This window comes from Bombella sp. ESL0385, from assembly GCF_009725755.1.
GTDB lineage: Bacteria > Pseudomonadota > Alphaproteobacteria > Acetobacterales > Acetobacteraceae > Bombella > Bombella pollinis.
Map to the genome: position 1 here is coordinate 228,523 of NZ_WNIJ01000001.1, position 461,373 is coordinate 689,895.

The 461,373-nt window shown below is 53.7% G+C and carries 417 protein-coding genes, 8 tRNA genes and 1 riboswitch (2 of these 426 cut by a window edge); of the genes, 215 read left to right on the top strand and 210 right to left on the bottom strand.

The genetic code is table 11. From position 1 onward, the window contains the following. The 3 genes in view from GM557_RS01040 to GM557_RS01050 are tightly spaced (at most 46 nt apart) and all read left to right on the top strand, a layout consistent with a single transcriptional unit that may run on beyond the window. Positions 1–123, top strand: partial view of a class I SAM-dependent methyltransferase gene (locus GM557_RS01040; protein ID WP_099026504.1) — the 3' portion only. It extends 609 nt beyond the left edge of the window; 123 of the gene's 732 nt are visible here — the last part of the coding sequence; the start codon falls outside the window, past its left edge; its stop codon occupies positions 121–123. A 46-nt stretch (positions 124–169) separates the two neighbouring features. Then, positions 170–904, top strand: a complete 735-nt coding sequence (locus tag GM557_RS01045; RefSeq protein WP_155572605.1) for a class I SAM-dependent methyltransferase — start codon at positions 170–172, stop codon at positions 902–904. A gap of 3 nt (positions 905–907) precedes the next feature. Continuing rightward, positions 908–1,933, top strand: coding sequence for a reactive intermediate/imine deaminase (locus GM557_RS01050; protein ID WP_155572606.1), 1,026 nt, complete (start codon positions 908–910; stop codon positions 1,931–1,933). Here the strand turns inward: GM557_RS01050 and GM557_RS01055 are convergent. The 10 genes from GM557_RS01055 to GM557_RS01100 all read right to left on the bottom strand — a co-directional run bounded on the left by GM557_RS01055 (position 1,919) and on the right by GM557_RS01100 (position 14,270). After that, complete coding sequence (locus GM557_RS01055) at positions 1,919–3,124, bottom strand: Dyp-type peroxidase (RefSeq protein WP_155572607.1); 1,206 nt, start codon at positions 3,122–3,124, stop codon at positions 1,919–1,921. The two genes, GM557_RS01050 and GM557_RS01055, sit on opposite strands and share 15 nt — an antisense overlap. A gap of 11 nt (positions 3,125–3,135) precedes the next feature. Continuing rightward, the gene (locus tag GM557_RS01060; protein ID WP_230880564.1) at positions 3,136–4,311 is read right to left on the bottom strand and encodes a hypothetical protein; all 1,176 of its coding nucleotides are present in this window, start codon (positions 4,309–4,311) and stop codon (positions 3,136–3,138) included. Positions 4,312–4,322: 11 nt separating this feature from the next. Next, the gene (locus GM557_RS01065; RefSeq protein WP_155572608.1) at positions 4,323–5,819 is read right to left on the bottom strand and encodes a carbohydrate porin; all 1,497 of its coding nucleotides are present in this window, start codon (positions 5,817–5,819) and stop codon (positions 4,323–4,325) included. Positions 5,820–5,973: 154 nt separating this feature from the next. Beyond that, a complete protein-coding gene (locus tag GM557_RS01070; protein WP_155572609.1) occupies positions 5,974–7,524 on the bottom strand; it encodes a carbohydrate porin in 1,551 nt (516 codons plus the stop codon). Positions 7,525–7,635: 111 nt separating this feature from the next. Continuing rightward, positions 7,636–7,711 (bottom strand) — tRNA-Glu (locus GM557_RS01075). 40 nt (positions 7,712–7,751) lie between these two features. Next, positions 7,752–9,575 (bottom strand): single-stranded-DNA-specific exonuclease RecJ, encoded by a 1,824-nt coding sequence (recJ, locus tag GM557_RS01080; RefSeq protein WP_155572610.1) that lies wholly within the window; start codon positions 9,573–9,575, stop codon positions 7,752–7,754. A gap of 18 nt (positions 9,576–9,593) precedes the next feature. Then, positions 9,594–10,598, bottom strand: coding sequence for a class II fructose-bisphosphatase (gene glpX, locus GM557_RS01085; protein ID WP_155572611.1), 1,005 nt, complete (start codon positions 10,596–10,598; stop codon positions 9,594–9,596). After that, entirely contained in the window at positions 10,595–11,938 is a 1,344-nt protein-coding gene (locus tag GM557_RS01090; protein ID WP_155572612.1) for a homoserine dehydrogenase, read from the bottom strand. Before GM557_RS01090 ends, glpX begins: the two co-directional genes overlap by 4 nt. A gap of 48 nt (positions 11,939–11,986) precedes the next feature. Further along, the gene (locus GM557_RS01095) at positions 11,987–13,180 is read right to left on the bottom strand and encodes an LL-diaminopimelate aminotransferase (protein WP_155572613.1); all 1,194 of its coding nucleotides are present in this window, start codon (positions 13,178–13,180) and stop codon (positions 11,987–11,989) included. A gap of 151 nt (positions 13,181–13,331) precedes the next feature. Continuing rightward, positions 13,332–14,270 carry a hypothetical protein gene (locus GM557_RS01100; protein ID WP_155572614.1) on the bottom strand — a complete coding sequence of 313 codons (939 nt, stop codon included), beginning with the start codon at positions 14,268–14,270 and terminating at the stop codon, positions 13,332–13,334. Between the two features lie 320 nt (positions 14,271–14,590). Between GM557_RS01100 and GM557_RS01105 the strand changes: the two genes are divergently transcribed. The 3 genes from GM557_RS01105 to GM557_RS01115 all read left to right on the top strand — a co-directional run bounded on the left by GM557_RS01105 (position 14,591) and on the right by GM557_RS01115 (position 16,669). Then, the gene (locus tag GM557_RS01105; protein WP_155573432.1) at positions 14,591–15,193 is read left to right on the top strand and encodes an ATP-dependent Clp protease proteolytic subunit; all 603 of its coding nucleotides are present in this window, start codon (positions 14,591–14,593) and stop codon (positions 15,191–15,193) included. Positions 15,194–15,231: 38 nt separating this feature from the next. Continuing rightward, positions 15,232–16,221 carry a ferritin-like domain-containing protein gene (locus tag GM557_RS01110; RefSeq protein ID WP_370513440.1) on the top strand — a complete coding sequence of 330 codons (990 nt, stop codon included), beginning with the start codon at positions 15,232–15,234 and terminating at the stop codon, positions 16,219–16,221. A 181-nt stretch (positions 16,222–16,402) separates the two neighbouring features. After that, positions 16,403–16,669: a hypothetical protein gene (locus GM557_RS01115; protein ID WP_155572616.1), complete on the top strand. Its 267-nt coding sequence runs from the start codon at positions 16,403–16,405 to the stop codon at positions 16,667–16,669. Positions 16,670–16,723: 54 nt separating this feature from the next. Here the strand turns inward: GM557_RS01115 and recA are convergent, their stop codons facing one another. Beyond that, entirely contained in the window at positions 16,724–17,818 is a 1,095-nt protein-coding gene (gene recA / locus GM557_RS01120; RefSeq protein ID WP_155572617.1) for a recombinase RecA, read from the bottom strand. Positions 17,819–17,869: 51 nt separating this feature from the next. Beyond that, complete coding sequence (locus GM557_RS01125) at positions 17,870–19,291, bottom strand: gamma-glutamyltransferase (protein ID WP_370513401.1); 1,422 nt, start codon at positions 19,289–19,291, stop codon at positions 17,870–17,872. A 215-nt stretch (positions 19,292–19,506) separates the two neighbouring features. Between GM557_RS01125 and GM557_RS01130 the strand changes: the two genes are divergently transcribed. From GM557_RS01130 to folE, 4 genes are read left to right on the top strand one after another with little or no spacing between them, the layout of a single operon-like run. Next, on the top strand, positions 19,507–20,274 hold the full coding sequence (locus GM557_RS01130; RefSeq protein WP_155572619.1) for a DsbA family protein: 768 nt from the start codon (positions 19,507–19,509) through the stop codon (positions 20,272–20,274). A gap of 37 nt (positions 20,275–20,311) precedes the next feature. Continuing rightward, entirely contained in the window at positions 20,312–21,190 is an 879-nt protein-coding gene (gene folP / locus GM557_RS01135; RefSeq protein ID WP_155572620.1) for a dihydropteroate synthase, read from the top strand. Continuing rightward, positions 21,187–22,038, top strand: coding sequence for a 2-amino-4-hydroxy-6-hydroxymethyldihydropteridine diphosphokinase (folK, locus tag GM557_RS01140; protein ID WP_370513402.1), 852 nt, complete (start codon positions 21,187–21,189; stop codon positions 22,036–22,038). Before folP ends, folK begins: the two co-directional genes overlap by 4 nt. 29 nt (positions 22,039–22,067) lie before the next feature. After that, a complete protein-coding gene (gene folE, locus GM557_RS01145; protein WP_155572622.1) occupies positions 22,068–22,709 on the top strand; it encodes a GTP cyclohydrolase I FolE in 642 nt (213 codons plus the stop codon). 19 nt (positions 22,710–22,728) lie between these two features. Here the strand turns inward: folE and GM557_RS01150 are convergent, their stop codons facing one another. The 6 genes from GM557_RS01150 to GM557_RS01175 all read right to left on the bottom strand — a co-directional run bounded on the left by GM557_RS01150 (position 22,729) and on the right by GM557_RS01175 (position 26,943). Then, positions 22,729–23,283: a 6-carboxytetrahydropterin synthase gene (locus GM557_RS01150; RefSeq protein ID WP_155572623.1), complete on the bottom strand. Its 555-nt coding sequence runs from the start codon at positions 23,281–23,283 to the stop codon at positions 22,729–22,731. Continuing rightward, positions 23,280–24,017 carry a 7-cyano-7-deazaguanine synthase QueC gene (queC, locus tag GM557_RS01155; RefSeq protein WP_155572624.1) on the bottom strand — a complete coding sequence of 246 codons (738 nt, stop codon included), beginning with the start codon at positions 24,015–24,017 and terminating at the stop codon, positions 23,280–23,282. The genes GM557_RS01150 and queC overlap by 4 nt, the downstream gene beginning before the upstream one ends. A 2-nt stretch (positions 24,018–24,019) precedes the next feature. Continuing rightward, entirely contained in the window at positions 24,020–24,661 is a 642-nt protein-coding gene (gene queE, locus GM557_RS01160; protein WP_196424562.1) for a 7-carboxy-7-deazaguanine synthase, read from the bottom strand. Between the two features lie 116 nt (positions 24,662–24,777). Further along, positions 24,778–24,854 (bottom strand) — tRNA-Asp (locus tag GM557_RS01165). Positions 24,855–24,947: 93 nt separating this feature from the next. Next, complete coding sequence (locus GM557_RS01170; RefSeq protein ID WP_155572626.1) at positions 24,948–26,036, bottom strand: retroviral-like aspartic protease family protein; 1,089 nt, start codon at positions 26,034–26,036, stop codon at positions 24,948–24,950. Then, positions 25,936–26,943 carry a tyrosine recombinase XerC gene (locus tag GM557_RS01175; RefSeq protein ID WP_155572627.1) on the bottom strand — a complete coding sequence of 336 codons (1,008 nt, stop codon included), beginning with the start codon at positions 26,941–26,943 and terminating at the stop codon, positions 25,936–25,938. Before GM557_RS01175 ends, GM557_RS01170 begins: the two co-directional genes overlap by 101 nt. 36 nt (positions 26,944–26,979) lie before the next feature. On the opposite strand from GM557_RS01175, the gene GM557_RS01180 reads away from it, so the two are divergent. Further along, positions 26,980–29,232, top strand: a complete 2,253-nt coding sequence (locus tag GM557_RS01180) for a primosomal protein N' (RefSeq protein ID WP_155572628.1) — start codon at positions 26,980–26,982, stop codon at positions 29,230–29,232. A gap of 9 nt (positions 29,233–29,241) precedes the next feature. On the opposite strand, the gene GM557_RS01185 is transcribed toward GM557_RS01180, so the two are convergent. Both GM557_RS01185 and ykgO read right to left on the bottom strand, forming a co-directional pair. Then, on the bottom strand, positions 29,242–29,892 hold the full coding sequence (locus GM557_RS01185) for a hypothetical protein (RefSeq protein WP_155572629.1): 651 nt from the start codon (positions 29,890–29,892) through the stop codon (positions 29,242–29,244). Positions 29,893–29,918: 26 nt separating this feature from the next. Next, positions 29,919–30,044, bottom strand: a complete 126-nt coding sequence (ykgO, locus tag GM557_RS01190; protein WP_099026480.1) for a type B 50S ribosomal protein L36 — start codon at positions 30,042–30,044, stop codon at positions 29,919–29,921. Positions 30,045–30,232: 188 nt separating this feature from the next. On the opposite strand from ykgO, the gene GM557_RS01195 reads away from it, so the two are divergent. Then, positions 30,233–30,694, top strand: a complete 462-nt coding sequence (locus tag GM557_RS01195; protein ID WP_155572630.1) for a hypothetical protein — start codon at positions 30,233–30,235, stop codon at positions 30,692–30,694. A 26-nt stretch (positions 30,695–30,720) separates the two neighbouring features. Here the strand turns inward: GM557_RS01195 and GM557_RS01200 are convergent, their stop codons facing one another. The 3 genes from GM557_RS01200 to GM557_RS01210 are packed head-to-tail and all read right to left on the bottom strand — an operon-like array spanning position 30,721 to position 35,052. After that, the gene (locus tag GM557_RS01200) at positions 30,721–32,868 is read right to left on the bottom strand and encodes a S9 family peptidase (RefSeq protein WP_155572631.1); all 2,148 of its coding nucleotides are present in this window, start codon (positions 32,866–32,868) and stop codon (positions 30,721–30,723) included. Continuing rightward, a complete protein-coding gene (locus tag GM557_RS01205) occupies positions 32,865–33,728 on the bottom strand; it encodes an aminotransferase class IV (RefSeq protein WP_155572632.1) in 864 nt (287 codons plus the stop codon). Before GM557_RS01205 ends, GM557_RS01200 begins: the two co-directional genes overlap by 4 nt. Then, the gene (locus GM557_RS01210) at positions 33,718–35,052 is read right to left on the bottom strand and encodes an anthranilate synthase component I family protein (RefSeq protein WP_155572633.1); all 1,335 of its coding nucleotides are present in this window, start codon (positions 35,050–35,052) and stop codon (positions 33,718–33,720) included. Before GM557_RS01210 ends, GM557_RS01205 begins: the two co-directional genes overlap by 11 nt. Before the next feature lie 171 nt (positions 35,053–35,223). Between GM557_RS01210 and gyrA the strand changes: the two genes are divergently transcribed. The 9 genes from gyrA (at position 35,224) to GM557_RS01255 (ending at position 44,697) form a co-directional block, all read left to right on the top strand. Then, positions 35,224–37,980 (top strand): DNA gyrase subunit A, encoded by a 2,757-nt coding sequence (gyrA, locus tag GM557_RS01215; protein WP_155573433.1) that lies wholly within the window; start codon positions 35,224–35,226, stop codon positions 37,978–37,980. Continuing rightward, the gene (coaD, locus tag GM557_RS01220) at positions 37,961–38,473 is read left to right on the top strand and encodes a pantetheine-phosphate adenylyltransferase (protein ID WP_099026474.1); all 513 of its coding nucleotides are present in this window, start codon (positions 37,961–37,963) and stop codon (positions 38,471–38,473) included. Before gyrA ends, coaD begins: the two co-directional genes overlap by 20 nt. 121 nt (positions 38,474–38,594) lie before the next feature. After that, complete coding sequence (locus GM557_RS01225; protein ID WP_155573434.1) at positions 38,595–39,074, top strand: peptidylprolyl isomerase; 480 nt, start codon at positions 38,595–38,597, stop codon at positions 39,072–39,074. 144 nt (positions 39,075–39,218) lie between these two features. Continuing rightward, positions 39,219–39,294 (top strand) — tRNA-Lys (locus GM557_RS01230). 17 nt (positions 39,295–39,311) lie between these two features. Continuing rightward, positions 39,312–39,398 (top strand) — tRNA-Leu (locus tag GM557_RS01235). A gap of 431 nt (positions 39,399–39,829) precedes the next feature. Next, positions 39,830–42,070 (top strand): catalase/peroxidase HPI, encoded by a 2,241-nt coding sequence (gene katG / locus GM557_RS01240; protein ID WP_155572634.1) that lies wholly within the window; start codon positions 39,830–39,832, stop codon positions 42,068–42,070. 86 nt (positions 42,071–42,156) lie between these two features. Then, positions 42,157–42,600 carry a pseudoazurin gene (locus tag GM557_RS01245; protein WP_155572635.1) on the top strand — a complete coding sequence of 148 codons (444 nt, stop codon included), beginning with the start codon at positions 42,157–42,159 and terminating at the stop codon, positions 42,598–42,600. A gap of 87 nt (positions 42,601–42,687) precedes the next feature. Then, positions 42,688–43,272, top strand: a complete 585-nt coding sequence (locus GM557_RS01250; RefSeq protein WP_196424563.1) for a cytochrome b — start codon at positions 42,688–42,690, stop codon at positions 43,270–43,272. Positions 43,273–43,413: 141 nt separating this feature from the next. Continuing rightward, positions 43,414–44,697 (top strand): cystathionine gamma-synthase family protein, encoded by a 1,284-nt coding sequence (locus GM557_RS01255; protein ID WP_155572637.1) that lies wholly within the window; start codon positions 43,414–43,416, stop codon positions 44,695–44,697. An 88-nt stretch (positions 44,698–44,785) separates the two neighbouring features. Here GM557_RS01255 and GM557_RS01260 read toward each other — a convergent pair whose 3' ends face one another. The 6 genes from GM557_RS01260 to GM557_RS01285 form a co-directional block, all read right to left on the bottom strand. Further along, positions 44,786–45,436 carry a methionine ABC transporter permease gene (locus GM557_RS01260; RefSeq protein WP_099026469.1) on the bottom strand — a complete coding sequence of 217 codons (651 nt, stop codon included), beginning with the start codon at positions 45,434–45,436 and terminating at the stop codon, positions 44,786–44,788. Further along, on the bottom strand, positions 45,417–46,454 hold the full coding sequence (locus tag GM557_RS01265; protein WP_155572638.1) for a methionine ABC transporter ATP-binding protein: 1,038 nt from the start codon (positions 46,452–46,454) through the stop codon (positions 45,417–45,419). Before GM557_RS01265 ends, GM557_RS01260 begins: the two co-directional genes overlap by 20 nt. Next, complete coding sequence (locus GM557_RS01270; protein WP_155572639.1) at positions 46,451–47,281, bottom strand: MetQ/NlpA family ABC transporter substrate-binding protein; 831 nt, start codon at positions 47,279–47,281, stop codon at positions 46,451–46,453. The genes GM557_RS01265 and GM557_RS01270 overlap by 4 nt, the downstream gene beginning before the upstream one ends. A gap of 216 nt (positions 47,282–47,497) precedes the next feature. Next, positions 47,498–48,379, bottom strand: a complete 882-nt coding sequence (locus tag GM557_RS01275) for a YncE family protein (RefSeq protein WP_155572640.1) — start codon at positions 48,377–48,379, stop codon at positions 47,498–47,500. Beyond that, positions 48,376–49,248, bottom strand: a complete 873-nt coding sequence (locus tag GM557_RS01280) for a 3-hydroxyacyl-CoA dehydrogenase family protein (RefSeq protein ID WP_099026465.1) — start codon at positions 49,246–49,248, stop codon at positions 48,376–48,378. Before GM557_RS01280 ends, GM557_RS01275 begins: the two co-directional genes overlap by 4 nt. A gap of 10 nt (positions 49,249–49,258) precedes the next feature. After that, positions 49,259–49,549, bottom strand: a complete 291-nt coding sequence (locus GM557_RS01285) for a YciI family protein (RefSeq protein WP_155572641.1) — start codon at positions 49,547–49,549, stop codon at positions 49,259–49,261. A 174-nt stretch (positions 49,550–49,723) separates the two neighbouring features. On the opposite strand from GM557_RS01285, the gene GM557_RS01290 reads away from it, so the two are divergent. Next, complete coding sequence (locus GM557_RS01290; protein ID WP_099026690.1) at positions 49,724–49,891, top strand: YqaE/Pmp3 family membrane protein; 168 nt, start codon at positions 49,724–49,726, stop codon at positions 49,889–49,891. 64 nt (positions 49,892–49,955) lie between these two features. On the opposite strand, the gene GM557_RS01295 is transcribed toward GM557_RS01290, so the two are convergent. From GM557_RS01295 to GM557_RS01330, 8 genes are all read right to left on the bottom strand, one after another. Beyond that, positions 49,956–52,385 (bottom strand): mechanosensitive ion channel family protein, encoded by a 2,430-nt coding sequence (locus tag GM557_RS01295; RefSeq protein WP_155572643.1) that lies wholly within the window; start codon positions 52,383–52,385, stop codon positions 49,956–49,958. Positions 52,386–52,485: 100 nt separating this feature from the next. After that, a complete protein-coding gene (locus GM557_RS01300; RefSeq protein ID WP_155572644.1) occupies positions 52,486–53,775 on the bottom strand; it encodes a tetratricopeptide repeat protein in 1,290 nt (429 codons plus the stop codon). 2 nt (positions 53,776–53,777) lie between these two features. Then, positions 53,778–54,218 carry a biopolymer transporter ExbD gene (locus tag GM557_RS01305; RefSeq protein ID WP_099026462.1) on the bottom strand — a complete coding sequence of 147 codons (441 nt, stop codon included), beginning with the start codon at positions 54,216–54,218 and terminating at the stop codon, positions 53,778–53,780. 90 nt (positions 54,219–54,308) lie between these two features. Continuing rightward, a complete protein-coding gene (locus GM557_RS01310) occupies positions 54,309–54,734 on the bottom strand; it encodes a biopolymer transporter ExbD (protein WP_099026461.1) in 426 nt (141 codons plus the stop codon). A 5-nt stretch (positions 54,735–54,739) separates the two neighbouring features. Then, on the bottom strand, positions 54,740–55,798 hold the full coding sequence (locus GM557_RS01315; protein WP_155572645.1) for a MotA/TolQ/ExbB proton channel family protein: 1,059 nt from the start codon (positions 55,796–55,798) through the stop codon (positions 54,740–54,742). A gap of 92 nt (positions 55,799–55,890) precedes the next feature. After that, entirely contained in the window at positions 55,891–56,583 is a 693-nt protein-coding gene (locus GM557_RS01320) for an energy transducer TonB (protein WP_155572646.1), read from the bottom strand. Between the two features lie 377 nt (positions 56,584–56,960). After that, positions 56,961–58,092, bottom strand: a protein-coding gene (gene prfB, locus GM557_RS01325; protein ID WP_155572647.1) for a peptide chain release factor 2 whose coding sequence is annotated in 2 segments (ribosomal slippage) — positions 56,961–58,022 and positions 58,024–58,092 — 1,131 coding nt in all. Because the reading frame shifts where the segments join, the coding sequence is not laid out codon by codon here. Between the two features lie 38 nt (positions 58,093–58,130). After that, positions 58,131–60,695: a penicillin-binding protein 1A gene (locus GM557_RS01330; RefSeq protein WP_155572648.1), complete on the bottom strand. Its 2,565-nt coding sequence runs from the start codon at positions 60,693–60,695 to the stop codon at positions 58,131–58,133. A gap of 134 nt (positions 60,696–60,829) precedes the next feature. On the opposite strand from GM557_RS01330, the gene rph reads away from it, so the two are divergent. The 9 genes from rph to GM557_RS01375 all read left to right on the top strand — a co-directional run bounded on the left by rph (position 60,830) and on the right by GM557_RS01375 (position 71,959). Beyond that, a complete protein-coding gene (rph, locus tag GM557_RS01335; protein ID WP_099026457.1) occupies positions 60,830–61,549 on the top strand; it encodes a ribonuclease PH in 720 nt (239 codons plus the stop codon). A 26-nt stretch (positions 61,550–61,575) separates the two neighbouring features. Next, on the top strand, positions 61,576–62,178 hold the full coding sequence (gene rdgB, locus GM557_RS01340) for an RdgB/HAM1 family non-canonical purine NTP pyrophosphatase (protein ID WP_155573435.1): 603 nt from the start codon (positions 61,576–61,578) through the stop codon (positions 62,176–62,178). 103 nt (positions 62,179–62,281) lie between these two features. Continuing rightward, positions 62,282–63,967 carry an alginate export family protein gene (locus GM557_RS01345; RefSeq protein ID WP_155572649.1) on the top strand — a complete coding sequence of 562 codons (1,686 nt, stop codon included), beginning with the start codon at positions 62,282–62,284 and terminating at the stop codon, positions 63,965–63,967. A gap of 197 nt (positions 63,968–64,164) precedes the next feature. Next, positions 64,165–64,944 (top strand): phosphoadenylyl-sulfate reductase, encoded by a 780-nt coding sequence (locus GM557_RS01350; RefSeq protein WP_257875099.1) that lies wholly within the window; start codon positions 64,165–64,167, stop codon positions 64,942–64,944. 65 nt (positions 64,945–65,009) lie between these two features. Next, entirely contained in the window at positions 65,010–65,804 is a 795-nt protein-coding gene (gene cysD / locus GM557_RS01355) for a sulfate adenylyltransferase subunit CysD (RefSeq protein WP_155573436.1), read from the top strand. Between the two features lie 14 nt (positions 65,805–65,818). Continuing rightward, positions 65,819–67,690 carry an adenylyl-sulfate kinase gene (gene cysC / locus GM557_RS01360; RefSeq protein WP_155572651.1) on the top strand — a complete coding sequence of 624 codons (1,872 nt, stop codon included), beginning with the start codon at positions 65,819–65,821 and terminating at the stop codon, positions 67,688–67,690. A gap of 122 nt (positions 67,691–67,812) precedes the next feature. Further along, complete coding sequence (locus GM557_RS01365) at positions 67,813–68,577, top strand: sulfite exporter TauE/SafE family protein (protein WP_099026453.1); 765 nt, start codon at positions 67,813–67,815, stop codon at positions 68,575–68,577. 124 nt (positions 68,578–68,701) lie between these two features. After that, positions 68,702–70,939: a TonB-dependent receptor gene (locus GM557_RS01370; protein ID WP_196424564.1), complete on the top strand. Its 2,238-nt coding sequence runs from the start codon at positions 68,702–68,704 to the stop codon at positions 70,937–70,939. A 42-nt stretch (positions 70,940–70,981) separates the two neighbouring features. Next, positions 70,982–71,959, top strand: a complete 978-nt coding sequence (locus tag GM557_RS01375; protein WP_155572652.1) for a DMT family transporter — start codon at positions 70,982–70,984, stop codon at positions 71,957–71,959. 30 nt (positions 71,960–71,989) lie between these two features. Here GM557_RS01375 and GM557_RS01380 read toward each other — a convergent pair whose 3' ends face one another. The 3 genes from GM557_RS01380 to accD all read right to left on the bottom strand — a co-directional run bounded on the left by GM557_RS01380 (position 71,990) and on the right by accD (position 75,847). Next, positions 71,990–73,516, bottom strand: coding sequence for a replicative DNA helicase (locus GM557_RS01380; protein ID WP_155572653.1), 1,527 nt, complete (start codon positions 73,514–73,516; stop codon positions 71,990–71,992). Between the two features lie 38 nt (positions 73,517–73,554). After that, a complete protein-coding gene (locus tag GM557_RS01385; protein WP_155572654.1) occupies positions 73,555–74,895 on the bottom strand; it encodes a folylpolyglutamate synthase/dihydrofolate synthase family protein in 1,341 nt (446 codons plus the stop codon). A gap of 79 nt (positions 74,896–74,974) precedes the next feature. Next, positions 74,975–75,847 (bottom strand): acetyl-CoA carboxylase, carboxyltransferase subunit beta, encoded by an 873-nt coding sequence (accD, locus tag GM557_RS01390; RefSeq protein ID WP_099026449.1) that lies wholly within the window; start codon positions 75,845–75,847, stop codon positions 74,975–74,977. 240 nt (positions 75,848–76,087) lie between these two features. On the opposite strand from accD, the gene GM557_RS01395 reads away from it, so the two are divergent. Continuing rightward, positions 76,088–77,791 (top strand): alpha-keto acid decarboxylase family protein, encoded by a 1,704-nt coding sequence (locus GM557_RS01395; RefSeq protein WP_155572655.1) that lies wholly within the window; start codon positions 76,088–76,090, stop codon positions 77,789–77,791. Positions 77,792–77,800: 9 nt separating this feature from the next. Beyond that, positions 77,801–79,006, top strand: coding sequence for an amino acid aminotransferase (locus tag GM557_RS01400; RefSeq protein WP_155572656.1), 1,206 nt, complete (start codon positions 77,801–77,803; stop codon positions 79,004–79,006). Between the two features lie 28 nt (positions 79,007–79,034). Here the strand turns inward: GM557_RS01400 and GM557_RS01405 are convergent, their stop codons facing one another. After that, a complete protein-coding gene (locus GM557_RS01405; protein ID WP_370513403.1) occupies positions 79,035–81,326 on the bottom strand; it encodes a heavy metal translocating P-type ATPase in 2,292 nt (763 codons plus the stop codon). A 286-nt stretch (positions 81,327–81,612) separates the two neighbouring features. Between GM557_RS01405 and GM557_RS01410 the strand changes: the two genes are divergently transcribed. Next, a complete protein-coding gene (locus GM557_RS01410; protein ID WP_099026445.1) occupies positions 81,613–81,879 on the top strand; it encodes a hypothetical protein in 267 nt (88 codons plus the stop codon). Positions 81,880–81,956: 77 nt separating this feature from the next. Here GM557_RS01410 and GM557_RS01415 read toward each other — a convergent pair whose 3' ends face one another. From GM557_RS01415 to GM557_RS01430, 4 genes are read right to left on the bottom strand one after another with little or no spacing between them, the layout of a single operon-like run. After that, positions 81,957–84,221: an AAA family ATPase gene (locus GM557_RS01415; RefSeq protein WP_155572657.1), complete on the bottom strand. Its 2,265-nt coding sequence runs from the start codon at positions 84,219–84,221 to the stop codon at positions 81,957–81,959. A 55-nt stretch (positions 84,222–84,276) separates the two neighbouring features. Continuing rightward, positions 84,277–85,092 carry a tryptophan synthase subunit alpha gene (gene trpA, locus GM557_RS01420; protein ID WP_155572658.1) on the bottom strand — a complete coding sequence of 272 codons (816 nt, stop codon included), beginning with the start codon at positions 85,090–85,092 and terminating at the stop codon, positions 84,277–84,279. Positions 85,093–85,103: 11 nt separating this feature from the next. Then, positions 85,104–86,336, bottom strand: coding sequence for a tryptophan synthase subunit beta (gene trpB, locus GM557_RS01425; RefSeq protein ID WP_099026443.1), 1,233 nt, complete (start codon positions 86,334–86,336; stop codon positions 85,104–85,106). A 31-nt stretch (positions 86,337–86,367) separates the two neighbouring features. Beyond that, a complete protein-coding gene (locus GM557_RS01430) occupies positions 86,368–89,076 on the bottom strand; it encodes a 2-oxoglutarate dehydrogenase E1 component (RefSeq protein WP_155572659.1) in 2,709 nt (902 codons plus the stop codon). Positions 89,077–89,163: 87 nt separating this feature from the next. Between GM557_RS01430 and GM557_RS01435 the strand changes: the two genes are divergently transcribed. The 3 genes from GM557_RS01435 (at position 89,164) to hemH (ending at position 92,121) form a co-directional block, all read left to right on the top strand. Next, positions 89,164–89,853 (top strand): 2OG-Fe(II) oxygenase, encoded by a 690-nt coding sequence (locus GM557_RS01435; protein WP_230873221.1) that lies wholly within the window; start codon positions 89,164–89,166, stop codon positions 89,851–89,853. An 81-nt stretch (positions 89,854–89,934) separates the two neighbouring features. Beyond that, positions 89,935–90,999 (top strand): aspartate-semialdehyde dehydrogenase, encoded by a 1,065-nt coding sequence (locus GM557_RS01440; RefSeq protein ID WP_155572660.1) that lies wholly within the window; start codon positions 89,935–89,937, stop codon positions 90,997–90,999. 90 nt (positions 91,000–91,089) lie between these two features. Then, entirely contained in the window at positions 91,090–92,121 is a 1,032-nt protein-coding gene (hemH, locus tag GM557_RS01445) for a ferrochelatase (RefSeq protein ID WP_155572661.1), read from the top strand. A 54-nt stretch (positions 92,122–92,175) separates the two neighbouring features. Here hemH and GM557_RS01450 read toward each other — a convergent pair whose 3' ends face one another. From GM557_RS01450 to dnaK, 10 genes are all read right to left on the bottom strand, one after another. After that, the gene (locus GM557_RS01450) at positions 92,176–92,538 is read right to left on the bottom strand and encodes a hypothetical protein (protein WP_155573438.1); all 363 of its coding nucleotides are present in this window, start codon (positions 92,536–92,538) and stop codon (positions 92,176–92,178) included. Positions 92,539–92,575: 37 nt separating this feature from the next. Continuing rightward, positions 92,576–92,652 (bottom strand) — tRNA-Pro (locus GM557_RS01455). A 160-nt stretch (positions 92,653–92,812) separates the two neighbouring features. After that, on the bottom strand, positions 92,813–93,727 hold the full coding sequence (locus GM557_RS01460) for an electron transfer flavoprotein subunit alpha/FixB family protein (RefSeq protein WP_155572662.1): 915 nt from the start codon (positions 93,725–93,727) through the stop codon (positions 92,813–92,815). Continuing rightward, positions 93,727–94,476, bottom strand: a complete 750-nt coding sequence (locus GM557_RS01465) for an electron transfer flavoprotein subunit beta/FixA family protein (RefSeq protein ID WP_155572663.1) — start codon at positions 94,474–94,476, stop codon at positions 93,727–93,729. The genes GM557_RS01460 and GM557_RS01465 overlap by 1 nt, the downstream gene beginning before the upstream one ends. Before the next feature lie 69 nt (positions 94,477–94,545). Continuing rightward, entirely contained in the window at positions 94,546–96,198 is a 1,653-nt protein-coding gene (locus GM557_RS01470) for an electron transfer flavoprotein-ubiquinone oxidoreductase (protein WP_155572664.1), read from the bottom strand. Positions 96,199–96,251: 53 nt separating this feature from the next. Next, positions 96,252–96,947, bottom strand: coding sequence for a tRNA (guanosine(46)-N(7))-methyltransferase TrmB (locus GM557_RS01475; RefSeq protein ID WP_370513404.1), 696 nt, complete (start codon positions 96,945–96,947; stop codon positions 96,252–96,254). A 116-nt stretch (positions 96,948–97,063) separates the two neighbouring features. Then, positions 97,064–98,248: a methionine adenosyltransferase gene (metK, locus tag GM557_RS01480; RefSeq protein WP_266137254.1), complete on the bottom strand. Its 1,185-nt coding sequence runs from the start codon at positions 98,246–98,248 to the stop codon at positions 97,064–97,066. Between the two features lie 244 nt (positions 98,249–98,492). After that, positions 98,493–99,248 (bottom strand): 4-hydroxy-tetrahydrodipicolinate reductase, encoded by a 756-nt coding sequence (gene dapB, locus GM557_RS01485; RefSeq protein ID WP_099026435.1) that lies wholly within the window; start codon positions 99,246–99,248, stop codon positions 98,493–98,495. A gap of 12 nt (positions 99,249–99,260) precedes the next feature. Then, entirely contained in the window at positions 99,261–100,397 is a 1,137-nt protein-coding gene (gene dnaJ / locus GM557_RS01490) for a molecular chaperone DnaJ (protein WP_155572665.1), read from the bottom strand. Positions 100,398–100,568: 171 nt separating this feature from the next. Further along, positions 100,569–102,467 (bottom strand): molecular chaperone DnaK, encoded by a 1,899-nt coding sequence (gene dnaK / locus GM557_RS01495; protein ID WP_155572666.1) that lies wholly within the window; start codon positions 102,465–102,467, stop codon positions 100,569–100,571. 446 nt (positions 102,468–102,913) lie between these two features. Here dnaK and GM557_RS01500 point away from each other — a divergent pair, with 446 nt between their 5' ends. The 6 genes from GM557_RS01500 (at position 102,914) to murA (ending at position 108,312) form a co-directional block, all read left to right on the top strand. Next, the gene (locus GM557_RS01500) at positions 102,914–103,972 is read left to right on the top strand and encodes a hypothetical protein (RefSeq protein WP_370513441.1); all 1,059 of its coding nucleotides are present in this window, start codon (positions 102,914–102,916) and stop codon (positions 103,970–103,972) included. Then, positions 103,969–105,195 (top strand): glycosyltransferase family 4 protein, encoded by a 1,227-nt coding sequence (locus tag GM557_RS01505; RefSeq protein ID WP_155572667.1) that lies wholly within the window; start codon positions 103,969–103,971, stop codon positions 105,193–105,195. The genes GM557_RS01500 and GM557_RS01505 overlap by 4 nt, the downstream gene beginning before the upstream one ends. Next, positions 105,185–105,343: a hypothetical protein gene (locus GM557_RS08835; protein ID WP_180794193.1), complete on the top strand. Its 159-nt coding sequence runs from the start codon at positions 105,185–105,187 to the stop codon at positions 105,341–105,343. The genes GM557_RS01505 and GM557_RS08835 overlap by 11 nt, the downstream gene beginning before the upstream one ends. Then, positions 105,343–106,335 carry a DMT family transporter gene (locus GM557_RS01510; protein ID WP_155572668.1) on the top strand — a complete coding sequence of 331 codons (993 nt, stop codon included), beginning with the start codon at positions 105,343–105,345 and terminating at the stop codon, positions 106,333–106,335. The genes GM557_RS08835 and GM557_RS01510 overlap by 1 nt, the downstream gene beginning before the upstream one ends. A gap of 110 nt (positions 106,336–106,445) precedes the next feature. After that, positions 106,446–106,997: a dCTP deaminase gene (gene dcd, locus GM557_RS01515; protein WP_155572669.1), complete on the top strand. Its 552-nt coding sequence runs from the start codon at positions 106,446–106,448 to the stop codon at positions 106,995–106,997. A gap of 40 nt (positions 106,998–107,037) precedes the next feature. Further along, positions 107,038–108,312: a UDP-N-acetylglucosamine 1-carboxyvinyltransferase gene (gene murA, locus GM557_RS01520; protein ID WP_155572670.1), complete on the top strand. Its 1,275-nt coding sequence runs from the start codon at positions 107,038–107,040 to the stop codon at positions 108,310–108,312. Here the strand turns inward: murA and GM557_RS01525 are convergent. Together GM557_RS01525 and GM557_RS01530 are read right to left on the bottom strand one after the other, a co-directional pair. After that, a complete protein-coding gene (locus GM557_RS01525) occupies positions 108,278–108,832 on the bottom strand; it encodes a TIGR00730 family Rossman fold protein (protein WP_155572671.1) in 555 nt (184 codons plus the stop codon). The two genes, murA and GM557_RS01525, sit on opposite strands and share 35 nt — an antisense overlap. A 116-nt stretch (positions 108,833–108,948) precedes the next feature. Next, positions 108,949–110,196: an MFS transporter gene (locus GM557_RS01530; RefSeq protein WP_196424565.1), complete on the bottom strand. Its 1,248-nt coding sequence runs from the start codon at positions 110,194–110,196 to the stop codon at positions 108,949–108,951. Between the two features lie 223 nt (positions 110,197–110,419). On the opposite strand from GM557_RS01530, the gene GM557_RS01535 reads away from it, so the two are divergent. The 6 genes from GM557_RS01535 (at position 110,420) to GM557_RS01560 (ending at position 117,486) form a co-directional block, all read left to right on the top strand. Beyond that, positions 110,420–110,995, top strand: a complete 576-nt coding sequence (locus GM557_RS01535) for an NUDIX hydrolase (RefSeq protein ID WP_155573440.1) — start codon at positions 110,420–110,422, stop codon at positions 110,993–110,995. A 71-nt stretch (positions 110,996–111,066) separates the two neighbouring features. Further along, complete coding sequence (locus GM557_RS01540; protein ID WP_370513442.1) at positions 111,067–111,684, top strand: VTT domain-containing protein; 618 nt, start codon at positions 111,067–111,069, stop codon at positions 111,682–111,684. Between the two features lie 6 nt (positions 111,685–111,690). Next, entirely contained in the window at positions 111,691–112,953 is a 1,263-nt protein-coding gene (locus GM557_RS01545) for a multidrug effflux MFS transporter (RefSeq protein WP_155572674.1), read from the top strand. 97 nt (positions 112,954–113,050) lie between these two features. Then, positions 113,051–113,590 (top strand): adenine phosphoribosyltransferase, encoded by a 540-nt coding sequence (locus GM557_RS01550; RefSeq protein WP_099026425.1) that lies wholly within the window; start codon positions 113,051–113,053, stop codon positions 113,588–113,590. Positions 113,591–113,619: 29 nt separating this feature from the next. Further along, the gene (hrpB, locus tag GM557_RS01555) at positions 113,620–116,109 is read left to right on the top strand and encodes an ATP-dependent helicase HrpB (RefSeq protein ID WP_155572675.1); all 2,490 of its coding nucleotides are present in this window, start codon (positions 113,620–113,622) and stop codon (positions 116,107–116,109) included. A gap of 129 nt (positions 116,110–116,238) precedes the next feature. Beyond that, complete coding sequence (locus GM557_RS01560; protein WP_266137248.1) at positions 116,239–117,486, top strand: trypsin-like peptidase domain-containing protein; 1,248 nt, start codon at positions 116,239–116,241, stop codon at positions 117,484–117,486. A gap of 32 nt (positions 117,487–117,518) precedes the next feature. Here GM557_RS01560 and GM557_RS01565 read toward each other — a convergent pair whose 3' ends face one another. The 4 genes from GM557_RS01565 to GM557_RS01580 form a co-directional block, all read right to left on the bottom strand. Next, on the bottom strand, positions 117,519–118,325 hold the full coding sequence (locus tag GM557_RS01565) for an SIMPL domain-containing protein (protein ID WP_155572677.1): 807 nt from the start codon (positions 118,323–118,325) through the stop codon (positions 117,519–117,521). Then, positions 118,322–118,666, bottom strand: a complete 345-nt coding sequence (locus GM557_RS01570; protein ID WP_155572678.1) for a hypothetical protein — start codon at positions 118,664–118,666, stop codon at positions 118,322–118,324. The genes GM557_RS01565 and GM557_RS01570 overlap by 4 nt, the downstream gene beginning before the upstream one ends. A 76-nt stretch (positions 118,667–118,742) precedes the next feature. Further along, on the bottom strand, positions 118,743–120,242 hold the full coding sequence (locus tag GM557_RS01575) for a HAMP domain-containing sensor histidine kinase (RefSeq protein WP_155572679.1): 1,500 nt from the start codon (positions 120,240–120,242) through the stop codon (positions 118,743–118,745). 24 nt (positions 120,243–120,266) lie between these two features. Continuing rightward, positions 120,267–120,953 (bottom strand): response regulator transcription factor, encoded by a 687-nt coding sequence (locus tag GM557_RS01580; RefSeq protein ID WP_099026421.1) that lies wholly within the window; start codon positions 120,951–120,953, stop codon positions 120,267–120,269. Positions 120,954–121,120: 167 nt separating this feature from the next. Between GM557_RS01580 and GM557_RS01585 the strand changes: the two genes are divergently transcribed. Beyond that, entirely contained in the window at positions 121,121–122,170 is a 1,050-nt protein-coding gene (locus GM557_RS01585; RefSeq protein WP_099026420.1) for an NADP(H)-dependent aldo-keto reductase, read from the top strand. A 57-nt stretch (positions 122,171–122,227) separates the two neighbouring features. Here GM557_RS01585 and GM557_RS01590 read toward each other — a convergent pair whose 3' ends face one another. The 6 genes from GM557_RS01590 to ybaK form a co-directional block, all read right to left on the bottom strand. After that, positions 122,228–122,935 (bottom strand): cytochrome c1, encoded by a 708-nt coding sequence (locus tag GM557_RS01590; protein ID WP_196424567.1) that lies wholly within the window; start codon positions 122,933–122,935, stop codon positions 122,228–122,230. Beyond that, positions 122,932–124,128: a cytochrome b N-terminal domain-containing protein gene (locus tag GM557_RS01595; RefSeq protein ID WP_230880566.1), complete on the bottom strand. Its 1,197-nt coding sequence runs from the start codon at positions 124,126–124,128 to the stop codon at positions 122,932–122,934. Before GM557_RS01595 ends, GM557_RS01590 begins: the two co-directional genes overlap by 4 nt. Positions 124,129–124,140: 12 nt before the next feature. Further along, on the bottom strand, positions 124,141–124,812 hold the full coding sequence (gene petA, locus GM557_RS01600) for a ubiquinol-cytochrome c reductase iron-sulfur subunit (RefSeq protein ID WP_155572681.1): 672 nt from the start codon (positions 124,810–124,812) through the stop codon (positions 124,141–124,143). Positions 124,813–124,891: 79 nt separating this feature from the next. Continuing rightward, complete coding sequence (locus tag GM557_RS01605) at positions 124,892–128,203, bottom strand: efflux RND transporter permease subunit (RefSeq protein ID WP_155572682.1); 3,312 nt, start codon at positions 128,201–128,203, stop codon at positions 124,892–124,894. A gap of 107 nt (positions 128,204–128,310) precedes the next feature. Continuing rightward, positions 128,311–128,787: a hypothetical protein gene (locus GM557_RS01610; protein WP_155572683.1), complete on the bottom strand. Its 477-nt coding sequence runs from the start codon at positions 128,785–128,787 to the stop codon at positions 128,311–128,313. A 111-nt stretch (positions 128,788–128,898) separates the two neighbouring features. Then, complete coding sequence (ybaK, locus tag GM557_RS01615; protein WP_155572684.1) at positions 128,899–129,396, bottom strand: Cys-tRNA(Pro) deacylase; 498 nt, start codon at positions 129,394–129,396, stop codon at positions 128,899–128,901. 167 nt (positions 129,397–129,563) lie between these two features. Between ybaK and GM557_RS01620 the strand changes: the two genes are divergently transcribed. Both GM557_RS01620 and alkB read left to right on the top strand, forming a co-directional pair. Continuing rightward, complete coding sequence (locus GM557_RS01620; RefSeq protein WP_155572685.1) at positions 129,564–129,860, top strand: putative quinol monooxygenase; 297 nt, start codon at positions 129,564–129,566, stop codon at positions 129,858–129,860. Beyond that, positions 129,857–130,498: a DNA oxidative demethylase AlkB gene (gene alkB / locus GM557_RS01625; RefSeq protein WP_155572686.1), complete on the top strand. Its 642-nt coding sequence runs from the start codon at positions 129,857–129,859 to the stop codon at positions 130,496–130,498. Before GM557_RS01620 ends, alkB begins: the two co-directional genes overlap by 4 nt. Before the next feature lie 9 nt (positions 130,499–130,507). Here alkB and GM557_RS01630 read toward each other — a convergent pair whose 3' ends face one another. The 7 genes from GM557_RS01630 to phoU all read right to left on the bottom strand — a co-directional run bounded on the left by GM557_RS01630 (position 130,508) and on the right by phoU (position 137,261). Next, positions 130,508–131,194: a hypothetical protein gene (locus GM557_RS01630; RefSeq protein WP_155572687.1), complete on the bottom strand. Its 687-nt coding sequence runs from the start codon at positions 131,192–131,194 to the stop codon at positions 130,508–130,510. A gap of 77 nt (positions 131,195–131,271) precedes the next feature. Beyond that, on the bottom strand, positions 131,272–132,648 hold the full coding sequence (locus GM557_RS01635) for an L-serine ammonia-lyase (RefSeq protein ID WP_155572688.1): 1,377 nt from the start codon (positions 132,646–132,648) through the stop codon (positions 131,272–131,274). 146 nt (positions 132,649–132,794) lie between these two features. Further along, positions 132,795–133,655 carry a sugar phosphate isomerase/epimerase gene (locus GM557_RS01640; protein ID WP_155572689.1) on the bottom strand — a complete coding sequence of 287 codons (861 nt, stop codon included), beginning with the start codon at positions 133,653–133,655 and terminating at the stop codon, positions 132,795–132,797. Continuing rightward, the gene (locus tag GM557_RS01645) at positions 133,652–134,473 is read right to left on the bottom strand and encodes an alpha/beta fold hydrolase (RefSeq protein ID WP_155572690.1); all 822 of its coding nucleotides are present in this window, start codon (positions 134,471–134,473) and stop codon (positions 133,652–133,654) included. Before GM557_RS01645 ends, GM557_RS01640 begins: the two co-directional genes overlap by 4 nt. A 104-nt stretch (positions 134,474–134,577) precedes the next feature. After that, the gene (locus tag GM557_RS01650) at positions 134,578–135,627 is read right to left on the bottom strand and encodes a cell wall metabolism sensor histidine kinase WalK (protein WP_196424568.1); all 1,050 of its coding nucleotides are present in this window, start codon (positions 135,625–135,627) and stop codon (positions 134,578–134,580) included. 153 nt (positions 135,628–135,780) lie between these two features. Continuing rightward, positions 135,781–136,530: a response regulator gene (locus tag GM557_RS01655; RefSeq protein WP_155573442.1), complete on the bottom strand. Its 750-nt coding sequence runs from the start codon at positions 136,528–136,530 to the stop codon at positions 135,781–135,783. Next, entirely contained in the window at positions 136,530–137,261 is a 732-nt protein-coding gene (phoU, locus tag GM557_RS01660; RefSeq protein ID WP_155572692.1) for a phosphate signaling complex protein PhoU, read from the bottom strand. The genes GM557_RS01655 and phoU overlap by 1 nt, the downstream gene beginning before the upstream one ends. 291 nt (positions 137,262–137,552) lie before the next feature. Here phoU and GM557_RS01665 point away from each other — a divergent pair, with 291 nt between their 5' ends. Continuing rightward, on the top strand, positions 137,553–138,374 hold the full coding sequence (locus tag GM557_RS01665) for an alpha/beta hydrolase (protein ID WP_196424569.1): 822 nt from the start codon (positions 137,553–137,555) through the stop codon (positions 138,372–138,374). 16 nt (positions 138,375–138,390) lie between these two features. Here GM557_RS01665 and GM557_RS01670 read toward each other — a convergent pair whose 3' ends face one another. Then, positions 138,391–139,320, bottom strand: coding sequence for a LysR family transcriptional regulator (locus GM557_RS01670; RefSeq protein ID WP_155572694.1), 930 nt, complete (start codon positions 139,318–139,320; stop codon positions 138,391–138,393). A 16-nt stretch (positions 139,321–139,336) separates the two neighbouring features. Between GM557_RS01670 and GM557_RS01675 the strand changes: the two genes are divergently transcribed. From GM557_RS01675 to GM557_RS01685, 3 genes are all read left to right on the top strand, one after another. Then, positions 139,337–139,501 (top strand): thiamine pyrophosphate-binding protein, encoded by a 165-nt coding sequence (locus tag GM557_RS01675; protein WP_155572695.1) that lies wholly within the window; start codon positions 139,337–139,339, stop codon positions 139,499–139,501. A gap of 84 nt (positions 139,502–139,585) precedes the next feature. Continuing rightward, positions 139,586–140,566, top strand: a complete 981-nt coding sequence (locus tag GM557_RS01680; protein WP_155572696.1) for a hypothetical protein — start codon at positions 139,586–139,588, stop codon at positions 140,564–140,566. Next, positions 140,497–140,907, top strand: coding sequence for a thiamine pyrophosphate-dependent enzyme (locus GM557_RS01685; RefSeq protein ID WP_370513443.1), 411 nt, complete (start codon positions 140,497–140,499; stop codon positions 140,905–140,907). Before GM557_RS01680 ends, GM557_RS01685 begins: the two co-directional genes overlap by 70 nt. Positions 140,908–141,071: 164 nt before the next feature. Here the strand turns inward: GM557_RS01685 and GM557_RS01690 are convergent. From GM557_RS01690 to hisB, 7 genes are all read right to left on the bottom strand, one after another. Beyond that, positions 141,072–141,147, bottom strand: a tRNA-Glu gene (locus GM557_RS01690). A gap of 135 nt (positions 141,148–141,282) precedes the next feature. Continuing rightward, entirely contained in the window at positions 141,283–141,666 is a 384-nt protein-coding gene (locus tag GM557_RS01695; RefSeq protein WP_155572698.1) for an HIT domain-containing protein, read from the bottom strand. Between the two features lie 95 nt (positions 141,667–141,761). Beyond that, a complete protein-coding gene (locus GM557_RS01700; RefSeq protein WP_155572699.1) occupies positions 141,762–142,121 on the bottom strand; it encodes a phosphoribosyl-ATP diphosphatase in 360 nt (119 codons plus the stop codon). A gap of 18 nt (positions 142,122–142,139) precedes the next feature. Then, positions 142,140–142,901 (bottom strand): imidazole glycerol phosphate synthase subunit HisF, encoded by a 762-nt coding sequence (hisF, locus tag GM557_RS01705; RefSeq protein WP_155572700.1) that lies wholly within the window; start codon positions 142,899–142,901, stop codon positions 142,140–142,142. Next, a complete protein-coding gene (hisA, locus tag GM557_RS01710; protein ID WP_155572701.1) occupies positions 142,895–144,265 on the bottom strand; it encodes a 1-(5-phosphoribosyl)-5-[(5-phosphoribosylamino)methylideneamino]imidazole-4-carboxamide isomerase in 1,371 nt (456 codons plus the stop codon). Before hisA ends, hisF begins: the two co-directional genes overlap by 7 nt. A gap of 7 nt (positions 144,266–144,272) precedes the next feature. Beyond that, a complete protein-coding gene (hisH, locus tag GM557_RS01715; protein ID WP_155572702.1) occupies positions 144,273–144,917 on the bottom strand; it encodes an imidazole glycerol phosphate synthase subunit HisH in 645 nt (214 codons plus the stop codon). Positions 144,918–145,005: 88 nt separating this feature from the next. Then, positions 145,006–145,608, bottom strand: coding sequence for an imidazoleglycerol-phosphate dehydratase HisB (gene hisB / locus GM557_RS01720; protein ID WP_155572703.1), 603 nt, complete (start codon positions 145,606–145,608; stop codon positions 145,006–145,008). Positions 145,609–145,718: 110 nt separating this feature from the next. On the opposite strand from hisB, the gene GM557_RS01725 reads away from it, so the two are divergent. Both GM557_RS01725 and ubiM read left to right on the top strand, forming a co-directional pair. Beyond that, positions 145,719–146,336, top strand: coding sequence for a nitroreductase (locus GM557_RS01725; RefSeq protein ID WP_099026399.1), 618 nt, complete (start codon positions 145,719–145,721; stop codon positions 146,334–146,336). Between the two features lie 10 nt (positions 146,337–146,346). Beyond that, positions 146,347–147,555, top strand: a complete 1,209-nt coding sequence (ubiM, locus tag GM557_RS01730) for a 5-demethoxyubiquinol-8 5-hydroxylase UbiM (protein WP_155572704.1) — start codon at positions 146,347–146,349, stop codon at positions 147,553–147,555. A gap of 5 nt (positions 147,556–147,560) precedes the next feature. On the opposite strand, the gene GM557_RS01735 is transcribed toward ubiM, so the two are convergent. From GM557_RS01735 to GM557_RS01750, 4 genes are all read right to left on the bottom strand, one after another. After that, a complete protein-coding gene (locus GM557_RS01735) occupies positions 147,561–148,277 on the bottom strand; it encodes an RluA family pseudouridine synthase (RefSeq protein WP_155572705.1) in 717 nt (238 codons plus the stop codon). Positions 148,278–148,280: 3 nt separating this feature from the next. Beyond that, positions 148,281–151,145 carry a DNA translocase FtsK gene (locus tag GM557_RS01740; protein WP_370513405.1) on the bottom strand — a complete coding sequence of 955 codons (2,865 nt, stop codon included), beginning with the start codon at positions 151,143–151,145 and terminating at the stop codon, positions 148,281–148,283. A gap of 92 nt (positions 151,146–151,237) precedes the next feature. Further along, entirely contained in the window at positions 151,238–151,891 is a 654-nt protein-coding gene (locus GM557_RS01745) for an RsmD family RNA methyltransferase (RefSeq protein ID WP_155573444.1), read from the bottom strand. 4 nt (positions 151,892–151,895) lie between these two features. Then, positions 151,896–152,666: a pseudouridine synthase gene (locus GM557_RS01750; protein WP_099026674.1), complete on the bottom strand. Its 771-nt coding sequence runs from the start codon at positions 152,664–152,666 to the stop codon at positions 151,896–151,898. Between the two features lie 103 nt (positions 152,667–152,769). On the opposite strand from GM557_RS01750, the gene GM557_RS01755 reads away from it, so the two are divergent. Continuing rightward, on the top strand, positions 152,770–153,255 hold the full coding sequence (locus GM557_RS01755) for a nucleoside deaminase (RefSeq protein WP_230880569.1): 486 nt from the start codon (positions 152,770–152,772) through the stop codon (positions 153,253–153,255). An 8-nt stretch (positions 153,256–153,263) separates the two neighbouring features. Here GM557_RS01755 and GM557_RS01760 read toward each other — a convergent pair whose 3' ends face one another. After that, positions 153,264–153,566 carry an AzlD family protein gene (locus GM557_RS01760; protein WP_155572706.1) on the bottom strand — a complete coding sequence of 101 codons (303 nt, stop codon included), beginning with the start codon at positions 153,564–153,566 and terminating at the stop codon, positions 153,264–153,266. Further along, positions 153,563–154,294, bottom strand: a complete 732-nt coding sequence (locus tag GM557_RS01765; protein WP_155572707.1) for an AzlC family ABC transporter permease — start codon at positions 154,292–154,294, stop codon at positions 153,563–153,565. The genes GM557_RS01760 and GM557_RS01765 overlap by 4 nt, the downstream gene beginning before the upstream one ends. Before the next feature lie 171 nt (positions 154,295–154,465). Here GM557_RS01765 and GM557_RS01770 point away from each other — a divergent pair, with 171 nt between their 5' ends. Next, on the top strand, positions 154,466–156,001 hold the full coding sequence (locus tag GM557_RS01770; RefSeq protein ID WP_370513406.1) for a Do family serine endopeptidase: 1,536 nt from the start codon (positions 154,466–154,468) through the stop codon (positions 155,999–156,001). Positions 156,002–156,023: 22 nt separating this feature from the next. Here the strand turns inward: GM557_RS01770 and GM557_RS01775 are convergent, their stop codons facing one another. Continuing rightward, the gene (locus GM557_RS01775; protein WP_370513407.1) at positions 156,024–157,088 is read right to left on the bottom strand and encodes a low specificity L-threonine aldolase; all 1,065 of its coding nucleotides are present in this window, start codon (positions 157,086–157,088) and stop codon (positions 156,024–156,026) included. Positions 157,089–157,216: 128 nt separating this feature from the next. Between GM557_RS01775 and folD the strand changes: the two genes are divergently transcribed. The 3 genes from folD to GM557_RS01790 all read left to right on the top strand — a co-directional run bounded on the left by folD (position 157,217) and on the right by GM557_RS01790 (position 161,075). Then, entirely contained in the window at positions 157,217–158,137 is a 921-nt protein-coding gene (gene folD, locus GM557_RS01780; protein WP_370513408.1) for a bifunctional methylenetetrahydrofolate dehydrogenase/methenyltetrahydrofolate cyclohydrolase FolD, read from the top strand. A gap of 206 nt (positions 158,138–158,343) precedes the next feature. After that, positions 158,344–159,486 carry an HlyD family secretion protein gene (locus GM557_RS01785; RefSeq protein WP_155573448.1) on the top strand — a complete coding sequence of 381 codons (1,143 nt, stop codon included), beginning with the start codon at positions 158,344–158,346 and terminating at the stop codon, positions 159,484–159,486. Between the two features lie 8 nt (positions 159,487–159,494). After that, a complete protein-coding gene (locus GM557_RS01790; RefSeq protein WP_155572709.1) occupies positions 159,495–161,075 on the top strand; it encodes a DHA2 family efflux MFS transporter permease subunit in 1,581 nt (526 codons plus the stop codon). 41 nt (positions 161,076–161,116) lie between these two features. Here the strand turns inward: GM557_RS01790 and GM557_RS01795 are convergent, their stop codons facing one another. Next, positions 161,117–161,785, bottom strand: a complete 669-nt coding sequence (locus GM557_RS01795) for a TetR/AcrR family transcriptional regulator C-terminal domain-containing protein (RefSeq protein ID WP_155572710.1) — start codon at positions 161,783–161,785, stop codon at positions 161,117–161,119. Between the two features lie 122 nt (positions 161,786–161,907). Here GM557_RS01795 and GM557_RS01800 point away from each other — a divergent pair, with 122 nt between their 5' ends. Beyond that, complete coding sequence (locus GM557_RS01800) at positions 161,908–163,581, top strand: efflux transporter outer membrane subunit (RefSeq protein WP_370513409.1); 1,674 nt, start codon at positions 161,908–161,910, stop codon at positions 163,579–163,581. A gap of 273 nt (positions 163,582–163,854) precedes the next feature. Here the strand turns inward: GM557_RS01800 and GM557_RS01805 are convergent, their stop codons facing one another. Continuing rightward, positions 163,855–164,562 carry a YfdX family protein gene (locus GM557_RS01805; protein WP_155572711.1) on the bottom strand — a complete coding sequence of 236 codons (708 nt, stop codon included), beginning with the start codon at positions 164,560–164,562 and terminating at the stop codon, positions 163,855–163,857. Positions 164,563–164,685: 123 nt separating this feature from the next. Then, positions 164,686–166,209, bottom strand: coding sequence for a carbohydrate porin (locus GM557_RS01810; protein WP_230873228.1), 1,524 nt, complete (start codon positions 166,207–166,209; stop codon positions 164,686–164,688). Positions 166,210–166,392: 183 nt separating this feature from the next. On the opposite strand from GM557_RS01810, the gene GM557_RS01815 reads away from it, so the two are divergent. The 6 genes from GM557_RS01815 to GM557_RS01840 all read left to right on the top strand — a co-directional run bounded on the left by GM557_RS01815 (position 166,393) and on the right by GM557_RS01840 (position 174,560). After that, positions 166,393–167,748 carry a cytosine permease gene (locus tag GM557_RS01815; RefSeq protein WP_155572712.1) on the top strand — a complete coding sequence of 452 codons (1,356 nt, stop codon included), beginning with the start codon at positions 166,393–166,395 and terminating at the stop codon, positions 167,746–167,748. A 201-nt stretch (positions 167,749–167,949) separates the two neighbouring features. After that, positions 167,950–168,795: a transporter gene (locus GM557_RS01820; RefSeq protein WP_230880571.1), complete on the top strand. Its 846-nt coding sequence runs from the start codon at positions 167,950–167,952 to the stop codon at positions 168,793–168,795. A gap of 51 nt (positions 168,796–168,846) precedes the next feature. Beyond that, positions 168,847–170,022, top strand: a complete 1,176-nt coding sequence (gene nhaA / locus GM557_RS01825) for a Na+/H+ antiporter NhaA (RefSeq protein ID WP_230880572.1) — start codon at positions 168,847–168,849, stop codon at positions 170,020–170,022. Positions 170,023–170,122: 100 nt separating this feature from the next. Then, complete coding sequence (locus GM557_RS01830) at positions 170,123–170,869, top strand: epoxyqueuosine reductase QueH (protein WP_230880573.1); 747 nt, start codon at positions 170,123–170,125, stop codon at positions 170,867–170,869. Between the two features lie 57 nt (positions 170,870–170,926). Continuing rightward, on the top strand, positions 170,927–172,078 hold the full coding sequence (locus GM557_RS01835; protein ID WP_155572714.1) for a glycerate kinase: 1,152 nt from the start codon (positions 170,927–170,929) through the stop codon (positions 172,076–172,078). Positions 172,079–172,172: 94 nt separating this feature from the next. Then, positions 172,173–174,560 (top strand): mechanosensitive ion channel family protein, encoded by a 2,388-nt coding sequence (locus GM557_RS01840; RefSeq protein ID WP_155572715.1) that lies wholly within the window; start codon positions 172,173–172,175, stop codon positions 174,558–174,560. Positions 174,561–174,619: 59 nt separating this feature from the next. On the opposite strand, the gene GM557_RS01845 is transcribed toward GM557_RS01840, so the two are convergent. Further along, positions 174,620–174,784, bottom strand: coding sequence for a hypothetical protein (locus GM557_RS01845; protein WP_155572716.1), 165 nt, complete (start codon positions 174,782–174,784; stop codon positions 174,620–174,622). Positions 174,785–174,962: 178 nt separating this feature from the next. On the opposite strand from GM557_RS01845, the gene GM557_RS01850 reads away from it, so the two are divergent. Beyond that, on the top strand, positions 174,963–176,090 hold the full coding sequence (locus GM557_RS01850; protein WP_155572717.1) for an AI-2E family transporter: 1,128 nt from the start codon (positions 174,963–174,965) through the stop codon (positions 176,088–176,090). Here the strand turns inward: GM557_RS01850 and GM557_RS01855 are convergent. Both GM557_RS01855 and GM557_RS01860 read right to left on the bottom strand, forming a co-directional pair. Next, on the bottom strand, positions 176,026–177,906 hold the full coding sequence (locus tag GM557_RS01855) for a PepSY domain-containing protein (RefSeq protein WP_155572718.1): 1,881 nt from the start codon (positions 177,904–177,906) through the stop codon (positions 176,026–176,028). The genes GM557_RS01850 and GM557_RS01855 overlap by 65 nt on opposite strands. Beyond that, the gene (locus GM557_RS01860; RefSeq protein WP_155572719.1) at positions 177,903–178,202 is read right to left on the bottom strand and encodes a hypothetical protein; all 300 of its coding nucleotides are present in this window, start codon (positions 178,200–178,202) and stop codon (positions 177,903–177,905) included. Before GM557_RS01860 ends, GM557_RS01855 begins: the two co-directional genes overlap by 4 nt. Positions 178,203–178,455: 253 nt before the next feature. Here GM557_RS01860 and GM557_RS01865 point away from each other — a divergent pair, with 253 nt between their 5' ends. From GM557_RS01865 to GM557_RS01885, 5 genes are all read left to right on the top strand, one after another. Next, complete coding sequence (locus tag GM557_RS01865) at positions 178,456–178,968, top strand: GNAT family N-acetyltransferase (protein WP_155572720.1); 513 nt, start codon at positions 178,456–178,458, stop codon at positions 178,966–178,968. A gap of 108 nt (positions 178,969–179,076) precedes the next feature. Next, positions 179,077–179,535, top strand: a complete 459-nt coding sequence (locus GM557_RS01870) for a hypothetical protein (RefSeq protein ID WP_155572721.1) — start codon at positions 179,077–179,079, stop codon at positions 179,533–179,535. A gap of 22 nt (positions 179,536–179,557) precedes the next feature. Continuing rightward, the gene (locus GM557_RS01875; RefSeq protein WP_155572722.1) at positions 179,558–179,944 is read left to right on the top strand and encodes a hypothetical protein; all 387 of its coding nucleotides are present in this window, start codon (positions 179,558–179,560) and stop codon (positions 179,942–179,944) included. A 63-nt stretch (positions 179,945–180,007) separates the two neighbouring features. After that, positions 180,008–180,448, top strand: coding sequence for a hypothetical protein (locus GM557_RS01880; RefSeq protein WP_155572723.1), 441 nt, complete (start codon positions 180,008–180,010; stop codon positions 180,446–180,448). 36 nt (positions 180,449–180,484) lie between these two features. Further along, on the top strand, positions 180,485–181,102 hold the full coding sequence (locus GM557_RS01885) for a trimeric intracellular cation channel family protein (RefSeq protein WP_266137216.1): 618 nt from the start codon (positions 180,485–180,487) through the stop codon (positions 181,100–181,102). 12 nt (positions 181,103–181,114) lie between these two features. Here GM557_RS01885 and GM557_RS01890 read toward each other — a convergent pair whose 3' ends face one another. From GM557_RS01890 to GM557_RS01960, 15 genes are all read right to left on the bottom strand, one after another. Next, positions 181,115–181,456, bottom strand: a complete 342-nt coding sequence (locus GM557_RS01890; RefSeq protein ID WP_155572724.1) for a YnfA family protein — start codon at positions 181,454–181,456, stop codon at positions 181,115–181,117. Positions 181,457–181,588: 132 nt separating this feature from the next. After that, positions 181,589–181,897, bottom strand: a complete 309-nt coding sequence (locus GM557_RS01895; protein WP_155572725.1) for a hypothetical protein — start codon at positions 181,895–181,897, stop codon at positions 181,589–181,591. Between the two features lie 48 nt (positions 181,898–181,945). Further along, positions 181,946–182,182, bottom strand: a complete 237-nt coding sequence (locus tag GM557_RS01900; protein ID WP_155572726.1) for a hypothetical protein — start codon at positions 182,180–182,182, stop codon at positions 181,946–181,948. A 54-nt stretch (positions 182,183–182,236) separates the two neighbouring features. Then, positions 182,237–182,845 (bottom strand): hypothetical protein, encoded by a 609-nt coding sequence (locus tag GM557_RS01905; RefSeq protein ID WP_155572727.1) that lies wholly within the window; start codon positions 182,843–182,845, stop codon positions 182,237–182,239. Beyond that, on the bottom strand, positions 182,842–183,858 hold the full coding sequence (locus tag GM557_RS01910; RefSeq protein ID WP_155572728.1) for a phage tail protein: 1,017 nt from the start codon (positions 183,856–183,858) through the stop codon (positions 182,842–182,844). The genes GM557_RS01905 and GM557_RS01910 overlap by 4 nt, the downstream gene beginning before the upstream one ends. After that, positions 183,855–184,283: a hypothetical protein gene (locus tag GM557_RS01915; RefSeq protein ID WP_155572729.1), complete on the bottom strand. Its 429-nt coding sequence runs from the start codon at positions 184,281–184,283 to the stop codon at positions 183,855–183,857. Before GM557_RS01915 ends, GM557_RS01910 begins: the two co-directional genes overlap by 4 nt. Then, complete coding sequence (locus GM557_RS01920; RefSeq protein ID WP_155572730.1) at positions 184,280–184,693, bottom strand: structural protein P5; 414 nt, start codon at positions 184,691–184,693, stop codon at positions 184,280–184,282. Before GM557_RS01920 ends, GM557_RS01915 begins: the two co-directional genes overlap by 4 nt. Before the next feature lies 1 nt (position 184,694). Further along, positions 184,695–184,997: a hypothetical protein gene (locus GM557_RS01925; protein ID WP_099027549.1), complete on the bottom strand. Its 303-nt coding sequence runs from the start codon at positions 184,995–184,997 to the stop codon at positions 184,695–184,697. 67 nt (positions 184,998–185,064) lie between these two features. Next, entirely contained in the window at positions 185,065–185,319 is a 255-nt protein-coding gene (locus GM557_RS01930) for a hypothetical protein (RefSeq protein WP_230880574.1), read from the bottom strand. Beyond that, a complete protein-coding gene (locus GM557_RS01935; RefSeq protein WP_155572731.1) occupies positions 185,319–185,552 on the bottom strand; it encodes a hypothetical protein in 234 nt (77 codons plus the stop codon). Before GM557_RS01935 ends, GM557_RS01930 begins: the two co-directional genes overlap by 1 nt. 12 nt (positions 185,553–185,564) lie before the next feature. Continuing rightward, on the bottom strand, positions 185,565–185,987 hold the full coding sequence (locus GM557_RS01940; RefSeq protein ID WP_155572732.1) for a hypothetical protein: 423 nt from the start codon (positions 185,985–185,987) through the stop codon (positions 185,565–185,567). After that, a complete protein-coding gene (locus GM557_RS01945; protein WP_155572733.1) occupies positions 185,984–186,850 on the bottom strand; it encodes a hypothetical protein in 867 nt (288 codons plus the stop codon). Before GM557_RS01945 ends, GM557_RS01940 begins: the two co-directional genes overlap by 4 nt. Further along, entirely contained in the window at positions 186,847–187,536 is a 690-nt protein-coding gene (locus GM557_RS01950) for a DUF2612 domain-containing protein (RefSeq protein ID WP_155572734.1), read from the bottom strand. The genes GM557_RS01945 and GM557_RS01950 overlap by 4 nt, the downstream gene beginning before the upstream one ends. After that, entirely contained in the window at positions 187,533–188,759 is a 1,227-nt protein-coding gene (locus tag GM557_RS01955; RefSeq protein ID WP_155572735.1) for a baseplate J/gp47 family protein, read from the bottom strand. The genes GM557_RS01950 and GM557_RS01955 overlap by 4 nt, the downstream gene beginning before the upstream one ends. Then, positions 188,746–189,096 (bottom strand): hypothetical protein, encoded by a 351-nt coding sequence (locus tag GM557_RS01960; protein WP_099027555.1) that lies wholly within the window; start codon positions 189,094–189,096, stop codon positions 188,746–188,748. Before GM557_RS01960 ends, GM557_RS01955 begins: the two co-directional genes overlap by 14 nt. 46 nt (positions 189,097–189,142) lie before the next feature. Between GM557_RS01960 and GM557_RS01965 the strand changes: the two genes are divergently transcribed. From GM557_RS01965 to GM557_RS01980, 4 genes are all read left to right on the top strand, one after another. Next, positions 189,143–189,499 carry a hypothetical protein gene (locus GM557_RS01965; RefSeq protein ID WP_155572736.1) on the top strand — a complete coding sequence of 119 codons (357 nt, stop codon included), beginning with the start codon at positions 189,143–189,145 and terminating at the stop codon, positions 189,497–189,499. Positions 189,500–189,511: 12 nt separating this feature from the next. Next, a complete protein-coding gene (locus GM557_RS01970) occupies positions 189,512–189,895 on the top strand; it encodes a hypothetical protein (protein WP_155572737.1) in 384 nt (127 codons plus the stop codon). A gap of 134 nt (positions 189,896–190,029) precedes the next feature. Next, the gene (locus tag GM557_RS01975) at positions 190,030–190,185 is read left to right on the top strand and encodes a hypothetical protein (RefSeq protein WP_155572738.1); all 156 of its coding nucleotides are present in this window, start codon (positions 190,030–190,032) and stop codon (positions 190,183–190,185) included. Between the two features lie 14 nt (positions 190,186–190,199). Then, positions 190,200–190,790: a hypothetical protein gene (locus GM557_RS01980; protein ID WP_155572739.1), complete on the top strand. Its 591-nt coding sequence runs from the start codon at positions 190,200–190,202 to the stop codon at positions 190,788–190,790. Positions 190,791–190,793: 3 nt separating this feature from the next. Here the strand turns inward: GM557_RS01980 and GM557_RS01985 are convergent, their stop codons facing one another. After that, on the bottom strand, positions 190,794–191,447 hold the full coding sequence (locus GM557_RS01985; RefSeq protein WP_155572740.1) for a Gp138 family membrane-puncturing spike protein: 654 nt from the start codon (positions 191,445–191,447) through the stop codon (positions 190,794–190,796). A gap of 92 nt (positions 191,448–191,539) precedes the next feature. Here GM557_RS01985 and GM557_RS01990 point away from each other — a divergent pair, with 92 nt between their 5' ends. After that, positions 191,540–192,586 carry a hypothetical protein gene (locus GM557_RS01990; protein WP_155572741.1) on the top strand — a complete coding sequence of 349 codons (1,047 nt, stop codon included), beginning with the start codon at positions 191,540–191,542 and terminating at the stop codon, positions 192,584–192,586. Between the two features lie 9 nt (positions 192,587–192,595). On the opposite strand, the gene GM557_RS01995 is transcribed toward GM557_RS01990, so the two are convergent. Beyond that, complete coding sequence (locus GM557_RS01995) at positions 192,596–193,429, bottom strand: hypothetical protein (protein WP_155572742.1); 834 nt, start codon at positions 193,427–193,429, stop codon at positions 192,596–192,598. A gap of 104 nt (positions 193,430–193,533) precedes the next feature. On the opposite strand from GM557_RS01995, the gene GM557_RS02000 reads away from it, so the two are divergent. Further along, positions 193,534–194,562, top strand: a complete 1,029-nt coding sequence (locus tag GM557_RS02000) for a hypothetical protein (RefSeq protein ID WP_155572743.1) — start codon at positions 193,534–193,536, stop codon at positions 194,560–194,562. A gap of 3 nt (positions 194,563–194,565) precedes the next feature. On the opposite strand, the gene GM557_RS02005 is transcribed toward GM557_RS02000, so the two are convergent. The 10 genes from GM557_RS02005 to GM557_RS02050 form a co-directional block, all read right to left on the bottom strand. Next, positions 194,566–195,690, bottom strand: coding sequence for a hypothetical protein (locus GM557_RS02005; RefSeq protein WP_155572744.1), 1,125 nt, complete (start codon positions 195,688–195,690; stop codon positions 194,566–194,568). After that, positions 195,687–195,986: a phage baseplate plug protein gene (locus GM557_RS02010; protein WP_155572745.1), complete on the bottom strand. Its 300-nt coding sequence runs from the start codon at positions 195,984–195,986 to the stop codon at positions 195,687–195,689. Before GM557_RS02010 ends, GM557_RS02005 begins: the two co-directional genes overlap by 4 nt. Positions 195,987–195,989: 3 nt before the next feature. Further along, on the bottom strand, positions 195,990–196,685 hold the full coding sequence (locus tag GM557_RS02015; protein ID WP_155572746.1) for a phage baseplate protein: 696 nt from the start codon (positions 196,683–196,685) through the stop codon (positions 195,990–195,992). A 32-nt stretch (positions 196,686–196,717) separates the two neighbouring features. Beyond that, positions 196,718–197,956: a hypothetical protein gene (locus GM557_RS02020; protein ID WP_155572747.1), complete on the bottom strand. Its 1,239-nt coding sequence runs from the start codon at positions 197,954–197,956 to the stop codon at positions 196,718–196,720. A gap of 123 nt (positions 197,957–198,079) precedes the next feature. Further along, entirely contained in the window at positions 198,080–198,544 is a 465-nt protein-coding gene (locus GM557_RS02025) for a phage tail assembly chaperone (protein WP_099026315.1), read from the bottom strand. An 11-nt stretch (positions 198,545–198,555) separates the two neighbouring features. After that, positions 198,556–198,999 carry a phage tail fiber protein gene (locus tag GM557_RS02030; RefSeq protein ID WP_099026314.1) on the bottom strand — a complete coding sequence of 148 codons (444 nt, stop codon included), beginning with the start codon at positions 198,997–198,999 and terminating at the stop codon, positions 198,556–198,558. Between the two features lie 2 nt (positions 199,000–199,001). Beyond that, on the bottom strand, positions 199,002–200,171 hold the full coding sequence (locus GM557_RS02035; protein ID WP_155572748.1) for a DUF3383 family protein: 1,170 nt from the start codon (positions 200,169–200,171) through the stop codon (positions 199,002–199,004). A gap of 39 nt (positions 200,172–200,210) precedes the next feature. Continuing rightward, the gene (locus GM557_RS02040; protein WP_196424570.1) at positions 200,211–200,792 is read right to left on the bottom strand and encodes an LIC_12616 family protein; all 582 of its coding nucleotides are present in this window, start codon (positions 200,790–200,792) and stop codon (positions 200,211–200,213) included. Further along, on the bottom strand, positions 200,738–201,127 hold the full coding sequence (locus GM557_RS02045) for a hypothetical protein (protein ID WP_155572750.1): 390 nt from the start codon (positions 201,125–201,127) through the stop codon (positions 200,738–200,740). Before GM557_RS02045 ends, GM557_RS02040 begins: the two co-directional genes overlap by 55 nt. 19 nt (positions 201,128–201,146) lie before the next feature. Beyond that, on the bottom strand, positions 201,147–201,608 hold the full coding sequence (locus GM557_RS02050) for a hypothetical protein (protein WP_155572751.1): 462 nt from the start codon (positions 201,606–201,608) through the stop codon (positions 201,147–201,149). 136 nt (positions 201,609–201,744) lie between these two features. Between GM557_RS02050 and GM557_RS02055 the strand changes: the two genes are divergently transcribed. Next, positions 201,745–201,945, top strand: coding sequence for a hypothetical protein (locus GM557_RS02055; RefSeq protein ID WP_155572752.1), 201 nt, complete (start codon positions 201,745–201,747; stop codon positions 201,943–201,945). Here GM557_RS02055 and GM557_RS02060 read toward each other — a convergent pair. From GM557_RS02060 to GM557_RS02085, 6 genes are all read right to left on the bottom strand, one after another. Beyond that, positions 201,942–202,406, bottom strand: a complete 465-nt coding sequence (locus GM557_RS02060; RefSeq protein WP_196424571.1) for a DUF4054 domain-containing protein — start codon at positions 202,404–202,406, stop codon at positions 201,942–201,944. The two genes, GM557_RS02055 and GM557_RS02060, sit on opposite strands and share 4 nt — an antisense overlap. Before the next feature lie 77 nt (positions 202,407–202,483). Further along, on the bottom strand, positions 202,484–202,897 hold the full coding sequence (locus tag GM557_RS02065) for a hypothetical protein (protein WP_155572754.1): 414 nt from the start codon (positions 202,895–202,897) through the stop codon (positions 202,484–202,486). Positions 202,898–202,900: 3 nt separating this feature from the next. Further along, positions 202,901–203,923 carry a DUF2184 domain-containing protein gene (locus tag GM557_RS02070; protein WP_155572755.1) on the bottom strand — a complete coding sequence of 341 codons (1,023 nt, stop codon included), beginning with the start codon at positions 203,921–203,923 and terminating at the stop codon, positions 202,901–202,903. A gap of 47 nt (positions 203,924–203,970) precedes the next feature. Then, a complete protein-coding gene (locus GM557_RS02075) occupies positions 203,971–204,471 on the bottom strand; it encodes a hypothetical protein (RefSeq protein ID WP_155572756.1) in 501 nt (166 codons plus the stop codon). 34 nt (positions 204,472–204,505) lie between these two features. After that, positions 204,506–205,543: a DUF2213 domain-containing protein gene (locus GM557_RS02080; protein WP_155572757.1), complete on the bottom strand. Its 1,038-nt coding sequence runs from the start codon at positions 205,541–205,543 to the stop codon at positions 204,506–204,508. Continuing rightward, positions 205,540–206,991, bottom strand: a complete 1,452-nt coding sequence (locus GM557_RS02085; RefSeq protein ID WP_099026303.1) for a DUF1073 domain-containing protein — start codon at positions 206,989–206,991, stop codon at positions 205,540–205,542. Before GM557_RS02085 ends, GM557_RS02080 begins: the two co-directional genes overlap by 4 nt. Before the next feature lie 37 nt (positions 206,992–207,028). Here GM557_RS02085 and GM557_RS08960 point away from each other — a divergent pair, with 37 nt between their 5' ends. Beyond that, the gene (locus GM557_RS08960) at positions 207,029–207,163 is read left to right on the top strand and encodes a hypothetical protein (protein WP_255446343.1); all 135 of its coding nucleotides are present in this window, start codon (positions 207,029–207,031) and stop codon (positions 207,161–207,163) included. A gap of 12 nt (positions 207,164–207,175) precedes the next feature. Here GM557_RS08960 and GM557_RS02090 read toward each other — a convergent pair whose 3' ends face one another. The 4 genes from GM557_RS02090 to GM557_RS02105 all read right to left on the bottom strand — a co-directional run bounded on the left by GM557_RS02090 (position 207,176) and on the right by GM557_RS02105 (position 210,107). After that, positions 207,176–208,399, bottom strand: coding sequence for a PBSX family phage terminase large subunit (locus GM557_RS02090; protein WP_155572758.1), 1,224 nt, complete (start codon positions 208,397–208,399; stop codon positions 207,176–207,178). Between the two features lie 6 nt (positions 208,400–208,405). After that, positions 208,406–208,864 carry a hypothetical protein gene (locus GM557_RS02095; protein WP_155572759.1) on the bottom strand — a complete coding sequence of 153 codons (459 nt, stop codon included), beginning with the start codon at positions 208,862–208,864 and terminating at the stop codon, positions 208,406–208,408. Further along, positions 208,861–209,262 carry a hypothetical protein gene (locus tag GM557_RS02100; protein ID WP_143813602.1) on the bottom strand — a complete coding sequence of 134 codons (402 nt, stop codon included), beginning with the start codon at positions 209,260–209,262 and terminating at the stop codon, positions 208,861–208,863. Before GM557_RS02100 ends, GM557_RS02095 begins: the two co-directional genes overlap by 4 nt. Positions 209,263–209,459: 197 nt before the next feature. Further along, entirely contained in the window at positions 209,460–210,107 is a 648-nt protein-coding gene (locus tag GM557_RS02105; RefSeq protein ID WP_155572760.1) for a hypothetical protein, read from the bottom strand. Positions 210,108–210,312: 205 nt separating this feature from the next. On the opposite strand from GM557_RS02105, the gene GM557_RS02110 reads away from it, so the two are divergent. From GM557_RS02110 to GM557_RS02120, 3 genes are all read left to right on the top strand, one after another. Continuing rightward, a complete protein-coding gene (locus GM557_RS02110; RefSeq protein WP_155572761.1) occupies positions 210,313–211,074 on the top strand; it encodes a LexA family transcriptional regulator in 762 nt (253 codons plus the stop codon). Between the two features lie 31 nt (positions 211,075–211,105). Continuing rightward, the gene (dinB, locus tag GM557_RS02115) at positions 211,106–212,209 is read left to right on the top strand and encodes a DNA polymerase IV (protein ID WP_155572762.1); all 1,104 of its coding nucleotides are present in this window, start codon (positions 211,106–211,108) and stop codon (positions 212,207–212,209) included. A gap of 100 nt (positions 212,210–212,309) precedes the next feature. Beyond that, the gene (locus GM557_RS02120; RefSeq protein ID WP_155572763.1) at positions 212,310–213,143 is read left to right on the top strand and encodes an aldo/keto reductase; all 834 of its coding nucleotides are present in this window, start codon (positions 212,310–212,312) and stop codon (positions 213,141–213,143) included. A 48-nt stretch (positions 213,144–213,191) separates the two neighbouring features. On the opposite strand, the gene GM557_RS02125 is transcribed toward GM557_RS02120, so the two are convergent. Next, positions 213,192–215,180 (bottom strand): DNA topoisomerase IV subunit B, encoded by a 1,989-nt coding sequence (locus GM557_RS02125; protein WP_230880613.1) that lies wholly within the window; start codon positions 215,178–215,180, stop codon positions 213,192–213,194. Positions 215,181–215,225: 45 nt separating this feature from the next. Then, positions 215,226–215,753 (bottom strand): hypothetical protein, encoded by a 528-nt coding sequence (locus GM557_RS02130; RefSeq protein ID WP_155572765.1) that lies wholly within the window; start codon positions 215,751–215,753, stop codon positions 215,226–215,228. Positions 215,754–215,961: 208 nt separating this feature from the next. On the opposite strand from GM557_RS02130, the gene GM557_RS02135 reads away from it, so the two are divergent. Beyond that, on the top strand, positions 215,962–216,534 hold the full coding sequence (locus tag GM557_RS02135; RefSeq protein WP_266137515.1) for an Ig-like domain-containing protein: 573 nt from the start codon (positions 215,962–215,964) through the stop codon (positions 216,532–216,534). 126 nt (positions 216,535–216,660) lie between these two features. Here GM557_RS02135 and GM557_RS02140 read toward each other — a convergent pair whose 3' ends face one another. The 9 genes from GM557_RS02140 to gltX (GM557_RS02180) form a co-directional block, all read right to left on the bottom strand. After that, positions 216,661–217,806: an OmpA family protein gene (locus tag GM557_RS02140; protein ID WP_155572766.1), complete on the bottom strand. Its 1,146-nt coding sequence runs from the start codon at positions 217,804–217,806 to the stop codon at positions 216,661–216,663. Between the two features lie 165 nt (positions 217,807–217,971). Then, a complete protein-coding gene (locus tag GM557_RS02145; protein WP_155572767.1) occupies positions 217,972–218,316 on the bottom strand; it encodes a DUF1491 family protein in 345 nt (114 codons plus the stop codon). Between the two features lie 28 nt (positions 218,317–218,344). Beyond that, positions 218,345–220,144: a S41 family peptidase gene (locus GM557_RS02150; RefSeq protein ID WP_155572768.1), complete on the bottom strand. Its 1,800-nt coding sequence runs from the start codon at positions 220,142–220,144 to the stop codon at positions 218,345–218,347. Between the two features lie 166 nt (positions 220,145–220,310). Further along, on the bottom strand, positions 220,311–223,007 hold the full coding sequence (gene topA, locus GM557_RS02155) for a type I DNA topoisomerase (RefSeq protein ID WP_370513444.1): 2,697 nt from the start codon (positions 223,005–223,007) through the stop codon (positions 220,311–220,313). Positions 223,008–223,070: 63 nt separating this feature from the next. Beyond that, positions 223,071–224,312: a DNA-processing protein DprA gene (gene dprA, locus GM557_RS02160; RefSeq protein WP_155572770.1), complete on the bottom strand. Its 1,242-nt coding sequence runs from the start codon at positions 224,310–224,312 to the stop codon at positions 223,071–223,073. Then, complete coding sequence (gene plsY, locus GM557_RS02165) at positions 224,309–224,944, bottom strand: glycerol-3-phosphate 1-O-acyltransferase PlsY (RefSeq protein WP_230880575.1); 636 nt, start codon at positions 224,942–224,944, stop codon at positions 224,309–224,311. Before plsY ends, dprA begins: the two co-directional genes overlap by 4 nt. Then, a complete protein-coding gene (locus GM557_RS02170) occupies positions 224,941–226,218 on the bottom strand; it encodes a dihydroorotase family protein (RefSeq protein ID WP_155572771.1) in 1,278 nt (425 codons plus the stop codon). The genes plsY and GM557_RS02170 overlap by 4 nt, the downstream gene beginning before the upstream one ends. Then, positions 226,215–227,153, bottom strand: a complete 939-nt coding sequence (locus GM557_RS02175) for an aspartate carbamoyltransferase catalytic subunit (protein WP_155572772.1) — start codon at positions 227,151–227,153, stop codon at positions 226,215–226,217. Before GM557_RS02175 ends, GM557_RS02170 begins: the two co-directional genes overlap by 4 nt. Beyond that, entirely contained in the window at positions 227,150–228,556 is a 1,407-nt protein-coding gene (gene gltX, locus GM557_RS02180; protein ID WP_155572773.1) for a glutamate--tRNA ligase, read from the bottom strand. Before gltX (GM557_RS02180) ends, GM557_RS02175 begins: the two co-directional genes overlap by 4 nt. Before the next feature lie 97 nt (positions 228,557–228,653). On the opposite strand from gltX (GM557_RS02180), the gene GM557_RS02185 reads away from it, so the two are divergent. After that, positions 228,654–230,885, top strand: a complete 2,232-nt coding sequence (locus GM557_RS02185; protein WP_155572774.1) for a ComEC/Rec2 family competence protein — start codon at positions 228,654–228,656, stop codon at positions 230,883–230,885. Between the two features lie 4 nt (positions 230,886–230,889). Here the strand turns inward: GM557_RS02185 and GM557_RS02190 are convergent, their stop codons facing one another. Both GM557_RS02190 and nth read right to left on the bottom strand, forming a co-directional pair. Next, on the bottom strand, positions 230,890–231,834 hold the full coding sequence (locus GM557_RS02190; protein WP_155572775.1) for a glycosyltransferase: 945 nt from the start codon (positions 231,832–231,834) through the stop codon (positions 230,890–230,892). 104 nt (positions 231,835–231,938) lie between these two features. Further along, positions 231,939–232,637, bottom strand: a complete 699-nt coding sequence (gene nth, locus GM557_RS02195; RefSeq protein WP_230880576.1) for an endonuclease III — start codon at positions 232,635–232,637, stop codon at positions 231,939–231,941. Between the two features lie 130 nt (positions 232,638–232,767). Between nth and GM557_RS02200 the strand changes: the two genes are divergently transcribed. Continuing rightward, positions 232,768–234,585 carry an ABC transporter ATP-binding protein gene (locus tag GM557_RS02200; RefSeq protein ID WP_155572776.1) on the top strand — a complete coding sequence of 606 codons (1,818 nt, stop codon included), beginning with the start codon at positions 232,768–232,770 and terminating at the stop codon, positions 234,583–234,585. On the opposite strand, the gene GM557_RS02205 is transcribed toward GM557_RS02200, so the two are convergent. Further along, a complete protein-coding gene (locus GM557_RS02205; protein ID WP_155572777.1) occupies positions 234,582–235,724 on the bottom strand; it encodes a type III PLP-dependent enzyme in 1,143 nt (380 codons plus the stop codon). The genes GM557_RS02200 and GM557_RS02205 overlap by 4 nt on opposite strands. Positions 235,725–236,066: 342 nt before the next feature. Between GM557_RS02205 and GM557_RS02210 the strand changes: the two genes are divergently transcribed. Continuing rightward, positions 236,067–236,822 carry an aspartyl/asparaginyl beta-hydroxylase domain-containing protein gene (locus GM557_RS02210; RefSeq protein WP_155572778.1) on the top strand — a complete coding sequence of 252 codons (756 nt, stop codon included), beginning with the start codon at positions 236,067–236,069 and terminating at the stop codon, positions 236,820–236,822. Positions 236,823–236,884: 62 nt separating this feature from the next. Next, the gene (locus tag GM557_RS02215) at positions 236,885–237,850 is read left to right on the top strand and encodes a YihY/virulence factor BrkB family protein (protein WP_155573457.1); all 966 of its coding nucleotides are present in this window, start codon (positions 236,885–236,887) and stop codon (positions 237,848–237,850) included. A gap of 26 nt (positions 237,851–237,876) precedes the next feature. On the opposite strand, the gene GM557_RS08990 is transcribed toward GM557_RS02215, so the two are convergent. Then, positions 237,877–238,287, bottom strand: coding sequence for a septal ring lytic transglycosylase RlpA family protein (locus GM557_RS08990; RefSeq protein ID WP_155572779.1), 411 nt, complete (start codon positions 238,285–238,287; stop codon positions 237,877–237,879). 154 nt (positions 238,288–238,441) lie between these two features. Between GM557_RS08990 and aroQ the strand changes: the two genes are divergently transcribed. Genes aroQ through accC form a run of 3 tightly spaced genes read left to right on the top strand, consistent with a single transcriptional unit; the run spans position 238,442 to position 240,698 of the window. Next, on the top strand, positions 238,442–238,891 hold the full coding sequence (aroQ, locus tag GM557_RS02225; protein WP_155573458.1) for a type II 3-dehydroquinate dehydratase: 450 nt from the start codon (positions 238,442–238,444) through the stop codon (positions 238,889–238,891). Next, on the top strand, positions 238,888–239,346 hold the full coding sequence (locus tag GM557_RS02230) for an acetyl-CoA carboxylase biotin carboxyl carrier protein subunit (RefSeq protein ID WP_155572780.1): 459 nt from the start codon (positions 238,888–238,890) through the stop codon (positions 239,344–239,346). Before aroQ ends, GM557_RS02230 begins: the two co-directional genes overlap by 4 nt. Further along, a complete protein-coding gene (gene accC, locus GM557_RS02235; RefSeq protein WP_155572781.1) occupies positions 239,346–240,698 on the top strand; it encodes an acetyl-CoA carboxylase biotin carboxylase subunit in 1,353 nt (450 codons plus the stop codon). Before GM557_RS02230 ends, accC begins: the two co-directional genes overlap by 1 nt. Positions 240,699–240,757: 59 nt before the next feature. Here the strand turns inward: accC and ccmA are convergent, their stop codons facing one another. Then, positions 240,758–242,083: a heme ABC exporter ATP-binding protein CcmA gene (gene ccmA / locus GM557_RS02240; protein ID WP_155572782.1), complete on the bottom strand. Its 1,326-nt coding sequence runs from the start codon at positions 242,081–242,083 to the stop codon at positions 240,758–240,760. A 185-nt stretch (positions 242,084–242,268) separates the two neighbouring features. Between ccmA and GM557_RS02245 the strand changes: the two genes are divergently transcribed. Together GM557_RS02245 and GM557_RS02250 are read left to right on the top strand one after the other, a co-directional pair. After that, entirely contained in the window at positions 242,269–243,012 is a 744-nt protein-coding gene (locus GM557_RS02245) for an amino acid ABC transporter ATP-binding protein (protein WP_370513412.1), read from the top strand. A 20-nt stretch (positions 243,013–243,032) separates the two neighbouring features. Beyond that, positions 243,033–244,619 carry an ABC transporter substrate-binding protein/permease gene (locus GM557_RS02250; protein WP_155573459.1) on the top strand — a complete coding sequence of 529 codons (1,587 nt, stop codon included), beginning with the start codon at positions 243,033–243,035 and terminating at the stop codon, positions 244,617–244,619. A 21-nt stretch (positions 244,620–244,640) separates the two neighbouring features. On the opposite strand, the gene GM557_RS02255 is transcribed toward GM557_RS02250, so the two are convergent. Beyond that, a complete protein-coding gene (locus GM557_RS02255) occupies positions 244,641–245,600 on the bottom strand; it encodes a hypothetical protein (protein ID WP_155572784.1) in 960 nt (319 codons plus the stop codon). Continuing rightward, on the bottom strand, positions 245,597–246,835 hold the full coding sequence (locus GM557_RS02260) for an ATP-dependent Clp protease ATP-binding subunit (protein WP_155572785.1): 1,239 nt from the start codon (positions 246,833–246,835) through the stop codon (positions 245,597–245,599). Before GM557_RS02260 ends, GM557_RS02255 begins: the two co-directional genes overlap by 4 nt. Positions 246,836–247,110: 275 nt before the next feature. On the opposite strand from GM557_RS02260, the gene rimP reads away from it, so the two are divergent. From rimP to GM557_RS02305, 9 genes are all read left to right on the top strand, one after another. Further along, a complete protein-coding gene (rimP, locus tag GM557_RS02265) occupies positions 247,111–247,692 on the top strand; it encodes a ribosome maturation factor RimP (RefSeq protein WP_266137622.1) in 582 nt (193 codons plus the stop codon). 34 nt (positions 247,693–247,726) lie between these two features. After that, positions 247,727–249,295, top strand: coding sequence for a transcription termination factor NusA (gene nusA, locus GM557_RS02270; RefSeq protein ID WP_155572787.1), 1,569 nt, complete (start codon positions 247,727–247,729; stop codon positions 249,293–249,295). Beyond that, complete coding sequence (locus GM557_RS02275) at positions 249,246–249,935, top strand: DUF448 domain-containing protein (RefSeq protein ID WP_155572788.1); 690 nt, start codon at positions 249,246–249,248, stop codon at positions 249,933–249,935. The genes nusA and GM557_RS02275 overlap by 50 nt, the downstream gene beginning before the upstream one ends. Before the next feature lie 16 nt (positions 249,936–249,951). Continuing rightward, complete coding sequence (infB, locus tag GM557_RS02280; protein WP_155572789.1) at positions 249,952–252,678, top strand: translation initiation factor IF-2; 2,727 nt, start codon at positions 249,952–249,954, stop codon at positions 252,676–252,678. Further along, positions 252,675–253,130, top strand: coding sequence for a 30S ribosome-binding factor RbfA (gene rbfA / locus GM557_RS02285; RefSeq protein WP_155572790.1), 456 nt, complete (start codon positions 252,675–252,677; stop codon positions 253,128–253,130). The genes infB and rbfA overlap by 4 nt, the downstream gene beginning before the upstream one ends. An 8-nt stretch (positions 253,131–253,138) precedes the next feature. Continuing rightward, on the top strand, positions 253,139–254,113 hold the full coding sequence (gene truB, locus GM557_RS02290; RefSeq protein ID WP_155572791.1) for a tRNA pseudouridine(55) synthase TruB: 975 nt from the start codon (positions 253,139–253,141) through the stop codon (positions 254,111–254,113). Continuing rightward, entirely contained in the window at positions 254,097–254,366 is a 270-nt protein-coding gene (rpsO, locus tag GM557_RS02295; RefSeq protein WP_155572792.1) for a 30S ribosomal protein S15, read from the top strand. The genes truB and rpsO overlap by 17 nt, the downstream gene beginning before the upstream one ends. Positions 254,367–254,563: 197 nt before the next feature. After that, the gene (gene pnp, locus GM557_RS02300) at positions 254,564–256,714 is read left to right on the top strand and encodes a polyribonucleotide nucleotidyltransferase (RefSeq protein ID WP_155572793.1); all 2,151 of its coding nucleotides are present in this window, start codon (positions 254,564–254,566) and stop codon (positions 256,712–256,714) included. Positions 256,715–256,786: 72 nt separating this feature from the next. Then, complete coding sequence (locus tag GM557_RS02305) at positions 256,787–258,214, top strand: nitronate monooxygenase family protein (protein WP_155572794.1); 1,428 nt, start codon at positions 256,787–256,789, stop codon at positions 258,212–258,214. Between the two features lie 29 nt (positions 258,215–258,243). Here GM557_RS02305 and pdxH read toward each other — a convergent pair whose 3' ends face one another. Then, complete coding sequence (gene pdxH / locus GM557_RS02310) at positions 258,244–258,900, bottom strand: pyridoxamine 5'-phosphate oxidase (RefSeq protein ID WP_155572795.1); 657 nt, start codon at positions 258,898–258,900, stop codon at positions 258,244–258,246. Positions 258,901–258,987: 87 nt separating this feature from the next. On the opposite strand from pdxH, the gene GM557_RS02315 reads away from it, so the two are divergent. After that, complete coding sequence (locus GM557_RS02315; RefSeq protein ID WP_155573460.1) at positions 258,988–259,680, top strand: 4-hydroxythreonine-4-phosphate dehydrogenase; 693 nt, start codon at positions 258,988–258,990, stop codon at positions 259,678–259,680. On the opposite strand, the gene GM557_RS02320 is transcribed toward GM557_RS02315, so the two are convergent. The 4 genes from GM557_RS02320 to GM557_RS02335 form a co-directional block, all read right to left on the bottom strand. After that, on the bottom strand, positions 259,672–260,124 hold the full coding sequence (locus GM557_RS02320; protein WP_099026263.1) for a DUF1489 family protein: 453 nt from the start codon (positions 260,122–260,124) through the stop codon (positions 259,672–259,674). The genes GM557_RS02315 and GM557_RS02320 overlap by 9 nt on opposite strands. Positions 260,125–260,168: 44 nt before the next feature. Further along, entirely contained in the window at positions 260,169–261,335 is a 1,167-nt protein-coding gene (gene hemW, locus GM557_RS02325) for a radical SAM family heme chaperone HemW (protein ID WP_266137532.1), read from the bottom strand. A gap of 2 nt (positions 261,336–261,337) precedes the next feature. Continuing rightward, positions 261,338–263,305: a potassium transporter Kup gene (locus tag GM557_RS02330; protein ID WP_155572796.1), complete on the bottom strand. Its 1,968-nt coding sequence runs from the start codon at positions 263,303–263,305 to the stop codon at positions 261,338–261,340. Positions 263,306–263,460: 155 nt separating this feature from the next. Beyond that, positions 263,461–264,144 carry a YggS family pyridoxal phosphate-dependent enzyme gene (locus tag GM557_RS02335; protein ID WP_155572797.1) on the bottom strand — a complete coding sequence of 228 codons (684 nt, stop codon included), beginning with the start codon at positions 264,142–264,144 and terminating at the stop codon, positions 263,461–263,463. A 101-nt stretch (positions 264,145–264,245) separates the two neighbouring features. Here GM557_RS02335 and GM557_RS02340 point away from each other — a divergent pair, with 101 nt between their 5' ends. Beyond that, the gene (locus GM557_RS02340; protein WP_155572798.1) at positions 264,246–265,574 is read left to right on the top strand and encodes an RsmB/NOP family class I SAM-dependent RNA methyltransferase; all 1,329 of its coding nucleotides are present in this window, start codon (positions 264,246–264,248) and stop codon (positions 265,572–265,574) included. Between the two features lie 34 nt (positions 265,575–265,608). On the opposite strand, the gene GM557_RS02345 is transcribed toward GM557_RS02340, so the two are convergent. Then, entirely contained in the window at positions 265,609–266,616 is a 1,008-nt protein-coding gene (locus tag GM557_RS02345; protein WP_155572799.1) for a cysteine synthase A, read from the bottom strand. Between the two features lie 149 nt (positions 266,617–266,765). Between GM557_RS02345 and GM557_RS02350 the strand changes: the two genes are divergently transcribed. Continuing rightward, positions 266,766–267,137 carry a rhodanese-like domain-containing protein gene (locus GM557_RS02350; RefSeq protein ID WP_155572800.1) on the top strand — a complete coding sequence of 124 codons (372 nt, stop codon included), beginning with the start codon at positions 266,766–266,768 and terminating at the stop codon, positions 267,135–267,137. Positions 267,138–267,149: 12 nt separating this feature from the next. On the opposite strand, the gene GM557_RS02355 is transcribed toward GM557_RS02350, so the two are convergent. Further along, positions 267,150–268,004, bottom strand: coding sequence for a DUF2272 domain-containing protein (locus GM557_RS02355; protein WP_155573461.1), 855 nt, complete (start codon positions 268,002–268,004; stop codon positions 267,150–267,152). Positions 268,005–268,293: 289 nt separating this feature from the next. Beyond that, positions 268,294–269,283 carry an aldo/keto reductase gene (locus GM557_RS02360; RefSeq protein WP_155572801.1) on the bottom strand — a complete coding sequence of 330 codons (990 nt, stop codon included), beginning with the start codon at positions 269,281–269,283 and terminating at the stop codon, positions 268,294–268,296. Between the two features lie 164 nt (positions 269,284–269,447). Here GM557_RS02360 and GM557_RS02365 point away from each other — a divergent pair, with 164 nt between their 5' ends. Both GM557_RS02365 and GM557_RS02370 read left to right on the top strand, forming a co-directional pair. Beyond that, positions 269,448–270,515, top strand: coding sequence for a GTP-binding protein (locus GM557_RS02365; protein ID WP_155572802.1), 1,068 nt, complete (start codon positions 269,448–269,450; stop codon positions 270,513–270,515). Continuing rightward, complete coding sequence (locus GM557_RS02370) at positions 270,512–271,594, top strand: WD40 repeat domain-containing protein (protein WP_099026252.1); 1,083 nt, start codon at positions 270,512–270,514, stop codon at positions 271,592–271,594. The genes GM557_RS02365 and GM557_RS02370 overlap by 4 nt, the downstream gene beginning before the upstream one ends. Positions 271,595–271,619: 25 nt before the next feature. On the opposite strand, the gene GM557_RS02375 is transcribed toward GM557_RS02370, so the two are convergent. From GM557_RS02375 to GM557_RS02385, 3 genes are all read right to left on the bottom strand, one after another. Further along, a complete protein-coding gene (locus GM557_RS02375) occupies positions 271,620–273,002 on the bottom strand; it encodes a chloride channel protein (protein WP_155573462.1) in 1,383 nt (460 codons plus the stop codon). 200 nt (positions 273,003–273,202) lie between these two features. Continuing rightward, positions 273,203–274,159, bottom strand: coding sequence for a cation diffusion facilitator family transporter (locus GM557_RS02380; RefSeq protein ID WP_155572803.1), 957 nt, complete (start codon positions 274,157–274,159; stop codon positions 273,203–273,205). A 4-nt stretch (positions 274,160–274,163) separates the two neighbouring features. Beyond that, a complete protein-coding gene (locus GM557_RS02385) occupies positions 274,164–275,216 on the bottom strand; it encodes a cation diffusion facilitator family transporter (protein WP_155572804.1) in 1,053 nt (350 codons plus the stop codon). Positions 275,217–275,369: 153 nt separating this feature from the next. Here GM557_RS02385 and GM557_RS02390 point away from each other — a divergent pair, with 153 nt between their 5' ends. From GM557_RS02390 to GM557_RS02415, 6 genes are all read left to right on the top strand, one after another. After that, the gene (locus GM557_RS02390; protein WP_155573463.1) at positions 275,370–277,001 is read left to right on the top strand and encodes an NAD(P)/FAD-dependent oxidoreductase; all 1,632 of its coding nucleotides are present in this window, start codon (positions 275,370–275,372) and stop codon (positions 276,999–277,001) included. A gap of 317 nt (positions 277,002–277,318) precedes the next feature. Beyond that, on the top strand, positions 277,319–277,657 hold the full coding sequence (locus tag GM557_RS02395; RefSeq protein WP_155572805.1) for a hypothetical protein: 339 nt from the start codon (positions 277,319–277,321) through the stop codon (positions 277,655–277,657). A 19-nt stretch (positions 277,658–277,676) separates the two neighbouring features. After that, positions 277,677–278,774, top strand: coding sequence for a hypothetical protein (locus GM557_RS02400; RefSeq protein ID WP_155572806.1), 1,098 nt, complete (start codon positions 277,677–277,679; stop codon positions 278,772–278,774). Between the two features lie 153 nt (positions 278,775–278,927). Further along, a complete protein-coding gene (locus tag GM557_RS09010) occupies positions 278,928–279,095 on the top strand; it encodes a hypothetical protein (protein ID WP_155572807.1) in 168 nt (55 codons plus the stop codon). Next, complete coding sequence (locus GM557_RS02410; RefSeq protein ID WP_155572808.1) at positions 279,067–280,662, top strand: autotransporter-associated beta strand repeat-containing protein; 1,596 nt, start codon at positions 279,067–279,069, stop codon at positions 280,660–280,662. The genes GM557_RS09010 and GM557_RS02410 overlap by 29 nt, the downstream gene beginning before the upstream one ends. Positions 280,663–280,711: 49 nt before the next feature. Then, on the top strand, positions 280,712–282,373 hold the full coding sequence (locus GM557_RS02415; RefSeq protein WP_230880577.1) for an autotransporter outer membrane beta-barrel domain-containing protein: 1,662 nt from the start codon (positions 280,712–280,714) through the stop codon (positions 282,371–282,373). A gap of 70 nt (positions 282,374–282,443) precedes the next feature. On the opposite strand, the gene GM557_RS02420 is transcribed toward GM557_RS02415, so the two are convergent. Beyond that, positions 282,444–283,700, bottom strand: a complete 1,257-nt coding sequence (locus tag GM557_RS02420) for an MFS transporter (protein ID WP_155572809.1) — start codon at positions 283,698–283,700, stop codon at positions 282,444–282,446. A gap of 202 nt (positions 283,701–283,902) precedes the next feature. Between GM557_RS02420 and hemA the strand changes: the two genes are divergently transcribed. After that, positions 283,903–285,111, top strand: a complete 1,209-nt coding sequence (hemA, locus tag GM557_RS02425) for a 5-aminolevulinate synthase (protein ID WP_099026246.1) — start codon at positions 283,903–283,905, stop codon at positions 285,109–285,111. On the opposite strand, the gene GM557_RS02430 is transcribed toward hemA, so the two are convergent. The 3 genes from GM557_RS02430 to GM557_RS02440 all read right to left on the bottom strand — a co-directional run bounded on the left by GM557_RS02430 (position 285,108) and on the right by GM557_RS02440 (position 289,510). Next, positions 285,108–287,006 carry a ShlB/FhaC/HecB family hemolysin secretion/activation protein gene (locus tag GM557_RS02430; protein ID WP_155572810.1) on the bottom strand — a complete coding sequence of 633 codons (1,899 nt, stop codon included), beginning with the start codon at positions 287,004–287,006 and terminating at the stop codon, positions 285,108–285,110. The genes hemA and GM557_RS02430 overlap by 4 nt on opposite strands. Continuing rightward, complete coding sequence (locus GM557_RS02435; protein WP_155572811.1) at positions 287,006–287,707, bottom strand: hypothetical protein; 702 nt, start codon at positions 287,705–287,707, stop codon at positions 287,006–287,008. Before GM557_RS02435 ends, GM557_RS02430 begins: the two co-directional genes overlap by 1 nt. Before the next feature lie 147 nt (positions 287,708–287,854). Further along, the gene (locus GM557_RS02440) at positions 287,855–289,510 is read right to left on the bottom strand and encodes a Hint domain-containing protein (RefSeq protein ID WP_155572812.1); all 1,656 of its coding nucleotides are present in this window, start codon (positions 289,508–289,510) and stop codon (positions 287,855–287,857) included. Positions 289,511–289,781: 271 nt separating this feature from the next. Between GM557_RS02440 and GM557_RS02445 the strand changes: the two genes are divergently transcribed. From GM557_RS02445 to GM557_RS02460, 4 genes are all read left to right on the top strand, one after another. Beyond that, positions 289,782–290,090, top strand: coding sequence for a hypothetical protein (locus GM557_RS02445; protein WP_155572813.1), 309 nt, complete (start codon positions 289,782–289,784; stop codon positions 290,088–290,090). Between the two features lie 33 nt (positions 290,091–290,123). Next, on the top strand, positions 290,124–290,678 hold the full coding sequence (locus GM557_RS02450) for a CvpA family protein (RefSeq protein ID WP_155572814.1): 555 nt from the start codon (positions 290,124–290,126) through the stop codon (positions 290,676–290,678). A 71-nt stretch (positions 290,679–290,749) separates the two neighbouring features. After that, positions 290,750–292,189, top strand: coding sequence for an amidophosphoribosyltransferase (purF, locus tag GM557_RS02455; RefSeq protein ID WP_155572815.1), 1,440 nt, complete (start codon positions 290,750–290,752; stop codon positions 292,187–292,189). Between the two features lie 130 nt (positions 292,190–292,319). Beyond that, on the top strand, positions 292,320–297,269 hold the full coding sequence (locus GM557_RS02460) for an autotransporter outer membrane beta-barrel domain-containing protein (protein WP_155572816.1): 4,950 nt from the start codon (positions 292,320–292,322) through the stop codon (positions 297,267–297,269). A 126-nt stretch (positions 297,270–297,395) separates the two neighbouring features. Here GM557_RS02460 and GM557_RS02465 read toward each other — a convergent pair whose 3' ends face one another. The 10 genes from GM557_RS02465 to ccmC all read right to left on the bottom strand — a co-directional run bounded on the left by GM557_RS02465 (position 297,396) and on the right by ccmC (position 305,968). Beyond that, the gene (locus GM557_RS02465; RefSeq protein WP_155572817.1) at positions 297,396–298,802 is read right to left on the bottom strand and encodes a lyase family protein; all 1,407 of its coding nucleotides are present in this window, start codon (positions 298,800–298,802) and stop codon (positions 297,396–297,398) included. Between the two features lie 39 nt (positions 298,803–298,841). Next, positions 298,842–300,512 carry an NAD-dependent malic enzyme gene (locus GM557_RS02470; RefSeq protein ID WP_155572818.1) on the bottom strand — a complete coding sequence of 557 codons (1,671 nt, stop codon included), beginning with the start codon at positions 300,510–300,512 and terminating at the stop codon, positions 298,842–298,844. 84 nt (positions 300,513–300,596) lie between these two features. Then, positions 300,597–300,953 (bottom strand): hypothetical protein, encoded by a 357-nt coding sequence (locus GM557_RS02475; RefSeq protein WP_155572819.1) that lies wholly within the window; start codon positions 300,951–300,953, stop codon positions 300,597–300,599. Next, positions 300,950–301,405, bottom strand: coding sequence for a c-type cytochrome biogenesis protein CcmI (ccmI, locus tag GM557_RS02480; RefSeq protein ID WP_155572820.1), 456 nt, complete (start codon positions 301,403–301,405; stop codon positions 300,950–300,952). The genes GM557_RS02475 and ccmI overlap by 4 nt, the downstream gene beginning before the upstream one ends. 5 nt (positions 301,406–301,410) lie before the next feature. Then, the gene (locus GM557_RS02485) at positions 301,411–301,881 is read right to left on the bottom strand and encodes a cytochrome c-type biogenesis protein (protein WP_155572821.1); all 471 of its coding nucleotides are present in this window, start codon (positions 301,879–301,881) and stop codon (positions 301,411–301,413) included. Beyond that, positions 301,878–302,480 carry a redoxin domain-containing protein gene (locus GM557_RS02490; protein WP_155572822.1) on the bottom strand — a complete coding sequence of 201 codons (603 nt, stop codon included), beginning with the start codon at positions 302,478–302,480 and terminating at the stop codon, positions 301,878–301,880. The genes GM557_RS02485 and GM557_RS02490 overlap by 4 nt, the downstream gene beginning before the upstream one ends. Further along, a complete protein-coding gene (locus GM557_RS02495; protein ID WP_155572823.1) occupies positions 302,471–304,504 on the bottom strand; it encodes a heme lyase CcmF/NrfE family subunit in 2,034 nt (677 codons plus the stop codon). Before GM557_RS02495 ends, GM557_RS02490 begins: the two co-directional genes overlap by 10 nt. 1 nt (position 304,505) lies before the next feature. Beyond that, positions 304,506–305,033 (bottom strand): cytochrome c maturation protein CcmE, encoded by a 528-nt coding sequence (gene ccmE / locus GM557_RS02500; RefSeq protein WP_155573465.1) that lies wholly within the window; start codon positions 305,031–305,033, stop codon positions 304,506–304,508. Positions 305,034–305,060: 27 nt separating this feature from the next. Further along, complete coding sequence (gene ccmD / locus GM557_RS08840) at positions 305,061–305,231, bottom strand: heme exporter protein CcmD (protein ID WP_180794174.1); 171 nt, start codon at positions 305,229–305,231, stop codon at positions 305,061–305,063. Beyond that, on the bottom strand, positions 305,228–305,968 hold the full coding sequence (gene ccmC / locus GM557_RS02505; RefSeq protein WP_155572824.1) for a heme ABC transporter permease CcmC: 741 nt from the start codon (positions 305,966–305,968) through the stop codon (positions 305,228–305,230). The genes ccmD and ccmC overlap by 4 nt, the downstream gene beginning before the upstream one ends. Before the next feature lie 163 nt (positions 305,969–306,131). Between ccmC and GM557_RS02510 the strand changes: the two genes are divergently transcribed. Both GM557_RS02510 and GM557_RS02515 read left to right on the top strand, forming a co-directional pair. Beyond that, positions 306,132–306,548 carry an EVE domain-containing protein gene (locus GM557_RS02510; RefSeq protein WP_155572825.1) on the top strand — a complete coding sequence of 139 codons (417 nt, stop codon included), beginning with the start codon at positions 306,132–306,134 and terminating at the stop codon, positions 306,546–306,548. A 65-nt stretch (positions 306,549–306,613) separates the two neighbouring features. Further along, positions 306,614–307,453, top strand: a complete 840-nt coding sequence (locus GM557_RS02515; protein ID WP_155572826.1) for an EcsC family protein — start codon at positions 306,614–306,616, stop codon at positions 307,451–307,453. Here the strand turns inward: GM557_RS02515 and GM557_RS02520 are convergent. Next, positions 307,450–307,650, bottom strand: coding sequence for a hypothetical protein (locus tag GM557_RS02520; RefSeq protein WP_155572827.1), 201 nt, complete (start codon positions 307,648–307,650; stop codon positions 307,450–307,452). The two genes, GM557_RS02515 and GM557_RS02520, sit on opposite strands and share 4 nt — an antisense overlap. A gap of 31 nt (positions 307,651–307,681) precedes the next feature. Between GM557_RS02520 and aat the strand changes: the two genes are divergently transcribed. From aat to GM557_RS02560, 8 genes are all read left to right on the top strand, one after another. Then, the gene (gene aat / locus GM557_RS02525; protein WP_099026230.1) at positions 307,682–308,356 is read left to right on the top strand and encodes a leucyl/phenylalanyl-tRNA--protein transferase; all 675 of its coding nucleotides are present in this window, start codon (positions 307,682–307,684) and stop codon (positions 308,354–308,356) included. 95 nt (positions 308,357–308,451) lie between these two features. Then, the gene (locus GM557_RS02530; RefSeq protein WP_155572828.1) at positions 308,452–309,318 is read left to right on the top strand and encodes a hypothetical protein; all 867 of its coding nucleotides are present in this window, start codon (positions 308,452–308,454) and stop codon (positions 309,316–309,318) included. Positions 309,319–309,321: 3 nt separating this feature from the next. Beyond that, entirely contained in the window at positions 309,322–309,819 is a 498-nt protein-coding gene (bcp, locus tag GM557_RS02535) for a thioredoxin-dependent thiol peroxidase (RefSeq protein ID WP_155572829.1), read from the top strand. Between the two features lie 38 nt (positions 309,820–309,857). Further along, positions 309,858–313,100, top strand: a complete 3,243-nt coding sequence (locus GM557_RS02540; protein ID WP_155572830.1) for an AsmA-like C-terminal region-containing protein — start codon at positions 309,858–309,860, stop codon at positions 313,098–313,100. Between the two features lie 53 nt (positions 313,101–313,153). Further along, positions 313,154–314,518 carry a replication-associated recombination protein A gene (locus GM557_RS02545; RefSeq protein ID WP_370513413.1) on the top strand — a complete coding sequence of 455 codons (1,365 nt, stop codon included), beginning with the start codon at positions 313,154–313,156 and terminating at the stop codon, positions 314,516–314,518. Next, positions 314,515–315,486, top strand: coding sequence for an RluA family pseudouridine synthase (locus GM557_RS02550; protein ID WP_155572832.1), 972 nt, complete (start codon positions 314,515–314,517; stop codon positions 315,484–315,486). The genes GM557_RS02545 and GM557_RS02550 overlap by 4 nt, the downstream gene beginning before the upstream one ends. Before the next feature lie 59 nt (positions 315,487–315,545). Further along, a complete protein-coding gene (locus GM557_RS02555) occupies positions 315,546–318,275 on the top strand; it encodes an AsmA family protein (RefSeq protein ID WP_155572833.1) in 2,730 nt (909 codons plus the stop codon). Positions 318,276–318,292: 17 nt separating this feature from the next. Next, on the top strand, positions 318,293–318,991 hold the full coding sequence (locus GM557_RS02560) for an ATP12 family protein (RefSeq protein ID WP_155572834.1): 699 nt from the start codon (positions 318,293–318,295) through the stop codon (positions 318,989–318,991). Positions 318,992–319,004: 13 nt separating this feature from the next. Here GM557_RS02560 and ispF read toward each other — a convergent pair whose 3' ends face one another. The 3 genes from ispF to metZ form a co-directional block, all read right to left on the bottom strand. Beyond that, the gene (gene ispF / locus GM557_RS02565) at positions 319,005–320,222 is read right to left on the bottom strand and encodes a 2-C-methyl-D-erythritol 2,4-cyclodiphosphate synthase (protein ID WP_155572835.1); all 1,218 of its coding nucleotides are present in this window, start codon (positions 320,220–320,222) and stop codon (positions 319,005–319,007) included. Between the two features lie 27 nt (positions 320,223–320,249). Further along, positions 320,250–320,726 carry a Co2+/Mg2+ efflux protein ApaG gene (apaG, locus tag GM557_RS02570; protein WP_155572836.1) on the bottom strand — a complete coding sequence of 159 codons (477 nt, stop codon included), beginning with the start codon at positions 320,724–320,726 and terminating at the stop codon, positions 320,250–320,252. Between the two features lie 138 nt (positions 320,727–320,864). Further along, the gene (metZ, locus tag GM557_RS02575) at positions 320,865–322,079 is read right to left on the bottom strand and encodes an O-succinylhomoserine sulfhydrylase (protein WP_155573466.1); all 1,215 of its coding nucleotides are present in this window, start codon (positions 322,077–322,079) and stop codon (positions 320,865–320,867) included. 80 nt (positions 322,080–322,159) lie between these two features. Continuing rightward, positions 322,160–322,240, bottom strand: a riboswitch (SAM riboswitch). Positions 322,241–322,361: 121 nt separating this feature from the next. Here metZ and GM557_RS02580 point away from each other — a divergent pair. Further along, positions 322,362–322,435 (top strand) — tRNA-Gly (locus GM557_RS02580). Positions 322,436–322,483: 48 nt separating this feature from the next. Here the strand turns inward: GM557_RS02580 and GM557_RS02585 are convergent. The 5 genes from GM557_RS02585 to GM557_RS02605 form a co-directional block, all read right to left on the bottom strand. Next, entirely contained in the window at positions 322,484–322,996 is a 513-nt protein-coding gene (locus GM557_RS02585) for a hypothetical protein (protein WP_230880578.1), read from the bottom strand. A 53-nt stretch (positions 322,997–323,049) separates the two neighbouring features. Further along, on the bottom strand, positions 323,050–323,778 hold the full coding sequence (locus tag GM557_RS02590; protein WP_155572837.1) for a 2OG-Fe dioxygenase family protein: 729 nt from the start codon (positions 323,776–323,778) through the stop codon (positions 323,050–323,052). Positions 323,779–323,921: 143 nt separating this feature from the next. Beyond that, complete coding sequence (locus GM557_RS02595; protein ID WP_155572838.1) at positions 323,922–325,178, bottom strand: NAD(P)/FAD-dependent oxidoreductase; 1,257 nt, start codon at positions 325,176–325,178, stop codon at positions 323,922–323,924. Between the two features lie 158 nt (positions 325,179–325,336). Continuing rightward, positions 325,337–326,572 (bottom strand): bifunctional glutamate N-acetyltransferase/amino-acid acetyltransferase ArgJ, encoded by a 1,236-nt coding sequence (gene argJ, locus GM557_RS02600; RefSeq protein WP_155572839.1) that lies wholly within the window; start codon positions 326,570–326,572, stop codon positions 325,337–325,339. A gap of 3 nt (positions 326,573–326,575) precedes the next feature. Further along, positions 326,576–327,565 (bottom strand): peptidylprolyl isomerase, encoded by a 990-nt coding sequence (locus tag GM557_RS02605; RefSeq protein ID WP_155572840.1) that lies wholly within the window; start codon positions 327,563–327,565, stop codon positions 326,576–326,578. A gap of 359 nt (positions 327,566–327,924) precedes the next feature. On the opposite strand from GM557_RS02605, the gene secA reads away from it, so the two are divergent. From secA to glmM, 15 genes are all read left to right on the top strand, one after another. After that, on the top strand, positions 327,925–330,579 hold the full coding sequence (gene secA, locus GM557_RS02610) for a preprotein translocase subunit SecA (RefSeq protein WP_155573468.1): 2,655 nt from the start codon (positions 327,925–327,927) through the stop codon (positions 330,577–330,579). A gap of 14 nt (positions 330,580–330,593) precedes the next feature. After that, positions 330,594–331,343 carry a YebC/PmpR family DNA-binding transcriptional regulator gene (locus tag GM557_RS02615; protein ID WP_099026216.1) on the top strand — a complete coding sequence of 250 codons (750 nt, stop codon included), beginning with the start codon at positions 330,594–330,596 and terminating at the stop codon, positions 331,341–331,343. Then, complete coding sequence (ruvC, locus tag GM557_RS02620; RefSeq protein WP_155572841.1) at positions 331,340–331,846, top strand: crossover junction endodeoxyribonuclease RuvC; 507 nt, start codon at positions 331,340–331,342, stop codon at positions 331,844–331,846. The genes GM557_RS02615 and ruvC overlap by 4 nt, the downstream gene beginning before the upstream one ends. Further along, positions 331,843–332,481, top strand: a complete 639-nt coding sequence (gene ruvA / locus GM557_RS02625; RefSeq protein ID WP_155572842.1) for a Holliday junction branch migration protein RuvA — start codon at positions 331,843–331,845, stop codon at positions 332,479–332,481. Before ruvC ends, ruvA begins: the two co-directional genes overlap by 4 nt. Beyond that, entirely contained in the window at positions 332,478–333,536 is a 1,059-nt protein-coding gene (ruvB, locus tag GM557_RS02630; protein WP_370513414.1) for a Holliday junction branch migration DNA helicase RuvB, read from the top strand. Before ruvA ends, ruvB begins: the two co-directional genes overlap by 4 nt. A 12-nt stretch (positions 333,537–333,548) precedes the next feature. Further along, a complete protein-coding gene (locus tag GM557_RS02635) occupies positions 333,549–333,977 on the top strand; it encodes a YbgC/FadM family acyl-CoA thioesterase (RefSeq protein ID WP_099026213.1) in 429 nt (142 codons plus the stop codon). A 111-nt stretch (positions 333,978–334,088) separates the two neighbouring features. Beyond that, a complete protein-coding gene (gene tolQ, locus GM557_RS02640) occupies positions 334,089–334,820 on the top strand; it encodes a protein TolQ (protein ID WP_266137563.1) in 732 nt (243 codons plus the stop codon). A gap of 5 nt (positions 334,821–334,825) precedes the next feature. Beyond that, on the top strand, positions 334,826–335,254 hold the full coding sequence (gene tolR / locus GM557_RS02645) for a protein TolR (protein WP_099026211.1): 429 nt from the start codon (positions 334,826–334,828) through the stop codon (positions 335,252–335,254). A 64-nt stretch (positions 335,255–335,318) separates the two neighbouring features. Then, positions 335,319–336,287: an energy transducer TonB gene (locus GM557_RS02650; RefSeq protein WP_155573471.1), complete on the top strand. Its 969-nt coding sequence runs from the start codon at positions 335,319–335,321 to the stop codon at positions 336,285–336,287. 24 nt (positions 336,288–336,311) lie between these two features. Next, on the top strand, positions 336,312–337,679 hold the full coding sequence (gene tolB, locus GM557_RS02655; RefSeq protein WP_155572843.1) for a Tol-Pal system beta propeller repeat protein TolB: 1,368 nt from the start codon (positions 336,312–336,314) through the stop codon (positions 337,677–337,679). A gap of 85 nt (positions 337,680–337,764) precedes the next feature. Continuing rightward, complete coding sequence (pal, locus tag GM557_RS02660; protein WP_155572844.1) at positions 337,765–338,253, top strand: peptidoglycan-associated lipoprotein Pal; 489 nt, start codon at positions 337,765–337,767, stop codon at positions 338,251–338,253. Between the two features lie 108 nt (positions 338,254–338,361). Beyond that, positions 338,362–339,327: a tol-pal system YbgF family protein gene (locus tag GM557_RS02665; protein ID WP_196424572.1), complete on the top strand. Its 966-nt coding sequence runs from the start codon at positions 338,362–338,364 to the stop codon at positions 339,325–339,327. Then, a complete protein-coding gene (gene tilS, locus GM557_RS02670) occupies positions 339,305–340,678 on the top strand; it encodes a tRNA lysidine(34) synthetase TilS (protein ID WP_370513415.1) in 1,374 nt (457 codons plus the stop codon). The genes GM557_RS02665 and tilS overlap by 23 nt, the downstream gene beginning before the upstream one ends. Before the next feature lie 169 nt (positions 340,679–340,847). Then, positions 340,848–342,740, top strand: coding sequence for an ATP-dependent zinc metalloprotease FtsH (gene ftsH / locus GM557_RS02675; RefSeq protein ID WP_099026208.1), 1,893 nt, complete (start codon positions 340,848–340,850; stop codon positions 342,738–342,740). Between the two features lie 142 nt (positions 342,741–342,882). Further along, positions 342,883–344,253 (top strand): phosphoglucosamine mutase, encoded by a 1,371-nt coding sequence (gene glmM / locus GM557_RS02680; RefSeq protein ID WP_155572846.1) that lies wholly within the window; start codon positions 342,883–342,885, stop codon positions 344,251–344,253. Between the two features lie 68 nt (positions 344,254–344,321). Here the strand turns inward: glmM and GM557_RS02685 are convergent, their stop codons facing one another. The 5 genes from GM557_RS02685 to GM557_RS02705 all read right to left on the bottom strand — a co-directional run bounded on the left by GM557_RS02685 (position 344,322) and on the right by GM557_RS02705 (position 348,876). Next, the gene (locus GM557_RS02685) at positions 344,322–345,086 is read right to left on the bottom strand and encodes a response regulator transcription factor (protein WP_155572847.1); all 765 of its coding nucleotides are present in this window, start codon (positions 345,084–345,086) and stop codon (positions 344,322–344,324) included. Positions 345,087–345,567: 481 nt separating this feature from the next. Beyond that, on the bottom strand, positions 345,568–346,011 hold the full coding sequence (locus GM557_RS02690) for a hypothetical protein (RefSeq protein WP_155572848.1): 444 nt from the start codon (positions 346,009–346,011) through the stop codon (positions 345,568–345,570). Between the two features lie 21 nt (positions 346,012–346,032). Further along, the gene (locus GM557_RS02695) at positions 346,033–347,271 is read right to left on the bottom strand and encodes an aminopeptidase (protein WP_155572849.1); all 1,239 of its coding nucleotides are present in this window, start codon (positions 347,269–347,271) and stop codon (positions 346,033–346,035) included. 37 nt (positions 347,272–347,308) lie between these two features. Continuing rightward, entirely contained in the window at positions 347,309–348,373 is a 1,065-nt protein-coding gene (gene hisC / locus GM557_RS02700; protein ID WP_155572850.1) for a histidinol-phosphate transaminase, read from the bottom strand. Further along, positions 348,370–348,876, bottom strand: coding sequence for an ankyrin repeat domain-containing protein (locus tag GM557_RS02705; RefSeq protein WP_155572851.1), 507 nt, complete (start codon positions 348,874–348,876; stop codon positions 348,370–348,372). Before GM557_RS02705 ends, hisC begins: the two co-directional genes overlap by 4 nt. A gap of 319 nt (positions 348,877–349,195) precedes the next feature. Between GM557_RS02705 and tkt the strand changes: the two genes are divergently transcribed. The 8 genes from tkt (at position 349,196) to GM557_RS02745 (ending at position 359,827) form a co-directional block, all read left to right on the top strand. Further along, positions 349,196–351,262: a transketolase gene (tkt, locus tag GM557_RS02710; protein WP_155572852.1), complete on the top strand. Its 2,067-nt coding sequence runs from the start codon at positions 349,196–349,198 to the stop codon at positions 351,260–351,262. 15 nt (positions 351,263–351,277) lie between these two features. After that, complete coding sequence (locus tag GM557_RS02715; RefSeq protein ID WP_155572853.1) at positions 351,278–354,124, top strand: bifunctional transaldolase/phosoglucose isomerase; 2,847 nt, start codon at positions 351,278–351,280, stop codon at positions 354,122–354,124. A 2-nt stretch (positions 354,125–354,126) separates the two neighbouring features. Beyond that, a complete protein-coding gene (gnd, locus tag GM557_RS02720; RefSeq protein WP_155572854.1) occupies positions 354,127–355,131 on the top strand; it encodes a phosphogluconate dehydrogenase (NAD(+)-dependent, decarboxylating) in 1,005 nt (334 codons plus the stop codon). Positions 355,132–355,203: 72 nt separating this feature from the next. Then, complete coding sequence (locus tag GM557_RS02725) at positions 355,204–356,031, top strand: Cof-type HAD-IIB family hydrolase (RefSeq protein ID WP_230873244.1); 828 nt, start codon at positions 355,204–355,206, stop codon at positions 356,029–356,031. Positions 356,032–356,060: 29 nt separating this feature from the next. Next, positions 356,061–356,801 carry a 6-phosphogluconolactonase gene (gene pgl, locus GM557_RS02730; RefSeq protein ID WP_155572855.1) on the top strand — a complete coding sequence of 247 codons (741 nt, stop codon included), beginning with the start codon at positions 356,061–356,063 and terminating at the stop codon, positions 356,799–356,801. Further along, entirely contained in the window at positions 356,798–357,484 is a 687-nt protein-coding gene (gene rpiA / locus GM557_RS02735; protein WP_155572856.1) for a ribose-5-phosphate isomerase RpiA, read from the top strand. Before pgl ends, rpiA begins: the two co-directional genes overlap by 4 nt. After that, positions 357,472–358,038 (top strand): gluconokinase, encoded by a 567-nt coding sequence (locus tag GM557_RS02740; RefSeq protein WP_155572857.1) that lies wholly within the window; start codon positions 357,472–357,474, stop codon positions 358,036–358,038. The genes rpiA and GM557_RS02740 overlap by 13 nt, the downstream gene beginning before the upstream one ends. A gap of 172 nt (positions 358,039–358,210) precedes the next feature. After that, positions 358,211–359,827, top strand: a complete 1,617-nt coding sequence (locus GM557_RS02745) for a DUF563 domain-containing protein (RefSeq protein ID WP_155572858.1) — start codon at positions 358,211–358,213, stop codon at positions 359,825–359,827. Here GM557_RS02745 and GM557_RS02750 read toward each other — a convergent pair. Next, on the bottom strand, positions 359,824–361,290 hold the full coding sequence (locus GM557_RS02750) for an ATP-binding protein (RefSeq protein ID WP_155572859.1): 1,467 nt from the start codon (positions 361,288–361,290) through the stop codon (positions 359,824–359,826). The genes GM557_RS02745 and GM557_RS02750 overlap by 4 nt on opposite strands. Next, complete coding sequence (locus GM557_RS02755; RefSeq protein ID WP_155572860.1) at positions 361,287–362,528, bottom strand: TIGR03862 family flavoprotein; 1,242 nt, start codon at positions 362,526–362,528, stop codon at positions 361,287–361,289. Before GM557_RS02755 ends, GM557_RS02750 begins: the two co-directional genes overlap by 4 nt. Before the next feature lie 177 nt (positions 362,529–362,705). On the opposite strand from GM557_RS02755, the gene panC reads away from it, so the two are divergent. Further along, positions 362,706–363,539 carry a pantoate--beta-alanine ligase gene (panC, locus tag GM557_RS02760; RefSeq protein ID WP_155572861.1) on the top strand — a complete coding sequence of 278 codons (834 nt, stop codon included), beginning with the start codon at positions 362,706–362,708 and terminating at the stop codon, positions 363,537–363,539. Positions 363,540–363,835: 296 nt separating this feature from the next. Then, positions 363,836–364,957, top strand: a complete 1,122-nt coding sequence (locus GM557_RS02765; protein WP_155572862.1) for a glycerol dehydrogenase — start codon at positions 363,836–363,838, stop codon at positions 364,955–364,957. Between the two features lie 108 nt (positions 364,958–365,065). Here GM557_RS02765 and GM557_RS02770 read toward each other — a convergent pair whose 3' ends face one another. Next, positions 365,066–366,571, bottom strand: coding sequence for a globin-coupled sensor protein (locus GM557_RS02770; RefSeq protein WP_155572863.1), 1,506 nt, complete (start codon positions 366,569–366,571; stop codon positions 365,066–365,068). A gap of 331 nt (positions 366,572–366,902) precedes the next feature. On the opposite strand from GM557_RS02770, the gene GM557_RS02775 reads away from it, so the two are divergent. The 5 genes from GM557_RS02775 to GM557_RS02795 all read left to right on the top strand — a co-directional run bounded on the left by GM557_RS02775 (position 366,903) and on the right by GM557_RS02795 (position 372,181). Next, a complete protein-coding gene (locus GM557_RS02775) occupies positions 366,903–367,418 on the top strand; it encodes a hypothetical protein (protein ID WP_155572864.1) in 516 nt (171 codons plus the stop codon). 58 nt (positions 367,419–367,476) lie between these two features. Next, positions 367,477–368,694 (top strand): hypothetical protein, encoded by a 1,218-nt coding sequence (locus tag GM557_RS02780; RefSeq protein ID WP_155572865.1) that lies wholly within the window; start codon positions 367,477–367,479, stop codon positions 368,692–368,694. 63 nt (positions 368,695–368,757) lie between these two features. After that, positions 368,758–369,822 carry an asparaginase gene (locus GM557_RS02785; RefSeq protein WP_230880579.1) on the top strand — a complete coding sequence of 355 codons (1,065 nt, stop codon included), beginning with the start codon at positions 368,758–368,760 and terminating at the stop codon, positions 369,820–369,822. A gap of 126 nt (positions 369,823–369,948) precedes the next feature. Further along, positions 369,949–371,130 carry an SMP-30/gluconolactonase/LRE family protein gene (locus tag GM557_RS02790; RefSeq protein WP_155572866.1) on the top strand — a complete coding sequence of 394 codons (1,182 nt, stop codon included), beginning with the start codon at positions 369,949–369,951 and terminating at the stop codon, positions 371,128–371,130. 169 nt (positions 371,131–371,299) lie between these two features. After that, a complete protein-coding gene (locus GM557_RS02795; RefSeq protein WP_155572867.1) occupies positions 371,300–372,181 on the top strand; it encodes a GIY-YIG nuclease family protein in 882 nt (293 codons plus the stop codon). Between the two features lie 12 nt (positions 372,182–372,193). Here the strand turns inward: GM557_RS02795 and gpmA are convergent, their stop codons facing one another. After that, positions 372,194–372,901, bottom strand: a complete 708-nt coding sequence (gene gpmA / locus GM557_RS02800; protein WP_155572868.1) for a 2,3-diphosphoglycerate-dependent phosphoglycerate mutase — start codon at positions 372,899–372,901, stop codon at positions 372,194–372,196. Positions 372,902–373,059: 158 nt separating this feature from the next. Between gpmA and GM557_RS02805 the strand changes: the two genes are divergently transcribed. The 11 genes from GM557_RS02805 (at position 373,060) to GM557_RS02855 (ending at position 384,013) form a co-directional block, all read left to right on the top strand. Next, positions 373,060–373,599, top strand: a complete 540-nt coding sequence (locus tag GM557_RS02805; protein WP_155572869.1) for an HdeD family acid-resistance protein — start codon at positions 373,060–373,062, stop codon at positions 373,597–373,599. Between the two features lie 137 nt (positions 373,600–373,736). Further along, positions 373,737–374,330: an invasion associated locus B family protein gene (locus GM557_RS02810; protein ID WP_196424574.1), complete on the top strand. Its 594-nt coding sequence runs from the start codon at positions 373,737–373,739 to the stop codon at positions 374,328–374,330. Positions 374,331–374,465: 135 nt separating this feature from the next. Continuing rightward, positions 374,466–374,699, top strand: coding sequence for a hypothetical protein (locus GM557_RS02815; RefSeq protein WP_155572871.1), 234 nt, complete (start codon positions 374,466–374,468; stop codon positions 374,697–374,699). A gap of 24 nt (positions 374,700–374,723) precedes the next feature. Continuing rightward, positions 374,724–375,083 (top strand): invasion associated locus B family protein, encoded by a 360-nt coding sequence (locus GM557_RS02820; protein WP_196424575.1) that lies wholly within the window; start codon positions 374,724–374,726, stop codon positions 375,081–375,083. Between the two features lie 116 nt (positions 375,084–375,199). Next, positions 375,200–375,886, top strand: a complete 687-nt coding sequence (locus GM557_RS02825) for a hypothetical protein (RefSeq protein WP_155572873.1) — start codon at positions 375,200–375,202, stop codon at positions 375,884–375,886. A 35-nt stretch (positions 375,887–375,921) separates the two neighbouring features. Then, positions 375,922–376,572: an invasion associated locus B family protein gene (locus GM557_RS02830; RefSeq protein WP_196424576.1), complete on the top strand. Its 651-nt coding sequence runs from the start codon at positions 375,922–375,924 to the stop codon at positions 376,570–376,572. 25 nt (positions 376,573–376,597) lie between these two features. Beyond that, positions 376,598–377,839, top strand: a complete 1,242-nt coding sequence (locus GM557_RS02835) for a glutamate-5-semialdehyde dehydrogenase (protein WP_155572875.1) — start codon at positions 376,598–376,600, stop codon at positions 377,837–377,839. 87 nt (positions 377,840–377,926) lie between these two features. Beyond that, entirely contained in the window at positions 377,927–378,967 is a 1,041-nt protein-coding gene (locus tag GM557_RS02840; protein ID WP_155572876.1) for an SDR family oxidoreductase, read from the top strand. 175 nt (positions 378,968–379,142) lie between these two features. Then, the gene (locus GM557_RS02845; RefSeq protein WP_230880580.1) at positions 379,143–380,672 is read left to right on the top strand and encodes an alginate export family protein; all 1,530 of its coding nucleotides are present in this window, start codon (positions 379,143–379,145) and stop codon (positions 380,670–380,672) included. Between the two features lie 250 nt (positions 380,673–380,922). Continuing rightward, positions 380,923–382,452: a hypothetical protein gene (locus GM557_RS02850; RefSeq protein ID WP_230880581.1), complete on the top strand. Its 1,530-nt coding sequence runs from the start codon at positions 380,923–380,925 to the stop codon at positions 382,450–382,452. Between the two features lie 130 nt (positions 382,453–382,582). Then, positions 382,583–384,013 carry an amino acid permease gene (locus GM557_RS02855; RefSeq protein WP_155572877.1) on the top strand — a complete coding sequence of 477 codons (1,431 nt, stop codon included), beginning with the start codon at positions 382,583–382,585 and terminating at the stop codon, positions 384,011–384,013. A gap of 53 nt (positions 384,014–384,066) precedes the next feature. Here GM557_RS02855 and GM557_RS02860 read toward each other — a convergent pair whose 3' ends face one another. Next, complete coding sequence (locus GM557_RS02860; RefSeq protein WP_155572878.1) at positions 384,067–384,495, bottom strand: EamA family transporter; 429 nt, start codon at positions 384,493–384,495, stop codon at positions 384,067–384,069. Positions 384,496–384,819: 324 nt separating this feature from the next. Here GM557_RS02860 and GM557_RS02865 point away from each other — a divergent pair, with 324 nt between their 5' ends. Further along, the gene (locus GM557_RS02865) at positions 384,820–390,078 is read left to right on the top strand and encodes a type ISP restriction/modification enzyme (protein WP_196424577.1); all 5,259 of its coding nucleotides are present in this window, start codon (positions 384,820–384,822) and stop codon (positions 390,076–390,078) included. Between the two features lie 74 nt (positions 390,079–390,152). Here the strand turns inward: GM557_RS02865 and GM557_RS02870 are convergent. Together GM557_RS02870 and GM557_RS02875 are read right to left on the bottom strand one after the other, a co-directional pair. Further along, a tRNA-Arg gene (locus GM557_RS02870) sits at positions 390,153–390,229 on the bottom strand. A 67-nt stretch (positions 390,230–390,296) separates the two neighbouring features. After that, positions 390,297–391,445 (bottom strand): alpha/beta fold hydrolase, encoded by a 1,149-nt coding sequence (locus GM557_RS02875; protein ID WP_230880582.1) that lies wholly within the window; start codon positions 391,443–391,445, stop codon positions 390,297–390,299. On the opposite strand from GM557_RS02875, the gene polA reads away from it, so the two are divergent. Genes polA through GM557_RS02890 form a run of 3 tightly spaced genes read left to right on the top strand, consistent with a single transcriptional unit; the run spans position 391,375 to position 395,555 of the window. Continuing rightward, a complete protein-coding gene (gene polA / locus GM557_RS02880) occupies positions 391,375–394,179 on the top strand; it encodes a DNA polymerase I (protein ID WP_155572880.1) in 2,805 nt (934 codons plus the stop codon). The two genes, GM557_RS02875 and polA, sit on opposite strands and share 71 nt — an antisense overlap. A 23-nt stretch (positions 394,180–394,202) precedes the next feature. Then, the gene (locus tag GM557_RS02885) at positions 394,203–394,868 is read left to right on the top strand and encodes an SCO family protein (protein WP_155572881.1); all 666 of its coding nucleotides are present in this window, start codon (positions 394,203–394,205) and stop codon (positions 394,866–394,868) included. A 12-nt stretch (positions 394,869–394,880) separates the two neighbouring features. Next, on the top strand, positions 394,881–395,555 hold the full coding sequence (locus GM557_RS02890; protein WP_155572882.1) for an HAD family hydrolase: 675 nt from the start codon (positions 394,881–394,883) through the stop codon (positions 395,553–395,555). 56 nt (positions 395,556–395,611) lie between these two features. Here GM557_RS02890 and purD read toward each other — a convergent pair whose 3' ends face one another. Then, positions 395,612–396,850 (bottom strand): phosphoribosylamine--glycine ligase, encoded by a 1,239-nt coding sequence (purD, locus tag GM557_RS02895; protein WP_155572883.1) that lies wholly within the window; start codon positions 396,848–396,850, stop codon positions 395,612–395,614. A gap of 78 nt (positions 396,851–396,928) precedes the next feature. Here purD and xseA point away from each other — a divergent pair, with 78 nt between their 5' ends. Together xseA and GM557_RS02905 are read left to right on the top strand one after the other, a co-directional pair. After that, the gene (xseA, locus tag GM557_RS02900; protein WP_230880619.1) at positions 396,929–398,461 is read left to right on the top strand and encodes an exodeoxyribonuclease VII large subunit; all 1,533 of its coding nucleotides are present in this window, start codon (positions 396,929–396,931) and stop codon (positions 398,459–398,461) included. A 24-nt stretch (positions 398,462–398,485) separates the two neighbouring features. Further along, on the top strand, positions 398,486–398,833 hold the full coding sequence (locus tag GM557_RS02905) for a hypothetical protein (RefSeq protein ID WP_155572885.1): 348 nt from the start codon (positions 398,486–398,488) through the stop codon (positions 398,831–398,833). A gap of 107 nt (positions 398,834–398,940) precedes the next feature. Here GM557_RS02905 and GM557_RS02910 read toward each other — a convergent pair whose 3' ends face one another. Next, complete coding sequence (locus GM557_RS02910) at positions 398,941–401,718, bottom strand: ribonuclease E/G (protein ID WP_196424578.1); 2,778 nt, start codon at positions 401,716–401,718, stop codon at positions 398,941–398,943. 334 nt (positions 401,719–402,052) lie between these two features. On the opposite strand from GM557_RS02910, the gene GM557_RS02915 reads away from it, so the two are divergent. From GM557_RS02915 to GM557_RS02955, 9 genes are all read left to right on the top strand, one after another. After that, positions 402,053–402,199, top strand: coding sequence for a hypothetical protein (locus GM557_RS02915; protein ID WP_155572886.1), 147 nt, complete (start codon positions 402,053–402,055; stop codon positions 402,197–402,199). Between the two features lie 52 nt (positions 402,200–402,251). Then, on the top strand, positions 402,252–403,100 hold the full coding sequence (locus GM557_RS02920) for an N-acetylmuramoyl-L-alanine amidase (protein WP_155572887.1): 849 nt from the start codon (positions 402,252–402,254) through the stop codon (positions 403,098–403,100). Positions 403,101–403,293: 193 nt separating this feature from the next. Next, positions 403,294–404,865, top strand: coding sequence for a 2-isopropylmalate synthase (locus GM557_RS02925; RefSeq protein WP_155572888.1), 1,572 nt, complete (start codon positions 403,294–403,296; stop codon positions 404,863–404,865). Positions 404,866–405,085: 220 nt separating this feature from the next. Then, complete coding sequence (locus tag GM557_RS02930; RefSeq protein WP_155572889.1) at positions 405,086–406,132, top strand: rod shape-determining protein; 1,047 nt, start codon at positions 405,086–405,088, stop codon at positions 406,130–406,132. 82 nt (positions 406,133–406,214) lie between these two features. Then, the gene (gene mreC / locus GM557_RS02935) at positions 406,215–407,150 is read left to right on the top strand and encodes a rod shape-determining protein MreC (protein WP_155572890.1); all 936 of its coding nucleotides are present in this window, start codon (positions 406,215–406,217) and stop codon (positions 407,148–407,150) included. A gap of 51 nt (positions 407,151–407,201) precedes the next feature. Further along, a complete protein-coding gene (locus tag GM557_RS02940) occupies positions 407,202–407,762 on the top strand; it encodes a hypothetical protein (protein WP_155572891.1) in 561 nt (186 codons plus the stop codon). 71 nt (positions 407,763–407,833) lie between these two features. Beyond that, complete coding sequence (gene mrdA / locus GM557_RS02945) at positions 407,834–409,768, top strand: penicillin-binding protein 2 (RefSeq protein ID WP_155572892.1); 1,935 nt, start codon at positions 407,834–407,836, stop codon at positions 409,766–409,768. Between the two features lie 9 nt (positions 409,769–409,777). Next, positions 409,778–410,932: a rod shape-determining protein RodA gene (gene rodA / locus GM557_RS02950; RefSeq protein WP_099026165.1), complete on the top strand. Its 1,155-nt coding sequence runs from the start codon at positions 409,778–409,780 to the stop codon at positions 410,930–410,932. Between the two features lie 30 nt (positions 410,933–410,962). Further along, positions 410,963–411,622, top strand: coding sequence for a LysE family translocator (locus GM557_RS02955; RefSeq protein ID WP_155572893.1), 660 nt, complete (start codon positions 410,963–410,965; stop codon positions 411,620–411,622). Positions 411,623–411,706: 84 nt separating this feature from the next. On the opposite strand, the gene glyS is transcribed toward GM557_RS02955, so the two are convergent. Next, the gene (glyS, locus tag GM557_RS02960) at positions 411,707–413,809 is read right to left on the bottom strand and encodes a glycine--tRNA ligase subunit beta (RefSeq protein WP_155572894.1); all 2,103 of its coding nucleotides are present in this window, start codon (positions 413,807–413,809) and stop codon (positions 411,707–411,709) included. Further along, the gene (locus tag GM557_RS02965) at positions 413,802–414,698 is read right to left on the bottom strand and encodes a glycine--tRNA ligase subunit alpha (RefSeq protein WP_155572895.1); all 897 of its coding nucleotides are present in this window, start codon (positions 414,696–414,698) and stop codon (positions 413,802–413,804) included. Before GM557_RS02965 ends, glyS begins: the two co-directional genes overlap by 8 nt. Before the next feature lie 183 nt (positions 414,699–414,881). On the opposite strand from GM557_RS02965, the gene GM557_RS02970 reads away from it, so the two are divergent. The 5 genes from GM557_RS02970 (at position 414,882) to GM557_RS02990 (ending at position 421,379) form a co-directional block, all read left to right on the top strand. Continuing rightward, positions 414,882–415,682 (top strand): DUF2076 domain-containing protein, encoded by an 801-nt coding sequence (locus GM557_RS02970; RefSeq protein ID WP_155572896.1) that lies wholly within the window; start codon positions 414,882–414,884, stop codon positions 415,680–415,682. A 59-nt stretch (positions 415,683–415,741) separates the two neighbouring features. Continuing rightward, on the top strand, positions 415,742–417,352 hold the full coding sequence (locus GM557_RS02975) for an FAD-dependent oxidoreductase (protein ID WP_155572897.1): 1,611 nt from the start codon (positions 415,742–415,744) through the stop codon (positions 417,350–417,352). A gap of 149 nt (positions 417,353–417,501) precedes the next feature. Next, positions 417,502–418,452: a GNAT family N-acetyltransferase gene (locus tag GM557_RS02980; protein ID WP_196424579.1), complete on the top strand. Its 951-nt coding sequence runs from the start codon at positions 417,502–417,504 to the stop codon at positions 418,450–418,452. A 153-nt stretch (positions 418,453–418,605) separates the two neighbouring features. Next, positions 418,606–420,426 (top strand): aspartate--tRNA ligase, encoded by a 1,821-nt coding sequence (aspS, locus tag GM557_RS02985; RefSeq protein ID WP_155572899.1) that lies wholly within the window; start codon positions 418,606–418,608, stop codon positions 420,424–420,426. Positions 420,427–420,563: 137 nt separating this feature from the next. Further along, the gene (locus tag GM557_RS02990) at positions 420,564–421,379 is read left to right on the top strand and encodes a nucleotidyltransferase domain-containing protein (RefSeq protein ID WP_196424580.1); all 816 of its coding nucleotides are present in this window, start codon (positions 420,564–420,566) and stop codon (positions 421,377–421,379) included. Here GM557_RS02990 and GM557_RS02995 read toward each other — a convergent pair. The 4 genes from GM557_RS02995 to GM557_RS03010 form a co-directional block, all read right to left on the bottom strand. Beyond that, the gene (locus tag GM557_RS02995; RefSeq protein ID WP_155572900.1) at positions 421,376–424,042 is read right to left on the bottom strand and encodes an adenosine deaminase; all 2,667 of its coding nucleotides are present in this window, start codon (positions 424,040–424,042) and stop codon (positions 421,376–421,378) included. The two genes, GM557_RS02990 and GM557_RS02995, sit on opposite strands and share 4 nt — an antisense overlap. Continuing rightward, positions 424,042–427,044 carry a hypothetical protein gene (locus GM557_RS03000; protein WP_155572901.1) on the bottom strand — a complete coding sequence of 1,001 codons (3,003 nt, stop codon included), beginning with the start codon at positions 427,042–427,044 and terminating at the stop codon, positions 424,042–424,044. Before GM557_RS03000 ends, GM557_RS02995 begins: the two co-directional genes overlap by 1 nt. A gap of 152 nt (positions 427,045–427,196) precedes the next feature. Continuing rightward, positions 427,197–427,988 (bottom strand): exodeoxyribonuclease III, encoded by a 792-nt coding sequence (gene xth / locus GM557_RS03005; RefSeq protein WP_155572902.1) that lies wholly within the window; start codon positions 427,986–427,988, stop codon positions 427,197–427,199. Between the two features lie 26 nt (positions 427,989–428,014). Beyond that, positions 428,015–428,350, bottom strand: a complete 336-nt coding sequence (locus GM557_RS03010) for an iron-sulfur cluster assembly accessory protein (RefSeq protein WP_099026155.1) — start codon at positions 428,348–428,350, stop codon at positions 428,015–428,017. A gap of 154 nt (positions 428,351–428,504) precedes the next feature. Here GM557_RS03010 and GM557_RS03015 point away from each other — a divergent pair, with 154 nt between their 5' ends. From GM557_RS03015 to GM557_RS03055, 9 genes are all read left to right on the top strand, one after another. Continuing rightward, positions 428,505–429,674, top strand: a complete 1,170-nt coding sequence (locus GM557_RS03015) for a deoxyguanosinetriphosphate triphosphohydrolase (RefSeq protein ID WP_155572903.1) — start codon at positions 428,505–428,507, stop codon at positions 429,672–429,674. A gap of 76 nt (positions 429,675–429,750) precedes the next feature. Continuing rightward, positions 429,751–431,562, top strand: a complete 1,812-nt coding sequence (gene argS / locus GM557_RS03020; RefSeq protein WP_155572904.1) for an arginine--tRNA ligase — start codon at positions 429,751–429,753, stop codon at positions 431,560–431,562. Between the two features lie 3 nt (positions 431,563–431,565). Next, on the top strand, positions 431,566–432,570 hold the full coding sequence (locus GM557_RS03025) for an SPOR domain-containing protein (protein WP_155572905.1): 1,005 nt from the start codon (positions 431,566–431,568) through the stop codon (positions 432,568–432,570). Between the two features lie 18 nt (positions 432,571–432,588). Beyond that, a complete protein-coding gene (locus tag GM557_RS03030) occupies positions 432,589–433,350 on the top strand; it encodes a ScpA family protein (protein WP_266137607.1) in 762 nt (253 codons plus the stop codon). Then, a complete protein-coding gene (gene scpB / locus GM557_RS03035) occupies positions 433,343–433,981 on the top strand; it encodes an SMC-Scp complex subunit ScpB (RefSeq protein WP_155572906.1) in 639 nt (212 codons plus the stop codon). Before GM557_RS03030 ends, scpB begins: the two co-directional genes overlap by 8 nt. 15 nt (positions 433,982–433,996) lie before the next feature. Next, positions 433,997–434,605, top strand: a complete 609-nt coding sequence (tatB, locus tag GM557_RS03040) for a Sec-independent protein translocase protein TatB (RefSeq protein WP_155572907.1) — start codon at positions 433,997–433,999, stop codon at positions 434,603–434,605. A 92-nt stretch (positions 434,606–434,697) separates the two neighbouring features. Then, positions 434,698–435,471, top strand: coding sequence for a twin-arginine translocase subunit TatC (tatC, locus tag GM557_RS03045; protein WP_230873269.1), 774 nt, complete (start codon positions 434,698–434,700; stop codon positions 435,469–435,471). A 29-nt stretch (positions 435,472–435,500) separates the two neighbouring features. Next, on the top strand, positions 435,501–436,766 hold the full coding sequence (gene serS / locus GM557_RS03050; RefSeq protein ID WP_155572909.1) for a serine--tRNA ligase: 1,266 nt from the start codon (positions 435,501–435,503) through the stop codon (positions 436,764–436,766). A gap of 145 nt (positions 436,767–436,911) precedes the next feature. Then, on the top strand, positions 436,912–438,018 hold the full coding sequence (locus tag GM557_RS03055; RefSeq protein ID WP_155572910.1) for a hypothetical protein: 1,107 nt from the start codon (positions 436,912–436,914) through the stop codon (positions 438,016–438,018). A gap of 66 nt (positions 438,019–438,084) precedes the next feature. Here GM557_RS03055 and GM557_RS03060 read toward each other — a convergent pair whose 3' ends face one another. Next, the gene (locus tag GM557_RS03060) at positions 438,085–440,577 is read right to left on the bottom strand and encodes a helicase-related protein (protein ID WP_155572911.1); all 2,493 of its coding nucleotides are present in this window, start codon (positions 440,575–440,577) and stop codon (positions 438,085–438,087) included. A gap of 193 nt (positions 440,578–440,770) precedes the next feature. Here GM557_RS03060 and GM557_RS03065 point away from each other — a divergent pair, with 193 nt between their 5' ends. The 3 genes from GM557_RS03065 to GM557_RS03075 are packed head-to-tail and all read left to right on the top strand — an operon-like array spanning position 440,771 to position 445,231. Continuing rightward, a complete protein-coding gene (locus tag GM557_RS03065; RefSeq protein WP_155572912.1) occupies positions 440,771–441,664 on the top strand; it encodes a ferredoxin--NADP reductase in 894 nt (297 codons plus the stop codon). A 46-nt stretch (positions 441,665–441,710) separates the two neighbouring features. Next, positions 441,711–443,102, top strand: coding sequence for a glutathione-disulfide reductase (gene gorA / locus GM557_RS03070; RefSeq protein ID WP_155572913.1), 1,392 nt, complete (start codon positions 441,711–441,713; stop codon positions 443,100–443,102). Between the two features lie 26 nt (positions 443,103–443,128). Beyond that, positions 443,129–445,231: an FUSC family protein gene (locus tag GM557_RS03075; protein ID WP_155572914.1), complete on the top strand. Its 2,103-nt coding sequence runs from the start codon at positions 443,129–443,131 to the stop codon at positions 445,229–445,231. 29 nt (positions 445,232–445,260) lie between these two features. Here GM557_RS03075 and GM557_RS03080 read toward each other — a convergent pair whose 3' ends face one another. Then, on the bottom strand, positions 445,261–445,698 hold the full coding sequence (locus GM557_RS03080; RefSeq protein ID WP_230873249.1) for a hypothetical protein: 438 nt from the start codon (positions 445,696–445,698) through the stop codon (positions 445,261–445,263). A 240-nt stretch (positions 445,699–445,938) separates the two neighbouring features. Between GM557_RS03080 and GM557_RS03085 the strand changes: the two genes are divergently transcribed. The 4 genes from GM557_RS03085 to gltX (GM557_RS03100) all read left to right on the top strand — a co-directional run bounded on the left by GM557_RS03085 (position 445,939) and on the right by gltX (GM557_RS03100) (position 450,488). Then, positions 445,939–447,315: a class II 3-deoxy-7-phosphoheptulonate synthase gene (locus tag GM557_RS03085; protein ID WP_155572915.1), complete on the top strand. Its 1,377-nt coding sequence runs from the start codon at positions 445,939–445,941 to the stop codon at positions 447,313–447,315. 153 nt (positions 447,316–447,468) lie between these two features. Beyond that, a complete protein-coding gene (locus tag GM557_RS03090) occupies positions 447,469–448,548 on the top strand; it encodes a nicotinate phosphoribosyltransferase (protein ID WP_196424609.1) in 1,080 nt (359 codons plus the stop codon). After that, on the top strand, positions 448,545–449,099 hold the full coding sequence (locus GM557_RS03095) for a hypothetical protein (RefSeq protein ID WP_230880583.1): 555 nt from the start codon (positions 448,545–448,547) through the stop codon (positions 449,097–449,099). Before GM557_RS03090 ends, GM557_RS03095 begins: the two co-directional genes overlap by 4 nt. Positions 449,100–449,153: 54 nt before the next feature. Next, on the top strand, positions 449,154–450,488 hold the full coding sequence (gene gltX, locus GM557_RS03100) for a glutamate--tRNA ligase (RefSeq protein WP_155572916.1): 1,335 nt from the start codon (positions 449,154–449,156) through the stop codon (positions 450,486–450,488). A gap of 1 nt (position 450,489) precedes the next feature. Here the strand turns inward: gltX (GM557_RS03100) and GM557_RS03105 are convergent, their stop codons facing one another. The 3 genes from GM557_RS03105 to cysS are packed head-to-tail and all read right to left on the bottom strand — an operon-like array spanning position 450,490 to position 453,712. Further along, on the bottom strand, positions 450,490–451,521 hold the full coding sequence (locus GM557_RS03105) for an ion channel (protein WP_155572917.1): 1,032 nt from the start codon (positions 451,519–451,521) through the stop codon (positions 450,490–450,492). Positions 451,522–451,531: 10 nt separating this feature from the next. Continuing rightward, positions 451,532–452,317: an RNA methyltransferase gene (locus GM557_RS03110; protein WP_155572918.1), complete on the bottom strand. Its 786-nt coding sequence runs from the start codon at positions 452,315–452,317 to the stop codon at positions 451,532–451,534. Positions 452,318–452,323: 6 nt separating this feature from the next. Beyond that, a complete protein-coding gene (gene cysS, locus GM557_RS03115; RefSeq protein ID WP_155572919.1) occupies positions 452,324–453,712 on the bottom strand; it encodes a cysteine--tRNA ligase in 1,389 nt (462 codons plus the stop codon). Between the two features lie 93 nt (positions 453,713–453,805). Between cysS and GM557_RS03120 the strand changes: the two genes are divergently transcribed. From GM557_RS03120 to GM557_RS03140, 5 genes are all read left to right on the top strand, one after another. Next, positions 453,806–455,206 carry an MATE family efflux transporter gene (locus tag GM557_RS03120; protein WP_230880584.1) on the top strand — a complete coding sequence of 467 codons (1,401 nt, stop codon included), beginning with the start codon at positions 453,806–453,808 and terminating at the stop codon, positions 455,204–455,206. Between the two features lie 235 nt (positions 455,207–455,441). Next, complete coding sequence (locus GM557_RS03125) at positions 455,442–455,741, top strand: YtcA family lipoprotein (RefSeq protein WP_196424581.1); 300 nt, start codon at positions 455,442–455,444, stop codon at positions 455,739–455,741. 10 nt (positions 455,742–455,751) lie between these two features. After that, complete coding sequence (gene mdtN, locus GM557_RS03130; protein ID WP_155572921.1) at positions 455,752–456,810, top strand: multidrug transporter subunit MdtN; 1,059 nt, start codon at positions 455,752–455,754, stop codon at positions 456,808–456,810. Beyond that, entirely contained in the window at positions 456,803–458,665 is a 1,863-nt protein-coding gene (locus GM557_RS03135) for an FUSC family protein (protein WP_196424582.1), read from the top strand. The genes mdtN and GM557_RS03135 overlap by 8 nt, the downstream gene beginning before the upstream one ends. A gap of 26 nt (positions 458,666–458,691) precedes the next feature. Next, positions 458,692–460,398, top strand: a complete 1,707-nt coding sequence (locus tag GM557_RS03140; protein WP_196424583.1) for a TolC family protein — start codon at positions 458,692–458,694, stop codon at positions 460,396–460,398. A gap of 21 nt (positions 460,399–460,419) precedes the next feature. Here GM557_RS03140 and GM557_RS03145 read toward each other — a convergent pair whose 3' ends face one another. Next, positions 460,420–461,373, bottom strand: the 3' portion of a protein-coding gene (locus GM557_RS03145) for an MFS transporter (RefSeq protein ID WP_155572924.1). The gene runs 249 nt beyond the window's last position; only the last 954 of its 1,203 coding nucleotides appear in the window; its start codon lies beyond the right edge, outside the window; the stop codon is at positions 460,420–460,422.

Consider the following 461,373-nt stretch of genomic DNA (forward strand, 5'->3'; position numbering starts at 1 on the left):
GATACGCTAGAGAGCTGTGTATTTCGCCACGATGTGATCGCAGCGATGGAGCGTGCGGGGTTTCATAATATACGGTGCGAGGTCTCTTGTGGTGTGTTTCACGCATATATGGGGTGTGTGTAAGAGGGATAGTAGATGCATTTATTGTCGGATGTGCTAAGGAGGCGGCATGTCTAATTCTCCTAAATCTCCTCATCCTGTTTTATCGCGCTTTTATGCACATCGTGAAGAACGCGAAGAATTCGTTAGTGGTTTGTTTGATGAAACAGCCAGCCATTATGACCGTATCAACGCTTTGTTTTCGTTAGGGACGGGTGGTCGTTATCGCCGGCAAATGTTGCACAAGGCGGGGTTAAGGGCAGGCCAAAATGTTTTAGATGTCGCGGTGGGGACGGGCCTTGTTGCGCGCGAGGCAATGGCCATTGTGGGCGCAGAAAAGGTGACCGGGCTGGATATGAGCTTTGGGATGCTCCAGCAATGCCGTCATTCTTTACCTATTTCTCTTGTACAAGGGAATGCGATGTCATTGCCTTTTGCTGATGGGAGTATCGATTTCCTCAGCATGGGCTATGCGTTGCGGCATGTAGCGGATTTACAGCAAACGTTTGCCTCTTACCATCGTGTGTTGAAGCCTGGCGGTCGTGTTTTGATTTTGGAGATCAGCCGGGCAGAGCATAAAATCGTTCAAAAGCTTTTGCAGTTTTATTTAGGGCGTGTTGTGCCGTTTCTCTCTGGTGTGGCGGCCTCGCGGGCTAGTCGTCGTTTGATGGATTATTATTGGGATACGATAGATCATTGCGTGTCTTATCAGGAGATTATGGCCGCGATGGAAGCTGCGGGGTTTCAGGATGTGCGCTGTGATGTCGCGTTGGGGATTTTCCGTGCTTATATGGGGCGCGTCTAAGCTGTGACATCGTCTTTTAAGCGGCGGGTATTGGTGCCCCATTATGCGAGGGGTACGCCTGTTGAGACAGCGCATAACCCTCTGGCTTGCGTGCGTTATGGGGGCGATGAAGCTGGGGTAGAGGTCGCACAGGGATGTGTTTTTATGACCCTTCCCGGCCCTTCGCCTGTTCTTTATGAAACATGGCATCCTATGCAGATAGGAGAACAACAGGCTGAGGGCACAGCGTCTATTATACCGCGTATGGCCGGTAAGGAATCTGGCATAGGTTGGAGCTGCGAAGGTGATGTGTTGTTTGCAGCTTTTTGGGTGCAAGACCAGCCAGAATTATGCGATGCAGTACAAACACATTATGAGCGTTTGATCACATTAAGCCGGCAGAAGGGCTTCCCCCATATTTATCGGATGTGGAATTATTTAGGGGCGATCAATCAGGATAATGAGTATGGGGAGGAGCGCTATCGCGATTTCTGCCGCGGGCGAGCGCAGGCATTCGATGCGCTGGGGGTAGAGCTTACGGCCCTACCTGCTGCGACAGGGATTGGGTTGCCCGCGGGAGGAGTGGCTGTTTATCTTATTGCTCATCGTGTCATGCAGGGCGTGAATGTAGAAAACCCATCTCAGTTGCCTGCTTATCATTATCCACCACGTTATGGGCGGCGGTCCCCGTCTTTTGCACGGGCTACAGTGATGGAGGGTGAGAGTCAGACAGTCCTTTACCTTTCTGGCACGGCTAGTATTCGTGGGCATGAATCGGTTGGTCATACGCTTGATGAGCAACTTGCCATTACAATTGAGACAATCCATAGCCTGCGTGCGGCAGCAGAGAAACGCTTTCCGTGCCTTCAGGCTGGTCGGTTTGAGAGCATAAAGCTCTATGTGCGTCATCCTAAGGATGTGTCTGCTGTGCAAGCGGCAATAGAGCGTGCTTTTCCGTGTCCTGCTGGTCAAGCCCCGCTCTTGGTGGCAGATATTTGCCGAGCGGAGCTGTTGGTAGAGGTAGAGGGTATTCTCTTAGCGCGTCATTAGCAGGTCCTCACCGAGATAATGACCTTTACGATAGCCGGGGCAGGCAAACAGACCGCTGCCAATATGGGTTGTGTATTGGTTCATCATATCGAACTTTGCCATACGCTCAAAAATGCGGGTGAAGGCTTTGCGTGGGTCTTGCTGATAGGCAAGGAACATCAAGCCAGTATCAAACTCATTGCCCTGTCGCCACGGGGGCCAACGCTCTGCGATGTAGCTTAGGCCATTATCGTAGGAGTAAGCGCGCCTTAAAAACTCCGCTCCGCCATTCTCTTCTGGGGCGGCAAGGCGTGCATGGGAAGCCTCCGCCGTGATGGGATTACCGTATTTATCGGTTTGTTTGAGGGTGAGGGGATCAAACTCATGATGCCCCCCAATAGGGGCCCCGCTGCGTTTTTGCCGCCCCATTGTCTCCTCTTGGAAGCTGGTTTTCGTGCGGTCCCAATGCTCTAGGGCAATGCGGATAATCCGGGCAACGAGATAGGTCCCGCCTGCCATCCATGCTTTATCATCATCTGCGGCCCAGAGGACGCGCTTAGCAACAGCAGGGTCGGCAATATTGGGCTGCATGGTCCCATCTTTAAAGCCCATAAGATTGCGGCCCGTTTGGTGCGGCCCAAAATCGGGGAGGAAGCCCGTTTGTGCCCAACGTGGTGTGGCGATGCCATCAGCAAGGCGGGTGAGGATGCGGATGGCATGAAAAGCCGTTTGCGGATTATCGGCACAGCTTTGGATGCACAAATCGCCCCCCGTATGGGCGGGGACAAGCTGGTCCCCTGTAAAGCGGGGGAGGTCGGCTAAGGGGGCGGGCCGTTGGGCAGCGAGGCCGAACCTATCTTTCCCCTCTTTGGTAAAAAGGGTGGGGCCAAAGCCAAAGGTGAGCGTTAGGGCCTGATGAGGCAGGCCGTATGTCTCATCAGAATCAACAAGGCCGGGGATGGGCTTCCCTGCCATAAGAGCCGCTGCGGCGTCCGTCCAGCGTTGCATAAGCTGGGCAACATCATGGCGGTTCTCGGTCGTGATATCCAGCGTGAGGAAATAGAGAAAAGGCAGTTGTGGCAGGGTAATACCCGGTTGATGGAGGAACTCTGCGGGGGATGTCGCCCAAGCATGGCGCGGGGCGAGGCAGCCCAGCCCAGCCATACCAAGAGCAGTGCCTAGAGCTTTACGGCGTGTGAGGAGATGAGCCATGGCTTTCACCCTTATGGTAGGCTGACATTGAGGGTATTCATATCGTCTTCGACATAATAAAAACCCTTATTATCTGGTGTCATAGCAAGGCCAAAGAGGTCGCCATTACCGGGTGGTTGCTGGGCTTGGTCATTATCTACCCATTGGGCGTAAAGCTGTTTTTTCGCCACCGGGTCAATCTCTACCACTTGCCCATTACGGCCATTGGCAACAAGCAAATGATGGCCGGGGACCCAAATCATCGCTAAAGGCCAGTTGAGCAATTTGCCTTTGGTGATGATGCGTCCAACAGCATCATTTTGGCGTGTTACAGGCTCGGTGCGGGTGAGGGCGTTATCAATAGCGGTGACTTCCTCATCATAGCCATCGGTGACGTATAATGTGCCATCAGTATCTAGGGCTAAGCCTGTGGGGCCAAAGAGGAAGTTATCGCGGTCCGCACGCCCAGCAAAACCACTGGCAATGACGGTTTGTTGGGCGATAACAGGGGGCTTGCCTGCGGGGATGTCGAGGTTAAAGCGCACCACTGTCGCATTATGTAAGATGGGAGGATAATGGGTGACAGGGTCGCTCACATAAGGGCTGGGCAAGCCCGCTGCGGCCATGGAGATAAAAAGCACTGCCTTATCGCCATTATCTACGCTGGCAATATTGCCCCATGGGCCAGTGATGAGCGGGCCTTTCCATGCTGTGGTAAAGGTGCCGTTTGCATCAAAGACGAGCAAGCAACCATCGCCCTTTGTGCCGGTTGTGCCATCTTTGCTAGGGGTGCTGCCGACAATCACCCAGCCGGATTTGAGCACTGTGAGAGCCGTAGTAAAGCCTATACCACCGGGGCAGGCGGCGAGATGAGCGGGCGCGCTGGCAAAGAGGCGTACGCTTTTCGTTACGGGAGAGTAAGCAACAATGGTTGTGCCTGTACCTTGTAGATTATTGACGTTGTTAAAATTAGTAACAAGTACCTCATCTTTCTTCAGGCTCCCCATATCTTGGGGGACAACATAAATTGCATAAGGGTTGAGGTCGCCATTACCGGGGCTAGTGGAAGCGAGCATGGCATGGCGGTGGATGGTCTCTAAAAACCCTTTTGGGGCAGCCTGAGCCTGCGTGGAGGAGAGCTGCCAGCCTAGCAAGAAGCCGAGAGTAAGGAGGGTAAAAGGGCGAGAGGAGAGTGGTTTAATGCGCATGATGTCTATCCTTACAGAGCAATGATGGCGCGCAGCCCAAGGACGGCAATATCTTTAATGCGCCGTGTGGGATGGAGTGGGTTGGGGATGCCCCCAGAGGGGTTAAAGAGATATTGGAAGTCCGGCTGAAGTTGGAGCCAGCCTGTCATCTGGCATTGATACATCAGCTCCATATAGGTCTCGCCGGTTTGGGTAGGGTTATAGGTGCCAGAATAGTTCCGCACGGCGCGATCATATTTTGCCAGGGCGTGGCTAACATGGGTGTAGCCCATCCCGAGGCCTAACGTATCATCTTGGCGGTAGGGGAGAGGGTCTTTTAAGGTGAAGCCAAAATTCATGCTGAAATCAATCGGCACGCGGTGTGATTGCGGCGTTCCCATAACGCGGGCAAACATATTGAAGGTGCGGTTAGGGTCGAAGTGACTATGCCAGAGCATTTGGTCAACCACGGCATAAAGGCTAAAAGCCCCTCTATGCCTGCGTGGGGCTCCATTACTATCGGGGGAGGCGAGGGATGTGCCACTTGTATCCCAATATTGGTCGGCAAAAGGCTCGGAATTATACCAGCCTCCGATGCGATAAACGCGGGAGAGGGCGTCAGCATCATCGGGGGAGACCATAGCCCCAAGGCCCGGATAGACATATTGGAGCTCCATAATCGCCATCACCCCACGGTCGAGCGTAAAGCTTGTGCCAGAGCGATTATGTTGTTGGGGGTCGCCTGTACGGTTATGGACGGGGCTGCCGCTAAACACGCCTCCTTGAATATAAAGCGGCGTTGCTGCCCAATAGCGTGCGCGTACCCCAAGGCTGGAGAGCGGATAGGCCGGGCCACCGCCGGGGAGGTCGGCAGAGGGGAGCATCGGCCAGCCGAACATCGTATTGGCAAAGACGAGGGCGTTATTGCTGACCATCCATTCTTGGTCCAAGCTTTGTTGGCCAATTTTAATATCAAGAGCCTGTTGGTCGAGGAATTTTTGGTCAAACCACATTTCCCATAAGCGGGTGGAGCGGTCAGCCTCAATCCCGCTGACAGTTTGATACACACCAAGATTATCAGCACTTAAACTACGGCCATGGATTTGTTCCATACTGATTTGGAAGGTCCCGCCATACCAGCCAAAAGCGCGTTGTGTGTTCATTTGCAGGACGGCCGTTGTCAGCCCATCATAAGCAGGGCCTTTATGAAACCCACCAGAGACATTGGCAAAAAGCTCCGATGTTTCTTGAATAGCAAGGACAAGCCCGGCTTTGCCCATCTCTGTGCGTAAGCCCCACATATTGCCAAGCAGGTTGGCATCGCGCTTCCAGTTGGAGAGGAAGCCAAATACACCATCTGATGATTCATCACCCGCAGCGGCCGCATTGCCGATATTGACCATCGGCGCACGGGCATAAGCTATATGTCCAGCTAAAAGGAGGGCACCCGCCCCTGCGAGATTCATTGCTTTTAGGAAACGTTTTAGGGGTGATTGTCTATCCAGCAGAGCGGTGTGAGGAGGGGTCATGATGATGTCCAACTCATGGGTGATATTTATTACAGATATAAAAAAGCTTTTCTAAAAGTCAACGATTCTAATAATCATTCGCAACAAAATAGTAACGCTAGCTTCTGTCACTCCATTTTGACGTAGGATGGGGCATTATGGAGTATATTTGTTTTTATAACGTAATATTTGCGCGCAGCCCAAAGACGGCGATATTTTTAATACGCCGTGTGGGATGGAGCGGATTAGGGATGCCCCCAGAGGGGTTGAAGATATATTGAAAATCCGGCTGGAGTTGGAGCCAACCTGTCATTTGGCCAAGATACATTAGCTCCATAAAGGTTTCGCTGCCTTGAGCAGGGCTATAGCGATTTGTATGTGTTTGTACAGCGCGGTCATATTGGGCAAGGCTATGGCTTGTATGGGTGTAGCCCATGCCAAGGCCCAGCACATCATAAGGATGAGCGGGGAGAGGGGCTTTGAGGGTGAGGCCAGCATTCATGCTGAAATCAATCGGCACACGGTCTGATTGTGGGGTGCCCATTACACGGGCAAAGAGAGCCAGAGCGCGGCTTAAATTGTGATGGCTGTGCCAGAGTGTTTGGTCCATCACAGCATAGAGGCTAAAGGCCCCACGATGGAGGCGTGCCCTACCGGTACTTTGGGGGGAGCTTAGGGCGATGCCATGTTCATCCCCATATTGGTCAGCAAAGGGCTCGGAATCATACCAACCGCCTAGACGATAGACATAGGGCAGGGTTGTGGCTTCCTCAGGTGAGGCGATATGTTTTAGCTCGCCACGCGCATATTGGAGTTCCGCAATAGCAAATATACCGCGATTGAGGACAAAGCTTGTGCCGGAGCGGTTGCTCTTTTGGGCATCGCCAGTGCGGGCATAAGCGGGGCTACCACTAAAGATGCCTGCTTGGATGTAGAGTGGCTTTACGACATGATACCGGGCACGTCCCCCAAGGCTGGCAAGAGGAGAGGCTGGGCCACCACCGGGGAGGTCGGCTGAAGGGAGCATCGGCCAGCCGAACATCGTATTGGCAAAGAGCAGCGCATTATTGCTGATCATCCATTCTTGGTCCAAGCTTTGCTGGCCGATTTTGATGTCGAGCGTGTGATGGGGGAGGAATTTTTGGTCAAACCATAACTCCCATAAACGGGTGGAGCGGTCGGCCTCAATCCCGCTGATAGTTTGATACACACCAAGATTATCCGCACTGAGATTACGGCCGTGTATTTGCTCCATACTGACTTGGAATGTCCCGCCCGACCATCCAAAAGCGCGTTGTGTGTTGAGTTGAAGGACGGCTGTTGTCATGCCGTCATAAGCTGCCCCGCGACGGAACCCACCAGAGATATTGCCAAAAAGTTCTGATGTTTCTTGAACGGCTAGAACAAGGCCGATTTTGGCCATTTGGGTCCGCAGCCCCCCCATTGCGCCGAGGAGGGTGAGATGATTGCTCCAACTCGGGAAAGGGGAGAGCAGGCTATAAAGGCTGCCTAAAGGCGATATATCGAAGATGTTGTGGGAGAGGTTATCAAAGATGGCCGTGGAGGCGTCCTCCCCCGCTGCAGTGGCATTGCCGAGATTCACCAATGGCGCACGCGCATAAGCGGGAAGGACAATAAGAGGCAGGGCTAACCCTGTGATAGCGATGCGGGGAAGATGGCGCTTTAATAAAGATAATATGTTGGGTAGGGAGGCAAGAGAGGGCATGCAAGCCTCCAAATGAAAAGGGAAGGCTGCATCACTATAGGAGTAACGTTAAAGGTTAGAAAATTGTTTTTGAATGAAACTGAGCCGCTTTATTTTCAATTATACTGAAAATGGCGTCCCGTACGGGATTCGAACCCGTGTTGCCGCCGTGAAAGGGCGGTGTCCTAGGCCTCTAGACGAACGGGACTAAAGGCGTGAGGGGTTAATAGGCAGGATGGGGCGTGACGTCAAGCCAATGCGGCGTCAAAAATGAAAAAAGTAAGATTTTCTCGCTCTTGCCAACGCTCTAATCGTAATTGTCCAGCAATATGGAGGAGGGGGCGGCTCTTATCCTCTAAGAGGGGGGTAAAACGCTTTTCCCCAGCGCGAAAAAGCAACCCTTTAAGGCGGTTACGGCCATCGCTATCTTGGAGAATCACCCGTAACGTATTGCCATCTTGGCCGATGCGGTCGGCCTTAACACAGCGTACATTGCGGAGGGCTAAAAGGGGTTCTTCATTTCCCGGTCCAAAAGGGGCTAGTTGGGCAATGGTCTGGGCGAGCGTAGCTGTTGCCCCTTGAATATTCACCACACCATCCAAGAGCAAATCATCTTGCGGGGGGAGAGTGCGTGCCTCACTGAGCATATCGTCTAGGAAGGTGTGAAAAGCGGGGCATTGTTCCTCAGTAAGGGAGAAACCAGCCGCCATAGCATGGCCCCCACCGGTTAAGAGTAACCCGGATTGTTGGGCCTGAATAATGGCTGCCCCCATATCCAACCCTGTGACGGAGCGGGCAGAGCCTTTTACTATCCCTTCCTGCAAGGCTCCGACAAGGGCAGGGCGGTTAAAGCGTTCTTTCAACCGGCCTGCGACAATGCCTACCACACCGGGATGCCAATCTGCCCCGTGGAGGAAGATAACCGCACGGCCAGCATCGAGCTGCGTTTGGGCTTGCTCTATAGCTGCATCAAGAATATGGCTCTCAACGGTTTGTCTTTTGCGGTTGATTTCATCTAGGGCTTCGGCAATGGGGCGGGCATCGTCTTCAGTCGGGCTGAGGAGGAGCCGCAAACCTTGCCCAGCTTTACTAATACGTCCCCCAGCATTAATGCGCGGGCCTAGGGCAAAGCCGCAGCTCATTGCGGTGGCATCGGCCTTTACCCCGGCAATATCAGCCAGTGCGGCTAAGCCGGGGCGTTGACGGCGATTCATGATTTTGAGGCCTTGGGCAACAAGAGCGCGATTAAGCCCCTGTAAGGGCATTACATCACAAATGGTTGCTAAAGCTGTGAGGTCTAGCAGAGCCATAAGGTCAGGCTCTGGATGGTGGTTGAACCACCCTTGCTGGCGGAGTGTGCGTTGGAGGGCTATGATGGTGAGGAACGCAACAGATGTGGCACAGAGCTGCCCAAGGCCGGACTCACAATCAAGACGATTCGGGTTGACGACCAACCCTTTGGGTAAGCGCATACCATCGGGCTTGTGATGGTCTAGTACGATGCGGTCCGCCCTGCTCTCAAAATGGTCGAGTGTTTCAACCGCGGCGGTACCGCAATCCACACATACGAGCAGTGTCGCCCCTTGTTGGAGGAGCCCTTCTAAAGCGGGGATGTTGGGGCCATAGCCTTCGGCAATGCGGTCAGGGATGTGGGTAAAAACCTGGCAGCCTAAAGCAGTGAGTGTGGAGCAGAGCAGGGCCGTCCCACAAGCTCCATCAACATCATAATCCCCTAAGATGCCGATTGTCTCATGGTGTGTCACGGCTGCTGCCAAACGGGCTGCTGTGGCGTCCATATCTTTGAGGCAAGAAGGGTTTGGCAGCGCATCGCGCAAACGGGGTTGGAGGTAAGATTCCACCGTTTCTACCGTGATGCCACGCCCTGCAAGGATGCGTGCTGTAAGCTCGGACATATCCAGCTTCTGGGCAAGGGCGAGGGCCAGCCTGTTATCTGCTTGGGCAAGGAGGGGATGCCGCCATACCCAGCGGCGTAGCCCTGCACTGCGTTGTATATTTAAAACAAGGTCCGGCGTAGTGGGGGGAGTGGTGGTAGAAGGCGAGGTGGCACGCATGAAAGGGGTAAAAGGTCCTTAAGCGAGATGAGGGTCGAAATGGTGATAAGCATCCATATAGCGGATTGTGCCACTCTCTGAGCGCATCATGACGGAATGGGTGCGGATATAATGCGGGTTGGGATATTCCACCCCTTTTAGCAAATCACCAGAGGTCACCCCTGTAGCGCAGAAAAAGACAGGACCAGCCGCCATATCGGCCAAGGTAAGGGCCTGTGTAGGGTCGAGGTCAGCGCGAATCATGCTGCGTGTGCGTGTAATTTGGGCCTCGTTCTCAAAAAGGAGGCGGCCTTGCATTTGGCCATTCAGGCACCGTATTGCCGCGGCGGCTAATACACCTTCCGGTGCGCCACCGCTGCCTGCATAAATATCGACCCCGCTATTGGGCAAACATGTGGCGATGACGGCGGCTACATCACCATCACTGATGAGCCGGACACGCGCCCCGGCTTCGCGTGCTTTGGCCACAAGCTCATTATGGCGTTCCCGCTCTAGCGCACAGAGGGTGAGGTCGCTGACATCGCAGTGTTTGGCGCGTGCTAGATTAGCGAGATTTTGGCCTATAGAGGCATCAATCTCTATCACGCCGTCCGGCAGGCCGGGGCCTACAGCGAGCTTTTGCATATAGATATCTGGCGCGTGGAGGAAGCAGCCTTTTTGGGCGAGGGCTACAACAGTGATGGCATTGGGCAGGCTACGGGCGCAGAGATTGGTTCCCTCCAGCGGGTCCACAGCAATATCCATCTCTGGGCCGCCGCGGCCTACTTTTTCGCCAATATAGAGCATGGGGGCTTCATCCATTTCCCCCTCACCAATGGTCACTGTGCCGCTGATGGCAACAGTGTCAAAGGCTGTACGCATTGCTGCAACAGCGGCCGCATCCGCAGCATTTTTATCGCCACGGCCTGTCCAACGGGCAGAGGCAATGGCAGCGGCCTCGGTCACACGGGCGAGGTCAAGGCCCAGATTCCGCCCCGTTACACGGTACGCATGAGGTGTGATGCTGGAGGGCTGGGAACTCATGGTAAATCCTCCAGCTTGAGGGCAAGCGGTGTGCCGTTGATAAAGGCGACTTCCTCTAAAATGGGGAGGAGGCGGTTAATCTCGGCCAAGCTTGTGGTGCCGGTGAGGAAGATAAGCTGGGCAGCATCACCCTCCATATGGTGATGGCCGCTCTCTACCGGGAGGGCCTCATTTTCTAAAATAGTGCGGACCTCACGCAGGGCCGTAGCAGCATCTGGTGCCGCATCTGATGGGGTTTTGAGCGTGATGCGGAGATAGAACCGGCTGGGCAAGCCTTCAACCGGCTCACACGCGATGGGGGCTTGCTCTGCCATACGGCCCCAGAGAGGGAGGGCATGACCACGGGCGAGGTCGATAATATCGGCCATGACCGCATTTGCTGTAGGGCCTTCTCCCGCCCCTTGGCCGGAGATGGTAATCGGCCCGCTGAAAGGCCCTTCCGTTGTGAGGGCATTATACACGCCATTAACCTGCGCGAGGCCCGATTGTGCGGGGATGAGGCAGGGTTGCACCCATGCTTCTACGCGGTCATCGGCAAGGCGGCGGGTAACACCGAGCATTTTGATGGCATAACCCAGCTTACGGGCCTGATGAATATCGCTTGTTGTGATGCGGCGCATCCCGCTGACGGCAAGACTATCAAAGAGAATCGGGCGGAAGGCAATGGCCGTGAGGATGCTTAGCTTATGGGCGGCATCCCAGCCATCAATATCAGCGGAGGGATCAGCCTCGGCATAGCCTTTCTCTTGAGCTTCCTTCAATACATCATCAAAAGCGCGGCCTGTTTCCGCCATCTCGGTGAGGATGAAGTTGCTTGTCCCATTGAGGATGCCGCCTAAGCGTGTGAGGGCATCTGGGGCGACCCCTTCGCGCACCATTTTGATAGCGGGGATGCCCCCTGCCACGGCTGCTTCAAACAAAAGCGGGGCGTTATGTTTATGGCTGAGACGCGCGAGCGTTTGGGCACGACGAGCTACAAGGGCTTTATTAGCTGTGACGACAGCTTTGCCCGCCTTTAAGGCGGCCTCTACCAAAGCACGGGCCGCGCCATCTGCCCCGCCCATAAGCTCTACCACCACATCAATATCAGGGGCGGCAGCAAGGGCGATAGGGTCATCGTACCATTGCAGGGCGGAGAGGTCGATCCCCCGGTCGCGTGTGCGATTGCGGGCACTGACGGCAATAACCTCAATCTGACGGCCTGTACGGCTTTGGAGCAGAGCCGCGTGGGCGCGCAATAGGCGAATGACACCCGTCCCCACTGTCCCAAGGCCTGCAATACCTAACCGAAGTGGCGGAAGGGCGGGAGATGATACAGTGTTGTGAAGGGCAGCAGTCATGTGCAGTGGCTTTCATCAGGGTGAGACAAGCCCCAAAAGGGGCGGGGTTTATGATTTAACGGCGTTATGGTGGTTCATGAATGTTTTAATGGAGCGTGTGGCTTGGCGGAGGCGTTGGTTATTTTCCACCAGCCCGATGCGGACGAATCCATCCCCATGTTCACCAAAGCCTAATCCGGGGGCAACGGCGACTTTTGCTTCCTTCAATAAGAGCTTGGAGAAAGCCACACTGCCCATATGAGCGAAGTGAGGCGGAATGGGTGCCCATGCGAACATCGATCCCTCCGGTGTGGGGACATCCCATCCCGCAGCATGGAGGCCGCGGATAAGAACATCGCGCCTATCTTTATAAAGTAGGCGCATATCTTCCACATAATCTTGCGGGCCATTAAGAGCGGCCGTGGCAGCAACCTGCACAGGGGTAAAAGCCCCATAATCCAGGTAGGATTTAATGCGTGTGAGGGCCTGAATTAAACGCGGGTTGCCCGCTGCAAAGCCAATGCGCCAACCCGCCATGGAGTAGGTCTTGGACATGGAGGTGAACTCCACAGCGATGTCCTTTGCACCCTCAATAGAGAGGATGGAAGGAGGAGGCTCATCACCAAAATAGATTTCCGAATAAGCGAGGTCGGAGAGGACCCAGATATTCTCCTTCCGCGCGAAGGCGACGATCTCTTTATAAAACTCCTTAGAGGCGAGATAGGCTGTCGGATTGGAGGGGAAATTGATGATGAGGGCCGTTGGCTTGGGGACGGAGTGACGAACAGCACGATGGAGCGCACGCAGCATCGTCTCATCAGGTGAGGCAGGGACAGAGCGGACAGAGGCCCCAGCAATGATGAAGCCGAATTGATGGATAGGATAAGAGGGGTTAGGCACCAAGATGGTATCGCCGGGGCTAGTGATGGCTGAGGCGAGGTTCGCTAAGCCTTCTTTAGAGCCGATGGTGGCGATAATCTCCGTCTCTGGGTCCAACTTCACACCAAAGCGGCGGTCATAATAAGCGGCTTGGGCTTTACGTAACCCGGGGATGCCACGGCTGACAGAGTAACCATGCACACGCGGGTTACGCAGTGTCTCGGTTAATTTATCAATAACATGCTGCGGGGGTGGGCTGTCTGGGTTGCCCATGCCGAGATCCACAATATCCTCCCCGGCGGCGCGTGCGGCGGCTTTGGCTTTGTTGACTTCAGCAAAGACATAAGGCGGCAGGCGGCGGATTTTGTGGAATTCTTCAGTCATGACACTCAATCAATCAACAGGCGGGGCAATAGGGCAGGGCCTAAAGCCTCAAAAAACGAACGCCCCATGTTTCATGAGGGCGGGGCGTTCGACAAGGGTTTTTCGCGCAGATGAGGCGATTTTTATTTCACAGGAGTGCGATGACAGCCCGTTAGCGTTGGGCTGTTTGGGTGGGTTTGATGTTTAGCTCGTAAGAGACGCGCACCCCATCGCCGATAGGCTCACCTGTTAGGCGCATATCGTTTGCTGAAACACCCATGAGGGTTAATTGCTGCGCGACTGCCCGGGCGCGTAGGAGGGCGAGGGCAATCTCATTGGCTTGCTCTGTAGGGGAGAGGCCCGCTTGTGCGGTAAGGGTGGTGCCGAAGCCACGGATGACAAGCCGATGATGGCGGCGATGGGCGATAATCTCGTTAAAACGATCGGTTTGATTTTCCACCATATGGTCCGTACCGGATTGAAAACGGATGAGCGTCCCTGCTGGGGTGGTGGTATCAAAATTGGGGATGAGAGAGCGAGCCGCATCCGGCAGTGTGAAGCTGGGGAACAGAATCGGCAGGGGGGGATGCCCGGGGTCTGGCAGATAGGTGGGCATTTTGTGGGAGATGGGTTGATAGATGAGCGTTGAGCCAGAGCTAGAGATTCGTGCAGGAGGAGGCGCGGGTGTGTCCTCCAATGCGGGGGGCTGGCTTGGGCTGTTTAAGGTTGTTGCCCCGCCATGTTGAGTGCGTGGGGGAAGGGGATTGACCATACCAATTGGCAATGCGCCCCCTGCTGCCCCGACATGCTGGGTAAGATTACGGTCTTGCTCTAGCTTGGTCGTAATCATGGCGCGATTTTCTGGGCTAGGAAACTCTGGAATAGTCGTAGGAGTAAAGGCGATATTAGGGGCAGGTGTGTCATAACCCGGTGTAAGAGGGTGCAGTTTTTTAATTTCGCCGCCCATGAGGTCATGCGAGAGGTCGCGTGTCATTTCCACCGGGCCGCGATGTTGGCAGGCTGTGAGGAGGAAAGGCACAGCCAGAATAGAAACGGCTTTGCTGCTATGGCGCATAATGTGGGAGAAGCGGTTAAAAAAACTGGGTGTCATAGTCCGGGCGTATCTACGGGGGCAAAGGGACAGGGCCCAAAAAGCCCTAGAGAAATTATGGGGCAGAATATGTATCTCTGCGGTTTGACGCAATTCCTTATCTGCATCTCTATGAGGTGAGGCTGGGATGGGGAGAAATAGAGTCCTAATTTTCCCTTAGGAAATAATAAAAAAGCGACCCAGAAGTGCGTTTTTATGGCTTGGCAGAGAGACAAAGCGGGAGCAGGATAGCGCACATGATGACATATGACGAACGCGATACTTATACCGCACCCTCCCGGTCTGCTCTGTCTACCTCTCCTGTAAGGGGGCCGCTCCGTATGGAGGAGGCTGAAAAACCGGCCGAGGAGGAGAAAAAGGCCGCTCCTGCGCCAGAGGTAGAACGCCATCTCTTTGAGCAACGCAAGGTGCTCATCTTTGGGGAGGTGCATGACCGCATGGCCCGTGAGATTACCGGCCGCCTTCTCGCTCTTGCTGGGGAGTCGGATAAGCCGATTGAGGTTTATGTAAACTCTCCCGGTGGCCATGTAGAGAGCGGTGATACCATCCATGACATGATTCGCTTTGTGGATTCTATCGCCCCTGTGACGATGATTGGTACAGGCTGGGTGGCCTCGGCTGGGGCGTTGATTTTTGCCGCAGGTCGGGCAGAGCGGCGTGTATGTCTTCCTAATACCCGGTTCCTTTTACATCAGCCGATGGGCGGTGTGCGGGGGCCGGCGACCGATATTGATATCGAGGCCCGCGAGATCATCAAAATGCGTGAACGCCTCAACCGGCTTTTCGCGCGGGAAACAGGGCAGCCTTACGAGAAAGTGGCCCGTGATACGGACCGCAATTACTGGATGTCGGCGAAGGAGGCGGTTGAATACGGGCTTGTTAACCGCATCATTTCGTCTGCAGCTGATCTTAAAAAAGGTTGAGCCTTAAAGCAAGGAAAGGAAGCCTATCGATGAGTGACGTGAAGAATCTGGCGGATATTTATTCCCATTTGCCCGATAGCCCCTCCGAAAAAACATTGGAGCAGGTGGATTATGATGCCCGCCATTGGAGCAGCCCGGTAAAAGGGCCGCTAAAGCCGGGTACACCGGAGCATAAAAAGGCGATGGCCGATATGTTCCGTGATACGTTTAATCCCTACAAGCCTTCCGTCATTCCTTGGCCGGAGCTGGACCCGGAGACGATGCAGCGCATCACTTCCTTGCCTATCTGGGATATTGCGGTGCAGACAGAGGGTAAGGCCCGCCTGCGTATGGCTGCCTATGCCGAGATGCTGGATGACCCGGATGTGAAAGATGCTATCGCGCGTAATGCGTGGGAGGAGAATCGCCATAAAGAAGTGCTCGCCCGTATGGTCGAGCATTACGGCATTCCGCTAGCCCCGGAAGACCCGTATATCGAGCCACGCGATACGGAATGGGCTTATCTGGTGACGGGTTTCTCTGAATGTTGGGATAGCTTCTTTGCATTTGGGCTGTTCTCTCTTGCTGAGAAGGCGGGCCTGTTCCCGATGGAGCTGATTGAGACATTCGAGCCAGTGATGCAGGAAGAATGTCGCCATATTCTGCTCTTTGCAAACTGGCTGGCTTATCACCGTGCGGTTATGCCGCTCTGGCGTCGCCCATGGTTTGAGATGCGCGTTATTGGGGTTCTGTTCTTCTTGCTCTATGAGCGTTTGAGCTTGGTGCGTAGCTTTGATGATAATGGCGTGGAGCATACGCAGGATAACAACTTCACCGTTACAGGTGCGAAGAGCATGACGGATAAGCAGGTCGATTTTGTCGATTTGATGGAGTTGTGCTTGCGTGAGAATGAACGCCGCTTTGCCGGGTACGATTCGCGCCTTGTGCGGCCTCAGATGGCACCATTTGCTGCGCGTGTAGCGTTGGGTGGTGTGAAGCTCTGGCGGCGTTTAACAGGCCATAAAGGGGCCTCACAACAGGCTGCTTAAAGGTTACATTCTGTTAGCCTTCGGGCTGATAGTGTGGTGAACAAAGAAGAATCCTGCCTCATAATTAGAATGAGGTGGGATTTTTTGTGTCATGTTAGTGACTTTGTAATGATTTTCCTCGCAAAGTTGGGAATGGTTGCTCGCTTGGAGGCGGGTAGGCTTTAGCAATGCCGAGGTGAATATGGTTTCTATATCAGGTTATGCAGAATTTTTTATCCCTCCAGATAAGAAGGTGATTGTCTCCTCTGCTGATATTGCGTGGAATGATGCGGCTACGTCGAATCGCAGTACAGGAGGTAGTGCGAATCATTCTGGCCAATTTGATATTGCAGGGGTCGGAGAAGCCTCTTTAGAGGTTTACGAATATTCAAAAGGGGTGTGCAGTTATCGCAATGTTACGCTGCCTAATGGCTGCGAATGTGTGAGTATGTTTAATATCGAGGCGTAAAATAATATTAGGGGTGTGGTCCTATGAAGATACCCTCCATAGGACCAAAGGATTTTAGCTTTTACGTTTTGAGGGAGCGTTATCCAGGGGGAGTTCTTCCCCTGTAAGGTCGGTGTCGTCTTCTTGTTCTCCCGTCATCATATCATCAGCGATGAGACCAGCACTCTGGCGGACGCGTTTTTCAATTTCATCGGCCATTTCAGGATGCTCGCGCAGATACTGCTTGGCATTTTCCCGCCCTTGGCCAATGCGCGTACTATCGTATGAGAACCACGCGCCGGATTTCTCCACCACATTCGCTTTAACGCCGAGATCCAGCAATTCACCCATTTTGCTGACCCCCTCACCATACATGATGTCAAACTCGACCTGACGGAAGGGCGGGGCCATTTTGTTCTTCACCACCTTAACGCGTGTCTGGTTCCCCACCACCTCGTCTTTATCTTTGACCGAGCCGATACGGCGGATATCCAGCCGAACAGAGGCATAGAACTTCAGCGCATTACCGCCTGTTGTGGTCTCTGGGTTGCCGAACATTACCCCAATCTTCATACGGATTTGGTTGAGGAAGATGATGGTGGTGTTAGAGCGGGAGACGGAGCCGGTAAGTTTACGCAGGGCTTGGCTCATCAGGCGGGCATGGAGGCCGACATGGCTATCGCCCATATCGCCTTCTAACTCAGCCTTGGGGACGAGAGCAGCCACAGAATCCACCACAAGGATGTCAATTGCCCCAGAGCGGACCAGTGTGTCGGCAATCTCCAAAGCTTGCTCGCCTGCATCAGGTTGGCTGAGGAGGAGGTTATCAATATCCACACCCAGTTTGCGGGCATAGATGGGGTCAAGCGCATGCTCGGCATCAATAAACGCAGCCGTACCGCCTTTTTTCTGCGCTTCAGCAACGGCATGGAGGGCTAAGGTTGTTTTACCGGAGCTTTCAGGCCCGTAAATCTCAATGATGCGCCCCCGTGGTAGCCCCCCAATCCCAAGGCCAATATCCAAGCCGAGCGAACCGGTGGAGATAACATCCACCTGCTCTTTAGGGCGTTGGCCCAACCGCATGATGGAGCCTTTACCAAAGGAGCGTTCAATTTGGCTGAGTGCGCCCTCTAAGGCTTTGCTTTTTTCGGCGTTTTTACCTGCTGACATGAAGAAGACCTCGTTACTATGCGTCTCACACAGGGAGAGCGTGAATTAGATTTAGCGATGTTGTAGGGTTTGTGCGCTTAACCCTTTACCATTCGTAGCGGCATGGCCTGTGCAGCTTGTGTCTGTGCAGGTAATGCTATTAAGCACACCAGAGCCGCTTGTGGTGGTCGCAACCATGTGGTTTTGGGTGATGTTGCGTAGCCCATCAGCGATAGCTTGGGCAGCGTCATTTTGACCAGAAGCCGCAAGGATAGCCTGCATGTGGGTACGCGACGAACTGATAAAGGCGGCACTAAGGAGCGGTGTGGGGTAATAACGTGGTGCCCCACCGAGGACAACGCCTGTGCTGCCAGCCAGACGCCCCGTACCGAAGAGGTTATTTTCCGTCAGGACACAGCCAACGCTTAGGCCTTGGCCATCGCGCACCACAAAGGAGGTTGAGGCAGGGAGCGGGGGCAAGCCTGTGGCATCACTCTGGCCAGAGGTAATAAAGCTTTGTGCGTCCCGAAGGCTGTTGTGCGAGCCAGAATGCCGCCAGGCATTAACGACATTTTCTGCTGGTAGACCACGGCTGAAGGCCGCTGCACTGCCTATGCCGCCATCAGCGGGAGGAGCTAGGAAATTGAGACTATATTGCCCATCAGAGAGAGAGAGGGCTTTGGTCCATTCGGGTATGGCGTGGCGAAGGTCATCACGCGTGAGGGCCGCTCCCGCTTGGTTAGCTTGTGAGACAAATACGTCAGAGAGCGCACCTGTATAGAGGTCACCAACCCCTACAAGTTTGAGGCGGGAGAGGAAGGAGGTCAGGCGTGGTTGGGTGAGCTGATCCCCCTCGCTAACAGCTGTGCCGGTGGCATCCTTGCTTAAAAGAGCGCGCATGCCCTCATTAGAGAAGAGTGGTGCTTTGACAGTCGCAATATCGTCTGAAAGGAGACGGCTGACAGTAATGCCCTGTTGGCCAAGGGTAATGGCGGGGTCGATTGTCTCGCCAAATTGAACAGAGCCATAACGTAGATGCAGGAGGAACAACCCGCGTGCGACCATCGGGACGGAGGCCGGGCGATCGCCTGTTGGGCCACTGCCATTAACAGGGACAAAGGTGATGCTCTCGGCCGCTTTGCCGGGGCGGACAACAAGACAAGCCCCACCCCCGCCAAGAGAGGCGCGTGAGGGCAGCGTGACGGAGAGCGCAAAGGCCGTGGCTGTTGCAGCATCGGCAGCATTACCCCCTCGGGCGAGGACATCCCGCCCAATCAGCGCGGCTTGGGGTTCATCAGCGACAACAATACCGCTATTAGGTGCGTTTGTTGGGCCAAAGAGGTGATGTTTAAGGCTCTTACCGCTGGAGCATGCACTAAGCGCACCACCTAAAAGGCTGACAGAGGCCAGTAAGGCACAATGGCGGACCCACCGGCGGGTTGGTCTTTTAGACAGGCAGGAGGATGAGGGTGTCTGGCTGTCATGCTGTGGCACGGTGGCGGCTCTCCAGTATTTTGCGGTCACGTTTAAGTAGGTGGTCATTCAGACTGTGGAAAGCTATGGTGGGCTTCCAGATAAGCCATCATAGCGTTAAAGCGGTCGGCAGGGAAAGAGCAAGCTCTTTTCATGGGAATTGTGATGTTTGGATCGTTTTGTGTAAAAGGGACGGCCTGAGGGCCATATTATTGAAGGTATTGGAAGGCATGAGCATGAAGAATTATGTAGCCACATGTGCATTAGCGTTATGTATTGGCCTACCTGTAGGGGGAGGGGCGTTCTTTCAGCAAGCCCATGCGGCAGAGGGGGATGTTTTTAATCCTCAGCAACGTGCCGCTATTATAGAGATTGTCCGTAATGCCTTAAAGACGGACCCGACTATCCTCTCTGAGGCGATTCAGTCTATCCGCCAACAAGCGACAGCGCAGCAGGATGCCCAAGCAAAAGCGGCTGTACGGACGAATTGGGCGGCTCTTTCCACCGCGCCTTCTTATGCGGTGCGGGGTAATCCACAAGGGCAAGTTACGGTTGTAGAGTTTCTCGACCCTCGTTGTGGCTATTGCCGCCGTATGGCCCCGTTGGTGGACCAATTCCTTACAAAACATCCTGATGTGCGCTTGGTGGAGAAGGTCATCCCTGTATTGGGTGAAGCCAGTATTTTGGAAGCGCGGGCGATTTATGCGGCGGCCTTTCAAGGGCAATATGATGCGATGCGCCGCCGTTTGATGGAAGATAATGCTAAGCCAAGCATGGAGCGTATTCGCGATATTGCGAAGGGTTTAAAGCTAGACCTAGCACGGTTTGAGAAAGATATGGCTAACCCGGCTGTTATGGGCCTTCTTGCTACGAATCTAAACCAAGCTCAAACGGTTGGTGTGCAAGGGACGCCAACCTTCCTATTTGGCCAAGCTGCGATTGCCCCCGGTGCGTTGGATATGGCGCAGATGGAGCAGTTCTTGACCCTCGCGCAGAAGGGTTAAGCGTGCCGATGCCTTGTATGTAAGGTGGTGCGGATAGATGAAACCTACCCTTGTTGAACAGATTGCGGCTTATGGTCCGTCTAACCTCACATCGCTGGGGCGGTGTCCTCTCATTATGGGGATTGTGAATGTCACGCCGGATTCATTCTCCGATGGGGGGCAGTTTTTCACCCCGGAGGCGGCACTCCAGCAAGCGCGTCTATTACGCGCCCAAGGAGCTGATGTTCTGGACCTTGGGGCGGAATCTACAAGGCCGGGTTTTACCCCTGTGGAGGCGGATGAGGAATGGGGACGTCTAGCCTCTGTCATTCCTCCTTTAGTGGATGAGGGGGCGGTATTGTCTATCGATACCACTAAAGCCTCTGTTGCACGTCGGGCGTTAAAGGCTGGGGCGCAGATGATTAATGATGTGTGGGGGTTGCAGGCGGACCCGGCTATGGCCTCTGTCGTGGCGGAAGGCGGGGCGGTTGTTGCAGTGATGCATAACCGACAAGAGGTTACTCCGCAGTTGGATTTATGGGATGAGTGGCAACGTTTTTTTGACCACTCCCTTACGTTGGCTGAGCAAGCGGGTATTGCGCGGGAGAAGATTATGCTGGACCCCGGCATTGGCTTCGGCAAAACAGTAGAGCAAAATCTATGGGCAATACGGCATATGCGCGCATTAGGGGCGTATTATGAGCGGCCTATTCTGCTCGGTGTGTCGCGTAAGTCGCTTTTTGGGAAGCTGCTTGGCCGAGAGGTGGGGGCCCGCTTGCCTGCAACCCTAGCGACGCATCTTTATGGGGCCGCAGAGGGGGCTTGTATGGTGCGTGTGCATGATGTTCAAGCGCATAAAGATGCCCTTACAATGGCGGCATTATTGGCTGGGCGCGATGAGGGGGCGGCTTGTGCTATGGTGGGAGAGACAGCGTGATTACTGCTCCTTTATCGCATGTGCGTGTGCATGATCTTTGCCTTTTTGGCCCTCATGGTGTGCATGGGGAGGAGCAACGTCTTGGCCAGCGTTTTTATATCTCAATAGATGTGCAGGCGGATCTTTCTGCTGCGACAAGCGCGGATGATTACGAAAAGGCCGTCTGTTATGGCCAGCTATGCCAGATTGCTGAGGCAGTGTTCCATGATACGACCTATCATTTGATAGAGACGTTAGCCGCGCAGATTGGTCATGCTGTGTTGGCGGCTCATGCTGTGGTGGAGCAGGTTTCTGTAACGGTGCGTAAACCGTCTGCCCCTGTACCGCATCCGGTGGAAGATGTCTCTGTGACGGTGGCGCAGCAGCGGGCGCATGAAGTGGGTTTTTCTTTAGGGGCGAATTTGGGGGAGCGCGAGGCGGTGTTACGCGCTGCGGTGGAATCGCTCGGCCATTATGAGGGGATGGAGATAGAGGCTGTTTCCTCCTTTTATGATAGTGCCCCGTGGGGGGTGGAGGACCAACCGCCTTTTGTAAATATCGCAGCCCTAGGGCGTACGACCCTGCCCCCGCAAGCGGTATTGCGCTTATGCAAAGAGATTGAGCAGCGTTTAGGCCGCATGCCGGGGCGTCGCTGGGGTGAGCGTGCTGTGGATATTGACCTTCTTTTCTATGGGGAGCGTGTTATCGAGCATCCTGCGCTGAGCGTGCCGCACCCCCATCTGTTTGAGCGCGCTTTTGTGTTAGAACCGCTTGTGGAAATCGCACCAAAGCTTGAGATTGCTGGACGTTCCATCGCGGAGGCGTTAGCAGGGATGGAGCGTATAGCCGGGGATGTAACACGGCGATAATGGGGCTATGTGGTGATGGGGAGTGTTGAATGGCGCGTAAGACGATAAAGGCAGTAACAGAGGCAAAACCCACGCCAGAGGGCGCAGCCGGGGCTATCATTCAGCCAGAGGACGCGTTGGAGCGCATTGCCGTTGGCGTGCGGGAGCTTCTACTCGCTATAGGGGAGGACCCTAGCCGCGAGGGGCTACGCGATACGCCAGAGCGTGTAGCCAAGATGTATTTGGAGGTTTTCTCTGGCTTGTATGAGGACCCGCGTGACCATCTCAAAAAGCAATTCAGTGCGGATCATCATAGTGGGATGGTGTTGGTGAAGGATATTCGCTTCCATTCTACATGCGAGCATCATCTCTTGCCGGTTATCGGGCGGGCGCATGTGGCGTATCTGCCAGAGGGCGGGCGTTTGACGGGCCTAAGCAAGTTAGCCCGTGTTGTGGAGGGCTATGCACGCCGCCCGCAATTACAAGAACGACTAACGGACCAGATTGTTCAAGCCCTTGTGGAGATATTGGAGCCTAAAGCTGTGCTGGTCATGATAGAGGCAGAGCATATGTGCATGAGCCTCCGTGGTGTGCGTAGCCCCGGTGCTACGACCGTCACGACAGGGTCTTACGGCTTATGGGCTGAAGATGCTCAAGCGCGGCAGGAAGTCATGGGGTTGATGCGTGATTGACGTGGTTGTGCGTGCGGGTTTAATCGCGCGTACTGTCATCCGCCCGGTGCCACCAGCATTGCTCTGCGGGGCGGTCCACTAATGGGAGATAGAGGGTCGGGTCGCCATGCAGGCGCACTGTGTTGGTGGGTGTTTCTTTAATCTCTAAACTTGCAGGGGCAAGTAGCCCGCCTTGGGCGGTGAGGAAGGCTTGCAGTTTGCTCATCAGTAGGGCAGCGAGCAGCTCCGTTGTTGGGTCACCCGGTGTAACGACGATTCGCTCTAGGCGTTGGGGTTCATGTGTTGTGAACCATTGTAAGAGCGGGTCGGATGCGGAAAGCTGAAAGCTATGGTCCATCCGCTCATCAATAAAGCGATGCCAACGGCCTTTGGCCTCTGCAAAGGGCAGCATCATATTATGGTGCCCATCAAGCCTCTGACCCTGCGGGGCGTTAGGGCCGGGGATGAGCGTGACGGTGACATATTCATTATGCCCATGTGGGATGGCACAACGCTCGCTACAGCCAGAGATAAGCCGATGCCCCATGCAGAAACGCCGGGTAAAAACGAGTTCTGTGCGGGTGATGTCGCTCATAACTCCTCCTGATAGTGCCGCCACCCTTCAGCACGCAAGGCGCAGGCGGGGCAATCCCCACAGCCAAAGCCCCATGGATGCTCATGGGAGCGTTCCCCTTTATAGCAAGAATGGCTCTCATGGCGGATGATGTCCACAAGGCTATCCCCGCCAAGCTCGTGGCAGAGTTGCCATGTCTGCGCTTTATTGATCCACATAAGCGGTGTGTGGAGGACAAAGCGTTGCTCCATGCCGAGATTAAGGGCGACTTGCAGGGCTTTGATGGTATCATCGCGGCAATCAGGATAGCCGGAATAATCCGTCTCACACACGCCGGTGACAATATGGCGGAGGCTACGGCGAAAGGCTAAGGCTGCTGCGAAGGTGAGGAAGATGAGATTGCGCCCCGGCACAAAGGTGTTGGGCAGGCCATTCTCCCCCATGCTGATTTCAGCATCACGGGTGAGGGCTGTGTCGGAGAGGGCACCAAGGCTGGCGAGGTCAATCATATGGTCCTCCCCCAGCTTTTTTGCCCAAAGAGGGTTCTGCTCTGTTAGACCGTGGCGAAGAGTATTGCGGCATTCCAGCTCGATGGCGTGGCGTTGGCCATAGGCAAAGCCGACCGTCTCGACATGCTCAAAATGCTGCAACGCCCATGCGAGGCATGTTGCAGAATCCTGCCCGCCGGAGAACAGGACAAGCGCACGGCGATTCTGCGCGGCTTGATGGCTGGCGGAAAGGGGAGCATTGGGCATAATTAGGCAATCCCGATGAGTTTATGAGTTTGCAGGCTAAGACGCCATTGCGGATGCGCTTGGCAATACTGCACAGCGTGCCTTGTGTTAGCGATGCGCTCTGGCCCATCCATAGGTTGGAGCCAGAAATGTTGGAAGGCTAGCCCCGCGAATTGCTCTGGTGTGAGGCTTGGTTGGGGATAGACGAGTTTAAGCTCATGACCATGGGTTTGTACGAGCGACTGGCCCGGTTTGGGGCTAACGCATATCCAATCAAGCCCCGCAGGGGCGGGGAGTGTCCCATTAGTTTCCACGGCGAGGGTAAAGCCGCGGGCTTTTGTGGCTTTGATGAGGGCATCATCAAGCTGAAGCAAAGGCTCCCCCCCTGTAAAGACGACATAGCGATGCGCTGCGTCATCTGCATGGGCGCGCCAGCATGATTCTAGGGCCTCTGCAAGGGAATCGGCATGTGCAAAACGGCCTCCACCGGGGCCATTCGTGCCGATAAAATCCGTATCGCAGAAGTTGCATTGGGCTTTATGGCGGTCCTCTTCCCGGCCAGACCAGAGGTTACAGCCTGCAAACCGGCAGAAGATAGCCGCACGGCCCGTATGGGCTCCCTCGCCTTGCAATGTAGCGAATAATTCCTTGATGATATAAGCCATGGGCAGAGATGTCGGGCAGCAGCGCGCTGGATGCAAGCGATTTCTCATCGCATGGGGTAAGTTTTTTATTTTTGAGAGGGGGGATGATACAAAAACGCCACCCTTTGAATAAAGAGTGGCGCGAGTGACGGGGCTCGAACCCGCGACCTCCGGCGTGACAGGCCGGCGCTCTAACCAACTGAGCTACACCCGCAGTCTTATAACCTTCTATAAAAAGGTTCATCCCGTGGGATGGCGTCTGTTTAGCGGGATAGCGCAGAGCTGGCAATAGTGAAAAATGATTTTTTCACTTTTTCTGTGCTGGTTTTGTCTCTGGCGTGGTTTTAACAAACACGGCCCCCTCTGCCCCAGCGGAAAGCCAGAGGTGATGATGCATCAGCCAATCCGCCCCGAGGAGCATATCAGCTTGTTCATGCAGGGATGTCACTGTAAGGACCGGGTGAAGCTGGGTTTGTCCCCCCAAGGTAAGGCGGCCAAAACGGTGCCAATGGTAGCGATGCTCCTTATCGCCAATTCCCGCACTGACCCCGCCGGGGTCTTGGGCGAGGTCATCTTTTGTGATGCCGAGTTTATAGACGAACTCTTTGCTGATGATGTGCGAGCGTGCGCCACTATCAATCAAGGCCACACCATGTTGGCCATCTAAGGTAAAGGGGATGAAGAATCGCCCTCTCACCCGCCCTGCGGTGAGCCTCTGGCTCTGATACGGCCAAAAGGGAGGTTGTTGGCAGAGCATAGAATGTGTCTGAATCTCCCAAAGGCTTAATTTATGATGAGGGAGGTCGAGGTCTATATCGTAATGGCCGAGTAAATCCATCCCAATTAACCCCAATACGGGCGGTTGAATCGCCGGGAAGGCGGGTAAGGCCCCTAAAGGCATAATCGGTTGATGGAAGGTCACATGGCCGAGTGTAAGGGAGGCCAGCTCAATAGTGGGGACAACGTGACCACGTCCATCCGCCCCGGAGATGATGGTGGCTTCTTCTGCATTGGGTGTAAGATGTAATTGGCTAATAGCCTCTGGTGTGAGCAAGCTCCCCTCCGAGCCTGTATCAATAATCATGGAGAGGGACCGGCCATGAATCTGTGCTACAGAGGTTAGATAATAGCCTGTCTCTTGCAAGGTGATGGTGGTGAGATGCCTCTGCCGACAAGCAGGCCCCGGCTCGTTCGCATAAGCTGTGGGCAGGATGAGGTTCAAGAGAGCCATCATCATGGTTGGGATTATCACTTTGAGAGCGCGGGGGAAGGTCATCATCAGCCATTTATGTTGGTTAGGGGGATGTATCAGCGCGGGGATGGGCTTTCTGCCATACATCCATGAGGTGTTGTTCATCAGCAAGGGTGTAGATTTGCGTGCTAGAGAGGCTGGCATGGCCCAACAGCTCCTGAATCGTGCGAAGGTCGGCCCCATTTTGCAGGAGATGAGAGGCAAAAGCATGGCGTAAGGCATGCGGTGTTGCAGAATCGGGCAGTCCCTCCATCATGCGCCATTGGCGCATGGCCCGTTGTGCGATGGCCGGATTCAGTCGTCCCCCCCGTACCCCACAAAAGAAGGGAGCCTCTGCATGGCGGTAAGGATGTGCTGCTAACCAACGCTCCAAGGCCTGCTTAACAGGTGGTAGAATCGGCACGGCGCGCTCTTTACCGCCCTTACCGATGATGAACAGCATATCATCGCTGAGGCGTTCCACATCCCCGATAGAGAGGGAGAGAGCCTCGCTGATTCGCAAACCTGCACCATAGAGCAAGGTAAAGAGGGCTTCATCACGTGCAGCAAAATGAGGATTAACGGTTTGCTCTGCAATGCCTTCTGGGGCGAGGCGTGCAGCGTCTGGCGTAAGGGGGCGTGGTAAGCGGGTTTTTAACCGTGGGCTACGAAGGAGGGTTAAAGCGGGGTTGGTGAGGTGATGTTCTTTTTCCAAATAACGGTAAAAAGAGCGTAGAGCGGAGATGCGGCGGGCGCGGCTGCGGGCATGGCCATCTTGTGTATGGCGGCTATGGGGATGGCGGCGGGCGTTCTGCTCTGCACGTGTTGTCTCATGGGCCAGCCATGAGCGGAAGTCGGTTAAAGAGAGGCGAGCAAGAGCGTGTAGAGGCAGCTCCCCTCCAAAATGACGGCTGAAGAAGCCTAAAGCGAGGGCAACATCATGTTGATAGGCTATGCAGGTCGCTTTACTGGCGCGTTTTTCGTAGAGGAGCCATTCTTGCCACGCGGTGAGGGCCTCTTGCGCGGTATGTAGCGTAAGCGATGAAGGCGTGCGCGTTGGTAGATGGCTCATGGTATTTCCCCGCCGGAGAGGGTAAGGTGATGCGATATGGCAGAACAACGCCTCTCCCCCCATAGCAGGAGACGGGAAGCCGGTCATCGTCTTTCCGTCCTTGTGCCGCGTCCTTTTGCGGGGCCGCTGGATTATAAGTTCGATACGCCTTTGGCACCGGGCACGGTGGTGCGCGTCCCCTTGGGGCGGCAGGAGATCGTAGGCTGTGTGTGGGAGGCCGAGCCAACACATTTGCCGGTGGACCTTCGCCCGCCACGCTCTAGCCGGCATGTGGCGTTTGGCTCTTTACGCGCGATTATTAGCGTGGAGACGCACGTCCCCGCCTTACCAGAGACGTTACGGCATTTTATCGATTGGGTAGCTGCTTATGGGCTGAGTGCGCCGGGTATGGTGCTCGCCATTGCGCTGCGCGTACCTGCCCAAGGGGGAGGGATGAAGCCGATGCTTGGTTGGGCCCGTAAAGCTGGTCCCTTGCCAGAGTCTTTACGGCTTACCCCCGCGCGTAACGCGGTTTTAGCCGCGTTGGAGGCTCATGGCCCGGCCAGTACAGCGGCATTAAGCACGCAAAGTGGGGCGAGCGCGGCGGTGATTCGTGGCTTAGCACATGCCGGTGTGCTGGAGGAGAGCGTGCTGGAAGGCTCCCCCATGAGTGCCACGCCGCCTGAGCCTGATTACGCCCCGCCCACTTTATCAGCCGAGCAAGCTGAGGCTGCTCATGCTTTGATAGAAGCAGTGGAGGAACGCGCTTTTAATGTGACCTTGCTAGAGGGGGTAACGGGCTCTGGCAAAACGGAAGTGTATTTCGAGGCTGTGGCGGCGGCTCTGCGGCAAGGGCGGCAAGTGCTGGTTTTGGTGCCAGAGATTGCCCTAACAACCCAATGGACGGAGCGTTTTGCCAAGCGTTTCGGCACTATTCCGGCGATTTGGCATTCCGATTTAGGGCAGAAAGCCCGGCGGGAGACATGGCGTGCGGTGGCAGATGGGCAGCAGCGCGTGGTTGTGGGTGCGCGCTCGGCCCTGTTTCTTCCCTTTGCTGCGTTAGGGCTTGTTGTGGTCGATGAAGAGCATGAGAGCACCTATAAGCAGGAGGAAGGGGTGCTGTATCATGGGCGGGATATGGCCATTGTGCGAGCGCGCCTTGCCGGGGCTGCGGCGATTTTGGTTTCAGCAACGCCCTCTATGGAAACATTAGTGAATGTACAGAAGGGCCGCTTCCGTCATGAGGTGCTCGAATCGCGGCACGGGCCAGCCTGTATGCCAGAGATTAGCCTGATTGATATGTGTGACCACGGGCCGGAGCGTGGCTTGTTCCTCTCCCCTTTATTATGTGAAAGCATTGAGGATGGCATGAAGGCGGGGGAGCAAAGCATGTTGTTCCTCAACCGGCGTGGCTATGCCCCGCTGACTTTATGCCGGGCTTGTGGGCATCGCATCCAGTGCCCGCATTGTGCGGCATGGATGGTGGAGCATCGGCGGCGGCGGATTTTAGCGTGCCATCATTGCGACTATACCCAACCTCTAATGAAAGCCTGCCCCGCTTGTGAGGCGGAAGATAGCCTCGTGCCCATTGGCCCGGGGATAGAGCGGATTCATGAGGAGGTACAAGCGCGCTTCCCGGAGGCCCGGTTGCTGGTTATGGCCTCTGATACCTTAACCTCTCCCGCTGCGATGGAGGAGGCAGTCCGTAAAATCGCCCAAAAGGAGGTGGACCTCATCATCGGGACGCAAATTGTCGCGAAGGGCTGGCACTTCCCCGACCTCACCCTTGTAGGGGTTGTGGATGCGGACCTTGGCCTAGGCGGGGGGGATTTACGAGCGGCTGAACGGACGATGCAGCTTCTTCATCAAGTGGCAGGGCGGGCAGGGCGTGGCTCAAAACCCGGCCGTGTGATGCTGCAAAGCTATGTGGGGGATCACCCCGTTATGCAGGCTCTTATAGAGAATGACTTTATCCGTTTTATGGAGCAAGAGGCTGCCCAACGCCGCCCCGGTTTTTGGCCTCCCTATGGGCGGTTAGCAGCTGTGATTGTCAGTGCTCCTAAGGAGACGCATGCCGAGGCCCTTGCTCGCCATCTAGCCCTTAATGGCCCGCATGGGGAGGGGATGGAGATTTTAGGCCCGGCCCCTGCACCTTTAGCGTTGCTACGCGGGCGGTATCGCTTCCGCCTCCTTTTGCGAACACGGCGTGACATCGCCCTCCAACCCGTTTTGCGTCATTGGCTCGCAGGGGTGACTTGCAAGAATGATGCGCGCATTGATGTAGATGTGGACCCGGTATCTTTTATGTAAGGCGGATGGTTAATCCGGTGTGCCGTTTGCGCGTTGCTCTAGCTGTTGGTAGCGTTTTTGCCCATTGGGGAGGAGCGGGGCATGGGTGAGGGCCTCCGTATAAGCATGGAGGGCCTGATGAGGGTGATGGAGATGCTCTTGCGTGCGGGCGAGCAAATCCCAGCTTTGAGCATCACCGGGGTCATGCACAAGGGCGACTTGGAGGTCCTCTACCGTGCCGGTGAGGTCATTGCCGATAAAGCGAATCGCTGCGCGTTGGCGGCGGAGAAAGGCATTGTCCGGCTGAAGGGTCAAAGCGGCAGAGAGGGCGCGTTCAGCCTCATCCGTATGGCCTTTTTGGATGGCCTCTTGCGCTTCGCTTAGCAGTAAACGGCCACTATTTTGCACGGTATAGAGGCGTAATGTTTCGGCCTTTTTCATCAAGGCTTGGGCTTTTTGATCGTCTTGCTCTGTGGCGAGAGCCTGTTCGGTTTGGGTGATTTTCTCTTTTAAGCTGAGGCTATGAGCCTTAGGGGGGGCAGAGGCAGCAGACGTGGGATGAGTCGGGGCTGCTGCATAGGCGAGCGGGGTAGCTGTAAGGTAAAAAAAAGCCCCCAGCCAGAAGGCAAGAGGCTTCCCCCTCTCATAAGGGGGCAGAGCATGAAGTACGCAGCACATCAAGCGGTGCGTCCCCATAAATCCGTTACTTAGCCCTGACGAGCCTTCATACGCGGATTCTGCTTATTGATGACATAAACGCGGCCACGGCGGCGAACAACGCGGCAGTTTTTATCACGAATCTTAGCGGATTTCAGGCTATTACGAATCTTCATAATGTTCAGGCTCCCCGACCAAAAGATGGGCCTTTTCTACCTTGTTGTAAGGTAGTGGCTCTCATAATGCAGGGCTAACACGCCCGCGAAACTTGGCGACCGCATAACCTGTAATGGAGGGGTGAGTCAAGGTGATGTCGTGCAAAAGCCCCATTTCCCCTTCATGTTTTTCGGATTATGGTAGGGGAATGAGCCAGTTTTCTTTCTTCTCGTCCCGCCGGTCCCGCCTTTTAGGGGGGCTTTTGAGCCTTGTTTTTATGAGTTCAATGGGGGTGGCATGGGCTGATGGCTCTGCCCGCACGGATGATGATGACCCCGCAGTGAATGAAAAAGGCGTGGTCGTGAATAACATCCTCGCCGTTTTGCGCGACCATACGCGTGTCGTCAGCACAGCTTGTGTGAATAATCTGCATGAGATGCGAAAGGTGCAAAAGCAGCTTGATGTTGAGGAAACCGCACAACGTAGCTTTGACGTTGGGCTTGTCCGCGATGTTTTGGAATCGGACATGGAGAGCGTGATTAAAAGCTGCGGTAAAGATGCGCGCACAGCTTGCGGGGAGGGCGTGGGGCAGGGTGATTCCCGGCTAGGTAAGATTTGTTCCCAGCTTGCAGAGATGGATATGGATAGCGAGGGGGATGACCTCCAATAAGGCTCTTCCCCGCTTTAATGGAGGGGTTATGCGTTAGCGCGTTGGAGGCTCCATAGTGCGAAGGCTTGCACGAGGGCGACTTCCTTCAAACGTGCAAACCGCCCGGAGGAGCCGCCATGGCCTGCCTCCATATTGATATGACAGAGGAAAGGCCCGCCCTTGGCTTCCTCTCGCAAACGGGCAATCCATTTTGCTGGCTCCCAATAGGTGACGCGTGGGTCAGATAAACCCCCCATCGCCAGAATCGCCGGATAGGGGACAGGCCGGATGTTATCGTAAGGGGAATAGCTGGCGATGAGATCGTAAGCCTCTGGGTCGGTGAGAGGATTACCCCATTCTGGCCATTCCGGCGGGGTGAGGGGGAGGGAGATGTCCGACATTGTGTTGAGCATATCCACAAAGGGCACTTGGGCCGCAATCCCGGCAAAAAGCTCCGGGGCCATATTGGCAATCGCCCCCATAAGCAGCCCCCCAGCAGAGCCCCCATGGGCGACAATGCGGCGTGGTGCGGTATAGCCTTCATCAATCAAATAATGAGCAGAGCTGATGAAGTCGGTAAAGCTGTTGGTCTTTTTGGTGGCTCGCCCGTCTAGGAACCACCCCCATCCTTTCTCACTGCCACCACGCACATGGGCTATAGCGTAAATGACCCCACGATCCACCAAGCTTAGCGCAGTGGTGGAGAAGCTGGCCTCCATAGAGATACCATAAGAGCCATAGCCATAGAGCAACATGGGGTTCTTCCCATTTAGCTCCGTGCTTTTTTTCATCAAGAGGGTGATGGGGACCAACGCGCCATCTTGTGCTTTAGCAAAAAGGCGGCGTGTCTCATAAGCGGCAGGGTCATGCCCGGAGGGGACCTCCCGCACTTTGCGGAGGGTCTTTTGCCCCGTCTGCATATCGTAATCATACCAATGGGCCGGTGTGGTGGGGGATTGGTAAATATAACGCAGAATGGGCACGTCATATTCCAACACCCCGAGGAGGCTGAGCGTATAGGCTGGCTCATCCATGCTGATACGGCGTGCATGGGTGCGAATCGCCCCTTTATCAGCATCCTTATGGTCAAGGATGAAGATTTCCGTATTGCCATTGCGCCGTTCTATCCAAGCGAGATGCTCGCGCCCTGTACTAACACCGAGGAGGAAATGGCCTTCCTCATAAGGGAGGAAGTTCCGCCAATGGCTCCGGTCTGGCGTAGCTTCTGGTGCGGTCATGAGCTTGAAATCAACCGCTCCCCCTGCATTGGTGAGGATGATAAAACGGTCATTCCAATGGGTGAGGCTATAGCGTTCTCCCCGCACGAGGGGGGCGGCTAATTTTGGAGGGGCTGTTGGCTCCGCTGCGGGGATGAGGAGGGTCTCATTCGTATCATGGTCCCCGCGCTCGATGATAATCCATGCGCGGGAGGCACTTACCCCAATGCTGAGGAAGAAACCGGGGTCGGTCTCATCAAAGACGAGCGTATCATCCCCCCCACGCAGGGGGCGGCGATAAATACGGGAGGGGCGGCCATTATCATCGCGGTAAATCCAAAAGAGATATTGGCTATCTGGCGAAAGGGTGAAGCTGCCGGTACAGCTCTCCACCGCCGGGGCGCAGAGTGTCCCTGTGGAGAGGTCTTTGACCTGAATGCGATAGACCTCCGAGCCTTGTACATCCTCAGCATAGACGTAATAGCGGTGGTCTTCGGTATGGGCAGCTTGGGCGAGGCTGTAGAAGCTATGTTGAGCGGCAAGCTTGTTGACATCAAGGAGAATCTCTTCCGGCCCATCGGCCTCGTTAGTGCCAGCTTTGCGGGGGCGGCGGATATGGAGGGGATATTGGGCGTCTTTCTCAAAACGTAAGCTATATAGCCACGGGCCAGAGGGGAGCGGGACGGATTCTTCAGCAGGAGGAATCCGGCCGACCATCTCTTTAAAGAGGGCCTCTTGTAAGGGGACGGTCTCGGCCAGCATGGCCTTTGTATAGGCGTTTTCGTGCTCTAAATGGGTGCGGATATCATCGCGTAGAATGGAAGGGTCTCTTAAGACCTTCTGCCAGTTTTCATCTTTCATCCACGCGTAGGAATCCGTGCGGGTGCGGCCAAGCTGTTCCAGCACGATGGGGTTGCGCCGGGCGATGGGGGCCTTGGGCGTGGCGGTGGGAGCGGGGGTATGTGTATGTGCAGTCATGAGGCAGATGTGGCTGTTTGGGTGGGGGGATTCAAGATGGGATGGTCATAGAGGATGCGCCGTAACTCTGCGCTGCGCTCTGGCTGAGGTGGCAGCGCATGTTCCCCAATCGCGGCAATCGGGGTGAGGTTAAGGGCCGTGGCCAGCCATGCCCCTTGCAGAAGGGGAATGTCATTGCTGCTCAAAAGCTGTTCTTCACATATCCCAGCGGCGAGCAATCGTGCGCGCGTAATACCAGGGAGGATGCCGGTGGAGAGGGGAGGTGTTACTAATCGTCCGTCTATCAAAGCTAGGAAGCTTGCCGCAGTGGCTTCGGTAATGGAGCCTTCATGGGTGAGCCAAAGCGCATCATCTGCCCCATGGTCTTGGGCTTCTAAACGGGCGAGGATGGCCGGTAATGCATTGAGTGATTTCACCCGATTCAACATAGAGTGAGGGTCCCGCCGCTGCGTGCTGATATGCAGGCGGATAGGCTGGGGTGGGTGTTGCAGTGGTGGGGCGGTTGTGATGAGCAAGGTCGGGTTTGGGTGAGCTGGTGGGGCTAAGCCCCGCGGGCCGGGGCCGCGTGTGAGCGTCAAGCGCACAGAGCCATGAGTGAGGTGGTTGGCCTCTATAAGTTGGTGGAGTGCCCTCTCAATAAGGGTGCGCTGAGGTGTGGGGATGTGCAATAGGTGGCAGCCTTCTTCTAGCCGGGTGAGGTGAGCCTCTAGTAAAGGCACGCGGTGATTATAAAGCTGCATGGTCTCAAAGAGCCCATCACCGAGGAGGTAGCCTCTGTCTTGGGCCATAATGGCCGGTTGGTCCGCTGGGTGGAGCGTGTCATTCAGCCAGAGATAAGGGGGGATGACCTTATGAGCCATAATGGCGAAGCACCTTTAAAAGAGGCGCGGCTTTGAGGCACATTTCCTCATATTCGCGCTCTGGGTGGGAGGGATATGTGATGCCCCCACCAGCCCCGATGGCAAGGGTCTTGGCTGTTACGCTGATACTGCGGATGATAACGGCACTATCAAGCGTGCCATCCCATCCGAGGCGGAAAAGCGTCCCACAATAGGCCCCGCGTGCGGAGGTCTCGACCTCATCAATAATCTCCATAGCCCGATATTTTGGGGCCCCGGTGACGGAGCCGGGCGGTATTGTGGCGGCGAGGAGGTCCGCTGCATCTAACCCCGGTCTGAGCCGCCCTTGCACGCTAGAGACAAGATGATGCACATGGGCAAATGCCTCGACTGCAAAAAGCTGCGGCACGGTGACGCTGCCAAGCTGGCAGACTTGCCCAATATCATGGCGCATTAGGTCGGTAATCATGAGGTTTTCCGCCCGCTCTTTCTCATCATGGCGGAGAGCCTCTTTGAACGCGTCATTCTGTTGTGGGTCTGGGCTGATGGGGCAGGTGCCTTTAATGGGCCGTGTCTCAATCATGCCCTCGGCATCAAGGGCGATAAACCGCTCAACTGAGGCACTGAGCAGCGTAAAATCCGGTGTATGAAACCACGCCCCAAAGGGGGCAGGGCACTGGGTGCGGAGTTGCTCATATAAAAGTGGGAGGTCCAACCCTGCGGGGCGGTCAGCATACCAGCGCATAGTGAGGTTCGCTTGGAAGATATCGCCGGCTGCGATGTAACGCCGCATAGTTTGTACAGCCTCTTGCCAGTGTGAGGCATTTTGCGTGGCATGAGGGGTGAGATGTGGTGTTAGGGTGGGTTTATGCGTTGGGGTGGGCATAGCGGGGGGAGGGAGCCCCTCCGCGCTGACCCACCATAATTTTTGCGCGCGCCGGTCAAAGAGGAAGAAATCCCGGCAGGCAAGGGCTGTTAAGGCGGGGCATTCTGTTTGATGGCGGGAGGTTAGACCTGCATAGCGCATACCCGCCTCATAGCTGAGCATACCAATCACCCCACCCAGAAAGGGCAGAGCGTCATCCATAGGCTCTAACGGTGTAGCGGGGGCATGAGTGGTGAGGAACTGGCGTAATGTTTGGGGAAACTGGTGTATCTCTGCCAAAGGCAGGGTGAGATGAGCCACCGGGCGGGGGCAAAGCAAGCTCCAACGATGGCGGTCTTGTGTGGCAGGGCCGCCACTATCGAGAAAAACGGAATGTTCTGTCGTGCGGCAGAGGGGGAAAAATGCCGCAGGCGGCTGCCATGGGAGGGGTGTGATAAAGGGGGCAGCAGGGTGGCTCATAAGGGTAAAAAGAGCGCGATAAAAGAGGATGGACGGAACAAACTAGGAACTCTCGGTAGAATAGGCTATGCTAGGGACCCTAACCATTTATAGAAAATAGGTTGATTTGTCTTGAGCGAGCCGCACGATATTTTACCCTCCGACCGTCTCCCAGTAACGATTGAGGAGGAAATGCGCTCCTCTTACCTGGCTTATGCGATGTCGGTGATCGTCTCCCGCGCTTTGCCAGATGTGCGCGATGGGCTGAAGCCTGTGCATCGCCGTATTTTGTACGCTATGCGAGAGAGCGGCTTTACGGCGGATAAGCCTTATCGTAAATCGGCCCGCGCGGTCGGTGACGTGATGGGTAAATATCACCCTCATGGTGATAGCTCCATTTATGATGCTATGGTCCGCATGGCGCAATCATGGTCCATGCGTGTGCGGCTTGTGGATGGGCAGGGTAATTTTGGCTCTGTCGATGGGGATAGCCCTGCGGCTATGCGCTATACCGAGGCCCGCTTAGCAAAATCAGCCTCCTTTTTGCTGGATGATATTGACCGCGATACGGTTGCCTTCCAGCCCAATTATGATGAGAGCGAGCAAGAGCCGCAGGTTCTTCCGGCTGCCTTCCCGAATCTTTTAGTTAATGGGGCATCCGGTATTGCGGTGGGTATGGCTACGAACATCCCACCCCATAATCCGGGCGAGGTGATTGATGCTGTCCTAGCCCTTATTGCTAACCCGGATATGACGCTTGAAGACCTCATGCAGATTGTCCCGGGGCCGGACTTCCCAACGGGGGGAATTATTATGGGCCGCCGGGGTATCCGGCAGGCTTATGAGACAGGCCGTGGCTCCATCCCTGTGCGTGCCCGTGCTGAGATTGAGGAAATCCGTAAAGACCGTTTTGCCATTGTGGTGACGGAGATTCCTTATCAGGTCAATAAAGCGACGTTGCAGGAGAAGATTGCCGACCTTGTCCGCTCTAAGGATATTGAAGGCATTTCCGACATCCGCGATGAGAGTGATCGCTCCGGTATGCGGGTGGTGATTGAGCTAAAGCGTGATGCTACGCCGGAAGTGGTGTTGAATCAGCTTTATCGCTTTACGCAGCTTCAGACGAGTTTTAGCGTGAATATGCTGGCTCTGGATGAAGGCCGCCCCCGTACGATGGGGCTGCGCGATGTGTTGGATGCGTTTATTCGCTTCCGTGAGGATGTGATTCTCCGCCGGGCGCGGTTCGATTTGAATAAAGCGCGCGACCGTGGGCATTTGCTCGTTGGTCTGGTGCTGGCTGTGGCGAATATTGATGAGGTCATTGCCCTCATCCGCTCCGCACCAGATGCCGCTACAGCGCGTGAGCAGCTCATGACGCGTACATGGCCCGCTGCGGATGTAGAGCCGCTGCTGGAATTGATCCATGATGAAGGCAATGTGATTATTGATGGCCGCGTCCATCTTACCGAGGCACAGGCGCGCGGTATTTTGGAGTTGCGTCTCCAACGCTTAACAGGGCTTGAGCGGGAGAAGATTCAGGGTGAGTTGGCAGAGGTCAGCCAGCGCATTACGGAATTGTTGGAGATTATCGGCAGCCATGTCCGCCGTATGGAAGTCATGCGGGAGGAACTTCAGGCCGCACGCGCTGCTCTGGCAGACCCGCGTTGTACGGAAATCTCCGATGCGCTGGGTGATCAGTCCGATGAGAGCCTGATTGAGCCGGGCCAGATGGTTGTGACCATCACGCGCGATGGCTTTATTAAGCGGACCCCGCTTGATTTATTCCGTTCGCAGAATCGCGGTGGGCGGGGGCGCACGGCAGCAGGGCGGCGTGGTGATGATATCGTCATCCGCAGCTTTAATGCCCATACTCATCAATGGGTGTTGTTCTTCTCCTCTGGCGGGAAGGCGTATCGGATGAAGGTCTGGCATTTGCCAGAGGCAGCCCCAACCGCCAAAGGCCGCGCTTTGGTGAATCTGCTGCCGGAATTGGGCGAGGATACTATCACTGCCGTGCTGCCGTTGCCACAAGATGAGGAGCTGTGGGATGATTTGCATCTCGTCTTTGCCACAGCAAGCGGGAATGTGCGGCGTAACCGGTTGAGTGACTTCCGCAATATTCGTTCCTCTGGCCTTATCGCGATGAAGCTGGATGAAAATGACCAGCTCATTGGCGTGGCAACATGCCGGGAGGGGCAGGATGTCTTTCTTGCCACGCGTAATGCACGTGCGATTCGCTTCCATATCACCGATGATGTGCTGCGTGTTTTTGCAGGGCGTGGCAGCACCGGTGTGCGGGGTATTCGCCTCGCTGATGGGGATAAGGTGGTCTCTCTGGCCGTATTGAATCACGTTGAGGCAAGCGTGGAGGAGCGTGCTGCTTATCTCCGCGCCGCAAATGCACATCGCCGCGTCATTGCCGCTCAGGCGGGGGATGAGACCCTTGAGGAGGATATTGATGAGAGCAGCGATGTCGCCTCTGATGAAGAAGGGCTAGAGGGGATTCTCGCTGATAGCCCATTGAGTGAGGAACGCTATGCCGCGCTTGAGGCGCAGGAGCAAATCCTTCTCACTGTGACAGATACAGGCTTTGGGCGGCGGTCCTCCGCGTATGATTATCGCGTCTCCGGCCGTGGGGGGCAGGGCATTAATAACATGACCTTCTCCAATGCGCGCCGCGGTCGCGAGGTGGTCGGCACGCTTGTAACGCTAGATGGTACAGATGTGATGATGGTGACCGATACAGGCCGCCTTATCCGTCTGCCAGTGGAGCAAGTGCGCGTGATGTCCCGTCAGGCAGGGGGGGTAACGCTCTTCCGTGTCGATGGGGATGAGCGCATCATCAGCGTATTCCCCGTGATGGAGGAGGAGACTGAGGAGGCTGAATCGTCTGCCGAAGGTGAGGCCGAAACAGCTGAAGCCGCTACGGATGATAAAACGGATGACTAACCCGCGCATCGGTTTCTACCCCGGTACGTTCGACCCTATCACATTCGGGCATCTGGATGTGATTGACCGGGCGGCGGTGTTGTTCGATCATGTTGTGGTTGGTGTGGCGATTAACGATGCTAAGGCCCCGCTTTTAGGCTTTGAGGAGCGGCGCGGCCTTGTAGAGCAAGAGATTGCTAGCCTACCGCACCGGGATCGCATTTCTGTTACAGGCTTTGATACGCTCTTAGTCGATGCAGTTAGGCAAGCTGGGGCGGGGACGGTTATCCGCGGGTTGCGCTCTGCGGGGGATTTTGACTTTGAGACTCAGCTCTCTGGTGCGTTACGGCGTTTAGCCCCGGAGATTGAGACGGTCTTTTTGCTGGCCTCAGAGAATCACCGTACAACCGCAAGCCGGATTGTGAAGGAGATTGCCCGCCTAGGGGGGGATATTTCCCCTTTTGTCAGTGACAGGACAGCTCGTCACTTGCGGGGTAAATTAGCAGGAGGATAATGAGATGAAACGGCGGCATTTCGTCACCGCTTTAACAGCCTTATGCGCGACTGGCGGAAGCTTGGCACAAGCTTGGGCTAGTGAGCAGGCTGATAGTGATAATTTAGGAGAGGGTACAACCATGACAGAGACAACAAGCGGGCATAAATTGGTTTTGGAATTAAAGGACGGCAAGGTTGTCATCGCGCTGCGTCCAGACCTCGCCCCTAAAGCGGTGGAGCGTTTGGAGACCTTGGCGAAGGAGGGCTTTTATAATGGTGTGAAGTTCCACCGTGTGATTGAAGGCTTCATGGCGCAGACAGGCGACCCCACAGGGACGGGGACAGGCGGTAGCAGCTATCCCGACCTGCCAGCAGAGTTTAGCCAAACGGCCGTGTTTGACCGTGGGACAGTGGGCATGGCCCGTACTATGGACCCGAACTCCGCTAACAGCCAGTTCTTCATCATGTTTGATCGCGTTCCGTCTTTGGATGGCCAATATACGATTGTTGGTCAGGTCATTGAGGGGATGGAGGCTGTCGATAAGGTCAAACGTGGGGCTGGTGCCTCTGGCATGGTGCAGAATCCGGACCACATCATTAAGGCTTATGTCGAGAAGTAAGATACTGGCTTTGTAAAAGGTTTTCTTCCCTCTTAAAGAGCGCGAGAGGCGTAGAGAGGGGGAAGAAAATCATCATCATGGCGGGTTTCTCCGCTATGTGGGGTTGACGCTCCTTAGGGGAGCGGGTAGATAGCCTCCTCAAGTGAACCGGTAGCTCAGTTGGTAGAGCATTCGACTTTTAATCGAATGGTCCTGGGTTCGAGTCCCAGCCGGTTCACCATACTCCCAAAAGAGTATGCCCAGATGGCGGAATTGGTAGACGCGCAGGCTTCAGGTGCCTGTGTCCGCAAGGACGTGGAAGTTCGAGTCTTCTTCTGGGCACCAACTCTCTCGAAGAGATGATCGCTCTTTGATGAGGTATGATTCTTAAAGTTCACACCATCACAGTTTAGAGTGCTTTATTTAAGAGGTGTTGCGAGTTTATTGCAACAAGATGTCTTACTTGGTGGTATTTTGAGCTTATAGTGCAATGCAAATCCTCTATTAAGAGGGCAATTTTCTCCGACTGTTAGGTTATCGGAGTTTTTTTGTGCTGTTTTGTCTTGTAAAAAATTTTACTTTCTCTTAGAAGGGAAACCAGGCCCGGAAAGAATTGGTTTATAAGAGTTATTAAAAATAACGATTTACTTGCCTTCCTGCATCCCGATAATATAACTCTGCGATGTGTGACAGCGAGGCATACGCCGTGCAGCGTCTAGCTTGCCACTGTTACGCACTCTAACGAGTCCTCATCCACGAATAGGGAAATTATCAGGATGAAATTGAAACAATTTGGGGCAGCTCTGCTGATTGCCAGCACGACACTGACCTCTTTCGCATCGGTTGCTATGGCCGCTGATGTGCCCTCTCCGAACCAGTATTACTGGCCGAAGGGCATGAATCTGGCCAAGCTGCGTGCCCATGATTCAGAGTCTGACCCATATGGTGCAGACTATTATACGAGCTACCACAAGAAGTTCGAGCAGCTGAATCTTCAAGAAGTCCGTAAGGATATCGAGAAGGTTATGCTGACGTCCCAGCCTTGGTGGCCGGCGGACTACGGCAATTACGGGCCGTTCTTCATCCGTATGGCATGGCATAATGCTGGTACATACCGCGCTATTGATGGTCGTGGTGGTGAGGAAGGCGCACAACAGCGTTTTGCTCAGTTGAATGACTGGCCCGATAACGCTAGCTTGGATAAAGCAAAGCGTCTGCTGTGGCCTGTTAAGAAGAAATATGGCGAGAAGCTCTCCTGGGGTGACCTTATCGTCCTGACAGGTGATGTCGCGCTGAACCAGATGGGCTTTAAGACCCTCGGCTTTGTTGGTGGTCGTCCTGATGACTGGCAGTCCGAGCTGATTTATTGGGGTCCGGGCACCACATTCTTCCCCAATAAGAGCTCCTTCCAGGTTGGGCAGAACGGTACTCTGAAGCACCCGCTGGCTGCTACGCACATGGGCCTTATCTATGTGAACCCAGAGGGGCCGAACGGCGATCCTGACCCTGTGAAGTCCGCTGCGATGATTCGTCTGGCCTTCGGTCGTATGGCGATGAATGACGAAGAGACTGTGGCTCTTATCGCTGGTGGTCATACCTTTGGTAAGGCACATGGTGCGCATCCGAACTCCTGCTTGAGCGGCCCGCCGGTTGCTAACGGTGTGGAGCATCAGGGTCTTGGCTGGGCTGACCATTGCATTAAGGGCACACAGACCGCTGATGATGCCTCCACCAGTGGTCTGGAAGGCTCTTGGTCTGCTGATCCGATCCACTTCACCACACAGTATATTGACAACTTGTTGAACAATGACTGGGTGTTGGGGACAAGCCCGACTGGTGCGCATCAGTGGCACACCAAGACGGACGACAAGATCGCTCCAGACCCGGCCAACCCGAACGATCCTTCCAAGATGCGTCCGATCATGATGTTCACAACGGACATCGCGCTGAAGACGGATCCGGTTTACCACAAGATTCTTGCCCGTTGGGCTGAGCATCCGAATGAATTCGCTGATGCTTTTGCTCGTGCATGGTTCAAGCTGGTTGTGCGTGACATGGGGCCGAAGAGCCGTTACTTCGGTAGCGAAGTTCCGAAAGAGACCTTCGTCTGGCAGGATCCCATCAATATGCCGGCTAAGCCGATCAATCAGGCTGATGTCCGTGAGCTGCGTAAGCTGATTGCGGCAACAGGTCTGTCTGACCGTGAGCTGATCAAGACAGCATGGGCGGCTGCGTCTTCTCATCGCGTGACCGATCACCGTGGTGGTGCTAACGGTGGCCGTCTGGCTCTGATGCCGCAAAATGGCTGGGCTGTGAATGATCCTGAGGAGCTGAAGGCTGTTCTGCCGAAGCTGGAGCAGGTGCGTGATAAGTTTAACGCTCACAGCGTTCGCAAGGTTGCTCTGGCTGACGTCATCGTTCTCGGCGGTAGCGTTGGTATCGAGGATGCAGCTCAAAAAGCTGGCGTGAAGATTCAGGTGCCGTTCGCACCGGGTCGTGGTGATGCAACGCAAGAGCAGACAGATGTTAACTCCTTCAACCTGTTGGAGCCGACAGCTGATGCCTTCCGTAACTACTATCGTGCAGATGCCGATAACACACCGCCGCTTAACGCAATGGTAGATAAGGCTGACACGCTGGGTCTGACCATCCCTGAGATGACAGTCCTGCTTGGTGGTCTGCGTACTCTGGACATCAACTCTGGTCATTCCGCCAATGGTGTGCTGACAAAGACCCCCGGTGTCTTGACGCAAGACTTCTTCACCAACGTGTTGACGATGGATACACGCTGGCAAAAGGTTGCTGGTCAGGAAGACCTCTATGAGGGCTTTGACCGCGCAACAGGGCAGAAACTGTGGACAGCCACGGATGTGGACTTGGTCTTCGGTGCGAACCCAGAGCTGCGCGCTGCGGCTGAGGTTTATGCCTCTGACGATGCTAAAGCGAAGTTCTATAACGACTTTGTGAAGGCATGGACAAAGGTGATGAACCTGGACCGTTTTGACCTTCAGCGTTAAGCTTTGCTCTCTCTGTCAAAGAAAGAGTAGATAAAGCATTCCGCCGGGGTCTTTCCCCGGCGGTTTGTTAAGAAGTGGAGGATAGTATGTTTAAGTTTGCAGGTGGGGCTTTGGCCCTGTTTATGGCAACAGCCCTGTCCGCCACAGCGGCGACAGTCGATGTTAAAATGCTGACCCATGGCAGCGATGGTGCTTATGCTTTCGAGCCGGGGGTTGTACGTATTCATTCTGGTGATAGCGTGCGTTTTATCCCTACCGATAGAGGGCATAATGTGCAGTCCATCCCGGGGATGATCCCTGAGGGAGCGCAGTCCTTTAGCGTGCCCTTTAGCCAAGAGCGGACAATTAAGTTCACGACACCGGGCGTGTATGGTTATAAATGCCTACCGCATTATTCTTTTGGCATGGTTGGGCTTGTTGTGGTGGATAATGCTAATAACGAGGCCCAAGCGCGTAAAGCCCCGATGTATGGCAAGGCGAAAGACCGTTTTGAGCAGCTTTTCCAGCAAGTGGATAACGCTAGCAAGTAAGTAAAAATTGTTTATAACGATGCCGGCCTTATTCCTGATCTTTTCAGGAAAAGGCCGCTTTTTTATATACAACCTATGGAGAAAGCCATGTCGGCGAAGGTGGAATTACAGGGCGAGCAACCGGCACGTTATGACGGTGTGGCAATGCTTTTGCATTGGGTGATTGCCCTGCTAATCTTTTTTTTGATAGCCCTTGGTTTATATATGGATCATGCCTCTGTGAGTGATCCAGTTGCGTTACATCAGCTGCATAAATCGGTTGGTATTATAACGATGCTGCTAATTGCAGTGCGGATTATATGGCGGTTGACGCATAAAGCCCCACCACTTCCGCAAGGTATGTCTGGTATTCAACGTGTAATGGCGGGCAGCGTTGAGGGGTTTTTGTATCTTTTTCAGATTCTCCTACCTGCAACAGGTTGGTTGATGGTCTCTGCCATGGCGATGCCGCTTGTATTGTTTGGTCTTGTGGCTTGGCCATTAATTCCCCTGCCGCAGAGTGTGATGGATAGTGGCTCCCTTGCAGAGATGATGCCAGGGCTGCATCAGTGGCTTGGGTGGATATTTGCTGGGTTTATTGCATTGCATGTGCTGGCGGCGTTGTATCATCGGTTTATTAAGAAGGACCATATTGTAGAGCGTATGGTGCCGGGTCATCGTTCTGACCGCTGAATGGTTCTTGCTGGAACACCCTTACTCGATTGGGAGTGAGGGTGTTTTTCTTTGGAGAATATGGTATCACTCAGCGTGATAGGTAGGATATAAAGCAAGCTATATATCCTGCTAGTGAAAGCCCGCTGAAGGAAGAGCGCAATGGCGTCAGATCATAAAAAAACCCATATCGGCAACCATAAGCTGCATCCTGAGACGGAGATGCTGAATTACGGGTATGACCCGGCTCTTTCAGAAGGGGCGGTAAAGCCGCCGGTATTTTTAACCTCCACCTTTGTGTTCCCCACGGCGGAAGATGGGCGCGATTTTTTTGATTACGTCTCTGGTCGTAAAGAGCCACCGGAGGGCAAAGGGCAGGGGTTGGTTTATTCCCGCTTTAACCATCCCAATAGCGAGATTGTAGAGGACCGCTTGGCGGTTTATGAGGAGGCAGAGAGGGGCGTATTATTTTCCTCTGGCATGTCCGCGATTGCGACCACCTTATTGGCGTATGTGCGTCCGGGGGAGGTGATTCTCCACTCCCAGCCGCTTTATGGTGGGACGGAAACTTTATTGACCAAAACTATGGCCTCTCTAGGGATGAAGTCCGTAGGGTTAGGCAGCAATGGTGTTGATGCTGGCTTAATGCGGAAGGCGGCAGAGCAAGCCATGGCAGAGGGCCATGTAGCGATGATTCTGGTCGAGACGCCTGCGAATCCAACAAATGGTCTGGTGGATTTAAAGCTGATTCGTCACATTGCAGAAGAGATTGAGGCGAAGCAGGGAAAGCGGCCTGTCATTGCGTGTGATAATACGCTCCTCGGCCCGCTTTATCAGCATCCGTTGAAGCATGGGGCAGATTTGTCGCTCTATTCTCTGACAAAATATGTGGGTGGTCATTCCGACCTTGTGGCAGGGGCTGTGCTGGGTAGTGAGGCGATGACCCGCCCGCTGCGTCAATTACGCGGGGCGATTGGGACGCATTTGGACCCGCATAGCTGCTGGATGCTTGGCCGTTCTTTGGAGACATTGAGCTTGCGGATGGAGCGGGCCACGAAGAATGCGGAGCGTGTGGCGACATTCTTAAACCATCATCCTAAGGTGCAGAAGGTGCACTTCCCGCCTTTTTATGAGGCTTCCTCAGCTGAGGGGCAGCTTTATGCCCGCCAATGCAGCGGTGCGGGATCAACTTTCTCGTTTGATATTGAGGGCGGTGAGGCTGCGGCCTTCCGCTTCCTCAATGCGTTGAAGATTATGAAGCTGGCTGTCAGTCTTGGCGGAACAGAATCTTTAGCGAGCCATCCCGCTACCATGACCCATTCTGGCGTGCCGAAAGAGGTGCGCGAGCGCATCGGGGTGACATCGTCCACCGTGCGTCTCTCCATCGGTGTGGAGCATGTTGATGACCTGCTGGTGGATGTTGAGCAAGCTCTCAATGTTGCCTGAGAGGGTGTGGCGTTAAGGTACAGTGTAGAAAAGCCCGTCCCCATTATGGAGGCGGGCTTTTTAAATGGGAGTGGAGGCGCGCTGTTTGTTAGTGCTTTAACCAACGAGCGAGTGCATTACCGAGAATCTGCATCACGCTGACCATGATGATGAGGACCACCACCACACCGAACATCACAGTGGTGTTGAAACGTTGATACCCGTAGCGAATGGCCAAGTCGCCTAGCCCACCGGCCCCAATCACACCTGCCATAGCAGAGGCCCCCACCATGGAGATGAGCGTCACCGTCACCCCGGTGACGAGGCTCGGCATGGCCTCTGCAATCAAGACCGAGCGGATGATGGTTAGACGTGTCCCGCCCATAGCGCGTACGGCGTCTATCAAGCCGGAATCAACCTCCCGCAATGCCATCTCTGCAATACGGGCGAAGTAAGGAATCCCCGCAATGGAGAGTGGGACAATGGCGGCCTCGGTCCCTAAGGAGGTCCCTGCAACAAAGCGGGTAACAGGGATGAGCAGGACGAGCAAAATGATGAAAGGGACAGCCCGTACAGCATCAACAATCATACCAATAAGACGCGCTGCAAAAGGGAGGCGATAAAGCCCGCGCGGACCTGTAGCAATCATAAATAGAGCAAGAGGCAGCCCCAATAAGACGGAAATCGCTGTGGAGGCGAGGACCATCTCCAGCGTTTGTTCTGTGGATTGGAGAATCAGCTTAAGGATGAGAGGGGACATAGCCCAAAACCTCCATGCTTTGTGTCGCTGTTTTGAGGAAGGCCAAGGCTTGCTCTATATGTTCTCCCTCTAAGCTGAGGATTATATCGCCGCTAAGGCGTTGGCTAATGGTCGTAACCCCACCTTGGAGTAAGGTCGCTTTAACGGCATAGTGTGCGTAAAGCATACTAAAGAGCGGGGTTGTAGCACTATCCCCACTCAAAACCAGCCGGATGATGGTTTTATGTGGCTCAGCTAGGGGGCTGGGGCTGAGGTTCTCAGCAATGAAGGCCGGGAGAGAAGGGCGAATATCGGCTAGCAATTTATGTAAGGTTTGGTTCTCCTGCCCATCGCGCAGGATGTCGAGCAAGGAGCCATCTTCCACGAGGCGGCCATGGTCAAGGACGAGAATCCGCTGGGCAAAGCGGCGGACAACCTCCATCTCATGTGTGATGAGGATAATCGTCAGGCCAAGTGTGCGGTTAATGTCGGCCAAGAGGGCCAATATGGAGTTTGTGGATTCCGGGTCTAGGGCGGAGGTCGCCTCATCACAAAGGAGCAATGTTGGCTCTGCGGCGAGGGCACGCGCAATGCCGACACGCTGCTTTTGCCCGCCAGAAAGTTGGGAGGGGTATTTATCCTCAAAGCCTTCCAACCCGACAAGGGCCAATAATTCGGCGATGCGTTTGGCATGGTCCTTACGGGGGCGGCCCGCGATTTGGAGGGGGAGGGCAATATTACCCGCCACCGTGCGCGAGGTAAGCAAATTAAAATGCTGAAAGACCAAGCCAATCTTGCGCCGCGCGCGGACAAGTTGCCGCTCGGTTTGGGTGGTGAGGTCCACCCCATCGAGCAAGATATGGCCTTGCTGTGGTCGCTCTAACGCGCAGAGGCAGCGCAAAAGGGTGGATTTCCCCGCCCCGGAGCGACCAATCAGCCCAACAACCTCTCCTTGCTTGATAGAGAAGGAAATATCATGCAGGGCGGTATGGTGGCCAAAAGCATGGGTTACATGCTGGATGTCAAGGATAGGCCTCATGACCACGCAGGGGTGACCGTACCGTGATAGAGGTCCAAAATCACCTGACGGACATTAGGTTGATGATAGCTCTCCACCAAGGGCTTAACCCATGGTGCATTAGCGTCATTCCCATTCACAGAGATGAAATTGACATAAGGGTTGTTGGCCAAGCCTTCTACCCCAATGCGCTCTGTCTGCGGGATGCCAGCCTTACGCGCCCAGTCCATATTCACAACCGCGGCGTCTAAATCCGGCAGGGAGCGGCCAACAACACCAGCATCAAGTTCCTCAATAGAGAGGTCACGCGGGTTTTCGGCAATATCTAGCACAGTGGGGAAAAGCCCCGTATTGCTGGGAAGCTTAATGAGGCCAAGTGTCTCTAACACATGCAGGGCACGGCCCTCATTGCTGGGGTCATTAGGGATGCCAATGCGGGCCCCCTTAGGGATGTCCGCAGGGCTGTGCCATTTATGGGAGTACAGGCCAATCGGCTGGAAGTAAGTATCCCCTACAGGGACGATGTCATACCCATGGGCCTTCTTTTGCGCATCAAGGAACGGCTTGTGCTGGAAGGCATTTGCATCCACCTCATGCTCGGAGAGGGCTTCATTAGGGGTGTTATAATCGGAGAAGGTGATGATTTTAAGGCTCAAGCCACGCTGTGCCGCATTTTGGCTCACAACGCGCCAAATATCTTCATCCTCACCGGACATGATACCGATTTTGAGCGTGCGCTCCTCCGCATGAGCTGCGGCAGAACCGAGAAGGCCAAGAGTCGCAGCCCCCGCTAGCCCTGTTGAAAGGCTAAGAAAACGACGCCGGGGGAGAGAAAAGGACCGGGACATGGGCATACCTTTCAACATTTAGGAGTGGATGGGTACTGTATTACAGACGTTTCCACCACAAGGAAAGAGGGACACGCACACCAATCATAGCGCGTGTGAGATGAGTTTTTAGCTGGTCGCTTTATTCTGTCAAGATAAAGATATGACCATATGAGCAGTTAATGATAAAGGAATATAAAGCTTCATGAATATCCTCCTTTGAGGGAAGGGTGCGTCTTATGGCGTTAAGAGATGGAGACCCGTCATGGGGCCTTGTTGGGTGAGGAGGCGTGCCTCTGCTGTGGTGAGGTTAATCTCGTAAAGCGCACCCTCTAAATTACTGACAAAAGCGCATCCTTTTGCTTCATCAATAGCGAGGCCGATGGCGTCTCCTAGGTCTCGGGCGATGATGCGATGGTCGTGTAGGCCCTGCTTATCTACATGGGCAACATTCAAGCTGCTGCCATTCGGGGGGCCGCCTCGGTCTGTCCACCATAAGGTGTGGCCATCGGAGGAGAGATGCAGGTCAATAGGTTCAGGCAGATGCGAAAGGAGGCAGTCTATATCTGTACGATGAGCGGGGTCCATGCCCTCTGGCCGCTCTAATGCCATACGGAAGATGCTGCCTTTGCCTCCTTTTGGGGGGCCTTTTTGGGTCCAATAGAGGTAATTATGATGTGTATCGAGGGCGATTCCAACGCAATGGAGGGTGCAATCTGTCATATCTGTGGGGAAGGTGCCTCTTTGGAGGAGAACCTCCAAATTGCTACCATCGCGGCGGCAGCGCATGATGCGCATCCCCTCTCGGTCGCACCAATAAAGATGCTCACAATGCGGGGCGGAGGTAAGCTGCTTGGGTGTTACGACAAGGCCGTGGCCTATGAGGGTTTTATGGTCACGTCCATCTAACCGGGCGGTGCTTATTGTGCCATCAGCAGCGGCGTAATCCTTGCCCATATTGGTCCAATAAAGGCGGCCCTCGGCTTTATCAATCCAGAGGCCATCAGGTGTGCCCCAACCGAGGTCAATATGGGAGAGCACCTGCCCTTCTTTGGGGGAGAGAATTATTATGCGTGGTGGTTCGGTTTCTAACGTGTAGAGAAGGGGCTGATGGGTCATGATGTTTCTTTACCATAGCTATAGAAGCCGCGGCCTGTTTTGATACCGAGCCGGTTTTCGGCAATCATTTCGCGGAGAAGCTGGCGTGGGGCCTCTGGCAGATGAGGGAATACCGCTGCGTAATGTTCCTCAATTTGTAAAACGATGTCCAATCCCACTTGGTCCATAAGCTGGAAGGGGCCTTGGGCGGTTCCTATAGTTTCGCGGTAAATGCGGTCGATCGTTTCAGGCTCGGTAATGCCTTCAGCCGCAACGCAGAGAGCTTCGCGTTTGATGGCCGCCCAAATGCGGTTCTGGATAAACCCCATGCTCTCTTTCTTTAGGAGATAAGGTGAGAGGCCAAGCTGGGTGAAGTAAGCTGCTAACCCTTCCATAAGGCTAGGCTCTGTGGCCCCGCAGGACATAATCTCCACCGCGCGCTTATCCGGTGGCATCATAAAATGCGTGTTAAAGACGCGGTGCGTATCCTTCACATGGCCAATAATGTGACGAGAGGGGAAGGAGGATGAGGTCGTTGTAAGGAGGGCATCTTTGGGGGCGTATTGCTCTAATTGGCCAAAAATATCTATTTTAAGGTCCAATTTTTCCGGCAGGGCCTCAATCACAAGCCATGCGTCTTTTAAGGCATCGTCCAGAGCGGTGGTGATATGTACAGGCCCGGCTTTCCCCCCTTTTACGGTAGGGATGACCTGTGGAAGTGTGTGTTGAATATAAGCAAGTCCGCGTTGGGTGGCTTCCACGCTGCGGTCAAAAAGGCGTACCTCTCCCCCTTGTGTGGCGAGCATAAGGGCGATGCGCGTGCCCATCGTCCCTGCCCCAATAACAACGGCTGGCCTGTTACGGGCTTTTGTTAAGAGTGTATCGAGCATGACGGCCCCTTTATTGCGCTAGTGTTTTTAGCTCTGGGGCTGTTTTGGCGGCTGCGAACTCAATAAACCGATATTGCCCTACGCCAGAGGTCACAAAAGGGTCCTCCGCTAAGAGGGATTCAATCTCATCTAGGCTAATGCCATCGCGAATGATGAGGATGCCACCATCCTTGCTGGTTTTAGGCCCAGAGGCCAGTAATAAGCGGCGGTCATATAATGTATCAAGGAAGGCGCGATGAGCAGGGCGTTGGGCTTGTACGTCTTCAGGTGAGGCGAGGTAGGAAACTTCAGCGATGATCATAGAAGAGGTCCTTTGGTGAGTATATGGAGGCGATTTAATCTAGCAGCCTCATAGAGAAGGAGAATAACACTTTCATAATATTGGTATTTTTTTTAAGGATGATAAGGTGTTCTTCCAAAAAGGGAGGAACGCTGTTTTTGCTACTGCCCTTTATGATAGGGAGGACTAATTATGATTCGTACATTGATAGCCTTTTTCATCCCCTGGCTGACCTTTTTTACCATTGGTCGCCCTTTTGCTGGGATTATTTGCCTTATCCTGCAAATCACCATTCTGGGCTGGATTCCGGCGGCCATTTGGGCGGTGTTGGCTTTGCAGAAATATGATGAGACAAATCGCTAAGACGCGGTAACGTCCGTTAAAAAGAAAGCCCCCTGATTGTAAGGTCAGGGGGCTTTTTTATGGGCTAGTGTTGTGGGGGTTGGGGGGTCTCCCCAGAAGGGGCAGCATTGGTGATAAATCTCTCCAACGCAGCACCTTGAATATCCACGACCTCGCGGGGATATTGGATGCCATGCTCCTCAAAGCGTTTCTTCATACGGCGGTTAAACTCCCATTCCACTGTCCAACGGCCTGCATTGGTGGTGGGATAAACCCCCTTAACCGAGACAGAGGATGTGCCGATGGCCGAGACGCCCCAGAGGTCGAAATCAGCGAGGATGAGGTCTTTATAAGGGGCCTCATGACGCATCTCCTTCCCAATTTCGACCAGAATAGCCGCTACTTGGTCCGTATCGCTTTCAATATCCACAGTTGCGAGAATCATAGCGCGGGAGAAGTCGCGGTTATAGTTGGTCACTTGGCTGAGTGAGCTAAAGGAGAAGATATTGATGGACCCATCATTTGCTCGTACATGCACCGAGCGCAGGGAGAGACGCTCAATCACCCCATATGTCCCATTAAGTGTGACAGCATCACCAACGGTAAGGGCATTCTCTAAAAGCAAGAAGATCCCGCTAATGAAGTCTTGGACGAGCTTTTGAGAGCCAAAACCCAAGGCCACACCGAAGATAGACGCACTGGCAATTAATGGCCCGGTATCAATGCCTAATTGGGAGAGAACCGTCAGCCCAATAATAACAGCCAAGATGAGGAGAAAGAGGATGCGGAACATCGGCGTTAATGTTTGCAGCCGTGCTACGCGGATTTTGGTATCGCGGCCCTCTTGTGCATCAAGGCGGCGGATATGATGCTCGATCGTCACATTGGCCACTTCCCAAGCAACCACACCGATAATCAAGGCTACGAGAATGGTGAGAGCAGCTTGGAAGATGCGCGGGCCAAGAGTGTTCTGCCCCATGAGCAGATAAACAGGGGCCCCCCATGCAATCGCAAGGGCCAAGATGGTGATAACGGCCATAATGATGCGAATAATCGCTGTAGCGGCCGGATAATAACGGCGGATGCGTGCTAGGGTTTCTCCATTAAGGTTCCAGTCATTCAAAGCGCGCATGAAGCGTTCTAATCCACCATAGATGAGGATGCTTACAACGCGGACAATGACTAGCGCGATAATAGTCCGCACGAATAATTGCAGGATGAGTTGGTACCCCCCAGCAATATCGGCAGCCCAAACGAGCCATAGCGCACCGTCAAAGAAGAGCGCGACAATCCACCATCCCTTAGCAATGACAGACATGAGGGACTGTAAATGGCGGTTATTGGCTCCCACAAGTTGGCAAGCACGGCGCACAATCCCGCGTGAGCGGATAATCATGACCGCTAAGAGGAAATGGACGACCAGTATAAGCAGCTTTTGCAATCCGTGGAGAACAGGGCTAGGAACACTCATTGTCGCGATGACATCTAATGCCGCAAACCCCCACGCAATGATGTAACCAATATGGCGGAGATAGCGGAAGATGAAGTTTGCTGTCCTATCATGCAGGATGCTGAGCCGCAGCCATGGGGCTTCTGGCGCAAGGAAAATGCGTAGGAGAATCACCCATAGGCCCAATCCAATGCCAACTAACCATGTAATGCTCCAAAGAGCATGGTCGCTTTGGGGGGTAGGGGCGGGGTCTAGGACCTCCATCAACAAAGTGACGAGAGGGAACATGACAATCGCGAGGAGCTCTAGCCCTGCCCATGCCAGCGCGTAAGGAGCGCGGCGTAGGCATAGCATAAGCTGTGTTAAGGCCCCTTGATGGCGCAGGCTTTCCTCTAAAGTGGCTTGTACGGATTCAGCATCATCATGAGATGATGTTGTTTTTGCGGAGGTAGCCTCATCTGTGGCGTGTTGAGCAAGGCCTTCAGCGTCAGCATTTGCTTTGCGGAGCTTACGGGCAGCGTTTTGGAAAACCTTTTTATTATGCTCCTTAGCCATACGGTTAATGCGCCGGCGAAGGGGACGTAGAACAAGGCGCACGCTGTAAAGCAGCACAAAGCTTACGGCCAGCATGATGAGAACACGCAGGGCAATATGTGCAATTGTTTTTTGTAAGGCAGCATCATGCAGAACGGCCCCTAGCCAAGGGCCAATCGCGCCAAAATCAATAATATTTTGATGCAGCACATGGAGTTGCTGGAGGGCACGCTCCCCAAACTCTGTGAGATTATCCCGTGCCATAGTGAGCAGGGAGGTATGTTTTGTATTTTGCTGCGCTTTAACGAGGTTTTGCAGGGTCGTTAAAAATTGCTGCCGTTGAGAGTCATTGCTTAGGACAGAAATGAGCTGCCGGGCTTGTGCATCACTTAGCCCAGTGTTGCTAGAGGCATCGGCAGCACAAGCAGGGCGAACAAACGCAAAGGCCGCAAAGCATGCTAGCAAAAGCGTTGATATAATAGCGCGGAAGCCTTTTTGCCTCATCGCAACGGGCTGTAGAGGTTTAAGCATTCAGAGTGGCCTCACAAAAGGAGAACAAGATAGAGCGAATGAATCGCTCTTTTCTCAAAAGATTCACATAGTTTTAAGGGTGAGTTTTATGAAGATGATGTCATTTTCCAGCAGAGGCGGCATGAGAGGTAAGCTGGACGGCCCATAACTGCGCAAGATTATCGGCCGCACCGTCACTATTTACGCTGTTAAAGAGGGCAATAGCCTCGGTACGTTTGCCGCCATCCAGCAGGGCCATACCGAGGGTCAGACGGGCAAGGTCTGGTTGATGCGGGTGTTTTGCGAGGCCTTGCTGCATCAGGGCGATGCCTTGGTCCACCTGCCCATTGAGGACAAGATTATAACCTGCTGTGAGAGATAGCCCTGCATCTGGTGAGGTTTTGGCGTGTTCAACAGCAGCAGGAAGAGCCGCGCGTGTCTCGTTCGCGCGTTGGGCCACAAAGGCGCGGAAACGCGCTTGGGCTGCTGCTTGTGGCCCCGTACCGAGGAGATGACGGTTATAGCCTTCATCCAGTAAATTAAGCGCAAGCTGTGGTAGCCCCATTTGGACGGCACGCTCGGCCATATCTTGGAACTCCGCCGGGTTTGTAAGCAGCCCGGTTGCGAGGCGTAAGCGTTGGAGGTTAAAGACCATACGCGGGGTCAAGGTGCTGTCCGTCGTGAGGTCATGAATCAGCATCTGCCAATATTGTGGCCGTGCATAATATTTCACCAGCTTGACATAAATGCCCGTCTTATTGGTGATGTCATGCAGCTTATCATAAGCAGTCGCCAGCATTTGGAGCTGATTTTCCGCGGGAATGAGCTTGGCTTTTTGGTCCGCGGCGAGGATGGCTTTCCCAACCCCTGTTAAGCCCTTCCAATCTTGTTGGAGGTAATAACATTGCAGCAAGAGAGTTTGCATCGCAGGGTTAGGGCCAGCCTCACGCAGGTAGCGGCTGGCGGCACGGGCTGCGCTAGGGTAGTCATGCGCCCCATAAGCAAGGCTGGCTTGGGCCATGAGCATTTGATGGCGTGTTGCAGGGGCTGTGCGCTCATTAGTGATGAGCACATCATACGCTTTTAAGGCCGTTGGGACATCACCTGCTTGGCTTGCCGCTGCAGCGCGCATTTGGGCGATGACGTAGCTCTCATAAGCGGTTTTTGTCGGGATAGCATCCGCGCGTTTGATGAACTCTAACGCCTGAGCAGGGTGGTGGGTATCCAGAGCAGCTTGCGCTTGTTGGAGTGGCTTGCCAACCTCTTGCCCTAGCTCATCCTCTGCATAAGCGGTGTTGAAGGCGAGGGGAGTAAGAGGGGTGTGCGTTAGCCCTGCAACCCCGGTGGCAGAAAGACCAATTAGGGCTGTTAAAAGCCACGGGCGCGGCTGTTTGAGAGATGGGAACATCATGATTATTGGCCCTCCATCATTTGCTCTAACCCTACAATGCCGAGTTTGGTCACACCAAGGCGCTGGGCATCGGCAAGGACATGAGCCACGGTTTTATAATTCGCAAGGCGGTCGGGCCGGATATGGATTTCGGGCTGGTCCCCCGTTGCAGGATGTACGGCCTCGTTAATATGCGCTTGGAGAGCATCCTCAGAGGGGATGGGCATGTCATTCCAGCTCAATGAATTGTCGTAATTAATGCTAATCGTGACAATTTGTGGCTGTATCGCCGAGGGAGGCGGGTTGCCTTGGGGGAGGTCAATCGCCACGGAATGAGTTTGGAGGGGGATGGTGATGATGAGCATGATGAGCAACACCAACATGACGTCAATCAACGGGGTGGTGTTGATATCGACAATGGCTTCATCTTCATGAGTGCTGCTAGAGCCAATACCCATAGCCATGATGGACCTCCCAAAATGTTCGTCCGGTTTGGCCCCCAAAGAGGGGGCAGAAAATGGGGCCTCTGTTACAGATTAGGTAAATAGAGGGGGTTAGTCGTGTGGTTGCTCGGTGATGAAGTCCACATGTTGGATGCCAGCCTCTTGGCACGCCGCTACAATCCGACCGATGGGCATATATTGGACAGACCCATCGCCACGGATTTGGATTTGCGGTTGAGGCTGCTGGCGTGCTGCCTCCATAAGGCGGTTGAGGAGGTCCTTATGCCCGGTGAGGGGGGTGGTGTTCCAGTAGCTTTGCCCATCAGCGGTGACAGCCAACACAATATTGCCCGGTTTGGTCTTGGTTGGCTGGTTGCGGTCCACCGGTAGCTGCACCTTAACCGTATGGGTCGCTACCGGGATGGTGATGAGGAAGATGATAAGCAGCACCAGCATGACATCAACAAGCGGCGTGGTGTTGATAGCCGACACCACCTCGCCGTCATCATCTCCACCGTTACCGATGTTCATAGCCATAATGATTAGACTCGCGTGCTGGTGGTTGTCGTGGTGGGGCTGTCATCCTTCACGGCTTCGCTCAGGCCATCTTCATGCCGATAGCCGCCGAGCAGAACGGAGTGAAGGTCAGAGCCGAAATTACGGACGCGATCCATCGCTCCTTTATTACGGCGCACCAAAAGGTTGTACCCCAACACAGCCGGGACAGCGGTAGCAAGGCCGATAGCCGTCATGATGAGGGATTCACCAACAGGACCAGCGACTTTATCAATGGAGGCTTGCCCTGCAATGCCGATAGCTGTCAGAGCATGGTAAATACCCCAAACCGTACCAAAAAGCCCGATAAAGGGCGATGTGGAGCCAACCGTACCGAGGAAGGCGAGACCCGCTTGCAAACGTGTATTGATGGTCTCTAACGCGCGCTGGATGGACATGGCTGTCCAAGATTGCAGGTCGATTGAATCCCGCATGGAGCCTTCATGATGCTGCGCGGCGATGATGCCTGTCTCCGCAATATAGCGGAAGGGCGAGGTGGGCTTGAGGGTTTTCGCCCCTTCTTGAATGGTCTTTTGTGTCCAGAAGGTCCGGTCTGCCGCTTTGGAGGCACTAAAGAGACGGGATTGCTCAATGAACTTGCTGACCATGATAATCCATGTCCCTAAGGACATCAGAGCCATAATCAGCAGGACGCCACGGGCGATGATGTCCCCATTCTTCCACAAGGCTTTCAGCCCATAGGGATTCTCTTTTGAGGCATCATCAGCGGGTTTGTCGCTGACGGGGGTTGCTGTGACAGGGGCATTGCCCTCGGTCCCAGCGGGAGGCTGTGCGTCACTAGTCGCCCCTGCTGGCGGTTGAGCCGGAGCAGTTGTTGTAACGGGGGCTTGTGCGGGAGCTGTTGCCCCAGCGGGGGGCTGGGCTGGTGCGCTCGCCCCCGCGGGCGGTACAGCAGGGCTTGCCTCTTGAGCCAACGCCGCAGAGGAAAGCGGCATAGCTGCAAGGATTAAGGCCAAAGCCGTACCGTAGAATGGACGCGCTTTAGAGGCGGTATGTGTCAGGGGAAGGCGGAGCATTCTGGTCATGAATCTCATATCCTTGTCTATCAACGCAAGGTGCGTTTTCTTAACGGACCCTGTGGTCAGGGCAAATAAGCGGGTGATGGATGAGGCGATACTCATTCATCATCACCGAGGGTGAAGTCCACATGCAGGACGTGGTTATGTTCAACAATGGGTTGTCCGCCAGCCACAGCGGGTTGGTAGCGTACGGGGGAGCGTTCTAGGAAGTTGAGTGCGCTTTCGGCAAAATCATGCCCTCCTTTTACACTGAGCAACTTACAATTAGCGGGCTTGCCATTGGTGAGAATATCGCATGAAGCCGTCACAGAGCCCTCCCGGCTCTCCTCTTGGGCTTCTTCAGGATATTCTGGCCGCACATTATTAATCGGCACAGCCCCAGCAGCATGGTCGCTATCGGAGGTGCTATCACCACTGCCACTACTGCTGCTGGACGCTGCCGAGGCCGATGTGGCAGCAGGCGCGACAGATGTAGGAGCCACTTTAGGTTGAGGCACTTTTTGCGCGCTATGATGGATAGGCGGCTTAGGCGGCGGTGGCAGCTTAATGCGCGGGGGAGGGATATAAGGTGGTGGTGGCTGCACCATGACCGGATGAGGCGGCGGTGGCGGTGGTGGGGGAGGTGGTGCCTCTGCAATGATGACCGTTTGAATCGGCGGGTGTGCAGGCTCGGTCTTCTCTGCCTTATTGAGCGTGAGGGCATAGACCACCAACCCAATGGCAAGAAAAGCCACAACAGCGGCAACGATATAGTCAATCGGCCTACGTTGTAAGGCAGCGTAGCTTTTCATAGCAAAACTCTTTGCCCCTTTGTTATCTCAGCTCATACACCATGCCTACACGGGACCAGTCCCGTCTAGTTTCTGGTGTCAAGATGGCCTAAGCGGGGGCCTCTATGCAAGATATTATATGCGACTCTTTCGCATAAGAGAGTGTGTATAACTAAAGAGAAAATTGTGCATAACTTATGAGATGGTTAATAAATGGCTATTTTTGAGGGTTTTTTGGTCTCTAAAATCACGTTTTTGAGATTGCTCTCTGTGTATAAGTTACACCAGAGCTGCCTATAAAAATGACAAGTTTTGCTCTTGATGGGGGAGGATCACCCCTTTGGTCGTGGTGGGATGCCCTCTTAAATGAAGGGCATCCCATTTAGGCGCGTACGCCGTTATTGTGCGGTTGCACTGGCTTCGGAGCGTGTTGCGCTTACACGTTGGGCGAGTGACGCGGCCATGAACTCATCTAAATCACCATCAAGAACGGCATCGGGGTTGCCTTTCTCTATGTTCGTCCGCAAGTCCTTGACCAGCTGATAAGGTGCGAGAACGTAGGAGCGAATTTGGTGTCCCCAACCAATATCCGTCTTAGCTGCTTCAGCGGCGGAGGCTTCAGCCTCCCGCTTTTGCAGCTCAGTTTCGTAAAGGCGGGCACGCAGCATCTCCATCGCAGTGGCACGGTTGCGGTGCTGGGAGCGGTCTGTCTGGCAGGCCACAACAATGCCGGTGGGGATGTGCGTAATACGGATAGCCGAATCCGTTTTATTCACATGCTGGCCCCCCGCACCAGAAGCACGGAATGTATCGACTCGGAGGTCAGAATCGAGGACTTCAATCTCAATCGAATCATCCACAACGGGGGAGATATAGATGGAGGCGAAGGAGGTCTGACGGCGTGCAGCAGCGTCAAAGGGGGAGATGCGGACAAGCCGATGTACCCCGGCTTCGGTTTTCAGCCAGCCATACGCATTGGGGCCGCTTACGAGAATCGTAGCCGATTTTAGCCCCGCTTGCTCGCCTGCGCTGCTTTCCATCAGCGTGACTTTATAGCCATGTTGCTCGGCCCAACGTGTGTACATGCGCAGCAGCATCTCGGCCCAGTCTTGCGCCTCGGTCCCTCCCGCGCCGGAATTGACCTCAAGGTAACAGTCATTCCCATCGGCCTCACCAGAGAGAAGGCTCTCCGTCTCACGCTGTTGGGCTTGGGCGGCTAAGGCACGCAGAGTGGTCAGGCCATCTTGGATGACAGCCTCGTCATTCTCCATCTCGGCAAGTTCGACAAGGTCGAGCGTGTCTTGCACTTCAGTCTCTAAGGCCTCGACCCCTTCAATCTGATTAGCGAGCATGGTGCGCTCGCGCATCATTTTTTGGGCAGCGTCTGGATTATTCCAAAGCTCTGGGTCCTCAGCGAGGTGGTTTAGCTCAGCAAGGCGTGTTTTGGCGGCATCCCAGTCAAAGATGCCTCCTCAGCAGTGCAACAGACTGCTTGATTTGCTCGGAGAGGGCTTCGGTCTCAGCCGACATGAGGCGTTCTCCTTATTCCTATGGTTAGTGATGCTGCCTTAGTATAGCCCCCCAACGCCAATGTCACCTCCCCCTGTGGTGTTTGGTGTCGTGTTGGGAGTGCTGGGGGCTGGCGTAGCCGCCATGGGTGTAGGGGGGGGAAGGGGGGCATCACTATTGGCAGGGTTAGCAGAACCGGATGTGTTGTTGGGGGTGCTGCTGGGCATATCGGTCTCAGAATCAGGAATCATATCCGCACCCGTATCGGCCGCAGTAAGGGTTTGTGTCCCATCGCCAAAGCCATGCAGTGGGACGGATGCTCCTGGAATCTGGTCCTGTTTAAACGCATCAATCGCCCGGATGCGCCCTGTGTCATATTCTGCCAAGGTCATGCCCTCTGGGGTGGGGAAGTCCAGTTTGGGACGGGTGGCAAAAACGGCTTTCATGATGCCATTCCAGATAGGGCCGGAGAGATGGCCGCCTGTCTCGTTCTTACCGAGGCTGCGGGGGTTATCATAACCAATCCACACCACAGTGACGACATCGGGCGAGAAGCCTGCAAACCATGCGTCATGATAATCTTGGCTTGTCCCGGTTTTCCCGGCGATGGGGCGGTCAATCCCCACACCTGCGCGCACACCAGTCCCACGGGCAATGACATCGCGCATCATGGTGGTGATTTGATAAGCACTTTGCGGGGAGGCGAGGACGGGCCGGTCATCATGGATGACAGGCAGGCCATTCTCCGTTGTGACGGTACGGTGATTAGCCTGATTTCGCCAAATAATTGTCCCATCTGGGTTTTGGATATAGTCGATGAGGCTAGGGGTGATGCTATGGCCACCATTGGCGATAGCAGCATAGGCCCCAGCTTCTTTAAGGACGGTTGTCTCCACCGCACCGAGGGCAGCGGGCAGGTAAGGCGGCATATTGTTCACCATGCCAGAGCGTACCGCTATATCGCTAACAGCCTTCATCCCTAGATGCGCGGCAACGCGAATCGTGACGAGGTTACGGCTCTCCCGCAGGGCATCATGCAACGTGGTGGGGCCCCAATTATCATGCTCGTAATTTTGCGGCTTCCAATCCCCAAAGCTGATGGGGGAATCATCAAATGTTTCAGAGGGGGAAATATCCCGCTCCATCGCAGCAAGATAGACGAGCGGCTTAAAGGAGGACCCCGGTTGACGTTGGGCCTGTGTGGCACGGTTAAATTGGCTTTGCTGGAAGGACCAGCCCCCCACAAGGGCCAGCACACGGCCTGTATGGGCATCCAGCGTGACGGTAGCCCCTTCCACTTGGGGGATTTGCTCTAGTGCTGCGGAGCCATCGCTTTGCGGTTCAATCATCACGATTTGACCGGGGAGAAGTGGATGAGTGCGCCGGCTCCAGCTCTCATCAGCTTTGCGGAGTGTGGCGGTGTGGGCTGTATGGCCACTCACCCACCCAACATGCACTACTGGGGCTGGGGAGAGTATAACGGCTAACCGCCATGAGGAGAGCATCCCTGCGGGAGGCTTCTGGCTGGGGAGGTCATCTTGCCATGTTGTCAGGCTGGTTAGGTGCCCTACAGGGCCGTGCCAGCCCTCATGCGTGCGTGCATAATTGATGAGCCCTTCCCGTAATAAATGAGTGCTGACTTGCTGGAGGTGAGCATCCAAACTGGTATGGACATCCAACCCGCCCTCGGTGGTTTGTTCCTCACTATAGAGGGTGGTGAGCTGGCGGCGGACTTCTGCGGCGAACCATTCGGAATCCTGCAAGGGGCCGAAGCGCGTATAGCCTTGGGGGATGAGCGGGTCTTGCTTAGCTTGCTGGGCATCCTCTGGGGTGATGGCGCGTGTCTCGCTCATCCGGTCCAGCACCCAGTTGCGCCGCCACATCGCCGCTTTAGGGTGGAGGAAGGGATTATAATTGCTAGGGGATTTAGGCATGCTGGCCAGCATCGCAGCCTCGGCATTGCTAAGTTGGTCGAGCGTTTTGTTAAAATAAGTCTGAGCGGCGGCTTCTACACCATAAGCCCCATTACCCAGATAAATCCCGTTAAGATAGATTTCTAAAATACGGTCTTTGGAGAGGGTGCGCTCAATACGCATCGCAAGCAGAGCTTCGCGTATTTTGCGGTCGATGGTCAGGCTGTTATTATTAAGCAGCATGACCTTAGCGACCTGTTGGGTAATGGTGGAGGCCCCGAGGGGACGCTTACCCTGATGGGTGAGGATGCTGATAATATCCGTCACCCCAGCACGCAGCATCGCTAAAGGGTCCACCCCGCCATGGGAATAGAAATTTTGGTCCTCCGCAGCGAGGAAGGCGTTACGCACACGTGGGGGGATGGCCCGGATGGGCACATAAATACGCCGCTCGTGCGAGAGTTCGGCCATGAGTTGGTCATCAGCGGTGTATAGCCGGCTTACAACGGGGGGTTGGTAATGTTGCAAGCTCTCTACGCTGGGGAGATTAGCACTAAGATGGGCATATAAGCCCCAACCCACCAGCACAAGGGTGGCAAGGCCAAGCGTGCAAAGGCTAAGCGCAGCCCCTAGTAAGAACCGCCAACGGCGGAAACGGGGCTTCTGAAAAGGCGGTGGCGGGCTGTCTGGCAGCATAGAAGAACGCGTCATGCTGCCCTCTATAACATGGTCAATAAAAAAACGGGAGGCAGCCTCATAGGCTCTGTTTTATGGTACGGTGCTGGACGCCCATAGGATAAGCCTTATTGTGGGGCTTGTTTTAAAAAGAGTTAAGGATTTAGTTCATGGTTACACGTCCCTCCGGTCGCGCTGCCGATGCCCTCCGTTCTGTTACAATCGAGACAGGCTTTGCTACTCATGCGGAAGGCTCTGCGCTGATTCGCGTAGGGGGGACGGAAGTGCTCTGCACGGCCTCGGTCGAGACACGGGTGCCACCTTTCCTGCGAGGGCAGGGCCAAGGGTGGGTAACGGCGGAATATGGCATGTTACCGCGCGCGACTCATACGCGTGGCTCCCGCGAGGCAGCACGGGGTAAGCAATCAGGCCGCACGCAGGAGATTCAGCGGCTCATTGGGCGGTCCCTTCGGGCTTGCGTGGACCTTAAAGCCCTTGGCGAATGTATGATTACGCTAGATTGTGACGTGCTGAATGCCGATGGCGGGACGCGTTGTGCCTCCATTACCGGGGCATGGGTTGCCCTGGCGCATGCGTTGGAGGGGATGGGCAAAAGCAAAGCTCTGACCGCACAAGTCGCAGCTGTATCGTGTGGTTTGACAGAGGCCGGGGCTGTGTTGGACCTTGATTATCAAGAAGATAGCAGCGCGCAGGCCGATACCAATTTTGTCCTCACAGCCGATGGCGGGATTGTGGAGATTCAAGGCACAGCGGAGGATCGCCCCTTCCGCCCGGAGGAGTTCCAACAGCTTTTTGACCTTGCACAGAAAGGCACACAGACCCTCTTTGCCGTGCAGAAAGAAGCTCTCACTCGTAAAAAGGGAGGCTAAGCTTTATGCCGCATTATGAAGATAAAATGCGCCGCCTAGCGCGGGGGAGTGAGCTTGTCCTTGCTAGCCATAATCAAGGTAAATTACGAGAGTTCTCCCTCTTATTGGCGGAGAGCGGCATTACAGTCCGCTCCGCAGCGGCATTAAATTTGCCAGAGCCAGAGGAAACCGCAGCGGATTTTGCCGGGAATGCGCTGATTAAGGCCGCGGCCGCAGCAAAAGCAACCGGCCTGCCTGCTTTGGCAGATGATTCTGGTTTTTGCGTTGCAGCCCTTAACGGCAAGCCGGGTGTGTATTCCGCCCGCTGGGCTGGTCCGCAGCGTGATATGACCCTCGCGATGAACCGCGTATATGAGGCGATGCAGGCCAGTGGCTCTGCTGATAAAGGGGCCTCTTTTGTTATGGTCTTATGTGTGGCGTGGCCTGATGGGGCGTATCGTATGGTAGAGGCGGCATGTCATGGCTATGTCGCATGGCCCCCGCGTGGGACGCATGGCCATGGTTATGACCCTATCTTTATCCCTGAAGGGGAGAGCCGCCGTTTTGCCGAAATGACCGAGGAGGAGAAAAACCGTTTCAGCCATCGTGGACAGGCCATGGCCCGCTTTTTGCAAGATTGTGTGGCGTAGAATCGGAAAAATAATCGTGGAATTATAATTTCACGACTTCACAAAGGGGATAAAAACATATGTAATATATTGTACTATTACATATCGTATAAGTGGATGTCCCATGCCCTCCGTCTCGTCATCACGCCATGCTCGTGCGTATATCATCGGTGATGTGTCAAAATGGGATGGCCCTGTATGGGCATCTATTGTGATGGTGGCATCGGCGTGCTTTGGCGGGGTAGGGCCGTTACAGGCAGAGGATAAGCCCCCGCCAGCGGTGGAGGTCATGCCGGGGGCGGGGGTGATTGGCCAACCACGTCGTGTCACGCTGGAGCAGAATCGTTCTAAAAAGCGGCATCAGGGCGATTGGGGGGCTTTTAATTGGGGGAATGGGGAGTTCGCAGGTTTTGGCCCGGTGGGGGTTTATGGTGTGGCCCCATGGGCTGAGGATTGGAGCAGCAAAAAAGACCCGAAGAATTACACGGATTTTCTGGACCTTCTAAAAGCGATTCGTCTGAATGAATCAGGCAGTATTTGGCTGACCCTCTCCGGGGAATCACGGATTCGGAACTGGTATGAATCCAGCCCGATGCTTGGCACAGTGGGTAAGCGTCATTCTGGCCGGTTTACAGTGCGTAATTTGTTGGGGGCAGAGCTGCATCTCGGCACGCATTGGCAGATATTCGGGCAGCTTAATAATGGCGAGGCCGCAGGGTGGAATTATTACGGCTATAACGCGACATGGCGGCGTAGGCTTGGCTTGCAGCAGCTTTTTGTTCGTTACGAGCAGAAGCTTCTAGGTGCTAAAACGGGCGTAATGGTCGGGCGGCAGCAATTTTTGGATGCCCCTTCATGGCTGATTTACGCCCGTGAGACCCCTAATGTGCAACTCTCATGGAATGGCGCGCGAGGCTATGCCATGTGGGAGCGTGTGCGGGTTGATGTGTATAATTTTGTGGCAACACAAGTGACGCGAGATACCATCATGGGCGGCGGATTTGATGATGGAACGCGCCTTTATGGGGGCGATGTTACGGTCGCTCTGCCGCGTTTTTCTATCGCGGGGCAGCAGGTTCATTCTTTTTTGGACCTATTTTGGATGGGCTTTCATTATGGGGGGAAGTCTGCTGCTATCGCCCAGCTTAAAGGAAGCGAGGCTGGCACGCAGACGCGCCAAAATGGCGGGTTTCGCTGGTATGGCTCGGCCCCCGCCTTTGAGTATGATGTTAGTGGCGTTTATCAGGCAGGGCGGTTCCATCCGAGTAAATCTGCTATCGGCAGCCGCCCAGTGAGCGCATGGGCTGTGCGTGGGGTGGCGGGCTGGCGTCATTCTTCCTCCTCCTTACATCCCTTCCTCGGTGTGCAGGCGGAGGCTTATAGCGGGGGGGATAATCGTCGCGCGCATGGTACGGAGGGAACATTCTCGGCCCCTTTCTCCCCGCGTAATGCGACATTCGACCTCACACGGACGATAGCGCGGGCTAACCTTATTAGTGCAGGCCCGCTTATGAGCATTGCGCCTCGCCCTTTTATGAATATCCGTATTCGTGTGCCGTATTTATGGCGAGAGAGCGTGCATGATGGGCTGTATAACTCCTCATCGCCTTTTTCCTTTTTAGCGGGGTCTCGTCTAAGGGCGGCGGGACGTGCCGTGGGGTTACAACCGCAAGGGCAGGTGCAATTTCAGCTTCAACAGCATGTGAATTGGCAGCTTGATGGTGGGGCTATTTTTCTTACCCATCGGATGCGGCAAGCGGGGGGAAAGAATGGGACCTATATGCTCTCTACGTTGACCTTCCGCTTTTAAGGATGCTGCGAGAGAATAAACAACGAATATAAATAGTTTAATAAAAGCAAATATTTTGGCTGAATTTCTTTACAAAGCTATCTTTATATCATCAAAAAATGATCTTTTTTCATTTTTTATATAAAATACACATTGAAGTTAGTGGATTATGCAATTACTCTCTTTCTTATCGTATTAAAGATGCAGGAGCAGGGTACGTGGCAGTCTCGGAGGATGAATTTCAAACCCTTCCTCATCAGGGGGTTGTTGCTGCGTCAGAGGAGGAAACAGGGCGTGTGCTGGCCTCTGTTTTGGCACGTTTTCCCGGTCGCGTGGCGGTGATTTCATCCTTTGGGGCGGAGTCCGCCGTATTACTCGCGCAGATTGCCGCGCAGGATAAAGCCGTGCCGGTTTTCTTCCTCGATACAGGGCGGCATTTCCCGGAGACTTTGGCCTATCGTGATGAGCTAAGCCAGCATTTGGGGTTGGAGGATGTCCGCACCCTCCAGCCTGCGCGTAAAGAGGTCGAGTATCGTGACCCGGAGGGCCAGCTTGTGGCCTTCGACCCTGATGCGTGTTGTGCCCTGCGTAAAGTAGAGCCTTTAGATGTTGTTCTGCCAGAGTTTGATATTTGGGTGACGGGGCGTAAGCGTATGCAAGCAGCCACGCGGGCAGCCCTTCCAGTGGCTGAGCGGCAGGCGGATGGCAGTGTAAAGCTTAACCCTCTTGCTGGGTGGAGTGAGGCGCAGATTGCTGACTTTATGAAGGAGAAAGCCTTGCCTGCTCATCCTCTTGTTGCGCGTGGTTATCGCTCTATTGGGTGTGAGCCTTGCACAAGGCCCGTTGGTGCGGGTGAGGATAGCCGCGCAGGCCGCTGGGCTGGGCTTGCGAAAACGGAATGTGGCCTACATCGCCCTGTGCCTGTTACGCCGCCACCCGGTGCGGATAAGGAAGAGATTTCAGCCACGGCTTTATTAGCGGAACGGCCCGTAGAATGACGCCCGACTATCGGGTTTATCAGTAAGGAAAGGGAGCAGGCATGGCTCTGCAAGACGCACATATTATGGATGGTTTGGACCAATTAGAGGCCCAGAGCATCTTCATCCTGCGGGAGGCTTATCGTAAGCTGAAGCCTATGGCCCTGCTATGGTCTTTAGGCAAAGATAGTAACGTGATGGTCTGGCTCGCGCGTAAGGCGTTTATGGGTCATGTGCCTTTCCCCGTGATGCATGTGGATACGGGTAAGAAGTTCCCCGAGATGTATGCGTTTCGTGATGAATACGCCAAAAAATGGAACTTAGACCTCATTTTAGGGGAATGTCCCCCCGTGGAGGAGATGGACCCGTCTCTCCCCCCCGCTGCACGCTCTGCTGCACGCAAGACGGTCGGGTTAGCGAATTTGATTGATAAGCATAAGTTCCGCGGTGTTGTGGCTGGTATCCGGCGGGATGAGCAGGCGACCCGTGCTAAAGAGCGCGTCTTTAGCCCGCGCGGGGCGAGCCATCAATGGGATGTGCGGAACCAACCGCCAGAGTTTTGGGACCAATATGCTACCCCTTATGAGGAGGGGATGCATGTGCGTGTTCATCCGCTGCTGGCATGGCGGGAGCTAGATATTTGGCGGTATATTGAGCGCGAGAATATTCCGCTAGTGGACCTCTATTTCGCAAAAGATGGCAATCGTTATCGCTCGCTAGGCGACCAAGACATTACCAGCCCGATTGAAAGCCAAGCCTCCACCGTGGCGGAGGTTATTGCCGAGCTTGAGACAAGCCGCACGTCCGAGCGGGCGGGCCGCGCTATGGACCATGAATCAGAAGATGCGTTTGAGCGTCTCCGCGTTGCTGGCTATTTGTGAGGAGAGCTTTAACGATGACACAACCTCATTCATCTTCTACGCAGGTTCGTCATGGTGTTAGCACGCCGATTGTGATTGTTGGCCATGTGGACCATGGCAAATCCACCCTGATTGGCCGTTTGTTATACGATACAGATAGCCTGCCTGATGGCCGCCTCGTCCAGATTGTCGAGAGTAGCCGTAAGCGTGGCCTTGCTGTGGAATGGAGCTTCCTGCTCGATTCCCTTCAGATTGAGCGGGACCAAGGCGTGACGGTGGATTCCACGCGCATTCCTTTCCAGCTAAATGGGCGGGATTTTGTGATTGTCGATGCGCCGGGTCATCGGCAATTTTTACGGAATATGATTACTGGTGCAGCGGATGCAGAGGCTGCCGTGCTGGTGGTTGACGCAGCTGAGGGCGTGCGCGAGCAAACACGCCGCCATGCGATGTTGCTACGGCTCATCGGCATTAGTCATGTGATTGTGCTGCTTAATAAGGCTGATAGCATCAATTTTGATGAGGCAAAGCTTAAACAGGTCGAGGGCGATATTCGCCAGTTGTTAGCCCGGTTGGAGATTGATGTTAAGCAGGTCATTCCTGCTTCGGCACGGGATGGCGATAACATCGCTACCCGCTCGGAGAGGGCAGAATGGTATAAAGGCCCAACCTTGTTGGAGGCCCTAGCGCAGATTCAGCCGCCAGCCTCTCGTCATGCGCTGCCTTTGCGTATGCCTGTGCAAGATGTGTATCGTTTTGAAGGTGTGCGTTATGTCGCAGGCCGTATTGAGCGCGGCACAGTGCGGGAGGGGGACCGGCTGGTGATTGGCGGGCAAGGGCAGGAGGCCACCGTGGCGGAGGTCTGCCGTTGGCATGCCCCGCATGAGCCTGTTGCAGGTGCTGGTGAGTCCATTGCTTTGCGCTTAGAGCCTGACCTCGTACCAGACCGTGGGGATTTGCTCTTTCCTGCGGGGGATGAAGCCGCTGCCCCATTGAAAGCGGCGCGTTTGAAAACACGGCTCTTTTGGCTGCGTGGTGAACCGTTGCATGTGGGTGAAAGCTTCCGCCTACGTTTAGCCACAGCGGAATATGACGTGACGGTTGCGGCGATTGATGCGGTGGTGAATCTGGATGACCTCACCCTCAGCCCCGCTGATGAAGTTCCCCCCGATGGTTTTGCCGAGATTACGTTGGCGGTCGCACGGAATATCTTGTTCGATCCCTTTGCACCGGGGATGCCAGATGGGCGCGGTGTATTGGTGGACCGGCATCAGAAGATTGTCGGTGGGGCGCCGCTTATCGGCCCAGCTGCGTTGGCAGATGGGGCGCATGCCATTCATCCTACAGCAAGCGGTGTGAGTGAGGCTGTTCGGGCAGGGTTGCGCGGGCATAAGCGTGCTGTGTTCTGGCTGACAGGTTTACCCGGTGCTGGCAAAAGCACTATCGCCCGCCATGCTGAGGAGGCTCTCAGCCATGAAGGGCTGAATGTCACAGTGTTAGATGGCGATACGGTGCGCTCCGGCTTGTGTAGCGACCTCGGCTTCTCCCCAGAGGATAGGCGGGAGAATATCCGCCGTGTCGCGCATGTGGCGCGGATTTTGGCAGAGAGTGGGCAGATTGTGTTGGTCGCTTTGGTGTCGCCTTTAGCGCAGGATCGTGCCATGGCGCGGGCGATTATCGGTGAGGATTGGCATGAGGTCTTTGTTGATACCGCACCAGAGCTTTGCCGCCAGCGTGACCCGAAGGGGCTTTATGCACAGGCTGAGAAGGGGCGGATTGCCTCCTTTACCGGTGTATCCGCTGCCTATGAGCCACCAGAGACGCCAGATGTCATTGTCCCCGGTGATGGGGATGTGGCCCGTAGCGTACAGCATTTAACAGACGCTGTGCATAAAGCCGTACGGTAAGCCGCTCAGGCCGTAAGGACTGTCTATTTAGGGAAAAGAAGCCGGTTTTTGCCAAGGCAAAGGCCGGGACGGGAGGAGTTTACCCATTACGGTAAGCCCCACCTTTAAGGGAGGATAGGGTGATGCAGCATTTTGCTTATGTCATCTCCGGTGCGTTAGTGGGGTTTTTAGTGGGTATGACGGGCGTTGGCGGCGGCTCCCTCATGACCCCGCTGCTTATCCTCCTTTGTGGGATTCATCCTAAAGCAGCGGTGGGGACGGACCTCATCTATGCCGCGATGACGAAGTTGTTTGGCACGTTTTTACATAGGCGATGTGGGCCGGTGCGTTGGTCTATCGTGTTGTGGATGATGTCTGGCAGCCTTCCCGGTGTGGCAGTCGCGCTCCTTTGGCTGCGGCATATAGGCTCCCCGCAAGAAATGGCGCAGGTTATTCGTGTCTCATTGGGTATTTGCTTATTAATAACCGCCCCTGCCATTCTCTTTCGTCCCACCTTAAAAGCATGGGTCTTACGGCATCAGCTTGGTGGGCCGGTGCAATCGCGGGTGCTAACGGTTGTGCTAGGTTTTGTGCTGGGCTGCATGGTGAGCCTCTCCTCCGTGGGGGCCGGGGCGATTGGCATGGCCGTGCTGGTGATGCTCTACCCCACTTTGCCACTGCGTGAACTCGTAGCCATTGATATTGCTCATGCTATCCCCCTCACACTCATTGCCGGGGCAGGCCATTGGGTGGAGGGTGATGTTATTGTGCCAACATTGTTGCTGCTTTTAAGCGGCTCCTTGCCCGGTATTTGGCTCGGCACACATTGCGCAGGCCGCTGCCCAGAGCGATGGCAACGGCTCATTTTAGGAAGCTTATTGTTATTGATTGGCGTGAAGATGATTTGACCATGAGCCGGGCTATGTCCCGGCTTTTTTCACGATAAGGGTAAGAAGCACCTTCACAAATGTTATAGTATAACATAACATTCTTCACGAAGCAGGATGCGTGCGTGAAGGAGTGGAGAGTGGCATGGCGGTAAAGCGGTGGGGCGGGGGTGTTTATGTCGCCTTGGTTGTGGGAGGGATGTTACCGCCTACAATATGGGCACAAGAGAGCCGCCAGCCTGTGCAGCGTGATGCTAATAACGCAGCAGAGGGGCAAGAGGAGGCACATCCGCTTAGCGCGCAGGAGGAGCACATCCATGTGACAGCGCGGCGGTTGGACCAAGCGCGCCAAGCTTTGCAACCTGCCATTGGGGCCACGCAGACAAGTTTCTCCCGCAAAGCTATAGAGGCCAATCCCGGCGGGGATAATGCTGCCCTTAACAGCATCCTTTTGCAGGCCCCCGGTGTTACGCAGGATAGTTATGGGCAGATTCATATCCGGGGGGATCATAATAATGTTCAATTCCGGCTGGATGGTGTGGCCTTACCAGAAGGGGTGAATGTGTTCGGGCAGGCTTTGATGACCCGCTTTGCCCATTCTATGAGCCTGACAACGGGCGTTCTGCCAGCGGAATATGGGTTTCGCCAAGCGGGGGTGATTGATATTCAAACCAAAAATGGTGTGTCGGATGAGGGCGGAACACTCTCCGGCTATGGCGGGGTGAGGGATTATGTGCAGCCTTCCCTCCAATATGGTGGGCATTGGGGCCAGTGGGATGGCTTTATCACCGCTGATATGATTCATGACCGGGTGGGGATAGAGAATACCACTCCCAGCTATAATGCGATTCACGATCTCTCACGTCAGCATCATATCCTAGGGCATGTGCGCTATACCCTCCGGCCAGAGACGCGCTTTAGTTTTACAGCGGGGATATCCAATGCGTGGTATCAGCTACCTAATAATCCCGGCCAACAACATCAATTTGCAACCCCGCTTTTTAAGGCAGATAATGCACTCTCTATGCAGGCAAACGCGCCTGATAGTAGCCATCTGGATGAGCATCAGCAGCAGATTACCGACTTCGCTATCCTTTCATGGCAAGAGGAGCATGAGACTGTTAGTGCTCAGACATCAGCCATTCTTCGCTATAGTTCTATGCGTTATTCGCCCGATTGGGTGGGGGACCTTGTTTATAACGGCATAGCGCAGCAAGCGGCGCGGTCGGTCTTTTCTAGCGGGGTGCAGAGTGATGTAACATGGCGTCTTAATCATGCTCATACGCTGCGTGGTGGGGTGCAAGCCTATGGGGAGCGGGCGGTGAGTAAAAGCAACGCCTCGGTGTATCCCTTAGCAGAGGATGGAAGCATCATCCCTCAACCGATGAATGTGCATGATTCATCAGGCAAGACCGGGGCTCTATATGGGGCGTATATTCAAGATGAGTGGAAGATTACGCGTAAACTTACCCTCAATCTTGGTGCGCGGTTTGATGGTGTGGAGGAATATGTCCATGCCCATCAGTTTAGCCCGCGTATCTCTTTGGTGTGGACACCGTGGCGTGGTGGGCGGTTTCATGTTGGTTATGCGCGTTATTTAACCCCCCCACCTTTTGAGACCATCGGCACAACTAGCCTCAGCCGGTTTGCCAATACATCGGCCGCCCCAGCGCATTATCAAAATGACCGCGTGAAAGCAGAGCGGGATAATTATTACGATATTGGCTTTATCCAACGCCTTACCCCGCATTGGTTCATCGGGGTGGATGCTTATTGGAAGGATGCGAAAAATCTTTTGGATGAAGGGCAGTTCGGCGCGCCGGTGATTTTGACGGCCTATAATTACCGCCGGGGCCATGTGCGGGGGGTGGAGTTTACAACCGATTATGAGGCTGGGCCGTGGAGCTTATATGGCAATGTTGCCCTCTCCCGCGCGATGGGGAAGGATATTAACTCCGCACAATGGAACTTTGATGAAGATGACCTCCAATATATGCGCCATCATTGGGTGCATTTAGACCATGATCAACGTGTAACGGCCTCAGCGGGGGCGGCTTATACGGCTTTTCGTAAGACGAATCACCCTTTGCACCTTTCTGGGACGATGGTTTATGGCAGCGGGTTACGGCAGGATAAAGAGACGGCCACCGGAGACATCCCCAACGGGGCGCATGTGCCGCGCTATGTGACCTTTAACCTCGCCCTGGTACAGCATATCTGTCATATCGCTGCATTAGGGGGGCATAACATGCAGCTACGCTTGGATGTTATCAACTTGTTTGATAAGCATTATATGCTACGCGATGGCAGCGGCATTGGGGTTGGTGCCCCACAATACGGGCTGCGGCGGAGTGTGATGGGGGGAGTCTCTTTCTCCCTCTAAGGCTGGTGCAGCCATGATTGATGTACCAAGGAGTGGGGTTTCATGCGGAAGATACTCTTTACGTCTGGCATTGTGCTGGCTTTTATTGGGTATGCGTTCTTTTCCATCAGTGATGCTTGCTCCAAAGGGTTGGCAGGGGCGTTGGACCCTTTTGAGGTCGCCTTTTTTGGTGGTGTCTTTGGGTTTTTGATTGTCCCAACATTGCGGCGACCGCAGGAATCCTATAGCGCGCTGGTCCTCTCCAACCATCCATGGCTCTGGCTGTTACGAGCGGCGGCGGTGTTTGTGGCTACAGCAGCCAGTGTGGAGGCCTTTATGCTTCTACCCATGCCAGAGGCCCTCTCGCTCATGTTCCTTATGCCTTTCTTTGTGACGATTGTATCGGTCTTATTCCTTAAAGAGCAGGTGACGGGCTGGGCGTGGCTGTCTGTTCTGTTGGGGTTTGTTGGGGTGATGATTGTTCTGCGCCCCGGTATGAAGGCCCTTAATTTCGGCCATCTTTGTGCGGTCTTAGCCGCGATGTCCACCGCTGTGAGTGTGATTGCCTATCGCTTTGCGGGGAAGGAAGCGTCCCGCCTTACTTTGTTTGGCTCTAGCTTGTTTGGGCCGTTAGTGGGGGATGGGATTTTGATGGCGAAGCATTTCGTCATCCCTCATACGGTAGCGGAATGGCTATTGCTTTTTGGTTATGGCTTTTTGGCCGCTGCTGGGCAGTTGTTACTGATGTTGGCGGCCTCCATCGCTCCGGCTAATCGCGTGGCTTTGCCCCAATATAGTCAGATGGCTTGGATTGTGGCCTTTAGTTATTTCATCTTCCATCAACCTGTTGATGTGTGGGATGGGATTGGGATTCTGGTCGTTACCTTCTCTGGCATGCTGAATTGGCTGCGGCAGAAGATTCGCTTTGAGAAGATGATTCATCGTGGCTGGTGGTGGAAGCGTAAACCCTCCCCAGAGGTCATTGCGGCTACCCCAGCAGCAGTTATCACCCCGCCATTGCCGGAAACGCCTCATGATTAAGGGGCGGATCGCAGCATTGTGAGGCAGTGGTTATTCGTGGAAGCTATCTAAATCCCCAAAGCGGGTGAACTCCCCTTCAAAATAGAGGGGGATGGTGCCTGTGGGGCCGTGGCGTTGTTTCTCCAAAATAAGCTCAGCTTTATTATGGACAAGCGACATTTTGCGCTGCCATTCCTCAAGCGCAAGCTGGTACTTCTCCGGGCTGGAATAAGTGGAATCTTTAGGTTTGCGCTGTTGGAGGTAATATTCCTCACGATAGACAAACATCACCGCATCCGCATCTTGCTCAATCGAGCCTGATTCACGCAGGTCGGAGAGCATGGGGCGTTTATCATCGCGTGATTCCACTTGGCGAGATAGCTGGGAGAGCGCAATCACGGGGACGTCTAGCTCTTTTGCGATGGCTTTAAGCCCTTGTGTAATCATGGAGATTTCCAGCACGCGGCTATCGGGCCGTGTCCCAATGGCAGGGCGCATGAGCTGGAGATAATCCACCACCACAAGGCTTAGCCCGTGTGTTCGCGCAAGGCGGCGGCAGCGCGTCCGCATGGCGGAGAGGGAGATGGCCGGTGTATCGTCAATATGCAGCGGTAGGCGTTGTAGCTCCGTTGCGACACGGACAAAGCGGTCAAAATCCTTCGAGCCAATATCGCCACGGCGGATGCGCTCGCCCGAAACTTCTGCTTGCTCGGAGAGGATACGCGTGGCTAATTGCTCGGAGGACATTTCAAGGGAGAAAATAGCCACACTTCCGCGCGGTCTCTCAAGCCCTTCGTCTTGGGCCTCTTGCATCAGTGCGCGTGCGGCGGAGAAGGCGATTTTTGTCGCAAGGGCCGTTTTCCCCATAGCAGGCCGACCAGCGAGGATGAGCAGATCGGAGGGGTGCAACCCGCCTGTTTTTTTATCAAAATCGCGTAAGCCGGAGGTGAGGCCCACAATATCGCCCGTATGACGATAGGCTTGGTCGGCAATCTCCAGCGCGCTCTTTAGGGCTTGGGAGAAAACGAGAAAGCCACCTTCTTGGCCTTTATCGGTTGCGAGATTAAAGAGGGCTTCCTCCGAGGCGGAGATTTGCTCTGGTCCGTCAAGGTCAGGGCGTGCCCCAAAGGCGTTATTGACAATATCCGTCCCAATGCCAATGAGCTGGCGGCGCACCCAGCAATCATGGATGACCTTCCCATAATCGCGCGCATTGACAATCCCCACCATGGCATTGAGCAGCTTAGCAACATACTCCGTCCCGCCCGCAGCAGCGAGGGTGGCACTGGCCTCAAAATCCCCGCGCATGGTGATGATGTCCACCCCGCCTTTGCCGCCATTACGTTCAATACGCCGAGTGATAAGCTCATAAAGATGAGCATTGACAGCATCAGCAAAATGAGAGGGGTGGAGAAAGTCCGACACGCTCTCATAGGCTTTGTTATTGGTCAGAATCGCCCCTAAGAGGGCTTGCTCTGCCTGCATATTGGTAGGGGGGACACGCTGTAAAAGGCTTTGTAATTCCCCGCCTTGGTCTGTGGTGGGGCTAGTTTGTGGAGTAGGGTTTTGGTCGCTCATGAGAGGGGTCTTACGATGCAAAGTGAGGGGCAGGTGGGTTAGTGCGGTGTGGCACCATCAAGGGCGAGGGCACAGCCTGCGAGATATAAGCTACCACAAATGAGGACACGCGCCGGGGGGCTGTGCGGGGGGGCATGGTTGGTCCGCAAATAGTGTAGGGCGGTGCGAATATCAGGCCCTGCTATAGCCTCTCCCCCCGCAGCACGGGCAGCGTTAAGAATGGTAGGGACAGGCATAGCCAAATGCTGACCCGGCTCTGCCACGGCTTGGAGTGTGGTTGCATAGGGGATGAGCGGGCGGAGAAAGCCCGTAACATCCTTGCTGTCTTTTAGCCCGACAATCAGATGGAGGGGGCGATCCTGCCAGTGGTGGAGGACTTTTGCCAAAGCCTCTCCCGCGCCGGGATTATGCCCGCCATCAAGGAGTAAGTCCCACCCGGTTGGGAGGGCGTGATGCAATGCCCCATGGAGGGGCTGTAAGCGAGCGGGCCATGTGGTTTTGGCAATGCCCGCAAAAGCATTTTGCGGCAGCGTAAGGCCCGCATGACGCAGGGCGGCAATGGCTAAGGCGGCATTATCGTATTGATGAGGGCCGTGGAGGGCCGGATAGGGTAGTGTGAGCGTGCCTTTATCATCGTGGTAAAGCAGCCCATCACTTTGCGTTGTGAGGGTGATGTCATGCCCTAACCGATAGAGCGGGGCCTGATGGGCGGTGGCGATGTCTGTGATGGCCTGCATGACGGCATCAGTCTGTGGTGCGACAAAGACAGGCACATTTTGCTTGATAATCCCCGCTTTTTCCCGCGCGATACCGGCGAGGTCATCCCCTAAAAAGGCCTGATGGTCGAGGCTGATAGAGGTGATGATGCAAGCGCGTGCTGTGGGGATGACATTTGTTGCATCAAACCGCCCGCCAAGGCCGACTTCAAGGATGAGAAGGTCCGCAGGGATACGGGAGAAGAGCAAAAACCCCGCTGCGGTGAGGACCTCAAACACGGTGATGGGGGCCCCGTCATTGAGCCGTTCAATCTCCTCTAAAGTCGCGATGAGGTCATCTTCTGTTACAAGCTGCCCTGCAAGGCGAAAACGCTCTGTCACGCTGAGGAGATGCGGGCTGGTCATGACATGCACTTTTAAGCCTGCTGCTTCAGCAATGGCGCGGAGATTGGCGCATGTGCTGCCCTTACCATTTGTCCCAGCGACATGGATGGTAGGGGGTAAGTGCTGCTCTGGGTGGCCAAGGCGAGCGAGTAGCCGTTCTAGCCGCTCTAAGGAGAGATCGATGAGCTTGGGGTGGAGTTCTTGAAGGCGGCGCACCACCTCCCCCGTCCGCCCGTGGAACTCACCAGAGGGGAGGTTGGTTTGCGGGCTTGTTGCCATAATCGCCTATCCGGGTTTCTCAGAAGGGGAGGGGTCATACCCGGCCGTTTAGTCAGGAAAGGGCCGGGGCAATGGAATGTTAGGATGCTTTTTGGGCGGGAGCGTCTTTTGTGGGGCTGAGCATCCCTACGAGTCGTCCCAAAAGAGCGGGGAGTTCATCACGCGTGGCGATAAGGTCCACCATCCCATGGTCTTTGAGATATTCAGAGCGTTGGAAGCCTTCAGGCAACTCTTCACGCACTGTATCCCGAATCACACGCGGTCCTGCAAAGGCGATGAGCGCATTAGGCTCGGCAATATGGATGTCTCCCAACATGGCAAAGGAGGCCGACACCCCGCCTGTTGTGGGGTTGGTAAAGACAACAAGATAGGGCAAGCCGGCCTCGCGCAGCATCTCCACCCCGATGGTGGTGCGGGGCATTTGCATGAGGCTGACAACCCCTTCCTGCATCCGCGCCCCACCAGAGGCTGTAAAGATGATGAGCGGGGCTTTTTGCAAGATAGCGAGGCGACATGCTGCGAGGAAGGCCTCCCCTAACGCGCTGCCCATCGTCCCGGCCATGAACTCAAAAGCCATGACGGCAACAACGGCATCATGACCGCCAATTTTGCCATGTGCCACAAGGAGGGAATCCTCCAAGTTGGATTTAGAGCGTGCCGTTTTGAGGCGGTCTGTATAGCGTTTGGAATCGCGAAAGTGCAGCGGGTCAGCAGGGACGGAGGGTAGCTCAATGGTGGTGTAATGGCCGTCATCAAAGGTCCATGCCATACGCTCATGCGCCCCGGCACGCATATGGTGCCCACAATGGGGGCAGACTTTCTTTTTGCGGGTAAGCTCCTTAGTGAGCATCATCTGCGAGCAAGATTCACAGTTGGTCCAGAGGTTATCTGGGACCTCCCTTTGTAGCAGGCTCCGTAATTTGGGACGGACATGTTCGGTCAGCCAGCTCATGGTATTCTGTTCACTCTCCAGCAATGGTGCATCATTAGGGCCTATAAAGGCTGGGGGACTTTATCCGGGCTTGGGAAAAGATGCCAGCTTTCTCTTTGCACAAGGTGTATTTCTACGTTTTTAGGGCGGTTTTGTTAGTCATTTGTTTGTGAAAAGAGGCATACAGGGCCGTATGAAACACGGTATAAAGACCGCGAAGGCACAATGTGCGGATGATAATAGACGAGAGGGGAGTCGGACATGCGTATGTTGATAGGGGATTATCTCATTCGCCGTTTGGCAGAGGCAGGCATTAGCCATCTTTTTGGTGTGCCAGGGGATTTTAATCTTTCCTTCCTAGAGCAGGTAGAGGCGGCTCCCTCTGTTAGCTTCGTTGGTAGTTGTAATGAGCTTAACGCAGCTTACGCGGCTGATGGCTATGCCCGCACAGCAGGGCTTTGTGGGTTGGTCACCACCCTTGGGGTGGGGGACCTTGGGGCCATTAGCGGCATCGCTGGGGCTTATGCAGAGCGTGTGCCTTTTGTACATATTACGGGGATTCCCCCCCTGCATGCGGTGGAAAGCCGTGCCTTATTGCATCACACATTGGCTGATGGGGGTTATGGTAATATTGGCCGCTGCATGGCTGAATATACAGTCGCACAAGCGCGCCTCACCCCAGCTAATGCTGTGGAGGAGATTGATCGTGTCCTCCAAGCCTGTTGGCGGGAGCGGCGGCCTGTCCATCTTCAACTTCCTTCGGACATTACCCATTTAAGCATTGAGGTGCCCGATGCACCGCTTGTCTTGGAGGATTCACAAGGCGATGCGGAGCAAGTGGCCCTCGCAGCTGAGCATATTGCCACACGCCTTGCCGCAGCGCGTCATCCTGTTATGATTCTTGATGCTGATGTGGATCGTTTCGGCACGGCCTCCTTGGTGGCCGACTTAGCCGAACGAGGCGTCATTGCTTGTGTGGCCACGGCCCCTGCCAAAGCTGTGTTGGATGAGACCGCCCCTTATTATCTAGGTGGGTATGTGGGGGCTGCGAGTCGTCCTGATATAAGGGAGCTTGTCAGTCAGTCCGATTGTGTGATTGGCCTTGGGCTACGCTTTACCGAGATTAATACGGGCTTTTTTACGCAGAAGATTCGGCCAGAGGCTTTTATTAATATCCTAGCCCATGAGGTAAGTCTTGCTGGGCGGTCTATCCCTGCTGCACCGATGGCAGCGGTGTTGAAGGCTTTATTAGCAAAACTCTTCCCTAGCACACGCACATTGCCCGCGCGCCCTGCGACAGGGGCAGCGAGTGCACCCGGGCAAGGGGATGATGCCCTCACCCATGCGGCTCTTTGGCCCCGTGTGGCGGCCTTCTTGCGGGAAGGAGACGTGATTATTGGTGAGGCCGGGACAAGCAATACTGCCCTTTTGGGGACAGCCTTCCCCCAAAAGACGCGTTATATCGCCCAGCCCATATGGGGGGCGATTGGCTATACACTCCCCGCTTTATTTGGCTCTTATATGGGAAGCCCGGAACGGCGGCATATTTTGTTCATCGGGGATGGGTCCTTTCAATTAACAGTGCAGGAGCTTTCTTCCATCCTCCGTCATGGGCAGAAGCCAATCATCTTCTTGCTTAATAATAAGGGTTATACGATCGAGCGTCTCATCCTTGGGGAGCGGTCACGGTATAACGATATTGCAAATTGGCGTTATGCGGCTTTGCCTCATGCCTTCGACCGTGAGGATAAAGCTCTCTCCCTCGTAGTGGAGCGTGTGAGTGAGTTAGAGGATGCGCTCAAACAAGCAGAGCAGGCCGATAAAGCTGTGTTTATTGAGCTGATTTTGCCAGAGATGGACGCGCCAGAGGCTCTCAAGAGGTTCGGCATAGCCGTGGCTGATTATGATTACGGCCCCACAGGCCCGCGCAATGCCAGCACGCAGACACACGCACAGAAAGGATGAGCCACGCTTATGTTTCACTCTGTTGAGCAATCGCCGGGAGACCCGATTCTTTCTCTTGTGGAAGATTTTAAGCGGGATAAGCGGGCGGAGAAGGTCAATCTCAGCATTGGGCTTTATTATGATGAGGCGGGGCAGGTCCCTCAATTAGCCTGCATCCGTAAAGCCTATGAGAGGTTGGCAAATACATGGGATAAGCCGGAGCTTTACCTCCCGATGGAGGGCCTCGCCTCTTATCGGCAGGCTGTGCAACATATGTTGTTCGGTGAGGAGAGCGAGGCTGTAAAAGCGGGGCGTATTGCCACAGTCCAAACTCTTGGCGGCTCTGGGGCGTTAAAAATTGGTGCGGATTTTTTGCATCGTTATTTTCCCCAAGCTGACCTATGGGTGAGCCGCCCTACATGGGAGAATCATATCGCCATCTTTGCTGGGGCGGGCTTTACAACGCATGAATATCCTTATTTCGACCCTAAAACAGGCGGGGTGGATTTTGAGGCGATGTGCGCATGTATCCGGCAGATTCCGGCTGGGGACGTGGTTTTGTTGCACCCTTGTTGCCATAACCCCACCGGTGCAGACCTTAGCGAGGCCCAATGGGATGTGCTGATTCCTTTGTTGAAGGAGCGGCGGTTAGTCCCTTTCCTCGACCTTGCTTATCAAGGGTTGGGCAGTACGTTAGAGGCAGATGTGTATGCCGCCCGGGCGATGGTGAAAGCTGGGATGACGTTTTTGCTGAGCAACTCATTCTCTAAAGTGTTTTCCCTTTATGGGGACCGGATTGGGGCTTTGTCGGTCGTCTGTCAGGATGAAGAAACGGCGGAGCGGGTGCTAAGCCAGCTAAAGGTAACGGTACGGCGTAATTATTCCAGCCCGCCAGTCCGAGGGGCGCAGCTTGTTAATATCGTGCTGAATGATAAAGAGCTGGCTCGCCTCTGGCGGGAGGAAGTCGCCGCTATGGGCGCGCGCATCCGCGCAATGCGCCAGAGCTTACATACCCAGCTTTCCACCCGTTTACCGGGGCAGGACTTCCAGTATCTTTTGGCGCAGCGCGGTATGTTTAGCATGATGAAGCTAACCCCCGCCCAAGCAGACCGTTTACGCGAGGAATATGGCGTTTACATTCTGCGGAGTGGCCGTGTCTGCATGGCCGGGCTGAATGAGCAGAACCTCCCGCCTGTGGTCAATGCCCTTGCGGCGGTTTTTTCCACCAGCGCGTAAAGCAAGTGCGTAAGGGAAAAGGGCCTCGTTAAAGAGGCCCTTTTTCAAAGGTTTTACGTTTGGATTTATGGGCCTGTTCGGGCAAGAAGGGTGGGGCGAAACGGAGCCGGATAGCGTTACCAAGAACAAACAGGCTAGAGAACGCCATGGCCCCCGCGGCGAAGGCTGGGGAGAGCATGATATGGGCCAGCGGATATAAAGCCCCGGCTGCGAGGGGAATAAGCACGATATTGTAAATAAAAGCCCAAAAGAGATTCTGCCGGATGACCTTCATGGTCGAGCGTGAGAGCGTGATGGCGTCCGGGACACTCATCAGGCTATCGCGGGTGAGGACGAGGTCAGCAGCCTCAATGGCGATGTCTGTTCCGTGGCTGATGGCAAGCCCTGTATCGGCTAAAGCGAGGGCGGGGGCATCGTTAATGCCATCTCCCACAAAGGCAACCGGCCCATGCAGCTTTTGTAGCGTCTGTATGGTAGCACCTTTCTCCTCTGGCATAACATGCGCGATGACATCTTCAATCCCCGCTTGTTGGGCGATGGAACGGGCTGTGGCTTCAATATCCCCGGTAATCATGACGGTGCGGATATGCGCGTTCTTTAGCGCGGCGATGGCTGCGGCGGCAGAGGGGCGGATAGGGTCGGCAATCGCCATTAAGGCGATGATGCGGCCTTTATAGGTCATATAAAGGGGGGATGTTCCCTTCTGGCTTAGCGTGTCAGCCAAGCGGTTTGCCTCGGCAGAATAATGACCGAGTGACTTCATATAAGCATGGTTGCCAAGATGGATGTGATGGCCTGCCTCATCTTGCGCTTCAATCCCCAACCCGGTGAGGGTGCTGACATAACGAACAGGCGGCAGCGTTACAGCTCGCTCCTCCGCGGCTTGGGTAATCGCCCGGGCCAAAGGATGGTCGGAATGTCGCTCCACAGCCGCAGCGAGGGCGAGGAGTGCTTCCTCCGTTATTGTATCATCAAGGCGATAGATGTCCGTAAGATGAGGTTGGCCTTTGGTGAGGGTGCCTGTTTTATCAAAAGCAACAAGGCGTGTATGGCCGAGGGATTGCAGGGCCTCGCCTTTGCGAAAGAGGATGCCTATCTCCGCGCCTTTACCCGTTGCCACCATGATGGCCGTAGGGGTCGCAAGCCCCATCGCGCAAGGGCAAGCGGCAATGAGGACGGCAATAGCGTTGGTAAGAGCATAGATAAAGGAGGGGGCAGGCCCTATGATGAGCCATAATAGGAAGGTCAGCCCAGCAATGGCGATAATAACGGGCACAAACCAGAGAATGACCTTATCCACTAAGGATTGAATAGGGAGTTTGCTGCCCTGTGCATGCTCCACCATGCTGATGATGCGCGCCAGAACAGTATCAGCCCCCGTGGCTGTGGCCTGAATGGTCAATGCGCCTTCTTGGTTTAGCGTCCCCCCAATGATGGTCTCACCCACACCGCGTGGGGTGGGGAGGGCCTCGCCTGTCAGCATGGATTCATCAAGATGGCTTTTGCCTTCCAAAATGACGCCATCCAGCGGTACGCGTTCCCCGGGGCGGATGAGGAGCTGATCTCCCGGCTTTATCTGCGCGATGGGGACATCATGCCCCCCTCCATTATGGAGGCGGTGCGCCTCTTGGGGTTGGAGGCAGATGAGTTTTTCTAACGCGGCGGAGGTACGGCCTTTCGCGCGGGCCTCTAACAAACGGCCAAGCAGGACGAGCGTGATGATGCCTAAAATAGTATCAAAATAGAGATGCTGTGTTTCTGCGGGTAATAGGGCAGAGGCAAAGACAACAAGGCTGGAATAAAGATAAGCTGCCCCCGTACCGAGGGCAACGAGGGTGTTCATCGTTGGGGTGCGGTGGAGCAGCGCGGGGAGACCGGCCCGATAAAATTGTCGCCCCGGCCCGATGAGGGCGAGTGTCGCAAACACCCATTGCAGCCAAGGCCGCCATCCTACAGGGATAAAGCCAAAGCCGTGACCCATACCCATAAATAAGATGAGCAACCAAAGGATGACCGCATGTAATAAATCGTGTCGGAGCGCGCGCGTTTGGGCCTCACGATGTGTTTTGCGGTCTTGTATTGTACGATGCGCCTCTTGTTGGATGAGCGGTGCCGCCCCAAACCCAACAGTCTTGACGGCCCCGATGAGAGCCTCCTGAGAGGCTGTGCCTGTAATCTGAGCCTGCTGTGTTGCAAGATTTACATGAGCATCCGTTACGCCCGGTACAGCTTTTAAGGCTTTCTCTACCCGTGCGGAGCAGGATGCGCAGCTCATACCCTCGATAAGAAGTGTGCGTGATGATGGGGAGGATGTAGGCACGCAGGGCCTCCTAAGAGTGAGGACGTTTGTAATATTATATTTATGATAGGGCTTTGCAGGGGGTAGCAAAAGCCTTTCTTTTAGGGAGGGGCAGAAGTGGCACGGCCCTTAGCACGACATATGCAGAAAAAAGAACTCTCCCATGAGGGCAGGCCCCCTTATTCTTTATGATGAGGGTGTTATGTTTACCAAATGTCAGTATTTTTCTGACGGAACTATAAGATTCAATCTGTCTATCAGCTCCTTTTAAGAGAGGGGCGGAGCAGTGTTGAAGGAGGGGAAACCCATGGCAGACGCTCTTAATGTCGATGCGCTTAAAACAAAAGCAGAGCAGACCCTTAACAAGGCTGGGAATGCTGTTGATACAGACGCGCTAAAAGCTAAAGCACATGAGCAAGCACGTCAGGCACAGCATGCTTTTAATGAGCTGAATAACGAGTTGAAGCAGCCTAAAGGCCGTTGCCAATGTGTTGGCCATACGCTGCTTTGGGGCGGTATTATCGTTGCTGCTCTAGCAGGCCTTTGCGCCATCGGCCGCTGGCTGAAGAAGTAAGCTTATATCATCACGCTTTGTTATAGATAAAGCATGATGCCCCCGGCCTTCCTACAGGCCGGGGTTTTTTGTGGATGTTATGGCGTTTCATACTGAGGATTCATCATCATATCATAGTGACTTTTGTGCCCCATTTCTTTGAAGATTCTTTCGAATATAGACAGGTACATTTTAACACCGTTTTTATTAGTATCGGCATATATACCATCCGGTATATTGTGCGAACCGTCATGAGCCCAATTTATAAGAGACGAACAGATTATTTTTTCATCAGGTGGGAATTTGTTAGGTAATTTGCCAAGGCTTGTATTGCCTATAAATGTAAAATAATATTCTAGTATCCTTCTGCATGTATTCTGAATAGCAATGGAATGTGCTTGCGGATTATGTTGGGCGTTACGGATTTCATCCCATAATAAATTATAGGATGTCTTAATGGGGTTATGATCATGATATGATATTTCTGAGATATTGTTATGCTTCTTTATTACCCAAAATGTATGTTTCTTATCTTTAGAATTATGGGTTATTTCTTTGAAGAAGTATACGTTATGAGAAAGGAGAAAAAATTGTTTTATATTTTTTTTATTATATGAGTTTTTATTTTGAGTGTCTCTAATAATTTCTTTTATAATGGAACTAACTATGAATGAAATATTAAAATCCATACTTGATACGGGATCGTCGATAACGACGATTTTTTCTTGATTTATACCTTTCTCATTAGTGCTTCCCTCTAATAGATAATAAAAATACAGAAATGAGACAAAAGATTTTTCACCCTCACTTAGGGTATCATAGGCTTTTTCTTTATTAGGGCGGACTATAGTATAGTCATTCGTTCCTTTAATGTTTTCTAGAAAAAAATTTGTGAATCCATACTCTTTCAAGAGGTCATTTATTTTTTTTATAGTTGGCTTGACACTAATAAGAGATTTTTCAAGACAATATTTTTCATCATTCTTTTCTTTAATTTTATGAGAAATAGATTTAAGGTTATTGTTAATTTTATCGACTTCTTGAGAAAGATTTTCATATTCTGAAATATATTTTTCTATGGCTTCTTTGTTTTCTAAATGAAAAAGAGCCCATATTTCTTTTGTAAGACTTTCTCTGTATTTGTTTTTGTTATCAATTAAGCGATTATGTTCTTCTATAAGAGAATTTGAAGTCTTAATTTCATTAATTAGCTTCTCTAAAAGGTCTTTTGTAGGGCTTATACTTAAACTATTTTGTTTTGATTCTATTTCGCTATAGGATATAGTTTCACTTGGATTTTCAAATTTCTTATTTAAGACCCTATAATTATAATCAAGTCGTAGAACTAAACCATCTTTTATGGATAATATTGCCTCAGTTTTTTTTGCTATCTCAGGAATGTCATGTAATAATGCAAATTCATCTAATGTAATGTTTATAAAATTATTTATATTTTCTTGGAATTTTTTATATTCTTTTTTTATTAAATTTATTTTGCTGAGAGATTCATGGTAGGTTTTATCGAATAATTTTCTTAATTTTATTTGTAGATCATGATCAATATGTTGTTGGCAGAAGGGACATTTATCTTTTGATTTGTCAAGGAATTTAAGCCCTTGATGAACCCAGTCAGAGTTCCCTACCTCCTTAATTAGCTGAGAGATAATTGTATCATCTCTGCCTACGATTCTTTGGCTTAGAATGGGATCGGCTTCATGTGTATGAATATTTTTGATAGTTTCTGTAATATTAGTTAAATCAATAAGGGAATGTTGTTTTGCTATATCAGAAAAAATTATATTATATTTTGCATCGAAGTCTTTTTTGTTAGTATTGTAGGATTTATTTTTTTTATATTCTTCGATAATTTTTTGTAAAAAAATCTTTTTACTTTTATTGAAACCATACAACAGATCTTTGTATTTTTTAAAATTATCTTCTTTATATTTCCACATCTCATTAGAAAAATTATCATGCATTAATTCCATTTTTGTTTTGTATTTGTTAATTTCTTCTTTATGGTTTTTGGAATTAATTTCAAGATCTGAAATTGAACTTGATATTTTATCTAATTCACGTTGAACATCTATATTATTTTCTCCTATTGTAAATATACCTTTCATTTTTTCATGAATATTTTTCTTCACAAAATCACTATTGTATACAAAGGTATCTATTTTTGTGTTATTTTCCCATATAATGCTGCATTTTTCATATTTTGAAGTATCATTAATGATGCGGGATATAGTTGTTTTCCCGCATCCATTATATCCAAAAAAGTAATTTATTTTTTTTAATTTTTCTATTTTGATTCCTTTTTCAGGATATGTTGCTACATTTGAAATATCTATCTGTCTAATCATAATTAAAGCTCCTTATACCTTCAATCGTTCATGTGAAAGAGAATGAATTACAGGCCTATCCCCGCACGGCCTTTGCTAGGGAGCGGATTTTCTCCAAAGCGGTGGGGAGGCTTGCTGCGGTGGCGCGGCCTTGCTCATCATAGGTGGCGGCCATCTCTTTGATAATGGCGGAGGCCACAACGGCCCCATTGCTAATGCGCGAGGCTGTGCGGGCTTGCTCAGGCGTGGTGATGCCAAAGCCTGCCACAATAGGGAGGTCCGTTGCGCCGCGGAGGCGTGCCATCGCGGCCTTTAGCTGCTCCTCTGTAGCACTGCGCGTGCCGGTAATGCCGGTGATGCTCACATAATATACAAAGCCGCTGGCGTCTTTCAGAATGGTTTTGAGCCGCTCATCAGGTGTTGTAGGGGCCGTGAGGGTGATGATGTCCAGCCCTTCCGCCTTGGCATAGGGGGCGAGTTCCTCAACTTCTTCAGGGGGTAAATCTACGATGATGAGCCCATCCACACCGGCTTGACGCGCGTCTTTGCAAAAACGCTCTATCCCGTAATGGTTGATGGGATTGTAATAGCCCATGAGAATAATAGGCGTATGGTCATCACCTTGGCGGAATTGGTGGATAAGCTCCAACACACCCTTGAGAGTCGCACCAGCTTTAAGGCCACGTTGGGCGGCGAGTTGGATGGTTGGGCCATCTGCCGAAGGGTCGGAGAACGGCACGCCAACTTCGATGAGGTCAGCCCCGGCTTCGGGCATTTGGCGCAGCAGGGCAAGGGAGGTTTCGTAATCAGGGTCGAACGCTTCTAGATAGGGGAGTAAGGCCCCGCGTCCTTCTGCTTTTAGGCGGTCAAAACAGGCTTTGATGCGGCTCATAATGGCTCTCCTTACAATTTTACGCCGAGATGGGCCGCAACAGTGGGAACATCCTTATCCCCCCGGCCGGATAGATTAACGATGATGGTTTGGCTCTTCTCCATCTTGGGGGCCATGACAATGGCATGGGCTACCGCATGGGCACTCTCTAAGGCGGGGATAATGCCCTCCAGCTTTGTAAGGGTTTGGAAGGCCTCCAGAGCTTGCTGGTCTGTAGCACTGACGTAGTTCACCCGGCCAATATCATGAAGCCATGAATGTTCTGGCCCGATGCCCGGATAATCCAGCCCCGCGCTGATGGAGTGGGCTTCTGTAATTTGCCCGTGATCATCTTGTAGTAAATAGGTACGGTTGCCATGCAGCACACCGGGCGTACCGCGGGCGATAGAGGCCGCTGTTTTGCCGCTATCTAGCCCCAGGCCTGCGGCCTCCACGCCATAAAGGGGGACCTCTGCATCATCAAGGAAGGGATGGAAAATCCCCATCGCGTTAGACCCGCCCCCAATGGCAGCGATAACAGCATCGGGCAGACGGCCTGTTTGCTCCTGTATTTGCTCACGCGCTTCTGTCCCGATGACGGATTGGAAGTCCCTCACCATGGCCGGATAAGGATGAGGCCCCGCGACCGTGCCGACAAGGAAGTAAGTGTTCGCTACATTAGCCACCCAATCGCGCATGGCTTCATTCATAGCGTCTTTTAAGGTGCCGGCCCCGGCTGTAACGGGGTGGACTTTAGCCCCCAGTAGATGCATGCGAAAGACATTGGGTTTTTGCCGTTCTACATCGGTGGCACCCATATAGATTTCACATTCCAACCCAAAGAGGGCGCAGACAGTGGCTGTGGCCACACCATGTTGCCCAGCCCCGGTCTCTGCCACAATGCGGGTTTTGCCCATACGGCGGGCAAGGAGAATCTGGCCCATCACATTATTGAGCTTGTGGGAGCCTGTATGGTTTAGCTCCTCCCGCTTGAGGTAAATCTGCGCGCCGCCGAGTGTCTCGCTCAGCCGTTTAGCGTGCCAGAGCGGGCTAGGGCGGCCAACATAATGGCGGAGGTAATAATCTAACTCGTTTTGGAAGGCCGGGTCTGTTTTGGCGTGAGCATAGGCTTTTTCCAACTCTAGCATGAGGGGCATGAGGGTTTCTGCGACAAAACGCCCCCCATGAATCCCGAAATGCCCGCGTTCATCTGGCCCGGTGCGGAGGGAGTTAAGCTGGCTGGTGATGGGTGTGTTTGTAGGCATGATATGTATCTTTGCGTTGTGAAAAGAGGGATTAGTCGATGGTTGGCGTGGGGGAGTGCAGCCCTAGAGCGTGCTGGACGAGGGCCTCTTGCTCAGCTTGATGAATACTCGCAAGCCCCGTAGCGGGAGAGGCAGAGGCCTTGCGGCCCGCATAAAGCGGACGGGTGCAGCGATGGCCGACATCATGCAAGCAGGCTTCAATACGCCGGTCCACAAAGTGCCATGCCCCGCCATTTTCTGGCTCTTCTTGGCACCAGATGACCTCTTGCGCCTCTGGGTGATGGCCAAGCTCTTCAGCTAACGCATGGTGAGGGAAGGGGTAAAGCTGCTCCAACCGAATGATGGCGCAATGGGACAGATCCATCTCATCGCGTTTTTGTAGAAGGTCGTAATACACCTTCCCGCTACATAGCACGACTCGTTTGGCCCCACCGGGGCAGGTGGCATCTGCCAGAATGGGGAGGAAGCGTGTATGCGGCCCCATATCGCTAAGCGGTGAGACAGCCAGCTTATGGCGGAGGAGCGATTTGGGGCTGAACACCACCAAAGGCTTACGGCAACGGCGGGCAATTTGCCGCCGCAAGAGGTGGAAGAAGCTTGCTGGGCTGGAGGGCATACAGACGCGCATATTATTCTCCGCACAAAGCTGGAGAAAACGCTCTGGCCGCGCAGAGGAATGTTCTGGCCCGGCCCCCTCATAACCATGTGGCAAGAGCAGGGTAAGGCCTGAGGTACGCAGCCATTTTGTCTCCCCTGCGGAGAGGAATTGGTCGATGATAATTTGTGCACCATTGGCGAAGTCGCCAAATTGCCCTTCCCACAGCACCAACGCATCAGGATTGCCGAGGGAATAACCATATTCAAACCCCATCACGCCATATTCGGAGAGAGGGGAGTTCCATACATTCACAGGGGCTTGGCGCGGGGCGATATGAGCTAGTGGCGTATAATGATGGCCCGTATGTTGGTCTGTCAGCACGGCATGGCGTTGGCTAAAGGTCCCACGGCCACAATCCTGCCCAGAGAGGCGCACTGCGTGGCCATCTAAAGCCAGCGTACCAAAAGCGAGGGCTTCTGCCGTGGCCCAATCGACTGGCCCGCCCTCGGCTAAGGTGGCCTGCCGTGCTTTAAGTTGCCGGGCAAGGCGGGGATGAATGTTAAATGTGGTGGGGACAGTCGTTAGGGCCTCCCCCACTTGTTGCAGACGGGGAAGGGGCACGCCCGTCATGGGCTGGATACGCTCGGGCGTGTCGAGCAAACGGGTGGGGTCTTGTGGGCTATAATCAAGCCAATCGGTTGGGTCTGGCTGGTAAGTGTCGGCTTCCTCAAAAGCACGATGAAGTTGAGCCTGCACATCCTCCCATAACGCATCAATCTCGGCAGGGTGGATGTTCGTCTCCGCGAGGACCTTCTTGGCATAGAGGGTGCGTAAGGTGGGATGCTGGCTGATCGTTTGCACCATCGCAGGTTGTGTAAAAGCGGGGTCATCCGTCTCATTATGGCCATGACGGCGATAGCTGATGATGTCCACCACAATATCGCTGGCGAAGGTCTTGCGCCATTCATGCGCTAAAGCCGCACAACGGGCCACAGCTTCGGGATTATCACCATTAACATGCAGAATAGGGGCCTGCACGGTTTTGGCGACATCGGTGTTCCATAAGCCAGAATGAGCGGCCTCTGGGCTGGTGGTAAACCCAACTTGGTTATTGACGATGATATGCACTGTCCCACCCGTGCGATACCCTTCTAAGCGGGAGAGTTGGAGTGTTTCATACACAACACCTTGCCCCGCAAAGGCGGCATCCCCATGGACGAGAATCCCAAGATGCTTCTGGCGGGTTTCGTCTTTATCTTTATCTTGGTCCGCACGGACGCGGCCTAGCACGACAGGATCCACAGCCTCCAAATGGGAGGGGTTGGGCAGCAGGGAGATGCGGATTTCGTGACGGCCCTGACGGATGGTGGTTGTGGTGCCAAGATGATATTTCACATCACCAGAGACACGGATACCCTCTGGGTAGAAGGCCTTGCCTGCGAACTCGCTAAAGATAGCGGCATAGGGTTTACGCAGGATATTGGCCATGACATTCAGCCGCCCGCGATGAGGCATCCCTAGGGAGATGGAGCGTACATCATCGCGTGCTGCCTCATTGAGCAGGGCTTGCAGCGCGACAATGAGGCTCTCTCCTCCCTCTAACCCAAAGCGGCGCATCCCGGTGAAGCGTTGTTGGCAAAAGGTCTCAAACCCTTCCGCACGGGTGAGCAAGCTGAGGATGCGCTCTTGGGAGAGGGGGAGAGCTGTTGAGGGATGAGTCTCTAAACGGTCGATCCACCATTGCCGTTGCTGGCTATCATGGAGGTGCATAAACTCTGCCCCAATCGGCCCGCAATAAGCGCGTTTTAGATGAGCTAGTAAGGCAGGGTCGGTGTGGCTATCGGGGGTGAGGGCATCATGCGGGCGGGCAGGGCGTAGGCCGAGCGGGTCTAGCTCGGCATGGAGATGACCACAAAGGCGGAAAGCTTTTTTAAGTCGCTCATCACGCAATTCTGCCTCGGAGGAAGGCGAGGAGGGCAAAGCGGCCTCGTCCTCCGAAGCGGGGTTGCCCATGGTGGTAAAAAGCGCATCATAATCAGGATGGACAGAGGTCGGGTCCTCCATCCATTGGGTGTATAGCTCGCCGAGATAAGCGATGTTCTCGCCATTAATGGCATGGTGATGGTTCGGTGAGCCCGTCATGATGGCATGGTTCCTTTTCGCCTCGCTGGGGTGTATTTTTAACGCATCCTGCGATGAAGGCAAAATCTTCTCTTTGATGTGAAGGGCATGAGCGAGAATGATGGCTTGCTTGCCTTGCCGGGGAGGGGTAGCTTGCTTTCTATTATGAGTGCTATTTCTCTCAATTATGAGGCTGTGCAGCAAGCACGCCTCCAGCATAAGCCGTGCCCGCATCTTGTGGTGCCGGATTTTTTGGCAGGGCCGTCTCTTATGCGGGCAGTGTCGTTATTGCCAGAGATAAAAGCCGGTGGGTCTTACCCCTTAGCGGCTTTGTCGCTCCATCCAGAGCTAAAGAGCATGATGGAGGAGTTCGCTGGGCCGCGTTTAAAAGCCATTGTGGCGGAGAGATTTGGCCTAGATGTGCAAACCGCCCCAAGCATGGTGACAATGCGCGGGCAAACGCGCGCTAAAGATGGCCGGATTCATCGTGATAGTGCCTCTAAGCGGGTGACAATTCTTCTTTATCTTAATGACCCTACACAGGATTGGGCGCATCAGGGCGGGTGTTTACGCTTTTTGAATGGGCCGGATGATGTGGAGGATTATGTAAGTGAGATTCCACCTGTTGGGGGGACGTTGGTTATTTTCCCCAATGGGCCGGATACATGGCACGGGCATCGCCCTTATATAGGGCCGCGCTATACAATTCAGTTGAATTACATGGCACGGGATAAACGCGCCCAGTATGAGCTTTTACGGCATCGTGTCTCTGCTTTTTGGAAGCGGTTGGTTTCGTAAAATAAGTTGGTTTGTAAGAGGCCGTTGAGGCGGAGATGAAGGCAAAGGCATACCCTTTGCTGATAAGAGGAGAGTGAGACGATGGGGTATAGAGTTGCTGTTGTTGGGGCTACGGGGGCTGTTGGGCGTGAGATCCTCAAAACATTGGCGGAGCGTCAGTTCCCAGTTGATGAGATTGTAGCCCTCGCCTCTGCTCGCTCGGCAGGGCGGGAGGTCTCCTTTGGAGACAAGACGGTTCTGAAGGTTCAGAATCTCGAGACGTTCGATTTCACAGGGTGGGATATTGCGCTCTTTTCCCCCGGCGGGGCTGTATCGGCCAAATACGCGCCTAAGGCTGCGGCGGCAAAATGTTTGGTCGTGGATAATACATCCCATTTCCGTATGGAGCCGGGTATCCCCCTCGTTGTGCCGGAGGTCAATGCCAGTGCTTTAAAGAAGGCGCGTAAAGGCATTATCGCTAACCCTAACTGCTCTACCGCTCAGATGATGGTGGCGTTGAAGCCACTGCATGATTTGTTCAGCATTGAGCGTGTGGTGGTCTCGACCTATCAGGCTGTCTCTGGGGCAGGGAAGTCCGGCATGGATGAGCTGTTTAGCCAGACAAAAGGCAGCTTTGTGAATGATGCGCCCACCATTGCACAATTTACAAAGCAGATTGCCTTTAACCTCATCCCGCATATTGATCGCTTTATGGAGGATGGCTCCACCAAGGAAGAATGGAAGATGGCGGTCGAGACTCGTAAGATTCTGGACCCGGACATCAAGGTCCTTGCCACATGCGTGCGCGTGCCGGTCTTTATTGGTCACTCTGAGGCGATTAGCATTGAATGTCGTAAGCCGGTGGATTTAGAGAAAGCCCGCGCGGCGTTGCGGAAAGCCCCTGGTGTGATTTTGCGTGATGAGCGTGAAGATGGTGGCTACGTCACCCCAATCGAATGTGTGGGTGAGGATGATACCTACATCTCCCGCCTGCGGATTGACCCGACTGTAAAGCATGGTCTGGCCTTTTGGTGTGTGTCGGATAATCTCCGTAAGGGGGCGGCCCTTAATGCTGTACAAATTGCCGAGAGCCTGCATGAGCAGCATTTGATTGGCAAGGACTCCCCACTTTGGAAGCCAGCTCCCCGCCCAGAAGAGCCATCCTAATTACGGGTGGTTTAATAGATGGTGCTTATCGCAATGCTGGGGTGAAATCCTCTTTCCAAAAAAGGATGTCGTCCCCATAGTGGAGGGGCTATGTCTTATTTTACTTATACCCCTCCGCGCACGCCTGTTCCCTCCGGGGGGCGGGTTGGTGTTCTTCTCGTGAATCTGGGTACGCCAGATGATACGGGTTATCGTTCCGTCCGCCGTTATCTGAAGGAGTTTCTTTCAGACCGCCGGGTGATCGAATCTCATCCCCTTATCTGGCAGCCCATCCTTAACACGCTGGTGTTGTCGCGTAGGCCCTTTGCGAGTGGGGCGAATTATGCCCGCATCTGGGATAAGGAGGAGGATGCCTCCCCTCTGCGTGTCTTTACCCGTAAGCAGGCAGAAGGCTTGGCTGAACGCCTCGCCCCGGAGGGGATTCCGGTGGCATGGGGGATGCGCTATGGCCAGCCCTCCGTAAAGCAGGCCTTGGAGGAGTTGCTGGACCAAGGGTGTGACCGCATCATCAATATCCCGCTTTATCCGCAATATTCCGCCACCACGACAGCAACAGCGAATGACCAGCTCTTTCGGGCTTTGATGCGCTTGCGGCGGCAACCTTCGGTGTTGACGGTACCGTCTTTTCCTGACCATCCACAGTTTATTGAGGCGTTAGCCGCTTCGGTGAGGCGTGTTTATGCAGGGCTATCCTTTACACCGCAACGGCTTGTGACGTCTTATCACGGCCTGCCAAAAGCCTTTGTGGAGAAGGGCGACCCGTATCAAGAGGAATGTGCCCGCACGACCAAAGCCTTGGCTGCCTCATTAGGGTTGAAGGATGAGGAGGTTCCTTTGACCTTCCAATCCCGCTTTGGGCCGATGGAATGGCTCCAACCTTATACGGCCCCTTATATCGCGGCCTTACCCAAACAAGGCATTACAAAGATTGCCGTCATCATGCCCGGCTTTATGGCGGATTGCATCGAAACGCTGGATGAAATTGGCCGGGAGGTGCGTGAGGAGTTCTTGGAGGCAGGAGGAGAGGAGTTCGCTTTCATCCCCTGTTTGAATGACGCGCCAGAGGCTATCACGCTTTTGGAGCATTTAGCGCGGCAGGCGATGAAAGGCTTCCAACCCTGACACAAAAAACCCGGCTAAAAAGCCGGGTTTCTCATAAGCGATATACGCTTAGCCTTAATGGGCGGCTTGGGCATCCCCATTAGCATGCTCAGCATCGTACCATTGGGCTTTTTGCGCTTTAGCTGCGGCGGAGTTGTTTTTCTGCCACCAGCCGCTGCCATTTTGCTTGCTCTCTACAGGATGTTCCTTATCCCAAAGAGCGGCTTTCTCCGCGATGGATTTGCGGTATTTATGCCGCTGATACATCCCCACAACACAGCCGCCAACAGCCCCAGCCACAGCATGCTTATGGGCAACATGGCCCGCTACAGCCCCAGCGGCACCGTATTTGATGCAGCCGCCCGGCTCTGCCATGGCAGGAGCAGCCATGCCAATAAGCATGCTGGTAGCGAAAAGAGAGAAGATTGCGCGCTTCATCATTGAAGGCCCCTAACATTATTATTTTTTAGGAAAATGGTCGGAGTGAGAGGATTCGAACCTCCGGCCCCTGCGTCCCGAACACAGTGCTCTACCAGGCTGAGCTACACTCCGATTTGTGGGGTTATACCTACCCCGCCTCTAACAGGGGTGCAAGGGGGAGCCTCGCGGTTTTTGCAGAAAAATAAAGAAATGATTGCTCAAGCTCTTGCTAAAAGAACACCCACCCTCTCACGAAAGAGAAAGTGGGCGTCTAAAAGAGGCGCGATAGAGCTTACAGAGCTTTGGTAAGAGCAGGTAGAATCTCAAAGAGGTCCCCTACCATGCCGTAATCCGCCACTTTGAAGATGGGAGCCTCTGGGTCGATATTGATGGCAACAATCACGCGGCTATCTTTCATCCCAGCAAGATGTTGAATAGCCCCAGAGAGGCCCGTAGCGATGTAAAGCTCTGGCGCAACCACTTTACCCGTTTGGCCCACCTGCATCTCATTGGGGGCAAAGCCAGAATCCACCGCCGCGCGGGAGGCCCCAATAGCGGCCCCTAATTTATCGGCAATCGGCTCTAATAAATTATGGAAGTTAGAGGCATCTTTAAGGCCCTTACCACCAGAGATGACCACACGGGCGACCTCTAGCTCTGGGCGGTCGGACTGGCTTTGTTCCAACTTCACGAAGCGGCTTTTGCCTTCATCAGCAGGGGCGTCTAGCACCTCAAGGCTTGCATTGCCGCCGGTCTCAGCCACAGGGTCAAAACTGGAGGAGCGAATGGTCAGGATTTTGACGCTATCGCTGGATTGCACAGTGGCGAGGGCATTGCCCGCATAGATAGGCCGGATGAATGTACTCTCATCCTCAATCTTCACCACGTCAGAGATAGGTTGAACATCCAACAACCCTGCTAGACGGGGGAGGATATTCTTCCCGCTGGAGGATGATGCCGCAAGAATATGGCTGTAAGAGGGGGCCAATGTGGCTAACAGAGCTGCCGTAGGCTCGGCGAGGGCATGGGTGAGAGCGGGAACATGCAGAACTTTGCGTACACCAGCCAATGTGCTGGCAGCTTCCGCTCCAGCGTCCCCAAGGAGCAGCGCATCAACCTCACCAAAGCGGGAGGCAGCGGCAATGGCAGAACGGGAAGCCTGACGGACCTTGCCGTTCTCGATTTCGATCAGAACAAGTGCGGTCATCAGATTACCTTCGCTTCTGTCTTGAGCTTCTGGACCAGCTCATCCACGGTTTCGACAATGATGCCCGCTGTGCGTTGGGGCGGCTCAGCGACCTTTACCACCGTGAGATGGGGTGTCAGGTCAACGCCTAAGGAGGCTGCTTCAAGCGTCTCCAGTGGCTTTTTACGCGCCTTCATAATGTTAGGCAGGGAGGCATAGCGTGGCTCATTAAGGCGGAGGTCCGCTGTGATGACCGCAGGTAGGGTGAGGGCAAGGGTCTCCGTCCCGCCGTCAACTTCCCGCGTAACGGTGGCGTGGCCATCGGCAATGTCAATCTGACTGGCGAATGTCCCTTGCGGCCAGCCAAGCTTGGCTGCGAGCATCTGGCCAGTGGCGTTCATATCATCATCAATGGCTTGCTTGCCCATGGAGATAAGGCCCGGCTGCTCTTTCTCCACAACGGCTTTGAGGAGATTAGCGACCACGCGCGGCTCACAATCTACATCGGTGCTGATGAGGATGGCACGGTCTGCCCCCATGGCCATGGCGGTCCTGAGGACATCCTGAGCCACTTGCGGGCCGATGGTCACCGCGATGACCTCACTAGCATGGCCCTTCTCTCGCAGGCGGAGGGCTTCCTCCAGTGCGATTTCATCGAAGGGATTCATGGACATTTTCACGCCCTGCGTTTCGACACCACGGCCATCTGCGGCAACGCGTGGCTTGATGTTGTAATCAACAACCCGTTTGACGGGGACAAGAACCTTCATGGTCATCCTTTGTTGCTGTCGCAGCTTAAAATGAAACTGGGGTTAGGTTATCTGCTTTTATCCTGAAAGTCACATCCCAGAAGGATAATTTGGCCCGCTACCGCCTTCTGGCGTACACCAGTTAATATCTTGCCCCGGGTCCTTAATGTCGCAGCTTTTGCAATGCACGCAGTTTTGAGCATTGATAACAAGCTCCTCTGCCTCATTGGTTTCATACACACCGGCAGGGCAATAGCGGCTTTCTGGGGCGGCAAAGCGCGCAAGATTAACCTCTTTCCACGTTTGCATATCGCCTACATGTAGATGCACAGGTTGGTCATCATCATGGCTGATATTGCTGAGAAAGACGGACTCGGCCCGGGTGAAGGTTAGCTTACCATCGGCTTTGGGGTAGTCGATTTTGGGGGCTTTATCAGCAGGGAGGAGGGTGTGGTTATCAGCATGACGGTGATGCAAGGTCCAAGGGGCGCGCCCACGGAAGATCATGCTATCAATCCCGCTATAGGCAGCTCCGCCGAGCATCCCCCAATGAGAGAAAGCTGGTCGAATATTGCGTGCAGCGGAGAGTTCTTTCCATAACCGTGAGGCCTTTAGGGCACGCATGTAGGTGCTGGCCTCAGTTTGCTCAGTTTGGATGGCCTCTAGCACCGCATCTGCGGCAATCATGCCGGACCTCATAGCTGTGTGAATGCCTTTAATCTTGGGCATATTGAGGAAGCCCGCGCAATCGCCTGTCAAAACCCCACCGGGGAAGATAGGATGGGGGAGGGATTGTAATCCCCCTTCGGAGATAGCCCGCGCCCCGTACATGATGCGCCGTCCACCCTCAAAATGTTTCTTAAAGGCGGGGTGTTGCTTGGTGCGCTGCATTTCCTCAAAAGGGGAGAGCCATGGGTTGCGGTAATCTAGCGCGGTGATGAAGCCGTAAGACACCAGATTTTCCCCGAAATGATAGAGGAAGGCCCCGCCATAAGTGTGGGTATCAAGCGGCCAGCCAAAGCTATGCTGCACAAAGCCGGGGCGATGATTCTCCGCAGGAATCTCCCATACTTCCTTAATCCCTAGGCCAAAGGTCTGCGGGTCGGCATTTTTGCGGAGGTCAAAGCGGGCCATGGCTTTTTTGCTGAGCGAACCTCTGGCTCCTTCTGCCAGAATGGTTTGTTTCGCGCGGAGAATCATCCCCGGTGTGTAGTCAGGCTTTGGCTTACCTTGGCGGTTGACGCCCATATCCCCAGTGATAACGCCGCAAACTTTGCCATCCTCAATAAACAAATCTGCGCCAGAGAAGCCGGGATAGATTTCCACCCCCAGAGCCTCGGCTTGCTCCCCGAGCCAACGGCAGAATGCGCCGAGGGAGATGATGTAATTCCCCCGATTATTCATTTGCGGCATGAGGAGATGGAGAGCTGGGATGGGGATGGCGGTTTTTTTTGTCAGAAAGAGGAGCTTCTCATCTCGGACAGGTGTGTGAAGTGGGGCACCGCGCTCCGGCCAATCTGGGAAAAGCTCTGTCAACGCGCTAGGCTCTAGCACAGCACCGGAGACAATATGCGCGCCAATTTCGCTGCCTTTCTCCAACAAGCAGACTGAAAGTTCTGGCTGTTGTTGACGGAGGCGAATAGCGGCAGTGAGTCCGGCAGGCCCGCCCCCCACGATGACGACATCAAAGGCCATTTCCTCCCGCTCTATAGCGGTTGTGTTATCGCTTTGGGTCTGTGACATGAGGGGACTCCTACTGCTTACAGGGAACATAAAGAGTGGTCAGAGAAGGTATCTCACCCTTTGCGTGTAAAGGTCCAGTAAAAAGGCTGCCGCCCTTCACGGAAGGCTTTGGCCTCATAGCGTGTGGGGGACCAATCTGCGGGGCGTTCTAAGGCGGGCGGTGGGGCCTCAAAGAGCGTTTGCTGGCTCATCACTTCTGTGACCCAGTCTTGATAGACAGGGTGGTCACTTGCGACACGCCACGGCGCACCGGGTTTAAGCAGCCGAGCCATATGGCGCAGATTCTCTGGATGGATGAAACGCCGCTTCGCATGGCGGGCTTTAGGCCACGGGTCGGGAAACATGAGATAGGCGCGGTCTAAGCAGGAATCGGGCAGGCCTTTTAATAATTGGCGGCCATCTTCTGCCCAGAGGCGTAGATTATCCGGCCCTAAGGCTGTGGCTTCTTCCCCCTCTGGGATGATGCGCGAGAGGAGGGAGCACACGCCATTATCAAACACTTCCGCTGCGATATAGCCAGCCTTTGGGTTGCGAGCGGCTTGGTCATAAGCATGCTCACCACCACCAAAGCCAATCTCTAAGAAGAGTTGAGAGACAGGCTTGCCGAAGCCTTCCAACGGGGCAGCCATATTGCGGAAATGAACACGCGGGAGGGCCTCATCGAGCAAGCGTTGCTGGCGTGGGCGGAGGGGATGGCCACGTTGGCGGCCATAGAGGCGTTCGGGCTGGGGTTTGAGGTCTTCAAGCACAATCGGGCACTAAAGTTGAGGATGATAAAAAGCCCCCACTCCCTTTTCATGCTGAACATGGAGAGGAAGCGGAGGCTGGCAGTGGGGGAGGGGCTTATGCCCCTCCCTGTAGGACTTCAGCGATTGAGCGCGCTTTTAAGCTGCTCGGCAAGGTCCGTATTTTCCCATGTGAAGTTATCTAACGCAGGGTCAGGAATACGGCCAAAATGCCCGTAAGCGGCGGTTTTGCTGTAGATAGGCCGGTTAAGACGCAGACGCTCGCGGATGCCACGGGGGGAGAGATCCACAATCTCATTGAGCAACGCGCCGAGGCGAACTTCATCCACATCTTTGCCAGAACCATCCAGGTCCACATAAACAGAGAGCGGACGGGAGACGCCAATCGCGTAGCTAAGCTGGATGGTGCAACGGTCTGCGAGGTCCGCTGCAACGACATTCTTAGCCAGATAGCGTGCGGCATAAGCAGCAGAGCGGTCCACCTTGGTCGGGTCCTTCCCGGAGAAAGCTCCGCCGCCATGAGGGGCAGCCCCGCCGTAAGTATCCACAATAATTTTGCGGCCTGTTAGCCCGGCATCGCCATCTGGCCCCCCGATGACGAAATTGCCTGTCGGGTTGACGTAGAACTCATGCTCTGGGCACATCCACCCTTCGGGCAGGACCTCCCGGACAGTCTCACGCACCATTTCGCGGATGGTGTTTTGGCGCATACCTTCTGCATGTTGGGTGGAGACCACAACAGAGGTCGCCCCAACAGGTTTGCCATCCACATAGCGCAGCGTGACTTGGCTTTTAGCATCAGGTAGTAGGCCCACGCCGCGTGCATCGCCTTGCTTACGATAATCGCGGATGCGCTCTAGGATGCTTTGGGCGTAAAAGAGCGGAGCAGGCATAAGCTCTGCTGTTTCACGTGTAGCAAAGCCGAACATAATGCCTTGGTCGCCTGCGCCTTCATCCTTATCGCCAGCACTATCAACACCGACAGCAATATCGGCAGATTGTGCGTGGAGGAGGGAGGTGATTTCAGCATGTTTCCAAGAGAAGCCCTCTTGGTCATAACCAATATCTTTGATGGCCTCGCGGGCGCGGTCGATCAATGTATCTTCGACAGCTTTAGGGCCGCGAACTTCGCCAGCAAGAATGACACGATTCGTAGTAACCAGTGTCTCACAAGCTACGCGGGCTTCTGGCTCGGCCTCAAGGTAAGCATCTAGGACGGTATCGGAGATACGGTCTGCTACTTTATCGGGATGACCTTCGGAAACGGATTCAGAAGTAAAAAGAAAATCGCCGTGATTGCGCACTCAGGGACCTCGCAGGGAATGAGTGGTGAAAAAAAGGCTGCCCCTGCCCCCCGAAAGGCACAAGCGACAGGACATGAAGAACCTAATCGCTTGGCTGAAAAACGCTCTGAGGTCAAGGGTTAGCGCGTTCTTTACATTTCAACGCGTGGGATTGGATTGTAAAGAAAGTGCGTATTTTCCGCTTGTTAGGCCATGTTGGCAGGGTAGGAAAAAAGACGCGCAACATGGCCATGAGGGGGAACAATTACGGTGTGTTGAGCACATCCTGCATGCTGTATAGCCCTGCTTTGCGGTGAGGCTGTGCTAACCAGAGGGCTGCTTTAAGCGCACCACGGGCGAAGACGCGGCGGTCTAATGCGCGGTGGGAGAGGGTAATTTCCTCATCGGTGGTGAGGAAGCGCAGCTCATGCTCGCCAATAACTTGCCCCCCACGGAGGGAGGCAAAACCGATGGCCCCATCAGGCCGCTTACCATTTTGGTCTAACCGTTTAACCTGCTCAAACTCTGCCTCTCGTCCTGCAGCAACAGCCCGCCCAATGGCGAGAGCTGTGCCGGAGGGGGCATCTAGCTTTTGGCGATGATGTGTCTCCACAATTTCCGCATCATAATCTGGCAAGGCTGCGCCGAGTTGGCGTGCGAGGGAGAGCAACATAGTAAGCGCAGGAGAAAAATTCGCCGCTTGGAGGACAGCGATATGCTCGGCTGCTTGTTCTACAGCGTGTTGTGCTGCGGCATCTAACCCCGTTGTGCCGAGGACCCACGCACACCCCGCTTGCGTAAAGGCACGGGCGTGAGTGGGGACAAGGCTTGCATGGCTGACATCAATAATCACGTCACATTCACGCCCAAGCGCATCGGCTTCGCTGGTGATATGACGCGCAGGGTCAGCCGTGCGGGACAGCCCGCCTGCGAGATGCGGGCCTGCTTCCTCCGCACAAAGCTGCCCTAGCCGCCCGGTAATGCCCGCAATGCCGATGCGGGGAGAGAGAATGTTGCTCATGATGCTCTGCCCTTATCGCTCCCAGAACTTTTTAACACGGGCAAAGAAGCCATCATGCTCGGGGCTGCCCTTGCTATGGTCTTTGCTCTCTGCCTCGAACTCCTCAAGCAATTCGCGTTGACGTTTGGTGAGGTGGCTTGGGGTTTCTACCGTGATGCGGATATACATATCCCCCCGCGCTTTGGAGTGCAGGACGGAGAAGCCCTTCCCGCGTAGGCGGAAATTATCGCCTGTTTGCGTCCCGGCAGGGATTTTTACCATTGTTCGTCCCCCATCAATGAGCGGGACTTCAATCTCATCACCCAAGGCGGCTTGGGTCATTCGTAAGGGGACGCGGCATTGGATGGTGGCCCCATCGCGCTCGAAGATATTATGGCTATCCACTGTGACGAGGACATAAAGATCCCCCGGTTGGACACCCTCGCCCCCGGCTTCGCCTTTGCCAGCAAGGCGGATGCGTGTGCCATCTTCAATCCCGGCGGGGATATCAACCGCGACAGTCTCTTTTGCGGCTTCGGTCCCGCTGCCATGGCAGCTACGGCACGGATTGCTCACCGTTTGCCCTGCACCGTGACAGGTTGGGCAGGGTTGTTCCACCACAAAGAAGCCGCGTTGCACACGCACAGCCCCTTGCCCGTGGCACGTTTGGCAGGTTTGTTTGCTGCCGTTAGGGTCTGCCGAGCCAGAGCCTTGGCAGCTGGAGCAGGCCTTGCGGGTGGGGACTTCAATTTCCTTCCGCACGCCAGAGAAGGCCTCTGTTAGGGTGATGTCGATCTGGACTTGTATGTCCTCAGCTTGGCGTTGTTGGCGGGCGCGGCGGCCACCCATATTGAACATTTGCTCAAAAATATCGCCAAGGCCACCAGCATCAAACCCGCCGAAGCCACCGCCAAAGCCACCTGCTCCACCGCCCATGCCGTTTTCGAAAGCATCATGGCCGTAACGGTCATAGGCAGCACGTTTTTGCTCGTCCTTTAGGACTTCATAAGCGGCGTTGACTTCCTTAAACTTTCTTTCCGCTTCCTCATCATCGGGGTTGCGGTCGGGATGGTAGCGCATTGCTAATTTACGATACGCTTTTTTAATCTCTGCACCGCTTGCTGTGCGGGAGACACTGAGTGTCTCGTAATAATCCATTCGTGTAGCCATAATGGTCCTCAGTCACGCAGGGGAGCGGACACCCGGATAAGGGCGGGCCGGGTGATGATGGTCTGTCCCTTATGCAAAAAGGCGTCACCCCCCAGTGAGTGGGGGAATTGACGCCAATCGCAGGAAGGGGAGCCCCGCAAAAAGGGCCGGGCTCCACCTTATTATAAGCGATTATTTCTTTGTTTTATCGTCAACGTCCTCAAACTCGGCATCGACAATATCTTCCTCTGGCTTGCCGCCAGCAGGCTGACCTTCTGCCTCACCAGCCCCAGCTTGGTGAGCCGCTTGCCCAACCTTCATAGCGACTTGAGTAAGATGCTCACTGGCCTTTTTAATGGCCTCAGCATCCTCACCACCAAGGGCTTCGCGAGCCTTTTTGATAGCGTCTTCTGCCTCGCTCTTATCAGCAGCAGGGACTTTATCACCAGCCTCGGAGAGGGTCTTCTCGGTCTGATGGATCATGGCCTCGGTGCTATTGCGGAGGTCCACAAGCTCACGGCGGGCCTTATCGGCAGAGGCATTTTCCTCAGCTTCTTTGACCATGCGATCAATATCGGCTTCAGAGAGACCACCATCGCCCTTAATGGAGATGTTCTGTTCCTTGCCAGTTGCCTTATCCTTGGCGGAGACATTGACGATACCGTTAGCATCAATATCGAATGTCACCTCAATTTGCGGCTGACCACGCGGGGCCGGGGCAATGCCTGTGAGGTCAAAATTGCCGAGCAGCTTGTTATCTGCGGCCATTTCGCGCTCACCTTGGAAGACCTTAATGGTTACAGCTGGCTGATTATCCTCAGCGGTGGAGAAGGTCTGGCTCTTTTTAGTCGGGATCGTCGTGTTACGGTCGATCAGACGTGTAAAGACACCGCCCAGCGTCTCAATACCGAGGGAGAGTGGGGTCACATCCAGCAGCAGCACGTCTTTGACGTCACCTTGGAGAACACCACCCTGCACAGCCGCACCGATGGCAACCACTTCATCAGGGTTCACATTGCGGGCAGGCTCTTTGCCGAAGAACTCTTTAACGCTCTCCACAACTTTGGGCATACGGGTCTGCCCACCAACGAGGATAACCTCTTTAATGTCGGCCGGTGTCAGCTCTGCATCCTTGAGGGCCTTGCGGCAAGGCTCCAGAGACCGCTTAATAAGGTCGTCAACGAGGCTCTCAAGCTTTGCACGGGTCACCTTGACGACAAGATGTTTCGGCCCAGAAGCGTCAGCGGTGATGAAGGGCAGGTTGACCTCTGTCTCCTTCGCGGAGGAAAGCTCAATCTTAGCCTTCTCGGCAGCTTCCTTCAGGCGTTGGAGAGCCATTTTATCAGTGCGGAGGTCTAACCCCTGCTCCCGTTTAAACTCATCAGCCAGATAATCGATCAGCTTATTATCGAAGTCTTCACCACCGAGGAAGGTATCACCGTTGGTGGATTTCACTTCGATCACACCATCGGAGATTTCCAGAATGGAAATATCGAATGTACCACCGCCGAGGTCATACACAGCCACATTGCCAGAATCGCCTTTCTCAAGCCCATAAGCGAGGGCAGCGGCGGTTGGCTCGTTAATGATGCGCTTAACATCTAGCCCAGCGATACGACCAGCATCGCGCGTGGCTTGGCGTTGAGCATCGTTAAAGTAAGCCGGAACGGTGATGACGGCTTCTGTCACCTTCTCACCGAGATAAGCCTCAGCGGTTTCCTTCATCTTGCCGAGCACGAAGGCGGAAATCTGGGAGGGGGCGTAGTTCTCGTCACGGGCACGCACCCACGCATCGCCATTATCGCCTTTGACGATCTCGTAAGGAACGGTCTTTTGGTCCTTAGCAACGGTGGGGTCGTCAAAACGACGGCCAATCAGACGTTTTACAGCATAAAGCGTGTTGGCAGGGTTTGTGACAGCCTGACGTTTTGCGGCCTGACCAACCAAACGCTCCCCACTATCAGTGAAGGCAACGACGGATGGGGTGGTGCGGGCACCCTCGCTGTTTTCGATAACCTTGTTCTCATTCCCCTCGCGCACAGCAACGCAGGAGTTGGTTGTCCCAAGGTCAATACCAATAATTTTACCCATGACGATTTGTCCCTTTTCAGCGGCGTCCCCCAACCCCCTCAAGGCATCGGGTGGAAACCCTATTGTGACGTTATCAGGTCGGGCTGGTAGGCAAGCCTACAGGCCCGTAGGACCGATTTGGTAAGTCTATATTGCTCTTTCAAGAGGGAAAAGCTGGAAAAGATAGCTGATTTTCCTATAAGGGACGGGCATGTTTTCTCGTTGGAGAAGCGTAGCATCTGCGTTAAGCTGAGGTAGTGTGACTATAACATGCTGTCTTTATTAGGAGTTCTCCCCTGTCTGGCCTGAAATCTTTATCTTGTAAGCTGGGTTTTGTGGCGCGGCTTTATTCCATATGCTGGTGGAAAAATGACCGTAGCAGGTGGCAGGGGCGTGTCGCATTATCGTTGTGGGCATGTGTATTGCCTCTCGCACTTGGGGGGTGTTTGACGCTTGGCCCAGAGCGTATGCGGCATGACCAACTTGCTTATTCCCGCGCCCTTGGTGAGGTGCAAAAGCGGGAAATGCTGCTTAATATCGTGCGGTTGCGTTATGGGGAGCCACCGGCCTTTTTGGATACAACGCAGGTGATTGCTGGCTATAACTTCTCGCGTAGTTTTTCAGGCGGGTATTATGGTTATCCGGCATCTGCGGTAAGTAATTACCTCTTTGGGACAGGCACTATGTCCCAAGCGGAGAACCCAACTATCACTTACCAGCCTTTAACAGGGGAGCAATATGCGGAAAATATTGTTCGCCCTATTTCTCCTGTAGCGATTATGCCGCTTAGCCTTGGGGGAATGGCGATTGATACGCTCTTGCGGCTGACAGCACAATCTATTGATGGCCTCTCGAATGTGCGGGGGGTGGGGCCTTTTGGGGGAGGGTCGGTCCGCTTTTATCTTTTATTGCATGATTTACGTCAGCTTCAATTAGCTGGGGCTATGACGGTGCGTATTGCGACAGATGATCCGTCTTCATCAAAGGGGGGTAAACAAGCAGGCCCTTCTTCAGGGACGGATAGTAATGGAAGCAAGGCGGGCAATGGCCAGCCGAACGAGCATATATATCTTGTCCTCACCAGTACGGCCGACAGTAACTTACAGGCGATTCAAGGTGAGGTGCGGCGGTTATTGCACCTTAATGCCGAGATAAATGAAGCAGAGATTGTGTATGGTCCCTACCCGAAGAAGGAAGGGCAAATCGCCATTCTTACGCGCTCAATGCTCGCTATGTTGACGCAGCTCTCTTACGAAATGGAAGTGCCAGAGAAGGATGTCCATTCTGGCCGAACATTGCCAACGATTGGCCAAGTTGGGATTGAGAGCCGCCCGGAGGTGGTGATCCATTCTGGTAAAGAAGCTCCAGAAGGCGCGTATGCTGCTGTTTTTTATAAAAAATGCTGGTATTGGATTTCCGACACGGACTTCCGGAGTAAGGAAGCTTTTACGATGGTCCAAGTCCTCAGCACACTTGCAGCAACTAGCCATAGTGGTGGTGCTGTGGTGACAATCCCAGCAGGATGACAGAACGAGGCGTGATGATGGCTCAAAAACCAGTGATTCTTCAGCTTCTACCTGCTCTTGGGATTGGAGGGTTAGAGCGTGGGGCGGTCGATATGGCCGAGGCCATTAACCAAGCGGGGGGGCGTGCCCTTGTTGCTGCCGAGCGTGGAGCGTTGGTTTCGCGCTTGCGTTATGTGGGCGGTGAGCATGTGGAGATGGCTTTTCATAAGCGGGTCTCGTTGCGGTATTTTTTTAGTCGTGTGGCGATGTTGCGCAGGCTTATCCGTCAAGAGGGGGTAAGTTTGGTTCATGCGCGCTCTCGTTACCCGGCTCTTGTCGCAGCGGTGGCTTGTCGGAAGGAGAATATCCCGCTTGTGACGACATGGCATGGGGACCATCAAGCGCGTTTTTGGCTGAAGAAATGGTATAATTCTGGCCTAGTGCGTGGGCAGCGTGTGATTGCGGTGTCGGAGCATATTGGGGAGCGTTTGCGCAAAGAATATCGCGTGGGGGAGGACCGGTTGCGGGTTATTCCGCGTGGGAGTGACCCGGCTGTTTTTGCGTTGGAAGCCGTCCATGGCTCCCAGATGCATACTTTGTTGGAGCGTTGGCGCGTAGGGGATGAGAGCCGCATTGTTTTGATGCCGGGGCGGCTCACGCGTTGGAAAGGGCAGGAATGTCTTATCGAGGCATTGGGGTATCTAGCAGCCCATCATCCAGAGCAAGAATGGATATGTGTTATGGTTGGGCCGGGAGAAGAAAGACCCTATGCGCAGATGTTGCAGAAATTGGCTGAAGAACGCGGTATAGCCAGCCGTTTGCGTTTTGCGGGTGTGTGTCACGATATGGCAGCAGCGTATAAATTAGCGCATATTGTCGTGGTGCCCTCTTTAAGGCCAGAGCCGTTTGGGCGTGTGCCGGTAGAAGCGCAAATGATGGGACGCTGGGTTATAGGCTCTGCCCGTGGGGGGTTGAAAGAGACTATCCATCATGGTGAGACGGGAACGCTTGTCCCTGCTGGGGATTCGCGCGCGCTTGCTATGGCCCTGCGGGAAGTGCTGGACGTGCCCCCAGAACTTATGGCAGAGCGGCAGGATGAAATACGCGCCCATGCGTTAGCGCGCTATACAAAACAACATATGCAGCAAGCCACGTTGGGTGTGTATGATGAGCTTCTATCCAGCCATTTGCAGGAGGCTTTTATACGCTTCCATCAGGAGAGGGATGTAGAGCATGAAGCCTGATAGGGCGAAAAAGATGGAGCCTGCCCCTATGACAGCGCGGCAGGAGCGTCAATTACGCGAGGCAGAGGCTTTGCGTGCCAATTTGATGCGCCGCAAGCAGCAGCAACGTGCCCGCCCTACGAGTGCCTCTAGCCGAGAGAAAGCCTAATGAATAAGCTCTCCTTACCGCTCCCATCCCGGCAAGAAATTGCATTGGGGATTATCACTATATTATGGGGGGGGACCTATTACATCATCCAGCTGGCTTTAAAGACCAGTGGGCCGATGTTCTTTATTGGGGTGCGCTTTCTCATTGCCGCATTGTTTGTGGTCTGTTTTGTAGGGCGTAAGCGCGTCTTGCAGGGGATTCCACGCTCGGAGATTTGGCGTGGTGGGATGATCGGCCTTGTGCTGGCCTTTGGGTATATTTGTCAAACAGAAGGTTTGTTGACAATTACCAGTAGTCGCTCTGCGTTTTTGACGGCTCTTTACGTTCCCCTTGTTCCCCTTCTGCAATGGATCATCTTGCGTAAGGCTCCTAATACGAGCGGAATCATTGGTATTTTCCTCGCCTTTGTTGGGTTAGTTCTTCTCGCTGAACCGTGGAAGACGGGCTTAACGATGAGCTCCGGTGACGGTTTGACCTTATTGGGGACGTTCTCTTACGCTTTTGAGATTATCTGCGTTGGTCTTTTCGCTTTAGAGACTGATAGCCGCCGTATGGCCTTTGTGCAGCTGGTTGCTGGGGCATTACTTTCTTTTGTGCTGATGCCGGTAGTTGGGGAGCATATTCCAGCCTTCAGTTGGGGCTGGATGAGCTGTGCACTCGTAATGGGTGTGGTGAGTGCGGCCACACAACTTGTGCTTAACTGGGCGCAAAAGACAGTCTCTCCCACAAAAGCAACGATTATTTATGCGAGTGAGCCAATATGGGGTGGCCTTGTAGGGTTCTTTACAGGGGATGTTTTAACGATAACGACCCTTGTTGGGGCAGGCTTTATTGTGGCGGGGGTTTTAGCCAGTGAGGTTAAGCCGCGTTGGCCGCGTTTCCGCCGCACATTGCGTGGTGGTGCGGTGCGCGATACCGCGATTGTGCAGAAAAAGCGTTATCGGCCGAGCATGTCGGATTTGACGATTCGTAATGGATCTGACCCGCGATAGGGGATAATTTTGTCCTAGCGCGGGCAGATGATATGGTAAAAGAGGTCGGGCTGGGATTTAAGCACGATTTGAGTGACCGTAGAGGTTATTAATCATAAGGGAGAGCGGCTATGTCAATTATGCCCGACCACTGGATTCGCCGTATGGCGCAGGACCATGGCATGATAGAGCCTTTTGTTGAGGCGCAAAAACGTGAGAAGGTCATCTCCTACGGCCTGTCCTCTTATGGCTATGATGCCCGCGTGGCGGATGAGTTCCATATCTTTACAGATGTGGATAATGCCATTGTGGACCCAAAGAACTTCAGCCCGGATAGTTTTGTCACGCGCCGGGGGGATATTACAATCCCGCCTAATAGTTTTGCCCTAGCGCATACGGTGGAATATTTCCGCATCCCGCGGGATACGTTGGTTGTTTGCCTTGGTAAATCGACCTATGCGCGTTGTGGGATTATCGTCAATGTCACCCCTTTAGAGCCTGAATGGGAAGGGCAAGTGACCATTGAGATAAGCAATACAACCCCTCTGCCAGCTCGTATTTACGCTAATGAGGGTATTTGCCAGTTCTTGTTCTTTAAAGGTGATAGCCCTTGTGAGGTGAGCTATGCTGATAGGGCAGGGAAATATATGCGGCAGTCTGGTGTAACACCACCGCGCTTATAAGCGGCATATTTTAGGTTAAGAGGCGAGGGGAACAAGGCTGATGGATTATTTCCTCATAGAGGGGGGGCGGCGTTTGGAAGGGCGCATCCCTGTTGGTGGTGCAAAGAACTCCGGCTTGAAGCTGATGGTAGCGTCCCTCCTCTCTGAAGGGCCTTTGATTCTCTCTAACGTGCCTGATATTGCCGATATCCGCACGATGCGGACATTATTGGGCCAGCTTGGTTATGAGGTGGCGGAGGTTGATGGCCCCGGCACGCTGAGCCTTGGGGGGGGCATTCATTCTGTAGAAGCCCCTTATGATATTGTCTCTCGTATGCGGGCCTCTATCTTGGTGTTGGGGCCTCTTTTGGCCCGTATGGGCGAGGCGCGTGTCTCTTTGCCCGGTGGTTGTGCCATTGGTACGCGCCCGGTGGATTTGCACCTCAAAGGGCTAGAGGCTTTAGGGGCGGAGATTCAGTTAGAGGCAGGCTATATCCATGCGCGTGCCCCGCAGGGTTTGCAGGGGGGACGTGTGGTATTACCGTTCCCCAGTGTGGGGGCGACCGAGAATATCATGATGGCCGCTACCCTAGCGCGTGGGACGACAGAGCTTGTTAATGCCGCGCGGGAGCCGGAGATTTTAGACCTCGCTAAGTGTTTGAACGCCATGGGGGCCCGCATTACCGGGGCACATTCTGGCACCATCACGATAGAAGGGGTGGAGCGGCTGCATGGCGCGCATTATGCGGTGATGCCAGACCGGATTGAATGTGGGACATATGCTTGTGCGGTCGGGATGACTGGGGGGGATGTCCTGCTAGAGGGTGGTCGTATGGCCGACCAAGAGGCGGTAGTCCATGCGCTACAGCAGGCTGGTGTTGAGGTTACGCAGGAGGCTGAGGGGCTGAGGGTGCGCAGCCAAGGCCGTTTGCGCGGGTTAGATTTAACGACCGAGCCTTATCCCGGCTTCCCGACAGATATGCAGGCGCAGTTCATGGCGATGCTCTCTGTAGCGGAGGGGGCCTCTATGATCACTGAGACGATTTTTGAGAATCGCTTCATGCATGTGCCAGAGCTGAATCGTATGGGGGCGAATATTACGATCCAAGGGCGTGCTGCGGTGATTCGTGGGGTGGAGCATCTTTCTGGCGCACGGGTGATGGCGACTGATTTGCGGGCCTCTTTCTCCCTCATTCTGGCAGGGTTGGTGGCAGAGGGCGAAACGGAGCTTAGCCGCGTTTATCATCTTGATCGCGGTTATGAGCATGTGGAGAAAAAGCTTTCTGCCTGTGGGGCAAAAATTAAGCGCGTGAAGGCTCCTGCAAAAGCTGGATGACGCTTGGTACATCCTCCACAACCTCATAGAGGCTTGAGGCAGTAGCATCGGCGAATCCTTGCTCCAAGGTTGTACGAAGCATAGCGATGAGCGCATCTGCCCAGCCATGAGCGTTGAGGATGATGATGGGTCGCTGGCTTAGTCCAAGCTGGCGATTGACGAGGACTTCGGAAAACTCATCAAACGTACCAAAGCCGCCGGGCAGGACGATATAAGCATCAGCAATTTCAAAGAGCTTGGCTTTGCGTGTAGGCATGTCCTCTGTCACGTCGAGGTCCGTTACGCCTTCGTGGAGGATTTCTCGTGCTTCTAAAAAGCGGGGGATAATCCCTTTAACGCGCCCGCCTGCTTGTAATGTTGCATCAGCAACGGCCCCCATTAATCCAGCTTTGCCGCCCCCATAAACAAGGGTGATGCCTGCTTGGGCTAGGGCCGTGCCAAGGGCGCGGGCTGTGTGCATATAGGCGGGGTCATGACCAAGGCGAGAGCCACAAAAGACAGAGCAGAATTGAATGGCCATAAAAGATGTGTCTCCTTCGCATAAAAAATGCCGGGTGCAAGAACCCGGCATTTAGCATGGGATAAATCCCATAAAGGCGTAGCGGTGAGACTACGCCTTTGCTGTAAGGCCCTGCCTTATTGGGTATTTTTAGGAATACCACACCCGGGGATACGGGAGAAAGCAGCACTAAAGGCGATACCGCTAACGCAGAGTACACCAGCTACGGCGAACATAACGCCCCAGCCCATATGGTCGCGCAAACCACCCATGAACCAGCTGGAAATCACAATGGTGACATCCGTGAAGATGGAGTAAGCGGCGATGAGAATCCCATGGAACTCTGGCCCATCGGTCTTGACGGCCATTGTACCCATAGCAGGGAAGAGGAGGGAGAAGCCTGCACCGGTTAGGGCAGCACCGATTAACCCGCCTGTATTGTTATGGACTAAGCAGAACACGGCCATAGCGATAGCTTCTGTCACGAGGGACATGTAGGCAATCGGCACACCGCCATGTTTGTCGATTTGGCCAGAGACGAAAATCCGCATGAAGATAAAGCATGCTGCGAAAACGCCAAAGGCAATGCCAAGGCCTGTCCAGTGATTCTCGGTATAATACAGGGCGAGGAAGCTGTTCACCGTCCCGAAGCCGACAGAGCCAGCAGCCAGAGCGGCACCATAAGGCAGCACCTTCTTCACTGCGAGACCGAAGGACATAGGCTTACCCTTGCTCGGCAGGGGCTTAATGGCCTTATAGAAGGTCAAGATGATGAACCCGCAAATGCCCAATGTTGCGGCAAAGATACCAACAGGCAGAAGCTTGATGGTCGGCAGCAAGCCGCTGAGCCATTGCCCAACTGTCACACCAACAGCGATACCACCGTAGGAGGTCACGCCGTTCCAAGAAATAGCAACGGAGGAGTGAGCTGGCCCAACGCGGCGGAGGTTCCATGTCGTTACAGAGGTAGACGTGCAGCTCTCTGACCAACCGATGAAGAGACGGCTGATAAGAGCAACAGCCAACGCCACATAACGAGATGTGTCATTCATACCCATCAGATGGGATGTAGGAATGAGCGCGGCAAGGCACATCAATAAGCCGGAGATGGTGCAGAGAATCAGACCCCATCTTAGGACGGCTTTAGGGCCGAAGATGTCGATGCGGCGACCAACAATCATACGGCCCATGGCTGTGCCGATATATTGTAGGGAGATGGTACTGGCTGCAATAGCCGTACTAAAACCGAGCGTATTATGTACGAACTGAGCACCAATAATAGCGTTGGGCAGCCCGATGACGAAATATACAAGGAGGTTAAAGAAAACAACGGGCATCACACGCATAGTCGGTGAGCACGTATAGGTTGCGTCTTCGTCAGACATGAACGTCCCCTTTGCAGTTTTTGCAGCCATGCCCACCGATAGCTAATATAGGCATAACTTTGCTTAGGTCTTGACCATAGGTGAGAAAACCCTTTCCGTCACGGGGCAAAGTTTGCTTTGCTGATATAGTTATGAATGGCAGCCATGCAGCAAGTAGGTGGGTTGTTTTGTGTGAGGATTCTTTGGGTTATGGCTCTGCCATCTACAGGAAGGAGTGTTGATGATGACTGATGATGCCATCAGGAAAGCTCGTGAGGAGGCGGGATACCGTATTCTTTCCTCAGAGCTTGTTTATAAAAATCCGTGGACGGCTGTGCGGGAGGATAAAATCATCCATCCCGGTGGGAAAGAAGGTCTTTACGGTATTGTAGAGCGTGGGCCTTTTGCGGTGATTATGCCTGTGCATGCGGATGGGCGGGTTACTCTTGTACAGCAATTCCGTTATCCCGTGGGCAAGCGGCTTTGGGAGTTTCCGATGGGGATGTGGGAGACACGGCCCGATGCGGAGGCAGAGGCCCTCGCTTTAGGGGAATTGCGGGAGGAGACGGGCCTGCGTGCGGGGGAGTTGATTCATGCTGGCACGCTCTATCAAGGGGCGGGTTATTCTACGCAAGAGGGGCATGTTTTCTTAGCGCGTAATCTCATTCGTGGCGCGGCAGAGCGGGAAGCAAGCGAGGCTGATATGGTCGTACGTGATGTAAGCTTTGCGGAGTTTGAGCGTATGATTGTTGAGGGCGAGATTACGTGTATGGTTACCTTAGCAGCTTTTGCACAAATTCGCGCACGAGGCTTAATCTGATAGGCCAACGCTATATACCGCAGGAGCATGAGGGGCAGCGTCCTTCCCGTAGAAGGTCTCTCATGTCGGTGATGGGTTTTGCCCTCTTTTTATTAGTTGGGCCACTGCTGTTATGGCATGTGCCTTTCATTCAACGAGGTGTGTGCGTCTTGCAGAGTTGGGCGGAGCGGCCCTATGCGGTAGCGTGGCTTTTACCGGCGACAATAGCGTATTGTGCGTTGGGTTTCCCCCGTCAGGTGCTTTGTTTTGTTCTTGGGGCGAGTCTTGGCGTTAAGCTCGGCTTGGTAGAGGCGAGCCTCGCTTATGGGGGCGGGGCGTTTTTGGGCTATAGCGGGGGCTGGCTTTGGCAACGATGGCACCCTGTAAACAAAGTCGCTATGCCGTGGTTTATTAAAGCGGGGGTGGCAGCTCCTTTTCGTGCGGTATTATGCGCACGTTTATTGCCAGTAGGGTCGGCTTTGCTGGTCTCGGTCTCATCAGGGATGATGAGGCTTGCTGTCGGGCGGTTTGTGCTAGCGACAATGCTCGGTGGGGTGCCACAAAATCTTGTTTTTCTCCTCGCTGGGCATGGTGTAGAAATAGGACACGGGGGGGCCTTGATTATGGCGATAATCTTGGCACTATCCTCTGCTGGATTAGCAGGCTGGGTGTTACGCGGCTTCCATCAGGATAGACAGAAGGCAGAATAACGCATTATGGCGATGTCACAACGCAGTGTTTTTAAGCAAGCCGTGCTTACAAAGCCCTTGGTAAGAGGTGGGCATTTGCCCATGTGGGTGCCTTTAATATTAGGGACACTCACCGCTGTAGGCCCTGTCTCGACTGATATTTATTTGCCCGCTTTGCCAGAGATGGAGCGTCAGTTAGGCTCTGCTGCTGGGACGGGGAGCTTGACCATGGCTGCCTGGGTGGCGGGCTTAGCGATTGGGCAGATTCTCGTAGGGCCGATAACAGACCGTTTTGGCCGGCGTCGTCCGCTTTTAGTGGGGACGTTATTTTATGCCATAGCCGCTGCGGGTTGCGCACTTGCAACCTCTATGCCGATGTTGTGCTTCTTTCGTGCTTTTGCGGCCTTGATGGGGGCGGCAAGCCTCGTGGTACCCAATGCCTGCGTGCGCGACCTGACCATTGGTGATGCCACGGCGAAGTTGATGTCTCGGTTGATTCTCATCCAAGGTGTGGTGCCGATTTTGGCCCCCGCTCTTGGTGGCTTTGCGCTACAATTTATTAGCTGGCGCGATATTTTCTGGGCGACATCATTATATGGGGTTGTGGGGTTAGTGATTGTTTTTCTCTTTCTGCCAGAAACTTTGGCCGGGGAGGACCGTCACCCTATCAGGTTATGGCCTGTTATTGTTCGCTACGGGCAAACCTTGCAGGATAGGAATTATCGCTTCAATGCTCTGATTTGGATGATACAGGGCTTTGTTATCTTCACGTATCTTACTGCCGCCCCTTTCTTATTTGAGAGCGTGTATGCCTTCACGCCCTTCCAATATGGGATGCTTTTTGGGGTGATGGCATTATGTATGATTGCCTCATCGCAGATTAATGCGTGGTTGTTGAATTATTATCATAGCCGGACCCTGTTAAAAGCTGGCTTGACCATCAGCATGATAGGGTCGGTGATTTTGTTAGCGATTGCTGTGTGGTCTGCGATAGATGTGGACGCAGCGGGGCATCTTAAACATCTTTATTTATGGCCATTATTTGGGGCGATGGTGTGTGCTTTAGGCTCCGGCGGTTGCATCGGGCCGAATGCTATGGCCGGGGCTTTATTGACGCAGGGCCGTAATGCGGGTGTTGCCACAGCTTTGGCTGGGACAGGGCAATATCTCTTTGGGATTGCAGCGAGTGTGATGGTCTCTTGGTTGCCTGTAGGTACGGCTATTCCCATGGGGATTATGCTGTTTGTGGCTTATATCTTCATGCTGTTATCAGCTCGTTTTGCTCCTTAATGGGATGGGGCGGCATATGCCCCTTCCCCCTCGCTAAGAGAAGGGCCTATAAGGGGCCTTTGTTTATTCTGACCCTATTTATGAGGGAAGTGCGCTCATGTCCTTTAAAGACCCCGCCCCATTGGAGCTGAAACGCTATATCCGCGAGGTTCCAGATTTCCCTAAGCCGGGGATTCTTTTCTACGATATTTCGACCTTGATTCGGAATCCAGAAGCATGGCAGGTGGCGACAGGGCGGCTAGCGCAGGCTGTCTCTCGCTTTCAGCCCGACCTTTTGGCAGGGATTGAGAGCCGCGGCTTCCTTACCGCCGCCCCGCTCGCAACGCGGCTTGGATGTGGCTTTACGATGTTGCGCAAGCCGGGCAAGCTACCGGGTAAGACAATCTCTCATAAATATAGCCTCGAATATGGCGAGGATGAGCTGCATATTCAGGCCGATGCGGTCACACCCGGTCAACGTGTTGTCGTGTTAGATGACCTCCTTGCAACAGGTGGAACACTTGCTGCCTCGATCGACCTTTTACGCAAGGCCGGGGCGGAGGTTGTGGGGGCATCAGTCATGATAGAGCTTCTAGCTCTTGGGGGGCGTAAGAAGATTGACGTGCCGGTGACGTCCCTGCTGACTTACGAGGATTAAGCGTTATCTCCCGTATGCAGCGTGGTGTGATGTCAGAGCCTTTACCGGTAACAGAGATTTTGCCCGCGCTGCATGAGGCCTTGCTCGCGGGGCCGAATCTCGTTCTCGTAGCTCCACCGGGTGCGGGTAAGACGACAACCGTCCCTCCCTTTTTGTTAGAGCGTGCCCCTGCATGGTTGGGGGCGGGGCGTATTTTGTTGGTCGAGCCACGGCGTGTAGCGGTGCGGGCTGCGGCGCAGCGTATGGCCGCTTTGCGAGGGGAAGCCCCCGGTGGGGTGATTGGGTATCGTACCCGGCTGGAGAGTGCGGTTTCTACCCAAACGCGTATTGAGGTTGTAACAGAAGGGCTATTGGTCCGCCGCCTTGTGGCAGACCCACTTTTAGAAGGCGTGGCTGCTGTTATTTTCGATGAGGTGCATGAGCGTTCCCTCGATGGAGATACGGCTTTAGGGTTCTGCCGCGATGTGCAGCAGAACTTTCGGCCGGATTTACGCCTCATAGCGATGTCTGCCACCTTAGAGGCTAGCCTTTTTACAACCGCTTTGCAGGCTCCATTGCTTGAGAGTGATGGGCGGCACTACCCTGTAGAAATTCGCCATAGGTGGGATATAGGCCATCTGCGGGATTTACCAGAGGCATGCGCGCACGCCGTGGCGCAAGCATGGCAGGAGGAAGAGGGCTCTATTCTAGCTTTCTTACCCGGTATCGGGGAGATACGCCGCACAGAGGCTTTTTTGCAGCGTCTTTTGGGCGAGCAAGCTCCACTTTATCCTCTTTATGGGGAACAATCGGTTGAGGACCAAGCCCGTGCGTTAGACCCCACCTCAGGACGGCGGATTGTATTGGCAACTTCCATTGCAGAAACCTCCGTTACCGTACCGGGGGTGCGTGTGGTGGTAGATGGTGGGTGGCGGCGTTTGCCACAGCGTGATGCCAGTACGGGCTTACCGCGGTTGCACACACGCCGCATCTCCCGCGCTACGGCGGAGCAACGGGCAGGGCGCGCAGGGCGGCAAGCCCCCGGTGTGGCTATTCGTTTATGGTCGGAGATGACACAGCGCAGTTTGATTGTGCAGGACATCCCCGCCATTTTAGAGGCTGATTTATGTGATTTTGCTCTCCTGACAGCGGCATGGCAGCAAGCGATGGGGACAGAGCCAAAGGCTCTACCGTTGCTCGATCCTGCCCCTGCTGGTGGCCTTGCAGCGGCACAAGCATTGCTACATGAGTTAGGGGCGTTGGATAAAGAGGGAGTGTTAACCCCTCTTGGGCAGAGGATGATTAATTTTGGCACGCATCCTCGTTTAGCTGCCTTGCTGTGCGCTGCGCGTACGGTGGAGGAGCAAGCAGTAGCAGCGTGTTTAGCTGCTTTGTTGGAGGAACGTGACCCCTTGAGAGGGCGCGAGGGTATGGGGGGGGCCCTCTCGGCAGATATTCGGCTGCGTTTGAGGCTCTTTACCCATGATGATGGGCGTGTGCCGCGCCCTGTAATGCGTAGGCTCCAACAAGCGGCGGAGCGTTTTTGGCAGCGTGGTGGGCAAAAGGGCGGCCGTCGCCAATTAGCAGAATATGTGACGGCAGGTATGCAGGGCTATGGCGTGGGGCGTTTGATCGCGGCGGGTTTCCCTGATCGTCTCGCACAGCGGACCCATGCGGAAGGACGTTATCGCCTTGCAGGGGGTGGGAGTGCGCGGCTCAATGCGGCGGACCCTTTAGTGAAGGAGGAGCTTTTAGCGGGGGCGGCCTTTCATAGTGGTAAGGGTACGAGCATGACCCTTGCTGCCCCCGTGACAATGGATGAGCTGCCTGATTCCGTTAAAGCCTGTATGCAGGAGCAGCGGAAGCCTGCTCTTGATGGTACTTCGGGCAAGGTAATTGTACGTCAGAGAGTACGGTTGGGGGCTCTTATCCTAAGGGATAAAAATGTACCCCCATTGCCAGAGGATATTACCACGGCCTTGCTTGCCAAAGTGCAGGCAGACCTTCCTCGTTATGTGGAATGGTCCGATACAGCGCGGCAGATGCAAGCGCGCGTCGCCCTTGCGCGGAGACATTACGCGCCTCATTTACCGGATATAAGCGATGATGCGTTAGTGCAGTCTATGGAATGGCTAGAGCCGTGGCTTGCGGGGATGGATCGCCTCGCTCAGCTTAAAGAGTTGGATATGACGGCTATTCTGACGAGCTTATTATCTTATGAGGACCAACAAGAGCTTGCGCGCCAGCTTCCTACTCATGTGGCATTAAAGGGGGGACGTAGGCGGATTGATTATACAACGGTCATTCCCTCTCTTGCAGCGCGTGCGCAGGATTTTTACGGGATAATGTCGCTGCCAAAATTGGCAGGCGGTAAGGTGCCCTTACAAGCGACTTTGCTCTCCCCGGCAGGGCGTCCGCAGGCTGTTACAGCGGATTTAGCGCAGTTTTGGAAGGCGGGTTGGTTGGATATGCGGCGGGATATGCGTGGGCGGTATCCTAAACATCATTGGCCAGAAAACCCCGCTGATGAGACGTCCTAAGAGGCGGTATAGAGGGGCTGCCTGTAGGATTGTGTGAGGGAGTGTGATAGGGGGTATAGGGAGTCGTTTGGCCGTGTTATGGCTGTTATGGAAGGGGATGGGGTATTCATGCAGCCGGTAATAAGGCATGTGGTCTGGTCTGTTTTAGTCCCAGCGGCTGTTGGGAGTGTGGCGGCGATGGGCATATGCCTATGGTGGGTCCCCGGTGGGGAGAAAGTCCCTACGCCCATCCGTAATACGCGGCTTTATCAAGCTGTGCATCACCCGCCTGTGCCGGTATCGTCCCCTTTAGTGTTGCCCTCGGCCCCTGTTCCTGCTGCGCCGTCTTTGCCTGTTAGTTCAGCTCACGACCCTATAGCTACGCGGGAGGCATTAAATTTGCCGAGCTTTGCACCATTGGTGCATCAGGTGATTCCGGCTGTGGTGAATATTTCCGTCTCTCGTGGCTCTCCCCCAACAGATGATGAGCCTTCTACACAGCCTAAAACACCAGCAGCGCGGAAGGTTGTTCCTATCCCGGCCCCTCATCGGCGGCATCGGAGGCAGAAACACCATACCGTACGGCCTGCTGATGATGATTTAACCGGCGCAGGGTCCGGCTTTGTCGTGGATGCCTCGGGCATTATCGTGACGAACCGGCATGTGATAGGCCATGCCTCGCGGATTATGGTCTCGCTCTCTGATGGGCGGTCGCTTAAAGCGCGGAGTTTGGGGGAGGACCCCATGACTGATATCGCCGTTATCAAGGTCGATAGCCCGACCCCGCTCCCCTCTGTGACATGGGGGGATAGCCGGCAGGTAGAGATTGGCGATTGGATTTTGGTTGCTGGGAATCCCTTTGGTTTTGGCTCCTCCGTTACGGCGGGGATTGTTTCCGCTGTAGGGCGGGATTTAGGCAGTGGTGCGCTGGATGATTTCATGCAGCTTGATGCTCCCATTAACCCCGGTAATTCCGGCGGACCAGCCTTTAATCTTCAAGGGCAGGTTGTGGCGATGAATGCGGCGATCGCCTCGCCGAGTGATGGCTCGGTGGGGATTGGCTTTGGCATCCCCTCAGAGATTGTAGCCCCGGTTGTGGAATCGATTCGTAAGACTGGTCATGTGGAGCATGGCTGGCTTGGGGTCACATTGAATGACGCAAGCGCGCCTATGTGGGTGGAGGATGTGGACCCACACGGGGCGGCTTGGCAGGGCGGTTTGCGGAAAAAAGACGCCATCCTCGCTATTGGTGATGTGCCTGTGCATGATGCACGGACAGTATTACGCAGTGTCGCAGCAGCACATCCGGGAACCGTCTTTAACTTTACCATCCGCCGGGAGGGGAAGGAGATGACCCTCCCCGTGACGCTTGGCAAACGCCCCGTAGCAGATTTTTAAAAGGGGGCGCGTTCATGCGCCCTCTTTTCCTCTCAAGGAGTAGGAGAGGTTTTCTCCAGCTTATCAGCCAACAAGGCTTGAGCATGGATGGTAACACGGATTGTTTGTACCTCTGCCGTGCTGCTAGGGGGTGTAGCGGCACTGCGCATCTCGGCCATCATGAGCATGGGGGGACGAGGCTCAAGCGGATTTATGGGGCCTTGTCCCCCAATATGGACGCGCTCTAGCCGGACTAAGGAGAGACCAAGGGCAGTGGCATCATTCTCTGCCTGTTGGCGGAGTTTTTTAAGCGCACCAAGGCGGGCTTGTTGCTCCAGCGTTTCACGCAGTTGGGGGTTGAGGGTCCATTGCATGCTCTCAATGCTCAGACCAAGCTGTTGGAGCTTCTCCGTCATAGCGAGGAGTTGCTCACGGTCTTGGCTGCTTAATGTCAGGCTTTGTTGGGCAACCCAGCTATGTTTGTTATGGGGGCCGTATTCCTCCCCAACCATATAGTTATCAGCCGTGCTTTTAATAGCGGATTGACCATTAAGGAGCTTCATTGCCGCATTAACGCGTTGATTGAGCTGCTGCTGCGCGCTGCTAGGGGTGGCACTTTCAGCCTTAGCAGAGAGATGAATCATGAGCGTATCGGCTGTTGCTTGTGTTTCATCAGAGACAGTAAAGCTGAGTTCTGTACCGTGAGGATAAGCCATAGGCGGGGGTGGCGGCATTTGGTGGGAGGGAAGCACGGTCTCTCCCTCAGACGCGGCGGAGGCAACGGAGAGAGGGGTTACCAACAGAGAGCCCGCGGCGAATGTCGCTAGGCTCAATGCGGTAAGGGGGTGACGTAGGCTCATTGATGAGGTCCTTCTTCCTGATTTTTGAGGAGAACAAGCGCGCGCCGCAAACGGCCTATCCCTGCGCGAATGTGATTTTGTTGGCAGAGCTCCCGGCCTTCTTCCAACAAATGTTGGGCATCATCCATGGCACCAACAGGTACATTATGGGGGGTACGTATTTTCTCAGCTAAATGCTCGCTCAGCTGGGCGCAATAATCAGGGCTATCACTGGTGATGACAAGGTCTTGAGGGGGAGGGGTTGCCTCACTACCCGGCAAGAGAGAGGCCCATGCAACCTCTGGCCATATTGTCAGCGGAGCCAAAAGAATCAGAGCTGTGAGAAAGCATAAAGTGCGCATGATCATGACGCTATCACAGAAAATAGGCGGTTAAGATGGGCAAGGTATGAAACTTTCGTAAGACGTAGCGGTAGGGTCATAAAGGGACTACCGTTTTTGTACGGTCTGTTTCTTGCTGGATGAGTGGCAGAGAGAGCGTGACCTGTAACCCCGGATCCATCCGCGTGAGGGTGAGACGACCATGATGTAAGCTCGTCACCGCTTGGACGAGAGAAAGCCCAAGGCCAGAGCCGGGTGTATGGCGGGCACTCTCTGCGCGGAAGAAGCGTTCATGCGCGCGGAGAATATCAGCTTCATTCATCCCCGGCCCTTGGTCTTGTACACTAATTTCTATCCCAGTGGGGGCTGTGTGCGCTGTATGACCACGCGGTGTAATAGCTGTAACAGGGTGGGCTGTAAGGAAGAGTGCGCTATGAGGAGGGGAAAACTTAATCGCGTTATCTAATAGATTCGCTAAAGCTTGTTGGAGCATCCGTTCATCTCCATAAAGAAGGGGAAGCGGGCTGATATCCATATGGAGGCTTAATCCTGCCTCTTCAGCAGAGGCTTCATATAATTCCGCTATATTGGTGAGGAGTTGGTTAAGGTCCACCATAGTAAAGGCGGAGCGGCGTGCCCCGGCCTCAATCTGGGCAATGCGGAGGAGGGCTTCAAAGATACCGGTAATATGGTCGAGGTCTCCAATCGCTTTTTCCGCCGCTAGGCGTAACTCATCAGGTGAGGAGGCGGAAAAGAGGGCTTCTTCCAGTTGGTTACGGGCGCGAGTGATGGGGGTGCGGAGGTCATGAGCAATGGCGTTGGAGACTTGGCGCACCCCTTCCATCAACCGGTTGATTCGGTCCAGCATGGTGTTGACCGTCTCAGCAACAAGGTCCGTCTCGCTCCCTGTGAGGGCGATGCGGTGGTTAAGGTCCCCACTCGCCACAGCGGAGGCCGTGCGAGCGATGGAGCCAACAATACGGCGGAAGAGATTGCGCACCACTAAAGCCCCGCCAATAGCGAGGAGGGCAATCATTACAGCACACCAAATCAGGGTACGGGTGATGACCGTACTGAGGAGGGCGCGGCCCCTGATGTCATGCCCGACAATGAGCTTAAAGCCGTGGGTGAGGTGGTAGGCCTTAAATTGCGCGGGGGTGGAGAAGGTATAACGGCGGATGGTAAGCTCGTAAAAATGATCCATCTTTGTGATGGCAACGGGCCAGCCGGGTAAATTGCCCGCTAAACGTCGCCCGTGGCGGTCGATGAGCAAATAGAGGGCATCATCATCAATATTCTGTTCTAAACGGTCCGTAATGGCACTGCTCAGGGCAGGGGGGCCGCCATAGTTCCACCGCTGTGTGAGCTCCTGTGCATCGGTCTCTATAAAGGCACGGACATGCTGGGTGAGGAGGTTGGTACTACTCCACCAGATGAAGGATAAGAACAGCGTGGCTGAGATAAGAAATAACACGCCATAACCGAGGGCGAAGTTAATCCCAGCGGAGCGGATCGGCCAATGCCATCGCCCCACTTTGCTGGCATCCCCCCGCCGCCATTGGAGCCAACGGCGCGGGGCTTTCTTATCCTTCTTCATAAAGTAGCTAACCTCTTATTCGCGCTAACTTTGTGTCGGGCGGAGGATATAGCCTGCATTGCGGACTGTATGGATGATAGCGGTCTGAAAAGGTTTATCAACCTTCTGCCGCAGACGGGAGACATGGACATCAATCACGTTGGTCTGCGGGTCAAAATGATAATCCCAGACTTTCTCAAGCAGCATGGTACGGGTCACAACCTGTCCGGCATTGCGGACGAGGAACTCTAGGAGGCGGAACTCACGCGGTTGGAGGTCAATCTTTTGGCCTCCACGCCGTACCTCGCGGGAGAGGAGGTCTAATGTGAGGTCGCCTACAGTGAGGGTTGTCTCTGGGGCGGTTTCATTATGCCCACGGCGGCCGAGAGCCTCCACACGGGCGAGAAGCTCGGAGAAGGCAAAAGGCTTTGTGACGTAATCATCCCCACCGGCACGCAACCCATCGACTCGATCATCTACATCAGAGAGGGCAGAGAGCAAGAGCACAGGGGTATTGTTCTTCTGGCTGCGAAGGGTCTCAAGAATATGCAAGCCATCAACCCCACCGGGGAGCATCCGGTCTAAGATGATGATGTCGTATTTTTCTCCCACAGCGAGATAGAGCCCATCTTTGCCATTATCGGCATGGTCTACATCATGCCCTGCTTCTTTAAGGCCTTTAAGGACAAAGGAGCGAACGGTGGGATCATCCTCAACCAGTAAGATATGCATTGGTCCTGCCTGTTTCGTCTAGTCTGCTCTATTAGAGCGTTTGTGCGCCTAGGATAGCGGCAAGCTGGGGGAAAAGGGAAGGTCACTCATAGAGGGCTTTCTTGCCTCATATTACGGGCATGTTAGGATGCTGGAGACACTGTGATTGTAAGGAGAGGGGAATAGCCATGCAATATAGACCCTTAGGGCGAACTGGCCTTAAAGTAAGTGAACTATGCTTAGGAACCATGACCTTTGGACAACAAAATACCGAGGCAGAAGGTCATGCCCAGCTCGATATGGCCCTCGAACATGGCGTAAATTTCATCGACACGGCGGAATTATATTCCATCCCTCCGCGTGCAGAGACGCAAGGCTCGACCGAGCGCATTGTGGGGAGTTGGCTAAAGGCACGCGGTAATCGTGATAAAATTATCCTAGCCAGTAAGGTGGTTGGGCGTAGCCAGAATGAGTGGTTCCGCCCCGATGGGGAGAAACCACGTCTGACACCGGGGCAGATTCGATATGCGATCGAGCAATCGCTCAAGCGGTTAAATACGGATTATTTGGACCTTTATCAGCTTCATTGGCCAGACCGTAAGATTAACATCTTTGGTGAGGGAGGGACGACCTTCCAAACCCTCTCTGATGCTGATGAAGTGCCGATTGCTGAGACATTAGGCGCATTGGGGGAGTTGGTGAAGGAAGGCAAGGTCCGTCATGTAGGTTTATCTAACGAGACCGCATGGGGTGTGGCGGAGTTTTTGCGTGTTTCACGCGAGGAAAAACAGCCGCGTATTGCCTCTATCCAAAACGCCTATAATCTGTTGAACCGCACTTATGAGATTGGCCTTGCCGAGATGGGCTTGCGGGAGGATGTCGGCTTATTGGCTTATTCTCCACTCGCGCAGGGTTATTTAACGGGCAAATATCTGGATGGTGCCCGCCCACCGGGGGCGCGGACAACCCTCTTTGAGCGGGGGCAGCGTTACGAAAAACCGGGCGTTGATGATGCGATTCGTGCTTATCAGGCCCTTGCGAAAGAGAGCGGGTTAGACCTCGCCCAAATGGCGATTGCGTTTGTAACCACCCGTCCCTTTGTGGCCTCTAACATCATCGGGGCAACTAATTTGCAGCAGCTTGAGACGGCTCTAACATCCGTCAATCTCACCATTACGCCGGAGCTGGAGGAGAAGATTAACGCCATCCATCAGCTAAACGCCAACCCTGCCCCTTAAGGGGAAGTATATAAAGTAACGGTAGAGCCGGAGCATCATTATGTTCCGGCTCGTCTTTTAGGGGGCATCCTTTTTTAAGACGCGCCACAGGGCAAGCAAAATCCCACTTAGTAGTGCGAGATAAAGCAGCACAGCCGTGCCGATAAAATGGCGGGTGCGTTTATGGCTATCATCAGCCCATTGGAGAAAGGCTGTGACATCGCTGGCCATTTGGGGGATGGTCGCTTTTGTCCCATCGGGGAAAATGACAGCCCCCTCCTGCAAAGGCGGCCGCATTTTGAACTTGTGATGATGCGTGAGTGCCGTGGGGTTGTAATAAGTATGTGGGGCGAGTGTAACGCCGGGGGGAGCAGGGCGATAATCTGCAAGCATGTGGCGGATATAATCCGGCCCACCGCGTATTGTGCGGACAATATGGGAGAGGTCTGGCGGGTAGTCCCCCCCATTATTCGCTTTGCCCACAGCGACACTAGGATAAGGGGAGGCAATGGGGCTTTCTAACCCTGTATGGCGTTGTTGTGCCCAATGCTGCAAGGCGGCAACATCTGGTTGTAACGCAATCATATCCCCATAATGGGCATGGTCCATACTATGGCAGGAGCTGCATATTTGCTGGAAGATAAGCAATCCGCGTTCTTCCGGCTTCATAATGGGGGGCGGAGTAGGGGATGCCGCCGTGATGGGGGCGGCGAGAGCAGGGCTAGCGGCCCCGCTGATGAGGGTGAATAGAGCAAAAGGAGCCCATAACAGACGGTGTGGCATCATGACTGTACATCCTTTTGTGAGGATTGTGCGGCTTTGCGCTCTTGCCATGCAGTGAAGGGGAGCAGAACGAGAAACACGAAGAACCATACCAGCAATGCGCCTCGGCTTATCCATGCCCATAGGGGGGTAGCTGGTTGTAGCCCTGCTACGATGAGGGTGAGGAAGGCGAGGAAGAAAAGCCCCATCCCGATGCGGATAAAAGGCCGATAGGTCGCATTATGGCGGGGGGAGATATCCAACCAAGGGAGAGCAAAAAGGACGAGTAAGCTAGAGGCCGCTATGATAAGCCCCCCAAGGCGGGAGGGAATAGCGCGCAGCATGGCAAACCACGGGGCAAGATACCATTCTGGCGTAATATCAGCAGGGGTTTTAAGGGGATTGGCAGGGGTAATGTTATCAATCTTGCTTAATAAACCGGGGAGGAAGAAGATTAACCCCGCCAATAACGCCAGAAAAATACAGACGGCTAAACTATCTTTGACAACATAAAACGGTGCGAAAGGCCGTGTTGTTTTGTCAGGCTGGGGGCTATCTAGGGTTGGATTGCTAGAGCCTGTCCCGTGGAGGCAGATGATATGCAGGCCAATCAGAGCGGCGATAATGAAGCCAAGGGTAAAATGCAGGATGAAAAAGCGGTGCAGCGCAATATTGCCTAACGTCTCTTCCCCAAGGAGATAAACAAGCAGCGGATGCCCAATAGTTGGCACGGCGTCCACCGCATGGGTAATAACGGTTGCGCCCCAATAGGACATCTGCCCCCATGGTAAAACATACCCTGCAAAGGCTGTAACCATAAAAAGGAGCATCACAATAAGGCCAGAGAGCCAGACAAGCTCTCGCGGGGCCTTGTAGGAGCCATACCATAGCCCTCTCCCTATATGGAGATAGAGGGCTGCAAAGAGCATGCTGACCCCGCCTGTATGGATGCTACGGACCAACCAGCCAGAGGGGACGCGGCGTTCAATCGCTTCAATGCTTTCAAAAGCCTGCGTCATATCGGGCTGGTAGTGGAGGGCAAGAAAAATCCCGCTTACAATCATGAGGCCGAAGGCGGCGATCAAACAGGCCCCGATAGTCCAGAGCAGATTTACCGGCGGCATGGGGAAGCGCGCCATATGGCGGCAGAAAGGCCGTAGGAAAGGCAAGCGGCGGTCAAGCCAATGGGAAGGCGGTGTGGGGGTGTGATTCATCATAGAGGCCGTCCCTTACAGTTGTTGGATTTTGGTGATGTCGTAATGAGGGGAGAGCAGGCTTTCCCCTAAGCGGATGGTGTTATCATCAACAAAATGAAGGGGCGGGACGGGCAAATTATAAGGGGCGGGCATATTGCGTAGGACACGCCCCGCCCCATCAAATTGTGAGCCATGACACGGGCAGAAGAACCCACCAGAGGCCGGTAAGTTTGCACTATCTTGATAATTGGGGACGCAGCCTAGATGGGTGCAAATGGTGATATAAACCCCATAGTCAGCCCGCAGGGAGCGATGGGGGTTGGCAGCCTCGGCGGGTTGTTGATGGATGTGTGAGTGCGGGTCAGCCAGCTGGGCAAGGAGGGTAGGGTCCTCCAAAGCGCGGAGCATCTCTGGCGTGCGGCGTTGAATAGCCACTGGAAGGCCCTGCCAAACGACTATTTTGTGGCTACCCGGCTCTAAATCCTGCACAGTGACATCAAGAATGGCGTGCTCATGCGTGTTCTCCGCAGAGCGTGCTTCAGTCTGGCGGAGACTATTGAGGAAGGGCGCAGCGAGCGTGCAGGCCCCAGCTCCGCCTAAAGCGAGAGAGCTTGCCGTTAGGATCCGCCGCCGCGTAGGACGAGGGAAAAGGGGGGCGTCATCCAAAGCTGGGTGCGGCGGGGGGGTATCGTTCTGCTGGGTCATGGGCGCGCTCCTTATCAGGCTTTTCTTTATAGAAATAGCGATAAAGTGACGCAATGTAGAGAAGCCGCCTTATGGGGTATTAGGCCCGTGCAATCAGCTTTTTTGTGAGATGATGGCAACGATGTTTTAGCCGTTCCATCAAAAGATAAATTGCAGGTGTGGTGTAGAAGGTTAAGAATTGGCTGACAGCCATCCCTCCTAAAATCGCTACCCCTAAGGGGCGGCGTAGCTCACATCCATATCCATCGCCGATGAGTAGAGGCACCCCGCCTAAAGCCGCGGCTAATGTTGTCATCAGGATGGGGCGGAAGCGGATGATAGAGGCCTGCTGGATGGCTTGCTCGGCTGTCATCTCAGGGTTGGATTTATGGGTTTGTAAGGCGAAGTCAATCACCAAGATGGCGTTCTTTTTCACAAGGCCGGTGAGGAGAATAATGGCGATAACGGCAATTAAGCTAAAGTTCTCCCCTGCAACCCAAAGTCCTAGAACAGCTCCCACCCCGGCAGAAGGCAGGGTAGAGAGGATGGTAATAGGGTGTATGAGACTTTCATAGAGAATACCTAAAGTAATATACATAATAGCAATAGCGACCATAAACGCGATTAAGGCGTTGTTCATAAGAGATGAGGTTTCCCCCGTTGTGCCAGTAAACTCCCCATGGATGACATCTGAGACATGGAGATTTACGAGGGATTTTTTGATCGTTTCGACAGCATCAGTGTATGTGTGGCCTGCTGTGAGGTCAAAAGAGAGGGTTGTGGCGTAATAACCATTGTGATGAGCAATAGTCAGGGGCATAGGTGCTTTGGCAATACTGGCCACATTATCAAGAGGGATCATCGTTTCTTGGGATGAAGACACCGCTGCACCGTTGGAATTATTGCCCGAGAGTTTATTGGCAAAAGAGTTCGTCACAGAATCTTGGGCGATGGAGGCTTGTGCGCTTAATGTCCCTTTGCTGCGGACACGGATCAGGTTAGAGGCAATCCCCCCGGCGGCTGTCCCAGCAGAGGTGGAAAGCCAGAGATGATGGAGTGTGTTGGGGTACTGGCGGAAAGGCGCATCAACCACCATGACCACTCTGTGGTTGGTAAGGGGAAGATGAATGGTCGAGACAATGCTTTGCCCAAAAGAGTCAAAAAGAGCATTTTGGATTAATTGTGGTGTAACATTATAGCGGGCCTCAAGGTCTCGATGGACTATAATATTGGATGAGATTTCAACATCTTCTGCATTGGTTGAAAGGTTACGAAAGACCCCGCTAGCACGGAGCTGCGCTAGGAGGGGCGGGGTCGCGTTATAAAGAGGGGTGCTGTCATCACTTTGGAGGACATAACGATAATTACCTGTATTGCTTGTATCGCCCCCCCCTTGACGGTCGCTCCCTAATGCCCAGAAGAAGGCTTCTGCCCCAGCTTGTTGGGGGATGCTTTTATGGAGCCGTGCTAATATCGTCCGAGGGCTAGCGCGTTGGGCTTTATCTTTGAGGGAAATAAAGAGATCGCCCGTGTAGCTATTCCGGTTAAATGTAACGACTGTTTGGACAGCAGGGTCTTTTTGGATAATTGCTTCGACCTGCCGTAAGCGGCGTAATAATGCTTGGAAGGAGAGGTTCGGCTCCCCAACTATGCGCCCTCGTAGGATAGCCAAATCCATTGCTGGAAGAGTTGTTTTAGGTAGGATGGTAATGCCCCCGATGAGTAAGAGGAGGCTAGCTGGTAAGGTAAGACCAATAAGGATGGGATGCCGCAAGCTCCAGCTCATGGAGTTTTCATAAGCTCGTGTGAGGCGTTGGAGGCCTGTTTCTGTGACGTGAAAGAGCTGATGGCCCCTATAGAGTAGCCATCCCAATGGAGCGCGCCACATGGTGCGTTGGGGGCGGGAGGGTAATGTGGCGTGCGGCTGTGTGTGTATTGTGAGAAAATGGGCGCATAGCATAGGGGTAAGGGTAAGGGATAAAACCATTGAGATGATGATGGCGATAATCATCGTCATGGCAAATTCGTTAAAAATCGATCCTAATGTTCCGGGGATGTAAAGGAGAGGGATAAAAACCGCAATTAAAGAGAGGCTAATAGAGAGAATTGTAAAGGTAATTTCAGTTGTTCCAATAAGGCTTGCTTGGTAACGATCCATCCCTGCTTCCATATGACGAGCGATATTTTCGAGCACGACAATGGCATCATCAATGACAAAACCCACGGCAATCGTTAGGGCCATAAGGGAGAGAACATCTAGTGAGAAGTGATACCACGCCATTGCTGTGAGTGTGCCAGAGAGGGCAATGGGGATCGTAATAGCGGGGATAAGTGTACTAAAAAGATGGCGGAAAAAGAGAGCAATAACTAGGACGACTAAGATAATAGAGACAATAAGTGTGAGCTTCGCATCAATCAGGGAGGAGCGAATTGTACGAGAGAGGTCCAGCCCTGTATGGATCTGCACAGTCGCTGGGACTGTTTGTTGGAGAAGTGGAAGACGATGAGTAATATCGTTGACGATAGCGACTGTGTTCGCGTGGGGTTGTGGCATAACAGCAAGTGTAATAGCGGTTTGCCCGTTTAATGTGCTTTCTTGGTAAATATCCTGCACATCATCATGCACCCTAGCGATATCGCGCAGATAGATAGGGTAGAACTTGTTACGATAGGCAACAATGAGGTTGCGATATTGTGCCGCATTGATGGCTTGGTCATTCGTTTGGAGTTGGATGCGTTGGTCACCAAGGGTGAAAAAACCCTTGGGTGTATAAGCATTAGCAGAGGCCAGAGCGGAGCGAATATCCTCTGGGTTTAAGCCCCATTTATACAGGGGGTAAGGGTTAAGCTCGACTCGCACTGCAGGGTTGGAGGCCCCGAATATTTCCACCCGGCCAACCCCGCCAATTTGGGCCAATATGGGCCGTATGCGGATGAGGGCGAGGTCATAAAGCTGGTCGCGTGATTGTTGTTTAGAGGTTAAATGAAGGAGGTAGATAGGCCTATCCCCATCAAGCTTAAAGGCTTGTGGGTCTGAATCTAATGTACCTGTTGGCAGGTCACTTCGGGCGGCACGTAAAGCGGCTTGGACATCCCGCAATGCCCCATCAATATTACGTGATGGGGCAAAATCAATAAAGATAGAGGTTTTGCCGCTGCCTGTAGTGGATTCTAGCGATTGGACATCGGCAATCGTGGCAAGGCGGCGTTCTAACGGGGTGGAGACAGAAGTCGCCATTTGTTGCGGGTCTGAGCCGGGTTGGCTGGCTACCACCATAATGGCGGTCGCCGTCATGTCCGGCATGGTCGCAACAGGGAGAAAGGGTAACGCCACTAACCCGGAGAGGAAGATGGCTAAGGCCAGCAAAGTGGTCGCCACGGGGCGATCAATAAAAAGCCGGCAGAAGACCATAAGCTCGCAATATGCCCTTTCGTGTTACTCTATTGAGTATAAAGGATGGGTGATTATGCCGTGCGGTAATATACTCTTAACTCTTTGTAAAGCCAGATATTTTATGATTAAGGCGTAATAGGTTGGGGTGTGGGGACATAACCATAGCCCTGCACATAGGTCGTTGTCTGGGCTACATAGCCCTGCCCCGGTTGGTAATGCGTATAGCCGGGGACGGGATAAGGATAGCCGGGGGGACCTGCGGGGGGTGCAGGTGGTTGCACAATAACAACATTGGTGCTGGGCGGCGGCGGAGGGCTGTAGCTAGGGCTAGGGACAGCATATGGGATGGCATAGCCACCATCATAATAACCACCACTATAACCGTACCCAAAAGGCCCGCCAGAAAAAACGCGATTAACGACACCATAGCCGAGGCCTGAGCCAACGCCATAACCAAAGCCGCGGGCGAAGCTATGGCCAAAGCTGTGATGATGGCCGTAATAATAACCATGATGGTAATAGCCGCGATGCGCTTCTGCCGCATGGGGGCTTAACACCCCAAAGGCGAGAGCACAGATAAGCCCAGCGATGGTAAACCGCATTTTCTCCCCCTGTGTGGGACTAACCTCAACGCATCAGATAGTAACGCTGGAATAGGGTATAAGGGTAGTGAAAAAAACGTCACGAAATAGTCATGTAGAATAGGCCGTGCCTTACTCGGCAATCGCGGCAAAATGGGCTTGCAGGACATTTTGAATATCGTGCGGGGTCATACAGGCTAAAAACCCCCGCGCCCCAGCATTAATCCAAATTGTTTTATGCTTTTGTGCGCTGCGGTCTATGATAGTGGGAAATGATTCACGGGAGCCAAAAGGCGTTGTCCCACCAGAGACAAAACCGGTGCGCTCGTGAGCTTCCTCCGCTTGCATCATTTTAGCATTTTTGCCGCCTAAGGCTGCGGCTAAGGCCTTAAAATTGACGCGTTTGGCTACGGGGATGACAGCAAAAGCCGCCTGTTTGCGGTCTATTTTAACAGCAAGTGTTTTAAACACAGCCGATGGTTTGGCCCCAATGGCGTGGGCTGCTTGCTCGCCAATATGGCCTTTTTGCGGGGCATAATCATAATGGCGCGTCTCGTAAGAAACCCCCGCTTGGTCGAGGAACAGCGTAGCGGCGGTCTCGTCATGCTGGGAGGTGTCTATGTGCATCATGCAACCCTTTCAATCGCGTGGAACGCTACAACGATATGATGATCGCCCATTATCAAGCGTGTTTTAGCCGGCGGGACAAGCGAGGCCTATGCAGCCCTGCCTTGTTGGGGCGCAGGGCAAGGCGTATCATAAAGGCTGGATAAGGCGTTATTACGCAGGAGGAGTCGATGTCCCAACCGCTCGTTGTGTTTGCTGAGTTTGAAGCAACAGAGGCTAGTTTGGCGAAGTTCCTTGAGGTGTGTCAGTATGATGCGCTGCGCTCCAAAACGGATGAGCCGGGCTGTTTGGAGTTCCTCATCCAACGCAGTGTTGAGGAGCCTTATCTTGTCGCTCTTTATGAGGTGTATAAGGATGAGAAGGCCTTCCAAGCGCATGAGGCGGCCCCTCATTTTGCGGTATTTCGTAATGCGTTGAAGGAGCTTGCCATTACAACAAGGCAGATTCGTTTCTTCCATCGGCAATGATGGATGATTTATTCCCAGAGACACGCACCCGGCAGGTTTTAGCCCCCGGGGCTGTGGTGTTGGGTGGTTTTGCTAAAGCAGATGCTCCCGCTTTGTTGCAGGCGATTGAGGATGTTCTAAAACAAGCCCCTTTGCGGCGGTATAAAACAGCCCGAGGAGGCCAGCTTGCTGCGGCCATGACGGCATGTGGTCGTTATGGTTGGGTGAGTGATGGCCGAGGGTATCGTTATGATGAGTTAGACCCTTTGACCGGGCGTGCTTGGCCGACTATGCCGCTTATCTTCCAATCACTTGCGGTGCGAGCGGCGCAAGAGGCAGGCTATGAGCAGTTTATGCCGCAATCTGGGTTGATTAACCGCTATGCCCCCGGTGCAGGCATGGGGCTGCATCAGGATTGTGATGAACAGGTCGTTGAAGCCCCGATTATTTCGGTCTCTCTTGGGTTATCAGCGATATTCCAATGGGGTGGGGCGACGCGCAACGCCCCATGTCGTAAAGTGCCCCTCCATCATGGGGATGTAGTGGTGTGGGGCGGGCCAAGCCGGCATAACTTCCACGGGATTATGCCCATTAAGCCCGGCCCTGCTGTTGCGGGGCTAGGCTGGCGATATAATCTCACCTTCCGCACTGTACGGTAAGGGGAGGGCTTATTTCGTTACTGCCGAGACGGCATCAAGATTGATGATGCTTGGTGCAGGCTCAAAACGGTGGGATGAATGTGCGGCTTTATCTGTATCATTTTCCTCCGCCGTGACGGGGGGACGATGAGTGAAGCTGAGTTTGAGCATCACACGCGTATTATTGAGGTAAATCGCCCCCAATTTTTCATCCTGCGCGGGGCTGATGCCATGGGCAAATTGGTCCTCACGCCATGGGGTGATGGTGCGGGAGGTCCAAGCATCTTCATCAGAGATAGAATCAGGCTGTTCATTTTGCTCATCAGAGAGATAAGGGGTGAGCTGCCCATCAGTAAAGCAAGCATTATCCATATAATTTGTGACGACATCACGATAATGGCGCACTTTTGGGGGGCGGGGCATGTAAAAGCCGTTCCAATGGGAATGGTAGGAGCAGCTCTGGGCGCGCCATAACCCATCTTGGCCTTTATCCATCATACATTGCACCCGCATATGGAGGGCATCATCACTATGTTTAGAGGCGAAGATAATCGGTGTGCTGGCCATCTTTTGGCACGGTAATTTGGGCTCCAAAAGGGCTGGAGCCGGTGGGCGTTGGGAGGCTGGCAAAGGGTCGCCCGGCTCAGCATAGAGAGGGGAGAGGGGGGGGAGGCTAGCAGCCCCACAAATCAGAGCAGGGAGGAGAAGGCGTTTCATAAAGCCGACCGTAACGCAAAAAAGAGACGATGTAGATTCACAATACTGTATGCGTCACGGTAAGGGAATGGCCTCCCTTAACAAGCAGGGACATTCACCGCTAGGCCGCCTAAGGCGGTCTCTTTATAACGATGATTCATATCCCGTCCTGTCTCCGCCATGGTTTTGATGACATGATCAAGGGAGACATAATGCGCGTTTGCATCATCACTCATCGCCAAAGAGGACGCGTTAATGGCTTTCACAGCCCCAAAGGCATTGCGTTCAATACAGGGGATTTGTACAAGCCCTGCCACAGGGTCGCATGTCATGCCGAGGTGATGCTCCATAGCAATTTCAGCAGCATGTTCACATTGCTCTGGTGAGCCACCAAGGGCTGCGGTTAGGCCCGCAGCAGCCATAGAGGAGGCAACGCCAACTTCACCTTGGCAGCCAACCTCCGCCCCGGAGATAGAAGCGTTGAGCTTAAACAGCCCCCCAATCGCTGCTGCTGTGAGGAGGAAGGTGCGTAACCCAGCCTTGCTATATTCGGGGCAGAAGTCGCGATAATAGCGCATTACAGCGGGGATAACGCCAGCGGCCCCGTTGGTAGGAGCGGTGACAACACGCCCGCCAGCGGCATTTTCCTCATTCACCGCAATGGCAAAGAGGCTGATCCAGTTCATCACATTATGGGGGGAGGGGGCGGCGTTTGTTTTGGCTTGTAAGCGGGCATATAATTTTGCTGCACGTCTTTGTACTTTTAGTGGGCCGGGGAGTGTATCGGTATGATGTAACCCAGCCTCAATACAGGCGAACATAACATCAGCAATGCGGTCCATCCCTCGCTCAACATCCCATAGGGGGCGGATGGCGGTTTCGTTTTTTAAAACGATGCTGGCAATATCGGTATGATGTTTCTTCGTATGGGCTAGCAAAGCCGCCCCACTGCGGAAAGGGTAAGGCACATCCGGTAGGGAATAAGACATAGTGCGCGCTTGTTCTTCTGGCGTAATGAATCCACCTCCGACAGAGCAAAAGCGTTGACGTGTGATGAGGCTGCCATCTCGGCTGAAAGCTTCAAACTGCATAGTATTGGGATGGATGGGCGGGATGGTGCTGGTATCAAGGCAAATATCTTTTTGATAATCGAAGGAGAAGCTCGTGCCATTGAGGTTCAGCAGATGTGTGCTTTCAATATGCTGGACGAGCTTTTGGGCTGTATCGGGGTTAACATGCTCTGGCGTTTCGCCCGCTAAGCCAAGCAGAATCGCTTTGATGGTGCCGTGCCCTTCCGCAGTGAGGGCGAGCGAGCCATAAAGGGTGACGACAATACGGGCGGGGTCTTTCTCTAAGGGGCCATCAGGGAGGTCTGCCAGCACATCGGTAAAGCGTTGTGCTGCACGCATAGGGCCGACTGTATGGGAGGAGGACGGGCCAATCCCTATTTTGAATAGGTCAAAGAGGCTGAGCATGAAAACGGGCCCTTGGTCCTGTGAATCCTTCTTCCTTTATGGGGTAAAAACCGTTCTGTTATAAGCCTTAAAAAATAAATTATTCTGATAATGCAACAAATAAGAAACTTTGCTATAAGGGACACTCCCCACTATGCCCCCTCTTTTTAAGAGGGGGAAGTTGGTTGTGCCCAGAGTGTCTCCAAAGCAAGGCGGCATTGTGTGATGAGGGCGGATAGGTCCCCTTGATACAAGCTATCGCTGACATCGGAGGAGAAAATCTCCACCGCGCAGGCCCCGCGGAAGCCCGCATCCCATGTAGCATGGAGCATCTCATGGAGGGGGATGCACCCTGCTCCCGGTATGAGCCTATCTGCAGCGGAGCGTGGTGTGCGCCAGTCGCTAATCTGCACAACATTAATCAGCGTCCCCGCCCGGCGGATGGCGGCGCATACATCAGGTTGTTGCCAGATGTTCCAATAATCAAGGCATAGCCCTAGGGCAGGATGATTGACGGCTTTGATGATGTCTAAGGCTTGGTCAATCGTCCAAATAGCGGTCTCATAATTGATGGATGTGGGGTTGAGCGGCTCTAAGGAGAGCGTAACGCCGAGTTCTTGCGCTAAGGGGCAGAGGCGATGGAGGGAGTCTATCGTATGGTGGATGCAACCATATACATCGCCGTTATCAGGTGCCCCTGTATTGACGACAAACGGTACATTTTGGGCGTAAGGCGCAAAGCGATGCAGGCTTTCTTCTAAGCGGGCGAAGCGGCGTTCAGCCTCTTGGGGATAGGGCACCATCTTACTGGCCCCAAATGTGCGGACTAATGGTTGGAAGGAGCTAAGCTTCAGCCCGCTTTCCTTCAGCAATGCCATTTGCTCATCCAACCGATGGGGGTCGAGTTTGTTCTCACATAGTTCGATCGTCTCAACCCCTAGGGCTGCATAATGCTGAATATCTTCCTCAAAAGACCACGGTTGGGTGGTAAACTCGTTCATGCCAAAGGCGAAGGGAAAGTGGCTCATGCGGCGGCTTCCTCTTCCATAAAGGTGAGAACAGTATGGTTGAACTTCTCTGTCTCATCAAGGAACACCATATGGGAACTTTCTTCAAACTCTACGGCTTGGCAATGCGGCATATGCTCTGCCACCCACCGAGGCCCAGCAGCGGGGAGGACTTTATCCTTCCCAGCAATCATCATGAGGGAGGGCAGTGAGAGATGGGGGAGGACATCTCGCCAATCTTGCGTTGTATGGTCAGCCATCATGAGGGAAGCGGCATAGCTAGGGCATGCGGCCATCTCGTTAAGCAGCATGGTTTTTTCATCCTCAGGCAGAGAGGTGCTGAGGCAATCAGCGAGATTTTGTTGATCAAACGCGCTGCGGTTAAAGGTAAGCTGTTGTTGGAGGAAGGTTAACCCGGCCTCATCGTAGCATGTAGCGTGGCCTAGCTTCCAGTCAGGCGAGAAGAATTGCTTTGGTGTCTGCTGGACGAAAATGGCACTGCGGAGGCGTTTTGTGCCAAAAAGCTCCATATAAGACCAGATGATGGGTGAGCCGATGGACCAGCCAAGAACCGTAACATCATGAAGGTCCAAAGCCTCCAACACATCGCGGAGGTCCGCTGCGAGGCGGGCGATACGATAGCCATGATGCGGTTTGTCAGAGTGCCCATGCCCGCGTAAATCCAGCGTAATGACACGGTATTTTTGTGCAAAAGCGGCGACATTACGGTGGAAGAACCGCCCGGAAAATGTCCAACCATGAATCATGACAAGGGGCCGCCCTTGGCCATGCTCCTCATAATAGAGTTTGATATGGTCGCTCGTGGTAATATGGGGCATCGAAGAATCTCCCTAATACGGCCTTCACTAGGCGTCTTTCATGTAAGATGGTGTGGAGCCTCGTTTTCCTGCAAGGGGGGTGATGATGTTGTAATGTTTTTACCTTACAAAGCGGGTGCGGCAGGGAGCCAGATACGGCATATCGTGCCTTCATGAGGGGGGCTGAGAAAGCGTAGATGGCCTTTATGGCGTTCTACAATCTGTTGGACGATGGCTAATCCCAACCCTGTGCCTTCTTCCACTTCCGCGGGATTGGTCTGCTTATTATCGGTAACGCGGTAAAAACGCTCGGTAAGGCGGGGGAGATGATGAGGCGCAATGCCGGGGCCATTATCACTTACAGATAATAAAATGCCCGTACCTTCCCTACGCGCACAGAGGCGGACCTGCAAAGCGTGGTCTGGTGTCGTACCATAGCGGATGGCATTTTCGATGAGATTGAGAAAGAGCTGGATCATCTCATCCTCATCAGCGAGGAGGGTAAGATGATCCTCCTCTTGCTCTACAGTGAGGTTACGCGTGTTATCGGTAAAACGAGGTAGGACTTCCCCCACGATAAGGGCGAATAACTCCCCAACATCAAGGCGTGTATGAGGGCGGTTATGGCTGCGGAGTTGGAGATGAGAGAGGTATAAAAGTCGCTCCACTAGCCGTTGCATACGCGTGGCTTGTTGGCTCATTATCTGTAGATAAAGCGTGCGGGGGGCTTGGTCTGTTGTGCCCTCATTGTCTTTTAGGAGGTCGATAAACCCACTAAGTGAGGCCAGCGGGGTGCGTAGCTCATGGCTTGCATGGGCAATAAAATCGGCCCGCATACGGTCCATTGCTTGCTCTGTGCTATGGTCGGTAAGGAGGGTGAGGACCACCTTATCCCGCCCTTGTGGCCTACTTAACTGGCGCATCGCTAAGCGGATCGTGTGCTTGATGGGGACATCCAGATGAACGATGGCGGTATGGATGGCATGCGGGCCGGTAGAAGGTGAGGTCGCTAAGGCTTCGTGCAATATAGTGCGGCTATTAGGGTGACGAAGGATGGCGCGTAAGCTCTCTTTATAATGCTCTTGCGCGGCTTGATTACAGGCGAGAATCTGCCCCATCGGGTCAAGGATTAAAGCCATACCGGGGATGAGTTCCACTAACTCATCTAATGCCATCTGATGAAGGGGGGCTTTAGCGGATGAGTATGGAGCTGTGTGTGCACTGCGAGGTGGGTTGTCCTGATAATAACGGGCTAGCACCCATCCTATATAAAGGCAGCAGAAGCATAAAACGGCACCACCGCCCAGCCATAGGATATGCCCTATCATTTAAGGCGCAGTGGGGGCAGAAGGGGAGGCATCATGCTCCATGCGGCTATCATCTAGCGCGTATCCCGCCGAGCGTACGGTCCTGATAAGGTCTGCCTCCCCCGGCTCATTTAGGGCCTTCCGTAAGCGGCGGATATGGACATCCACCGTCCGGAGTTCCACATGAACATTGGTTCCCCAAATGCGCTCTAATAAGAGTTCGCGGGAAAAGACTTTACGGGGTTGGCGGATAAGTATGTCTAAGAGGCGATATTCCGTTGGCCCTAAGGTGATGACACGGCCAGCGCGTGTGACGTGGTGATTTTCTGGCTCTAAGAGTAAGGGGCCGAAACTGATTTGGTCTTGGCTAGGGCGAGCGCGGCGTAATAAGGCGCGGAGGCGGGCGTCTAACTTATCAGCACTGCATGGCTTAGTGAGGTAAGCATCCGCCCCATGATCAAGCCCATTAATAAGATCTTGCTCCTCCGTTCGTGCAGTGAGGAATAAGATAGGCAGGTCTTTTAAACCCGGCTTCTGCCTTATGACGCGGCATAATTCTAGGCCGGAGAGGCCGGGCATCATCCAGTCCAGAAGGGCGACATCCGGTCTTGTCCCCTCAAGAAAGGTAAGAGCGTGTTCCGCATCTGCAACAGCATGCACCTGATAACCACGTTGCTGCAAGCTATGTTCAAGCAATAGGCGCAGGGCGGCATCATCCTCTACAACGAGGACAAAGCCTTTAGTGGTATTTGTAGCCGGTGGAGCAGGCATCATGGGGTGCTGGCCTCTTGCTCTGTGGCGATGCTCTGTGCTGCATGGCCGTGCGGTCGGGCTGTGGGCGGCGGTAACGTACCTGTTGCGATGAAGATGATGCGTTCGGCTATATCAGTTATGTGGTCTCCTATTCGCTCTAGGTTCCTAATGATGAATAAGAGGGAGATATAAAAGCGTAACGCGCGGGGCTGTTGGGTCATGCGCTCCAGATAATTATGGGTCATGGTAGCGCAATATTCATCCACACGATGATCAGCCTGCCAAACAGAATGAGCCGCCGTTGCATCTTGATGCTCTAAAGCGTCCATCACACGGCGGAGATGCTCAAGGACCATGCGACCAATTTCACTCAAAGCGAGCCGGTCATGAGGGGGGATGGGCTGCTCCATCTGCTCTAGCCGCCGTGCGATGGAGCGCGCATAATCGCCAACGCGCTCTAATGTGCCAGCCATGGGGATGTTAGCGACAATCTCACGCAAATCTGCGGCCATAGGGCCATGGAGAGCGAGGAGGCGGATGGCTTGTGTTTCTACCTCATGCTCTAAGGCATCAATGGCTTTATCATGATGAATGACTTGGGAGATGGCTTGTGCATCGGTCTCGGTAAAAGCGGTGAGGATAAGCGATAATTGATGTTCCACAAGGCCGCCCATCTCCTCCATAAATGAGCGTAGGCGGCGGAGGTCTTCCCCATAACGTTGTACAATATGTTGGCCTTGTTGCGGCATAGCCTCTCCCTTTTGCCGCGATACTAGCCTAATTCTGTAAGAGCGGGAACAGGCCGCAAGAGGTGGAGAAACTGGCAAAAAACCTCTGTTTTCCGCCGTTTTTAAGGTAATATTCTTATATTTAACGTAGTTGTCATAAATATTTCATCTCCGCAGGGTGGCGCACCTTGTTAAGGGTAGATGCATTTAAGAGTGAAGGAGCTGTTGATGGTGATGAGGACACGCCGTTCTTTTTTACGAGGATGCTGTGCCTTGTCATTTCTAGCTTATAGGGCATATGGGCAAGACTGTATGGCAGCAGATAGGATGCGTTTAGATAATGCTCGTGATGTCTATCCTCTATGGCCAGAGGGTAGCATGGCAAGCCCTGCTTATACATCACGCCGTGGTCGTATAGTGCGTGTAAGTGCGCCGGGTTTGCATATTATACGGCCTGAGCATCCCAATGGGGCGGCTGTTATTATTGCCGCAGGTGGAGGGTATCGGCATATCGCGGTGGCGCAAGAGGCCCTTCCTGCGGCGCACTGGCTCGCCTCTTTAGGGATTACCGCCGCGATTTTGCTATATCGTTTGCCTGATGAGGGGGGAATGATGGAGGCTCCATTAGCTGATGCGCGGCAGGCTCTCTCCCTGTTACAATCGGGCCTGTATAATGAGCGTATTGATGCACAGCGTGTTGCTCTTATGGGCTTTTCAGCGGGGGGGCATTTGGCGGGCTTAACTGCCTTGGAGGCTCATACTATGCCCCCTGCTTTATTAATGCTGCTGTACCCTGTGACGATGGTTGGCCCCCCTTTTGAGCGAACGCGTACAAGCCGTGCCTGCCTTGGTGACCATTCTGCGACAAGAGAGCAGATAATGAGATGGTCTTTGCCGCCTCATGTTGGTGTTCATGCCCCTCCATTATTTTTGGCTTATGCGGCGGATGATTCCATTGTTTCACCCCCGCAAGATGAGTATCTGATGCAGTCTTATCAGAGGCATCATCGGCCTTATGAGGTTCATCAATTTGCTACAGGCGGGCATGGCTTCGGCCTAGGCCGTGCAACAGGCCCCACACAAAAATGGCCTCATCTCGCAGAGCGTTGGATGAGACAGCAAGGGTTTTTATAGAATAGACGACCTCCCTTTATGGCTGCGGTGAGGGCGATGGGGGAGACTGGAAGGACTGATTATTAAGGCTGTGTTGTAGCCATGTCTCCTCAGCTTTACTTAAGGGGCTATTACGGCGGATAGCGAGTGAGATAGTGATGCGGAGGGTAGGGTCTTGTAAGGGGCAGCAATAAAGCCCGTCATGTTGGATAGGATTATGAAAAGCAGCGGGAAGGATAGTGATGCCAACACCCGCCTGCACTATGGTTAGTAAGAGCGATGTATCGCTTGTCCGCCCCGTAACCTGCGGTGTGACCCCGTGAGAGGCAAAGGCTTCTGAGATAAATTGGTTAATTTTGAAATCCTCATTCATGAGGACAAATTTTTCCTCCAAAATATCGGTGAAGGAACATATAGCCCGGCCTGCAAGCGGGTGTGTGTCCGCCATGAGCAAGCATAGCTCCTCCTCTGCAAAAGCGATGGTGTGTAATTGCTTATTATGGATAGGCTCTATGAGTGCAGCGATATTGGTATGATGACCTAGAAGCTGTGTTACGATCCTGTCGGAAGAGTATTCCTCAATCGTGAGCACGACCTCTGAGTATAAGCTGCAAAATTGCCGGATGATAGGGCGGAAATAGATAGCCCCAAGGATAGGCGGGAGGGCTAAATGGACAGTCCCTTTTAAGGGGCCGGATTCATCAGCCATAGCCCGTTGAAGATTCTGTTCTGCCTCTAAGAGACGTTCTGCATGGAGGAAAAAGGTCTTGCCTTTGTCGGTAAGGGTGATGGCTTTATGTGTCCGGTCAAAAAGGCGCACATCTAATTTATTCTCTAAAGAGCGGATGCCCATGCTGAGGGAGGGCTGGCTGATATGCAGCACATCACTTGCACGGCTGAAATTGCCTTGCGTGGCCACGGCCATGAAATAATGAAGCTCACGGAGGGTGAGTTGGGGGTAAGGCATCGAGCATGTCTTTGGGGTGCCGGGTGATTATGCCTTCCCGATTAATGATGCCATTACCGCGCGGAAAGATATGCGCTGGGTTGGATGCTCTAACGAGTTGAATGCCGCTTATGCTGCTGATGGTTATGCGCGTGTGCGGGGGATTGCCGCCCTTAACCAAGGTACAGTGTTGGGGAGTTAAGTGCCATTAACGGCGTTGCCGGGGCATATGCGGAGTATCTATCGGTTATCCATCTGGTTGGGCTTCCCGAACGCGCTGTGATAGATGAAAAACAGGCTCGTGCATCATACGTTAGGCAATGGTCAGTTCATGGCGTTTTATGATGCAGCGGCTCATATTGTGTGCGCTCAGACGATTTTAGATGGTCAGAATTGCGTGCAGGAGGTGGAGCGCGTCCTTGCTGCATTGTATAAAGAGTGGCGGCCTATTTGTATCGGTATTCCTTCCGATGCAGCTCATAATGAAGTGGTCGTGGTGGAGGGTCATAAACCCTCTCGCTCCCAGCCGAACAAGGTACAAGCCGAGTATGTTGCCAAGCGTATTATTGCGCAGCTTGAGCAGAGCAAAACGCCATGTGTTTTACTGGGTATTCTTACCGCTCGTTTTGGCGGCCAAGAGGCCATGCAACAGTTTTTAAAACGCTCCGGCCTGCCTTACGTTACGATGTATATGGATAAAGGCGTGGTGGATGAGCAAGATGCCGGTTTTATAGGGATGTATAGCGGGCATCTCGTCCAGGAGGCTGTTGCTCATTTTGTGGAGCAAGCGGATCTTGTCCTCACATTGGGTGCCGAGATGACGGATTTTAACACCGGGACATTCACGCAGACCTTGAATCCGGATCGTGTTATTAGTGTCATGCCGCATGAGGTGCGCTTTGGTGATGGTGCGGTTTATGCAGTCGCCTTGGTAGAGGTTATGGAAGCCCTTGCCGCGTTAGCGGGGACCCTGCCTGCCTATACGGGGCCGGGTTATTTGGGGACGGAACTTGCCCCCCAGCAGGCTGATGAAGGCGATGATGGGGCTATTCGGACTCACACGCTATATTCCGCTGTGAAGGATCATCTCCGGGTGGGGGATATTGTGGTGAGTGAAACCGGGACCATAGCATGGGTATGGGGTTTATCCGCTTACCAGAGGGTGTACGCTATGAGGAGCAAAGTTTATGGGGGGCCATTGGTTGGGCCACACCCGCTGCTTTTGGTATGGCTATGGCAGCCCCGCATAAACGGGTTATCTTGTTGACAGGGGAGGGGTCTCATCAGCTTACAGTACAAGCTGTTGGTGAGTTTGCCCGCTTTGGCTGCCACCCCCTCATTTTGGTGCTTAATAATGATGGCTATCTGATTGAGCGTCTGCTCTGTGATGATGGGGAGCGTTATTATAACGATGTTGCCAGCTGGGATTATACCGCTCTAGCCCGTGCCTTTGGTGGGAAAGATTGGCATTGCGAACGTGTCAGCACGCCCAAGGCTTTGCGACAGGCTCTTGCAGCAGTAACACCGGGGCAAGGGGCCTACCTAGAGGTTATAGCCCCCCGTTATGATGCCCCTATGATGGCAGAAGCTATGGGGAAGAAGCAGTAAGGCAGTAAAGTCCTTCTAAGCTGGCCAAGCTGGGCCTCTCCTTATGAAAGGGAGAGGCCCTTTTTATAGGGCTTGTGACATATACTAAGCGGGTATAAACGCTATCACCAGCGAATGCCATTATTATGAGATGATTTAGTTTTTAAGGAAGATGATAAAGCGACTGGCGTCCCGTACGGGATTCGAACCCGTGTTGCCGCCGTGAGAGGGCGGTGTCCTAGGCCTCTAGACGAACGGGACTAAAGGCGTGGGTTCTCTCTAAAGGGGATAGGGCAGGAGCGCAAGAGGGGGAGGAGATTTTTTTACAAAACCATTGCAGATAATAAGCAAAAAGCCCCCATGAGGGAGCTTCTCGCAACAGTTTATATGTAAAAGTTAGTTTTTAGGGGGGCAGAGGATGGGGCCAAGTTTTTGCCCGCCAAGCAAATGAACATGAAAATGCGGTACTTCCTGCCCACTATCAGGGCCAGAATTGCTGATGAGGCGGAAGCCGCTGGGGATGAGGGATTGCTCGGCTGTGATTTTATCTACCAACTTCCAGAAATCGAGAATCTCCTCATCACTCGCGCGGGAAGTGAAGTCGTGCAGGTCGGTATAGGCCCCACGGGGGACAACAAGGATGTGGATCGGCGTTGCGGGAGAGATGTCATAAAAAGCAAAGGAATGTTTGCTATCGCAGACGCGCTCGGCTGGGATTTCTCCACGCAAGATTTTGGCGAAGACGTTGTTATTATCGTAAGCAGGGTTGGGTATCGGCATAAGATGGATCCTTCTTTTCCTCCTCATATGATTGGGGAGGAGGGAGGGGGTAAGTCAAGGGGGGGAAGGGGGGCAACCCACCCATGCCTTGCTTTTTAGAAGGTCTCTTTCGGACGGGAGGCTTTTTCCGCAATCCCACTTGTCCCTTCGCGGCGTTCTAGCTCGGCCCAAACATCGGCAGGGGCAACGCCAGCATCAACCCACATTACAATGAGGTGGTAGAGTACATCCGCACTCTCACTAATGAGGCTCTCACGCGTACCGCCAATGGCTTCGATGACACATTCAACGGCTTCTTCCCCAAATTTTTGGGCAATTTTGCTCCGTCCACGGGCCATGAGACGGGCCGAATGGCTTACAGAGGGGGAGGCATCCTTCCGGTCCATAACGGTATGGTAGAGCCGCTCTAATATATCATTGCGGGTGAGTGCGGCTTGTTTCTTCTCTTTAGACATGATGATTCTCCCAAGCCGTTAGCGGCCAAGTCGTACTGGCAGATGCGCCTTGTGTAAGGCTTGCTTGACCTCGTTAATTTTAAATTGACCGAAGTGGAACACACTCGCGGCGAGAAGTCCACTCGCACCAGCCTGCGCCCCTTCGACAAAATGAGTAAGTTCCCCTACTCCGCCAGAGGCAATAACGGGGATGGAGACACGCTGGCACACAGCGCGGAGGAGGTCTAAATCAAAGCCAGAGCGCGTGCCGTCACGATCCATACTGGTAAGGAGGATTTCCCCCGCCCCACGCTCTGCCATTTGTTCAGCCCAAGCGAGGGCATCTAACCCTGTAGGCTCGCGCCCACCTTTGGCATAAACCTCCCAACCACCCCGGCTATTGCTGCGGGCATCGATAGCGACAACAACGCATTGGCTGCCAAAGCGTTCGGCTGCTTCATTGATGAAATGGGGCGTACGAATCGCAGCGGAATTAATAGCGCATTTATCAGCCCCGCTGAGGAGGAGTTTCCGCATATCCCCACAGCTTCGCACCCCGCCCCCAACTGTAAGGGGAAGCTGGACTTCGGCGGCTGTGCGCTCGACAACATCAAAGATGGTTTCACGGTTATCAGAGCTTGCCGTGATGTCTAAAAAGGTTAGCTCATCTGCCCCAGCAGCATCATAAAGGCGTGCTTGCTCGACAGGGTCGCCAGCATCACGGAGGGAGACAAAATTAACCCCTTTGACAACACGGCCATCACAAACATCAAGGCAGGGGATGACGCGTAGCTTTAGCATGTCCCCTCCAACACCTGTAGGGCCTCTGGGAGGGAGATGCGTCCATCATAAAGGGCGCGTCCAACAATCACCCCCGTAATGCCCGGTGTTTCTTCAGCAGCACGGCGTAAGGCGTGGAGATGCTCTAACGTGCCAACCCCGCCACTGGCGATGATAGGGATGGAAACATGTCGCGCTAAGGCCGCTGTTTGCTCAATATCAAGCCCTTCTAACATGCCATCACGGGTAATCTCGGTGAAGATGATAGCCGCAACCCCGGCATCCTCCATATGGCGGGCGAGGTCTGTCGTGGTGAGTTCGGAGACTTCTGCCCAGCCTTCTGTAGCAACACGGCCTTGGCGGGCATCAATCCCCGCGACAATACGGCCGGGCCATGCGCGGGCTGCTTGGCGGACGAGCTCCGGGTCTTTAACCGCAACCGAGCCAAGAATAACCCGGCTCACACCGGCCTCTAACCAGCGTTCGATTGTTTTCATATCGCGCAATCCTCCACCAAGCTGTACGGGGAGGGAGGTATTGGCGATAATGCCTTCAACGGCATCTATATTGGCGGAGCGACCAGCAAAAGCACCATCTAAATCCACAATATGGAGGTGGCGGCAGCCAGCGGCCTCAAAAAGTTTGGCTTGTGCTGGCGGGTCATCTGAATAATGGGTGGCATCATTCATCTCACCTTGGCGTAGGCGCACACAGGCCCCGCCTTTGAGGTCAATCGCAGGATAGAGGGTTAGTCCTGTAGAGGTAGGTGTAGGGGCCTGTGGCGTGTGATGAGGCATAGTTGTGGCTCCTCCTGCTGCTTGCCATTGGATTGTGCCGCCTTCTGGGACCAGAAGTTTGGAGAAGAATAATCCGCGCACTGTCCGGTCTCCGATTCGTGCAAAATAGGGGTGCGTGCCCCAATGGGTGAAGCCCAATGATGTAAGTAGGGCAATAGCATCGGGTAGAGTTTCCCGCACGCGACAATCCAGCACATGCGCCCCACCAGCGCGTGCGCAGGCGATGACCTTATGCAGGAGTAGCGTTCCTAGCCCTTTATTGCGCTCATAGGGAACGATGAAAAAGGCGGTGATGGTTGCACTAGCTCCGTAAAGCTCGGAGCGTGCTGTAGCATGGGCTAAAATGGCGGCCCCGCAAATGCTGTTATCTGGGGCACGGACGATGAACAGGTCTCGCTCTGGGACGAGGAGCAACCCTTGGAAGAAACGGCGTAACACCCCTGCCTCTGGCGGGGTATGCCAATTAAAAACACCTTCATTGAGAATAGCGGCTGTTGTGCTTTCTATGAGGCTTTCTAGGTCGTCTTCCTCAATCGTATCATGCAGACGTTCCGCTTTATATTGGGCGGGTGGGTCAAATAAGGGCATAGTGATATCACCTAGCCTGCCAGAGGAGGAAATTACCAAGAATGGTCAGCCCAACCTCTTGGCTTTTCTCAACATGGAATTGCGTACCACAGCGATTCCCCTTCGCTACGATGGCAGGTATAGTCATGCCGTAATCCGCTGTGGCGATGACCTCATCCTCATGGGCTTCTTTTAGAGCGTAGGAATGGACAAAATAGCCATGCTCCCCCGGCTGCAACCCTTCTGTCAGGGGGTGGGCACCGGGGGTGAAGCTAAGGGTGTTCCACCCCATATGAGGGAGCTGCAATCCCGCTTTTGCGCTCTCATCCATAGGGGCGATATGCCCATCAATCCAGCCTAGGCCTTCTGTACGGCCATGTTCTAGCCCATAGCGAGCCATGAGCTGCATCCCCACACAAATGCCCAAAAAGGGTGTGCCTTCCGCTGTAGCTTTCTCCAATAAGGGGCGGAGATTGCCAGTATCCAGCCCATGAGCGCAATTTGCAAACGCCCCTTGCCCAGGTAGGATGAGCCGGTCCGCGCTGAGGATGTCCGCTTCCTCACGGCTGATGAGGATATCGGCCTTAATCCCTCGCAGAGCTGCGGCGCGGCGGGCAGCTTGTGCAGCGGAGGCCAGATTGCCGCCATTATAGTCGATTACGACAACGCGCATGAACATTTCCCCCTCAGCCTACGAGACACTTGCTTTTCTTTCAGGCATGTGAGGGCGGTAAAGCAAGCAAAAATTATATAAGGTTTTTTTATAATACACCTTTTGTGGAGGGGATGCGCCCTGCACTGCGCGGGTCACGGGCTAAGGCCATGCGGAGGGCACGGGCAAAAGCTTTAAAGGCACTCTCGGCAATATGGTGGGCATTAGTCCCTGCACGGCCATTCATATGGACGGTAATGCGCGCTGCCATACAGAGGGCGCGGAAGAACTCCTCCACCATTTCGGTTGCCATTGTGCCAATTATCTCGCGGGGGAAGGTGATGTTCCACGCAAGGAAGGGCCGGCCAGAAATATCGACCACCGCTTCGCACAAGGCTTCATCAAGCGGGACGAGGGCAAAGCCAAAACGTTCGATTCCTCGTTTATCGCCAAGGGCACGATAAATGGCCTCCCCTAAGGTGATGCCGACATCCTCAATGGTGTGATGGTCATCAATATGCAGGTCCCCTTTGACGCGCACCTCAAGGTCTAACCCACCATGACGGGCAAGGGCCTCTAACATATGGTCAAAAAAGCCAATCCCAGTCTGGATGGAGCTTTTCCCTTCTCCATCGAGGGAGAGTGAGAGGGCGATGTCTGTCTCGTTTGTTTGGCGATTCAGCGTAGCGGTGCGGGGTGTCTGTGTTGTCATGCGTCCTAATTAAACCAGTTTCGGGCGTAATCCAAACTTGCTTATCGCGCTCGTCTGGGGGAGAGTGTTTTGTATCTGATATTCTTATGACGATGGAGAGGGTTAATATCATGACACAGGCTATATCTGATTCGCCTCTCTCTGCGCTATTGGGGCGGTCCTCCACGGGGGACCTTATCGCACCTGCCCCAGAAGGCGATGTGTTGATGCGTATTTTATCCGCAGGTCTTTGCGCGCCTGACCACGGCCATTTATGCCCGTGGCGTTATATTGTCATCACCGGGGCGGAACGGCCCGCTTTTGCTGCGCATGTGGTGGAGGCTGTAGCCCGGCAAGAGCCTGATGCGCCAGAGAAAAAGCGTGAGAAACGCCGCACGCGTTTTAGCGAAACCCCCATGATTATTGCCCTTGGGATGCATATACGCCCCAAACATAAAGTCCCCGTCATAGAGCAAGAAATGGCCGTGGCGGCTGGGGCTATGAATGTGCTGAATGCCTTGCATATGGAGGGCTTTGGTGGGGTATGGATTAGCGGGGCTTTTTGTGAGGACCGCCCCTTACTCCGTCACTTAGGGTTGAAGAAGCCGCATCGTCTGGCAGGTTTCTTATTAGTCGGTACGCCAGAAAAACCAGGCAAGCTTCATAAACGGCCTGATATTGCTGATTATATGGCGATATGGGAGGCGGAACATCCTGTTACATTCCGGGCGGATGAGGAGTCGCATTAAGGTGAGCGTGATGCAGCAGACTGTAATGAGCGATGTTGTTATTGCAGGCGGTGGCCCTGCGGGTTTAGCCGCAGCTTTATCCTTCGCGCGGGAGGGCTGGGCCGTGCATGTGGTGGAGCCTGCCCCTCATACAGTGCTGGCGTCCCCTGCCTTTGATGGGCGTGAAATCGCCCTCACTCATCATACCGTCCATTGGTTGAAGCAATATGGTGTGTGGGAGGAGATTCCTGCTGAGGCAATTTGTCCCTTAGATGTTGCGCGGGTGGAGAGTGGCAGCCTTGGTGGCCCACCCTTAATCTTCCATGCCCCTCAACAATCTGAAGCAACCCCAGAGGGTGAGCCGCTGGGCTATCTTGTGGCTAATCATTTGATTCGCCGTGCGCTTTATCATGTTGTACGGCGCACAGCGGGCATTACGCTTTGTTGTCAGGAGCGCGTAGCGGGCTATCACACCACGCGTGAGGCCGCACATATTCAGCTTGCTAGCGGGGGTACTATACAAGCGCGGCTTTTAGTGGGAGCGGATGGGCGGTTCTCAGCCGTGCGCGAGATGGCCGGGATTGGGGCTATCGTGCATGATTTTGGCATGAGCATCCTTGTCTGCCGGATGCGACATCTCACACCGCATGACAATACCGCCTTGCAATGGTTCTCTGAGAAGCAAACCATCGCTTTGCTGCCTGTTGCATCAGATGGCGGGATGGGGGATGTGTCCTCTCTGGTCTTGACCCTTCCGCCCGATGAGATTGCCCGCCTCCGCAGCGCAGCGGATGAGGCGTTTAACGCAGAAATCACCCAACGTACGGATGAGCGGCTCGGCCTTTTGCGTGTTGTGAGTGACCGCATCACCTACCCCCTTAAAGCGGTTTATGCGCACCGTTTCCACGGGCCGCGTGTGGCTTTGATTGGTGATGCCGCTGTGGGGATGCACCCTATTACCGCTCATGGCTTCAATTTTGGGATTCGCGGGCAAGAATGTTTGGTGCAGGAGTTGAGCGCAGGCTCTGGTGACCCGGGTGAGGCAGCAGCGTTGCGGCGGTTTGAGCAACGGCATCGCCGGGCGACCTTCCCGCTCTTTACCGCAACAAACGCGATTGCTGTGGCCTATACGCGTGATGATGGGCCTTTTCCTCTCGCGCGCCGGGCGGGGTTGATGCTGGCTAACCGTCTCACCCCCTTTAAGCGGGCCGTAACGCGGATGCTTATGGACCCTATATAGGGGGATTAGAGCTTATAATTCTGCAAGAAAGCGTCCATCTGCTCATGATGCGCTATGGCATGGATGCGGCGATGAGGGGCTGTATGAGCCGTGCCATCCTCTAGCGGGAGTGGTACATCTAAGGAGCGTGCTAGTAAGGCGAGGGGTGCGGTGGCCTCTGCTCGACCATAAAGGTGGTCGCCTATAATAGGTGTCCCTAATGCGGCACAATGCACCCGTGCTTGATGTGTTTTGCCTGTATGGAGGGTGAGTTCAAGCAGGCTTGTGCTGCCATCATGGGCTAAAACCCGCCATGATGTACGAGCAAGTGCCGCAGCCTTTGTGCCCTCATGGGGAGCTTCACAAACCATCTTCCAACCTTGTTGAGGGGAGGAGACGCGCTTTATAGCGGTGGTGAGGCTACCTGTTGGCTCTGTTGGTTTGCCAGAGACTAACGCCCAATAATGTTTGGTGGTTTGATGGGTGGCAAAGGCCTTTTGTGCAGCAATTAAAGCCGTTTTGCGGAGGGCTACCAGCAAACAGCCCGCTGTATCAGTATCTAAACGATGGACGAGCCATGGCCCTCCACGTTTTTGCGGTGTGAGGCGGCTCTCCACACTATCGCGCGTTTGCGGCCCGGGGTGGACGGCTAGACCTGCGGGCTTATTGATGACGATAAAATGCCGGTCCTCCCATAAGAGGGGTAAGGCGAATCCGGGGCGGAAAAGGGGAGGAGGAGCCATAGGTTAGGCATCATCCTCATCATCATAATCAGCGGTGAGAGACTCCTTGCTTGCGAGGACATCACGTTTGCCCACATGGTTTGCAGCACTGATGATGCCTTCGCGCTCCATTTGGTCGATGATATTAGCGGCGCGATTATACCCAATGCGGAGATGGCGTTGGACAAAGCTTGTGGAGGCCCGTTGCGCGCGGATGACAAGCTCCGTGGCCTGCTCATAAAGGGCGGCGTCTTGGTCATCATCTGTAGCGCGATTCCCCTTGCTGGGGGCTTGCTCTTCTTCATCCGTCTCATCAGCGAGGACTTCCGTATTATAAACGGGTGCCCCTTTGGAGCGAAGGTCCGCCACCACAGCTTCAACCTCTTCATCGCTGATGAACGGCCCATGCACGCGGGTAATACGCGCACCGCCTTGCATAAAGAGCATATCCCCACGGCCGAGGAGCTGCTCTGCCCCTTGTTCACCTAGGATGGTTCGGCTGTCATATTTATTGGTAACTTGGAAAGAAATACGCGTTGGGAAGTTCGCTTTAATCGTCCCTGTGATGACATCAACAGAGGGCCGTTGTGTTGCCATGATGACATGCACACCCGCCGCACGGGCCTTTTGGGCCAGTCGGAGGACGGAGGCTTCAATCTCTTTACCGGCAACCATCATCAAATCGGCCATTTCATCAATGACGATGACGATATAAGGCAGATGCTCGAGGGGGAGGCGATGCTCATCAAAAACGGGATGGCCCGTCTCTGGGTCATAGCCGGTTTGGATGCGCCGTGTTGGGGTTTCCCCTGTCGCTTTAAGATGACGGATGCGGTCATTATAGCTGCTGATATTACGCACCCCGTGGTCCGCCATAAGCCGATAGCGGCGGTCCATCTCTTGCACAGCCCATTTGAGGGCACTGACGGCTTTAGGCGGCTCCGTTACAACTGGGGTCATCAAATGAGGGATACCCTCATAGATGGAAAGCTCTAGGATTTTCGGGTCAATGAGGATGAGGCGGCAATGCTCTGGGCTTAGCCGGTAAAGCAGTGAGAGGATCATCGCATTAATCCCCACCGATTTACCAGAGCCTGTTGTCCCAGCCACAAGGAGATGAGGCATCCGGGCGAGGTCTGCAAAAATAGGCTCCCCAGCAATATCTTTCCCTAAAGCGAGGGGTAGTTTACCGCGATGCTCCTTCCAGGCGGAGGAGAGAAGAAGTTCGGGGAAATAGACCGTCTCACGCGTAGCGTTGGGGACTTCTATCCCAATGACATTACGCCCCGGTACGGTGGCAATGCGGACGCTCAATACCGCAAGCGTGCGGGCAATATCATCGGCTAAGCCAATTACGCGGGAGGAGCGTATGCCGGGGGCTGGCTCTAGCTCATAAAGCGTGACAACAGGCCCGGCGCGGTAATCTGTGATGGTCCCTTGCACGCCATAATCATCAAGCACCTTTTCCAGCATTTGCGCATTAGCTTGTAAGGCTTCGTCAGAAGGCCCAGTCTCATTATGGTCTGGCAATGGGTTGAGGAGGCTGACAGCAGGAGGAAGCCATGTTGAGGGTGCCGTCATACCCGTTATAGGGGCATGAGGGGCCGCAGAGGGCTGCGATGGTACAGGAACCGGCCCGTTGAATGAGGGTGAAGCATGGCCAGCAAGGGGGGCGGTGGGGGTTATAAGGGGTTCCGCTGCTTTATGACTGTCTGGCACAGAGGTAAAAGATGTTGCTACAGGCTGTGTAGGATGAGGCGGCATTGTTACATGATGCGTAATATCCTCTAGCTCATGGGCCTCATGCAGCTTTTGGGCTTGTTGGGTTCGGCCGGGGTCATGGCGAATATGGGCAAGCATTCGCGCATAGGGGTTGTCGGCCTCTGCTGCATCGGGTGTGGGGTCTGCCTCAGTCTGTGGTGCAGGGGGGGGCGCAGGGGGGTGTTGTGGTTGGGTTGAGAGCGGCTTTTGCCACGGAGCGACATTATGCGGGGGCAGAGCCTCTGCTTGGCGGTTAAGATTACGTATAATAAAGCCAGATGGACGAGGCCCATTGCCGGGCACGGGGCGGTTATAGCGGACAGGCCCTCCCATTGTGGAGGGATAGGCCGTCTCTGGCGTGGTGTCTTCTACTGGTTTGCGTGTGCGTAATAAGGCATGAAGCGGTATCACGATGATAGCACTCATCCCCTTGCCAAGGGACCGCCACTCTCGCCCACTTAACCCCATAGTTAAAGGGCATAGAATAGCGAGCAGAATCAGAGTGAGGAAGGCAGCCACAATCCCCCCCATGCTGCCTGTTTCCTGCGTGGTTAGGGCGAGGAGCTTGCGGGCAAAGAAGACACCGCTCTCCCCTCCTAATCCGCTACTTGTCGGCCATGGGACATCACAACCGGGCAAGGTGAGTTGGAGCAGACCAATCATCATCGCGGCCGTGGGGAGGAAGATGATTGCCCCAACTAATCGTAAAAGAGGCAGGCCTAAATGGTGGTAACGTAAGAGCTGCCATGTCCATGCTAGTAGGATGAGTACTGGTAGGATGCCAGAAAGCCCTAGGAGCTGGGTAAGAGCATCGGCAATCGTCGCGCCAAAACGGCCGAGTAAATTGGTTGGCTCCGTTCCCGTTGCGGTGTTGAAGGAGGGGTCATGCGGGTTAAAGCTAAAGAGCGAAGCAGCAATGGCAAGAGCCATAGCAAGTAAAATAACGCCCAGTACCTCCATCATCCGCGCGGAGAGGATGCGCGAGAGGGGAGATTCATGCCATGCAGGAATCTCCTCATCATCTGCTATCATACCCCCTAGGGGCGGCTCAATCGTGCCATTGCTTCCCCGTAAAGAGGATGGCAGCAAAGAGCGCAGCTTAGGAGATAAACGAAAGCGAGAAAGCACAGGGGCGTATCCTCTGGCAGGCTATAGGCATGGTATGAGGGAGCAAGGATAACCTATTTTACCTGATTCTGAAATAATGAACCCCTCAGACCCTATAAAGGTAGCGGAGGGCGGGTCCCTGTTGCGCTATTATCATGCCGCCAAATATGTATGCTCGCCGCCCCGAAGCTTCGTTGTGCAAGTAGCGGGGGCGGTAGTGCGGTGAGGCTGGGTAAAAGATGGGCATGGAAGGGCTGGAAAGGCTCTTCTGGCTCTTTGCCATCCGGGGTGAGGGGCGCACTTTCTGTCTCTGCGATAATGAGGGCCCCATCAGCTACCCATCCAGCACGCCATAAGGCCCGCAATCCCTTTTGCACCAAGCCTTTATGATAAGGCGGGTCGAGGAAAATGAGCGTATGAGGCTGCGGGGCCTTAGGCGGGCGTGTTACATCACAATGGCGCAGCCTTGCGCGTTGTGTCATGCCGCAGGCTTGGAGATTATGTTGTAAGGCTGCAATGCCGGGGCGGCTACCTTCCATAAAGGTAGCAAATTGTGCCCCGCGGGAGAGAGCTTCCAACCCCAGCGCACCAGTACCGGCAAAACTATCCAACACAATGGCTTGCTCTAAAGCATCGCGACCAAACCATGGGGCGTGCATGAGCATATCAAATAAGGTCTGCCGCGCGCGCTGGGCTGTCGGGCGGGTCGTAAGGCCGGGCGGTGCTTGTAGGCGGCGATTACGGGCTGTACCAGCGATGATTCTCATCACCTTAGGACCGTGCCTTCTTTGGCTTTAAGGAGGGGATTTGGTCTATCAGCGTTTTATGAGCCACTTCCTCAAGCTCATGCGGCTTGAGATTACCAAGAGCAAACGGGCCATAAGAGAGGCGGATGAGCCGGCTGACATGGAGGTTCATCCCCATCATCACCTTACGAATCTCACGGTTCTTCCCCTCGCGGAGGCTTACGGTCAGCCAGGAATTATCCCCTTTGGTGGAATCCAGCGTAGCGTCAATGGGGCCATAATGCACACCCTCTATTACACAGCCTTTAGCAAGGGCTTGGAGTTTCTTTTCATCCACAAGGCCAAAGACGCGCACCCGATAACGGCGTATCCATTGGCGGGAGGGGAGTTCTAACTCACGGGCGAGGCTACCATCATTGGTGAGGAGCAATAACCCTTCGGAGTTCAGGTCCAACCGCCCCACGCTGACAACACGCGGCATAGCTTTGGGGAGGGAGGCAAAAACAGTGCGGCGGTCCTCAGGGTCATGATGCGTGGTCACTAACCCCGCTGGCTTGTGGTAACGCCATAGGCGCGTCCGTTGAGGCGGGTCTATTGGTTTGCCATCAACACAAACATGGTCATGGGGGAGGATGAAGGTAGCCGGATGGGTCACGGGCTTACCATCAAGGGTAATGCGCCCTTCCTCAATCATACGCTCAATATCACGGCGGCTCGCTACACCACGGCGGGCTAGGGCTTTAGCGATGCGCTCGCCACGTTGCGTTGAGGGGGGAGAGGAGAGGTCGTCAGTCATATTATGCGACATACCGCGCTGAGCCTTTTCTTGGCAATCCATTTACAGCAGGATAAAGCAGCTTTACAGCCATTATTATCCTCATTCTCCGTATGATAAAGCGATGAGCCAAGCCGAGATGCCCCCTGTGCAGGTTATGACCATAAGCCAAGCGATGCACCATGCCCTTACCTTAGCGGAGGAGGCGGCTCGTGCGGGGGAGGTGCCCGTAGGGGCGGTGGTGCTGGATGAACAAGGCCAGATGCTCGCGGCGGCGCGCAACCGTGTGGAAGAAGATTGTGATGCCAGTGCCCATGCCGAGCTATTAGCGATGAGAGAGGCCGCGCAATATTGTGGCTCCTCTCGTCTGATGGATTGTACCGTGATTGTGACGTTAGAGCCTTGCCCGATGTGCGCTGCGGCGATGAGCCATTTTCGTATTCGGCGGCTCGTATATGGCGCGTATGACCCTAAGGGAGGGGCAGTGGATCACGGGGCACGGCATTTTCAACAACCCGGCTGTTTGCACCGGCCAGCAGAGATTATTAGCGGGCTGCAAGAGCGTAAGGCAGCGGCCCAATTAAGGGCTTTCTTCCAAGCCTTACGATAGTTGTGTGCTTATCCCAGCAAAGCGCGGCAAACCCCTGTAACGATAATGCCGCAAAGCATAGTGGGCAGGAGAGAAAAACGCGTTGCCGCTAACATGGTGGCAACAAGGCCCAGTAATTCTGCTGGACGACCAGAGGCAAAACTAGGAGCCAGAACAGCGACCAACACACAACCGGGGATGAGGTCCATAATCGCCGTAGCGCGTGGGGAGAGGGACCGCCCAGCAAGGAGAAAATAGCCCGAAATACGTGTGAGATAGGTCACAAAAGCCATAGCGAGAATGGCGATGAGAGCGGAGAGATGGATGGTCATGCCTCTTCTTGCTCCTTATCCACGACAAGGATGGTCATGCCAATGCCCGCTAATGTGCCAAGGGGAACATACCATGCACCGGGTATGAGACGATAAGCCAGTACAGCAACAACGAGGCTCATGGCCCAAGGCATAGCGTTGCGTGCGCCCCGCCACATGCCTTTAAGGAGCATGATAAAAACAGCGGGGAAGGCCATATCTATACCATAGCGTGTTAGGTCTCCCAGTAGATTACCCGTACGTGCGCCGATAAAGGTAAAAATCACCCAACAGAGGTAAAGGCAGACTGTAATACCAATATAAAATCCGGGGCTGAATCGCTTATTAGTACGGCTTTGGAGGTCTGTGAGCGTTAGAGCCCAAACCTCATCACAGAGGAAGAAAAGAAGGATGCAGACTTTCCAACGAGGGAGATGCCGCAGATAGGGCGTTAAGGCCGCTCCCATGAGGATATGACGGCTATTGATGAGGAATGTCACACTCGCTAGGAGCATAATCGCCGGGGGGATAGACCATAACCCTACCGCTGCAAACTCAGAGCCTCCCGCAAAATTAAGCCCCGTCAATAAAGGGACTTCTAAAGCGGAGAATCCCTGTTGGACAGCCTGACTCCCAAGGAGGAGGCCAAAGGGAATAAATGCGATGAGGAGCGGTAAGGAGGCCTTCACACCACGGATGACCTCCGTGAGGAACGCTCCCTTCCCAGAGGGGGGAGATGTGGTCTGCATGAGAGTGAGTGTAAAAGTCTGTCGTTTAATCAGCAAGAGGAGAATGGGGAGAGACCTGCCTTACATATCTTTTAGGTACTGCTTTCTTGCAGAATAGGGCATTTCATCCTTATTTTAATGGCGCGTTTTGGTGATGTACCTTTTAATTTAGAGTGTCAGGATTATCCCTTTATGATGATGCCTTCTCGTTTTTCTTTGGCGTGTCTAGCGGCTTTGCCTGTCATTGGGCTGGCAGCTTCGCCCTTGCCAGCTATGGCGCAGGCAACTCCTATCCGCCCGCAAATGTCTGGCGGGCAGGGTATTCCAGACTTCGTGCAAATCGTAAAGCAAGTAAAGCCAGCGGTGGTTTCCATCACAGCGCGTATTCGTGAGGGGATGGATGATGACGATAATGGCGAGATGAATGGCGGTGGTAGTGGCCCGCAAGGATTCTCGTTTTCTTTCCCTTTTCCATTTCAGATGATGCCGGGAGCCCCGTCTAACCGTATGGTTGAGGCGCGTGGTTCAGGGTTTATTATCTCTGCTGATGGGTACATCGTTACAAATAACCATGTGATTAACGGGGCTACGAAGGTCACGGTTAAATTAGATGACGGTACTGCCCTGCCTGCTAAAGTCATCGGTCATGATGCTAAGACAGACATCGCCTTGTTGCGCGTTAAGGCGGATCATCTCCCTTATGTAGAGCTTGGTAATTCTGATGATGTACAGCCGGGGCAATGGGTTGTCGCGGTTGGGAACCCTTATGGCCTCGGGGGCACGGTAACAGCAGGCATTATCTCTGCCTTAGGCCGTGATCTTCATTCTGGTGCGTATAATGATTTTATTCAGGTTGATGCGCCTATCAATCGTGGTAATTCCGGCGGGCCGCTCATTACGTTAGATGGGAAGGTGATTGGCGTAAACTCCATGATTATGTCGCCAAATGGGGGCGGCTCGATCGGTATTGGCTTTGCGATTCCTTCCGCTACGGTGCGTGCTGTGGTGGAGCAGTTACGGACAACGGGCCATGTTGTGCGGGGCTTTATTGGGGTAGAGACGCAAGACATCACACCCACAATGGCCCGTGCCCTTGGGTTAAATGGTGACCATCCGGGGGCTCCGGCTCATGGGGCATTGGTGGCAAATCTCATCAAAGGTGGCCCAGCGGATAAGGCTGGGTTAAAGAGCGGCGATGTGGTTCTCGCTTTGAATGGTCATGATGTCCATAGCGCGCATGACCTCGCCGTGAAGGTCGTTGCTCTAGCTCCCGGCGCACAGGGGACATTCAGCATTTTGCGTGATGGTAAACCTCAAAGCGTGACCATTACTATCGGTAATCAAACACGCAACGGGCAAGAGGGGAGTGATGGTAGCACGAATGCTGAGGCCCCATCTGGCAAGCTTGGCCTTGCTTTGGGGGTTCTAACACCGCGTATCCGGCAGGAGTTGGGGTTGGATGATAGCGTGCAAGGCTGTGTTGTAGCCGATGTTACACAAGGCAGCCCCGCGGACCATGCCGGGATTCGCCCCGGTGATATTATCGTGGCTGTGGGTAATCAGCTCACCGCTAATCCTCATGCCGTAGTGGCCTTGGTGCAAAAGGCCCTTAAACAACACCAGCCTCCTTTGTTGCGTATCCTACGGGACGGACAACAACTCTTTGTCGCTGTCTCCCCTAATGGAGGGGCTGATGGTGATGATGATAGTGATGGCGATACCCCCTAAGGGGGTAGGCCATGCGCCAGCCTCAGCTTACGAGGCTGGTTAGCAAAGCATCAACATCCTCGGAGCGTGTGTAGAAGCTTGTGACGAAGCGGACGAGCTTGCCCGGCACGCCCTGTGGTGTAGGATAGGTATAAAACTGATAGCCCTCCTCGCGGAGGGAGTCGAGTTGAGGCTCCGGCAGCACAACGAATATTTCGTTACTTTCCGTTGCAAAAGGGAGATGCGCCGCAGGATGTTTATGCAGCCCATGGAGCAGCCTTTGGCACATAATATTGGCGTGGCGACAATTCTCTAGCCAGACGTCATTATCTATCAAAGCGAGTAATTGTGCTGCGAGGAAGCGTTGCTTCGACCAAGAATGACCGCTGCGTTTAATACGATGAGCCATACTAGCGACCATCGGGCGCGTCCGCTCATTGAGGAAGAAGATAATCGCCTCGGCAGCCATTGCGCCAGCTTTTGTGCCACCAAAACTTAAAACATCAATCCCTGCTTGCCATGTGGTCTCAGCAGGTGTGCAATCAAGAAAAGCAATCGCATTGCCCAAGCGAGAGCCATCCATATGGACTGTTAACCCATATTCATGCGCGATGCTGGCGAGTTGAGTAATGGTCTTGCAAGGATAAGTCGTGCCCCACTCTGTCGCTTGGGTGAGGGAGAGTGCCGCAAAAGGCGGAGCAAGGACACCCTTTTCGCGATTATGTTGTAGAACGGGGGGCAGGGCTTGGGGGTCCATCCGGCCCTCTGGGGAGGGAATCCCAATAAGCTTTGCCCCTTGTGTGAAGAACTCCGGCGCGCCGCCTTCCTCTGTGTTGATATGCGCACTTTGGTCGCATAATACAGCCCCATAAGGTGGCACCATGGCTGAGAGCGCGAGGGAGTTTGTAGCGGTCCCCGTGGCAACGGGAAAAACTGCAACTTCCGCCCCAAAAACCTCACCAAAACGTTGGTTTAAGGTAAGAGAGAGCGTATCATGGCCATAGGAGGGAACATTGCCCACATTAGCATCAGCGATGGCCTGCATAACAGCGGGGCAGGCGGGGGTTACATTATCGCTGGCAAAGTTTTTGCGTATATCATCACGCACGGGGGTATTCCTTCATCCTTATTTGAGAGGGGGCCTCTTTAAGTTTCTGTCTCTAGCGGAAAGAACGGGGCTTGTCATGTCTTGTCCAATAAGCATAGAGAGGCGGGATTATGGGTTTGGCGGAGATTATGAGCATGACAGCACCAACATCTACCGAGCAGTCAGGCAGAACAGCTAAGTTAATTGATGGCAAGGCGATGGCCGCGCAGATGACGGCGGAGATTCGTCAGCAGGTGGAACAGCTTGTCGAGCAAGGGCACGAGCTTCCCGGCCTTGCTGTTGTCCTTGTGGGTAATGACCCCGCCTCGGAAGTCTATGTGAAGAATAAGGCCATCCAAACCCATCGCGCGGGGATGAAATCCTTCATGCAGATGATGCCCGAAAGCACCTCGCAGGAGGAGCTTTTGGCGTTAATCAAGGAGCTGAATGAGAATTCTAAGGTAGATGGGATTCTTGTCCAGTTGCCTTTACCGCCCCAAATTGATGCCGCTACGGTTACCAATGCCATTCATCCTGATAAAGATGTAGATGGACTAGGTGAGGTGAATACTGGGCGGCTGGCCTTGGGGATGAATAACGGTATTGTTCCCTGCACACCGCTGGGCTGTCTCAAATTGCTTCAGTCTGTTCATAAAGATATGACGGGCTTACATGCCGTTATTATCGGGGCGTCTAATTTGGTGGGGCGGCCCATGGCGCAGCTTCTCCTTAGAGAGAATTGTACCGTTACGGTAGCGCATATTCACACACGCGAGATTGAGAAAATCGCGCGCGAGGCAGATATTCTCGTTGTAGCAACGGGGAAAGCTGGGCTGGTGAAGGGCAGTTGGATTAAACCGGGGGCAACGGTGATTGATGTCGGCATTACCCGCATCCAAACCCCGGAGGGCAAAAGCCGCCTCGTAGGGGATGTTGTGTTTGAGGATGCGTGTCGGGTGGCAGGTCATATCACGCCCGTGCCGGGTGGTGTGGGACCGATGACGATTGCGTGCCTCTTGCATAATACCTTCCAAACGGCAAGCCGTCATAAGATGAAGCCTGAGGGTTAAGCACGCCTTTTAGCGCGATTTTATGGCGTAAGAGCGTATGAGATAGAACAATCTCTTGATTGTTCTATCAAGTTGGTATATCGCCTTTCTAGTCAGAATGACCGACTGGTCATTTTCTTTTTAGCATATTCGTACAATCTGGCACGGCTTTGGTGATGGAGCCCATCTAGGCCATCATGCCAGTTTCATTGATATTTGAGGGCATTATGGCGCAGTCCGATACACAGTCTGGCACTCACTCTGCGGCACAAAAGGGTGCAGGGGGCCAGCAGGCACAGGCGGGGCAGGGGAAAGCAGCCTCTAAACCGTTTAAGGACCGTGGGGCACGGAAGATTCTTCTGGTGCTTATTCTGGTTATGGCTGTGCTGGGTATTGCGCTTTACCTCTTTTTCAATCGCAATCATGTGGAAACGGACGATGCTTACGTAACAGGGCGTAAAATCTCCATAGCGGCTCATGTGAGTGGGTATGTGGAGCATCTTTATGTGGATGATAACCAGTTTGTCCATAAAGGGGATTTGTTAGCGCAAATTGATGGGCGGGATTATATCGCCCAGCTTCATCAAGCCGAGGCGGCCGTAGCACAGGCGCAAGCGGATATGATGTCCTATAATCTGGCTTATGCTGTTGCACAGAAGAACTTCCCCGGTCAGTTGATGGCCGCACAAGGGGCGTTGGATGATGCAAAAGCGCGGCTCTTTCGGGCGCAAACAGATTATACCCGCCAACATCGGGTTGAGCGTGCAGCAACAACCCAACAAGATATCGATTATGCCCGCGCAGCGTTGGATGAGGCCAAAGCAGCCGTCATCCAAGCGCAAGGTCAATTAACACAGGCCGAGCCGGTGGATGCCAATATCGGCAATGCCTATGCGCATTACAGCCAAGCTGAAGCCTCCCTTAAAGCAGCCCAAGCCCAATTAGAGCTTGCACGGCAGAATGTTGCTTGGATGGATATTCGCGCCCCGCGTGATGGTTGGGTCTCTCAACGTACCGTGGAGCAAGGCAATTTTGTGCAGATTGGCCAAGAGATGTTCTCCATCGTTGCAAAAGATGTGTGGATTGTCGCTAATTACAAAGAGACGCAACTTGCTGATATGCGACCGGGACAGAAGGCCGAGATCGAGGTTGATGCCTATCCGCAACTACGTCTTAAAGGGCATGTGGATAGTATCCAAAAAGGCTCTGGTGAATCCTTTAGTGCCTTCCCACCGGAGAATGCGACCGGCAATTTTGTAAAGACGGTGCAGCGTATTCCCGTTAAGATTCTTATTGATGATGGGTTAGATGATAAGCTGCCCCTCTCTTTGGGGATGTCGGTTGAGCCAACTGTGTATGTGGGTGAGTGAGGCCCGCTATGGCTGAGCAATCCCCCCCTATCGACCATGATAGCTGGCGGCCACGCCATAACCCTTGGCTTGTGGCTGTCGTGGTCACCTTGGCTGCGTTTATGGAGGTGCTTGATACCACCATCGTAAATGTGGCCCTCCCGCATATTGCAGGCTCTTTAGGGAGTTCCTACGATGATGCTACATGGGCACTGACCTCCTATCTTGTGGCGAATGGGATTGTGCTGACCATTTCAAGCTGGTTGTCAAAACGCTTTGGGCGGAAGCGTTATTTCCTCATTTGCGTGGCGATGTTCACCCTTTCCTCCTTTTTATGCGGGTTATCGACCTCATTGCCTATGTTGGTGATTTTCCGCTTAATGCAGGGTTTCTTTGGGGGAGGGCTACAACCAGTCCAACAAGCCATCATTTTGGATATTTTCCCACCGGAAAAACGTAGTGCCGCTTTTGGGCTAACAGCTCTGGCTATTGTGGTCGGGCCTGTCCTTGGCCCGCTTGTAGGTGGGTGGCTGACGGATACTTATTCATGGCGGTGGATTTTTTACGTTAATGTGCCCTTTGGGATTATTACCGTCATTGCTGTCATTGCTTTGGTGGAAGACCCGCCATGGCTCAAACCCACTAAAGAGCAGGTCGATGTTATTGGCATTAGCCTTATCTCATTAGGGTTGGGCTGTTTAGAGATTATGGCTGACCGTGGGGAGGATGATGATTGGTTTGGCTCATCCTTTATCACCACGATGGCTCTTATTGGGGGTATTTGTACGATTGGGGCCATTATTTGGTTGTTAAAGACCAAAAAGCCCCTCCTCCATCTTACTGTCTTGAAGGACCGTAACTTCGCCCTTGGGACCTTCATGATAGGCGCGGTAGGCGTGTTGCTTTACGCCTCGGCAGTGCTTGTGCCGCAATTTGCCCAGCAGGTGCAGGGCTATACGGCTACCATTGCTGGTCAGCTTATGGCACCGGGTGGTATGGCTGTGATGGTGCTTATCCCCTTTGTGGGGATGCTGATGAAGCATATGCAGGTGCGCTATATCATCGCGCTAGGCTTTTTTTTCATGGCACTATCCTGCTTCTTTGCAGCAACCCTCTATGCGGATGTGGATTTTTGGTATCTGGTGCTATGCCGCGTGCGGCAAACGGCCCCGCTGGCCTTTTTGTTCGTGCCCATTTCCACCATTGCCTATTCCACCCTCCCGCGCGAGTTGAATGGTGATGCATCGGCCTTATTCAGCATGGTGCGGAATTATTTTGGTTCACAGGCTATCTCTCTCTCCACAGCGGCTCTCACGGAGATGCGGCAGGTCCAACAAACTGATGTCTCCGCCCATGCGATTGCCGCGAAGCCAGAGTTCCGCGCTTATATTTTCCAGATGCAAAAGCTGGCTGAGGCGCATGGCCTGGCTCCTTTACGGGCTCATGCCTTTGCGATTACGCATATGTATCAGGACTTCCTAAAGCAAGTGGCGATGCTAGCTTATAATCAGCTCTTTAACGTGCTGGGGATTATGGCTTTGTGCGTGGTGCCCTTCTGCTTCCTGCTCTCCCCGATGAAAGGGAGTGGCCATAGTGGGGGAGGGCATTAATGATGCAGTCTCCCCTTTATAAGAGCCGCTTCATACAGCCCTCATGGCGCGTATATTTTGAGGAAATGGTCCGCCACCGCACTGGCGACACGGTTAATGTTCTCTGGGCTGCGATCAACCGGCAAGGACAAGCGCGTGCGTTGGACAATACGCGTCTGGCTCATCATCAAGAATTGCTCAGCGGCAAAAGCGGCATCATCAACCTTCAGCAAACCCGCCTCATGCTTGTGGGTAAACCATTCTGTGAGACTGCTCAGCGTGCGGGAGAAGCCATAATGCCAGAGCGTATCAGCCAGATGGGGGAACTCATTTGCCTCCGCGACAACAATGCGATACAGCCCGATAGCCTCGTGGTCGATCAGCAGTGTAATAATGGTCGATGCGGCTTGGATGAGGGCGGTACGCAAATCCGGTTGGGGGGTGCGGGATACCGCTTTGAGCGTATCAAGCCGTGTGCGGCTGCGTTCTTCAAAAAAGGCAGTGAACAAATCGGCTTTATTCTCAAAATGATTATAGAGCGAGCCTTTAGAGACCCCCGCCAGCTGTGCAATTTGGGACATGGAGGTCCGCTCATATCCTTGTTGGAGGAAAAGCTGCCCTGCACTGGTGAGGATTTGCTCACATTTACGGGGGGCATTTTTCCCCTTGTTTGGGACAAGGCGGTGTTGGATTGGACTGGTCTTAGGGGCCGGTTTGGTAGGCTGTGTCATTACTTTAGGGGAGGGTTGTTCCTGCTCATAAGGGGGCATGATAAGCCGCGCGGGGGGAGGGGTCCATATAGGAGCCTCATTTCTTCTTTGTTTTTTAGTGATGATTACGCAGGAGCTGCACTGTGAAAGACGCTCATTCCCTTCGTTCCGTCCGTCCTAAAGGTGGGGTCATGTTTCTATCGCAGTTTAGCCGGCATTTATTATGTGGGGTTGCCTCGCTTGGTTTAGCGGGTTGCTTAATGGTCGGGCCAAAATATCATCAACCCAAGGATTGGGCCCCACCGCATTATGACCTCCATAATGGGAAGAATCAGCCCTCGCCGAAAAGCACGCAAGCGGGCCCGCACGGGGCTAATGCCGCCCCAGAGGATAAAACACAGGCAAAAGCCTCGCCGTCCTCCATCGTGACAGAATTGCCGATGGCCGATAAATGGTGGACCTCCTTCCATGACCAAGAGCTCACCTCTTTGGAAGAGCGTGTAGCCATCCAGAACTTATCCTTCCTCTTAGCGACGGAAAATCTAGCCCAAAGCCGCGCACAAATGCTGATTGCCGGGGCAGAACGCTTCCCCAATCTCTCCGCAACGGGGACGTATGTTCGTTCGCAGCATAGCTCCAAGCAATTACAGGAGATTTTTAAACGCGTTGGTAAAGGTGTTCCTGATCTTCCCTCACAAGAGGCGAATTTTCTTCAAGCCTCGCAGGAAGCCTCTGTTCCTTTGCTGAATCAATGGCAGGATAAAATTGACGCGACTTACGAAATCGACCTCTGGGGTCGGGTGGCGTATCAATATCGCGCGGCAAAATATTTGATGAAGATGAGCGAGGAGGAAAGGCGTAGCATCCTTATTGCCCGCCAAGCCGATATGGCGCGTGATTATCTGGAGCTACGCGGGGACCAAACACGCCAGCGCATTTTAGCAAATAGTCATGCAACCGTGCAAAATCTGCTCTCGTTAGCGCAAAGCCGCTATAAGAGTGGTCTGGTGACCGAGCTTGATGTCGATAGTCTTAAAGCGCGTCTGCATGGTGTAGAAGCCCAGCAGGCTAATTTGGATGAGACTGTCGCGCGGGAACAAAATGCCATCGCCTTACTGCTTGGCCAACCCCCTCAGAGCTTGAATGAGGAGCTAGGCCGTACAGCAACCGTGCCGACTGTGCCGCCTTTTGTGCCCGCTGGCTTGCCGTCAGAACTCGCCCATCGCCGCCCCGATATTCGTGAAGCAGAGGACCATCTGCGTGAAGCTGTGGCAGAGGTTGGTGAAGCTACAGCGGATTTCTACCCTAAAGTGACGGTCACGGCGGATTTTGGCTTCCAGACCTTATCGTTTCGTGACCTTGGTTTTTGGAATGCACGGGCTTGGAATGTCGGGCCGAGTATTTCTCTGCCTATTTTCCAAGGTGGGCGGCTTTATGGGCAGTTGAAGTTGAAAAAGGCCGCCCAACGCGCTGCCGCTGTGGAATATCGCCAAACAGTCTTACAAGCGTGGAATGAGGTCGATAACGCGTTACAAGCTTATCATGATGAACAAGTCCGTCGTGAGGGCCTCTCCCGCACTGTAGAGGACCAACAGCGCGCGCTTGCTTTGGCAACCAGCCAATATAAAGCTGGTCTTGCTACTTATCTTGCTGTTTTGGAGGCTCAAGAACGGTTGCAAAATGCTCAACTCGACCTCGCAGGTAGTGATGTTGCCTTCGCAACAGACCTTGCACGTCTTTATAACGCTCTGGGGGGTGGTTGGTCTGATGTGTTGCCTGATGCAGAAAAGGAAAAAGCATCATCATCACAGCCCTGATGGCGGGTTATAGAGAGAGCGACTCCTTAGTTTTGCAAAGGAGACTCGTTGTCAAGGGTAGTAAGTTTGTGCACAAGGTTTTCCACAGGCCTACGGCGCAGAAAACCGCCCTTCTTGTTAAGAAATGAGTAGGATTATCCCCAAATGAGGGTAGTATGGATATGCCTTATGGGGATGATTTAGGGGACTATAAAAAAAACCGGCACGACGAGAGTGCCGGTTTTTTAGTAAAGAACTCATAGGGATGAGTATCCCCATAGAGGAAAGAGCGTTTTACTTCTGAGTGGCTGTTGTTGCTTCTGTCACCACAGTCTCGGAGACGAAGACAAGGCTATCAATCGCATCATTTAAAGCCACAGCTGCCGCTTCAGGGTGATGGCCTTGGGCAAAAATAAGCGCGCGATTGACATAACCTTGAAGCTGGGAGAGCGGTGCCAGGGCGATGACAAAGTCAATATCCTGCCCAACAATTTGTAGCGTTTGGGCGGCTTGGTCGGTCTGGCCAGCTTTAAGCTGAGCATTTGCCGTAGCAATGGCACTTTTCTTGGCTGGCTCTAGCTCTGTTGTAGCGATGACCTCACCCCCAACCGGAATCCAATCCGTCGGGCCTGCCACTGTGTGGTTTTTGGGGAGTGGATGCTGCGGGGCTGGGTGCAAGTCTGCCTCTGCTGCGGTGAATTGCTCACGCGCTTTAGCGGCTAAATCCAAATGGGAGAGGGCTGCGTTGAGGGCAGGGATAGCCTTCTCATCTTGACCTGCGGCGAGCAGATGCTGAGCATCCACAATCTTCACCATCGCCTTCTGCCCGTGGTCGGAGAGATGATGGAAAGCGCGATGCTCTTTGCGTTCCTCAGCATGCTCTTTGTGCAGGCTTTTATGGTCCTGTGCTGCTGTTGCATCAGCGGCAAAAGCAGACCCAGCCAGAAGGCTTACTCCTAAAGCGGAGAGGGTCAGACCCCGTGATAGCGTGGTAAACTGCATGTGATTATCCTTTCTATTAGATAGTCGGGGAGCCCCCCTTATCACCACTCTCATGAGAGCCTAAGCCTTATAAAGGTGCAAGGGAAGGAACCGGGAAGCTGCTATGTTGTTTTTTGCTGTGCTTTAAAAGATTTCAACATGGCTTTTAAAACCAAGCAAAGCGGCATCGCGTAAATTACCCTGCCCATTGGGGCGAAAGAAATATTCCATCAAAGGCTGGAAGATAACGCCGCGATAAACATGGATAGCGTAGTTGACCTCCAAAACCGCTGCATGACGTTGCACACCTGTGGCATGATTAGGGAGACGGTTATATTGTGCATTATCTAGCATCATTGTTTCGGTTGCTTGTACACCGGGAGCAATTTTCTCATAAGTAAAAGAGATGCCAAGCGTATCAAAGGGGCGGGAGCGGATAAGCCCGCGATCGATGACCCCTCCATAGGCCTCCCATTCACGCAGGGCGATGCGTTTATCGTTATAGAGGAAGCCCCAAAGTGCCGTAATACCGCGCTTGCTGTCTTTATAATGGTTCAGGAGATGCTGGTCAGCCATAAACCAAGCTCCATAACCATCGTGGTGGAGATCTGCTCTGCGATGGGTTAAGGCATAAGGCTGACCATTAACATCATAATAATTATCAGGATTAGGGGCCGTCATTAAGACGCCACCAATTTTATAATGGCCGGGATGATTTTTGCCGAAGATGGGCTCCCATCCCATCTCATAAGGCAGGCGGAATCCATTGATATTCCCGCCATTAAACTTAAAGCCCGTACGGTGCTGCTCGTTTTTATAAATCCCATTCTCCCCCGCATAGAGGCCAAGCTCCATATAGAGGAAGCGGGACGGACGGCCGCGTATACGTCCCCCCCATACAGCGGCGGGGTAGCCACTGGTAAAGCTGCTATCTGTTGCTGCTTTAGGACGGCCGCAAATACTACCATTTTGGAAGTTACAAAAGAGCGGGCTGTTCTGGAAGTCTGACATCTCAGACATACGCCCTGCTGCGATGGAGAGACGTCCCCCGAACAGGGTTTCCTCCCCATAGGCCATGACGAGATGGACTACTACGTTACCACCCCCGCCATAATCTTCCGAGGCGTGGTTAAGCCAATCACCGAACATACGGTTTGCCGTTGTTCCGTACCGCCCTACAATAATGCTATGGGTGGAGAAGCCGCGTAAGCCGATGAGCTGCTCCCAGTTGACATTAACAGAGGCTGCATATTGCCCAGCATTACTCGCCCCTTGCTTATAACGGGCAAAATGCTGGGAGTTGGGGTAGGACTTCGTAGGGGGGGTAATAGCCCCGGCAAATTCGTTCGTATTATCAAGGAGGAAGGCGATTCCCCGTTTGCGGAGCCAGTCAGTCATGCCAAACCCGCGCGGGAACAAAGCTTCAGGCCGGGCAAAAGGTGGGACGGAGGTTGTATAGTCAGCACGGGCAGGCAAGGGCGTATCCACGCGGAGCATTGGCTCATTGCCGATAATCTCATCTAAAACCTGTGCCTTGGCAGAAGGGACAGCGAGCCATGCACACCCTACCCATAGAGTAGATAATGCAATATGCTTTATAAGCTTGATATATGAGCGTGAGGGGCGAGAGGGCTTCATGCCATTAAGGCGTAAAGGATACATCGTCATGAAGGCTCCCGGTATTGTAAAGACGCTGTTTAGGCATTGATGACTAACATAAAACGCTCTCTGAAGAGCTAAAGAATTTTAACAGGAAGATCAAAGCTTATCTGTTTGTTATGGCGACATAATTATGAAAATCTAGCCAGCAGAGAGCTGGCAAAATTATGAGTAGTGTGGGAGAAGTGAGCTATGACGACCCATTTGGAAACCCACACGATTCACCCCATCCCCCACACGCACCGTTATGGGCGGGTGGCAGACCTCTTTTCTGTATGGTTTAGCGCGAATATGACGCTGCTAACGGTCGTTACAGGGGCTCTAGGCCCAGCTGTTTTTGGGCTTTCATTTTTCTGGTCTGTTTTAGCGTTGCTGTTAGGCAACATGGTGGGGGCTATCTTTATGGCCCTCCACGCAGCCCAAGGCCCTAGGCTTGGCGTTCCTCAAATGGTGCAAAGTCGCGGGCAGTTCGGCATTTACGGGTCAGTGCCGATCATTTTGCTCGTTGTGTTGATGTATATTGGTTTTGCGGCGTCTAACTGCGTGGTTGGGGGGGGAGCCCTAGCACATGTTCTTCCAGTTTTTAGCGGGAGCAAAGGGGTGTGGTTGGTCGCTATCTTAACGCTCGTCCCTTGCGTGATGGGCTATCGTGCGATTCACATATGTTCTCGTTTTGCGAGCTGGGTCTCTATCATTGCGGTTGTATATGCGATTGGCTGCGGGCTTGGTGGTTTCTCGCGTAGTTTGCTGGCGGATACGCATGGCTCCTTAGCGGGCTTTTTTGGGGCTTTTTCAGTCTCAGCATTGTGGCAGATAGCTTACGCGCCTTATGTCTCTGATTCATCACGTTATTTACCGGATGAGGCAAGTTCTGGTCGGCGGGCATTTTGGGCAACCTATGGGGGGACTGTTATCGGGGCTGTTTTGCCTATGGTCTTGGGGAGTTTGCTCTCTTTAAGCTATCCCTCACTTCCTCTTGCTGGGGCTTTGGCCCATGCTGGTGGACGGGTGGGTAATCTTGTAGTGTTGGTGTTGGCTTTGGCCATCCCTCTTGCTAATGCGATGAGTGTGTATTGCGGCGCATTATGCAGCCTAACCCTTGTGCAAACCTTCCGCCCTGCTTGGCGTTCTGGTTTAGGGGGACGGTTATTGATGACCTTTCTCTTGCTCGCCATCGCGCTGATAATGAGCCTCGGCATGATGGGGGATTTCCTAAAGGCCTATACGTCCTTTCTGGATATTCTTATGGCTGTTCTCGTACCGTGGACGTCGATTAATCTATGCGATTACTATATATTGCGCGATGGTCAATATGATGTTGCCGCGTTTTTTGCCGCTGATGGCGGGCCTTACGGGCGGTTTAATGGTCTTGCCGTGGCGGTTTATGTATTAGGTGTCTTTGTTGAGCTTCCCTTTATGAAGACAGGCCCTTACACGGGTCCTCTAGTGCCTTTGCTTCATGGCGTGGATATCTCTTGGATTGTTAGTTTGGTTGTAACAGGCGGGGCCTATTATAGGTTTGTACGTCACCTTCAGCGCAAGGCCTAAATCTGAGAGGCTAATAAGGACTGATAAGGTACATTTATATTTATGATTAGCCTATCTTGTTAAGAGGGCGATACTTCTTTTATAGAGTGAGAGACGCTGTGAGCGGAGTATCGCTTTATGAGGGGGAGCCGCGTGCTGTGTGGGAGAGTATCACGTCCGTGGCTTAGTGTTGTATGGGGGGTCATCCTTCTATCAACCATTATGCGGGTGTCTTGCGCGAAAGCTGCGGATATAACATTTGCTGTTATTGGCCCGCATGAATATGATCTACCGGTTGATTTTAAGCCGTTTAATGTCTTTGTGCAGTATGGGGACGGTAATGCGGCCACCTTCCATTATGATGGCCAAGGGGCGCGTCATTCCGGCCAAGGGGCTCATACATGGTCAGGGATGAGCAAATATGTTCATTTCTGGACGTTTAAATCCATTCCTAAAATTGGCTTTGCTTATGAGGTGATTCAGACAGAGAGCTATCAGCTTGCCAATGGGACTAATTTTGGTGGGTTAGGCCCAACTATTAGCGGCCCTGCCGTGTGGTTTAAGCCGAACGCTCATAGCACCTTCGGGATACAGACCTTTATGCAAACCCCAAGTGCGACACGGGACCGCCTCAACCCTAATTATTGGTCCAATCTTTCAAGCTTTATGTTCGATTATGAATGGAAGCATTTCGGCTTTGATGGTGATTTAGGGGCGGTTGTGGCGTCTACGTTGCATAATAAAGGCCAACATTCCTATCATCCGGGAACGGCCTTCCATAGCAATTTGCGCTTTAGCTGGAAGGCCTCCCCACATTGGGAGCCATTCTTTGGGTTGGATTGGCAGAATAATGCCGGCTTGCGCGATAATACATTACGGCATTATGTAGCCAATACAAGCAGCCGTGAAGTCGCTTTGGGTGTTGGGCTGATGTGGAATATTAATAGCGCGTGGAATATAACAGCCCGTTATTCCCATTCAGTAGAAGGGCGTAATATAGCGGAGACAAACGCTTATTATCTAAAGTTAGCTTATTTATTCCAAGGGGAAATATTCTCTCATTATTAACCTGATAAGGGGCGTTGGTAGGGTTCATGTCGTAATGTTAAGTATATGTGCATGATGCAGAAAGCATGGTGGCGAACAGCCGATATAGCTGGCCCGTTCCTTTTGCTATTTATGGCGATTGCAGGCCTCATAGCGGCGAACTCGCCTTGGCAGGCTAACTACGCATTATTGGCTCACCCTATGGGGGATGTGCACATTACCGGATGGAACGGGCGCACATGGTCCCTCACATTACCTAGCGTTATTGAAGCCATCACGCTTGGCCCGATGACATTATTTTTTCTGCTTATCACTTTAGAGCTTAAAAAGGAGCTTGTTAGCGGGCATTTATCGCAATTACGTCAGTGCTTATTACCATGTGTCTCCGCACTCGGTGGGGTCGTTGTGCCCGCTCTTTTATACAGAGTAATTGCCGCGTCAGAGCCTGCTTTGCAGGCAGGCTGGGCTATCCCGATAGCAACGGATGCCGCTTTTACGGTGCCGATTTTATTGGCATTGGGACGATATGTTTCCGAGGGAGGGCGTGTTTGGCTCATGGCCCTTGCTATTTTTGATGATGTTTTAGGGATTCTGATCATCGCATTATTTTATGGCGGTACGTTAAGGTGCGGGCCCTTAGTCGTTAGTGCGGTATTGGTGGGATGCTTGGTCTATTGGGGGAGGCGTGGGATTAGTGCTCTTTGGCCGTATAGCGTGGCGGGATGTTTGTTGTGGGGGTGTTTGTTGGTCTCAGGGGTGCATCCTACCATAGCGGGCGTTGTTGTAGGCTTGTGCCTCCCTGCACGAGTGAAGACGCTTCCCTCGCCTGTAGAGCGTATGGAGCATTACGTCACACCATGGGTGAGATGGGTGATTCTGCCTATATTTGGCTTTGTGATTATGGGGATACCGTTACTGACCCTTCCTCTCCATGCGGTAAATGTACGTTTGGTTTGTGCTGTAGCGGTCGGGTTGGTTATGGGTAAGACAACGGGCATTTTCAGTGCAACATGGCTAGCTGTGCGTTGCCGGTTGAGCCCTCTGCCCCGCCAGACATCATGGTATATGGTGTTTGGTTTATCTATGCTGTGCGGTATTGGCTTCACCGTTAGTCTTTTTATGGCCTCCCTTTCATTTGCTGGGTCTAATTTACTCTTATCCGCAAAGCTTGGTATTCTGAGCGGCTCTCTCATGGCGGCCTTGATGGGCTGGATATGGCTGCGAGCAGGCGTTACGGTCTCTGAGTAAGAGATTTGTTTTCATATCGTAACGAGATGACTAAAAAATAAACCATGGAGCATAGAGTGCTGCTCGACAGCATGGTCCATTCTTTAGTATGGCAAAGCATATGAGTGATAATGAAGTGGAGAGCATGATGGTGGAGGAAGCAGCGGCCAAACGCGGCTATGCGGCGCGGCGTAATCGCCGGAAGGGGCCTCAGCTATTACCATCAGGCCGTCAGCAACTTCAGCCCCCCGGTGGGCAAAAAAAGGTCTTGCTACATTCTTGCTGTGCGCCGTGTTCTGGCGAAGTGATGGAAGCCATGACGGAATCCGGGATTGATTATACCATCTTCTTTTATAATCCGAATATTCATCCAGAGCGGGAATATCTTTTACGCAAAGATGAGAATATCCGCTTCGCAGATGCCCATAATATTCCGTTTATTGATGCTGATTATGATAAAGATAATTGGTTCGAGCGTGCAAAAGGGATGGAGTGGGAGCCAGAACGAGGCATACGCTGTACGATGTGTTTTGATATGCGCTTTGAGCGTACAGCACTGTACGCGCATGAGCATGGCTTCCCTGTTATGACCAGTTCCCTTGGTATTTCTCGTTGGAAGAATATGACCCAGATTAATGAGTGCGGTGCGCGCGCTGTAGCTCCCTATGAAGGGTTAGAATATTGGGATTTTAATTGGCGTAAAGGCGGCGGCTCTGCTCGGATGATTGAGATTAGCAAGCGCGAGCGTTTTTATAAGCAAGAATATTGTGGATGTGCTTATTCTTTGCGGGATACAAATAATTTCCGCCGCTCAAAAGGTCGCCCGGCGATTGTTTTGGGAGAGGAGTTTTATGGTGAGGATGATTAAGGGCTGCATCGTTTACGTTTCATAATCCCGCGCATGTGGTTGAAGGGATGAGCTGGCATGAAGATTGCGATTGTATGTGATTCCTTTAAGGGTAGTCTTTCCACCTTAGAGGTCGCGCGGGAGATTAAAGCAGGATTTTCGCGTATTTTCCCTCATGCTGATTACCTTTGCCTCCCTATGGCAGATGGTGGAGAAGGCACAGTGGAGGCTTTTGCCCAGGGGACGGGTGGGCAGATAATGGCATGCAGCGTGACAGGGCCATTGGGCAAGCCTGTCTCTGCTTTTTGGGGCGTGAGCGGGGATGGGCGCACCGCCGTGATCGAAATGGCCGCCGCGGCGGGCCTCCCTTTATTAAAACCGGATGAGTATGCACCATTACAGACAACAACCTATGGCGTGGGAGAGTTGGTGCGTGCTGCGTTGGATCATGGCTGCCAGCATATCATCATTGGGTTAGGCGGTAGTGCTACAAATGATGGTGGGGCTGGGTTTGCTCAGGCTCTGGGGGTAAGATTGTTAGACGAGCGAGGGCGTGATTTGCCTCCCGGTGGTGCTGCCTTGGCTCATCTCGCACAGATAGATGCTTCTGGCTTGGATGCTCGATTAGCGTATGTCACGCTGGAGGGAGCCTGTGACGTTACAAATCCTCTCACAGGCCCGCAGGGGGCTTCGGCGATATTTGGTCCACAAAAAGGGGCCTCCCCACGGGATGTAGCACAGTTAGAGGCTGCCCTAACACATTATGCAACGCTCTTAGCATCTCAATCTGGACGTAATATCGCTCATATATCTGGGGCGGGGGCAGCAGGTGGCCTTGGTGGTGGGCTGTTGGCTTTTACACACGTAACCTTACGGCCGGGTGTGGAGATTATTGCTGAGCAGCTGCATTTAGCCGAGCATTTTGCAGAGATGGACCTCATCATCACTGGTGAGGGGCGAATGGACGGGCAGACAGTTCATGGGAAGGCCCCTATGGGGGTTGCGCAGATTGCAAAACGCTTCGGCAAGCCGGTGATTGCTATTGTTGGCTCTACTGGGAAGGATGTAGAGCTTGTCCATCAGGTCGGTATTGATGCCATTTTTGATACGGTCTCATACCCAGCAGATTTAACAACGGTGTTGGAGGAAGCTCCATCCTCCCTCCGCCGGGTTGCTGAGAATGTAGCCATCATATTGAAGATGGGGCAGATGATGAAGAGATGTTCATAGAACGTCTGAACGCTTCACTCTTGTAAAAGAGCCTGCTAGGTTAACTTTATAGTCAGAAGCTGTGCAGCGCAGCGTATTAGTGGCAAGTGATTTTATGAATCGTTCTCCCCTCCCGCTTGTTATAGCTCGGTTATGGGCGTTATGTGGGCTTATTCTTGTGCTGGTTGTTCCTGCACAGGCAGCTTCCTCCATTGGAGCAGCGGACGCCGATAAAGCCGTTGCCAATACCGCCTCGCCTTTAGTTATTGGTACACCTGAAGGAGATTTTGGGTGGAATAATGTTGCAAGTGCTTTGCGGCTCCAGCTAGAGCAAGACCAAGCAACATTGCGGAGCATTGGGGAGGAGTTGTCTCGTGCAAAAACCCCTCTTAGTGGGAATGCTCTGGATGCTTATAGCGCGCAAGTTAAGGTTGTGCGGCAACATGTTACGGATGGCTTAGCCCAGATTCAATTTTATGAGGGTTCTATCACATCTTTGTTGCAGGTGCTCGGCACCAAGGCTGAAGATGGTGAGGATGCAACGATTACGCGTCAGCGCGGGGCAGCACGGAAGACATCATTAGGCATTGCGTCTTTGCAAGTGCGGATGCGAGTGTGTGATTTGCAGACGCGCCAGTTGGAAGGCCAGCTAGATGGTTTGCGCCGCCGTGTGCAGCAAGGTGCGCTCGTTCGTCATGTGGAAACACCATTAAGTCTAGGTTTTTGGCAAACAATCGGGGCCGAGGGGTACGCCGCCTTTAAAGGTCTTACGCGGGATGAGTTAAATATCGTCCTTGGGGCTTTAGGGGTTATAGGGCTTGTTTCTGTTTTTGCAGAGGCTGTGCGCTGGTTAACAGGTAAAATGCTGAATACCACATTGGCTCGGATGCGGTGGGTTGCTGCTATTCGCACGCAACGCGCCGTAGGGAGTGTGGTGCTCGGTATTTTATGCGCTTTTTTAGCGGAGCTTCTTTGGCAAGGGTGGGGGTTTATTGCGTTTAGTGAGGATGGGATGCCTCTTTTATCGGGGCAGTATTTAACACGATCTTTACCGGTGTTTGGGTTTGTGATGGGAGCTGGCGTTTCGTTAAAACGCTCACTCCGCGGGAAGATTTGCCCTCTTTGCAGCTTATTATTAGGCACAGGGGTTCTCTTTTGTGGGGCGTTACGAACAGCCGAGCTGAATAAAAGCCTTGGGCCGGGGTTGGATGCCATATTGGGCGGCGTTTTGGCTCTTTCATCAGCGATTTTTCTTTATGTGCCTTGCCGTGTGGAGAAAAATCGTCAGCAACATGCCGGTGAGGATATAAGTGAGCTAGGTGGGGGAATGGCTCAGGATATTGGTGCAATGTTAATCCAATATTTGCCGCTTCATGGTGTTTCAGCATTGTTATTATTAGTAACGGGCCTAGCTGTATTAAGTGGTTATATTCCTTTTGCCTTTTTGTTGAATGACTGGGTGCTGACCCTGCTTTATGCTGCTGGTATTGTTATGTTGCTCATGCAGGCATGGCGGGATTGTGCGCAATTTGTGTTTTCGGCTCAAAGTCATTTAGGGCGTATTTGGAATGAGCTTGGCCTAAGCGCACGCCGTCTTGCACAGGTGGAGGTTATCAGCACGGCCCTTGTTGGTCTGGGGTTGGTGATGGTTTTTGTAGCCTTATTGCAGGGGAGAAATGGGGCCTCTTTTGGTGGTGCATGGGACGGTTTGCAACAGATTTTTGCGGGAGACATCTTTTTTGGGATTTCTTTTTCACCACGGATGTTGGTAAATGCCGCCCTGCTGATAATAGGCGTATTTTATGGCATTAAGTTTCTCCAACAATGGTTAAATAATCGCCTGTTTCCCGTAACGTCATTAGATAATGGTGCGCGGACATCTATTCTAAGCATCATGACATATACATTATGGATTGTGGCAGGGTTGAAGTTGTTATCCATGATGGGGATTTCTGTTCAGAATCTAACATGGGTGGTGAGTGCGTTATCGGTCGGTGTGGGTTTTGGCCTACAATCCATCGTGAAGGACTTTATCTCTGGGTTGATTTTGCTAGCTGAGCGGCCTGCACAAGCGGGCGATAAAATTAGCATTAGTGGGACTACAGGTGTTATTCAGCGTGTGAATGTTCGGGCAACGGATATCCGCCTGAGCGATGGGACCACAGTGATTATGCCGAACTCTCAATTTATTACCTCCAACGTGCAAAATTGGAGTGCTGGGCAAAACCCTGTGAAGGTGAAGCTCGTTGTTGCTGTGCCGTCTAATGTTAGTCTGGATAAAATACAGGAGATTTTCATGCAGGTGGCTAATGAGCAACCGAACATTCTGCGTGACCCTGCCCCGCAAACGTTGCTTGATCCTAGTGCAGGGGAGACAATCGGAGCTACACTGTCTGTTTATATAGCTCGCGGTACGAGTAGTGACGCGGTAACGACAGCGGTGATGGGGGCTTTGATGAACCGCTTTAACAGTGAGGGTATTTCTCTTATTCTGCCTTCGTAAAAGCTTATAAAAGCCGGAGCCTTATAAAAGGGCCCCGGCTTTATAGAGCCGTTCTAGGCTTATTTGCCGTCAACAGAGCGTGCAATTTCGGAAACGAGCTTTGTTAGGTAAGCCCGGTCGATTTGTGTGTTAGGTCCCTCAATCCGTACAACATCTTGTACAAGAGCAAAGATGAGGTCTTCGCGTGTCATGTTACGAACGGGGTTTACATCGTTTTGTGCCATAACGGTTTGTTCCTTCCATATAAACTGGCGATGATAGCAACCACACAGCACTGTTGGCTGCCCTGGGAGCATTTAGCAGGTTTTATAACGCTAGGTCACGCTTTGTTAAGAAGAAAAGTAAAGCTCTGGTAAAGAAATAGTGGGATGGTATAATGGAGCACACGGTTAAGGACAGGGTATGATAACGCGGTTAAAGTCTTTTTTTACGCAGCCAGAGGCCAACTTCCAAGGTCAGCAAGCAGAGGGGCAGCTGAAGCCTGTTTTGACGGCCCTTGCGGTGGGGACGTTGCTGTTGGCGGCTTTATGGGTGCTCAAGCCTTTCTTACTGCCTATATTAGGGGCCATTACTATCTCGGTGACGTTCTGGCCTTTTGTGCTAAAATTGCACAAGCTGTTATTTGGTAGTCGTGTTGCCGCTGTATTTTGCACAGCCTTAGCCGCCTTGATTGTCTTTTTTATGCCCGTTGCGCTAATCGCTCTCATTTTTGCGCAACATGTTAAGGATGTTTCGCACTTAATTTCTATATTACCGTCATGGCAGTTACCAGCGGTTCCCGCGTGGGTGGGCCATATCCCGCATCTGGGAAGTCATATTGTACCTCTGTGGGACCATCTGCGTGAAAATAGTCTGCCAAGTTTGCTGAAGCAGATTATCCCTCCTCCTGAGACGCTGATAAGCATGGTCCTTTCTTCGGCGGGAAGTTTTGGGTCTCTTTTGGTGGAGTTTGGCCTGACATTGATCGCTATGGTGATTATCCTCCTCCATGCAGAAAAGTTGATTGATGTGCTAGAGCGTATCAGCGTGCGCTTGGCAGGAGAGGCGGGTCGTCATTTTCTAAAACGTGCAGAAATCACAATGCGTGGTGTTGCGTTAGGGGTAACCTTAACCGCCATTGTGGAATCTCTTTTTGGTTGGCTTGGCCTTATGCTGGCTGGTATGCCGATGGGTAGCGTTATTGCGGCGGTGATGTTTATATCATGCGTCTTACAATTTGGTGGTGCGTGGGTATTATTTGTTAGTACGATTTGGCTTTATTTTACAGCTCCTTTGTCTCACGCGCTGATTTTATTGGTCTTTGCGTTGATTGCCGTAGCGAATGACAATTTTTTACAAGCTTTGGTCATTCGTCGTTATGTGAGGATTTCGGTCATCACTATTATGTTTGGGGCCTTTGGTGGTATTGCTACATTAGGCTTTGCTGGTGTCTTTGTTGGTCCGACCCTGCTCTATCTTGTTGAATTTATGCTTCAGGAGTGGGTGGGTCTTTCACCGAAAGATGAGGCAGAAAAGACATCCTCTTTGTAAGGATAAAGCCTGCACTCGCCCAGAGGCTTATGGTCGCTAGGGCGAGGGCTAGCGTTAGACTGCATGTTGCTGTGTTTTGCATGGCCGTGTGGCGTAGCGTTACGATGGTAAGGGCTGTGGTCAGGAAGCTAGCTGATAAGATGAGTATAAGAACGCGGTAGATATAGCGTGGGAAAGTAGCACAACTTAGAATACTTAGAGCAAAACAAGTATAATAAAATAGTGTGATATGCTGATAAAGCCGCATCATAGATGTTTGGGCTATAGAGGGTAAGCTGGCCATTTTTGTAATATTCCCAAGGGGGATGAGGTGAGTGGTCAGGGGGCTAAGGGCGATAACCCCACATAAGCCAAGTAAACACCCCATGAGGCTTCCCTCTGTTATGCGGTCAAGCCATAATGTCATTGATGATTCAAGTCGGCTGCTTTTTTTCTTTATGGTTTTGCGATGTGTATTAAGCCATAGCTGATTGGCCGTATGGAAGAACCCCACACCGCAGAGAGCTAATATAATATAGAGCCATCGAACAAACTCGCCCCCGAAACTTCCAAAATGTAAAGCAAGGCACCATGTGAGCAAACGTCGTGCAAGGCTTTGGTGGGAGGATAAGTTCGTCTCCTCCAAAACGCTCCCCGTATAAGGGTTCAGTGTGATGGAGGCACGATCCCGACCAATCATTGGGTTGTAAGTATCTATACCCTGTACAAATAAGAAAGGATAAGTTTGTAGAGGCTTAGATGAGAGAGGGTTAGGGCTATAGAGCGGGGCATGGAGCATGACACGTGCAGCTAATGTATCGGCGGTGATAGGGGAGAGAATATAGTCTAAGCGGTAAGGTTGAAAATGAGGGGCATGAGTATGGAGCTGCGTTAGAACGCTCTCCGGTGAGATGAGGGAGTGGGTATTTTGTTTTGATTCCGAAACGATATGAGTGTCAGAGATACTGCAAAAGAGTGGGAAGAAGGCAAAGAGGGCCGTTGTCAAAGCGATAATGAGGTGAAATGGCATGGAGCAAAGGCCGAGTAAGCTATGTAAGTCCAGCCAACGCCGTCTTGCGCGCCCGTGTAAGCGAACGGTCATAAGGTTACGCCACATGCCGGGTAGTAGTAAAATGACGCCTGATAGCAGTGCCAGCCCATAAAAGAGGCATATAATCCCTATAATGGGCATCGCCCAAGGCTCTGGTAGCGGGAGCCCCATGCGGCGATGTAACCCACCAATAAAGCTAGGGGCTGGTGTAGGGGCAAGATAATAAAGGGAGGAAGTGTGAGGGGAGGTTTGATGTATAAGAATCTGAGCAGCTGGTAAAGCTAAGGGGAGTTCTGGTGCAAGGGGGAGGCTTAGCTGCGCTGTGGTAGGGCTGGTTAATGTGATGCGATATTGTAAGGGGGTGTGCACCCCTAATGTATCTAATGTCGTCTTATCAAGAGGTAAGAGAGATGTTTCAAGAGGTGAGGGAGGAGGTAGGCGGGCTATGCTCCATTGCTGTAATGGGGCTGCAAATAATGTAAGAGCTCCAGCAAGGAACCCCATTGCTAAGAGGCTGCCTGTGGTAATGCCAATCCATCCATGGAGTGTTTGATAACGGCGCGCGATACGATGGATATTACGCCCTACCCCAGTGCCAATGAGGGCTGTAAGGCCCATAAGGGCGATAAAGCAGCTGCTGAGGAGAAATAGGGAGCTACCAGTGACATCATAATGATGAGGGATGTTCAACCATGTTGCTATAGGGATGCTCCCTCCTATGATGAAGGTGCAACATGCTATCCCGATGGTGATACGCCGCCATAAAGGAGTGTTAGGCGTCGTCATGAGGAGAGCGATGAGCGATAGGTGTCAAGAATAGCCCAGCAAATGGGGAGTAGGCATAAGAGGGCCATAGTCAGGCCACCGAGGCAGAAGAATGCACCAATCGGGCCGAAAATATAGGCCCAAAGGCTCCATGCAAGCAGGGCCGTTACGCCCAGCAAACCCTTGGCTAACGTGGGGTTGAGGTAAGATATTTGAGGCGTCTGACCGGGGAGTTGAAGCCATAATAGAATAGCGGAGAAACTGCCGAGACCTAAGCCACCTGCAAAGAGGCTGAAAGTCGTATCAATGAATGGCACTCTCTTTCTCCCCGTATTATGTCTTTGTTATGCAAGACCATGGTTATCTGTGAGGGGATTTTATGGGGAATCAGTGCAAGGCGTCAAACCTGTATTATTAATGCAGGATATAAATTGTTCTGATAATCATATCCTTCTTGTGAGGGTGCGAAGGGATTTATCAAGTTTCTATGAGAGGTCATAAGATATGTTCTACCCTCATAGGTAAAAGCAGCATAAACTGAGACAGTTTTAGAGGGGAGTGGAGGGCATAATGGATATTCGTCACGCCATAGAGGATGATCTTCCCATTATTACGGAGATTTATAATCACGCTGTGAGGACAACGACAGCGATATGGAACGATCGCGTTGTGGATGTAGCGAATAGGGCAGCATGGTTAAAGGCTCATGATGAAGCGGATTTGCCAGTCTTGGTGAGTGTGGATGATGATGGCGTGGTGAATGGTTATGCCACTTTTGGGCCGTGGCGTGCGTGGGATGGCTATAAATATACGGTAGAACATTCCGTCTATGTGCATAAAGCTGCACAACGTAAGGGGGTCGGGAAAGCTCTTATGCACGCTTTGATGGAGGCTGCGCGTGAGCGAGGGTATCACGTTATGATTGCGGGTATTGAATCGGGGAATGTAGGGTCATTACGCCTACATGAGCAATTAGGCTTCCAAAAAGTGGGGGAGTGCCCTCAGGTAGGGTGTAAGTTCGGGCGGTGGTTGGATTTGACCTTCATGCAAGTCACATTTGAGGGATGTCCTTTGCCAAAATGAACTTGCTATAATAGCAGTTTTTTGTTCTTGTATCAGAATGAAAATATGAGGAGAAACACCATGTTGGGTTGTAAGAGGGATGGGGTAATATGGAGCCGTGCATGGTCCATGATGGCTTTACTAGTTGGGGGTATGGCTCTTGCAACGCCTGCATGGGCTGAAGGCTTGGACCGTGTTTATGAGGTGCAAGCGCAGCTGGCTCCAACAACTTTGGTGGTGGGGAAGGACCAAGCCCCTACCGATGTGCTAAAAACGAATCTAGGGCCGAATATCCGCCGTGGGCAAGTCCAGAAGACGGTTGAAATTGGGCATAATGCTTACCGCTTGGGACAATATCGGATGCAAGTTCGTTTACGTCCCGGCCCGCATGGTGGGTATGATAATGGTACGATGAGTTATACTGTCTCGGCGTCATTAAACCGTGTAGCGAATAATCATACGGTCTCTATTTTTACACGCGTAAAAGGGGTGGTGAAACTGCAAGACGGTCAGGCCGTAACACCCCTCCCAGCGAACCGTTATTTTACGGGAACGATGCAGATTCATGCCATTGCAGCAGGGTTCTGAAGACAAAGGAAGGTGTGGCTGGATGAGGATGTGGCTAAAAGGGCGATCGGGCTTTTTGGAAGGGCTGGTAGTTGGGGCGATAAGTTTTTTTTATATGGGGAATATCGCGGTGGCGGGCGCACTTTCATTCCCGGAATCGGGTGTGAAGGCTCCGTATAGTCCTTTGGCCATTCCAACTTATTTTCAGCCTATTGATGTATCGTTAGAGGCTTTGTTGGATCAGCATTACACGATTATATCCGCCCATGAAGCAGGTGGAGAGGAGATAGTGGTTTTAGCGCGAAAAGAAGGCCCTATGGAGGCGCGTCTTCATGCTATATGTGCGTTGACGATGCCGAATGTTGAGACGGATCAAACCGTGGTAACATCGCGTTGTTGGGCATTAAATCATCCTCGTAAGGGGGAATAATCTTATGCGTGTTAGTACCGAATTATGGTATGGGCAGCATAATATGTTTGCGGGAGGGGTGTTATGACGGATTCAGTATATAGTTTGCTCGGTTATGAGGATGAGGTCCGCCAACTTGGTAAAAAGATTGGTCGTCTCTCCAAACATGAGCTTTTTTCACAGGATTTGACGCCTTTTCCGAAGGGGAACCCTAAAGTAACCCCACGGCACGAGGCATTTTATTGTGAGATTGAGGCATCGCATCAATTTTATAAACAGATGGTTAGTTCCATGGAAAGGGAGTTCCATGAGCTATGTGACCGTTTCTCATCGGAGCGTTATTATTCTGTAGATGCTGATTTTAACCGTTTGATGGTGCAGTTTAATGGTAATTCTGCCAATGATACGTTGGCATCTATGCGGTTTATGAATCGGTTTCTTCTATGTGTGAAGAAGAATATGCCTTTTGGTGAAGATGATGCCCATGTTCTTTTTGCAAATTATGGCCGCTTGATTACGCGTTGAGATATAGAGACCTAAACGTAGCATGAAGGCAGCAGCGTGACGTTTGATCTGTACACTATATTATATATCATCGCGATAATTGCCGAAGCTATGACCGCTGCCCTTTTGGCTGGAAAATTAGAGATGGACCTTGTGGGCGTTTTTCTTTTGGGCTGGGTAACGGCCTTAGGGGGTGGGTCTATTCGGGATGTATTGCTAAATCATTATCCATTGTCATGGGTGCGGCATCCAAGTTATTCTTTAATAACAGGTTTTGCAGCTTTAGCGACTATTGTTGTTGCACGACATATGCATAAATTGCGTAAGTTATTTTTATTTCTCGATGCGATTGGATTGGTTGTTTTTACAGTAATTGGGTGCCAGATAGCAATAGTAGGGCATTTGTCGCTTATATGTGTAGTTATATCTGGTATGATTACGGGATGTATGGGGGGTGTTTTGCGGGATATATTATGTAACGATGTCCCGCTTTTGTTTCGTTCTGAATTATATGGGACGGTGTCGGTAAGTACGGCTATTGTCTTTTTGTTATGCTCTCATTATATAGATAATAAAAATATTGAACTTATTATAGCTATGATATTTGGTATTACATTTCGGTTATTATCTATTCGATATAATTGGACATTACCTCGCTTTACATATCGGTCTTAGAGGAGATTGCGCCTAGGTGTGGTTATGGGGGGCGCATAAGATAATAGTAGCACCGCTTAGACAGAGGCTTGCACCGGCGATATCCCATATGTCGGGTATTGTATGCTCTATGAGCCAGCTCCAAACTAGGCTTATAACAATATAGATTCCGCCATAAAGTGCGTAAGCACGTCCAGCATGGTCGGAAGGGCTCAATGTTAGTAGAAAAGCAAAGAGACTCAAGGAGAGGCTGCCGGGAATGAGCCATAGGGGGTTTTTATGAAGTTTAATCCATGCCCAAAATGAAAAACATCCAGCGATTTCAGCACAGGCTGTGAGGCTATAGAGCAATATAGAGCTGAACAGGAGAGGCATAAAAGAGACATAACCAATAAGGATGAGGAGGTTTATTATGTAGATACCTTCTTTGTAAAAAGATTGCTATCATGGACGTGGAAGCCCGCACTGGACGCTACGGTGTTTGCCCAGTGCGGAGGTGGGAGCTATTTAGCGGGGGACGTTGTTGGAGCTAGGCACTGTTGTGGGGTTGGAGACGGTGGACGCCGTGGCTTCTGGGCGTTTTTTCAGGCCGGCTAGCACTAGGGCCGTGCCGGTGAGGATAGCGGTTGCGCCTGCGATGACCTTGGCGAGGTCGAATTTGACCTTGTTTTCTACAGTCGGGAGCAAGCCGTCTGCGACGGAGGAGATTCCCGCCGTGACTTTATCCACATTCGCGGAGCTTTTGCCTGTTGCTGCGGTGAACACGCTCTCACCAGCGGCGATGAGGGCGGAGAGGGAGGGGGTTGTGTCGGCCATGATAGGCTCCTGTTCAATTCTAGTGAGTGATGGTTGGTGAGGGTTCAGTCAATGCGGCGGGGAGTCCCGTGCATTGCTGCTATTGGCCCGATTGTTGGGTAGGTGGTTGGTCGCCCAGCCTATGTTGAAGGCAAGGATGTTCATCAGCCGGTATGGGACCGTCCAACGCGACCCCGCAGCGGGTGGGCGGATGATGGTAGAAAGTGCGGCGCATACGATGATGAGTAACGCCGCATAGCCCTGCACGCTATTGGGCAGAGCAGAGAGGATGGATGAGAAATCCACACAATCCTCCAATGATGAAAAGGCCGCCCCTATACGGAGCGGCCCTTTTTATGGTCAGGATGGGTTAAGGTCAGCTGGGGCCTCTGGTAAGGCTGTGCTGGTCGTATCCTTACCCTTGGCGATGGCCGTTAGGGCGCGGATGTAAGCGACACAATCATCAGGCGTATCCTCATTGAAGATGCCGTAATTATTGTAAATCTGCATCCGTGCGACGCTTAGTACGGATAAAGCTTGCTGCTTGAGTGCATTAGCAACGGCGGCTTTATCGACAACCCATTGTTGCGTGCTGTCATCCCAATGGCCGTAAAGGGCTGGTGGAGCGACTGTGACAACATCCGCTGGCAGCGGCCCCGGCTTGGAGATTTGGAAGGCATTCGCATCGGCCTTGCGCCATACGGTCTGGCCGATATGGCTCTCCAGCACATTCCATTTCTTATTGACGTTATCGAACACAGCGACTTGGCCGTCATTCGCTGTAGGGGGAGCAAAGCGTGTGCTGCCAGCGGGCTCGGTAGAGTAGATTTGCACCCAGCCTTCCCATGAGCCTTTATAGACGCCGGTATAAGGGTCGAAGGCATAGAGTGTAATATAGCCGCTATTTACGGTGAAGCCGTCATCACCGAAGCTAGCGCGTGGTTGGGGCTTGTTGGTATCGTTTGTCATTTAACGGGTAATCCTGCATAGATGATGGGTAAGTAATTGCGGTTTTTAGGCCGCGTCACAGCCACCTGCGCCCATGCGTTATCTGGGGCGGGGGTGTGAATATCGAAGAAGCTGCTTTGGAAAGGGTTAGAGACACCCGGTTTGCTGGGGTAATGGCCAGCGGCTGGTTGCTCTAACCCGGCTGCTCGGAAGTCGCCGGAGAAGAATACCGGGATGCCCACCCGGCCCCCAATGGTGGAGGTGCCAGCGGCGGCGGAGCCTTCCTGATAAGAGGCAAAGCCGCGCGTTGGGCCGTCTGGGTCGTTATAACCGCTAGGGTCGTACCCGCGGATGAAGAGCCCGCAATCATTGGGGAGGAAGCCGCTTGGGTAGATTTTAGCAAGCTCGGGATAGACGTCCATCGGAAAGGATGAGCCATCACGCACGCGCCAGTTCTCCGGTGGGCTTGTGCCAGCAAAATAGGCGATAACCCCCGCAGCAAGGCCACCAGTGGAGGGCGCAGGAGGTTCAGCAAGTTTCTGCTCCACGCTGCTCATGCGCTGGGTCAGGGCGGTATCTGCCTGCTCCCGCGCGGTGGTCTCGGTTGTGAGGTCGGTTTGCTTTGCGTAGCCTGAAAGGTCCGGGGGAGCCGGGATAGTGGCACTCACCTGATTGATGCGTTGCTCAAGAGCAGTATCAGCGGCCTGGCGTGCGGTTGCCTCGGTGGTTAAGTCGGCTTGTTTAGCTAATCCCTCAATGGAGGGAAGCTGAATCCCCTCAATCGCCTGCGTTATATGTTGGGCGAGCTGTTGGGATGTAACAAGGCCGGATATATCGGGGAGGTCGCTCTTTTTGGCGTAAGCGGAGAGGTCTGGAGCTGCTATGTTGCCCCCGCCCAGAGAGCTAGCGGGGAACAGCCCGACCACGCTGCCTTGGAGGCCAAGCACGCGGTCCCCGGCCTGAGGTGCGCTCAAGGTTGGCAGGTCCGGCACGCGGACGCGCCCGCCTTCATTGCTGACGGTCATGCTCGTCATAGGGTGAGAATCCTTCCATCAGGGAGGGTGAGGTTATCGGGCTGGATGGCCGCATGGTCAGGCGGAGGAAGGCTGGCCTGCACAGCATCGACCGACCCGGCATCATCCAACACGGTGATGCGTAAGGTGCGGACATAACGGCGGCCTGTGCTGGTCTCGAGCGTCATGGTGATGCTCTGTGTGCCGGGGGTTCCCCCTTGCAGCCCGATGGTGGCGAGCGTGTTGGAGAGGGCGGACCATAATAATTTCAGCCCTGTCTCTTGCGGCACATCCACCGTAAGGCGGATGACCATCTCGCCCGGTTCGCAGCAGAACGGGCTAAGATAGAGGCTGTAATCCAACGCATCGCCACGGTTCTTGCTGGGGAAGCCTTGGATGATGGCCTCTTTAGAAGGGTAAAGGGAGCGCGCCGAACATGGCATCATGTCATAACGTCCTTCTGCATGTCTGACGCCACTTGAAGCACCAAGCCACCATAGGGGTTCTGGCCGTTTTCGAAGCGGATAATGGCGTTCATGAGGCCAGAGAGTAAGCGGGGCGTGGGTTGTCCGAGCGTCTCATCAGGCTCCACGCCAAGCGCATGAGACACGCCCTCAATGTAAGATGAGGTGTCATTCTCGGTCGGGGGGGCCCACTTGCTGATGATGCCCGTTACGGTGTCGATATGGTAGCGCAGAATGTAGCGAATAAGCTGGTCACGCAGAGCCTCAAGCCCTGCCTCTGGCGTGGGGAAGCGTGCAAAGCGCGCGTTAGGCCCCGGCTCTAGCACCGCGCCGGGTTGGTGGGCAAAGTTGAGATTGCCGGGGTTGTTATTGCGGATGCCGCGTGGTGTCATGTTACCCTCCGAAAAGATGAGGGTTGAGCGTATGAATAAGCTGATACAGCCCCACTGCTACGCCACCGCCAAAGGCCGCGCTGCCTGTGATGGCGGCGGTAATGAGGCGGGAGCGTGTGGAGATAGTGGCGGCAATCTGGTTGCTTAATGCCTCAATCCCTGCGCGTTGTTCACGGGCGAGATTGTCGATTTTGTCGCTAAGCTTTGTGATGTCGTCATCATGGCGTGCCTGTACGGCCTCTAACGCTGCCACGCGCTCATTAAGCGGCGCATAGGGCGGGGCCGTGGGGAGTTGGTCGGTCATTTTATCCTCTTGCTATAAAAAAACCGCCCTTGAAGGGCGGTCTGTATCGTCTGGCAGGGTGGTGTGTTTATGGGGGGCAAGCCGCGCGTAGCTCTTTGCGCTCATTTGCGTAATCGGTGAGGAAGAGCGGCACTTCTGTGAGGTCGGGATGAGTGCGTAGCTCGCGCGCTAGAGCGGCTTGTTCTTGGGGCGTGTAGGCTACAAGGGGCGGGCAAAGCGGGCGCAATGTGGGTTGGGCTGCGCATCCGCCTAACAGAGCGCATACTACTGCTGCGATGAGGGCTGCTACTGCCAGAGCGGGGGCGTAATCACGCTTGGGCATTAGAAGGCTCCTTTATCCAGCGTATCGAGTAGCTGATTATCGGTGCGGATGCCATTGGTGCGGGCATTGAGCATGGCGTGTGCGGCCTGCGTGGCCGCATTGGCGTTGGCCGTGGTGCGCTGGCTTGTATCCACGCGCGCGCTATTACGCCCCGCCCGGTTAGCGTACCAAATCAACCCGCCCAAAAAGCCCAGCACCGCCAGCAGGAAGCTACAGGCAGCGTAGAGATTCATGGGGGTTCCTTGTTATGCTGTTGGTTCGCTAGGGGCTGTGGGGAGGGTTTTGCTGGTGGTGTCGGTGCCGTTCACAATAGCCATTAAGGCTTTTATGTAGGCGACCCAGTTATCAGGCGTAGGCTCACCAATGATGCCGTAATTGTTATAAACAATCTGGCGTGCGGCTTGCAGAGCGGAGGTCGCTTGGGCTTTGAGCGGCGGCGGCGGCGGCACATACGGAACAATCTTGCCATCTTGCACAGCCTGCCCGCACGGTTGCCGCGCTTCCCATTGCGCTGGCGTGAGAGGGAGTAGCTCTGAGGCGGGTGGGAACCCGTCTAAATTGCTGTAAAATCCCATGTCAAACCACCCCGTAACAGGGGTCGGCTGGGTGGCCGAGTGGTCGTAACTGGCGTAATAACGCGCCGGATAAAGATTCTGATAATTGCTCATTGCATAACTCCTATTGCGATAACCTGTAACGTCCACTGAGCACCGGAGGTATTAACCTCCCCGCCTTTGGCGTAGGCGGGTTGAAAGGAAAATCCAGTATTATTGATATGCGGCGTGGCGGTGTTGAGATAAACGCCTATCGGAGCGAAACGGGAGACGTAATTCCCACCCGTTTCGCGGGTAATTGCGATTGAAATTACAGGGATAGTGCCCGGTGTGAATGAAGCCGGGAACGAAACCCACGCCTCGTTACCGTAGCCTACGCCGGTTTGTCCTGTAGCCACAAACGCCTGAATCACCACACGGCCCGTTAAGTTCGGTCCAATCACCTCTGGCAACACGCCACCTCCGGCGCGGTTAATCGGCCCGGTGATAGTGCCGCCAGAGAGGGGCAGCAACCCCGCCTCTGCCGCCTGTGCCCGCTGCGTCTCCTGTTGAAGGGCGGCGGCTGTGGCGTAATTTCCTAGCGGGTCTAGCCAGCCATTCATGCTCTGGCTGGGGTCGTTGGTGTTATTGTCTGCCGTGCAGATGAGAAAACGCCCTGCGATGGTAGGGTGTGCGATGGTTGCACCTACAGGATAGCCGTTAATAGTGGCGGCATAATCGGCAGAGAAAGGGTGTAACATCCCTAGTTCTGCTGTGCGGGCCGCGCGTGAGAGCATATTGAGGATGCCATTCATGTCCTCGCCATAAGGCGGCACGCCACCGGCGGCAATGGGGGTCATGGTCGCTTTGGGGAAGCCCAGAGCCATGCTCGCTCGGCCAATAGTGGTTGCTGATTGCGGAATGGTCGCAATGGTGGAGCTATCGGCCTGCTCTGCCCACGGGGTGGCGAAGAGGGGCCGGGTATCGGTCTGTTTCATGGAATGTAAACTCGCTGATAAAGGATGTGGACACCTGCGGGGCGGGGGAGGGCGCCGCTTTGCTGGATAAGGGTGACATCAAGGGGAGAGAGGTCCCAGTTGTGGCAAATCGTCATCGTACCATTGGCAGACCCTAAGGAGCTGTCGCCGAAAAAGATGCCGTTTTCGAAGGTTTGAGGGCCTTTGGTAGGGCCGTGCGCCTCTGTAAAGCCGAGATAGTCATCGGCGGGAGTACCCTCGGAGAGGTAAATGACCTTACCATTCCCGCCAAAGAGGCGCATGAGGATGGCATTACTTTGCGCGATGGAGCCGTTGGAGATGTTAGCCGCCGCCTTGGCGAAGATAAGCCGCCGGAAGGCCTCATCAGTGAGGGCATAATTCTCGGTGATGCTCTTGCCGGTATAAAAGATGCCATCTTCAAAAGGGCGTGCTGAATTGGTGCCGTCATCAGCCTCATCAAAGCCGATGAATTGCGGTTGACTGACCTTCTGGACGCGCTGGGCTCCAACAATGCGGCCCCATACATCCAGCCCCCATCCTGTGGCGGTAAGGGGGTTCCAGACGCGTTGTTGGAAGGTCTCAATGAGGCTCTGTGGGTCTATGGCCGCATTGAAGTAACCAATAATGCCGGTGAGGGCGGGGCTGTTGGCATATTGCGCTAAGATGGTCTCGCGTATGTCGATCATGTCACCACCTGTACGCTGATTGTATCGGCTGTGACGGTGGGGAGCTGGTTAATCGGTAGGGTGAGCCTGTTCTGGCCCGCATTGGCGTCCGTGCCGATAGAGAGCGTTAGCACCTCTGCCCAGTCACCTAACCCATCCACAACCGCTGAGAGGCGCGAGGCGTAGAGCGTCTTGCCGATGCGGATGCGTGTTGTCCCCGTTGTGAGATAGCTCATGATGGCTTGCTGAATAAGCTGTGCTGCGTTGTTCGGCACCGTGTCAGACGCGGCAATCTCCATAGTTACATAGACAGCCACCGGGGTGGGGCGGTCATAATGGAAGGAGTAAGACGGCTGGTTCCCCGCATAAACCGGGTTGGTATCCTGAACGGTGGCGATATGCGTGCCAACAGTTGCAATGCCGGGGGGCTTTTTATTGAGGATGGCCCGTCCGATATCTGTCGGATTGCCGCCCTCAACAAGGATATATTGCGCCCCTGCTGGGATGGTCACACCCTGTTGCGTCATGTCCGTTTGGGAGGGGTTATCCGTCACAAAGGCATCTGTTACGCCCGGGAGTGCAAGCAATGCGCCCATGAGAGAGGCGTTCTGGCCGATGCTGTTGGCCGCCACACTCGCTTGACGCCGCGCCTCGAAGTCCGTGCGGTTTTCGGCATCGGCTCCCGTAGCACCGGGGGCGGCGTTAGAGAGGGCTGCAATCCCCAGCCCTGCTTGATAGAGCGTTAAGCTATTGGCGGGGCATGTAATGGCCCCTGCTGTTTGGCATGAAAGCTCTAAATTAGCAGTGTTGGTGTTGGGGAGGGTAATATCCTGCGGGGCGGCATAGAGGTTGCCATCGCTACCCTGTGCGACGATTGTCCCAGCTTTGATGACCTGTCCGGGAGCGTTCACCGTGGCTTGCACGGTAACAGTGGTCGCGGTGGCGGGGCGGCGTTCCATAAAGTAAATGCGCCCGATAGCATCTTGCATCCGCCCGGAGGCTGAGGCGGGGTCCACGCCATTAAAGACGGCTAGCATGACCGATAGAAAATCGCCAAGAATAGCGGTTTCTGAAATGGCAATTTGCCCTTGAGGGGTGGAGAGGGCTGTATTAGCCCCGCCACCGAGGGCGGTGTTCATGTCCGCTAGCACGCCGGTGAGGATGTCTTGCTCAGAAGGAGCGGTGAAGCCTGCATCGGTGAGGGTGGGAGCAGGGACGTTCGTTATGAAGTCAGAATTGGGCATAATCCGTGCTTCCATCAGTGAAGGTTACGAGGATAACGCCGCGTAATTGGCGTTCTTTTGTGGGATTGGCGAGGTGGCAGGTCGCAGCGGCAACGCCGGGGACGGAGAGCGCGGCATCCTCGACCTCGGAGGCGTAGAAGGAGATATCCACTTCTGAATTGAGGATGTCTGTATCGTAGGGGATGCCTTGCCCGGTGTCGTACAGCACCTCCCCCAGCCATGTGCGGGCGGCAGAGCAGACATCTTGTAAAATGGCAGTTTTATCAGACAGCACAACGAGATTGCCGGTGCTATCAAGCGATAAGTCCCAATCAGAGGTAAGGGAGAGGGTTTTCATGCGGCGTCCTGTGAGGTAGCAGGTGAGGAAAGGTGAAGGAGGGCTTATGATGCGTTTATTGGTGGTCGTGATGGCGGGGTTGGCGTTGTTTGGCGTGGCGCGAGCAGAGGAGCGTTTTGTCCGTGGGAGTGGTGGAACCTTTATGGTGGACCCTCAGCGGGCTTATGAGTTTCTACATGCTGCGTATTCGGAAAAAAGGATTGCTGATAACGCGTATGATGTTCTCATCAATAAAAGGCGTGGGCCTTGCTATGATGCTGTTATCCATATGTTTACCTACTATGATGATGGTGGGGGGAATGTTACAAAATATTGCTACAAACCAGACTTAGAGAGTGATAACGCTGTTACTGGAGAGCATCCGGCTTATGCTCCTGCCTTGCCGGCGGTGCCTCCTCAATAAGGAACTTTGTGTATGACTTATCGTGCGTTTATGTGTGTTGCGGCTCTTATGATGTTTGGAGAGGCGCACGCGGATATGTTGAGCCATCAGCCTGAGCCTACAGAGTCGTTGTCTCAGGCACTGCATGATAATGCTGTTGCTGCTCATCATCGTGGGCATAGTGAGCAGGGCTTGCAGTTTGATGAGCAAAATCTGCGCCGTTTGGGGTTGTCGGAAAGGACGGCAAAGGATGGCCTATGGGCTGTGGTTCATCGTCCGCGTTCGCAATGTGCGCAATATGTTCGTCAGCTTGCAGCGGATGCGAAAGGGGCCTCTGAGGCGTTTGTCCAAAGTGACCAACGTGTGGTGGTTTATCTAGAGAACTCCGGTATTTGTGAGCGGGAAAATCTACGGTAAGTTTTTCCTTTTCGTGGGAAGGGTTGGGCTTACTGCAAAGCAGTCTTGCAGGATTATGGTAGGTTGCGGCTTGATCTCCTTTTGGGAAGGGGCCAGCTGAGGGGCACCTTGATATACAGTAAGGAGATAGGAATATGGCTGATAAGTCAGATAGTAAGAATGCACCGCTCAAACCTACCCATGAAGTGATTAAGGAATTGCATCCTGAGGAGCGGCCAGCTGCGCGGGAGCGGCATTATGAGGTGATTGATGAGGTCTCTAGCGATGAAGCTGAGGATGTGACGCAGTAAAGAGGAGGGCGGAGATGGTACGAGGGGCCTTAAAGCTAAAACGCTTAGCTGTGAGAATGGGGATGCTAGGGGTAGGGTGTTGCATAGCAGGGGGGATCGCCCATGCGCAGGCCCCTCTTGAGGTGGGGCAAGATGGGCATGTAACGACCAATGGCATAGCGGCTATTGGTGTGTCTGCGCAGGAGGGGCAGCGTCTTGCTCAGGTGGGGAAGTGGCAGATGTTGGAGTTGGAACATACTCTGACGGCTTTGCTGGCTGAGGATGATGTAATGTTGTCCTTTTCTCCACGCCGTGGCGGAGATGTGTTTTTGATGTTCGTGCTGAAAGGTCAAGAGGTTAAGGACCCGGCTTTATCTGTACGTTTTTCGAACGGTCTGGAGGTAAAGAGCTTCCATTATACCGGCATTATTAACCGAGGCACGCAATGGGGCTGTTATGTTAGTGAGGCAGAAGGGAAGGCCCTGTTCGCGGCATTGGCGCAAAGTCATGCTGTGACGATGGTGTGGAGTGGTGGGCAAAAGCAGGTTGAGTTTGCTCAAGGAGCTGAGTTTGTGCAGAATATGCGCGAGACTGCACAGCATGGGCATATGCCTTTCCCTCAATGATAATTATCGGGGGGGACCGGTATCGCCGGAGCCGGGTTGTACCCCGTTATGGGTGTGTTGTGTAAGGGATATGCTGCCGGCTTTTACGTCACCATTTGTTACGATATCGCAATTTGCTGATAATTTTGCAGCATTGATAGTCACCTCGCCTTGGGCCTCAATAGAAACTGTCCCCGGTGTTACGATGCGCCAGCCTTGCTCTGTGGCCTGAATGAATTGATTTGGCCCGTTATTGAGAAAGCCACCCACATAAACGCAATCCTGTAGAGCAAATTGCCGGAATGAGGCAGGTGGGGATGGCTGACGGGTTGTTACGGCATGGGTGTGGTCGCGCCCGGATATGATGATGAAGCCAATATCGCCCGGTTTGGGGTCGATGATGAGGGCCGATGTGCCACCTTGGATGCGTAGGTAGGGCACATTATGGATGATATCATGCGCTAAAGGGCGTGATAGGGCGTCTTGTTGTTGGACCATGGGGCGGACGGTGACTTTGCCGGTGATAGAGGCTGGTTCTGCCGAGACATCCACGACTTGAACCAACATAGAAGGTCCAATTTGGCTAATGTGGCTGGCAATAAGGCTATCTAGCGCGCCTTTAATGTTATTTTTCCCCGTCGTAGGGCGAAGATAAGGGGTGTTGGTGGGGAGAGGCATAGTAGGCTCCATATTCTGGCGATGTGTTAAGGTGACAATTTGGTTTATTTGTTGATAGGGTGGTTTTGACTTTGTGATTATTGGGGGTAGTGATGCGGGGCATTGTTGCGGGGATTTTGAGTTTTGTGGCGTTTGTTTTGATGCCGGGTTTGGGTGTTTGTGCTGATGGGATACCGCCTATAGAGGAGGGGTTGAAGATGGTTGCGGCGCAGCAGCAATATGCGTTGCAGCGGATGGGCTTGAGTGCGTCGTTAGCGCGGCAGGCTTTGTGGGGGGCGAAGTATAAGCCTGAGTCTATGTGCGCGCAGCATGTGAGTTTGCTGTTGAGCGGGTATGATGCGTTGCATCCTGAGTTCCCTGATGATGGGCCTCCGGATAAGGATAGGCAGGAGCGTATTCGCTTAGCGAATTCTGGGTCATGGCGATTTGTTTACGATATTGAGCAGGTACATATTTGTAGCAAGGCTTTTTTGGATAAGACGCCTGCGAAGCCTGTAGTTCGTAATCATGCAGGGATGGTTGCAAGGGACTTTCTAACCGATCGCCAAGGGACGATTAAGGCAATGATTGACGCTGGTGTAGAAAAAGGTGTTGCGGAGAGTGCAGCTGTTCTTTTAACGACTCAAAAAGGAAGGTTTGAAGCCTGTGCTGTGACAGTAGACCTTTTATTGCACGCTCATCAACCGTTGATGGGGCTGGATACGGATATTGCCCGGGAGTTGAATGCTCGGAGTTTTGAAACAGCGGAAACAGATTGTGACATTGGGCGGATGTATCAAGACCCGAATGCAGAAGACCCTTATGCGCCATCGATTGAGCGGTTATTGAAGGCTTTTCGGGAGGACCGGAAGGGGACGATTAAGAGGTTGAAGAAAGTGGGCGTCCGATGGGATCATGCTGAGGATGCGGCAGATTTAGTTCTTTCCCAGAAGGGGCGTTATTGGCGTTGCGCGGTTATTGTAGGGGGGTTGTTGGATAATATGGGGTATGAATGGGGAGATATTACCCATCATGTAGATGCGATAAATAAGGGGTATTATACCATTGGGGGCTATCCTAATGGTGGTGGTGGTAGTGGTGTTGGTGATGGGGTTTGTGATGTGGATAATATGAATCATGACCCGCGGGAGGGATGGTAGAGCAAGGGGTTAGGTTGCTCCGTTGTGAGGTGGTTTTTGGCCGAGATTGGTGCGGATGCAATCGATGGTTGTGTGCCATTTGCCTTCCGCTATTTCTGTTGAGACTTCATGTTGGATGGCAATGGGGAGCCATAGGCCATCCCAAGGGGCTTTGCTGATAAGCTGGTGACTTTGGTTGGTGAGGCTATTTGGCTTATTTTCTGGGGGGAGCCAGTTTTGAGGGATGTACTTGCTATCTAGGGTGAATGGTTGCCAGAAGGCGATGTCTGGGCGGAGGAGTGTTGTGATGGTTGTTCCGGCCTCGTTATATTTGGGATAGCCAACCATACCATTTTGGGCAGAGATGATGGGTATTGATTTTGCTTGCCCATTTGGAGGGGTGCCAGTGTAGGAGCCGCCCCAGATTTCAACCACCCCTAGATGGGCTGTTGTTTGGGAGATTTGCTGCTTGTAGCTGTTGGGGAGGTTGTTAGTCTCGTCTTGCGTAATGGGGGTGTAAGGTCGGATATTATATTTGATATGTGTTGCGTTTACGACCCCCTTTATTTGGTCTAGCGCAGTCCCAGAGCGGTAATGGTTGGTGAGGGTTTGGTGATGATCCCAACCGCCATAATTGAGGAGTTGGAGTTTTGCTGCGTAGCAGATGTCTTGCAGGATGGAGAGGGCGGGGTAAGGGCCTTTATAGCCTTTTGCGGGGATGAGAATGCCAGCGGGGATTGTGTTTGTCATGGCATGGATTTGGAAGGGTGTGTCTGGGTCGTTATAATCCGTATAGGCGTCGTTAATTTGCCCGATAAAGAGGGTTGTGAGGGGGGCGTTATTATCATCGCTCACAGAGAGCATGATGGTGGTGCGCCCGGGGAGAACGTGGTTGAGGAATGTTAAGGTGACAATATGGTTTATTTGTTGATAGGGTGGCTTTGGCTTTGTGATTATTGGGGGTTGTGATGCGGGGATTTGTTGCGGGGATTTTGAGTTTTGTGGCGTTTGTTTTTGTGCCGGGTTTGGGTGTTTGTGCTGATGGGATACCGCCTATAGAGGAGGGGTTGAAGATGGTTGCGGCGCAGCAGCAATATGCGTTGCAGCGGATGGGCTTGAGTGCGTCGTTAGCGCGGCAGGCTTTGTGGGGGGCGAAGTATAAGCCTGAGTCTATGTGCGCGCAGCATGTGAGTTTGCTGTTGAGCGGGTATGATGCGTTGCATCCTGAGTTCCCTGATGATGGGCCGCCGGATAAGGATAGGCAGGAGCGTATTCGCTTAGCGAATTCTGGGTCATGGCGATTTGTTTACGATATTGAGCAGGTACATATTTGTAGCAAGGCTTTTTTGGATAAGACGCCTGCGAAGCCTGTAGTTCGTAATCATGCAGGGATGGTTGCAAGGGACTTTCTAACCGATCGCCAAGGGACGATTAAGGCAATGATTGACGCTGGTGTAGAAAAAGGTGTTGCGGAGAGTGCAGCTGTTCTTTTAACGACTCAAAAAGGAAGGTTTGAAGCCTGTGCTGTGACAGTAGACCTTTTATTGCACGCTCATCAACCGTTGATGGGGCTGGATACGGATATTGCCCGGGAGTTGAATGCTCGGAGTTTTGAAACAGCGGAAACAGATTGTGACATTGGGCGGATGTATCAAGACCCGAATGCGGAATATCCTTATGCGCCATCGATTGAGCGGTTGCAGAAGGCTTTTCGGGAGGATCGGAAAGGGACGATTGAGCGGTTGGTACAGGCGGGTGTTAGGCGTGTATGGGCGGAGAATGCAGCGGATTTAGTTCTTTCCCAGAAGGGGCGGTATGGCCCCTGTGCTATTATCATGGGGGGATTGTTGGATAATATGGGGTATGAGTGGGGGGATATTACCCATCATGTTAAAGCTATTAATGATGGGATTTATTATGGGAAAGGGTTGGGGACTGGAGTTTGTGATGCGGAGAATGCAGAAGAAGCCCCTGAGTCCGGTGCATTGCGCTGGTAGGTATTAGGATAGTGCTTTGTTATGAGGTGGTTTTTGGCCGAGATTGGTGCGGATGCACTCTATGGTTGTGTGCCATTTGCCCTCCGCTATTTCTGTTGAGACTTCATGTTGGATGGCAATGGGTAGCCATAGGCCATCCCAAGGGGCTTTGCTGATAAGCTGGTGACTTTGGTTGGTGAGGCTGTTCGGTTGGTTGGGGGAAGGAAGCCAATTTTGAGGGGCGTATTTGCTCTCTAATATAAGAGGTTGCCAGAAGGCGATGTCTGGGCGGAGTAGTGTTGTGATGGTTGTTCCGGCCTCGTTATATTTGGGGTAGCCAACCATACCATTTTGGGCAGAGATGATGGGTATTGATTTTTCTTGCCCATTTGGAGGGGTGCCAGTGTAGGAGCCGCCCCAGATTTCAACCACCCCTAGATGGGCTGTTGTTTGGGAGATTTGCTGCTTGTAGCTGTTGGGGAGGTTGTTGGCCTCGTCTTGCGTAATGGGGGTGTAAGGTCGGATATTATATTTGATATGTGTTGCGTTTACGACCCCCTTTATTTGGTCTAGCGCAGTCCCAGAGCGGTAATGGTTGGTGAGGGTTTGGTGATGATCCCAACCGCCATAATTGAGAAGTTGGAGTTTGGCTGCGTAGCAGATGTCTTGCAGGATGGAGAGGGCGGGGTAAGGGCCTTTATAGCCTTTTGCGGGGATGAGAATGCCAGCGGGGATTGTGTTTGTCATGGCATGGATTTGGAAGGGTGTGTCTGGGTCGTTATAATCCGTATAGGCGTCGTTAATCTGCCCGATAAAGAGTGTTGTGAGGGGGGCGTTATTATCATCGCTCACAGAGAGCATGATGGTGGTGCGGCCGGGAAGAACGTGGTTGAGGTCGTCCACCATAGGGTAATCGGGCACGATAGAGAAATCTTCGCGTGTTTTCTTGAAAAGCCCTTTAATGGTGATGTCAGCCTCGGAACCGAGTGCGACGCCTGCATGTTTGATGAGGGCATGGATGGCGTGGTCTTGCCCAATGGTGATATTGGAAAAAGACCCATCCGCTTGTGGTGTGTAAAAGGTGATGATGATTTGTTTATGGGTAAAGCTGTTGGCTTTGGGGGGCGTAGCAGAGGCGGTGTAGGTCATGATGAGTTGTCCTCATAATAAAGGAGGAAGCGGGAGCCGAGGGCTGTGAAGTCAGGGTCTGATGTGCCGGCGTTGTCCCCAAAATAGAGGGTACCAGGCAGGGGGCTGAGGGGGGAGCGAAGGAGGTCTGTCCCATTTTGGCAGAGGGTGCCAAGGAGGAGGGGAGTGTTGTTTGCGGTGATATCTATATACAAGCCGGAGGCAAGTTGGCGGAGCCAGAATTGGCATTGTAACCCGGCGATGGGGCAGGTGAGGCTTTGGGCGGGAATTGGGGAGAGGGGGATGGTGTAGAGCATGAATTAACCCTTCCCGGAATTGAGGTTGGTAGTGCCTGTATTTTGTGTAGGTGCCCCTTGGGGGTATCGTGTTGCCGAGGAGGGGAAGGTGTTGCTTTGTCGAACCTCTTGGAGGGTGATGTCTGCCATGATGAGGTCTGCTGTGTTACTGTCTGCTGAGCGGGTAATTTTATAGTTGACGATGTTGGCGTCAGGATAGTTACGTTCCGGCGTAATAACGTAATAAAGGTTAGTGTCTTTGACTAACTCGGTTAGTTTATCGGCAAATTTGCTTTTTACTGTATCTGGTCCGACGCCGAGGGCCCCACGTAAAAAGCCTGGGAGGAGGTTTTCTGCTAGATTGCCGGTTTCTGACCCATCGCAGATCATCCGAATGGTGGCAGTGTAGGGGGCGGCAACCTTATTATAGCTGGTGAAAGAGGTGTTCTCCTGTGGGGCAGTGCAGATAGAGGATTTTTCTTCTATTTGTAGGGAAACGACATGGGCGGCGGTTAGTACGGGTTCTGGGCCTTTTTTGAAAAGGGTGGTGACGTCATTGCCTAGCAGTTTGGTGGCGGTGGTTTGCCAGCCTTTTTTTGCTTCGGCTTTGGGGTTGGTGAAAATGCCCCATTGGCGGGCGGCGCGTTGGATGGCCCAGTTCTCCAACGCGTCCCCCCCAAAGCTGGAGGCCGTGGCCCGGAGGGATGTAAGGGCGGACATGGGGGTTCCTCTCTTTTCTGGCCCGCTGTGGTCTAGCTGATATGGGCGAGTGTGTAGCGGGTGATGGTTTTGGCAATGCTCGCTTCTACCGCGCGGGCGATTTCCGCTGGGTGTTGTGAGTTTGCCTTCACGGTGATGTTAATAGTGGGGCTGTGGGTTGTGTTGTTGTGGGTGGTGGTGTGCCGTGGTTGGGCGGTGTCCATCGCTTGCACAATTTGGGTGATGGCGTGTGTGTTGCTCAATTGTGGCGGGGTTGTGTTGCTGTGCTGTTGGGGAAGGTGGTGTTGGGCGAGTGCAGCACTTGCTTGGGTTAACGCATGGGTGAGGCGTACCCAGTGTGTTGAGGTTTCGTCTCGTTCTGATAGGTGGGGTGAGGCTGGTGGGTTCGGGTTAAATGATGGTGTGGGGTGGTAGGGTGGGGAAGCTGGTGTAAGGGGGGTGTTTGTCGCTTGTGAGGCGGCGGCGGTGCGTGTTGTAAGGTCGGGTTGTGGGGCATTGGGTGTGTGTGGTTTGGCCGCTGGTGGCGTGTAAAATGGGGGTTCTGCCGTGCGGGAGGGGGGTGAGTGTGGTGGTGTGTGTGTGGCTAGGATGGTGCGGGTGGTCAGCAAAGCGGAGAGGTCTTGCACCATAGCCAGAGGGTTGTTGGCTGGGGCGTCAGCGTTGGGGTGTTGTTTGCGCTGGTGGAGCCGGGCGAGGGCTTGCTCGGCATTATGGAGGGTGGGCTCGACCTCTTGGAGGGCTTGGCGTGTGAGCTGATTGGCGCGTGAGAGGAGGTTTGCCCATTCCTGCACAGCGCGGTTAGGGGATGGCGAGGTGTGTGTGAGGGGAGAGGGGATTGGGGATGTTGGGGTCTGGGAGGTGGCGGTGTGGGTGTGGTCTTGCGGGGTGTGTGGTGTGAGGGGTGTGTCTTCCAGCGAGGAGGTGGGGTGTTGAGAGAGGGGGGCTAGAGCTTGTTGGAGGGTGTTGAGCTGTGGCGGGGTGGCTGTTAGCTGTTGGCCAAGGGTGCTGAGAGCCTGAGTGGCGTGGGTGATGTCTTGGCCAAATGTGGAGAGGGAGCGGCCCCCGGTAAAGAGGGCGAGGGCCCCCATGGCTTCTTGCCGGAAGGTGCGGAAGGCATCGGCCCCTTGTTGGCCTGTTTGGGCAAGGGTTTGAGCGGTGTTGTTTGCGTGTTGCTCTAGTGTCGTGAGGTTTTGGTGGGCTTGTGCGGCCCCTTGGGCGAGGCCGGAGCTATCTAGCCCGAGTTGGATGATGAGGGTATCAAGAATTGCCATTTACGCGCTCCACTGCCGCGACTTCCCAGAGGAGCCACATATCCTCGCTGTCATAAAGTGTTTTCAGCTCGTGTAATGTGGCTAAGCCTGCCCCGATGACAAAGGCCATTGGGGTTGAGAGGTTTACGCAGCGGGTGGGGCTGCGTCCTCCGGCTGTGTCTCCCTCAATATGGCGATGAGAGGGTAGATCTGGTAAATCGCGGCCTTGAAAAAATCCACATTAAGCCGGAAGGCCTCCGCCCGAAGAGCGGGTAATGTGTTGGGGTCTGAGATGTCGGCCTCGATGAGGGGGGCGGGGTCGATGGCCTGATTATGCGGGTCGCGGCGGATTTTGACGCAATCAAGCAGGCCGGAGAAGGCTTTGTCGCAGTCCTCGTCACTCATATGGCCGAATAGAGCCATACTTTGGCCGGAAAGACCGACAATGCCGCTTTGTAGGGCCTCGCGCGGGGTGTTTGCGCCCGCGCGGGCGAGGGCACGAACAACATGCCGTGCCCAATGGTCCGCCGTAAAGGCGGACATGCGGGAGATGACAAAGCATTTGCCTGCATCTGACCCGTCTTTTGGGGTCCATTCAATGGATTTCACGAAGGGGGTCCTTATAAGCCAGCGGGGAGGACATTCTCCCATGTGATGGTCACGCTGCGGTCGCCTAAGGTTGTTTTGCCGGCGGGGACGGGGTCGTAATCCGTCAGGCAGCCATTGGTGAAGGTGTAACGCCGCCCTAACCCGTGTAGGAGGAGCTCGCCATTGAGTTCATATACCGTGCGGGCCTGACGTGAGGCCGTGGCGATGGCATCAAAAACCAGCAAGGAGTTGGAGCCTGCTGAGAAGGTGAGTACCATGGGATAAAGGGAAGGGATGTAGCCTTTATTCATCTTGCCATCGAGGGAGAGTGTTGTGGCGGCGAGTTTTACTTTCTGCCCACTGCTCCATGAATTTTCGGTGGCCCAGTTCTCCAATGTGATGGGGGTGTTGAACAGAGTTTTGACCGTGAGGGTGAATACGGCATCTGCTGCTGTAATGAGTGCGTTGCCTGACATGATTATTGGACCTCAATAGACGCAAGGTTGATGGATTGAACGGATTGGCCATCCGTGTACCAGAAGCGGCAGGGCGGGCTTTTGCGAGCCACGCGAATATCTGCCGGGGAGGTAGAGGCGTTAGGTTGGAAGTACCAGCCGCGTGTCTGCACTGTGTCGCTGATGGTTGTGCCTGCTGCGAGGTCGATTTGCTGTTTTTGCAGGGATGTAAGCTGGATGCCGGGGCGGATGGCCCCAAAGCGCAGGGCTTGGTTGATGGTATCCTGCACGCTCGCGGAGATGAGCCCGTCCCCTGTGACGTTATAGGGGATTTGGCCCACATTAAGCAGGAGATTTACAAGGTCGGATTGGAAGGAGGCGTTAAGCCAAATCTGGTTGATGTAGCTATCAGCCCAGAGGAACGCGCCAGAGACATGGCCATCCTCTAGCCATTGGAAGCGTCCTAGGCCGTTAGCGTAAGCCCCGTAGAAGTTATAGCCATTAGCACGCAATGTGGAAGCGGTTACGGCATCTGTTACGGTAGGGGCAAGCAATCCGCTGCGGCGGAAGCATAGATTGGTGCGTCCAGATGTTGCGCTGAAATCCAAAGATGCCATCCAGCCTAGGCAGAAAGCACATGCTAAGGGGTCTTGGTAGAGCAGGGTTGTGCCGTCAATATTCTGGTTTTGTAACCATGTGCCGAAGCTGGTGCTATTCTGGCTGTTGAGGGCTTGTGCATCTGTATCAAAAGGGACGTACCAGTAGCGGTCTGCTTGGCTTGCGGTCCAGTTCGCGAAGGCCTGCTTCTGGGTTAATGTGGGTTCCCATGTGGTGGTAAAGCCAGCGAAGTTTTGCGTTTGGCTGGTGATGAGGTCCATCAAGTCGGCTGGGCTGGCTTGGTGGGCGGCATCAGCCATGTAGATGAGCAAGGTAGAGGGGCTTTGGGTGGCGTCCTCAAAGCCGCTGAAATAGACGGACGCCATGCGGGCTTCAAGGCTTGTGGCGGGGAAGTCTTTTGTGACGTCTTCCAAAGAGGTGTAGGTTTTGAGCTGCCCAGCGGTGAGGGTGGATGTGTCGCCCGGTGTGGTGATGAATAACCCGTTGATGAAGGGGACGCCGCTAGCGGCTCCAATCGTGCCGGGGTTGATGGTGACAATTTGGGAAAGGGGGATGGTGCTTGTAAGGGATGCCATGAGATGGGGTCCTTAATGTTAGGGGGGAGAGAGGAAGCGTTAGGAAATGGGGGAGAGAGGCTGAGATGGCAGATCGACCTCCCGTATGGAGGACATGGAGAGTGCCAAGGCAGTTTCAGCAGAGCGGCAGAGGCGGGTTTGTATGATAAGGAGGAGCGTTAATATGGCTGAATCCTCGTATTGTTGCTCTGCGGTGATAAAGCTGTGCTGCATAATGGACCCTGTGTTGAGGGGGGCCATGTCGTCTCGTTTTTGTTGGAACCAACTGACCGCGGCAGGATCGCGCCAGAGGGTGCTGATGGTCCCGAGGGTTGTGATGGCATCATCACCATAGGCAGTAAGCTGAATGGTGAGTTCTACCGGTTGGGTGATGGTGGTTGTGGTAGGATCATAAACATGCCGATTGGTTGCGAGAGGGCGGCGTGTGATGGTCTGCATGACCATAAAACGTTGCGCTGGAGGGGCGAGGCGGTTTTGCTGCCCCTGAATGAGAGCCCAATCTGCTGGGAGGGCGACTTCTGTAAGCCAATCTCCCACCATGTGCATGATGGTGCTTTCTGTTGGGATTAGTTGGGTTGTGACCTCTGTGGGGTCTGGCGTGTGACTATCAGGCGGCACCATTCATTGGGTCCCCATTGTTCGAGTATTTTTGTGATGAGCCATTCGGAGCCTTCAAAAATGAGGCTGTCTCCCCCGCTTTGGAGCGGGCGGCTGAGGGTATGAGCGTTACCGCGTAGATAAACTGTGCGGTTTTCGCTTTGTTGGGCGATATTGCCGATGAGCTGTAGGGCATTGCTAGGGGCTGGTTGGATGTCGATCATGACGGGGATATCCTCATAAAGAGGAGTGGTGCTGTAATCGGCAGCGTGTTTTGTCCCGGTCATGCGGCGGAGTTTGGCGGGTTGGAGTGGGTTGAGGGCTGCGGTTACGTCCGCGGTGAGGGAGAAGAGATTCATAGGAGAGGCCTGTTGAGGGTTACTCTTGAGTGAGTTGCGAGCGGAGGCTGCTGCGAAGGAGGCCCGTATCGATGAGTGGTTTTTGTGGTTGGGGGCGATGATGTTGTGTTTTGTGTGAGATTGTAGTGGGTTTGAGTGGTGGGGTTGTGATGTGGTCTATTGTGGTTTGAATATCCGTGACGATGGTTTGGCCAAGGGTTGTGAGGGCCTTTTGGGGGGATGTGTCGGGATTTTGGAGTAGCTGGCGGGCTTGTTGTGCCCAGGCGGTTTGGCGGTTGGCAATTGTAGAGCGGAGGAAGGGACGAGTGGGAATGGTGGTGGTGCCATATTCTTGCACGCTTGCGATTTGGGCTAAGGGGGTGCCGTCTGGATAGTGGTCTTGTGGGAAATAGCCGACCGAAACGTTTGTTTTTGTGGCGGATTGGGTGAGTTTTAGGAGCAAAGAATGGGCTTTTTGGCCCCCTTTAAGGGCAGACGGCATAATGTGGAGGTCCTGTATATTATATGAGGGGGACGGGCTGTTTTGATTGACGAAAGGGGAGCACTCCGCCACTTTAAGGCTGTATAAGTGACCGGGCTATTGGGTATATCGTGGCTTGGTAGATGTAAGGAGGTAGGTGTCTATGTATGGTGCTGTGACAGGCAAGGTTGTGTTGTTTGCGGTGGTGGTGATTTTGTGTTTGCTCTCTTTAACACGGACCATCTTTTTAATGGTACGTTCTGGCGGGGAGGGAGAGGGCCTTACGGTACGCATGATTGTGCGGTTGTTAGTGCCCTTTATTTTGATTTATGCGGTTTGGTGGCTGCTTTGGGGTTAAGGCCACAGGCGAGGGGGATGGGTTCGCCCCGGTAGGAAGCGCATTTGCCGCAATGGTGCGGTAGCCTGCCAGAACATAAGACCATATTGTGTTTGGTTGAACCATCCTGCTTGTTTGGGGAGGGCACTGCCATCAAAGCTGATGGATACGGATCCGCGTGTGGCGGAGGCGATGCGCCCAACAGGTGGGGTGGTAGGAGAGGATGCGTTAGCATCATACGCTTTGTTATTGGCAAAAAGCTGTGCCTGATGAGCTACGAGCAGCCAGAGGAGTGTTCGCCGTTGTGTGAGGCTCTGAATAGGGGAGCGGGCCGTGTTATTGAGGATAAGCTCGGCAAGGTGAAAGAAGCTCTCGGCTTGTGGGGCGGTGATGGTTTCGGAAAAGGAAGGGTACGCCGCTAACCAATCCGTATAGGAAAAGGGAACAATGCCGGGGGATGTCATCGGTGGTTCTGGGGTCATGCGGGTGTCCTTACAAGGAAATGAGCCGAGAGGCTGCCTTCCCCTCATAAAGACGGGAAGGCAGAATATAGGGAGGTTTATGCAGCAGAGTGCAGTGGGGTGACGCCCTCAACCAAGGATGTATGTTCGGCTCCTTCAAGGCCGGTACGTTCTTTGGCGAGTTCGTTCATGGCGTTATCAGCGCGGGCGGCTGTGGTTTCGGCAAAAACGAGTTTCTGGGTGACGAGGCTGGAGGTTTTGTTTTGTTCTAGCCATGCTTTCCAAAAATCTGTGGGGACATTGGTGCGACCAGCGCGGCCAAGGAGCCGGTTTTCCAACGGATGGTAGTGTGGGTCTTGCCGGATGCCGTTGAGTGTGATGGATGCACGGGCCTGTGGAGGGGCCATAATAGGGGCACTAGCCTGAGCGCGTTCGCTCAGGCTAGGCAGGTCGTGCAGCTCGAGCCGGATGCCGGATGGGAGGCGGCAGAGAACGGTGACATGATCGGCCATAGGTTAGATTCCTGTCATGGTGACGCAGGCGACGGGGTAGAACCAGATGGTCCCCCAGCTGCCTTGCGATTTCTTTTGGCGGATGTAGGAGCTGTAGCGTTCTACCGTGTGAGCGCGGAGTTTCTCGGTGAAGGCGGTAGTGACGCTCTCTTGCCCATCAACTTCGCGTAGGAAGAGTTGCAGCTGCGTGACCTTTGTCTGACCGCCCGAAAGTGTGCTTCCGGCTTCTGGCAGGGTTTCGATCTTCAAGTTCGGTAGGTTTTCGCGCAGTAAATCGCGGAGGGATGTGCGGTATTGGTTGCTATAAAGCAAGCATTGCTGACGCTCTGTCGGGATGACGAGTGTCAATGGGCTTTCTAACGTGACATTGCCGCCCATCTGCTCGGAGAGCTGCTGGAAGGCTTTGAGGATGTCGTTATAGACCTGCACCGGGTCGGTCATGCTCAGCCAGTCATTGCTGCCTGTGGCAGTGCCGGAAGGGCCGATTTTGGGGCTAGGTTGGATGGCCGGTGGTAGGGCGGTGTCATTGAGGGCACCGCGCAGCTGTAGGCCTTCCATACCGAATAGGCTGATGCGGTTGCTTGTTTTATTAAGGACAGAGATGGAGGCCTCATTCTTACGGGAGACCCAGTCTAGTCGGGCAGCCCCCATGCGTTCTGCTTCACGCTCACCCCATTTTGTCCATGTCTGGAAGTGGAAGGATTGACGTTGGACCCAGTTAGCGTTGGCGTCACTATCGCCGGAGCTATCATAATCGCCGTAGGAGGCTGTCTGGCCGGAGAGTTCTACGAAGGGGAATTGGGCGGTGTCTGTCAGCCAGTCGCCCTTTTGCCCCTGACCATAGATGGCTTCGGCGCGGATAGGGGTGATGATCGCTTTGATCGTGCGGGGGTCTGTATAGGTGGAGAAAATGCTCGGAATCCCTGAGTTAGGGGCCGTAGCGTTGTCGAAGGCTAAGTTATGGTCAAGGATGCCATGGACGCCGAAATCGCGTTGAAGCATGGCAGGGGAGATGGAGTAGGTCATGCGAATGCCTTAATGAGTTTTTGGGGTATAGAGATATGACAGCGCAATTAGGCCGCTACAGGGTGCATTGGGCCGGAGATGATGATGAGTTCTCCCGCTGCACCACCGCGAGAGACGACCCAGCCTGTTGGAACGGTGCCCTGTGGTGTGTTGGATGGAGAAGCGGTTTGTAAGCTGCCATCGGTTGTATTGGCGTAAACGGCTTGGCCAGCATTGGAAGCTGTTGTGGCGAGTGCCCAGAAGTCACCACCTTCTGCAAGGCTTGCGGCAAAGCCTGCGGGGAGTGTCATTGTGGCGGATTGGAGATATTGTGTCATCACGCCTTGCTGGCTGCGATAAAGGAAGCCTGCCGGTGCGGTCGTGCCGCTGTTGCTCAGGGTAATGCTGTCATCATTGCGCCATGCGAAATGAGCGATGGTGAGGCCATTATTACCCGCGACGAATCCGCCTTCTGGCGCGATGGAGGTGCGGATGGGGTTGGCACTAGCGGGGGCACCGGGGAAGCCTTGCGGCCATGTGTATGAGACTGTCTGTTGGAAATCGGACATGGAAAAGATTCCTGCTTATAGGATGGAGAGGTGATTAATAACGGCGTGGTGCGCTATAGGAGGTGGAAGCTTTATCGGCTGCGAGGGGAGCGTGAGCCGCGTTATAAGCCGGTGGAGCCATAGTGGCGAGGCGTGCATGGACAAGTGCGCGCAAGCCCGCTTGATTAACCTCTGTGAGGCTATCGGCGGCCATACCAGAGTGTTGAAGAGCGTAGCGATAAACATCCTCTGCGCTATCCATACCGTGAACATCGCCAACGAGGGGACGAACGAGGCGGCAGGCTTCTTCTGTGGCGAGGCGTAAGGCGCGGTCGGCGGCGATGGCCTTTTGAATAGCGGCGTTGAGGGCGGCTTCTTTATCTTCAGCCGGATTTTCAGCCGGTAGGTCTGTTGGTTGATGTGTTTTGATGGTTTCTGCCTCATTATGTGGCGGTGTGTTAGGAATGTCGCTCTCTATAGCGGGGGAATGTGCATCGGTTTTTGTCATGGTGGTGTGTGTCCTATTATGTGAGGGGGAAGCCGGAGAGGGAGATGAATCGTGGACGAGGACATCTGGTCCGGCTCGACCTTTTGTTACGAGAGCAATATGATTGCCTCGAATGTTAATCATGCGGCCATCATAAGGTTGGCCCCCATATGTGCCGGGTGTCATATCGGCCTCATAAGCGTAGCCGCAGGAAAGTTCTTTCTGCTCACCGGATTGGATGCGGGCGATGGCGGGGCCATCGAAAATGACCATGCCGACGGTCAGATAAGGGGCTTCAAAGAGGGCATTATCCATGGTGGCCCCAACGGTGAGTTCTCGTGGGTGGGCCTGGGCACTGGTGGGGATATGCTCCTCTAGAATAGGGAGAGAGTTAAAGCTGTCTGCTGCTTTTGCGAGTTCGTGAGGGTCACGCAGGAGGCGGTATGGCTGGTCTGGATGCAGGCCGAGTGTGTCGTAATGGGGGATTTCTCGGCCTTGATAAGTGCAGATATTAGCTTTGCTGATGGGGGTGCGCTCTACACGTAGGCGGCCATTATCATCAAAGCTGCGGACAGAGCCGCTGCGGTCATAAGCGAGGATGGTCATGGGCTCTCTTTGGAAGAAGTTGGCTCTGGCGTGGCGGAGAGGTGCTGCCAAAGGGGGTTGAAGGTGATTTCTAAAGCGGGGTCGGTCGCCCCCCAGAGATTGAGTTGAAGGAGGGTGAGTAACCGCGTGAGAACGGGGCGCATATGAGCTTCTTGAAAGGCGGCGATTTCATCATAAAAAACACGGATTTCTCCTGCTGAGGAGGCGTTTAACCCGTTGGGTGTAATGCCAAAGAGTTTGACTAAGGGGATACCGGGGATGGAGGCCATGGCCTCCATAGCTTGTGCTTGGAGGTCTGCCAGCCCGGTGAGGGGCGTGGCAATGATGGAGATGTCCTCATTTTGGTGGTCGGCTACGATGATGTCTTGGCCTTCCGATATCTTCTGCATAAAGGAGGCGCGGCCTGTGATGGAGGTTGTGGGGTCTGCTTCATCACTGGTGCCGGTGGCCATGAGGCCGCCCATGTCGGTTTTTAAAACCAGTTTGGAGAAGTTGGCGGTGATGTTGCTGATGCTGTTCCGTGTTCGTAAGAAATTATGAACATACGGACGTAGCTGTTGGGTGAGGCTCATACCGCCAAAATTGAAGGAAGGTTTAAAAAGGTCTGACACGCCGTAGGGGATCATGCTGATGAGACGGTCGCGATGGACGAGGCAGCCTTGCACCCACCAATTACGGGGGCGGTAATAATCATCTTGTAGGGGGGAGTCTGCATTATAGGCGTTGGGGGTTGTCCAAATGGGCTCGATTGTTTTTAGCCCGGCGAGTGTGCCTTTGCGGACGCCGTTGGAGGTGAGGGGGAGGGGGAGGGTTTGGCCGTATGTTGTGCGGGGTGTGTCAGCCATATTTAGCCAAATATGGCCGATGCCGTAGAGTAGGCTATCAAGGATTTGTTGGTGGAGGAGTTCGCGAATATTGAGTCGTTTCATTTCGACTTCAAGCGCGTGGAGGCGGGTTGTAGGGTCTTGGGGGATTCCGGGAGGGGGACAATCGGCAGGATTATGTGTGCTAAGGCTAATCCATTCTCGCGTAGCTTCACGGGCGATGACATCGCAAGGTTTGCGGAATTCGGCGCGTTGGGCCATTTGAGCGAGGGTTGGGTAGCCAAGAAAGCCCAAACCATCGGCCATCCAAGAGGGTTGGGAGGTGGTTTGGCCCATAGCCCAACTGGTGATGTCTGCTGTGGTGCTAGGCGCGGCATCGGAGCCAAGAGGGGTGGGGCGGTTATAACCTTCTGGCACGATACCCGGTGGTGGTTGGTAGGGCATGAAGTGTGAGGTTGTGTTGGGGGAGAGGGTGGGTGGCTCGGTGCGTCTTAGGCGTTTGAGCCATGAGACAGGCGTTTTATGAGGGGTAGTAGGGTGGCGTGGTGGAAGGGGGTCTTGCCTGTTATGAGAGGGGGTGGGCTGCTTCTTGGTAAAGAGGCGTGTTAGGGAGAAGCCGGACATGAGAAAGACCTATCTTTAACGGGGAGGACGTTGGTTTATGGGATGGTTAGATTGGAAAGCGCCGCCGCAACGCATTGCAGCACGGATGTTATGGTTGGCTGTTTGTGCTGGTGTGGTGTTGGGTGGGGCTGTGGGTGGTTTTATTTTATGGGGGATAATGGCTGGGCAGTGAGGATTAGTGTGGCTAGGCAAAACGTGAGAAGTCCGGCAGGGGGGTGTGGTTGGTAATGAGGCCGTCCAACGCGTAGCGAAGCGCATCGATATAATGGTTATTGGCGTCTTCAATATGGGGGAGGATGTCGCCGGTGAGAGGGTCAGTTTTATAGCGATAGAGGCGGAACTCCCGTGCGGTTTCTACGCAGCGTGGATGGATATGGATGGCGCGGAATGATTTGAGACGCTCTATGCCGTCTTGCACGCTGCCGGGCCATTTTTTGGCGGATGTGATACGGAAGTGATGGCGGTTTTTGAGGTAATTGATGGTTTCGGGACGGGCATTATCGGCGCGGATAGGCCAATGACGGATGGCGGGGAGTGTCTCGAAGAGGGAGGGGAGTTGGTCTAAGGGGATGTTTGTGCCGCCAGCCTCATAGTCGATATGGAGGATATCGTCATGGATGAAGCAGCGGACCAGAGCGGTGGGGTCCCGTGAGAAGCCCCAATCTACACCGAAATAGAAGCGGCAAGTTTCGGGAGCGGTGAATGATTTTATGCTGATGCGGTCGGGGAAGATGAGGGCATCATGATGCTGTTGGTAATCTCCTTCCCAAATATGGTCGTAATCTTGTGGGCGTAATGTTTGGTCGCGTTTTCGTTCCTCATTCAAAACATTTGGGAACCAAGGGTTGTCGGACCAGCGTGCGTGGATGGTGATGATGGAGGGGTCATCCTCATGGGAGGGGTTACGCATGAAGGCATCGACAGGGTCGGAAGGGTGGTTGGGGTTCCAGCTGAACCAGATTTCTGAACCGGGCTTGCGGATGGTGGGGCGGAGGAGTTTGAGGGAGTGGGCGGAGAGGGATTGGGCTTCTTCCACCCATGCGATGTCCATGCCTTCGAGTGATTTAATGGTTTCGGCGTTATGGGTTTGCATGCCTTGGAACAAGATGACGCCTCCGCCGGGGGTGATGATTTCTCTCTCTTTAATGGTGAAGTGGTGGTGTAATCCTAGCCGGTTGATTGTGTCGCAAAGTAACTGATGAACAGATGTTGCGAGGGATTTTTGGATTTCGCGAATGCAGACAGCGCGGAGGCCGGGGTGGAGTGTGGCTTGTTCGATTAATAAGCCGGCGAAGAAGTGCGATTTGCCGGAGCCGCGGCCGCCCCAGATGCCTTTATAGCGTGATGGTTTGAGCAAGGGAGCAAAGGCACGTGGGGTGGTGATGGTGAGGTGGGTCTGAGGCGGCATGAGGGTTTACCCCTTCATTAAGGTATCAGTTTTATTATCTGGAGGAGGGGTGTTGGGGTCGATAATGACGCGTTGGATAGTGTGAAGGGGGCCGCCCTCTTGGCCAGTATGTTCGACTGTTTGTCGTTCACCATAGCGTTTGGGCGCGCGCCGGGCCATAAGCCAGCGAAGTGTGTCGAACCGGAGTTTAAAGAGGTTGACGGTGGCGGTGTCGGCTTTGTCGGGCAGGGTTGCAAGATGAGAGAGGATTTTGGCCTCTAAGCTATCAGCTGAGAGGTCTCTTGCATGGCGGTAGCGGGGAAGGAGGGCTGGTTTTTTGTATAGCCAGCGATAGAAGCTGCGGAGGGTAGGGCGATGTGTGCCAGAGCAGATGTCATGCAAGGGGTGGCCGAGCATGAGGTCCTCCATCATTTCATCAAAGAGAGATTGTGAGAACGTGACGGGCTTTTTGCGCTGTGTCTTCATGTAAGGTGTCTGAGATGTGCAGAGTGGCGAATGGGCCGACCAGAGAAAAGGGGGAGGCGTTTGCTCTCTAGCGTGCTGATTTGTAGCTCCCTATGGGTGCGGAGGCGGAGCTGGGTGAGTGTTAGAGCGGAGATATAGGCGTCCTCTGCTATGACGGCATTGCGTTGTTTGAGGAAGGGGATGGCTCTAATGACAGCATTTTGTTTCAGGCCCAAAATAAGTTCATCGCGCCAGCTAAGGGGAATGTCAGCTCTATGATGGAGGTCTGGTGCTTCATAGAGGGGGCAGAGAACGAGGCGGGGGCCGTCCTCGGCTAAAACGACGCAGCGGCCGCGTTTGGTTGTGACAATGCGACCGCGTCCGAGCGGCTGCTCGGCGGTAGAGAGGGCCTGTGCCATAAGAGACATCCGTTTTTTAGAGAAGGAATATGTGGGATGAGCCGTATGAAAGGGGCTCTATCGACCAGATTCTAGGTGCCGGGTTGCGGCAATAAAAAAGCCGTATGCCTTATTGGCACACGGCTCGCGATGATGAGGTTTTTATAGGGGAAAGCGGGCGGGCTGTCAATGAGAAAATGAGGTGGTGGTGATTTTATTTAGGAGCGTAGTTCAACAGCGGTGATTTTCTGCGGTTTGTTGAGGATATGCTCGCCATGTTGGATGATTTTTTGCATGCCTTTAGGGGCGATATTATAGGTTTTGGAGAGGGTGGGAATATCTAACCCTTGGCGGTGTTGTCGGGCGATATGGACGGCTTGGCGGGCTTTGGCGCGCCGTTGTTCTAGCCAAAAATCAGCGAGCATCTCTAGCGTGGTGGCGCAGTCATCGGCGGCTTTTTTGCGGGCGCGATCGGGGTGGAGATTAGGGTAGAGTTTGGAGCCGAGTGAGGTAAAGGACCATCCCAACCCAAGTAAATTGACGAGGAGTTGATGCCGCTCGCGCCCTGCATGGCGGCGGAATGCTTTAAGGCGGCCCCACGCTTTGCCTTGTAGGGCGTTAAAGGTGAGGACATTTCCTGCGAGGGCAGGGGCTCCGCCATCTTTCATGATGTCGAGATAGCCATGCTCGGCCAACATCCAATCTTTAACCCATTGTTCTGCCTCCGAAATTACTTCAGCTTTGAGGCGTGAAGAAAGCGCGCCTAGGGTATTGGCGCGGCGGCGGCGGCGGCCAAGGGTCTCATAATCGACCTTGCGTGTGCGTTCCCGTGTGGGGGTGGTGATAAGATGGGTGGTGCGTGACAAAGGACGACTCCTCAAAAATGAATCATGATGGGGTAGAGGCGTGGGTTTTGAGAGGATGGTGTGGGTATTTTTCCTTATAAAAGATGTGTAAGCGACATCTAGCCGAGGAACAGTTTTAAAATGCGGGGAAATATCCTCGAATGTCAAGCTAAATTAGGGGAAAATCCCGTATAGACATTTTTTTGGAATTAGGGATAATTCCCGCATGTCTATTGAATCGTTATTGAATCTTCTTGATACGCTTTTGGATGAGCAGGGTCTTTCAGATAGACGGGCTTGTTTGAAGGCGCGTGAGATTAATCCTGCTGTTGGGGTGGATTTTTTGCGGGATATGCGCCGGAGAAAACATCTACCGCGGACGGATAAATTGGCGGCTTTGGCGCAAGTGCTTGGTGTGCCGGTGAGTCGTTTGGTAGCGGAAATTAGCCATAAGGGGGAAGAAGACGCAGCGCAGGCCTCTGATGGGGCGTCTGCGCCTTCTTTGCCAGTAGCGCAGATTCAAGTTTGTGGAGAGGTGCAGGCTGGAGTGTGGAAAGAGGCGCAGGAATGGCCTGTGCTGGACCGTTATGCCATTACGATCCCGCAGGATTCGGCATATCCAGGGCTAAAGCGTTATGGGTTGATGGTGAAGGGGCAGTCCATGAATCGGGTGTTTCAAGAAGGTTCGGTGGTGATTGTCATTAATTTCTCCGAATTGGGGCGTAGGCCGCGGAATGGGGATTATGTGGTGGCGATGCAGCGCTCGGATGTTTCGGATAGTTTTGAAGCAACGATTAAGGCGGTGCAGATTAAAGCGAGTGGGCAGATGGTATTATGGCCGCAAAGTACGGAGCCGGAGTTTCAGGCTCCTTTGATTCTACCGGGGCCTGAAACGACTGTGTGCCATAGTGCGGCGGAAAGCCCGAATGTAACGATTTTAGCGTTGGTAGTGGGGAGTTATATGCCTATGCCCAAGGCGTCCTTTTAAAGGCGTTATCCCATATTAGGATGGTATGAGGATGAACGCGAAGCCTAAAGGTGATGGGGAGGAGGGGATACGGCGCATCCTGCATGTGGATATGGATGCGTTTTATGCGTCTATCGAGCAACGGGATAATCCAGCATTACGGGGGCGGCCTGTGGCGGTGGGGCGTGCTGTGGGACGGGGTGTGGTAGCGGCAGCGAGTTATGAGGCGCGTGCTTATGGGGTGCGGTCTGCTTTGCCCTCCCATAAAGCGTTGGAGCGGTGCCCGGAATTGATTTTTGTGCCGCCGCGTTTTGAGGTTTATCGGGCGGTATCGGCCCAGATTCATGACGTTTTTAGGCGTTATACGCTGATGATTCAGCCCCTTGCATTAGATGAAGCTTATTTGGATGTGACGGAACAATGGGCGGCTTATGGCTCGGCCACGGCGATTGCTGAGGCGATTCGGCGTGAGATTCAGAAAGAAACGGGTTTAACGGCATCAGCGGGGGTGTCGTATAATCGCTTTTTGGCGAAATTGGCGTCTGGGCAGCGGAAGCCTAATGGGTTGTTTGTGATTCCTCCTCAGCGGGGGGCGGCGTTTGTAGCGGATTTGCCGGTGGAGAGGTTTCATGGTGTGGGGCCTGCGACAACGGCGCGGATGCATAAGCTTGGGATTTATACGGGAGCGGATTTAAAGACATGGAGTGTGGCGGCGTTGCGTCAATATTTTGGGAGTTCTGCTCAGTTTTATCATGATATTGCGCGGGGGGTGGATTATCGACCGGTTGAGGTGAATAGGCCGCGCAAATCTTTGGGGACGGAGACGACCTTTGCGCGTGATGTAGAGGCGTGGGAGAGCCTTGCTGCTACATTGGAGGGGATTGTTGCGAAGTTGATAATGGCGTGTGAGCAGAAGTCCATTGCGGGGCGAACGGTGACGTTGAAGTTGCGTTATGCGGGGTTTCATACAGTAACGCGGGCGCGTTCGGCTCCGTTTCCGATTGTGGAGGGGGCTGTGTTACGGCGGATGGCTTTGGAATTATTGCGTAGTTTCTTCCCGTTGGAGCGGCCTATCCGTTTGCTTGGATTAACTATTTCTGCTCTTGGGGTGCGGGATGAGGTAGTGCCGGTGCAGATGGGGTTATTTGAGGAATAGAGGTTAAAAAAGGGATAGTTGTTTATGGAGTGGAGAGCGTAGATGATGGGGTGTGCCCCATGGCTAGTCATGGTGGCGAATCCTTAGAAGGGAGGGGCTTATGAGTGAGTTCCCAAAAAATGCGGCGGCGCGTGTTACGCTGAATGATGGGCAGACGATGCCGTGGATTGGCCTTGGTGTGTGGGAAACACCGCCGGATAAAACGGCTGAGGTGGTAAAGACGGCGATTGATGTTGGGTATAAGGCCGTTGATACAGCGCGGCTTTACCGCAATGAGGCGGGTGTTGGGGATGGTTTGCGTGATCATCCTGATATCTTCGTGACAACGAAAGTATGGAATGATGAGCAGGGTTATGATGCGACCTTGCGGGCTTTTGATGAGAGTGCGCGTTTATTAAAACGTGATGTCGTGGATTTATATCTCATCCATTGGGCGATGCCGCAGCAGGGTTTATATGTAGAGACATGGAAGGCTTTGATTGAGCTGAAAAAGCAAGGGCGTGTGCGCTCTATTGGGGTTTCTAATTTTGAGAAAGACCATCTCCAGAAGATTATTGAGGAGACGGGTGTTGTCCCCGCAGTGAATCAGATTGAGATTCATCCTGTGTTTCAACAAGAGGCGTTGCGGGCTTTCCATAAAGAGGTTGGGATTCAGACAGAGGCATGGCGGCCCTTGGGGAAGGGGACGGTGTTAGATAATGAGGTGATTGGCCGTATTGCGAAGCGGCATCATAAAAGCCCTGCCCAAGTGATTCTGCGGTGGCATTTGCAGAATGAGGTTATTGTCATCCCTAAATCGGTGCATCGGGAGCGAATGGCAGAGAATGTGGCGTTGTTTGACTTTGTTTTGACAGCCGATGAAATGGCGGCGATACGGACGCTTGACCGCTCTGATGGGCGGATGGGAGCGGACCCGGCTCATCCGGTATTTTAAGCGGGGAGGGCGTTCCTTCAATAAGGGGACGCCCTTTTTAGTGAGGAGTTAGATGTCCAAAAGCTCGACAGAGCGGGCTTGTTCTTGAATGAACTGGAAGCGAAGTTCCGGCTTGCGACCCATGAGGCTTTCGATGCGGTTGCGCGTGAGGAGGTTCTCCTCCGTGGGGACGGTAACGCGCAACAGGGTGCGGCGTGTGGGTGACATGGTGGTTTCTTTAAGGTCGGAGACGGGCATTTCTCCAAGGCCTTTAAAGCGAGAGATTTCGACCTTAGCGTTAGGCTTAAAGTCTGTTTTTAGACGGCGGTCGCGGTCGAGATCATCCATGGCGTAGATGGTTTTGCTGCCATGAGTGAGGCGATAAAGAGGGGGTTGGGCGAGGTAAAGATGGCCTTGCCGGACGAGGTCGGGCATCTCGCGGAAGAAGAAGGTCATCAATAAGGAAGCGATATGGGCACCATCGACATCGGCATCTGTCATGATGATGATGCGGCCATAGCGGAGTTTGGAGAGGTCTAATGTTTTGCCAAAGCCGCAGCCCATGGCCTCGATGAGGTCGCGTAGCTCGGTATTGGTGCGGAGTTTTTCTTGCGTGGCGGAGGCGACATTGAGAATCTTGCCGCGTAGGGGGAGGACGGCTTGTGTTTCTCTATCGCGCGCTTGGCGGGCGGAACCACCGGCGGATTCCCCCTCAACAAGGAAAAGCTCGGTCTCATGGGCGTTGCTGCGGGAGCAGTCGGTTAATTTGCCGGGGAGGCGTAGGCGGCGCGTGGCGGTTTTGCGTGTTGTCTCACGAGCTTCACGGCGGCGGAGGCGTTCTTCAGCGCGTTCAACAATATAGCTGACGAGGTTATCAGCTTGCTGGGGATTGCCACCGAGCCAATGGTCGATGCGGTCGCGCAGGGCACCTTCCACCAAGCGGCTGGCTTCTTGTGTGGTGAGGCGGTCTTTCGTTTGGCCTTGGAATTGGGGGTTACGGATAAAGACAGAGAGGCGGGCATTGATGGTGCCGAGAATATCCTCGGCTGTAATGGCGTTGGAGCGGCGGATTTTGCGTTGGTCGCCCCAGTTGCGAAACCCTTTGACAAGGGCAGCGCGGAGGCCATTTTCATGCGTGCCGCCTTGGGGGGTGGGGATGGTGTTGCAGTAGGAGATGAGGGTGCTGCTGCCTTGGTCTAAAAAGGCGATGGCCCATTCGACACGGCCGCCGGGTTGGCCATCTGCGGCGATGGGGAGGTCGGCTTGGCCAGCCCAAAGGGGGGTTAGCAGAGAAGGGGTGGAGCCGAGGTCATCTTTCAGGGCGTCTTCTAGCCCATTAGGGTAGGAGATGACAGTATGGGCAGGCGGGGCGTTTTCCCCCTTGAGGAGGTCTGCTGCGCAAGACCATGAGATGCTCACACCATGAAAAAGGGCGGCTTTAACTTGGCATTGGCGGTAAAGGCGTTGGGGTGAAAAATGGAGGGGGCCGAAAATCTCGCTATCGGGGGTGAAGCGGACCATAGTGCCGCGTTTGATAGCGGGTTTGGTATTTTCTAGCGTGCTGGTGGTGTGGCCGCGTGAGAAGGTTTGTCGCCAGCCTTTGCGGTTGCGATAGACTTCTACCTCTAAATGGGAGGCGAGGGCATTGACAACAGAGCTGCCCACACCATGCAAGCCGCCAGAGGTAGCGTAGGATTTACCAGAGAACTTACCACCAGCATGGAGGGTAGTGAAAATGATCTCTAGGGCGGATTTTTCTGGGAAGCGAGGGTGAGGATCGGTGGGGATGCCGCGTCCATTATCGCGGACCATCAGGGTATGGGCGTCTTCGAGATGGACCTCGATAAGCGTTGCATGGCCTGCTACGGCTTCATCCATAGCGTTATCGATGATTTCAGAAGCGAGGTGATGATAGGCGGTATCATCTGTGCCGCCGATATACATGCCGGGGCGACGGCGGACAGGCTCTAACCCTTCGAGAACTTCAATAGACTCGGCATCATATGTATGAGGAGATGAGGGGTTGGAGGGGCTGGGTAGCTCGTCCTGTCCGAACATATCGGCCATTCTGTGGTCCTGTTTTAGATGATGTGTGTGGATGTCCTAGCGGCGGCGGGTGCGGGTACGATGAGGGGCACTGGGGGCGGTGCAACTCTCGTAAGAGGCAGGTTGGGCGATGTCTTTAGCCTCGGCATAATGGGCGAGATCGGAGCTTGAATCGTCTAGGGCATCAACCTCATCATACATAGGGACGCGCTGGGCGCAGAAGGCTGTGCCTGATTTGAGGCCGCCGAGTGATTGTACATCAGCAAGCTGGGTGATGTAATCATCGTGCTTTCTTTGAGCTTGGCTGCCAAAGGTACGGCGGAAATAGGAATCGAGGTGTTTTTCTGATTCAGTAAGGATGGGGAGGAAGCGGGTGATGAATTGGTTATAGCGATCTTGCGTATGGCAGGAGAGAGCTGTGACCATGAGCTCGGATTTGAGGCCAGCAAGATTAAAGGCTGAGTGGTCTGCCTCTGATGTGTGGCAGGCAGCCCCATAAGCTGCGGGCAAGCCGGAACAGAGTAACGCAGTAGAAAGAGCTAGCCCTGTTTTAAGAAAGGCTAGGCGGCGAAACAGAAGAGACATTTAGAAAACTCCCGCAAACAGGTCTTTCGCCTCTTATCATGCTCTTGGGGGAAAGTCTGCCCCTTTGGTGGTAGGAGGGAGGAAAGAAATATACGAGATTGCATTCTCATGAGTGCGTTGAGAGCGTATCGTGCCGGTGCGAATCTGCCACATGAGGGGATATCTCTGATGGGGCCTTGGATAGTGATGTGTTTTGAAGGAGTGTGCTGTGCAGCGTAATAGCGTTTTATTAAAAGGATTGATGGGGGCGGCTTTGCTCGCTTTTAGTGGATGTGCGGGGAATCAATCACGGACATCAGAGACGGCGATGCTACCGAATCCTTTTGCGAATGAGAAACGGGCGGCGCGGTGTGAGGTGTCGCCTTTACAGACAGATGCTACAGGGCGGATGAGTGTGACGATGACCGTGCTGGCAGGTGATGGGGGTATGTGCCCCTTTGCTGTCAGTAAAGGTGGTGGTGGGAGCTATGTTTCCTTTGGGGTAGTGCCGGCCCCAGAGCATGGGAAGGTTTTTCTCTATAGCTATGATAACCGGACTTATGTCGAATATACGCCTGCGGTGGATTATAAGGGGGATGATTCCTTCTCTGTGGAGTTAATCCCTGCTCATGCACAACCGCGCCGTATGGTGGCAGTGCAGGTGCATGTTGAGCAACCTGCTGGTGTTGCCGCTGTAGCTGCTGGGGAGGTGAGTAAAAAATCTGTGGTTGTCGCGCATAAGAGGCGCGTTGTGGCCCATAAAGCGGTCACTAAGGCAGCACAACCTAACGTGAAGAAGTAAGAGATTATGCGGATGGAGGTTTGTAGGGCTTCATCCGCATATAAATTAGTTAGGTGACTATAAAGAAACCGGCATAGTGTGTGGCTATGCCGGTTTCTTTGTTAGAGAGAATATTGATAGGGAATGTTACTGGAAGTCGATTTCCACACGGCGGTTTTGTGGTTCTGCTTTACCGGGACGTGTGGAGACGAGCGGTTGGGTATCGCCATAGCCATGGATGTCGATTACCCCAGAGGGAACACCATCACGAATCAGCTCCGCTTTGACGCTTTGGGCACGGCGTAGCGAAAGGGCCATGTTGTAGCTGCTCGCTTTTTTGCTGCCGGGGTGAACGGCAGAGGAATCGGCATGGCCATTTACTTGGATGCGAGTAAATTGCGCGGAAGTAGAGTTACGCGCGGCGGTCTCTACGATTGAGCGGGCGCGGTCGGATAATGTATCGCGGTCCCAATCGAAAAAGACAAGATAGGTGCGAATGGGGGCAGGGGCTGGGGCAGCAATGGTTTGTGTTGGTTTGGGCGGTGGGGGGGCCGGGTTGAACTCATACCGCAAGCCAAGCATTAAAGAGTGGTTGAAGTCAGTCCGGCTGCTACGGCGGCCGCCTACAGGACCGCTATTTGTATTGGCGATGTTATAGCTCGCTTCTGCATAATGACGGTGATGGCCCGTAATAGTGTAGAAGCGATATTCCATCGTGGTGGAAAGGCCAACGACCCACGGGATAGGGAGGGATGTCCCGAAGATACCTTGGTAAGCAAAGCCGTTAGCACCATCATCTACACGCTGACGGAAGCCTTTATTGGCTCCTGTCCCTTGGATGGTGGTGTTTGTGAATTGCCGTGCATAGCCAATACCAAAGCCGAAATAGGGGTAAATCCAATTCTGGCCGATATCCATATCAAATAAGGCGTTCGCCATGCCGCCATATTTTTGCTGATGGCCGTGAGCGGTGGAGCTGAAGCCGGGGGAGTGGAAGCGGGAGAGACGGTTATTACGGTAGTTCCCTTCGACTTCCACACGGAAACCGTTGCCTAGCCCCCAGCCGATGCTACCGAGGCCGGTGATGCCTGTCGTATAATCATCACGACCATGGGGAAAGAGCTTTGTATGTGGGTTGACTGTCTGTGATTGGTTGAAGCTTGCTCCAGCGGCTCCAGCAACATAGAGGCCGCGGACGGGTTGCGCTTTTGCCGCACCAAACGCCATGGCTGACAGGCAGGCGGCACAGGCACCACGGGCCAGCAGTGATGTAATGGAGGTGCGTGCAGTCATGTAATTACTCTCCAACCAGACAGATGGTTATTCTTTTCTCTGAAAATGGAGGCAAAAGCAATGGAGGAACTGGCCATAGTAGCATTTGGCCGCATCGAATGAGAGGAAATGTGGCCTATTGGTTACAGGTTGGTGGCTGTGGCGTTTGTGAACAAGGTTGTTTGTTTAGTGGATACGCCGGGTGCCGAGTTCTTTTTCTAGGGGGTGGGTGATGTCGGGGACATCAATCTCGATAATCCAGAGGTCAGGGTCAAAGCGTTTTTGGCGTTCGAGATAGTGCATTGCTTGTTGTAGGGTAGATTCTGTGGCGGTGGCTGTGAAATTATGGCGATGCCAACTTGTATCATCTTCTTGTAAAATGGCGGTTTGGCCGTCCCTGGCGGTGAGGATGATAAAGATGCTGCCAGCATCTTCATCGCCTTTATGGGCAATAACGGCGATGAGGCCATTTTGGTTGAGGCGGCGTAATGTGGCGCGTATCCAAAAGCCGGATTTAAGACCGTGGACCATGGGGAGTTTCTTTCTGCAATGGAGGGGGTTAGGGAGCGTTTATGGTGGGGGTGCTGAATAGGGCAGCCTGATAAAAATGCGGCTTAGAGAGTACAGTGAGGGCGGTGGAGAGGTCGGTTATTGTGGGGGGAGAGGGGGGGCAAATAGCGCGGAGGGCAAGGCGTGTATCGGCTGGACTATCCTCATGGATGAGATGTGCTTGTTGTAGGGTCGTGGCCATTAGGGAGTGCCCTTCTTGCAAAGCAGAGAATTGGGCTTTGAGAGAATAATGGCTTTGTGGGGTGGTGCAGATAGAGGGAATGACCCCAAGCCCTTGTAAACTCCACCCTTGGGGGGCGTTCAGCCGTGCCCATGAGAGGGCAAGATGGCCCCCATTAGGTAGTGTGGTGGAAATCTGAACCATACCTTTGCCAAAGCTTGAGCTGCCAATAATGATGGCACGGTGGTGGTCTGCCAAGGCGGCGGCGAGGACCTCGGCCGCACTGCCTGTATTTTTATCGACTAAAAGGGCGAGGGCTGTGTTGTTGGTGAGGTCTCCGCCTTGGATGCTCCATACATGGTTGGATTCAGGAGCGCGGCCGTCCGTTGTGGTAATAACGCCGTGATCTAAAAAGAGGGCGGCGGTCATAACGGCTTGTTGGAGGATGCCGCCGTGATTTCCTCTCAGGTCTAGCACAAGGCCGGGATGGGAGGGGATGTGTGTTTTTGGCGGGGAGGCGTGGGGAAGGTCACCCTCTAAGGTTGTCGGAGGGAAAAAGGCGGAGAGATATTGGCTGATTTCCTCGGCGGTGTGAGGCAAAAACTGCGTTACATGCAGGAGGGGAAGGTGGCCGATATGGTCTGGGAAGACGCTTTCTTCCCCCATAAGAGAGAGGGTGAAATTACGGGTGAGTTTTTGGCCATCTTGGAGGCGGAAGCTTAGCTGTATGGTGCTCCCTTTTGGCCCGGTAAGGGCTTTTTGAAGGTCTTTTAATGGGGTGTTGCGGGTGCTGTGATGGTTGATGCTGATGAGCCTATCGCCGGGTGTGATGCCAGCATCCCATAGCGGGCTATTGAGGTTGATAGCCGCAACAGCGGGGAAGTGTGCGTGTGATTGACGGAGTGTGAGGCCCACGCTGGCTATAATGGTTTGGGGAGGTGTTGGAGGAGATGTGGTGTGTGTAGGCGGTTGGTAGCGAGAATAGGGGTCTAGTTGGGTGAGCAGCCCATTGAGGAAAAGGGTTAGGCAGGCTTCATCCTTATAAGGATAGAGATTGGGGAGGCTATGACGTAGGGTCGCGATGAAGCGCGTGCTGAGTTGGCTCCAGCCGAGGATGTCATCTTCATGGGGAGTAGGCTCGTCTAATAGTCGTTGAGAGCCATAAAAGAGCGTGAGATGGGAGGGGGTTGTGTGGGAGGTAGGCTCTATCGTGAGGGTGAGATTGATGTGAGCTGTAAGAGGAGAGGAGGCTTTAACAAGGGCGTGCATTCCCCAGAGGCATAGATTCTGTGGGGTTTGAGGTGTGAGTAGCCGCGGCATCATGAAGGTAAGGGCAGCGGCGAGTGTTTGTTGTGTTTGTTGGTCTTCCGCATCCAGAGTGATGGGAGGAGGGGGTGGTGTTATAGCAGGCGCGGGGGAGCTTAGAGGGGACGAAGGCGTTTTTTGTGAGGATATATGTGGGTGTGTCTGGGCGTCTGGTGTGAGGCGTTGGATGAAGTGACGCCAAAAATTAGAGGATGCCGCCTGTGCAGAGGCTGAGCTTGTTAATCCTGCTGTGAATAAAGTCCCGCACAGGGTAAGCAGTGCCGGGGGCATCAAAAGGGAGCGCAGGCAACGGGCTGACATCATATGAGGCGATGCTACATAAGGGTGAAAGGGGGCTGGAGGTGAGGGATACGCTGCAGCCTGCAAGAGGCGCAACAGATGAGGCCTACTAAGTAGGGAGAGAGGGTTTCTCCAAGGGGTACTTAGAGGGTCTCTCTCCTATTATGCGGTATTCTTTATAGAAGGAAAGTTAAAAAGGCATATCGTCTTCGCTTAGGGGTGTTGTGGGGGTTTTGGTTTTAGGCGTACTTGCCTTGCGTTTTGTCGTTGTACTAGAAGCACTCGCTTTTTTGGCGGGTGCTTTTTTCTTAGCGGTTGTTGTGGTTTTTTTCGTGGTTGTTTTTTTGGTGGTAGTCTTTTTTGTAGCTGTTTTGCGCCCGCCCTTTAGGGGTTTGCCTTTTTCATCCAATAAGGCGAGGGCTTCTTCTAGGGTAATATCATCCATTGAATCCCCTTTAGGGAGGGTGGCGATGAGTTGCCCATGCTGTACATAGGGGCCGAATCGGCCTTTGCGGACTATAACAGCCTCGCCATCCTTGGGGTGTGTGCCTAATGTACGGATAGAGGCGAGTTTTTTGGCTAAGGCATCGACAGCGCGATTGAGCCCAATGGTGAGGACGTCATCATCTTTGCTGAGCGTGCCATAAATGCTGCCCATTTTTACGAAAGGTCCGAAGCGGCCTAAGCCTGCGGTGATCATTTCGCCTGTTTCTGGATGGGGGCCAACCTCGCGAGGGAGGGAGAGGAGGCCGATGGCTTCTTTAAGGGTGAGTTCCTCTCCGTTGCGGTCTTTGGGGATGGTGGCGCGTTTAGGTTTGGCTTTTTTATCCTCTGGGTCGGGTTCGCCACGTTGGACATAAAGACCGTAAGGGCCACGGCGGAGGGTGATGTCCTCCCCAGTGGCGGGGTCATGGCCGAGCAGGCGCATCCCATCGGGGAGGGCGGTGTCCTCGCCATTATCAACGGTGAGAGGCCGTGTGGTGCGACATTCTGGATAGTTGGAGCAGCCAAGGAAGGCCCCATGACGCCCTAATTTGAGGCCGAGCCGCCCATCCGTGCAGGAAGGGCAATGGCGCGGGTCGCTGCCATCTGGGCGGGGGGGGAAGAAATGATTGCCGAGGTCTTGATCCAACGCATCAATTACATCGGAGATTTTGAGGTCTTTTGTTTTGGCAACGGTTGCGGAGAAGTCCTGCCAGAACGCGGACATGACATCATGCCAATCGGCTCGACCATCGGAAATATCATCAAGTTGCGTCTCAAGCGAGGCGGTGAAGCCTGTATCGACATAGCGTTGGAAGAAGGAGGTGAGGAAGGCGGTAACGAGCCGACCGCGATCCTCTGGGATAAAGCGGCGGGCCTCGAGACGGACATAGTTGCGGTCGCGCAGGACGCTGAGGATGGACGCATAGGTGGAAGGGCGACCGATGCCGATTTCTTCCATTTTTTTAACGAGAGAGGCCTCGGAGTAGCGCGGTGGTGGTTGGGTGAAATGTTGCTCGGCTTTGACGTCTTTTGTGTTTAGCGAGTCGCCTTCTGCCATCGCGGGGAGGAGGCGATTTTGGTCGTCATCGTTGTTTTTGTCTTTATCGTCATGGCCTTCGATATAGAGTTTTAAAAAACCATCAAAGGCGATGATGGAGCCTGTAGCACGCAGGAGGGTTTGGTCGGTATTATCGCCGATGGTAATGGCTGTTTGGTCGAGTTCTGCCGATTGCATTTGAGAGGCGACAGAACGCTTCCAAATCAGCTCATAAAGGCGTTTTTGGTCCGCTGTGAGGACGGCAGCAACGGCATCGGGCGTGCGAGATACATCGGTGGGGCGGATGGCCTCGTGGGCTTCCTGTGCGTTTTTGGCTTTTGTGGCGTAAGAGCGGGGTTTGGCGGGGCAGTAATCCTTGCCGAAAGCTGTGTTGATATGGGAGCGGATGGCTTGTACTGCCTCTGTGGCCATTGTAACGCCATCGGTACGCATATAGGTGATAAGGCCGACCGTCTCGCCATTGAGGTCCACCCCTTCATAAAGCTGTTGAGCGGTGCGCATGGTGGTTTGTGCGCTCATGCCCAGCTTGCGGGAGGCTTCTTGCTGGAGGGTGGAGGTGGTGAAGGGAGGGGCGGGGTTGCGGCGTGTGCGTTTGCGCTCAATCTTGCGGACGCTGAGAGCCGAGGCGCGGACGAGGTCACGCGCTTTATGGGCTGTAGCTTCATCAGGAAGGGCGAATTGGTCGAGCTTTTTGCCTTCAAGATGGGTTAATTTGGCGGAAAAATCGGCCTTTTTAGGTGTAGTAAAGAGGCCTTCTACGCTCCAATATTCTTTTGCTTTAAAGACTTCAATCTCTGCTTCTCGTTCGCAGATGAGGCGTAGGGCCACAGATTGGACGCGCCCTGCACTGCGGCTGCCGGGTAGCTTGCGCCAGAGGACGGGGGAGAGGGTGAAGCCAACGAGATAATCTAGCGCACGGCGGGCGAGATAAGCATCAATAAGGGGGCGGTCTAGCGTGCGGGGGGCCTTCATGGCCGCGGCGATGGCGTTTTTGGTGATTTCGTTAAACGTGACGCGCTCGACCTCAATGCCTTTAAGGAGTTTCTTTTCCTCTAGTGCGCTGCGGACATGCCATGAGATGGCCTCGCCCTCTCTATCAGGGTCGGTAGCGAGAATGAGTTTGCTCGCCCCTTTGAGGGCTTTGGCAATGGCGGTGATTTGCTTGGAGCCGCGCTCATCAGTTTGCCACGACATAGCGAAGTTCTCGTCCGGGCGGACGCTGCCATCTTTTGGAGGGAGGTCCCGCACATGGCCAAATGAGGCGATGACAGTATAGTCGCTGCCGAGATAACGGTTGATGGTTTTTGCCTTGGCGGGGCTTTCGACAACCACAACATTCTTCACGGCCATGAGTTTTTCCCGGTCTTTGATGTCTTAACTGACGATTCGGCAGTTGGGCGTTGCCCGTTAGCTGAGAGTGGTCAGGGTGCCGTCCTCGTGGCGTTGGATGGCACCATTTATCTCCAGCTCAATGAGTATGGCTGCAACTGCTGAGATGGACAACTGACAGCGTGAGGCAATCTCGTCAACCGTGGAGGGGGTATGCGCGAGGAGGGAGAGTATATTTTTTTTATCGGAATCGTTGTTTTTATCGTTCGGCATGGTGGGGGATGGCGATTGGGGCGGGGAGGTGGGCGGCGTTGATACAAGTGATGTTGATACTGCTGCTGCCGGTGGTAGCGGTGCCGGTGGGGGTGGTGCAAAGAGGGAGGCTTGCCGTGCGGGTGGTCGCTCCCATGCGGCGGGATTATGGGCTGATAAGGGGGTATTATTGAGGTGGGTTAGGATATCTTGGTAACGCTCCACCAAGAGGGCTTTATTGTGGCGGAGCAGGTCGTTCCCCCCGCGGGAGCGTGGGTCCTGCGGGAAGCCGGGGATGGCAAAAAGAAGGCGTTTATAGTTTAGGGCGAGTCGGGCTGTGATGAGGGTGCCGGAGCGATGGGCGGCCTCAACTAACAAGCAGCCGCGTGATAGGCCGGCGATGAGGTGGTTACGGCGTGGGAAATGGCGGGCATTGGCTGCAGTGCCGGGGGGATATTCCGTAATTAAGCAGCCTTGTTGGGCGATGTCTGCTTGGAGGGCGGCATGTTCGGGCGGGTAGGTAACATCTAGCCCGCCGGGGAGGGCGGCGATTGTCCGTCTGAAGGGTAAGGCCCCGCGATGGGCGGCACCATCAATCCCGCGGGCGAGGCCGGAGATAATCGTGATGCCAGATTCTGCTAAGCCTGTTGCGAATTGCTCGGTGAGTTTTAGGGCGGGGTTAGAGGCATTACGCGCGCCCACAATGGCGACTGATTGGGAGGAGAGGAGGGCTGTGTTGCCTTGGGCAAAAAGGAGAATCGGGGCGTTGGGAAGAAGGGTAAGGAGGTGTGGATAGGCGGAGTCGGAACGGAGGAGATGGGCACCACCGCGCTGGGCAAGCCATGCAATTTCATCCTCTATGGCGGTTTGCGAAGGGATGAGGGGGGCGGGGCGGCCTGCCAGACGGGCACGAGTGGGGAGGGCCTCTATCGCTTGTGTGGCGGAGCTATACAGGCCCATCAATTTGCTAAAGGTGGCGGTGCCGATTCCTTTAGTGCGGGCGAGGCGGATTTGGGCGAGTCGTTCTGCTGCTGTGGGGGCCGCCAGAAGGGGGCTAGATGTGGTCATTTTTGGCCGATGCGTGGCTCTGTCCCGTTAATGAGGCGGGCGATGTTACCATGATGCCGCAAGAGGATAAGAATGGTGATGAAGGTTGCTGCAATAGGGCGGGCGGAGAGGATGGGGGCTAGCGAGAAAGCAACCATCAGAAATGGCGCAGATAAAAAGGCAAGCAACGCACCGACAGAGGAAATCCTGCTCAGCCGTACCCCCGCTAGCCATAGGATGGTACAGAGCAGCCCGACCGGCCAGCACATGCCCCAAAAGACGCCGATGCCCGTTGCAACGCCCTTCCCGCCGCGGAAGCCGAGCCAGAGGGGGAAACAATGGCCAAGCACAGCAGCACACCCAGCCACGGAGAGGCAAAGGGCGGTGTTAAGGGGGGAGAGGGCTTGGGCAAGTAGGACGGCGAGTAACCCTTTTAGGGCATCAAGCAGAAGGGTTGCGGCGGCGAGGCCTTTGCGACCTGTGCGTAGGACATTGGTAGCCCCGATATTGCCGGAGCCGATTTTGCGAATGTCGCCTTGGCCACTTAAGGCGGTTAGGAGGAGGCCGAAGGGGATGCTGCCTATCCCGTAAGCAGCAAGAGCGATAACGAGGAGGCTAGGGGGCATGAGGGACCAGTGGAATAGGCTGCTCATGCTGAAAGCCCCTCTGCGGTAAAGACCTCTCGCCCGTGATAGAAGGTGCGGTGGATTCGTCCTTTGAGGGTTTGGCCATCAAAGGGGGTATTTTGGGCACGGCCGGGTAAGTTGCCGGCTGTAACGACCCATTCTTCCTCTGGGGCGAAAAGGCAGAGGTCCGCTGCTGCGCCGATGCTGAGAGTGCCTGCTGGCAGTCCTAAGAGGCGGGCGGGGGCGATGGTGAGAAGGCGTAGCGCATCCAGCAATGGCAAGCCCGCTTGTAGGGTGACGCCGAGCAAGGTGACGAGGCCGGTCCCCCCTGCGCGGGCTTGGGCGAAGGGGAGACGTTTATCATCAGCATCTGCGGGGCTGTGGTCGGAGGCGATGGCATCAATCGTGCCATCTGCGAGGCCTGCGAGGATGGCGCGCCGGTCAGCCTCTTGCCGGAGGGGTGGGGAGAGTTTGGCGTAGGTGCGGAAGTCCCCAATATCGGCTTCTGTCATGGCGAAATAGGGCGGGGCGGTATCGCAGGTGACGCGGATGCCTTGTTGTTTGGCTGCGGCAATGAGGCTGAGGGCTTCACCTGTGGAGATGTGGCTAAAATGGATACGCGCCCCGGTGAGGGCGGCAAGGCGAAGGTCGCGTGCGACCATCATAGCCTCGGCACAGGCGGGGATTTGCGGTAGGCCCATTTTGACCGCTTGTGGGCTGGCAGTGGCACAGCCTCCCTTGGCGAGAGAGGGATCCTCTGGATGTAAGATGATGACCGTGTCTAAAAAGCCAGAATAGGCGAGTAGGTTGCGCATTTGCTTTGTATCGGCAATCGCGCGGGCTCCATCGGTGAAGCCAATGGCCCCAGCTTGTTTGAGCAAGCCAATCTCGGCCATATCGCCCCCAGCGCAGCCTTTGGTGAGGGCCCCGTAGGGATGGATGGAGACAAGGCCTGTCTCCTCACCCCGGCGGCGGATGTAATGGACGAGAGCGGGGTTATCAATAGCGGGGTCGGTATCGGGGAGGAGGGCGAGGGTGGTAATGCCCCCGGCAACGGCTGCCTGGGCACCGGAGTCGATATTCTCGCGATATTCTGCCCCCGGCTCATCAAAACGAGCGCGCATATCGACAAGGCCGGGACAGAGGACGGCACCATTGCCCTCTATGAGGCGGGCATTTTTGGGAGGATCTTTGGGGTCGATGGCGGTGATGAGGCCGTCCTCGACGAGTAGGCTGCCCATGCTATCGCGCCCGGAGGCGGGGTCTATTAGCCGAACATTTTGGAAAAAGATGCTGCTCATGCGGGATTCTTCATGCGGGAGAGACGATCAAGAACAGCCATGCGGACGGCAACGCCCATCTCGACTTGTTCAGAGATAACGCTTTGTGGAGAGTCGGCAACAGCGGAGGCGATTTCTACCCCGCGATTCATGGGGCCGGGATGCATGACCAGTGCGCCGGGTTTGGCTAGAGCAAGGCGGCGGCGGTCTAACCCAAAGAGGGAGAAATATTCCCGTGCGCTGGGCACAAGCCCACTGCCCATGCGTTCCCGCTGGACGCGGAGGCACATTGCTACATCAGCATCTTTTAGGGCGTCATCAATATTATGGTGGAGGGTTATGCCTTCCAACGTGCCGAGGGCATTGGGAAGCAGAGTTGGGGGACCAGCGAGGTGAATATCATTACCCATAGCGCGGAGGAGGTGAATGTCTGAGCGGGCTACGCGGCTATGGGCGATGTCGCCGCAAATGGCGATTTTTAAGCCGCTAAGGCGACCAAAATGCCGCCGGATGGTTAGGCCATCAAGCAGGGCTTGGGTGGGATGCTCATGCATGCCATCACCGGCATTGACGACACTGGCCTCGACCTTTTGCGAGAGCAACGCTGGGGCCCCGCTTTGAGCATGGCGGATGACGAGGAGGTCGCAATGCATGGCATTGAGGGTGGAAGCGGTATCGAGCAGGGTTTCCCCTTTATTGACCGAGCTTGTGGCGACGGTCATGTTCACCACATCGGCCCCTAATCGTTTAGCGGCAAGCTCAAAGCTAGTGCGCGTGCGGGTACTATCCTCAAAGAAGAGATTGATGACGGTACGGCCTTGGAGCACATCGCGCGGTGCGTTGCGGGAGCGACTAAGCAGGGCATAGCTCTCGGCGAGGTCGAGAAAGGGGGTGATGTCCTTCTCTGTCATGCCCTCAATGCCGAGAAGATGGGGGATGTGGTGTGTGGGGCTCATGCGGATAGGGCACTCCGAATACGGGCGAGGACTTCCTCCCGCCCTAAGGCGGCGAGTGTGAGGTCGATTCCCGGTGAGGTTGTGGTGCCTGTCATCGCGGCACGGAGCGGCTGGGCTACAGCACCGAGCTTTAGCTCATGCTCAGTGGCGAAGGCGCGTAAGGTGCTATCGATTCCCTCTGGGGTGAAAGGCTCTAGTGCAGCGAGTCTTGTCTCTAACCCTGCGAGAACCTTCTTGCCCTCCTCACCTAAATGTTTTTCCGCCTTTGGGGTGAGGGTGAGCGGCAGGCGCAGGCCAGCAAAAGCGGCGTTATCGGCAAGCTCTACCACGGTTTTGGCGCGTTCTTTTAGCCCCGGCATGAGGGCGAGGACACGGGCACGGACAGTCTCATCATGATTGAGGTCGTCTCGTTGTGCTAAACGCTGCATAACGAGGGCTGTTAGACGCTCATCATTTGCGCGGCGCATCCAAATGCCATTGAGATGGCTGAGTTTGACGTAATCCATACGGGAGGGGGAGCGGCCAATCCCATCAATATCAAAGAGTTTGATTTGCTCCTCGCGGTCCAATATTTCCGCATCGCCATGGCCCCAGCCGAGGCGGAGCAGATAATTGCAGAGGGCTTCTGGCAGGATGCCTTCCTCCCGGAACTCCACAACCGATTGTGCGCCGTGACGTTTGGAGAGTTTGGCACCATCTGGCCCGTGGATGAGGGGGAGATGGGCGAATTCTGGCAGGTTCCAGCCCATGGCGCGGTAGATCATGGCTTGGCGGAAGGTGTTGGTGAGATGGTCATCGCCGCGCATAACATGGGTGATGTCCATATCGTGGTCATCCACCACCACGGCGAGCAGATAGGTTGGTGTCCCATCGGAGCGTAAGAGGATGAGGTCATCCATCTCCGCATTGGCTACGCGGACCTCCTCCCCTTGGACGAGGTCTTTAATGATGGTTTCGCCTTCTTTGGGGGCTTTAAGGCGGATGGCGTAAGGTACGCCCTCTGGGGCGTCGGCAGGGTCGCGGTCGCGCCATGTGCCGTCATAGCGGGGGGGGCGTTTTTCGGCACGGGCTTTTTCGCGCATGGCGGCGAGTTCTTCAGCTGTGCAATAGCAGCGATAGGCCATGCCCTTTTCCATCAGTTGGGCGACGACTTCTGCATGGCGGTCTTGGCGGCTGGCTTGGAAGGTCGGTTCGCCGTTCCAGTCTAGCCCCATCCATTTTAGACCCTCAAAGATAACATCTACAGCCTGTTGGGTGGAGCGTTCGCGGTCTGTATCTTCGATACGGAGGACGAACTCCCCGCCATGATGGCGGGCGAAAAGATAGTTAAACAGGGCAGCACGGGCATTGCCGATATGGAGCAGCCCGGTGGGCGAGGGAGCAAAACGGGTACGGATCTTCATGAGCAAGCCTTATAACATGCTGGGCGGTGTCGGGCTATGACCTTCGATGTGTCATTATGGGCTTTAGTGCAAGTTTAATCATGAGAAAAGGGAGGTTATGGCAAAGAGGCAGGGCGGTACGGGCGCGATGATGGTGACGGGCTTGGCCCGGCAGGGGAGTCGTCTTGCTTGTTGGCTCCCTGTCGGGGTGGCTCTGGGTATTGCGGCCTATTTTGCTTTGCCAGAGGAGCCGCCTTGGTGGCTGTGTGTGGCCATAATGGGGGGTGTGGCTGTTGGGTTGGCCCTTTTGGTGGGTAGCCGTTGGGTGGTGGCGGTTACGGAGCGGGCTGCGCGGTGGCAGCTGTTGGGCTGTTGTGTGGGCAGTGCTGTATGTGCGTTAGGAATGGGATTTCTGTTAGCTTTCGCTCAAGCGAGGCGGCAACCACCCATGCCGCTTTTGCCGTTGGAATCTATGGTGGTTGAGGGGCGTTTAGCCGCCTTAGAGCCTGTGATAGGGCGTCATGTGGAGGGTGGGGCGTCATGGCGGGTGACGATTAAAGGGGCGGTCTTTCGTTCCCCTTGGTGGGAGGGGATGGCCCCGTTGTCGCGCTCTTTAGTGATTACCTTACCGGCAAAAGATATACCGGTTGTGGAGCATATGAATCCGGGGGAGGTTGTCCGGGTGCGGGCATTGTTGCGCGCGCCAACGGCACCTTCATGGCCGGGGGGGTATGATGGGCAGCGGGCGGCGTGGTTTTCTGGCCGAGCGGGAACGGGGACGGCGTTGTCGCCAGTGGAGCGCGTAGATGATGCACAGGCCGATAGAGGGCGTTGGGGGGCGATACGGGGGCAAGTGGCGCGGCAGATTGAACATTATTTACCCGGTCAGGTTGGGGCGATTGCTGCGGCGGTGTTGTGTGGGGAGACGGGGTTAATTTCCACCCAGACACGGCAGGATTATGCGGCTTCTGGTCTTGCGCATCTATTGGCAGTGGCGGGGTTGCATCTTGGGTTTGTGATGGGGTTTGTGTTTGTTTTGCTGCGCCGGGGGATGAGTTTGTCGCAGCGTCTTTCAGCCCATTGGCCGTGCCGAGAGATAGCCCTTGTGGCGTCTTTGGGGGCGGGTGTGGCTTATGTGCTGCTGACGGGGTGCCATATACCGGGGTTGCGGGCTTTGGGGATGGCAGGGCTTGGGGTTGTGGCCTTTTTATTGGGGCGGCGGGTGATTTCGTTGCGGGGGCTTGCCTTGGTGGCTTTAGCGTTGGAGGTGGCCTCGCCTGTTGTGGTCTTGGATGTGTCTTTTCAGATGTCCTTTGCCGCTGTGATGGCGTTGATTGCCGGGTATGAGCCGTTGCGTGGGGTTTTGGCACGTTTGGGAGGGTATGGGGCGAGGCCGGTAGGGCGGTCTTGGGGGCAGCGTCCCCCTTGGTGGCGGCGCATGGCAGTTGGGGTTGTTATGTTGGTGATAACCTCATTGTTAGCGGGGTTGGCGACTTTGCCGTTAAGCATGGCGTATTTTGGGGCGTTTCAGCCTTGGTTTGTTTTAGCCAATATTCTGGCGGTGCCGTTGATGGGTTTGTGGGTGATGCCTGCGGGGTTGATCGCTTTGGCTCTTATGCCTCTGGGGCTGTCGGCTGTGGCATTACGTGTGATGGGCTGGGGAATTGAGGTTATCTCTTGGTTGGCACGGCATGTGGCGGCGATGCCGTTTGCCTCATGGCCGGTGCCTTCCTTTCCTGCGTGGGATGTGGGGTTATTTCTGCTGGGACTAGCGGTGCTATGTTTATGGCGTGGGATGGCGCGTTTTTGTGGGCTGGGGATGATAGGGGCAGCCCTTGTTTTGGTATGGGTGGTGCCGCGCCCGGTGATGGTGATTACAACGTTGGAGCATGCTCTTGCTGTGCGGCAAGAGGGGGAGATGCGCCTTGTGGAGGGACGGTTAGGGATGCCCCTTGTGCGGCAGGAGGTGCAACGGGCTTTGGGATGGCAAGCGCGTGGGGTGGGGGTGCCGTTTTGTCAGGCGGGAATATGTCGTGTTCCTCTCAAAGCGGGGCAGGTCATTTTATGGCGTATGCTGGAAGGGGCAGATGAGGTGCTGCAGCCTCAGCAATCTCAGCTCTGTGCGCATGTAGCGTTGGAGGTGAATGTGAGGGAGCAAAAGCCACTTTGTATGGCTGCGCAGCATGTGAGCATAGAGGATATAAAGCGTGAGGGAAGCTGGGCTGTTTATGATGATGGGCGTGGTGGTGTGCGGTTCATCTCAGCGCGGATGTGGCAGGGGGAGCGGTTATGGGTTGGGCCGATGGGGTTTCATGGTGTGCCCCCTCTCCCATTTGCGAAGGCAGAATAGCGGGTTAGCCGCTGCATAAGGTGCGGATGAGGGTAGGGGCGAGGCGGCTGAGGCGGTCTTCAAGCTGTGTGGAGAGGCGTTGATAATGGCTGGCACCGGGGAGGGCAGGGTCTTGCCATGGTTTTGCGCCTTCGGGGAAGTTGAGGATGCAGCGATGGAGCCGCTCTGTCTCACGTTGTTTTTTCCATGATTCGGGGAGATGCAGGCAGAGATTTTCTGTGAGTTTGCCGGTCATGAAGTTCCATCGTTCGGGGAGAAGGTGGACATGATTGTGAAAGACTTGATTAAGAATATCTGTGCCGGGGCAAAGGTAAGGCCGTGTTGCGAGGGTAAAGCAGCGATTGATTTGTGAGGGCGAGATTAAGCGGGGGCGGAGGAGGAGCATATTGCTGTTAAAGTAATGCTCCGGTTGAGTGAGGCTAAGATGGTCTTTGGTGTAATGGGCGAGGGTCGTATCAGGGAGGCCCGCAGCGGGGGCATCGCCCAACAGGGTATGGAGGGGGACATTATTACGCTGAAGCATGTAAGCGAGAGGGTCAACGACAGCACCGAGGCTTGCTTCTTGGGGAAAGCGATGGAGGAGAGGGGCGAGTGAGCCGGTGACGAGGAGGGCGTTATCAAGCCAAAGGACGAAGCGTTTCTCACGGAATAAAACAGGGAGATAGCACCGATAGAAACAGCTTGCTTGCCAACGCGGGTGCGTATGTGTGCGTAGGGCTTGTGCTTTTTGGGCGACATCAAGGAAGGTGAGCTGGCTGCTCTCTGTTTGGAAAAGAGCTGTGATGAGGTGCTGAAGGGTTGTGGGAATAGCGGTGTGGAGGATGTAAAAATCGAGCTTTGTGTGGGGGTTATGTGTGATGACGGATTGGATAGCACAGAGCGTAGGCCAGAGGTCGTTGCCGTCTGCACCGAATATGATGGCCGTTTCTTCCAACAAGGGCGGGGTCATGCTCTAGCTCGTGCTATAAGGCTTTAATTGGGAGAAGAAAATCCTTTCTACAGTGTTATGCTATAAAATAAAGCCATTATAAGGCGAGATGGCGTATTTGCCCTTTATGGGGTTGTTTTGGATTTGGGAGGAATCTTATTCTTTTCCTTATAAAGGCACCATTCTGTTACGGGGCAACGCCAACATTCTGGCGTGCGGGCTTTGCAGACATAGCGGCCATGGAGGATGAGCCAATGATGAGCAGGGCGGAGCATCTCTTTGGGGATGCGGGCGATGAGGGCATCCTCCACAGCGCGGACGGTTTTGCCGGGGGCAAGGCCGGTGCGGTTGCCAAGGCGAAAGATGTGCGTATCCACCGCCATGGTGGGTTGGTCAAAAGCGATATTCAGGACGACATTGGCGGTTTTACGGCCTACACCGGGGAGGGCTTCTAACGCTTCGCGGTTATTGGGTACATGGCCGTTGTGTTTTTCTAGTAATTGTTGGCAGAGAAGGGCGACATTATGCGCTTTAGACCGCCATAGGCCGATAGTGCGGATATAATGGGCAATGCCGTCTTCCCCTAAAGCGGCCATGCTGGCAGGGTCGGGGGCTTTCTCATATAAAGCGCGGGTGGCTTTATTGACAGATACATCCGTGGCTTGAGCGGAGAGGACGACGCTGACGAGGAGCTCGAAATGATTATGGTAGATGAGCTCGCTGCGTGCATCAGGGTGGGCTTTGTCTAAGGCGTTGAGGAATGCGCGGACGGCTTTTAGGCTCATCTTTGGTGTTGTGGTGGGCTTTGTGCGGGATGTGGCCATGAGGGGTCAGGTTAGTCCGTGGTGAGAATGATGGGTCTGTTCCTAAGCTGTGTTGCGTTGTTCTTCAAGCGGGTGATAGGAGCAAGGATAACGCTTAGGGATGACGTAAGGGTGAGGGAGGCGGTGGCCAATGGCAGAGGTAAATAGCAAGCCCCATAAGGGGATGAAGCTCTCTTTTACCGAGGTGCTGCGCTTTGTGATGGTACGGTGGGTGCAGCATCCGGCCATGTTAGCGCGGACATTGGGGGGTGTGGGGCTGGCTACATTGGCCGACATTTGCACGCCGCTTTTAGCAGGGCGTTTAGTGGGGGATATTTCCACCACGGTGCTGCCATCCCCGGCAGAAGGGGGCCGTGCGGCTTTGCTGCATGATGCTTTATTGATGGTTAGTGGGCTATTGGTCCTAGGGCTTGTGGGGGTGATGGGCCGGCGTTCCTCCTATTTGGGGATAAGCAAGCTTAGTTTAGCGGTGATGCGTCAGGTATTAGATGATGCCTTTGCCCGTGTGCAGCGTTTCTCTTCCGACTGGCATGCTAATAGTTTTGCAGGCTCGGTTGTGCGGCGTGTGACGCGGGGGATTTGGGCCATTGATACGCTGGATGACACGTTGCTTTTGTTGATTGCCCCGGAGCTTTTGGTGTTGGTGGGCACAACGCTTGTTCTGCTGGTGCGGGCCCCGCTATTGGGGTTAGTGTTGGCGGTGATGGTCGTGCTGTTTGCGTGCCTCTCCATTTGGTTGGCCTTGCGGTATGTAGCCCCAACGGCGCGGGTCTCGAATGAGTGGGATTCCAAAATGGGGGCCCTGTTAGGTGATGCGATTACCTGCAATGCTGTGGTGAAAAGCTTTGGGGCGGAGCAGCGTGAGGAGCAACATTTACATTCTGTAGCCCGGACATGGGCGGAGAAGACCTATTATAGTTGGTATAGGGGAACCAATAGTGCCAATCTTCAGGCGTCCTATACGCTTTTGATGCGTGTGGTGATGATTGGCCTTGCGGTTCTCTTTTGGTGGCGTGGGGCGGCAGGGCCGGGAGATGTGGCTTATGTGTTGACGATGATGTTCCTCATCCAAGGCTATTTGCGGGATTTGGGGCAGCAAGTCAGCCAAGTGCAACGCTCGGTGAATGAGATGGAGGAGCTTGTTGGGCTTTTTGCTACAGCACCGGGCGTGCAGGATGCTGATGGGGCGGTACCGTTGGTCGTGACGGATGGGGCGATTGAGCTACGGGATGTCAGCTTTTGTTATCCTTCGCAATCGACGCCGATTTATCGGGATTTTTCATTGAAGATTGCGGCGGGGAGCCGTGTGGCGTTAGTGGGGGCGTCTGGTTCTGGCAAAACGACTTTAACGCGGCTATTGCAACGGCTTTATGATGTGCAGAATGGGGCCATTTTGATTGATGGGCAGGATATTGCCCATGTCACGCAACAAAGTTTGCGCCGGCAGATTGCTCTTGTGCCGCAGGAGCCGATGTTATTCCACCGCACATTGGCTGAGAATATCGCCTATGGGCAGCCTGATGCCCCGCGTGAGGCGATTGAGGAGGCGGCCCGTTTAGCTAATGCTGATGGGTTCATCACGCAGTTGCCGGATGGTTATGATACATTAGTGGGTGAACGCGGGGTGAAACTCTCTGGTGGGGAGCGGCAGCGTGTGGCTATTGCGCGTGCCTTTTTAACAAACGCGCCAATTGTGATTTTTGATGAAGCAACGGCGAGCTTGGATTCTGAATCGGAGCGGTTGGTGCAAGAGGCTATGGCCCGGTTAATGACTGAACGCACGGTGCTTGTGGTGGCTCATCGCCTAGCAACCGTGCGGGATTTGGACCGTATTTTAGTCTTTGAGGGGGGGCAGATTATTGAGGATGGCACCCATACGACATTAATGGCCCGCCCAGAGGGGGCGTATCATCGTCTCGTGACGTTACAGTCTTTAGAACACGGCTAAAGATAATATTCTTTGAGAGGGGGAAAGCCGTTAAAGCCCGTGGAGCAATAGGTGGAGACATAAGCCCCTGTTGAGAGAATGATGAGTTTATCCCCTGTTTTGAGTTCATCGGGCAGAGGGACGGGGTTTTTCTCGTAAAGGACATCCATACTATCGCAGCTGGGGCCAGCGAGGATGCAGGGGGAGTAGTGGGTGCTGGTCTTATCATAAGGGGTTTGGAAGGCATAACGAATCGCCTCGCCTTCTGTCTCGGCTAAGCCGCCAAAACGGCCAATATCAAGATACACCCAGCGAGGTTCATCCTCTCGGTTACCGCGATGGCTGGCGAGGACGACTTCTGTTTGGACAATCCCGGCACTGCCGACCATATACCGCCCCGGCTCTAAGAGAATCTGCGGGGCGTGACGGGGGAAGTGCGTTTGCATGGCGGTTGTGATGGCCTGCCCGAATTGGTCGATAGCGGGAATGGGGGTGCGGTAATAGGTGGGGAAGCCGCCCCCCATATTGATGAAATCCAGAGTGATATTCTGCTCTTTGTCGAGGCGATGATAAAGCTCTGCGGCTTGGGCAATGGCCTCAGCATAAGCCTCGATATGGGTCTGTTGGCTGCCGACATGAAAGGATAAGCCAGCGGGTTTTAAACCAAGGGCATGGGCTTTGGTGAGGAGGGTAAAAGCATGCTCTACCGTTGTGCCAAACTTGCGGGATAAGGGCCATTCTGCCCCGGTATTGAGGACGCCGAGGCGGCAAAAGACAGAGCAGCCGGGGGCGTGCTGTGCTAATTTCTCTAGCTCTTCAAGGCAATCAAAGGCAAAGAGGGTGAGGCCTTTTTGGTGTGCATAAGCGATGGAGCGGGCTGTTTTTACGGTATGGCCGAAGGAGAGCTTCGCTGCGGGAATGCCCGCTTGGAGGCAGAGGTCAATTTCCCCCGGCGAGGCAATGTCGAAGTAAGAGCCAAGTTGGTGCAAGCATGTAAGAATCGCAGAGGCAGGATTGGCTTTTACCGCGTAATGGATGCGTCCTGTCGGTAGGGCGTTATGGAGGGCTTGGTATTGCTCTGCCACAATGGAGAGGTCCACAACCAGGCACGGTGTGGCAGGCTGTTGGTCAGCGAGGAAGCGGGCGATTTTTGGGGTCATAAGACACACATCCTCTTAGGAAGGGGGAGCTGCGTCAAAAGCGCAGATTGCGCCTTAATGCAAGGGGAAAGGGTAAAGGAGGGATGAAAAGATGCTTCTTAATCACAAAAAAGTGATAATAAGCTGGCTGCTATAATGCTCTTTTTAAGTGAGGGGAGATGCAGGGCAGGAAAGTTTCATATTTTTAGGATGTTAACGACTTTTTGATTGCTTAGCCTCTTGCATGACATGTTTGTAATGAAGAGCAGCTAGACGGAAGACCTCCTTCCCGTTTGCGAAGGGATTTTGGTAGAAAATTAATCGGTTTTAATGTGTGAATCATTTGTTGGGAGGCAGGCTATTATGGCGGCGAATCAGCAAGATAAGAAAAAACGGCCTTTATTAGTGCGGGTTGGTAAAGCCCTGCGGCCTTGGTTTAATAATTTCATTGCAAAAGATTCTTTAGTACCGAACACCCCCAATTTGGATAATAAGCTTTTCCCGTGGGTTGCGGCGTTGGAGGCGGCGGCACCTTTAATGATAAAGGAGTTCCAAGCCGTTATGGCAGAGCGTGAGCGTGTGCCAGCTTTGCGTGATTTATCCCCTGACCATCGGCGGATTGCACCTGATAACCGTTGGAAGTCCTTTTTTCTTTACGGATATGGGATTGCAGTGCCGGAGAATTGTGCAAAAGCTCCAGTAACAGCTCAACTTGTGGCGGGGATACCCGGTTTATGCTCGGCTTTATTCTCTATTTTGGAGCCCGGAGGTGAGATTCCACCGCATAAAGGGGTTACAAAAGGGATGTTGAATGCGCATATGGGCTTGGGTGTTCCACGAGATCGTGATAATTGCTGGATCCAAGTCGCAGATGACAAGTTGCATTGGGATGAGGGGAAGGTTTTCGTCTTTGACGATACGTATCGCCACACAGTGCAGAATAATACGGATGATGTACGCGGTATTTTGTTCATCCAGTTTGAGAGGCCAACGCGTGGCCTAGGGCGGTTGATGCAGCGCATCTTCCTCGATGGGGTGAAGAAATCCGCTTTTGTGAAGGATGCAAAAGATAATATTGAGCGTTGGAATCGGATCCAAGCAGAGTTGGAGAAAGCCTAAACTCTACGCCCCTGAGGTGGGGTGTGGCGGTGTGAGAAGTGAGAGTGTGTTCCGTGCCTGATATGACCGAAATGCAAGAGGATGCTCTCCCACCGCCACCGCAAGGCTGGAAGGCTGTTTTTCTTCAAGTTCTCAATAATAGTGGGGATAGTCAAACGTCCCTTAGTGCAGCAGGGTGCGCGTTTTATGCGACATTGTCGTTGTTCCCTGCTCTTACGGCGTTAATCTCCCTTTATGGGTTGGCTTTTGATGTGCAAACAGCCGAGGGGCAGTTGCATGTTATTAAGCATATTTTGCCACCTGCTGCGTATGATATGATCTTTGACCGGATCCATGCGCTTGTTACGCAACCTCATTCGTCTTTAACATTAGGGCTCGTTTTTTCGGTTTTGGTGGCGTTATGGTCGGTGACGGCAAGTAGCAAATCCATTCTTTCGGCCTTGAATCTGGTTTATCATGCTCAGGAGACGCGTGGTTTTTTTGAGTTCCAGTGTCTTGCGTTTGTGACGACCCTTATGGCGGTGATTGGGGCGTGTTTAACGCTGGCTCTTATGGTGGCTGCCCCAGCTTTAGTGGATTATTTACCGCATTATTTGGCGTATGTAGGGATTGGGATGGAAACCCTTCCATCTTCTATGCATTTTCTGCTTGAGCAATGGACACCTACAGTAGTGCATTGGTTAGCCCCCGCCATTATGCTGTTCTTTGTCTTTACGGCGGTGATGGTGCTTTATCGCATCGCCCCATGCCGTGAGCGGGAGACGGCGTGGCGATGGATTTTCCCCGGTGCTTTTTTGGCGACTATCTTGTGGGTGGCTGTTTCAATAGCGTTCTCATGGTATGTGGCGCATTTTGCAAGCTATAACGCAACTTATGGCCCATTAGGGGCTGTTGCTGCGGTGATGATGTGGCTTTTTGTTAGTGCGTATGTTGTACTTTTTGGGGCGGTCTTAAATGCCGAGTTAGAGGAGCGCGGCTATCGGAAGATGGTTCACCAAGAGCAAGAGGAGTTAGAGGTGGCAGATTAGAAGGAGGGTGTTCTCTCGTTATCTTGCTATTCTCGCTTTTTTCTCTCGTCGTCTGGCAATGTGGTGATTGTAACAGGGCCAACGCCGTTATGGAGGATGCCGATTTTCCTAGCGGCTCCTTTGGAGAGGTCGATGATTCGATCACTATTATAGGGGCCGCGATCATTAACCCGAACAATGACGGAGCGGCCGGTTACGGATGAGGTGACGCGTATTTTAGTGCCTAAGGGTAATGTAGGGTGAGCGGCTGTCATGGCGTCTGGGCGTAATCGCTCTCCGCTTGCGGTCCGTTTACCGACGAATTTTTTGCCGCCATACCAGCTTGCATCGCCGCTTTCTGTAAAAGGGGCGGCGATAGCAGTCGAGATGAGGGGGAGAAAGGCTAGGCAGAGGCAAAGGGTGGTTTTGGGTAAAAAATTGTGTTGTATAGTTGGCATTATAAGCCTTGTGGCTGTTGAAGATGGCGTGTTTTTCTCACAAATGAAGGCCAAGGGCTAGGTTTGCGATATAGGGTTGGGTATTTTGCCTTTAGGGTAATATGGAAAAGAGTGTCTTTACCTAGGGAATATGAAGATGCTATCAGCCGTCCGGATGAAGCGACCTCTTATTGTTGTCCTAAATGGACCGAACCTAAATATGCTAGGGCTGAGACAGCCTGAGATATATGGTGCTGCAACACTGGATGATGTGGAGCAGCTCTGCTTACAAGCAGCGGAACGGCTGGATGTAACGATTGATTTTCGCCAGACCAATGGTGAGGGGGAGCTAGTATCGTGGGTGCAGGAGTGTCGTGGCCGTGCAAGTGGCATAGTCATCAATCCTGCGGCTTATGGGCATACGTCAATTGCTTTACTTGATGCGCTTTTAGCCGTTGAGTTGCCGGTGATTGAGGTGCATATGTCTAACATTCATCGCCGGGAAGCATTTCGTCATCAAACGTATGTTTCTCAGGCAGCCCGTGGCGTTATCTGCGGGTTGGGGATACGTGGTTATGCCCATGCCCTGCAGGCGGTGGCAGATATAATTGAGGATGAAGGATGAGCCGTATGCTCGTGGATAAGGAGGCCATTCGGGCACTTGCTGATATCTTAACTGATACAGGCCTGACTGAAATTGAAGTGTCCGAGGGTGATAGCCGCCTTCGTGTTGCGCGTAATGTAAGCGTGCAGGCTGCGGCCCCCGCGGCTGTGGGAGCCCCGGCAGCGGTAGCGGCCCCTGCGGCGGAGAAGGCCGAGGCCCCGCCTGCGGATTTATCCTCTCATCCTGGCGCGGTGCCTAGCCCGATGGTGGGTGTGGCTTATCTTACGCCAGATCCATCCTCCCCGCCTTTTGTACAAGAGGGCGCGCAGGTTGCTGCGGGGCAGACCATTATGCTCATTGAAGCTATGAAAACCTTTAACCAGATTAAGGCTCCGCGTGCCGGTAAGCTAGTCCGTTACTGTGTGGCATCTGGGGAGCCGGTTGAGTTTGGGGCTGCATTGGCGATTATTGAGTAATGTTTTCCAAGATTCTAATCGCCAATCGTGGCGAGATCGCGTTGCGTGTATTGCGTGCCTGTCGGGAGATGGGCATCAAGACGGTGGCGGTACATTCCACAGCTGATGCCGATGCTATGCATGTCCGTTTGGCGGATGAGGCTGTCTGCATTGGCCCGCCGAGCTCTCGTGATTCCTATCTGAATGTGGCGGCGATTCTTTCTGCAGCGACGATTACTGGGGCGGAGGCGATTCACCCCGGTTATGGCTTCCTCTCTGAGAATGCTGAGTTTGCGGAAACGGTGGAGGAGCATGGTATTGCCTTCATCGGTCCAACGGCTGAGCATATTCGCATGATGGGGGATAAAATCACCGCTAAGACCACGATGGAGGCCCTTGGTGTGCCGCTTGTGCCGGGGTCTGATGGGGCGTTGGCTAGCCTTGAGGAAGCGCGTGAGGTGGCTGAGCGTGTGGGGTATCCTGTCCTCATCAAAGCCGCAGCAGGCGGTGGTGGCCGAGGGATGAAAGTTGCCCAAACGGCTGATGAGATTGAAGAAGCATGGAGTGTTGCCCGGACAGAAGCACGGGCCGCTTTTGGCAATGATGAGGTTTATTTAGAGAAATATCTCGATAAGCCGCGTCATATTGAGCTTCAGATTATGGGTGATACGCACGGCAATGTTGTGCATTTTGGGGAGCGTGATTGTTCCTTGCAGCGGCGTCACCAAAAATTGCTGGAAGAAGCAGGCTCGCCCGTCATTACACCAGAGCAACGTAATGAGATTGGTAAGACCGTTACCGATGCACTCTCGCGTATGAGGTATCGCAATGCGGGGACGTTGGAGTTCCTTTATCAAGATGGGCAATTTTGCTTTATTGAGATGAATACCCGTCTGCAGGTGGAGCATCCTGTTACAGAGATGGTGTGTGATGTGGATTTGGTAAGAGAGCAAATCCGCGTTGCAGCGGGAGAAAAGCTCGGGTACCGGCAAGAGGACATTGTAATGTCCGGCCATGCGATTGAATGTCGCATCAATGCTGAGGACCCGATGAGCTTTGTGCCGAATCCAGGTAAAGTGAAGGTCTTTCACGCGCCTGGTGGGTTAGGGGTACGCATGGATAGTGCTATCTTCTCCGGCTATAAGGTTCCGCCTTATTACGATAGCATGATTGCGAAATTGATCGTCCATGCCCCAACGCGGGAGCAAGCGATTGCTCGTATGAAGCGCGCTTTGACAGAGTGTGTTGTAGAAGGGGTGAAAACGGTCATTCCACTGCATCAGAAGATATTAGCGGACCCGGAGTTCCAAAAAGGGGATTATACCATCCACTGGCTGGAGAACTTTGTCGATAAGATGCAGAATAACCACTAATTTTGCAGTGTATTATGTTGGAAAGGCCGTTCCTTTATGAGGGACGGCCTTTTTTATGCTTAAGATTGAGCATCGCGTAAGCTTAACCCCGCGATAAAAGGGCAGAGGGGGACGCTGAGGAGGAAGAAGGCTGCCAAAAGGCTTAACGTGGCATGGTTGGCAGGTCCCGGTGGCATTGTGCAAGCTAACGTGCCGAAAATGAGGCTTGGGGCCATAAGCGGGAGGGTGAGGATGGGTAGGAGAAGGCTGTTCTGCCGTGCCCCTAGGGTGATAGCCGCTGTCATGCCACCGAGGAAGGCTAAGGTGAGGCTGCCGAGGGTCATGCTGAGGATAAGGCGGGGCAGGGATGAGAGCGAGAGCTGGAAGAAAAGGGCCATTAAAGGTGTGATAAGCAGCAGGGGAAGGCTGCTGGTGACCCAATGGCTGATGATTTTACCAAGGGCAATAAAAGTAGGGGAGAGGCGCATGCGTAAGAGGTCTAAAGAGCCATCTTCCGCATCAGCGTTATAAAGACGTTCCAGCGGTAAGAGGCTTGCGAGCAAGAGGCAGACCCATAAAATGCCCGGCCCAACCTGTTGGAGGCGCGCTGGGGCGGGGCCGAGTGCGAGCGCAAAGAGCATGCAGCATATGATGAGAAAGCCCAGCCCAGCAATGCCGTCCCGCCGATGAGAGAGAGCCAGCCAGAACTCGCGGCGGAGATGGTGTAGAAAAGGATGAACGGGGTGTTTTGGCCCCTCATGAATATGTTGCGGCAGGAGTGGTGCAATATGAAGGCGGGAGGAGAGTGGGGCGGGTGTTATGCTGTGTGTTGCTGTACCGAGTGTGAGTATGTGGCTATGGGGGAGGAGGAGCGGATTATGTGAGGCAGCCATCACGCAGCCCCCTTGGGCGCGATGTGTGGCGATGATGGTGTTAAAGAGGGCGAGGCTTTGGGCATCCAGCCCATGAGTGGGTTCATCAAGGAGCCAAAGGGGCGCGTTAGTGAGTAAGAGTCGGGCGAGTCCCACCCGGCGTTTTTGCCCGTATGAAAGCAAACGTACCGGGCAGTTGAGCAAAGGGGTTAAGGCTAAGTGTGTGAGGGCCTCATGCAGGGCTGTTATTGGGTGGGGGGTAAAGAGGCGGAGATTTTGCTCTACAGTAAGGGTGGGTTTGAGGGCATTGTCCGTCCCTAGCCATGCGATATTGGCTGTGCGGGTGAGTGTCCCTTGTGTGGGTGGGCAAAGCCCAGCAATCAGCCGTAGAAAGGAGGATTTACCAACGCCATTAGGCCCGATAAGGGTAAGGGCATCACCGGGGTATAGCTGACCAGAGAGGTCGTTGATGAGGCACCGCCCTGCACGGGTCAGTTGGATATGGTCTAATGATAAGAGGGGTGTAGGGTGCATGAGGGTGTTTCATGTGGAGCGTGTACCCAGAGGGTAGGAAGAAAATGATGCTGATCGATGAAAAATATAGGAAAGCCTGTTTTGCTGGAAGGGCTCTTATGGTTATGAAGGCACATGATGAATGACTACAAGGCGGTAACGCCACAATGTAGCGTGGGGAAGGACGTTCTGAACTGACTGATTGGGTGTTAAAGGCGAGTAATATCGTCAAATCCTTTAGCGGGAATGAGATTCTGCGGGGGATTTCGCTAGAGGTGGAGCGTGGGGAGTTGATTTCCATCATCGGGCCATCCGGTTGTGGAAAATCGACCTTTTTGCGATGCCTGAACTTTTTAGAACATCCTGATGCGGGCGATGTGCAGGTGGAGAATGTGAAGCTTGCCAGCCATGGGGCATGGCGGCGGGCGGATGAGGCGCAAGCTCATCGGTTGCGGAGCCATGTGGGGATGGTGTTTCAGTCCTTCAATTTATTCCCCCACCGTACGGTGTTGGAGAATGTCATGCTCGCACCGATGCAGGTGAAAGGATTAGAGGAAGGCACGGCTCATAAAATTGCCTGCGAGTTGTTGGAGAAAGTGGGTCTATCCGCTGTGAAGGGGCGGTATCCTGATCGTCTCTCTGGTGGGCAGCAGCAGCGTGCTGCCATTGCGCGGGCTTTGGCTATGAAGCCTTCTGTCATGCTCTATGATGAGCCAACCTCTGCGTTGGACCCGGAACTCTCAGAGGAGGTGTTGTCGGTCATGCGGGCATTGGATGCAGAGGGAATGACTCAGCTTGTTGTAACGCATGATATGCGCTTTGCCCGTGCTGCCTCTGATAGGGTGTTATTTATGGAGGCTGGGCAGATTGTTGAGAGTGGCGACCCGGATGTGATTTTCGCTAATCCGCGTGAGGCGGGGACGCGGCGTTTTCTGCGAACATTATTGTGAAGGATAAGGGCGTGGTGCGCATGAAACGCGTCTTATTATGGGCAGCTGGCCTTGTGCTATGGACTGGGCTGTTCGTTGGTGGCTCTGTAGCGTGGGCAGATGGGGCAGCAGCAACAGCGACAGAGCAGCCATCTGTTGCAGGGCTGCATGTGCCGGGGGCACGTAATGAGCAGGACTTGCCTTGGGCCTCGGACGGGGAGGCGAATGTCCCTTATGTGTTCCACGACCCTGCGCATGAAGGGCGGATGACAGGGTTTGAATATGATCTGATGCAGGCTTTGGCCCCTCGGCTAGGCCGCCAGGGGCGGTTTGTGCAAAATGGGTGGGATGGGCTTATTCCCGGCCTTGGGCGTGACCTTTATGCGTTGGTTATAGATGGGATTGAGATGACGCCGGAGCATAAGGAGGCGGTGTTATTTTCACGCCCTTATTACGTGACGGTGGACCGGATTGTCCTACGGAAGAGTGAGACGGGGTTGGAGAGTGTGGCGGCCCTTAAAGGGCATGTTGTTGGCACAATTAAGAGTACTGCGGCGGAGCGGTTATTGCTGGACCACGACCCGGCGAATGTGCGCTCTTATGATGAGGAGACTAATCTTTTCTCCGACCTGAAGAATGGGCGGCTTGATGCGATTTTGATTGATGAGCCGATAGCCCTTTATTATTGCTCTGATGATTTAAAGCTCGTAGGGCCGCCGATTGGCCGTGTGGCGTATGGGATTGCGTTTGCCAAGGATAATCCTGGCTTGCGTGATGCTGTTGATGCCGCTTTAGGCACATTGATGAGCGATGGGACGTTGCATCAGATTCTCGCGCGTTGGAATCTGTGGACGCCACAAATGGCCGATTATACGGGAGACCATAGTGTCTCCTCTACCCAGCCAACGGCATGGACGGGGTATCGTCAGACGATGGAGCGTATGTCTGGCAGTGGTCTCCAAGCGATGGTGCAGCGTTATAGCAGCTTCTTGCCCCTTATTGCGCGTGGGGCTTTGATGACGCTTGCCGTATCGGCCCTTGCGATGGTGTTAGCGGTCGCTTTTGGGTTGGTTTTGGCTCTAGCCCGTGCCTATGGTCTGGCCCCTTTGCGGTGGGTCGCGGGTGTGTATGTGGAGGTTGTGCGTGGCACGCCGCTTTTGATCCAAGTTTTATTTATCTTTTATGGCCTGCCTGCGTTTGGTGTGAAATTATCGCCCTTCGCGGCGGGTGTGTTGGCTTTGGGGCTGAATTACGCTGCGTATGAGGCAGAGAATTACCGTGCGGGCTTGCTCTCTGTGCCGCGTGGGCAGATGGAAGCGGCCATTGCGCTGAATATGACCCATCGGCAAGCGTTGCGTTTGGTGATTGTTCCGCAGGCTTTTCGCACGGTTGTCCCGGTCATGACGAATGATTTTATCGCGCTCTTAAAGGATAGTTCGCTCGTCTCGGTCATTACTCTAACGGAGTTGAGCCAGACTTATATCCGGCTCTCCTCGACCTATTATGATTATATTGGGACGGGGCTTTTGGTCGCTCTAGCGTATTTGTTGGTCGGGTTACCTTTTGTCCGCCTCGCCCGCATGGCGGAAAAGCGCATGGGGCGGGTGGTGTCTAAAGGGCATCATTAAGCTTTTACGGCGAGAGGGAATCTAATGCTCATTGCCCGCCATGGGGTCTCGTAAGGCCCCAGCGGGGAGGGCCGTATCATCTAGTTGGTCTTCAAAACTGGCTTGTAAGATGTTCTGCCATTGTGGGAGCCATTTTTTCATTCGTGCGACAAAATGGGCTGATACAGGGTGGGAGGGCAACGCATCCTTCAACCAAGCGGGCGGTGGAGCAAGGAGTTGATGTGTTTGTGGGTTTAAGGGCGGGATGAGGAAATCTATCGTGCCGACTTGGGCCCTGCCGTCATTTGTTGCTTCGATATGCCGCCATTGCGCCGTCACAAAGAGGGGCGGAATTGGAAAACCCATGACGTTAAGCCGTGCAATCGCCTCGTTGGTGAAAGGGCTGTCGCTGGGTGTGGGGCCGTGCAAAGTGATGAGACGCAGGGCGGCGCAATCCTCTACGGCTTGTGCTGTGGTGAGTGTGTTATTGAGGTAGTTGCGGTCATCATGACACACATCAGTCTCCGCCATAACTTGCTCTAGCGGGATGGGTTGCTCGGTTGCTTGGGCGATGAGGATCCCCGTCACTGCCCCTAGCTCTGTGCGGATTAAAGCGAGAAAGGAATAAGGGGAATTATCGGTGATTTGGGCAGCTAGAACAGGATGCCATGCCCCATGGGGGAGTAAAAGTGTGTGATTACCGAGTGTAATATGGCCTGTGATAGTTTCTGCTAAGTCAGGATATTGTAGATGAACAGGCATAGGGTGGGATGCGGCTGACCCGGAGTTAGAGGCTTGCGGTCTCAAGGCGGTGTTATGTGTGTTGTTGGGCTGAGATGCTGTCTCTAGGGCATGGTTGGGCAGCCATGGGGCGAGCTTTGTAAGGGTATGAGTGGGGAAGAAAACAGCCAAAGCGATGCTAATACCGCATAAGCATACACAAAGCCGCCATAGGGGAGCATGACGCCATAGGGCAGAAAAAGCAGAGCAAAAGCGGGTCATAAACGAGCCTTGTTCATACGGGTTTGCGGGCCGTTGCTGGGGTGGATGCTTAAAGCCCCTGTTGGGCTGGAGAGGAGATGAATATGGGTGTAATTTTGTTGCTGAGCGGTGATGAGGGCATCGCTTAACATATCTTCGATAAGGCGGCGGACGCCATGGGCATTGGTTATCTCTTGGGCATTATAGTGCTTTTGTAAGGGCTGGCTGAAAAGGGATGGGTCAATCCCGCCCGCTTCCACCGTGAGGCCATAATTGCGGATGAGCCTTTCGGCCTCCAAGGCGGCAATGCGTGTAAGGCTGGCGCGTGTAAGGGGGTGGAAGGTGAAGCTACGGTCCACATGCCCGAGTAGGAGTGGGGGAATTACCTGCTCTGTGGGTGTGGGAGAGGGATTTGCAGGCTCCAACGCGCTATGAAGCGAGGTTGTGAGGATAAAGATAGATTGTGTTGTCGGGATATGTTTGCCCGTGATGGGGTCAGGGATGTATCCATCCATCCATGCTGAGATAAGAGCATTGCCGATTTCCGGAGGGGTATATTCGACCCCATTGAGGAGGATGAGGGCATCGGGTTGTGCCCTGAGGGTGGTGGCGAGGTCATTTAAAAAAGTCAGCCCATAAGTGGGGGGCTGTGCGATGGGAGGCTCTGCCCCCGTGGGGGTGAGTTTTTGCATATCAAACGGCACGAGGGGGCGCGCTGTTTGGAGAGCAAGTTGGCGGGCAAGATGTGTTTTGCCTGTACTGGGCGGGCCACTAAACAGAAAAACGCCGACAGGTTGTGTTCTATTATGGAGGCTAAGACGCCGGCGTAATTGCTGGCTAATCTCCTCACAAATATCATCATGGCCAATGACGCGCGTTTGCAGCGTTGTTGCGAGTTCCTCTGCATTAAAGCTAGAATCTTGCTGCAAGCGGATGGCGGTTTTCTCATAGGCTTTGGTATTGATTAAATACCCAAGGAGAAGGGTTAGCGGTGTTTTGCGATGGAATAGGCCATGCTGGGCTAACCGCTCGACAGACAGATAATAGAGTATCCCCCCTAAAGAGAGGGCCAAGGTAATGCAGGCTAGAGGGCTATAAAAGGGGCGGCCATGGTCGAGTATTTTATAGCCTGTATGGATAATGGCTAAGGGTGCGGTGTGGAATAGAAGGCCAAGCTGTATGAGAGCCAGTAGCAGGAAAAGGGCCATCATAAGCGGCATCATGCGCGAAAGCCAAAGGAGGAGAGATTTCATCATATGCTTATATCGCTCACGCTTATTCTTTAAGGCCAAGTATATTCCTACAGCCTATGGTTTTATGGGAAGCGTGAGAAAGAGGAAAGGGGGGAGGAGGGTATGAGAAAAGCTTGCATCACTTGTGGCTCTGTCGTATCTAGAGAGATGTTATCACTTTCCGTTCTTTTGGGGGGTGGCCCGGTTGGGCCGCCTTTTTTGTTTTGGATCATTTTTCCACATCGCCGGAGATTGCCGGCCAAGCAGCCCCATCATATGAGGGGGAATCCACGCACGGGATTCGCCGTCTTAGTGGGTTAGAGGCGCGTATTGCCGAACGTATCGCCCCGACTTTGCTGGATATGGGCTATGAGCTCGTGCGGCTTTCCGTCCTAGGGCATGAGACGCCAACCGTGCAGGTTATGGCTGATCGTGCTGATGGTTCGCTCATCAGCGTTGATGATTGTGAGCAAATCAGCCATGCAGTTGGTGCGGTGCTGGATGTGGATGACCCCATACCGGGGGCATGGATGTTAGAGGTCTCCTCCGCAGGGATAGACCGCCCACTCACCCGTGCGAAGGATTGGGAGCGTTTTGCTGGTCATCTTGCTAAGGTGGAGCTTGATACCCCGATAGAGGGGCGGAAGCGTTTTGCGGGTATTGTGCTTGGCATGCAAGATGAGTGTGGTTTGCTCCGTCTTGATGATGGGCAGGATGTTGCCTTGCCGTTAGACGATATGCGTAAAGCACGCCTCGTTTTGACCGATGAGTTAATTGAGGCAAGTGCCGCACTTGCTGGTATAGTGCCGGAAGATGAGGCGGGCAGTAAGCCCCGCCGCGCACCGAAGTTGAAACCCAAAAAGCCGGGGAGAAAGAGCTGATGACCCGTCTTATGCTGGCTGGAGGTCCGACCTGATGGACACATCTGTTACCCGTCCCGAATTGCTGTTAGTTGCTGATGCTGTCTCGCGAGAGAAGAATATCGATCGTGAGCAAGTGCTAGAGGCTATGGAGCAAGCCATCCAAAAGGCTGGCCGTGCGAAATATGGGCATGAGAAAGATATTCGTGCCACGATCGACCGTAAAAGCGGTGAGGTGCGCCTAAGCCGATGGACGGAAGTTGTTGAGACGGTCGAGAATGAAGATGCGCAAATCCCCTTGCGGATTGCTCAAAAGATTAAGCCGGAAATCCAGGTAGGGGAGTTTATTGTTGACCCACTCCCGCCGATTGATTTTGGGCGTATTGCTGCGCAGACAGCCAAGCAGGTTATTGTTCAGCGTGTGCGGGAATATGAGCGCAAACGCCAATATGATGAGTTTAAAGACCGCGTTGGCGAGGTTGTTAACGGGACGGTTAAGCAGACAGAATATGGGAATCTGATGGTCGAGCTTGGCGGTCATGCGGAAGGGCTTTTGCGCCGGGATGAGCTGATTCAGCGCGAATCTTTTCATAATTCCGACCGGATTCGCGCTTATATTTATGATGTGCGCGATGAGCCACGCGGGCCACAGATTTTCCTCTCTCGGACGCATCCGGGTTTCTTAGCAAAGCTTTTTGCTCAGGAAGTGCCGGAGATTTATGACGGGATTATCGAGATTAAAGCCGTAGCGCGTGATCCGGGGTCCCGTGCTAAGATGGCTGTTGAATCACGCGATGCCTCAATTGACCCGGTGGGGGCATGTGTTGGGATGCGTGGCTCGCGCGTGCAGGCCGTTGTGGCGGAATTGCAGGGCGAGAAGATTGACATCATCCCTTGGAGCGCACAGGCAGCGACATTTGTTGTGAATGCTCTTGCCCCTGCGGAAGTAACCAAGGTGGTGATGGATGAAGATGCTGGGCGCGTAGAGGTTGTCGTGCCGGATGAGCAGCTCTCTCTCGCTATTGGGCGGCGTGGGCAGAATGTGCGTCTGGCTAGCCAGTTGACCCGGTGGGATATCGACATCCTTACAGAGGCTGAAGAATCGGAGCGCAGGCAAGAGGAGTTCCGTAAGCGCAGCAGCCAGTTTGTTGATGAGCTTGATGTAGATGATGTGATTGCTGGCTTGTTGGTGACGGAGGGTTATCATTCGGTTGAGGACCTCGCCTATGCTGACCCTGCGGAGCTTCATGATATTGAAGGCTTTGATGAATCGGTCGCTGAGGAGCTGATGGCGCGTGCGAATGATTATCTTGCAGGGCGCGAGCGTGCCTTGGATGAACGCCGCCGTGAGCTTGGTGTTACAGATGATCTCGTTGCGCTGAATGTATTCTCCCTTCAGGTCCTTGTGGAGCTGGGGGAGAAAGGCATCAAAACATTGGATGATCTTGCCGACCTCGCTGCTGATGAGTTGATCGAACTTCTAGGTGGTGATGAGCCGCTGGAGGAAGCCGAGGCTAACGAGATTATCATGGCAGCGCGTGCGCATTGGTTTGATGATGAAGGGGCTTCTACGCATGAGGCCGGAGACGGAGCCAAGGCTGAAGGAGCGTCCGATCACGGCTGAGGAACATAACTTTGATGATGTTGATGACGGCCCTATTGGGAAGGGGCGGCGTGCCCCTTCCCAGCGGCGTTGTCTAGTAACGCGCACCCATGATGAGCCGCAACATATGGTACGGTTTGTCATCGGGCCGGAGGGGCAAATCGTAGCGGACCTCGCTGCGCGCTTGCCGGGGCGGGGGATGTGGCTGCGTGCAGAGCGTGCCGTGTTGGAGGACCCGCAATTACCGCGTTTTTTTGCGCGGGCGGCTCGGCAAAAGGTGGACGTGCCCGCATCTCTTATAGAATCTGTAAGGGATGGTTTGGCAAAGCGTCTTCTGGATGGTATCAGTCTGGGGCGACGTGCTGGTGAATCGGTGTGTGGATTTCAGAAATGCCGGGAACGTATAGTCGCCGGTAGAGTCGGGGTAGTTATTTGTGCAGCAGGTGCGAGTCAGGATGAGGTGGCCCGTCTGCTTTCAGGGCATCGGGAGCTTCCGGTGGTCTGGGTGCCGGGCCATGTTTTGGCAGCGTCATTTGGGCGGGAGCGTGCCGTTTATGCGGTGATGTCCCCCGGTGCGCTGGCGGAGCGGGTGAAGGCGGAATATAAGAGATTTGCGGGGGTGGCAGAATGTACACCTCCCGGCCCTGAGATAGGGCAGTAAGGGACAGGCAGAGACTATGAGCGACGGCAACGAGCGCAACCAGAATGACACTCCAAAAGGGGCAACCCCTAAAGAAGGGCAGAGCAAGAGCTCTGGTCGCCTTTCCCTGCGTCCTGCGGGCCGTAAGGAAGTTGGGCGGACGGTAGAGGCAGGCTCTGTTAGGCAGAGTTTTAGCCATGGACGCTCTAAGGAGGTCCGTGTTGAGGTGCGTAAGCCTAAACGCAGTAATGCCAGTGGCGGGCGTGGTGGCCGCGGCGCGACTGGTGTGCGGGGCCTGACAGCCTCCGAGCAAGAGAAGCGGCAGCGCGTTCTAGCTGAAGCAGCGGCACGGCGTGAGGCGGAAGAAGAAGCTCGTCGCGAAGCAGAGAAGATTCGTATTCGCTCCGCTGCTGAGGAAGAAGCTCGTAAGAAAGCTGAGGCCGAAAGCCAACGCGCTGCAGCGGAGCAAGAAGCACGGGCGCGTGCGGAAGAAGAAAAAGCACGCAAGGCCGAGGCGGCTGCACGGCGTAAGGAAGCGGCGGAGCAAGTTCCCCCTCCTTTAACAAGCTCTACAGCGGGTGGCGTTCAACTAGCAGAGCCGACGAAGCGGCTGCGGCCTTTGGCAGAGCGTGCCATTATGCCGAGTCGTCCGGTGAATACTCCGGCGGCGTCTTCGCGGTCTGCGGCGGCCCGGCCGAGTGGTAATGAGACATTGCATCTGCGTGGTCGGGCCGCTGCGGCGGCAGCTGGGGACGATGAGGCTGCTACGCCTTCACGTCGCGGTGGCGGCGGGGGTGGTGCGCGGCGTTCGACCACGCAATCCCGTCGTTCTTCTTCACCGCGTCGTGGTGGGGCAGGGCAGGATCGTCGCTCTGGTCGGATTGATGTGCGGGCTGCCATTGAGGGTGATGATGGTAAGACACGTTCTCTGGCCTCTGTTCGCCGTCAGCGGGACCGGGAACGGCGGCAGGCGGAGTTGGAGCGTTTGCGCTCTGACCAAGTGCGTGTTGTGCGCGATGTGACGGTGCCGGAGACTATCACAGTAGGTGAGCTAGCAAACCGTATGGCTGCTCGTCAGGGTGAAGTTATCAAGACGCTTATGAAGATGGGCGTGATGGCTACTGCGGCTCAGAGCATTGATGGTGATACCGCTGAGCTTGTTGTGAGTGAGTTCGGGCATCGCATTAAGCGTGTGGCTGATAGCGATGTTGAGCTTGGCATTGAGGGCATTGAGGATAAACCAGAGGACATGAAGCCGCGTCCGCCGGTTGTGACGGTGATGGGCCATGTTGACCATGGGAAGACCTCCTTGCTGGATGCGTTGCGGACCACGGATGTGGCTCATGGTGAGGCTGGGGGGATTACTCAGCATATCGGGGCGTATCAGGTAACGGTGCCTTCTGGGCAGAAGGTGACCTTCATCGACACGCCGGGCCATGAAGCCTTTACCTCCATGCGGGCGCGTGGTGCCTCTGTGACGGATATTGTGGTGTTGGTTGTAGCCGCGGATGATGGCGTGATGCCGCAGACGATTGAGGCTATCAAGCATGCCAAGGCTGCTAATGCGCCGATTATTGTGGCGATTAACAAGATTGATAAGCCTGGTGCGAATCCAGACCGTGTGCGGACTGAGCTGCTAAACCACGAGATTGTGCTTGAGAGCATGAGCGGTGATACGCAGGAGGTTGAGGTTTCTGCGCTTAAGCGGGAGGGGTTGGATAAACTCTTAGAGGCTATCCTTCTGCAAGCTGAGATTTTGGACCTGAAGGCGAACCCGAATCGCATTGCAGAGGGTGCCGTGATTGAGAGCCGTTTGGACCGTGGTCGTGGCTCTGTTGCGACTGTTCTCGTGCAGAAGGGGACGCTCAACCGGACGGATATTGTGGTTGCCGGTGCGCATTGGGGCCGTGTTCGTGCCTTGTTGGATGACCACGGCAAGCAGATTAAAAAGGCTGGTCCGTCTGTCCCTGTAGAGATTTTGGGGATGAGCGGTGTGCCTGATGCCGGGGCACCTTTTGTTGTTGTCGATAGTGAGAATCGGGCGCGTGAGATTAGCGCGTTCCGCCAGCGTAAGGCGCAAGAGAAGGTTGCGGCGATGCAGGTGGCAGCGCGTGGCACGCTGGACCAGATGTTGGCGCGGATTCAAGCAGGCGAGCAGAAGGAAGTGGCTTTGGTCGTCAAAGCCGATGTGCAAGGCTCTGCTGAGGCGATTCAAGCAACGGTCGAGAAGTTGTCTCATGAGGAAGTGGCTGTGCGTGTGCTGAATGCCACTGTGGGGCAAATCACCGAGAGTGACGTGCAGCTTGCTAAAGCCTCCAATGCTGTGATTATTGCCTTCAATGTGCGTGCTACAGTGCAGGCGCGTGAGCTGGCCCAGCGTGATGGTGTGGATATTCGCTATTACTCCATCATTTATCAGGTGGCTGATGATGTGGAGACGCTGGTTAAAGGCCGCATCGCGCCGAAACATCGTGAGAAGTTCCTTGGTTATGCGGAGATTCGTCAGGTCTTTAATATTACCAAGGTGGGTAAGGTCGCTGGTTGTTATGTGACGGAAGGTGTTGTCAAGCGCGGCTGTGGCGTGCGGCTGTTGCGCGACAATGTGGTCATCCATGAGGGTGAGCTAAGCCAGCTGAAACGCTTTAAGGATGATGTCCGCGAAGTGGCTCATAACTATGAGTGTGGTCTTTCCTTCGCAGGGTATAATGACCTGCGCGAGGGTGATGTTGTGGAATGTTTTGAGATGGAAGAGATTCCCGCTTGAAGAAACGATCATCCTTTGATTTGTTAACCCCGGCAGGTGAAAATCCTGTCGGGCCGAGTACGCGCCAACTTCGCGTTGCGGAGGAGGTGCGACATGTCTTGGCGGATGTGTTCGCGCGGACGGAGTTCCGGGACCCGGAGCTTTACGGCGTTACCATCACGGTGACGGAAGTGCGTGTCTCGCCGGATTTTCGTCATGCAACGGTGTTTGTAACCCGGTTGGGGCGTGATGATGTCGAGGCTGTTTTGCCTGCGTTAAAACGTGTCGCGCCCTTTTTGCGTAAGCGTCTTGCCACTGCGTTGCGGTTGCGGACTGTGCCGGAACTGCATTTTCAGCCTGATATATCGTTAGAGCATGCTATGGAGGTGGAAACGATTCTGCGTTCTCCAGAGGTTCAGCGTGATTTAAAGGCTGGGGGCCGTGGTTCGTCTAATTCTGATGATGCAGAATAAGGCGCGTTATGGCGCGTAAGACAGGGCGCGATATACATGGCTGGTTGATTCTTGATAAGCCATTAGGGCCGAGCTCTACAGCGATGGTAAGCCGGGTGTTACGCCTTTTTGATGGGCGTAAAGCCGGGCATGGGGGGACGCTGGACCCGTTGGCTTCTGGCGTTTTGCCTATTGCTTTTGGTAAGGCCACGAGCACGATTCCTTATATTATGGATGCGACAAAGCGGTATCGCTTTACGTTATCTTTTGGGGAAAGCCGTACAACGGATGACCGTGAGGGCGAGGTCCTTGCGCGCTCTGATAAACGGCCATCTGATGAGGAGATACGGGCTGTTCTTCCTGCATTATGTGGGGATGTGATGCAGGTGCCGCCTGTGTTTTCTGCCCTGCGTGTGGGGGGGCAACGTGCTTACGACCTAGCCCGTGCAGGTCGCCCACCAGATTTGCCGCCTCGCCCAGCGCGGATCGATTCGATTACGCTGATTGAGCGGCCAGATGCGGATACAGCTGTGTTCGAGGTGCAGTCGGGCAAGGGTGTTTATATGCGCTCTTTAGCACGGGATATTGCTCTAGCTTGTGGCACGGTAGGGCATATCTCGGTCTTGCGGCGGACGAAATGTGGGCCGTTTGATCTCTCTCATGCTTATGAGATTGAGCAGTTAGCACTAGACAAATCGGCCAAAACTAGAGACAAGGCATATGCCCTTCCGGTTCCTTTGCTGGATGCGGCGACCGCGCTGGTCGACATCCCGGCGTTGGCCGTTACAGAAGCAGAGGGGAAGGCCCTGATTTGTGGGCAAGCGGTGACGTTGGTTCATCTTGAAGGGGACGTGCCTGCTAATATGGAGGATGTTCCATTGTGGCGGGTTACGGTAGGGGGGCATGTTATCGGGCTGTGCCGGGCGGCTGAAGGGCGGTTACGGGCAGTCAGAATGTTGGAAAACCATTTGTTTTTTGGAGAACACGATGTCGATCACTGCTGAACGCCGCAGCCAGCTTATTGCTGAATATCGCCGTGCTGAGGATGATACAGGCTCCCCGGAAGTGCAGGTTGCCTTGCTGACCGAGCGGATTGTGAATCTTACCGAGCATATGAAGACCCATAAAAAGGACTTCCACTCCCGCCGTGGGTTGTTGATGCTTGTTGGTCGCCGCCGCGCGCTGTTGGATTATCTAAAGCGTAAGAGTGATGAGCGTTATAAGACGCTGATTGAACGTCTCGGCCTGCGCCGCTGAGATTTCATCCATGGCCCGGAGGGGAACTCTCTCCGGGTTTTGGCCTTGCATTATAGCCGCCAGGGAACGTTTTTTCGGCGTTTCAGGCCACATGGTGTCATGGTGCGTTGGTGCATCATCTCCGCCATGCCGTCCGAAACGCTGTTCAAGACTGGGGCGAGCAGGGCTTTTTAGAATTGCTTCCGGAGGAAGACAGAATGTTTGATAATTATTTCCGCAAAGAGATTGAGTGGGCGGGCCGTCCGCTAGTGTTCGAGACGGGGAAGATTGCTCGTCAGGCTGATGGTGCGGTCATGGTTACTTATGGCGATACAGTCGTGTTATGTACCGCTGTAGGGGCTAAGACGGTAAAGCCGGGGCAGGATTTCTTCCCTCTGACAGTGAATTATCAGGAGAAAGCTTACGCCGCGGGGAAGATTCCGGGTGGGTTCTTCAAGCGGGAGGGGCGTCCTTCTGAGAATGAAGTGCTGACATCGCGCTTAATCGATCGTCCGATTCGTCCGCTTTTCCCGGATAATTTCCGTAACGAAGTACAGGTCGTGGCGACTGTTTTAAGCCATGATATGGAGAATGATCCGGCTCTGGTTTCGCTCATCGGTTGTTCTGCGGCATTGACATTGTCGGGTATTCCTTTCTTTGGTCCGGTTGGGGCTGCGCGCATTGGTCGTCTTGATGGCAAATTTGTTGTCAATCCGACCCTGAGCGAGGTGACTGATAGCAGTTTGGACCTCGTTGTAGCAGGGACGGCTGAAGGCGTGTTGATGGTTGAGTCTGAGGCGCAAGAGCTCTCCGAGGAGGAGATGCTTGAGGCCGTCATGCTGGGCCATACGGCCTTCCAACCTGTGATTGACGCGATTATTGACCTTGCCGAGCATGCGGCACGCGCACCGTGGGATTTGCCGGAGATTTCCAAAGAGGAAGTGGCTCTGCGCAAGCGTGTTGATAAGGTAGGTAATAAGCTGATTGCCGAAGCCTATAAGGAGCGCAGCAAGCAAGCGCGTGTGGAGAAGGTCTCTGCGGCGCGTGAGAAGATTGTTGCAACGCTGGAGGAAGAAGGCTTCGACCCCGAGCTTGCTAAACCGATGATTAAGGATTTGGAAGCGCAGGTGGTGCGTGGTGCCATCTTAAAGACCGGCATCCGTATTGATGGTCGCGATACAAAGACAGTGCGTCCTATCATGGCGGAAGTTGGTGTGCTGCCGCGCTCTCATGGGTCGGCTCTCTTTACCCGTGGGGAGACGCAGGCTCTTGTTGTGGCGACCTTGGGCACGGGCCAAGATGAGCAGGTGATTGATGCGTTGGAGGGGGAATATCGCTCCCGTTTTATGCTGCATTACAACTTCCCGCCTTTCTCCGTTGGGGAATGTGGTCGTATGGGTTCACCGGGGCGGCGCGAGATTGGCCATGGTAAGTTGGCATGGCGTGCGATTAATCCGCTTCTTCCTTCTAAGGAGGAGTTCCCTTATACATTGCGTGTTGTCTCTGAAATTACAGAGAGTAACGGCTCCTCCTCCATGGCGACTGTGTGCGGGACCTCTCTCTCCCTGATGGATGCGGGTGTGCCGATGCCGCGCCCTGTGGCAGGGATTGCGATGGGTCTGATTAAAGAAGAGCGCGGCCATGCTGTGCTGACGGACATTTTGGGTGATGAGGATCATCTTGGGGATATGGACTTCAAGGTGGCAGGGACGTCTGAGGGTGTGACAGCCTTGCAGATGGACATCAAGATTACCTCCATTACGCCAGAGATTATGAAGGTTGCCTTGGAGCAGGCGCGGGAAGGGCGATTGCATATTCTCGGCGAAATGAGCAAGGCTCTGGCTGAAGGCCGGACAGATGTTGCCGGTAATGCGCCGAAAATTACCACGATGACGGTGCCTGTGGCGAAGATTCGCGATGTAATCGGCTCGGGTGGAAAAGTTATTCGCGAGATTGTTGAATATTCCGGTGCGAAGGTCGATATCGGGGATGATGGCGTCATTAAGATCGCCGCTGCCAATGATGAGCAGGCGCAAAAAGCCATTAGCCGGATTGAGGGCATTGTAGCAGAGCCAGAAATTGGCCGGATTTATGACGGTAAAGTTGTTAAGACGGCTGATTTTGGCGCGTTTGTTAACTTCCTTGGTCCTAAAGATGGTTTAGTACATATTTCTGAGCTTGCTGAGGGGCGCGTAGGGCGGACGACGGATGTCGTCAAGCAAGGTGATGCTGTTAAGGTCAAGGTGATTGGCTTTGATGACCGTGGTAAGGTAAAGCTCTCCATGCGGGTTGTGGACCAAGAGACTGGTGAGGATATTACCGAGACTGTCGGTGCTAAGCCGGGTCGTCCACGCCGTGATGCGGAGTGAGTTTTGTGTGGGAGGGGGTGTGCCCCCTCTCGTGGTTTTTTTGTGGTTGCATAGCGGGGACGTCTGACCTCTATGAAGTCGATCAATGCCGTCCGTTTTGGTGGTCAGGAGGTTTTGCCTCTGATTGAAGGGGGCAAGGGTGTTTCTGTCTCCAATGGTATTTCTGCCGGTTACTGGGCTGCGGCGGGAGGAGTCGGGACGATTTCTGCCGTTAATGCTGATAGTTATGATGAGCAGGGGCGTCCCGTTCCGCAGCTTTACCATGGCAAGACGCGCCGCGAACGGCAGGGCGAGTTGGTGCGCTATGCTATTGAGGGCGGCATTGCTCAAGCAAAGATAGCGCACGATATCTCTGGCGGTCGTGGTCGTATCCATGCCAATTTCTTGTGGGAGATGGGCGCGGCAGAGGATGTTATTACGGGGATTTTGGAGGGGGCACCGGGGCTGATTCATGGTCTGACATGCGGTGCGGGGATGCCCTATCGCCTCTCGGAGATTGCTGCGCGTTTTGGGGTGCCTTATTACCCGATTGTATCTTCCGGTCGGGCATTTAGTGCACTTTGGAAACGCTCTTATGTCCGTTCAGCGGAGCTGCTTGGTGGGGTCGTGTATGAGGACCCATGGCGGGCTGGGGGGCATAATGGCCTCTCCAATACTGAGAACCCTCTCGCCCCGGAGGAGCCTTATCATCGTGTGGTTGCTCTACGGAAGGTCTTGAATGGCTTTGGCCTACAGCATGTGCCCATTATCATGGCAGGTGGTGTGTGGCATCTGGAAGAGTGGAATGATTGGCTTGATAACCCAGAGATTGGCCTGATCGCCTTCCAGTTTGGGACGCGCCCACTTTTAACAAAAGAAAGTCCCATCCCAGAGGCATGGAAGCAGCTGCTCCTTACGCTAAAGGAGGGGGATGTTTACCTAAATCGCTTCTCGCCAACGGGTTTTTATTCTTCTGCGGTGCAGAACAGCTTTTTGCGTGGTTTGCGGGAACGGTCTGAGCGTCAGGTTGCATTTAAGAGCGCAGCAGAAGGCGTGTTTGATACGCCTGTTTGTTTAGGTGGGCGGGGCCGTGAGGTTTTTGTCCAAGCTGAGGATGTAGAGCGCATCGCACGATGGAAAGAGGCGGGTTATACCCAGCCGATGCGTACACCTGATGATACGGTGGTGTTTGAGACTTTAGAGACAGCGCGGCAGGTTTTGGCTGACCAAGCGGCCTGTATGGGGTGCCTCTCGCAATGTCGCTTCTCAAATTGGAGCCAGAAAGGCCCCGCCTTTAATACGGGGCAGCGGGCGGATCCGCGTTCTTTCTGCATCCAAAAGACCTTGCAGGAGATTTCTCATATTCAGGATGTGCCTTTGGAAGAACAACGGCAGATTGTGGATCATAATCTCGTTTTTGGTGGGACGAATGCGTGGCGTTTTGCGACAGACCCATTCTATGCCAATGGGCATATCCCGACAGTGAAGGAGCTGGTCGAGCGGATTATGACAGGCCGGTAAAAGCCCGTCATATCCTTTGAGGCCGCCTCTTAGGGGAAGAGACGTTGGGTTGTCCAGTCTTTCCCATCTGGGCTGCGGGTAAAGAGAACGCGGTCATGTAAGCGGAAGGGTTTATCCATCCAGAACTCAATAGTGGAGGGGCGGACGCGATAGCCATTCCAATAAGGGGGGCGGGGGATGCTCCCAATAGCGAAATGGGCGGCCTCTTTTGTCACCACCTGCCAGAGGGCTTTGCGGCTCTCAATAGGGCGGGATTGCTGGCTAGCCCATGCGCCAATGCGGCTTGCACGCGGGCGGGATTGGAAATAGACGTCCGCCTCTGCTGCTGGTAAGAGCGAGACCGTCCCTCGGATGCGCACTTGCCGCCGCAGGGACTTCCAGTGGAAAAGTAGAGCGGCCTGCATATTATGGTCTAACTCGCGCCCTTTGGCGGATTCGCTATTGGTGTAAAAGACGAAGCCTTCATCATCAAAGCCTTTGAGCAACACCATACGCGCATCGGGCAGGCCGGTGGCATCAACCGTGGCGAGGGCCATGGCGTTAGGGTCGTTAGGTTCTTTTGCCTCGGCTAAGTTCATCCAATCCTGAAAGAGAAGGAAGGGATTTTCACCGCTGATAGTGTGATTATCCTCTTCAAAAGCGGTCTCAATTTCATGATGAGGGGGGATGCGTGGGGCGTCCGTCATGGGGGTATCCTTGGCATAGTGATAAGGGGGTGAGATAATCATGAAAGCGCGACGCTTGGATGTCCAGCTTTATGGAGGGTGTGTGTGATGGAGAGTTTTCGGTTTATTTTCATGCTCACAAAGGATGACCGCACGGTAGAGCATGCTCTCACTGTGGTGGAGACGGCGTTGCGCCTGGGGATAAAAGACATCGGCTTTAAAGATATTGGTTTACCTATCCCCGCCTTGCAGCGTTTGGCTGAGGTTATTCGCTCTGCTGGGGCGCGTGTGTATTTGGAGGTTGTCTCGCCTGATCGTCAGCGAGAATTGGACTCGGTGAAGGCGGGGTTAGCGTTAGGGGTGGATTGTCTGATGGGCGGGACGCATGTGCCTGATGTTCTGCCCCTGCTAGAGGGGCATAATGTCGCCTATTATCCCTTTGCGGGGCATGTGGTGGGGCATCCTAGCGTGTTGAAAGGCACACCGGAGGAGATTGCCCGTAATGCGGCTGAATGGGCGGCTCATTCCGCTGTGGCAGGGCTGGACCTGCTCGCTTACCGCAATGATGGGGATGTGCCAGAGGTCATCCGGGCGAGTTGTGCTGCGGTGGAAAAACCAGTGATTGTTGCAGGGTCCATCAGCACGCCGGAGCAAATTGAGGTGGTACGGCGTGCTGGGGCAGCGGGGTTTACTGTGGGGACAGCGGTTTTTGAGGGCGTCTTCCCGGCCAAGAGTGCGCAGTTAGAGGACCAATTACGCGCCGTTATGGCCTGTTGTGAGACAGTAGCGGCATTAAAGTAATCCCAGCTCCGAGAGGCGGTTGCGTAAGGCGATAGGGAGGGAGCTGACCCCGTCATCCGCCACGCCTGTTGCAGTGTGGTTGAGGTCAGGCGGGGCGTCCTCTGCTTTGAAGTAACGCCAGCCTTGGAAGGGGCGCATCGGGCGTGGTTGGGTAGGGATGACCTCATCAGAGACGAGGATGAGCGTGCCTTGGTGACCATCATCACGCGTGTAGGTATCAAAGCCAATAATGGGTTGTCGGCACATAATGAGGCCGTTTATGACGCGATAAATCGATCCTTTCGTTTGGAGAATCTCCTCTGCGCGTTTGGGCATAGTGCGGGTGCGGACATAAGCAATGCCGTTATGACGCTCTATAGCGACCCAGTCTTGCAGCATCTCCGGTGATGTGCAGCCGACAATCAATTTGATGAGATGGAGCGGCGTTGAAGCTTGGTTGGGCATAGCTTTAAAGATAAGGCTGCGCTGCGTGTGTGTGAAGCCCCGTTTTAGAGGACGAGTTGGCTGAGCATGGCCTCTAGCAGGAGACGCCCGGATTCTGTGGCGCGGAGTGTATGTTCATCCTGCTGTAGATAGTCTTCCTCCAAGCAGGCTTGTAGAATTACAGGCTCGAGACAGTCTTGGAGAGGGAGGCCCGTACGCTGGGCGAAATGGGCTTTGTTAATACCCTCGCGGAGGCGTAAGCCCATGAGGAGAGCCTCTCGTGCTTTCATCTCCGGGGTGAGGGTTTCTTGTATGCGTGTGCCATGGCCATAATGGGCAACACGCTCCGCCCATGGCTCTGGGGCGCGATGGCGGCGTGTTGCGTAGAGCTGGCCTTGGCGGGTAAGGCGGCTATGGGCACCGGGGCCAATACCGAGATAATCATTATAATGCCAATAGGTAAGGTTATGGCGGCTCTCGGCACCGGGGATAGCGTAGTTGGAGATTTCATAATCGCGCAAGCCATAGGTGGCGGCCTCATGACGCGTCATTTCATAGAGGCGGGCGGCGAGGTCATCTTCTGGGAGGGTAAGGGCACCGCGCCGATGACGGGTCTCAAATACCGTGCCGGGCTCGATGGTGAGTTGATACAGGGAGAGATGGTCCGCGGCGAGGGCGAGGGCTGTGCGGAGCTCTGCTTGCCAGTGAGCTTCTGTTTGGCCGGGGCGGGCATAGATGAGGTCGAAAGAGAGGCGCGGGAATAAGCGACGTCCAAGCTCTAGCGCGGTAAGTGCTTGCTGTGCGGAATGTTGGCGGCCAAGCGTGGCGAGGTCTGCATCATGTAGGCTCTGCACGCCGAGGGAGAGGCGATTAACCCCGGCTTGGGCAAAAGCACGGAACTTATCAGCTTCCACACTGGTGGGGTTGGCCTCTAACGTGACCTCTAGGTCATTCACGCTAGGGAAAAGCTGGCGCGCATCCTCAATAAGTTGATGAACAGCTTCTGGCTGCATGAGGGAGGGCGTCCCCCCGCCGAAGAAGATGGAGACAAGATGGCGGGGAGCATCTTGTGTTAAAAGAGCGGCTTCATAGCGTAATTCATCCCGCAGGGCTTGTGTAAAACGCTCCTGCGGGATGGTCTCCCGTACATGGGAGTTGAAGTCACAATACGGGCATTTAGAGAGGCAAAAAGGCCAATGAATATAAAGGGCGAGGGGTAAGGGTGAGGTCACGCTTAAATCGCGACCCGCACCCCGAACTCCATAACGCGCTCTGGTGGAATACGGAAGAACTCCGAAATAGAGGTCGCGTTATTGAGCAAATAAAGGAAAATCCACATCCGCCAGAGCGACATCTTCGGCACTTTGGAGCGAAAGACGAGGTCATGAGAGGTGAAGTAAGAGGCCTGAATGGGGTCGAAGTCCATTTCAGTCATCTGGGCGAGGGTAACGGGGAGATTTGGCATCTCCATAAACCCATAACGCAGGATAACACGGCGGATGCCCGGTGAGAGCTCCTTAACAGTCATGCGCTCGGCAGCTTCAACCTCTGGTTGGTCAAGTGTTTGGACCGTTACAAACAAGACCGTTTGATGAAGAACCTTGTTATGGCGCAGGTTATAAAGGAGGGCATCGGGGACCATCTCTGGGTCGGAGGTCAGAAAGACTGCAAGACCAGGCACGCGGATGGTACGAGATTGGGTAAGGCGTGTGATGAAGGAGCCCATCGGCACGGCGTCGCGTTTCTTTGTATTACGGATGAGCTGACGGCCCCGCTGCCATGTGGTCATGATGAGTGTGCTTCCCGCTGCGATGCTGAGCGGCACCCATCCGCCCTCTGGAATCTTCATCACATTGGCGGAGAAGAACACGCCATCAAGGAGGAAGAAGAAGCCGAACACAACTCCCACAGCGTAGCTTTTCCATTGGAAGACGCGGTGGAACACGACCATGGCAAGCACACAGGTGCAGAGGAAGGTCCCCGTCACAGCGATACCATAAGCAGATGCCAAGGCAGAGGAGGAGCGGAAGGCAAGCACAAGGACAACAGCCCCAAAGGCCAACATCCAGTTGAAGGAAGGCAGGTAGATTTGCGCTTCCTCATGCGGGTTGGTGTGAATAATGCGTGTACGAGGCAAGTATCCCAGTTGAATGAGTTGCCGGCAGAGTGAGAAGCTGCCCGAAATACCAGCCTGACTAGCAATAATGGTAGCGCATGTAGCCAGCAGCAGCATTGGGATTTGCATCCAATGCGGAGCAAGGTAGTAGAAGGGGTTCGCCAAGGTCGTGGGGTTATGGATAATCATGGCCGCTTGCCCAAAGTAATTGAGCGTCAAAGCCGGTAGTACGAGGAATATCCAGACATAACGAATAGGGGAGCGACCAAAATGCCCCATATCCGCATAAAGGGCCTCCGCACCTGTAACGGACAGCACAACAGAGCCGAGTGCAATGAAGGAAAGCTTCCCGTGTGTGACGATGAAGCGAATAGCCTCTAGGGGGGAGAGAGCGAGTATAATCCCCGGATGCAGCGTAATGGCGCGCGCGCCTAAGAGGGCGATGGTAATAAACCAGACCAACATAATCGGGCCAAAGGCACGCCCAATCTTCCCGGTACCGAGGGCTTGGGCTGCAAATAAGCCCAGTAGCACCATAATCGCGGCGGGAATGATGAAGGGTGAGGCCTCAGGGACGGAGACTTCCACCCCTTCCACGGCAGAGAGAACGGAGATAGCGGGTGTAATAATGCCATCACCAAAAAAGAGGCAGGCCCCGGCAATCCCAATTAAACCAAACACCCAGCGGAAATAGGTGGATTTGCAAACGCGTTGTGCCAAGGCCATGAGGGCAATAATCCCACCCTCTTTATTATGGTCGGCCCGCATAACGAGCATAACGTATTTGATGGTCACAATGAGCATCAAAGCCCAGAAGGTCAGGCTGGTAAGACCGATAACCTCCCATGTTTGGGCGGGGTGGGTTTCTGTCCCCACGGTGCGGATAGAGGATTGCAGAGCATAGAGCGGGCTGGTCCCGATATCACCATACACCACGCCCAACGCTGCGAGCATAGCTCCAAAGCCTTTGGGCCGCGCATGGCCTCCTTCTGCTGGGGGAGGAACGGCTGTCGGCTGGCCCGTAGAATCGGGATAGCGTGCATCGGCTGATGAATCCTTGAGGGATATGCCATCTTGTTCAGACATGGAGAAATCATCCTGTTTGACTGATAGACACCCATCCCCCGCAGGAAGACAGGCAGTAACGCCCCGCTAGAGGCACTGACTATGATTCTGGCTTCATGACAGTTTTTTTATGTAAAATGCAAGACGGAAAGGGCAAAAAACTCTCTTTTATGTCGTTATGGGCTGGCGGGACGGTCTCCAAAAATGGCGGTGCCAACACGGATGATTGTAGCCCCTTCAGCAATGGCGATTTCAAAATCAGCCGACATTCCCATAGAGAGTGCTGGTAGGCCATGGCGGTGATTGAGGCGAGCAAGCTTTTGGAAGAAAGGCCGTGGGTCCGCATGGAGAGGCGGGATGGCCATCAACCCTTTAATGCGGCTCCCAAAACGTGAGAGAGCATCTTCGATAAATCGGTCAGCCTCTAAGGGGCTAATGCCGGATTTTTGTGGCTCATCGCCAATATTGACCTGAACAAAAAGCTCCGGTAAGCGACCCGTTTTTTGGGCCGCTTTTTCCAGTGCGGTGCTGAGGGAGGGGCGGTCTAGGCTTTCAATCACATCGGCGAGAGCGCAGGCTTCAACGGCTTTATTTGTTTGTAAGCTGCCGATGAGATGGAGCTTAAGCTCCGGCCATTCCTCTCGTAAAGCGGGGAACTTTGCGGCTGCTTCTTGGACGCGATTCTCACCAAAAATGCGTTGCCCTGCTTTGAGAGCCTCCCGCACGGCCTCTTGGGGATGGAACTTGCTGACAGCAACAAGCTGAACCTCATCAGCTTGCCTATGCGCGTTATGGCAGGCCGTGGCCATCTGGTTGCGAATCTCGGTGAGGGCTTGGGCGATGGAGTGATTCTGCGTCATGGGGGGATTGCACTCTCTTTAAGGGGAGGGGTCAAGAGCTTCTTGAGGTCGCTATAAAAACCCTCTTGACTTTTCTATATGTAACTCCCGAAAACGGGCGCATGACACATGCTTCTTCTCCTCGTCCTGCCTCTGCACGCCCTAAAGGGGGGCGAGGCCGCCGTAAAACGGTACGTCCTGCCTCTATATCGCGCCATGAAGACCCGGTGCGGGATTTAGCCTTCGATATTGTCTGCGGTGTGGTGGAGCATCGCCGGATGCTGGAGACGACCTTAGAGCGTAGTCCATGTGAAGGGCGCGATAGGGCCGCAGCGCACCGGCTTGCCGCAGCGACTTTGCGGCATTTGGGCAGTATGACGGAGCTGCTCCAGCCGCTTTTGCGGCGTCAACCGCCAGAGCCTGTACGCTGTGCATTGTTACTAGGTGTGGCACAGCTTTTGCCGCTCCAAACGCCGCCTCATGCGGCAGTCGGCACGATTGTGGATTTGCTGCATCGGCGGGGGCTGTCGCCTTTTGCGGGGCTTGCAAATGCTGTGTTGCGCCGTGTGGCGCGGGAAGCGGACACGCTAAAGGAAGGGCTGGATGATGCGCGGTTAGATGTGCCGCCGTGGTTATGGAGCGCATGGGGGCGGCGCGCGCGGTCTATTACGCAAGGTTTTTATCAAGAAGCCCCTCTTGATGTGACGCTCAAACCCGGTTGTGAGGCCCCAGAAGGGGGTAAGACCTTACCAACGGGGAGCGTGCGTTACCCTGCGGGGACGAAACTTTCTGCCTTACCCGGTTTTGAGGAAGGGCAGTTTTGGGCGCAAGATATGGCGGCGGCTATGCCGGTGCGATTGATGGGCGATATGAGCGGCAAGTGCGTGGCGGATTTATGCGCAGCTCCGGGGGGCAAGACAGCGCAGCTCCTTTGTGCAGGGGCTGAGGTGGTGGCTGTAGAGCGTGAAAAACCACGTGCCCAGAGGCTGCGCGACAATCTGGCCCGTCTGCGTTTAAAAGCGGAGATTGTGGTGGGGGATGCGCTGCGCTGGCGTCCATCAGCCCCCTTGGATGCTGTGTTGTTGGATGCGCCTTGCTCGGCCACGGGGACGTTGCGGCGGCATCCTGATGTGTTGTGGATTAAACGGCCACGCGATATTGCCACGCTGGCTGCTGGGCAAGACCGTTTTATTGATGCGGCCTATGAGATGCTCAAGCCCGGTGGGATGTTGCTTTACGCTGTTTGTTCATTACAGGATGAAGAAGGCCCCCAGCGCATTGCCCATGCGTTAGAAGATGGGCGGTGGGAGTTATCTCCCTTTACGGAGGAGGAGCTTGCTGCCCTACCGCGCGCACGGACGGAGGAAGGTTATTTCCGCACTCATCCGGGGATGAATGTTGCAGAAGGGGGCATGGATGGCTTCTTTGCCGCGCGTTTGCTTCGCCGGTGAGGGCGGAGCGTGAAGCGGTTTATGACATCCAAAGTTATGACATCCAAGGTGGGGTAGGGAGGTTCTTACTGCGGAGGAAATCCGGGTTGAAAAGCTTGGATTGATAACGCGCCCCGCCATCGCTGAGGATAGTGACGATGTTATGCCCCGGCCCTAACCGGCGGGCTATGCGGATAGCCGCAGCAATATTAATGCCTGATGACCCCCCAACGGAGAGTCCTTCCTCCATTGTGAGATGATAGATTTGTTCCAAAGCTTCCGCATCGGGGATGCGTTCAGCATGATCAGGGGCGCAACCTTCTAGGTTTGCTGTAACGCGGGATTGGCCAATCCCTTCGGTAATGGAGCCCCCGCTTATGCTGAGGTCATTTGCCGTGACCCACCCATAAAGGCCGGAGCCTTCTGGGTCGGCAAGGACGATGTCGGGGGTTTTTGCACCATCACGTTGGGCGAGTTCGCGCAGGCCGAAGGCCATACCGGCTAATGTTCCACCAGAGCCGCAGGAGCAGGTAAATGCATCGACTTTACCCTGTAATTGGGACCAAATCTCTGGTGCGGTGGTGGTGCGATGGGCCTCACGGTTGGCGGTATTATCAAATTGATTCGCCCAGAAGGCCCCTGTTTCTTCGGCTAAACGGCGGGAGACATGCACATAATTGCCGGGGTCGCGATAAGGTTTAGCGGGGACGAGGCGGAGGTCTGCCCCGATCATCCGCAGGAAGTCTAGCTTCTCCCGGCTTTGGGTTTCTGGCACCACAATAACGGCTTTGCAGCCGAGTGCATGGGCAACGAGTGTGATGCCGATGCCTGTATTACCTGCCGTACCTTCGACAATCGTACCGCCTTTTTGCAGCACGCCACGGGCAAAACCATCCTGAATGATGGAGAGAGCGGCTCTGTCCTTTACCGAGCCACCAGGATTCATGAACTCTGCTTTGCCGTAGATGTTACAGCCCGTACTCTCCGAGGCATGGCGGAGGCGAATGAGTGGCGTATTGCCGATGGCCTGAATCAAAGAGGGGCAAGGTGACGTGAGAGGCATGAGAGAATCCGGTTGTTTCTGATCGACGGAATGAATCGCTTTTAACGTGTGAAATAGGGTATCATCATTATGAACCACGTTAAATAGCGTGGAAGGGTATTATAACCCATATATAATCGTGAATTTTAGATTCAACAGCAGGAAGTAGGATGAAACAAAGCACTGCAAAAGAGGTATGGTCCAGCTTGCAAAATGAGGCGCAAGCCGTATTGGTTGATGTCCGTACGCCAGAGGAATGGGCACAGGTGGGCATGCCAGAGCTTGGTAACATAGGCAGGAAGCTTGTCGCTTTAACATGGGGAGCGGGGAGCGAGGCAGAGTTTATTCATGCCTTAGAGCAAGCGGTGCCAGATAAGGCCACGCCGCTTTTCTTCATTTGTCGCTCTGGTGTGCGCTCGCAAAAGGCGGCGACATTAGCTGCACAGGCTGGGTACCAAACGCTCACTAATGTCGCTGATGGTTTTGAGGATAAGCACGGCCCCGGCACGGGGTGGAAGGCCTGTGGCCTCCCTGTAAAATAGGCCTCCTTTGCCTTATTGCCCGCTATTAGGGTCTGTCTCGGCCTCATAGCGGGGGGTAAGGATGACGCACCACGGGTAGCGGCTATCATAGCTTTGGCCTTCTGGGCTGCTGACATGACCGCTTGCATCGGTTGGGACATGGGTGAGGGCGACAGCATCATCCACATTCCCGCCAATGATGCTGATTTCCCGCCCGAAAGGCTCGGCATTTTGGCCCGTGGCAACAACAATGCCGCAATGGGCGGGGAAGCCGTAAGGGGTGGGCAGCATAGAGAAGGTGATGCTACTGCTTCGCCCCCGTCCTACGCAGAGTATATCCCCGCGTTGTGGGGCGTAAGAGGCGGGATTTTGCGCTGTGATGCCCGGATTATTACCAGAAGCAGCAATATTGATATAGGTGGCGTGGTTAGGTGAATATGGGAAGCGAATATTCGCCCCCCCTACGCGCATAACGTAAGAGATAAAGGCCGCAGACCACGCATAATTACCATCTTTAGCGGCGGAAAAAAGGCGGCCATCACCGTCTGTGCGGCCTGTCCAACGGCTCTCTGTCTCCTCAGGGGGTTGGCCTATCCACCAATATTCCCCAATGCGCTGCCATAGGCCGGGGAGGCGTTCAGGCTTGAGGGCGGGGCTGGTTGGTTCTGGCCGGTCATGGGGGTCTGCATCGGCTACGGGGCTGCCAAACATCCGCCATTCACGCAGGGCGATGGCAGTGACATCTTGGCGGTTAAAAGGGGCGAAGTTTTCGCTTGCAAAAGCGGGGACGCGATCATCATAGCCTAGCGGGCCTGCACGTCCATCCGCATATTGGCTCATAGGGGTAAGGGCAGGCCGCTTAGCAGAGCCAGAGCAGGCTGCGAGCATGAGCAGCCCGCATAAAGTGGTTACCCCTGCCAGAGAGCGTGTTGTCCCAAAAGGAGATGAACGGCGATCGGGGGGAACTGCGTACATGGTGGGGTCCTGCGTTGTCTTACGAGCTATCTCTGACGGTTATGAGGGTGAGAGTAAACTGTTTTTACGGGGTTAGGACAAGCGTTATGTGTGATGTGGTCGCTAAGTTTTAGGGCTACCTTGAGTGAGGGGAAGACTATACGAAAAGGGCGGCCGGGAGGTCCGGCCGCCCTGTTGTGCGTTTGGATAACGCAGAGGGGGGTTAGTCCTTCCGGGCTGGGGGTGCCATAAAGGAAGGCGCGATAGGTGTGGGAACGTGGCGATGAAGGATAGCGTCAATCTCCTTCTTATCCTGTGCGGTGAGCTGCCAGTTAAAGACATCAGCCACACCGTCAATTTGCTCTGGTTTGCGTGCGCCCCATAGAGCAATGGTTGGGCCTTGGTCTAACACCCAGCGAATGGCGAGCACCATGAGCGACTTACCGTGCCGGTCTGCGATTTTCTTTAAATCATCTACAGCGGCGAGATAGTCCTTAAAATGCTCCTTTTGGAACTTCGGATCACCAGAGCGGAGGTCGCTCTCGGGGAAGGTTTTATCCGCTGTCATTTTGCCAGTCAGTAAGCCACGGCAGAGCGGCCCATAAGCCAGCAGGGCAAGTTTATGCTCTTTTGCGTAAGGCAGGACGTCTTTTTCAATCTCGCGCTCAAAGAGGTTGTAAGGTGATTGAACGCTTGCCAGCGGCGCAACCTCGCGGAAGATGTCCATTTGCTCTGGGGAGTAATTGCTCACCCCGAGTGCGCGAATCTTGCCCTCTTTATGGAGCTTTTGCAGCTCGCGTGCTGTGTCCTCAATGGGGGTGTTAGGGTCTGGCCAATGGACTTGTTCAAGGTCGATGGTCTCTACCCGTAAGCGGCGGAGGGAATCTTCCACTTCCTTACGGATACGGGCAGGGCTGGAGTTGCGGAAAGGCTTGTGATCGTCCTTCCAATCTAGGGCTAGTTTGGTGGCAACGCGGGCTCTATGGGGTTTTTCAGCCAAAGCGCGGCCTACCACTTCTTCGGAGTGACCAAACCCATAAACGGGTGCTGTATCGATGAGGTCCACCCCTTCATCTAACGCGCGATGGATGGTGCGGACGGCATTATCATCATCAGGGCCGCCCCACATCCAGCCACCAATGGCCCATGTGCCTAGGGCAACGCGTGATACGGGTTTGTCAAAACCGGGAATGAGAATGGTGTTTTCATTCATAGGTTTGTCTCCATTAGAAAGTGAGGGCCGTGCTTATGAGGGTAACGGCCTCCTTCCCATATGGGGTGGGGGATGGGGGTGATGCAAGCGTCTGTTCTTCTTTTTGGTATTGCGCGGGAGGAGGCGTATAATGGCCCTCGTTTTTGGAGAGAAGGATAACCCTCATGGCTGATATGCAGGACCGCAAAATCCCCGTTACCGTTCTGACTGGCTTTTTAGGCGCGGGTAAGACGACCTTGCTAAACCATATTCTAACGGCTGATCACGGGCGTAATTACGCTGTTGTGGTGAATGAGTTTGGCGAGCTGGGCATTGATAATGACCTCGTTGTAGATGCGGATGAAGAAGTCTTTGAGATGAATAATGGCTGCATCTGCTGCACGGTGCGGGGGGATTTAATCCGGATTCTAAGCCGTCTTTTGCGCCGGCGCGGCAAGTTTGATGGCATTATTGTAGAGACTACCGGCCTTGCAGACCCAGCCCCTGTTGCGCAGACCTTTTTTGTTGATGCCGGGATTCGCGAAAAGGCAGAGCTGGATGCTGTGGTAACAGTGGTGGATGCTTATAATGTGCTGCAAACGCTTAAAGAAAGCCCAGAGGCGGTGAATCAAGTAGCGTTTGCGGATGTGATTATCCTCAATAAATGTGATTTGCTTGATGAGGCGGGCCTTGCCGCGGTGGAGCAGAAGTTAAAAGCCATTAACGCCGTTGTGCGGATTCATCGTGCTGAGCGGGGCAATGTGGCGTTGGAGGATATTCTGAACCGTGGTGGGTTTGACCTCAAACGGGCTTTGACCACCATGCCGGACTTCTTAGAGGAAGATGATCACCACCATCATCACGATCACGACCATGAGCATGAACACGGCCATCACCACGGCCATGACCATCATCATGAGCATGGGGCAGGGGGGCATCATCACGCCCATAATGAGGATGTAACGAGCCATTCTTTCACCGTTACGGCTCCTTTGGATGAAGAACGCTTTAATGCGTGGATAGGGCTTATTTTGCAGGAGCAAGGGCCGGATATTTTGCGAGCTAAAGGGATTTTACACTTTAAAGGCCAAGAGGAGCGATTTGCTTTTCAGGCGGTGCATATGATGGCCGATGGCGCGATGATTGGCCCGTTTAAGGAGGGTGAGGCGAAGCAATCACGCATTGTCTTTATCGGGCGTAAGTTAGACCGTGCCCAGTTGCAGCGTGGTTTTGAAGGGTGTGTGGCTGTATGAGCAACCCGCTAAGTAAAACATTGTTACAAACACGTGGGGCGGAGCATCAGGCGGAAGCCCCCATTATTGCCGTGCAGGCTAGCCGGGGTGGGCAGACTTTCGCAGCCTTGACGATGGATGGGGAGCTGCATCTCATCCCGCGGGAAGGGCTACGCCAACAAGAGACGTGGCGTAAGCTGGCTGTGCATGAGGGGGCCATCTCTCTTGCACAGGGATGTGAGCCGGAGAGCTTCCTTAGCGGCGGGGAAGATGGCCGCGTGGTGGAGACGCGTGCTGATGGCACTATGGAGGAGCGTCATAAGGGCCGCAGCTGGGTGGATTGTCTGGCTAGTACGCCAACTCATTGGGCGTGCGCTTGTAAGAAGGAGGTGCATCTTTACAAGGCGGGGCATGAAGAGGCGGTGAAGGTGCTAGAGCATCCCTCTGCTTTGAGTGGCCTCGCTTTTGATGCCAAGGGCAAGCAGTTAGCGGCATCTCATTATAATGGGGCCTCTCTATGGTACGTGCAGTCGAAAGAGGCGAGAGTGCGTGCGCTAGAGTGGAAAGGCAGCCATACGGGCCTTTGCTTACATCCCGGTGGGGAGGCCTTGGTGACGAGCATGCAGGAGAATGAGCTGCATGGGTGGCGTTTATCCGATGGGCATAATATGCGCATGAGCGGCTATCCGCGTAAAATCGCCTCCATGAGTTTTACGCGTAAGGGGCGTTGGTTGGCGACTTCGGGGGCGGATGCGGCTGTTCTATGGCCTTTCTTTGGCGGGGGACCAATGGGCAAGCCACCTATGGAGTTAGCACGTCTGCCGGGTTTGTTTGTGACCTGCGTTTGTGCTCATCCCACGGATGATATTCTCGCCATTGGTTTTGAGGATGGCACGGTGCTCCTCGCAGAAGTCCCCGCTACAATGGAGGATAACGCACCGGGGGCCGACCGCATCCTGCCCTTATGCAATGGCCAGCGTAGCGGTGGTGTGGCCCGTGGTGCGGTAAATGCCATTGCCTTCACCCCCCAAGGCGGGGCTGTCATCTTCGGTACAGAGGAAGGCTATATCGGTGTGGTGGATTTATCTGCCCACGCATAAGGGCTGATGCTGGAAGAAGCGGCCCTTATGGTGCTTCTTCCGGCGTGGAATGGTCTGATGAGGCTTGGCGGGTTTGGTCATGCTGCTTTTGTAGATACCCTTCCTGCCGGGCGAGGAATTGGTCGGCGAGTTGCCCGTAAAGGGAATGGGAGCAGACCATGCGTGAGACGCCTAAGGCGAGGAAGGCGGTGGCCAACAAAGCAAGGGTGATTTGCTGGTTATCGCACATTTCCATCACAATGACGGTGGCGGTGAGGGGCGATTGCACCACGCCGGAGAAATAGCCCACCATGCCGAGCAGAACTACTGCACCGGGGGCGGTATGGGGGAGGAAACGTGCTACCCACCCCCCGACAGATGCCCCAATGGAAAGGGAGGGGGCGAACAACCCGCCCGGTATGCCGGAGCAATAAGAAATGATGGTCGCGGCATATTTCATCAAGAAATAAGACATATGGCCATGGCGGGAGCCATCAACGAGGTGATGGGCTTGGATATACCCTGTGCCAAATGTCTCGCCATGGCTAGCAATGCCAAGAATAGCCAGTAAAACGCCGCATAGGGCGGTAAAGAGAACAGGCCTGGAGCGTTGGATGCGGCCAATTTTACCCGGCAACCCCTTCCCCACACGGATGAGAAAAGCGGAAAATGCCCCACCACCCAGCCCGCCGAGGATGCCGCATGCGAGGACGGCGATCCATGCTGTGCCAACAGGGACATCAACTGATGCATGGCCGAAATATGTATAATTGCCCCCTGTTAGGACAATGGCCGTTACACCAGCAATTACAACCCCTGTGAGCATGAAGCCGGAGGTCCGTTGGTGGAAGGAGCTGGAGAGTTCCTCAATAGCAAAGACAATCCCGGCAAGGGGGGTGTTGAAGGCCGCTGCCACTCCGGCTGCCCCGCCCGCGAGGATAACGCCCCGGCGTGTGGAGACATTCGCATGACCCAAAAAGCGGGAATAAGCGTGCATAATAGCGGCACCAACCTGCACTGTTGGCCCTTCACGCCCGATGGATGCCCCGCAGAGCAGCCCTAAGGTGGTGAGGCAGATTTTACCAAAGGCAATCCGTAACGCCAAAATACGGTTGATGAGGGAGAAGTCCTCAATATGCAGTGTAGCGATTGTTTGAGGGATGCCAGAGCCTTGCGCACCGGGGAAGAAGCGTTTGGTCAACCACATGGAGAGGGCTAGCCCGCTAGGGATGATAGCGAGCATGATATAAGGGTTCCAGTGGTTTAAGTTTAGGCAGAGATGGCTGGCATAATCAGCAGCGCGAGCAAAGAGCCATGCAATGATACCAACCGTAATTGCTCCTGCCCAAAAGATGAGGGAGCGTTGCCAATGCGTTGTATGCGTGCGTGCCGAGCGGCGAAAGCGCGTGATACGGTTACGCCGCTTCATCGCATGGGGTGAGCTTGGGGCAGGAGGTGGGGTTGGTTGGGAAGAATCGGGCACAGTTCGGGTGGGTCCGCCACGGGGTCAGGGTGAAGGGATTTCGGTCCCGTATTCGGATGCAGGGCGGGGTGTGGTCAAGGGGAGATGTGCATTTGCATGGCAGATGTGACCTTACCGTAACAGGAGGGACGTATGGGGAGGCTGTGTTACATCACCAACACACCGCTTGCACCGGGTTTATGACGTTTGGCGAGGTCTTCTGGCTCGACATGAATATGAATGGAAGAGCGGCCTAATACGGCGCGGATGGCATGTTCGATGCGGTCGCAAATATCATGAGCATCCGTAATACGCATTTCATCAGGGACGATAAGATGGAATTCCACGAAATAAAGAGCCCCAACGCGCCGCATACGGAGGTCATGAGCCTCTAATGCGCCTTGGCCAGCTTGGGTGATGGTCTGGCCCACTTGGCTGACAAGCTCCGGCGGGGGGGCCTCATCAAGCAAACCGGTCATGGAATGGCGCATCATGCCAAAGCCTGTCCATAGGACATTTAAGGCTACAAAGGCGGAGAGGAGTGGGTCCAACCAAAGCCAATGAAGGACAGGGATGAGGCACACACCAACGAGCAGGGCAATGCTGGCCCAAACATCGGAGAGAACATGATCCCCCGCGGAGCTGAGCGCTTGTGAATGGTGTTTTTTGCCCATCTTCCGCAAGATGAGTGCCCAGAGGAGGTTGATAACCCCCGCTGAAGCATTGAGCAACGCGCCGGGTAAGGGGGCTTCTGGCGCATGAATATGGAGGGCATCATGCCCTGCAATAGCAAGGATGACGAGGGCGGTGAGGACAACGAGTACGCCTTCTATCACAGCCCAAACATATTCAGCTTTGCCATGTCCGTAAGGGTGGTTGTCGTCCGCAGGGCGTGCAGCGAAGGCAACGGCCCATAAAGTGCCGATGGCAGCAAGAACGTTCAGGATGGTCTCGATAGCGTCAGAGAGCAAAGCCCCGGAATGTGAGACAGCCCATGCTGTGTATTTGATGCTCAGGACAATCACACTCACAAGGATAGAGAGGCGTGCAACCCGCAAACGTAGTTTCGTTGCGGCGTTATAAGGGGGGGCCTCTTGGGTTGGGAGTGGGAGAGCGGCAGCCATGGGGTTAGTCCGTGGTTGTGGTTGATGTATGGTGAGCCTCTGGCGTGCAATGCGGTGTAGAGCAGGCCGTAGCCGTAGCAGCCTCGACTTGGAATGTCGGATGGCCGATGGCAAAGCGTTCTTGCAACAGATGGGTGGCTTCATGCAGGGTTGCCGCAATCTGGCTTTGTGCGTCTTGTGCGCTGTATCCTTCAGGGAAGGGGTGGAGGGTGAGATGGACCGTTAGAGCAGTTTCGGTTGTGCTGATTGGCCAGATATGGAGGTGATGGAGGTCCGCAATAGCGGGCATAGCGCGTAGGGCATCCTCAACAGCGCGTGGTGTGATGCTGTGTGGGACCGCATCTAAAGCGAGGCCGAGTGCGTGGGTCAGAAGCGACCATGTGCCCCAGATAATCAACCCAGAGACGATGAGGCTCGCTAAGGGGTCGATGAAGGAAGAGCCTGTGAGGGTGATAAGCCCCCCTGCGATGACAACCCCTAGGGCCATAAGAGCATCGGAGGCCATATGGAGGAAGGCCCCGCGCATATTGAGGTCGTGATGCGCCCCGCGCATGAGCAACAAGGCCGTGCCACCATTAATGAGGATGCCAATAGCCGCTACGATGCTGATTGTCCGGCCGTGGACGATTTCTGGATGGATGAAATGCCAGATAGCCTCCCAAATAATCCCCCCCGTGACGAGCAAAAGGATGGTTGCATTGAGGAGAGCGGTGAGAATCGTGGCGCGTTTAAAACCGTAAGTGAAGCGTTCGCTGGGGCTGCGGCGGGCGAGGGCTTGTGCGCCCCATGCGGCAAGCAGGCTTAATACATCGGAGAGATTATGCCCGGCATCGGCTAAAAGGGAGAGAGAATGGGCGGCAAATCCCCATCCGGCCTCCCCAATCAGATAGGCAGAATTGAGAAGAATGGCGATGAGGAAGGTGCCACCAAAAGAGGTTGGCGCATGGCTATGCCCCCCGTGATGATGCCCATGCCCATGCCCATGCCCATGCCCATGTGTATGCGTATGGTGGTCATGATGGTCATGGTCATGGTGGTGATGGGCGGTGGTCGTCATGAATATCCTGATAGGCAGAGGAAAGCACAGGAAGGCTAATGATAAGGGAAACTTATTCACGATGCATCATTTTTCTGCTCTGCTTGTGCTGAGCCTGCTTGCCAGAGCCGCGTTGCTAGCAGTAAAGGAGCGGGCATGACAGCTTCTTCTCCTATGCTTCGTTTGAGTAACCTTGCTCTCCTCTTAGACCACGCAGAGGATGAGCTACGCACGGCGATTATTACGCGTCTGGGCATAGAGGCAGAGGCTTTGCGGGCCTATCATATCTTCCGCCGTGGGTATGATGCACGGCGGCGGGGGCATATACAGCTTGTCTATACGCTCGATTGTGACGTGCGGGATTGTGAGGCTGTTTTAGCGCGTTTTGGCGATGACCAGCAGATTCGCCCTACCCCCGATACGCGCTGGGTCGCCCCGATATTGACCGCAGAGCAGCGTGAAAGGGCCGCGCGTCCTATTGTGGTTGGGGCGGGGCCATGTGGGTTAATGGCGGCTCTTATCCTAGCTCAAGCAGGGTTAAAGCCGATTATTTTAGAGCGTGGTCGTGCTGTTAGGCAGCGCACGGCCGATACATTCGCCCTATGGCGGAAGGCACAATTTACAGCGGAAAGTAATGTACAATTTGGCGAGGGGGGTGCCGGTACATTCTCTGATGGTAAGCTTTATTCTGGCGTGTCGGACCCGCGTCATCTTGGCCGTAAGGTTTTGGAGGAATTCGTAAAGGCCGGAGCCCCGGAGGAGATTTTATATCTCTCCAAACCCCATATTGGGACGTTTCGTTTAGTGACGGTTGTGCAGTCCCTCCGGGCTCAGATTGAGGCTCTCGGTGGTGAATATCGGTTTGAGACACGGCTGGAGGGCATTGAGACGGTAGCTTGTGCAGATAAGCCAGATATGCGGCAGATTACTGGGGTTAGGCTTTCTACTGGGGAGGTTTTACCTGCGGAGCGGGTGATTCTGGCGGTGGGGCATTCAGCACGCGATACATTTGCTATGCTGCATGAGAGTGGCGTGCCGATGCAGGCCAAGCCTTTCTCTATTGGGGTGCGGATTGAGCATCCTCAATCAGTGATAGATGTTGCGCGTTTTGGCCCGCAAGCGGGGCATCCTCTGCTTGGTGCTGCGGATTATAAGCTGGTGCATCATGCTAGTATGGGCCGGGGTGTATATTCTTTTTGTATGTGTCCGGGTGGGCAAGTTGTCGCAGCAACCTCGGAGGAAGGTCAAGTCGTCACCAATGGGATGAGCCAATATTCCCGTGCGGAGCGTAATGCTAATAGCGGCATTGTTGTGGAGGTTCGGCCGGGGGTGGATTTTCCCGATGAGCCTTTGGCGGGGATTGCCTTCCAACGTCATTGGGAGAAGGCTGCGTTTATAGCGGGTGGTGGGGCTTATCGGGCCCCAGCTCAACGAGTGGGGGACTTCCTCGCAGGGCGGGCTTCAACCTCTTTGGGAGCGGTTGTGCCGTCTTATCAGCCGGGTGTTACCCCGACAGACCTTACAACATGTTTGCCAGATTTTGTCGTGGCCTCCATCCGGGAAGCTCTGCCGCGTTTTGAGCGCAAGATTAAGGGCTATAGCATGGATGATGCGGTGATGACGGGGGTGGAGACGCGGACCTCTTCGCCTCTGCGCATCTTGCGGGATGATACTGGCCAAAGCCCGCTTGTGCGTGGCTTTTACCCGGCGGGGGAAGGGGCTGGCTATGCAGGGGGTATCCTCTCTGCTGGGATGGATGGAATCCGTGTAGCGGAATGGGTAGCTCAATCCTATATGGATGTCTAAGAGAGTCTGTTTCGCCTAAGCTGTACTTAAATAAGGTTATTGGGGTATTCACTTGATTGTAAAAAAAGGCAAGTTTTCCCTCTAAAAAGGCTGATTTCTTTAGAAAAATGAGGAAGTAGGCAGTGTTACCTATCCTTTTTTCAGCATTGGGTTTTTTAATAACGCATAAGGACAAAATTAATCCATTTGAAGAGGTAAGTAATTTTTTTATAGACAAGCCTGACTGATGAAGGAGATGCTTCTTCCCATTTTTTGATTAATTAAATAACGATTCAGGGAGAAGGTTCGTGATGAAAATGCGCGAGGTTTAGGGTGGGATGCGATTGCCATTAGAGATGGTGCCTGCTCGTCGGTCATTAAAACTATTCGCACGATGTGCGTTATTGCTGGCAAGTGTGTCCTCTTTCTCCTCGATGGTATCGTCAGCGTGGGCTGATGATGGGGCGTCTCAACCAGTGGGGGAGACGAAGATTTTTACGTCTGCCCAAGGTAAGATGGTCCCTTATATTGATTCCATTACAGATGATGGGAACAAGCTGGTTTCTGTCGTGCAAAATGGGCCGGGTACAACATTATTGGCATCAGCAAATAGCTATACGGGTTCGACCACGATTAGCCCAAGGTATGCTTGCTTTAGGGATAGAAGGAAGCATTGAGACCTCTAGCGGTGTTATCATGAATGGCGGCATCTTTAGCCTTGGGTCTGCTTGTGGTTCTTGCACTTCACCTGATGGGCTCTGGCGTTGGGGGGGGGCGGTTAATATTAAAAGCCTTTCCGGCGATAGCGGTACAGTTAATATGTACTCTAAGGATCTGAATATCACCTCCCCGGGTAATAATGATAAGCTTGGTGCAGATATTACAGGGAATGGTGGGACGATTACCGTCTTTGCTGGTCAAGATGCTCAATATGCTAAAGAAGGATTTGGAGGTAATGTAAGTGGCCAGCTAAATCTTGTAACATATGCTGGTGCAACTGATGTTTATAATGAAATGGATTATAGCGGTGCGACTACTGTAAAATATGGTGGCAGATTACACATCTATGGTAGTGTTCCTAATACAAGCAATGTAACGATTGAGGATGGCGGTCTTTTTAATGGTGCAGGTACAATCGGTAGCCGTAATAGTACAACATATATTCAGACAGGCGGCACGATTGAGTCTGGTTATGCGGCCAATCCATGGGATGATTTGAAAATTGGAGGTAATTTAAAAGTTGATGGTACCTCAGATTTTACGCGCACAACAAGTCAGCATGGTGGTCTTATTAAAGTGGGAGGTGATCTTACTTTAAATGGGAAGGTTCTAGCACATTCATCATTTGATTATGTAGGGTCAGGGGTACGGACCCTCTATCTTTACGAGGGGACGGTCCAAACGGGAGATAAGTTAAGTCTCAATGTTTATGGTACTCCACAAGGGGGAACGGACAGTTTCCAGATAGGTCACCATCAGGTCAATTTGGTTGAGGCGAATTCGACCGATAATTTATCTTTCTGGAATGGCACTCATATGACCCCTACGAATCAAGTGGAGGGTGGTTCCGGGGTGTGGAAGCAGGACGATACTGCACAAACAAACTGGACAAATGCTGCAGGAACAGAGAGTGCGCCGTGGGCTGCCGGTAGTTATGCTATTTTTCAGCATAGTACGGCCTCCAGTCCCGAGAACGGCGCAATTACAGTAGCGGGGACTGTAGATGTTGGTGGTATGCAGTTTACGCCTGCTCATAATGGGAATGATACACAATCATATTATCTTATCCCTTAAGGTACATCATCAAATATTGTTTTAGATGGGAAGGTGTATAATCAATCTGCATTTGATGTAACGAATCAAAAAAGTCAAAGTGCAGCACAAAACGCGGGCCTTCTTTATAACCCAACCGGTGCAGTTTCTGTGATTCGTGTGGGGGATGGGACCATGGTGGGTACCGGTACGGTTGCAAATATTAGTACAAATATTACAGATAAGTCTGGCAACTCTACAACACTTGTTAAGACTGATTTAGGGACGTTGAACCTTAGTGTGGCGAATAGCTACACGGGGGGGGACTGTCGTTATGGGCGGGGTACTCCAAATTGCGTCTGACCAAAGTTTAGGGGCTGCTGGGACAGCTCTGAATATTGATGGCGGTACCTTGCGGCTTGGTGGGGATGTGACTACGAACCGTACCGTTATCCTTGGTGCGTTTAATAACTATGCCGGGTTGGACTTAAATGGCCATACAGGTACGTTGAAGGGCTCTATCGTTGGGCCGGGACAGAAGCTCGAAGTGTGGGGTAATCGAGATAATCCCTCTGTTCTTAATATTAATGGGAATAACACTTATACGGGGGATACGTACTTTAAAGGCTCTTTTAATGATGCCTCATTCCCTACGAAGACGACAATTAACGCTAATAGTGATACCCCTTTTGGGGCCTCATCAAGCGATGCACATGGCGGCACCGTTTTTGTAGGCAATGCGACACTTAATGTGAATAATCACGCTACATTAGGTTATCATAGTATAATTAATGATGGAGGCACGATTAATCTTAATTCAGCTGACACGAATGGCCATGCAGATATAAATAATAGAGGCGGTTATGGGATCAACGCTGTTTTAAATGTTAATAATGCGTCCTCTGTTGGTGCATCGACCATTACAAATAATAATGGCGGTATAATTAATCTTAACGATTCTTCTCGCGCAGATGCGGCGACCATTAAAAATAACGGAGGAGCGATAAACGCTGTTGGGGGTAGTGGCGTTGGCTCGCTCTCTGGCAATGGAGGGGGGACTATCTCATTAAAGGGGACGTTCACTGTTGGTGCATTGAATCAGGATGATATGCTAGATTCCGTCATCCAAAATGATAGCTCTAAGAATGCTGGTAGCCTCGTGAAAGTAGGTACGGGCACGCAGACCCTAACAGGCAGTAACAGCTATACAGGCTCCACTAATATAAATGAGGGCACCCTCGCCCTTGCTGGTCAAGGCAGTATTGCCCAGTCTGCTTCCATTGATATTGAGCAACAGGGTAGTTTTGATATCAGTAAGGCGGCATCAGATGAAACTGTGAATACCATTAGTGGCTCTGGTAGCGTTATATTAGGTAAAAATACACTAAATATCGTGAATGCTAATTATATTAAGCCATATTTTGGTAGTATTTCTGGTAGTGGTGGTGTGAATCTCTTCAGAGGAGGTGTATTCTTTAGTGGTCAAAATACCTATACAGGTTTAACAGATGTTAAAGGGGGTGATTTCCACTTAGATGGGTCTATTGCTGGGGACTTGCTGAATGAGACGACAACTAAGATAGGAGATCAGCCGCAAGGTAAGGTGAGTGTTGGTGGGGATATAAAGAACTTAGGCGCCCTCACCATAAGAAACGCCACTATACATAATATTTCTTCCGATGCTGGTGCTTCCACGTTTCTAGGTAATGTCGTTGCTGAGGGTGACATATCGTCTAAGAGTGATTTTGTCTTTGGGGATACTAATAAAGACAAAGATAATGATGTTACAGCGTTTTCATATAACCCTGGGAAGGGTAACAGAACGACCCTAAACGGTAATTTGATTCTAACACAGGCCCATGGGGCTATAAACGGCTGGGTTTTGGGGGGGTGCTGGGTTAACCATTGCTGGGGGGACGGAAGCTCTTAATGATTATTACGCGTCTACTGGCAATTTAACCATTAAAAATGGAGGTACGTTGGAAGTAGATGGTCAGGTATCTCCTTATATTGGTGGTCTAACGGATGTCCAAAATGGCGGTACATTGCGTGGGACGGGTAGTCTTCATAGTTTAAATGTTCAGTCGGGTGGCCTTATTGCACCTGGGACGGTTGGCTCTAACACGCCTTCTACCTTGAATGTCGCAGGTGATGTGAGCATGGCGAAAGGCTCCATCCTTCGCATTAATGGCACTAGCGACACGACAGGCCAGAGCCTGACCACGGCAAAGGGGGCTGGGTATAAGGAGCTAACCTCTGACCGTCTGGCCGTTGCAGGCAAGGCAAACTTAGCGGGTGGGACGCTCGACCTGATTGTTAAAAATGCAGGGGCAGGCCTAACTTATGGGCAGGCGTACCGCGTGCTGACAGCCACACAAGGGGTGAGCGGTCAATTTGATGGCCTAACGACCAATCTCGCCGCGCAATATGCGTATCTGGACCCGACCCTCGCTTATAGTGCTGATGCGGTCGATATTGTGTTGAAGCGCAATAGCACTGGCTTTGGTGATATTGGCGGGACGCATAATGAGGTGACGGCTGGCCGAGGGGTAAGCCATGTCGGTGCAGGGAGTGGGCTGGTGACAGCCTTAACGGGCCTGACCAAAGACCAAGCTCGCCGCGCGCTTGATAATCTCTCGGGTGAGTTACATGCCTCCATCCGCACAGCGTTAATCCAAGATAGCTTCTATCTCCGCAATGCTGTGATTAACCGTCTCGCCAATGCAGATTGTGATTATGGGCGTAATGGGCAGAGTGTTTATGACCTCAAAACGCATAAAAAGAACGAGGCCTGCTACTCTGACCATGCTGTCCTCTGGGGCCAAGCTTATGGGGGCTTAGGCCATAATAGCGGGGATGGTAATGCCGCGCTGATGCACCATAACACGGCAGGCTTTATCATCGGGGCCGATACCCCCATCAACCATAGTCATTGGCGTGTTGGTGGGCTGCTCTCCTATGGTCATTCTCAATTTAATGTGGCGCGTGGGCGGTCCTCCTCTGGTAACAGCAATAACATCTCTGTTGGGGCCTATGCGGGGACGCATTGGGAGCGGCTGAACCTTCGTTTAGGGGCCGATTATAGCTGGAATGTGATTAACACGCGCCGTCAGATTGCCGTTGGGGATTATGGCAGCCGTGTGCGGAGCAGCTATCTGGGCGGTACAGCGCAAGCCTATGCGGAGCTTGGCTATAAGCTGCGCGCAGGCCGTACAGTGTTTGAGCCTTTTATGAATGTGGCTTACGTCAATATGCAGACGAACAGCTATCGTGAGCATGGCAATGATGCGGTCTTACGCAGCCGGGGGACGGATCAGGGTGTGACCTTCTCCACCTTTGGCTTCCGTGCGGCCACGCGGGTGAATATTGGTAAGGCTGTCTTTATGCCGCATATTATGGCGGGGTATCGTCATGGGTTTGGGCGTTTGCAGCCCGGGCTGCATGAAGGCTTTGTTGCCGGTGGTGGAACAAGCACGATGGATGTTGCTGGTGTTCTGCTCTCCAGCAATGCCGCTGTGACGGATGCAGGCATTACGGCACAGATTACAAACCGCATCAATCTGGACCTCTCCTATATCGGCCAATATGGCAACCACTCTACCGAAAGCGGTGCTACAGGTAGTGTGAATGTAAGCTTCTAAGGCCTAGAGGTCATAAGGACTTTATGTAAAAGGCGGCCCCAAAAAGGCCGCCTTTTTTGTGCTGAATCCCTTAGAAGTTTTGCACATCTTTCGGGCGGAAGAACGTTACCCCGATGCTCATCATCGTACCAGTGAGCACGCATATGGTTGCGGCGATGGGCAGCCCTGCCACGAGAGGCCCAAGAGCGGGTACAATGCGACCTGCTAAGCCTTGTCCTAATGAGCCAACAGCATAGCTTGTGCCCATCCCCGCGCTGCGGCGTTCATTAGGGAAGCGTTGGGAGAGGTAATGTGGCACAAGGGCATAAACGCCTGATGCGGCTGCCCCGATGAGGAAGGCTGATGCAAGCAAAATGGCCCATGGTCCTGCATTGAGGAAGGGGATGATTAAAAGTATGACGGTTAGGAGGGCAAGGCGCATGATGCGGGCCTCCCCAAAGCGTGCAGCTAAAGCCCCGCATAGGATTTTCCCACTAAAAGAGCCGAGGCAATAAAGTGCTACGGGCCAGAAGATAAGCTGGGGGCTTAGATGGTGATGCTCCCGCAAAATCGTGGGGTAGAATGTGTATAATGCTGCTTTTTGGAACTCTAGGAAGCACATAAAGGCCACAGCTTGGAAAGCAGCTCCGTTCCAGAAGGCACGTATGATATGCCATAGGCTGGGGCCTTTCTCGGCGGTTGGGGAGGTATGTGTTGCGTGCTTCTTCTTTTCTTGCGTGGCGAGCCAGAGGGGGCTTTCTGCCACTCCAAGGCGAATAAAGATGACGAGTAAAGCCGGAAGTAAGCCGATAAAGAACATAAGCCGCCAGCTATAATGTGGCAGAATTAAAGCCTGCGCCCCTGCTGCGGCCATATAGCCGATTTCATAACCGGACATCATTGTAGCAGAGGCTAAGGGGCGGAGCGGGGCGGGTACGCTCTCCATCAAGAGTGTGGCGGAGGCGGTCCATTCTCCCCCAAAGCCAATGCCGAAAAGGAATTGAATGATGATGAGGCTGAGGAGATGATGCGTTGTGCCGGTTAACGCGGCGAACAGGGCAAAGAAAAGGACGCCTAATGTAAAGGCTGGTTTGCGTCCGAAGCGGTCTGAGAGCCATCCCCACCCTGTGTTGCCAACAGCGCGCCCCAGAGCTTGCGCTAAAAAGACGCTGCCTAACATCGCCAATGAACAGCCGAAATCCTTTGCAATATCGGGGAGGGTAAACATGAGGGCGGTTTGGTCAAACGCATCCAAAAACCAGCCGCTAAAGGCAGCCAGTGTGACCTGCCAGTAAGGCAGTAAAGCAGCAAAACGGGGATGTTCATTTTGGTGAGATGAGGCGGACATAGGCAAAAGAGAGGCCCTCCGGCAGCAAGCCCCGTGATGGGGAATCATAAGAGGAGTTAGCTATAACGGAATGGAGAGGAAAATAGTAGTTTTATGGTCCCCTTTTAAGGCTTCTGTAATCATGTTTTCGCCTATAACAGTGTTTAAGCCTTGCTTTCTGGGGAGTGAGACCTAAAGTGAGGCCCGCAAGGAGAACTATTTTATGAATTACGATACCCTATTTCAAACCGCATTAGATGGCCTGCGTGCTGATGGTAGCTACCGCTATTTTGCGGAGTTAGAGCGTCATGCAGGTAAGTTCCCCAAGGCATTTCATCACGGTGTTGGGCGTGATGTGACGGTATGGTGCTCTAACGATTATTTGGGGATGGGGCAACATCCTGATGTTATAGCGGCGATTCATAAATCATTGGATGAAAGCGGGGCTGGCGCGGGGGGAACGCGTAATATCTCTGGCACTAATCATTACCATGTTAGTTTGGAGAGAGAGCTTGCGTCTCTCCATGGTAAGGAGAGTGCGTTATTATTTAACTCAGGCTATTTATCAAATTGGGTTACACTAGGAACATTAGCGGCACGTTTACCGGGCTGTGTGGTGATTTCTGACGAATTGAACCATGCGTCCATGATTGAGGGGATTCGTCACTCCCGTGCGGAGAAGCGCATCTTCAAGCATAATGACCTACAAGATTTAGAAGCGAAGCTAAAAGAGTTTCCGCTTGAGACGCCCAAGATTGTGGCTTTTGAATCAGTCTATTCCATGAATGGCGATATCGCTCCGATTGAGGAGATTTGCGATATTGCTGACCGCTATAATGCGATGACCTATCTTGATGAGGTCCATGCGGTTGGGATGTATGGCCCTCAAGGGGGTGGGGTCGCGCAGGAGCGTGGGTTGGAGCATCGCCTGACAGTGATTGAAGGCACATTAGGCAAGGCTTATGGCGTGGTGGGGGGCTATATTGCAGCCTCGGCGGCGTTATGCGACTTTGTGCGCTCTTTTGGTTCTGGCTTTATTTTCTCGACCTCTTTGCCACCGATGATTGCCGCGGGGGTTCTGGCGAGTGTGCGGCATTTGCGCCATAGCGATGCCGAACGTAAGGGGCAGAAAGCCGCCGTAGCCTCTTTGCGGAAGAAGCTAGAGGCAGTGAAACTCCCTTATATGCCCGCGCAATCGCATATTACGCCGGTGATGGTGGGGGATGCGGCTTTGTGCCGTGAGGTGACAGACCGGCTCTTAAAAGAGCATGGTCATTACCTTCAGCCGATTAATTACCCGACTGTCCCGCGCGGCACGGAGCGTTTGCGCCTTACGCCGGGGCCGCTGCATACAGAGGCAGATTTAGACTCTTTGGTCCGTGCGTTGGATCATGTATGGCAGGAGCTTAACCTCCCGCGGGCAGGGGCTTAAAATCCCCCCACAATTTGGAAGTCGCAGAACGTCCCACGGCGATTTGCGAGCTCTGTTGTATGGATGCGGCGCAGGCGTATCCCGGCATCGACTGTAAGGTTGATGTGCCTATTGAGGCTACCGGTGAGGTCTGCGCCAATGCTGGCGAGGCTAGCTGCGCGTGGCCCTGTGCCGACATGGTGGACTTGGCGGTTATCTGCCCAATCCCAAAAGATACCCAGCTTATTGCTATCTGGCTGTCCTGCTGTGGGGATATGGGCGAGTTTGAGGAGAGAGAGGGCGGGGGTGAATATCTCCTCGCTTACAGCATTGCCGTTACTGCCGAAGGATGTATTGGCAAAATAACCGCGTGCATTGCCCATTCCCCCAATCATGAGCTGCTCACTATAGAGTAGATTTTTGCTCGCACGTTGGAAGGTTACCTTCGTGGTGGAGGAAAACCCGTAAGGAAGATTTTGTGTGCGGGTGAGCATGAGGCGGTCATAAACATAATTCGGGCTGGATTTCGGGAAGATGCCCTCATAAGCGCGGCGTGTATCATTGGGGAGTAGGCCGCCGGGACCGTAAAAGAATTGGTTATTAATTTGCGTCTGCCCCCATGCGTCTTGGAGGGAGCCTGTATAGCCTACCACAAATTGCGCTGTATCGGCCTCGGAGAGGGTGATGGTCCGTGCATGGTAGAATTGGTCGGAATGGGTATTCTTCCAATCAAACCCAACTTGAATCATGCCATCAAGACCAGCATTACGGCCTAGGGCGATATGGTCGAACATATGGAGCCAGCGTAGGGAGACTTGCCCGCTCTGACCACGGTTGATGAGGTCGCGCGTGTTGCTGGTGGGGTGAGAGAGGGCGTAATTGCCAAAGATTTGGAGCGCATTATGCCCAAAAAGAGGGATGGTCCAACTGCCTGTATGGTTGTCAAAGCGATTCATAAAAGTGCGGTTGAATTGATAGGTCAGGATGTGCCCCAGCCCAAAAGCGTTTCCCCATGAGGCTCCCGTGTACCAGTTAAACCGCCCTAAGGAGCGGTCGGCCTGATTATTCATGGCGGCATAAGCATAAACGGGGAAGCGGTCTGTGATATTAATATCCACATCCGTACTGCCGGGGTGCGTACCGGGGCGGTAGATGAGGTCTGCCGTGTGAAAAGGATTAAGGTTAAGCCAGTCTAGCTCCGTCTGAAGGGAGGTGAGGGCCATGGTTTGGTTGGGGCTGAGTGTGCTGGTCTGCCGGATTTGCCAAGCAGGCGTCCAGCGGTTGCCATGCACCGTGATGCGCTCCAAATGGTATTCGGAAATATCAATATGCAGCACACCATTATGCACGCGCTGCGGCGGAACCGTTACGCTGATAAAGGGGCGGTCATGTTGGCGATAAAAGACGGCAATCGCCCCCGTAAGCTCGTGCATTTTCTGGAAGGTAAGGGGTTTGCCTATATAAGGCAGGATGATTTTATAAAGCCCCGGTGCGTGGCTAAGCCTTAGTCCGGCTGAGGAAATGGGCTGTTGGTCCAGTTGGCTGCCAGTTTGACCTGCAGGTTGGAGGACCACAGCTTGGAGATGCGGCAAAGCCACATCATTAGCCATATGGGGGGTTGGGTTTGGTCCGGCAGGGCCTTGGGGAATGGGCTCTGTTACAGGCGGGGATGTGTTGGGGGTGTTATCGCCTGATGCTGTACCTTGGACATTAGCAGAGGGCCCGCCGATTGTATGGCGATTAAAAAGGCCAAATGGTTCTGGCAAAGCGGTGATGGGCACACCGGCTTGTGTGGTGGCAGGGGGAACACCTTGGGCAAGGGCTTGTGCAGGAATGAGGAGCAAGCCCAATAAAGCAGACCATGACCATATGCGCCACTCTTTCAAGGCCCGTTGTGATGTGGAAGGAGCGGGCATCACGGAGAGGCGGGGCCAGCGAGAGCATTATTGCTTAAGTCAATATCCCCATCAGGTAAGCGTTGTGCTGTATTGACGGGGACCTCATGAGAGCGATTACCCGCTAGAGTAAAGGCGTTGCCATCGGCACTGGCAAGGCTGGTGGCGGCATCTAACGTTAAGGCGCGGTCGCTTGGATGGGAGCGCCTGCATGGCTCTGGCAGAATATAAATGCCGGTAGGACCAAAAGAGGCATTGAGTGTTGCCCGACGTGTTGTGGGGGGATGGGGACTGGATGTTGCGAGGATAGGTTGTTCACTTACCCCGATGGTTACGGTCTCAAACCCTTTTCCACGCCGACCGGTGCCAAATTGATAATGGGAGTTTGGAGCACTAGCCGCTTGGCCAGTCGGGAGGCGGGTCGTACTGGGGGTTTGGCAACCACCGGGGGGGACAATTAACCCATTGGGCGCAGTAACAGTGCCATCGGCAGCGATATGGTAGAGGTCGCCCGTGATGCTGGTTTGTTTTTTAAGCGGGGAGTAAGCATTGCCGACAACGCTATCAAGCATCGTATTGGCGGTTGTGGCACTACGCGCGCCGGGGGAGTAGCCTGCAACGGGTGTAGCTTGCCCCCATGCGTGATGAGGGGAGAGAAGGCCGCTTATGAGGATGATGGCTGAGGCACAGCACACTCGGTAGCGTGTGGCGGATACACTCATAAGAACCGAACCCCACATGATAGAAGACAATAACCGCCATCCATACAGGGGAGAGGTATAGAAGATTCTCCACGGGGAGAAAAGGATTTTGGGCAGTTTATCGTCCATTGGGCCTCTCCTTTATGAGGAAAGGAGAGGCCCGCAAGGTTATGAGGCAGCCTGTTGTAAGATGTTCTCCCCGTGGGCGGGGCTCTCACGATAAGGCCCTTCTGTGAGGAGTTGAATGGTTAAAATGGTATGCTCACGAGCAAGGTCTATCCCTTGGAGGGGGAGGAGAGCATCACCATTTGTCCAGCGGCAAGGAGCCTCCTCCTTTACATCCCATCCTGTATGTTGATCTGTGAGATGATGGGTGATGGTGTATACCTGCCCGCCTTGGTGGAGTTCTATCTCCCCAACGAGGACACCGAGATTACGGCGGTCATCAATATACGGGCCGAGCGTGTCGCAAGGGCGACTTGTCCGAGAGCGAAGACGCAATGTTTTCACCCCTTCTGGCAGATGGAAGACGACCCGGTCCTTCACGCGGCGTAGGGGGTGGAGTGTCTCCCCTTTATCGGTGATGAGATGGATGTTGGAGTCGTAGGTAAGAGTGGCAGAAGGCTGCTGGGAAGCGAAGCCAAGAGATTTGGCTCGTTCCTCAAGCCGTTGATAAAGCGGTTGAACGAAGTCTGCTGTTACCGTGAGCGGAGCGTAAGCATCCTTTGCCCATTCTTTTGGTGTTGGGAAGGCAAGCACATTACCATCTTGCTGCGGCTGTGCCGCCCGGAAATGGCGGCGATTGCCTGTATCGAGATAGCTCTCAGTGGCCACATTATTGGCATGCACGATGCTGTGAGAGGCTGTCTCAAAATGATAATACTCATAAGAGAGTTGCTCACGATCGTAATAGATGGACCGATGATTAACGAGCATACGCGCCGGGACGAGCCGTCCTTCAAAATAGAGCGTATGTTCTGATGTCACATAAAGGTCCGCATTAGGGCAGCCCTCCCCGAGTGCATCCTTGCGAATGCAAATTGAGTACCCTGCTTCATCACATGGAAGGTGTGGAAGGACATATACATGGCCTTTTCCGACCCATGTGACAGGCTCTAACTTCTGATCTCCGATAGGACCTGTAAGGACAAGGTCCCCAACAGCAAGGTCCTCCACAGCCTTAGGGCCTGCCTCTGTTGTAATCATAGCGCCGGGGAGGAAGCAGGCAACCACAATGGGGGGATCGCGCAGCTGCCAACCTGGGCTTGGGCCCACAGCAACCGGGAGGCCCGCTCTGACTGTGCCTCGTTCGCTATCGGTGATTGCAGAGTCGGCAGGCGCGAGCTGTAGGAAGGTATAATTATTGGCTAATGTGCCATTCGCAATGCTTTGTTGGAGTTGGTATAGGTCAGGGGAATAGTAGGTATTCGCCTGGTTCGCGACATTACTAACCGTTACGGGCTTGCCTGTTGTCCTATCTACAAAGGAGATGCCCGTAATTTGGAGCTCGGCTATGATATTAGGTTCAACAGCCCCCTGGAAAAGGGCACCTTCATATTTTAGCGTTACTCTTGCTATGATTGAAGGGGTCTCTTCGAAATATAGAGACGCGAGGGCTGTATTGCCCGGTGAAACAGTCGTATTGCCGTCCACGACAAGCTTATAGGCTGTTAAATTAGGTGTTAAATTGTCAAATGGAGAGAGTTGTTCATCCGGGTCAAATGGTCTTCCCTCGGGAAACCATGACCTATGGAACCAGAAGCCGGGTGAGTAGCTGCTTGGATCATTACTGTAATTCTGTGAGTTTTCCCAAGTTAGAGACATGAGCTTTTGCCATCAATCATAAGGATTAAAGCAGAATATTCTGCTGAGTCATCTTGGTTAGAATATTAACATATGATTTCTGACGCAAGGTGTCTTTCTTATGGAAAGTCATATTTTTAAGGTGTGATAGAACAAAAAATATGTTTATTAAGCGAATCTTTAAAAAATATTTATGATTGATTGAGTTTTTGATTGTTGGAGGAGCGGTAACGCCCTCGTGTGCTTTCTTTTCTTTCGCATAAGGTAGTGGAATCGCTATAGTAATGACGTGATGAAAAAATCCATAAAAGACACACTTACCAAAGAGCGCGTGGAGCTGGAGGCGGGCCAAGAGTGCAAGCTCTTTGCAGAGCAGGCGACTGATTGCTTGTTGGATTATCTCTATGGCGATCCAAAGGCTCTGGTAAGTGATAGTGCGTTCTTTTTGCAGGAGCTTCAAAAAATATGGCGACAGCATGGGATTGATGAGGCCGCTATATGGCAGGAACTAAAAGAGCGGCTCGACCTCTCGGCAGATTTGTTAGAGCGTGGCATAAGAGCGCGTAAGGGTGGGCGGTATCGTTCTACCAAATTGCCCTAATTATAGTGAGAGGCGGAGGGCTTTAGAGTCGTTATGGCAGGCCTGCATGGGACGTTTTTAGAGCATCTAGGACCAATGGATTGGGGGATTCTCAGTCTCATTGGGCTTTCGGCATTATGGGGGTTGATGCGAGGCGTCTCTCGCGAGAGCGGGGCTTTGTTGGTCTGGGTCGGGAGTGTGTGGGTTGTCATGCGGGCAGGCGGTGCTGTTTTGGCAAAGCTTGGTCCGTTGGTTGTGCCCTCCCTTCAAGGGACGCCGTTGCTTTATTGGGGTGGGCGGTTAGTCCTTTTTGTATTGGTGTTGATTGTGCTTAACTTTGTAATGGGGCAGTTAGCGCGCGCGCTTCGGGTTGTTCTCTCTGGTCCGCTGGATGCTCTTTTAGGGGCAGGCTTTGGTGTGGTGCGTGGTTATGTGGTTTTAGTGTTGCTTTTTTGCGCAGGAGGGTATCTTGCCCAAGATTGGCTGGAAACTGCGATGAAAGGGAGCACCCTCTCCCCTTATATTGTGCAAGGCGTTGCTTTTTTGCAGGGTTATGTACCGCTTTCCTGGTCGGAACATCTTGCCATTATGGCTCCAAATAGCCATTGAAGGGGCAGCGTTTCATGCGCTGCTGTGTCACTCAGTAAGAGCGGGATTCGCTCGTCAGGTTTGCTCTGTCTATGTCTTTTCCTGAATCGTCCAGTCGTCCTTATGAGGAATGTGGTGTTTTTGGTGTGTGGGGTGTGCCGAATGCAGCCGCTCTTACAGCCCTAGGCCTGCATGCTCTGCAACATCGTGGTCAGGAGGCGGCGGGCATCGTCAGTTTTGATGGCGAGTCCTTTCATCAACATAAAGCCCTTGGGTTAGTGGGTGATGTGTTTGGTAGCCAAACGGTTATAGAGGGCTTGCCCGGCGAAGCAGCGATTGGCCATAACCGCTACGGCACAACGGGCGGGACGCATGTACGTAATGTTCAGCCCATTTATGCGGATTATGCCTTTGGGGGGTTGGCTGTTGCTCATAATGGCAATTTGACTAACGCTGCGACCTTGCGCCAAGCCTTGGTAAAGCGTGGCTGTATCTTCCATTCTACGATGGATACAGAGGTTATTGTCCATCTTATCGCGATTTCTCTTTATGATACGGCTATTGACCGTCTGATGGATGCTGCGAAGCAGATTAAAGGGGCCTATTCTCTTATTACCTTAACACCTGATAACGGCATGATGGGGATGCGCGACCCACTCGGCGTGCGGCCTTTAGTGTTAGGGCGGATGCCTGGTTATGAGAAGAAGGCTGGTGGATGGATATTGGCCAGCGAGACATGTGCGCTGGATATTATCGGTGCGGATTATGTTCGCGATATTGAACCGGGTGAGATTGTTGTTATCAATGGGGATGGTGTTACATCACTTTGGCCCTTTGGGGATGTCGGGCGGCGTTTTTGTATTTTTGAGTATATTTATTTTGCCCGCCCTGATTCTGTGTTGGAGGGTCAGTCCGTCTATGAAGTGCGGACGCGCATTGGAGGAGAGTTAGCGCGGGAGAGTGGTGTAGAAGCGGATATTGTCGTGCCTGTGCCGGATTCTGGCGTGCCATCGGCCATTGGTTATGCACATGAAAGTGGCCTACCTTACGAGATGGGTATTGTGCGGAATCATTATGTGGGGCGCACCTTTATTCAGCCGACAGATCAAATACGTAATCTCGGTGTGAAGATGAAGCATTCCGCTAATAAAGCCGTACTGGAAGGACGGCGCGTTATTTTGGTGGATGATTCGATCGTACGGGGAACAACCTCACGTAAGATTGTCGATATGGTGCGCGCTGCTGGGGCGAAGGAGGTGCATATGCGCATTACCTCTCCGCCAACAAAGCATCCGTGCTTTTATGGGATTGATACCCCTTCGGAGAAACATCTGTTAGCGGCGCGACATTCACTAGAGGAAATGCGTGAGGCGATTAATGCTGACAGTCTTGCTTTTATTAGCTTTGATGGTTTGTACCGTGCCCTTGGTCACCAAGGCCGCCCTGTGGCTAACCATACGAATTGTGATGCGTGTTTCTCCGGTGATTATCCCATTAGTTTAGTGGATAAGGAGGGTAAGCTCGTCCAATGATAAGTGATGGGAAGCCGCGTGTGGAGTGTAGTCTGGCAAGTTAAAATCAATAAAAAAATTAATAATTGGTAGCGTTGTTTACTAATTTGTCATAAGTTCACTTCAGGACGATACTTCTGGGGTGTATGTTATGATTGGTCAGACTCCTTCCGTTAGTCGACATGGGCATAGTGGTTCTGGTGTTGCTGCTTACGTAAGAAGTTTGTTGACGGGGCGTAGTCGCCGCGTTTCTGCTAGTGTGTCCGTTAGCGCGCTAGCTTTTATGATAGCGTCAGCGGGCGTTGTACGCGCTGATGATGTGGCGCCGGTGAGTCTTGTCAGCCAAGTTGATGGCCAAGACGTTACTTTGAAGATTCCGGAGGATAGCTCGAGAACATATGTATTTGGCGGAATGGGCAATAATTATGCTGGCCTTACAGAAAGCGATTATAACAAATTAACGCAAGCTGGTTTGCTTTCGACTAAGGCTGATTCCAGCTTTGCTGATGTGACGGCGCAGTCGTTATTTATAGAAGGCTCGCGGAGTCAAGGGGGGGTTATTCAGGTTGGTGCAACCGGTACAGACTTCTCAGCAAAGACATTAACGTTCATAAAGATTGAGAATGGGGGGACATTAGCAACCGATAATAGTACTCTAATAAATCAAAATGTTCAAAATGGTCGTACTCCCGCTTCCCTCATAGAGGGTGCTGATGGCACTGTACAACCAAAAATTGATATGAATCTTAGTAAGAACAATAGTACGCTAAGTATCTATAATACACATGACAATATATATAATGTTTTAAAGAGTGTTCATGGTGAAGGTACTATTTCTATTTCAAATGTCCTTCAAACCTCATCTAAGGTAGAGCCTAATACATCTAAAGGCTCTGTATTAAAAATATTTGATTCAGATAAATCCGCTTCGGGTAGCTATTTTTCTGGAACAATTCTTGGCTCCGGCGGTGGCCTGGGGGATGCGGGTTCAGTGTCGCTCCTCATGAAGAACGAACCGAACATGAATCAGTCGGGTAGCCTTTCTCAAGGAGCCCCTTTTTGGACGAGTCAGTTGCTGCTTGGCTCTGTTTTTACGGAATTAAATAAGGCGACAGTAACTAACATTGGGACGATGGAGATTTCTGCAGCAGGGGATTTTGGAGATAAGAAGACCGTTACACGAGATTCGGGGCATGTATTAATTCATGGTCCATCTATTATTAATGTTGGTGAGTTGCTTGTTGCTGGTGGGCGTGATGGTTTTGTTTATAGAACGCAGACCGCAGAGGAGTCTCGGAATGTTAAGTCCGTTAATGCGGACCTTGTGATTAGTGATGCCAGGGCTAATGTTAGGGTTGCTCAGCTTGTTGTAGGGCAGCAATATGGTGTGAAGAGGGGTGATATTAGCAATGCTTCTGACTGGCATGTTGATTATGGGGCCTCAGTTGGGGAGGTATGGCTTGCTAATGGTGCTTCTCTTACAGTCACTGGCGGTGGGGTTAATGGAGGTATTTATTTAGGCAATAGTGCTGGTAATGGTCCTGACCAGCGTACAGCAAATGGCCAGAGTAATCCGTATCCAGAGGAAGGAGAAGCTCATGGTACGCTTCATATAACCGGGGATGCTGTTGGCTATGATTCGTCTCGTAAGATTAACCGTACTGAAGGGAGAGGCGCGCAGAGTACGCTGACCGTCAAGCAGGGAGCGTTATGGATTGGCCCGGTTGATGGTGGTCAAGGATCAGGCGAGATTGATGTTGATAAAGGTGGTCGGCTTAATCTTAACAACTCCTTCATTGTTTTAGGGGGGGCTAATGGTGCAGGGAATGTCGCTATTGGTGATGGCGGGACGCTCAATGTTACAGGGATGGATCCGGCCGGCCTTACGGCTGAGAATCAGGGGGCTACATTTAGTCAAGAGCGGAAGGGCTCCTTGACCCTCGCTAAGGGTGGCACTTTGAATATCGGAAATAGTGGAGCAGCGGGGCTGCTGAAGCTATATGGTGACCTAAATCTCGAAAAGGGTAGCACAACAACCTTTTATGAAGGTACGACGACAGATAAGGGGAATTTTGGGGATGCCTATAACTCTCATATCTTTGTAGCGGGTAATGTAAACCTTGGTAGTACGATTCAGATAGCGGGGATTGCGGGGCAGAATAAAGGTGAGAATGGGGCGGTAGATGTCGGCCTGTATCATTTGATTGACTACACGGGCCTATTGCAAGGTGAGCGGCCAAGTGTGCTTGCTACAAGCGCAGGCCAAGAGTTCCGCTATGTGTACGATGATTCGGCAAAAAAGATCGACGCTGTGATTTCTAGCCCGCACTGGGAAAGGCCGCCTTCTTGGGAATGGGGGGATGCGAATTGGACGGAAAAAGGTGTAACGGATGGTACCCCCTTTAGGTTAGAGACCGCCCCTATCTTCACCGGGCCGGGGGGGACGATTACGATTACACGTGATAACCTGCCGAGGGTGACGTCTAATATTGACTTCGAAAAGAGTGGGTACACCATACAAGGTGGACCTCTGGCGGCCGCTCCGGGGAATAATGGACAGAATACCCTTGCTATAAATACTGCCTCACAGCAAAGCGGTACGATTGCCTCTACGATTGTTGATAATGGCAACGCGCCTACAAGTGTGCAGAAGACAGGTGATGGTACGCTGAACCTACAGGCGCAGAATAGCTACACCGGCCCGACCAGTGTGGTTGGGGGGACGCTGCATGTGGCATCAGGAGCTTCCTTATCCGACAAAAGCCATGTTGCAGTTGCTTCAGGAGCGACGTTGGAGAATGAGGGAACAGTAGGGTATGTCGTCAATAATGGGACGGCGGTTATTACCGGTAAGACAGATGGTCTTTCTAATAGTGGTGGCACCGCGACCTTAAAGGGAGGGGGGCAGAGTAGCTCCGCTTATAATACAGGTACGTTGAACATTGATAATGCTAGCGTAACGGGGAAAGTTGAGCAGAAAGCTGGCGTATTAAATCTCTCTGGCAATGCCTTTATTGGTGGTCCGTTACAGGTTGATGGCGGGCAGGATACTGGCAACCGCTTTACCGTTGGGGATAAGGGCACCGCAACAATTGGTCAGCTCCAAGGTGAGGGGCCGGGCTATTTGGGTAAGGATGCTAGTTTAATTCTATCCGGTAATGGGAGTGCTTATAACGGCAGTCTTTCTGGTCAGGGTAAGCTTGTTATTAATGGGCAGAATAATACCCTCATGGGGACCAGCGATTATGCTGGCGGAACGGAGATTGGCTCTGGTGCTTCTGCAACTGTAGGGCCTCAGTCTTTAGGAAAGGGGACTGTTAATATCGCTGGGGCTGATACTGGGGCTAATAAGCCAGTAGGCTCTTTAACGGTTCATGAGGATGGCCGAGGTGACCTGGCGAACAATCTAACCGGCTCTGGCTTGTTTAATAAGACGGGGAACGGGGCTGTAACGCTCTTAAAAACGGCTGATGATAGTCAATTTACCGGGACAACAAATGTTAAGCAGGGCGAGTTGGAGGTCAATACTACACTCGGCGGTACGCTTAATGTTGATAAGGGGGCGATTGTTTCTGGGAGTGGGACGATCAGCAACGTGAAGCTGGATCCTAATGCTTATCTTGGTGTTACGTTAGAAGGCGCAAAAGGTGTTATCACCCCCTTAACTCTAACGGGGAAGAATAATCAGCTTAATGGAGCGCAGGTGGGCGTAACGGTTCATAACTTCTCTGAAGTAGCATTGGGCAAGCAATATCAGACGACAGTTTTGCGCTTAGCTGACCAAGCCGAAGCCACAGGGACATTGGCAAAAACGCCAAAAGCTCTCAATACGGCCTTTTTAAAGGGGAGCGTGTTTGAGGCCCCGGATAATCGTAGTTGGTTGATGAGTTATACGCGTGTTGTTCCTTTTGAATCGTATGCGCAAACTCATAATGAGCATCAAGTAGCGACCGCCTTGGACCGCGCAGCGGAAGCGGGTGCAGGCCCTGCTTTTATGACGGCATTGCTGGGGCCTGCTATGCAGACAGGGGCCCAAGTACGCGGGGCGTATAATGCGCTTTCTGGTGAGATTCATGGCAGTGCCAAGACGGCAATGGTTAATGATAGCTTCTATGTTCAGGAAGTTGTGGTGGACCGTCTGGATTGCGCAGGCGATGCGTTGCGGGCTCATGCTCATGATGGTAAGCAGCAGACGAGCGGCTATTGCGATGTGGACCCTGCTCATCATGTCTCTGTCTGGGGGACGGTATATGGGCAGCGAGGTGGCCAGTCTGGCAGTAGTGCGGGAGCGGCTCATATGGGGCAATCCAGCGTGGGTTGGATTATGGGTGCGGATACGGGCCTAAAAGGCGGCTGGCGTGTTGGTGGGCTTCTGGCCTACGGGCGCGATTGGTTTAGCGTGCAATCTGGCCGTGCATCTTCTTCTCATTCCAATTCGGCAACGATTGGGGCTTATGCGGGTAATGCGTGGCATGTTGGGGGGCTGATTGATAATGCAGCCGTCACCTTTAAAACAGGGGTGAGTTACTCTTGGAATATGCTGCATACAAATCGTAGGCTCAGCTATGGCGATTATTCTGGTCGTCTATCCTCTGATAACCGCACAGGCACAGGACAGGCATTTGTTGAGTCGGGGTATCGTATGGTCTTCTCCAGCGGGAGCCAATCTCCGCTTGAGGTCGAGCCTTTTGCGCGGATGACCTATGTAAATTATGGTCAGGATGGCTATCGTGAGCATGGGGCTGATGCATCCTTGCGTGTGAAGGGGCAAAATAGCTCTATTGGTTTCTCCACCGTTGGGGTGAAATTGGCCACTAATGTGGGTATTGGGAAGCTTATCTTCTCCCCACATTTAGAGGCTGGATATCGCCGGGCCTTTGGTCGGACGAATGCTATGGTGAGGGAAGGCTTTACCAGCTTAGGCGATGGTTATGGCATGGCTGTGCAGGGGACACCGCTTTCTACCAACACAGCGCAGATTAATACGGGCTTTGCGGCACATCTGACAGATCGTATTGATGTGAATCTCGACTATATCGGCCAATATGGTGGACGTCAGACAAGCTCCGGCGGGTCTGGGAGCTTCCGCTATAAGTTCTGATCCTATTATGAGGGCCGTTCTTTCGGGACGGCCCTTTCTTATGAATGAGGGCAGAAAAAAGGGCCTGACTAGTTGCTCCGTCAGGCCCTTTTTGTATCACGCAATGTAGGGTTGTAGCGTAGGGTTTTACCCTTTTGGCGGAGTAATATTCGGTTTGAGCATGAGGGCAGGGTCCGCCACGCGGTCATAGTCCTCTCCGCTCATAAAACCGAGATCTAGCGCGCTTTGGCGGGGGCTGAGTCCATGCTTCATGGCATGATGCGCTACCTGAGAGGCTTTGTCATACCCAATGCTGGGGGAGAGGGCTGTGACCAAGACTAAGGAATGGTCTAATTGTTGGCGGATATGCTCCTCATTGGCAGTTGTGCCCTCAATGAGGAAGCGGCGGAAGTTTTCCATACCATCATGGAGCAGGGTGAGGCTTTGCATGATGTTATGGATCATCACCGGTTTATAGACGTTCATATCCAGCATACCACTGGCCCCGCCCATCCCGACAACTGTATCATTACCCATCACTTGGAGGCAGAGCATAGTGAGGGCCTCGGCTTGAGTGGGGTTGATTTTACCCGGCATGATGGAGGAGCCGGGCTCATTAATCGGAAGGTTTAGCTCTCCCAATCCGGCGCGAGGGCCGCAGGCGAGCAAACGGATGTCATTAGCAATTTTAAAGAGGCTGCCTGCTAAGGTCCGTAAAGTGGAGGAGAGATGTACAAGGGCATCATGCGCGCCTTGGAGGGCGAATTTATTGCTCCCACTTGTGAAGTCGAGCTGGGTGAGGCGGTTAATCTCTTTACAAGCGCGTGTAGCAAATTGTGGGTCGGTATTTACCCCTGTGCCAAGGGCTGTCCCGCCTAAGGCGAGTGGGAGAAGGCCATCGCGTGCGGCTTCAATACGTTGGATGTTTTCGGCCAGCATACCCGCATAGCCTTCCCATTCCTGCCCTAATGTGATGGGGACAGCATCTTGAAGATGGGTACGGCCGACTTTGACGATATGCTTCCATTGCGCTGCCTTATGAGCAATCGCCCCGTGTAATCGCTCCAAAGCGGGGAGGAGGCGGCGATGGGTGGTGAGTGCGCTGGCAATATACATAGCAGCGGGGAAGGTATCGTTTGTCGATTGCGCCATATTGACATGGTCATTAGGGTGCAGCGGTTTTTTGCTCCCTAAAGGTTGCCCTGTCATTTGGCTTGCACGATTGGCGATGACCTCATTAACATTCATGTTGAATTGCGTGCCAGAGCCTGTCATCCAGACATGTAGCGGGAAGTGACGGTCGTGCATTCCGCTCATAATTTCATCACAAATACGGATGATGAGGTCCGCCTTATCGCCTGCTAACCGCTCACTCGCCGCGTTGGCGATGGCACAAGCGCGCTTGAGGATGGCATAGGCCTCAATCATCTCGCGCGGCATGAGGTCCTTCCCAATGCTAAAATACCGTAGAGACCGTTGTGTTTGCGCTCCCCATAGGGCTGTTTGGGGGACTTCTATCTGGCCGAGGCCATCGGTTTCTATACGGTGTGCCATGGGAACTCTCTAGCAAGGGATGGGAAGGACGGGCCTCGTTTATGAGGCCGGACGATAGGGGCGGTAGCGCGGCTGCCAGCTAAGGGCGGCGATGGCCCTTTGCAGGGCGGTATCATCAAAAGCCGGGCAGAGTTGTTCAGCCTGCGCTTGTTGGGCTACGGCATATGCAACTTTAAGAGCAGTCGTGCGAATGGATTCGAGGGGTGGAAGGAGATTCGTCCCCCCATTCTTCAATGGGGAGAGGGCGGCAACGGCTTGCGCGGCGGACATGATCATCCCTTCACTTACCGTTTTGGCTTTGCAGGCCAAAGCTCCAAGCCCCAAACCGGGGAAGATATACGCATTATTGGTTTGGTCGATCACGACATTCCGGCCATCCAGCTCTACTGGGGCAAAAGGCCCACCTGTGCTGACCCACGCTTGCCCTGCCGTCCAGGTGAGGATGTCCTGCGGTGTGGCTTCCACACAGCTTGTCGGGTTGGAGAGGGGGAAGATGAGCGGACGGGTGCAATGAGTGGCCATCTCGCGAATCATCCCTTCCGTAAAGAGACCGGCTTGGCCAGATACACCAATCAGAATCGTAGGGGCAGATTTGCTGATAACCTCCCCTAGTGGGCGGCCCTGTCCATTTTGAGCGGTTTCATCCTGACGGGCAAAAAGGGTCTGCCCCTCGCTAAGATTAGCCATATCGTGGGTGAGTAAGCCGTTACGATCCACGATATAGAAGTGTTTTAGGGCGTCCTCGCGGCTGAGGCCTTCTGCTTCTAGGGCGGTGAGGAGCAGCTCAGCAATGCCAATCCCTGCCGAGCCACCCCCAGCGATGGCGATGCGTTGTTGGCTTAGGCGTTCCCCATTAGCTTGCACACCGCTGAGGATAGCCGCTACGGCAATGGCGGCCGTGCCTTGAATATCGTCATTAAAGCTAGGTAGGCGGTCCCGATAGCGTTTAAGGAGAGGGGCGGCATTACGCCCTGCAAAATCCTCCCAATGGAGGATGATGCCCGGCCAGCGTTGCTGTATAGCGGTGACAAACTCCTCCACAAACTCGGCATAATCTTGGCCACGGAGGCGAGGCGTACGATTGCCGATATAGGCAGGGTCGTTACGCAGTGTCATGTTCTCTGTCCCCACATCTAAGGTGACAGGGAGGAGAAAGGCCGGGTTTAAGCCCGCACAGGCTGTATAGAGGGCGAGCTTACCAATGGGGATGCCCATCCCATTTGCACCGAGATCGCCCAAGCCTAAAATGCGTTCACCATCGGTTACGATGATAAGGCGAACGTCATTCTGTGGAATGGCTGCGAGGCGATCGGCGATTTGTCCACGGTCCGCAGCGGAGAGAAATAACCCGCGTGAGCGTTGCCATATTTTGGAGAACTCCTGACACGCCTCCCCAACGCCGGGTGTATAGACGATGGGCATAAGCTCGGTGAGATATTTTTGGAGTAAGGCGTGGAAGAGCGTCTCGTTATTATCTTGGATTGTCCGTAAGCGCACATAGCGATTGAGACTATCGGGCGTGGCTGTAACGTAATCATAAGCGCGCTCTAGCTGTTCCTCCAGCGTATGAATGCCGGGGGGAAGAAGCCCGTGAAGCCCAAAAGCTGTGCGCTCATCCATGGGGAAGGCTGTGCCTTTATTCAGTAAAGGCGTGTCTAATAAGGCCATCCCGTGTTGGGTGATAGTGCGAGGGGAGAGCGGGGCAGCCATGGGCAGGAACCTCCAGAATCGTGGCAGAGCCTTGGATATAACGCCTCAATCATACGGCGAAGTTTAAAGAAAAGGAACCCGTTCTTACTTTTTACGGCGTTGAATCCATCGTTCCCCGGAGAAGCGGAATTGCGCCAACAGGAACCCTGCCGTTAGCCCGGATCCTAAAAGGGGATAGAGCCAGAAGGATGCTGTGCTGAAGGCATGTGGTGTGAGGATGAAAATGAGGGCCAAGCAGAGGGCAAGGCCACTTAATGCGTAGAGGAGAAGCTCATGGAGGCGGGGGCCATAATGTTTCTCTGCCCCACAATGGGCGCAATGGAGGGCCGTATGTTGGAGGGGTTCATGGCAGCAGGGGCATGGGATGAGTTTACGCGGCGGTAGAGGCTGCGTGCTGTTATGCAACCGGGTGGCGGCTGTGCGGGGTAGAGTGGGCTTCATGGTTGTCCTCCAGAGGCGTGGGTGGGGGCCATTGTGCTGGCTGGTGGCGTGATAGGCGAGGTATGAAACGCCCCAGCAGGAAGGGCGGCTTCAGGATGCGGGCCGAGGAAGGGTTGACCATGTAGGGCATAGAGCAGCAAGGCCACAAGCGGGACTAAGACGAGGGTGGAAATACCAATGATGCGATGCGCATGCCCTGCCCCGCTGAGGCTTGGTGGAGGGGTGGAGATATGGTTGATAATATCGCGCTCTGTCTCAATACGGGCGGCATCATAATGATGTTGGTCCATCAGCCCGGCTTGTTTATCCCGTGCGAGGGCCTCTAGTCGTTCTTGATGGAGGGTGAGGAAGGGATCTTCCGTCTGTTTACTTAAAAGGCCGCGCATCGCTAGGCTAATCCCAATCGGTAAGCCAATAAACAAGCATAAAAAGGCGAGGAGTAGAAACGACATGCAGGCTAGTCCTTATTGAAAAACTGATTGAGTTTTTGGCGTTCTTCCACAGTGAGGGGGGCTGGCGGGGGAGAGGTGCGGCGTGCCCAGAGGGGGCGTGCTAGGAGGAAGCCTATCATAAGGCTGAGGAAGGGCATAAGCCAGAGCAAGGCTGTCGATGCAGAGAAGCGCGGTTGTAAACGGATGAACTCCCCATAGCGTTGGGTCATCCATAAGGTGATGTCTTTTGGTGAGCGGCCCTGCTGGAGTTGCTGACGTACGATGTGGCGGAGGTCTTTTGCTAGGGGGGCGGAGCTTTCCTCAATGCTCTCATTTTGGCAGACGAGGCAGCGTAATTGCTGGCCAATATGCTGGGCTTTTTGTTCTAATACCGGGTCGGGTAGCATTTCATCAGGACTATCAATAGCATGGCCGATGGAGCTTCCATATAGGCAGATGGCGAGGAGGAGCAGGCCCTTTAGGCAGATGCGCATCATAATGCCCCTCTTAAAAAGGGCTGAATCTGCTCACGATAGAGGGCCTCTGTTAAACTCCCCGTCCCGTGCCAGACAATGCGGCTGCCTGTTAGAGGATGAGGGAGGATGAGGAAGCTCTCCGGCACACCTGTTACGCCCCATTCAATAGCGCATTGGCCGTCATAATCCATGCCTAGACGGCTGAAGGGGTGATGCGCTTGCTCTAGCCAGTGCGCGGCTTGTGAGGGGGTATCTTTATAACAAACCCCCCATAAAGCGAGCGGGGATGCGGTAGTGGTCTCCCCTGAGGCATGCTGGCGGAGGAAGGGGATTTCCTCCAGACAAGGTAAGCACCATGAGGCCCAGATGAGCAGGAGGACAGGTTGCGTGAGGGTGTGAAAATCCTGCCATGAGAGGCCGGGGCAAGGGGTAGGTTGCTCTGGCAAGGCTGGCAGGGGAGAGAAGGCGGGGACTGCTTGGCCTAGCCGTGGGTTGCGAACGGCTTTGGGGTCGAATGTTCCTTGGGTGGCATGGCGGAGCATATAAAGGAACCCACCCCCTAAGCCAGCGGCCCCTAAAGCAGGTAGAGCAGCGAGATAATGGCGGCGTGTTAGGCGCATGCGGGCCTCCTCTTACGGCGTGCGGGGATGAGATGTAAGACGCCGCCCATGGCCATGATGATTCCGCCAAACCATAGCCAAGAGGCGAGGGGATTTTCATGTACGCGTAAAATAACGCGGTAGGTGTTTTGGCCTTGCGGAGTTTGGACCTCTTTAACACTCCCTAAGGCGGCGTAGAGGTCCTCTAACGGGCGGTGAATGATTGCGACATGCAGGATTTTTTGCCCCTGTTGGGGGAAAAGGCGGATTTGCGGCTCAAGGGTGGCTAGCACGGGACCATGTGCATCATGACGGCGGATGATGATGTGAGCTTCTACTGCCTCATAATTCGGGCCATGATGAGGGGTGAGAGCGGTGAGGGCCCAATCATGCCCGCCAAAGTGGAGATGCGTGCCTATTTGGGCCTCAATGAGGCGTTCTTGGCTGCCAGCCATGCCGCATAGGCCCAGCATTGTGATGCCGACCCCAATATGAGCAAGGCTTGTTGCCCAAAGGCTGCGTGGCAAGCGGGAGAGGCAGCGATGCTCTTGCGGCATTGTATAAAAACGCGTGATGAGGTCGTTTAAAGCTGCGCTGATAACCCAAAGAGCGAGGACAGCCACACTCGCTGCCAAAGCGGTGGGAAAGAGCCAGAAGGCGGGGAGAGTGATCCCAAGAGTAAAGCATAGAGGCAGCGCAAGACGGCGTAAGGTTGGGTTTATAGGGGCATAACGCCAAGGTAAGGCCATGCTGCCCCCCATTAGAAGGAGGAGCGGGATGATGAATGGCGTTGTTGTGGCCTCAAAAAACGGTTTACCGACCGATAAGGTGCGCCCAAAGAGCAGTTGCATAAAAGGTGGGTAGAGCGTGCCTGTAAGCACGATGGCGCATAAGGTGCAGAGGAGGATGTTGTTAAGGACTAACGCCCCCTCTCGCGAGAGGGGGGTGAAGGATGGTGTTGCTGGTGGTAGGAGGTTAGGCGCGCGCAAGGCGAAAAGTAATAATCCACCCCCGCCATAAAGGCCCAATAAGGCAAGGATAAAAAGGCCGCGTGCCGGGTCATTCGCAAAGGCATGAACGGAGTTGAGAATCCCCGAGCGAACAAGGAATGTGCCAGAGAGTGAGAGCGCGAAGGTGGCGAGGGCGAGTAAGAGGCACCAGCTTTGCAAATGGCTGCGTTTTTCCACCACAATGACGCTATGGAGGAGGGCTGTGCCTGTTAACCACGGGATGAGCGCGGCATTTTCTACCGGGTCCCAAAACCAATAGCCCCCCCATCCTAAGACGGCATAGGACCACCACGCGCCTAATGTGATGCCTAATGTAAGCAACGCCCATGCGCTGATGACCCATGGGCGGGCATAGCGTGCCCAAAGCGCATCGGCGCGGCCATCTAGCAAGGCATTTATGGCAAAGGCGAAGGGCACGGCAAAGCCGACATAACCGCTATATAATAGGGGTGGGTGCACAGCGAGGCCGGGGTCTTGCAGTAGGGGGTTCATCCCGAGCCCATCTATCGGGACGGGCCAGAGGCGGAGGAAGGGGTTGGAGGTTGTGAGACAAAAAAGCTCAAATCCTGCACTGACGATGCCTAAAAGGGCGAGGAGGCGGCTGCGTAAACGGGGTGGCAACCCGGCGGGATGGCGGGGGCTTTGGCTGGGGAGGAGGGCTAAGAGGGCGCAATAGAGGCTTAGCAAGCTCACCCATAAAAGGAGAGAGCCTTCATGATTGCCCCATAATCCGGCTATTTTATAAGGCCATGGTTTGTTGATGGCAGAGTTATCGGCAATGAGTTTGAGGGAGAAATCATCCCCTAAAGCAGCGATGATGAGGCAGGCCCACGAGATGAGCAATGCGAGGCAATGGCTGAGGGCAAGCGGGCGGGCCAAGGCTGTAAGCGGGCTATGGGCGCGGCGCAACCCTATGAGGGGTAATATTCCTTGCAGGGCAGCAAGCACACAAGCGAGGGCGAGGGCAAAATGCCCGCTTTCTGGTGAAAAGACGGGGGCTAAGGCTGCAAGCAGTGTGGTGAAAAGGGCCTGCATATTAGGGTGTGTTCTTTAGGGTGGTGGAGCTTTTGGCGGGGGCGGTCATACGGTTCCAACTTGCAGCATCAGGTGGGGGGCCAAAGCGTGGGTCCCATTTGCCGGTTTTTTGCAGAGCATCAGCCACCTCTTTGGGCATGTAAGTTTCATCATGTTTAGCGAGGACCTCAGAAGCGAGGAAATATCCTGAAGGTTGATAATAGCCCAAAGCCACAACGCTTTGTCCTTCGCGGAAGAGGTCGGGTAAAATGCCGTGATAGGAGACGCGCAAGGCGGCTTGGCCATCTGTGACCTCAAAGGAGGCATCTGGCGTGCCATCTTGGGTGGGTTGGTTATGGAGGGAGCCTGCCACCACCATGCCGCCTAGCCGGATGGTTTGGTGCATGGATGGGGGGTGCGCGTGTATTTGTGCAGGGGTCATGAAGAAGATAATCGTGCTGGAGAGCGCATGCATGATTAATCCCACCGCCCCAGCGAAGCAGCTTAGGCATGCGATGATGAGCCAAAACCGGCCAGCCTTACGGCGCATGAAAGGGCGTGATGAGGGCATAGAGCGTTAGTCTAAAGAGGATGACGGTTTATAGAGGCGGTGCATAAGGGCAAGACGCCGTTTTGCACGATATAAACGGATGAGGCTACCACCGAGGATGAGCAGGACGGCAAGGCAGGTAAGCCCATAGCTGGCGAGGATAAAGCCCCAATGAGGGGGCCATGAGGGTGGGGTCATAATGTGGGGTCCTGCATGGCAAGGGCTTGGGCGCGGCGTTCGAGCAAGGCGGCATGGAGGCGGAGCAATAAAAGGGCGACCCCTGTAAAGGTAAAGCCGATGGTACAGACTATGAGCGGGTAAAAGAAGCTCATAGCCATAGTTGGGGCTTTGGTAAGGGTGATGCTGGCAGGCTGGTGCAGGCTATTCCACCATTGGACGCTGAATTTGATGATGGGGAGGTCTACCGCCCCGGCAAGGGCCAGCAGGGCCGCTGCGCGTTGGCCGCGGAGTGGGTCATCAAATGCGCGGATGGTGAGGATGTGACCAAGATAGAGGCAAAAGAGAATGAGGACGGAGGTGAGCCGTGCATCCCATACCCACCATGTTCCCCAGCTTGGTTTGCCCCATAGTGAGCCTGTGATGAGGCATAAAGCCGCAGCCATAGCCCCTAGCGGCCCTGCCTCCACAGCGATAAGACCAATAAGAGGGTTGCGCCATACAAGATAGAGAAAGCCACATAAGGCGAGGAGGGCGTAATCCAAGCTGGCAAGCCATGCCATCGGGACATGGAGGAACATGATGCGGACAGTCTCTCCCTGTTGCCAGTCCGCCGGGGCAAAAAAGAGGCCCCATATCATCCCAACAGCCAGCATGCTTAACCCTACACATAAGCAAGGGAGGGTGAGGCGGCGGATGAGTGTGAGGCACGCGGTGGGGCTGGTTGTCCAACGGGTTAGGGATGAGGATATGCGCATAGCCCCTAGTATGGACGTTTTAGGGGGCGGAAGAAAATGAAAAATATGAAGGGTGGGGCCGTAAGCATGTTCGCACCATCCTGTAGGAAACGACTCTTTGAAAAAGAGATGAAGTCGGGCATGGTGGGGCCAATAGCGTATAGAATATAAGGAGAATGGAGCCATGGCCTTCTGGCTGATTAAATCGGAGCCAGCGTCTTTTTCGTGGGATGAGCAGGTGCAGAATGATGTTGAGCCATGGACAGGCGTGCGGAATTATCAAGCGCGGAATAATTTGAAGGCCATGAAATGCGGCGATAAGGCGTTGTTCTATCATTCCGTGACGGAAAAGCGCATTGTCGGTGTGGTAGAGGTTGTGAAGGAAGCTTACCCCGACCCAACAGCAGAGGATCCGCGTTGGGTTTGTGTGGATGTTAAAGCAGATGGGGCTTTTGTACAGCCTATCACATTGGCAGAGATTAAAGCCGCCCCTACCTTAACAGAGATGGCTTTATTGAAGCAGTCTCGTCTTTCGGTCGCACCGGTGCGGGAGGAGGAGTTTGCGTATCTCACAAAAAAGGGCCAGTGGGAAAAAGCCTGATTAAAGGTTAGTAACAATGAGGAGGCTTTTGCGTAAAAGCCGATTCTTAAAAGGAGGTACAGAGCATGAGTAACGAGCGGAAAGAGCATATGCCCAGCGCGGCTTTTCTGTTTCAGGACCTCGATACGGAGGCTCTGTCCCAATTACATGCCGTGCTTGATGGTGTTGAGAAAGGGCGTAGCACCCTAACCCGTTTGGCGGATTTGATGGGCGGTGCGGTTGGTCGTGCAGCGCATTTGGGCTTGCATACGCTCTCTTTGGCACCGGGCCTGCAAGAGAAGGTGCAATCCCTTGCCGGTACAGCGTTGGAGCAAGCTTATCGCATCGCGATTTTGGGGTTGGAGCGGCAAAAGGGGCGGCCTCAGCACGCGATTAAGGAGAGGATGAGGCAAGCCGTTGTTGCAGCTTCTGGCGCGGCGGGCGGCTTTGGCGGCCTTATGAGCATGGGGCCGGATATTGGCTTTACCACCCTAACGATTATGCGTGAGATTGCCATTATCGCGCAGGAAAATGGGGAGGATTTGCAAAGCGAGGAAACACGCCGCGCGTGTTTGGAAGTCTTTGCCCTACGGAATATGGGCGGCAAACAGGGCGGCGAGCCGGGTGAGGGGCAAGGTGAGCTCGGCTTTTTTGCAGCACGCAGCCTCATGCGCGGTCAGCCGCTTGTATTGCTTATGGCGGAAGTTGCTGGCCATTATGGGATGGCTCTCTCCCGCAAATTAGCGGCGCAGATGGTCCCGGTAGCGGGGGCCTTATGTGGGGCAGCGATTAACTCCGCCTTTTTGGCGCATTATCGTGCGGTGGCGAAAGCGCATTTCACCATCCGGCGGTTGGAGCGCACCCACGGTATGGCCGTGCAGGAGGCTGCCGAGGCGTATCGGGGTCATGCAGAGGCAGAGGGCTAGACGCATCGGCCCTTTTTATGACGGCAGAGCTGGTAGAGCTCTAACGGGGCGAAGATGAGGATGCCAAGAAGGCAGCCAACCTCAATGATGTTCATAAGAGGGCGCAGGGCAGGGCGGGCGAGTTGCAGCATAAAAGCCAGCCCTAGGCTGAGAGCGTAGGTATATGTTTGGTAGGATGAAGGCTGACGTGTGGACATGAAGAGTCTTTCTATAAGGGCTGCGTGAGAGATGGAGACTATCACGGCTGAGCTAGTTTTGCGCGCTTATGCGGCAGGTTTATTTCCCATGGCTCCAGATGAGCAGAGCGATGAGCTGGAATGGTTCTGCCCACAAGAGCGGGGGATTATCCCGCTAGAGCCTTTGGAGGCCATTCGCCTACCGCGGCGGTTAATGCGGAGCGTCTTAGCCGGGCATTATCGCCTTTGTAGTGATGAAGATTTTGATGGCATGATGCAAGCCTGCGCTCAAGCCACGGCTGAGCGACCAGAGACATGGATTAGCGGACGGATTCGGCAGCTTTATGGGGAGTTGCATCGCTTAGGTCATGCTCATTCTGTCGAGGTGCGCGATAAAGAGAGCGGGGCTTTGCTCGGCGGGCTTTATGGCGTCTCCCTGCATGGGGCGTTCTTTGGGGAGAGCATGGTCTCGCGCGTGCGGGATGCCTCCAAAATCGCGCTGGTGCATCTCATGGCGGCATTGCGGCGTGGGGGGTATAAGCTTTTAGATACGCAATATATCACCCCTCATTTAGCGCGTTTGGGTGGGGTGTCTGTCCCCTTTATAGCGTATAAACAGCAGCTTGAGGCGGCCATGATGCAGGAAGGCCATTGGCCTGATGATATAAGTTTGGAGGCTTTGGCAGCCGAGATTACCCTTATGGCCCAGCGTTCTAAAGGGAGATGAAGGGCGGGGGCATTTTTCCCTCTGGCTCTCTCTTTTTGGTCTGATTATGGTGGGGGTAAGATTGTGAATGAGACGAGCAAGAAAGAGAGGCAGTGATGACACTTTGGCGTATCAAGCGGGATGGGCAGCATAGATGCGGCAAGGGTGGTGTGATAGCGGCTGCCTCATTGGCGATTCTGGTAGGGGCTCATACGCCTCTTGCATGGGCAGGGGCGGATCACCCGCCGCTATCTCCCACGCGGGATGCGGTGGTGACGTATCGCTTCCAAACGGAGGTGCTGCCGGGTGATAAAAAAGGCAGTGAGCCGGAGCATCAAGTCAAAGTATCCTTCGCTGCATCAGGAGACCGGCTACGGATAGACCCTGACGATGGCCGCAGTGCAACAATTTTAAATCGCCAAACCCAGATTATGACGCTCGTGAGTATGCAAGAGCGGCGTTATATTGAGTTTCGCCCTATGCATGGGTTGCATAATCCGTTCTTCTTAGGGTTAGGGATGACCTACCACCCTGAGGGAACGGAGCAGATTGCTCATGTCACGTGTCAGAATTGGACGATTGATAGCAAGCGCGGCAAAGCAAAAGCCTGTGTGACGGAGGATGGTCTCATTCTCTCTGAAGAAGGGGTGGATGCTGATGGGCTAACGGGCCGTTTAAAGGCCATTGCCGTAGAGTATAAAGACTTACCTGCGGATATTTTTACGCCTCCAGCTGGGTTCCAGAAGTTTGATCCATTTGCCAAGATGAAGAAGCAGCTTGCACAAAAGCAGGCGCAGCAAGCACAGCAATCTCAGCAAGGCCAGCCGCCCGTGCCGGGTGCTGCGATGGAGGGTATGCGCCGTGGGGGGCATGAGGCTGTGGAGCAACCTGCTGGGGACCAACCTCATAGCCCGGATGATTCGGTAGGGGATGGGAGTGTTACCCATAGCGACCAACCTACAAGCAGCAATGAGGGGCAATAAGCCATGACGCAAGAAACGCACGTAATAGAGCTTGGGCAGAGCGCGCCAGACTTCACGTTGGAGGGCGTTGGTCCACAAGGGGAAACGCAGGTAGAGAGTACCTCGCTAAAAGGTAAACCTTATTTATTATACTTCTACCCGCGGGCTTCTACGCCGGGTTGTACAACGCAAGCGTGTGATTTGCGTGACCATTTGGCGGAGTTGCGCATTCCCGGTGGGGAGGGGCTGACAGTATTGGGTGTTAGTCCCGATGCTCTTGGCGCGTTAGAGACGTTCCTCACCAAGCAGGCACTGAGCTTTACGCTCCTTTCCGACCATGAGCATAAATTGGCTGAGGCTTATGGCGTTTGGGTGCTTAAAAAGCTGTATGGGCGTGAGTTTATGGGGATAGAGCGCAGCTCCTTCCTTATTGATGCGCAGGGGCGTATTGCTGCTTTTAAGCGGAAGGTCAGCCCTGCAAAGCATGTGGCTTGGGTGCAAGAGGCTTTAGCACAGCTATAAGGCTTTTTAGATATGTCCTTCTTGGGGTCTCCTAGAGTATGAACTGGCAGCCAATGGTACGCCGTGTGGCGTTTGGTCTTTTAATCCCATTTGTTGGGGTGTTATTGGCTGTAGCTCTGCTTTTGGGGCGGTTAGCGCAGGGACCGTTGGATGTGACGGGTCTATCCCATCGGTGGGGTGGGGCGTTAACACATATAGGCGGGGGGACATTGCAATGGGAGCGCATGACCCTCGCATGGCAACCGCAAAAGGGCGGTCACTCCTCCAAATTATTATTGCAGCTTGATAATATTCGCTTCATCGCTCCTTCTGCTCCTATACAGCATATAGAGCATGTGGGGTTTACCTTTAAATTAGCTTCTCTATTGCGTGGGACGGTGAGGGCGCGCTCGCTTGAGGTGCAAGGGGTTAATGTAACCCTGATAAAGACCCTACAAGGCCGTGTGCAGGTTGCAGGGATGGGCCGTAATGTACGGACGCATCATCGCTTTGGGGGGGATGAGTCCTTCGCTTCGCTCGTGCCGTATCATATGGATGTGCGTGATCTTCATCTCACCATGCTGGATGAGGCTCAACCAGATGCCTCTTTGGTGATGAGCATGCCGGAGATGCAGGCGGATTATGAGCCGCAGAGCGGTTGGCGGGGTCAATTTGCGTTCTCCCTCCAAGGGCCGGGATTAGTGGATGGGACAGAGCGTGGGACAGTGCAGATTAAGGGCGATATTGCCCCAGAGGGGAGCGGGAAAAGCCATTGGCACTTCACTCTTTCCCCTATGCGCTTGCCCGCTTTGGCCCCGTGGATTCCTGTGGCGAATGAGCAGAAGAAAGGGCTTCTAGTCGCTAATCTGCCGCTTGCTTTTCAGCTAGAGGGGCAGTTTCAACAACGCGGTGTGTTAGGGGCGTTCGAGACGCTTAGTGGCACAGTTGACGCTGGGGCGGGAGAGGTGATTCGGCCGGGGAAGATGCCTTTCCGTGTGTCATCGGCGCGGTCGCACTTCACCTTTGGGCCAGCTCATGCTGATAAGCCCGAGCCGTGGGCATTGGCCCTTCATACGGACTTAACTGCTCTGGATTCCCATGAGATTCCTGTCCCATTTGTTATTGATGCTCATGGCGAAATGGATCATCTACAGCATGCACATAATGTCAGCTTGACGGTAGATGGTAAGGTTGCTGCCTTCGATTTTGCAACATTAGCGAGTGTCTGGCCAGAAGGAGCCGCTCGCGGTGCGCGGCGTTGGATGACAACCAATATGACTGCCGGGCGAGGGGATCATCTTCGGCTTATCCTCTATTTCTCCAGTACAACGGGTTTAGCTGGGTTGGATGTCCATGCTTTGGATGGTGATTTGATCGGCCATGGGCTGAATGTGACATGGTTAGATAATATGCCCCAAGTAACGGGGGAATATGCTCATGCTCATTTTATAGGGCCAGAGACATTTCAAATAGACCTTCAGCACGGCCATATTGCTGACGGTAAAGGCGGTATGGTTTTGCTGCCTTCTGGGCGCATTATATTGAGTGATTTGTTACATCATGAACAAATGGGTGAGTTCTCTTTGGGGATGGAGGGCAAATTACCACCTTTTTTATATATTTTGTCAGCACCACGATTGAATCTCTTAGCCCGTCATCCTGTTGACCCGGCGACAACGCAGGGCGAGATGAAGGGGACTTTTACAATCAAATTACCGCTCAAAAAGCATCTCAGTATGAAGGAGTTGCAGTTCGGAGCAGCGTTTGACATTCGCGATATTGGGATAGCGATGCCCGGTATTGACCATGTACAACAAGGCTGGGGACGGCTTTCTATTAATGAGACTAGCTTGACGATTAAAGGCGGAGCGGTTTTTCGTGGTCTTACAGTAGCGGGGAGTGTGTTTGATAGTTTCCAATCCAATGTTGCAGGGCGTTTATTATTGAAGGCTGATTTAACCGCCCCGCTCGGTGTAGCGGAGTTTCGCACCCTTGGGGTGCCTGCCTCTATTGCGCAGCCTTCCGTGTTAAAAGGTAAAGCGCAAAGTCATGTTGTGTATGAGCAATATGGATTAGGCAACAAGCATAAACGTACAACAGCGCACTTACAGCTAGATCTTACGCCGCTTGCTGTGACAGCTTCGTTTTGGCAGAAGCCCGCCGGGGCGGATGCAGGCTTAACAGGGACGATCCTGTGGGAGAATGGTCAGCTTATCGGATTGGATGATGTGCAAGTTCATGGGCCGCAGATTGCTTTAAAGGCGGAGGGGCGCGTGCGGCAAGGGCAGGTGGGCGGTGTTCATCTGACGCACTTTCAACTTGGCCGGACAGAGGGCAACGCTGTGTTAGACTGGCCTTTAAAGGGTGATCTGACAGCACGTTATCAAGCGAATATTCAAGCAGAGCTTTTAGACCTTACCCCATGGTGGGGGAAGAAGAAGGGGCAACCTGTTGCGAAGCCTCCTGCGGGTGCGGGTAAATCGCCATCCAAATCGCGCACATCTTTCCTCCCAGCGGGGACGTGGAAGGTGAGTCTGGAGGCTAATAAAGTCCTTTATGGGAAGGAGAAAACGGCCTCTCATGTCATAGTGCGCGCGCAATGGACAGCTTACCATGTAACAGAGCTTGCTCTGCATGTACGCCAACCTAATCCACTCGCTTTTGACCTCACCCCCATCCCCGGGCAGGAGGGCGCGTATGATGTGAAATTTACGGTAGCGGATTTTGGGGCTTGGTTAGCCTCTTTGGGGATTTATCAGCAATTTACTGGTGGGGCAGTGGATTTGGAGGGCCGTTGTCAGCCCGTAGCATCGGGAGGATCTGTGACAGAGGCAGAGCGTACTATGGGTGTGGGCCTTGGTCTGCCGCCTTTTACGGGGCGTTTGAAGATTGATAATTTAGCTTTGGAGCATCCACCAACACCGTTAGTTGTGGCTACTTTGGCGGCCCCTTTGCATTGGGGGCAGATTTCGCGCGATCGTTTTGAGGATGTGCAGATTCGGGCCGCGTTCCATGTGGCGGGTAATCGTCTGGATGTTGAGGATGGCCGCGCCAGTAATGCCATCTTTGGGGGAACGATTAAAGGGCAGGTCGATCTCGGGCAGGAGATGTTGCATATGCAAGGGACGCTCTCGCCATTCTTTGGGGTGAATCAGGCCGCAGGGAGCGTCTTTGGGGCTAAGAAAGGCAGTGGAGCCATGGCGGTGACCTATAAGCTAGAGGGGAGTTTTGCCAAACCTGCCTTGCATGTTAATTATCTCTCAGCATTTGTGCCGGCTATAGTAAGGCGTTTGTTCGAGTAGCTTTTATCATCAAGGCTGTAGAATAAATGTGAGAGAGGATGAGGGCGGAGATTATGGCGGATCTCTTTGGTGGGTCTCCCTCAGAGGAGCCAGAGGCGGGAGCGGCATTGCCACGCCGTGGGGCTGCTATACGGCATAAGGCGGGGACACAGCCTTTAGCAGACCGATTGCGCCCGCAACATCTAGGGGATGTTCGCGGTCAAGAGCATCTCCTAGGGCCGGAAGGCACGCTGACACGGATGTTAGAGAGCGGCCATCTCTCAAGCTTAATCCTCTGGGGTGGGCCGGGCTGTGGTAAGACGACCATTGCTCAGCTTCTCGCTGCTCAAGCTGGGTTGTTTTATACGAAAATCTCAGCCGTCTTTTCAGGCGTGGCAGATTTAAAAAAGGCGTTTGAGGAAGCACGGCGCAAAGCAGAGGCTACCGGGCGAGGGACGCTATTATTTGTTGATGAGATTCACCGTTTTAATCGGGCGCAGCAAGATGGCTTCCTCCCCTATGTGGAGCGCGGCACGGTCGTATTGGTGGGAGCGACAACGGAGAACCCCTCCTTTGCGCTGAACTCCGCTCTTTTATCGCGTTGTCAGGTCTTGGTGTTGCATCGTCTTGATGATGAGGCGTTGGAGCAATTATTGTGCCGTGCCGAGGGGGAGATAGGCCGCACCCTCCCGCTCACCAAGGAAGGACGGGCCTCACTAAGGGCAATGGCGGATGGGGATGGGCGTTATCTGCTTAATATGGTGGAGCAGCTTTTATCGCTTACAAAAGCAGATACGCAGCCACTTACCCCGGAGGCTTTAGCGCGCTCCTTAGCCCGCCGTCCTGTTTTGTATGATAAAGATAGGGATGAGCATTATAATCTTATCTCTGCGTTGCATAAATCATTGCGTGGTAGTGATCCTGACGCGGCCCTTTATTGGTTTGCCCGTATGTTAGAAGGGGGGGAGGACCCGCGCTATATTGCCCGCCGTCTTGTGCGTTTTGCGAGTGAGGATATTGGCGAGGCTGACCCAACCTCTCTGCCGCTCGCGCAAGCTGGGGCGACAGCTTATGAGCGTCTTGGCTCGCCAGAGGGGGAGGTCGCATTAGCGCAGGTTGTGGTACATCTTGCTGTGGCGTCTAAGTCGAATGCTGTTTACAAAGCGTATAATCAAGCACGGGCTTTAGCCAAACAGACAGGGAGCCTCATGCCGCCTGCACATATTCGTAACGCCCCAACAGCGTTGATGAAGGAGCTAGGCTATAATAAAGGTTATGAGTATGACCATGATTATGAAGATGGTGTCTCTGGCCAAAATTACTTTCCAGAAGGGATGGAGCGCGTGACACTTTATGAGCCTGTTGATCGTGGTTTTGAAAAAAGAATCCGCGAGCGTCTGGACATGTTAACGCAGAAACGGGCATCTCGCCAATCATGAGTGTTCAGAATCGTATTGTCAGTGAGGATGAGGCCGATTTACGCCTTGATCGCTGGTTCCGCCGTCATTATCCCAATTTGACCCAAGGTGGGTTGCAGAAATTATGCCGTAAAGGGCAGGTGCGGGTTGATGGTGGGCGTGTACAACCTAATAAACGGCTTTACCCCGGCCAGAGCATCCGCATCCCGCCTCTGCCAGACCAAAGCCGCCCAGCCCCGCCGCCACCGCCTAACCCAGAGCTTATCCAACAAATGCGGGATATGATTCTGTATGAGGATGAGCAGCTCATTGTGTTGAACAAATCCTCTGGTCTGGCAACACAAGGCGGTCCCGGCATTACCGTGCATGTGGATATGATGTTGGAGGGGTTGCGCCCTGAAGGGGGCGAGAAGCCCCGGCTTGTTCACCGTATCGACCGGGATACATCAGGGTTGCTCCTTGTGGCGCGGACGCCCGGCGTTGCGGCGAAGTTGGCGGCGGCTTTTCGTAGTCGTGAGGTGAGCAAGACCTATTGGGCGGTTGTGGTGGGGCGTCCCACACCGCCAGAGGGCGTTATTGATCAGCCTCTGGCCAAAGTAGGGGCTGGTGGGGCCTCGCTCATCGTGCCAGTAGAGCGCGGCGATGAGGATGCGATGAGTGCTAAAAGTGCTTATGAGACGCTTGATGCCACGGGTAAGCGGTTTAGCTGGCTGGCCCTTTCACCATGGACGGGGCGGACGCATCAATTACGCGTCCATACAGAGAGCTTAGGCACACCTATTTTGGGGGACCCGCGCTATGGCGGGGCTGCAGCGCATGTGGAGGGCTTCCCCGACCGGTTACATCTTCATGCGCGTATGCTGGCCTTCCCCCACCCAGCAGGGGGGCGGTTGGAGGTTACGGCTCCTTTGCCGCCGCATATGCAAGAGACGTTTCAGATGTTGGGGTTTATCGCAGGTGATACCCCTAAGCCCCGCCGTAGCCGTTAAGATGGTGGGGCGTTGGTTTTACCCAAGCCCGATGTGAAAGAAGGAAAGGGAAGAGGCTGATGAAAAAACTAGCAGCCAGTCTGATAGGGTTGGTGGTCGTGCTGACAGGCATCAGCCTTGCCCCACAGTTTTTGATAGACCAAAACCATTTGCGTGAGCGGGTGACGGCGGTGTTCCAAGCCCAAACAGGCTTAGAGCTTAAAATGGGAGAGACGTCTTTTCAGCTCTTACCATGGCCGTCTTTCCAAGCAACGAATGTGATGTTAACGCGCCCGGGCTGCTCGCCCTTTGTTGTGGCGCGGTCTGTCCATGCGGATATGTCTTTATTTGCTTTATTAAACCGTGAAGTGTCTTTTCAAGATTTCACAGTGGATGGAGCTGGCGTTATTGTGCATCGGGCGCGTGAGGGACAATGCTCCACATGGTTGCCTGTGTTGACCCAATCACAAGGCGAGGCAGCGTCTCCTCCCATCGCTGTGGCAGGGCGGGTCCATCCGCGTTGGAAGGTAAGCTTTGGGGCTTTGCATTTAAAGAATGCTACGCTCTCATGGCAAGATGATGTACCAGCAGGTGAGGTGCCCTTTACGGGGCGTATTCAGATAACCCGTTTAGAGCTAGATGGCATGCGTAGTGCCAGCCCGTGGGTGGATATGAGCGGGCAATCTGAACATACAGTTTTTACCGCACGCGGGCGTATAGGGCCGTTAGCGCGTTTACTCTCTGCCAAAGCAGAGCAAAAGGGGCCGTGGCCTTTCAGCCTTGGTATGACGTTAGGGAGTGGTCCCCAGCAGGATCACGCTACTTTAGATGGCGCGATGAGCGATGCGCATCGTTTGCAGGGTTTAGCCTTTACGTTGGAGGGGCATTGGGCCTCTCTCAAAGGATTGCATCGCTTCTTCCCTCAGTTTCTTCCTGTAGAGATAGAGCAGCTTGATGGCACGCTGCGCCTTCATGCAGTTGATGTTCCGCATAAGGTTGATGCTGGGCTTGATAAAGGGGCTGATGTCGCGCTGACAGATGCTCTATTGCATGTACCAGAGCGTTTGCGCCCTGATGTGATTCATCTCCATTTAGGGCATGTACTAGCTCCAACGGGGCTTCAGCTACGGGATGTGCAGCTGGATGCTGATAATGGGCAGGCTCCGCTTATTGTGCAGAGCAAGGCCATATGGGGGCGTTATGCGTGGCGTCTTAATGGAGAGGTGCAGAGCTTACAACAGGCCGTTGCTGCGGGTTTGCCAGATGAATCCGCCCCCGTAATGGTGAAGATGGAGGTCCAAGGTCAGGATAAAACCTTGGCGAGCTTGTTTAACCAAAACGAGGCAGAAAAGAGCGATGCGGCGCAAGAGCATGTTTCGTTCGCGTTGCAAGGCCAGATGGGGCGGAAGGGCAGCATGCTGGATGTCTCTGGCCAAGCGGGCCTTTTGCAGTTGCCTGATTGGGGAGTGTTCTCCGGCCTTTTGCTGCATGATATGCATCTGAAAGGGCAGCTTGCTCTTGGGGCGATAGGGGAGGCGGGCTTGCCTGCCGTTACAGCGCGCGATGTCGTGTTGGAGAGTCAAGAGATTGGTGGAACAGCTACGATGACGCTTCCCGCGCCTTTAGGGGCTGCTGGGTTGACGGGGCAGATACATCTTACCCATTTGGATGGGACGCGTTTCCATTATGCGCCGGTTATGGAGTTTGCAGGTTCCGCAGCGGAACCTTCTGTGCCGACTTTATCACTTGGTGCTGCGCTAAAAACAGTGGAGCCGCCAGCTGCTGCACCTTCGACTGAATCGCGCTCAGCAGGGGATCGGTATGTGGGGGCGCAATATGCTGGCTCTCATGATAGGGAGGTCGAGGCTAATCCACCGGGTGATAATGCGTTGGGGGCTGCATTTACTAACGTACCCGGCCATGATGGCCCTCTGGCTCGCTGGTTAGGGGCTATGGCGGTCCAGCCTGTAGATGTGGATTTTACAGCCGATCATCTCCAAACTGAGGCGATAGAGTATCAGGGTTTGCATCTCCATCTTTTAGGGCATGAGGGGCATGTTGTTCTTTCCGTCTTAGGAGGTGCAGTGCAGACAGTGCCGTTATCGGGTGAGATTGTGTTGGATGGTTCTGCCGCACCTTTGCGGATGGGTATGAAAGCAGACCCGCTCATTTTGCCCGCACGTTGGGTGCAGTTGGCGTTAAACCAGCCTGTCACGGTGGAGGGGCCAATTCAACTTGTGGGGGCTTTAGGGACGGAAGGCGCGCATCCATCTGACCTTTTGCAAGCGATTGAGGGGCAGATGGGTCTCTCAGTTGTGGATGGACGTATTTATAGAGAGGTTTTGGCCCCCTTAGCAGGCCCTGCGGCACGGTTGCTCAAGTTGGGTGATGGCACTATGGGCCTGCGCTGTGCTGCGGGCGTGGTGCAGTTTGACCATGGGCAGGCTCATTTTGGGGATATGGCTTTGGAGGTCAAACATCTTTCGGTCCTTGGGCAGGGCAGTATGGCCTTGGCAGACCAAAGCTATACGCTTCAGCTTATGCCCCATGTTAGTGTGATTGGGGCGGATTTCTCCACACCATTGCTGCTGGAGGGTAAAGGGGGAAGCGTTCATATCGGTACAGCAGGGAAAGATGGCGTCCCCGCTTTGCCCCCGCTTGATACAGCAAAATTTGGTGATGATGCTTGCGCCTATGCTGTGCAACAAGCACGCGCAGGGCGGCAAGGTTTGCCCCTACCTGAGCGGGAGCAAGACCATGGCGGTGGTGCAGGGGGTATCCTGCGTGCGCTTGGCCTTGGTGGGCATTAAAGAGAAGGGGGTAGAGCGTGGTACAAGCGCGTAAACGCTTTTGGAAGCATGTAACCGTTGGGCCGGTCGGAGATGATGGGCAACAAGGCGTGTTGCTAGATGGCCGGCCCGTGCGCTTACCTGCGGGAGCTGTGTTGGCGGTATCGTCACCCGCCCTGGCTCATGCTCTGGGGGAGGAGTGGCAGCAGATTGCTAAAGGGGCGCATTTCACCCCTGATGATTTGGTGCTGACGCGTATTACCGGGAGTTATATTGAGCGTATTTTGCCCGACCGTACCGCGACAGAGGCCGTTCTCTATGGCTATGGGATTGATGATAATCTCTGTTACCAAAGCGAGGCACAGGATGGGGCTTTAGTTAGCCGCATCCTTACGTGGGCAGCGGAGCAAGGGTTACATCCTGACATGACTGAGGCGGTGATGCCGCTAGAGCAGCCAGAATCCTACAAAGAGGCAGTAAAAGCCACGCTGGCGAAGATGGACCCTGCCTTATTGGCCACGTTAGGGGTTATGGTCCCTATTATGGGCAGTTTGCTGCTGCCTCTCGCCCTTGTGCGGGGGATCGTGTCTTTTGATGACGCTGTGCATCTTGCCCATGCAGATGAACATCAGCAGCTTACAAAATGGGGCCATGACAAAGAGCTGGCCCGCCAATTAGAGCGCAAAAACGCGGATATTGCGGATGCGCTCCGTTTCTATAACCTCATGCAGGGCTAGAATAGCGGGGGTATTACACCCCGCTATCGGGCACCATGACGCTGACGGCGGCTGTAGCGGCGATGCCTTCTTCACGCCCGGTGAAGCCGAGACGCTCGGACGTTGTGGCTTTGACGGAGATGCGGCTGGGATGGACCTTGAGCAACTCGGCCAAACGAGCGCACATGGCCTGAGCATGAGGGCCGATTTTGGGGCGTTCGCAGATGATGGTGAGGTCAGCATTCACCAATATCCCCCCCTTGGAGCGAATTAACTCCCCGGCATGGATCAGGAAACGAGCGGAATCCATATCGCGCCATTTCTCATCTGTGGGGGGGAAATGCCGGCCAATATCACCCTCATTAAGGGCACCGTAAATCGCATCGCAAAGTGTATGGATTCCCACATCGGCATCAGAGTGACCGGCAAGGCCCTTCTCATGAGGAATCTCAATACCGCATAGGATGAGCTTACGCCCCTCAGCAAAAGCATGGACATCATAACCCAGCCCAACACGCGGTAGGAGCGGTGGGGTAGGCTGGTTTTCTTGGCTTTGCATGGCACGTTCAAGCCGCATAAGGTCCTCCGTAACGGTCAGTTTAATATTATCTTCGGCCCCCATAACGATAGCCACAGGGTGGCCTGCTGCCTCTAAAAGTCCGGCATCATCGGTTAAGGCTGTACGGTGGCGGGTATGGAGGGCGTACAATAAAGGAAAGGAGAAGCCCTGCGGGGTTTGCGCACGCCATAGCCCATCACGCGGGACGGTATCGGTGATGATGCCGTCTTTGACCTTCTTTAACGTATCGCTGACAGGCAGGGCAGGGATAACGCCTTCATGATGCTTTAACGCCTCTAAAACACGGGTAATGAGGGCCGCTGGCACATAAGGGCGCGCACCATCATGAACAAGCACAATATCAGGGGGCGTGGGCAAAGCAGCCAGAGCCTCCAACCCAGCGCGCACACTATCATGACGTTCGGCTCCGCCGGGGACGGGGGAAAGAACATCCAGCCCTGCTAGAGCTTGCGGGAGGAGAGGGTCACTGCCTACAGGTTGGAGATAATCAACATGCGGTAAAAGGGCGAGGGCCGCATGACGAATAACAGGCTGTCCCGCAAGGAGATGGAATTGCTTGCTGATGGCTGCTTGTTCTTCTGTCGCACCAGCGGAGAATCGCCGCCCACGCCCTGCGGCAAGGAGGAGGGCCGCAACGCGCTTGCGTTTGATGGGAGAGGGAGTGGCGTCCAAGGAGGCGTCCTTCGCAAAACCGGGAGGTTAGTGGGTCATGCCGATATGATGGGGGCTGTCTAGGCTAAAAGCTGGCACGGTGACATCAAAGCGATGGCCGCTTGTAGGGGCTATCATGTGATAGATGCCCTCCATAAAACCGCTAGGGGTTTTAAGCTCCGCCCCGGATGTATATTGGTAGCTGTTTTTGGCAGCGATGATGGGTTGCTCCCCCACAACGCCCTCGCCATGCACTTGTTCTTGGCTGCCGCGCTCATCGGTGATGGTCCAGCTGCGGGAGAGAAGTTGGATGCTCTCTTGGCCGTTATTTTCTATCAAAACATGATAGAGCCACACATAGCGATGCTCATCAGGGTCGGAATGTTCATCGACCCAAAAGGGACGAACATTCACCGTGACATCGCCTGTACGGGCAGTAAAAGCGGGGAGGGAGGTTATAGGCTCTAGCTCAACAGTGTCTGTATCAGCCAAAGAAGCGTCCGTGGGAGAAGATGTATCAGACATAGGCTCTTACTAGACTCATTAAAACAGTTTGTCACGGCTATGAGGGCCGCATCTTATAGAAAGGCCGCCCATCATGGGGGAATGATGGACGGCCTAGGGGGTGTGTGGACACACCTCCTTATAGCACAAGAAGGGGGGTTAGCGTCCAGCCCTTAAAGCAGCTTCTGCCCCACGGCGAATATCTGCGATGAGGTCCTCTGCATCCTCTAAACCAACAGAGAAGCGGATAGAACCATCGGTAATGCCAAGGGCATTGCGTTGCTCTTGCGTCAGCTTGCGGTGTGTTGTGGTGGCAGGATGTGTAGCAAGGCTGCGTGCATCACCAAGATTGTTAGAAATAGCAATGAGTTGAAAGGCATTGAGGCACGCAAAAGCCCCTTTCTTGCCATTTGCAACGGTAAAGGCAATCAGTGTGCCACCATTGCTCATTTGTGTGTGTGCAAGCTTTGCTTGGGGATGGTCCTTCCGTCCCGGATAGCGCACAGCGGTAATACCGGGAAGGTCGCCTAGCACATCAGCAATACGGGCAGCATTGCGGGCCATAGCCTCAACGCGGAGTTGTAAGGTCTCTAGCCCCTTAGAGAGAACCCACGCATTGAAGGGAGAGAGCGTGTTACCTGTATTGCGAACAAAGGGTTGCAGCGTCTCGGTAATCCATTTTTGGCTCCCTAGAATCGCCCCGCCCATCACACGGCCTTGCCCATCAATATGTTTGGTGCAGGAATAGATAACGACATCGGCCCCAAGCTCTAACGGTTTTTGGCCGACAGGGGTGGCAAAGACATTATCGACCATAAAGAGCGCACCCGCTTTATGAGCAAGCGTGGCAATATGGCGAATATCCAGCACATCCAGCATAGGGTTGGAGGGGGTCTCAATCAGCACAGCCTTGGCAGGGCGGGAGAGGGCTTCCTCCCACGCTGCGGGGTTGGTGCCGTCAATCATGACGGTCTCAATCCCATAAGAGGGGAGCAAGCTGTCGAGCAGCCAATGGGTGGAGCCAAAGAGCGCGCTGGAAGCAACAATACGGTCCCCCGCTTTAAGATGGGCGAGCAACGCGCAGGAGACAGCCCCCATGCCGGTGGACGTCGTTTGGCAGGCCTCGGCTCCTTCTAGCAGGGCGAGACGGTCTTGCAGGGCATCGACCGTGGGATTGCCATAGCGGGAATATTGAAGATGTTGAATCGTGCCTTCAAAAGTAGCCTCGGCTTGCTCGGCACTATCATACACAAAGCCGGATGTGGGGAAGATGGCATCGGATGTCTCCCCATGTTCGGTACGATGGCGCGCGTCATGCAGCAGGCGAGTACCTGTGCGACAGGAGGCGAGGAAGGTAGGGTCGGTAGAGGGCATGGGTTCCTCCAGCTGAAGAGGCAGTCGCATCCTAACGAGCCGCCTTATTAAGATGGAGGCCGTTGGAAGTCCTGATTCTGCGGGGGAGAAACAGGGCCTCTTTAGCGCATATTGTTTAACCTCGCCGCAAGCCGGCCTGTCAAATCGCGAGGGTAATGGCACTAGCCATTACATGCTGACTATGCGCTTGGGGTGCGGGGGCGTCAAGCATAACTATTACGAAAAAATATAATGCAGGGGATTGCACAGTTTTGTCCTCCCCAGTATAAGGAGCCTCGTTGAGCGGATGTAGTTCAATGGTAGAACGGCAGCTTCCCAAGCTGCATACGGGGGTTCGATTCCCCTCATCCGCTCCAAGATTTCCTTAAAAGTTGGATGAGATGCGTTGCCCGTTAGGTAGAGCCTTACGGGCTGTTGAGCGTGTCTTGATAATGTTGGCCATCAAAGACCCACCGGTCATTCCCATTGATGAGCAAATCCGCCATGCCATTATGATAACGCCGTGTGATGCGAATGGTGCCATTCACGCTATCGAGCAAGGTCTCCCAGTCATTTCCAGCTTTACGGTAGATGGAGGTTGTGCATCCAGCCGAGCCGCATAGCCGGTAGGATTGAAGTTGCACAAAGAGAATCGTCTCTTTTTGGCGTGGGGAGAGTCGAGCTGTCCCTGTAAGGATGATGGGCTGGTCATGATGACGGGCGGCATCATCTAGTAAATCGGCATTAAGAGCGCGTGCTTGCTTGTCGAGCTCTGTACCGGGGTGGGCGGTGAGTTCTACCGGGGTTGTGCTAGGGGCGCGATACGCATGAGGGGCCGTTTTAGCCATGGCAGGGAGCAGAGATGTGAGTGTGCTTATGGCGGTGAGGGCCACAACAAGATTAAAGCGACGGAGAGAGCGGTGGTGTAAGCCTATCATAATCATGCTCCTGTAGTGGCTAAGGCAGGGCGAGAGGGGGGTATATAGGGTGATTATTCGTAACGCAATGTGACGACAAGGACATCACGATAAGCTGGTTTTGTCGGGTCTTCCGGCTCTACAGGGGTAACGCCATGATAAACGCGATGGTCATTGACGATAGCGGTATCGAGCGGGTCTTTCAAAGTAAAAGAGCCGAGCTGTGTTTCTTTATCTAGGGCATGGATGCTCGTAACGCCCTCGCGAATATTGATACGGTTGATCATAAACACAAAGACCCAATCTACACCATCGCGATGCATACCCTCTGGTGTTGGTCGGCCCGCTGCATCGGTGGCGGCTTCGATGCGGAATTGATGAACCTCCACATGCCATGAGGCTGGGCGTGCATGATCTTGGGTCAGCTGATTCGCCACTACTGCACTCGCTTTTAGAATAGCTTGCAGGGCAGGATGGGCACAAATGGCCTCCTCAATAGGGTTGAACCATCGTTCTACCCCGCCATTGAGGAGGTTATAATCACGGCTCTGATAATGGGGTTGATGCTCCTTGCGCGTTATCTGTCCTTTATTGATGGAAAAGGTTCCGTAGCGGCGGCGGCGATAACGCCCATTATCGGCCATGTAGCGGTCCATCCCTAGATGGTTCCAGCTTGTGGCGAAGCTTTCCCAGTCTCGCAGACCATAGGGCTGTAGCCATGCTTTGGCATCCGCCGCAGGAAGATGTAGGAAGCCCTGCTGATGGAGCTGCTTTTGCGTGGCGTGGCGTAGGGTGGATGTCATGGCAAGCGAATCTCTCTCCAACACGGATATGGAGTGTGTGTCGAGGAGTATAGACGGACTATAAGGGCTTGTCTGTATCAGGTGGTGCAATTCCCCCTTTCGCCTCACAGTAAGGCAAGAGGGGAGAGAGCATTGGAGCGGCGTTAGTGGCCTTTTGTTTCGTCCTCTTTGCCGTTGAGGTCTGGATTATTGGGGCGGAGATGCTCTTTAACCGTCAAAGCAAGGGTGCGGACAAGACCACTTAGGCTCATCTGATGTTGACGGAAAAGCCCTTCATGAATGAAACGCGCCAGTTTGGCCCCTAGGCCATGGCCACCAAACTCCTTTTTGGAGGGCCACATGCCCCACGCATTATATTGGCCTAAAGCGACTACAGCCCCGCGATCTGTATAGACAAAGGGTGTAGGGGCCTTCCCCGCGATTTGCCGGGGGATAGCAATACGGCCAACATAGCGTCCTTCTTGGCGGGCGGCTTGTGCGGTTGGGGCAACGGGGTTGACCTCCATGCGGGCGCAATCCCCAATAGCGAAAATAGCAGGGTCTTTCGTAGTTTGGAGCGTTGCTGTGACCATGATTTGGCCACTGCGGCTTAGCTCTAGGTCTTTGAGCAAGGATGTCGCTGCGCAGGCTTTAACCCCGGCGGCCCAAATGGGGAAGTTGGAGTCGATTCGCCGCCCATCTTTGAGGGCGATGTAACCGCAACCAACCTCGCTGACCATGCCCTTTGTGATGACCTCAAAGCCTAATGCTTCAAGCTGAGCTTGGGCTTCCTCAGAGACTTTAGGCGGGAAAGCTGCGAGTAGGCGGTCGCTTGCCTCAACCAAAGTAGGTTTGAGCAATCTACGCCGGGTCTCTGGGCCGAGGCCGGGTGTGTTATCAATAGCTTGGCAGAGTTCTGCGGCAAGTTGCACGCCTGTTGCCCCCCCGCCTACAATACCTAAATGCACAGGCTCGTTGGTAAGCTGAGCACGCTCTATGAGAGAGCGGAAACGGTCATGAATAATAGTCGCATCAGCAAGGGAGTTGAGGAACAAGCAATTCTCTTTGGCACCGGGTGTCCCAAAGTCATTAGCGCAAGAGCCAAGGGCGACCACCAGCGTATCGTAAGAGAGGGTTTGACCATTCTCTAAGGTCATGGTCCGGTTAGGGCGGTCGATTGTCTCTAACGTGCTTTGGATGAAGCTAAAGCCAAAGCGTTTCGCAAGCTCATTAAAGGCAAATAAATTGCCTTTCTCGCTGATTGTACCGGATGCGAACTCGTGTAGAGAGGGCTTCCAAAAATGGACGTTGTTTTTATCAATCAGGGTGATTGTAACATGGGGGTTATGGCTTAGCTGCGTTGCGGCTTCTAGCCCGCCAACACCACCTCCAAGAATGACGATATGTTTCTTCGCGGCCATGAACCGTTCCCTCGTTTTTGATGCTCTGAGCGCAATTAGGACATGCGCGGTAGTAAAACGTGTTTTAGTAGCCTTCTCATGCAGGAGATACAAGCCCCGATAGAAGAAGACTGCATGTTTTTAAGGAGGTGTTAAGGTTATAGGGAGGTATGGCTCGCCTAACTGCGATACGAGCCATTTATATCAATATAGCCGTGGGTTAGGTCGCACGTCCAAATGCTCGCAGAGCCTGCACCCAGCCCCATATCCACCGTGATGGTGATTTCCTGTTGGCGCATATAGGCCTCTAGGGCTGCGACATCATGCTCTTTAACACCGCCCTTATTGGCAACCCAGTGGTCCCCAAGGGCGATGGAAAGTTTATCGCGGTCTGCTGGCTGACCACTTTTACCAACCGCCATGACGATGCGTCCCCAATTGGCATCTTCACCAGCAATGGCCGTTTTCACCAAGGGGGAGTTAGCAATGGCTAAAGCGATTTTGCGGGCAGATTCATCACTTTCGGCTTCTTGGACATCAACCCGGATGAGCTTTGTCGCCCCTTCGCCATCACGCACCACTAGCAAAGCAAGCTCGTGTAATAGCTCCTTTAATGCCGTGCGGAAGGCAGAGAGTGCGTTATCCTCAAGGGAGGTGATTTCGGCATGTTTGGCCTGCCCTGTGGCAAAGAGCATGACCATATCTGATGTGGATGTATCGGAATCCACAGTGATGGAATTAAAGCTCGGCCCCACAGCTTCTTCCAATAGGGCTTGTAATATAGGCTGGGGAAGAGCGGCATCGGTGACGACATAGGCGAGCATAGTCGCCATATCCGGCGCAATCATGCCAGAGCCTTTGGCGATGCCTTGGAGGCAGACCGTCACATCCCCAATAGCGACCTCACGGCGTGCCGCCTTGGGGAAGGTGTCTGTCGTCATAATAGCGCGTGCAGCGTCTTCCCACCGGTCCTCATGGAGGCCCTCAATGGCGGCGGGGAGGGCTGCGATAATTTTTTTATAAGGGAGGGTCTCCCCAATTACGCCTGTGGAGGCAAGAAATACGTCTTCCACAGGGCAATCTAGTAGATGAGCGACCTCACCTGCACATGCTACCACAGCCTCCTCACCAGCACGGCCAGTAAAGACGTTGGCATTGCCAGAATTAACCAGCAAAGCCCGTGCGTGGGGCGTATGAGCCAGCGCACCCCGGCACCAAGGGATAGGGGCACCGGGGCAGAGATTACGGGTAAACACCCCGGCTGCTGTCGTACCCGGAGCAAACTCAACCAACATAAGGTCCGTTCGCCCTTTATAGCGTATATTGGCTTCCACGCCGCTGAGGCGTACCCCCGCAATGGAGGTTAGCTTTGGGAGGGAAAGAGCCAAGGGGGAGCGCGGGTACGACTGTGCCATAGCTTAGTGTGCCGTGTTAGCTGGGGCTGCGGCGGGAGCCGGAGCGGGGGTGGAGGCAGGAGCGGCAGCCGGAGCGGCTGGGCTGTTGGTGATGGGCTGGCCTTTCGCATCGTAATGAACGATTCGAGCCTGCTTCTCAGCGTCTTCCACAACCTTATGCACTTCCTGACGAATCAGGTCGCGGCGGATTTGGTCGCGGACTTGCTCAAAGCTCGGCACAGGGGCTGTGCGTGTCCCTAGAACCTGAATAACATGCCAGCCATATTGAGTATGAATCGGTTTTTGTGTGATGGTGCCGGACTTCATGGAGAAAGCAGCATTGGAGAAGTCAGGGATCATGTCCCCGCGTTTAAACCAACCAAGGTCGCCCCCATTTGTGCCACCAGAGGCTTTATCGGTGGAGAGGCGGCTGGCCAGCTTGGCAAAGTCAGCCCCTTTATTGAGTTGGCGAATGACATCCTGCGCTTTAGCGTCACTATCAACAAGGATGTGACGGGCATGGACCTCTTCTTCAGGCTTTTTGGAGGCATAATGGGTCTGATAATAGTCCTTTAGGGCTTCATCAGTTAATTTAGGGGCGACTTTCTCTTCCAGATACGCATTTTGGAGGGCGGTGCTAGCGGCAGCATCCATGGCAGCTTTAACGGCAGGCTTGTTCTGTAACCCGTCTTTCTCAGCTTGTAGCTGGATAGCTTTCTGGTCCACGAGCTGATTGATAATCAGCGGGATGATAACGCTGGGTTGAAGCTGGCGTGCTTCTGGCGGTAAGGTCAACGCAGCGTGCTGGACATCGCCAAGGGTAATCTTTTGGTCATTGACGGTAGCAAGAACCAAGTTAGGGTCCGCCGCTGGGGCTGCGGGAGCTGCTGCATTGGCAGAAGGAGCCGCAGCTGGTGTTGCAGGCTTGGTATCGGCAGCCATAGCGTGCGTTGCCAGAGAAGAAATACCCCCCATAAGGGCTGTGCAGAGCAGGAGAGAGCGGGAAAGCCGCATGAAAAACCTCGTTATCTTGGTTCACTAAAAGTCAGCTTTATTACCATGACAAAGCCCGTTACGCCCTGCAAGGGGATGAGAGCGGAAAAACCAAAGTATTTCCTATATTTTATGTCATGTTATGGGCGGGGTGGCGAGCTATCTGCTTCTTTTTATTATGTGTATGGCGTTGTTGGGCAGGGGGTGGCGTGTAGGGATATAAGGGGGATAGGTAGGCTTTTTCATTGACCATACTAGCAAGGGCCCTTATGTCGGTCCTATATGAAAAGCGTTGTGACCATCCGTAGCATGTCCTTTTCGGCTTTCAAGGAAAGAGGAAGGGACACTGGCCGCTGATGGCAAAATTTTCAGGGTATCTCATGCTTTCACGCCTTGCTCGCGCCCTTTTTGGCCATTCTAACGACCGCTCTTTGAAGAAATATCAGCGGCGAGTGCCGGAGATTAATGCCTTAGAGCCCCAGATACAGGCTCTTACGGATGAGGAATTAAAGGCCAAAACGGCAGAGTTCCGCCGTAAGTTGGCTGATGGTGCTACGCTGGATGAGCTGCAGGTCGAGGCTTTTGCGGTGTGCCGGGAGGCGTCTCGCCGTGTATTGGGGATGCGCCATTTTGATGTGCAGTTGATTGGCGGGATGGTCCTTCATGATGGCCGTATTGCCGAGATGCGCACGGGTGAGGGTAAAACCCTTGTCGGTACGCTTGCAGTTTACCTAAATGCCCTAACAGGCAAGGGCGTGCATGTTGTAACGGTGAATGACTATCTCGCCCGCCGTGATGCGGAGGAGATGGCCCGTCTTTACGGCTTCCTCGGCCTCACAACTGGTGTGATTATCCCTAACCTCTCTGATGAGGAACGCCGAGCAGCTTATGCGGCGGATATTACTTACGGGACGAATAACGAGTTCGGCTTTGATTATCTGCGCGATAACATGAAATACGCGCTAGAGGAGATGGTACAGCGGGACTTCAATTTCGCCATTGTCGATGAGGTGGATAGTATCCTCATTGATGAAGCCCGCACCCCGCTGATTATCTCCGGCCCTGCGGATGATAGTTCCGACCTTTATCGGCATGTAGATGAGGTGGTGGCACGTTTGGTTGAGGAGCCAAATGTGTATGATAAAGATGAGAAGATGCGGACCGTCACCCTCACAGAGCATGGCTCTGACCTTGTGGAGGAGATGCTGAATGCGGCGGGGCTATTGCAGGGCGGGGGATTATATGACCTGCATAATGTCTCGGTCGTGCATCATGTTCAGCAATCATTACGGGCGCGGACGCTCTTTACGCGGGATGTAGATTACATCGTCCGTGATGGTAAAGTGATGCTCATTGATGAGTTTACGGGGCGTATGATGGATGGTCGCCGTTACTCCGATGGGTTGCATCAAGCCCTAGAGGCGAAAGAAGGGGTGGAGATTCAGCAGGAGAATCAAACGCTTGCTTCTATCACCTTCCAAAATTACTTCCGTCTTTACCCCAAACTTGCGGGCATGACCGGTACCGCGATGACGGAAGCGGATGAGTTTGCGGAGATCTACAATCTTGAGGTGGTGGAAATCCCCACCAACCTGCCTGTCCGCCGTAAGGATGCGAATGACGAGGTCTATCTCACGGCGGAGGAGAAATACGAGGCCGTAGCGGAGTTGATTCGTAAGGTTCATGAGCGGGAACAGCCTATCCTTGTTGGGACGGCCTCGATTGAGCAGAGCGAGATTCTCTCACATCTTTTGCGGCAGAAGCGTATCCCCCATAATGTGTTGAATGCACGGCATCATGAGCGTGAGGCGAGCATTATTGCACAAGCAGGGGTGCCCGGCGCGATTACGATTGCTACCAATATGGCCGGGCGCGGGACAGATATTAAGCTTGGCGGTAATGTGGACATGCTGGTGGCTGAAAAGACCGCAGGCATTGAGGATGAAGCCGAGCGTGAGGCTGTTGCCGCCCAAGTGCGGGCGCAAGTTGCGGCAGACCATGAGCGTGTGCATGAGCTTGGCGGGCTTTATGTTATCGGGACGGAGCGGCATGAGAGCCGGCGTGTTGATAATCAGCTCCGTGGGCGGTCTGGCCGTCAGGGTGACCCCGGTAATTCGCGCTTCTTCTTGTCCTTGCAGGATGATTTGATTCGCATTTTCGGCTCGGATCGTATGGGCGCGATGATGCAGAAGATGGGCCTAAAGCGCGGTGAAGCGATTGTGCATCCTTGGTTGAATCGTGCCTTGGAAAAAGCGCAAAAGAAGGTCGAAGCCCGTAATTTCGATATGCGGAAAAACACGCTGAAATATGACGATGTCATGAATGCACAGCGTAAAGAGGTCTATGCCCATCGGCGCGAATATATGGCCTTGAAGGACCTTTCCGGCGTTATTGCGGATATACGCGGCAAGGTGATTGAAGATATTGTCCATGCGCATATTCCCGAGAATGCCTTTGTTGAAGCTTGGGATATTGAAGGGCTGACACGCGAAGTTAAGCGTGTTTTGAACCTTGAGCTGCCGATTGTAGAATGGGCGCAAGAAGATGGCATGACCGAAGAAGGCGTCATCGAGCGGATTGAGGAAGAAGCCACACGGGCTCATGCTGCGCGTGCAGCGACCATCGGGCCGGATATGATGCGCTTGATTGAGAAGCATATTCTGCTCACATCTTTTGATGGCGCGTGGAAGGAGCATCTCCACGGGCTAGACCAAGTGCGCCAAGGGATTGGCTTGCGGGCTTATGGCCAGCGCGACCCGCTTAATGAATATAAGCAAGAAGCCTTCCAGATGTTTACATATATGCTGGAAGATATGCGGATGCGCGTTGTGCAGGCGATTGCCCATGTGCAGCCTGTTAGTAAGGCACCTACCATGCCGGAGGTTCCTGCGGCGATGCAGGTGGAGGAGCCCGTAGAGGATGAAGCGTTGGATACAGCCACATTTGCGCGTTGGTTGAATGAGGTTCCACGCAATGCCCCATGCCCTTGTGGCTCTGGGCTTAAGTTTAAACATTGTCACGGTAAGATGGTTTAAGAGGAGAGAGGCCCATGGCAGGACATTCCCAATTTAAGAATATTATGCACCGTAAGGGCGCGCAGGATGCAAAGCGGGCCAAGCAATTTGCGAAGGTGATTCGCGAGATTACCGTGGCGACACGCTCTGGTATGCCAGACCCGGCTATGAATCCCCGTCTGCGTGCTGCGATCACGGCTGCGCGTGAAGTGAATATGCCAAAAGATACGGTCGAGCGGGCTATTAAGAAGGCCAGCGGTGCCGGCGGTGGTGAGGATTATGTGGCTGTTCGGTACGAGGGTTATGGCCCCGCTGGTGTGGCCATCATCATCGAGGGGCTGACAGATAACCGTAATCGTACAGCCTCCGAGGTGCGTGCGGCTTTCTCTAAACATGGTGGCTCTTTGGGGGAGACAAACTCCGTCTCTTTCGGTTTCGATCATATTGGGGTGATTACCTATCCGCTGGAAGCAGCCTCCGAAGATGATATGCTAGAAGCCGCTATTGAAGCTGGTGCGGATAATGTAGAGACCACGGAAGATGGTCATGAAATTATCACCGAGATGGAAGCTCTGATGAGCGTGCGTGATGCGCTGGAGGGCCGTTTTGGGGAGCCGCGCTCGGCAAAGCTGGATTGGCGTCCCCAAACGACCGTGACTTTGGATGAAGACCAAGCGCGTTCTGTCCTCAAGCTGATTGATGTGCTGGAGGAGAATGACGATGTCCAAGCCGTTTATGCCAATTTTGACCTCCCTGATGAGGTTGCTGAGGCTCTCGCAGCTTGATTCGTCTGATAGGGATTGACCCCGGCCTACGCTTTATGGGCTGGGGTGTGGTGGATGTGGAGGGCAATCGCCTCCGGCATGTGGCTGATGGTGTATTAGCCACGCAGTCCGGTGATGATGTCCCCCGCCGCCTTTGTGACCTGCATGAGGGTTTGGTGACCCTCATCCGCCGTTATCAGCCAAGTGAGGCCGCGGTGGAGGAAACTTACGTGAATCGCAATGGCTCCTCGACATTAAAGCTCGGCTATGCGCGTGGTGTGGCGTTGTTAGTGCCTGCTCTTGCGGGGTTAAGTGTGCATGAATATGGCGCGATGGCGGTTAAACGTGCTGTTGTTGGGACGGGTGCTGCCACCAAGGAGCAAGTGAGCATGATGGTGCGCCGTCTCTTGCCGGGGGCGGAGATAAAACGTGCTGATGCCTCCGATGCGCTTGCGATTGCGATTTGCCATGCTCATCATCGGGCGAGTGCCCAGCATGTCGCAATGGGGGTGCGCATGGCATGATAGGACAGCTTACCGGCCTCGTCTCGCATATAGAGGGGGATCATTGCCTGATTGATGTGCACGGGGTGGGGTATGTGGTGTCGGCCTCTACCCATACATTAGGGCAGTTGCCACGCCCGCCAGAGGTTGCGCGCCTGTTGGTGGAGACAATTGTGCGGGAAGATGCCATCCAGCTTTTCGGCTTTGCTGATGCGGATGAGCAAGCGTGGTTTCGCCTTCTTACGACTGTTCAAGGCGTTGGTGTGCGCGTGGCATTGGCGATTTTATCGGCCAGTCGGCCCGCCTTATTATGGCAGGCTGTGCAGGCGGAGGATAAAGCGGTGTTTACGCAAGCAGCCGGGGTTGGGCCGCGGCTAGCAACGCGTCTATTGACGGAACTAAAAGCCAAAGTCGCCAAGATGCCCGCGCCTGCAAGCCTTAGTGGGCAGCCCCTTGCGCCGATGAGCCACGGCGGTGGTGGGGTAAGTGGGGCGCATCCTCACGGAGGGGTTGAGCAAGATGCCCTTATGGCGTTGGAGGGGTTAGGTTTTAAACGTGCTGAGGCATGGCCTATTGTTAATCGGATTATCGGGGAGACTGAGGGGGCCGGGTTGGATGTGGTGATTCGTCTTGCCTTGAAGGAGCTTGCACGATGACACCCTTTATGCCGGAGACGCCCCCCCAGCGTGCCCCAGAGACGGATGCAACACGTCAGGCGGAGGATGTGGCAGATGTTGCTTTGCGCCCTCAAAGCCTTGCTGATTTTACGGGGCAAAAAGCGAGCCGTGAGAATCTCGCTATCTTTATCGAGGCGGCGCGTAAACGTGGGGAAGCGTTGGACCATGTCCTTTTGCATGGCCCGCCGGGTTTAGGGAAAACGACCCTTGCTCAAATTGTTGCACGGGAATTGGGGGTAGGTTTCCGTGCAACATCTGGGCCTGTGATTCAACGCTCAGGCGACTTAGCCGCTATTTTGACGAATCTCCAGCCGCGCGATGTGCTGTTCATTGATGAAATCCACCGCCTTCAGCCTGCGATTGAGGAAATCCTCTATCCCGCTATGGAGGATTTTCAGCTTGACCTTGTCATAGGCGAGGGGCCAGCGGCGCGCTCGGTACGGATTGACCTTGCCCCTTTCACACTCGTTGCTGCGACAACGCGTTCTGGCTTGTTAGCTACGCCGTTGCGGGATCGTTTTGGCATTCCCTTGCGGCTCGTTTTTTATACACCGGATGAATTGCGGCAGATTGTCAGCCGTGGGGCTGTAAAGTTGGGCATGGCCCTTACAGATGAAGGCGCGGAGGAAATTGCCCGCCGCTCACGCGGGACACCGCGTATTGCTGGGCGGTTGCTGCGGCGTGTGCGTGATTTCGCGTTGGTTGCTAAAAAGGATGTGATTGACCGCCACTTAGCGGATATGGCCCTCTCTCGCTTAGAGGTGGATCGCCACGGGCTGGATGCGATGGATAGGCGGTATTTACGCCGTATTGCCGAGCATCATCGTGGTGGCCCTGTAGGGGTGGAGACCCTCGCCGCAGCATTGGCAGAAGCCCGCGATACCTTAGAGGATGTTGTAGAGCCTTATTTGATTCAGGAAGGTCTCGTCTTACGGACATCGCGCGGGCGTATGTTGGGGGAGCCGGGATGGCGGTATTTGGGTTTGACCCCACCAGCAAGCTCTATAGAGCCACAAGAGCCACGGTTTTTATAAAAAGGAGAGGGTATGGCGGCCCATCATTGTCAATTTCGTGTCTATTATGAGGATACGGATGCAGGGGGCATTGTGTATCATGCGCGTTATCTTGGCTTTGCAGAGCGTGCGCGGGCAGAGGCGTTGCGCTCTTTAGGGCTATCTGTAGGCGAGATGGCCGCAGAGGATGGGATAGGCTTTGTCGTCCGGCAGTTGAATATCCGTTATCACGCCCCATTGCGGTTGGATGAGCTGTTAGAGGTGGAGACAAGCCTCCTGCATGCCAGCGGGGCGCGGTTGATGTTGCGGCAAATCATCACCAATCACAGCCGAGCGGGGCAAAAGGCCGTGGTGATTGAAGTAGAGCTAGCGTGTTTAAAACTCGCCAGCATGACCCCTTTGCGTCTGCCCGCCGTTTATCAAGCGCGGTTGGAGGGGTTAAAAGACCTGACAAAAGATTAACGATTAAAGATATTTGCTCTTTCCTCCCCTTGTGCCATTGAAAAAAGGTCATCCTACTGCAACATGAAGCAGTAGTTTTTTAACTGATGGACTATGAGATAGGAGAGCGGAGTGGATCAGGCTGTGAGTTCGAGTGCCCTGGGTGCTGCTGGGGCAGCGGGGATGTCTCCCCTTCATCTGTTCCTGAATGCTTCGTTCGTGGTGCAGCTTGTGATGGTGGGGTTGGTGCTATGTAGCATCTTCGTCTGGGCTGTGATTGTGGAGAAGTTCCTTCTTCTTCGCCGTGTGAATCAAGAAGCCAGCGCGTTTGAGGACCGTTTTTGGTCCGGTGGCTCGTTGGATGACCTCTATGATAGCGAGGGGGCACGGCCTGTTCATCCTATGGCTGCGGTATTTGGTGCGGCTATGGGGGAATGGCGGCGGTCCTCCCGTATTGCGGGGATTGATGTGATTCATGGCGGTACGTCCGAGCGGATAGACCGTGCCATTGGCATTACGATTGCCCGCGAGACGGACCGTCTGAACCGCTATGTTGTGCTGTTGGCTACGATTGGCCCGGTGGCTCCCTTTGTGGGGCTGTTTGGGACGGTCTGGGGAATTATGCACGCTTTTAGCTCTATTGCCTCAATGCATAACACGAATCTTGCCGTGGTAGCCCCGGGTATCTCTGAGGCTTTGTTTGCTACAGCGATTGGCTTGATTACCGCCATCCCTGCCTATGTGGCGTACAACCTTATCAGCCGCGCGATTGATAATTTTGGCGACCGGATGGAGGGTTTTGGTACGGAGTTTGCTGCTATCCTCTCCCGTCAGTCTGAAGAGCGTGGCGGCGGGAAGGGCTGAAGGTCATGGCGTTTTCCTTACGGAGTGGGCGGCGGACCCGGCGGAAGCCAGAATCGCATATTAATGTGACGCCGCTGGTTGATGTGATGTTGGTGTTGTTGATCATCTTCATGGTTACAGCACCGATGCTCACAAGTGGTGTGAATGTGGACCTCCCGCAGACGAGTGCTAAGCCTGTTAATGCGGATAATAAGCCTATTACCGTGTCGATTAAGAGCGATGGCAGCCTTTACCTAGGGGAAGACCCGGTGAGTGCGGAGGAGTTAGTCTCACACTTGCAGCAATTAGCGAGTAATGATTCCGGGCGGCGGATTTTTGTCCGCGCTGATGCGAAGATTGATTACGGTAAGGTGATGAGCGTCATGGGTCAGATTACCGCTGGGGGCTTTACTCATGTGGCCCTTCTTGCCCAGCAGCCACAGGGCGGGCAGTAAGGAGCTGTTTGTGAGTTTCTCCTCATCTTCACCTTTTGATGAGGCTCCACCGCCTTATCCGCGGTTGGGGCGAGAGCCTTCCAGCTTGGTGACAGGCGGGGTAGTGGTCTCGCTTTTGCTGCATGGTGGGTTGTTGGTCCTTCTACTGTGGCACCCTCAGCCACTACCACCGGAGCCGCAGCCAGAGCAGACGGTTGCTATGGTCTATGAGAGTACAGGCGGCCCTCATGCTGCGGCAAAAGCGATGCAGAAAGCCGATGTGCCTGCTCCTCCTGCGCCGGTAGAGACGAAAGCTCCCCCCGCGCCAGAGCCTGCAAAGCCACAGCCTGTTGAGCCTCCACCGCCTGCCCCGCCACCACCTCCCCCTGCTCAAGCTGAGCCGGAGCCCGCGCAGGTGGCTGCTAAGACGCCCGTGCAGCAAAAGGCTCCCGTGCAGGAGAAGGGCGAGGTGAGTGATACGCCTAAGCCTCAGCCAGTGCCCGCGCGTAAGCAGGCGCAGGTGAAGGCCCCAGAGCGTGTGGTGGAGAGGCCGCCGACTAAGGCGCAGCCCTCCCATACGGAGCAGGCGCATGAGGCGAAGAAAACGCAAGCTGATAGTCGCTCTTTGTTGGCCACGCTGGATGAGTTCCGTAGCCAAGCAAAGCAGGAGCAGCCGCCTAAAGCGCATCCTAACCCGGCACAAGGGGGGTCTCCTCACGGGGGTGGGCGTGTTGATGGTGATACGGCCGCCCTGACAAGCGGGGAGCAGAATGCCATTGGTTCTTCCGTGCAGCGTTGTTATCAAGAAGATACATTAGCGCGGAATTATCAGAGCTTCTCAGCGCGTATGATGGTCACTGTCGATGCAACAGGTGAGGCACGTATGGTGACCTTCCTGCCAGAGACGCGCGCCCGCATGGCGGCGGACCCGGCTTATCGTGTTCAGGCTGAGCGCGCGCGTGATGCGGTGTTGAGCCCTGTATGTTCCCGCTTGCCTGTACCTAAGCGACTTTTGGGGCAGGTGCGGCAGTTTCGCTTCCTTTTTAAGCCCTAAGGCTGGATTTATCTGAGGTAGGTCATGTCATTTTTTTCCGATGCTGAAGCTGGTTTTCTTCAGAAACATCTTTCCCGCCGGTCCCTTATGGGCGGGGTGGCTGCGGGGGGTGTTTTGGCTACGCCGCTGGGCCTTTTAGGGGGGCGTGCTTATGCCAGTGGTGAGGCGGCTCCGGCAGAGATTACTGTAGCCAATGCTCATCAAGCTCCTATTCCCATTGTGGTGCCTAATTTTGGGGCGGGGCTAGGGGATCAGATTTCTAGTGTGATTGCCGCAGACCTTAGCAGCACGGGGTTGTTCGAGCTATTAGGTGGTGATGTTCCCGCCTCTCGCCAGCCAGATTTTCATGCGTTGAAAGCCCGTGGCGCGCGCGTTGCTGTAGCGGGGAGCGCAACAGGGGCGGACAATGTAAGGGTCGAGATGCGCTTGTGGGATGTATTGGCAGGCCAGCAGATGACAGGCCGTGCTTATACGGCCTCTCAAAGCAACTGGCGGCGGATTGCTCACATCATCGCTGATGAGATTTACAAGCGGTTATTAGGTGAGGACGGGTATTTCGATACGCGGATTGCCTATATCGCGCGGACAGGCCCGCGGCGGCATCAAACAACCCGTCTTGCGATTATGGACCAAGATGGGGCGAACGCGCATATGCTGACCAATGGCAGCTGGTTGACGTTGGAGCCACGCTTTAGTCCAATTAGCGAGAAGCTTGCGTTCCTCTCCTATGCCAATAATCGCCCACGCGTTTATGTCTATGACCTCAATAGCGGGCAGCAGACGATTCTTGGCACATTTGAGGGTATCTCTTTTGCGCCGCGCTTCTCCCCTGATGGGCGGAGCATTATCCTCTCAGCCACAACGCGTGATGGCGGGGCGGATTTGTATCTCATTGACCTTGCTACGCAACATCGGCGTAAGCTGACAGGTACCCCAGGTGTGATTGATACCAGCCCGTGCTTTAGCCCTGATGGGCGGAGCATTGTCTTCAACTCCGATCGTGGTGGTTCACCCCAGCTTTACGTTATGAGTGCCGATGGGGGGAATGTACGGCGGATTTCTTACGGGAATGGGCATTATGGCTCCCCCGTATGGTCACCACGGGGGGATCAAATTGCCTTTACGCGCATTGGTCATGGTGGATTCTCCCTAGGGTTGATGGGCCCAGATGGTGTTGGTGAGCGGACCTTGACAGAAGGCTTCACGGTGGAGAGTCCCAGTTTTGCGCCTAATGGCCGGGCTTTGGCCTTCTGCCGTCAAAATGCCGCTGGAACGGGGGGATCTGGTTTTACCTCTACCATTGAGGTGATTGATGTTGCTGGGTTTAACGAGCATAGCATCCCCACCACAACGGGCGCGTCAGACCCGGCTTGGTCTCCTTTACGGCGGTAAGGGGTATTTCGGTTTTTCTTGTTCGCGCAGTGCGGGCGGGGGAAGGCTCCCTCATATAGGGGGAGATTATTTTGGAGGAATGGTTATGAAAATTACAAAGATTGCCGCTTTAGGCATGGTTTGCGCTTTGGCTGCATGTAGTGGTGGCCATAAAGATGATAATGGTGATGGCAATGGCCAGAACGTATCCCAACAGCAATATAATCAGGGTCCCACACCGGGCAGTGAGGGTGACCTTGTTGCCACAGCAGGGGATCGCATCTATTTCGAGCTGAATAAGAATCAGCTTGATGGCGATGCTCGCGCAACATTGGATAAACAGGCTGAGTGGTTGGCTCGTTATCCGCAGGTGAATATTCTCATCGCAGGGAATTGTGATGATCGCGGGACGGAGGAATATAATATTGCTCTGGGGCAGCGTCGTGCCAATGCGGCGCGTGAATATTTGGAGGCCAAGGGTGTTGCTCCAACACGCATCATGACCATTTCGTATGGTAAGGACCGCCCAACAGCTGATGGTGATACACCAGATGCATGGGCACAAAATCGTAACGCGATTACCTCTGTCCGCTAAGAGTAGTTAGGGGGTTGATGCCCCTTATGGGGAGAAATCGGGCCGGTTGGAGAGACCGGTCCGATTTTATATGTAATGATGGCTCATCGGTGGGGAGTTAAAGAGATTATGCGTCATTCTGCTGAGACTATGACAAGCATGACATGTGCGGTGATGCGGGGGTTAGGGGGGCTTGCCCTGCTATCTTACGCAGTAGCTTCGGTGGCATGGGCGGATGATTCCCTCTCGCGCGAGGCGATCATGAAGCAACATCAAGCTCTTGCTCAACAACATGAGCATAATGCGGATGAGGGCGGGGAAGCTCTTGATGACCTAAGCGATAGCGGTGCCAGCACTGCCGAGCCAGAGACATTGCCTTCACCCGCTCCTAGCACATCAGAGGGGCGCGAGGAGACAACTCGTGCTGCGGCGTCATCGCATCAAAGGGGCAGCAGCGACCTGGTGACCACGCTGCTTGAGCGCGTCACGGCGTTGGAAGGCCAAGTGCGGGAGATGCACGGGCAGATGGAGCAGATGAGCAATCAACTCCATCAAGATGAAGCGACAGTGAATAAGCAGCTTGGTGATATGCAATTTGCTTTGGAGAATGGCCATCATGCTGCGGCTACCCCACATGCGGCGGAGAGCCATGCAACCCCAGCGGTAGTGGGTGATGCGCCTTCTGCTGCCTCTGCGGCGGTTGTGCCTCATAATGGGGCAGATGCCTTACAAGCGGGGCGAGCTGCTTTGAAAGCACATAATTACAAAGAGGCTGAGGAGCAGGCCCGTCAGGCTATTAAAGAGGGTAAAACGGGGTGGAGCAAAACAGAAGCTCAGTTCTTGCTCGCGCAATCTCTAGCGGGGCAGAAAGCTTATAAAAATGCGGCTTTAACATATTATGATATTTATAGCCGTACACCGACCTCTCCTCGCGCGCCGGAATCACTGCTTGGGGTTTCGGCCTCTATGTTGGCGTTAGGCAATAAAGCGGCCTCCTGCGAGGCATTGCAGCGGTTACATAAAGAGTTCCCCAATGCATCTGCACGGGTAAAGGCGTCTGAAAAAATCTTCCGTGAGAGAGCATCTTGCCATTAAGGCGGGGGTAGGGACATCGCCCCCTCATCTCATACAGGCTGGGGAGGCAGAGCCGCTTACAGAGGTCGAGTTCCGCGCTTTGATGGCGTTGGTGGAGCCTATAGGGCCTGATGAGGCAGGGCATCCGGTTTGTATTGCGGTATCGGGCGGAGGGGATTCCATGGCCCTTGCCCTTTTAGCTCGGCGATGGCGGCGGCATGTTCTTGCGTTAGTGGTGGACCATGCGTTGCGTGAAGAGTCCGCAGCGGAGGCCCGTTTAACATGTGAGCGTTTAGTGGCGTTGGATATTCCCGCGCGGTTATTAACATTAGGGCCGTTGGCTGCGGGGGGGCTACAGCAACGCGCACGTGAGGGGCGTTTTGCTGCTTTGGAGGCAGCATGCGTGGACGCTGGAGCAACGGTTCTTTTGGTTGCCCATCATGAGGCTGACCAAGAAGAAACACTCTGGATGCGGCATGAGCGTGGCAGCGGTACGCGAGGGCTAGCGGGTATGGCCCATCGTGCTGCGCGTGGGCGGATTATAGTGGCACGGCCATTATTGGGGGTCAGGCCAGAGCGTTTACGCGCCACATTGCAGCAAGCTGGTGTGGCCTGGTGCGAGGACCCGTCTAATCAAAATCGCCGGTTTCGCCGTGTTCAAGTGCGGCAAGATATAACCTCAGCGCAGCGGCGTATGATGAGGGAGTTGCAACAAAAGGCGTGTATAGCCCAGCAAGAGGATGACGCATGGGTAGCGCGCTTCCTTGCTCATGGGGTGGCGTGGCAGCCAGAAGGATGGCTAAAGCTGGCTCCTTTTCTGATTCAAACAGCGCATGAGAGGCCGCATATCTTTATAGATGATGGGCTGGATGAAACGCGCTTTGTCGCTTTATGTGATGAGGTGATGGGCCGATTGATTCGGCTCATTGGGGGGCAGGATTATGCTCCTACGCGGCATGCTGTGGCTGCTTTGCGCCGTGCTGGGCATGGGGCGTTAGGGCGGGCTTGTCTTACCCCGTTAAAAGGGCAGGAGCGAGGTTGGATGTTGTACCGTGAGGCACGCAATCTTGCAGGGGCTATGCCCGCTCATACAGGGCAATGGTGGGATGGGCGATGGCGATATTACGGGCCGGAATATTCTGATGTAGTGATTGCTGCTTTAGGCATGCAGGCTACGCGATGGCGTGAGGGGCGTGATGTGCCTGCCTGCATCTTACCGAGTCTGCCGGCTTTATGGCGTGGGGAGGAGCTTGTGGCTGTGCCAGAGGCTATGCGTGGTTTGCGCTCTGATGTCCCCCGGGTGGCTTTTGTATGGGAGGGGGGAATCCCTGTTACGGGTGAGCGTGATTGGCAGAGTGGCTACGCTGAATAGAGGCTATGTAAAGATGAAATCTCTTACATAAATGCAAAAAAGAGCGTCTTTTGTCCCCTTTCTACGTTGTAAGGGGTAGGAACCGAGGCAGAAATACCTATCTTGAGAGGACTAGAGAGAGTCGTGTGGGGTGAAACTGCATGGCCTATTTGATGGGGTATGAAAATAGATGAACAACATTGGCCGTAATGTTGCGATTTGGGTGGTCATCGTTTTGGCAGCCATTGGTGTGCTGGCAGCATTCCAGCCCGGTAGTCATCAGGTGACTCAAAAAATTGCTTATTCCGATTTTGTGCATGACGTGGAAGGCCATGAGGTGCGCTCGGTGACCATTCAGGACCAGAATATTTCTGGTGTGCTGACGAATGGGACAGCCTTTGAGACATACGCCCCAGAGGACCCGATGCTCGTCCCGCGTCTTACCTCTGCTGGTGTGCAGGTGACGGCTCATCCATCGCAGAGTGATGATAATTCGGGCTGGCGTTATATCATGGCGTATCTGCCGATTCTGCTTTTGCTCGGCTTAGGCTTCATGTTGTTCCGTCAGATGCAAAATGGCGGTGCCGGTGGGCGTGGGGCGATGAGTTTTGGTAAATCGCGCGCTAAGATGATGGTCGAGAAAAAGGGCCGTGTGACTTTTGCCGATGTTGCTGGGATTGAAGAAGCTAAAGAGGAACTGGTCGAGATTGTCGACTTCCTAAAGGACCCGCATAAATATACCCGGCTGGGGGGGAAGATTCCCAAAGGGGTGTTGTTGGTTGGTCCGCCCGGTACCGGTAAGACCTTGCTCGCCCGCGCCGTTGCGGGGGAGGCGAATGTGCCTTTCTTCAGCATTTCCGGCTCTGATTTTGTGGAGATGTTTGTCGGTGTTGGGGCATCGCGTGTGCGCGATATGTTCGAGCAAGGGAAGAAGAACGCCCCCTGCATTATCTTTATTGATGAGATTGACGCAGTTGGCCGCCATCGTGGCGCAGGCATGGGCGGCGGTAATGATGAGCGTGAGCAGACGCTTAATCAAATGCTCGTGGAGATGGATGGGTTTGATAGTAATGAGGGCGTTATCCTGATTGCTGCGACTAACCGCCCTGATGTTTTGGATTCTGCTCTGCTGCGTCCCGGTCGTTTTGACCGCCAAGTGGTTGTGTCGAACCCGGATGTGAGAGGGCGTGAGAAGATTCTTCAAGTCCATATGAAGAAGTTGCCGCTCTCCTCTGATGTGAATCCAAAAGTGATTGCGCGTGGGACCGTTGGCTTCTCTGGTGCGGAGCTGGCTAACCTTGTAAATGAGGCGGCGTTATTTGCGGCACGTTTGGGCTTGCGGACAGTAAGCATGGCGCAATTTGATGAAGCGCATGATAAGGTACGGATGGGCGCAGAACGCCGCTCTGCCGTTATTGAGGAAGAAGAGAAGAAGATGACCGCCTATCATGAGGCGGCACACGCTTTGGCGAGTTATTATAGCCCGAGTGCTGACCCAATGCATAAAGCAACGATCATTCCGCGTGGGCAAGCTTTGGGGATGGTGCAGTCCTTGCCGGAGAAAGATAATCTTGCCTACCGGCGGCAATGGTGCCTCTCTAGGATTGTGATTTGTATGGGAGGTCGCGTTGGTGAGGAGGTTATCTTTGGGCATGATGAGGTAAGTGCCGGGGCGGCTGGTGATATTCAGTCGGCAACAGGCATTGCTCGGCAGATGGTCACACGATGGGGTATGAGCGATAAGCTGGGCATGATGGACTATGCTGATCAGGATACACTCTCTGGCATCACAGCACGGGAGGTGGATCAGGAGGTCCGCAAAATTCTGGATGAGGCCTATGCCACATGCCGCCATATCATTCTGACCCATATGGAGGCGTTTCACCGTGTTGCGCAGGCCTTGTTGGAGTATGAAACTCTAACAGGTGAGGAGATTGGTCGTCTCATCCGTGGGGAGCCTTTAGGCCGTACTGATGAGGAGAATCAGTCCTTCCATGGGCGTAGGCCTTCTGTGCCCTCATTTATTCAAGGGGTGAGTGCTTCTGTTGGGGATGATGGGCCGGTAGCTCCACAACCGGCTTAACGATTCCTTTTAAAAAAGAGGGTTAAGAGCAGGCGTATGGCGGAGGTCATGCGCCTGTTTTGTTAGGGGAAGGCCTTGCGTCCTAAAAGGGAGGCTGGCATCACAGCGGCGATGGGTGTTTTAGTCGATAAAGGGGAAGGGCATGGCAGGTAAACGGACGTTTTTCGGCACGGATGGTATTCGCGGTACGGCGAATATGGCCCCCATGACGGTAGATATCGCCCAGACCCTAGGCCAAGCGGCTGGCTTGTATTTTTGCCGCCAGAGTGAGACAGGCCGCCAACATCGCCATACGATTATTGTGGGGAAGGATACGCGTCTTTCTGGCTATATGATCGAATGTGCTTTGGTCTCTGGCTTTTTATCTGCCGGGGTGGATGTCGTGCTGTTAGGGCCTTTACCTACGCCAGCCGTTGCGTTTTTAACGCGGTCTTTGCGAGCGGATTTAGGCGTGATGATTTCTGCCTCGCATAACCCGTTTACGGATAATGGCATTAAACTTTTTGGCCCTGATGGCTTTAAGCTCTCCGATGCTGTCGAGGCAGAGATTGAAGCTCTGATGGCGGAGGATTTAAGTGGGCAGCTCGCCTCTCCTGCGGCGATTGGTCGTGCCTCTCGGCTGAATGACGCCGCAGGGCGTTATATTGAGAGTGTGAAATCATCCTTCCCCCGTGGGCTACGGTTGGATGGGTTGAAGATTATTTTGGATTGCGCTCATGGCTCAGCTTATCGTGTGGCTCCGGTCGCTTTGTGGGAGTTGGGGGCAGAGGTCATTACTTTGGGGGCTTCCCCTGATGGGCTGAATATTAATGATGGTGTTGGCTCCACCCATCCAGAAGCCCTATGTGCTGCGGTGCGTGAGCATAAGGCTGATTGCGGTATTGCGTTGGATGGTGATGCAGACCGCGTGTTGATTGTAAATGAGCGCGGCGAGATAGTGGACGGAGACCAGATTTTGGCTCTGATTGCGACCTTATGGCAGCGGTTAGGCTGCTTAAAAGGGACTGAAATTGTCGCAACAGTGATGTCCAATATGGGGCTAGAGGCTTACCTTGCCACGCAAGGTTTAAGCTTATACCGCACGGCGGTGGGGGACCGTTATGTTGTGGAGCGGATGCGTCAAACAGGGGGGAATCTAGGGGGGGAGCAGTCTGGCCATATGGTGTTGTCTGATTATGCGACAACGGGCGATGGGCTGTTAGCGGCCTTGCAAGTGCTGGCGGCGTTGGTCGAGACGGGTAAAAAAGCGAGTGAACTTTGTCAGTTATTTACCCCTTATCCGCAGCGTTTACAGAATGTGCCGTATCAGGAGGTGAACCCGATGACGCATCCTGATTTAAAAGAGATTGTGCAATGGGCGGAGGAGCAGCTTGCTGGAAAGGGGCGGCTTCTTTTGCGGGCGAGTGGGACAGAGCCTTTAATTCGCGTTATGGTCGAGGCGCAGGATAAGGCGTTGGTTGATATGGTTGTAGAGCGTGTAAGTGCGTATATTCGTACATTAACAACAGCTTAGGGTAAAAAAGAGGGGACATTCTGTAACAAGAATGTCCCCCCTTGGGAGTAGTGAAGCGTCAAGGCTGGTTAGCCAGCATGACAGAGGTCAGCGACATTATTGCTATGGCCCACTGTTTGCGGTGCCGTAGCTGTGAGGGTTGGTGTTGGGGTGGCTGTTGTTGTGGGGTCTTGCAGAATATACCCACGGCCCCAGACAGTGATAATCATATGGCCCACACCAAACCGCTGTAATTTACGGCGGAGCTTGCAAATAAAGACATCAATAATCTTCATTTCTGGCTCATCAATGCCGCCATAAAGATGGTTTAGGAACATATCTTTAGTAAGCACAGCCCCTTTACGGAGGAGGAGAAGCTCTAAGATGGAGTATTCCTTGCTGGTAAGGTTGAGGAATTGGCCATTCACACTTACCATACGTCCCTCAAGGTCAAGCTCCAGCGGCCCAGCGGTGAGGCGTGGCTCTGGCACCCCATAGGCACGGCGTGTTAAAGCTTGGATGCGCGCTTGGGTCTCGCTCATATCAAAAGGCTTGGTGACGTAGTCATCTGCCCCAGCAGAGAAAGCGGCAACCTTCGTTTTAGCATCTGCATGGGATGAGAGAACCATGATGGGGGTCGTCAGCCGGGACCGCCGCAACTGGCGAATCAATTCCTCACCGGACTGGTCTGGTAAGTCCAAAGCGGTGATGAAAAGATCGTATTGGTAATGTTTGAACATGTCGAGAGCTTCATTAGCTGATTTGACATGCTCAACCTGATAAGAGAACCGTTCCAGCACGGTAATGAGCTGTTCTACAGCGATGCTGTCACTTTCAGCGATAAGAATACGCATAATTCAAACTCCCTTAGACTGGTTGTAGTATGGGGAGTTTATTGCCAATAATGCAACCCTAGATTGTTTAATGGGGGTATCACACAACTAAAAGTATAGGTTTTACGAAAGCTTGTTGCTAGCTCATTTCGAGCAAAAGTGATGTTCAATCACGATAATTTTACATTTTCCCCTAAAGTAAGGGGAAAGTATCTTCAACAGTTATTTAAACCTTAAATGATGTATATCGGATATAAATTTTTTTGTATCTGTTTTAAATCAAATATTTAACATTCATTAATAAAAGAATTATCTAATTTAATTTTTAAATTAACGTAAAATTATTATATCGTGAACATAATTAACGGGTATGCTTATTATTTTGTGTCTATTTATTGGATTTTTCAATTACTTGTAAGTCAATTTAATGCCATCTTTTCGCCATAAATAGCCCATTATCAGGGGAGTGAATGAAGACGAATCGCATTTTCGTGAAGTCGCTTTAAGCCTGCCCGACATTATTATGCGTTATCGCCAATATATGAGTGATGTGTTCGACCGTTCCAATCAAGGCGCAGGCAACGGGATGGGTTTTATCAGCAACAAAGACAAGGCGTGTCTGGGCGGAGCTTGGGAAAAGGTCCGTCTGGAGGGTAAAGACGGTGGCGTCCTCTTTATGTTGTTGCTCGGCCTCTTTGGCGGCTTCACTGAGGAGGCGAGCGCAAATACGCTCTAAGGCAGGGAGGAGGCGCGCTGCAATCTGCGCCTCTGTTTCCTCTGGCGTGGTTTTATGGTGCGCTATTAGCTCCTCCCACCCTGCGCGGGTGAGAAAGCAGGGGATGCTCCCTTCTGGCGTCTCTCGCTCAGCACGGAGGATGAGACCGTTTTGAGCGAGGGAGAGGACATCCAACTTAGGCAGATGGGCAGGGTCGAGCGTAATGGCCATGGGCGTTTATCCTGCTTGACGTTACACCCATTCCCCTGCACGCATGAGAGGAACGCGCTGGCCGTCTTTCACACCATCAATATCAATCTCGCCAGAGCCAATCATCCAATCAATATGAATCATGGAATGATTGGCCCCACGGGCGATGAGCTCATCTTCGCTCAAGCCTTCAGGGTCGATCATACATTTTGTGTAGGCTTGGCCGAGGGCTATATGGCACGCGGCATTTTCATCAAAAAGGGTGTTTTGGTAGAGAATACCGCTTTGGGAAATTGGTGAGGAATGAGGTACAAGGGCCACCTCCCCAATACGGCGCGCGCCTTCATCACTCTCCAAAATCCGTTGGAGGACATCTTCGCCCTTTTGAGCATGGGCCTCCACGATGCGGCCTTTCTCAAACCGGACCTGAATCCCATCAATGAGGGACCCTTGATGAAACAGCGGCTTCGTGCTGGAGACGGTACCTTCTACCCGCGCACAATGGGGAGTCGTAAAGACTTCCTCCGTTGGGATATTGGGGTTGCAGACCACACCATTGCCCGCAGCTTCTGCCCCACCTGTCCAGAGGTGCCCATCTGCGAGGCCAACGGTAAGGTCCGTCCCCGGCCCGGTGAAGTGCAAGGCATCGAACCGAGCATCATTGAGCATAGCCGCGCGGGCATGGAGGGTTTTATTATGCTCTGCCCAAGCCGCTACAGGGTCTGCAACATCCACGCGGGAGGCATGGAAGATGCCTTTCCATAAGGCAGCGAGGGCTTCATCCTCTGGGAGATGGGGGAAGACCTGCTGCGCCCAAGCGGGGGTAGCACAGGCGATGATGTTCCAATTAATATCAAAGCTTGTGATAAGCTCCATCGCGGGGCGATGAGCAGCGGAGCTTGCCCGGCTCGCACGGGAGATATGCTCGGGGTTTTGCCCCTTTAGAAGGGTGGGGTTGCCCCCGGTGATGGCCATGCGGGCTGCGCCATTGCGGAAGGCTTCAGCCATGCCATTGGCCAGCCAGCCCGCAGCTGTATCAAAGCTCTCCTCACGGGCGTGGTGGAAACGGGCCAGAGTGGTTTCATCATCCTGATACAGCGTTGTGACGAGTGAGGCCCCTGCTTTATAGGCATGGGTGGTGATGCGCCGGATAAGCGGGACGGCTTCCAGCCCTGCGGTAATAACAAGCTGCTGGCCGGGTGTAATATTTAACCCCGTGCGGACGGCAACTTCTGCTAGACGGTCTAAAAGCTGGTCATGGGTGAAAGAAGATGTAGGCATCGTCATATAATCCTTTGGAGGAGCTGCATGGGGGCGTTTAGCGGGGGAGTATGTCATCAAGGGCGGTGAGGAGGCTATCCATCTCCTCATCTGTGCCGATGGTGATGCGTAACCAATCGCTGATGCGTGGGCTATCACCTTGATGGCGGACAATGATGGCGCGTTCCCGCAAGGCGGTGAAGATATGCGCCGCAGAGCAAGAGGGATGATGGACTAAAATAAAATTAGCCGTGGAGGGGAGGACTTCCATCCCACGCTTCTGCAAAGCCGTGATAATGCGCTCGCGTGTGGCGATGATGCGGGCTGTTGTTTGTTTAAGCCATGCCTCATCACGGATGGAGGCTTCCGCCCCTACTTGGGCAGGGCGGGAGAGAGGGTAGGAGTTGAAGCTATCCTTCACGCGTGTCAGCCCTTCAATTAAGGGGGGCGAGCCAATGGCGTATCCTACGCGCAGCCCTGCTAATCCTGATGATTTGGAGAAGGTGCGAATGACAAGAAGATTGGGATAGCGGTCGATTAAGCTGATAGCACTCTCCCCACCGAAATCCACATAGGCTTCATCAATCACCACAACCTGTTCCGAGACGCGTTGGAGAAGTGATTCAATGGCCGGTAAAGGCAGGCTGATGCCTGTATTGGCATTAGGGTTAGCAATGATGATGCCCCCCGTAGGCCCTTCATAATCTTCTGGCGCGATGGTGAAATCATCGCGTAACGGGATGGTGCGGTATGTTAGCCCAAATAATTGGCAATAGATGGGGTAGAAGCCATATGTCACATCGCTGAAGAGGACAGGGGCATCATCTCGGAATAAGGCGCGGAATGTGTGAGCGAGGACCTCATCAGACCCATTGCCGACAAAAACACACTCAACGGGGACATTTGCTTGTGCGGCAATGGCTGTACGCAGGGCTAGGGCGGTAGGGTCTGGGTACAAGCGCAGCGTGTCATCAGCACTGGCTTTGATAGCCTCTAGCGCGCGCGGAGAAGGGCCGTAGGGGGATTCGTTGGTATTGAGCTTAACCAGCTTTGCCATGCGTGGCTGCTCGCCGGGGATATAGGGCTTGAGGGTATGGACCCGTTGGTTCCAAAAGCGGCTCATGGGTGTGTTGCCTTTGCTTCAAAGAGGCTGCCAAGACCTTGACGATGGGCAAGGTCGCGTGCGGAGAGGCCCTCAGCATCGCGGAGGTCTGGGTTGGCCCCATGGTTTAGCAAGAAGCGCGCCATTGCTTGCCGCCCAAACATGATGGCGAACATAAGAGGTGTCCGCCCTGCATGATTAGGATGGTCCACTTTCGCCCCATGCTCTAAGAGGAGGCGGGCAATGGGTTCAAAGCCTTTAAAGGCCACACCGGAGAGAGCAGTTGCCCCTTTTGCATCCACGCCATTAGGGTCGGCCCCGCGCTCTAGCAGCAAACGCGCGGTATCGAGCTGCTCATTATAGGTTGCGACAATGAGGGGCGTATAACCTTGGTTGTTGGTGCAATCTGCGGGCATCCCAGCGTCCAGAAATTGCGTAACAAGGTCAGTCTCCCCATTACGGGCAGCATCAATAAAGAGCGTGGTAATTTGCTCTGGGGTGAAGGACATAGTGGGTTGGGACATGGGCAGGGTGCTTTTTAAAAAAGGAGAACAGACTGATTAACAAGTATATCTACTCTCTTGCGTGTGAGCGGTAAGGTCAAGAGGGGGAGACGGTGCGGCAGGCATGTGCAGGGAGGGGCGATAATGGTCACTCTGCCGTTATGAGGATGAAATTATAGGGAAAATTAACCTTATTTGCGTGTTAGGCATTGCGTTCTTTTGCCGTATAAGGCCAGTTGTAGAATGTCTGGACTGTCATTGGGCTGTGTTAAGGGGCACAGGGCTGATGGCAGGCGACCGGACGATGTTTTGACTTAAGGACGTTAGATCAGTGAATAGTATGCTGTCTCAACTTGGCATAGACACGATCCGCACATTGGTGATGGATGGTGTAGAGCGCGCAACATCCGGCCATCCGGGTACCGCAATGGCTCTGGCTCCGGCTATGTATGCTTATTGGCAGTTTACAATGTATTATAATCCGGCTGATCCCTTTTGGCCGGGGCGGGATCGATTTATCCTCTCAGGAGGGCACGCCTCCATCCTGCTTTATGCGACTATTTTCCTCGCTGGTGTGAAGGATATAGAGGACGGAAAGGTCGTGGACCGTCCCGCACTTACCTTGGAGGATTTAAAGAACTTTCGCCGGTTTGAGGCGCGCACGCCGGGCCACCCAGAATATGGCCTCACCGCAGGGGTGGAGATGACCACAGGGCCTTTAGGCCAAGGGTGCAGTAGTGCCGTAGGTATGGCGATGGCCGAGCGGTGGTTGGCAACGCGTTATGGCAGGCCGGGGTTTGATTTGTTTGGCTATCACATCACGGCCTTTTGTGGCGATGGTGATGTGATGGAGGGGGTAGCCAGTGAGGCGGCCTCTTTTGCAGGGCATCTCAAATTAGGCAATCTGACATGGGTGTATGATAGCAATCGCATCTCGATTGAAGGCTCTACAGATGTGACCTTCACCGAGGATGTTGCTGCACGTTTTGCTGCTTATGGCTGGCAGGTCCTGGAAGTTGAGGATGGGAATGACGTCCCCGCTATTTGCGCGGCTCTCAAGCAAGGGCGGGAGGAGACGGACCGCCCGACTTTGATTATCCTGAATACCATCATCGGTTATGGCGCACCGGGCAAAGCCGGGACGGCCTCGGCCCATGGTGAGCCGCTGGGTATGGAGGCCCTTATAGGGGCTAAGAAGGCCTATGGTTGGCCGCATGATGCCCCACATTTTACCGTCCCGGATGGAATAAGGGAGCATTTTGAGGCCCTCTCTGGCAAGCGCGGGGCGGAAGCGCAAGCGCGGTGGGAGGAGCAATTTGCGGCTTATTGTGTGCAATATCCGCAAGAAGGGCGGGAGCTAAAGCATATTTTCGCTGGCACGCTCCCAGAAGGGTGGGAGCATAACTTCCCTCATTATCCCACAGATGCAAAGGGGATTGCCTCGCGCCAAAGCTCTGGTGAGGTGCTCAATGTCATGGCAACTCATGTGCCGTGGCTTATGGGGGGAGCGGCGGACCTTGCGCCTTCGACACGGACCCTGATTAAAGGGGAATCCTCTTTGCAGGCACCCTCTAACCAAGGGGAAGGCAGCGGGCATTATGGTGGGCGTAATGTTCATTTTGGTGTGCGTGAACATGCCATGGCAGCCATTTGTAACGGGCTGGCTTTGAGTGGGCTGCGGCCTTTCTGCGCTGGGTTTGTAATTTTTTCGGATTACATGAAGCCTGCGATGCGTCTTGCCGCGTTGATGCACCTGCCTGTGATTTATGTGCTGACACATGATTCCATCGGTGTGGGGGAGGATGGGCCAACGCACCAGCCTATCGAGCAATTTGCCCAGTTCCGCTCCATGCCGGGGCTTACATTGCTGCGTCCTGCTGATGCTAATGAGGTGGTAGAGAGCTGGCGTGTTGCGATGGGCCATCGTGCGGGGCCGGTGGCTCTTGCTCTTACGCGCCAGAATCTCCCCACATTGGATCGTAGCCGCTATGCCTCTGCCGCTGGTGTGGCGCGTGGGGGGTATGTTTTGGCAGATTGCGAAGGCACGCCAGAGATTTTGCTGTTAGCATCAGGCTCTGAGGTCTCTTTGGTGGTAGAGGTGTATGAGCGTCTCTCTGCTGAGGGGGTTAAGGCGCGCGTGGTGTCTATGCCGAGTTTCGATCTGTTCGATGCGCAAGAGGAAGCCTATCGTGATGCTGTATTGCCACCTGCGGTGCGCTTGCGGGTTGGGGTCGAGATGGCGTCATCCTTTGGGTGGGACCGCTATATCGGCCTAGATGGTGTCGTTATCGCGATGAATCGCTTTGGCGAGTCTGGTGCTGCGGCGGAATTGATGGAGAAGTTCGGCTTTACGGTAGAGGCTGTGTACACACAAGCACGCCGTTTGTTGGGCCAACAAACGGTTTGATGGAGGAGGAAAGATATGGGGCGTAAGCCGGACACCCCCCTTACGCGTCTGGCAGGATACGGCCAATCTATTTGGCTCGATTTTATCAGGCGGGATTTTATTGAAGAAGGCCGTTTGGCCTCTCTGGTGAAGGAGGATGCCCTTAAAGGGGTGACCTCCAACCCGGCGATTTTTGAGCAAGCTATCGGCCAAGGGGCGGAATATGAGGAAGCCGTGCAGGAGCTACTGTGTGAGGAGAGCTTGCCTGCTGGTGCCTTGTATGAAGCCGTAGCGGTGGCGGATATCCGCCAAGCTTGTCGTGTCTTGCGCCCTGTATTTGATGAGACATCCGGCCGGGATGGTTATGTCAGCTTAGAGGTCTCACCCTATCTCGCTGATGATGCTGAGGCCACGTTGCATGAGGCTCGCAGGTTATGGCAGCGTGTTAATCAGCCCAATGTGATGATTAAAATCCCCGCGACAGAGGCCGCCCTCCCAGCGATTGAGCAGGCCATTGCGGAGGGGATAAATGTTAATATCACGCTGCTTTTTGCTCAATCCATGTACGAAAACGTGCTGGAGGCTTATCTGCGTGGATTAGAGGCGCGCGTTCAGAGAGGCCAACCCATTTCCCAGATTGGGAGCGTGGCATCCTTCTTCGTAAGCCGCATTGATGGGCGGATTGATGCGATGATCGACCGGCGCATCGCTGCGCGGGACCCGCAAGCGGACGCGTTGAAGCGTTTGCGTGGGAAGGTTGCTATTGCCAATGCGCGTATGGCGTATCAACATTATTTGCATGTTGTGGCGAGTCCGCGTTGGCAAGCTTTGGCAGAAAAGGGCGCGCAAACCCAGCGTTTGCTTTGGGCCAGTACGAGTACAAAAGATAAGACCTATCGTGATGTCCTCTATGTAGAGGAGCTGATTGGCGAGGATACTGTCAATACGGTACCACCACATACGCTCGAGGCGTTTAGGGACCATGGTGTGCCCCAAGCGCGCTTAGCGGATCATGTGGAGCAATCGCGCCTGATTCTAGAGGATGCAGACCGGCTAGGACTTGATCTCCCAGCGGTAACCACCACGTTGTTGGGCGAAGGTGTAGCAGCGTTTAAAGCTGCTTTTGATGGATTACTCGGTGCGGTTGCAGCCCGCCGAGAGGCTGTTTTGGGGGGACGTCTTATGCGAGTATCCTTAGCATTATCGGATGAGTTGGATAACGCTGTTGTCGCAGCGGGTAAAAGCTGGACGCAGGATGGTAAGGTGCGCCGCCTGTGGGAGCGCGATGCGTCTGTTTGGACAAATGGGCCAGAGAGCAAATGGCTCGGCTGGCTTGATGTCGTTAAAGATGGCATGGCCCATATTAATGCCTACGAGGCCTTACAGCGCGAGGTAAAAGAGCGCGGTTATAGCGATGTGCTGCTCCTTGCGATGGGTGGCTCTAGCCTTGGGCCGGAGGTTCTGGCGGAGATATTTGGCCAGGTATCTGACGGGCCGAAGTTGCATGTGCTGGATAGCACGGACCCGCAGCAGGTTGCGAGCTTTGCTAAGGCGATTGATCCTACCAAGACACTCTTCATCGTTTCCAGTAAATCGGGCAGCACGCTCGAGCCAAATATTCTTTTTGCGTATTTCTGGGCCTTAGCGGGGACAGCCCTTGGCCGTAAACCGGGGGACCGCTTTGTAGCGGTGACAGACCCCGGCTCCTCGCTTGAGACTGTAGCGCAGGATCACGGTTTTGCGCATATCTTCCACGGTAATCCAGAGATTGGGGGGCGGTATTCTGTTCTCTCCCCCTTTGGTCTCACCCCCGCAGCCGCTGCCGGATATGATGTGCGTGCGTTGTTGAACTGCACACAGCTGATGATTGAGGCATGCGATGCCTCTGTCCCCCCTGTGACGAATCCGGGTATAAATCTTGGTTTGGCTCTCGGTGTGGCGGCAACGACCTTCCGCCGGGATAAGGTGACCTTTGTTGCCTCTGAGCAGATTGCCTCCCTCGGGGCATGGCTAGAGCAGCTTTTGGCAGAAAGTACGGGTAAGAGCGGTACGGGGCTCATCCCTATTGATGGCGAGCCGTTGGGCCGGCCGGATGTCTATAGTGATGACCGCATCTTTGTGGAGTTGCGGCTTGGGCATGAGCCTGTAAGCCCGGGGCTGAAAGCTCTGCGTGAGGCAGGTCACCCAGTCGTGACACTGCATCTTGATACGGTGGAGCAGATTGTCCAAGCCTTCTTTGTCTTTGAGTTTGCAACAGCCGTAGCGGGCTCTGTTTTGGGGATTGACCCGTTCGATCAACCTGATGTGGAGTTTAGCAAGGTTGAGACGCGGAAACTGACAAAAGCTTATGCAGAGACAGGGCGTTTGCCAGAGGAAGCCCCCTTTGCAAAGGATGGCAACCTCGCTTTTTATGCTGATGAGCGTAATCATGAGGCTTTGGCGGGGAAGGATGCCAAAGCCATCCTCAAAGCGCATTTTGACCGCGTAGGGAAGAATGATTATATTGGTCTCCTGGCTTACATTGAGCGAAATAAAGCTCATATCGCTTGGGAGCAGACGGTTAGGGTGGCGTTGAGAGAGCAGCTCCATGTGGCAACAGCAGCGCAGTTTGGCCCGCGTTTCCTCCATTCGACAGGTCAGGCCTATAAAGGAGGCCCCAATAGCGGTGTGTTCCTCCAAATAACGGCAGATGATGCTGCTGACCTGTCTATCCCGGGCTATGCGTATAGCTTTGGCGTTGTCAAAGCCGCCCAGGCCAGAGGGGATTTCGATGTTCTTGCCTCGCGTGGGCGTCGTGCTTTACGCGTGCATATTACAGGGCCGTTGCAAGCAGGGTTGGACCGTCTCGCTCAACTGGTGACAGAGATTTTAAAAGGAGCTTGAGGATGCGTATCGGAATTATTGGGCTAGGCCGTATGGGCGGTAATATTGCCGTCCGCCTGACTCGTAAAGGCCATGATGTCGTTGCGTTTGACCGGACCGCTGCCGTTATCGACCGCACCGTTGAGCGTTGCGAGGCAGGGCGTGCGCAGGGGGCTCCTACTTTTGAGAAAATGGTGGAGCTTCTCTCTGGGGAGGAACGCCGCGTGATTTGGGTCATGTTGCCAGCGGGGAAGGTCACTGAGGATTGCATCCAAAAGCTTGCCCCTCTCTTGGGGAAGGGTGACATCATCATTGATGGTGGCAATACCTATTACAAAGAGGATATTCGCCGCGCGAAAGAGCTAGGTGAGCGGGGCATTGATTATATTGATGTCGGCACATCTGGCGGTGTGTGGGGGTTAGAGCGCGGCTATTGCATGATGTATGGCGGCGAGAAACATGCTGCTGATTATGTGGACCCGATTCTTGATGCATTGGCACCGGGTGTTGGTGATGTGCCGCGTACGCCAGACCGTGAAGATGATGGCCGTCACGACCAACGGGCCGAGAAAGGCTATCTTTATTGCGGCCCTGCTGGGGCAGGCCATTTTGTGAAGATGATTCATAACGGCATCGAATATGGCATGATGCAGGCCATTGCCGAGGGGTTTGATGTTCTCGCCAGCAAGAACTCTGCCAAATTGCCTGAAGATGAGCGTTATGACCTTCACCTAGCTGATATTGCAGAGGTGTGGCGTCGTGGCAGTGTCGTCTCCTCTTGGTTGTTAGACCTCACAGCCGAGGCTCTTGCCCGCTCTTCCGACCTAAGCGAGTTTAGTGGGGAAGTGCAGGATTCTGGTGAAGGACGCTGGACGATTGAGGCAGCGATTGAGGAGGATGTGCCCGCTCCTGTGATGACAGCGGCCCTCTTTACACGCTTCCGCTCTCGGACAGGTAATAATTTTGCCGAGAAAGCTCTCTCCGCCATGCGTTACGGCTTTGGTGGGCATGTAGAGCGTAAAAAATAAAAGGCCTGGTATAGGGCGTAAGGGGCGGTTGGGGGCATCCGCCCCTAGCCTCCTTTAAGGAGGATGGTCAGGATGAGCGATACAGCCCCCATAATCAAATTGGTGTTGTCTGATATGGATGGCACCATTCTCGGCCCCGATAAACGCCTTTCCCCCGCGACATGCAAAGCGGTGGAGCAGCTTGCCGCGCATCATGTCCCTGTTGCGCTTGTAAGTGCGCGTTTGCCTGCGGCGATTCTGCCTTATGTGCGGCAGTTAGGGCTAAAGGGGCCGTGCGCGGGGTTTAATGGGGGGGTGTTCTTTTCCCCTGATGGCACAATTTTAAAAAGCTATCGTTTCCCACCCGAGGATGTAACAGCCTTGCTGGCACGGCTTGCGCCCTTGCCGGTAGAGCTATGGTTCCAGACCGAACGTGAATGGCTTGTTAGGGATGCAAGTACGGCTTTAGTACAACGCGAGCATAATCTAACAGGCATTACCCCGCGGGAAGTTGCTGAACTTTCCTTACAAGATGAGGCTGTGAATCGTGTGATGGTATGCTCGGAGGATACGGCCTTAATCGCGCGGTTAGAGGCTGAATTGCCTGCGTCTTTTGGGGGGCGGGCCAGTATGTTGCGTTCAGCACCACATAAATTGAACATTACGCCCGCCCTAGCCAATAAGGGTGATGCGGTGAGGGAGCTTGCCCAGCTTTATGGCGTAACCCCGCAGAATGTAGCGGTTTTGGGTGATGCGCCGAATGATTTACCGATGTTGAGCGTAGCGGGGATGAGCATTGCGATGGGCCAAGCCCCAGAGGGCGTAAAGGCGCAGGCACGCTATGTGACAAAAACACCTGCTGAAGATGGCTGGGCATATGCGGCAGAGAGGTTCATTATACCCGCAGCCCTATCACAATAGGGTAGTTAGTGATTCGGAGAGTTATGGGTATGACAACAGATATGCGCTACGCCGTTGTGGATGTGTTGAAGGATGCTGATGCTGTCGCCATGAAAATGGCAGAGCTATTAATAGAGACGGTGCGTAATAAGCGGGACGGTAAGGCCCGTATTGCGCTTTCTGGTGGGTCCACCCCTAAAAAGTTATTCTCGATTCTTGCACGTCCAGAGGTAGCGCAACAAATTGATTGGTCACGCGTAGAGATTTTCTATGGGGATGAGCGTCATGTGCCAGAGGGCCATGAGGATAGCAATCATACGAGTGCTAAGACATTATTGCTCTCCAAAGTAGCGATCCCGGCCGCTCAGATTCATCCTATGCCGACAAAAGGGACCGCCCAAGCTGATGCCGCACAGTATCAAACCGTGTTGGAACATGCTTATGGCCGTAAGACATTAGAGGCAGGGCATCCCCTTTTTGATATCGTCATGCTGGGCTTAGGGACAGATGGGCATACGGCCTCTCTCTTTCCCGGTGAGGCTGTTTTACAAGAGAAAACCGCTTGGGTAGGGGTATCCGCCCCCAAAACAGCCCCGCATGAGCGTCTTACCCTGACATACCCAGCCATTGCCTCTAGCAAGTTAGTGGTCTTTTTGGTGACGGGGGAAAATAAAGTACCAATGTTGGCCCGTTTGCGTCAGGGGGATGGCAGCATCCCATCAGGGTGTATTGTATCAGAGGGAGAAATCCTCATACTGGCCGACAGTGCTGCTGCTGGAGAGCCTTCATGAACGTTGATGACTGCAAACGTGCCGCTGCTCATTATGCCGCCAGCCTCGTTGAATCGGGGATGGTTGTTGGGCTTGGCACAGGCAGTACTGCCGCCTTCATGATTGAGCGTCTAGGCGAGCGTGTGGCTGAGGGGCTGGATATTCTAGCCATTCCGACATCTGAGGAATCGGCTGCTTTAGCTCGTGCAGCAGGGATTAAAATCACAACATTTGCAGAGCATTCTGTAGTCGACATCACCATTGATGGTGCTGATGAGGTTGAGCGTAAGACGCTACATCTCATCAAGGGGCTAGGGGCGGCTTTGCTGCGTGAGAAGATTGTTGCGCAGGCATCACGGCGTTTTGTCGTTATTGTCGATGCGACAAAACCGGTGAACCAGCTTGGCGAGCGGGTGCCCGTACCTGTGGAGGTTGTTCCTTTTGGGTATGAGGCAACGGCGGCCCGTCTGGAAGCCATGGGGGCAAAGATAATCCGCCCCCGCAGGAAGCTTACTGGTGAGCTTCTTACTACCGATAATGGGAATAGAATACTCGATTGTACCTTTGGCCCTATTGAGGATGTGCAAGCATTAGCGGCACGGCTTGATGGGATTGTAGGTGTGGTGGAGCATGGACTGTTCCCCAATATGGCAACCGATGTACTGGTTGCAACCGAACGGGAGGTTGAACAATGGGCGCCATGACAGAGCAAGAGGCAGCCAAAGCTGCCGCTGGTATCGCTCCGCATTATATTGTGGTGATGGGTGTTTCCGGCAACGGTAAGACGACTGTAGCGGAGTTGCTATCTAAGAGTCTTGGATGGCCGTTTCAGGAAGGTGATGACCTTCACCCCAAGGCGAATGTGGAGAAGATGCGTTCTGGCCACCCGTTGACCGATGAGGACCGCGCGCCTTGGCTGGAGCTATGCCATGACTGGCTGGCAAAATGTGCCGAGAAGGGAACAGGTGCTGTGCTGACCTGCTCCGCGCTGAAGAAGAAATATCGCGAGGCTCTTGCTAAGCATATTCCGGTTCAGTTCGTTTACCTGAAGGTAGACCCGAAGATTATCGAGGAGCGTTTGCAGCATCGCGTGGGGCATTATATGCCACCTTCCTTGCTGCCAAGCCAGTTGGCTACTCTTGAGGAGCCAACGGATGATGAGCCTGTTATCCGCGTACCGGGTGATGCTACCCCAGAGGAATTGCGTGACCGCGTGATTGAGCGTCTGCGTGTTGTTCCTCCGCCGGAGAACTTCTAACTCAAGGCCGCTTATGCGGTTTAGGACGTTTTTTTAACGAGATGAAATAGCGGGGTTTCGGCCCCGCTATTTTTGTGAGGAAGGGGGATCATTTTATCAAATTGAGGCTTTGCTATTGTGACGCTAAAACAGTAGGACCGCGTATAAAGAGGGACCGGCTGAGGGATATAACATGATGACATTAGTAGATTGCCCCATTCCTGCTCTACAGGGCAGTGTTTTCCCCGGGCAGCCTGAGGTCCAAATAAGGCGTAATGTTATTTATGTTCCACGGGCAGATGGAGGGCGTGATACGGCGTTTGGTCTTTTCTCGGAGACAGGGCGGCAGATACTCGACCATGCTTTATTTTCCAACTACCCTCAAACTGTAAAAAGCCAAGGTCTCACAACATCTCTTACGACATCATCGCACCGGCTGCGCCTTAAAGAGCGTATTATTTACGGTGGTGTTATTGGCAATCATTATGGGCATTTTATTACGGAATGTCTGGGTGTTTTGGTTTATTGTTTGCAGAACCCCGACCCAGAGCGGCATATTTTGTTTCATAGTGATATGACCGTGGGGGAGATTTTTGCCACGCCGTGGATGGCAGAGCTTTTCTCTTATTGCGGTATTAAAGCCGAGCAGATTCTTATCCCGCATTTACCCGTTATTGTGGAGGAGCTGCTCCTCCCCGGGCAGGCTTTTAGCGAGGATGGCTTTATATATGAGACTTATGGCAAAATCTGCCGGCAGATAGGCGAACGTGCTCTCCCGCAGGAGATGCGAGAGCGTAAGGTGCAGCCTGTTTATTTAAGCCGTGCGGCTTTAAAGACGGGATCCCGCCAGTTGGTGAATGAGGATGCGCTCATTAAAGCGTTGGAGCAGCGCGGGGTGAAGATTGTGGTCCCAGAGCAATTAAGTGTGCGGGAGCAAATCTCTCTTTTTGCGTGTCATCCTATTATTGGTCTTATGGGGTCTGCGTGGCATACGGCCATCTTCACCGATTATGTGTGTGGCGTTGCTTTATGTTTTGATGACCACGTCTATCGCTCCTTCCCTCTTATGGATGCTGTGCATGATGCGCGTGTCGCTTATGTGCAGGTAAAGCCTAGCGGGCAAACGCATGTCCCTTCGCCACATGGCTTTCATGAAGCCTGTATGTTCGAAAAGCCCGAGGATGTCGCTAATGCGCTTTTGGTACGCTTAGCGCAGCTTATGCGGGAGGAGAAACATCCTCCTGCGCCGCGTGTATCACGCGCGATGCTTCCCACGCCCTCCCTTGGGGAGAGGATTGGTATCTTCAAGCTTTATTCTGGTCTTGGTGAGCCGGTGATGTTGCATACTGCTTCCGAGATCGTCTCTTGTTGTGGCTCTACAAATCGTTGGCATGTGCCTATTCTGGCTCTTATTGTGGGGGATGTGGCCTTCCTCTGTGCAGAGGATGATTGCTTACCATGCTTGGATATTGTCCATGATGAGCGGGAGCCGCTGCTCTCCTACCGTATCCTTCGGGAGGGAGAGCGTGTGAGCCTGCAACATCCCAAAACAGGCTTATGGTTAAAGGCTCCGCCCGCCCATATGGGCCTGCCTTTGCATAGTGATGGAACAGAACGTCTTGATTGGGAGCAATTCACCCTACAGCCCCATAATGTAACATGGGCGCGCGGGCGGTTGCAGCAGGTTCTTACTTTATTAGGGCATAAATGCCGCTCCGGCACATGGGATGAGCAGAGCGCGCATCAAACCGGCCTTGCTGCCGCGTGGCACCGTATGTTCCATGAGGTGGAAGAAACAAGCCGTGATTAAAGAGCCGCGGTTTGCCAGCCCGGCCCAATAATCGCAACACGGCGGTGGCGACCTGTCCCTTGTAAGATGATGGCCTCGCATGTCTCCAGATAAGTGAGTTGCCGCCGGGCGCGTCCTAAGGAGTGTGTGCCGTAAGCGCGGGCAAGGGCGGCATCATCAGGGCATGGCTTGCCTTCCATCGCAGCCCGGGCGAGGAGGAAATAAACAGGCTGCATATCATCCGGTAAGCGTCCGGCCCGTTGTTGAATATCCTGCCATTCTTCGCTCTCAGCTTGCTCGCGCGTTAGGCCGCATCGGATGGTGCTGAGCATGGTTTGGAAGCGCGCCATAGGCAGTAAATTGCGTGAGAATCCTGCTAAACGCGCCCGCATTTGGAAGTCTTGATACAAGGTAGCAAGCGGGCGATAGGCTGCGTCTTTATCCTGCCCTGTTTCTGCAACAAGTTGCCAGAGGGTCTCTGGGTCTGGCTCGGTGGAGAGGCTGGCTTGCTGTTGCTCCTCTGCGGCACGGTTTGCACTATAGGCATCAAGTTGGGCGAGGAGGTCCGGCTTGGGGGCAGCAGGCTCTTTACGCGGGCGGGGTGTTGGCTCGGCAACAGGCTCTAAGATGAGGTCGCGTAATTCCTCCACAGGCATGGAGGGTTGCTCTAAGGGCATAAGGGCTGGGCCGCCTGCATGGCTTGCGGTTTCCACCGGGCCAATCGTGACCCGTTGAGGCCGGCGGGCGAGTGCGGGGCCGAGGGCCATAAATTGCCCGCGGGCAAGGTCACGAAAGCTCTCAGCAGCGCGGCGTTCCATCCCTAAGAGGTCCGCGGCACGGGCCATATCAATATCAAGGAAGGTCCGCCCCATAAGGAAGTTGGAGGCCTCTGCGGCGACATTCTTCGCAAGCTTGGCAAGGCGTTGAGTAGCGATAATTCCCGCCATACCGCGCTTACGCCCGCGGCACATGAGGTTGGTCATGGCATTGAGGGAGAGGCGGCGCGCTTCATCAGAGGTATCCCCCCCTGCGATGGGGGCAAAAAGTTGCGCCTCATCCACAACGACTAAGACGGGATACCAATAAGCGCGTGGGGTATCGAACATTCCACTCAGAAAGGCCCCAACGGAGCGGAGTTGCCCTTCTGCCTCACTTTGTTCCAGATTCAGCACAACAGAGGCACGATGCATACGCACGCGTTCCCCCGCCGCGCGGAGGCTGGCCTCGGATTGTGTATCTGTCTCAATCACGAGATGGTCGTATTTTTCAGCAAGGGTGACGAAGTCCCCCTCTGGGTCGATGATGACTTGCTGGACGAGGGTCGCACTCTGCTCCAATAACCGGCGGAGGAGGTGGGATTTGCCAGAGCCAGAATTACCCTGCACGAGCAAACGCGTAGCGAGCAATTCGGGGAGGTCAATATGGGCATCCTCACCGCGGGAGGTCGTGCCAAGGAGAAGGGGGCCAAACTGTGATGAACTCATGCAGGTAGTTTACCGGGCAATGCGCCAGAGAGCCAGAGATGAACGCCCTCTGCGCAAAGATAAGCGGTCGAAAAACACCCTTGGAGCAAATATCCCCCCGTTGGAGCCTCCCAATCAAGCATTTCTCCACAGGCGAATAAGCCGGGCTGATGATGGAACATGAGATGCTCATCCAAAGCATCCTGCTTGACCCCACCGGCCGTTGAGATAGCACGGTCTAATGCGGCTGGTGCGGTGAGGGTGAGGGGGAGATGCGTAATCGCTTGTGTTAGCTCATCAGGGCTGCGGGCTTCGGGGCAGAGGAGGGTGAGCAGCTCGCGCATGGTGCGGTCTAACCCTAAGGCTTTGCGGAGCTTATTGCTCCGGCTTTCACGCAGGCGTTGGCGTGCCAAACGCTCCCTTATTGCGTCCGCCTTTAAGGTAGGGCGTAAGGAGAGATGCAGGGTGATAGGGCGCGGGTGGTTCTGCGCCAGGGCCTCACGCAGAGGGGCCGAGAGGGCATAAAGGGGAGCCCCCTCAAGCCCGCGTTTGGTGATGATGAGGTCCCCACGTTTGGTCTGGCCTGCAAAGCTGAGCGTAACCCCGCGTAATGTGGCGCCCTCATGCCGGGTGAGGACGTCATCCGGCCAGTCGGGCATAAAGCCACAATTTGAGGGCGCAAACGGCGTGCAATAAGGGGTTAGGAGGGAGGCCCATTGGCCATCACTGCCCAAGCGGGACCAGCTACTTCCCCCAAGGGCGAGGATAACCGCCGAGGCAGGCTGCGTTACACCCCCTTTTGGCGTCTGGAAGGTGAGGGTTAGCCCTTCTTGGCCGATGAGTTTATGATGGGGAAAGAACTGCACCCCTTGCTGTTGCAATCGCGCAAGCCATTGGCGCAGAAGGGGTGAGGCTTTAAGAGAGTGCAGGAATACCCGGCCAGAGCTGCCCACAAAACAAGGCGTGCCAAGCCCCTCAGCCCAATTTTGGAGGTCTGTGGGGGAAAAGGCGCGTAAAGCGGGTTCTAACCAATGGCGCGCGGGGCCATAGCGGGTGAGGAAGGTCTCTAGCGGCTCGCTATGGGTGAGGTTGAGGCCACTACGCCCTGCCATAAGGAGCTTGCGCCCCGGCCGCGCCATATGGTCGTAAAGATGAACCTGATAGCCGCGCTTGCTCAATAATTCCGCAGCGAAAAGCCCTGCAGGGCCAGCACCAATAATCGCAATAGGGGCAGTAGGAGCCGTAGCATGATGGCACATAGAGGGGCGTATCCGGCGATAATATCGTGTGAAGAGGAGGCTGTAGCTGTTGTTAGCCTGTTCTGTAGCAAGGGGAAAGATGGGCTTTCTATGCAACCCTCTATAGAATCGTCTTATAAGACAGGATAAGGAGGAGCCTCTAGGCTTATAGGGCCGTTAGATGAAGGGGATGATGAGATGGAACTCTGCACAACAATCCAAGCCATACGGCACGCGCGTGCTGCTTTAGGGACGGTAGGTTTTGTCCCGACAATGGGTTTTTTGCATGAGGGGCATCTCTCCCTCGTTAGGCAAGCGCGGGCGGAGAATGATGCGGTGATTGTGAGCATCTTTGTCAATCCCATACAATTTGGCTCGGCAGAGGACCTCTCAACTTACCCTCGTGCGTTAGAGCGCGATGTGGCCTTGTTACAGCAAGAAGGTGTGGCGTGTGTTTTCGCCCCTGATGTGGCAGAATTATATCCAGAAGGCTTTGTAACGCAGATGTCCCTTGGCGGTGTGGCTGCTGCATTAGAGGGCACCTCTCGCCCCGGTCATTTTGCGGGGGTCGCGATGGTGCTGACGAAGTTATTTAACATCATCCAACCACAAAGGGCCTATTTTGGGCAGAAAGACGCGCAGCAATGTGCGGTTGTTCGCCGTTTGGTGGAGGATGTGAACAGCCCTGTAGAGATTATCACCGCCCCCACATGGCGGGAGGCAGATGGTTTGGCTGGCTCTAGCCGCAATAGCCGCTTAACGGAGGAGGACCGCAAACGTGCCCCGGCTTTGTATCGGGCTTTGTGCCATGCGCGGGACTGTGTGCGTGCTGGGGAGCATCGCCGTACTGTGTTGGAGGCGGCAATGCGCTCTGTCCTAGAGGCAGAAGGGCTGACAGACATTGATTATGCGATGATTGTAAACCCAGAGACATTCCATACCGAGGGGGAGATTATCCCGTCTCATGCCTTGGCGTTATTAGCAGTCCGGCTAGGGGCGGTGCGTTTGATTGATAATATGCCGTTATTATGAGGTTGATGTAGGGGATAATATTATGTTCTCCTTGCGGAGGTGATGAGGCCGTAGATGGTTCTGTATAAAATAATAGGGAGAGGGCGGAGTGCCTATAAATAGGGGTATTTTCGTCCCATTATTAAAGGAAAGGGAGAGTTTTTCAGGTAAAGAAGGGTAATAGTCAAAAACCTATGCAGTTCACTACATGCAGTCATGCCGGGAAATACGCTCCCCCCTCTAGTCAAGCGCGTAAGAAGGGCGTAGCGTAAGGGGGTATTCAGCATTGTTCATATGCTTGATAGGAGAGTTTGAGTATGGTTAACAATATCCCACGCACCGTTGCTTCCCCTAAGAAATTTGTCATCGGTACGGGTCTGCTGGCCCAGCTACATGATGTTGTAAAGGATTTCGGCGATAATGCCTTCATCATCAGCGATGAGTTCTTCGTTGAGCGCGTGCAGAAGGAATCTGTCGCAGGGCTGGAGAAAGCAGGGCTGAAGGGGAAGGCCGAGAAGTTTAATCGCGAATGTACAGATGCCGAGATTAAACGTCTGGGTGAGCTAGCCAAAAAGCAGGGTGCGAATGTCATCGTGGGTATTGGTGGTGGTAAAACACTCGATACCAGTAAGGCTGTGGCACATTACTACAAACTGCCTATCATCCTGTACCCGACCATTGCATCTACCGATGCCCCCTGTATCGCTTTGGCAGTGATTTATACTGAGTCCGGTGAGTTTGACCGTTATCTCTTCCTGCCGCAGAATCCTGATGTTGTGGTGGCTGATACAAGTGTGATCGCTGGTGCACCGGTACGCTTCTTCGCTGCGGGGATTGGTGATGCGCTCTCTACCTATTTTGAGGCACGGGCTTGCCATCAGGCTGATGGGATGAACCTTTCTTGTAAGCGTCCGTCCCGTACAGGGTTGGGCCTAGCACGCATGTGTTACGACCTTGTCTGTAAGAATGTGGATCTCGCTATGGATGCCGTCCGCAATAAAGTGCCGACCCGCGCTTTGGAGGAGATGGTCGAGGCGACTATCTATCTTAGTGGGACCGGGGCGGAGACAGGCGGCCTTGCCGCAGCCCATGCGGTGCATAACGGTATGACCGCGATTGAGGACCTCCACCACGCTCAGCATGGTGAAAAAGTGGTCTTTGGTTTGATGACCCAGCTCGTCCTTGAGAATGCGCCGAAGGAAGAGATTGAGGAAGTCTTGCGTGTCGTGCGGGTTGCTGGCCTGCCCATGACGCTGAAGGAACTTGGCGTAAAAGAGTTTGTTGAGGCAGATTGGCGCAAAGTTGCTGAAATCGCTTGCGATAAGAACGACACAATGGGGAACCTACCCTTTAAGGTGACGCCAGATGATGTGTATCACGCTATGGTAGCGGCTAATGCGTTAGGTGAGCGTTATCGCGCAGAGCATCAGGGCAAATAAGGCTCTGCTCTATAAAGGGGGGTGGGTTTTCCACCCTCCTTGCAAAAAGGCCCGGGGATAGATGCTCCGGGCTTTTTTTTATATGGGTATGCATATGGTGTGGTTAGGTTAGTTCTGTAGGGTGAACTCCCCTAGTAGGTGGCGGAGCTGGCGTGTACGCTGGGCCATATTGGCAGTTGCGGCGGATGTCTCCTCCACCATGGCGGCATTTTCCCGCGTGCCTTGGTCGATGGTGGCAATGGCACTATTTACATCCTTCAAAGCGGAGGCTTGCTCGGATGTAGCTTTAGTAATTTCTTGGAGATGTGAGTTAATGTTCGCCACGTTGGAGATGATAGTACCCACGGCATTACTGGCATCCTTCATAATACTGGAGCCTGCGGTGACGTGGTTTTGGGATGTGCTGATAAGTTCTTTCACTTCTTCAGAGGCGTTACCGACACGGTTGGCTAATTTACGGATTTCTTGGGCAAGCACGCGGAAGCCGCTGCCCGCCTCTCCTGCATGAGCCGCCTCTACCCCTGTATTGAGGGCAAGGAGGTTGGTTTGGGTGGCAATATTAGAGATCACATTGGTGATTTTATTCACCGCTTCGGCAGAGCGTTCGATTCCTTTCATTGCCTCATGGGCTCGGTGAATCATCGTGCCGAAATGTTCTGTGGCAGTTTGGCAGTCCTTCACAAAGTGATTAGCTTCTAACACGCGGGCGGCGGTGGATGACACAGTTGCGGTGATTTGCTCCACTGCGGCGGCTGTTTTCTCGACAGATGCCGCTTGTTTTTCAGTCCGGCGAGCAAGGTCGCGGGCAGCACTATTTATCTCATCGGCTGTATTATCAATGCTGCCAGTTGTTTCCTTAATGATATTGAGGGTTTGGCATAATGTAGCGATGGCGTGATTGAGGTCATCGCGCATGGGGAGATAGGTTGTGGGGAGGTCACCTTCCACAGAGAGGGAGAGGTTTTTATCGGCTAATGCGTTGATGATATGGCCGAAGCTTTGAGTGACGAACTGACGCTCTTGCTCAATAGCGTTATCAAGCTTTGCCATTTCTTCTTTATTGCTCCTCTTAGTCTCCTCAATATAGATAGAGATAGTGAGGTCCACATCTAAAAAGACTGCTTTTAAGAGGCAGGCGAAAGAAGATGCAAGCTCCCGTAGGGGGAGTTTTGGCGGTAAGAAAGGGACAGCAGGGACAAGTTGTGCGGTAACATCTTGGATAATGTGGCTTAAAATAACGGCATAGCCCCCAATATACCAACGGGGCTCTAACCCAATGCGGGCATGGGTTTTACCAACACGCCGGACTGTATCGGCAAATTGTGTCCCAAAATTAGCCAGAGCAATATGACGCCAATAGCCAAGTTGTGCCTGTTTGGCCTGTTGCATATGTTGTTTAGAGGAGAAGAATATTTTTGTTTTTGGCTCTTTAGCAACAAGGTCGTAAAAAATATCCAACGCATGAGGGATGGCTTTGGTAATATAAGGCTCAATCCGCCGGATTATTTGGCATTCTTTTTCAGTAAGACCAAGAAAATGAAGGCGAGACGGTAGGTTCACAGAATCATCAAGAGGCTTATTGTCGTGAGTAATGGCGGTTGAGATTGTTGGCATGAAACACTCCAAGCGTTCTTTACAGCTTTGGAGGGGAATATGAATGAATAAGATTTTTTTGAAAGTATTTTTTGATGGTATAGGATATTTTCAGATTAAATGAAGTTATTTATTAATATTTTTGGAATTATTACCTAACAATTAACAATAAGATTATTATATATATGTGATAAAATACATTTATTTTTCTATGATCTACTTCATAGTGATGGCGGTGTGAAAGGGGGAGGGGCCTTTTGGGTATAATGCCCTTTCTATGAGCGTAGGGGCTGTGCTGGGCGGTAGCAATTTGGTAAAATGAGGTTGGCAATTTTTTATCCAGGAGGGCGTTATGGCCACAACTGCCAAAATTACTATTACGCTTGATCGTTCTAAGATGTTGAATTTTAACTCATCTATGTATGGGCCAGAGTTTCTTGAGCGTGTTTTGGAGGCTGTCCGCACGGTGGTCCCAGACATTTATCAGCTCCAAGCCAATTTCGGGTCTGACCTTGCTACAGTTGAGGTTTTGACAACGGAAGATGTGGAGGAGTTCCCCAATATTACGGAGATTTATTCCGTCATTAAGCAGACTTTTAAAGAGTGGAACCACGCTGTTCGACAAATTGATGACGAAAAATTAGAGAAGTTCCCCTTCCAAAAGGGACAAATACTTAAAAAGACAGAGGAGCATCGTGGGGAAGGCGAAGCGAGTGATCGCTTTATCGTCACGCATGTTCATTATGATAATGATGGTTTTGTGGTTTATGAGATTGAGAAGCTCGACCATGATGGGAAGTCTATCTCCGATAGCTTGGAGAAAGTTTCTCTTGAGCATTTAGAAGAAATTTTTACAGCGGCGGAGTAACGACGCCAAGGGGGTAGTGCTATGCCCCCTATTAAGCCGATGAGGAAAAGGGTTTAGGATGTTGCATTTTATAGCCTCTGGGCTTTCGCATTTATTTGCTGAAAGTCCAGAGCTGGCCTTTTTCCTCTCTATCGGGTTGGGGTATTTGGTAGGGCGTATAAAGGTCGGAGCCTTCCAGCTTGGTGGGGTGGCAGGGTCTTTATTAGTCGCAGTTTTGCTCAGTCAATATGGTGTGCAGATTAGCTCCAACCTTAAAACGGTCCTTTTTGTCTTGTTCATCTATGCGGTGGGCTATCGCAGCGGGCCGGGTTTTTTCCGCTCTTTAGGGCGGCAATCCTGTAAGGAAATCGCCTTAGCGGTGATTATGGCCATGAGCGGCCTTGGCACGGTTGTTATCCTAGGCCGGTTATTTCATTTAGATAAAGGGATGGCTGCGGGCTTAGCGGCTGGGGGATTGACCCAATCTGCGATGATTGGCACCGCAGGATCGGCCTTAGAAAAGTTAGGTCTGCCTTTAGCGCAAGTACAGCAATTACAAGGTAATGTCGCCATTGGTTATGCGGTGACCTACATTTTTGGCTCTATCGGCACAATCATTTTTTGTGTGAATATTCTGCCCTTTTGCATGGGCCGGTCTTTAGCGGAGGATGCGCGTAATACAGGGCTTACCCCTACTGAGGATGCTGTACTAGAAACGTCAAAACATTCAGCCATCCCGCCGGTGATTCTGCCAGTGGGGACGGACCTTGTTTATAATATGTTCGGCGTTGCAGCGGGATTGTTGCTGGGATTGGTGGTGGTTCATTGGGGGGATATTCCCCTTACATTAGGGAGCGGGGGCGGAGCGTTGCTCTCTGGCTTGGTGTTTGGCTGGTGGCAAGGGCGGCACCCTCATTATGGGGCTATGCCCTCATCAGTTTGTGCCTTTTGGAGCATGTTTGGCTTAGCGGGGTTTGTGGCAGTGATGGGCCTGCAAACCGGGCAACGCGCCGTGGCGGTGATTGCAGAGCATGGGGTTATGTTGTTGTTATTAGGGGGGCTGGTAACGCTTATCCCCCTCATGATTACGGCATTGATTGGCTATTTTGTATTAGGCTATCGCAATGTGGCTCTCTTTGCCGGGGCTTTAGCGGGGACGCGTAGTTCTAACCCTGCTTTTGGGGAGATTTTAGCCAAAGCGGGTCATAGTAGCCCTACAATTCCGTTTGCGATTACTTATGCACTTGCCAATGTATTACTCACATTGCTGGGCCCGCTCATCGTGGCCCTTGTGTAGGGGAGGTGCGTGTTGATGATGAAGGGGGCTATGGGGATGAAAGCTTACATAAGGGCAGTTTTTATGGTGTTGACGATGTTACCTTGGGGGACAAGCCTTATGGCGGCCGCTCCTGCGTCTGGCGGGGGAAGCACAGGGCAGGGGCCCTTACCGCGTGTTCTTATCTTAGCCACAGGGGGCACGATTGCGGGCAAGGCTGACCCACGCTCGGCCATTGGTTATGATGCCGGGGCGGCAACAGGCCAGCAACTCATCGCGAACGTGCCGGGGCTGGACAAGCTTGCGCATCTTCAGGTGGAGCAAATTGCTAATATTCCCTCGCAGGATATGAATCATACGGTCTGGTTCCGTCTCGCAGAGCGGATTAATGCCGCCTTTGCTCATCATGAGGCGGATGCGGTGGTTATCACCCACGGCACGGATACGATGGAGGAGACGGCCTTCTTCCTCGATACTGTGTTGCACCATGAGCAAGCTGTGGTGATGACAGGTTCTATGCGTCCTGGCTCAGCCATTAGTGCGGATGGTCCGGCGAATATTTACGAGGCTGTGCAGGTCGCTACCCATCCCCACGCACGCGGGCGGGGTGTGTTGGTGGTGCTGAATGATACAATCCATGCGGCCCATTGGGTGAGTAAGGCTGATAGCACAGCGTTGCAAACCTTTACCTCCCGTCATGCAGGGCCTGTTGGGATTGTGGACCCGGCAGCGGTGCGTTTTTTTGCCCCACCGCGCTCGCGTTTGGCGATGGCACTCCCCAAAGAGCAGAGCTTGCCAGCTGTTGATGTGATTTACGCTCATGCGGATATGGATGGACGGCAGATTGATGAATCCATTCGTGCAGGGGTAAAAGGGCTTGTGATTGCCGGGATGGGCGATGGCAATGTCTCTGCCTCGGCCATGAAAGCACTGGACCGTGCCGTAGCAGCGGGGCTTGTGGTTGTGCGCTCTAGCCATGTGGGGGATGGGTTTGTTAACCGGAATGTAGAGGTTGATGATAATGCGCATCATTTTGTGGCATCATATGACCTAAACCCCCAAAAGGCTCGGATATTGCTCCAACTTCTCTTAGCGGCAGATGTGCGGGATGTTGGAGATGTGCAACAGGCTTTTGCTTTCGGGTATTGAGAAGCAGCCCTGCATCTTCATCAGTTTATAAGCCGGAGCCTTCCGCGGTAGGGTGGCGAATATTTTAGATGAGGAGGGCAGGGCATGAGCATCAAAGCAAAGGTGTCACAAAGGAGGGCGCGGCATATGTGCTTAACCCGGCGTGGTGTGTTGAGTGGCCTTGTGGGTTTAGCGGCTACCCCCATTGCAGGGCGGGCCATCGGGCCGATTGCCTCTGGGCTGAGTGTGACGAGCATGCCCCCGCGCCCGTGGGGGGCAGAGGCTCCGCCGGTTAATCTGCCTGACCCCGATATATTAGTTTTGGACCCCGCCTTTGGGCAGGTGAATTACGGCAACGCCCCTTTACAGCGTGTATGGCAAGGGGCTGGCTGGTTGGAGGGGCCTGCATGGTGTACGGTTGGGCGGTTCCTCCTACTTAGTGATACGCTTGCAAGCCGGCAATATCGGTATGATCCAGAGGATGGGCCGCAAGGGCATATCAGCGTGTATCGCCGGGAGAGCTATAATGCTAATGGCAATACATTTGATGAAGAAGGCCGGTTAATTACCTGCGAGCATGGGATGCGCCGTGTTATCCGTTGGGAGCATGATGGCAGAGCAAGCGTCTTGGCCGACCGGTATCGCGGTAAGCCGCTTAACTCTCCTAATGATGTTGTCGTAGCCCCTGATGGGGGCATCTGGTTTACCGACCCCGGCTATGGGGATGGTGTGGTAGAAGGCCATGCCGATGCGGAGGGGCCAGCAAACCCTCATCGGCATCTGAATCCTTATTTGGATGCTGAGCTGACAAGCCAATATGGCGGGTTGCAGCGGCAGGAGGACCATACATTCCGCATTGATGGGCAGACAGGCAAGATAGAGGCTGTACTATCCCAAAAGGATGTTGCTGGCCCTAATGGGCTTTGCTTCTCACCTGATGGCACAAAGCTTTATGTGGTTTCATCAGGTGTTGCTTTGGGTGCGCAACCGCCCTTGCCAGACCACAGCATCCATGTGTTCGATATAAAGCAGGGCCGCCCGGTAAATGGACGGATTTTTACGGATTTCACCGTAGCAGGCCATCCGATGCGCCCTGATGGTCTCCGTGCCGATGTGGAGGGTAATCTTTGGTGCGGGGCATGGGGGCCGTTAGGGCTGTGCGGTGTGCTGATTTATAACCCAGAAGGAAAGATGATAGGCCGTATTCGCCTGCCCATTGGCTGCTCCAACCTCACTTTTGGTGGGCCGAAACGGAATATCCTATATATGTGCTGTGGCACGGCCCTCTTTAGCCTCGTGACGGCAACCCAAGGGGCAGGGTATTGCTAATGCTTTTTCCCATGCCCCATGTGTCCCACGCTCCAACGGAGTTACCCACAATTTTGGCGGATGAAATAGTGGATGATGTGGGGATGAGGCTGTGGATAGGTGGGGAGAAGCATATGTGTCATACTCTGTACATGACGTTACTTCTTAGAGAGGATAGGGAGTGACAATAATGCACCCTCAAACAATTCAGGTCTTTTTGCCATTTGGTAATCCGCAAAGTCTTCGTGTGGCCTGGGTGACGACCCGCCTTGTAAATGTCATTGAGATTCCAAGGGCGCAGCTGGATCGTTTTATGAGGATGTCAGAAGCTCAAGCTGTGGGGCTTTATTTTTTGTTTGGTGAAGATGAACAAACAGAACATCCCCAAGTTTATATAGGGCAAACAGAGCGGCTAGGTGAGCGATTAAAAGAGCATAATAGGAGTAAGGATTTTTGGAATAAAGCAGTGGTGGTTGTATCGCGTGCGGAGAGCTTGAATGTAGCACATGGTCGCTTTCTGGAAGCAATGGCGATACAAAAAACAAAAGAGGTGGAACGTTACATATTGAGCAACGGTAATACGGGTATTTTGCCGCAAGTTCATCCTTCTGTAAAAGCCGAATGTGTAGAGTTATTTGGAACGATTGATATTTTATTGACAACCCTAGGGTATCCTCTTTTTGAACTAAAATTGAAAAGGAGTGTCGCTAAAGGGCAGGTGAGAGAGGATGAGAAGCTTTCTGAGGTAGAGAAATTATTTTTCTGCCGAGGAGATGGCGTGGAAGGGTGCGGTATTTATACGGAAGAGGGGATGGTCGTTCTTAAAGGCTCTTACGGGCGAGTAGAATCAAAGGGTTTGAGGGCTTATTCCCCGAGCTGTGTCGCACAACGAGAGAGGGCTATTAAGGAAGGGATATTGAAGTGGGAGGGGCAGAAATTACGGTTAATGCAAGATAGAGTTTTTACAAATCCATCCCCTGCCGCTAGTTTTTTATTGGGGCGTGCAGCAAATGGATGGATAGAATGGAAGGACGAGACAGGGCACACATTGTCGGAATGTGTCAGGGAGTAAAGTGAAGGTGCATTATTCGTCGTGCGCCTTTAAGTAATAAGCGCGTTCTATTTTACCATCGGCTTTAAACTCATAGACGAGCGGGGTGCCGGTGGGGAGTTCTAGCGTGCAGGTTTCTGCCGGGCTGAGGCTGTTTAGTTGACTGATGAGCGCGCGCATAACCGTCCCGTGGGTGATGACAAGCAAGGATTGCCCCGCCTGTAAGCTGGGGCGGAGTGTGTTTTGCCAATAAGGAAGGACGCGCTTTATTGTCGTAGCGAGGCTCTCTCCTTTGGGGAGGTCAGCGCGGGGGAGGCTGCCATAGCGTGGGTCATGGCCGGGATAATGGGGGCTGTTTTCCTTAACTTCCGGTGGGGTAATGGCAAAGCCGCGCCGCCATTGTTGGACCTGCTCAGCCCCATAGCGGGCAATAATATCGTTTTTCTCCAGCCCTTGTAGGGCACCGTAATGACGTTCATTTAGCCGCCAGCTTTTATGTTCGGGGAGCCATGTTTGGTTAAGCTCATCCAAGCAATGCCATAAAGTATGGATGGTGCGTTTAAGCATAGAGCAATGAGCTGCATGGAACTGGAAGCCATGTGCACGCATCAGGCGGCCTGCTCTTCTGGCTTCTTCATGACCTGCGGGGGAGAGGTCTAAATCATACCATCCGGTGAAGAGATTAGCATGATTACCAAGGCTCTGCCCGTGGCGCATGAGCACGAGTCTTGCATGGGTCATGGGGCCTCCCTCTTAATGGTTAGGGCTGTAACGCTACAAGAGGATTATAGGGGACGCCAAGAGAGAATGCCCCGCCTATCATGCATGGCTTCTCATACTTGCCAGATGGTTAAGGATGGGCCATGCAGAATATGTGATGATATAGAAGGACGCCATTCATGATTGAGAAGAAAGACGACTCATTACTACAGCGGGAAGGTAATTCCGGCCTGATTATGGGGATATTGATTGTTATCGCAGGTCTTGTGATGGCAGTGACCCCGGTACTGACCTTCATCTCTCTTACCGCTTTGGTAGCTGCTTTGTTGTTTGTGGCGGGGATTTGTACATTGGTTGATGTCTTCCGCCGTAATGCCATGGAGCGTAAAATGCTCGATGGGCTTTTGGGGATATGTTTTATCGTCCTAGCGGGTCTGATTTTCTTTAATCCGATTGGTGCCGCGATTGGTTTAACGGTGTGGATCGCCGCTTGGTTCATCGTCCGTGGTGTGATGGAGCTTGCAGGTATGGGGGCCTCTCCTTATGGCCGTGGCTTTATGGCGATTGATGCGTTAGTGAATATCGTTCTCGGTGTGATGCTGCTGTGCTTAAACCCCATCACCGCACAGGCTGCTTTAGGTTTTTATGTAGCGATTAGTTTGATTTTCTGGGGTTTTTCTTTGATTTACCGGAGCGCGTTACTGAAGCATTTGCTCTAAATGCGTTGATGATGGCATATCATAAGTATAAAGAGACCCGGCCTCGCATAGTGGCTGGGTATCTTTATATAGGGGTATGAGACGGATGAGTGAAAACGGGGGAATGTTCTCTCTCTATAAAGAATGGCATGTGGGCTGTGGTCATTCTTCTTGTTGGCTATATTGGGGGGCATGCTGCTTATGCTGAGGATGCCGCCTCTCCAGCCCCAATACCTGTTCGTGCCGGTTTGCTTACAAAGTCAGCGCGTATTGGGACGTGGGGGTATGGTTGTGCGTACCCTGATAAAACGGGCAAAGCTCATATAATTAGTTGTGGGGTTGGTGGGCCTTTTCGTTCAGGTGTGTTGGCAGGGGCTATTGGTGGGTCTGCAATCTTTTTGCGCGTAACGTCTGATGTGGCGCAGAAGCCGATCGCCCAACAATTTTGGGGGGTTCTTGTAATATTTCCCAGAGCTGTGGCAGTTGACCAAACAGTGCCAGCGCAACTTGTGGTAGATCAGACGCATAAAGTTTTAATTCCATGGGCGTTTTGTAGCTTTTTAGGATGTCAGACTATTGCTAGGGTTCTCCATGAGGATTTTCTCCAGATAATGAAGGCGGGAAAGCAGGCGCGTTTTATAGCGAAGCAGAAAGATGGCACGCTATGGTCTTACGATTTTACCCTGGATGGGGTGAATACGGGCATTACACAGATTAACCAGTGGATTGAGCATGGTGAGTTAACCCCTTAATCGTGCATTAAGGCATTAACTAACAGAGTTTTTAAGGAATATAGGCAGAGGCATTGGGCGTGTAGTGCTGGCTTTGCGGGGTAAATGCGTTAGCGTCCGTTGCAAAATACGCCTATGATAAGGATAAAGATAAGAATGATGCGTTTTGTAAAAGGCGGCCTATGCGCGCTGGCTGTGTGTCTTGCTGGTAGCTCTTATGCTCATGCAGGAACCTCCCCTGATGCTGTACCAGCAAGTCCCGGCTTTGTGAAAAAAGCGATGACAATGGGTCCATGGGGGTATGGGTGTGTCTATCCGGGTAAGGCTAGTCCAGCAAGTGCTACGGTATGTACGGTAGGCCGTGCTTTTGCCATAGGTAAGACCCCCTAGCAAACTAGCAAAAATGGGATGGTGATGTTTTTACGTCAAACAACGGATATGAAGGCTCGACCCATTGTGCAGCAGCCTTGGGGGGGGGCCGTCGTTTCCCCGGCATCTGTGGCGGTGGACCAAAGCGTGCCTGCTCAGTTAGTTATTGAGCAAGGTCCAACTTTGTCTATTAATTGGCGGTCTTGTACAGATTTAGGATGCAGCGCACGGATTCCGGCTATACCGGAGGCTGTTATTCAGGCTTTGAAGACTAAAAAACAGGCGCATTTCACTGCAAAGCAGAAGAACGGCACAGTCTATTCTTATGACTTTTCTTTGGATGTTGTAAATACAGGTCTAACACAGGTTGATAGCTGGATTGAGCATGGTGAATTAATCCCCTAATATGTGGATTATGATGGAGTGGGTTGCGAACTCCCATATTATTTGGGGGCTATGCTCTCGTAAATAGAGATACCCAGCCTTCATTATAAGACCGGGTGTTTTTGTAAGGGGCTATCATGGTACGTTTTGTTCTGCAAAAGAGGGTAATGCCGTTGGTAAAGAGCGGCCTCTTGGCTTGCCTCTTATGTTGGGGCAGTAACGCTTTTGCGCGCGTGGATTGGGGGAATCCTCATCTGCCTTTTGATACAGGTACTGAGCAGGTGAGAGGCGCGATAAGGACGAGTTTGGCGCGGAACTGGTGGAGCTGGGGGTTGGGATGCCTCCCCGGGACGCCAGAGTGGCATAATAACGTTACCAAATGTTGGGTTAGTCGTCCTTTTATGGGAGGGACAGTAACAGATAATTTTTTATCAGGTGGCGAGATATTCTTAGCGCGTGAGGAAGCCCCATCGTCGCAGCATCCATGGTTTGTGCTGGTTATCTTCCCAGATATGGTAGAGGCAGACCAGAGCATCCCTCTACAGCTTGTGGTGGACCACGGCCCACCAATGGCAATAGGGTGGGATGTGTGTTACGGTAAGAAATGCAAAGCGGCGTTTCGCCCCGAGGTATCAAACGCGTTTGTACAATCTCTTAAACAAGCAAAACATGCCCATCTGACAGTGACATTGAAGAATGGCACAAAATGGTTCTACAATCTGGGCTTTATGAACTTTCGGTTCATGCTTGATAATGTGACCAGATTTACTGAGACGCAGCCGGAATGTCAGTCCTGTGAGGCCCCAAAAGCAGCAGGGCCATAAGGGGGGGTATGAGAGCGGTGTGGGAAGGAATGAAAATGCGGCATGATGGTTATATGTTTGGGGGTGTGCTTGCTGCATTGCTCGTATTTTTTATGCCGGTACCAGCATGGGCGGATGAGGCGGCTCTTGTTGCGTCTGTCACGCAAAAAGGTGGGGGCATGCCGGAGATTATGGCCGCAGAGCATCCGGGTGTTGCTGCGCGGTCCGCTTTTGCAGGGCCGTGGCGTTATGGCTGTGCGTATCCTGCCAAAGGCAGCCCACAAGTGACGCAATTTTGCATTATTCAGCTTGAGCATATGAGCGGCACAACGATTGATAGCGGTTTCCTCCTCTTTACACACACCACACCGAATATGAAGACAGCCCCTTTGGCACAACAGCCATGGGAGATAAGCTTTAACTTACCCACGCGCTTGCCATTTGGGATGCAGGCTGCGCCGTCTCTCCGTATTGACCAAGGGACGACTATCCCGCTGACGATACAATCATGCGATGGTACGGGCTGCATGGTGCAGCAGGCTTTGACGGCTGAGCAGCTTCAGGCCCTAGCAACGGGGCAAATGGGGTATTTAAGCGCGCAAACAAAGCAGGGTGAGGCGTGGTCCTACAGCTTTTCCTTAGCGGATATTCAGCTTGGGATGAGGGAGATTGAGAGCTGGGCCGCTCAAGGAGCCTTGGCCCCCTAATGTAGGGTAGGGAGGGAGATAGGTCATGCCTATGACGGTGCAACATCTCGCACAGCGTGCGCGGATAGCGGCTCAGAGTGTGGCTCTAAGCCCGACAAAACAGCGTCAAGACGCCCTGTACCATATAGCTGCTGCATTGCGGGCGGATAAGGCGGCTGTGCTGGCAGCGAACCAGCATGATATAGGCGGGCCTGCTCTTAGTCCTTCTTTACAAGCGCGATTAACATTAACAGATGAGCGTTTGGAAGGGATGGCCCGTAAGGCCGAGGCTCTTGCGGAGATGGAGGACCCTGTTGGGCAGGTTCTAGGGGAATGGGAACGGCCCAATGGCTTAAAAATCCGCCGTGTTGCCATAGCGTTGGGGGTGTTAGGCTTAATCTTCGAGCATCGCTTGGTGATAGGCTGGGATGCGGCATTACAAAGCCTTTGGTCAGGTAATGCGATACTGCTTTGCGGTGGGGCGGAGAGTGCCCATAGTATGCAGGCCCTTCATGAAGTGATTCAGCGTGGCTTGCGACAGGCGGGCTTGCCAGAAGATGCCGTTCTTCTCATTCCACATGGGGATGCGGCACAGCGTGCGGCCTTATTGCAGGCTGTTGGGTTGGTTGATTTCATCATTCCCCGTGGCGATCGCGCTTTGACAGAGCGTATCAAGCGGGAATCACGCGTGCCGGTTTTGGCGCATGCGGCAGGGTTGTGCCATAGCTACATTCATGCGGCGGCAGAGCCTATGATGGCAAGGCGTGTGCTGCGTAATGCCAAGCTGCGTAGCCCCGGCATATGTGGGGCGACAGAAACGCTCTTAATAGATGCTGCCATTGCACCGCAGCTTCTCCCGTTGATTGTAGCAGACCTCGGCGCAGAGGGCTGTAGCTTTCGCGCGAATGAGGCCGCCTGTGCCCTTCTGCCAACCTTGCCTGCGGCAATAGAGGAAGACTTCGCGACAGAATGGTTGGATAAAGTGCTTAATATCGCTGTTGTGGCCAATATTGACGAGGCCCTAGCGCATATTGCACGTTTTTCCTCCCACCATACTGAAGCGATTTTGACAGAGGATGAAGCCGTAGCGCGTTATTTTATGGCGCGTATTCCGAGTGCTATTGTGATGTGGAATAGCTCGACCCAGTTTAGCGATGGCGGGGAGTTCGGCCTTGGGGGAGAGGTGGCGATTGTGGCAGAGCGTGCCATACCACGCGGGCCGATTGGGCCTTTTCAACTAACGAGTTACCGTTATGAGGTGCATGGGGCGGGGCATATACGGCCATAATGATGAGATAAGGGCTGCTTGACCTCCTCTTGAGGAAAGAAGAGGGTAGGGGATGTTTTATAAACGTTCGTTGAGGAAGGAGCCTCTATGTCACGTATTGTAAAAGATGCCCGCCAAACCGAGCATCAACGGGCTGTTGATAGGCGGAGTTTTGTCTCTGGGGTTGCCGCTTTGGGGTCACTTTCCTTATTTTCATCTGCTCAAGCTGCGGCGGGGCCGTCTGTCATGCAGACGCACGAGGCAGGGGGGTTATTTGACCCTGTGACGCGTTATCCCGCTCCCCCTTTTGCGCAACAACCGCAGAATTGGCCCGGCCTGCAAAGTGCGATGACCCCTCGCCCTGATTGTGGGGAGGCGCATTATCAAGGCTCCGGTCGGCTTGCGGGACGTAAGGCGTTGATCACTGGTGGGGATTCCGGCATTGGGCGGGCCGTGGCGATTGCTTATGCGCGCGAGGGGGCCGATGTTGCTATCAGCTACTTGCCGCAAGAGGAAAGTGATGCGCGTGAGGTTGAGGCTCTTATCCGTCAAGCAGGGCAAAAAGCCGTGTTATTGCCGGGTGATATTCGTAAGGAAGCAACCTGCCAGACCATCATACATAAAGCGGTTGATGCGTTGGGTGGGTTGGATATTCTGGTTAATAATGCAGGGCGGCAGCATTATTGTGAGGATATTCTTGAGCTTACGACTGAGGAGTTTGACTGGACAGTCAAGACGAATCTTTACGCACTCTTTTGGCTTGTAAAAGCGGCCATACCGCATATGCCAAAGGGTAGTGCGATTATTAATACGACCTCCCGCAATGCGTATCAGCCTAACCCTATTCTGGTTGATTATGCGATGACGAAGGCCGGTATAGCCAATATGACCCATAGCTTGGCCCGGCAGCTTCTCCCACGTGGCATCCGGGTGAATGCTGTGGCACCGGGACCATTTTGGACGCCTCTCCAAGTATGCGGGGCACAGCCGCAACCAGTTGTGCAACATTTTGGGGAGGAGACGCCTTATCATCGCCCTGGTCAGCCGGTGGAGATTGCCCCGGTTTATGTCACGCTGGCGTCTCAAGAGAGCAGCTATGTGACGGGACAAGTTTGGGGTATTACCGGTGGTGATGGCGTACCGGGGTAAGGTGTGATGCCGCTTATGCAATGTGGTGGCAGCCTGCATGGTTGCCCCCTTGCAGGGGAGCTTTGGGGTGAGAGGAGAATAGAGCGAGATATTTTTTCGCTTCTGTAACATTCTCTGGATTGTCGGACGAACATGCTGTAATAGAGCCGCCAAGGAGACCGAGAGAAGGATAGTCATGGCGGTAAAAACGCGGGAACTGCTTTATGCAGCGTTTATGGCGGTCACGATCATCCCTTTTCCCAAAGCTTATGCTGATCTCACGCTGTTTTCTCGTAAAGATATCACCATCAATGCTGCATTAGATATTGGTGGCGATGCGTTTTATTTCCCTAATGCTAATTTTGCGACAGGTTCTTACGCGCCGCATAAAGGGGGGTACTATACACGCACGAAGAATGTCACCCTTGGGGAGCTTTATGGCCAGCCTATGCTTTCTGGCACATGGAAGACACCGTGGGGATTTTCAGTTTTTGGGCTAGTTTCAGCCATTGGCTCTACCACCCTTGGCGATGGTGATGCAGAGAGTGTGAGCCAAACCTCTGGCACACCACGGCAGGTGAATCTTGAGGATGCAAATCTCGGTGTCAAAATCCCTCTCACGAAAACAAAGCGGCTGATTATTGAGGGCGGGCGGCAGAAGTTCCAAATTGATGATGGGTTTTTGATGGGGAAGGGGGCCTATAGCTCCGGTGAGAGAGGGGCGTGGTGGTATGCGCCACGTTTTGCTTTTTCTGGCCCGGGGGTCATTAAATATGAGGGGAAATCTTTACGCTCTGATGTATTTATGTTGGAGAATAATAGTAATAACCGCCAGACTTATGGAAATGATAAGCCAGAAACAAAGTTTGTTGGGTTTGATGTTACGTTATTCCGCAGTAAGCCGGGGGGTGATGGGGCTTCTACTTATGGTGATAGAGCCGCCTATATTACGCTGACCTATTTTTATGTGCGTCATGCGGATAAAGGTGCGGCCTATGATTACTCCAATAGGGCAGATAGGCAGGGGATGAATGTCGTAGCTCTTAGCTGGGGCGGGACACCCTTTGCGATGAAGGCTCATCCTTTTACAAAGAATATCACATTTTACGGCAATTTTGTTTCGGAGCAGAATAGCCATGCAGGCAATGGCTATAAGGGTGTAAGTGCTTATGCTGTATATGTAGAGCCCGGCTATACATTTGCAAATGCACCTTGGCGGCCTCATATATTCTACCGTTATACACGCTTTAGTGGCGGAAGGGATTTACATAGCCGGACAAAGCATAATTACGATACTTTCTTTTTATATGATGGCGCGCGCTATACTTATGGCGGCTATTGGCCGGGTGAGATTGTAGGTAATAATCTCTCGCCTTTATCTAATATGGAGATTCAGCAATTTGATATTACAGGTGTGCCACCTGTTCATTTATGGAAGAAGGATGACGAGCTAAAGCTTGGCCTGCATTTTTATGACCTCGCTTATCTTTATCCTACCGGGGCAGGGCTGCCAGCGGGGACAAAACGGCGTATGTCTGATGAGGTGAATATCTCTGCCGAATATGCGTTGGACGCTAATACATCAGGTGCGATTGCTGCGGGGGCGGCGTTTTCTGGTCCAGCAGGGCGAGCTTTAGTGCGTGCTGGTGTGCCTGCTGGGCAGACGATGCCGGGGGTACATGGGGCGTCTGGCGTGGTGGAGTTATATTTTTATAAACATTTTTGAGATTTTTTGAGAGGTAATTTTCATACGGGAAAGGCCGTCCCCATAGTGCTTTCAAAGAGAGGAAAAGGCACGGAGAACAGGGCATTAACGGCTGATAAACAAAAATCTACATTCTACAATAATAAAAGAATAACTTTATATATAGATGAGTAATTATAGGTTTAGTTAATAACTAATTATGTCATGATATAGACAGAGTTAGATTATCCTGTAATAAAAGAGCGACAAAATACCCCAAAAAGGTTTGAATATGGCATCAAAATTGCGGAGATTGCTTATCTCTCTGGCCGCATTAGGCAATGTCTATGCAGTTTCTGACGCTTATGCAGATCAGACACTTATTGAGAGTAAGAATGTTACGATTAAAGCCGGGTTGGATATTGGCGGGGATGCGTTTTTTCTACCCAATACGAATTACGGTGCGGGTTCTTATAGGCAACGCCGCTCAGGCGGTTATGCGTTGATTCAAGATACGACCTATGCGGAGCTCTATGGCAAGCCAATTCTCTCAGGGCAATGGAAGACCCCGTGGGGCTTTACGGTCTTTGGTCAAGCATCGGCGATTGGCTCGACAACCTTAGGCGATGGGGATGCAGAAAGCCTCTCCCAAACCACGCGTACGCCGCGGGCGATTACGTTGGAGGAAGCTAATTTGGGGGTCGATATACCGTTTAATAAAGACCAAAAGCTGATCCTCGAAGGAGGGCGGCAAAAGTTCCAGATTGATGATGGCTTTCTTATGGGTAAGGGGGCTTATAGCTCTGGGGATCGTGGGGCGTGGTGGTATGCGCCGCGTTTTGCTTTTGCAGGACCTGGGGTGATTAAATATCAAGGTAAGCATATCCGTGCCGATGCGTTTATGCTGGAGAATAACACTAATAACAATCAGACTCGCAATAATGACCGCCCGGAGACGAAGTTTGAGGGGTTTGATGTTACCCTTTTTCGCAGCAAAGAGGGTGGTAACGGTGGTGCAGTTTATGAGGATAGAGCGGCCTATATTACGTTAGCGTATTTTCATGTGCGTAAGGCGAATATTGGGGCCGCTTATGACTACGCAAACCGTGCGGACCGGCAGGGGATGAATGTTACGCAGCTCAGTTGGGGTGGGACGTTCATTCCTGTAAAAACATGGGGCATTGACAAGCATTTCTCCTTATATGGGACATTTGTTTCTGAACAAAATAGCCATGCAGGTAATGGTTATAAGGGTGTTAGCGCCTATGCAACCTATATAGAGCCGGGATATACGTTTACATCTCTGCCATGGAAGCCCCATATATTCTACCGCTATACGCGCTTTAGTGGAGGGAAGAACCCTCATAGCCGGACAAAACATAATTATGATACATATTTTCTCTATGATGGTCGCCGCTATACTTATGGCGGATATTGGCCGGGAGAGATTACAGGCATGTATCTTGCTCCGCTCTCGAATATGGAAATTCATCAGGTGGACTTGACAGGCGTGCCCCCAATCCATTTATTACGCAAAGGCGATGAATTAAAGTTGGGTCTGCATTTCTATGACCTTTCTTTTCTCTATCCCAGTGGCTCTGGCCTGCCGAGTACGGTAGGGCGGCATATGTCGGATGAGGTTGATTTTTCTGCTGAATATTCGTTTGATGCCAATACATCTGGAGCCATTACAGGAGGGGCCGCATTTGCAGGCCCTGGGGGTAAGGCTCTTGCAAAAGCAGGGATCCCTAGTGGGATGAATGTTCCGCCCATGCATGGGACATCAGGCGTTCTGGAACTTTATTTTTACCGGCATTTTTAGGGCAATACGGGCTTTTCTTCTGTTCTGCCTTCCATTTTGTCGGGAGATGTCACAAAATGGGTTACCGTAGCGGAGTGTTCATCTTTTTTACTGGGTGCCCCGTACAGCCAACTATCATAAGGACCTTTTCATGAAGGAACCAACTAGCGATCAAACCGTGTCCGAGGATAAAGGACTTTCGAGTCGTCATATCGCGATGATTGCCCTGGGCGGTGTGATTGGCGCGGGACTTTTTGTCGGGAGTAGTGCGGCTATAGCAAAGGCGGGACCGGGCATTGCGCTCGTTTTCGTTGCTGTGGGCTTCTTAATCATGGCGATCATGCGCATGCTGGGCGAGATTGTCGTGAGTGACCCGGGCCGTGGCTCCTTTGTGGAATATATTCGTCTTGCCCATGGGGATCGGATCGGCTTTGCCTCTGGCTGGCTTTACTGGTTTTTCTGGGTGGTGGTGATTGGCTCGGAGGCTATCGCTGGGGCCATGATGCTGCGGGATTGGATCCATCTGCCTGTCTGGGTGTTGTCTGTCCTGCTCATCATCAGCATGAAGCTGGTGAACTTCTTTGCGCCAAAGATTTTTGGTGAATGTGAGTTCTGGCTTTCCAGCATCAAAGTGTTCACCATTGTGGCCTTTATCTTACTGGCATTGCTTTATGTCCTGCATGTTTTTGGTCATGGTGTGTCCGTGCATGAGAATCTCTTTGGTCGCCGTGGTTTGTTCCCTAATGGTATTGTGCCGCTGCTTGCCCTTGTGCCAACGGTGTTGTTCACCATGATGGGGTCTGAGATTTCCACCGTTGCGGCGGCTGAAACATCCGATCCGGGCGAGAACGTCTCCCGCGTGACACGGACACTCGGTTTGCGGATTATGATGTTCTACGTCTCCTCCATCTGCTTGATTACAATGATCGTGCCGTGGTGGAGCCTTTATCCGGGTAAATCCCCCTTCGTGGCTGTGTTGAAGGTTATGGGTGTGCCGGGTGCTGCGCTCATTATGCAGATTGCTATCTTGAGTGCCGTTCTGTCCTGCTTGAACTCCAGCATGTACATCACCTCTCGTATCCTGACAGAGTTGGCGATTCAGGGTGACGCCCCGGCCTTCCTTGTGCGCTCTGCACCAGATAAAGCCCCGCGTATGGCGATTACGATCAGCTCTATTGCTGGGTTGTTGGTGGCGTTCTCCTCCATCTTCGCACCGAGTGAGATTTTCGGCTTCTTGCTGAACTGTAGTGGTGGGTTAATCCTCTTAACCTACGCGCTTATTGCCACATCTTATATTGTTCTGCGTGGGCGTAGTAAGCGTGCTGGGACGAGTGAGCATTTCACCATGATGCTCTATCCGTATCTGAGCATTGCCTCGTTGATTGCTATCATCTTGGTGTTTGTCGCCATGTTGATTAATCCCGGCGAGCGGGAAACGGCTTTTGCCTCCCTTGGTACAGCCGTGGTGTGTTATCTCATGGCATGTAACTTTGCGAGCCGTTTGGCCCCTGTCGCTATCTCCGAGCCTGTGGTGACGGAGGAAGAGACAAAGGACGAAGAGTCTAAAGACGGTAACGCCTAAGTTAGGCATAAGAATAGGGATGGAGGGGGCTTCCTTCCATCCCTATGGGCGGGCTAACCTATAGAGACGAGGATAGCCCCCAGCCCTATAAAAAGAATCCCCATCCAGCCTTTAAGTGATAGCTGCTCACCTAAGAATGTGACGCTTAGTAAGGCGACAAACACAACGCTGAGTTTATCGACTGGTGCAACACGGGCCGCATCCCCCAGCTTGAGGGCGCGGAAATAACAAAGCCATGAGGCCCCCGTCGCCAAACCAGAGAGCAGCAGGAAAAAGCACGCCCGTGGCGTAAAGCCTGCGGTATTATGAAACTTTCCTGTCGCCAGCAATAAAGCGGCCAGAATAGCAAGAATAACGATTGTACGGATGAATGTTGCAAGGTCGGAATCTATCTCATTAACACCGACCTTAGCGCACAGAGCCGTTAATGCCGCAAAGCCTGCGGAAAGTAAGGCCCAAAAGAGCCATGAGGTAGAGGGCATTATACCTCCTCATATTATGCTGATCTTTTTCTAAAATATGGAAGATGGTCTGAAAAGGGGGCTTGCCGGATTAATGGTTCGGGTCTCCAACGTTCTATTTAATGGGCTTTTTGGTGGTAATATCTTTTGTAATTTTTTGAATTACAGTTTCTTCTGACTGTTTGTGTCAGTTCTCATATTCAGCAGGGGGGTATGCTCCCAGCGTGAGCAGAGAGGTAGAGCAAAAGGAAAGATCATAAGCTAGTTAGGATGAGAGCCGTCCTGCTTGGCGTTCCTTGCTTCACTGTGTAGTGTGAAAACACTATTATGAACCGGAGACCACCCATGTCCAATTCACAAGGCACTGCTTTTCGCACACTTCTAGCGAGTTTTGATGAGGATGGGCAGGGCCATAAGACAGGCCAGCGGGACCGGGGCACGGGGTTTGAAAAACTGGCCCAAATTTATCTTCAGAATGAGCCGAAGTTTCAGGAATTATTCTCGGAGGTTTTGACCTTCGCAGATTGGGTTAAAAAATACATCCCCGGTGGTTCGGCGCGTGATACGGGGGTTGATCTTGTTGGTGTTATGCAGGATGGCTCCGGCTTTGAGGCCATTCAGGCCAAATTTTATAGCCCGGACCATACAATCTCCAAAAAGGAATTGGATAGCTTCATCGCGGCAAGCAATCGTGCGGACTTCATCAGTCGTCGGATCATCGCTACAACGGGCAAGTGGGGTGATAACGCTAAGGCTACCATGCAGATGGTCGAGCCGCTCATCCATTTAACAACGCTTTCCGACCTTGAAAATGCGGCCATAGATTGGAGCCAGTATTTCAAGACGGGTGAACCGACATTACTACCCCGCAAAACACCTCGTGAAGAACAGCAGGAAGCCATCGTAAAAACCGTCTCAACCTTGAAGGGGGGGACTATAGAACATCCTACTAAAGGTCGCCTTCTTATGGCTTGTGGAACGGGCAAGACCTTTACATCCCTCAAAATTGCGGAAAATCTCGCAGGCAAAGGGAAGGTTGTTCTGTTTTTAGCGCCATCGCTTCATCTTGTGTCTCAGACATTGACGGAATGGACGCAGCAATCTGCTATTAAGTTGTCCTGCTTTGCCGTTTGCTCAGATAGCGAAGTGGGTAAAAAACGTGATGATGTTGGACGGGTGGAAAATGACTTGGATTACCCCGCCACTACCGATGCCCTCGGCCTGACAAACGCCCTTACCAAAGCGCGTTCTGCTAAAGATGCTGATGAGCGGATGATCGTCATCTTTTCGACCTATCATTCTTCGCCTGTTATTGGGGAGGCGCAGAAGCTTGGTTTGCCTGCTTTGGACCTCGTCATATGCGATGAGGCGCACCGTACGAGCGGTGCTAAAAGGCGAGATGAAGAGACAAAGGCCTTCCAGTTCATTCATCAGCCGGACGGCATAAAACGGGCGCGCACTCTTTTTATGACGGCAACGCCGCGTATCTTCTCATCCGACGCGTTGGAGAAGGCCAAGGATGCCGATACAACCTTGTATTCCATGGATGATGAGGAGCTATATGGCCCCATTATTCATGAAATCTCTTTTGCTGAGGCGGTGAAGAAGGAGCGTCTCTGCCCCTATAAGATTGTTGTTCTCGGTGTGTCAGAGAGCGATGTGGCGGAGTTCGTCCCCAGTACCTTGTCTGATAAAGATAATAACATCACGTTGGATGTCGCCTCGCGTATTATTGGTGCATGGAAGGGCCTCTCCCGTGATGATATGCGAGGTGAGGATGAGACACGCCCGATGCATAGGGCGGTGGCTTTTTGCTCTACGATTGATCCGTCTAAAAAACGTAGCGGCAATGTTGCCTCCCGTGTGATTGAGAAGGGGTTCTCCGATGTTGTGGAGGAGTACCGTAAGCGCAAGAGTAAGCTACCAGAAGAGGCAGCCAAGAAGGAAAAGCCTGGGGCTTATTGCGAGATTAGGCATGTTGATGGCGGGATGAACGCTGCCGAAAAAAGCGCACGGCTGGACTGGTTGAAGGATGATGCCCCACCCTTTATTGATGAAGATGGGAAAGAACGGGAGGTCTGTCGTATCCTCTCTAATGTGCGTTGCTTGTCTGAGGGGGTGGATGTCCCCGCATTGGATGCCGTGGTGTTTTTAGCTCCTAGCAGCAGCGAGGTGGATGTTGTTCAGTCCGTAGGGCGGGTGATGCGCCGTGCGCCGGGTAAGAAACGTGGCTATATCATTATTCCCGTTGTGGTGCCGCATGGTTATACGGCTGATGAATATTTCGCTAAAGGGTCATCAGGCTTTCGTACGGTTTGGATGGTTCTTCAGGCCCTCCGAGCGCATGATTCTTCTTTGGATGATGAGCTAGACCGTGTGAATCTTGGTGGCCAGCTGGACTATACGAAGATGGAAGTCGTATGCGTCTCAGCTCGTATTCCAGCTAAAAAGAAAAAGGGCAAAGCTGAATCCGCCGCCAATAGTGTGAATAAACATCTCAATGGTCAGGGTGCGGATGAACGTGCCTCTGAGGAGGAGATTACCGATTACGGCCAGCAGCTTGTCATGCAATATGGCCAGCGGGAAAAGCTGGCTGATGCGCTTTATGCTCGTATTGTGCAGAAGGTTGGCAATCGTAATCCCTTTGCTCGGTGGTCTAAAGACGTCAAACGCATTGTGGACCGGCATATTATTAGCATCACCCGCCTTTTGGATGGTCAGCTCCCCCTTGGGGCCGAGCATGATGCAGAACGTACCCTGCAAGACGCATCCGCCAGGGCCCGGAAGGTCTTTGACAAGCTAAAGGCGGAAATCCACGCCTCTATCAACCCGAACGTCCCGGATAGTGACATCATCGAGATGCTAGGCCAGCACCTTGTGACAGGCCCGGTTTTTGATGCTCTTTTTGGGGAAAATGGTGGTCATAGCTCCAACCCCATGACACAAGCTCTTGATGCCGTCACGCAGGAGCTTTACGCCAACGGCTTGACGAAGGAACAACAAGGGCTGGAGAGCTTTTATGACAGCATCCGTGCCCGCCTGAAGGATGCCAGCCCGGAGAGCCGACAGGCCCTGACCATCCAGCTTTATGATGATTTCTTCCGAGAGGCCTTCAAAAAACAAGCTGATAAGCTGGGCATTGTCTTTACACCGGTCCCCGTGGTGGATTTTATCATCCGCTCTGTTGAGCATGTGCTTCAGACGCAGTTTGGCTGTGGCATGGGGGATGAGAACGTCTCGGTTTTGGACCCCTTTACCGGTACTGGCAGCTTTATCGCCCGCTTGATTGACCTGCGGCAACGTCAGGCCGATGGTAGTGAGGGAGACTACATCATCCCTACTGAAAAACTGGCTGCCAAATATGAGGCCGCCGGGAAAGAAGATGCCATCCTTGGCAAGCCCGGCCTTTGGGCCAATGAGCTTGTCTTGCTCGCTTATTACGTAGCGGGTATTAATATCGCGACCTCTTATACCGCCCGTACAGGCAAACAAGCACCCTTTGGTGGCCTCTGCCTAACAGACACGTTTAATCTGACAGAGCATGTCCAGACAGATAGAACCCTGCATGACGGCATGGGAGGATACCTGAAAGGCAATAGTGACCGCATCCTTGCACAGGAGAGTGCTCCCATCCGGGTGATTATGGGCAACCCACCTTATTCTGCGGGGGCTAGTAAAGCCGGACAGGCTCAGAATGATAAATATGAATATCTCGATAAGCGGATTGAGGAGACTTACGCTAGAGCCTCTAGGGCCGTTAGGAAAGCTGCTCTTTATGATAGTTATATCCGCAGTATTCGTTGGGCTTCTGATCGCATAGGTGAACAAGGCGTCATAGGGTTTGTGACCAATGCAGGCTTCATAGATAGTGCTGCCAGTACTGGCCTCCGTAACGCTTTGGAAAGTGAATTTTCCGAAATCTGGATTTTCCATCTGCGTGGGAATGCGCGGACATCAGGTGAACAACGACGGCAAGAAAAGGATAATATTTTTGGACAGGGAAGCCGGGCTCCAGTTGCCATCACCATTCTAGTTCGAAAGAAAACTCATACAGGCAAAGGCCAAATCCATTTCTGCGATATTGGTGACTACCTTTCAGCGCAGGAGATATATGCCCGGGCCGGGGCAGAGCTGAGCAACGCTCCGGAAACAGACAAGTTCCATTGGCTGCATCGCTTTGGGTCTATCGCAGCGATCCCGAGCGAGGCCTTAGATGCAGGGAAAGAGACCAACCCTGATGGTACGTTCCGCCGCTGGCAGACATTGACACCTGATGAGCATGGCGACTGGTTAAACCAGAGAGATGATAGCTTCTCAGTCTTTATGACAATGGGCAGTAAAAAAGGTGAAAAGGGGATTCTTTCATTATTTTCCAATGGAGTAGTTACAGCCCGTGATGCTTGGGTTTGGAACTTCTCTCGTGAGCGTATTCAGCAGAGTGTAGAGCAACAAGTTGCGACTTATGAAGCTGAGCGGGAACGGCTCAATGAGCTTTTGCCTCATGGCAAGAAAGAGGCTCGGTTAAATGAACTGAAACGTTCTCCTGATTTTGAGACAACGGCACTGAGCTGGACAAGAGCCCTGCAAAACGATGTGGTACGGGATAAGCCATTATTCATTTCCGATGGGGAGGTACGTACTGGCATGTACCGTCCTTTTACGAAGGAGGTTTTTTTCTTTAGTCGCAGGCTGAATGAAATGGTCTATCAACTTCCCCAACTCTTTCCAGAAGTGGGGATGGAGAATAAGGTGATTTGTGTAACAGGAAATAGTGCTTCAGATTTCTCTGCAATCATGATGGACTATATACCTGATTACAATTTGTTACAGGCTGGGGCCCAGTGCTTCCCCCTCTATCATTATGAACCCATAAAAACTATACAGCCTGAAGGGGATATGTTTGAAGGGATGGAGGAGCCAGCTGCGGCTCGTTACAAAAAGAAAAGAGCCATCACGCCGGAGGGCATGGCCTATTTCCGTAAAGCATGGCCCAAGGCGCAGTTTGATGAAGAAGATGTGTTCTATTACATCTATGGTCTGCTTCATGCCCCGGATTATCGCAGCCATTACGCCACCAGTCTCTCCAAGGAACTCCCCCGTATCCCTTGCGTAAAGACGGAAGATGACTTCTGGGCGTTCTCCAAAGCAGGACGGGCGCTTGCGGAGCTTCATTTGGGGTATGAGGCGGCGGTGCCTTATTTCGCGCTGGATGATGCGACGCATGTGCATATCAAAACCAAAGCGGGCCTTACGGAGGAGCAGCTTTATCGTGTCGAGAAGATGGCCTTTGCCAAAACCCGTGGTGAGGATGGCAAGCGCATCCCTGACAAAACCCACCTGATTTATAATAATCACATCGAGATTACAGGTATTCCGCTGGAAGCCTATGAATATCAGGTCAATGGCAAATCTGCTCTTGAGTGGGTCATGGATCGTCAGCAGGTCAAGACTGATAAACGCTCCACCATCACCAATGATCCGAACGATTGGGCTCTTGCCGAAGCTCAAGACCCTAAATGGCCCCTCTTGCTCTTTTTAAAAGTGTTGCATGTGGCATTAGAGACGAGAGAGGTGCTAGCTATGTTGCCTAAGATGGCGTTGTGAGAGAAAGACAACGGTAAGAGGCTAGCAAGGGGCTGAAATACGCCCCTAACGTCTTTGCTTTTAGGACTGTTGGATGGTGGACCCGGCGCGATTCGAACGCGCGACCTTTGCCTTCGGAGGGCAACGCTCTATCCAGCTGAGCTACGGGTCCGCTGGTCGTTCTTTTAACGGGAAGTTGCTGTTTTGCCTAGCCCTTGTGGCCTCTTTTTTCATCTATATCAGCGTGTTTCTTTCAGCCAAAGCCACATGGTGGCAGCATTATCCCCGCCGGAGGGGAGGAAATGCCCCGGCTGCTCAAGCCATGAGAGAATGTCTCGGGCAGGGCGGTTCTGCGGCTCGCGGGAGATGAGGTGATAGCCATGGGGGAGTTCATCTAGCCGGAGGAGGCCTTGGGGTGATCTCTGGATAAGGTGACGTGTGGCAGAGGCGGGGACAAATTGGTCGCGATCACCCCATATCAGTAAGGTGGGTGTGTGTAGTTTTGGGGTCTCTTGGGCAGCATGGCTCATCAGATGCGTTAGTCCCCGGAGGGCGTGGACGGTTGTGCCATGGCGGGTGAGAGGGTCGAAAAACATGCGACGGAGGGCTTTGATATTGCGCGTTGCAATATGGTGGCCCGGCATATGGGCCCCTGTTAGGCGGGCTTGAGGGGTGATGAGATTCCAGCCCTCCAAAAGGCTTTGCCATGGCTGGCCTAATGTCATGATGGCTGGGGCGAGGAGGATTAACCCGGTGGGGTGGGGGGCATGCAGTGCGGTGCTGGTGAGAAGGGCAATAGCACCCCCCATGCTCTCGCCCATTAGGTAAAGCGGTTGCTTGGGCCATTGCTGATGGCACCATTGGGCCTCTGTTACGCTATCAGCAATGAGGCGTTGGGTGTTGCTCCATGTCCGTGGTGTGGGGAAGGCCCCAAAGCCGCGTATATCAGGGGCAACGATGAGGAACCCAGCCTGCGTTAAGGGTGGTGCCATAACCTCCCACGCATCGCGGCTATCCCCAAAGCCGTGAAAGGCCAGAATCACCCCGCGTAGGGGCTTGTTTTGGGGTGGCGTGTAAAGCCGTATGGGCGCACCCTTCCCATCGGAGAGCGGGAGGGAGAGGCTCGCGGGGATGAAGGCGGATTCTGTAGGGCTGTGAGGCCATGTTTCCGGGCGCGGCCCCGTGCTGCACCCTGTGAGACATAGCGCATAACAGAGCATGAGAGGGAGAAATACAGCCTTATCGGCATGTGAGGCGTTTTTAAAGCGGCGGAAATCCGCTAGAGAGAGCCTATAGAGCAAAAGTAACGTGCCCAATATGGCAAGGGAGAGGGACGGCGTGACGTCAAAAAACACACATCTGGTTTTGGTGGATGGTTCTGGCTTCATCTTCCGTGCCTTTTTTGCCATCCCCCCGATGACCAACCCGGAGGGTGTGCCTGTTAATGCCGTTTATGGCTTTACCAATATGCTCTCACGCCTCATTAAGGAGCATGAGGGCCAGCCTATGGCTGTCATCTTCGATGCAGGGCGCAAAACATTCCGTAACGATATTTATCCCGAATATAAAGCCCATCGGCCAGAGCCGCCGGAGGATTTACGCCCGCAGTTCGACCTCATTCGCCAAGCGACGGACCAATTCGGCATCCCCGCGATTGAGCTACCCGGCTGGGAGGCGGATGACCTCCTAGCAACTTATGCGCGGCTGGTGGTGGAGCAAGGCGGGAGTTGCACCATCATTTCCTCCGATAAAGACCTCATGCAGCTTGTGCGTGAGGGGGTGATGCTGAAGGACCCGATGAAGCAAAAGCCCATCGGCCTAGCGGAGGTTGAAGCGAAGTTCGGTGTAACGCCTGATAAAGTGGTGGATGTGCAAGCCCTCATGGGGGATTCTACCGATAATGTGCCGGGTGTGCCGGGCATTGGCCCAAAAGGGGCGGCACAGTTGATTAATGAATATGGCTCGCTAGAGGCGGTGTTGGAGGCCGCACCGGGGATGAAGCCTTCTAAAAGGCGGCAGAACCTGATTGACCATGCCGAGGGGGCCCGTATTTCCCGCCAGTTGGTTTTATTAGCGGATGATGTCGCTGTGCCGACCCCGGTTGATGAGCTACGTCCCCGCGAACCTGATGCCGAGACGTTGCGGCATTGGCTGGAGAGCATGGGCTTCTCCTCCATTCTTCAGCGCATGGGTTTTGGGGGCAAGGCCCGCTCGCCAGCGCGGCATAAGCCTGATGTGAGCCCAGCCTCTAGTGGCGAGGCTGAGGTGGAGGGCGATATGGTGCCTCGCAGTGAGGCTCCTTTTGGCCCTTATGAGACGGTGACAACGCAGGAGGCACTTCAACAATGGGTGGAGGCTGCTTATAAGGCTGGGTTCGTTGCGGTGGATACGGAAACAACGGGCCTGAATGCACGCACGGCGGAGATTGTTGGTTTGTCTCTCGCGATTGCACCGGGGAAGGCGTGCTATGTGCCGTTCCGTCATGAAGGCACGTTGGAGGCTCCTGTTGGGGAGCAGCTCGCTGTAAAAGATGCGCTCGCCCTGCTTGCCCCATTGATGGCTGATGAGGCGGTGTTGAAGATTTTCCAGAACGCGAAATATGACCTCACGATTTTGCGCCGTGCGGGATTGGAGGTTATTACGCCGCTGGATGATACGATGCTGCTGTCTTACGCGCAGTCTGCTGGGGCGCATGGGCAGGGGATGGATGAGCTCTCCCGCCTGCATTTAGACCATACGCCCATCTCGTATGATGATGTTACGGGCACGGGGCGGAATCGCATCGCCTTTACGCAAGTTCCGTTGGATAAAGCAACCGCTTATGCGGCGGAAGATGCGGATGTAACATTGCGTTTGTGGAAGATATTGCGCCTGACCTTACCACGGCAGAAAGCCACCGCCTTGTATGAGGAGATGGAGCGTCCCCTTATCACCGTGCTGGAGGGGATGGAGGACGCTGGCATCCGTGTGGATGCGGAGGAATTGCGCCGTCTCTCGGAAGATTTCGCAACACGCATGGCGGAGATGGAGGAGGGGATTTATGACCGCGCTGGGCGGCCCTTTAATATTGGCTCGCCTAAACAATTAGGGGAAATCCTGTTTGATGAGATGGGTCTGCCGGGGGGCAAGCGGACGAAAACCGGCGCATGGGGGACAGATTCCCGCGTGTTGGAGGAGCTTGCTGTACAAGGGCACGATTTACCAACGGCTATCCTAAATTGGCGGCGTTTGGCAAAGCTGAAATCCACCTATGCGGATGCGCTGCTTAAGCTGATGGAGCCGAAGACCCAGCGTGTGCATACGACCTTCCAGATGACGACAACCACAACAGGGCGGCTTTCCTCCAATGAGCCGAACTTGCAGAATATTCCCATCCGCACGGAGGAAGGGGCGCGTATTCGGCGGGCTTTTGTGGCAGCACCGGGGCATAAGCTGCTCTCTGCGGATTATAGTCAAATTGAGCTGCGTTTATTGGCTCAGGTAGCGCAGATTGACCCATTATTAGATGCATTTCGTCATGGGCAGGATATTCATGCCCGTACAGCGTCCGAGGTGTTTAATATCCCCTTAGAAGGGATGGATGCGTTGACGAGACGGCGGGCGAAGGCGATTAACTTCGGTATTATTTACGGTATTTCAGCCTTTGGGTTGGCGCGTCAGTTGCAGGTGCCTCAAGGGGAGGCCAAACGCTATATTGAGGCGTATTTTGAGCGTTATCCCGGCATCCGTACCTATATGGAGGCGATGAAGGAAGAAGCGCGCGAGAAGGGTTATGTCCTGACCCCCTTTGGGCGGCGTTGTTATGTGCCGGGGATGCAAGCGCGGCAGGCAGCGCAGCGGTCCTATGCGGAGCGGCAGGCGATTAACGCGCCTTTGCAGGGCGGGGCGGCGGATATTATCAAAAAAGCGATGGTGCAGGTACCGCGTGCTTTGGCTGAGGCCGGGTTAAAAGCGCGTATGTTGTTGCAAGTGCATGACGAATTATTGTTCGAAGTCCCCGATGAGGACGCTGAGGCAACAGCCGCTTTGGTAAAGCGTGTGATGGAACAAGCGGCCTCGTTAAAGGATGTAGCCTTGGTGGTGGAGACGGGGCTTGGGGATAATTGGGCTGAGGCTCATTGAGGTTTGAGGTCATAGTAAGGAGCATGATGGACGTGCAGAGTGACGGTACGGGCGGGGTGGAGCCAAAAAAATATCTAGGTTGGAAGATTGGGGCGATTATAGCGGGTTTGCTGCTGGTCGCGGGGTTGTTAGGTTTGGGGGGGTATTATCTCTCCACTGGTCATGATGAAGGGGCGCGGCTCCATAAACAGGGTAATGAGGTTGGTGGCTCTTTCCGTGTCTTCTCCCTTGGGGGGGGAATGGTGACGGAAGGGGACTTCCGCGGGGCGTGGATGGTGGTGTGGTTTGTGGACCCGCGTTGCCCTGCTGCCCAATGCCAGCCGCCTTTAAAGGCTTTGGATGCCACCCTTATGAGCATGAAGGCACAGGGCCGGAAGGTCCTCCCCCTTGTTGTATCCTTAGATGCAAAGGCGGAGGATTCTGATGGGCTGAAGGATTATGTCATGGGGGTGGCCCCGCATATCTTCCCCGTTTTTGCGACCCAGAACATGACCCAAGCGATGACGCGCTTGTTCCATGCCCCTTATGAGCAGGAGCGGGGGACTGGATATTATAAGCCTGCGCCGTCCTTTGTGGTCATGGACCCAGAGGGCCATTATGCTGGGATGCTCCCTGTTATGGATGATTCAACGGCGTTGACGGCTGGGTTAGAGCACCTCATGGCTCACCCTCAGCAAAAGAGCCAATAAAGGACCGCCGCTATGTTACGTTATCCTGTTCTTTTACTTGATTATGATGGCACATTGGCTGAAACACGCCCGGCTATTATTAGGAGCTTGCGCGAAGCTTTTGAGGACATTGGCCGTACCCCGCCCTCCGCTGCGGAGCTGGCAGAGCGGTTAGGTAAGGGCGATGCGCTCCAAGGGTTTTATAAGGGGTTAGTCAATGATAGCTCCCCCGAAGAAGCCGAGCGTTATGTCGCAGCCTATCGGAAGCGTTATGCCCAAGTGGATGCGGAGGAGACCTTCCTGTATGATGGGGTGCATGAGGTCTTGCCTATTTTAAAGCAGCGTGGCTATCGGTTGGTGGCCCTTAGTAACAAGCATGGGCCAACCTTGCGTCATAGTTTGGCACGGTTCCAGCTTGATGGGTTTTTTGAGGTCGCCCTCGGTGCAGAAGAAGGGCTACCGCGTAAGCCAGAGCAAGAGGTGTTTCAGCACCGTCTTGCGCCGCTATTTCCTTCCGTCCCCGCAGCGGGGTTCCTCATGGTGGGGGATACAACGGCCGATATCGGCTTTGCCCAAACACTCGGTATGGATGTCTGCTGGGCCAGCTATGGCCATGGTGTGGCGGAGGTCTGTAAGGCGTTAAAGCCTACATATCATATTGATAGTTTGTGGGAGTTCCCGACTCTTTTAGCAAAGACGGAGAGCTAAGGGAGGCCCCCGCCTGCCGGTAAGGGGGTGGGGGGGGTATCACCTATGATACCGCTTTAGAGTCCAATATCGCTGCGGAGCATTTTATCAGCCCATTGAATAGTCGCTGCGGCCTCATAAGCGCGAGAGCGCGCCTTGGCTGCTGTGGGGGCTGTGGCGCAGATGGTCAGCACGCGCCCTCCATTCGCTACCAATTTATCGCCTTCTAGCTTTGTTCCTGCGTGGAATATGGAAACGCCGGGGAGTTGTGCGGTGCGGTCTAAGCCAGAAATGACACCCCCTTTTACCGGAGCATCAGGATAGCCTTTAGCCGCGAGCACGAGGGAGAGGGAGGGCTGGTCTGTAAAGCGGATGCTCTCCTCAGAGAGGGTGCCTTCTGCGAGGGCTTTGAGGGCGGGGAGGAGGTCGCTCTCTAAGCGGATGAGCAGGGCTTGGGCCTCTGGGTCACCAAAGCGGACATTATATTCTATGAGCTTTGGTCCTTCTTCTGTCAGCATCAAGCCTGCGAAGATGACACCACGGAAGGGCGTGCCCCGGCGGAGCATCTCAGCCAACATGGGACGGACAGTGAGGTCTAATGCGGCCTCTTGTGCGGCGCGGTCAAAATCCGGTGGGGGGCAGATGGCTCCCATCCCGCCTGTGTTAGGGCCAGTATCGCCATCGCCAACGCGCTTATGGTCCCGTGCGGCACCAATCAGACTGGCTTTATCATCTGCACAAAAGGCAAAGAGGGATACTTCCCGCCCTGTAAGACATTCCTCAATGACGAGGGGGAGGCCGAGATGATCGATGGCGGCGAGGGCTTCATCAACGCTTTGTGCCACAACAACGCCTTTGCCCGCAGCGAGGCCATCGGCCTTGATGACAATCGGCGCACCTTGCTCACGCACATAGGCTTTGGCGGCATCTACGCTGCTATTAGCATCAAAACGCTGCCAGCGTGCGGTGGGGATGCCCGCAGCATCGGCCACTTCTTTTGTAAAGGCCTTGCTGCCCTCTAAGGCCGCCGCCGCTTTGGAAGGACCAGCGCAGGCAATGCCGGCCTCTTTACACGCATCGGCTAACCCCGCTACGAGGGAGACTTCCGGCCCGGGGACGACAAGGTCGATCGCTTCTTTTTGGGCGAACTTTACAAGGCCTGCAATATCATCAGCTGCAATAGGGACACAACGGGCGCATTCTGCTATGCCAGGATTACCGGGGGCGGCAAAGAGGGCTTTGAGCTGAGGGGACCGGGCAATGGCGGTAGCGAGGGCATGTTCCCGCCCGCCAGAACCAACAAGAAGTACGCGCATCCTGTTTCCTTTATATGAGCCTGCGGTGTTGATAGCCGCTTTTACGTTGCCCCTCATTTAGCATAGAATAGCAGGATGATGGAACGAGACCTTCTCTTTTCTGCCCAAGAGCCGCAAAATGCTACTTCGGCGGGGAGTAACATCCCCGAATATTCTGTTGGGGCGATTTCTTCCGCCATTAAGCGCGTGCTGGAGGGAAGCTTTGGCCGTGTGCGCGTCCGTGGGGAAATCACGGAGATGAAGCGTTATGCCTCTGGGCATATTTATCTTTCTCTCAAAGACGAGGGGGGGAAGATTGCTGGGGTGATTTGGCGGGGCAATGCCTCTCGTCTCGGTATGGCGCCAGAAAATGGGACAGAGGTTATCGCCACTGGGCGCATCTCCTCTTATGGGGAGCGGTCGAGCTATCAACTGATTATTGAGCGGATGGAGTTTGCCGGGGAAGGGGCCATGCTCGCGCGGATAGAGGCCCTAAGGGTGCGTCTGCGAGATGAAGGGCTTTTTGCGCCGGAGCGGAAGAAGCCTATCCCCTCTCTGCCGCATCGTGTCGGGGTGATTACCTCACGCTCCGGTGCGGTCTTGCATGATATTTGCACTACTATTGCCCGCCGTTTCCCCCGTGAGATTCTGCTCTGGCCCGTTGCCGTGCAGGGGGAGGGAGCGGCACAGCAAATTGCTCATGCTGTTAAGGCAATGGGGCAGCTTCCCCACCCGCCAGATGTGTTGATTGTGGCGCGTGGGGGTGGTTCGTTAGAGGACCTCATGGCCTTTAATGATGAAGCTGTGGTACGGGCCGTGGCGGCGTGCCCCTTGCCGGTTATTTCCGCCGTGGGGCATGAGACCGATACAACCCTCGTAGATTATGCAGCCGACCGCCGGGCCCCGACACCGACTGCCGCGGCGGAGATGGCCGTGCCTGTGCGCTCGGAGCTTGTGGCAGACCTTGCCCATCGGGCAGCGCGCCTTTCAAGCGGGTTAGTGGGTATTTTGCAAAAGCAGAGCTTGCAGTTGCAAGCAATGGCCGCGCGTATGCCGGACTTGCCTAGTCTGCTTGATACGGCACGTATGCGTTTGGATGACCGCGCTCAAAGGTTGGAGCTTGCCTTACCGGGCTTTGTGATGCGTGCGCGTGCACGCTTGGGGGGGGCGGCATTTCACCTCCCGGCCATGGAGACGGTTCTTGGTCAGCGTCATCGTTTGCTGGAGGGGCAGGCAGGGCGGTTGCAGGCAGGGTGGGAGCGTTTTTGGCAGGGTTGCCAGATGCGTCTTATGCGGATGCCGTTGCAAATTGGGGTGATTCAAGGACAGTGTGCTGTACAACGAGAGCGGCTTGTTGGGGTAGCGCGGCATTTAGAGGCTGTCTCTCCCCGTGCGGTGTTGGAGCGTGGTTATGTGCTGGTGCAGGATGCAAAGGGACGACCAGTGACGCACGCGGCGGCTTTACCTCAAGGGGGTATAGTGCAGCTTGCGTTTGTAGATGGTGCAAGACAAGCTAAGTTAGAGCCGCATGAGGGTGGCGCAGGGCGTAGTGGCATTGTGCCGAGCACGCGCGAGAAGACCACCATAGCATCAGCCCAACGGGAAGACACGCAAGGTGAACTTGGATTATAATGAAGTGATATGAAGGAGGGGCCGATGCGTTATTATGGAGCTATAGTGGGGATAGGTCTTTTACTCACGAGCTGTGCGAGCCAGCCCTCCCAACAGGAGCGGGCGGCGGCAGAGCATCCTAAGATTCAGAGTTTTGCAGGGGCCCCAACAGGCCCCTCTAATCCTGCATCCAACCGGGTGAAGATGAATCTGCCCTCCGCAGCAGTGACGACCCCGCTATGTGGCACGGCCCTGCATGAGCAAGCCGCCACAGGCGGAGCGATTTATACGAGCAGCCTTGGGACAGGCAATAGCTGTACGCGTAATGCCTGTTTTCAGCCATTGACAGGAACCTTCATCGCGGAAAATGGCACGAATAGCGTTTGCCGCTAAAGAATAGGTGCGCGTGCATCATAATAACAGCCTAAAAAAGACGGCATAGGAGAACCCCAGCCGTCTTTTTATTTAAAAGCCTCGTATCTTTTGGGGGATGTAGCGACTTAACGCCGCCACCACCCCACACGTCGTTTCTTCGGCTTGGATTCATCAATATTCACCGGCTGCGGTGCGGTGATATTTTCGGCAGAGGAGGTGGCTTCCACTGGCTCTGGTGCAGAGGGAGGGGCCTCGTCAGCCTTCTTCCGCCGGGTAGGGCGGCGTTTGCGCGGTGGGGTGGTGTTCTCCGCAGGGGCCTCATCAAGGGACGCGGGTGATGCTTCCTCTGTTACAGGCTCCTTCGCTGTTGTGGTGCGCGCTGCTGCCGTGCGGCGAGGGGGCCGTGGGCGGCGTGGGCGCGGTGCCGTCTCCCCATCCTCATCAGCAGTGGCGGGACGAGCGGAGATTTTTACAACGTGATTCTCCTCATCCTCTGCCTCTTGGTCCGTAACAATACGGCTGCGTGTTGGGGGACGGCGAGGTGTATGAGGCCGGCGAGAGGTTGTCTCGTCTTCTACTCCGTTGGTTTCATCCCGTGATGGAGCGCGCCTGCGGTGGCGTGTGGTTGGGGCGGGGTCTTCCGCAGGCTCCTCTTGAGGATGAGCCGGGGCCGTATGACGTGCCTCTTGCTGCTCCATCATATCGAAAATATCAATCCCTGCATTATGGAAGGGATTAGCCGGCGTTGGTCCTTGATAAGCAGATGGTTCTTCTTGGAAGGGCTGCTCATCGCGCTGGCGTGTAGGGCGGCGGCGAGAGGCTGCATGCCCACGGCGGTCAGGCCGCTCCTGCGCGTCTTGTTGTGGAGCTTGGCCCTCTATATTCGTGGTGACACGCCGTGTTCTCGTGCGCCGGCGTCCGGGCATAAGGGCACGGTCACTGTCTGTACGGTCGTCACTTTCTGCCGGGTTAGGCATAGCTGTCTCCTCATTTATGGAGTTGAGAGCGTCTTGGGCATCCTCCTCACGGCGGCGGCCCCCCCGTCTGCGCCGGCGGCGGCGGGAGGTCCCTTCCTGATTATCGCTTTCAGCTTCAGGAGAGGGTGTCTCATCAGATGCTGTAGTGTGAGAAGCCGGGGGCTCATGAGCAATGTCAATCGTGCGCACTGTCGTGACTGGATTATCACTGCGTGTGGCTTTGTGATGATTATGGCGTGGGGCAACACGCTCAATACGGAGCTCCCCTGCGGGGAGGCTGCTATCATTCTCAAAACGGATGGTCATGTCGTGATGTTGCTCCATCCCGCTAATAGCCGCCCTTTTGCTATTAAGCATGTAAAGGACGATATTCGGGCTAACATGCACGACAATTTCCGAAGCACGGCGGCGGCTGGCTTCATCTTCTATATTGCGTAGTACTTGCAGGGCCATGCTCTCCACCCCGCGGATGGAGCCAGTGCCTTGGCAATGCGGGCAGGGGCTGAGCATACTCTCAGCAATGGAGGGGCGCAGGCGTTGGCGCGACATCTCCAAAAGGCCGAAATGAGAGATACGGCCTATCTGAATCCGCGCTCTATCCAACCGTAAGGCATCTTTGAGGCGTTTTTCCACCTGATTATTATGGCGGCGGCTTTCCATATCGATGAAGTCGATGACAATCAGCCCGGCAAGGTCACGCAGGCGGAGTTGGCGGGCGACTTCCTCAGCGGCTTCCAGATTTGTGCGGAGGGCGGTTTCCTCAATATTGCGCTGGGAGGTGGATTTACCGGAATTGACATCAATAGCGACAAGGGCTTCGGTTTGATTGATGACGAGATAGCCCCCAGATTCCAACCGCACAGTGGGGGAGAACATCGCATCAAGGTGGCTTTCTACCTGATAATGAGCGAAGAGATTTTGCCCTCTATTCTGCCAAAGGCGGATGCGATTGGCGTTATGGGGCATCAGCAGGCGTGTAAACTCCCGCGTATTTTTCCACGCCTCCTCTCCATCAACCAATACGGTCTCAATATCGCGGGTAAAGAGGTCACGAATAGCCCGCTTAATGAGGCTTGCTTCCTCATAAATTAAAGCAGGGGCAATAGAGGTAAGCGCATGAGTGCGAATATCTTCCCAGAGTTGGAGGAGATATTCACAATCCCGCGTAATCTCCGTCTCCGGGCGGCCTGCCCCGGCGGTGCGGATAATCATCGCCATTGTGGGGGGGAGATCCAGCATGTTTACAATGCTGCGTAAACGCCGCCGGTCTGTTTCGGAGGTAATTTTACGCGACACACCGCCCCCGCGGAGGGTATTGGGCATGAGCACACCATAACGCCCCGCAAGGGAGAGATAGGTCGTTAAAGCAGCTCCTTTATTACCACGCTCCTCCTTTACAACCTGAACAAGGATTACTTGCCGGCGGCGGATGACTTCTTGGATGCGGTAATTGCGTAGAAAACGCGCCATGCGGCGGCTGGCACTATGTTCATCACCAGTATCATGCTCGCCGCTGACAATTTCCGGGCTTACATCGTCACTGTCATTATCATCATCGCCGTTATCTTCAGCGAGGGTGTCTTCTGTACGGTCGTCCTCTGCGAGGGGGTCATCCTGTTCGCGTTGCTCTGCGTTATATTCCTCCTCTTGGAGGGCGAGGAGCTTTTCGCGATCAGCAACAGGGATTTGAAAATAATCAGGGTGGATTTCGCTAAAAGCGAGGAAGCCATGGCGATTACCGCCATAATCCACAAAAGCAGCCTGCAAGCTTGGCTCTACACGGATAACTTTAGCAAGGTAAATATTGCCTTTAAGCTGGCGGCGCGCTGATGTTTCAACATCATAATCTTCAACGCGCTTACCATTCATAACCACCACGCGGGTTTCCTCTGCGTGTGTGGCATCGATGAGCATTTGCTTAGTCATGAAGGATGGGACTCCGTGGCGCACGGGTCATTGCCCTGCTTGCGCCGATTGTCTGGGTCAACAGAGGGCAGCATCCTGTCTGGTTTGTGGCGTTAGGCTTAGTATAACGCGGCACACCGTGATAAAGAACACAGAACAGCATTGCAGCCTCTGGTAAACATGCTGGTAGCAGACACTGCCACCGGGATTATCATGCAACCTGCCTGCGAGATGTGATGCCTCCGGGCCGATTGCGCTTAATTATAGATGCGGACCCTCCACCAGGGTGTGAGCGTACTGAGGGCAACTGCCTCAGGCTTTCGACACCAAACGGTATGAAGCGCATTTTTGCAGCGTGAGCCGCTCTCACTATAATGCTGCCCAGCGTCTCAAACGGAAGGGGCGCATTATGCTAATCGGCATCCGCTTGGTGAGCATGGCGCAAATTATCGCCTCTGGCAAGAGGGGAGTTATAGTCTGTATTGTTCGTTATGGGCTATAATCGCCGCATAGTTAAGAGGAGGCGGCGCATCGTGAAGGGCAAAGAGACGGGCATGAGTGAGCTGACACGCCGCTATTTTATGCTGAAGGCCGCGCGAGGTGGGGTTGTTACAGCCCTTGCTGGGGCGTCTTCTTGCATACACAGAGTGCAGGCAGCAGGGCGGCACCCTTTACACGCTCCGGCTATTTTACGCCATGCTCCCCCGCCCAAGCCTGTCATCATGTTGGATCCCGGCCATGGGGGCAAAGACCCCGGTGCGATTGGTGTCTCTGGAACGTATGAGAAACATATCGCCATCGCCGCCGCGACAGAGCTACGGCGCATGTTGCTGGCCTCAGGGCAATATCAGGTCGTGTTGAGCCGCAGTGATGACCATTTTATCCCCTTAGCAGGGCGTGTAGAGCTTGCGCATAAACATAGGGCAGCCCTTTTTATCTCTATGCATGCCGATGCATTGCATCAACCACAGGTGCGCGGGGCGAGTGTTTATACATTATCCGGCAATGCCTCGGACAAACAAACAGCCGCATTAGCCGAGACGGAAAATAGTGCGGACCGTTTTGCAGGTCATGCAGGGATAGGGGGTGTGCCAGCTGAGGTTGAAGCGATTTTGAATAGCCTGATTCATGAGGAAACACGGCGTGGCTCGGCTCATATGGCCGCGAGTGTGATTCAGGCGTTTCAGAATCGGGTGCAGTTGCTGCATCACCCCTCGCGCCATGCGGCCTTTCGGGTGTTGAAGTCGGGCGATATTCCCTCAGTGTTGGTAGAGATGGGCTTTATGTCCAACCATTTAGATGAGCAAGCATTGCGCCGCGCTGCGCATAGAACACAAGTAGCCCAAGCGATGAAGCAGGCCATCGATCATTACTTTCAAAGCCGTACAAACGCTACGTTGTGAAAGATGCCGCGTTGTCCTCTTGTATTTTTGTAACAGAGAGGATAGGCTGCCGCGGTAATGATAAAGTTTCGTACCCTCCTCCTTCTACGACTTATAACCCCCTGAATGTCGTATAGGCAGGCAGATGGCCTGTCGCGTTCAGGGGGTTTCTCTTAAATAATCTATCAGTAAACGTAGAAATAGGGACGACATCATGTCTTTTCAGCATCCTTCCTTTGGCCGTATTGACGATAAACGTATCATTATTTTCGATACCACTTTGCGCGATGGCGAGCAGTCTCCCGGCTTCTCCATGAATCTGGATGAGAAGCTGCGTATGGCCCATGCTTTGGCTACGCTGGGGGTTGATGTAATTGAGGCAGGCTTCCCCGCCGCTTCGGAAGGTGATTTCGAAAGCGTAAAACAAATTGCTGACCATGTAGATGGGCCTGTCATTTGTGGGTTAGCCCGTAGTGCTGCGCGGGATATTGAGGCCGCTGGTAAGGCGATTAAAGGTGCGCGCCGGGGGCGGATTCATAACTTCATTTCCACCTCGCCTCTGCATATGAAGTACAAGCTGCGGATGGAGCCGGAGCGCGTGTTGGAGCTGATAGCATTCGGCAATAAGGAATCTCGCCGCTATACAGATGATGTTGAATGGTCAGCTGAGGATGGCTCCCGGACGGAACCGGATTTTCTGTGCCGTTGTGTGGAAACAGCCATCGCGAACGGGGCGACGACCATTAACATCCCCGATACAGTCGGCTTTGCGACCCCTGATGAGATGGAGCGCATCTTCACGATGTTGAAGGAGCGTGTCCCGGGGGCAGATCAGGTGATTTTCTCCACCCATAATCATAATGATTTAGGCTTGGCTGTAGCCAATACGCTGGCCTCTGTTGAGGGGGGAGCCCGCCAGATTGAATGTACGATTAACGGCATTGGCGAGCGCGCAGGTAATGCAGCACTAGAGGAAGTCGTCATGGCGTTGCGGACTCGGCATGATCGCTACGGTATGGAGACGGGGATTGAGACGCCACGGCTGTTAGGGATGTCGCGTTTGCTGGCGACCATTACAGGCTTTGATGTCCAGCCCAATAAGGCCATTGTGGGGCGTAACGCCTTTGCCCATGAGAGTGGCATCCATCAAGATGGCATCCTTAAACATGCTGGAACATATGAGATTATGACGCCGGAGAGCGTGGGCTGGACGAGTACCTCCTTGGTGTTAGGTAAACATTCTGGTCGGGCTGCCTTCCGCGATAAATTGAAGGCTCTGGGTTATGATGACCTGAAAGAGGAGACAATCAACGCGGCATTCCAACGCTTTAAGGCGTTGGCAGATCAGAAAAAGATTGTCTTTGATGATGATGTGCGGGCCTTGGTTGATGATGAGAGTCGGGATCATGAGCGTGTGCGCCTCATCTCTTTGGAGCTGAAGGGCGGGACGGAGCATGCCGCTCATGTTGTTATGACGCTGGAGATTGACGGGGAAACGCGGCACGTCACAGCAACGGGGAATGGCCCGGTGGATGCGGCTTTCCGTGCGTTAGGTGAGGCCTTCCCGCATGAGGCGACCTTGGCGTTGTTCTCGGTAGCGAATGTGACCGAAGGGACGGATGCTCAGGCACGCACAACGGTGCGTTTGCAGGAGGGGGGCCGTCTTGTGGATGGGCAAGGCAGTGATGCCGATACGGTTGTCTCTGCGACACGGGCTTATATCCATGCGCTCAATAAGCTGTTGGTGAAGCGTCTGCGTGGAGAGCCGGCTGAGGAAGTCGCTTAAAGGCGAGGGCTACGGCCCCCGTTTTTGTAAAGTCAAAGGGCATCTGAATATAACAGCTTATTAATGAGCCGGGTTTTCTGCGAAAAAAACATGCAGAAGCGGGAATATGGCCTTGCTGAACTATCATGGAGCTTTATAATTCGCGGCGAATGCTGTGAATGGTATTCGGACCATTTTCTTTATCCTCGTAAAAGCGGGGTCATCCTGCCAGGAGTTTTGAATGTTCTCTCGTCTGTTGGGGCTCATTTCCGCCGATATGGCGATCGATCTTGGCACTGCCAATACCTTGGTATACGTCAAGGGGCGTGGTGTTGTGTTGAGTGAGCCTTCCGTTGTTGCTGTCACAGAGGTACGCGGGCGCAGACAAGTTTTGGCCGTGGGTAATGAGGCCAAGTTGATGGTGGGGCGTACGCCGGGAAATATTCAAGCCATCCGTCCCCTCCGTGATGGGGTGATTGCTGATTTTGAGAGTGCGGAGGAGATGATTAAGCATTTCATCCGCAAAGTGCATAATCGCCGTTCTTTTTTCAGCTCTCAGATTGTAATTTGTGTGCCCTCTGGATCCACTGCGGTGGAACGCCGTGCGATTCAGGAGAGTGCGGAGAGTGCTGGGGCCCGTAAGGTATATTTGATTGAGGAGCCTATGGCGGCGGCCATCGGTGCGGGCCTTGCTGTGACGGAGCCTTCCGGCAGCATGATTGTTGATATTGGTGGCGGCACGACAGAAGTTGCCGTGATTTCCCTCGGCGGCATTGTGTATGCACGCTCTGTCCGTGTTGGGGGGGACCAAATGGATGAGGCCATTATGGCTTATATCCGCCGCAATTATAATCTGATGATTGGTGAAAGCTCTGCTGAGCGGATTAAGATTGACCTCGGGGCTGCGGCTTTTGATCCGAACTCCCAAGGGGAGGAACGGACCCTGCCTTTAAAGGGGCGGGATTTGCTCAATGGCGTCCCGCGTGAGATTGTCGTCAGTGAGGCGCAGATTGCTGAAGCGTTGGAAGAACCGGTAGGCCATATTATTGATGCTGTGGCTACGGTGCTGGAACATACACCGCCGGAGCTAGCAGCGGATATTGTTGAGAAGGGCATTGTTCTCTCTGGCGGGGGGGCGTTGTTGCGCCGCCTTGATGATGTGTTGCGAAACGCAACAGGTTTGCCAGTTTTTGTTGCAGAGAATGCGCTCTCTTGCGTAGCTGTGGGGACAGGACGGACGTTGGAACAAATGCAGCAGCTCCGCAGCGTTTTGAGCAGCATGTATTGATAATAGGGCCTCGCTGGGGCAGGCTCAGCCTGCCGCTCACTTTGTGCTACAAAGAGGGTAAGAGGGGAGGAGCTGCTTTTTCATGATTTCCATCCATACACGTCAGCTTTTATCGGGGTTGGTTCTACCGGCCTTCGTGTTTGTGGCTGTGGGAATCATTCTAGCGGGGCAGATATGGTCTGATAAAATGGCGCGGATGCGCATGGCTGCGGTGCGGGAAGTCGGGCCAGTATATCAGGCGTTATTATTTCCGCAGCGACAATTTCATAAATGGCAGCTCACATTACAAGGTGTTGGTGACCTCTTGGCGGAGAATGCCCGCTTACGCAAAGAGAACCGTAAGCTCGCTTACTGGTATGGGGAGGCGCAAACACTCAAGCAAGAAAATACCCGTTTAAAATCTGTCCTCCATTGGGGGGCAGAAGGCGCGCGGGATTATGTAAGTGGCTGGGTCGTGCGTGATGAGAGCGGCCCTTATTTGCGCGCTGTGTTGCTGGGTGTCGGGGGGCATCACGTTACAGCAGGTAGCCTTGCCGTAGACGAGGTTGGCCTTGTCGGGCGGGTGAGCGAAGTCGGCCCGCAGGTGGTCCGTGTGTTGCTCATTGAAGATGCGGCAAGTCGTATCCCCGTTACGCTGCAAAATAGCGGCGGTGATGCGATGATGATAGGTGATAATACGCCTTACCCACGTCTGATGTATTATAACCAAAATATTCACCCCGAGGAGGGGGAGCATTTGGTAACGCGGGCACAAACAGCAGGGTTAACGGGTGGTATTGCAGTAGGGCGTGTCCATTATCTTGCACCGGGCCAGGCGGTTGTGGTGCCAGATGCTGCTTTGGAGCATTTGGACCTTGTGCGTATTTTTGATGGTGATTTCATGCCGGAGGGGCCAATTAGCTCTGACCGTGTGCGGGAGAAACCGCCGCTTTTACCAGAGCAACATGATGGGAACACGCCTTCAAGCTGGCAGAATCTACGCCGGTTTTTGCCATTCTCATCCTTACAAAATGGATGATGAGACAAGGGGCGTGTAAAAGGTGCGCTAAGGGGATGCAAGGGGGTGGTGATGCGGTTTGAGCATAGCGGGCTAGACCATGACGCGTTGGAGGGGGCACGGCAGCGCAAGCTTATGGTTCGGGTAAGGCGAAAGCTCTTCCCTTGTATCATTATGGTGGTACTGGCGATTATTCTCTCTGCTCCCTTTAGGATTTTGGGGCAGATGGAGTTGCAGGTAGCTCTTGTCCTGGGGACGGTGTGGTTTTGGTCGCTTTATCGGCCTGCTTTTATGCCATTAGTGGGGTTGTTTTGCGGTGGTTTGGTGGTGGAATTATTCAGTGTAAATCCGCCAGGTGTTCTCTTATTTTGGATGCTGGTTGCCTATGGCGTTGCTCATGGCTGTCGCGTTGGTTTATCGCGCCGGGGTTTTCTTTTGGCGTGGAGTCTTTATGGGCTAATCGTCCTTGGGGAAGCTTTGACAAATTGGGTGTTAATGGTCATCCGGGTACGGGGGGCACTCTCGGTCTATCCGATTGTATTTCAAGAGGCTTTGGCAGTGGGGAGTTACCCTTTTTTGCATATTCTTTATCTATGGGGCCTTTCCGTTATGGAAAAGCATGACAGATTATAATAGGCTGTGTAAATATAGCTTAAATAGCTTGATTTCTGTTTTTTTAATCCTTCTTTAAGTGTTTAGTCTGGATGTCCCTCTGGCGTAATGACCCCGGCTCGCTATTTCGGAAGCGGAGTAGTCCTACGGCCGACCTATCTTTTACAGAAGAACAGGTTGTCGGGGGGGGTATGTTTACGCGGCGCGCGCTGTTGATATTAGCTGTGCAGGCGGGCGTTATGGGCACTCTGGCGCATCATCTTTATAAGTTGCAGGTTGTAGAAGGTGAGACGTTAAAGGAGCAAGCACGCCGTAATCGGACGAGTCGGCGGCAAATATCGCCCGCACGTGGGGAGATTTACGACCGTTGTGGTGTGCTCGTTGCGGGGAATAAGCCAAATTGGCGCGCTCTTGTGATGGTGGAGGAGACAACGGACCTCCAGGCGGTGGTGGATCGGTTTGCCACCATTGTGCCGCTAGATGAGCGGGATCGGGCTCGTATAGAGCGGGACCGCAAACATATTCGCCGTTATGTGCCGCTGACGTTAAAAGAGTTTCTCACATGGGATGATGTGGCACGCTTGGGGTTAAACGCACCGAGCTTGCCGGGTGTGTTGATTGATGTCGGCACCACGCGTGAATATCCGTTTAAAGAGCTGATGTCTCATATTATCGGCTATGTTGCCCCGCCGAATGAGACTGATGTGCAGCATAACGCCGCATTGGCTCTGCCGGGGATGAAGATAGGCCGTGGGGGGTTAGAGCAAACACAAGAGGCTACGCTGCGGGGCCAGCCCGGCACGGTGGAGATGGAAGTCAACGCCTATGGCCGTGTGATGGGCGAGTTGGAACGTGTAGAAGGCCAACCCGGTGCGCGGCTAGGTTTGACGCTAGATACAGTGCTGCAAACACGCATCAGAGAACGCATTGGCGAGCGTGTGGCGAGTGCGGTTGTGATGGATTGCCGCAATGGGGAGGTGATGGGGCTGGTCAGCACGCCCTCTTTCGACCCTACTTTATTTGATGGCGGGATTAGCCGTACGCAATGGAATAGCTTAATTACCGACCCCGCTACGCCGTTGGTGGATAAAGCTGTGTCCGGTCTTTATCCGCCGGGCTCTACCTTTAAGCCTGCCGTAGCATTAGCGGCGTTGAAGGCCCATGCCATTACCCCTTCGGAGCGTTTTACATGTCCGGGTTATTACGACATGGGCGGGGTGCGCTTCCATTGTTGGAGCCGTTATGGGCATGGCTCTATTAACCTGCATCAGGCGTTGAAATATTCGTGTGACGTTTATTTCTATCAAGTAGCGCGCCGTTGTGGGATGGATGCGATTCACGAGGCTGCTGTTAGCTTAGGCCTAAGTGGCCATTTACCCATAGAGCTTCCCCATATGCGGGCGGGCTCTGTCCCCACGCCAGAGATGCGGCGGCAGCATGGGCATCATTGGAATGGCGGTGACACCGTTAATGCGGGGATTGGGCAAGGCTTGGTGCAAACAACGCCTCTGGCTTTGGCCACATATACATCTCGCTTAGCTACGGGGCGGATGGTGCAACCCCATCTTGTTCGGACGGTGAGTGAGAAGCTTGTGCCGGAGGATATTCCTCCTCTGCCCTTTGCGAAGGATTCTCTCATAGCTGCGCGGAGCGGGATGTTCGCGGTGGTGAATGAGCCACAAGGGACGGCTCCCCAAGCGCGTTTAAACCTCCCCGGTGTACAAATGGCGGGGAAAACGGGCTCGGCACAGGTGCGTAATGTTCCCCGCGCTTTGCGTGAGAGCGGGCATTTTAACTCTATGAATCTGCCGTGGCAGTATCGCCCTCATGCGTTGTTCATCTGTTTTGCACCCTATGATAACCCGCGTTATGCGGTTTCGGTCGTTGTAGAGCATGGTAATGCTGGTGCGACAGAGGCCGCCCCGCTGGCCGCGCAGATTATGACCGATACGTTGGTAAGAGACCCTGCTAATCGGACGTCACTCTCGCGCGGGGTTGTGGCACGCGCTGATGATGTAAGCGAGTAGGGGAGGCTTATGTCCCTCAAGGATTTTACTGTCCCTCGCACAGCGCGGCGTTTATTGCGAGCAGAGCCTAACCTGCGCATGTTCTCGCGTTTATGGCAGATTAATTGGTTTTTTGTTCTGCTGGTGTGCTGCTTGGCTGGTGTTGGGTATATCGCTTTATATTCAGCAGGTGGCGGGCGTGCGGAAGCCTTTGCTCAACCGCAGATTATACGCTTTGGCTTTGGGCTTTTGATGATGTTGGGGGTAGCCCTTGCTAGCCCGCGCGTTTTGCGGATGCTCTCCATCCCGATTTATGGTTTGTCCATCTTGCTTTTGGCTCTGGTGTTGAAAATGGGCCATGTGGGTAAGGGGGCAGAGCGGTGGATTAATTTGGGGGGCTTTCAGTTTCAGCCTTCAGAGTTTTCTAAAATCGCGCTGGTGTTGATGCTCTCAACATGGTTTTACCGGATAGGGCGGGAGCGGATGGGAAATCCGCTGCGCTTGATTATCCCCGCGATTTTAACGGCTATTCCTGTCGTGTTGGTGTTAAAGGAGCCTAACCTTGGCACGGCAACCATTGTGGGTGTGATTGGGGCCTCGCTCTTTTTTGCCGCAGGGATGCGCTGGTGGTTAATCATCCTGCTGGCTGCGCCTATCCCGTTCTTAGGGCCGTTTCTTTACAGCCACCTGCATGATTACCAAAAAGCGCGGATTGATACGTTTCTACACCCTGAGCATGACCCGTTAGGGGCCGGGTATAATATCCTACAATCGCGGATTGCCCTTGGGGCGGGTGGTCGCTGGGGGCAAGGCTATATGCATGGCACGCAGGGCCAGCTTAGCTTCCTGCCAGAAAAGCAGACGGATTTTATCTTCACCATGATTGGTGAGGAATGGGGCTATGCGGGCGGTGTGTTGGTGATTGGCCTGCTCTTTCTCATCACAATGAGCGGGATGTTAATTGCACTGCGATGCCGTAATCGGTTTGGCCGGCTGGTCGGGCTGGGTATCTCGATGGATTTTTTCTTATATTGTGTTGTAAATCTCTCTATGGTGATGGGGGTCATCCCTGTTGGTGGGGTGCCTTTGCCACTTATCTCCTATGGGGGGTCGGCCATGTTGACAATGATGTTTGGTTTTGGCCTGCTTTTATCAAGCTGGGTCCATCGGGATGACCCTGATTAAAGCAATAAGCGTGAGAGGTAGTCGGTCTTTATGCATGCGTGGCTTCTCCCCTTATTAGCGTTTACGACCGCTGGCGCACTTTTCACCATTACGCCGGGGTTGGATTCCATCATGGTTTTACGGACAGCCGCAGCAGAGGGGCGGCGCGCTGGGGTAGGGGCCATTTTTGGCATCGCGCTCGGGCTAACCATATGGGGCTTAGCGGCCGCTTTCGGGCTGACGGCATTATTGGCTGCCTCTAGCAAAGCCTTCTTCATCGTAAAATGTGTGGGGGCATTGTATTTATTATGGATAGGCTGCTCTCAGCTCTTTCATCCCAGGGCCGCGTTGACAACGTCCCCTCCAACGACATTTCGTCCCCCTCTTACATCTCGTCACGATTTTTGGTCCGGTTTCCGCCGAGGGGTGTTGACGGACTTGCTGAACCCTAAGGCGGGGATTTTTGTGGTGACGTTCTTTCCACAATTCATCCCACCAGATGCCAATATTGTGGCTTTTACCTTAGTACAGGTGGTGATTCAGGCCTTATTGACATTTATTTGGCTAGGGCTGCTAGTGGCTCTTACTGTGCCTTTAGCGCGGTTTTTTAATAAGCCGGTGGTGGTGCGGCGGCTTGATCGGCTTACTGGGCTGGTGTTTATCGGGTTTGGGGCGAAGATATTCCTCACCCATAGTCCCGTCGCTCCTTGATAAGAACGGACATAAAAAGGCCGGTCAGGACCATAACCCCACCGGCCTTTATAATGATGTGCTGAAAGTGTGATGAAGGGTGGTTTAGCCTTCAATCTTGCTAAAATCAGCAATGAGCAGCCCGCTTAGGCTAAAGCGTTTTAAGAGGCGCAGGCGATTGCTGCGTTGTGCTGCATCGTCTGCATTTACCGTGACAGCCTCAAAGAAGCGGTCGATCACCGGGCGTAGAGCGGCAAGATGCTGCATAACGCTGGTGAAGTCCTCCTTCTTCAAATGGGCATCAATAATAGGCCCAGCCTCTTTAAGGGCGTCATCTAGCGCACGCTCCTCCTCCTGCACATAGAGATGTGCTTCTGGCGTGGGGGCGTAGGGGCCGTCTTTTTTCTCCTCAATACGGAGGATGTTGTTGGCACGGCGATAGGCGGCGAGAAGATTCTTCCCATCCTCTGTGCCTATCATGGCAGAGAGAGCCTCCACCCGGTTGAGCAGGCGGACGAGGTCACCATCTAAATGCTTAAAGAGGGTTGTGCCCTCTAGGGCCTGCGTGACGGCCAATGTGGCATCCAGCACGTCATGGCGGCGGCCTTCATTACGCAGTTGGACGCGCAGCCTATCGATGAAGAACCCATCCATATCCTCAAGAGCGGAATCCTTACCGGCCTTGCTGGCATGAGGGATAGCCGCTTTGGAGAGCAGGTGGCCAAGGTCTAGGCGGAGGCCATTATCACGAATGGTGCGGATGACGCCTAAAGCGGCGCGGCGCAACCCGTAAGGGTCGCCAGAGCCACTGGGTGTCTCCCCAATTGTGAAGAAGCCTGCCAGCATATCCAGCCTATCAGCGAGAGCAACGGCGATGGAGATGGGCGCGTTAGCTGTTTGGTCGTTCAACCCGCGGGGCATGTAATGCTCAGCAATGGCTTGTGCCACCTCTGAGGCTTCACCATCATGGGCCGCATAATAGCCCCCCATGACGCCTTGAAGCTCAGGGAACTCACCCACCATGCCCGTTGTTAGGTCTGCTTTAGCGAGCAGGCCCGCCCGCTTAGCATGGGCTATCTGCCCCTCATTAAGGCCCATATCTGTGGCGATGAGGCCCGCTAAAGTGGCGATGCGCTCTGCACGTTCTTTTTGCGTGCCAAGCTTAGCATGGAAGGTCACAGCCCCTAGCGCAGCGACACGCTCTGCGAGTTTGGTTTTGCGGTCAAGGTCCCAGAAATGCCGGGCATCAGCAAAGCGGGCGCGTAGGACGCGCTCATTCCCCGCGATGCAGAGGGCCCCTGCATCGGTGAAGCTTTGATTGGCGACAAAGGCAAAATAGGGAGCCGCTTTGCCCTCTTGCGTACGCAGGGCAAAATAGCGTTGATTTACCCGCATGGAGACCTGCATCACCTCTGGCGGAAGGTCCATAAAGGCATCATCAATGCGGCCGAGCAAAGGTACGGGATATTCCACCAACCCGCTGACTTCTTGGACAAGCCCTTCATCCTCAACGAGCTTTAAGCCTTTATCCTCGGCTAATTTATGCACACCATTGCGGATGAGATCAGCGCGTTTTTGTTCATCAAGGATGACATGTCGAGCCTCTAAATCCCGCAGCCATTGCGCCGTATTGGTGATGGTGAACGTGCCGGGGGAGAGGATGCGGTGACCCTCTGTCATATTGCCGCTTGTAAGGCCATGAGCATCATCATCCTGACGCGCAAGGCTGAAGGGGACGGTCTGCCCATCCAACACACAGGCAATATGATGAAGCGGGCGCACCCATGTAAAGAGCGAACCATTGCCCCAACGCATCGCCTTAGGCCAAGGGAACTTCCATAATAGCTCTGGTAGCTGCTCGGCGATGAGAGCTGCTGCATTGATGGGCGGGAGCGTGCGGTGGAGGACCCAAAAGCCGTTCTCTTTTGTTAGAGCATCGGGGGAGACACCATGTTTACGGCAAAAACCAGCGAGGGCTTTCTCTGGCGCGTTCTCACGCGGTCCACGCTCGGAGAGAGTGCGCGCAGGGATGCTCTCATCCACCTCTAGGCTAGCGGCAATATGACGTGCCCCGTAAAAACCGCGCATAGTGCGGGGGTTGAGGGGGGCTAGGGCTTGCTCTAGCAAGCGGGTAAGGTCCTCTGCCGCGCGGGCTTGCATCCCGGAGGGGATTTCCTCACAAAAAAGGTCAAGTAGCAATTCAGCCATGGGTGGTGTCCTCCTCATCTCCAGCAAGCCAAGCTTCGCAGGCGGCTTTCGCTAATGTACGCACACGCCCAATATAAGAAGCACGCTCGGAGACGGAGATAACCCCGCGCGCATCTAAGAGGTTAAATAGATGGGAGGCTTTTAAGCATTGGTCATAAGCTGGCTGGGCCACACCGGCTTCAGAGAGGCGGATAGATTCAGCCTCGGCAGCGTTAAATTGGGCAAGGAGCATATCCGTATCGGCAAGCTCGAAATTATGGCGGGAATAATCACGCTCAGCCCGGAGGAACACATCGCCGTAAGTGAGGCCCCGACCGTTGAAGTCGAGGTCATAGACATTCTCCACCCCTTGCACATACATAGCTAGCCGCTCCAACCCGTAAGTTAGCTCGGTAGAGGGGATGACCGTTGGGATGCCGCCAACCTGTTGGAAGTAGGTAAATTGCGTCACCTCCATCCCATCGCACCAGACTTCCCAACCAAGGCCCCACGCGCCGATTGTGGGGTTCTCCCAATCATCTTCAACAAAGCGGATATCGTGCTTCTCTGGGTCGATCCCAATCGCACGATAGCTCTCAAGCAGGAGGTTCTGGCTCTCTTGCGGTGTGGGTTTGAGCAGAACTTGATATTGATAATAATGCTGTAAGCGGTTGGGGTTTTCCCCATAGCGACCATCAGAGGGGCGGCGGCATGGCTGCACATAGGCCGCAGCCCAAGGCTTACGGCCAAGAGCGCGCAATGTAGTATGTGGCGAGAGTGTGCCTGCGCCAAGCTCGGTATCGTAAGGCTGAAGGATGGCACAGCCCTTTTGAGACCAGAATTGATGAAGACGCAGGATAAGTTCCTGAAAGCAAGGGGGCCGGGATGCGGACAATTCACGAGGCTCCATAAACGTAAAGCGTTGCGCCTACTCTATAGGATGAGCGGCATAATCGCTAGCAGCTAGAAGGCAATTTTGGCATGAGGGGAGGAGGGGCCTTGCAGGGGTGGGGAACAGTATCCTATCTTATGGGGCAATAAGGGCGGTCTTCCTAGCCGCTATAGCCCCTGCCTGATGAAGGATAGCTTATTCATGAATTCGGAAGAACGTGATCTCATAAGCCGCTTTGTTGCTCGTGTTGGGGGCGGGGTAGGGCTGCCAAATGGTCAAGGGCCAGCCAGCTTGCCTCCCATTGACCCAGAGGCGGACCGCTATATTGCTGAGACCTTTCAGCGTTATCCAGAGGCGCGCTACCGCATCACGCAGCTTGCTGTTGTGCAGGAGGCGGCATTAGCCCAAGCGCAAGCGCGTATTCGTGAGCTTGAGATGCAGCTCCAGCAAGCACGAGGGGAGATAGCGTTATTGCAGCAGCAAACGGCCTCGCAATCGAGTACGCAAGGGGGGCAGTCTGGTGGATTCTTCTCCGGGTTGTTTGGCCGTGGTCCTGCTACGCCGCCGCCGCGTGGGGCAGCGTTGCCACCGGGTTGGGGCCCAGCCTCTGGGGCGGCTGCGCCGGAAATGGGGCGGGCTTATGCCCCACCGCCGGGCTATCAGCCGGGGATGTTTGCACGCTCTGGCTCGGGCTTTCTAGGTTCGGCTTTGACAACAGCGGCTGGTGTCGCTGGTGGTATGATGGCAGCGCATGCGTTGGAGGGGCTGTTCTCTGGTGAGCATGGGGCCCATGAGGGTACCGCTGGGACGGGGGCCGATTTTGGTAATGAGACAACCATCGTTAATAATTATTATGGCGATGGTGCGAATGGGGATTTTAACGGCCCACAAGGGACAGACCCTTTTGGTGGTAGTGGGACAGATGCTGGGGGCTTTGGCGCACAAGATTTCGGCCCACAAGATTTTTCTGATGATAATGCGGACCGGGACGATTTCTTCTAAGCCTCTTTATCAATAGAGGGCGATAGTAGCGTTGCGGTATGAAAAGGGATTAGGGCGCGATGGTGGAGAAAGCTCCTCAAGTGGTTCAGGAAGCAGGAACGCGAGGGGCTGGCTCTCCTGTGCCGGACCAAACTCTTTATGATGTCGCCGCGATAGAGGATGTGCGTGAAGGAGACATCCTGCCCATTACGCTACAAGAGCAGTCTATTGCGCTTGTGCGGATGGGGGATGATATCCACGCTATCGGGCGGCGATGCCCGCATAAGGGTGCGACATTTCGCGGAGACTTGGCTTGTCGTAGCTCTGTGCATGGGGATGTGGTTGTTTGCCCATGGCATAAAGCTGTCTTTGGGGTACGAGATGGTAAGCTGAAAGAGCCTATCGCTTTTTCACATTTGCCGGTTTACCCGGTCCGGCAGGTGGAGGGGCGTGTTCTTGTAGGGGCGCACCCGATGTCTCGCAAACCGGCTGAACAGAGCGGAGAGGAGGAGAGGGTCCTCATCGTAGGGGCTGGGGCAGCTGCGGCGAGTGCGATTTATACATTGCGGGAAGAAGGTTTTGCAGGGCGCATTACCTTGATTGGGGATGAGGGTTTTTTGCCCTATGAACGTCCGGCTTTGAGCAAAGGGGTCTTCCTCGGTGGGGGGGAGAAAGTTCAACCCTCCCCTCTTTTGAGCGAAGCTTTTTATGCACGGCATGAAATTGCCCGTATGCGGGGCAAGGTCGTTGCGCTGGATTGTGAGAAAAAGGAAGTCCTTTTAGAGGAAGGCAAGCGGTATAGTGCTGACCACATCCTTATCACCACAGGGGGGCGGCCCATTTTGCCGCCATTACCGGGGATAGAGCTTGAGGGGGTGATGTCCCTCCATACGGTACGGGATGCGTGGAAGATTGCCGAGGAGATTACGGGAGACCAAGCCGTTATCCTCATAGGCTGTGGGCTTACAACGTTAGAGACAGCTTCTGCTCTGCGGCAAAAAGGGGCTGGGGTGACCATCATTGCAACAGAGCGTCCTTTCCCTATGGAGGGGCAATGGGGGCGCGAAGTTGGGCAGATTCTACGCCGTCTGCATGAGGATAATGGCGTTGCCTTTGTGACAGATACCGCCGTTGTGGGCATCCACGGGACAGAGCGCGTCACGGGGGTGGAGCTGGGTGATGGTATGGTGCTTAATTGCACGCATGTGCTTGTATCCGTTGGGAATAAGCCATCACGGGATTTTTTGCCCTCTCATATTGAGGATGAGGGCGTGGTAGGGGGTATTATCGTAGATGATACTATGCAGGTACGCCCCGGTATTTATGCGGCTGGGGATGTGGCTGCGTTCCGGCGGAATGGAGCATTATGTCGGATTGAGCATTGGCGTCCTGCCCAATGTGAGGGCCGTGCAGCAGCACGGAGTATTTTAGGCCTCCCGCCCCAGCCTATGCCTGTCCCGTGGTATTGGACGCAGCAATTTGGCAAAAAGCTGGAATATTTAGGTTGGGGTGAGAGCTTTGATCATGTTTTGATTGAGGGTGACCTCGGCGGGTTTGATTTTATGGCCGCTTATATGAAGGGTCAAAAAGTTGTTGCATTAGTCTCCTCAGGCCGTTCTGCAGCGATGGCACGCGCTGCCGTGGATTTTGAAGGATTTGTGGCGCGAGAGGTTAGGACGCGTATTGTATAAACGGCCCTTTAGATAGAGATAGTAGGAGGATGAAAGCCGAGCCGCACAGCCTAAGACTATAAGAAATTAAAATAATTATTAGTATAACTTACTACAATTTAATGTTACAGCTATACCTGTCTTTAAACATGATTTATAAAGTGTTTCTTATGGTTGATGCTACTTCAACATCAAAGCCGCTATCTATTTTTCATCAAGATTGGTGGTTGGAGCTAGCAAGCCGTGGGCAATTTTCATCTATTGATATTGAGATGGGTGGGAAAATTGTGTCTCATTTTCCATTCATTGTAAAAAAGAAATTAGGTTCTCCCGTTATAAGGATGCCGAAATATACGCGGATATTAGGCCCGCATTTATCGCTCCCGCCTTCTAAGCCATTTCGACATGAACAAAATATTCGACACGTTGTTGAAAAAACAATCGCGCGTTTACCCAAGCATGATGGGGTTCAATTTTTTGTAGACCCGGATAATGAGTCCTTACTGGCCTTTCGTCTAGCGGGGTTTAAGGTCATGCATGACTTTACCTTTCGCATTATGCCGGAGAAGCCATTGGAGGCTGTTTGGCATGATTGTGACCATAAAACGCGTAATCTTATTAGGACAGCCGAGAAGAAGCTCTCTGTTCAGCAGGCGGGAGATTGTGAAAGATTTATTGGCCTAGTACAACGAGAATTGCCGCATAATCATCATGATTTCCCCCTGTTAAAGGCGTTGTTTGATGCTGCTTATCAACGTGACCAGGCGATGGCCCTCTATGCTTATGAGCAAGAGAGGCTTGTCTCTGCCGCATTATTAATATGGGACGAGCAGACGCTTTATTTTTGGCAATCGGCACGCTGTCATTGCTCTAGAGTACCGGGCATGACGATGTTGCTTATTTGGGAGGCGATGAAGCAAGCCAAAAAGCGGTATCTGATTTTTGATTTTGATGGTTTTGGCTCTGTTCGTACAGCAAAAATGTTAGCGAGCTTTGGGCAAAAGCCAGTCTCCCGGCCGGAAATCCGCTTCGGTACATGGGCGTATAATATAAAATGTTACATCATTGATACGGTTAAGAAATACATCATCAAGAAACATGGCAATTATGATTTTTATTGAATCTCTTTCTCTACCATAGCAGGAGCAATGACGGATTAAGATTGGCGTTTTTTTAGTTTTTCAGGTAGGAAGCAGCGAGAAGAGGGATGCTGCGTCAGGATGGCGTAAGGCACCTTATGCCGTTAGAGACGATAATAACGAGGTTTGAGATTCATGCACCAGTACCGTACCCATCTTTGCAATGCCCTGCGTGCTGATGATGCAGGCAAGACCGTACGGCTCTCTGGCTGGGTTCATAGCAAGCGGGACCATGGCGGGCTGCTCTTTATCGACCTACGCGATAATTACGGCATGACGCAAATTGTCATCCCTTCTGAGGGGGCATTGCTCGAAAAAGCCGAGCGTTTGCGGGTGGAGAGCGTCATCACCGTCACCGGTGAGGTCGTGGTGCGTGAGGATGGGCAACGTAACCCCGCCTTGCCAACAGGGGATGTGGAGGTTCGTGCCAGCGAGATTGATGTGCAATCTCGTGCGGAGGTGCTGCCTTTCCAAGTGGCGGGGCAGGAGCATTATCCTGAGGATTTACGCCTGAAATATCGTTATATCGACCTCCGGCGTGAGAAGATGCACCGCAACATCGTCTTGCGGAGCCAGATTATCACCAGCTTGCGCCGCCGTATGGTCGAGCAGGGCTTTACTGAGTTCCAAACCCCTATTCTTACAGCTTCCTCCCCAGAGGGTGCGCGGGACTTCCTCGTGCCAGCACGGTTGCATCCGGGTAAGTTCTATGCGTTGCCGCAGGCTCCGCAGCAATTTAAGCAGTTGGCGATGGTGGCGGGGTTTGACCGCTACTTTCAGATCGCTCCCTGTTTCCGTGATGAGGCTTCCCGTGCGGATCGCAGTCCCGGCGAGTTCTATCAGCTGGATTTTGAAATGTCTTTCGCCACGCAGGAAGATATTTTCGCAGTGCTAGAGCCAGTATTAGCGGGCGTGTTTAATGAGTTTACCCCAGAGGGATGGAAGATTACCGAAGGGGCCTTCCCCCGTATTCCCTATGCGGATGCGATGCGCGATTATGGCTCCGATAAGCCGGATTTGCGTAACCCGTTGATTATTAAGGATGTAACGGAGCAATTTGCAGGCTCTGGCTTTGGGTTATTTGCGCGTATTGCTGCCTCTGGTGGGCAGGTGCGGGCGATCCCGGCGCCGGGTGCGGGCAGCCGTCCTCGTGCCTTCTTCGATAAACTTAATAATTGGGCGCGGGAACAAGGGGCTGGTGGTCTTGGCTATATTATTTTTGATGAAGAAGGTGGGAAAGGCCCAATTGCCAAAAATCTGGAAGCCGAGCGCGTTGCGAAAATCCGTGAGATGTGCGGCTTGAAGGCCGGTGATGCTGTGTTCTTCGTGGCAGGGAAGGGTGATGAGGTCGCCAAATTCTCCGGCGTGGTGCGGACGAAGATCGGGACAGACCTAGAGCTGATTGAGCAAAATGCCTTCCGCTTCTGCTGGGTGGTGGACTTCCCCATGTATGAGCGTAATGAGGAAACAGGAGAGATTGACTTCTCCCACAACCCGTTCTCCATGCCGCAGGGTGGCTTGGAGGCCCTGAATACGCAGGACCCGTTGAGCATCAAGGCTTATCAGTATGATATTGTCTGTAATGGTGTGGAGCTATCCTCCGGGGCGGTGCGTAACCATCTGCCAGAGGTGATGTTACGGGCGTTTGAGATTGCAGGTTATGGCCCTGATGTTGTGGAGGCGCGCTTTGGTGGGATGCTCAATGCCTTCCGCTATGGTGCTCCGCCGCATGGTGGTGCGGCACCGGGTGTGGATCGCATCGTCATGCTGCTCGCTGATGAGCCGAATATTCGTGAGGTCATTCTCTTCCCGCTGAATCAGAGCGGGGAGGATTTAATGATGGAAGCTCCTGCACCGGTCGAGCCAGCCCGCTTGAAGGAGCTTTCCCTCAAGCTGGACTTGCCTAAGCCGAAACCTTCTGCTTCCAGCGGTAACGCGGCGGAAAAGAAGGGCTGAGTTACAGCCTTGAGTGGATGGTTTAGGTGGTGAGATAAAGGCCGGGATGGTAAGTCCATCTCGGCTTTTTTGTAGCGGGGCTATGTCTTCTTGTGATGGTCTGGGCCATTCTGGGGAGGGGAAAGAAGGAGCGGCGCATGAGTTTTGATGAGATGATGCCGGATTACGTGCCGGAAATTGCTCCAGCGGTGCGGGCGGAGGTCATGGCCAGCTTGCGACAGATTGAGCAGGATCATGATGTGGAGATCCTGTTTGCTGTGGAGAGTGGCAGCCGTGCATGGGGGTTCCCCTCGCCAGATAGTGATTATGATGTGCGCTTTATCTATCGCCATCGGTTGGATTGGTATTTGTCCTTAACGCCAGGCCGGGATGTGATTGAGCTGCCTATCTCTGATGATTTGGACGTAAATGGCTGGGATATACGCAAGGCCCTGAATCTATTGATGAAACCTAATCCCACTTTGTTGGAATGGTTAGTCAGCCCGGTGCGTTATGTATGGCAAGCACAAGCTGATGAGCTTGCCGCCTTTGCCCAGCAGATTGAAGCGGGATTAAGCTGCCAACTTCATTATCTAAATCTAGGGCGTAATAGCTGGAAGCGTGCCTTCCAACAGGATGGAACAACACGTTATAAGCGGCTGTTTTACGCGCTACGCCCGGCTATGGCGTTACGCTGGATGCGCCTGCACGGGCAGGGCCAGCCCCCGATGAACTTTCAAGCCCTTTGTCAGGGCTGTGACGTGCCACGCTCCGTATTGGGGCCTATCCGGGAGTTGCTGCATCTTAAATCCAGAAGCCGGGAGCAGCAGAGCGGCCCTTCCATCCCTGCGGTGAATGAGCTTATCGAAGCCGAATTCGCCCATGCCGAGGCCTGCCCCTTCCCCAAACCGCAGCAAGATGTGCAGAAGCAGGCTGAGGCTTTGTTCCGAGCCATGATGAAGGTGCCGTTTTAGGAAAAGCGGTATTGTTGGGCAGTAGCACAAAGTCGTTTGAGTATATCTTCGGCGTTTATGTGGGGTAGCGGTTGTGTTGTCTGAAGCATCGTTAATGCTCTAAAGAGATGGGCATATTCCATCCGGAGGCTTGTGGCGAAAATCCCCGGGTCATCAGACCCAACAACGATATTGGGTAAATGTGTGAGATGGCCATAGCCAAGCCAGTTGGTGATATGATGGTCTGCATAATTTTTATGGATACTAATTCTAATATTGCTGCTTGGTAGTGTTTCGATGGCGATGTGGCGTTCTTGCAGTAAGCTGATAGTGAGTTCCTGTAATGTGGATAATATTTCTATGGTTAAGATATTATCTTCCTGTCGTATAGGTATTAGTTCTTGAGAACGAGACAGGGGACCGTAGTCCTGTTTTTTGAGTTTATTTATCTGATGACGTTTTAGATAATGTTGGTATGCAGGGAAGTCATTCATTGCTTTTTTGTGCAGTAACTTTTCTTGGCGGCGATTACTATCAACATCATAATAACGGTCATATTTGATAGCAGGGTCATCATAATGATAATCTTGTACAAGTGGGTCTAGGTAACGTAGTTTCCAGGCACGGTATAATAGATCTGGTGTTAAGGTAGTATCGTTCCAGATATAGCTAGCTAGCCTTTTTATTTCTTCATCTAGAAGGGGAAGTCTATCGAGGAGGAGTGCTTTTTCTTTTAGAGTACCCCAAGCGAATACGAGGTCATCTAATCTGTCTTCGCAGGGTTGGACGATGCGGCCACCAACAGCGTCCCACCAATGCTGGGGATTGAGTCCGGCAGCGGTACCGTGGCCGATGCGACATCCTGAAGAAAGATCTAGAAAAAAGACAGCTTCATTGATTGCCCGGATTCCGGCGGCAAGGTGGCAGAAATCTTCGCCGACATGATACGTCTTGCGTTTAATGCCCTTACGATACATTCGTCGAAAGACAGGAGCAAAGGCCTCAGGGCTAGCGTGACGCTCATTGCTGGCAGCATCTATACCTGAGATAAGGTCGTAGAGACCAGGTGTTTGATCTAATATCTTGAGGAGAGCCCGGGCAGAACGATCCGCATCACAACGGACGTTACTATTTCTGCATAATGTAGGAACCTTTCTTTTGTTTGTAGCCTGCTTTTTTATAAAATGGGCGGTAAGCCCTAACCTTAGACGGCGTTGGGTATGGCGTTCACTTCTTTCCGCTTCAAAGTCTTTAGTTATGTCCAAATAATTTTTGAGAGAAATAGGTGGTTGTGAAGCACCACAGAAGTTCCTTTTGGGATTGTCACGGGATTTACCTTGGGGTGTTTCATTTAAAAAATATGAATAGCCACGTAGAATCTGATAAAGAATATTAGCGTTCTTTTCTGGTGTTACTTTAGGGGCGAAACGCCCTTCTAAGAAGCTGATAGACTTTTGAGTGCCACGTTCTATTTGTCGGAAACGCTCTGTATATGTTTTTTCTGTTTCTTCGCGCAGATCATTATTTGTAATATATTGGAATTGGTCAAAACCGTTTTGATTGCTTTGTTGGACAAGAAGACGACAAAATTGGGCACGGACTAATACATAAAAAAAGAAGCAGATGCCCTCAAAAGAGGATGATTCTTTAGAAGTAAGGCGATCTATAATAGATGCCAGCCGTATGGCCTCTCTCGCAGTAATGTGCAGGTTAGAATAGGCAGGGGTACGTATGGCTTTGAGATAGCGGCTTGACCACGCTAAATCCCCCTCAGAGAGAGCCTCTTGTGCGTTAAAAGAGTTATTTTCAGAGGTTTCTAATAGATAGCTTTTAAGAGCCGCCGCATGGATAATTCTATTATGGAGTATTTTTGGGGTTAGGGCGTGTTCTTCTTGTTTTAAGAGACGGGCGACTCCATTGCCGATAGGGGTAGATATGCCGCCCTCAGAGGAGCTGTTATGAGTGAGACCGGCTATGATTTTTTGATGATTTTTCAGCCCATCGACCCATACTTTTTCAGCCTCAGTAGTTCCATTGAGGTGCATGTGTGTTTCTTCTAGCCCTATATCGCGGCACAAATGGTCCATAAAGGGGTTATTATCAATGGGGAGGGTACTATCGCATAGTAAATGCTGTATATGCGTATAATATGTAACACATAAAGAGTTGTAGGACGCACTGCCTTTGGTGGGGGCAGGGCAATGTCTGGTCAGCCATCCTGCTATAATGAGAAGAGGCGGAACGACAAGGATAAGGTCCTGCCATTTTTCGAGCAAATGGGAATGAACCCGTAGCGTTTTATCATGACCTTCGACTAGAAAGACGTCCCCTAGTTTTTGGAGGAGGAAAGGGAGAGAGGAAATAGGGTTGTTGATTTCCTCCTTTTTGAGGGGGAAGGTGCTTTTGCCCAACGCCTCGATAAGCCAAGCGACTTTATTCTCAATGGCTTCATCCGTGAGAGCCGAGTATAATTGTCGAAAGTTCAAGAAGCGGTCTTCTAGGAAGATCCTCTCTATGTCCTTACGTTCATTTTTTTGCTTCCAAAAGGCATTTAGGACCTTGGGACCATAATCCTTGGCGTTGAATTGATTCAGCCGAGTAAGCAAGCTTGTGTGAGAAAAGCTTGCTTTGGCGAGAGCAATAAGGTGGTCTTCTAGAAGGGCATCTCGAGAGTAGTAATCCATTATTTTGAACTATGATAGTAACGTGGCACTACATTGAGGATTTTGAAGAATCCTGTTTGTTTAACGGTATCGTTATTACGTTTTGAACGTATGCGGCTTGAACGTATGCGGCCAATTAAAATATTGAAAGAGGGTGGGGTGAGGAAAACAGCGATTGAATGCTTCTTTGTTGGAAAATTACTGGTGATTAGGGCCTTTTTGGCTGCTTCATATAACGGTGTTCTACCCCCTGTTCGATCGGGTGGTGGTAAAAAAATCCATATGAGCGGGCAGGAGAGGACGGACGCTGCAAGGGGATGAAGAGGGGATTCTTCTTCTGTGGTTCGATTTAGAGCACGAATCAGAGGCTCGTCTGTATGTTTGGGAGCTTCGACACGGTACTGGCTATTGGATGTGGCCGTGATAAGGACATGGAGAATATTTGTGATTTGGCGTTGTAGGATAAGCCCAGTTTGCCAGTTCTCGCGGACTTCCGTGTCCAGGGAGATAAGTTGTGCGTGTATTTGATTCGCTATTTCTCCGAGCATGGTGGGAGAGATATGAAAATCATCTTTTTTCCTTGAACAGTTGAAATATTCTTTCGATGATTCTCGCCACTCTTTTATTTTTTCAACAAATTTGTTAAAGGAATCGTTATTCCCAGCATCATCTGAAGAGACATTATCGTCTTTATCTTCCTCATCATCTTCATTAAGGGGGGTAGAGGTAGAATTGGTTATTTTATTATTATCCTTGATGGAAAAGGCGGGTACGGTATCTAGACGTTTCCTTTTGTTGAACAATTCATCCATGAAGGAAGCAGGTGAGAGGTCATTCCTTAAAAGCTCTACGATAGCGGCGAAGAGAGAAAATGCCGAAATAGAATCGTATTCTGCGCCATCAAGGGCGTACCGTTTATAATAAATAAGCTTCAGAATATCGCCGAATTTTCCACTGCGTGCAATGATGTCGCCGATCGTAAACCACGCTATGCCGCGCTCAATGGCTCTGTTGGTAAATGGCTGAGCAGCCGCTTCCAACGGAGCAGCCTCTTTAACATCATAGAGCCATTCTCTAGAGAGGTATATTGGCTGCTTATTTTTTTTATTGTTATCTTTCAGCTTAAAGCCGGGGGATGGATTATCACCATTATTTGGTTTGGTATTATTTGGGCTGTTCCCGGATTCAGTGTTATCTGGCTGGAAATGTCCAACATGAATATTTCTTAGAGAGGCGTCCTGACCTGAAACAGTAAATCCAAACATCAAGCCTAACGTGCTAAGCTTATCCCTGGGTTCTTTTAAAATGCCGACTGAGCCGAAGCAACTAGCTTTTGTTGTGCCGATAGAGGTTTGTTTGTTAGAAATACCCTCTAGACGACTGATACTACCAATACGAGCGATGATTTCGAAGAGGCTGCTATCCGTGCCTGTATCTGACCAGAGGAAGTTAACCATGGCAGTGCGAACGTCGGGAATTGTATAATCGCCACGCTGCATCATTTGAATGGGGAGATTGACGGTCAAGAGAGTCCTGAAAGCTGCGTAAAGTGATTGGTCCAGCTCTTGCGCAAGGGCTAGGGCAAGGCAGTGTACAATTACTGCTTTTCTCGAATCATTAGGGACCCCAAACAAGCCTAAGCTTGCGGGGGCATCTTGCCCTGCAAGCCAGCGAAACACAGTAAAGCGTGTGTCCTCAGCTGTTGTATAGGCGAGGTGTTGTACGTCTATCCCTGCATGCCGTAGGCGGGCTTCAAATACTTTTTGGACCGCTTGTCGTGCCGTGGTGGTTGTTTCATTGTCTAGGGCATAGAGGTAATCAATAACGATACGTAAATGCTCGCGGGAAATAATATCAAAAAAGGGATGAGGGATGGTATCGTGTCCATTTAGAAGGAGGCGATTAATATGCTTACTTACCCACTCATCTATTTTAAAAGGTATGTCATTCTTGTTTTTATCTTCATCATTTGTGCTGTCGTAAGTATTTTTGATATAAATAATGTCTTTATTACCGTCTCTTGTTTGTTGGATGATACCACTGAGGGGCAGCATAGCAATACGGTTTTGTGGGGGGATAATCTTCAGGAGATATTGTTCCTCAAGTTCCCATACAGCTCTGGAAAGGCTAGTGGCGCTGCCGCCCATTAGCTCATTATCGTGATCTAGAATATTTTTTCCCAGCGTATCGTAAATACTGCTACGAACAAGGCGGCCATAGAGATCTAGATCGCCGGAAATAATTAAAACAAGTTGAGGGGTTGTAAGATATTTACGGATGGCCTCGAGAATACTACGGCCATGCTCGAAATTGGTATCTATATCATCAAAAGCGAGGATAAAGACTTTCTTATTTAAAACCTTTAAAGCGTGATGAATGTAATTTTGGAAAGCTTTCTCAAAGAAAGACCCTTTCTTCGCCTTGCGTAGGCCAGTGCTCATAATCCATAGAGGGTCTTCCCAGTTCGCCTCGCCATAAGGCTCAGCCCGACCGATGCCATCAATGAGCGTTAAGCCTTCAGCCATGTCCTCCCGTGCTTTATCAACTTCTTTATATTGGTCAGTCTCTGTATACATAAGGGAGCAGTGACGGTCCAAGATTTTATCAATCATTGCGATTATTACAATGATGATATGTTGTTTCGTCTCAATAAGAGTAGGGTCTATGATAGGTAAAACACAAACCTTCCCAGCTAAGTCATGTGATTTTTTGCTAAGATCATCAGGGAATGTATAAGCTTGCTTTTGCTCATTTGTGAATGCTTCTTTCCCATCAAGTGCATGAAGAGCATTGAGGAGAAATGTGGTTTTCCCACTACCACGGCCGCCCTCAATAAGGATGGCTTGGTGGGTATGATGGTGGGAGAGAGCATCTTGGCTAGGTAGTGAAAAATTTTCAACAGTTTGAAGCTGCATACTGATGAGATGAAAGAGTTTGTTAAAAGCTTCATTTTGAAGGATGTTACTGTGATTATGCCCTTCTTTTGCTTTGTTATGTTCTCTATATAAAATTAATGAGCTCATCTTGAACATCCCTTCACCATAACATCACGAATATGATGGCTTATTTGGGTGGAGCGAACAAGCGATATTTACTGTCTTGTAATTATTTGTCCATCTTAGCAGGGGGGCGTTTAGAGTATGGCGCCGCCCTCGCTTTTGGAGTGAAAGGTTGTTTATTCATGAGAGGATTGGGCGGTGTCTAATTTTACCACCACCGGTACATGGTCGGAGGGTTTGTCTCGGCCGCGTTCGTCTTTGTCGATGGTGAAGCTGGTGAGGCGGTCGGCAAGGCGGGGGGAGAGGAGGGCGTGATCAATCCGTAAGCCGGAATTACGTTGATATGCCCCTGCCTGATAGTCCCAGAATGTATAATGTTGCCCGGTAGGGTGTAGGCAGCGCAGTGCGTCTGTCAGGCCGGACCATAGCAGACGGCGGAAGCCTGCGCGGCTTTCTGGGTGGAGGAGGGCATCATCGGGGGAGAGAGCTTTGGGGGCGTAATCTTCATCCGTTGGGCAGACATTATAATCACCAATAAAGGCGAAGGAGCGTCCCTTTTGCTGCAAAGCACGGGCGCGATGATAAAGGGCGTCAAAGAAGTTTAACTTCTTAGCAAAGCCGGCCTCTCCGCCAGAATTGCCATTGGGGAGGTAGAGATTACCAATGGTCACATCGTCTAGCTCAGCCTCGATGTAACGGGCCTCGTCACTTTCAAAACCGGGGAGGTGGTCGGTCGTGATGGTTAGAGGGGCGCGGCTGATGAGGGCAACTCCGTTATAAGCCTTCTGCCCCGCGATAGCGACATGAAAGCCAGCCTCCTCAAAGAGAGGGGGGAATTGGTGGGCTTCGCATTTAATTTCTTGCAGGCAGAGCAAGGTACAGGCTTCATTGCGGTCCAGCCAGTCTTTTACCAGATGGGCACGGGTGCGGATGGAGTTGATGTTCCAACTGGCAAAGGTCAGGGACATAGGGTGTGAGGTCTCCAAAAAGGGCGTTAGGTGAGGGAGAAACTACTGCCACACCCGCAAGATGAGGCCGCATTGGGGTTTTTAACTGTAAAATGCGCGCCCATGAGTTTATCAACAAAATCTAGCTCTGCCCCTTCGAGGAGGTCTAGGCTTGTAGGGTCAACAAAGACGCGTGCGCCGTCTTTTTCAATTAAATGGTCATCGCTTTCTCGCTCTTGCACAAGCTTAAATTGATATTGGAAGCCATTGCACCCGCCCGCGAGTACGGCAACACGCAGGGCGGTGTTTTCAGGCTGGGGTTGCTGGCTAATAATCTCTGCGATACGGGCCGCTGCCGCGGGGGAAATGCCAAACTCGGCCATGAGATATGCTCCTTATCATCACAAAAACGCTTACCATCGCGGCAGAAATGGTTGCGGAACGGTTGACACTATAAAATTGGACGCCAAGAATCAAAAGCTGAAAGGCTGTGTAGTTATAGCAGCCTACATATGGATATGGGGACAATAGAGCATAATGGCTAGATACGCTGTACAGTTGCAAGGCGCGCGCGGGCGACAATTTGCAGAGGAGGAAAGCTCTACCCGCACCCCGTGGCAGCGTGATCGTGACCGTGTGTTACATTCGGCGGGGTTTCGTCAGCTGCAATATAAGACGCAAGTTTTTTTGAATCATGAAGGTGATTTTTTCCGCACAAGGCTAACTCATTCGCTCGAAGTCGCACAAATTTCCCGCTCTATTGCCCGGACATTGGGGGTGAATGAGGATTTAACAGAGGTTATCGCCCTCGCGCATGACCTTGGCCATACGCCTTTTGGTCATGCTGGGGAGGATGCGTTGCAAGAGGCGATGAAGGATTGGGGTGGGTTTGACCATAACATCCAATCCTTACGGCAAGTGACGGAGATTGAAGCGCGATATAATGGTTTTGATGGCTTGAATCTGACATGGGAGGCGTTGGAAGGGCTGGCAAAACATCACGGCCCTGTAAAACGACCCTCCCCGTGGCTGGTGAGTTTTGATGACCGTTACCCGTTAGAGTTGGAATGTTATGCCTCTGTAGAAGCGCAGATTGCTGCTATTTGTGATGATGTCGCTTACCATGGGCATGACCTTGATGATGGCTTGCGGGCGGGCTTGCTCAGTTTTGAGGATATTGAATCCGTCCCACTTTTAAAAACCTGCCTTGAGGAAGCGCGTGCGCTGGATTGGTCCGGTCATGGGGCGTTTGACCGTGACCAGCGTATTCGGCATGAGACGGTGCGGCGGGTGATTAATCGCTTAGCGAGTGACCTGATTGAACAAAGCCAGAAGAATTTAGCCGCGTTAGACCCGCAAAATGCGGATGAGGTGCGCCATGCAGGCCGGGCGATGGTGGAGTTCTCGCCTGAAATGGCCGAGCGGAATAAGGAGATACGCAAGTTCCTTTATGCGCGGATGTATCGGCATTGGCGTGTACAGCGGATGACCCGTAAAGCGCGTATCGCTTTGGGAGATATTTGCACTATTTTGGGTAATGAGCCGGAGCTATTGCCAACGCCATGGCGGGAGCAAGCTTTGCCAAGCAAGAAAAAAGGGTACGAGGCCGCCTCGCGCCGTGTAGTTGCCGATTATATCGCGGGGATGACGGATCGTTTTGCGATGGAGGAACATCGCCGGCTGATGGATATTTCCGTTTTAGGGTAAGTGCGGTATCAGGGACGGAAGAAAGACCAAGCCGTAAGAAGGGCTTTGGCAGGTTTTAAAGGGAATAATATAGATTATGGCAGCTCTTGCCCCGACAGCATCATCTCCAGATTGTCTTTTTTCCGTCATGCGCGAGAAGGTCGTTGCGGCTCTCAAGACCGTATTGCCTGACCTGCCAGATGATGTTGCTGCCCGTGTGGAGGTCACTCCCCCGCGTGATGCGTCTCATGGGGATATGGCAACGAATGCGGCCCTTTTGGCAGCAAAGCCAGCTAAGCGGAAACCCTTTGAGATTGCTAAAGAGCTTGTCGCGCAGCTAGAGGCTTTGCCTGACATCGCCCATGTAGAGATGGCAGGCCCTGGCTTTGTGAATATGACCTTAAAGCCTGCTTTGTTTCATGATGTCGCAAAAGCTGTTCTCAAGCGCGGGGCGGCTTATGGGCAGTCCCGCTTAGGGGCGGGGAAACGTGCGAATGTGGAGTATGTTTCGGCTAATCCGACCGGGCCGATGCATGTTGGCCATTGCCGTGGGGCTGTGGTGGGGGATGCACTAGCGAACCTGCTAGCAGCAGCGGGTTTTAACGTCACGCGGGAATATTACGTTAATGATGCTGGGGCGCAAGTTATTGCGCTAACATGGGCGGCTTATTGGCGGTATCTTCAGGCTATTGGTACGGAGATTCCGGCTGATGAGTTTGGGGCTTTGGCCCCGAGTGGTCTGCAATATCAAGGTGATTATCTCATCGCTGTGGGGCAGGCTTTGGCCAAAAAACATGGCCGTGCCCTTGCCGGGGCTGATGGGGGTGTTGCCCCAGAGAATGCGTGGTTTGAGACCGTGCGGGCGGAAGCTCTCGCCCAGATGATGGGGATGATTAAAGAGGACCTCGCAGCTTTAGGGATTGAGCATGAAATCTTTAGCAGTGAGGCAGAGATTTTAAAGAGCGGGAAGGTGGATGCGGCCATCGCTCAGTTGGAAGCGCGCGGCCTGCTTTATGAAGGCGTGTTAGAGCCTCCAAAGGGTAAGAAGCTCGAGGATTGGGAGGCGCGCCCTCAGACGCTTTTCCGCTCGACAGAGTTTGGGGATGACCAAGACCGCGCCTTGCGGAAGTCTGATGGGTCGAACACATATTTTGCCAATGATGTCGGCTATCATGCTGATAAAGCATCCCGTTCGGACCTTTTGATTGACGTATTGGGGGCTGACCATGGCGGCTATGTCTCGCGGATGCGTGCAGCCATTACGGCGTTGACGGAGGGTAAGACGGCTTTTGAAGTCGTGATGTGCCAGATTGTGCGTGTCGTAAAAGATGGCGAGCCAGTGCGTATGTCCAAACGGGCTGGCACCTTTGTGACCTTGCGGGATTTGATTGATGAAGTCGGCAAGGATGCCGTGCGTTTTACCATGCTGACCCGTAAAGCCGATGCGCAGATGGAATTCGACCTCAATGCCGTTGTTGCGCAGACGCGGGATAACCCGGTCTTTTACGTCAATTACGCTCATGCACGTTGTCGGTCTGTTCTACGGTTGGGGGAGGAGCGTTACGGGGCGGAGGCTATGACAGAGGCCGCCCTTGCAGGGCAGGATTTATCTTCCCTTACAGCGGATGAGGAATTAGCCGTCTTACGCCGCATTGCAGAATTGCCCCGCCAGATCGAGGCCGCTGCTCTTGCGCGGGAGCCGCACCGTATTGCAACCTATTGCATTGACCTTGCGGCGGACTTCCATGCGCTTTGGAATCGCGGGCGTGAGGAGACGAGCTTGCGCTTTATTCAAGATGATGCCCCAGAGGCGAGTAAGGCACGCTTGGCCCTTGTTGCGGCCATTGCGGCGACATTGCGCATCGGGCTAGGGCTTCTAGGTGTTGAGGCGGTAGAGGAGCTACGCTAAGCCATGGCTAGGCCGGATGATGAGTATGAGGATGACACACCCCCACAAGGGCGCGAACGCTTAGCTGGTGGGGCGCAGCGGCCGCCGCGCAGAGAGCGCAACGTGCGTGGTGGCGATGCAGCGGGTCGTGCGGGGTTTGTCTCATCATTTCTAACAGGTCAATTCGGCACGCGTGGTTTGATGATTCTTGCCCTTGCGGGAGCGGTCTTGCTGCTTGTGATTGGCGGGGTGTGGAATTGGGTTGTGGGCAGTCATCCCGCTGGTGTGCCTGTGATTGGCCCGCCGCCTTATGCTGTGAAGGATCGCCCCGCTGACCCCGGCGGTATGATGATTATGGGGGATGATACAACCAAAAGTGACGTTACCGGTCGCGGTGCGGTGCATTTAGCCCCCCCGCCAGAACAGCCCGATGCGGGCTTGCTTGCGGGACGGTTGGACCAGCCTGCAACCAATGGAGAGGAGAAAGTAGCAGCCTCTGACGCTACCGCTCATAAAGAGGGTGAAGCCTCGTCACTGTCGGAAACGAAGCCGCCGTCTGGGGCAGATAATGCGGAAGCTCCCCCTATGGATGGGGAAACAAAGACCGAGGCGAAGCAAGAGGCTGTGAAAGCTCCAGCAGCGCAAACCTCAGCCGTTCAGGAAGGGGAGCTTCCTCCCCCGGCAAAAGTTGCTCCCTTGCCACCGGCTATACCCGATAATGCAGCAGGGCAGGGGAAAGAGGCCAAGGCGGCGCAGGCCGAAGCACCAGCCCCGGCCTCTGCGACATTGTATGAGGTACAGCTTGCTGCTTTACAAAATGAGGCGCAAGCCCGGCAGGAATGGGCGCATCTGCGTAACCGCTTGCCAGACCTTTTAGGCGGGCGTGAGCCTATTTTGCGGACGGTGGAGCGCGATGGTAAGCACTTCATCCGTTTGCGGGTGGGAGGCTTTGCTGACCGGGCAGCGGCGCGGCAATTCTGTGTGAAGCTGCATGCGCAAGCGCAGGCTTGTGCTGTGGTGACAAACTAACGCAATGGCCTATCGCTTGTGAGTGACGCATTGCATTTGGTGTTGGAGGGGTTTGAGGGGCCGTTGGACCTCCTTTTAGACCTTGCGCGCTCTCAGAAGGTGGACCTCCAGAAAATCTCCATTCTGCAACTCACAGAGCAATATCTGGATGTTGTAGAGCGCGCCCGCCGTGGGGCGGAGGCGTTACGGTTGGAGATAGCGGCGGATTGGTTGGTCATGGCGGCGTGGCTCGCATGGTTAAAATCTCGCCTTTTGCTGCCATCTGCTACGCAGGATGATGAGGCGGAAGATGCCGCTGGGCAGTTGCATGAGCGGTTGATTGACCTAGAACAGATGCACCGTGCTGCGGCATGGTTGGAGGAGCAACCGCGCTTAGGGCGTGATGTGTTTGCCCGACCAGAGCCGGAAAATCATACGCGTATTGAGATGGCCCCGCTCAAGGGGGATATGCTGGCTTTGGTTCTGGCTTATCTTGCTGCGCGGCGGCGGAGCGGGCGCAAACGCTCTTATTCTCCACGCGTGGCGCGGTATTGGAGCATCCAGCAAGCGCGCTCTGCACTCGCACGGCTTTTAGGGCGGGCGCATGTGGCCGGGTGGCAATCTTTGGCGTCTGTTTTGCCAGAGCTAACAGAAGGCGGCCCCCTTAGCCAGCGCGCCGCCCTCGCTGGGGCTTTGATGGCTGGGTTGGAGATGGCCCGTGGGGGGCAGGTGGAGTTACGGCAGGAAAATGCGTTTGGCGTCATCGAATGGCGGCAGAGAGAGGAGAGCGGGCATGAGTGAGCGTGAGATGCCGTCAACCATGCTGGAGATTCCGCCGGACATGGTGGAGCATGATAGAGGCGCAATGGCCGTTAGCTTTGTAGAGGCTCTGCTATTTGCCAATGCGGGGCCGGTTTCTGCCAGTGCTATTGTGGCGATATTGCGGGAGCAAGGGTTAGAGGAACAGGCAGATAATCCCGGTGCTGTTCTTGATGGGCTGGCCCAGCGTTATAAAGGCCATGCGGTGGAGCTTCAGGCGGTATCTGGTGGTTGGCAATTACGGACACGCGCTATGTTTGGCCCCGCCCTTGCGCGGGTGATTGAGCGACCAAGGCGGTTGAGCCAAGGCACGTTGGAGGCTTTGGCGATTGTGGCGTATCATCAGCCTTGCACGCGGGTGGAGATTGAGACAATACGCGGGGTACGGCTTGGGCAAAGTATTCTTGATACATTGCTTGAGGAGGGATTGATAACCCCTAAAGGGCGTAAAGAGGTGCCGGGGCGGCCTGTTCTTTGGGGGACAACGCCACAATTTTTACGGATTTTTGGCCTTGCGAGCCTTAATGACCTCCCCAGACGGGAAGAATTGCTCTTTGAGCCGCCTTCCGATGAGGGGGGAAGTGAGCTAGAAGAAACCATTCGGCCTTCATAAGGGGGAGATGGGACGATGTTTGACCTGAGCTGGACGGAAATTGCCTTATTGGTGATTGTAGCACTCGTCTGTATTGGCCCTAAAGACCTCCCCGTGGCGATGCGGACGCTCTCTAAGACGCTTAAAGCCATTCGGAAGATGGGGGCGGAGTTTCAGCATCATATTGATGAGATGGTTAAAGAGGCCGATCTCAGTGAAGCACGAGATCAATTACGAGAGATTAGGCAATTTAGCCCACGCGAGCAGTTACGCAAGGCGATTGACCCTGACCGCACATTAGAAAGGCAAATAGGAGGTAGCCCTCAGGAGGGGATGCCTATGGCACCGCCGCCCCCTCCACCACCCCCGCCTCCACCGCCTGCACCGGGGAGTGAGGAGTTAGGACAGCCGCGTTCTTATACAAACCCCCAGCCGCATAATGCCCGTATGCAAGAGCAAGCCGCAGCGTTGGAGCGCGCGCCCGCACTCCTCCCCCCGACGACGGCTCTACGCTTGATTGAAGAAGCACGTTATTGGCATCGTCCTGCTTTCTTGCCGCCTGAAATTGCTTTGCATCATGGTAAACGTACGACCATTCTTGCGCCATCACAGCCTCATAAAACGAGGGAGACAGCGACCTCATGACCCAGCATGACCCCTCTAAAATAAATGAGCCGACCTCCCAACCCCTCCCCACAGCAGAAGTGCAGGATAATGGGGCTGTAGAGGATAAACCTATGCCGTTGCTGGAGCATTTGATGGAGCTTCGGCGACGGTTAATTTGGTCTTTAGCGACTTTTGTAGTGGCGTTTTTGCTATGTTATCACTTCTCGGGTGAGATTTACCGCTTTCTGGCCGCCCCTTTAGCGAGCATCATGCGGCAGAAGGGTGAGCAACCGCATTTGATTTACACAGCCCTTTATGAGGCTTTTTTTACCTATGTGCGTGTAGCGGTTTTTGGGGCTTTCTTCCTCTCCTTCCCGATGATTGCTATCCAGGCATGGATATTCATCGCACCGGGTTTGTATAAGAATGAGAAAAAGGCCTTCGCGCCCTTTTTGATTGCCACACCGGTGTTGTTTGTCGCAGGGGGGGCGTTGGCCTATTACCTCGTCTTCCCCTTTGCGTGGAAGTTCTTCCTCTCCTTCCAACAATTAGGGGGGGCGAATCAGATGGGCATAGAGCTGCAAGCGCGTGTCTCGGAATATCTTAATCTCGTCACCAAGATGATTATGGCCTTTGGGATTTGCTTTGAGCTCCCCGTGATATTAACCCTCCTTGTTCGGGCCGGGCTTGTGGGGACGGGGCAGCTAAGGCGTGTTCGCCGTTATGCGTATGTGGCGGCTTTTGCGGTTGCAGCGGTATTGGCCCCGCCGGATGCAATTACGATGCTGGGCCTCGCTATCCCGCTTGTAGGGTTGTATGAGGTCTCTATCCTAACCGCTCGCTTGGTAGAGCCTAAGCCTATCACCGCTGATGATGACGATGAGACCTCATCCACCCTCCCATAATTAAGAGCTTATACGGAGTATCTGACCTTATGCACGACCTTAAAGCCCTACGCGCTGATCCTGCTGCTTTCGATGCCGCTTTGGCACGGCGTAACCTCCCTGCTGTGGCGGAGAGTTTGGTGAAAGAGGATGAACAACGCCGGGCGGCTTTAGCTGCATTGCAGGAGGCCCAAGGGCAAAGGAAAGGCTTGGCAAAAGAGATTGGCCAAGCCAAACGGGCAGGGGAGGATACAACCGCCATCGAGGCCCGCGGTGCGGCATTGCGGGAACAGATTGCTGAGTTAGAGGCCCGTGCGAGCGAAATCCAAGCGCGCATTGATGGTGTCCTCCAACGCTTGCCAAACCAGCTTGATGCTTCCGTGCCTGATGGCAAGGATGAGAGCGATAATGTCGTGGTGCATCAACGCGGGGAGGTGCCGTCCTTTGCGTTTGAGGCCAAACAACATTTTGAGCTTGGTGAAGCTTTGGGGCTGATGGATTTTACCGCGGCGGGTAAGATTGCAGGCTCGCGGTTTGTGATGTTGCGTGGAGCCCTAGCGCGGCTAGAGCGGGCCTTAGGGCAGTTTATGCTCGATGTGCATACGGGGGAGTTTGGTTATGAGGAGGTCACTGTACCGCTTTTGGTGAATGAAGCGGCTATGTATGGCACGGATAAATTACCCAAATTTGCGGAAGATTCGTTCCATACAGATGATGATCGTTGGCTCATCCCTACGGGGGAAGTGCCGCTGACAGCCTCAGTTATGGGGGAGATTCTCACGGCGGAGAGTTTGCCACGGCGCATGACAACCCTCTCCACCTGCTTCCGCTCTGAGGCTGGCTCTGCGGGGCGGGATGTGCGGGGTATGTTGCGCCAACATCAATTTACGAAATGCGAGCTTGTCTCCATTGTCGCACCAGAGGAGAGTGAGGCAGAGCATGAGCGCATGACCCGTGCAGCCGAGACCGTGTTGGAGCGGCTGGGCCTGCCCTTCCGCCGTGTGTTGCTTTGTGCGGGTGATACAGGCTTTGGGGCGGCTAAAACATATGACCTAGAGGCATGGTTGCCAGGGCAGCAAGCATGGCGGGAGGTCTCCTCTTGCTCCAATACGCGGGACTTCCAAGCGCGGCGGATGAATGCCCGTTTGCGTAAGGAGAAGACGATTGCCTTTGTGCATACACTAAATGGCTCCGGTCTTGCGGTGGGGCGGGTGATGATTGCCCTGATGGAAGTGTATCAGCAGGAGGGTGGCAGCATCATCGTGCCGGAGGCCTTGCGCCCTTATATGGGGGGTATTGATGTTATTCGTTCGTAACCTATGCAGGTGACGTGTGCGACCCCTTGTTTTTGTTCCTCTTTTTGCTGGTAGGCTTATAAGGGGCTGTGATAAGTTAACAGCATTATAATTTTTGATGCACCGGGGGTGGTATATCCTCAGTGTTATATTTTCGGGATAAAGTATGACCTTGCTTCGTTCTATGGGGCGTGTGTTGGCGGTTAGTGCGCTTGCTCTTACGTCCTGTGCGTCTTCAGTCGGTCCGCATAATATGCGGCGGGACCGCTTGGATTATGAAAGGGAAATGAGCCGACAGCAGAATCAGGAGATGCTCTTTAACATTGTGCAGCTCCGTTATTCTCTGTCGCCGACCTTGATTGAGACGACGCAAATCATCTCGGCTTACACAGCTGAGACGAGTTCTAGCGCGAATATTAGCGGTACGCCGTGGATTCAAGGAGCAGGTGGGTCGCTGGGTGGCTCTTTAGGCTATTCCTATAGTGATAGCCCGACTGTGACGTATCAGCCTGTTTCTGGTGTGCAATTCTCGGTGAATATTTTGCGGCCGATTTCGCCACAGACGCTTCTTCCGTTGATTTCCAGCGGGTTGCCGGTGGATACATTATTGCAAATGACGATGCAATCTATCGGCCCGGCGAGCAATACAACTAGCACGATTGCAGGGACGGAGGGTAAAGAAGCCTCCATCCGCTTTACGTATTTACTGCGCGCGTTGCGTAAATTGCAGGCTGGTAATGCGTTGAGTATCCGTAGCGTTGCCCCTACACCCGCAACAAAGACACAGCCAGCCCAGCCAGAGCGGACCTTTATTCTCTTACCTAAGAGCAGTTCTCCAGAGATTACGGAGTTGCAGAACCAAGTGCGCCAAGCTTTGCAACTCCCCGCAGGCAGCGATCAAGCTGAGGTTATTTATGGCCGTACGGCGGATCATCCCGGCCAGGTGGCAATGGTGACGCGTTCCATGTTGTCCATTTGGGAGGACGTGGCCAGTACGATGGAAGTGCCCAAAAAAATGGTAGAGAAGGGCATTACAGCTCCCTCTGTTGTGCGTGGTCCTAATGAGCCGCAACCAGCGATTCTCATCCATTGTAGCGCAGCGCGCCCGGGTGATGATGTCGCTTATACAGCTGTGGAGTATGAAGGTTCTTGGTACTGGATTGCAAAGAGCGACCTTGCCAGTAAGCTTGCTTTCTCCATGCTGCAATTCATCCATGCGATTGCTGAGACAGCAACGTCTAAGGGGGCGATGGTCACTATTCCGAGCCGGTAAGGTGAGGGTTTAGCGTTGTCGCAAAAAGGGCGTGTCCTACATTTGGGCACGCCCTTTTTTGTGAGGCTAACGCGTTTTGCGTTTGTGATGTGGTTTTTTAGAGCTAAAGCTATTTTTCTTACCATGAGAGGCTTTATGATGGCTGCGTCCTCCTGTATGGGGTTTTGGGTGATGCTCGCCCCGGCGGCCCTGATGGCGGCGGGAGGTCTCGCGCATCCGGCTTTGAGTGCGGAGGACATGCTCAATCCATTCATCTAGGATAGCGGCATTTCGTTCCGCTACGATGAGCTCTGGGTAATTATCGGGGAAGCGCATTGCCAACCACCGCCATGTCACAAGGCGGCGATGGCGTTTTTCAGCGCGTTCTAATTCTTCACGCCCGGCGGTAGAGGCTTGGGGAAGGCGGCCCGTGCCGGGGGGGAAGATGGATTGCCCGCGGGCATGGAGGGCCGCCCATTCTACAAGGCGGGGGATGCCGTTATCGCGTGTGTTGATAGGGCACATGGCGTAGGTCCACCGGGTGGAGAGGTCTAACCCATCCACCCCCTCCAAGGCTGCGGCAATCTCTAACGCTTGCTCCATATCCGCAAGGCGGTAATTGGGGTCATCAGGGCGTAAAACAGCCCGTTTAATGCGGGTTAGCACACCATAGAGGCTGTCTGATTCCATCTCTTGAGCAACGGCTTGCACAATGTCAGCATCAGGCTGCACAAGGGGGCGTAGCTCTAGCATAGGCTCTGGTGGGGCTTCGAGCATATGGCGGATGAAGCTGGGACGGCCCGCCCCTTCTAGCACGCAGACCAAGCCTTCCTCATGTTTACCAAAACGGCCCGCGCGCCCGCCAATTTGCTTGACCTCTTGAGAGACAAGATTGCGCGTTTGCCGCCCATCATATTTGCGCAGCGTGCTGAATACCACCCGGCGAATGGAGAGATTAAGCCCCATGCCAATCGCATCGGTTGCGATGAGGATGTCCGCTTCACCACGGTTAAAGCGTGCTGCCTCGGCCCGGCGGACCTCTGGGCTTAACGCCCCGTAAATAACGGCTACCCGGCGGTTATGGGCCATTAGCTCGGCGCGGAGGTCTAGCACATCCCGGCGAGAGAAAGCGATGAGGGCATCCCCTGCGCGGAGGTCCGTTAAGGCAAGCGTACCCGCAGGGCGTAGCGGGCTTTTACGCTCTAGATGGATCTCATCAACGGGGTCATTACAGAGTTCGGCAATGCGTTTGACGAGGGGGATGCAATCTGCCGCGCCTAAGATGAACACATGGCGGGCAGGCACCCCCATAATGGCCGCTGTCCATGCCGCACCTCGGTCAGGGTCGCTGAGCATTTGGGCTTCATCAATGATGGCCACATCAACAGGGTTGTTAAATGGGCACATCTCCACGGTAGCGGCAAGATGGCGAGCGGTGGGGTCGATGATGCGCTCCTCCCCCGTGGTGAGGGAGGCAGGCACGCCGCGGCTTAGCATAGCCTCGCGGAACTCATGGGCTAAGAGGCGCAGCGGGGCGAGGGCCAGCCCACTTTCTGCTTGGGCGAGGGCCTCTAACGCTGTATGAGATTTGCCGGAGTTGGTCGGCCCTGTCACAAGCGTGATGCGGCGATTAAGCGCGCGTGCCGTGCGGAAATGCGCTGCAAAGCGGTCTAATGCCGCTACACGCGCGATAGCTGCATTGCCTTTGCGGGCTTGGGGGCTATCATCATACTCTTCATCGCGTTTTTGGCTTGTCCCACGTCGCCAGCTATTGAGGAGCGGGCGGCATTTTTTAAGCTCGGCTGGGTCAAAATAGAAAATCTCCAACCCGTCTGGCTGTTGGTCGCGTTTGGCGATGGGGATGCGCTGTTCTGCAATCCAACGTAGGGCTTCGCGGCGGGAGCAATGCAGAAGGGCGGGGAGTTTCTCAAACCCGACAAGTGTGGCTTCCCAGTCTTTAATTTTCTGTAGCTCGCGTGCGCGGCGGGCCTCGGCTTTGGCGCGGATGTCCTCTTGCTCGCGTGCGCGGCGTTCTTCCTCAAGGATCAGCTCATCTTCAAAGCCGAGATCAACCCCACCAAAGGCACGAGCAATGCTGTGGGAGAGACGCTCAATTTGCGCACCAGAGAGGTACGTTCCCGCATCGGCTAGGTCGGCACGCACATCATCAAGGACGCGCAAGGGGGTATCGGCCATATCCCGCCAGCGTTCCTCCAAGAGGCTTTCCAGCACGGCGGCTTGGCCTTCCTCATCAATGAGGGGGTCGTGAATCCGTTCCGCTGCGAGGAGGACATCAGCTTTACGTACCCAAACCGCCCCGCTGCGATGAGCATGGTTCATCATGCTGTTAGCCCAACCACGGCGGCGGACTTGGCAGAGCGCATGGAGGAGCTCGGCTTCATTAATGCTGGTTTTATCAGCCCCTAAACGGCGCGCCACTTGCCGGAGCAAAGCGGCACGTTCACGCGGGGTGATGGCAAGATGCGTGCCAAAGGCTTCTTCAGCCTGTGTTAAGGCGAACTCCGCAGGGGAGAGAGGCGTTGTATTGGCGGAATCATAAGAGGAGGAAGCATCTGTCATAGGGGTGTTTTCGGGAGTGGTGGGTAGGGAAGTCAAGCAAAAAGGCGGGTATGACTGTGTTTGTGATGACAAAAGAGGAAAAGATAGGCATGGTACGGGGCATGATGGGTGGTAATGATGGCCTCTCGCTAGTATCACCCCCTTGAGATAAAAGATTGTGACCTAGCGTCATTTTGGAGAGAAAGACGGATTCATGAGCACACCTTATCCTGCTGAATCAGCTCCGACCCCTGTTATTGCTGAGCCATTGACGGGCCTCGTCCCTTTTGAAGGGTATGAGGGCCAATATCGCCTTGCTGTCCCAACGCAAGAATATGGCCATCTTTATCCGGCCACGGTGAAGCAAGTGCATCATTGGACAAACCGGCTCTTCAGCTTCACCACGACTCGCGACCCCGGTTTGCGCTTCTCCAACGGGCAATTTGCGATGATTGGGATTGAGGTAGAGGGCAAGCCGTTATTGCGTGCTTACTCCCTTGCCTCTGCGAATTATGAGGATCAGATGGAGTTCCTCTCCATTGCGGTGGAGAATGGCCCACTCACTTCCCGCCTGCGCCATGTAAAGGTTGGTGATACGGTATTGATTGGCCGTAAGCCAGTTGGCACTTTGTTGCTCGATAATCTCAAACCGGGGCGGAATCTATATTTCCTCTCCACCGGGACGGGTCTTGCTCCTTTCATGAGCTTGATTAAAGACCCTGATGCATATGATCGCTATGAGAATGTCATCCTCACCCATACAGTGCGTGAGCGTGGGGAGTTGGCCTACCGGGATTACATCACCAATATCCTGCCAAAGCATGAGTTCCTTGGTGAAGATGTTGCTGCGAAGCTGAAATATTATCCCGCTGTGACGCGTGAGGAGTTCCCCGTGCAGGAGCGTATCACGGCATTGATCAATAATGGCCGCATCTTCCGTGACCTGAATATTGATGAGCTAGACCCAGAGCATGATCGTGTGATGATTTGTGGCTCCCCAGAGATGCTTGCAGATACACAAAAACTGCTGGAAGAGCGCGGTTTTGAGGAAGGTAATATGAGCCGCCAAGGCTCTTATGTGGTCGAGAAAGCGTTTGCAGAGCGGTAAAGCCGCGCTGTAAAGGCAGGAGTCTTTGCGGGGAGGGATACACGCTATGCAGGAATTGGATCTCTTTGTCATTGGTGCTGGCTCAGGTGGGGTGCGTTGTGCGCGTATTGCCGCGCAGAACGGGGCCCGCGTGGGCATTGCCGAACGCCGTCATTGGGGTGGGACCTGTGTCAATCTCGGTTGTGTCCCCAAAAAACTGATGGTCTATGCTGCAGAGACAGGCCGTATGATTGAGGATGCCCCAGCTTTTGGTTGGGATGTCCAACGGCCTGAAACATTCGATTGGTATAGCTTCCTTGCCGCGAAAGACCGTGAGATTGAACGCCTAAATGGCATTTACATCTCTATGTTGGAGAAAGCAGGCATCACCCTTTATACGGGGGATGCCCGTCTGATTGATGCTCATACGATCGAGATTGGCCCTTCTGTCCTTGCACCGGATGCCCCGGTACAGCGCGTGCGGGCTAAGAAGATTGTCCTCGCCACAGGTTCGACCCCGATACGGTTGGACATTCCCGGTGCAGAGTTGGCCATTACCTCTGATGAGCTATTTCACCTCCCAGAGCGGCCCCAAAGGGTTGCGATTATTGGCAGCGGGTATATTGGGGTGGAGTTTGCTGGTATCTTAGCCGGTATGGGCTCTCAGGTGGATTTATTCTACCGTCAGACGTTGCCCTTGCGCGGCTTTGATGGTGAGGTCCGCGCTCATCTAAAAGAGTTGATAGACCTATATGGCATTACGCAACATCCCGGCACGAGCCCCGTGCGGTTAGAGGATGTTGGCGGTGGTAAAGCTGTTCGCCTTGTGTTGGATGATGGCACAGCTCATGAGGTTGATGCTGTCATTATGGCAACGGGTCGCCGGGCCGCTATTGATAAGCTAGGCCTTGATTCTGTTGGCGTAGTGATGGAGAAGGGCCATGTTGTCGCTGGGATTGATGGGCGGACGAATATCCCTTCTATTTATGCGATTGGGGATATTCGTGATGAATATAACCTAACCCCCACGGCGATTGCAGAAGGCCATATGTTGGCCGAGCAGCTTTTTAACCCGCAAGGGCGCACATGGTCCTTTGAGACGCTACCTAAGGCGGTGTTCTTCTCCTCCCCTATAGGGGTTGTGGGGCTGAGTGAGGAGGAAGCGGCCCAAAAGCATAACCTCGCTATTTATACATCCACCTTCACCCCCATGCGCCAAACATTGCCGAAACGGGCCGGGAAGGTGTTGATGAAGCTGGTGGTGGACCGCCAGAGCGACATTGTGTTGGGCGCGCATATGGTCGGGCCTGATGCGCCAGAGATTATCCAAATGCTGGCTATTGCTGTAACGGCAAAGCTGACGAAGAAGCAGTTGGACCAAACGATTGCTTTGCATCCTAGCACTGCAGAGGAGTTCGTGACGATGAGAACCCCAACCCGTATGGTGGATAAGCAATAAGGCTTTATTAAAGGGGGGAGATAGGCATGAGTTGGCCCAAGTTACAGCCCACAACTCTGAGTGCCGTTTTCTTCTCCCTTAGAACAACCATCGCCTGCTTAGTCGCTCTTGCCATCGCTTTGAAGATGGAGATGGGCGGGCCGCAATGGGCGGCTATGACGGTGTGGATTGTCGCCCAGAATTCTCGCGGGATGAGTCTCTCTAAAGGGCGGTGGCGTATTGCTGGGACCATGCTGGGGATGGTGGGGGGGATTGGCCTCATCGCCATTGCCCCGCAACATCCATGGATTTTCTTCTTACTTTTAGCAGGATGGGTTGGCTGGTGTACGGGTATTGCCTGTTTGCTGGATAACTTCCGTGGTTATGCGATGGTTCTCGCTGGCTATACGGGGGCCATTATCGCCCTTGCCTCAGCCGAGCAGCCGGATCATGTGTTCTATATCGCCATGGCGCGCGGCTCTTATATTTTACTCGGCGTTGTTTGTGAGATGGTCGCGGGAATGATTGCTGTACCGGGGGCGGACCGTGCGGCACAGGCGGAATTGCAAAAGCGCATTGCAGAGTTGTTGAGCCAAACAGCCATCGCGTTAGGGCAGATTTTACGGCGTGATGATGAGGGGATTAAAGGGCTGACGCGGTTGCTTGGCTCACTTCAAAGTTTTAATGACCAGTTAGAGTTTATCCGTATTGATTCCCGCTTAGCAGGGGAAGATGCGGACCGCGCTTATGTCACGTTAGAGCGTGTAGCTCTTGTTCTTGCACGTGGGGTGGGGCTGAGCTCCCGCCTTGCTTCTGCCTCGCATATTCCAGAGCGTTTAGCCAAGGGGCTGGAGCGTGTTGCTGAGGAAATGGATGACCTCTCCAATTTATTGAAAAAAGACATTCTCCAAGTGGTCGCGGGGTTGGGGCGGTTGGATGTTATGTTGCAGGAGAATCGGGAGGAATTAGAACGTTGCCTGCCGCTGAATGATGATGATTCCATCCAGCAAAGCATCGCCGGGGTGGGGGTGGAAGCCATGTTGGTGGATTTCCGCTCGGCTGTGGAATCCCAATTTGTAGGGTTACAGAAGCGGAAGCGGCATGTCTTGGTGCGGCATCATATTCACCGTATTGCGGATGGGAGGTTGGCCTTTACCAATGCGGTGCGTGCTGCAGTGGCGATGATTTTAGGTGCATTAATATGGGAAGTAACCGCATGGTCCTACGGGTGGGCTTATTTAAGCCTATTGGCTGTGGTTTGCGCCCGTTTCTCCATTATGGATAATATGATCCTAGTGAGTAAATCCTTCTTTTACGGAGCGGTATGGGCGGTATTGGCCAGTATTATTCCCGTCTTTTTTGTAATGCCGCTGACCTCTAATTACCTGGTATTTTCTCTTCCTTTTGCGGTGTTGATGTTTCTAGGTGGGATAGCGTTACGCTATCCCCCTACAGTTGGTATTGCAGCCTCTTATGTTAATTTCTTCCCTTGGGTATTGGGGTTGGATAATCAGGCGCGCATTAATGAGGTAGAGTGGTTTAACCAATCCCTTGCTTTGCTTTTGGCGTTATGCAGTGGGGTGCAGATTTTTAAAACGGTAATGCCATTTTCCACTAAGCAAGCATGGGCGCAGTTACGCCGCCAGCTTGTGGAGGAGATTCGCCAGCTTAAACAGCCTTTGCAAGGCCGTAAGAAAGCTCAAAATGACTGGACAAGCCAAACCACACAACGCATGGAGCAGGTCATACGTTTTGCAGGGAAATTACCCCAGCATGACGTGAATAGTATGGTCCGTGGGACATTGGCGGTGATGACGGTAGGACGGCATCTCATCACCTTGCGGGATTTGGCGTTGCAAAAGCGATTGCCCGAAAATGCGCTACAAACAGGTGAGCAGATGGTGAAAGATATTATCCATCTGACAGAAGCAGGCGGCCATCTTCCGCGCTCTACTAGTAAAGCTTTTTTAGAGGAACAACAGTTCCTAATAGAAAAATACCAGCAAAGCCACAGTACAAGTACAACACGGCATGATCTAGCCGTGGGGATTGGCTCGTTGCGGATTATTCATTTTGAATATATGGCGAGTAGAAACTTCTTCCGTAAGGAATATGAGTTCCTACTCGCACGCGGGCGTAATCGGGGGTAACGCCCTGCTTTTAGAGAGGCACAGGGCGATTAAAAGCCGTTGCCACGCGGGGCAACCCAGCCATTGCCTGTTGCATCGCCCATTTTGCCGCCTTGGATGGGGTTGCTATCTTGATACGCGCTACCGAAATGCCCAAGGTTGCTCCCTGTGACAGCATCTCGGTTAGAGCGCAGATGGGCTTCGTGGTCCGGGTCTGGCCCATTTTCAAATTCTGTGGAGGGCACATCCTGATAACCCGGCGGTGGGGGGCGATGGCCTGTAGCGTGGAAATGCTCACCACCATGGGTGGTAGGTGCTGTGGTTTTTTGTGTCGATTTTTTGCTGCTAACTTTGCTGGAGGAGTCGTCCTGATAAGGGGTGCTAAAATGGACGCTCTGCGCAACAGCGTGAGAGCTAAGAGAGGTGGCAAGCCCCAAGGCTGCGAGTGTTGTCAGCCGCATGAGGGGGAAAGAAAAGCGCGAAGCCATATGTGATTACGTCCTGCGTGGTAAAGCTACTTCTAGGGCATTATACTCGCTATATGGGGCGTAATAATCAAGTTTTTTCAGAGAGAAAGATGGCAGATCTGCGTGAAGATAGCCGATTAATTTGCTGCAAACTCTACCATTTGCAACGTATTTCAGCCATAAAACAAGGTGCCAACAGCCTGATCATGCCCTAAAAGGTATGGTAAATCCGCCCCGTTCCCCATGTTGTAGGAGAGTAAGATGCAGCAGTCAGATAGGCAGAGCAAAGCTTCATGGTCTCCCGAGAGTTGGCGCACGCGGCCCATCCGCCAAGCCCCGCATTATGAGGACCAAAACGCTCTTGCCGAGGTTGAGGCGCGGTTGCATCGCTATCCACCACTCGTTTTTGGGGAGGAGGCGCGCAGGCTCAAAGCGCGGTTAGCAGCGGCTTCACGCGGGGAGGCCTTTGTCTTGCAAGGCGGCCCATGTGCGGAGAGTTTTGGGGAGTTCACCGGCGATATTATTCGCGATACGTTCCGCGTTCTGTTGCAAATGGCTGCCGTGCTGACTTTTTCAGCCAAAGTGCCTGTGGTGAAAATCGGACGCATGGCCGGGCAATATGCGAAGCCGCGCTCTTCTGATATCGAGACACGCGATGGGGTGGAGCTGCCATGCTATCGCGGGGATAACGTCAATAGTCCGGACTTCACCGCTGAAGCGCGTAAAGCAGACCCCGCCCGGATGGAGATGGGGTATTTTCAAGCTGCTGGTGTGTTGAATCTATTGCGGGCTTTCTCCCATGGCGGCTTTGCTAATCTGCATGATGTGCATCGCTGGATGTTGGATTATGTGCAGCAATCCCCCCAAGGGGAGCGTTACGCGCAGCTTGCCAGCCAGATTGAAGGCAGCCTTGCTTTTATGAAGGCCTGTGGTGTGGATGATAATGCCCCTCAATATGATGAGGTGGAGTTCTTTACCTCTCATGAGGCATTGCTGCTGCCTTATGAGCAAGCTTTGACACGTATTGATGAGACGACCGGGCGGCATTATGGCCTCTCGGCTCATTTCCTTTGGATTGGGGATCGCACGCGCCAGCCTGATGGCGCGCATGTGGAGTTCCTCCGTGGGGTGGATAACCCGATTGGGATCAAGGTCGGGCCGACCACCACAGTGGAGGATTTGAAAAAACTCTTAGATATTCTCAACCCAGAGGATGAGGCCGGTCGCATTACCTTGATTTCCCGTATGGGGCATCAAAAGGTGCGGGAGCTTCTGCCGCCTTTATTGGAGGCTGTTTCCCAAACAGGCCGCCGTGTGACATGGGTGTGCGACCCGATGCATGGTAACACCACGACATCCTCCAATAAGTATAAAACGCGTGCGTTTGAGCATGTATTGGGGGAGATTACCGGCTTTATGGATGTGTTTGAGCAAGCAGGGCGTATCCCTGGCGGGATTCATCTGGAGATGACAGGCTATAACGTGACAGAATGCACTGGCGGCCCGCGTGGTTTGACCGATGCTGACTTGCCAACATGCTATAAAACATTCTGTGACCCACGGTTGAATGCGGAGCAATCTTTGGAGATTGCCTTCCAGCTCTCCGAGCGGATGGCGCGTATCTTTGCAAAAGGGTGAGCAGAACGGCCAGCCCATCGCGTGCTGGCGGGCTCTTTATAAGGGAGTGGTCGTGTGAGCAGTTGGAATCAGGCCCTCAAACAGGCAAAAACCCCGCGGCAAGAGTTGGAGACGGCCCAGATTGAGGGGCGGACGGATGCGTATTTTTTAAGAATGCGCGATATTGTCCGCCAGTTTGGGGATAGTCGAGTAACCTATGCCGTCTTTATCCGTCGCCCGGTTGTGGCGGCTTATGGGCTGGCTCTGCGCTGGGTAGAGAATGTTGCCCAGCATCAAGGTTTTGCGGTGGAGATTACAGAGGTCCATCCAGAGGGGACATGGGTCGGGGCGGGTGACCCGCTCTTTTACCTTACAGGCTCGTTGGAGGCCCTTGCGCCGTTAGAGACATTGTTGCTCCAAAAAACAGGGGCGGCTTGTGTTGCGGCACATAACGCGTATCAAATGGCTTTGGCCTTACCCAAAGTGCCCTTCCTCGCGATGGATGCACGCCATTGCGCGGGGGCGGAGATGCAAGAGCTTATGGCTTATGCCGCCGCTGTGGGCTCTCGCGCCGCGCAGAAGGAAGGGGCTGTTGGCTTTATCGGCAATGCGAATCACGACACGGCACGTTTTTTTGGGCAGGAGCGTGGGCTAGGGACGATGCCACATGCCTTTATTGGCTATGCAGGCTCTACCTTGCGGGCCGCAGAAATGTATGTGGAACGCTTCCCCGATGAAGGTTTAACCGTTCTAGTTGATTATTTTGGCCAAGAGGTGAGCGATGCGCTGGCTGTCTGCCGCCGCTTCCCAGAGCGTGCAGCAGCGGGGAATGTGAGTGTGCGGCTAGATACGCATGGCGGGCGGTTTTTAGAAGGGTTAGACCCGCAACGCTCTTATGAAGTGTTGGAGCGTCACACGCCGGGTACGATTCGGCGTTATCGCTCGGAGAAAGAGCTGCGTTATTTGGTGGGGACGGGGGTCTCTGCCGCAGCGATATGGCGGATGCGTGAAGCGTTGGATGAGGCAGGCTTCACAAAGGTAAAGATTATTGTCTCCTCTGGCTTTGGCATCGCTAAATGCACAGCCATGCATGATGCGTCTGCCCCGATTGATATTGTGGGCACTGGGTCTTTTCTGCCTGATCGCTGGTCGGAGACTTATGCAACGGCGGATATTGTTGCTTATGATGAGGTGCCACGGGTGAAGATTGGCCGTGAGTTCCTTTTGCAGAAACTTCAGGAGAGAGCCAAATGATGGATGAGGCTGATAAAGAGGCGCAGCGCGCTTTCATCACTGGTATTCGCGGGGAAGTGAGCGAAGGGGAGGAGCCAGAGCAAGCCGCCACTGCCAAGCCGGGGGAGACTGGCTGGGTGGTGCGTATCCTCGACCAATCCGGGGCGAGTGCGGGTGATGATGACGTGGTGGAGGAGGTCAAAGGTTTTTTAGACCTCGCCCATGCCAATGCTTTTGCGCGTGCTTATGTGCGCGATAGTGTAGAGCGGTGCCGTATCCCCGGGGCTGCAGAGCGCGATGTGCTGGAAAGTTGGTTCGCCTTTGGGGAGAATGCTGAGGTTGTGGATGCTGGTGAGGATGGATGGAAGGCCAGCACGGAGCTGGATGATTTTGTCTCCAGCCCTGCCACTCCGATGGAGCGTGATTGGCGTGCCTTAGACCCGCGCCGCCTTGTTGATGAAGCCGCTCTTGAGGGTTTTTCGAACACTGCGCATGATGATGACCTTGCTGATGAGGATGATGACGAGGCCTTTGTGACGGAAATCATCCGCCGCAAGCAGGCTGAATCCTAACCCTAACGCCGCCCCTTAGTTTTTAGATTTATGAGACCAAAAGACGGAATGATTATGAAAGTACGCTTTGCTCCTTCGCCCACAGGGCAGCTCCATGTTGGTAATGCACGTCTTGCCGTAGCGAATTGGCTGTTCGCGCGGCGGCATGGGGGCCGCTTTTTGCTGCGGATGGATGATACAGATACACAACGCGGCAGCAAAGCGTATGAGGAGGGGATTGGCCGGGACCTCACATGGCTTGGGTTAGACTGGGACGAATATGCTCGGCAGTCTGAGCGTTTAGCCCGTTATGAGGAAGTCATTGCTCAGCTTAAAGCTGATGGGCGGTTATATCCTTGTTTTGAGAGTGAGTTGGAGCTGAAATATAAGCGCGAGCAACGTCTGCGAGAGGGGAAGCCCCCGCTTTATGACCGTGCGATGCTGCGGATGACAGAGGAGCAACGCGCTCGCGCCGAGGCAAATGGCAAGGTGCCTTATTGGCGGTTTAAGCTCAGCGGGACAACGCGGACATGGCAAGACCTTGTGATGGGGGAGTGCCATGTAAAGTTAAGTGCCGTGTCCGACCCGGTATTGGTCCGTGCGGATGGGAGCATCCTTTATACATTGGCTTCTGTTATTGATGATGTGGATATGGGCATCACCCATATTCTGCGTGGGGAAGACCATGTGACCAATACGGGTGTGCAGTTGGATATTGCCGAGGCTATTGGCACCAAAGTGGGGCATTTCACCTTTGGGCATCTGCCGCTGCTTTTGGGGCAGGATGGCGGTAAGCTCTCCAAACGTTTAGGCGGTTTGTCTCTCTCCACCTTGCGGCATGATGGGATAGAGCCACGGGCCTTAGTGGCTTATCTTGCCCGGTTGGGAAGTTCGGACGACCCGCAAGTGGCAGATATGGCGGAGATTATTCAAGGCTATGATATTAGCCATGTATCACGCTCTGCCGCACGGTTTGATGTTCCACAGCTTTTGGGGTTGAACCGGCGCGTGTTGCATAGCATGTCGTATGAGGAAATCCGGCCACGTTTGCCAGAGGGGGCTGATGAGGCATTCTGGTTGGCCATCCGTGGGAATATCGACCTTGCGGTAGAGATTGCACATTGGTGGGCTGTGGTGCAGGGGGATATTGTCGCACCCTCGCAGCCTGAAGATGGCGCGTTCCTCCGCCAAGCAGCACAGCTTTTACCCGCAGAGCCGTGGGATGAAACAGTGTGGAAACGCTGGATCGACCTCATAAAGGCTGAGACAGGCCGTAAAGGCAAGAAGCTCTTTCTACCTCTACGCTTGGCCCTAACAGGTGAGGATGCTGGGCCAGAGCTTGCCGCGCTTTTACCGCTTATGGGCCGCGGGCGTGTGCTGCAACGCTTAGAGGACGCGGTGCAGGGATAATTTATCCCTGCGGCTCGGAGGGAGGAGTAGGAGCATCTTCTGGTTGCTGCTGGGCCTCCACCGGCTCTTGTGGGGAAGGTGCGTTGTTTGTATCGCTTGTGCCATCAGGGATGGTCGAGTGAAAGAGGCTGAAATCGACCTCTAAGACACCATCATTATTTGGCTGGAGCAGACTAACAAAGCGTGACTTTGGGAGAAGGTCATCGGCTTTATACATGCGGTATGAAAACACACTTTGTGCGGATACGGGGTCCGTTGCGGTGAGGGTGAGCAGGATGACCGCTTGTTGTTGCAGCAGAGCCTCTTTATCCCGCTCATAAATCGGGCTTTCTTCCGTAACGGTATGGGTGAAGGAGAGGCTAACAGGGAGCAGCGGAATATGGCCATGGGTTAATGGCAATGTGTCTAGCTGGAGGGTTTCCCGGCCTGTATCATCTTGTTGTGTGCGGGCGATAATTGCTTCAAGCTCTACATTGATGAGGGGGGTGCGCCGCAAATTACCAACACGGAAATTGAGGCACATATGCTCGCCCCGCTGGGAAAGCGTGGCCACGCGGCTAAAGAGGACGGCTGCACGAGGGCGGGAAAAGCGTGCATAGACTAAGCCGGTGATGATGGCGGTAAACACCACGCCAACGAATACTTCTATAGAGGCAATGGCATTCGCCAGATAGCCTTGCGGGTAGAGGTAACCATACCCCACAGTTGAGAGCGTTTGCACACTAAAGAAGAAATCCGCCCAAAAATCGTTCTTTTGGACGTTGCTAACCCCATGGGGTAGGCAAAAAAAGCAAAGGCTAAAGAGGAGATTGATGAAGAAATAAGCCCCTGTGGTGGCGGCAAAAAAGGCAGTCCAGCCTATGCTTAGGCTGATATGATATAGGTCCCCTAAGAGACGTACCCCCGTACGCCTTTTTACAGGGATGTTAAAGATATTATCTTGCGAGAGAAAACTACTTTGTGCCGGAGGGCGTTGTTGTTGCCGCTTTTGTTTATAACGTAGGAGGAGGTCATGCGGGCTTTGGAAGAACATAAAGAGAGCGTTACTTTTTCAAGTGGCGGGCTTTACGCGCGCGGGAGAGTTCACTGACGACCCCATGGAGGGTCCGTAACTCTTGCTCAGTCACTTCGCCACGGGCAAAGAGATGGCGGAGATTGCGGACCATACCGGGCCGCTTTTGTTCATGATGGAGGAAGCCACATTCGTCAAGGTCGTGGATGAGGTGGGTCATAAAGGTCTCAACCTCCCCCTTTGTGGCGACGTGTGTTTCATTCGTCATAAAATAACGCTCAGGTACGGTATCTTCTGTAAGATACCATTCATAAGCCATGACTAAGACCGCTTGTGCCAGATTAAGCGACATAAAGCGCGGATTCAGCGGGTAACGGATGAGCGTATCGGCACGGGCCATATCCTCATTATCCAACCCTGCGCGCTCTGGCCCAAAAAGGATGCCCGCTTTAAGGTGGCGGGAACTGATAGCGCGTAACTCAGCCGCCGCTCCACGGGCTGTCATCACCGGTTTAATGACGTGGCGAGGCCGTGGACAGGTGGCAAAAACACGGTGAAGGTCTGCAATCGCGTCATCGACTGTATCAAAAACAGTTGCAGCTTCTAGGATGCGGTCAGCCCCAGAGGACGCGTACCATGCGCGTGCTTGGGGCCAGCCATCACGCGGGGCAACAAGGCGGAGGTGAAATAATCCCCCATTAGCCATAGCGCGCGCTGTGGTGCCGATATTCTCCGCTAATTGCGGGCGCACGAGGATGATAACGGGGTCGAATGGAGCGGGTGGGGCGAGGTCTGCCCCACCATTACGGCCTGTCATTGTTGTTTATCCTTTGCGCCAAGTGGTGCCGTTAGGGCCATCTTCGAGCAGAATCCCTTGGGCGGCGAGGTCATTGCGTATCTGGTCGGCAAGGGCAAAATCGCGCACCTTACGCGCTGCGAGGCGTTTTTCAATGAGGGCATCAATCGTAGCAGGGTCTAGCTCTGTTCCCCCTTGGAACCATTCAGTCGGGCTCATGGTAAAGAGGCCCAAAAGCTGCCCCCCTGCGAGGAGCTGATTAGCGGCCTCCTGTTGGCCCTCTAACGCCGCATCAGCATAACGATGCAGAATACTGAGTGCCTGTGGTGTATTGAGGTCGTCACATAACGCATTAAGGACATCAACAGGGCGTGAATCGTCTTTCGTGGCGGGGGTTTTCTCCAAAGCACGGTAGAAGCGGTCCATAATATGGCGTGCTTCCTCCAGCTTCTCCCATGTGAAGTCCAGAGTAGAGCGATAATGCGCCCCAAGGAAAAGCAGGCGGAGGGCCTCTGCGGGTGCGCGCTCTAACACCTCATGGATTGTATGGAAATTGCCCAGCGATTTGGACATCTTCTCCCCACCAGAGAGCAGCATCCCCGTATGGAGCCAATGGCGGGCGAAATGGCTATGAGGATGGCAGCAAAGCGATTGGGCACGCTCATTTTCATGATGAGGGAATAGGAGGTCATTGCCCCCGCCATGAATATCAAAACTCTCCCCTAGATAGCGTTCTGCCATGGCGGAACATTCAATATGCCAGCCGGGCCGCCCGCGCCCATAGGGGCTATCCCAGCCGGGTTCTGTTGCGTTGGAAGGCTTCCAGAGGACAAAATCACCGGGATGGCGTTTATAATCGGCAACCTCCACACGTGCTCCGGCCTGCATATCCTCTAGCGACCGACCAGAGAGCGCGCCGTAACTGGGGAAGGAGGTAACATCAAACAACACATGCCCGTCAGCTTCATAAGCGTGGCCTTGGGTGATGAGACGCTCAATCATCGCCAGCATGTCAGGGATATGATGCGTAGCACGCGGCTCAATAGTGGGGGGTAGGATATTTAGTGCAGCGAGGTCTTGGTGGAAGTCCTTTGTTGTGCGTTCGGTAAGGTGGGTGATGTCCTCCCCATTCTCTGCGGCACGTTGAATGATTTTATCATCAATATCAGTAATGTTGCGGACGTAAGTGACGCGCTCATAAAGAGCATGAAGCAGGCGCACCATAATATCTGCACTAAGCATAGAGCGCAGATTGCCCAGATGGACGCGGTCATAAACCGTTGGTCCACAAAAATAGAGGCGGATATGCGCCGGGTCTTCGGGAAGAAAGGGGACAGTCTCACGGCGGTGGCTGTCATGCAGCTTTAGGCTGAACAAGGCGGGGGGCACGGTGATGTGGCTCTGCTTCGTAGTCATAATCTGTTCAATGCGACAGAGATGCGTCTGGTGCAACAGGGGAATTACGACTTTCATAGTTGCGTCTTGGGTTATATGCGTTAAGAGAATGGTATGTCTGCATCAAAAATCCACATAAAACACCCTAGAGTAGGGATGTCCGCGCATATTCGCACTCTCATTCAGGTTAGTTTGCCTCTTGCCCTCGCTCAGTTGGCAGAGATGGCCATGGGGGTGACAGATACGATCCTTCTCGGGAGTTTAGGGGTCGATGCGGTTGCCATTGGTGGGATTTCCAACAATTTCTTTTTTACGACCATGATTTCCTTCCAAGCGGTGTTGGGTGGAGTCGGCGTGCTGCTCTCCCATGCGCGTGGTGGGGTGGAGCATGGCCATCATGGAGGGCATGATAAACGTAGCATCATCAGTGCTGGGGTTATGGTCGCCTTGCTGGCCTTTATACCGTGCTTGTTGATTTTATTATGCTCCAGCCCGATTTTCACATGGATGGGAGAGCCCGACCTTGTCGTCACGCAAGGGGGGCGGTTTATTGATGTATTGCTCTATGCCTTATTGCCGAATCTCGTTCTGTTAGGGTTATGCCGTGTGGCCTTGCCGTCCTTGGGAGCAGAATCGCTCTTATTATGGACAATGCCGATTATGGCCGTGTGTAATGGGGTGCTGAATGCGGCTCTAATTCATGGTTGGTTTGGTCTACCGGCTTATGGGCTGTTCGGCTCGGCCCATGCCACCATGCTCACAGGGTGGGGGGCGAGCCTTGTTTTGTTGGGGCTATGCCTGCGTAAAGCCAATTTACGGGCGTTATTGAAGCCTATGAAGGTGCGTCTGTCGCTTATTAAGGAGCTTTTGCACCTTGGTTTGCCGATGATGGTGACCGCCACGGCAGAGCTTTTGCTCTTTCAAATCACTACATTAAATGCAGGGCGGTTAGGGACGCATAGTCTGGCAGCGCACCAAGTGGCATTGAACACGATTTCCCTCTTTTTCATGGTGTGTTTAGCCATTGGGCAAGCGGCGAATGTGCGGGTGGCTTATTGGCGTGGGGCAAAACGACCATTAGAAGCCTGCCGGGCCTCTAGCGGGGCGTTGCTGCTTGTATTGTTGTGGACGATTCTGACAGGCCTTGTATTGATGCTTAGCCCGGATTGGATTGCACGGCTTTATTATACGGGGACGCCGCCCGATGCTGGGACGTTTGCAAAAACGGTTCTGCTTTTAAAAATAGCGGGGATTTTCCAGATTGTAGATGGGATACAGGCAGTGTGTAACGGTGCCTTGCGTGGCTGTGGTGATACGGTGGTACCCATGGTCATTAGCATTGTAACTTATGGCTTGGTCGGCATTGGTTTGGGGTATTGGCTGGCTTTTTGTCAGGGTTATGGTGTTAAAGGTTTGTGGATTGGCCTTGCAGCAGGGCTAGGGGTTACTGCTGTGGCATTAGGGTTACGCCTCTATATGCTGCTCTATCGCCGTGTTGGGAGCGTATCGTCATAGCGTTATAGGGACTGTATAAGGAAGGGCTTTAGGGGGTAGGGTTTGTGTATGTGATGGGTTCAATCTGTTTGAAAGACGGCTTGGTCCTCTATATCCTTAACGCATCGTACCTGCTAAAACATATATAATTCAGTGAACAAAGCGTGTGTGGTCGCTGTAGCGTATTCATCCAAGAGGGTAAGCACCCCATATTGCGACAGTATGTATTTTTCTGATGGTTGGAGTAGAATCTTGTATGAAGTTGCCTAAGGTCGCTTTTCCCTCTCGTGATGGCATACCATGGTGGGTTGTGTCTTTAAGTCTTGTTCCATCAAAAGGATGGGCATGGGTGGGTGCGCCTAGTTTTCCCATAGTGGGTGCGTATTTCCCCGCTTGGTTAATCTGCCTTGTTATTGGGGGGATCGGGGCGGTTTTGCTGCGGACAATCTTCCTTGCTTTGCATGTGGATGGCTTATTGCGCTTTCATTTGGTGACGTATCTTTCCCTTGGGTCATTGGTCGGTCTGATAGGCTGGCTGGTGCTTTTTGGGCAGTAAGGGTGCTTTGATGAAAACAGAACGAATTAAAGGCAGCTTCCCTGTGGGGAGCGTGTTGGCCCTTTCTGCCCTTGTGGGGGCGTTGCTTGTGGCCCTGTATGTGGATCATGAATCAGGGCTGCATCCTGATAGTGATAGTTCGATTATCTATACAGAGAGCGTTCATGTTGCAGCTCTGGTAGGGGGGCGTTTGCAGCATCTGGCTGTGGAGCCTAACCAGCCTGTTCATAAGGGGGATTTGCTTTATCAAATCGACCCTGAACCTTACGAGATTGCCTTGCATCGGGCCGAGGCGAGCCAAGCGCAAGCCGAGGCAGACCTTAATGACGCCCGCCGTGCTTTGGCTGTGCGTATGGCAGAGGCTGCAACAAGTGAACGTAGGCACCATCAAGCAGAGGATGAGAAAGACCTTGCATGGCGCACGGTGACGCGTCTTAAACCTTTGGCTGAGCAACATTATGTCTCATGGCAGGTTTATGACCAAGCTGTGACGCGGTTTAACTCGGCTGTTGATGCCTTGGCCGAAGCCCAACATGCCGAGCAGGCGAGCCAAGTCGCCGTTGGTGATGTGAAGCATGCTGAAGCGATTCTCAAAGAAGCTGTCGCAGCGGTGGAGCATGCTCGTTATGAACTACGCCAAACGCGCGTTACAGCGAATCTTGATGGCTTTGTAACCAGCCTAGGCGTGCGGGAAGGGGAGGTCCTTGCGGCTAATCAGGTGCTGTTTACGTTGGTATCAAAAGACCAATGGTATGCTCTTGCCCCTATTCGTGAAATCAATCTTGCCCCGATTCATAAGGGGGATTGTGCCACTGTTTATTCCATGATCGACCGTAGCCACCCACTCCGTGGGGTTGTGGAGAGTGTCGGTTGGGGTGTGTTGACTGATTACATGAAGGAAAATGACCGCGGGGCTCCGTATGTGGAGCGGCAAATGGACTGGGTGCATATTGCGCAGCGTTTCCCTGTGCGGATACGGATTGAGCATGCCGCTGAAAACCAACATTTATTACGATTAGGGGCGACGGCCAATGTGGAGATTCTCCATGGTGCTGCTTGCCATGCTTAAACCGTACATTGATGCGGTTTTGCGGGTATGGCGGTTGGCTATTAGGCCGACACGCGGCCGCACTGCTTTGGCCTTGCGCAATGCTCTCATTTGTATGGGGGCTGTGCTGATTGGTGAGATATGGCAGCTGCCAATGTTGAGCCTGCTTACCTTGAGCTTGGCCGCCTTATGGCAGAATAACAGAGTGGCGAATATGAAAGTCGCCGTGATGTATGTGGTCTTTTTCTCGGTCGTAACGGGTGTCCTTTACGTTGGTGTGGCGACAACTATCAACAACTTCTTTGCAACATTGGTGTTTAACTTGTTGCTGAGCTTTGTGTTTTTCTTTTTGAGTACCACCACCATATTAGGTCTCATTAGTGTTGTGGGTGGGTTAGTGTTGTCTTACCTGCTTGTAACCTTAGATAGTATGCAAATAGGCGATGCAGTTGCTCGTCTTGTACTTTATGCGTGGCGTGTGTTCCTCATTATTGGGGGATTGATAGGGTTCATTGGGAGTTGGCTTTCGCCCTCGCCAGAGCATGTTTTGACCGATCAGATTGTGGAGCGGTTGTTCTTATCAGCAAAATGCCTAACCCGCCGTGCAAAAGGCCAGCCAATTCCGATAGGTTTGCAAGAGGCAATCACCGATAGTGTCGGTGAGGGTGTAAGCGGTATGTTTGGCGTTCTCGGCCTTGCAGCGTTAGAGCATCGCTGGACGGGGATGGATCTTTCTTATCTACGGCGTGCTGCTTTAAATAGCTTTGGTATTTTGCAAGTCGTTGAGCAATGTTTGACGAATAATGCGCCTATCAGCGATGAGGATTGCGCTCATCTTGCTGGTAAGGTGAAGGCATTGGGGGATTGTTTTGCCGAGAATAGGCGACCAACCGAGATAGACGAGCAAACGGTTTGCTCTGGTCCTTTAGCGCAAGAGATAGAGCGATTAATTCAGGCGTTTACGCAACCGCTCACGGCAGAGGAGGTCCAGCTCCCTCCTAATCAGCCGCCAGCAAAAAACCCTCCCAAAAAGCCGGGTTTCTTTATACCGGGGGCGTTTTGGGATAAGGAGAATGTCCGCTTTGCCGTCAAGGGGACTGTTTCTGTCTGTATAGCGATTATCACTTATAAGCAGTTGAATTGGACAGGGGTGCATACGTGCATCATCACCTGCTTTGTTGTGTCTCTCCCAACAATGGGGGCTGTGTTGGATAAGCAACGGCTTCGTATTTTTGGGGCACTGATTGGCTGTAGTATGGCGATGGGGCTCATCGTGTGGGTGATGCCTCACCTAACGAGTGTGGCAGAATTATTGATCGTTGTTGGGATTATGATTTTTATCGGGTCGTGGGTAAAGGCCGGTGATCAGCGGATTTCCTATATGGGTTTGCAGATGATCATAGCCTTTGCTTTATCGGACCTTGTGCAATTTGCCCCAGCGACAGATCTTACCATCCCGCGCGATCGTATTATCGGGATTTTGATTGGACTAACCATTACCTTTGTTGTGCACACGGTCTTTTGGCCATGCAGTGCGATGACAGGGGCGATGAAAAAGCTCAAAGCGTTAGATGCTTTATTAGGGCAAGACGTAACGCAGTGGAATCATGACCAACGTATGCTTCAGGCCGCTCGGGTGCAGGAGGCTGCTAGTGGTGCGATGAGTTCGTTGCGTTCTGCTATGTTAGAGCCTTCTTATATGCGCCCAACACAACATAGGCTGCGGCAATATAAGGTGTTTTTACGGCGGGCTGTTATGAATGCAGGATGCTTATTTGGGGCCACAGCAGAGCATCAGGAGAAAAAGGTCATTCGGTTGGACCAGATTTTAAAAGAAGATGCGCCAGCCTCTGCACAAGGAGAGGGGCAATCGTGATGATGGGCAGGGATTGGGAAAAACGCATGAGGCATAATAAAGGACAAAAGGCACAAAGCTGGCCAGTTGTGTCATCTTGCCAATATAGCGCGCCGGGCGGGCGGTGGCGCAAGGCGGTGTGGCTGTGTGCATGGTTGGTAGGCAGCACAGCTCTTAGCGGTTGCCAAACAGGGGCGATGAAGGATGCGCCCACGGCACCAGACCGCCCTTGGGCACAGCGGACTAATGCGCAAGGTCATCTCCTTGCAGGGGGAGAGGCTACCCCTCATGCAGAGCGTGGCGCGCGGGGCTTGCGTATGCCAGCGGGATTTAGGTTGGCGGCGGACCATAGTATGCCTCAGGCTCCTGCTTTAGCTTCCGTTCAGGTCGATCACGCTTATAATTTGGCGGATTTGATTGATGCAGCGCAGTCCCTTAACCCCTCAACGCGTATGGCGTGGGATGCGGCACGTCAGAGCGCGGCGGAGACAGGCATCGCGCGCTCGCAATATCTCCCTCATTTAACGGCAAGTGCTATGGGGGGATATATGGTGTTGGAGCCGCATAACAGGATTCGCGGTGACGCCTCAACGAATAGTAATACGAAGATTCATGGCACAATCGAGCGGCAACAAGTGGGACTGGAATGGCTATTGTTCGACTTCGGCAAACGTCGTGCCACGATGGAGGAAGCCAGCCAGATTAGCTTAGGTAAGAATATTCTTTTTACTGGTGAGCATCAGAAGGTTATTCATCAAGTAGCGTTGGCGTATTATCGCTATTCTGCAGCGTTAAATAATGTCGCTTTAGTGAAGCAATCGCTTGAGAACGCGCATGAGATTTCTCGCGCTGCGGCGGCTAATTTACGCAATGGCGAAGGGACTGTGGTGGATACGTCTCAGGCTGAACAAGCTGTTGCTGAGGCGGAGTTGGTTCTGGCACGCACGGAAGGCGATGTCGAAACCTATCGGCTAGAGCTGCTTACAGCCGTTGGGTTGAATCCTTCGCAACCTTTGCATGTGCAGACAGATAATAAGCGCGATATTAAGGTTGATGATATTCGCCTTAGTGAGGAGATGGTTCATCAAGCTGTCTCACGCAGGCCGGATGTTTTGGCTGCTTATACAAGTTTGCGGGCGGCACAAAGTGCTGTTGAGGGGGCGCGGGCGAGTTATCGGCCACAAATCTTCATGAATGGGAATGTGGGGTATAATTTTGATGACCTGCATTTTCGCGATTTACCTTTAGGGCCGGTTGCGTCTTTGAATGACCGTATCCATGCCTTTGGGAGTACGATCACGGCGGGGATTTCTGTCCCAATTTATGATGGTGGGCTACGCCGTAACCGTTTGCGGCAAGCTCATGAGCGCGAGGATAGTGCCCGTGCTGCGCTGCAAGATGCACAAAATAACGCAGTACGAACTATCGTGAGCGCGGAGGCGATGCTCCATACGGGGATTACCGCCTATCAAGCGGCTCTTAGCTTGCAAAAGGCTAGCCAAACGGGCTTTGATGCTGCTCTGACCGCTTACCGTTCTGGTGATGGGACGATGACGCGTATGCTAGAGCTGCAAAATACACTTCTTAATGCGCGTCTTTCCGTTTCTGACAGCTATTACGGTATGTTGAGTGCTGCTGCATCCCTCGCTTATGCAGCAGGGACGTTGGGCAGCAGCGCAGCCTTGGCGGATATTGAAGGCTCTTTGGCTGAAACAGCACCAGAGCCAGTGCCCGTTGCAACACAACATCCGTAAGGCACGCGCTGCGTTTTGGGGTTAAAGGGGATGGCGGCGGCCAACATGGAGGGTGAGAAGGTAAATCACCAGCCCTCCAGCGGAGAGTATGGCCCCGCCCCAGCCGACTGCATTCATCCCCAGCCCATGCCCAACGAGGAACGCCCCAAAGGATGCCCCTAATGCATTAGCAATATTAAAGGCGGAATGATTAAGCGAGGCGGAGAGTGTTTGCGCATTCCCTGCAACATCCATAAGGCGCGCTTGCATAGCAGGGCTTAGGATAATCGTAGCGGCAGGAAGAAAGAAACAAATCACAACCATTGCCGCAGGGGATGGGAGAAAAACCCAGAAGGCAAGCATGAAGATAATGCTAGCAATGAGGCTGAAAATGGTTGTGAGGTCGAGGTTTTTATCAATCATGGCCCCGCCAAAGGCATTGCCAGCGACCATGCCACAGCCCCAGATGACTTGATACAGCGTAACCATCCAAGGGCTTAGATGCGTAACTTGGGCAAGCGCGGAGGTGAGGAAGGTATAAACCCCAAACATCCCTCCAAAGCCGATAGCCCCTGTAAGGAGGGTGAGCAGAACATGAGGGTTTTTAAAGGCAGTAAGTTCTGAGAGGGCATTATTATCATGGCGCGGTTTATCGGCCGGGATGAGAGCCCATACTCCTGCAATACAGAGCAGGCCTAGGACGGACAAAGCCCCATAAATGACCTCCCATGAGATATAATGGGAGAGGAAGGTGCTGAGGGGAGCTCCAATAACGGTGGAAATCATAATCCCGGAGAGGACCATGCCAATGGCTCGCCCACGCCGGGCGCGTACGGTCATGGAAGCCCCGGTCAAGGCGGCGATACCAAAATAGGCCCCGTGTGGAAGCCCGGTGATAAAGCGCATGACCTCAATCGGAAGTAGAGCGGAGCAAAGAACAGTGCCGATATTGCCGATGCAAAAGAGGGTGAGCAAGAGAAGCAGAATGGTACGGCG

What these genes read in the sequence shown, in the direction of transcription:
- GM557_RS02465 (WP_155572817.1), bottom strand. Translation starts at nt 298,802, where the DNA reads ATGGCACACCGTATAGAAACCGATGGCCTCGGCCAGATAGAAGTCCCC.
- GM557_RS02435 (WP_155572811.1), bottom strand. Translation starts at nt 287,707, where the DNA reads ATGAGTGTATCCGCCACACGCTACCGAGTGTGCTGTGCCTCAGCCATC.
- trpA (WP_155572658.1), bottom strand. Translation starts at nt 85,092, where the DNA reads ATGAGCCGCATCAAAGCCTGTTTTGACCGCCTAAAAGCAGAAGGACGC.
- GM557_RS02440 (WP_155572812.1), bottom strand. Translation starts at nt 289,510, where the DNA reads ATGTCTCTAACTTGGGAAAACTCACAGAATTACAGTAATGATCCAAGC.
- mrdA (WP_155572892.1), top strand. Translation starts at nt 407,834, where the DNA reads ATGTCCCTCTGGCGTAATGACCCCGGCTCGCTATTTCGGAAGCGGAGT.
- GM557_RS02665 (WP_196424572.1), top strand. Translation starts at nt 338,362, where the DNA reads ATGCGTCATTCTGCTGAGACTATGACAAGCATGACATGTGCGGTGATG.
- GM557_RS02745 (WP_155572858.1), top strand. Translation starts at nt 358,211, where the DNA reads ATGATGACATTAGTAGATTGCCCCATTCCTGCTCTACAGGGCAGTGTT.
- GM557_RS01370 (WP_196424564.1), top strand. Translation starts at nt 68,702, where the DNA reads ATGGCGGTAAAGCGGTGGGGCGGGGGTGTTTATGTCGCCTTGGTTGTG.
- nhaA (WP_230880572.1), top strand. Translation starts at nt 168,847, where the DNA reads ATGATGCAGAAAGCATGGTGGCGAACAGCCGATATAGCTGGCCCGTTC.
- GM557_RS01830 (WP_230880573.1), top strand. Translation starts at nt 170,123, where the DNA reads ATGAGTGATAATGAAGTGGAGAGCATGATGGTGGAGGAAGCAGCGGCC.
- GM557_RS02420 (WP_155572809.1), bottom strand. Translation starts at nt 283,700, where the DNA reads ATGTCCGCCTCATCTCACCAAAATGAACATCCCCGTTTTGCTGCTTTA.
- gltX (WP_155572773.1), bottom strand. Translation starts at nt 228,556, where the DNA reads ATGAAGATCCGTACCCGTTTTGCTCCCTCGCCCACCGGGCTGCTCCAT.
- GM557_RS02495 (WP_155572823.1), bottom strand. Translation starts at nt 304,504, where the DNA reads ATGCAGGCCCTTTTCACCACACTGCTTGCAGCCTTAGCCCCCGTCTTT.
- GM557_RS01470 (WP_155572664.1), bottom strand. Translation starts at nt 96,198, where the DNA reads ATGTCACAGACCCAAAGCGATAACACAACCGCTATAGAGCGGGAGGAA.
- metZ (WP_155573466.1), bottom strand. Translation starts at nt 322,079, where the DNA reads ATGCCCTCTACCGACCCTACCTTCCTCGCCTCCTGTCGCACAGGTACT.
- GM557_RS01595 (WP_230880566.1), bottom strand. Translation starts at nt 124,128, where the DNA reads ATGATGAATCACACCCCCACACCGCCTTCCCATTGGCTTGACCGCCGC.
- GM557_RS02905 (WP_155572885.1), top strand. Translation starts at nt 398,486, where the DNA reads ATGCGTTATTATGGAGCTATAGTGGGGATAGGTCTTTTACTCACGAGC.
- accD (WP_099026449.1), bottom strand. Translation starts at nt 75,847, where the DNA reads ATGAGCTGGCTGACCGAACATGTCCGTCCCAAATTACGGAGCCTGCTA.
- glpX (WP_155572611.1), bottom strand. Translation starts at nt 10,598, where the DNA reads ATGAGTTCCCAGCCCTCCAGCATCACACCTCATGCGTACCGTGTAACG.
- GM557_RS01415 (WP_155572657.1), bottom strand. Translation starts at nt 84,221, where the DNA reads ATGATTAGACAGATAGATATTTCAAATGTAGCAACATATCCTGAAAAA.
- GM557_RS01750 (WP_099026674.1), bottom strand. Translation starts at nt 152,666, where the DNA reads ATGACTGACGACCTCTCCTCTCCCCCCTCAACGCAACGTGGCGAGCGC.
- aroQ (WP_155573458.1), top strand. Translation starts at nt 238,442, where the DNA reads ATGAAGCGACCTCTTATTGTTGTCCTAAATGGACCGAACCTAAATATG.
- GM557_RS02080 (WP_155572757.1), bottom strand. Translation starts at nt 205,543, where the DNA reads ATGACCATCCTCGCTTATGACCGCAGCGGCTCTGTCCGCAGCTTTGAT.
- GM557_RS01910 (WP_155572728.1), bottom strand. Translation starts at nt 183,858, where the DNA reads ATGACGAGCATGACCGTCAGCAATGAAGGCGGGCGCGTCCGCGTGCCG.
- folP (WP_155572620.1), top strand. Translation starts at nt 20,312, where the DNA reads ATGAAACCTACCCTTGTTGAACAGATTGCGGCTTATGGTCCGTCTAAC.
- GM557_RS01320 (WP_155572646.1), bottom strand. Translation starts at nt 56,583, where the DNA reads ATGAAAAGCTACGCTGCCTTACAACGTAGGCCGATTGACTATATCGTT.
- recA (WP_155572617.1), bottom strand. Translation starts at nt 17,818, where the DNA reads ATGTCAGCAGGTAAAAACGCCGAAAAAAGCAAAGCCTTAGAGGGCGCA.
- queE (WP_196424562.1), bottom strand. Translation starts at nt 24,661, where the DNA reads ATGGCTTATATCATCAAGGAATTATTCGCTACATTGCAAGGCGAGGGA.
- GM557_RS01225 (WP_155573434.1), top strand. Translation starts at nt 38,595, where the DNA reads ATGACAGAGACAACAAGCGGGCATAAATTGGTTTTGGAATTAAAGGAC.
- GM557_RS02030 (WP_099026314.1), bottom strand. Translation starts at nt 198,999, where the DNA reads ATGTCAGGCAACGCACTCATTACAGCAGCAGATGCCGTATTCACCCTC.
- infB (WP_155572789.1), top strand. Translation starts at nt 249,952, where the DNA reads ATGAGCGACGGCAACGAGCGCAACCAGAATGACACTCCAAAAGGGGCA.
- GM557_RS02865 (WP_196424577.1), top strand. Translation starts at nt 384,820, where the DNA reads ATGTCCAATTCACAAGGCACTGCTTTTCGCACACTTCTAGCGAGTTTT.
- alkB (WP_155572686.1), top strand. Translation starts at nt 129,857, where the DNA reads ATGATGGATGATTTATTCCCAGAGACACGCACCCGGCAGGTTTTAGCC.
- GM557_RS01670 (WP_155572694.1), bottom strand. Translation starts at nt 139,320, where the DNA reads ATGCCTTACCCCCAACTCACCCTCCGTGAGCTTCATTATTTCATGGCC.
- GM557_RS01875 (WP_155572722.1), top strand. Translation starts at nt 179,558, where the DNA reads ATGAGGATGTGGCTAAAAGGGCGATCGGGCTTTTTGGAAGGGCTGGTA.
- GM557_RS02930 (WP_155572889.1), top strand. Translation starts at nt 405,086, where the DNA reads ATGTTCTCTCGTCTGTTGGGGCTCATTTCCGCCGATATGGCGATCGAT.
- nth (WP_230880576.1), bottom strand. Translation starts at nt 232,637, where the DNA reads ATGGCCACATCCCGCACAAAGCCCACCACAACACCAAAGATGAGCCTA.
- pdxH (WP_155572795.1), bottom strand. Translation starts at nt 258,900, where the DNA reads ATGACGGACGCCCCACGCATCCCCCCTCATCATGAAATTGAGACCGCT.
- GM557_RS02940 (WP_155572891.1), top strand. Translation starts at nt 407,202, where the DNA reads ATGCGGTTTGAGCATAGCGGGCTAGACCATGACGCGTTGGAGGGGGCA.
- GM557_RS02590 (WP_155572837.1), bottom strand. Translation starts at nt 323,778, where the DNA reads ATGACATCCACCCTACGCCACGCCACGCAAAAGCAGCTCCATCAGCAG.
- GM557_RS02685 (WP_155572847.1), bottom strand. Translation starts at nt 345,086, where the DNA reads ATGCGTATTCTTATCGCTGAAAGTGACAGCATCGCTGTAGAACAGCTC.
- ccmC (WP_155572824.1), bottom strand. Translation starts at nt 305,968, where the DNA reads ATGCGCATATCCTCATCCCTAACCCGTTGGACAACCAGCCCCACCGCG.
- GM557_RS01940 (WP_155572732.1), bottom strand. Translation starts at nt 185,987, where the DNA reads ATGAGCAATTATCAGAATCTTTATCCGGCGCGTTATTACGCCAGTTAC.
- GM557_RS02470 (WP_155572818.1), bottom strand. Translation starts at nt 300,512, where the DNA reads ATGGCTGCCCCGCTCTCCCCTCGCACTATCACCCAACACGGGATGGCC.
- GM557_RS02705 (WP_155572851.1), bottom strand. Translation starts at nt 348,876, where the DNA reads ATGTCCCAACCCACTATGTCCTTCACCCCAGAGCAAATTACCACGCTC.
- GM557_RS02340 (WP_155572798.1), top strand. Translation starts at nt 264,246, where the DNA reads ATGACACATGCTTCTTCTCCTCGTCCTGCCTCTGCACGCCCTAAAGGG.
- GM557_RS02490 (WP_155572822.1), bottom strand. Translation starts at nt 302,480, where the DNA reads ATGCGCCTAACACGCCGCCATTATCTCGCTGCTCTACCTGCTTTAGGG.
- GM557_RS02980 (WP_196424579.1), top strand. Translation starts at nt 417,502, where the DNA reads ATGGTTGATGCTACTTCAACATCAAAGCCGCTATCTATTTTTCATCAA.
- GM557_RS01460 (WP_155572662.1), bottom strand. Translation starts at nt 93,727, where the DNA reads ATGACCGCACTTGTTCTGATCGAAATCGAGAACGGCAAGGTCCGTCAG.
- GM557_RS01065 (WP_155572608.1), bottom strand. Translation starts at nt 5,819, where the DNA reads ATGACCCCTCCTCACACCGCTCTGCTGGATAGACAATCACCCCTAAAA.
- GM557_RS01835 (WP_155572714.1), top strand. Translation starts at nt 170,927, where the DNA reads ATGAAGATTGCGATTGTATGTGATTCCTTTAAGGGTAGTCTTTCCACC.
- GM557_RS02330 (WP_155572796.1), bottom strand. Translation starts at nt 263,305, where the DNA reads ATGTCTGAACAAGATGGCATATCCCTCAAGGATTCATCAGCCGATGCA.
- GM557_RS01545 (WP_155572674.1), top strand. Translation starts at nt 111,691, where the DNA reads ATGGCGATGTCACAACGCAGTGTTTTTAAGCAAGCCGTGCTTACAAAG.
- cysD (WP_155573436.1), top strand. Translation starts at nt 65,010, where the DNA reads ATGGATGGTTTGGACCAATTAGAGGCCCAGAGCATCTTCATCCTGCGG.
- GM557_RS01815 (WP_155572712.1), top strand. Translation starts at nt 166,393, where the DNA reads ATGACGACCCATTTGGAAACCCACACGATTCACCCCATCCCCCACACG.
- GM557_RS01755 (WP_230880569.1), top strand. Translation starts at nt 152,770, where the DNA reads ATGAGCCAAGCCGAGATGCCCCCTGTGCAGGTTATGACCATAAGCCAA.
- GM557_RS02755 (WP_155572860.1), bottom strand. Translation starts at nt 362,528, where the DNA reads ATGTGCCATCATGCTACGGCTCCTACTGCCCCTATTGCGATTATTGGT.
- GM557_RS02830 (WP_196424576.1), top strand. Translation starts at nt 375,922, where the DNA reads ATGCGGCATGATGGTTATATGTTTGGGGGTGTGCTTGCTGCATTGCTC.
- GM557_RS01880 (WP_155572723.1), top strand. Translation starts at nt 180,008, where the DNA reads ATGACGGATTCAGTATATAGTTTGCTCGGTTATGAGGATGAGGTCCGC.
- GM557_RS02000 (WP_155572743.1), top strand. Translation starts at nt 193,534, where the DNA reads ATGCGGGGATTTGTTGCGGGGATTTTGAGTTTTGTGGCGTTTGTTTTT.
- GM557_RS02740 (WP_155572857.1), top strand. Translation starts at nt 357,472, where the DNA reads ATGGGCGCCATGACAGAGCAAGAGGCAGCCAAAGCTGCCGCTGGTATC.
- ruvA (WP_155572842.1), top strand. Translation starts at nt 331,843, where the DNA reads ATGATAGGACAGCTTACCGGCCTCGTCTCGCATATAGAGGGGGATCAT.
- GM557_RS02380 (WP_155572803.1), bottom strand. Translation starts at nt 274,159, where the DNA reads ATGGCTGCCGCTCTCCCACTCCCAACCCAAGAGGCCCCCCCTTATAAC.
- GM557_RS01410 (WP_099026445.1), top strand. Translation starts at nt 81,613, where the DNA reads ATGGCAGACGCTCTTAATGTCGATGCGCTTAAAACAAAAGCAGAGCAG.
- GM557_RS02845 (WP_230880580.1), top strand. Translation starts at nt 379,143, where the DNA reads ATGGCGGTAAAAACGCGGGAACTGCTTTATGCAGCGTTTATGGCGGTC.
- GM557_RS02020 (WP_155572747.1), bottom strand. Translation starts at nt 197,956, where the DNA reads ATGGCAATTCTTGATACCCTCATCATCCAACTCGGGCTAGATAGCTCC.
- hemH (WP_155572661.1), top strand. Translation starts at nt 91,090, where the DNA reads ATGTCTTATTTTACTTATACCCCTCCGCGCACGCCTGTTCCCTCCGGG.
- rodA (WP_099026165.1), top strand. Translation starts at nt 409,778, where the DNA reads ATGTCCCTCAAGGATTTTACTGTCCCTCGCACAGCGCGGCGTTTATTG.
- GM557_RS01195 (WP_155572630.1), top strand. Translation starts at nt 30,233, where the DNA reads ATGAGCCAGTTTTCTTTCTTCTCGTCCCGCCGGTCCCGCCTTTTAGGG.
- GM557_RS01725 (WP_099026399.1), top strand. Translation starts at nt 145,719, where the DNA reads ATGACACAGGCTATATCTGATTCGCCTCTCTCTGCGCTATTGGGGCGG.
- GM557_RS01565 (WP_155572677.1), bottom strand. Translation starts at nt 118,325, where the DNA reads ATGAGCCTACGTCACCCCCTTACCGCATTGAGCCTAGCGACATTCGCC.
- GM557_RS01435 (WP_230873221.1), top strand. Translation starts at nt 89,164, where the DNA reads ATGAGCGAGAATGATGGCTTGCTTGCCTTGCCGGGGAGGGGTAGCTTG.
- folE (WP_155572622.1), top strand. Translation starts at nt 22,068, where the DNA reads ATGGCGCGTAAGACGATAAAGGCAGTAACAGAGGCAAAACCCACGCCA.
- GM557_RS02725 (WP_230873244.1), top strand. Translation starts at nt 355,204, where the DNA reads ATGAGCGATACAGCCCCCATAATCAAATTGGTGTTGTCTGATATGGAT.
- GM557_RS02110 (WP_155572761.1), top strand. Translation starts at nt 210,313, where the DNA reads ATGTCTATTGAATCGTTATTGAATCTTCTTGATACGCTTTTGGATGAG.
- GM557_RS02890 (WP_155572882.1), top strand. Translation starts at nt 394,881, where the DNA reads ATGTTACGTTATCCTGTTCTTTTACTTGATTATGATGGCACATTGGCT.
- argJ (WP_155572839.1), bottom strand. Translation starts at nt 326,572, where the DNA reads ATGGCACAGTCGTACCCGCGCTCCCCCTTGGCTCTTTCCCTCCCAAAG.
- xseA (WP_230880619.1), top strand. Translation starts at nt 396,929, where the DNA reads ATGGAACGAGACCTTCTCTTTTCTGCCCAAGAGCCGCAAAATGCTACT.
- GM557_RS02410 (WP_155572808.1), top strand. Translation starts at nt 279,067, where the DNA reads ATGGGCGGGGTACTCCAAATTGCGTCTGACCAAAGTTTAGGGGCTGCT.
- gorA (WP_155572913.1), top strand. Translation starts at nt 441,711, where the DNA reads ATGCAGGAATTGGATCTCTTTGTCATTGGTGCTGGCTCAGGTGGGGTG.
- GM557_RS01995 (WP_155572742.1), bottom strand. Translation starts at nt 193,429, where the DNA reads ATGCTCTCTGTGAGCGATGATAATAACGCCCCCCTCACAACCCTCTTT.
- GM557_RS02365 (WP_155572802.1), top strand. Translation starts at nt 269,448, where the DNA reads ATGGCTGATATGCAGGACCGCAAAATCCCCGTTACCGTTCTGACTGGC.
- GM557_RS01840 (WP_155572715.1), top strand. Translation starts at nt 172,173, where the DNA reads ATGAATCGTTCTCCCCTCCCGCTTGTTATAGCTCGGTTATGGGCGTTA.
- GM557_RS02460 (WP_155572816.1), top strand. Translation starts at nt 292,320, where the DNA reads ATGATTGGTCAGACTCCTTCCGTTAGTCGACATGGGCATAGTGGTTCT.
- GM557_RS01365 (WP_099026453.1), top strand. Translation starts at nt 67,813, where the DNA reads ATGCAGCATTTTGCTTATGTCATCTCCGGTGCGTTAGTGGGGTTTTTA.
- GM557_RS01635 (WP_155572688.1), bottom strand. Translation starts at nt 132,648, where the DNA reads ATGCTCAGCCTCTTTGACCTATTCAAAATAGGGATTGGCCCGTCCTCC.
- GM557_RS02120 (WP_155572763.1), top strand. Translation starts at nt 212,310, where the DNA reads ATGAGTGAGTTCCCAAAAAATGCGGCGGCGCGTGTTACGCTGAATGAT.
- GM557_RS02550 (WP_155572832.1), top strand. Translation starts at nt 314,515, where the DNA reads ATGAGTGTTCAGAATCGTATTGTCAGTGAGGATGAGGCCGATTTACGC.
- GM557_RS02990 (WP_196424580.1), top strand. Translation starts at nt 420,564, where the DNA reads ATGAGTTTTGATGAGATGATGCCGGATTACGTGCCGGAAATTGCTCCA.
- GM557_RS01700 (WP_155572699.1), bottom strand. Translation starts at nt 142,121, where the DNA reads ATGTCTAAAGAGAAGAAACAAGCCGCACTCACCCGCAATGATATATTA.
- GM557_RS03065 (WP_155572912.1), top strand. Translation starts at nt 440,771, where the DNA reads ATGAGCACACCTTATCCTGCTGAATCAGCTCCGACCCCTGTTATTGCT.
- GM557_RS02150 (WP_155572768.1), bottom strand. Translation starts at nt 220,144, where the DNA reads ATGATGTCAGCCCGTTGCCTGCGCTCCCTTTTGATGCCCCCGGCACTG.
- GM557_RS01090 (WP_155572612.1), bottom strand. Translation starts at nt 11,938, where the DNA reads ATGACTGCTGCCCTTCACAACACTGTATCATCTCCCGCCCTTCCGCCA.
- GM557_RS01870 (WP_155572721.1), top strand. Translation starts at nt 179,077, where the DNA reads ATGATGGCTTTACTAGTTGGGGGTATGGCTCTTGCAACGCCTGCATGG.
- dnaJ (WP_155572665.1), bottom strand. Translation starts at nt 100,397, where the DNA reads ATGGCTACACGAATGGATTATTACGAGACACTCAGTGTCTCCCGCACA.
- GM557_RS02035 (WP_155572748.1), bottom strand. Translation starts at nt 200,171, where the DNA reads ATGGCATCCCTTACAAGCACCATCCCCCTTTCCCAAATTGTCACCATC.
- GM557_RS02215 (WP_155573457.1), top strand. Translation starts at nt 236,885, where the DNA reads ATGACCGAAATGCAAGAGGATGCTCTCCCACCGCCACCGCAAGGCTGG.
- GM557_RS02475 (WP_155572819.1), bottom strand. Translation starts at nt 300,953, where the DNA reads ATGAAGCCCACTCTACCCCGCACAGCCGCCACCCGGTTGCATAACAGC.
- queC (WP_155572624.1), bottom strand. Translation starts at nt 24,017, where the DNA reads ATGCCCAATGCTCCCCTTTCCGCCAGCCATCAAGCCGCGCAGAATCGC.
- GM557_RS02140 (WP_155572766.1), bottom strand. Translation starts at nt 217,806, where the DNA reads ATGACTGCACGCACCTCCATTACATCACTGCTGGCCCGTGGTGCCTGT.
- GM557_RS02545 (WP_370513413.1), top strand. Translation starts at nt 313,154, where the DNA reads ATGGCGGATCTCTTTGGTGGGTCTCCCTCAGAGGAGCCAGAGGCGGGA.
- GM557_RS02695 (WP_155572849.1), bottom strand. Translation starts at nt 347,271, where the DNA reads ATGCCTACATCTTCTTTCACCCATGACCAGCTTTTAGACCGTCTAGCA.
- GM557_RS02200 (WP_155572776.1), top strand. Translation starts at nt 232,768, where the DNA reads ATGGCAGAGGTAAATAGCAAGCCCCATAAGGGGATGAAGCTCTCTTTT.
- GM557_RS02320 (WP_099026263.1), bottom strand. Translation starts at nt 260,124, where the DNA reads ATGCCCAACCAAGCTTCAACGCCGCTCCATCTCATCAAATTGATTGTC.
- GM557_RS02885 (WP_155572881.1), top strand. Translation starts at nt 394,203, where the DNA reads ATGATGGACGTGCAGAGTGACGGTACGGGCGGGGTGGAGCCAAAAAAA.
- rpsO (WP_155572792.1), top strand. Translation starts at nt 254,097, where the DNA reads ATGTCGATCACTGCTGAACGCCGCAGCCAGCTTATTGCTGAATATCGC.
- GM557_RS01315 (WP_155572645.1), bottom strand. Translation starts at nt 55,798, where the DNA reads ATGACCAGAATGCTCCGCCTTCCCCTGACACATACCGCCTCTAAAGCG.
- GM557_RS02250 (WP_155573459.1), top strand. Translation starts at nt 243,033, where the DNA reads ATGAAACGCGTCTTATTATGGGCAGCTGGCCTTGTGCTATGGACTGGG.
- ccmI (WP_155572820.1), bottom strand. Translation starts at nt 301,405, where the DNA reads ATGTCGTTTCTACTCCTCGCCTTTTTATGCTTGTTTATTGGCTTACCG.
- GM557_RS01505 (WP_155572667.1), top strand. Translation starts at nt 103,969, where the DNA reads ATGACAGAACGAGGCGTGATGATGGCTCAAAAACCAGTGATTCTTCAG.
- GM557_RS01300 (WP_155572644.1), bottom strand. Translation starts at nt 53,775, where the DNA reads ATGATGTTCCCATCTCTCAAACAGCCGCGCCCGTGGCTTTTAACAGCC.
- GM557_RS02860 (WP_155572878.1), bottom strand. Translation starts at nt 384,495, where the DNA reads ATGCCCTCTACCTCATGGCTCTTTTGGGCCTTACTTTCCGCAGGCTTT.
- GM557_RS02920 (WP_155572887.1), top strand. Translation starts at nt 402,252, where the DNA reads ATGAGTGAGCTGACACGCCGCTATTTTATGCTGAAGGCCGCGCGAGGT.
- GM557_RS02780 (WP_155572865.1), top strand. Translation starts at nt 367,477, where the DNA reads ATGTTGCATTTTATAGCCTCTGGGCTTTCGCATTTATTTGCTGAAAGT.
- GM557_RS01990 (WP_155572741.1), top strand. Translation starts at nt 191,540, where the DNA reads ATGCGGGGCATTGTTGCGGGGATTTTGAGTTTTGTGGCGTTTGTTTTG.
- GM557_RS02925 (WP_155572888.1), top strand. Translation starts at nt 403,294, where the DNA reads ATGTCTTTTCAGCATCCTTCCTTTGGCCGTATTGACGATAAACGTATC.
- rdgB (WP_155573435.1), top strand. Translation starts at nt 61,576, where the DNA reads ATGCGCCGCCTAGCGCGGGGGAGTGAGCTTGTCCTTGCTAGCCATAAT.
- GM557_RS02050 (WP_155572751.1), bottom strand. Translation starts at nt 201,608, where the DNA reads ATGCCGTCTGCCCTTAAAGGGGGCCAAAAAGCCCATTCTTTGCTCCTA.
- GM557_RS02555 (WP_155572833.1), top strand. Translation starts at nt 315,546, where the DNA reads ATGAAAAAACTAGCAGCCAGTCTGATAGGGTTGGTGGTCGTGCTGACA.
- GM557_RS03095 (WP_230880583.1), top strand. Translation starts at nt 448,545, where the DNA reads ATGATGGATGAGGCTGATAAAGAGGCGCAGCGCGCTTTCATCACTGGT.
- panC (WP_155572861.1), top strand. Translation starts at nt 362,706, where the DNA reads ATGGAACTCTGCACAACAATCCAAGCCATACGGCACGCGCGTGCTGCT.
- GM557_RS02060 (WP_196424571.1), bottom strand. Translation starts at nt 202,406, where the DNA reads ATGACCCCAGAACCACCGATGACATCCCCCGGCATTGTTCCCTTTTCC.
- murA (WP_155572670.1), top strand. Translation starts at nt 107,038, where the DNA reads ATGGATTATTTCCTCATAGAGGGGGGGCGGCGTTTGGAAGGGCGCATC.
- GM557_RS02605 (WP_155572840.1), bottom strand. Translation starts at nt 327,565, where the DNA reads ATGCGGCTTTCCCGCTCTCTCCTGCTCTGCACAGCCCTTATGGGGGGT.
- GM557_RS02765 (WP_155572862.1), top strand. Translation starts at nt 363,836, where the DNA reads ATGGTTAACAATATCCCACGCACCGTTGCTTCCCCTAAGAAATTTGTC.
- GM557_RS03025 (WP_155572905.1), top strand. Translation starts at nt 431,566, where the DNA reads ATGGCTAGGCCGGATGATGAGTATGAGGATGACACACCCCCACAAGGG.
- GM557_RS03110 (WP_155572918.1), bottom strand. Translation starts at nt 452,317, where the DNA reads ATGACAGGCCGTAATGGTGGGGCAGACCTCGCCCCACCCGCTCCATTC.
- GM557_RS01650 (WP_196424568.1), bottom strand. Translation starts at nt 135,627, where the DNA reads ATGGCATTAGATGAGTTAGTGGAACTCATCCCCGGTATGGCTTTAATC.
- GM557_RS02955 (WP_155572893.1), top strand. Translation starts at nt 410,963, where the DNA reads ATGCATGCGTGGCTTCTCCCCTTATTAGCGTTTACGACCGCTGGCGCA.
- GM557_RS02130 (WP_155572765.1), bottom strand. Translation starts at nt 215,753, where the DNA reads ATGTCTCTTCTGTTTCGCCGCCTAGCCTTTCTTAAAACAGGGCTAGCT.
- hisF (WP_155572700.1), bottom strand. Translation starts at nt 142,901, where the DNA reads ATGCTAAAGCTACGCGTCATCCCCTGCCTTGATGTTTGTGATGGCCGT.
- GM557_RS01585 (WP_099026420.1), top strand. Translation starts at nt 121,121, where the DNA reads ATGCAATATAGACCCTTAGGGCGAACTGGCCTTAAAGTAAGTGAACTA.
- ccmD (WP_180794174.1), bottom strand. Translation starts at nt 305,231, where the DNA reads ATGACCCCACCCTCATGGCCCCCTCATTGGGGCTTTATCCTCGCCAGC.
- GM557_RS03135 (WP_196424582.1), top strand. Translation starts at nt 456,803, where the DNA reads ATGCTTAAACCGTACATTGATGCGGTTTTGCGGGTATGGCGGTTGGCT.
- GM557_RS02820 (WP_196424575.1), top strand. Translation starts at nt 374,724, where the DNA reads ATGTTTTTACGTCAAACAACGGATATGAAGGCTCGACCCATTGTGCAG.
- GM557_RS01045 (WP_155572605.1), top strand. Translation starts at nt 170, where the DNA reads ATGTCTAATTCTCCTAAATCTCCTCATCCTGTTTTATCGCGCTTTTAT.
- GM557_RS01890 (WP_155572724.1), bottom strand. Translation starts at nt 181,456, where the DNA reads ATGCCTCTCCTGTTCAGCTCTATATTGCTCTATAGCCTCACAGCCTGT.
- GM557_RS01440 (WP_155572660.1), top strand. Translation starts at nt 89,935, where the DNA reads ATGGGGTATAGAGTTGCTGTTGTTGGGGCTACGGGGGCTGTTGGGCGT.
- polA (WP_155572880.1), top strand. Translation starts at nt 391,375, where the DNA reads ATGGCAAGGGAGAGGGACGGCGTGACGTCAAAAAACACACATCTGGTT.
- GM557_RS02995 (WP_155572900.1), bottom strand. Translation starts at nt 424,042, where the DNA reads ATGGATTACTACTCTCGAGATGCCCTTCTAGAAGACCACCTTATTGCT.
- GM557_RS02095 (WP_155572759.1), bottom strand. Translation starts at nt 208,864, where the DNA reads ATGAAGACACAGCGCAAAAAGCCCGTCACGTTCTCACAATCTCTCTTT.
- GM557_RS01810 (WP_230873228.1), bottom strand. Translation starts at nt 166,209, where the DNA reads ATGACGATGTATCCTTTACGCCTTAATGGCATGAAGCCCTCTCGCCCC.
- gltX (WP_155572916.1), top strand. Translation starts at nt 449,154, where the DNA reads ATGAAAGTACGCTTTGCTCCTTCGCCCACAGGGCAGCTCCATGTTGGT.
- GM557_RS01820 (WP_230880571.1), top strand. Translation starts at nt 167,950, where the DNA reads ATGCGGGTGTCTTGCGCGAAAGCTGCGGATATAACATTTGCTGTTATT.
- GM557_RS01895 (WP_155572725.1), bottom strand. Translation starts at nt 181,897, where the DNA reads ATGGCCGACACAACCCCCTCCCTCTCCGCCCTCATCGCCGCTGGTGAG.
- GM557_RS02100 (WP_143813602.1), bottom strand. Translation starts at nt 209,262, where the DNA reads ATGGCACAGGCCCTCTCTACCGCCGAGCAGCCGCTCGGACGCGGTCGC.
- GM557_RS02815 (WP_155572871.1), top strand. Translation starts at nt 374,466, where the DNA reads ATGATGCGTTTTGTAAAAGGCGGCCTATGCGCGCTGGCTGTGTGTCTT.
- GM557_RS02835 (WP_155572875.1), top strand. Translation starts at nt 376,598, where the DNA reads ATGCCTATGACGGTGCAACATCTCGCACAGCGTGCGCGGATAGCGGCT.
- dprA (WP_155572770.1), bottom strand. Translation starts at nt 224,312, where the DNA reads ATGACCACATCTAGCCCCCTTCTGGCGGCCCCCACAGCAGCAGAACGA.
- GM557_RS02010 (WP_155572745.1), bottom strand. Translation starts at nt 195,986, where the DNA reads ATGCTCTACACCATCCCCCTCTCCCCAATTCCCGCCCAAAGCCTCACC.
- GM557_RS02090 (WP_155572758.1), bottom strand. Translation starts at nt 208,399, where the DNA reads ATGCCGCCTCAGACCCACCTCACCATCACCACCCCACGTGCCTTTGCT.
- ybaK (WP_155572684.1), bottom strand. Translation starts at nt 129,396, where the DNA reads ATGATGCACATAGACACCTCCCAGCATGACGAGACCGCCGCTACGCTG.
- GM557_RS03120 (WP_230880584.1), top strand. Translation starts at nt 453,806, where the DNA reads ATGTCTGCATCAAAAATCCACATAAAACACCCTAGAGTAGGGATGTCC.
- GM557_RS01930 (WP_230880574.1), bottom strand. Translation starts at nt 185,319, where the DNA reads ATGCCCAAGCGTGATTACGCCCCCGCTCTGGCAGTAGCAGCCCTCATC.
- GM557_RS01640 (WP_155572689.1), bottom strand. Translation starts at nt 133,655, where the DNA reads ATGAGCCACTTTCCCTTCGCCTTTGGCATGAACGAGTTTACCACCCAA.
- hisB (WP_155572703.1), bottom strand. Translation starts at nt 145,608, where the DNA reads ATGACAACACAGACACCCCGCACCGCTACGCTGAATCGCCAAACAAAC.
- GM557_RS01500 (WP_370513441.1), top strand. Translation starts at nt 102,914, where the DNA reads ATGCGGCATGACCAACTTGCTTATTCCCGCGCCCTTGGTGAGGTGCAA.
- GM557_RS02520 (WP_155572827.1), bottom strand. Translation starts at nt 307,650, where the DNA reads ATGTCCACACGTCAGCCTTCATCCTACCAAACATATACCTACGCTCTC.
- pgl (WP_155572855.1), top strand. Translation starts at nt 356,061, where the DNA reads ATGACAACAGATATGCGCTACGCCGTTGTGGATGTGTTGAAGGATGCT.
- hisA (WP_155572701.1), bottom strand. Translation starts at nt 144,265, where the DNA reads ATGCCCTTATTTGACCCACCCGCCCAATATAAAGCGGAACGTCTGCAT.
- GM557_RS02785 (WP_230880579.1), top strand. Translation starts at nt 368,758, where the DNA reads ATGGTGTTGACGATGTTACCTTGGGGGACAAGCCTTATGGCGGCCGCT.
- truB (WP_155572791.1), top strand. Translation starts at nt 253,139, where the DNA reads ATGGCGCGTAAGACAGGGCGCGATATACATGGCTGGTTGATTCTTGAT.
- GM557_RS02530 (WP_155572828.1), top strand. Translation starts at nt 308,452, where the DNA reads ATGACACTTTGGCGTATCAAGCGGGATGGGCAGCATAGATGCGGCAAG.
- GM557_RS02805 (WP_155572869.1), top strand. Translation starts at nt 373,060, where the DNA reads ATGATTGAGAAGAAAGACGACTCATTACTACAGCGGGAAGGTAATTCC.
- GM557_RS01765 (WP_155572707.1), bottom strand. Translation starts at nt 154,294, where the DNA reads ATGCAGACCACATCTCCCCCCTCTGGGAAGGGAGCGTTCCTCACGGAG.
- GM557_RS01510 (WP_155572668.1), top strand. Translation starts at nt 105,343, where the DNA reads ATGAATAAGCTCTCCTTACCGCTCCCATCCCGGCAAGAAATTGCATTG.
- GM557_RS03105 (WP_155572917.1), bottom strand. Translation starts at nt 451,521, where the DNA reads ATGTTCTTCCAAAGCCCGCATGACCTCCTCCTACGTTATAAACAAAAG.
- hrpB (WP_155572675.1), top strand. Translation starts at nt 113,620, where the DNA reads ATGTCAGAGCCTTTACCGGTAACAGAGATTTTGCCCGCGCTGCATGAG.
- GM557_RS01540 (WP_370513442.1), top strand. Translation starts at nt 111,067, where the DNA reads ATGGGTTTTGCCCTCTTTTTATTAGTTGGGCCACTGCTGTTATGGCAT.
- GM557_RS01805 (WP_155572711.1), bottom strand. Translation starts at nt 164,562, where the DNA reads ATGCAGTTTACCACGCTATCACGGGGTCTGACCCTCTCCGCTTTAGGA.
- GM557_RS01535 (WP_155573440.1), top strand. Translation starts at nt 110,420, where the DNA reads ATGACTGATGATGCCATCAGGAAAGCTCGTGAGGAGGCGGGATACCGT.
- pnp (WP_155572793.1), top strand. Translation starts at nt 254,564, where the DNA reads ATGTTTGATAATTATTTCCGCAAAGAGATTGAGTGGGCGGGCCGTCCG.
- GM557_RS02690 (WP_155572848.1), bottom strand. Translation starts at nt 346,011, where the DNA reads ATGGCCATTACGCTCGACCCTGCCCATCTGCCTAAGTTGGATGTCCTC.
- hisH (WP_155572702.1), bottom strand. Translation starts at nt 144,917, where the DNA reads ATGCGCGTTGTCGTAATCGACTATAATGGCGGCAATCTGGCCTCCGCT.
- GM557_RS01855 (WP_155572718.1), bottom strand. Translation starts at nt 177,906, where the DNA reads ATGACGACGCCTAACACTCCTTTATGGCGGCGTATCACCATCGGGATA.
- rph (WP_099026457.1), top strand. Translation starts at nt 60,830, where the DNA reads ATGGTTACACGTCCCTCCGGTCGCGCTGCCGATGCCCTCCGTTCTGTT.
- GM557_RS01795 (WP_155572710.1), bottom strand. Translation starts at nt 161,785, where the DNA reads ATGACACAGCCTACCAAACCGGCCCCTAAGACCAGTCCAATCCAACAC.
- ruvB (WP_370513414.1), top strand. Translation starts at nt 332,478, where the DNA reads ATGACACCCTTTATGCCGGAGACGCCCCCCCAGCGTGCCCCAGAGACG.
- GM557_RS02450 (WP_155572814.1), top strand. Translation starts at nt 290,124, where the DNA reads ATGGCAGGCCTGCATGGGACGTTTTTAGAGCATCTAGGACCAATGGAT.
- GM557_RS01295 (WP_155572643.1), bottom strand. Translation starts at nt 52,385, where the DNA reads ATGCTTAAACCTCTACAGCCCGTTGCGATGAGGCAAAAAGGCTTCCGC.
- GM557_RS03055 (WP_155572910.1), top strand. Translation starts at nt 436,912, where the DNA reads ATGACCTTGCTTCGTTCTATGGGGCGTGTGTTGGCGGTTAGTGCGCTT.
- GM557_RS01790 (WP_155572709.1), top strand. Translation starts at nt 159,495, where the DNA reads ATGGCTGAGCAATCCCCCCCTATCGACCATGATAGCTGGCGGCCACGC.
- GM557_RS03090 (WP_196424609.1), top strand. Translation starts at nt 447,469, where the DNA reads ATGCGCGATATTGTCCGCCAGTTTGGGGATAGTCGAGTAACCTATGCC.
- mreC (WP_155572890.1), top strand. Translation starts at nt 406,215, where the DNA reads ATGATTTCCATCCATACACGTCAGCTTTTATCGGGGTTGGTTCTACCG.
- GM557_RS02145 (WP_155572767.1), bottom strand. Translation starts at nt 218,316, where the DNA reads ATGGTCCACGGTCTTAAATCCGGCTTTTGGATACGCGCCACATTACGC.
- GM557_RS01525 (WP_155572671.1), bottom strand. Translation starts at nt 108,832, where the DNA reads ATGGCCATTCAATTCTGCTCTGTCTTTTGTGGCTCTCGCCTTGGTCAT.
- GM557_RS02855 (WP_155572877.1), top strand. Translation starts at nt 382,583, where the DNA reads ATGAAGGAACCAACTAGCGATCAAACCGTGTCCGAGGATAAAGGACTT.
- GM557_RS01975 (WP_155572738.1), top strand. Translation starts at nt 190,030, where the DNA reads ATGGCTGATAAGTCAGATAGTAAGAATGCACCGCTCAAACCTACCCAT.
- GM557_RS01580 (WP_099026421.1), bottom strand. Translation starts at nt 120,953, where the DNA reads ATGCATATCTTACTGGTTGAGGATGATCCCACCGTTCGCTCCTTTGTC.
- GM557_RS02335 (WP_155572797.1), bottom strand. Translation starts at nt 264,144, where the DNA reads ATGACGCAGAATCACTCCATCGCCCAAGCCCTCACCGAGATTCGCAAC.
- GM557_RS01260 (WP_099026469.1), bottom strand. Translation starts at nt 45,436, where the DNA reads ATGTCCCCTCTCATCCTTAAGCTGATTCTCCAATCCACAGAACAAACG.
- folD (WP_370513408.1), top strand. Translation starts at nt 157,217, where the DNA reads ATGAGCATGACAGCACCAACATCTACCGAGCAGTCAGGCAGAACAGCT.
- purF (WP_155572815.1), top strand. Translation starts at nt 290,750, where the DNA reads ATGTCTTTTCCTGAATCGTCCAGTCGTCCTTATGAGGAATGTGGTGTT.
- GM557_RS01745 (WP_155573444.1), bottom strand. Translation starts at nt 151,891, where the DNA reads ATGAGAATCATCGCTGGTACAGCCCGTAATCGCCGCCTACAAGCACCG.
- GM557_RS02515 (WP_155572826.1), top strand. Translation starts at nt 306,614, where the DNA reads ATGAGTAACGAGCGGAAAGAGCATATGCCCAGCGCGGCTTTTCTGTTT.
- GM557_RS01250 (WP_196424563.1), top strand. Translation starts at nt 42,688, where the DNA reads ATGTCGGCGAAGGTGGAATTACAGGGCGAGCAACCGGCACGTTATGAC.
- GM557_RS02445 (WP_155572813.1), top strand. Translation starts at nt 289,782, where the DNA reads ATGAAAAAATCCATAAAAGACACACTTACCAAAGAGCGCGTGGAGCTG.
- GM557_RS02585 (WP_230880578.1), bottom strand. Translation starts at nt 322,996, where the DNA reads ATGATAGGCTTACACCACCGCTCTCTCCGTCGCTTTAATCTTGTTGTG.
- GM557_RS02840 (WP_155572876.1), top strand. Translation starts at nt 377,927, where the DNA reads ATGTCACGTATTGTAAAAGATGCCCGCCAAACCGAGCATCAACGGGCT.
- GM557_RS02965 (WP_155572895.1), bottom strand. Translation starts at nt 414,698, where the DNA reads ATGGAGCCTCGTGAATTGTCCGCATCCCGGCCCCCTTGCTTTCAGGAA.
- GM557_RS03125 (WP_196424581.1), top strand. Translation starts at nt 455,442, where the DNA reads ATGAAGTTGCCTAAGGTCGCTTTTCCCTCTCGTGATGGCATACCATGG.
- rpiA (WP_155572856.1), top strand. Translation starts at nt 356,798, where the DNA reads ATGAACGTTGATGACTGCAAACGTGCCGCTGCTCATTATGCCGCCAGC.
- GM557_RS01845 (WP_155572716.1), bottom strand. Translation starts at nt 174,784, where the DNA reads ATGGCACAAAACGATGTAAACCCCGTTCGTAACATGACACGCGAAGAC.
- GM557_RS01430 (WP_155572659.1), bottom strand. Translation starts at nt 89,076, where the DNA reads ATGACGGGCTCACCGAACCATCACCATGCCATTAATGGCGAGAACATC.
- GM557_RS02715 (WP_155572853.1), top strand. Translation starts at nt 351,278, where the DNA reads ATGGGGCGTAAGCCGGACACCCCCCTTACGCGTCTGGCAGGATACGGC.
- dinB (WP_155572762.1), top strand. Translation starts at nt 211,106, where the DNA reads ATGAACGCGAAGCCTAAAGGTGATGGGGAGGAGGGGATACGGCGCATC.
- GM557_RS01170 (WP_155572626.1), bottom strand. Translation starts at nt 26,036, where the DNA reads ATGCCAGCCTCTCTAGCACGCAAATCTACACCCTTGCTGATGAACAAC.
- GM557_RS01605 (WP_155572682.1), bottom strand. Translation starts at nt 128,203, where the DNA reads ATGGTCTTCTGCCGGCTTTTTATTGATCGCCCCGTGGCGACCACTTTG.
- GM557_RS03010 (WP_099026155.1), bottom strand. Translation starts at nt 428,350, where the DNA reads ATGGCCGAGTTTGGCATTTCCCCCGCGGCAGCGGCCCGTATCGCAGAG.
- GM557_RS01760 (WP_155572706.1), bottom strand. Translation starts at nt 153,566, where the DNA reads ATGACCATCCATCTCTCCGCTCTCATCGCCATTCTCGCTATGGCTTTT.
- GM557_RS01665 (WP_196424569.1), top strand. Translation starts at nt 137,553, where the DNA reads ATGGCAGCAGATAGGATGCGTTTAGATAATGCTCGTGATGTCTATCCT.
- aat (WP_099026230.1), top strand. Translation starts at nt 307,682, where the DNA reads ATGGAGACTATCACGGCTGAGCTAGTTTTGCGCGCTTATGCGGCAGGT.
- GM557_RS01175 (WP_155572627.1), bottom strand. Translation starts at nt 26,943, where the DNA reads ATGAGCCATCTACCAACGCGCACGCCTTCATCGCTTACGCTACATACC.
- serS (WP_155572909.1), top strand. Translation starts at nt 435,501, where the DNA reads ATGCACGACCTTAAAGCCCTACGCGCTGATCCTGCTGCTTTCGATGCC.
- recJ (WP_155572610.1), bottom strand. Translation starts at nt 9,575, where the DNA reads ATGCGTGCCACCTCGCCTTCTACCACCACTCCCCCCACTACGCCGGAC.
- GM557_RS01655 (WP_155573442.1), bottom strand. Translation starts at nt 136,530, where the DNA reads ATGCCTGCTCCACCGGCTACAAATACCACTAAAGGCTTTGTCCTCGTT.
- cysS (WP_155572919.1), bottom strand. Translation starts at nt 453,712, where the DNA reads ATGACTACGAAGCAGAGCCACATCACCGTGCCCCCCGCCTTGTTCAGC.
- GM557_RS09010 (WP_155572807.1), top strand. Translation starts at nt 278,928, where the DNA reads ATGGTGGGTACCGGTACGGTTGCAAATATTAGTACAAATATTACAGAT.
- GM557_RS01285 (WP_155572641.1), bottom strand. Translation starts at nt 49,549, where the DNA reads ATGATCATCGCTGAAGTTTCCTACCTCGCCTCACCTGAAGACGTACAA.
- ccmE (WP_155573465.1), bottom strand. Translation starts at nt 305,033, where the DNA reads ATGCGCCGTAAGGCTGGCCGGTTTTGGCTCATCATCGCATGCCTAAGC.
- GM557_RS01770 (WP_370513406.1), top strand. Translation starts at nt 154,466, where the DNA reads ATGATGATGCCTTCTCGTTTTTCTTTGGCGTGTCTAGCGGCTTTGCCT.
- secA (WP_155573468.1), top strand. Translation starts at nt 327,925, where the DNA reads ATGCTTTCACGCCTTGCTCGCGCCCTTTTTGGCCATTCTAACGACCGC.
- GM557_RS01980 (WP_155572739.1), top strand. Translation starts at nt 190,200, where the DNA reads ATGGTACGAGGGGCCTTAAAGCTAAAACGCTTAGCTGTGAGAATGGGG.
- GM557_RS02975 (WP_155572897.1), top strand. Translation starts at nt 415,742, where the DNA reads ATGGTGGAGAAAGCTCCTCAAGTGGTTCAGGAAGCAGGAACGCGAGGG.
- GM557_RS01150 (WP_155572623.1), bottom strand. Translation starts at nt 23,283, where the DNA reads ATGAGCGACATCACCCGCACAGAACTCGTTTTTACCCGGCGTTTCTGC.
- GM557_RS01200 (WP_155572631.1), bottom strand. Translation starts at nt 32,868, where the DNA reads ATGACTGCACATACACATACCCCCGCTCCCACCGCCACGCCCAAGGCC.
- GM557_RS01245 (WP_155572635.1), top strand. Translation starts at nt 42,157, where the DNA reads ATGTTTAAGTTTGCAGGTGGGGCTTTGGCCCTGTTTATGGCAACAGCC.
- purD (WP_155572883.1), bottom strand. Translation starts at nt 396,850, where the DNA reads ATGCGCGTACTTCTTGTTGGTTCTGGCGGGCGGGAACATGCCCTCGCT.
- bcp (WP_155572829.1), top strand. Translation starts at nt 309,322, where the DNA reads ATGACGCAAGAAACGCACGTAATAGAGCTTGGGCAGAGCGCGCCAGAC.
- GM557_RS01850 (WP_155572717.1), top strand. Translation starts at nt 174,963, where the DNA reads ATGATAACGCGGTTAAAGTCTTTTTTTACGCAGCCAGAGGCCAACTTC.
- gnd (WP_155572854.1), top strand. Translation starts at nt 354,127, where the DNA reads ATGCGTATCGGAATTATTGGGCTAGGCCGTATGGGCGGTAATATTGCC.
- GM557_RS01590 (WP_196424567.1), bottom strand. Translation starts at nt 122,935, where the DNA reads ATGATGCCACACCGTCTGTTATGGGCTCCTTTTGCTCTATTCACCCTC.
- GM557_RS02615 (WP_099026216.1), top strand. Translation starts at nt 330,594, where the DNA reads ATGGCAGGACATTCCCAATTTAAGAATATTATGCACCGTAAGGGCGCG.
- aspS (WP_155572899.1), top strand. Translation starts at nt 418,606, where the DNA reads ATGCACCAGTACCGTACCCATCTTTGCAATGCCCTGCGTGCTGATGAT.
- trpB (WP_099026443.1), bottom strand. Translation starts at nt 86,336, where the DNA reads ATGCCTACAAACACACCCATCACCAGCCAGCTTAACTCCCTCCGCACC.
- scpB (WP_155572906.1), top strand. Translation starts at nt 433,343, where the DNA reads ATGAGTGAGCGTGAGATGCCGTCAACCATGCTGGAGATTCCGCCGGAC.
- GM557_RS01375 (WP_155572652.1), top strand. Translation starts at nt 70,982, where the DNA reads ATGCGGAAGATACTCTTTACGTCTGGCATTGTGCTGGCTTTTATTGGG.
- tatC (WP_230873269.1), top strand. Translation starts at nt 434,698, where the DNA reads ATGCCGTTGCTGGAGCATTTGATGGAGCTTCGGCGACGGTTAATTTGG.
- GM557_RS02175 (WP_155572772.1), bottom strand. Translation starts at nt 227,153, where the DNA reads ATGAGCCCCACACACCACATCCCCCATCTTCTCGGCATTGAGGGCATG.
- GM557_RS02370 (WP_099026252.1), top strand. Translation starts at nt 270,512, where the DNA reads ATGAGCAACCCGCTAAGTAAAACATTGTTACAAACACGTGGGGCGGAG.
- GM557_RS08990 (WP_155572779.1), bottom strand. Translation starts at nt 238,287, where the DNA reads ATGCCAACTATACAACACAATTTTTTACCCAAAACCACCCTTTGCCTC.
- GM557_RS02190 (WP_155572775.1), bottom strand. Translation starts at nt 231,834, where the DNA reads ATGACCCCGCCCTTGTTGGAAGAAACGGCCATCATATTCGGTGCAGAC.
- GM557_RS03060 (WP_155572911.1), bottom strand. Translation starts at nt 440,577, where the DNA reads ATGACAGATGCTTCCTCCTCTTATGATTCCGCCAATACAACGCCTCTC.
- GM557_RS02205 (WP_155572777.1), bottom strand. Translation starts at nt 235,724, where the DNA reads ATGACCCCAAAAATCGCCCGCTTCCTCGCTGACCAACAGCCTGCCACA.
- gyrA (WP_155573433.1), top strand. Translation starts at nt 35,224, where the DNA reads ATGCGCTCCTCTTACCTGGCTTATGCGATGTCGGTGATCGTCTCCCGC.
- GM557_RS01970 (WP_155572737.1), top strand. Translation starts at nt 189,512, where the DNA reads ATGACTTATCGTGCGTTTATGTGTGTTGCGGCTCTTATGATGTTTGGA.
- hemA (WP_099026246.1), top strand. Translation starts at nt 283,903, where the DNA reads ATGAATTACGATACCCTATTTCAAACCGCATTAGATGGCCTGCGTGCT.
- hisC (WP_155572850.1), bottom strand. Translation starts at nt 348,373, where the DNA reads ATGAGCCGCTTTTGGAACCAACGGGTCCATACCCTCAAGCCCTATATC.
- GM557_RS03075 (WP_155572914.1), top strand. Translation starts at nt 443,129, where the DNA reads ATGAGTTGGCCCAAGTTACAGCCCACAACTCTGAGTGCCGTTTTCTTC.
- tatB (WP_155572907.1), top strand. Translation starts at nt 433,997, where the DNA reads ATGTTTGACCTGAGCTGGACGGAAATTGCCTTATTGGTGATTGTAGCA.
- GM557_RS01395 (WP_155572655.1), top strand. Translation starts at nt 76,088, where the DNA reads ATGCGTATGTTGATAGGGGATTATCTCATTCGCCGTTTGGCAGAGGCA.
- GM557_RS01345 (WP_155572649.1), top strand. Translation starts at nt 62,282, where the DNA reads ATGCCCTCCGTCTCGTCATCACGCCATGCTCGTGCGTATATCATCGGT.
- GM557_RS02230 (WP_155572780.1), top strand. Translation starts at nt 238,888, where the DNA reads ATGAGCCGTATGCTCGTGGATAAGGAGGCCATTCGGGCACTTGCTGAT.
- GM557_RS01465 (WP_155572663.1), bottom strand. Translation starts at nt 94,476, where the DNA reads ATGAAGGTTCTTGTCCCCGTCAAACGGGTTGTTGATTACAACATCAAG.
- GM557_RS02790 (WP_155572866.1), top strand. Translation starts at nt 369,949, where the DNA reads ATGTGCTTAACCCGGCGTGGTGTGTTGAGTGGCCTTGTGGGTTTAGCG.
- GM557_RS01400 (WP_155572656.1), top strand. Translation starts at nt 77,801, where the DNA reads ATGTTTCACTCTGTTGAGCAATCGCCGGGAGACCCGATTCTTTCTCTT.
- GM557_RS01310 (WP_099026461.1), bottom strand. Translation starts at nt 54,734, where the DNA reads ATGGCTATGAACATCGGTAACGGTGGAGATGATGACGGCGAGGTGGTG.
- GM557_RS01950 (WP_155572734.1), bottom strand. Translation starts at nt 187,536, where the DNA reads ATGATCGACATACGCGAGACCATCTTAGCGCAATATGCCAACAGCCCC.
- GM557_RS02775 (WP_155572864.1), top strand. Translation starts at nt 366,903, where the DNA reads ATGGCCACAACTGCCAAAATTACTATTACGCTTGATCGTTCTAAGATG.
- GM557_RS02070 (WP_155572755.1), bottom strand. Translation starts at nt 203,923, where the DNA reads ATGACCTACTCCATCTCCCCTGCCATGCTTCAACGCGATTTCGGCGTC.
- GM557_RS01205 (WP_155572632.1), bottom strand. Translation starts at nt 33,728, where the DNA reads ATGGCTCATAAGGTCATCCCCCCTTATCTCTGGCTGAATGACACGCTC.
- phoU (WP_155572692.1), bottom strand. Translation starts at nt 137,261, where the DNA reads ATGCCGCAACAAGGCCAACATATTGTACAACGTTATGGGGAAGACCTC.
- GM557_RS02260 (WP_155572785.1), bottom strand. Translation starts at nt 246,835, where the DNA reads ATGATGAAATCTCTCCTCCTTTGGCTTTCGCGCATGATGCCGCTTATG.
- GM557_RS01960 (WP_099027555.1), bottom strand. Translation starts at nt 189,096, where the DNA reads ATGAAAACCCTCTCCCTTACCTCTGATTGGGACTTATCGCTTGATAGC.
- GM557_RS01920 (WP_155572730.1), bottom strand. Translation starts at nt 184,693, where the DNA reads ATGACACCACGCGGCATCCGCAATAACAACCCCGGCAATCTCAACTTT.
- GM557_RS01865 (WP_155572720.1), top strand. Translation starts at nt 178,456, where the DNA reads ATGGATATTCGTCACGCCATAGAGGATGATCTTCCCATTATTACGGAG.
- GM557_RS01130 (WP_155572619.1), top strand. Translation starts at nt 19,507, where the DNA reads ATGAAGAATTATGTAGCCACATGTGCATTAGCGTTATGTATTGGCCTA.
- dapB (WP_099026435.1), bottom strand. Translation starts at nt 99,248, where the DNA reads ATGAGCAACATTCTCTCTCCCCGCATCGGCATTGCGGGCATTACCGGG.
- argS (WP_155572904.1), top strand. Translation starts at nt 429,751, where the DNA reads ATGGCAGCTCTTGCCCCGACAGCATCATCTCCAGATTGTCTTTTTTCC.
- glmM (WP_155572846.1), top strand. Translation starts at nt 342,883, where the DNA reads ATGGCAGGTAAACGGACGTTTTTCGGCACGGATGGTATTCGCGGTACG.
- katG (WP_155572634.1), top strand. Translation starts at nt 39,830, where the DNA reads ATGAAATTGAAACAATTTGGGGCAGCTCTGCTGATTGCCAGCACGACA.
- GM557_RS01380 (WP_155572653.1), bottom strand. Translation starts at nt 73,516, where the DNA reads ATGAGCGACCAAAACCCTACTCCACAAACTAGCCCCACCACAGACCAA.
- GM557_RS01280 (WP_099026465.1), bottom strand. Translation starts at nt 49,248, where the DNA reads ATGCTCGATACACTCTTAACAAAAGCCCGTAACAGGCCAGCCGTTGTT.
- GM557_RS02595 (WP_155572838.1), bottom strand. Translation starts at nt 325,178, where the DNA reads ATGGCCGCGAAGAAACATATCGTCATTCTTGGAGGTGGTGTTGGCGGG.
- apaG (WP_155572836.1), bottom strand. Translation starts at nt 320,726, where the DNA reads ATGTCTGATACATCTTCTCCCACGGACGCTTCTTTGGCTGATACAGAC.
- GM557_RS02085 (WP_099026303.1), bottom strand. Translation starts at nt 206,991, where the DNA reads ATGTCCGGCTTCTCCCTAACACGCCTCTTTACCAAGAAGCAGCCCACC.
- GM557_RS01115 (WP_155572616.1), top strand. Translation starts at nt 16,403, where the DNA reads ATGGTTTCTATATCAGGTTATGCAGAATTTTTTATCCCTCCAGATAAG.
- ccmA (WP_155572782.1), bottom strand. Translation starts at nt 242,083, where the DNA reads ATGCACCCTACACCCCTCTTATCATTAGACCATATCCAACTGACCCGT.
- GM557_RS03080 (WP_230873249.1), bottom strand. Translation starts at nt 445,698, where the DNA reads ATGGCTTCGCGCTTTTCTTTCCCCCTCATGCGGCTGACAACACTCGCA.
- GM557_RS01450 (WP_155573438.1), bottom strand. Translation starts at nt 92,538, where the DNA reads ATGAAGCGCGCAATCTTCTCTCTTTTCGCTACCAGCATGCTTATTGGC.
- GM557_RS02005 (WP_155572744.1), bottom strand. Translation starts at nt 195,690, where the DNA reads ATGACCTACACCGCCTCTGCTACGCCCCCCAAAGCCAACAGCTTTACC.
- GM557_RS01100 (WP_155572614.1), bottom strand. Translation starts at nt 14,270, where the DNA reads ATGACACCCAGTTTTTTTAACCGCTTCTCCCACATTATGCGCCATAGC.
- ftsH (WP_099026208.1), top strand. Translation starts at nt 340,848, where the DNA reads ATGAACAACATTGGCCGTAATGTTGCGATTTGGGTGGTCATCGTTTTG.
- GM557_RS01905 (WP_155572727.1), bottom strand. Translation starts at nt 182,845, where the DNA reads ATGACAAACGATACCAACAAGCCCCAACCACGCGCTAGCTTCGGTGAT.
- GM557_RS01095 (WP_155572613.1), bottom strand. Translation starts at nt 13,180, where the DNA reads ATGACTGAAGAATTCCACAAAATCCGCCGCCTGCCGCCTTATGTCTTT.
- GM557_RS02015 (WP_155572746.1), bottom strand. Translation starts at nt 196,685, where the DNA reads ATGTCCGCCCTTACATCCCTCCGGGCCACGGCCTCCAGCTTTGGGGGG.
- GM557_RS02040 (WP_196424570.1), bottom strand. Translation starts at nt 200,792, where the DNA reads ATGGTGCCGCCTGATAGTCACACGCCAGACCCCACAGAGGTCACAACC.
- nusA (WP_155572787.1), top strand. Translation starts at nt 247,727, where the DNA reads ATGGACACATCTGTTACCCGTCCCGAATTGCTGTTAGTTGCTGATGCT.
- tolR (WP_099026211.1), top strand. Translation starts at nt 334,826, where the DNA reads ATGGCGTTTTCCTTACGGAGTGGGCGGCGGACCCGGCGGAAGCCAGAA.
- mdtN (WP_155572921.1), top strand. Translation starts at nt 455,752, where the DNA reads ATGAAAACAGAACGAATTAAAGGCAGCTTCCCTGTGGGGAGCGTGTTG.
- GM557_RS01575 (WP_155572679.1), bottom strand. Translation starts at nt 120,242, where the DNA reads ATGAAGAAGGATAAGAAAGCCCCGCGCCGTTGGCTCCAATGGCGGCGG.
- GM557_RS01735 (WP_155572705.1), bottom strand. Translation starts at nt 148,277, where the DNA reads ATGGCTCCTCCTCCCCTTTTCCGCCCCGGATTCGCCTTACCCCTCTTA.
- GM557_RS01695 (WP_155572698.1), bottom strand. Translation starts at nt 141,666, where the DNA reads ATGCCGATACCCAACCCTGCTTACGATAATAACAACGTCTTCGCCAAA.
- GM557_RS01645 (WP_155572690.1), bottom strand. Translation starts at nt 134,473, where the DNA reads ATGCCCCATATTACCACGAGCGACCATATCAAACTCTATTATGAGGAG.
- GM557_RS01680 (WP_155572696.1), top strand. Translation starts at nt 139,586, where the DNA reads ATGAAAAACAGGCTCGTGCATCATACGTTAGGCAATGGTCAGTTCATG.
- plsY (WP_230880575.1), bottom strand. Translation starts at nt 224,944, where the DNA reads ATGAGCAGCCTATTCCACTGGTCCCTCATGCCCCCTAGCCTCCTCGTT.
- GM557_RS01330 (WP_155572648.1), bottom strand. Translation starts at nt 60,695, where the DNA reads ATGACGCGTTCTTCTATGCTGCCAGACAGCCCGCCACCGCCTTTTCAG.
- GM557_RS01255 (WP_155572637.1), top strand. Translation starts at nt 43,414, where the DNA reads ATGGCGTCAGATCATAAAAAAACCCATATCGGCAACCATAAGCTGCAT.
- GM557_RS01925 (WP_099027549.1), bottom strand. Translation starts at nt 184,997, where the DNA reads ATGACCGACCAACTCCCCACGGCCCCGCCCTATGCGCCGCTTAATGAG.
- GM557_RS02635 (WP_099026213.1), top strand. Translation starts at nt 333,549, where the DNA reads ATGGCGGCCCATCATTGTCAATTTCGTGTCTATTATGAGGATACGGAT.
- GM557_RS01060 (WP_230880564.1), bottom strand. Translation starts at nt 4,311, where the DNA reads ATGCGCATTAAACCACTCTCCTCTCGCCCTTTTACCCTCCTTACTCTC.
- GM557_RS02375 (WP_155573462.1), bottom strand. Translation starts at nt 273,002, where the DNA reads ATGAAGCGGCGTAACCGTATCACGCGCTTTCGCCGCTCGGCACGCACG.
- xth (WP_155572902.1), bottom strand. Translation starts at nt 427,988, where the DNA reads ATGTCCCTGACCTTTGCCAGTTGGAACATCAACTCCATCCGCACCCGT.
- GM557_RS01785 (WP_155573448.1), top strand. Translation starts at nt 158,344, where the DNA reads ATGGCGCAGTCCGATACACAGTCTGGCACTCACTCTGCGGCACAAAAG.
- dcd (WP_155572669.1), top strand. Translation starts at nt 106,446, where the DNA reads ATGTCAATTATGCCCGACCACTGGATTCGCCGTATGGCGCAGGACCAT.
- GM557_RS01630 (WP_155572687.1), bottom strand. Translation starts at nt 131,194, where the DNA reads ATGAAACGCCTTCTCCTCCCTGCTCTGATTTGTGGGGCTGCTAGCCTC.
- dnaK (WP_155572666.1), bottom strand. Translation starts at nt 102,467, where the DNA reads ATGGGTAAAATTATTGGTATTGACCTTGGGACAACCAACTCCTGCGTT.
- GM557_RS01265 (WP_155572638.1), bottom strand. Translation starts at nt 46,454, where the DNA reads ATGAGGCCTATCCTTGACATCCAGCATGTAACCCATGCTTTTGGCCAC.
- ubiM (WP_155572704.1), top strand. Translation starts at nt 146,347, where the DNA reads ATGCAGCAGACTGTAATGAGCGATGTTGTTATTGCAGGCGGTGGCCCT.
- GM557_RS02305 (WP_155572794.1), top strand. Translation starts at nt 256,787, where the DNA reads ATGAAGTCGATCAATGCCGTCCGTTTTGGTGGTCAGGAGGTTTTGCCT.
- gpmA (WP_155572868.1), bottom strand. Translation starts at nt 372,901, where the DNA reads ATGACCCATGCAAGACTCGTGCTCATGCGCCACGGGCAGAGCCTTGGT.
- GM557_RS03000 (WP_155572901.1), bottom strand. Translation starts at nt 427,044, where the DNA reads ATGAGCTCATTAATTTTATATAGAGAACATAACAAAGCAAAAGAAGGG.
- GM557_RS02315 (WP_155573460.1), top strand. Translation starts at nt 258,988, where the DNA reads ATGGAGAGTTTTCGGTTTATTTTCATGCTCACAAAGGATGACCGCACG.
- GM557_RS02045 (WP_155572750.1), bottom strand. Translation starts at nt 201,127, where the DNA reads ATGAATCTCTTCTCCCTCACCGCGGACGTAACCGCAGCCCTCAACCCA.
- cysC (WP_155572651.1), top strand. Translation starts at nt 65,819, where the DNA reads ATGACACAACCTCATTCATCTTCTACGCAGGTTCGTCATGGTGTTAGC.
- GM557_RS02400 (WP_155572806.1), top strand. Translation starts at nt 277,677, where the DNA reads ATGAATGGCGGCATCTTTAGCCTTGGGTCTGCTTGTGGTTCTTGCACT.
- GM557_RS01210 (WP_155572633.1), bottom strand. Translation starts at nt 35,052, where the DNA reads ATGAGCCACCCTGCTGCCCCCTTTATCACACCCCTCCCATGGCAGCCG.
- GM557_RS01270 (WP_155572639.1), bottom strand. Translation starts at nt 47,281, where the DNA reads ATGTCCCGGTCCTTTTCTCTCCCCCGGCGTCGTTTTCTTAGCCTTTCA.
- GM557_RS02390 (WP_155573463.1), top strand. Translation starts at nt 275,370, where the DNA reads ATGCTTCGTTTGAGTAACCTTGCTCTCCTCTTAGACCACGCAGAGGAT.
- GM557_RS02395 (WP_155572805.1), top strand. Translation starts at nt 277,319, where the DNA reads ATGCGATTGCCATTAGAGATGGTGCCTGCTCGTCGGTCATTAAAACTA.
- pal (WP_155572844.1), top strand. Translation starts at nt 337,765, where the DNA reads ATGAAAATTACAAAGATTGCCGCTTTAGGCATGGTTTGCGCTTTGGCT.
- GM557_RS01180 (WP_155572628.1), top strand. Translation starts at nt 26,980, where the DNA reads ATGGCAGAACAACGCCTCTCCCCCCATAGCAGGAGACGGGAAGCCGGT.
- GM557_RS02430 (WP_155572810.1), bottom strand. Translation starts at nt 287,006, where the DNA reads ATGCCCGCTCCTTCCACATCACAACGGGCCTTGAAAGAGTGGCGCATA.
- GM557_RS02970 (WP_155572896.1), top strand. Translation starts at nt 414,882, where the DNA reads ATGAATTCGGAAGAACGTGATCTCATAAGCCGCTTTGTTGCTCGTGTT.
- GM557_RS01105 (WP_155573432.1), top strand. Translation starts at nt 14,591, where the DNA reads ATGGAGGAGGCTGAAAAACCGGCCGAGGAGGAGAAAAAGGCCGCTCCT.
- GM557_RS02850 (WP_230880581.1), top strand. Translation starts at nt 380,923, where the DNA reads ATGGCATCAAAATTGCGGAGATTGCTTATCTCTCTGGCCGCATTAGGC.
- GM557_RS02360 (WP_155572801.1), bottom strand. Translation starts at nt 269,283, where the DNA reads ATGAATGAAAACACCATTCTCATTCCCGGTTTTGACAAACCCGTATCA.
- ykgO (WP_099026480.1), bottom strand. Translation starts at nt 30,044, where the DNA reads ATGAAGATTCGTAATAGCCTGAAATCCGCTAAGATTCGTGATAAAAAC.
- GM557_RS02185 (WP_155572774.1), top strand. Translation starts at nt 228,654, where the DNA reads ATGGCAAAGAGGCAGGGCGGTACGGGCGCGATGATGGTGACGGGCTTG.
- GM557_RS02350 (WP_155572800.1), top strand. Translation starts at nt 266,766, where the DNA reads ATGAAACAAAGCACTGCAAAAGAGGTATGGTCCAGCTTGCAAAATGAG.
- GM557_RS02770 (WP_155572863.1), bottom strand. Translation starts at nt 366,571, where the DNA reads ATGCCAACAATCTCAACCGCCATTACTCACGACAATAAGCCTCTTGAT.
- GM557_RS02910 (WP_196424578.1), bottom strand. Translation starts at nt 401,718, where the DNA reads ATGACTAAGCAAATGCTCATCGATGCCACACACGCAGAGGAAACCCGC.
- GM557_RS01570 (WP_155572678.1), bottom strand. Translation starts at nt 118,666, where the DNA reads ATGCGCACTTTATGCTTTCTCACAGCTCTGATTCTTTTGGCTCCGCTG.
- GM557_RS01055 (WP_155572607.1), bottom strand. Translation starts at nt 3,124, where the DNA reads ATGGCTCATCTCCTCACACGCCGTAAAGCTCTAGGCACTGCTCTTGGT.
- GM557_RS01620 (WP_155572685.1), top strand. Translation starts at nt 129,564, where the DNA reads ATGTCCCAACCGCTCGTTGTGTTTGCTGAGTTTGAAGCAACAGAGGCT.
- GM557_RS01385 (WP_155572654.1), bottom strand. Translation starts at nt 74,895, where the DNA reads ATGGCAACAAGCCCGCAAACCAACCTCCCCTCTGGTGAGTTCCACGGG.
- GM557_RS02540 (WP_155572830.1), top strand. Translation starts at nt 309,858, where the DNA reads ATGAACTGGCAGCCAATGGTACGCCGTGTGGCGTTTGGTCTTTTAATC.
- GM557_RS01305 (WP_099026462.1), bottom strand. Translation starts at nt 54,218, where the DNA reads ATGGCTATGGGTATTGGCTCTAGCAGCACTCATGAAGATGAAGCCATT.
- GM557_RS02065 (WP_155572754.1), bottom strand. Translation starts at nt 202,897, where the DNA reads ATGGCCGATCATGTCACCGTTCTCTGCCGCCTCCCATCCGGCATCCGG.
- glyS (WP_155572894.1), bottom strand. Translation starts at nt 413,809, where the DNA reads ATGGCTGAATTGCTACTTGACCTTTTTTGTGAGGAAATCCCCTCCGGG.
- GM557_RS02875 (WP_230880582.1), bottom strand. Translation starts at nt 391,445, where the DNA reads ATGAAGCCAGAACCATCCACCAAAACCAGATGTGTGTTTTTTGACGTC.
- GM557_RS08835 (WP_180794193.1), top strand. Translation starts at nt 105,185, where the DNA reads ATGAAGCCTGATAGGGCGAAAAAGATGGAGCCTGCCCCTATGACAGCG.
- GM557_RS02750 (WP_155572859.1), bottom strand. Translation starts at nt 361,290, where the DNA reads ATGAGTTCATCACAGTTTGGCCCCCTTCTCCTTGGCACGACCTCCCGC.
- GM557_RS01610 (WP_155572683.1), bottom strand. Translation starts at nt 128,787, where the DNA reads ATGCGGTTTACCATCGCTGGGCTTATCTGTGCTCTCGCCTTTGGGGTG.
- GM557_RS02210 (WP_155572778.1), top strand. Translation starts at nt 236,067, where the DNA reads ATGGCGGCGAATCAGCAAGATAAGAAAAAACGGCCTTTATTAGTGCGG.
- GM557_RS01965 (WP_155572736.1), top strand. Translation starts at nt 189,143, where the DNA reads ATGATGCGTTTATTGGTGGTCGTGATGGCGGGGTTGGCGTTGTTTGGC.
- GM557_RS03015 (WP_155572903.1), top strand. Translation starts at nt 428,505, where the DNA reads ATGGCTAGATACGCTGTACAGTTGCAAGGCGCGCGCGGGCGACAATTT.
- GM557_RS02170 (WP_155572771.1), bottom strand. Translation starts at nt 226,218, where the DNA reads ATGAGCAGCATCTTTTTCCAAAATGTTCGGCTAATAGACCCCGCCTCC.
- coaD (WP_099026474.1), top strand. Translation starts at nt 37,961, where the DNA reads ATGATAAAACGGATGACTAACCCGCGCATCGGTTTCTACCCCGGTACG.
- GM557_RS01985 (WP_155572740.1), bottom strand. Translation starts at nt 191,447, where the DNA reads ATGCCTCTCCCCACCAACACCCCTTATCTTCGCCCTACGACGGGGAAA.
- GM557_RS01550 (WP_099026425.1), top strand. Translation starts at nt 113,051, where the DNA reads ATGTCCTTTAAAGACCCCGCCCCATTGGAGCTGAAACGCTATATCCGC.
- GM557_RS01915 (WP_155572729.1), bottom strand. Translation starts at nt 184,283, where the DNA reads ATGATGCCATGTTCGGCGCGCTCCCTTTACCCTTCTAAAGAGGCCATC.
- GM557_RS08960 (WP_255446343.1), top strand. Translation starts at nt 207,029, where the DNA reads ATGGGATGGTTAGATTGGAAAGCGCCGCCGCAACGCATTGCAGCACGG.
- tkt (WP_155572852.1), top strand. Translation starts at nt 349,196, where the DNA reads ATGCTGTCTCAACTTGGCATAGACACGATCCGCACATTGGTGATGGAT.
- GM557_RS02485 (WP_155572821.1), bottom strand. Translation starts at nt 301,881, where the DNA reads ATGATGCGCATCTGCCTAAAGGGCCTGCTCCTCCTCGCCATCTGCCTA.
- GM557_RS01070 (WP_155572609.1), bottom strand. Translation starts at nt 7,524, where the DNA reads ATGCCCTCTCTTGCCTCCCTACCCAACATATTATCTTTATTAAAGCGC.
- GM557_RS02385 (WP_155572804.1), bottom strand. Translation starts at nt 275,216, where the DNA reads ATGACGACCACCGCCCATCACCACCATGACCATGACCATCATGACCAC.
- tolB (WP_155572843.1), top strand. Translation starts at nt 336,312, where the DNA reads ATGTCATTTTTTTCCGATGCTGAAGCTGGTTTTCTTCAGAAACATCTT.
- petA (WP_155572681.1), bottom strand. Translation starts at nt 124,812, where the DNA reads ATGACCCAGCAGAACGATACCCCCCCGCCGCACCCAGCTTTGGATGAC.
- GM557_RS02345 (WP_155572799.1), bottom strand. Translation starts at nt 266,616, where the DNA reads ATGCCTCTCACGTCACCTTGCCCCTCTTTGATTCAGGCCATCGGCAAT.
- GM557_RS01275 (WP_155572640.1), bottom strand. Translation starts at nt 48,379, where the DNA reads ATGACCCATCAGCCCCTTCTCTACACGTTAGAAACCGAACCACCACGC.
- GM557_RS02825 (WP_155572873.1), top strand. Translation starts at nt 375,200, where the DNA reads ATGGTACGTTTTGTTCTGCAAAAGAGGGTAATGCCGTTGGTAAAGAGC.
- GM557_RS01955 (WP_155572735.1), bottom strand. Translation starts at nt 188,759, where the DNA reads ATGCCCAATTCTGACTTCATAACGAACGTCCCTGCTCCCACCCTCACC.
- GM557_RS03140 (WP_196424583.1), top strand. Translation starts at nt 458,692, where the DNA reads ATGAGGCATAATAAAGGACAAAAGGCACAAAGCTGGCCAGTTGTGTCA.
- GM557_RS02510 (WP_155572825.1), top strand. Translation starts at nt 306,132, where the DNA reads ATGGCCTTCTGGCTGATTAAATCGGAGCCAGCGTCTTTTTCGTGGGAT.
- accC (WP_155572781.1), top strand. Translation starts at nt 239,346, where the DNA reads ATGTTTTCCAAGATTCTAATCGCCAATCGTGGCGAGATCGCGTTGCGT.
- GM557_RS02255 (WP_155572784.1), bottom strand. Translation starts at nt 245,600, where the DNA reads ATGACCCGCTTTTGCTCTGCTTTTTCTGCCCTATGGCGTCATGCTCCC.
- GM557_RS02355 (WP_155573461.1), bottom strand. Translation starts at nt 268,004, where the DNA reads ATGCTCGCAGCCTGCTCTGGCTCTGCTAAGCGGCCTGCCCTTACCCCT.
- GM557_RS02275 (WP_155572788.1), top strand. Translation starts at nt 249,246, where the DNA reads ATGAGGCCGGAGACGGAGCCAAGGCTGAAGGAGCGTCCGATCACGGCT.
- GM557_RS02795 (WP_155572867.1), top strand. Translation starts at nt 371,300, where the DNA reads ATGCACCCTCAAACAATTCAGGTCTTTTTGCCATTTGGTAATCCGCAA.
- GM557_RS01945 (WP_155572733.1), bottom strand. Translation starts at nt 186,850, where the DNA reads ATGAAACAGACCGATACCCGGCCCCTCTTCGCCACCCCGTGGGCAGAG.
- GM557_RS02075 (WP_155572756.1), bottom strand. Translation starts at nt 204,471, where the DNA reads ATGTCCGATTTCCAACAGACAGTCTCATACACATGGCCGCAAGGCTTC.
- GM557_RS02125 (WP_230880613.1), bottom strand. Translation starts at nt 215,180, where the DNA reads ATGTTCGGACAGGACGAGCTACCCAGCCCCTCCAACCCCTCATCTCCT.
- GM557_RS01935 (WP_155572731.1), bottom strand. Translation starts at nt 185,552, where the DNA reads ATGAATCTCTACGCTGCCTGTAGCTTCCTGCTGGCGGTGCTGGGCTTT.
- GM557_RS03085 (WP_155572915.1), top strand. Translation starts at nt 445,939, where the DNA reads ATGCAGCAGTCAGATAGGCAGAGCAAAGCTTCATGGTCTCCCGAGAGT.
- GM557_RS01530 (WP_196424565.1), bottom strand. Translation starts at nt 110,196, where the DNA reads ATGTCTGACGAAGACGCAACCTATACGTGCTCACCGACTATGCGTGTG.